The sequence below is a fragment of the Bradyrhizobium sp. CCGB20 genome (assembly GCF_024199855.1).
GTDB lineage: Bacteria > Pseudomonadota > Alphaproteobacteria > Rhizobiales > Xanthobacteraceae > Bradyrhizobium.
Map to the genome: position 1 here is coordinate 7,751,575 of NZ_JANADN010000001.1, position 458,499 is coordinate 8,210,073.

At 62.4% G+C, this 458,499-nt stretch carries 416 protein-coding genes, 1 tRNA gene and 25 pseudogenes (1 of these 442 only partly in view); 186 read left to right on the forward strand and 256 right to left on the reverse strand.

Going from position 1 to position 458,499, the window contains the following annotated elements; translation table 11 throughout:
- Positions 1-75: 75 nt before the first annotated feature.
- On the forward strand, positions 76-1,773 hold the full coding sequence (locus tag NLM15_RS36420; protein ID WP_254122742.1) for a GMC family oxidoreductase: 1,698 nt from the start codon (positions 76-78) through the stop codon (positions 1,771-1,773).
- 67 nt (positions 1,774-1,840) lie between these two features.
- Here NLM15_RS36420 and NLM15_RS36425 read toward each other — a convergent pair whose 3' ends face one another.
- Genes NLM15_RS36425 through NLM15_RS36435 form a run of 3 tightly spaced genes read right to left on the reverse strand, consistent with a single transcriptional unit; the run spans position 1,841 to position 6,374 of the window.
- A complete protein-coding gene (locus tag NLM15_RS36425; RefSeq protein WP_254122744.1) occupies positions 1,841-3,505 on the reverse strand; it encodes a carboxylesterase/lipase family protein in 1,665 nt (554 codons plus the stop codon).
- A gap of 24 nt (positions 3,506-3,529) precedes the next feature.
- A complete protein-coding gene (locus tag NLM15_RS36430; protein WP_254122746.1) occupies positions 3,530-5,014 on the reverse strand; it encodes a carboxylesterase family protein in 1,485 nt (494 codons plus the stop codon).
- Between the two features lie 19 nt (positions 5,015-5,033).
- Positions 5,034-6,374: an MFS transporter gene (locus NLM15_RS36435; protein WP_254122748.1), complete on the reverse strand. Its 1,341-nt coding sequence runs from the start codon at positions 6,372-6,374 to the stop codon at positions 5,034-5,036.
- A 207-nt stretch (positions 6,375-6,581) separates the two neighbouring features.
- Here NLM15_RS36435 and NLM15_RS36440 point away from each other — a divergent pair, with 207 nt between their 5' ends.
- Entirely contained in the window at positions 6,582-7,232 is a 651-nt protein-coding gene (locus NLM15_RS36440; protein ID WP_254122749.1) for a TetR/AcrR family transcriptional regulator, read from the forward strand.
- A 197-nt stretch (positions 7,233-7,429) separates the two neighbouring features.
- Entirely contained in the window at positions 7,430-8,605 is a 1,176-nt protein-coding gene (locus NLM15_RS36445; protein ID WP_254115031.1) for an IS481 family transposase, read from the forward strand.
- Positions 8,606-8,643: 38 nt separating this feature from the next.
- Here NLM15_RS36445 and NLM15_RS36450 read toward each other — a convergent pair whose 3' ends face one another.
- The 6 genes from NLM15_RS36450 to NLM15_RS36475 form a co-directional block, all read right to left on the reverse strand.
- Entirely contained in the window at positions 8,644-9,429 is a 786-nt protein-coding gene (locus tag NLM15_RS36450) for an ABC transporter permease (protein WP_254122750.1), read from the reverse strand.
- The gene (locus NLM15_RS36455; protein ID WP_254124594.1) at positions 9,426-10,238 is read right to left on the reverse strand and encodes an ABC transporter permease; all 813 of its coding nucleotides are present in this window, start codon (positions 10,236-10,238) and stop codon (positions 9,426-9,428) included. The genes NLM15_RS36450 and NLM15_RS36455 overlap by 4 nt, the downstream gene beginning before the upstream one ends.
- Before the next feature lie 72 nt (positions 10,239-10,310).
- Positions 10,311-11,357, reverse strand: a complete 1,047-nt coding sequence (locus NLM15_RS36460; protein ID WP_254122751.1) for an ABC transporter substrate-binding protein — start codon at positions 11,355-11,357, stop codon at positions 10,311-10,313.
- Between the two features lie 22 nt (positions 11,358-11,379).
- Complete coding sequence (locus NLM15_RS36465) at positions 11,380-12,687, reverse strand: FAD-binding oxidoreductase (protein WP_254122752.1); 1,308 nt, start codon at positions 12,685-12,687, stop codon at positions 11,380-11,382.
- 16 nt (positions 12,688-12,703) lie between these two features.
- Positions 12,704-13,420: an HAD family hydrolase gene (locus NLM15_RS36470; RefSeq protein ID WP_254122753.1), complete on the reverse strand. Its 717-nt coding sequence runs from the start codon at positions 13,418-13,420 to the stop codon at positions 12,704-12,706.
- Between the two features lie 35 nt (positions 13,421-13,455).
- The gene (locus NLM15_RS36475) at positions 13,456-14,535 is read right to left on the reverse strand and encodes an ABC transporter ATP-binding protein (RefSeq protein ID WP_254122754.1); all 1,080 of its coding nucleotides are present in this window, start codon (positions 14,533-14,535) and stop codon (positions 13,456-13,458) included.
- 211 nt (positions 14,536-14,746) lie between these two features.
- Between NLM15_RS36475 and NLM15_RS36480 the strand changes: the two genes are divergently transcribed.
- Positions 14,747-15,685, forward strand: coding sequence for a LysR family transcriptional regulator (locus NLM15_RS36480; RefSeq protein WP_254122756.1), 939 nt, complete (start codon positions 14,747-14,749; stop codon positions 15,683-15,685).
- A gap of 124 nt (positions 15,686-15,809) precedes the next feature.
- Here NLM15_RS36480 and uxuA read toward each other — a convergent pair whose 3' ends face one another.
- The 6 genes from uxuA to NLM15_RS36510 all read right to left on the reverse strand — a co-directional run bounded on the left by uxuA (position 15,810) and on the right by NLM15_RS36510 (position 22,027).
- Positions 15,810-17,000 carry a mannonate dehydratase gene (gene uxuA, locus NLM15_RS36485; protein WP_254122758.1) on the reverse strand — a complete coding sequence of 397 codons (1,191 nt, stop codon included), beginning with the start codon at positions 16,998-17,000 and terminating at the stop codon, positions 15,810-15,812.
- Between the two features lie 15 nt (positions 17,001-17,015).
- Positions 17,016-18,065: an L-idonate 5-dehydrogenase gene (locus NLM15_RS36490; RefSeq protein ID WP_254122760.1), complete on the reverse strand. Its 1,050-nt coding sequence runs from the start codon at positions 18,063-18,065 to the stop codon at positions 17,016-17,018.
- Positions 18,062-19,468 carry a TRAP transporter large permease gene (locus tag NLM15_RS36495; RefSeq protein ID WP_254122762.1) on the reverse strand — a complete coding sequence of 469 codons (1,407 nt, stop codon included), beginning with the start codon at positions 19,466-19,468 and terminating at the stop codon, positions 18,062-18,064. The genes NLM15_RS36490 and NLM15_RS36495 overlap by 4 nt, the downstream gene beginning before the upstream one ends.
- Before the next feature lie 4 nt (positions 19,469-19,472).
- A complete protein-coding gene (locus NLM15_RS36500; RefSeq protein WP_254122764.1) occupies positions 19,473-20,051 on the reverse strand; it encodes a TRAP transporter small permease in 579 nt (192 codons plus the stop codon).
- A 114-nt stretch (positions 20,052-20,165) separates the two neighbouring features.
- The gene (locus tag NLM15_RS36505; protein WP_254124596.1) at positions 20,166-21,125 is read right to left on the reverse strand and encodes a sialic acid TRAP transporter substrate-binding protein SiaP; all 960 of its coding nucleotides are present in this window, start codon (positions 21,123-21,125) and stop codon (positions 20,166-20,168) included.
- A gap of 89 nt (positions 21,126-21,214) precedes the next feature.
- Complete coding sequence (locus NLM15_RS36510; protein WP_254122766.1) at positions 21,215-22,027, reverse strand: FadR/GntR family transcriptional regulator; 813 nt, start codon at positions 22,025-22,027, stop codon at positions 21,215-21,217.
- Positions 22,028-22,169: 142 nt separating this feature from the next.
- Here NLM15_RS36510 and NLM15_RS36515 point away from each other — a divergent pair, with 142 nt between their 5' ends.
- The gene (locus tag NLM15_RS36515) at positions 22,170-23,639 is read left to right on the forward strand and encodes a mannitol dehydrogenase family protein (protein ID WP_254122768.1); all 1,470 of its coding nucleotides are present in this window, start codon (positions 22,170-22,172) and stop codon (positions 23,637-23,639) included.
- Positions 23,640-23,737: 98 nt separating this feature from the next.
- Entirely contained in the window at positions 23,738-24,145 is a 408-nt protein-coding gene (locus NLM15_RS36520; protein WP_254122770.1) for a nuclear transport factor 2 family protein, read from the forward strand.
- A gap of 24 nt (positions 24,146-24,169) precedes the next feature.
- Here NLM15_RS36520 and NLM15_RS36525 read toward each other — a convergent pair whose 3' ends face one another.
- A complete protein-coding gene (locus NLM15_RS36525; protein ID WP_254124598.1) occupies positions 24,170-24,925 on the reverse strand; it encodes an HAD family hydrolase in 756 nt (251 codons plus the stop codon).
- Between the two features lie 156 nt (positions 24,926-25,081).
- Between NLM15_RS36525 and NLM15_RS36530 the strand changes: the two genes are divergently transcribed.
- Positions 25,082-25,930 carry an SDR family oxidoreductase gene (locus tag NLM15_RS36530; RefSeq protein ID WP_254122772.1) on the forward strand — a complete coding sequence of 283 codons (849 nt, stop codon included), beginning with the start codon at positions 25,082-25,084 and terminating at the stop codon, positions 25,928-25,930.
- Between the two features lie 190 nt (positions 25,931-26,120).
- Here the strand turns inward: NLM15_RS36530 and NLM15_RS36535 are convergent, their stop codons facing one another.
- Complete coding sequence (locus NLM15_RS36535; RefSeq protein WP_254122774.1) at positions 26,121-27,008, reverse strand: dienelactone hydrolase family protein; 888 nt, start codon at positions 27,006-27,008, stop codon at positions 26,121-26,123.
- A 652-nt stretch (positions 27,009-27,660) separates the two neighbouring features.
- On the opposite strand from NLM15_RS36535, the gene NLM15_RS36540 reads away from it, so the two are divergent.
- Positions 27,661-28,239, forward strand: a complete 579-nt coding sequence (locus NLM15_RS36540) for a MarR family winged helix-turn-helix transcriptional regulator (RefSeq protein WP_254122775.1) — start codon at positions 27,661-27,663, stop codon at positions 28,237-28,239.
- Between the two features lie 14 nt (positions 28,240-28,253).
- Here the strand turns inward: NLM15_RS36540 and NLM15_RS36545 are convergent, their stop codons facing one another.
- Positions 28,254-29,198, reverse strand: coding sequence for a hypothetical protein (locus NLM15_RS36545; RefSeq protein WP_254122776.1), 945 nt, complete (start codon positions 29,196-29,198; stop codon positions 28,254-28,256).
- An 817-nt stretch (positions 29,199-30,015) separates the two neighbouring features.
- Between NLM15_RS36545 and NLM15_RS36550 the strand changes: the two genes are divergently transcribed.
- Positions 30,016-30,792: a response regulator transcription factor gene (locus NLM15_RS36550; RefSeq protein WP_254122777.1), complete on the forward strand. Its 777-nt coding sequence runs from the start codon at positions 30,016-30,018 to the stop codon at positions 30,790-30,792.
- Positions 30,793-30,971: 179 nt separating this feature from the next.
- Here the strand turns inward: NLM15_RS36550 and NLM15_RS36555 are convergent, their stop codons facing one another.
- The 38 genes from NLM15_RS36555 to motA form a co-directional block, all read right to left on the reverse strand.
- A complete protein-coding gene (locus NLM15_RS36555) occupies positions 30,972-31,427 on the reverse strand; it encodes a hypothetical protein (RefSeq protein ID WP_254122778.1) in 456 nt (151 codons plus the stop codon).
- Positions 31,424-31,936 carry a flagellar biosynthesis protein FlgN gene (locus NLM15_RS36560; protein WP_254122779.1) on the reverse strand — a complete coding sequence of 171 codons (513 nt, stop codon included), beginning with the start codon at positions 31,934-31,936 and terminating at the stop codon, positions 31,424-31,426. The genes NLM15_RS36555 and NLM15_RS36560 overlap by 4 nt, the downstream gene beginning before the upstream one ends.
- A 39-nt stretch (positions 31,937-31,975) precedes the next feature.
- A complete protein-coding gene (locus NLM15_RS36565) occupies positions 31,976-32,458 on the reverse strand; it encodes a rod-binding protein (protein WP_254122780.1) in 483 nt (160 codons plus the stop codon).
- Positions 32,455-32,874, reverse strand: coding sequence for a hypothetical protein (locus NLM15_RS36570; protein ID WP_254122782.1), 420 nt, complete (start codon positions 32,872-32,874; stop codon positions 32,455-32,457). The genes NLM15_RS36565 and NLM15_RS36570 overlap by 4 nt, the downstream gene beginning before the upstream one ends.
- Positions 32,875-32,880: 6 nt before the next feature.
- The gene (gene fliR, locus NLM15_RS36575; RefSeq protein ID WP_254122784.1) at positions 32,881-33,633 is read right to left on the reverse strand and encodes a flagellar biosynthesis protein FliR; all 753 of its coding nucleotides are present in this window, start codon (positions 33,631-33,633) and stop codon (positions 32,881-32,883) included.
- A complete protein-coding gene (gene flhA, locus NLM15_RS36580; RefSeq protein ID WP_254122786.1) occupies positions 33,630-35,711 on the reverse strand; it encodes a flagellar biosynthesis protein FlhA in 2,082 nt (693 codons plus the stop codon). The genes fliR and flhA overlap by 4 nt, the downstream gene beginning before the upstream one ends.
- Before the next feature lie 76 nt (positions 35,712-35,787).
- The gene (gene fliQ, locus NLM15_RS36585) at positions 35,788-36,054 is read right to left on the reverse strand and encodes a flagellar biosynthesis protein FliQ (protein ID WP_254122788.1); all 267 of its coding nucleotides are present in this window, start codon (positions 36,052-36,054) and stop codon (positions 35,788-35,790) included.
- Positions 36,051-36,470, reverse strand: coding sequence for a flagellar hook assembly protein FlgD (gene flgD, locus NLM15_RS36590; protein WP_254122790.1), 420 nt, complete (start codon positions 36,468-36,470; stop codon positions 36,051-36,053). The genes fliQ and flgD overlap by 4 nt, the downstream gene beginning before the upstream one ends.
- A gap of 15 nt (positions 36,471-36,485) precedes the next feature.
- On the reverse strand, positions 36,486-36,905 hold the full coding sequence (flbT, locus tag NLM15_RS36595) for a flagellar biosynthesis repressor FlbT (protein ID WP_254122791.1): 420 nt from the start codon (positions 36,903-36,905) through the stop codon (positions 36,486-36,488).
- Positions 36,905-37,249, reverse strand: coding sequence for a flagellar biosynthesis regulator FlaF (gene flaF / locus NLM15_RS36600; RefSeq protein WP_254122793.1), 345 nt, complete (start codon positions 37,247-37,249; stop codon positions 36,905-36,907). The genes flbT and flaF overlap by 1 nt, the downstream gene beginning before the upstream one ends.
- A gap of 67 nt (positions 37,250-37,316) precedes the next feature.
- The gene (locus NLM15_RS36605) at positions 37,317-38,363 is read right to left on the reverse strand and encodes a flagellar hook-associated family protein (protein ID WP_254122795.1); all 1,047 of its coding nucleotides are present in this window, start codon (positions 38,361-38,363) and stop codon (positions 37,317-37,319) included.
- 3 nt (positions 38,364-38,366) lie between these two features.
- Positions 38,367-39,842, reverse strand: coding sequence for a flagellar hook-associated protein FlgK (flgK, locus tag NLM15_RS36610; RefSeq protein ID WP_254122797.1), 1,476 nt, complete (start codon positions 39,840-39,842; stop codon positions 38,367-38,369).
- A gap of 34 nt (positions 39,843-39,876) precedes the next feature.
- Entirely contained in the window at positions 39,877-41,109 is a 1,233-nt protein-coding gene (locus NLM15_RS36615) for a flagellar hook protein FlgE (protein ID WP_254122799.1), read from the reverse strand.
- Positions 41,110-41,196: 87 nt separating this feature from the next.
- The gene (locus NLM15_RS36620; protein WP_254122800.1) at positions 41,197-41,781 is read right to left on the reverse strand and encodes a transglycosylase SLT domain-containing protein; all 585 of its coding nucleotides are present in this window, start codon (positions 41,779-41,781) and stop codon (positions 41,197-41,199) included.
- Entirely contained in the window at positions 41,732-43,075 is a 1,344-nt protein-coding gene (locus tag NLM15_RS36625) for a flagellar hook-length control protein FliK (protein WP_254122802.1), read from the reverse strand. Before NLM15_RS36625 ends, NLM15_RS36620 begins: the two co-directional genes overlap by 50 nt.
- Positions 43,072-44,262 carry a chemotaxis protein gene (locus tag NLM15_RS36630; protein ID WP_254122804.1) on the reverse strand — a complete coding sequence of 397 codons (1,191 nt, stop codon included), beginning with the start codon at positions 44,260-44,262 and terminating at the stop codon, positions 43,072-43,074. Before NLM15_RS36630 ends, NLM15_RS36625 begins: the two co-directional genes overlap by 4 nt.
- A complete protein-coding gene (locus NLM15_RS36635; protein WP_254124600.1) occupies positions 44,259-45,566 on the reverse strand; it encodes a MotB family protein in 1,308 nt (435 codons plus the stop codon). Before NLM15_RS36635 ends, NLM15_RS36630 begins: the two co-directional genes overlap by 4 nt.
- A 9-nt stretch (positions 45,567-45,575) precedes the next feature.
- Positions 45,576-46,280 carry a hypothetical protein gene (locus NLM15_RS36640; protein ID WP_254122806.1) on the reverse strand — a complete coding sequence of 235 codons (705 nt, stop codon included), beginning with the start codon at positions 46,278-46,280 and terminating at the stop codon, positions 45,576-45,578.
- A complete protein-coding gene (gene fliF, locus NLM15_RS36645) occupies positions 46,277-47,905 on the reverse strand; it encodes a flagellar basal-body MS-ring/collar protein FliF (RefSeq protein ID WP_254122808.1) in 1,629 nt (542 codons plus the stop codon). Before fliF ends, NLM15_RS36640 begins: the two co-directional genes overlap by 4 nt.
- A 308-nt stretch (positions 47,906-48,213) precedes the next feature.
- A complete protein-coding gene (locus tag NLM15_RS36650; protein ID WP_254122810.1) occupies positions 48,214-49,122 on the reverse strand; it encodes a flagellin in 909 nt (302 codons plus the stop codon).
- A 295-nt stretch (positions 49,123-49,417) separates the two neighbouring features.
- Positions 49,418-50,326 carry a flagellin gene (locus NLM15_RS36655; protein WP_254122812.1) on the reverse strand — a complete coding sequence of 303 codons (909 nt, stop codon included), beginning with the start codon at positions 50,324-50,326 and terminating at the stop codon, positions 49,418-49,420.
- Between the two features lie 272 nt (positions 50,327-50,598).
- Positions 50,599-51,504: a flagellin gene (locus NLM15_RS36660; protein WP_254122814.1), complete on the reverse strand. Its 906-nt coding sequence runs from the start codon at positions 51,502-51,504 to the stop codon at positions 50,599-50,601.
- 265 nt (positions 51,505-51,769) lie between these two features.
- On the reverse strand, positions 51,770-52,510 hold the full coding sequence (fliP, locus tag NLM15_RS36665; RefSeq protein WP_254122816.1) for a flagellar type III secretion system pore protein FliP: 741 nt from the start codon (positions 52,508-52,510) through the stop codon (positions 51,770-51,772).
- Positions 52,507-52,950, reverse strand: a complete 444-nt coding sequence (locus NLM15_RS36670; protein WP_254122819.1) for a flagellar basal body-associated FliL family protein — start codon at positions 52,948-52,950, stop codon at positions 52,507-52,509. The genes fliP and NLM15_RS36670 overlap by 4 nt, the downstream gene beginning before the upstream one ends.
- 42 nt (positions 52,951-52,992) lie before the next feature.
- On the reverse strand, positions 52,993-53,688 hold the full coding sequence (gene flgH / locus NLM15_RS36675) for a flagellar basal body L-ring protein FlgH (protein WP_254122821.1): 696 nt from the start codon (positions 53,686-53,688) through the stop codon (positions 52,993-52,995).
- On the reverse strand, positions 53,689-54,477 hold the full coding sequence (locus tag NLM15_RS36680) for a MotE family protein (RefSeq protein WP_254122823.1): 789 nt from the start codon (positions 54,475-54,477) through the stop codon (positions 53,689-53,691).
- A gap of 67 nt (positions 54,478-54,544) precedes the next feature.
- Positions 54,545-55,675, reverse strand: a complete 1,131-nt coding sequence (flgI, locus tag NLM15_RS36685) for a flagellar basal body P-ring protein FlgI (protein ID WP_254122824.1) — start codon at positions 55,673-55,675, stop codon at positions 54,545-54,547.
- The gene (gene flgA, locus NLM15_RS36690; RefSeq protein WP_254122825.1) at positions 55,672-56,127 is read right to left on the reverse strand and encodes a flagellar basal body P-ring formation chaperone FlgA; all 456 of its coding nucleotides are present in this window, start codon (positions 56,125-56,127) and stop codon (positions 55,672-55,674) included. The genes flgI and flgA overlap by 4 nt, the downstream gene beginning before the upstream one ends.
- Before the next feature lie 34 nt (positions 56,128-56,161).
- Complete coding sequence (flgG, locus tag NLM15_RS36695) at positions 56,162-56,950, reverse strand: flagellar basal-body rod protein FlgG (protein WP_212485126.1); 789 nt, start codon at positions 56,948-56,950, stop codon at positions 56,162-56,164.
- A gap of 18 nt (positions 56,951-56,968) precedes the next feature.
- A complete protein-coding gene (locus NLM15_RS36700; RefSeq protein ID WP_254122826.1) occupies positions 56,969-57,298 on the reverse strand; it encodes a flagellar hook-basal body complex protein FliE in 330 nt (109 codons plus the stop codon).
- A 2-nt stretch (positions 57,299-57,300) separates the two neighbouring features.
- Positions 57,301-57,717 (reverse strand): flagellar basal body rod protein FlgC, encoded by a 417-nt coding sequence (gene flgC, locus NLM15_RS36705; RefSeq protein WP_074120477.1) that lies wholly within the window; start codon positions 57,715-57,717, stop codon positions 57,301-57,303.
- Positions 57,718-57,728: 11 nt separating this feature from the next.
- Positions 57,729-58,130: a flagellar basal body rod protein FlgB gene (gene flgB, locus NLM15_RS36710; protein WP_254122827.1), complete on the reverse strand. Its 402-nt coding sequence runs from the start codon at positions 58,128-58,130 to the stop codon at positions 57,729-57,731.
- Positions 58,131-58,194: 64 nt separating this feature from the next.
- The gene (gene flhB, locus NLM15_RS36715) at positions 58,195-59,280 is read right to left on the reverse strand and encodes a flagellar biosynthesis protein FlhB (protein ID WP_254122828.1); all 1,086 of its coding nucleotides are present in this window, start codon (positions 59,278-59,280) and stop codon (positions 58,195-58,197) included.
- Between the two features lie 13 nt (positions 59,281-59,293).
- Positions 59,294-60,334 carry a flagellar motor switch protein FliG gene (locus NLM15_RS36720; protein WP_254122829.1) on the reverse strand — a complete coding sequence of 347 codons (1,041 nt, stop codon included), beginning with the start codon at positions 60,332-60,334 and terminating at the stop codon, positions 59,294-59,296.
- Between the two features lie 2 nt (positions 60,335-60,336).
- Positions 60,337-60,711, reverse strand: a complete 375-nt coding sequence (gene fliN, locus NLM15_RS36725) for a flagellar motor switch protein FliN (RefSeq protein ID WP_254122830.1) — start codon at positions 60,709-60,711, stop codon at positions 60,337-60,339.
- 76 nt (positions 60,712-60,787) lie between these two features.
- Positions 60,788-61,102 (reverse strand): hypothetical protein, encoded by a 315-nt coding sequence (locus tag NLM15_RS36730; RefSeq protein WP_254122831.1) that lies wholly within the window; start codon positions 61,100-61,102, stop codon positions 60,788-60,790.
- A complete protein-coding gene (locus tag NLM15_RS36735) occupies positions 61,083-62,024 on the reverse strand; it encodes a flagellar motor switch protein FliM (RefSeq protein ID WP_254122832.1) in 942 nt (313 codons plus the stop codon). Before NLM15_RS36735 ends, NLM15_RS36730 begins: the two co-directional genes overlap by 20 nt.
- Entirely contained in the window at positions 62,021-62,917 is an 897-nt protein-coding gene (motA, locus tag NLM15_RS36740; protein ID WP_254122833.1) for a flagellar motor stator protein MotA, read from the reverse strand. The genes NLM15_RS36735 and motA overlap by 4 nt, the downstream gene beginning before the upstream one ends.
- Positions 62,918-63,059: 142 nt before the next feature.
- On the opposite strand from motA, the gene NLM15_RS36745 reads away from it, so the two are divergent.
- The 4 genes from NLM15_RS36745 to NLM15_RS36760 all read left to right on the forward strand — a co-directional run bounded on the left by NLM15_RS36745 (position 63,060) and on the right by NLM15_RS36760 (position 67,569).
- Positions 63,060-63,851 (forward strand): DUF1217 domain-containing protein, encoded by a 792-nt coding sequence (locus NLM15_RS36745; RefSeq protein WP_254122834.1) that lies wholly within the window; start codon positions 63,060-63,062, stop codon positions 63,849-63,851.
- Between the two features lie 3 nt (positions 63,852-63,854).
- Positions 63,855-64,583 carry a flagellar basal-body rod protein FlgF gene (gene flgF, locus NLM15_RS36750; RefSeq protein WP_254122835.1) on the forward strand — a complete coding sequence of 243 codons (729 nt, stop codon included), beginning with the start codon at positions 63,855-63,857 and terminating at the stop codon, positions 64,581-64,583.
- 70 nt (positions 64,584-64,653) lie between these two features.
- Positions 64,654-65,979 carry a flagellar protein export ATPase FliI gene (gene fliI, locus NLM15_RS36755; RefSeq protein WP_254122836.1) on the forward strand — a complete coding sequence of 442 codons (1,326 nt, stop codon included), beginning with the start codon at positions 64,654-64,656 and terminating at the stop codon, positions 65,977-65,979.
- 954 nt (positions 65,980-66,933) lie between these two features.
- On the forward strand, positions 66,934-67,569 hold the full coding sequence (locus tag NLM15_RS36760; protein ID WP_254122837.1) for a MarR family winged helix-turn-helix transcriptional regulator: 636 nt from the start codon (positions 66,934-66,936) through the stop codon (positions 67,567-67,569).
- Positions 67,570-68,950: 1,381 nt separating this feature from the next.
- On the opposite strand, the gene NLM15_RS36765 is transcribed toward NLM15_RS36760, so the two are convergent.
- Positions 68,951-70,522, reverse strand: coding sequence for a porin (locus NLM15_RS36765; RefSeq protein WP_254122838.1), 1,572 nt, complete (start codon positions 70,520-70,522; stop codon positions 68,951-68,953).
- Positions 70,523-71,033: 511 nt separating this feature from the next.
- Here NLM15_RS36765 and NLM15_RS36770 point away from each other — a divergent pair.
- Positions 71,034-71,513: a MarR family winged helix-turn-helix transcriptional regulator gene (locus NLM15_RS36770; RefSeq protein WP_254122839.1), complete on the forward strand. Its 480-nt coding sequence runs from the start codon at positions 71,034-71,036 to the stop codon at positions 71,511-71,513.
- Positions 71,514-71,729: 216 nt separating this feature from the next.
- Here the strand turns inward: NLM15_RS36770 and NLM15_RS36775 are convergent, their stop codons facing one another.
- On the reverse strand, positions 71,730-72,812 hold the full coding sequence (locus tag NLM15_RS36775) for an alpha/beta hydrolase (protein ID WP_254122841.1): 1,083 nt from the start codon (positions 72,810-72,812) through the stop codon (positions 71,730-71,732).
- 885 nt (positions 72,813-73,697) lie between these two features.
- Between NLM15_RS36775 and NLM15_RS36780 the strand changes: the two genes are divergently transcribed.
- The 3 genes from NLM15_RS36780 (at position 73,698) to NLM15_RS36790 (ending at position 77,762) form a co-directional block, all read left to right on the forward strand.
- Complete coding sequence (locus tag NLM15_RS36780; protein WP_254122843.1) at positions 73,698-74,762, forward strand: ketopantoate reductase family protein; 1,065 nt, start codon at positions 73,698-73,700, stop codon at positions 74,760-74,762.
- 561 nt (positions 74,763-75,323) lie between these two features.
- Positions 75,324-76,142 (forward strand): YkgJ family cysteine cluster protein, encoded by an 819-nt coding sequence (locus NLM15_RS36785; protein ID WP_254122845.1) that lies wholly within the window; start codon positions 75,324-75,326, stop codon positions 76,140-76,142.
- A gap of 105 nt (positions 76,143-76,247) precedes the next feature.
- On the forward strand, positions 76,248-77,762 hold the full coding sequence (locus NLM15_RS36790) for an ATP-binding protein (RefSeq protein WP_254122847.1): 1,515 nt from the start codon (positions 76,248-76,250) through the stop codon (positions 77,760-77,762).
- On the opposite strand, the gene NLM15_RS36795 is transcribed toward NLM15_RS36790, so the two are convergent.
- The 10 genes from NLM15_RS36795 to NLM15_RS36840 form a co-directional block, all read right to left on the reverse strand.
- Positions 77,741-78,778 (reverse strand): HoxN/HupN/NixA family nickel/cobalt transporter, encoded by a 1,038-nt coding sequence (locus NLM15_RS36795; protein ID WP_375166952.1) that lies wholly within the window; start codon positions 78,776-78,778, stop codon positions 77,741-77,743. The two genes, NLM15_RS36790 and NLM15_RS36795, sit on opposite strands and share 22 nt — an antisense overlap.
- A gap of 141 nt (positions 78,779-78,919) precedes the next feature.
- A complete protein-coding gene (locus NLM15_RS36800) occupies positions 78,920-79,660 on the reverse strand; it encodes an ABC transporter ATP-binding protein (protein ID WP_254122851.1) in 741 nt (246 codons plus the stop codon).
- Positions 79,657-80,502, reverse strand: a complete 846-nt coding sequence (locus NLM15_RS36805) for an ABC transporter ATP-binding protein (protein WP_254122853.1) — start codon at positions 80,500-80,502, stop codon at positions 79,657-79,659. The genes NLM15_RS36800 and NLM15_RS36805 overlap by 4 nt, the downstream gene beginning before the upstream one ends.
- Positions 80,502-82,325 carry an ABC transporter permease gene (locus NLM15_RS36810; protein WP_254122855.1) on the reverse strand — a complete coding sequence of 608 codons (1,824 nt, stop codon included), beginning with the start codon at positions 82,323-82,325 and terminating at the stop codon, positions 80,502-80,504. Before NLM15_RS36810 ends, NLM15_RS36805 begins: the two co-directional genes overlap by 1 nt.
- Positions 82,326-82,465: 140 nt before the next feature.
- On the reverse strand, positions 82,466-83,623 hold the full coding sequence (locus NLM15_RS36815; RefSeq protein WP_254122857.1) for an ABC transporter substrate-binding protein: 1,158 nt from the start codon (positions 83,621-83,623) through the stop codon (positions 82,466-82,468).
- 59 nt (positions 83,624-83,682) lie between these two features.
- On the reverse strand, positions 83,683-84,261 hold the full coding sequence (locus tag NLM15_RS36820; protein WP_254122859.1) for an alkylhydroperoxidase domain protein: 579 nt from the start codon (positions 84,259-84,261) through the stop codon (positions 83,683-83,685).
- Between the two features lie 14 nt (positions 84,262-84,275).
- Entirely contained in the window at positions 84,276-84,875 is a 600-nt protein-coding gene (locus NLM15_RS36825) for a CMD domain protein (RefSeq protein WP_254122861.1), read from the reverse strand.
- Between the two features lie 26 nt (positions 84,876-84,901).
- A complete protein-coding gene (locus NLM15_RS36830; protein ID WP_254122863.1) occupies positions 84,902-85,936 on the reverse strand; it encodes a putative FMN-dependent luciferase-like monooxygenase in 1,035 nt (344 codons plus the stop codon).
- A gap of 133 nt (positions 85,937-86,069) precedes the next feature.
- Positions 86,070-86,852, reverse strand: coding sequence for a MetQ/NlpA family ABC transporter substrate-binding protein (locus tag NLM15_RS36835; RefSeq protein ID WP_254122864.1), 783 nt, complete (start codon positions 86,850-86,852; stop codon positions 86,070-86,072).
- A gap of 252 nt (positions 86,853-87,104) precedes the next feature.
- Positions 87,105-88,568, reverse strand: coding sequence for an MATE family efflux transporter (locus NLM15_RS36840; protein WP_254122865.1), 1,464 nt, complete (start codon positions 88,566-88,568; stop codon positions 87,105-87,107).
- Between the two features lie 141 nt (positions 88,569-88,709).
- Between NLM15_RS36840 and NLM15_RS36845 the strand changes: the two genes are divergently transcribed.
- Entirely contained in the window at positions 88,710-89,288 is a 579-nt protein-coding gene (locus tag NLM15_RS36845; RefSeq protein WP_254122866.1) for a TetR family transcriptional regulator, read from the forward strand.
- 47 nt (positions 89,289-89,335) lie between these two features.
- On the opposite strand, the gene NLM15_RS36850 is transcribed toward NLM15_RS36845, so the two are convergent.
- Positions 89,336-90,022: a GntR family transcriptional regulator gene (locus NLM15_RS36850; RefSeq protein ID WP_254124602.1), complete on the reverse strand. Its 687-nt coding sequence runs from the start codon at positions 90,020-90,022 to the stop codon at positions 89,336-89,338.
- A gap of 123 nt (positions 90,023-90,145) precedes the next feature.
- Between NLM15_RS36850 and dctP the strand changes: the two genes are divergently transcribed.
- Genes dctP through NLM15_RS36875 form a run of 5 tightly spaced genes read left to right on the forward strand, consistent with a single transcriptional unit; the run spans position 90,146 to position 96,018 of the window.
- Entirely contained in the window at positions 90,146-91,165 is a 1,020-nt protein-coding gene (gene dctP, locus NLM15_RS36855) for a TRAP transporter substrate-binding protein DctP (RefSeq protein WP_254122867.1), read from the forward strand.
- Entirely contained in the window at positions 91,162-91,719 is a 558-nt protein-coding gene (locus NLM15_RS36860) for a TRAP transporter small permease (RefSeq protein WP_254122868.1), read from the forward strand. The genes dctP and NLM15_RS36860 overlap by 4 nt, the downstream gene beginning before the upstream one ends.
- Entirely contained in the window at positions 91,716-93,071 is a 1,356-nt protein-coding gene (locus NLM15_RS36865; protein ID WP_254122870.1) for a TRAP transporter large permease, read from the forward strand. The genes NLM15_RS36860 and NLM15_RS36865 overlap by 4 nt, the downstream gene beginning before the upstream one ends.
- A gap of 17 nt (positions 93,072-93,088) precedes the next feature.
- Complete coding sequence (locus NLM15_RS36870) at positions 93,089-94,498, forward strand: malonyl-CoA decarboxylase (RefSeq protein ID WP_254122872.1); 1,410 nt, start codon at positions 93,089-93,091, stop codon at positions 94,496-94,498.
- Entirely contained in the window at positions 94,495-96,018 is a 1,524-nt protein-coding gene (locus NLM15_RS36875; protein WP_254122873.1) for a malonyl-CoA synthase, read from the forward strand. Before NLM15_RS36870 ends, NLM15_RS36875 begins: the two co-directional genes overlap by 4 nt.
- A gap of 56 nt (positions 96,019-96,074) precedes the next feature.
- Here the strand turns inward: NLM15_RS36875 and NLM15_RS36880 are convergent, their stop codons facing one another.
- Positions 96,075-96,632 carry a hypothetical protein gene (locus NLM15_RS36880; RefSeq protein ID WP_254122875.1) on the reverse strand — a complete coding sequence of 186 codons (558 nt, stop codon included), beginning with the start codon at positions 96,630-96,632 and terminating at the stop codon, positions 96,075-96,077.
- 263 nt (positions 96,633-96,895) lie between these two features.
- Here NLM15_RS36880 and NLM15_RS36885 point away from each other — a divergent pair, with 263 nt between their 5' ends.
- A complete protein-coding gene (locus NLM15_RS36885) occupies positions 96,896-98,683 on the forward strand; it encodes a peptide ABC transporter substrate-binding protein (RefSeq protein ID WP_254122877.1) in 1,788 nt (595 codons plus the stop codon).
- Positions 98,684-98,909: 226 nt separating this feature from the next.
- Here NLM15_RS36885 and NLM15_RS36890 read toward each other — a convergent pair whose 3' ends face one another.
- Both NLM15_RS36890 and NLM15_RS36895 read right to left on the reverse strand, forming a co-directional pair.
- Positions 98,910-99,197, reverse strand: coding sequence for a DUF2934 domain-containing protein (locus tag NLM15_RS36890; protein ID WP_254122879.1), 288 nt, complete (start codon positions 99,195-99,197; stop codon positions 98,910-98,912).
- A gap of 93 nt (positions 99,198-99,290) precedes the next feature.
- On the reverse strand, positions 99,291-100,178 hold the full coding sequence (locus NLM15_RS36895) for a LysR family transcriptional regulator (protein WP_254122881.1): 888 nt from the start codon (positions 100,176-100,178) through the stop codon (positions 99,291-99,293).
- 213 nt (positions 100,179-100,391) lie between these two features.
- On the opposite strand from NLM15_RS36895, the gene NLM15_RS36900 reads away from it, so the two are divergent.
- Complete coding sequence (locus NLM15_RS36900) at positions 100,392-100,784, forward strand: tautomerase family protein (RefSeq protein ID WP_254122883.1); 393 nt, start codon at positions 100,392-100,394, stop codon at positions 100,782-100,784.
- A gap of 192 nt (positions 100,785-100,976) precedes the next feature.
- Here NLM15_RS36900 and NLM15_RS36905 read toward each other — a convergent pair whose 3' ends face one another.
- From NLM15_RS36905 to NLM15_RS36925, 5 genes are all read right to left on the reverse strand, one after another.
- On the reverse strand, positions 100,977-101,138 hold the full coding sequence (locus NLM15_RS36905) for a DUF2934 domain-containing protein (RefSeq protein WP_254122884.1): 162 nt from the start codon (positions 101,136-101,138) through the stop codon (positions 100,977-100,979).
- Positions 101,139-102,144: 1,006 nt separating this feature from the next.
- Positions 102,145-102,678 carry a hypothetical protein gene (locus NLM15_RS36910; protein WP_254122886.1) on the reverse strand — a complete coding sequence of 178 codons (534 nt, stop codon included), beginning with the start codon at positions 102,676-102,678 and terminating at the stop codon, positions 102,145-102,147.
- A 114-nt stretch (positions 102,679-102,792) separates the two neighbouring features.
- On the reverse strand, positions 102,793-103,920 hold the full coding sequence (locus NLM15_RS36915; protein ID WP_254122888.1) for a nucleoside 2-deoxyribosyltransferase: 1,128 nt from the start codon (positions 103,918-103,920) through the stop codon (positions 102,793-102,795).
- Between the two features lie 469 nt (positions 103,921-104,389).
- Entirely contained in the window at positions 104,390-104,752 is a 363-nt protein-coding gene (locus NLM15_RS36920; RefSeq protein WP_254122889.1) for a hypothetical protein, read from the reverse strand.
- Between the two features lie 135 nt (positions 104,753-104,887).
- On the reverse strand, positions 104,888-105,313 hold the full coding sequence (locus NLM15_RS36925; protein ID WP_254122890.1) for a hypothetical protein: 426 nt from the start codon (positions 105,311-105,313) through the stop codon (positions 104,888-104,890).
- A gap of 901 nt (positions 105,314-106,214) precedes the next feature.
- Here NLM15_RS36925 and NLM15_RS36930 point away from each other — a divergent pair.
- Positions 106,215-106,568, forward strand: coding sequence for a hypothetical protein (locus NLM15_RS36930; protein WP_254122892.1), 354 nt, complete (start codon positions 106,215-106,217; stop codon positions 106,566-106,568).
- A 241-nt stretch (positions 106,569-106,809) separates the two neighbouring features.
- Here NLM15_RS36930 and NLM15_RS36935 read toward each other — a convergent pair whose 3' ends face one another.
- The 13 genes and pseudogenes from NLM15_RS36935 to NLM15_RS36995 all read right to left on the reverse strand — a co-directional run bounded on the left by NLM15_RS36935 (position 106,810) and on the right by NLM15_RS36995 (position 117,202).
- On the reverse strand, positions 106,810-107,247 hold the full coding sequence (locus tag NLM15_RS36935; RefSeq protein ID WP_254122893.1) for a VirK family protein: 438 nt from the start codon (positions 107,245-107,247) through the stop codon (positions 106,810-106,812).
- A gap of 74 nt (positions 107,248-107,321) precedes the next feature.
- Positions 107,322-107,633, reverse strand: coding sequence for a chorismate mutase (locus NLM15_RS36940; RefSeq protein ID WP_254122895.1), 312 nt, complete (start codon positions 107,631-107,633; stop codon positions 107,322-107,324).
- A gap of 93 nt (positions 107,634-107,726) precedes the next feature.
- A pseudogene (gene ureG, locus NLM15_RS36945) lies at positions 107,727-108,417 on the reverse strand (urease accessory protein UreG).
- Positions 108,414-109,112 (reverse strand): urease accessory protein UreF, encoded by a 699-nt coding sequence (locus NLM15_RS36950; RefSeq protein ID WP_254122897.1) that lies wholly within the window; start codon positions 109,110-109,112, stop codon positions 108,414-108,416. Before NLM15_RS36950 ends, ureG begins: the two are co-directional and overlap by 4 nt.
- A 23-nt stretch (positions 109,113-109,135) precedes the next feature.
- Positions 109,136-110,839, reverse strand: a complete 1,704-nt coding sequence (ureC, locus tag NLM15_RS36955) for an urease subunit alpha (protein WP_254122899.1) — start codon at positions 110,837-110,839, stop codon at positions 109,136-109,138.
- Between the two features lie 12 nt (positions 110,840-110,851).
- Positions 110,852-111,190, reverse strand: coding sequence for an urease subunit beta (locus NLM15_RS36960; RefSeq protein WP_254122901.1), 339 nt, complete (start codon positions 111,188-111,190; stop codon positions 110,852-110,854).
- A 107-nt stretch (positions 111,191-111,297) separates the two neighbouring features.
- The gene (locus NLM15_RS36965; RefSeq protein WP_254122903.1) at positions 111,298-111,600 is read right to left on the reverse strand and encodes an urease subunit gamma; all 303 of its coding nucleotides are present in this window, start codon (positions 111,598-111,600) and stop codon (positions 111,298-111,300) included.
- 26 nt (positions 111,601-111,626) lie between these two features.
- Complete coding sequence (locus tag NLM15_RS36970) at positions 111,627-112,619, reverse strand: urease accessory protein UreD (protein WP_254122905.1); 993 nt, start codon at positions 112,617-112,619, stop codon at positions 111,627-111,629.
- 28 nt (positions 112,620-112,647) lie between these two features.
- Complete coding sequence (locus NLM15_RS36975; protein WP_254122907.1) at positions 112,648-113,922, reverse strand: beta-propeller fold lactonase family protein; 1,275 nt, start codon at positions 113,920-113,922, stop codon at positions 112,648-112,650.
- A gap of 62 nt (positions 113,923-113,984) precedes the next feature.
- Positions 113,985-114,566 carry a cytochrome P460 family protein gene (locus tag NLM15_RS36980; RefSeq protein WP_254122909.1) on the reverse strand — a complete coding sequence of 194 codons (582 nt, stop codon included), beginning with the start codon at positions 114,564-114,566 and terminating at the stop codon, positions 113,985-113,987.
- A 25-nt stretch (positions 114,567-114,591) separates the two neighbouring features.
- The gene (locus NLM15_RS36985; protein WP_254122911.1) at positions 114,592-115,200 is read right to left on the reverse strand and encodes a cytochrome P460 family protein; all 609 of its coding nucleotides are present in this window, start codon (positions 115,198-115,200) and stop codon (positions 114,592-114,594) included.
- Positions 115,201-115,451: 251 nt separating this feature from the next.
- Positions 115,452-115,694, reverse strand: a complete 243-nt coding sequence (locus NLM15_RS36990) for an amidase family protein (protein ID WP_254122912.1) — start codon at positions 115,692-115,694, stop codon at positions 115,452-115,454.
- Complete coding sequence (locus NLM15_RS36995; protein ID WP_254122914.1) at positions 115,691-117,202, reverse strand: amidase; 1,512 nt, start codon at positions 117,200-117,202, stop codon at positions 115,691-115,693. The genes NLM15_RS36990 and NLM15_RS36995 overlap by 4 nt, the downstream gene beginning before the upstream one ends.
- Before the next feature lie 220 nt (positions 117,203-117,422).
- Here NLM15_RS36995 and NLM15_RS37000 point away from each other — a divergent pair, with 220 nt between their 5' ends.
- From NLM15_RS37000 to NLM15_RS37010, 3 genes are read left to right on the forward strand one after another with little or no spacing between them, the layout of a single operon-like run.
- Positions 117,423-118,040, forward strand: a complete 618-nt coding sequence (locus tag NLM15_RS37000) for a sulfite oxidase-like oxidoreductase (RefSeq protein WP_254124604.1) — start codon at positions 117,423-117,425, stop codon at positions 118,038-118,040.
- Complete coding sequence (locus NLM15_RS37005) at positions 118,027-118,788, forward strand: ferredoxin reductase (protein ID WP_254122916.1); 762 nt, start codon at positions 118,027-118,029, stop codon at positions 118,786-118,788. Before NLM15_RS37000 ends, NLM15_RS37005 begins: the two co-directional genes overlap by 14 nt.
- 5 nt (positions 118,789-118,793) lie before the next feature.
- Positions 118,794-119,060: a DUF6510 family protein gene (locus NLM15_RS37010; protein WP_254122918.1), complete on the forward strand. Its 267-nt coding sequence runs from the start codon at positions 118,794-118,796 to the stop codon at positions 119,058-119,060.
- 109 nt (positions 119,061-119,169) lie between these two features.
- Here the strand turns inward: NLM15_RS37010 and NLM15_RS37015 are convergent, their stop codons facing one another.
- The 11 genes from NLM15_RS37015 to NLM15_RS37065 form a co-directional block, all read right to left on the reverse strand.
- The gene (locus NLM15_RS37015) at positions 119,170-119,940 is read right to left on the reverse strand and encodes an SDR family oxidoreductase (RefSeq protein WP_254122919.1); all 771 of its coding nucleotides are present in this window, start codon (positions 119,938-119,940) and stop codon (positions 119,170-119,172) included.
- A 30-nt stretch (positions 119,941-119,970) separates the two neighbouring features.
- The gene (locus NLM15_RS37020; RefSeq protein WP_254122921.1) at positions 119,971-120,945 is read right to left on the reverse strand and encodes a zinc-binding alcohol dehydrogenase family protein; all 975 of its coding nucleotides are present in this window, start codon (positions 120,943-120,945) and stop codon (positions 119,971-119,973) included.
- A 54-nt stretch (positions 120,946-120,999) separates the two neighbouring features.
- On the reverse strand, positions 121,000-121,851 hold the full coding sequence (locus NLM15_RS37025; RefSeq protein ID WP_254122923.1) for an alpha/beta fold hydrolase: 852 nt from the start codon (positions 121,849-121,851) through the stop codon (positions 121,000-121,002).
- Between the two features lie 184 nt (positions 121,852-122,035).
- Entirely contained in the window at positions 122,036-123,049 is a 1,014-nt protein-coding gene (locus NLM15_RS37030) for an AraC family transcriptional regulator (protein WP_254122925.1), read from the reverse strand.
- Positions 123,050-123,313: 264 nt separating this feature from the next.
- Positions 123,314-123,928, reverse strand: coding sequence for a response regulator transcription factor (locus NLM15_RS37035; RefSeq protein WP_254122927.1), 615 nt, complete (start codon positions 123,926-123,928; stop codon positions 123,314-123,316).
- Between the two features lie 2 nt (positions 123,929-123,930).
- Complete coding sequence (locus tag NLM15_RS37040; RefSeq protein ID WP_254122928.1) at positions 123,931-125,604, reverse strand: ATP-binding protein; 1,674 nt, start codon at positions 125,602-125,604, stop codon at positions 123,931-123,933.
- 423 nt (positions 125,605-126,027) lie between these two features.
- The gene (locus NLM15_RS37045) at positions 126,028-126,621 is read right to left on the reverse strand and encodes an HWE histidine kinase domain-containing protein (RefSeq protein ID WP_254122930.1); all 594 of its coding nucleotides are present in this window, start codon (positions 126,619-126,621) and stop codon (positions 126,028-126,030) included.
- A 128-nt stretch (positions 126,622-126,749) separates the two neighbouring features.
- Entirely contained in the window at positions 126,750-127,004 is a 255-nt protein-coding gene (locus NLM15_RS37050; RefSeq protein WP_254122932.1) for a hypothetical protein, read from the reverse strand.
- A gap of 257 nt (positions 127,005-127,261) precedes the next feature.
- Entirely contained in the window at positions 127,262-128,242 is a 981-nt protein-coding gene (egtD, locus tag NLM15_RS37055; RefSeq protein WP_254122934.1) for an L-histidine N(alpha)-methyltransferase, read from the reverse strand.
- 57 nt (positions 128,243-128,299) lie between these two features.
- Positions 128,300-128,785, reverse strand: a complete 486-nt coding sequence (locus NLM15_RS37060; RefSeq protein WP_254122935.1) for a sigma-70 family RNA polymerase sigma factor — start codon at positions 128,783-128,785, stop codon at positions 128,300-128,302.
- Positions 128,786-128,955: 170 nt separating this feature from the next.
- Positions 128,956-129,321, reverse strand: a complete 366-nt coding sequence (locus NLM15_RS37065; RefSeq protein ID WP_254122937.1) for a response regulator transcription factor — start codon at positions 129,319-129,321, stop codon at positions 128,956-128,958.
- A 199-nt stretch (positions 129,322-129,520) separates the two neighbouring features.
- On the opposite strand from NLM15_RS37065, the gene NLM15_RS37070 reads away from it, so the two are divergent.
- Together NLM15_RS37070 and NLM15_RS37075 are read left to right on the forward strand one after the other, a co-directional pair.
- Entirely contained in the window at positions 129,521-129,802 is a 282-nt protein-coding gene (locus NLM15_RS37070) for a hypothetical protein (protein ID WP_254122939.1), read from the forward strand.
- A 131-nt stretch (positions 129,803-129,933) separates the two neighbouring features.
- Positions 129,934-135,453 carry an AAA family ATPase gene (locus tag NLM15_RS37075; protein WP_254122941.1) on the forward strand — a complete coding sequence of 1,840 codons (5,520 nt, stop codon included), beginning with the start codon at positions 129,934-129,936 and terminating at the stop codon, positions 135,451-135,453.
- Positions 135,454-135,573: 120 nt separating this feature from the next.
- Here NLM15_RS37075 and NLM15_RS43690 read toward each other — a convergent pair whose 3' ends face one another.
- Positions 135,574-136,506 (reverse strand): helix-turn-helix domain-containing protein, encoded by a 933-nt coding sequence (locus tag NLM15_RS43690; protein ID WP_305887441.1) that lies wholly within the window; start codon positions 136,504-136,506, stop codon positions 135,574-135,576.
- Between the two features lie 284 nt (positions 136,507-136,790).
- Here NLM15_RS43690 and NLM15_RS37085 point away from each other — a divergent pair, with 284 nt between their 5' ends.
- From NLM15_RS37085 to NLM15_RS37110, 6 genes are all read left to right on the forward strand, one after another.
- Entirely contained in the window at positions 136,791-137,546 is a 756-nt protein-coding gene (locus NLM15_RS37085) for a sensor histidine kinase (RefSeq protein ID WP_254122943.1), read from the forward strand.
- A 228-nt stretch (positions 137,547-137,774) separates the two neighbouring features.
- Positions 137,775-138,656: a DUF427 domain-containing protein gene (locus tag NLM15_RS37090; protein ID WP_254122945.1), complete on the forward strand. Its 882-nt coding sequence runs from the start codon at positions 137,775-137,777 to the stop codon at positions 138,654-138,656.
- Positions 138,657-138,710: 54 nt separating this feature from the next.
- The gene (locus tag NLM15_RS37095) at positions 138,711-140,474 is read left to right on the forward strand and encodes an MOSC and FAD-binding oxidoreductase domain-containing protein (RefSeq protein ID WP_254122947.1); all 1,764 of its coding nucleotides are present in this window, start codon (positions 138,711-138,713) and stop codon (positions 140,472-140,474) included.
- A gap of 29 nt (positions 140,475-140,503) precedes the next feature.
- Entirely contained in the window at positions 140,504-140,935 is a 432-nt protein-coding gene (locus NLM15_RS37100) for a VOC family protein (protein WP_254122949.1), read from the forward strand.
- Positions 140,936-141,061: 126 nt separating this feature from the next.
- Positions 141,062-142,666, forward strand: coding sequence for an ATP-binding protein (locus NLM15_RS37105; RefSeq protein ID WP_254122951.1), 1,605 nt, complete (start codon positions 141,062-141,064; stop codon positions 142,664-142,666).
- Positions 142,667-142,802: 136 nt separating this feature from the next.
- Positions 142,803-143,120, forward strand: coding sequence for a hypothetical protein (locus tag NLM15_RS37110; RefSeq protein WP_254122953.1), 318 nt, complete (start codon positions 142,803-142,805; stop codon positions 143,118-143,120).
- Positions 143,121-143,149: 29 nt separating this feature from the next.
- On the opposite strand, the gene NLM15_RS37115 is transcribed toward NLM15_RS37110, so the two are convergent.
- Positions 143,150-144,145, reverse strand: a complete 996-nt coding sequence (locus NLM15_RS37115; protein WP_254124608.1) for a cupin domain-containing protein — start codon at positions 144,143-144,145, stop codon at positions 143,150-143,152.
- Positions 144,146-144,277: 132 nt separating this feature from the next.
- On the opposite strand from NLM15_RS37115, the gene NLM15_RS37120 reads away from it, so the two are divergent.
- The 5 genes from NLM15_RS37120 (at position 144,278) to NLM15_RS37140 (ending at position 148,131) form a co-directional block, all read left to right on the forward strand.
- Entirely contained in the window at positions 144,278-144,814 is a 537-nt protein-coding gene (locus NLM15_RS37120) for a carboxymuconolactone decarboxylase family protein (protein ID WP_254122955.1), read from the forward strand.
- A gap of 43 nt (positions 144,815-144,857) precedes the next feature.
- Positions 144,858-145,370, forward strand: coding sequence for a YkgB family protein (locus tag NLM15_RS37125; protein ID WP_254122956.1), 513 nt, complete (start codon positions 144,858-144,860; stop codon positions 145,368-145,370).
- Between the two features lie 423 nt (positions 145,371-145,793).
- Positions 145,794-146,504: an SDR family NAD(P)-dependent oxidoreductase gene (locus NLM15_RS37130; RefSeq protein WP_254122958.1), complete on the forward strand. Its 711-nt coding sequence runs from the start codon at positions 145,794-145,796 to the stop codon at positions 146,502-146,504.
- 109 nt (positions 146,505-146,613) lie between these two features.
- Complete coding sequence (locus NLM15_RS37135) at positions 146,614-147,147, forward strand: YkgB family protein (RefSeq protein ID WP_254122960.1); 534 nt, start codon at positions 146,614-146,616, stop codon at positions 147,145-147,147.
- 96 nt (positions 147,148-147,243) lie between these two features.
- On the forward strand, positions 147,244-148,131 hold the full coding sequence (locus NLM15_RS37140) for a haloalkane dehalogenase (RefSeq protein WP_254122961.1): 888 nt from the start codon (positions 147,244-147,246) through the stop codon (positions 148,129-148,131).
- 110 nt (positions 148,132-148,241) lie between these two features.
- Here NLM15_RS37140 and NLM15_RS37145 read toward each other — a convergent pair whose 3' ends face one another.
- From NLM15_RS37145 to NLM15_RS37165, 5 genes are all read right to left on the reverse strand, one after another.
- Positions 148,242-149,825 carry an OprO/OprP family phosphate-selective porin gene (locus NLM15_RS37145; RefSeq protein WP_375166905.1) on the reverse strand — a complete coding sequence of 528 codons (1,584 nt, stop codon included), beginning with the start codon at positions 149,823-149,825 and terminating at the stop codon, positions 148,242-148,244.
- Between the two features lie 235 nt (positions 149,826-150,060).
- The gene (locus tag NLM15_RS37150) at positions 150,061-150,885 is read right to left on the reverse strand and encodes a haloacid dehalogenase type II (RefSeq protein WP_254122962.1); all 825 of its coding nucleotides are present in this window, start codon (positions 150,883-150,885) and stop codon (positions 150,061-150,063) included.
- Positions 150,886-150,948: 63 nt separating this feature from the next.
- Positions 150,949-152,295 carry a cytochrome c gene (locus tag NLM15_RS37155; protein WP_254122963.1) on the reverse strand — a complete coding sequence of 449 codons (1,347 nt, stop codon included), beginning with the start codon at positions 152,293-152,295 and terminating at the stop codon, positions 150,949-150,951.
- Entirely contained in the window at positions 152,292-154,061 is a 1,770-nt protein-coding gene (locus tag NLM15_RS37160) for a GMC family oxidoreductase (protein ID WP_254122964.1), read from the reverse strand. Before NLM15_RS37160 ends, NLM15_RS37155 begins: the two co-directional genes overlap by 4 nt.
- Before the next feature lie 2 nt (positions 154,062-154,063).
- Positions 154,064-154,837: a gluconate 2-dehydrogenase subunit 3 family protein gene (locus tag NLM15_RS37165; protein WP_254122965.1), complete on the reverse strand. Its 774-nt coding sequence runs from the start codon at positions 154,835-154,837 to the stop codon at positions 154,064-154,066.
- 280 nt (positions 154,838-155,117) lie between these two features.
- On the opposite strand from NLM15_RS37165, the pseudogene NLM15_RS37170 reads away from it, so the two are divergent.
- The 3 genes and pseudogenes from NLM15_RS37170 to NLM15_RS37180 form a co-directional block, all read left to right on the forward strand.
- Positions 155,118-155,525 (forward strand): annotated as a pseudogene (locus NLM15_RS37170) (glycogen debranching enzyme GlgX); the annotation flags it as partial.
- A 12-nt stretch (positions 155,526-155,537) separates the two neighbouring features.
- Positions 155,538-155,723, forward strand: a pseudogene (locus NLM15_RS37175) (DNA ligase); the annotation flags it as partial.
- Between the two features lie 138 nt (positions 155,724-155,861).
- Positions 155,862-156,416: a class I SAM-dependent methyltransferase gene (locus NLM15_RS37180; protein ID WP_254122966.1), complete on the forward strand. Its 555-nt coding sequence runs from the start codon at positions 155,862-155,864 to the stop codon at positions 156,414-156,416.
- On the opposite strand, the gene NLM15_RS37185 is transcribed toward NLM15_RS37180, so the two are convergent.
- From NLM15_RS37185 to NLM15_RS37205, 5 genes are all read right to left on the reverse strand, one after another.
- Complete coding sequence (locus tag NLM15_RS37185) at positions 156,311-156,973, reverse strand: response regulator transcription factor (protein ID WP_254122967.1); 663 nt, start codon at positions 156,971-156,973, stop codon at positions 156,311-156,313. The genes NLM15_RS37180 and NLM15_RS37185 overlap by 106 nt on opposite strands.
- A 318-nt stretch (positions 156,974-157,291) precedes the next feature.
- Positions 157,292-158,647, reverse strand: a complete 1,356-nt coding sequence (locus tag NLM15_RS37190) for an HlyD family type I secretion periplasmic adaptor subunit (RefSeq protein WP_254122968.1) — start codon at positions 158,645-158,647, stop codon at positions 157,292-157,294.
- A 12-nt stretch (positions 158,648-158,659) separates the two neighbouring features.
- Positions 158,660-161,224 (reverse strand): calcium-binding protein, encoded by a 2,565-nt coding sequence (locus tag NLM15_RS37195; protein ID WP_254122969.1) that lies wholly within the window; start codon positions 161,222-161,224, stop codon positions 158,660-158,662.
- Positions 161,221-162,978, reverse strand: a complete 1,758-nt coding sequence (locus NLM15_RS37200; protein ID WP_254122970.1) for a type I secretion system permease/ATPase — start codon at positions 162,976-162,978, stop codon at positions 161,221-161,223. Before NLM15_RS37200 ends, NLM15_RS37195 begins: the two co-directional genes overlap by 4 nt.
- An 84-nt stretch (positions 162,979-163,062) precedes the next feature.
- Entirely contained in the window at positions 163,063-172,101 is a 9,039-nt protein-coding gene (locus NLM15_RS37205) for a peroxidase family protein (protein WP_254122971.1), read from the reverse strand.
- A gap of 986 nt (positions 172,102-173,087) precedes the next feature.
- On the opposite strand from NLM15_RS37205, the gene NLM15_RS37210 reads away from it, so the two are divergent.
- The 11 genes and pseudogenes from NLM15_RS37210 (at position 173,088) to NLM15_RS37260 (ending at position 185,465) form a co-directional block, all read left to right on the forward strand.
- Positions 173,088-173,477 (forward strand): hypothetical protein, encoded by a 390-nt coding sequence (locus tag NLM15_RS37210; RefSeq protein ID WP_254122972.1) that lies wholly within the window; start codon positions 173,088-173,090, stop codon positions 173,475-173,477.
- A gap of 295 nt (positions 173,478-173,772) precedes the next feature.
- The gene (locus NLM15_RS37215; protein ID WP_254122973.1) at positions 173,773-173,946 is read left to right on the forward strand and encodes a hypothetical protein; all 174 of its coding nucleotides are present in this window, start codon (positions 173,773-173,775) and stop codon (positions 173,944-173,946) included.
- Between the two features lie 720 nt (positions 173,947-174,666).
- Complete coding sequence (locus NLM15_RS37220) at positions 174,667-176,454, forward strand: alpha/beta hydrolase (RefSeq protein WP_254122974.1); 1,788 nt, start codon at positions 174,667-174,669, stop codon at positions 176,452-176,454.
- A gap of 646 nt (positions 176,455-177,100) precedes the next feature.
- Entirely contained in the window at positions 177,101-178,102 is a 1,002-nt protein-coding gene (locus tag NLM15_RS37225) for an autoinducer 2 ABC transporter substrate-binding protein (RefSeq protein WP_014491732.1), read from the forward strand.
- Between the two features lie 112 nt (positions 178,103-178,214).
- Positions 178,215-179,699: a sugar ABC transporter ATP-binding protein gene (locus NLM15_RS37230; RefSeq protein WP_254122975.1), complete on the forward strand. Its 1,485-nt coding sequence runs from the start codon at positions 178,215-178,217 to the stop codon at positions 179,697-179,699.
- On the forward strand, positions 179,692-180,696 hold the full coding sequence (locus tag NLM15_RS37235; protein WP_254124610.1) for an ABC transporter permease: 1,005 nt from the start codon (positions 179,692-179,694) through the stop codon (positions 180,694-180,696). The genes NLM15_RS37230 and NLM15_RS37235 overlap by 8 nt, the downstream gene beginning before the upstream one ends.
- Entirely contained in the window at positions 180,693-181,700 is a 1,008-nt protein-coding gene (locus tag NLM15_RS37240; protein WP_309144972.1) for an ABC transporter permease, read from the forward strand. Before NLM15_RS37235 ends, NLM15_RS37240 begins: the two co-directional genes overlap by 4 nt.
- Positions 181,701-181,706: 6 nt before the next feature.
- Positions 181,707-183,122 (forward strand): FGGY family carbohydrate kinase, encoded by a 1,416-nt coding sequence (locus NLM15_RS37245; protein ID WP_254122977.1) that lies wholly within the window; start codon positions 181,707-181,709, stop codon positions 183,120-183,122.
- Complete coding sequence (locus tag NLM15_RS37250) at positions 183,119-183,832, forward strand: class II aldolase/adducin family protein (protein WP_254122978.1); 714 nt, start codon at positions 183,119-183,121, stop codon at positions 183,830-183,832. Before NLM15_RS37245 ends, NLM15_RS37250 begins: the two co-directional genes overlap by 4 nt.
- A 692-nt stretch (positions 183,833-184,524) precedes the next feature.
- Positions 184,525-184,614 (forward strand): annotated as a pseudogene (locus tag NLM15_RS43840) (SOS response-associated peptidase); the annotation flags it as partial.
- Positions 184,615-185,204: 590 nt separating this feature from the next.
- Positions 185,205-185,465, forward strand: coding sequence for a hypothetical protein (locus NLM15_RS37260; RefSeq protein ID WP_254122979.1), 261 nt, complete (start codon positions 185,205-185,207; stop codon positions 185,463-185,465).
- Positions 185,466-185,615: 150 nt separating this feature from the next.
- On the opposite strand, the gene NLM15_RS37265 is transcribed toward NLM15_RS37260, so the two are convergent.
- Positions 185,616-185,888 carry a nuclear transport factor 2 family protein gene (locus NLM15_RS37265; protein ID WP_254122980.1) on the reverse strand — a complete coding sequence of 91 codons (273 nt, stop codon included), beginning with the start codon at positions 185,886-185,888 and terminating at the stop codon, positions 185,616-185,618.
- 560 nt (positions 185,889-186,448) lie between these two features.
- Between NLM15_RS37265 and NLM15_RS37270 the strand changes: the two genes are divergently transcribed.
- The 3 genes and pseudogenes from NLM15_RS37270 to NLM15_RS37280 all read left to right on the forward strand — a co-directional run bounded on the left by NLM15_RS37270 (position 186,449) and on the right by NLM15_RS37280 (position 190,250).
- Entirely contained in the window at positions 186,449-187,384 is a 936-nt protein-coding gene (locus NLM15_RS37270; protein WP_254122981.1) for an AraC family transcriptional regulator, read from the forward strand.
- A gap of 322 nt (positions 187,385-187,706) precedes the next feature.
- On the forward strand, positions 187,707-187,871 hold the full coding sequence (locus NLM15_RS37275) for a hypothetical protein (protein ID WP_254122982.1): 165 nt from the start codon (positions 187,707-187,709) through the stop codon (positions 187,869-187,871).
- Positions 187,872-189,562: 1,691 nt separating this feature from the next.
- Positions 189,563-190,250 (forward strand): annotated as a pseudogene (locus NLM15_RS37280) (GntR family transcriptional regulator).
- Positions 190,251-190,449: 199 nt separating this feature from the next.
- On the opposite strand, the gene NLM15_RS37285 reads toward NLM15_RS37280, so the two are convergent.
- Complete coding sequence (locus NLM15_RS37285) at positions 190,450-190,875, reverse strand: hypothetical protein (RefSeq protein ID WP_254122983.1); 426 nt, start codon at positions 190,873-190,875, stop codon at positions 190,450-190,452.
- Between the two features lie 170 nt (positions 190,876-191,045).
- Between NLM15_RS37285 and NLM15_RS44145 the strand changes: the two genes are divergently transcribed.
- Entirely contained in the window at positions 191,046-191,990 is a 945-nt protein-coding gene (locus tag NLM15_RS44145) for a LysR family transcriptional regulator (RefSeq protein ID WP_375166906.1), read from the forward strand.
- Here the strand turns inward: NLM15_RS44145 and NLM15_RS37295 are convergent.
- From NLM15_RS37295 to NLM15_RS37365, 15 genes are all read right to left on the reverse strand, one after another.
- Positions 191,963-192,202 (reverse strand): DUF2274 domain-containing protein, encoded by a 240-nt coding sequence (locus NLM15_RS37295; protein ID WP_254122984.1) that lies wholly within the window; start codon positions 192,200-192,202, stop codon positions 191,963-191,965. The genes NLM15_RS44145 and NLM15_RS37295 overlap by 28 nt on opposite strands.
- Before the next feature lie 4 nt (positions 192,203-192,206).
- Complete coding sequence (locus NLM15_RS37300) at positions 192,207-193,418, reverse strand: TrbI/VirB10 family protein (RefSeq protein WP_254122985.1); 1,212 nt, start codon at positions 193,416-193,418, stop codon at positions 192,207-192,209.
- Entirely contained in the window at positions 193,415-194,323 is a 909-nt protein-coding gene (gene trbG, locus NLM15_RS37305; RefSeq protein ID WP_256565932.1) for a P-type conjugative transfer protein TrbG, read from the reverse strand. Before trbG ends, NLM15_RS37300 begins: the two co-directional genes overlap by 4 nt.
- 122 nt (positions 194,324-194,445) lie before the next feature.
- On the reverse strand, positions 194,446-195,129 hold the full coding sequence (gene trbF / locus NLM15_RS37310) for a conjugal transfer protein TrbF (RefSeq protein ID WP_254122987.1): 684 nt from the start codon (positions 195,127-195,129) through the stop codon (positions 194,446-194,448).
- A gap of 100 nt (positions 195,130-195,229) precedes the next feature.
- Positions 195,230-196,459 (reverse strand): P-type conjugative transfer protein TrbL, encoded by a 1,230-nt coding sequence (gene trbL / locus NLM15_RS37315; protein ID WP_254122988.1) that lies wholly within the window; start codon positions 196,457-196,459, stop codon positions 195,230-195,232.
- On the reverse strand, positions 196,456-196,824 hold the full coding sequence (gene trbK-alt, locus NLM15_RS37320; RefSeq protein WP_254122989.1) for a putative entry exclusion protein TrbK-alt: 369 nt from the start codon (positions 196,822-196,824) through the stop codon (positions 196,456-196,458). The genes trbL and trbK-alt overlap by 4 nt, the downstream gene beginning before the upstream one ends.
- Positions 196,824-197,258: a hypothetical protein gene (locus tag NLM15_RS37325; protein WP_254122990.1), complete on the reverse strand. Its 435-nt coding sequence runs from the start codon at positions 197,256-197,258 to the stop codon at positions 196,824-196,826. The genes trbK-alt and NLM15_RS37325 overlap by 1 nt, the downstream gene beginning before the upstream one ends.
- Positions 197,255-199,696 carry a conjugal transfer protein TrbE gene (gene trbE, locus NLM15_RS37330; RefSeq protein WP_254122991.1) on the reverse strand — a complete coding sequence of 814 codons (2,442 nt, stop codon included), beginning with the start codon at positions 199,694-199,696 and terminating at the stop codon, positions 197,255-197,257. Before trbE ends, NLM15_RS37325 begins: the two co-directional genes overlap by 4 nt.
- A 10-nt stretch (positions 199,697-199,706) precedes the next feature.
- Positions 199,707-199,970 (reverse strand): VirB3 family type IV secretion system protein, encoded by a 264-nt coding sequence (locus NLM15_RS37335; protein ID WP_254122992.1) that lies wholly within the window; start codon positions 199,968-199,970, stop codon positions 199,707-199,709.
- Entirely contained in the window at positions 199,970-200,296 is a 327-nt protein-coding gene (locus NLM15_RS37340; protein WP_254122993.1) for a TrbC/VirB2 family protein, read from the reverse strand. The genes NLM15_RS37335 and NLM15_RS37340 overlap by 1 nt, the downstream gene beginning before the upstream one ends.
- 1 nt (position 200,297) lies before the next feature.
- A complete protein-coding gene (trbB, locus tag NLM15_RS37345) occupies positions 200,298-201,212 on the reverse strand; it encodes a P-type conjugative transfer ATPase TrbB (RefSeq protein WP_254122994.1) in 915 nt (304 codons plus the stop codon).
- A 210-nt stretch (positions 201,213-201,422) separates the two neighbouring features.
- Positions 201,423-202,757, reverse strand: a complete 1,335-nt coding sequence (locus NLM15_RS37350) for a nitrate/nitrite transporter (RefSeq protein WP_254122995.1) — start codon at positions 202,755-202,757, stop codon at positions 201,423-201,425.
- Between the two features lie 133 nt (positions 202,758-202,890).
- A complete protein-coding gene (locus NLM15_RS37355; RefSeq protein WP_254122996.1) occupies positions 202,891-203,316 on the reverse strand; it encodes a CopG family transcriptional regulator in 426 nt (141 codons plus the stop codon).
- A gap of 6 nt (positions 203,317-203,322) precedes the next feature.
- Positions 203,323-205,311: a conjugal transfer protein TraG gene (locus NLM15_RS37360; RefSeq protein ID WP_254122997.1), complete on the reverse strand. Its 1,989-nt coding sequence runs from the start codon at positions 205,309-205,311 to the stop codon at positions 203,323-203,325.
- Positions 205,312-205,348: 37 nt separating this feature from the next.
- Positions 205,349-207,112 carry a DUF3363 domain-containing protein gene (locus NLM15_RS37365; protein ID WP_254122998.1) on the reverse strand — a complete coding sequence of 588 codons (1,764 nt, stop codon included), beginning with the start codon at positions 207,110-207,112 and terminating at the stop codon, positions 205,349-205,351.
- A 262-nt stretch (positions 207,113-207,374) separates the two neighbouring features.
- Between NLM15_RS37365 and NLM15_RS37370 the strand changes: the two genes are divergently transcribed.
- The 3 genes from NLM15_RS37370 (at position 207,375) to NLM15_RS37380 (ending at position 210,232) form a co-directional block, all read left to right on the forward strand.
- Positions 207,375-208,271 carry a transposase gene (locus NLM15_RS37370; protein ID WP_254122999.1) on the forward strand — a complete coding sequence of 299 codons (897 nt, stop codon included), beginning with the start codon at positions 207,375-207,377 and terminating at the stop codon, positions 208,269-208,271.
- Entirely contained in the window at positions 208,268-208,621 is a 354-nt protein-coding gene (gene tnpB, locus NLM15_RS37375; protein ID WP_254123000.1) for an IS66 family insertion sequence element accessory protein TnpB, read from the forward strand. Before NLM15_RS37370 ends, tnpB (NLM15_RS37375) begins: the two co-directional genes overlap by 4 nt.
- A gap of 81 nt (positions 208,622-208,702) precedes the next feature.
- Complete coding sequence (locus NLM15_RS37380) at positions 208,703-210,232, forward strand: IS66 family transposase (protein ID WP_254123001.1); 1,530 nt, start codon at positions 208,703-208,705, stop codon at positions 210,230-210,232.
- 829 nt (positions 210,233-211,061) lie between these two features.
- On the opposite strand, the gene NLM15_RS37385 is transcribed toward NLM15_RS37380, so the two are convergent.
- The 3 genes from NLM15_RS37385 to NLM15_RS37395 are packed head-to-tail and all read right to left on the reverse strand — an operon-like array spanning position 211,062 to position 212,931.
- The gene (locus NLM15_RS37385; RefSeq protein WP_254123002.1) at positions 211,062-211,955 is read right to left on the reverse strand and encodes a transglycosylase SLT domain-containing protein; all 894 of its coding nucleotides are present in this window, start codon (positions 211,953-211,955) and stop codon (positions 211,062-211,064) included.
- A gap of 2 nt (positions 211,956-211,957) precedes the next feature.
- Complete coding sequence (locus NLM15_RS37390; RefSeq protein WP_254123003.1) at positions 211,958-212,470, reverse strand: S26 family signal peptidase; 513 nt, start codon at positions 212,468-212,470, stop codon at positions 211,958-211,960.
- Positions 212,467-212,931 (reverse strand): DUF2840 domain-containing protein, encoded by a 465-nt coding sequence (locus tag NLM15_RS37395; RefSeq protein ID WP_254123004.1) that lies wholly within the window; start codon positions 212,929-212,931, stop codon positions 212,467-212,469. The genes NLM15_RS37390 and NLM15_RS37395 overlap by 4 nt, the downstream gene beginning before the upstream one ends.
- 278 nt (positions 212,932-213,209) lie before the next feature.
- Between NLM15_RS37395 and NLM15_RS37400 the strand changes: the two genes are divergently transcribed.
- On the forward strand, positions 213,210-214,259 hold the full coding sequence (locus tag NLM15_RS37400; RefSeq protein ID WP_254123005.1) for an IS110 family transposase: 1,050 nt from the start codon (positions 213,210-213,212) through the stop codon (positions 214,257-214,259).
- Between the two features lie 587 nt (positions 214,260-214,846).
- Here NLM15_RS37400 and NLM15_RS37405 read toward each other — a convergent pair.
- The 5 genes from NLM15_RS37405 to NLM15_RS37425 all read right to left on the reverse strand — a co-directional run bounded on the left by NLM15_RS37405 (position 214,847) and on the right by NLM15_RS37425 (position 217,374).
- Positions 214,847-215,728 (reverse strand): replication initiator protein A, encoded by an 882-nt coding sequence (locus NLM15_RS37405; protein WP_254123006.1) that lies wholly within the window; start codon positions 215,726-215,728, stop codon positions 214,847-214,849.
- A 22-nt stretch (positions 215,729-215,750) separates the two neighbouring features.
- Complete coding sequence (locus tag NLM15_RS37410) at positions 215,751-216,032, reverse strand: AlpA family transcriptional regulator (RefSeq protein WP_254123007.1); 282 nt, start codon at positions 216,030-216,032, stop codon at positions 215,751-215,753.
- Positions 216,033-216,165: 133 nt separating this feature from the next.
- Positions 216,166-216,675, reverse strand: coding sequence for a DUF2285 domain-containing protein (locus NLM15_RS37415; protein WP_254123008.1), 510 nt, complete (start codon positions 216,673-216,675; stop codon positions 216,166-216,168).
- A 67-nt stretch (positions 216,676-216,742) separates the two neighbouring features.
- The gene (locus NLM15_RS37420) at positions 216,743-216,937 is read right to left on the reverse strand and encodes a transcriptional regulator domain-containing protein (protein WP_254123009.1); all 195 of its coding nucleotides are present in this window, start codon (positions 216,935-216,937) and stop codon (positions 216,743-216,745) included.
- A 170-nt stretch (positions 216,938-217,107) separates the two neighbouring features.
- Positions 217,108-217,374: a DUF2285 domain-containing protein gene (locus NLM15_RS37425; protein WP_254123010.1), complete on the reverse strand. Its 267-nt coding sequence runs from the start codon at positions 217,372-217,374 to the stop codon at positions 217,108-217,110.
- A gap of 110 nt (positions 217,375-217,484) precedes the next feature.
- Between NLM15_RS37425 and NLM15_RS37430 the strand changes: the two genes are divergently transcribed.
- Positions 217,485-217,766 (forward strand): helix-turn-helix domain-containing protein, encoded by a 282-nt coding sequence (locus NLM15_RS37430; RefSeq protein ID WP_254123011.1) that lies wholly within the window; start codon positions 217,485-217,487, stop codon positions 217,764-217,766.
- A 289-nt stretch (positions 217,767-218,055) separates the two neighbouring features.
- Here the strand turns inward: NLM15_RS37430 and NLM15_RS37435 are convergent, their stop codons facing one another.
- Positions 218,056-218,961 (reverse strand): LysR family transcriptional regulator, encoded by a 906-nt coding sequence (locus NLM15_RS37435; protein WP_254123012.1) that lies wholly within the window; start codon positions 218,959-218,961, stop codon positions 218,056-218,058.
- A 100-nt stretch (positions 218,962-219,061) separates the two neighbouring features.
- Between NLM15_RS37435 and NLM15_RS37440 the strand changes: the two genes are divergently transcribed.
- The 4 genes from NLM15_RS37440 to NLM15_RS44155 all read left to right on the forward strand — a co-directional run bounded on the left by NLM15_RS37440 (position 219,062) and on the right by NLM15_RS44155 (position 220,577).
- Positions 219,062-219,658: an SDR family oxidoreductase gene (locus tag NLM15_RS37440; protein ID WP_254123013.1), complete on the forward strand. Its 597-nt coding sequence runs from the start codon at positions 219,062-219,064 to the stop codon at positions 219,656-219,658.
- Positions 219,659-219,829: 171 nt separating this feature from the next.
- Positions 219,830-220,156, forward strand: coding sequence for an SDR family NAD(P)-dependent oxidoreductase (locus NLM15_RS44150; protein WP_375166907.1), 327 nt, complete (start codon positions 219,830-219,832; stop codon positions 220,154-220,156).
- Positions 220,111-220,491 carry an SDR family oxidoreductase gene (locus NLM15_RS37445; protein ID WP_254123014.1) on the forward strand — a complete coding sequence of 127 codons (381 nt, stop codon included), beginning with the start codon at positions 220,111-220,113 and terminating at the stop codon, positions 220,489-220,491. The genes NLM15_RS44150 and NLM15_RS37445 overlap by 46 nt, the downstream gene beginning before the upstream one ends.
- Positions 220,440-220,577 carry an SDR family oxidoreductase gene (locus NLM15_RS44155; RefSeq protein ID WP_375166908.1) on the forward strand — a complete coding sequence of 46 codons (138 nt, stop codon included), beginning with the start codon at positions 220,440-220,442 and terminating at the stop codon, positions 220,575-220,577. Before NLM15_RS37445 ends, NLM15_RS44155 begins: the two co-directional genes overlap by 52 nt.
- 135 nt (positions 220,578-220,712) lie before the next feature.
- Here the strand turns inward: NLM15_RS44155 and NLM15_RS43845 are convergent, their stop codons facing one another.
- From NLM15_RS43845 to NLM15_RS37485, 8 genes and pseudogenes are all read right to left on the reverse strand, one after another.
- Positions 220,713-220,958 carry a hypothetical protein gene (locus NLM15_RS43845; RefSeq protein ID WP_309144954.1) on the reverse strand — a complete coding sequence of 82 codons (246 nt, stop codon included), beginning with the start codon at positions 220,956-220,958 and terminating at the stop codon, positions 220,713-220,715.
- Positions 220,959-221,271: 313 nt separating this feature from the next.
- On the reverse strand, positions 221,272-221,592 hold the full coding sequence (locus NLM15_RS37455; protein ID WP_254123015.1) for a DUF736 domain-containing protein: 321 nt from the start codon (positions 221,590-221,592) through the stop codon (positions 221,272-221,274).
- A gap of 555 nt (positions 221,593-222,147) precedes the next feature.
- The gene (locus NLM15_RS37460; RefSeq protein WP_309144955.1) at positions 222,148-222,627 is read right to left on the reverse strand and encodes a hypothetical protein; all 480 of its coding nucleotides are present in this window, start codon (positions 222,625-222,627) and stop codon (positions 222,148-222,150) included.
- Between the two features lie 134 nt (positions 222,628-222,761).
- Positions 222,762-223,685 (reverse strand): DUF2493 domain-containing protein, encoded by a 924-nt coding sequence (locus tag NLM15_RS37465; protein ID WP_254123016.1) that lies wholly within the window; start codon positions 223,683-223,685, stop codon positions 222,762-222,764.
- Between the two features lie 336 nt (positions 223,686-224,021).
- The gene (locus tag NLM15_RS37470; protein WP_254123017.1) at positions 224,022-225,083 is read right to left on the reverse strand and encodes a toprim domain-containing protein; all 1,062 of its coding nucleotides are present in this window, start codon (positions 225,081-225,083) and stop codon (positions 224,022-224,024) included.
- Positions 225,083-229,405 (reverse strand): annotated as a pseudogene (locus tag NLM15_RS37475) (strawberry notch-like NTP hydrolase domain-containing protein). The gene NLM15_RS37470 and the pseudogene NLM15_RS37475 overlap by 1 nt, the downstream one beginning before the upstream one ends.
- A 178-nt stretch (positions 229,406-229,583) precedes the next feature.
- A pseudogene (locus NLM15_RS37480) lies at positions 229,584-231,695 on the reverse strand (ParB/RepB/Spo0J family partition protein).
- A 102-nt stretch (positions 231,696-231,797) separates the two neighbouring features.
- Positions 231,798-232,753: pseudogene (locus NLM15_RS37485) on the reverse strand (ArdC family protein).
- A 356-nt stretch (positions 232,754-233,109) separates the two neighbouring features.
- Between NLM15_RS37485 and NLM15_RS37490 the strand changes: the two are divergent.
- Positions 233,110-234,147, forward strand: a complete 1,038-nt coding sequence (locus tag NLM15_RS37490; RefSeq protein ID WP_254123018.1) for an IS110 family transposase — start codon at positions 233,110-233,112, stop codon at positions 234,145-234,147.
- Between the two features lie 717 nt (positions 234,148-234,864).
- Here the strand turns inward: NLM15_RS37490 and NLM15_RS37495 are convergent.
- A pseudogene (locus NLM15_RS37495) lies at positions 234,865-235,275 on the reverse strand (transposase); the annotation flags it as partial.
- Between the two features lie 481 nt (positions 235,276-235,756).
- Between NLM15_RS37495 and NLM15_RS37500 the strand changes: the two are divergent.
- The 3 genes from NLM15_RS37500 (at position 235,757) to NLM15_RS37510 (ending at position 237,891) form a co-directional block, all read left to right on the forward strand.
- Positions 235,757-236,236 carry a hypothetical protein gene (locus NLM15_RS37500; RefSeq protein ID WP_254123019.1) on the forward strand — a complete coding sequence of 160 codons (480 nt, stop codon included), beginning with the start codon at positions 235,757-235,759 and terminating at the stop codon, positions 236,234-236,236.
- A 1,060-nt stretch (positions 236,237-237,296) separates the two neighbouring features.
- Positions 237,297-237,506 (forward strand): hypothetical protein, encoded by a 210-nt coding sequence (locus tag NLM15_RS37505; RefSeq protein ID WP_254123020.1) that lies wholly within the window; start codon positions 237,297-237,299, stop codon positions 237,504-237,506.
- A 100-nt stretch (positions 237,507-237,606) separates the two neighbouring features.
- The gene (locus NLM15_RS37510) at positions 237,607-237,891 is read left to right on the forward strand and encodes a DUF3892 domain-containing protein (protein WP_254123021.1); all 285 of its coding nucleotides are present in this window, start codon (positions 237,607-237,609) and stop codon (positions 237,889-237,891) included.
- A 122-nt stretch (positions 237,892-238,013) separates the two neighbouring features.
- On the opposite strand, the gene NLM15_RS37515 is transcribed toward NLM15_RS37510, so the two are convergent.
- The 3 genes from NLM15_RS37515 to NLM15_RS37520 form a co-directional block, all read right to left on the reverse strand.
- The gene (locus NLM15_RS37515) at positions 238,014-238,388 is read right to left on the reverse strand and encodes a hypothetical protein (protein ID WP_254123022.1); all 375 of its coding nucleotides are present in this window, start codon (positions 238,386-238,388) and stop codon (positions 238,014-238,016) included.
- 46 nt (positions 238,389-238,434) lie between these two features.
- Entirely contained in the window at positions 238,435-238,560 is a 126-nt protein-coding gene (locus tag NLM15_RS43645) for a hypothetical protein (RefSeq protein ID WP_256565545.1), read from the reverse strand.
- 817 nt (positions 238,561-239,377) lie between these two features.
- Entirely contained in the window at positions 239,378-239,584 is a 207-nt protein-coding gene (locus tag NLM15_RS37520) for a hypothetical protein (RefSeq protein ID WP_254123023.1), read from the reverse strand.
- Positions 239,585-240,346: 762 nt separating this feature from the next.
- Here NLM15_RS37520 and NLM15_RS37525 point away from each other — a divergent pair.
- Positions 240,347-240,463, forward strand: a pseudogene (locus tag NLM15_RS37525) (IS66 family insertion sequence element accessory protein TnpB); the annotation flags it as partial.
- Between the two features lie 100 nt (positions 240,464-240,563).
- On the opposite strand, the gene NLM15_RS37530 reads toward NLM15_RS37525, so the two are convergent.
- Positions 240,564-240,908 (reverse strand): hypothetical protein, encoded by a 345-nt coding sequence (locus NLM15_RS37530; RefSeq protein ID WP_254124745.1) that lies wholly within the window; start codon positions 240,906-240,908, stop codon positions 240,564-240,566.
- On the opposite strand from NLM15_RS37530, the gene NLM15_RS37535 reads away from it, so the two are divergent.
- The 3 genes and pseudogenes from NLM15_RS37535 to NLM15_RS37545 all read left to right on the forward strand — a co-directional run bounded on the left by NLM15_RS37535 (position 240,828) and on the right by NLM15_RS37545 (position 242,745).
- On the forward strand, positions 240,828-241,001 hold the full coding sequence (locus NLM15_RS37535; protein ID WP_254124614.1) for a hypothetical protein: 174 nt from the start codon (positions 240,828-240,830) through the stop codon (positions 240,999-241,001). The genes NLM15_RS37530 and NLM15_RS37535 overlap by 81 nt on opposite strands.
- Positions 240,943-241,101, forward strand: a complete 159-nt coding sequence (gene tnpB, locus NLM15_RS37540; protein ID WP_208068039.1) for an IS66 family insertion sequence element accessory protein TnpB — start codon at positions 240,943-240,945, stop codon at positions 241,099-241,101. The genes NLM15_RS37535 and tnpB (NLM15_RS37540) overlap by 59 nt, the downstream gene beginning before the upstream one ends.
- Positions 241,102-241,174: 73 nt before the next feature.
- Positions 241,175-242,745, forward strand: a pseudogene (locus NLM15_RS37545) (IS66 family transposase).
- Between the two features lie 857 nt (positions 242,746-243,602).
- Here the strand turns inward: NLM15_RS37545 and NLM15_RS37550 are convergent.
- Together NLM15_RS37550 and NLM15_RS37555 are read right to left on the reverse strand one after the other, a co-directional pair.
- Complete coding sequence (locus tag NLM15_RS37550; RefSeq protein WP_254123024.1) at positions 243,603-244,373, reverse strand: SIR2 family protein; 771 nt, start codon at positions 244,371-244,373, stop codon at positions 243,603-243,605.
- Positions 244,352-244,636 carry a hypothetical protein gene (locus NLM15_RS37555; protein ID WP_254123025.1) on the reverse strand — a complete coding sequence of 95 codons (285 nt, stop codon included), beginning with the start codon at positions 244,634-244,636 and terminating at the stop codon, positions 244,352-244,354. Before NLM15_RS37555 ends, NLM15_RS37550 begins: the two co-directional genes overlap by 22 nt.
- Before the next feature lie 62 nt (positions 244,637-244,698).
- Between NLM15_RS37555 and NLM15_RS37560 the strand changes: the two genes are divergently transcribed.
- Positions 244,699-245,073: a hypothetical protein gene (locus NLM15_RS37560; RefSeq protein ID WP_254123026.1), complete on the forward strand. Its 375-nt coding sequence runs from the start codon at positions 244,699-244,701 to the stop codon at positions 245,071-245,073.
- Positions 245,074-245,401: 328 nt separating this feature from the next.
- Here NLM15_RS37560 and NLM15_RS37565 read toward each other — a convergent pair whose 3' ends face one another.
- From NLM15_RS37565 to NLM15_RS37580, 4 genes are all read right to left on the reverse strand, one after another.
- Positions 245,402-246,001 (reverse strand): tyrosine-type recombinase/integrase, encoded by a 600-nt coding sequence (locus tag NLM15_RS37565; RefSeq protein WP_254123027.1) that lies wholly within the window; start codon positions 245,999-246,001, stop codon positions 245,402-245,404.
- On the reverse strand, positions 245,998-246,198 hold the full coding sequence (locus NLM15_RS37570) for a hypothetical protein (protein WP_254123028.1): 201 nt from the start codon (positions 246,196-246,198) through the stop codon (positions 245,998-246,000). The genes NLM15_RS37565 and NLM15_RS37570 overlap by 4 nt, the downstream gene beginning before the upstream one ends.
- Before the next feature lie 18 nt (positions 246,199-246,216).
- Positions 246,217-246,495 carry a hypothetical protein gene (locus tag NLM15_RS37575; RefSeq protein ID WP_254123029.1) on the reverse strand — a complete coding sequence of 93 codons (279 nt, stop codon included), beginning with the start codon at positions 246,493-246,495 and terminating at the stop codon, positions 246,217-246,219.
- Positions 246,496-246,594: 99 nt separating this feature from the next.
- Positions 246,595-246,789, reverse strand: coding sequence for an Arm DNA-binding domain-containing protein (locus tag NLM15_RS37580; RefSeq protein WP_254123030.1), 195 nt, complete (start codon positions 246,787-246,789; stop codon positions 246,595-246,597).
- Positions 246,790-247,442: 653 nt separating this feature from the next.
- Here NLM15_RS37580 and NLM15_RS37585 point away from each other — a divergent pair.
- The 6 genes from NLM15_RS37585 (at position 247,443) to NLM15_RS37605 (ending at position 253,531) form a co-directional block, all read left to right on the forward strand.
- Complete coding sequence (locus NLM15_RS37585) at positions 247,443-248,498, forward strand: hypothetical protein (protein WP_254123031.1); 1,056 nt, start codon at positions 247,443-247,445, stop codon at positions 248,496-248,498.
- A 1,233-nt stretch (positions 248,499-249,731) separates the two neighbouring features.
- Positions 249,732-250,022: a transposase gene (locus NLM15_RS37590; protein WP_254123032.1), complete on the forward strand. Its 291-nt coding sequence runs from the start codon at positions 249,732-249,734 to the stop codon at positions 250,020-250,022.
- Between the two features lie 1,030 nt (positions 250,023-251,052).
- A complete protein-coding gene (locus NLM15_RS37595; RefSeq protein ID WP_254123033.1) occupies positions 251,053-251,268 on the forward strand; it encodes a cold-shock protein in 216 nt (71 codons plus the stop codon).
- A gap of 1,277 nt (positions 251,269-252,545) precedes the next feature.
- Positions 252,546-252,881, forward strand: coding sequence for a Kazal-type serine protease inhibitor (locus NLM15_RS44160; RefSeq protein ID WP_375166909.1), 336 nt, complete (start codon positions 252,546-252,548; stop codon positions 252,879-252,881).
- Between the two features lie 165 nt (positions 252,882-253,046).
- Positions 253,047-253,259: a hypothetical protein gene (locus NLM15_RS37600; protein WP_254123034.1), complete on the forward strand. Its 213-nt coding sequence runs from the start codon at positions 253,047-253,049 to the stop codon at positions 253,257-253,259.
- Entirely contained in the window at positions 253,253-253,531 is a 279-nt protein-coding gene (locus tag NLM15_RS37605; RefSeq protein ID WP_254123035.1) for a hypothetical protein, read from the forward strand. Before NLM15_RS37600 ends, NLM15_RS37605 begins: the two co-directional genes overlap by 7 nt.
- An 80-nt stretch (positions 253,532-253,611) precedes the next feature.
- Here NLM15_RS37605 and NLM15_RS44165 read toward each other — a convergent pair.
- Positions 253,612-253,722, reverse strand: a pseudogene (locus NLM15_RS44165) (integrase core domain-containing protein); the annotation flags it as partial.
- A 456-nt stretch (positions 253,723-254,178) separates the two neighbouring features.
- On the opposite strand from NLM15_RS44165, the gene NLM15_RS37610 reads away from it, so the two are divergent.
- Positions 254,179-254,661, forward strand: coding sequence for a hypothetical protein (locus NLM15_RS37610; protein ID WP_254123036.1), 483 nt, complete (start codon positions 254,179-254,181; stop codon positions 254,659-254,661).
- A gap of 74 nt (positions 254,662-254,735) precedes the next feature.
- Here NLM15_RS37610 and NLM15_RS43850 read toward each other — a convergent pair whose 3' ends face one another.
- Together NLM15_RS43850 and NLM15_RS43855 are read right to left on the reverse strand one after the other, a co-directional pair.
- Positions 254,736-254,849 carry a hypothetical protein gene (locus tag NLM15_RS43850; RefSeq protein WP_254124616.1) on the reverse strand — a complete coding sequence of 38 codons (114 nt, stop codon included), beginning with the start codon at positions 254,847-254,849 and terminating at the stop codon, positions 254,736-254,738.
- Complete coding sequence (locus NLM15_RS43855; RefSeq protein WP_254140278.1) at positions 254,806-255,126, reverse strand: IS66 family transposase; 321 nt, start codon at positions 255,124-255,126, stop codon at positions 254,806-254,808. The genes NLM15_RS43850 and NLM15_RS43855 overlap by 44 nt, the downstream gene beginning before the upstream one ends.
- Here NLM15_RS43855 and NLM15_RS37625 point away from each other — a divergent pair.
- Positions 255,068-255,352, forward strand: a complete 285-nt coding sequence (locus NLM15_RS37625) for a hypothetical protein (RefSeq protein ID WP_254123038.1) — start codon at positions 255,068-255,070, stop codon at positions 255,350-255,352. The two genes, NLM15_RS43855 and NLM15_RS37625, sit on opposite strands and share 59 nt — an antisense overlap.
- Positions 255,353-257,263: 1,911 nt before the next feature.
- Here NLM15_RS37625 and NLM15_RS37630 read toward each other — a convergent pair.
- Positions 257,264-257,716 (reverse strand): RICIN domain-containing protein, encoded by a 453-nt coding sequence (locus NLM15_RS37630; RefSeq protein WP_254123039.1) that lies wholly within the window; start codon positions 257,714-257,716, stop codon positions 257,264-257,266.
- 209 nt (positions 257,717-257,925) lie between these two features.
- Positions 257,926-258,572 (reverse strand): annotated as a pseudogene (locus NLM15_RS37635) (DDE-type integrase/transposase/recombinase); the annotation flags it as partial.
- Between the two features lie 915 nt (positions 258,573-259,487).
- Here NLM15_RS37635 and NLM15_RS37645 point away from each other — a divergent pair.
- The 6 genes and pseudogenes from NLM15_RS37645 (at position 259,488) to NLM15_RS37670 (ending at position 265,179) form a co-directional block, all read left to right on the forward strand.
- Positions 259,488-260,238, forward strand: a pseudogene (locus tag NLM15_RS37645) (IS5 family transposase).
- Between the two features lie 1,344 nt (positions 260,239-261,582).
- Positions 261,583-261,732, forward strand: a pseudogene (locus NLM15_RS37650) (DDE-type integrase/transposase/recombinase); the annotation flags it as partial.
- Between the two features lie 124 nt (positions 261,733-261,856).
- Positions 261,857-262,012: a hypothetical protein gene (locus NLM15_RS37655; RefSeq protein ID WP_254123040.1), complete on the forward strand. Its 156-nt coding sequence runs from the start codon at positions 261,857-261,859 to the stop codon at positions 262,010-262,012.
- 153 nt (positions 262,013-262,165) lie between these two features.
- On the forward strand, positions 262,166-263,497 hold the full coding sequence (locus NLM15_RS37660; protein ID WP_254123041.1) for a hypothetical protein: 1,332 nt from the start codon (positions 262,166-262,168) through the stop codon (positions 263,495-263,497).
- Between the two features lie 46 nt (positions 263,498-263,543).
- Complete coding sequence (locus NLM15_RS37665; RefSeq protein ID WP_254123042.1) at positions 263,544-264,458, forward strand: S1 family peptidase; 915 nt, start codon at positions 263,544-263,546, stop codon at positions 264,456-264,458.
- A gap of 220 nt (positions 264,459-264,678) precedes the next feature.
- Entirely contained in the window at positions 264,679-265,179 is a 501-nt protein-coding gene (locus NLM15_RS37670) for a hypothetical protein (protein ID WP_254123043.1), read from the forward strand.
- A 93-nt stretch (positions 265,180-265,272) separates the two neighbouring features.
- Here the strand turns inward: NLM15_RS37670 and NLM15_RS37675 are convergent.
- A pseudogene (locus NLM15_RS37675) lies at positions 265,273-265,659 on the reverse strand (IS3 family transposase); the annotation flags it as partial.
- A gap of 108 nt (positions 265,660-265,767) precedes the next feature.
- The gene (locus NLM15_RS37680) at positions 265,768-266,025 is read right to left on the reverse strand and encodes a hypothetical protein (RefSeq protein WP_254123044.1); all 258 of its coding nucleotides are present in this window, start codon (positions 266,023-266,025) and stop codon (positions 265,768-265,770) included.
- A gap of 193 nt (positions 266,026-266,218) precedes the next feature.
- Here NLM15_RS37680 and NLM15_RS37685 point away from each other — a divergent pair.
- Positions 266,219-267,016: pseudogene (locus NLM15_RS37685) on the forward strand (IS5 family transposase).
- 634 nt (positions 267,017-267,650) lie between these two features.
- Here the strand turns inward: NLM15_RS37685 and NLM15_RS44170 are convergent.
- Positions 267,651-267,869 (reverse strand): ribbon-helix-helix domain-containing protein, encoded by a 219-nt coding sequence (locus NLM15_RS44170; protein WP_375166910.1) that lies wholly within the window; start codon positions 267,867-267,869, stop codon positions 267,651-267,653.
- A 62-nt stretch (positions 267,870-267,931) separates the two neighbouring features.
- Here NLM15_RS44170 and NLM15_RS37690 point away from each other — a divergent pair, with 62 nt between their 5' ends.
- Positions 267,932-268,510: a hypothetical protein gene (locus NLM15_RS37690; RefSeq protein ID WP_254123045.1), complete on the forward strand. Its 579-nt coding sequence runs from the start codon at positions 267,932-267,934 to the stop codon at positions 268,508-268,510.
- Positions 268,511-268,947: 437 nt separating this feature from the next.
- On the opposite strand, the gene NLM15_RS37695 is transcribed toward NLM15_RS37690, so the two are convergent.
- On the reverse strand, positions 268,948-269,910 hold the full coding sequence (locus NLM15_RS37695) for a medium chain dehydrogenase/reductase family protein (RefSeq protein WP_254123046.1): 963 nt from the start codon (positions 269,908-269,910) through the stop codon (positions 268,948-268,950).
- Positions 269,911-270,469: 559 nt separating this feature from the next.
- A pseudogene (locus tag NLM15_RS37700) lies at positions 270,470-270,735 on the reverse strand (IS110 family transposase); the annotation flags it as partial.
- A gap of 528 nt (positions 270,736-271,263) precedes the next feature.
- Between NLM15_RS37700 and NLM15_RS37705 the strand changes: the two are divergent.
- Both NLM15_RS37705 and NLM15_RS37710 read left to right on the forward strand, forming a co-directional pair.
- Complete coding sequence (locus NLM15_RS37705; protein ID WP_254123047.1) at positions 271,264-271,746, forward strand: recombinase family protein; 483 nt, start codon at positions 271,264-271,266, stop codon at positions 271,744-271,746.
- Positions 271,747-273,053: 1,307 nt separating this feature from the next.
- On the forward strand, positions 273,054-273,557 hold the full coding sequence (locus NLM15_RS37710; RefSeq protein WP_254123048.1) for a hypothetical protein: 504 nt from the start codon (positions 273,054-273,056) through the stop codon (positions 273,555-273,557).
- Here the strand turns inward: NLM15_RS37710 and NLM15_RS44175 are convergent.
- Positions 273,442-273,966: a transposase gene (locus tag NLM15_RS44175; RefSeq protein WP_375166953.1), complete on the reverse strand. Its 525-nt coding sequence runs from the start codon at positions 273,964-273,966 to the stop codon at positions 273,442-273,444. The genes NLM15_RS37710 and NLM15_RS44175 overlap by 116 nt on opposite strands.
- Positions 273,867-274,247 (reverse strand): hypothetical protein, encoded by a 381-nt coding sequence (locus tag NLM15_RS37715; protein WP_254123049.1) that lies wholly within the window; start codon positions 274,245-274,247, stop codon positions 273,867-273,869. Before NLM15_RS37715 ends, NLM15_RS44175 begins: the two co-directional genes overlap by 100 nt.
- 192 nt (positions 274,248-274,439) lie before the next feature.
- Here NLM15_RS37715 and NLM15_RS44180 point away from each other — a divergent pair, with 192 nt between their 5' ends.
- Positions 274,440-274,673: a ribbon-helix-helix protein, CopG family gene (locus NLM15_RS44180; protein ID WP_375166911.1), complete on the forward strand. Its 234-nt coding sequence runs from the start codon at positions 274,440-274,442 to the stop codon at positions 274,671-274,673.
- A gap of 312 nt (positions 274,674-274,985) precedes the next feature.
- Here NLM15_RS44180 and NLM15_RS37720 read toward each other — a convergent pair whose 3' ends face one another.
- Positions 274,986-276,446 carry a condensation domain-containing protein gene (locus NLM15_RS37720; RefSeq protein ID WP_254123050.1) on the reverse strand — a complete coding sequence of 487 codons (1,461 nt, stop codon included), beginning with the start codon at positions 276,444-276,446 and terminating at the stop codon, positions 274,986-274,988.
- Between the two features lie 15 nt (positions 276,447-276,461).
- Positions 276,462-278,141: a pyridoxal-dependent decarboxylase gene (locus NLM15_RS37725; RefSeq protein WP_254123051.1), complete on the reverse strand. Its 1,680-nt coding sequence runs from the start codon at positions 278,139-278,141 to the stop codon at positions 276,462-276,464.
- Between the two features lie 780 nt (positions 278,142-278,921).
- Here NLM15_RS37725 and NLM15_RS37730 point away from each other — a divergent pair.
- The 7 genes from NLM15_RS37730 (at position 278,922) to NLM15_RS37755 (ending at position 286,504) form a co-directional block, all read left to right on the forward strand.
- Complete coding sequence (locus tag NLM15_RS37730) at positions 278,922-279,674, forward strand: prephenate dehydrogenase (RefSeq protein ID WP_254123052.1); 753 nt, start codon at positions 278,922-278,924, stop codon at positions 279,672-279,674.
- Positions 279,675-281,176: 1,502 nt separating this feature from the next.
- Positions 281,177-281,326 carry a CopG family ribbon-helix-helix protein gene (locus NLM15_RS44185; protein ID WP_375166954.1) on the forward strand — a complete coding sequence of 50 codons (150 nt, stop codon included), beginning with the start codon at positions 281,177-281,179 and terminating at the stop codon, positions 281,324-281,326.
- A gap of 860 nt (positions 281,327-282,186) precedes the next feature.
- The gene (locus NLM15_RS44190; RefSeq protein WP_375166912.1) at positions 282,187-282,939 is read left to right on the forward strand and encodes a radical SAM protein; all 753 of its coding nucleotides are present in this window, start codon (positions 282,187-282,189) and stop codon (positions 282,937-282,939) included.
- A 326-nt stretch (positions 282,940-283,265) separates the two neighbouring features.
- On the forward strand, positions 283,266-283,592 hold the full coding sequence (locus tag NLM15_RS37740) for a hypothetical protein (protein WP_254123054.1): 327 nt from the start codon (positions 283,266-283,268) through the stop codon (positions 283,590-283,592).
- Between the two features lie 23 nt (positions 283,593-283,615).
- Positions 283,616-285,010 (forward strand): coproporphyrinogen-III oxidase family protein, encoded by a 1,395-nt coding sequence (locus tag NLM15_RS37745; RefSeq protein WP_254123055.1) that lies wholly within the window; start codon positions 283,616-283,618, stop codon positions 285,008-285,010.
- Positions 285,007-285,351 (forward strand): hypothetical protein, encoded by a 345-nt coding sequence (locus tag NLM15_RS37750; protein ID WP_254123056.1) that lies wholly within the window; start codon positions 285,007-285,009, stop codon positions 285,349-285,351. The genes NLM15_RS37745 and NLM15_RS37750 overlap by 4 nt, the downstream gene beginning before the upstream one ends.
- A 64-nt stretch (positions 285,352-285,415) precedes the next feature.
- Positions 285,416-286,504: a hypothetical protein gene (locus tag NLM15_RS37755; RefSeq protein ID WP_254123057.1), complete on the forward strand. Its 1,089-nt coding sequence runs from the start codon at positions 285,416-285,418 to the stop codon at positions 286,502-286,504.
- Positions 286,505-287,323: 819 nt separating this feature from the next.
- Here NLM15_RS37755 and NLM15_RS37760 read toward each other — a convergent pair.
- On the reverse strand, positions 287,324-288,910 hold the full coding sequence (locus tag NLM15_RS37760; RefSeq protein ID WP_254123058.1) for a hypothetical protein: 1,587 nt from the start codon (positions 288,908-288,910) through the stop codon (positions 287,324-287,326).
- Between the two features lie 533 nt (positions 288,911-289,443).
- On the opposite strand from NLM15_RS37760, the gene NLM15_RS37765 reads away from it, so the two are divergent.
- Positions 289,444-291,093 (forward strand): ABC transporter ATP-binding protein, encoded by a 1,650-nt coding sequence (locus NLM15_RS37765; protein WP_254123059.1) that lies wholly within the window; start codon positions 289,444-289,446, stop codon positions 291,091-291,093.
- Between the two features lie 32 nt (positions 291,094-291,125).
- Here the strand turns inward: NLM15_RS37765 and NLM15_RS37770 are convergent, their stop codons facing one another.
- Entirely contained in the window at positions 291,126-291,332 is a 207-nt protein-coding gene (locus tag NLM15_RS37770; protein ID WP_309144956.1) for a helix-turn-helix domain-containing protein, read from the reverse strand.
- A 113-nt stretch (positions 291,333-291,445) separates the two neighbouring features.
- Here NLM15_RS37770 and NLM15_RS37775 point away from each other — a divergent pair.
- Positions 291,446-291,795, forward strand: a pseudogene (locus NLM15_RS37775) (helix-turn-helix domain-containing protein); the annotation flags it as partial.
- Between the two features lie 346 nt (positions 291,796-292,141).
- Here the strand turns inward: NLM15_RS37775 and NLM15_RS37780 are convergent.
- The gene (locus tag NLM15_RS37780) at positions 292,142-292,357 is read right to left on the reverse strand and encodes a cold-shock protein (protein ID WP_254123060.1); all 216 of its coding nucleotides are present in this window, start codon (positions 292,355-292,357) and stop codon (positions 292,142-292,144) included.
- A gap of 1,102 nt (positions 292,358-293,459) precedes the next feature.
- On the opposite strand from NLM15_RS37780, the gene NLM15_RS44195 reads away from it, so the two are divergent.
- The 6 genes and pseudogenes from NLM15_RS44195 (at position 293,460) to NLM15_RS37810 (ending at position 296,174) form a co-directional block, all read left to right on the forward strand.
- Positions 293,460-293,879 carry a 4-fold beta flower protein gene (locus NLM15_RS44195; RefSeq protein ID WP_375166955.1) on the forward strand — a complete coding sequence of 140 codons (420 nt, stop codon included), beginning with the start codon at positions 293,460-293,462 and terminating at the stop codon, positions 293,877-293,879.
- Between the two features lie 85 nt (positions 293,880-293,964).
- On the forward strand, positions 293,965-294,141 hold the full coding sequence (locus NLM15_RS37785) for a hypothetical protein (protein WP_254123061.1): 177 nt from the start codon (positions 293,965-293,967) through the stop codon (positions 294,139-294,141).
- 249 nt (positions 294,142-294,390) lie between these two features.
- On the forward strand, positions 294,391-294,867 hold the full coding sequence (locus tag NLM15_RS37795) for an AAA family ATPase (protein ID WP_375166956.1): 477 nt from the start codon (positions 294,391-294,393) through the stop codon (positions 294,865-294,867).
- 8 nt (positions 294,868-294,875) lie between these two features.
- Positions 294,876-295,491 (forward strand): annotated as a pseudogene (locus NLM15_RS37800) (AAA family ATPase).
- 43 nt (positions 295,492-295,534) lie between these two features.
- Positions 295,535-295,959, forward strand: a pseudogene (locus tag NLM15_RS37805) (IS66 family transposase); the annotation flags it as partial.
- A 20-nt stretch (positions 295,960-295,979) separates the two neighbouring features.
- Positions 295,980-296,174, forward strand: a complete 195-nt coding sequence (locus tag NLM15_RS37810) for a hypothetical protein (protein ID WP_254123063.1) — start codon at positions 295,980-295,982, stop codon at positions 296,172-296,174.
- A gap of 422 nt (positions 296,175-296,596) precedes the next feature.
- Here NLM15_RS37810 and NLM15_RS37815 read toward each other — a convergent pair.
- Positions 296,597-297,173, reverse strand: a pseudogene (locus NLM15_RS37815) (IS256 family transposase); the annotation flags it as partial.
- Positions 297,174-297,991: 818 nt separating this feature from the next.
- Here NLM15_RS37815 and nolL point away from each other — a divergent pair.
- Together nolL and NLM15_RS37825 are read left to right on the forward strand one after the other, a co-directional pair.
- Positions 297,992-299,116, forward strand: a complete 1,125-nt coding sequence (gene nolL, locus NLM15_RS37820; RefSeq protein ID WP_256565546.1) for a nodulation factor fucose acetyltransferase NolL — start codon at positions 297,992-297,994, stop codon at positions 299,114-299,116.
- 325 nt (positions 299,117-299,441) lie between these two features.
- Positions 299,442-299,869: pseudogene (locus NLM15_RS37825) on the forward strand (transposase); the annotation flags it as partial.
- Between the two features lie 241 nt (positions 299,870-300,110).
- On the opposite strand, the gene NLM15_RS37830 reads toward NLM15_RS37825, so the two are convergent.
- Entirely contained in the window at positions 300,111-300,614 is a 504-nt protein-coding gene (locus NLM15_RS37830) for an endonuclease domain-containing protein (RefSeq protein ID WP_254123064.1), read from the reverse strand.
- 192 nt (positions 300,615-300,806) lie between these two features.
- Here NLM15_RS37830 and NLM15_RS37835 point away from each other — a divergent pair, with 192 nt between their 5' ends.
- Positions 300,807-301,322: a hypothetical protein gene (locus NLM15_RS37835; RefSeq protein ID WP_254123065.1), complete on the forward strand. Its 516-nt coding sequence runs from the start codon at positions 300,807-300,809 to the stop codon at positions 301,320-301,322.
- Here NLM15_RS37835 and NLM15_RS37840 read toward each other — a convergent pair.
- The 4 genes from NLM15_RS37840 to NLM15_RS37855 form a co-directional block, all read right to left on the reverse strand.
- Positions 301,311-301,655, reverse strand: coding sequence for a hypothetical protein (locus NLM15_RS37840; protein ID WP_254123066.1), 345 nt, complete (start codon positions 301,653-301,655; stop codon positions 301,311-301,313). The genes NLM15_RS37835 and NLM15_RS37840 overlap by 12 nt on opposite strands.
- Before the next feature lie 510 nt (positions 301,656-302,165).
- Positions 302,166-302,429 carry a hypothetical protein gene (locus NLM15_RS37845; RefSeq protein ID WP_254123067.1) on the reverse strand — a complete coding sequence of 88 codons (264 nt, stop codon included), beginning with the start codon at positions 302,427-302,429 and terminating at the stop codon, positions 302,166-302,168.
- Positions 302,422-302,766: a hypothetical protein gene (locus tag NLM15_RS37850; protein ID WP_254123068.1), complete on the reverse strand. Its 345-nt coding sequence runs from the start codon at positions 302,764-302,766 to the stop codon at positions 302,422-302,424. The genes NLM15_RS37845 and NLM15_RS37850 overlap by 8 nt, the downstream gene beginning before the upstream one ends.
- A gap of 736 nt (positions 302,767-303,502) precedes the next feature.
- The gene (locus NLM15_RS37855; RefSeq protein WP_254123069.1) at positions 303,503-304,732 is read right to left on the reverse strand and encodes a cytochrome P450; all 1,230 of its coding nucleotides are present in this window, start codon (positions 304,730-304,732) and stop codon (positions 303,503-303,505) included.
- A gap of 231 nt (positions 304,733-304,963) precedes the next feature.
- On the opposite strand from NLM15_RS37855, the gene NLM15_RS37860 reads away from it, so the two are divergent.
- From NLM15_RS37860 to NLM15_RS37870, 3 genes are all read left to right on the forward strand, one after another.
- On the forward strand, positions 304,964-305,197 hold the full coding sequence (locus tag NLM15_RS37860) for a hypothetical protein (RefSeq protein WP_254123070.1): 234 nt from the start codon (positions 304,964-304,966) through the stop codon (positions 305,195-305,197).
- A 591-nt stretch (positions 305,198-305,788) separates the two neighbouring features.
- Positions 305,789-306,001, forward strand: coding sequence for a hypothetical protein (locus NLM15_RS37865; RefSeq protein ID WP_254124767.1), 213 nt, complete (start codon positions 305,789-305,791; stop codon positions 305,999-306,001).
- Entirely contained in the window at positions 305,980-306,084 is a 105-nt protein-coding gene (locus NLM15_RS37870; protein WP_254124622.1) for a transposase, read from the forward strand. The genes NLM15_RS37865 and NLM15_RS37870 overlap by 22 nt, the downstream gene beginning before the upstream one ends.
- A gap of 2,033 nt (positions 306,085-308,117) precedes the next feature.
- Here NLM15_RS37870 and NLM15_RS37875 read toward each other — a convergent pair.
- Both NLM15_RS37875 and NLM15_RS37880 read right to left on the reverse strand, forming a co-directional pair.
- Positions 308,118-309,476, reverse strand: a complete 1,359-nt coding sequence (locus tag NLM15_RS37875) for an integrase arm-type DNA-binding domain-containing protein (RefSeq protein ID WP_254123071.1) — start codon at positions 309,474-309,476, stop codon at positions 308,118-308,120.
- Positions 309,477-310,268: 792 nt separating this feature from the next.
- A complete protein-coding gene (locus NLM15_RS37880; RefSeq protein WP_254124624.1) occupies positions 310,269-311,204 on the reverse strand; it encodes a LysR family transcriptional regulator in 936 nt (311 codons plus the stop codon).
- Positions 311,205-311,303: 99 nt separating this feature from the next.
- Here NLM15_RS37880 and NLM15_RS37885 point away from each other — a divergent pair, with 99 nt between their 5' ends.
- From NLM15_RS37885 to NLM15_RS37895, 3 genes are all read left to right on the forward strand, one after another.
- Positions 311,304-311,630, forward strand: a complete 327-nt coding sequence (locus tag NLM15_RS37885) for a hypothetical protein (RefSeq protein ID WP_254123072.1) — start codon at positions 311,304-311,306, stop codon at positions 311,628-311,630.
- Positions 311,631-311,721: 91 nt separating this feature from the next.
- Positions 311,722-312,351, forward strand: a complete 630-nt coding sequence (locus NLM15_RS37890) for an NADPH-dependent F420 reductase (RefSeq protein ID WP_254123073.1) — start codon at positions 311,722-311,724, stop codon at positions 312,349-312,351.
- Positions 312,352-312,521: 170 nt separating this feature from the next.
- Positions 312,522-313,133 (forward strand): 2-hydroxychromene-2-carboxylate isomerase, encoded by a 612-nt coding sequence (locus NLM15_RS37895; protein WP_254123074.1) that lies wholly within the window; start codon positions 312,522-312,524, stop codon positions 313,131-313,133.
- A 4-nt stretch (positions 313,134-313,137) separates the two neighbouring features.
- Here NLM15_RS37895 and NLM15_RS37900 read toward each other — a convergent pair whose 3' ends face one another.
- On the reverse strand, positions 313,138-314,916 hold the full coding sequence (locus tag NLM15_RS37900; protein WP_254123075.1) for an adenylate/guanylate cyclase domain-containing protein: 1,779 nt from the start codon (positions 314,914-314,916) through the stop codon (positions 313,138-313,140).
- A 312-nt stretch (positions 314,917-315,228) separates the two neighbouring features.
- Positions 315,229-316,551, reverse strand: coding sequence for a TAXI family TRAP transporter solute-binding subunit (locus tag NLM15_RS37905; RefSeq protein WP_254124626.1), 1,323 nt, complete (start codon positions 316,549-316,551; stop codon positions 315,229-315,231).
- Between the two features lie 149 nt (positions 316,552-316,700).
- Between NLM15_RS37905 and NLM15_RS37910 the strand changes: the two genes are divergently transcribed.
- The 3 genes from NLM15_RS37910 (at position 316,701) to NLM15_RS37920 (ending at position 318,903) form a co-directional block, all read left to right on the forward strand.
- On the forward strand, positions 316,701-318,044 hold the full coding sequence (locus NLM15_RS37910; protein WP_254123076.1) for a metallophosphoesterase: 1,344 nt from the start codon (positions 316,701-316,703) through the stop codon (positions 318,042-318,044).
- A 62-nt stretch (positions 318,045-318,106) separates the two neighbouring features.
- Positions 318,107-318,541: a hypothetical protein gene (locus NLM15_RS37915; RefSeq protein ID WP_254123077.1), complete on the forward strand. Its 435-nt coding sequence runs from the start codon at positions 318,107-318,109 to the stop codon at positions 318,539-318,541.
- The gene (locus NLM15_RS37920; RefSeq protein WP_254123078.1) at positions 318,538-318,903 is read left to right on the forward strand and encodes a hypothetical protein; all 366 of its coding nucleotides are present in this window, start codon (positions 318,538-318,540) and stop codon (positions 318,901-318,903) included. Before NLM15_RS37915 ends, NLM15_RS37920 begins: the two co-directional genes overlap by 4 nt.
- Before the next feature lie 52 nt (positions 318,904-318,955).
- On the opposite strand, the gene NLM15_RS37925 is transcribed toward NLM15_RS37920, so the two are convergent.
- Positions 318,956-319,633 (reverse strand): hypothetical protein, encoded by a 678-nt coding sequence (locus NLM15_RS37925; protein WP_254123079.1) that lies wholly within the window; start codon positions 319,631-319,633, stop codon positions 318,956-318,958.
- Between the two features lie 435 nt (positions 319,634-320,068).
- Between NLM15_RS37925 and NLM15_RS37930 the strand changes: the two genes are divergently transcribed.
- Positions 320,069-320,512 carry a DUF3224 domain-containing protein gene (locus NLM15_RS37930; protein ID WP_254124634.1) on the forward strand — a complete coding sequence of 148 codons (444 nt, stop codon included), beginning with the start codon at positions 320,069-320,071 and terminating at the stop codon, positions 320,510-320,512.
- Positions 320,513-320,730: 218 nt separating this feature from the next.
- Here NLM15_RS37930 and greA read toward each other — a convergent pair whose 3' ends face one another.
- From greA to NLM15_RS37945, 3 genes are all read right to left on the reverse strand, one after another.
- Positions 320,731-321,213, reverse strand: a complete 483-nt coding sequence (gene greA / locus NLM15_RS37935; protein WP_254123080.1) for a transcription elongation factor GreA — start codon at positions 321,211-321,213, stop codon at positions 320,731-320,733.
- A gap of 97 nt (positions 321,214-321,310) precedes the next feature.
- Positions 321,311-321,796 carry a hypothetical protein gene (locus tag NLM15_RS37940; RefSeq protein WP_254123081.1) on the reverse strand — a complete coding sequence of 162 codons (486 nt, stop codon included), beginning with the start codon at positions 321,794-321,796 and terminating at the stop codon, positions 321,311-321,313.
- Positions 321,797-321,941: 145 nt separating this feature from the next.
- Complete coding sequence (locus NLM15_RS37945; protein WP_254123082.1) at positions 321,942-322,259, reverse strand: hypothetical protein; 318 nt, start codon at positions 322,257-322,259, stop codon at positions 321,942-321,944.
- A 251-nt stretch (positions 322,260-322,510) separates the two neighbouring features.
- Here NLM15_RS37945 and NLM15_RS37950 point away from each other — a divergent pair, with 251 nt between their 5' ends.
- Entirely contained in the window at positions 322,511-322,744 is a 234-nt protein-coding gene (locus tag NLM15_RS37950) for a DUF3551 domain-containing protein (protein ID WP_254123083.1), read from the forward strand.
- A gap of 171 nt (positions 322,745-322,915) precedes the next feature.
- Here NLM15_RS37950 and NLM15_RS37955 read toward each other — a convergent pair whose 3' ends face one another.
- The 3 genes from NLM15_RS37955 to NLM15_RS37965 form a co-directional block, all read right to left on the reverse strand.
- The gene (locus tag NLM15_RS37955; RefSeq protein ID WP_254123084.1) at positions 322,916-323,776 is read right to left on the reverse strand and encodes a L,D-transpeptidase; all 861 of its coding nucleotides are present in this window, start codon (positions 323,774-323,776) and stop codon (positions 322,916-322,918) included.
- 126 nt (positions 323,777-323,902) lie between these two features.
- The gene (locus tag NLM15_RS37960) at positions 323,903-324,421 is read right to left on the reverse strand and encodes a hypothetical protein (protein ID WP_254123085.1); all 519 of its coding nucleotides are present in this window, start codon (positions 324,419-324,421) and stop codon (positions 323,903-323,905) included.
- 183 nt (positions 324,422-324,604) lie between these two features.
- Entirely contained in the window at positions 324,605-326,152 is a 1,548-nt protein-coding gene (locus NLM15_RS37965; protein WP_254123086.1) for an acetolactate synthase large subunit, read from the reverse strand.
- Between the two features lie 363 nt (positions 326,153-326,515).
- On the opposite strand from NLM15_RS37965, the gene NLM15_RS37970 reads away from it, so the two are divergent.
- Both NLM15_RS37970 and NLM15_RS37975 read left to right on the forward strand, forming a co-directional pair.
- On the forward strand, positions 326,516-327,094 hold the full coding sequence (locus tag NLM15_RS37970) for a L,D-transpeptidase (RefSeq protein WP_254123087.1): 579 nt from the start codon (positions 326,516-326,518) through the stop codon (positions 327,092-327,094).
- An 84-nt stretch (positions 327,095-327,178) separates the two neighbouring features.
- The gene (locus tag NLM15_RS37975) at positions 327,179-327,994 is read left to right on the forward strand and encodes a DUF2927 domain-containing protein (RefSeq protein ID WP_254123088.1); all 816 of its coding nucleotides are present in this window, start codon (positions 327,179-327,181) and stop codon (positions 327,992-327,994) included.
- A 193-nt stretch (positions 327,995-328,187) separates the two neighbouring features.
- Here NLM15_RS37975 and NLM15_RS37980 read toward each other — a convergent pair whose 3' ends face one another.
- Positions 328,188-329,315, reverse strand: coding sequence for a threonine synthase (locus NLM15_RS37980; RefSeq protein WP_254123089.1), 1,128 nt, complete (start codon positions 329,313-329,315; stop codon positions 328,188-328,190).
- Between the two features lie 381 nt (positions 329,316-329,696).
- Between NLM15_RS37980 and NLM15_RS37985 the strand changes: the two genes are divergently transcribed.
- The 3 genes from NLM15_RS37985 to upp all read left to right on the forward strand — a co-directional run bounded on the left by NLM15_RS37985 (position 329,697) and on the right by upp (position 333,029).
- Positions 329,697-330,953 carry a GTP cyclohydrolase II gene (locus tag NLM15_RS37985; protein WP_254123090.1) on the forward strand — a complete coding sequence of 419 codons (1,257 nt, stop codon included), beginning with the start codon at positions 329,697-329,699 and terminating at the stop codon, positions 330,951-330,953.
- A gap of 7 nt (positions 330,954-330,960) precedes the next feature.
- A complete protein-coding gene (locus tag NLM15_RS37990; RefSeq protein ID WP_254123091.1) occupies positions 330,961-332,199 on the forward strand; it encodes a URC4/urg3 family protein in 1,239 nt (412 codons plus the stop codon).
- Between the two features lie 200 nt (positions 332,200-332,399).
- Positions 332,400-333,029, forward strand: coding sequence for a uracil phosphoribosyltransferase (upp, locus tag NLM15_RS37995; protein WP_011089974.1), 630 nt, complete (start codon positions 332,400-332,402; stop codon positions 333,027-333,029).
- A 236-nt stretch (positions 333,030-333,265) separates the two neighbouring features.
- Here the strand turns inward: upp and NLM15_RS38000 are convergent, their stop codons facing one another.
- The gene (locus NLM15_RS38000; RefSeq protein WP_254123092.1) at positions 333,266-334,378 is read right to left on the reverse strand and encodes a M48 family metallopeptidase; all 1,113 of its coding nucleotides are present in this window, start codon (positions 334,376-334,378) and stop codon (positions 333,266-333,268) included.
- A gap of 3 nt (positions 334,379-334,381) precedes the next feature.
- Positions 334,382-335,527 (reverse strand): YjgN family protein, encoded by a 1,146-nt coding sequence (locus tag NLM15_RS38005; protein ID WP_256565941.1) that lies wholly within the window; start codon positions 335,525-335,527, stop codon positions 334,382-334,384.
- A 425-nt stretch (positions 335,528-335,952) separates the two neighbouring features.
- Here NLM15_RS38005 and NLM15_RS38010 point away from each other — a divergent pair, with 425 nt between their 5' ends.
- Both NLM15_RS38010 and NLM15_RS38015 read left to right on the forward strand, forming a co-directional pair.
- Entirely contained in the window at positions 335,953-337,218 is a 1,266-nt protein-coding gene (locus tag NLM15_RS38010) for a cytochrome P450 (protein WP_254123094.1), read from the forward strand.
- A gap of 96 nt (positions 337,219-337,314) precedes the next feature.
- Positions 337,315-338,589: a cytochrome P450 gene (locus NLM15_RS38015; protein ID WP_254123095.1), complete on the forward strand. Its 1,275-nt coding sequence runs from the start codon at positions 337,315-337,317 to the stop codon at positions 338,587-338,589.
- Positions 338,590-338,855: 266 nt separating this feature from the next.
- Here NLM15_RS38015 and NLM15_RS38020 read toward each other — a convergent pair whose 3' ends face one another.
- A complete protein-coding gene (locus NLM15_RS38020; RefSeq protein ID WP_254123096.1) occupies positions 338,856-339,776 on the reverse strand; it encodes a LysR substrate-binding domain-containing protein in 921 nt (306 codons plus the stop codon).
- A gap of 125 nt (positions 339,777-339,901) precedes the next feature.
- Between NLM15_RS38020 and NLM15_RS38025 the strand changes: the two genes are divergently transcribed.
- From NLM15_RS38025 to mdlC, 4 genes are all read left to right on the forward strand, one after another.
- Positions 339,902-341,071 (forward strand): acyl-CoA dehydrogenase family protein, encoded by a 1,170-nt coding sequence (locus NLM15_RS38025; protein ID WP_254123097.1) that lies wholly within the window; start codon positions 339,902-339,904, stop codon positions 341,069-341,071.
- Between the two features lie 10 nt (positions 341,072-341,081).
- Entirely contained in the window at positions 341,082-342,185 is a 1,104-nt protein-coding gene (locus NLM15_RS38030; RefSeq protein WP_254123098.1) for a CaiB/BaiF CoA-transferase family protein, read from the forward strand.
- Positions 342,186-342,200: 15 nt separating this feature from the next.
- Positions 342,201-343,052 (forward strand): MaoC family dehydratase N-terminal domain-containing protein, encoded by an 852-nt coding sequence (locus NLM15_RS38035; RefSeq protein ID WP_254123099.1) that lies wholly within the window; start codon positions 342,201-342,203, stop codon positions 343,050-343,052.
- A 182-nt stretch (positions 343,053-343,234) separates the two neighbouring features.
- Positions 343,235-344,857: a benzoylformate decarboxylase gene (gene mdlC / locus NLM15_RS38040; protein ID WP_254123100.1), complete on the forward strand. Its 1,623-nt coding sequence runs from the start codon at positions 343,235-343,237 to the stop codon at positions 344,855-344,857.
- A gap of 93 nt (positions 344,858-344,950) precedes the next feature.
- Here mdlC and NLM15_RS38045 read toward each other — a convergent pair whose 3' ends face one another.
- Entirely contained in the window at positions 344,951-345,727 is a 777-nt protein-coding gene (locus NLM15_RS38045; protein WP_254123101.1) for an SDR family NAD(P)-dependent oxidoreductase, read from the reverse strand.
- Between the two features lie 77 nt (positions 345,728-345,804).
- On the opposite strand from NLM15_RS38045, the gene NLM15_RS38050 reads away from it, so the two are divergent.
- Positions 345,805-346,266, forward strand: a complete 462-nt coding sequence (locus NLM15_RS38050) for a MarR family transcriptional regulator (protein ID WP_254123102.1) — start codon at positions 345,805-345,807, stop codon at positions 346,264-346,266.
- A gap of 164 nt (positions 346,267-346,430) precedes the next feature.
- Here the strand turns inward: NLM15_RS38050 and NLM15_RS38055 are convergent, their stop codons facing one another.
- Entirely contained in the window at positions 346,431-347,225 is a 795-nt protein-coding gene (locus NLM15_RS38055; protein WP_254123103.1) for an SDR family oxidoreductase, read from the reverse strand.
- A 74-nt stretch (positions 347,226-347,299) separates the two neighbouring features.
- A complete protein-coding gene (locus tag NLM15_RS38060) occupies positions 347,300-347,995 on the reverse strand; it encodes a hemolysin III family protein (protein ID WP_254123104.1) in 696 nt (231 codons plus the stop codon).
- A gap of 181 nt (positions 347,996-348,176) precedes the next feature.
- Between NLM15_RS38060 and NLM15_RS38065 the strand changes: the two genes are divergently transcribed.
- The gene (locus tag NLM15_RS38065; protein ID WP_254123105.1) at positions 348,177-349,646 is read left to right on the forward strand and encodes a YcjX family protein; all 1,470 of its coding nucleotides are present in this window, start codon (positions 348,177-348,179) and stop codon (positions 349,644-349,646) included.
- Complete coding sequence (locus NLM15_RS38070; protein ID WP_254123106.1) at positions 349,643-350,671, forward strand: YcjF family protein; 1,029 nt, start codon at positions 349,643-349,645, stop codon at positions 350,669-350,671. Before NLM15_RS38065 ends, NLM15_RS38070 begins: the two co-directional genes overlap by 4 nt.
- A gap of 191 nt (positions 350,672-350,862) precedes the next feature.
- Here NLM15_RS38070 and NLM15_RS38075 read toward each other — a convergent pair whose 3' ends face one another.
- Positions 350,863-352,455 carry a glycosyltransferase family 39 protein gene (locus NLM15_RS38075; RefSeq protein ID WP_375166913.1) on the reverse strand — a complete coding sequence of 531 codons (1,593 nt, stop codon included), beginning with the start codon at positions 352,453-352,455 and terminating at the stop codon, positions 350,863-350,865.
- Positions 352,456-352,721: 266 nt separating this feature from the next.
- Here NLM15_RS38075 and NLM15_RS38080 point away from each other — a divergent pair, with 266 nt between their 5' ends.
- The 4 genes from NLM15_RS38080 to NLM15_RS38095 all read left to right on the forward strand — a co-directional run bounded on the left by NLM15_RS38080 (position 352,722) and on the right by NLM15_RS38095 (position 356,593).
- A complete protein-coding gene (locus NLM15_RS38080; protein WP_254123107.1) occupies positions 352,722-354,455 on the forward strand; it encodes an adenylate/guanylate cyclase domain-containing protein in 1,734 nt (577 codons plus the stop codon).
- Between the two features lie 208 nt (positions 354,456-354,663).
- Positions 354,664-355,863 carry a molybdopterin-dependent oxidoreductase gene (locus tag NLM15_RS38085; protein ID WP_254123108.1) on the forward strand — a complete coding sequence of 400 codons (1,200 nt, stop codon included), beginning with the start codon at positions 354,664-354,666 and terminating at the stop codon, positions 355,861-355,863.
- A gap of 12 nt (positions 355,864-355,875) precedes the next feature.
- Complete coding sequence (locus NLM15_RS38090) at positions 355,876-356,184, forward strand: cytochrome c (RefSeq protein WP_254123109.1); 309 nt, start codon at positions 355,876-355,878, stop codon at positions 356,182-356,184.
- A gap of 208 nt (positions 356,185-356,392) precedes the next feature.
- Complete coding sequence (locus NLM15_RS38095) at positions 356,393-356,593, forward strand: cold-shock protein (RefSeq protein WP_008134691.1); 201 nt, start codon at positions 356,393-356,395, stop codon at positions 356,591-356,593.
- Positions 356,594-356,763: 170 nt separating this feature from the next.
- Here the strand turns inward: NLM15_RS38095 and NLM15_RS38100 are convergent, their stop codons facing one another.
- Complete coding sequence (locus NLM15_RS38100; protein WP_212484417.1) at positions 356,764-357,225, reverse strand: Lrp/AsnC ligand binding domain-containing protein; 462 nt, start codon at positions 357,223-357,225, stop codon at positions 356,764-356,766.
- Positions 357,226-357,339: 114 nt separating this feature from the next.
- On the opposite strand from NLM15_RS38100, the gene putA reads away from it, so the two are divergent.
- The 3 genes from putA (at position 357,340) to NLM15_RS38115 (ending at position 362,460) form a co-directional block, all read left to right on the forward strand.
- Positions 357,340-360,339 (forward strand): bifunctional proline dehydrogenase/L-glutamate gamma-semialdehyde dehydrogenase PutA, encoded by a 3,000-nt coding sequence (putA, locus tag NLM15_RS38105; RefSeq protein WP_254123110.1) that lies wholly within the window; start codon positions 357,340-357,342, stop codon positions 360,337-360,339.
- A gap of 113 nt (positions 360,340-360,452) precedes the next feature.
- On the forward strand, positions 360,453-361,658 hold the full coding sequence (locus tag NLM15_RS38110) for a CaiB/BaiF CoA-transferase family protein (RefSeq protein WP_254123111.1): 1,206 nt from the start codon (positions 360,453-360,455) through the stop codon (positions 361,656-361,658).
- 154 nt (positions 361,659-361,812) lie between these two features.
- Positions 361,813-362,460: a glutathione S-transferase family protein gene (locus NLM15_RS38115; protein WP_254123112.1), complete on the forward strand. Its 648-nt coding sequence runs from the start codon at positions 361,813-361,815 to the stop codon at positions 362,458-362,460.
- 51 nt (positions 362,461-362,511) lie between these two features.
- Here the strand turns inward: NLM15_RS38115 and NLM15_RS38120 are convergent, their stop codons facing one another.
- The 3 genes from NLM15_RS38120 to NLM15_RS38130 all read right to left on the reverse strand — a co-directional run bounded on the left by NLM15_RS38120 (position 362,512) and on the right by NLM15_RS38130 (position 365,333).
- Positions 362,512-362,676, reverse strand: coding sequence for a hypothetical protein (locus NLM15_RS38120; RefSeq protein WP_200469919.1), 165 nt, complete (start codon positions 362,674-362,676; stop codon positions 362,512-362,514).
- Positions 362,677-362,703: 27 nt separating this feature from the next.
- Positions 362,704-364,239: a hypothetical protein gene (locus tag NLM15_RS38125; protein WP_254123113.1), complete on the reverse strand. Its 1,536-nt coding sequence runs from the start codon at positions 364,237-364,239 to the stop codon at positions 362,704-362,706.
- Between the two features lie 110 nt (positions 364,240-364,349).
- Positions 364,350-365,333: a hypothetical protein gene (locus NLM15_RS38130; protein WP_254123114.1), complete on the reverse strand. Its 984-nt coding sequence runs from the start codon at positions 365,331-365,333 to the stop codon at positions 364,350-364,352.
- Positions 365,334-365,593: 260 nt separating this feature from the next.
- On the opposite strand from NLM15_RS38130, the gene NLM15_RS38135 reads away from it, so the two are divergent.
- A complete protein-coding gene (locus NLM15_RS38135; RefSeq protein ID WP_254123115.1) occupies positions 365,594-365,830 on the forward strand; it encodes a hypothetical protein in 237 nt (78 codons plus the stop codon).
- Here NLM15_RS38135 and NLM15_RS38140 read toward each other — a convergent pair.
- From NLM15_RS38140 to NLM15_RS38150, 3 genes are read right to left on the reverse strand one after another with little or no spacing between them, the layout of a single operon-like run.
- Positions 365,814-366,641 (reverse strand): ABC transporter substrate-binding protein, encoded by an 828-nt coding sequence (locus NLM15_RS38140; protein ID WP_254123116.1) that lies wholly within the window; start codon positions 366,639-366,641, stop codon positions 365,814-365,816. The genes NLM15_RS38135 and NLM15_RS38140 overlap by 17 nt on opposite strands.
- 35 nt (positions 366,642-366,676) lie before the next feature.
- Entirely contained in the window at positions 366,677-367,441 is a 765-nt protein-coding gene (locus NLM15_RS38145) for an amino acid ABC transporter ATP-binding protein (protein WP_309144957.1), read from the reverse strand.
- Between the two features lie 2 nt (positions 367,442-367,443).
- Positions 367,444-368,340, reverse strand: coding sequence for an amino acid ABC transporter permease (locus NLM15_RS38150; RefSeq protein WP_375166914.1), 897 nt, complete (start codon positions 368,338-368,340; stop codon positions 367,444-367,446).
- 136 nt (positions 368,341-368,476) lie between these two features.
- On the opposite strand from NLM15_RS38150, the gene NLM15_RS38155 reads away from it, so the two are divergent.
- Positions 368,477-369,733, forward strand: a complete 1,257-nt coding sequence (locus tag NLM15_RS38155) for an ArgE/DapE family deacylase (protein ID WP_254123117.1) — start codon at positions 368,477-368,479, stop codon at positions 369,731-369,733.
- Positions 369,734-369,858: 125 nt separating this feature from the next.
- A complete protein-coding gene (locus NLM15_RS38160; protein WP_254123118.1) occupies positions 369,859-370,878 on the forward strand; it encodes a substrate-binding domain-containing protein in 1,020 nt (339 codons plus the stop codon).
- 37 nt (positions 370,879-370,915) lie between these two features.
- Here NLM15_RS38160 and NLM15_RS38165 read toward each other — a convergent pair whose 3' ends face one another.
- The 3 genes from NLM15_RS38165 to NLM15_RS38175 form a co-directional block, all read right to left on the reverse strand.
- Complete coding sequence (locus NLM15_RS38165; RefSeq protein ID WP_254123119.1) at positions 370,916-371,413, reverse strand: TPM domain-containing protein; 498 nt, start codon at positions 371,411-371,413, stop codon at positions 370,916-370,918.
- A gap of 5 nt (positions 371,414-371,418) precedes the next feature.
- A complete protein-coding gene (locus NLM15_RS38170; protein ID WP_254123120.1) occupies positions 371,419-372,303 on the reverse strand; it encodes a YgcG family protein in 885 nt (294 codons plus the stop codon).
- Between the two features lie 150 nt (positions 372,304-372,453).
- Positions 372,454-373,062 (reverse strand): LemA family protein, encoded by a 609-nt coding sequence (locus NLM15_RS38175; RefSeq protein ID WP_063985447.1) that lies wholly within the window; start codon positions 373,060-373,062, stop codon positions 372,454-372,456.
- A gap of 146 nt (positions 373,063-373,208) precedes the next feature.
- Between NLM15_RS38175 and NLM15_RS38180 the strand changes: the two genes are divergently transcribed.
- Genes NLM15_RS38180 through NLM15_RS38190 form a run of 3 tightly spaced genes read left to right on the forward strand, consistent with a single transcriptional unit; the run spans position 373,209 to position 376,428 of the window.
- Positions 373,209-374,063, forward strand: coding sequence for an enoyl-CoA hydratase (locus NLM15_RS38180; RefSeq protein ID WP_254123121.1), 855 nt, complete (start codon positions 373,209-373,211; stop codon positions 374,061-374,063).
- A gap of 4 nt (positions 374,064-374,067) precedes the next feature.
- Positions 374,068-375,216, forward strand: coding sequence for an acyl-CoA dehydrogenase family protein (locus NLM15_RS38185; RefSeq protein ID WP_254123122.1), 1,149 nt, complete (start codon positions 374,068-374,070; stop codon positions 375,214-375,216).
- 15 nt (positions 375,217-375,231) lie between these two features.
- Positions 375,232-376,428, forward strand: a complete 1,197-nt coding sequence (locus NLM15_RS38190) for an acyl-CoA dehydrogenase family protein (protein ID WP_254123123.1) — start codon at positions 375,232-375,234, stop codon at positions 376,426-376,428.
- A 201-nt stretch (positions 376,429-376,629) separates the two neighbouring features.
- Here NLM15_RS38190 and NLM15_RS38195 read toward each other — a convergent pair whose 3' ends face one another.
- The 3 genes from NLM15_RS38195 to NLM15_RS38205 form a co-directional block, all read right to left on the reverse strand.
- A complete protein-coding gene (locus NLM15_RS38195) occupies positions 376,630-378,954 on the reverse strand; it encodes a xanthine dehydrogenase family protein molybdopterin-binding subunit (RefSeq protein ID WP_254123124.1) in 2,325 nt (774 codons plus the stop codon).
- 248 nt (positions 378,955-379,202) lie between these two features.
- Entirely contained in the window at positions 379,203-380,078 is an 876-nt protein-coding gene (locus NLM15_RS38200) for a dihydrodipicolinate synthase family protein (protein ID WP_254123125.1), read from the reverse strand.
- Positions 380,079-380,144: 66 nt separating this feature from the next.
- Positions 380,145-381,110, reverse strand: coding sequence for a VOC family protein (locus NLM15_RS38205; RefSeq protein ID WP_254123126.1), 966 nt, complete (start codon positions 381,108-381,110; stop codon positions 380,145-380,147).
- Between the two features lie 197 nt (positions 381,111-381,307).
- On the opposite strand from NLM15_RS38205, the gene NLM15_RS38210 reads away from it, so the two are divergent.
- The gene (locus NLM15_RS38210; RefSeq protein WP_254123127.1) at positions 381,308-382,174 is read left to right on the forward strand and encodes a S1C family serine protease; all 867 of its coding nucleotides are present in this window, start codon (positions 381,308-381,310) and stop codon (positions 382,172-382,174) included.
- A complete protein-coding gene (locus tag NLM15_RS38215; protein ID WP_254123128.1) occupies positions 382,171-382,542 on the forward strand; it encodes a response regulator transcription factor in 372 nt (123 codons plus the stop codon). The genes NLM15_RS38210 and NLM15_RS38215 overlap by 4 nt, the downstream gene beginning before the upstream one ends.
- Positions 382,543-382,550: 8 nt before the next feature.
- On the opposite strand, the gene NLM15_RS38220 is transcribed toward NLM15_RS38215, so the two are convergent.
- From NLM15_RS38220 to NLM15_RS38235, 4 genes are all read right to left on the reverse strand, one after another.
- Complete coding sequence (locus tag NLM15_RS38220; RefSeq protein ID WP_254123129.1) at positions 382,551-383,627, reverse strand: HAMP domain-containing sensor histidine kinase; 1,077 nt, start codon at positions 383,625-383,627, stop codon at positions 382,551-382,553.
- Positions 383,614-384,306 carry a response regulator transcription factor gene (locus NLM15_RS38225; RefSeq protein WP_254123130.1) on the reverse strand — a complete coding sequence of 231 codons (693 nt, stop codon included), beginning with the start codon at positions 384,304-384,306 and terminating at the stop codon, positions 383,614-383,616. The genes NLM15_RS38220 and NLM15_RS38225 overlap by 14 nt, the downstream gene beginning before the upstream one ends.
- Positions 384,307-384,406: 100 nt before the next feature.
- Positions 384,407-384,982, reverse strand: coding sequence for a hypothetical protein (locus tag NLM15_RS38230; protein ID WP_254123131.1), 576 nt, complete (start codon positions 384,980-384,982; stop codon positions 384,407-384,409).
- Positions 384,983-385,153: 171 nt separating this feature from the next.
- Entirely contained in the window at positions 385,154-387,493 is a 2,340-nt protein-coding gene (locus NLM15_RS38235) for a Tex family protein (RefSeq protein WP_254123132.1), read from the reverse strand.
- 247 nt (positions 387,494-387,740) lie between these two features.
- Here NLM15_RS38235 and NLM15_RS38240 point away from each other — a divergent pair, with 247 nt between their 5' ends.
- Together NLM15_RS38240 and NLM15_RS38245 are read left to right on the forward strand one after the other, a co-directional pair.
- Complete coding sequence (locus NLM15_RS38240; protein WP_254123133.1) at positions 387,741-388,850, forward strand: ring-opening amidohydrolase; 1,110 nt, start codon at positions 387,741-387,743, stop codon at positions 388,848-388,850.
- A 111-nt stretch (positions 388,851-388,961) separates the two neighbouring features.
- Complete coding sequence (locus NLM15_RS38245; RefSeq protein WP_254123134.1) at positions 388,962-390,431, forward strand: amidase; 1,470 nt, start codon at positions 388,962-388,964, stop codon at positions 390,429-390,431.
- 15 nt (positions 390,432-390,446) lie between these two features.
- Here NLM15_RS38245 and NLM15_RS38250 read toward each other — a convergent pair whose 3' ends face one another.
- Both NLM15_RS38250 and NLM15_RS38255 read right to left on the reverse strand, forming a co-directional pair.
- On the reverse strand, positions 390,447-391,661 hold the full coding sequence (locus tag NLM15_RS38250; protein WP_254123135.1) for an LON peptidase substrate-binding domain-containing protein: 1,215 nt from the start codon (positions 391,659-391,661) through the stop codon (positions 390,447-390,449).
- Positions 391,662-391,843: 182 nt separating this feature from the next.
- Complete coding sequence (locus NLM15_RS38255; RefSeq protein WP_254123136.1) at positions 391,844-392,161, reverse strand: hypothetical protein; 318 nt, start codon at positions 392,159-392,161, stop codon at positions 391,844-391,846.
- Between the two features lie 126 nt (positions 392,162-392,287).
- Between NLM15_RS38255 and NLM15_RS38260 the strand changes: the two genes are divergently transcribed.
- Complete coding sequence (locus NLM15_RS38260) at positions 392,288-393,196, forward strand: PaaI family thioesterase (protein ID WP_254123137.1); 909 nt, start codon at positions 392,288-392,290, stop codon at positions 393,194-393,196.
- 68 nt (positions 393,197-393,264) lie between these two features.
- A complete protein-coding gene (locus tag NLM15_RS38265; RefSeq protein ID WP_254123138.1) occupies positions 393,265-393,630 on the forward strand; it encodes a hypothetical protein in 366 nt (121 codons plus the stop codon).
- On the opposite strand, the gene poxB is transcribed toward NLM15_RS38265, so the two are convergent.
- The 3 genes from poxB to NLM15_RS38280 form a co-directional block, all read right to left on the reverse strand.
- Positions 393,627-395,363 carry a ubiquinone-dependent pyruvate dehydrogenase gene (gene poxB / locus NLM15_RS38270; protein WP_254123139.1) on the reverse strand — a complete coding sequence of 579 codons (1,737 nt, stop codon included), beginning with the start codon at positions 395,361-395,363 and terminating at the stop codon, positions 393,627-393,629. The genes NLM15_RS38265 and poxB overlap by 4 nt on opposite strands.
- An 81-nt stretch (positions 395,364-395,444) precedes the next feature.
- Positions 395,445-396,077 carry a 2-dehydro-3-deoxy-6-phosphogalactonate aldolase gene (locus NLM15_RS38275; protein WP_254123140.1) on the reverse strand — a complete coding sequence of 211 codons (633 nt, stop codon included), beginning with the start codon at positions 396,075-396,077 and terminating at the stop codon, positions 395,445-395,447.
- A 13-nt stretch (positions 396,078-396,090) separates the two neighbouring features.
- Positions 396,091-397,005, reverse strand: a complete 915-nt coding sequence (locus NLM15_RS38280; protein ID WP_254123141.1) for a 2-dehydro-3-deoxygalactonokinase — start codon at positions 397,003-397,005, stop codon at positions 396,091-396,093.
- Between the two features lie 241 nt (positions 397,006-397,246).
- Here NLM15_RS38280 and NLM15_RS38285 point away from each other — a divergent pair, with 241 nt between their 5' ends.
- Positions 397,247-398,344, forward strand: a complete 1,098-nt coding sequence (locus tag NLM15_RS38285) for an LLM class flavin-dependent oxidoreductase (RefSeq protein WP_254123142.1) — start codon at positions 397,247-397,249, stop codon at positions 398,342-398,344.
- 57 nt (positions 398,345-398,401) lie between these two features.
- A complete protein-coding gene (locus NLM15_RS38290; RefSeq protein WP_254123143.1) occupies positions 398,402-398,956 on the forward strand; it encodes a flavin reductase family protein in 555 nt (184 codons plus the stop codon).
- A 1-nt stretch (position 398,957) separates the two neighbouring features.
- Here the strand turns inward: NLM15_RS38290 and NLM15_RS38295 are convergent, their stop codons facing one another.
- The 5 genes from NLM15_RS38295 to NLM15_RS38315 form a co-directional block, all read right to left on the reverse strand.
- On the reverse strand, positions 398,958-400,382 hold the full coding sequence (locus NLM15_RS38295; RefSeq protein ID WP_254123144.1) for an FAD-binding protein: 1,425 nt from the start codon (positions 400,380-400,382) through the stop codon (positions 398,958-398,960).
- Between the two features lie 148 nt (positions 400,383-400,530).
- Positions 400,531-401,418, reverse strand: a complete 888-nt coding sequence (locus tag NLM15_RS38300; protein ID WP_254123145.1) for a LysR family transcriptional regulator — start codon at positions 401,416-401,418, stop codon at positions 400,531-400,533.
- A gap of 123 nt (positions 401,419-401,541) precedes the next feature.
- Positions 401,542-403,392, reverse strand: a complete 1,851-nt coding sequence (locus tag NLM15_RS38305) for a sigma-54-dependent Fis family transcriptional regulator (protein ID WP_254123146.1) — start codon at positions 403,390-403,392, stop codon at positions 401,542-401,544.
- Between the two features lie 206 nt (positions 403,393-403,598).
- Positions 403,599-406,904 (reverse strand): carboxyl transferase domain-containing protein, encoded by a 3,306-nt coding sequence (locus tag NLM15_RS38310; RefSeq protein WP_254123147.1) that lies wholly within the window; start codon positions 406,902-406,904, stop codon positions 403,599-403,601.
- 194 nt (positions 406,905-407,098) lie between these two features.
- A complete protein-coding gene (locus NLM15_RS38315) occupies positions 407,099-408,781 on the reverse strand; it encodes a methyl-accepting chemotaxis protein (protein WP_254123148.1) in 1,683 nt (560 codons plus the stop codon).
- A 297-nt stretch (positions 408,782-409,078) separates the two neighbouring features.
- Here NLM15_RS38315 and NLM15_RS38320 point away from each other — a divergent pair, with 297 nt between their 5' ends.
- Together NLM15_RS38320 and NLM15_RS38325 are read left to right on the forward strand one after the other, a co-directional pair.
- The gene (locus NLM15_RS38320; protein ID WP_254123149.1) at positions 409,079-409,579 is read left to right on the forward strand and encodes a hypothetical protein; all 501 of its coding nucleotides are present in this window, start codon (positions 409,079-409,081) and stop codon (positions 409,577-409,579) included.
- Between the two features lie 11 nt (positions 409,580-409,590).
- The gene (locus NLM15_RS38325) at positions 409,591-410,064 is read left to right on the forward strand and encodes a hypothetical protein (RefSeq protein WP_254123150.1); all 474 of its coding nucleotides are present in this window, start codon (positions 409,591-409,593) and stop codon (positions 410,062-410,064) included.
- A gap of 142 nt (positions 410,065-410,206) precedes the next feature.
- Here NLM15_RS38325 and NLM15_RS38330 read toward each other — a convergent pair whose 3' ends face one another.
- On the reverse strand, positions 410,207-410,806 hold the full coding sequence (locus tag NLM15_RS38330; RefSeq protein ID WP_254123151.1) for a TetR/AcrR family transcriptional regulator: 600 nt from the start codon (positions 410,804-410,806) through the stop codon (positions 410,207-410,209).
- A 182-nt stretch (positions 410,807-410,988) separates the two neighbouring features.
- Here NLM15_RS38330 and NLM15_RS38335 point away from each other — a divergent pair, with 182 nt between their 5' ends.
- A complete protein-coding gene (locus NLM15_RS38335; protein ID WP_254123152.1) occupies positions 410,989-411,366 on the forward strand; it encodes a tautomerase family protein in 378 nt (125 codons plus the stop codon).
- 13 nt (positions 411,367-411,379) lie between these two features.
- Here NLM15_RS38335 and NLM15_RS38340 read toward each other — a convergent pair whose 3' ends face one another.
- The 3 genes from NLM15_RS38340 to NLM15_RS38350 form a co-directional block, all read right to left on the reverse strand.
- Positions 411,380-412,303: a GTP-binding protein gene (locus tag NLM15_RS38340; protein WP_254123153.1), complete on the reverse strand. Its 924-nt coding sequence runs from the start codon at positions 412,301-412,303 to the stop codon at positions 411,380-411,382.
- Positions 412,304-412,306: 3 nt separating this feature from the next.
- On the reverse strand, positions 412,307-413,797 hold the full coding sequence (locus NLM15_RS38345) for an amidohydrolase family protein (protein ID WP_254123154.1): 1,491 nt from the start codon (positions 413,795-413,797) through the stop codon (positions 412,307-412,309).
- 819 nt (positions 413,798-414,616) lie between these two features.
- A complete protein-coding gene (locus NLM15_RS38350; RefSeq protein ID WP_254123155.1) occupies positions 414,617-414,826 on the reverse strand; it encodes an AraC family transcriptional regulator in 210 nt (69 codons plus the stop codon).
- A 23-nt stretch (positions 414,827-414,849) separates the two neighbouring features.
- Here NLM15_RS38350 and NLM15_RS38355 point away from each other — a divergent pair, with 23 nt between their 5' ends.
- The gene (locus NLM15_RS38355) at positions 414,850-415,245 is read left to right on the forward strand and encodes a YkgB family protein (protein WP_254123156.1); all 396 of its coding nucleotides are present in this window, start codon (positions 414,850-414,852) and stop codon (positions 415,243-415,245) included.
- Between the two features lie 319 nt (positions 415,246-415,564).
- Here NLM15_RS38355 and NLM15_RS38360 read toward each other — a convergent pair.
- Positions 415,565-415,685, reverse strand: a pseudogene (locus tag NLM15_RS38360) (IS110 family transposase); the annotation flags it as partial.
- Between the two features lie 335 nt (positions 415,686-416,020).
- Between NLM15_RS38360 and NLM15_RS38365 the strand changes: the two are divergent.
- The 3 genes from NLM15_RS38365 (at position 416,021) to NLM15_RS38375 (ending at position 418,032) form a co-directional block, all read left to right on the forward strand.
- A complete protein-coding gene (locus NLM15_RS38365) occupies positions 416,021-416,536 on the forward strand; it encodes a hypothetical protein (protein WP_254123157.1) in 516 nt (171 codons plus the stop codon).
- Between the two features lie 95 nt (positions 416,537-416,631).
- Entirely contained in the window at positions 416,632-417,738 is a 1,107-nt protein-coding gene (locus tag NLM15_RS38370) for a hypothetical protein (RefSeq protein ID WP_254123158.1), read from the forward strand.
- 27 nt (positions 417,739-417,765) lie between these two features.
- Positions 417,766-418,032, forward strand: a complete 267-nt coding sequence (locus NLM15_RS38375) for a hypothetical protein (RefSeq protein ID WP_254123159.1) — start codon at positions 417,766-417,768, stop codon at positions 418,030-418,032.
- A 93-nt stretch (positions 418,033-418,125) separates the two neighbouring features.
- Here NLM15_RS38375 and NLM15_RS38380 read toward each other — a convergent pair.
- Both NLM15_RS38380 and NLM15_RS38385 read right to left on the reverse strand, forming a co-directional pair.
- Positions 418,126-418,200: transfer RNA gene (locus NLM15_RS38380), tRNA-Glu, on the reverse strand.
- Positions 418,201-418,256: 56 nt separating this feature from the next.
- Positions 418,257-418,601, reverse strand: coding sequence for a hypothetical protein (locus tag NLM15_RS38385; protein ID WP_254123160.1), 345 nt, complete (start codon positions 418,599-418,601; stop codon positions 418,257-418,259).
- Between NLM15_RS38385 and NLM15_RS38390 the strand changes: the two genes are divergently transcribed.
- From NLM15_RS38390 to NLM15_RS38400, 3 genes are all read left to right on the forward strand, one after another.
- Positions 418,600-419,607 (forward strand): RluA family pseudouridine synthase, encoded by a 1,008-nt coding sequence (locus tag NLM15_RS38390; RefSeq protein WP_254123161.1) that lies wholly within the window; start codon positions 418,600-418,602, stop codon positions 419,605-419,607. The two genes, NLM15_RS38385 and NLM15_RS38390, sit on opposite strands and share 2 nt — an antisense overlap.
- A gap of 215 nt (positions 419,608-419,822) precedes the next feature.
- On the forward strand, positions 419,823-420,722 hold the full coding sequence (gene rpoH / locus NLM15_RS38395) for an RNA polymerase sigma factor RpoH (RefSeq protein WP_254123162.1): 900 nt from the start codon (positions 419,823-419,825) through the stop codon (positions 420,720-420,722).
- A 182-nt stretch (positions 420,723-420,904) separates the two neighbouring features.
- Positions 420,905-421,246, forward strand: a complete 342-nt coding sequence (locus tag NLM15_RS38400) for a hypothetical protein (RefSeq protein ID WP_254123163.1) — start codon at positions 420,905-420,907, stop codon at positions 421,244-421,246.
- A 55-nt stretch (positions 421,247-421,301) separates the two neighbouring features.
- On the opposite strand, the gene NLM15_RS38405 is transcribed toward NLM15_RS38400, so the two are convergent.
- The 4 genes from NLM15_RS38405 to NLM15_RS38420 form a co-directional block, all read right to left on the reverse strand.
- On the reverse strand, positions 421,302-421,928 hold the full coding sequence (locus tag NLM15_RS38405) for an N-acetylmuramoyl-L-alanine amidase (RefSeq protein ID WP_254124641.1): 627 nt from the start codon (positions 421,926-421,928) through the stop codon (positions 421,302-421,304).
- A 24-nt stretch (positions 421,929-421,952) separates the two neighbouring features.
- On the reverse strand, positions 421,953-423,173 hold the full coding sequence (locus tag NLM15_RS38410; protein WP_254124643.1) for a GGDEF domain-containing protein: 1,221 nt from the start codon (positions 423,171-423,173) through the stop codon (positions 421,953-421,955).
- A gap of 645 nt (positions 423,174-423,818) precedes the next feature.
- Positions 423,819-424,430: a LysE family translocator gene (locus NLM15_RS38415; RefSeq protein WP_254123164.1), complete on the reverse strand. Its 612-nt coding sequence runs from the start codon at positions 424,428-424,430 to the stop codon at positions 423,819-423,821.
- A gap of 55 nt (positions 424,431-424,485) precedes the next feature.
- A complete protein-coding gene (locus tag NLM15_RS38420) occupies positions 424,486-424,860 on the reverse strand; it encodes a response regulator (protein WP_254123165.1) in 375 nt (124 codons plus the stop codon).
- Positions 424,861-424,982: 122 nt separating this feature from the next.
- Between NLM15_RS38420 and NLM15_RS38425 the strand changes: the two genes are divergently transcribed.
- A complete protein-coding gene (locus NLM15_RS38425; RefSeq protein ID WP_254123166.1) occupies positions 424,983-425,813 on the forward strand; it encodes an SDR family oxidoreductase in 831 nt (276 codons plus the stop codon).
- 214 nt (positions 425,814-426,027) lie between these two features.
- The gene (locus NLM15_RS38430) at positions 426,028-427,203 is read left to right on the forward strand and encodes an IS481 family transposase (RefSeq protein WP_254115031.1); all 1,176 of its coding nucleotides are present in this window, start codon (positions 426,028-426,030) and stop codon (positions 427,201-427,203) included.
- Positions 427,204-427,235: 32 nt separating this feature from the next.
- Here NLM15_RS38430 and NLM15_RS38435 read toward each other — a convergent pair whose 3' ends face one another.
- On the reverse strand, positions 427,236-428,042 hold the full coding sequence (locus NLM15_RS38435) for a lytic murein transglycosylase (protein ID WP_254123167.1): 807 nt from the start codon (positions 428,040-428,042) through the stop codon (positions 427,236-427,238).
- Positions 428,043-428,195: 153 nt separating this feature from the next.
- On the opposite strand from NLM15_RS38435, the pseudogene NLM15_RS38440 reads away from it, so the two are divergent.
- Positions 428,196-429,129, forward strand: a pseudogene (locus NLM15_RS38440) (OmpA family protein).
- A gap of 579 nt (positions 429,130-429,708) precedes the next feature.
- A complete protein-coding gene (locus NLM15_RS38445) occupies positions 429,709-429,945 on the forward strand; it encodes a hypothetical protein (protein WP_014492112.1) in 237 nt (78 codons plus the stop codon).
- Positions 429,946-430,056: 111 nt separating this feature from the next.
- On the opposite strand, the gene rpoD is transcribed toward NLM15_RS38445, so the two are convergent.
- A complete protein-coding gene (gene rpoD, locus NLM15_RS38450) occupies positions 430,057-432,219 on the reverse strand; it encodes an RNA polymerase sigma factor RpoD (protein ID WP_254123168.1) in 2,163 nt (720 codons plus the stop codon).
- Between the two features lie 375 nt (positions 432,220-432,594).
- Positions 432,595-434,610 (reverse strand): DNA primase, encoded by a 2,016-nt coding sequence (gene dnaG / locus NLM15_RS38455; RefSeq protein ID WP_254123169.1) that lies wholly within the window; start codon positions 434,608-434,610, stop codon positions 432,595-432,597.
- 251 nt (positions 434,611-434,861) lie between these two features.
- Here dnaG and NLM15_RS38460 point away from each other — a divergent pair, with 251 nt between their 5' ends.
- Positions 434,862-435,425, forward strand: a complete 564-nt coding sequence (locus NLM15_RS38460) for a chlorite dismutase family protein (protein WP_254123170.1) — start codon at positions 434,862-434,864, stop codon at positions 435,423-435,425.
- Here the strand turns inward: NLM15_RS38460 and NLM15_RS38465 are convergent.
- The gene (locus NLM15_RS38465) at positions 435,422-435,820 is read right to left on the reverse strand and encodes a gamma-glutamylcyclotransferase (RefSeq protein WP_254123171.1); all 399 of its coding nucleotides are present in this window, start codon (positions 435,818-435,820) and stop codon (positions 435,422-435,424) included. The genes NLM15_RS38460 and NLM15_RS38465 overlap by 4 nt on opposite strands.
- Before the next feature lie 207 nt (positions 435,821-436,027).
- Between NLM15_RS38465 and NLM15_RS38470 the strand changes: the two genes are divergently transcribed.
- Complete coding sequence (locus NLM15_RS38470; protein WP_254123172.1) at positions 436,028-436,834, forward strand: N-formylglutamate amidohydrolase; 807 nt, start codon at positions 436,028-436,030, stop codon at positions 436,832-436,834.
- Here the strand turns inward: NLM15_RS38470 and NLM15_RS38475 are convergent.
- From NLM15_RS38475 to NLM15_RS38490, 4 genes are all read right to left on the reverse strand, one after another.
- On the reverse strand, positions 436,831-437,814 hold the full coding sequence (locus NLM15_RS38475) for a DUF3592 domain-containing protein (RefSeq protein ID WP_254123173.1): 984 nt from the start codon (positions 437,812-437,814) through the stop codon (positions 436,831-436,833). The two genes, NLM15_RS38470 and NLM15_RS38475, sit on opposite strands and share 4 nt — an antisense overlap.
- Positions 437,815-437,898: 84 nt before the next feature.
- Positions 437,899-438,519 carry a LysE family translocator gene (locus NLM15_RS38480; RefSeq protein WP_254123174.1) on the reverse strand — a complete coding sequence of 207 codons (621 nt, stop codon included), beginning with the start codon at positions 438,517-438,519 and terminating at the stop codon, positions 437,899-437,901.
- Between the two features lie 46 nt (positions 438,520-438,565).
- The gene (locus NLM15_RS38485) at positions 438,566-439,108 is read right to left on the reverse strand and encodes a hypothetical protein (protein ID WP_254123175.1); all 543 of its coding nucleotides are present in this window, start codon (positions 439,106-439,108) and stop codon (positions 438,566-438,568) included.
- Between the two features lie 2 nt (positions 439,109-439,110).
- Positions 439,111-440,556, reverse strand: coding sequence for an LVIVD repeat-containing protein (locus tag NLM15_RS38490; protein WP_254123176.1), 1,446 nt, complete (start codon positions 440,554-440,556; stop codon positions 439,111-439,113).
- A 114-nt stretch (positions 440,557-440,670) separates the two neighbouring features.
- Between NLM15_RS38490 and NLM15_RS38495 the strand changes: the two genes are divergently transcribed.
- The 3 genes from NLM15_RS38495 to NLM15_RS38505 are packed head-to-tail and all read left to right on the forward strand — an operon-like array spanning position 440,671 to position 441,957.
- The gene (locus NLM15_RS38495) at positions 440,671-440,985 is read left to right on the forward strand and encodes a helix-turn-helix transcriptional regulator (RefSeq protein ID WP_254123177.1); all 315 of its coding nucleotides are present in this window, start codon (positions 440,671-440,673) and stop codon (positions 440,983-440,985) included.
- Positions 440,978-441,448 (forward strand): SRPBCC family protein, encoded by a 471-nt coding sequence (locus tag NLM15_RS38500; RefSeq protein WP_254123178.1) that lies wholly within the window; start codon positions 440,978-440,980, stop codon positions 441,446-441,448. Before NLM15_RS38495 ends, NLM15_RS38500 begins: the two co-directional genes overlap by 8 nt.
- Positions 441,445-441,957, forward strand: coding sequence for an SRPBCC family protein (locus NLM15_RS38505; protein ID WP_254123179.1), 513 nt, complete (start codon positions 441,445-441,447; stop codon positions 441,955-441,957). The genes NLM15_RS38500 and NLM15_RS38505 overlap by 4 nt, the downstream gene beginning before the upstream one ends.
- Before the next feature lie 127 nt (positions 441,958-442,084).
- On the opposite strand, the gene NLM15_RS38510 is transcribed toward NLM15_RS38505, so the two are convergent.
- Positions 442,085-442,858: a DUF2189 domain-containing protein gene (locus NLM15_RS38510; RefSeq protein WP_254123180.1), complete on the reverse strand. Its 774-nt coding sequence runs from the start codon at positions 442,856-442,858 to the stop codon at positions 442,085-442,087.
- Between the two features lie 295 nt (positions 442,859-443,153).
- Here NLM15_RS38510 and NLM15_RS38515 point away from each other — a divergent pair, with 295 nt between their 5' ends.
- The gene (locus tag NLM15_RS38515) at positions 443,154-445,382 is read left to right on the forward strand and encodes an ATP-binding protein (RefSeq protein ID WP_254123181.1); all 2,229 of its coding nucleotides are present in this window, start codon (positions 443,154-443,156) and stop codon (positions 445,380-445,382) included.
- Positions 445,383-445,406: 24 nt separating this feature from the next.
- On the opposite strand, the gene NLM15_RS38520 is transcribed toward NLM15_RS38515, so the two are convergent.
- The 7 genes from NLM15_RS38520 to NLM15_RS38550 form a co-directional block, all read right to left on the reverse strand.
- Positions 445,407-445,850 (reverse strand): hypothetical protein, encoded by a 444-nt coding sequence (locus tag NLM15_RS38520; protein WP_254123182.1) that lies wholly within the window; start codon positions 445,848-445,850, stop codon positions 445,407-445,409.
- Positions 445,851-445,852: 2 nt separating this feature from the next.
- Positions 445,853-446,221, reverse strand: a complete 369-nt coding sequence (locus tag NLM15_RS38525) for a nuclear transport factor 2 family protein (protein WP_254123183.1) — start codon at positions 446,219-446,221, stop codon at positions 445,853-445,855.
- Positions 446,222-446,302: 81 nt separating this feature from the next.
- A complete protein-coding gene (locus NLM15_RS38530) occupies positions 446,303-446,770 on the reverse strand; it encodes a MarR family winged helix-turn-helix transcriptional regulator (protein ID WP_254123184.1) in 468 nt (155 codons plus the stop codon).
- Positions 446,771-446,798: 28 nt separating this feature from the next.
- On the reverse strand, positions 446,799-448,409 hold the full coding sequence (locus NLM15_RS38535; RefSeq protein WP_254123185.1) for an acyl-CoA synthetase: 1,611 nt from the start codon (positions 448,407-448,409) through the stop codon (positions 446,799-446,801).
- A gap of 130 nt (positions 448,410-448,539) precedes the next feature.
- The gene (locus NLM15_RS38540; RefSeq protein WP_254123186.1) at positions 448,540-449,679 is read right to left on the reverse strand and encodes an epoxide hydrolase family protein; all 1,140 of its coding nucleotides are present in this window, start codon (positions 449,677-449,679) and stop codon (positions 448,540-448,542) included.
- A 228-nt stretch (positions 449,680-449,907) separates the two neighbouring features.
- The gene (locus NLM15_RS38545) at positions 449,908-450,363 is read right to left on the reverse strand and encodes a GatB/YqeY domain-containing protein (protein WP_254123187.1); all 456 of its coding nucleotides are present in this window, start codon (positions 450,361-450,363) and stop codon (positions 449,908-449,910) included.
- A gap of 33 nt (positions 450,364-450,396) precedes the next feature.
- Positions 450,397-451,125: an alpha/beta fold hydrolase gene (locus NLM15_RS38550; protein ID WP_254123188.1), complete on the reverse strand. Its 729-nt coding sequence runs from the start codon at positions 451,123-451,125 to the stop codon at positions 450,397-450,399.
- Between the two features lie 146 nt (positions 451,126-451,271).
- Here NLM15_RS38550 and carA point away from each other — a divergent pair, with 146 nt between their 5' ends.
- Positions 451,272-452,462: a glutamine-hydrolyzing carbamoyl-phosphate synthase small subunit gene (carA, locus tag NLM15_RS38555; RefSeq protein WP_254123189.1), complete on the forward strand. Its 1,191-nt coding sequence runs from the start codon at positions 451,272-451,274 to the stop codon at positions 452,460-452,462.
- A 120-nt stretch (positions 452,463-452,582) separates the two neighbouring features.
- Positions 452,583-453,104: a hypothetical protein gene (locus tag NLM15_RS38560; RefSeq protein ID WP_254123190.1), complete on the forward strand. Its 522-nt coding sequence runs from the start codon at positions 452,583-452,585 to the stop codon at positions 453,102-453,104.
- A gap of 108 nt (positions 453,105-453,212) precedes the next feature.
- Here the strand turns inward: NLM15_RS38560 and NLM15_RS38565 are convergent, their stop codons facing one another.
- A complete protein-coding gene (locus NLM15_RS38565) occupies positions 453,213-453,737 on the reverse strand; it encodes a Dps family protein (protein ID WP_254123191.1) in 525 nt (174 codons plus the stop codon).
- 113 nt (positions 453,738-453,850) lie between these two features.
- On the opposite strand from NLM15_RS38565, the gene NLM15_RS38570 reads away from it, so the two are divergent.
- Positions 453,851-454,552: a class I SAM-dependent methyltransferase gene (locus NLM15_RS38570; protein WP_254123192.1), complete on the forward strand. Its 702-nt coding sequence runs from the start codon at positions 453,851-453,853 to the stop codon at positions 454,550-454,552.
- A gap of 246 nt (positions 454,553-454,798) precedes the next feature.
- Here NLM15_RS38570 and NLM15_RS38575 read toward each other — a convergent pair whose 3' ends face one another.
- Complete coding sequence (locus NLM15_RS38575; protein WP_254123193.1) at positions 454,799-455,170, reverse strand: helix-turn-helix transcriptional regulator; 372 nt, start codon at positions 455,168-455,170, stop codon at positions 454,799-454,801.
- A gap of 113 nt (positions 455,171-455,283) precedes the next feature.
- Here NLM15_RS38575 and NLM15_RS38580 point away from each other — a divergent pair, with 113 nt between their 5' ends.
- Together NLM15_RS38580 and carB are read left to right on the forward strand one after the other, a co-directional pair.
- Entirely contained in the window at positions 455,284-456,453 is a 1,170-nt protein-coding gene (locus NLM15_RS38580; protein WP_254123194.1) for an MFS transporter, read from the forward strand.
- Between the two features lie 141 nt (positions 456,454-456,594).
- A protein-coding gene (gene carB / locus NLM15_RS38585) for a carbamoyl-phosphate synthase large subunit (protein ID WP_254123195.1) crosses the window boundary here: on the forward strand, positions 456,595-458,499 show its 5' portion. Its footprint extends 1,560 nt past the window's final position; the window shows 1,905 of its 3,465 coding nt (coding positions 1-1,905); its start codon is at positions 456,595-456,597; the stop codon falls past the right edge of the window.

Sequence of the window (458,499 nt, forward strand, 5' to 3'; positions counted from 1 at the left end):
TCGGACAGTGGCGGCGTGACCTCCAGGCAATAACCCGCTAGGCTCACCGTACAAGAACAAGAGGAAACGCCAATCGTGTACGACTTCATCATCGTGGGCGGCGGCTCGGCGGGGTCCGTGCTGGCCCACCGGCTCTCCGCGAAGAGCGCCAACAAGGTCCTGCTGTGCGAAGCCGGACAGGACACACCGCCGGGCAACGAGCCCGCCGAGATCAGGGACAGCTATCCCGGCACAGCCTATTTCGACCCGCGCTTCCACTGGACCGATCTCAAGGTCACGACGCAAATCGTCAGCCACAACAATCCGAACGAAGGGCGTCCGCCCTTACGCAAATACGAGCAGGCGCGCGTGCTGGGCGGCGGCTCGTCGATCAACGGCCAGATGGCCAATCGCGGTGCGCCGACCGACTATGATGAATGGGACGCGCGGGGTGCCGAAGGCTGGCGCTGGAAGGACGTGCTGCCCTACTTCAAGAAGGTCGAACGCGACCTCGACTTCGACGGGCCGTACCACGGCAAGGACGGCCGAATTCCGGTCCGCAGAATTCCGCGGGAGCACTGGACGCGGCATTCGCAGGCATTCGCCGAGGCCTTCCAGCAGGCGGGGCATCAGTTCCTGCCCGACCAGAACGGCGAGTTCGTCGACGGCTTCTTCCCGGTGACGCATTCCAACCAGGCCGAGCAACGCGTCTCGGCCGCGATGGGCTATCTCGACCGCGACACGCGCAAGCGCGCCAATCTCACGATCTCCACCAACACGCAGGTTCGGGAGTTGCTGTTCGAGGGCACGCAATGCGTCGGCGTGAAGGCTGTGGTCGACGGACGCGAACAGGAGTTCCGCGGCCGCGAGATCATCCTCTCCAGCGGCGCGATCCACTCGCCGGCGCATCTGTTGCGCGCCGGCATCGGCCCGGTCGGCCACCTCAAGGATATGGGCATTCCCGTCCTAATGGGGCTGGCGGGCGTCGGCCAGCGCCTGATGGACCATCCCTCGATCTCGCTGTCGTCCTTTGTCCGCCGCGGCGCACGCATGAACGAGCACACCAGGCGTCACATGCAGCTTGGCCTGCGTTATTCGTCCGGGCTGTCAGGCGTACCGAAGGGCGACATGTTCGTCGTCCTGCTCAGCAAATCGGCCTGGCACGCGGTGGGCGAGCAGATCGGCTCGCTGCTGACCTTCGTCAACAAGACCTATTCCGAGACCGGGCAGGTCAAGCTTGCCTCGCGCGATCCCGCGGCCGAGCCGATCGTCGAGTTCAATTTGCTGTCCGACCGGCGCGACCTCGATCGCCTGATGAGCGGCTTCCGCAAGATGGCGGCCGTGCAGATGAGCGACGTCGTGAAGACGGTGACGGACAAGCCGTTCCCGGCCGCCTACACCGACAAGGTCCGCAAGATCGGCGTGGTCAATACCAAGAACAGGATCCTGACCAAGATCGCCGCAACCTTGATGGACGGACCGGCCGCGCTGCGGCACTATCTGATCGACAATTTCGTGGTCGAAGGTTTCACCTTCGATGACGTGATGAACGACGACGAGGCGCTCGAAGCCTTCGTCCGCAAGGCGACCATCGGCGTCTGGCACGCCTCGTGCTCGTGCCGCATGGGCCGGGCCGACGATCCGATGGCGGTGGTCGACAATCAGGGCCGCGTCAAGGGCATCCAGGGTCTGCGCGTCGTCGACGCCTCTATCTTCCCGGTGGTGCCTTGCGCCAACACCAATTTCCCGGTGCTGATGTCGGCGGAGAAGATCGCGGCGGCGATGGTGCAGTGAGCCGTGACGTTCGAGACAAGAACTGGATGGCCGGGACAACGAGCCCGGCCATGATGCCGGCGGGGCTTCAGTCCCGCGAGACTCGCGGTGTCGAGGGCGTGACGTTCGCCGGCGTGTGGAAGTCGAGGCGCGCGCGGTTCTCCTCGCGCACACCGCTATCGTCGCCGAACTCAACATATTTCTGGGTATCCGGAGCCCACTGCGGCCACGGCGTCGCCGACGTGCCGGGATTGCCGGTTCGCGCGAACGCGACCAGCGTATCCATCATGCGTTCGGACATTGCGCGATCGAATTCGGTCCAGACCCGCGTGGTACGAAACCTGTTGAAGGAGTCCTGGGTCCCGAACCAATAGGGCACGTCGGACGTGTGGTAGGCGCCGATTTTCTGCGGACTGTCGAAGAACTGCACGTCCTTCGCGAACGGGTGCACCCGCGAGAACATGTACATGTAGAACGGCGCCTTGCCGTTCTTCGACTGCGCCATAGCCCAGTTGCGCGTGCCGATCTCGACCAGCCCCTCGCGCGCGGCGAGCAGGCCCATCGCCTTGGCCTCTTCGTCAGTCTTCGCCGGATAGAGCGCGAGGAAGCGGTCGGCTTGGTCGCCATAGAGTTTTCGCGCAGCCGCGACGTAGCCTTCCAGATTGGCCGCGGTGCGGAGATCGTTAGAACTTTCGTCGCTGGTGAAGCCTGCGACAGTTGCGACGTCGTTCTGCTTCCCGGCGGCAAAGATGTTCGGCACGGTATCGGGCAGGACGTAGCCGTCGATGTCGGGCGTGACCGCGATCGTTCCGGCGCAGCCGAGCTGGCAATCCTTCTGGATCGCAAGAATCTTGTCGGCCTGGATCAGCCGCATCTCGGCGAGCGAGGACGCGCCGAGCGCCGTCTGCACCTCGAGGCCGATCTTCTCGGCGGCCGGCAGCGCCGGGAATTTGAAGCGATTGTCGAACATGCTCAGACTCATCGCGAACCCGCGATGGAACAGGCCCTTCGCCAGCGGGCTCGCCTCCAGCGCGGACACCGACATGGCGCCCGCGGACTGTCCGGTGATGGTGACGCTGTCGGGATCGCCGCCGAACGTCGCAATGTTGCGCTTGATCCATTGCAGGGCCGCGATCTGGTCCATCAGGCCATAATTGCCGGAGGCACGGTGCGGCGATTCCGCGGTTAGCTCGGGATGGGCGAGATTGCCCAAAATGCCGACGCGATAATTGAAGCTGACGAAGATCGTGCCCTTCTTCGCAACGTTCTCGCCGTCATACATCGCCATGCCGCTGGAACCGAGCGTGAAGCCGCCGCCATAGATCCAGACCACGACCGGCAGTTTCGCGCCCGATTTCGCATCCGGGCTCGCCCAGATGTTGAGATAGAGGCAGTTCTCGCTGGTCGCCTCCTCGCCGAAATAATGATTGAGATTGTGCCGGCGCAGCACCTGGATGCACTCCGGTGCCAGCCGGTCGGCATGATAGACGCCCTTCCAGGTCTCGACCTTCTGCGGCTCGCGCCAGCGCAGGTCGCCGAGCGGTGGCGCAGCATAGGGGATACCGAAATAGGCCTTCATGCCGGATGGCAGCACCTTGCCGGAGACAGCGCCGCTGTCGATGCTGACGGGATCTTCCGGGATCGGCGTCGCGACGATCTGCGCCGGCGCCGGCTCGACCGCCAGCAATGAGAGGATTGAGGCTATCGCGAGAACCGCGCGCGAGAGCACGCGCCCACTGTCTGAAACGCCCATCTGATCTCCCCTTTGCTTTTCTTGTCAGGCCACCGCTTCGGAACGGGACTGTTCTGTCAGTTCCGCCCACACGCGGAAGCGCGCGCCTTCATTGTGAGGCACAATATGGAACGGCTGGCCGAAGATTGCGAGCGGCTCCTTGGCCGGCTCGAACCGCGGCCAGGCTTCCGCGACATCCGGCATACCGGTCGCGACGAAGCGCAGCACACCCGCCTGAAACCGCGCCGCCACATCGATATCGGCGGGCGTCATCGGTCCGCCCTTGCGCTTGAGGATCGGGCGGTCGATGAAATCAGGCAGGTGCGCCCACAGGCACGCGTTGTCCGCGCCATGGGTCGGTCCCTGCGACAGGAACGGCTCCAGCGCCGGACGATGGTCGAACCGGCTCAGCCACGCCGCGCCACCCGCCGCAGCATGAAGCCGCGCGAGATCGGCCATCGGGCGATGCCAGAACGCATCCGAGAGCAGCGCCTCGTACGGATCCTCGTCGAGACGCGCGGTGGCGCGGTAATAGGACAGCAGGCGGCACCAGCCGGCATCGCCAAACGCCGCGCGCACCTGCCGCTCGGTGGTGCGGATCATTGCTGCAGGTGGCGTGCTCTTCAGGAACATCACCATCTCGTCGCGGCAGGAGCCGAGCCAGAGCGGAATGTCGCGCAAGGTCCCGTCGGCAAAGACATCGCGCGGCTCGCGCGGGATCACCGTGCCGTCGAGCACGGGACCGAGCACGGTACCCTGCTCCGTCTCGTCCGCGAGCCTGCGGCCGACGCGCTCCATAGCCGCGAACAGCTTTGGCAGCGGCACAGCCGTGATCGCGCTGGGATCGCCTGCGAATTCGAGCTCGTCGAGCACGCGGCGCGCGACGTCGTCGGCATGATCGGCGCTCATGATGTTGCGCCCGGGCGCACTGAGCGCGAGGGCACGGATGAACTTGCCTCGAGCTTGCGGCAGGGTGGCAAGCGCAATCACGATCGAAGCACCGGCGGACTGACCGGACAACGTGATCGCATCCGGATCGCCGCCAAAATTGGCGATGTTGGCGCGCACCCAGTCGAGCGCGGCAAGCGCGTCCAACATGGCGAGGTTGTTGGCCTCCTCAAAGCCATGGCGATGCAGTTGCAGGAAGCCGAGCGGCCCGAGCCTGTAGTTGATGGTAACGATCACGGCCGGACCGTGCGCGGCGAGGAAGGAGCCGTCGTAATCGGCGCCGCCGCCGGTGACGAAGGCGCCGCCATGGATGAAGAACTTGACCGGCAGCGGGCGATCTGGCCCCGCCGGCGACCAGATGTTCAGGCTGAGACAGGTTGCCTCGTCCGCATCGAGATGGCCGGGCTGCGGCGCGTAAGTGCCGTAGTCCGTGCATTGCCGCGGCTCCGTCCACCCGCGCGGCGGCGCCGGCTTGGCAAAGCGCTGCGCAGTTGCGAACGGTACGCCCTTGAACGCACGTACTCCGTTCTGCTCGGCACCGAGAACCGGCCCGCTCGTGGTCGGAACTGCATTCGTCAACATGCGATCGTCACCTCTGCTGTCAACCACGCTGCCTGCCGAGGTCGGCGATGTCGACCTTGTGCGTCTCGCGCGCGGTCGCCGCCGCCGCTGCCGAGATCACGCAGCAGCAGGCAACGAAGGTCGCAACGGGAACCCAGCCGTTCGGCCCCTCGCCGACCAGGCTCGCGCTCACCAGCGGCGTGAAGCCGGCGGCGAGGAAGCCGAGCTGCGTGCCGATCGCGGTGCCGGAATAGCGCACGCGCGCCTCGAACATCTCGGCATAGAAGGACGGCCAGATCGCGTTCGGCGCGGCGTAGATGACGCCCGAGAGGACCATCGCCGCGGCGAAGATCGCCAGCGTATTCCCCGACGTCACCAGCATGAAGTACGGGAACACCAGCACGGCGCAGCCGAGCACGCCGCCGATGAACACCGGCTTGCGGCCGATCTTGTCGGCCAGCAGGGCCCACAGCGGCTGGGTGATCAGCGCGGTGACATTGCCCAGCACGCCGGCCCACAGCATGGTCGGACGCGCCACGCCGAACTTGCTGGTGGCATAGCCGAGCGCGAACACGGCGGTCATGGTGCTCACGGTCGCGATCAGCGCGCAGACGATGACCCGCAGCACGTCGGGCCAGTAATCGCGCAGCAGCGCGACGACCGGGAAGCGCGCCACCTGCGCCTTGTCCTTGATGTCCTCGAAGACAGGCGTTTCCGGCATGGTTCGCCGCACCAGATAGGCAACGACCAGAACGACGAACGACAGCAGGAATGGAACGCGCCAGCCCCAGCTCAGCAGTTGGTCCTCAGGCAGGCTCGACACCGGGATGAACACCAGCGTTGCGAGGATCGCACCGGCCTGGGTGCCGCTCAGCGTCCAGCTCGTGAAGAAGGCGCGGTTGGAATTGGCGGAATGCTCCAGCGTCAGCGAGTTCGCCCCGCTCTGCTCGCCGGCCGCCGAGAGGCCCTGCAAAAGGCGCAGCAGCGTCAGGATGACAGGCGCGGCATTGCCGATCGCCTTGGCGTCCGGCAACAGGCCGATCGCGAGCGTCGAGCCGCCCATCAGCACCAGCGTGAACAGCAACACCGTCTTGCGGCCGATGCGGTCGCCGAAATGGCCGAGAATGACGGCGCCGACCGGGCGCGCGATATAGCCGATGCCGAAGGAGAGCAGCGCGAGCAGCGTCGCGGTCGAGGGATCGACATTGGCGAAGAAAACTTTTGGAAAGATCAGCGCCGCCGCGGTGCCGTAGATGAAGAAGTCGTAGTATTCGAGCATGCTGCCGACGAAGCTGACCAGCGCAGCGCGCTTGGGCAGCTTGTTCGGCGTAGCTTCTGCGCTGGACGACGCCTGCAGCGGTGCGGTTGACGTCAACGTCATTGAATTCTCCTCCCCATGTGTCCGTTGCGGCTCGCGTCGGGCGGTCGCCCTGCGAGCATTTTCTGGTTCTTGTTGCCGCAACCTTGGTTTGGATCCATAATGTACGAACTAGTACGTTTACGCAATACGCTTTGGATCGATGCCTGAACAGGCGAAATTTGCCTTCACCTTCAAGGCGATCCATGGAAACTGGCGGGAGAAACAGCAATGCTCGAGCGCATGCCGCCCCCATCGAAGCGCACCAACGATCCCGAGCGCACCAAGCGCGACATCCTCGAAGTGGCGATGGCCGAATTCGCCTCGGAGGGCTATTCCGGCGCCCGCGTCGATGCGATCGCGGCACGAACGCGCACGTCGAAGCGGATGATCTACTACTATTTCGGCGGCAAGGAGCAGCTCTACCTCGCGGTGCTGGAGGAGGCCTATCGCAGCATCCGCGCGCTTGAGGACCAGCTCGACATCGAAAGCTGCGACGCCCGCGAGGGATTGCGCCGGCTGATCGAGGCGACCTTCGACCATGACGAGCGCAACCCGAACTTCATCCGCCTCGTCAGCATCGAGAACATCCACCACGGCAAGCACCTGAAGCAGAATTTGCAACTGCGCCAGCTCAACGCCAGCGTGATCGCGACACTCGACGGCATCCTGAAGCGCGGCCGCGACGAGGGCGCCTTCCGCGACGACGTCGACGCCATCGACCTGCACCTCGCCATCTCCTCCTACTGCTTCTTCCGCGTCGCCAACCGCCATACCTTCGGCGCCCTGTTCGACCGCGACCTCAGCGAGCCCAGGGTGCTGGCGAAGAGCCGGACGCAGATCGTGGAGATGATTTTGGCGTGGTTGGGGGCGAAGGCTTAGCTGCCGCTACACACTCACTGTCGTTCCCCGCGAAAGCGGGGAATCCAGTACGCCGCGGCTTCTCGCCCAATCACTACCGTCTCGGCGTACTGGATCGCCCGATCAAGTGTTTAGCCCGGACAGATCACTGACGGGTGTTCGGAGACATAGCTGACACATCAACATTGGCTGGATTGGTCCGATTCGGGAGGCCGTCCATGCCTTGGAATGAGGTGTCAGTAATGGATCAGCGCCACGAGTTTGTGCGGCTTGCTTTGCAAGAGGGAGCCAATCGGCGCGAGCTCTGCCGCCGGTTCAACATCAGTCCTGATGTTGGCTACAAGTGGCTGGCGCGCTGGCAGGCCGGTGATCGGGAGCTGGCCGACCGCTCGCGGCGCCCGCACGCGATGCCCAGGCGGAGTGAGCCCGCGGTCGAGACGCAGGTTCTGGCTGTGCGCGACAAGCATCCGGCCTGGGGAGCGCGGAAGATCGCCCATTGCCTGAAGCGGGGCGGGCAGACGGTGCCTGTGCCGTCAACGGTGCACCAGATCCTGTGCCGGAACGGCCGGGTCAGCCCCAGCGAGAATGCACCGCCAAATCCGGGGCACCGCTTCGAGAAGGAAGCTCCCAACCTGCTGTGGCAGATGGACTTCAAGGGGCACCTGCCGCTCGCCAACGGAACGCGCTGCCATCCGCTCACAATCGTCGACGATCACTCGCGCTATGTTCTGTGCCTGAAGGCCTGTGCCGACGAGCAGCGTCTGACCGTGCAGGATCACCTGACGGCGACGTTCCGCTGCTATGGCCTGCCGGAGGCCTTCTACACCGACAACGGCTCACCCTGGGGCGACACGTCCGGCATTCGTTGGACCGGACTGAAGGTGTGGCTGCTCAAGCTTGGCGTCAGGGTGGTCCATGCCAGGCCGTGCCATCCACAGGCCCGCGGCAAGAACGAACGCTTCCATCGCACCCTGAAGGCCGAGGTCTTTGCCATGCGCCGCTTCCGCACCCTCCCGGAAGTCCAGCGTGCCTTCGATGCCTGGCGGCCGGTCTACAATCTGGAGCGGCCCCACGAGGGCCTGGATATGCACGTCCCTGCCGATCGCTTCCGGCCAAGTGCCCGTGCCATGCCGGCCCGCGTTCCGAACGTCGCGTATGACAGCGGCGAGATCGTGCGCAGGGTCTCATCGACAAGACCCTACATCTCCTTCAAGGGGCGCTTCTGGAAAGTTCCCCAGGCTTTCGCACGCGAACGTCTCGCCATCCGACCGCTGGATCGTGACGGCCACTACGGAATCTTCTTCGCCAGCTGGCAGGTCGCATCCATCGACTTGACCAACGCCCAACCTGTCAGTGATGTGTCCGAACAGGTGTCAGCTATGTCTCCGGACTAAACATCAAGTCGGGCGATGACACCGAGAATGCAGCCCCCTCACCCACTCCGCTTCTGCCGCGCGCTCGCCAGCAGCACCAGCATGAAGGAGGCCGCCGTCATCAGCGTCGAGATCGCGGCGATGGTCGGATCGATCTCGTCGCGGAGCGCGGTGAACATGCGCTTGGTCAGGGGCTGATACTGGCCGCCGGAGATGAATAGCGCGACGATGGTCTCGTCCATCGCCGAGATGAAAGCGAAGATGCCGCCCGCGACCACGCTGGACTTGATCTGCGGCAGCGTCACCGCGAAGAAGCTGCGCAGGCGGTTCATGCCGAGGCTACGGGCCACCATCTCCTGCGCCGGGTCGAAGCTTTGCAAGCCCGCCAGCACCGAGATGACGACGTAGGGCAAGCCGAGCATCACGTTTGCCAGCACGAGGCCGGGCATGGTCGCGACCAGGCCGACTTTTGCATAGACGAAGAAGATGCCGACCGCAGTGATGATGATCGGCACCACCAGCGGCAGGAGCAGTGCCATATGGATGACGCGCATGATGCGCAGCTTCGACTGGCTGATCGCATAGGCGGCGGCGACCCCGCACGGCGTTGCGATCAAGACGGTCAGGAACGCGACCGTCAGCGTCACCCGCGTCGCCTGCATCCAGGCCGGGTTGGCGAAATATTGCTGGTACCAGCGCAGCGAGAACGACGGCGGCGGGAACGTCAAAAAGCGCGCGCTCGAGAACGAGATGGGCGCAATGATCAGGACGGGAAGGATCAGATAGACCAGCACCAGCGCGCTGATCACATAGAGGAAGATCCGTGCGGGCGAGGCGCGCATCATTTTTGCCCCAGCACGCGATCGAGCGAAATGAAGCGGCTGACGGCGAAGAAGATCAGGAGCACGCTGGCGAGCAGCACGACCGCGACGGCGCTCGCGGCACCAAACTGGTTGTAGAGCTCGACATTGCGGCTCACCAGCATCGACACCATCACCGTGCGGCCGCCACCGAGCAGCTCCGGCGTGATGTAGAAGCCGAGGCAGAGCACGAACACCATGGTGCAGCCGGCGAGCACGCCCGGCAACGACAGCGGCAGGAACACGCGGAAGAATGTCAGCGACGGGCTTGCGCCCAGGCTCGCGCCGGCCTGCATCAGATCGCCGGGGATCTTCTGCATGGTGGCATAGAGCGGCAGCACCATGAACGGCAGCAGGATGTGCACGGTCGCAACCACCGTGCCGAAGGTGTTGTGAACCAGCGCAAGCGGCTCGCTGATCACGTCGAGATAGCGCAGGAACTGATTGATCACGCCGGTGCGCTGGAGCAGCGCCAGCCAGGCGTAGGCGCGCACCAGCACGCTGGTCCAGAACGGCAGCACCACCAGCGACAGGATGAGGATGCTCCACCCCTTCGGCACCGCATTGGCGAGGTAGGCCACGGGATAGCCGAGCAGCAGCGCGATCAATGTGACCGCGAGGCTGATCTCGAAGGTCAGCGCAAAGCTGCGCCAGTAGATCTCTTCGGTGAAGACGCGGCGGTAGTTCTCCAGCGTGAAGCCGTCATGGTAGATCGACTGCCAGGCGAGCCAGCCGACCGGCAGCACGATCAGAGCCAAGATCACCAGCAGCGCCGGCGACACCAATGCCAGCATCAGGCCGTGCTCGCGGCGCTGATGCTTTTGCGATGGATCGGGCACGGATGTCGTCAACGCTGCCTCGCTCGCTTACTTCTGCATGAACGACGCCCAACGCTTCTCGGCGGCTTCGCCCGCGGGCGAGGACCACCAGGCGTAGGACATCAGCGCCTGCTTGGCCGCATTGGCCGGCTCGCTCGGCAATTGAGCGGCGCGCTCGGGCTTGATCACGCCGGTCTCGAACGCCTTGGGATTGCCCGGGCCGTAATCGATGTTGAGCGGCAGATTGGCCTGGTGCACGGGATCGACGGCCTCGTTGAGGAATTTCACCGCGGTGGCGAGATTCGGCGCGCCCTTGAGGATGCAGAGCGAGGTGCTCTGCAGGATACCCTGATTGTAGGTGAAGGCGACCTTGGCGCCCTCCTTCGCGACCGCGCTGACGCGGCCGTTCCAGGCCATCTCCATGTCGACCTCACCGTCGTTGAGCAGCTGCGCCGACTGCGCGCCCGAGGTCCACCACACCGTGATGTGCGGCTTGATCTCCTCCAGCTTCTTGAAGGCGCGATCGACGTCGAGCGGATAAAGCTTGTCCGGCGCGACGCCGTCGGCCATCAGTGCCGCCTCGAGCGTGGCGAACGGGTGGTTGCGCAGGGCGCGGCGGCCGGGGAATTTCTTGACGTCCCAGAAATCGGCCCAGCTGTTCGGCGCGTCCTTTGGGAACGTCTTCTGGCTGTAGGACAGCACGCTGGAATAGAATTCATAGGATACCGAATAGGGACTGCGATAGGCCTCCGGCATCGCCGCGCCGTTCGGAATCTTCGAGAAGTCGAGCTTCTCGATCAGCCCCTGCTCGCCGCCACGCAGGCAGTTGCCGGTCGGGGTGTCGACGACATCCCAGATCGGCTTGCCGCTGCCGACCTGCGTCTTGATCGCGGGCCAGGCGTCGGGGATGGAATCCTGGTTGATGGTGATGCCGAGCTTCTTGGCGGAAGGATCGAGGATCGCCACCGTCTGCGCCTGCTGATAGGCGCCACCTTGCGAGACGAAGGTGATCTGCTCGGCGGCATCAGCCGCACTGGTCAATCCGATCGCACCCAGCAGCGCGCAGCTCAATCCAAACTTCTGCTTCATCGTCATCCTCACCTCCTCCAAATCAATCTTATTGACCGATCGCATCGAGAAACTGATACCAGCCGGCGACCATGCGCACGGCGGGCTCGCGCAGTGGATAGAACGGGATCGTCTTCATGCGCTTGACATCGAGCAGGCCGACATCGGGCGACTCGCCACGCACGAAGGCGGCGAGATAGCGACCCATCAGGCTCGACATCGCAACGCCGGCGCCGTTGTAGCCCATCGAGACCAGCGTGCGGTCGTCGATCCGGCCGATATGCGGCACCGAGTCCAGCGTCATCGCCACGAGGCCCGACCATTTATATGCGAGCGGAACGTCGGCCAGATCCGGGAAGATGCCGACCATCGCCTTGCGCAGCGCGTCGAATGCGGCTTGCGAGTCCTGCTTGCCGAAGGCGCCGCGCCCGCCAAAGATGACGCGATTGTCGACCATGCGGAACCAGCGCATCATGCGCTTGGTCTCGGTGTAGGTGCGCCCCGTCGGCATCAGCTTTCCAGCGAGATTGCGCGGCAGCTGCTCGGTCGCAACCATGGCGCTGCGGAACGGGATCAGCGTCCGCTGCATGTGCGCGGTTGCATCGGTGAGGTCGGAATAACTGTTGGTGGCGATGATCGCCTGTTTTGCGCGCACCGCACCTTGCGGCGTTTCGGCGACGATACCGCCGCTATCGCGCCGCAGCCTCACCACCGGCGATTCCTGGAAGATCGGGACACCGCGGCTCGCGACGCCATTTGCAAGGCCGCGCAGATAATTCAGAGGATGGATCCCGCCCGAGCCGGGATTGAGCACGCCGCCGACAAAGATGTCGGAACCGGTCTCCTCGCGCACGCCGGTCTTGTCGAGGATGCGGACCTCGGCAGAACCCATCTCGCGCGTCATCCAGTTGGCTTCGTCGATCGCGGCCTTGAGCGTCGTCTCGTTATGCGCGGCCTTGACCTGCCCCGTGCGGGTCAGGTTCGCGCTGGTGATGCCGAACTCCGAGACCAGCTCCTCGACCATGTCGGTCGATTCATGCGCGATCTCATACATCCGCCGTGCCATGGCGCGGCCATGCACGGCATCGATCTCGCGGAACGACAGGCGGAATTTTGCGGTGATCACGCCGCCATTGCGCCCGCTCGCACCCCAGCCCGGGCGGTTCGCTTCCAGCACGACCGGCGACAATCCGCTCTTGGCGATGTGATGCGCGGCGGAGAGGCCTGTGTAGCCCGCCCCGATGATCACCACATCTGCCTGATGCTCGCCTGACAGGACGGGAAACGCACGTGCCGGCTCCGCCGTGGCTTCCCACAGCGAGTTGGCCGATGGCAGCGCGCTCCAGTCTCGTGTCATGCCCGCACTCACGGATTTAGATCGCAGGCCCGATGGCCGCGTCGGCCAGCGCCTTCAGCGTCGGGAAATGGAAGTCCGGCTTGGTCAGCGTCTCCACCGCCGGCGTGCCGCCAAAACCGGCGATGCCCTGGCGGCGCTCGATCCAGCACACCTTGTAACCGAGTTGTCGCGCGATCCCGATGTCGTGGTACTGGCTCTGCGCAACGTGCAGGATGTCGGACTGCTTGTAGCCGAAGGCTGACTGGCGCCCCTTGTTGTAGGCGAAGAACTCCGGGTTCGGCTTGGCAACGCCGGTGTCGTCGGCGCAGACAGTGTCGTCGAAGGGATTGCCGAGCGCGTGCGCGTAGCAGGAGAGCGCGACGCGGTCCGCATTGGTCATCGCCACCAGGCGGAACTTCGTCCGCAGGCGCTTGAGCGCCTCGACCGAATCCGCGAACGGCCCCCAGCGCAGCACGGCGAGCTGGAACACGTCGCAGGATGCATCGTCAGCCGGCAGCCCGAGTTCCGTGGCGAGATAGCGATAGACGTGGAACATCACCTCGCTCGAACGCTCATAATGCTTGTCGCGGCCACGCTTGTAGGATTCGAAGATCACGTCGTCGCTGAGCTCGGCCGGTGTCTTGCCCGAGATCCGGCGCACCGCGGAGAGCACGCCGGTCTCGAAATCGATCAAGGTGCCGACGACGTCGAAGGTGAGAACCTTGAAATTGCTGAACGAGGCTGCTGACGACATTTTTGGCTTCTTCTCTCGGTTGAACAAGGCTGGCTTCAGTCCACCCTGGGCACGACGATGGTGTCCTCGGGGTGGAGGGTGACGGTGAGACTGCCGCCAAGCGGCGGGATCCGGCTGTAGGCCTGGTGATAGCTCGGCTGGCGCAGGCTGAGCGCGATGCCATCAGTGAGCGCCAGGAAGATGCGCAGGCTCTCGCCCTGGTAGACGATGTCGGTGACCGTCCCGGTCAGGCGGTTGCAGGCGGCATCCTGCGCGCCGTCGTCGATCAGCAGCTTTTCGCTGTGCACGGCGAGCATCAGGGCGTCACCGGAGGGAATGGCGCGGGCGCTGCGCAGCAGCGCGTTGCCGAGCGCGACGCTGGAGGCATCGACACGGTGAACCGGCAGCATCGTGGCTTCACCGATGAAGCTGGCGACAAAGGAATCCGCGGGATGATCGTGCAACCGCTCGGGCTGGTCGATCTGGATCAGCCGGCCGTCCTTCATCACGGCGACGCGGTCGCTCATGGTCAGCGCCTCGCGCTGGTCATGGGTGACATAGATGATGGTGGCGCCGATGCGCCGGTGCAGCGCGCGCAGCTCGATCTGCATGGATTCGCGGAGCTGCTTGTCGAGCGCGGAAAGCGGCTCGTCCATCAGGATCAGGCGCGGCTCGAAGATCATGGCGCGCGCGAGCGCGACGCGCTGGCGCTGGCCGCCGGAGAGCTGTGCGATGCCGCGCCCCTCATAACCGGCGAGCCCGACCATCGCGAGCGCCGCCCGCACCTTGTCCGGCCAATTCGCTTTCGGCAGGCGGCGCGCACGCAGAGGAAAGGCGACGTTCTCGCCGACGCTCATATGCGGGAACAGCGCGTAGTTCTGGAACACAACGCCAATGTCGCGCTTGTGCGGCGGCATCCAGGTGACGTCACGGCCGCCGAACAGGATCGTTCCGCTCGAGGGCAGGATGAAGCCGCCCAGGATGCCGAGCAACGTGGTCTTGCCGGAGCCGGAGGGACCGAGCAGCGAGACGAACTCGCCGGCGCCGACATTGAGGGAGACGTCGTCGAGGGCGCGAACGGCGCCGTACGCCTTGCTCGCGGACCTGATCTCGACGCTTTCCGCTCGTTTATCCAACGATCGACCTCGCCATGTCCCTAGCTGGCGTGCCTCACTGCGCGCCATAAGCCTGCTTTATAGACAGGGTAGTTGACGCACTCGCGATCGAGGCGTGCACCGCACCATCTCTTCTCTCGCAAGGCCTGTCTTTAGGCTGTCATGCCAATGACAACAGACTTGGCAAAATCCGGCAATTGCCAAATTCTCACCGCGCCCATAACATGGCGTTATGCCAGAGTTGCGCCGGATGCTGCCCTCGAGTAACGCCCTGTTCGTCTTCGACGCAGCGGCGCGCAATGGCAGCTTCACAGCGGCGGCGGCTGAATTGAACGTCACGCAGCCCGCGGTGAGCCGGATGCTCGGCCAATTCGAGGAGCATCTCGGCGTCCGCCTGTTCGACCGCAAGGCGGGCCGCGCGGTGCTCACCGAGGAAGGCGAGCTGCTTTATCGGCGCGTGCTGGAGGGCTTTCGCAGCATCGAGACCGGGCTCGTCGAGATCGAGCGGCGCCGCAAGGGCACCGAGACGGTGACGCTCTCGGTCTCCTCCGCCTTCACCACGCACTGGCTGATGCCGCGCATCGACAAGCTCCAGAAGCAATTTCCCGAGGTCGATCTGCGCTTCCAGCTCATCTCCGGCGCGCTGCGCGGGCCGGTGGAGAATGTCGATCTCGGCATGCGCTTTCGCGACCGCGACGAGCCGTCATCCGGCGGCACGCTGGTGATGAAGGAAGTGATGCTGCCGATGTGCAGCCCCGGTTATCTCGGCGAGACCGATCCCACCGAAGGCAACACCATCATTCGCCTCGCCGAGACGCCGGGCGACTGGGCCGCGGACTACGCCTCGCTGCTCACCGGCCGCCGCGGTGCGGCCAAGGCGCTGAGCTTCACCGACTATGCCGTCGTGATGCAGGCCGCCCTGCTCGGCCAGGGCATCGCGCTCGGCTGGCTGACGGTGGCCTCGCACTGGTTATTGACCGGCGCGCTGGTGCCGGCCTCCGACCGGCTGACCACCACGCGGCGCATCTGCGAATTTCTGCCGCCGCGCAACCGGCCGATGCGCCCCATCGCCGCCGAAATCCGCGACTGGATCATCGCGCAGATGAAAAGCGAGATCGCCGCGATCGATCGGCTCTATCCGAAGCTCGACGCGATGGCGGCGTGTTATTGAGCGGGGAGGCTCTTCTCCCTCCCCGTCATTGCGAGCGTAGCGAAGCAATCCAGAATCCCTCCGTGGAAAGACCCTGGATTGCTTCGCTACGCTCGCAATGACGGCATGGATGGAGCTTCGGCTCCTACCGATGCTCGATCGCGCGGATCGCGCCGCGGAGTTCGGCGAGGCCGCGCAGGCGGCCGATGGCGGTGTAGCCGGGATTGGTGCGCTTGGTGGCGGCGAGATCATCGAGCATACGGTGGCCGTGATCGGGACGGAACACGATTCGCTTGTCGGGCGCGCGCCGCGCGTTCTCTTTCAAAAGCGCCTTCAACACCGCGACCATGTCGACGTCGCCGTCGAGATGATCGGACTCGTAGAAGGACAGGCCGTCGGCCTCACGCTTGGTCGCGCGCAGATGCGCAAACGCGATGCGCGGGCCGAAGCGTTCGGCCATCGCGGGCAGGTTGTTCTCCGCGCGCACGCCGAGCGAGCCCGTGCACAGGCAGATGCCGTTGGCCTTCGACGGCACGGCATCGAACAGCGCCTGATAGTCGTCGGCGGACGAGGCAATGCGCGGCAGGCCGAACAGCGGCCGCGGCGGATCGTCCGGATGCAGCGTCAGCGAAACCCCGAGTCGCTCGGCAACCGGCGCGACGCGCCCCAGGAACTCGGCGAGATGCTGCCGCAGGATCTTCGGCGTGATGTCGCGATAGGTCTCAAGCCGGTCGCGGAATTGCGGGATCGTCATCGGCTCGGTGGTCGAACCGGGCAACGCGCTGGCGATGACCATGACGAGGTAGTCGATATCGGCCTGGCTCATCTGGTCGAATAGCGCTTTTGCGCGCGCCTGCTGCTCGGGCGAATAGTCCTGCACGGCGGCGGGGCGCTTGAGGATATGCAGCTCGAATGCCGCAAAGCGGTCCTGGTCGAAGCGCATGGCGCGGGCGCCGTTCGGCAGCTCCCATTCAAGATCGGTGCGGCACCAGTCGACCACGGGCATGAAATTGTAGCAGATGACCTTGATGCCGGCGGCAGCGACCGCCTCCAGGCTCGCGATCCAGGCCTCGATGGACTTTGTCGCCTTGCCGCCGAGCCGTTTGACGTCGTCGGGGATCGGAATCGATTCCACCACCGACCAGGTCAGTTGCGAGCGGCCGGGCTGGCCGTTCTCGATGAAATTCTTGCGCTCCTCGACCGCCTTGCGCGTCCAGGCTTCCCCGATCGGCACCTGATGCAGCGCCGAGACGATATCGGTCGCCCCGGCCTGCCTGACATCATCGAGCGAGACCGGATCATCTGGCCCGTACCAGCGCCATCCCTCTAGCATCATGGGAGTTCCCTCCAATCAATTCGCGGTCAACACGACCTTGACGCTCTGCGAGCGGTCGAGCGCGAGCCGCAATGCGTCCGGCGCAGTCGACAGCGGCCGCTCGGCGGTGACCAGCGACAGCACGTCGACGCTGCCGGCGCCGATCAGCTCCACCGCCGTCAGGAACTCGAGCCCGAAGCGGAACGAGCCGCGCAGGTCGATCTCCTTTGCCATCACCGCATTCGACGGCGTCGGGATCTGGCCACCCGGCAGATTGCCGATCTGCACCACCACACCGCCGCGTCTGACGATGCCGATCGCGCTCGCAAGCCCCGCGGCCGTGCCCGAGACCTCGAACGCGACGTCGTAGGGACGCGACGCCGCCTGCGCCTTCAGGCCATCCTCACCGCCCGCAACATTCTCGACATGCGACGCGCCGAGCCGGGTCGCGAAGGCCAGCGGTGCCGGCGCGATGTCGGCGACCGTGACGTCGGCCATGCCGGCGCGGTGCGCGGCGAGCATGGTCAGAAGCCCGATCGGACCGGCGCCAAAGATAATGCCGCGCTTGCCCTCGATGTTGCCGGCGCGCGCCACTGCGTGCAGGCAGACCGCGAGCGGCTCGGCGAGGGCCGCGGCCTGATACGACACGTGATCGGGAATCTTCACGCACTGCGCCGGGATCGCGTCGAAATAATTGGCGAAACCGCCCTGCATGTGCGGCGTCTTCGAGGCCGAGCCCATGAAGTAGATGTTCTCGCAGAGGTTCGGGCGGCCCTCGCGGCAGGCGACGCAATGGCCGCACCAGCGCGACGGATTGACGGCGACACGGTCGCCGACCTTGAGGTTCGCCGCGGAGCCGGAAATCTCCACGACCTCGCCCGAGATCTCATGGCCGAGCACGAGCGGCGACTTCACTACGAAATCTCCGGTCCGGGCATGACGGAAATAGTGCATGTCCGAGCCGCAGATGCCGCCGGCACCGAAGCGGATGCGCACCATGCCGTCCGCGAGCTTGTCGAGCGGATGCTCGATCATACGCAGATCTTCGGGGCCAAACAGGGTTGCGGCGAGAGCGGTAGAGGTCATTTGGAAAGTCCCATGTATTTTGGCAGCCAGAGGGTCAGTTCGGGAATGTAGGTGATCGCGATCAGCGCGAGCATCAGCGGCACCAGCCAGGGCAGGATCGCAACCGTCGTGCGCTCGACCGAGAGCTTTGCCACGCGGGCGAGCACGAACAGCACCATGCCGAGCGGCGGATGCAGCAGGCCGATCATCAGGTTCAACGTCATGATCAGACCGAAATGGATCGGATCGATGCCGAGCTTGAGCACGATCGGCAGCAGGATCGGCACCAGAATGGTGATCGCCGCCGTGGTGTCGATGAAGCAGCCGACGAACAGGATCAGGACGTTGGCGAGCGCCAGAAACACCCATTTGTTGTGGGTGATACTGAGCATCCAGTCCGAGAGCATCTGGGCTGCCTGCGACACCGTCAGCAGCCAGGCGAAGATCGAGGCCGCCGTGACGATGAACAGCACCGAGGCCGTGGTCTCGATCGTGTCGAAGGTCGCCTTCGCGACCGTCTTCAGCGTCATGGTGCGGTAGCGCACGAGACCGAGGAACAGCGACCAGATCACCGCGGCAACCGCGGCTTCTGTCGGCGTGAACCAGCCGAGCGTCATGCCACCGATCAGGATCACCGGCGCCATCAGCGCCATCACCGCCGAGAAGTCAAAATACCAGTCGATCGCGAGCAGCGTGCCGAGACCGATGACCACAGCCATGTTGACCGACATGCCGGCAAGCACCATCAGCCAGATCGAAAGCGGGAACGCCAGCACGATGAGGATCTCGAGGCCGGCTGAGCCGAGCTGCGGCCATGAGAAGGGTGTATCGCTGCCCCATTTGTTCTTGTGCGCAAAGTAGGTGACGGTGGCCATCATGAACAACGTCAGGACGATGCCGGGAATGACGCCGCCCAGGAACAGTGCGCCGATCGAGACGTTGGCCATCATGCCATAGATCACGAAGGGCAGCGACGGCGGGATGATCGGCCCGAGTGTCGCCGACGCCGCGGTGACTCCGACCGAGAACTCGGTGGAGTAGCCGTGGTCCTTCATCGCCTTGATCTCGATGGTGCCGAGCCCGGCGGCGTCTGCGATCGCGGTGCCGGACATACCGGAGAAGATCACCGAGCCGATGATGTTGACGTGGCCGAGGCCGCCGCGCATCCAGCCGACCAGCGCGACCGCGAACTTGTAGATGCGGCCGGTGACGCCGGCAATGTTCATGAGATTGCCGGCCAGGATGAAGAACGGCACGGCGAGCAGCGGAAAGCTCTCGACGCCCGCGATCATGCGCTGCGCCAGCGTGACGTCGGGCGTCACGCCGCTGACCAGGATGTAGAGCAGCGACGACGCGGCCATGGCAATCGCCACGGGAACGCCGAGCAGCATCAGAATGAGAAAGCCTCCAAGCAACAGCAGCATGATGTTATCCTTCCGATCCGTCGTAGGCGCCGGGGCGTTCGAGGACCGAGTAGCCTTGCCGCCAGTTCTGCACCGCGACCTGCACCGAGCGTGCGAACATCAGCACGAAGCCGAGCAGCACGGCGTAGTAGACGTAGTCCTTGGGAAGATTGATCGTGGTCATGGACTCATCGCCGATGATCTGGATGTAGACCCAGACCAGCTTGATGGCGTAGCCGAAGAAGGCGATCCGAATCAGGTCGATCGCGGTCGACAGCGTGCGCCCCACGGGTTGCGGCAGATAGCGGTAGATCAGGTCGACCTGGATGTGCCGCGACAGCCGTACGCACATCGAGGAGCCGATGAAGACCACGCCGATCAGGCAGTAGGTCGCGATCTCCTCGGTCCAGGCATAGCTGTCGTTGAGCACGTAGCGGGTGAAGAACTGGAGGAAGACGGCGAGCGCCATCACCCAGAAGATCGCGAGCGCCACCCAGTCCTCGAAAGCGTAGACGCCGAGATCGACCTTCGGCGTCGCCTCCTCCTCGAAGGTATGGGCGATTTCGTCCCCGGTGATCTGCCGGTGCACTTCGGCGGTGGACATGGGTTACTCCTCAAACTGGCTCCGTCGTTCCGGGATGGTGCCTCAGCACCAGACCCGGAACCTCGAGATCCCGGGCTCGGTCCTACGGACCGCCCCGGGATGACGACTACGTCGTCACTTCACCGCCTGGATGCGTTCCCAGTCGGCCTTGCGATAGCCGAAAGTCTCGAACGGAACGTTCTTCAGCACGGTGTCGCGGAACTCGTTCTTGTCGACCTCGGTCACGGTCAGGCCCTTCTCCTTGAAGAAGGACACCAGCTTGGCCTCGTTCTGCTTGATCTCGCCGGTCGCCTTGGCGGCGGCCTCCTGTGCGACGTCGGTGAAGATCTTCTTGTCCTCGTCGCTGAGCTTCTTCCAGAGCGCGCCCGCCACCACAGTGTTGAGATGGTCGACGATATGACCGGTCAGCACGATGTGCTTCTGCACCTCGTAGAACTTCTTGGCTTCGATCGTCGTCAGCGGATTCTCCTGCGCCTCGACAGTGCCGTTCTGGAGCGCGAGATAGACTTCGGCGAACGCGATCGGCGCGGTGTTGGCGCCGCAGGCACGCGGCATCGCCAGGTAAGCCGGAACGTCGGGCACGCGCATCTTCAGACCCTTGAGGTCGGCGCAGGTCTTGATCGGCTTGTTCGACGAGGTCTGGCGCACGCCGTAATAGGTCACCGCGACGATGTGGTGGCCGCTCTTGTCCTCATAGCCCTTGGCGAGTTCCTTGAAGATATCGCTCTTGGTGTAGGCGAGGAGATGATCGGCATCGCGGAACGTATAGGGATAATAGGTCACGCCGATCGGCGGAAAGCTCTTGGCCGCGAAGCTCGAGCCGGAGATGATGATGTCGACAGAGCCGAGCGAAAGGCCCTGGTTGATGTCGGCCTCCTTGCCGAGCTGCGAGGCCGGATAGACGTCGACCGAATAGCGCCCGTTGGTGCGCTTGCCGATCTCCTGCGCGGCCCAGACCGACGCGGTGTGGAACGGCTCCGAGGTCTCGTAGACATGGGCCCATTTGAGCTTGGTCTGCGCCATGCCGGGATTGGTCGCCGCGAACATTGCCGCGACCGACGTCGCGAGCACCATCGTCATCTTCTTCAACACTGACTTATCCTCCACTGACTAAAGTCTGCTTCTTGTTCACCCGTCCCGAAGTGGATACGGGCCGCTCAATCTCATCGCCGCCGTGCGCCGCTGCTCGCAGCCCGCTTCTTCGGTGCAGGTTTCGGTTTTGATGGCTTGGCCGGTGATCGCTCCGTGCGGCTGCGCCCGGAAGACGATCCCGCCGCGTTCTCGGCACCGAAGTTCTGTGCAAAGCGCTCCTGGGAACGCGCCAGATGAGTGCGCATGGCCTCGCGCGCGGCGTCCGGATCGCGCGCCGCAATCGCATCACGCACGGCGCGGTGCTCGTCGAGCGCCGTGCGCCAGGTGCCCGGGCTTTCGAAATAATGCGCAAGCTGCGCGAAATAGGGATTGAGACGCTGGTCGAACAGCTCGCCGACCACGCGCACCAGAACGGCATTGCCGAGACTTCCGGCGATCGCGACATGGAAGGCCCGGTCGTGCACCATCGAGGCTTCGCCGGGATGCTCGACATTCTCCATCGCGACAAGGGAGGCATCGATGCGCGCGACGTCGTCCTTCGTCGCCACACGCGCGGCCTGCTCTGCAATGGCGCTTTCGAGGAATTCGCGGGCGCGCAGCAGCTCGAACGGACCTTCGATGCCGGAGGCCGGAAGCGCGGGCGCGGCATCCGCGGGCTCGGTCACGTAGATGCCGGAACCGACGCGGATGCGGACGCGCCCCTCCACCTCGAGCGCAATAAGGGCTTCGCGCACCGTCGGGCGCGAGATCTTCAGCTGCTCGGCGAGCTCACGTTCGGTCGGCAAGCGGCTGCCGACCGCGTACTCGCCGCTGTCGATCAGGCTTCGCAATTGATCGGCGACCTGGCGATAAAGCCGTCTCGCCTCCACAGCTTCCAGCGGCACGCTGGTCCTCCCCGAAAGGGTCTCGCAGGGGAGGCACCCCCGGCGGCCCGCCAATTTTGAAAAATTGGTCTTACCAATTGACCGGAGCATTGACCGAGGACAGGTGCCATGTCAAGCAGCAGCAAAGCAAGGGGAGACGTCCATGCGCCTTGGCCGCGCCAATCTCGACCTGTTGCCGCCGGCTATCCGCCGCCCGGCCTATGACCGGTCGCGCGTTACGCCCGGTATCGTGCATCTCGGCCTCGGCGCGTTTCATCGCGCTCATCAAGCGGTCGTCATCGACGACTGCCTCGCCACCGGCGCCGCGTCATGGGGCATCGTCGGCGCGAGCCTGCGCAGCCCGGATACGCGCAACGCCCTCTCTCCACAGGATCATCTCTATACGGTGGCCGTACGTGCCGCCGAAGGCACCGAGCACCGCGTGATCGGCGCGCTGCTCGACAGCGTCGTCGCGCGCGAGAATCCGGCGGCGCTGGTCGAGCGGATGGCCGATCCGTCCATCCGCATCGTCTCGCTCACGGTCACCGAGAAGGGCTATTGCCACACGCCGCAGACCGGCGATCTCGACGAGCGGCATCCTGATGTCGTGCACGATCTCAACAATCTCGACGCGCCGCGCTCGGCGCCGGGCTTCATCGTGGCCGCGCTGGCGCGCCGCCGCGCACAGGGACTTCCGCCCTTCACGGTGCTGTGCTGCGACAACCTCGCCGCCAACGGCCACACGGTGCAGCGGATCGTGACGCAGTTCGCTGCGCTCCGCTCCAGGGATCTCGGCAAGTGGATTGCCGACACGGCCGCCTTCCCCTCGACCATGGTCGACCGCATCGTGCCGGAGACGACGGACGCGGACCGCGATGCGGTCTCGAACGCTCTCGGCCTGCGCGACGCCTGGCCGGTCATGACCGAACCCTTCACGCAATGGGTGGTCGAGGACCGGTTTACGGCAGGCCGGCCCGATCTCGCCGCCGCGGGCGTCGAGCTAGTCACCGACGTCAAGCCGTTCGAGCTGATGAAGCTGCGGCTGCTCAACGCCAGCCATTCCGCGCTGGCCTATCTCGGCTATCTCTCAGGCTACGAGACCATCGCCGACACCATGCAGGATCCGCATTTCGCCCGTCTCGCCGCGCAGGTGATGGAAGAGGCCGCGGTGACGCTGACGATGCCTGCTGGCACTGATCTTTCCGCCTACCGTGCTTCGCTGCTCAAGCGCTTCGCCAATCCGGCGTTGCATCACCGCACCTGGCAGATCGCGATGGACGGGTCGCAAAAGCTGCCGCAGCGCCTGCTCGGCGCGATGCAGGATCGCCTCGCCAAGAACCTGCCGATCGCGACGCATGCGCTCGCCGTGGCCGGCTGGATGCGCTACGTCACCGCGCTCGACGAGCAGGGCCGCGCGATCGACGTGCGCGATCCGCTCGCCGCCGAGTTCGCCGCGCTGGCGCGCGAGGCCGGTCCCGTCGCCGAGAAGCTCGCGCCCAAATTGCTTGGCGTGGAAAAAGTGTTCGGTCCATTCGGCGCCGATCCGCGCCTGCGCGAGGCCGTAACCGCAGCGCTGGGCCGTCTCTATCAGGATGGCGCGCGGCGTGCCGTGGAGACGCATGTTTCGGCGTGATCACAAAGCAGGCAATGCTGCACTGCGGTCAAAGTCGAACGCAAAATCGATCGGAAGTCGCGCTTGATTTTTGCCTGTCATTGGCTCACCCGAGAGCGATGGCAAAGGACAACAAGGTCATCGCCGCGAACGCGGCCTTCTACGCCGCCTTTTCAACGGGCGACTTCAACGAAATGGAGCGGATGTGGGCGGATGACGACGCCATTTCCTGCATCCATCCCGGCTGGCCGGCCATCATCGGCCGCGCCACCGTGATCGGCAGCTGGCGCGACATCCTGCAAAATCCGGAGCGGCCGCAGATCGTTTGCGCCGAACCGCAGGCCATCGTCGACGGCGACAGCGCCCGCGTGCTCTGCATCGAGATCGTCGACGGCACCGCTTTGGCCGCAGCCAACCATTTTCGGCGCGTTGGCGACGGCTGGCGCCTGGTGCATCACCAGTCGAGCCCGATCGCGCAGATTGTCGAGCAGGCTGAAGACGATAGCCCGAGCCACCGGGTCCACTGACCGCGGCGGGCCGGCCGGCGCTTTCTACTGTGCATGGGGTTGTTTTTCAGTTTTTTGTTTTGAGCCCCCGAGTTCCGACAGATCATCCAGCACGAACCGTGCATCGCTGAAATCATCGTCCCGGAAGAACATGCTGCGCGTGATGAGCACCGGAATGTTCGCCCGCGAGGCCGCGATCAGGCCATTGGCGGAATCCTCGATCGCGACGCAGTCTGAAGCCTCCAGCTTCAGCCGCGCCAGGGTTTCGAGATAGACATCCGGCGCGGGTTTCTTGTGCCGGACGTCGTCGCCGGCGACGACCGCATCGAAATCCGCAGCCCAGCGGCTCCCCAGCGCTTGCGATAGCAGCGCATCGATGTTGCCGTGCGAGGTGGTGGTCGCGATCGCAAGCCGCTGGCCGCGCGCCTTGGCCGCAGCGATCAGATCCGCCACGCCCGGCCGCAGCGGACAGCAGCCGGTCTCGATCAACTCGGCGTAATGCAAGGTCTTGACGCGATGGAGCTCTGCGATGCTCGCATCCGACAATGGCGAGGCGATCCACAGCCTTTCATGATAGGCGCGGACCCGCTCCTTGCCGCCCGTCACCCGCAGCAGGTTCTTGTAGACGGCGCGGTCCCAATGCCAGTCGAGACCGTGGCGGGCGAAAGCGTGGTTGAAGGCCCGCCGATGCAGTTCCTCGGTTTCGGCCAGCGTACCGTCGACATCGAAGATCAGCGCGGCGGCACGCTGGATCAGTTCGACAGCATCGCCGGGCGCTAAAGCTGGCACTTCTGCCTGCATGAACAATGCCCCTCCTGACGCTCCTGTCATAGGCGAGCATCGCCTGCATTGGTGGGCGAGTAAAATTGCAATATCTTTTGCCGGACCCAAAAATCTCTTATGAGCAAAGGGCGCGCAGCTAGCGCGACCGGGAACTCCGACCAGCACGGCAGGCGCATGCGGCTCTTCATCCTTGGCCTCGGCTACAGTGCCCGGCACTTCGTCCGCCAATTCGGCGGCAGCTTCTCGCATATCGCCGGCACCGTGCGCGATCCCGGAACGCGGGATGACCTTGCCGGCATCGAACTCCATGCCTTTTCCGGAAGCAGTCCAGCACGCGAGACGGTCGAACGTATCGGCGAGGCCGATGTCCTTCTCATCTCGATCCCGCCTGGCAGCACCGGCGACCCTGCCATCGCGGCCTTCGGCGACATGCTGGCGACGGGCCGCCGCAAGGTGGTCTATCTCTCCACCATCGGCGTGTACGGCGATCACGCGGGCGGATGGGTCGACGAGAGCACGCCACCGCAGGCCACGCTCGACCGCACGCGCATGCGGATCGCTGCGGAGCAGGCCTGGACCGACACGACGCGCGGCGATGCCGCGATCCTGCGGCTTGCCGGCATCTACGGCCCCGGGCGCAACGCGCTGGTGACGCTGCGGGCGGGGACCGCCCGGCGCATCATCAAGCCGGGGCAGGTCTTCAACCGCATCCATGTCGACGATATCGCAAGCGCGATCATGGCCGCGGTGAAACATCGTAGCGGCAGCACCTGGAACGTCTGTGACGACGAGCCGACGCCGCCGCAAGACGTGATCGCCCATGCCGCAAAGCTCATGGGCGTCGCGCCACCGCCCGAAGAGCCGTTCGAGACAGCGGAGATGTCGGCGATGGCGCGCAGCTTCTATGCCAGCAGCGCCCGCGTCGCCAACGCGAAACTGAAGCGCGAGCTCGGTGTTACGCTTGCCCATCCGACCTACCGGCACGGCCTGGACGCGCTGTGGCGGGCCGGCGAAGGACGATAGGCTATCCTGACGGCGTCGCGCCGGCGGTCGATTGCGGCGGTGCCTGCTCGTTCGCGACGATCGGCGACTACATCCGCGTCGGGCAGATGCTACTCAACACAAGACATCGTCGATGACCCGATGACGAAGTGAGACCGCACCTTGGATACAAGGAGGGCGGCCATCAAGGCCGCCCTCTTGAGATTCGGCGTCAGCTCAGCACGCCATATTTCTTGAACCAGGCCTGGGCCTGCTTCCAGGCATCTTCCGCCGCATCCTTGCGGTAGCTGCCGCGGTAGTCGGCATGGAAGCCGTGCGGCGCCTCCGGATAGATCTTGAATTCGGCCGTCTTCTTGTTCTGCTCGAGCGCGGCCTTGAGCTGTTCGACCTGAGCGACGGGAATGCCGGTATCGGCGCCACCATAGAGGCCGAGCACCGGCGCCTTCATCTCGGGCGCGAGCTGCATCGGGCTCTTCGGCCACAGCGGATTGGCGGGGTCGACCACCGTGCCGTAGAACGCAACGCCCGCCTTGAGGGTGCCGCCGTGGGCGGCATATTCCCACACGGTGCGCCCGCCCCGGCAGAAGCCGACGATGCCGAGCTTGGCGGTGTCGCCGCCTTGCGATCCCGCCCAGGCCACCGTCGCGTCGAGATCGGACAGCAGCTCCGCGTCCGGTTTCGCGTTGACGATCGGCAGCAGATCCTTGATGTCGGCGACCTTGGTGAGGTCAGTGCCCTTGCGGAAGTAATAATCGGGCGCGACCGCGAACGCGCCAAGCTTGGCCAGACGCCGCGTCACGTCCTTGATGTATTCGTGCAGGCCGAAAATCTCCATCGCCACGATGATCACCGGCGCCCTGGTGTTGCCGGCCGGACGCGCGAAATAGGCGGGCATCTCCTCGGAGCCGACCTTGATCCTGGCGTCGCCGGCCTGGAGGCCGCTGGTGTCGGTCGCGATCACCTCGGCGCGGACCGGCCCGGCCGCAAGCGTGTAGCCGGCAGCGACCGCCGCCGTCGCGCTCATGAATCCGCGACGCGAGACCGGCGCGACTTTCGTCAGCCCGACGACGTCGGATGTCATGGTGGTTTCGAAGCTCATCGGTCTATCCTTCCTGATTCCTGGCCCTGATCGTTCGGGCGGCGCATTCGCCGATAGTTGCCGGCGAAACGCAAATCACCAGCCTGCGAGCGCGCCGCCCTTCTGGCTTGTCTCTACAATCCAAAGGCCGTTGCCGACCAGCAATGGCGAAGGCCCGCGTTGGAAACACATGAAGCGAATTCGGCGCGTGGGCCGAACGTATTTCGGATTTAACCGTCTGGCTGCATTGCAGCGCAACATCCATTAACTGCGAACGGTGGTTCTCTCACCACCGTTTTCGCTGCCACGAGTTGCAGACGCTCCGGCTGTGCCCACGATTCGAAACGTCCTGCGGCAACAAATGGGCTCCGCGGTGGCCGTGGCGACACATCATGTTGCTCACACGCGGCACGAGACCGGAATCTTGCGGGAAAAACTCGGTCATTTGACTGAAATTTTCCGAAGAGTTGAGCCGTACGATTTACTCGAACTTTCTGTGTGACGCTCTAGTTCCACGTTCGAAACCTCCATCTCCAGAACGGAGAAGCGTCTACCAAGCGCGGTTCGTCGTCCTCTTCGAGCGAAGGATCGCTCGACAAGATTCATTCTCGCCCTCCCAGATTGCGCGACCAAAGACGCAATTGAATAAAGCTTTATCCGATCCGGACTTGAAATGATTTTAGCTCGTGAAGCGATTGAATTGTTGGGGCAGATGGCCCGCATCCTGTGGTTCGAAGGCACCAAGCATGGCTTGCGCGACCGCGAATGGATGGCCCTGCGCTTTCTCTCCCGCGCCAACCGTTTCTCGCGGACGCCCTCGGCGCTCGCGAGCTATGTCGGCACCACGCGCGGCACTGCCTCTTTCATCATCGGCGAGCTCGAGCGGCTCGGATATCTGGAGCGAAAGCGCTCGGCCACGGACAAGCGATCGGTGACGCTGAGCGTGACACAGCAGGGCAAGAAGTTCCTGGTGCGCGACCCCATCAGCGTTCTCCTCGAGCCGATCGCCGTCCTCGACGACGAAACCAAGGTCCGCTTTCGCGACACGCTCCGGCACGTGCTCGATCAGGCAGACGCGGCCGAGCAGCGGCACCATACCGACGTTTGCAAGCGGTGCATCTTCCTGCGCGAGGATCGCACCGGCACGGAAGGCAAGGCGGCCGCCGAGTTCAGCTGCCGCCTGTTTCGCGCACCGATCGCGGAGGCGGAAATCGATCTGCTATGCACCAGCTTCGAGCATCACCGCCAATAGAGGACGGCCTTCGATCACGGCGTTGCCTTGCGCGACGAGTAGATGACGCCACCGCTGGACTCCACCACCAGACGGCCGTTCTCGTTCCTGATTTCCTCGATGCGGCCAAGGCCGGGCACCTGCTGTCCCAGCACAGCCTCGATGACGCCGTTCGGACTTTGCAGGATCGCAATCCCCTCATAGGCCTGACGGACGGACCAGCCCTTGACCACCTTCCGCGGCGCGGACGGGGCCACCGAGCCGGTGATCTCGGGCGCAGCAACCGAGGCCATCATCGGCATCGTCTGCGACGGCGGTTGCACAGCAACGGTCGTCGGCGCCTGGGCTTGGACCTGGGCCTGGGCCTGAGCCTGCGCAAGCTTGTCGAGCTTCACCGTCGAGGATGAGCTCACACGCTCGATACGATCCAGGTTCTCGCCGAACCTGCCGAAGCGGTCATTGGTCGCCTTGCTCGACTGATCGACCGCGGTGCGCAGGCCGTCGAGATTTTCGGACACGCCCGAGACCTGCTTGCGCAGCTGCGCGACGGTCTCGCGCAGATTCCTGATCTCCGTATTGGCGGCAACGTTGCTCTGGGCGGGCTGCGTGGTGAGATAAGCAATCACGCCGGTGCAGGCGCAGACCACCAGGATCGCGGCGACCGCCAGGGTTGCGAGCGGCACAACCCATGTCGGACGCGGCGGCGGCGGCTTGGCGACGATCACCGCCGGCTTGATTACAACTGGTGCAGGCTTCGGTATCGCCATCTTGTCGAGGCGCGCCTTGGCGCGAATACGCTTCAGCCCCTCGAGCGCCTCTTTCGCCAGAGTTTCGTCGTTCGCCGCAGCCGCCACACGCTTTGCATTTGCAGCGGGCTTGGCCGTCTGTGTCGTGTTTGCATCGCGCGCTTCCGGAGCCGGCTTCGCCGCCGCGGAAACATCAGCGGTCGCGTTGGGGCGAGCTTGTCCATCGGACAACATGTGAAAATGCTCCGTTCGGTTCGATCTATCGAACGGTGAAGTTATTTGCCGAAGCTTGCCTGAAACGTGCGCAACGAAAACTTTTCATCGCGCGCGATGCGACGTCACATGAGTCAAAAGCGTCATGCACGTGGCGAGAGTGCGACTCGAAAGACACACACTCGCCAAGATTTCGCCAAGCTGGAGTCGCCTCGCCGTACATGAGTCGAATTGTCGCATGTGGAAACATGAGCAGGAGAGTCAATCCGGGGTTGAAAACCCCTCCATGCGCGTGACCCGCAGCACCCGATAAAACAGCTGTGATTATACGGGGATGCGGAACCTTAGAAACGCTACGGTGCAAAACTAGTTCGGATATCAAATCAACTGATGCGGTCAGATATACAAAGAAACAACTCGAAACAAATCATTAGCATCAAGCACGTGTAGCAATCGCTTTGTTCCGCGCGCTTGATCGGAAATCGGCAATTGTTACGGTCCTACCAAGTGATTCTCGCCAGTTGGCGAGGAGATCGACACAGTTCAGTGGCGTTCGGACCTGATAGGCAACTTGGCGCAACTGTTCTAGGTCGCTGTCTCAATCCGCTCCGCGGGGTGATCCGTAAGACACCCGCCGAGCCTCACGCAGTAAGCGTTCAGTATCGAGTCGAAGTAGCAGGCCTGCACACGCAGGCACTGAATGCGTAGGGCTGCCCGCGAATATCGAAACCATAACAACGGTTCGCGGGAAGGAATGTCGTCAAACAGCATCGTTGCCGAGCCGGGCATCACAACAACCATCCGGCCGCGACAAGTGCGAAACAGGGGCGAAAGACTAATGTATATCATCGTTGATGATCGCGAGAGCGTCACGAACAGCTACGTCGGAGGGCTCGTTCGCGAAGGTGTATCGTCGATCGGCTTCTCCTCCGGAGAATTCTGGGACTGGCTGCAATCTGCGAGTGAATCGGATCTGGCTGCGGTCGACGCCTTCCTCCTCGGGGATTGCGACGCCCGCGGAAGCCTGCCGCGGGCGATGCGCAAGCGCTCCTCGGCTCCCATCATCGCCATGAGCGGCCAGAAGATGCTCAAGAACACGCTTGAGCTGTTCGAATCGGGCGTCGACGACGTCGTTCATGTGCCGATTCACCTGCGCGAGATCCTCGCCCGAACGGCCGCAATCGCGCGCCGCCGGGTGGGCGAGCTGCCGAGGCCCTGCGAGACCAGGATCCAGGTCTTCTTCAACGGACGTGACCCCGAGATCGCGGGCCACGCCCTCACCCTGCCCCGCCGCGAGCTGCGCATTCTTGAATATATGGTCAGCAACCACGGCAAGTGGATCACCAAGACGCAGATCTTCAACGCGGTCTACGGCATCTTCGAGTCGACCTTCGACGAGAGCGTGATCGAGAGCCACGTCAGCAAGCTGCGCAAGAAACTCCGCGACCGCCTCGGCTTCGACGCGATCGTGGCCCGGCGCTACGTCGGATACCGCCTCGACATTCCGGCCGGCGAGACGACCGCCATCGACGTGCCGATGCAGGAACTGGACGAGGTCGGCATCCTCCTGAACAGGGCACATGCCGCCCCGGCGGCGTACCCGGCCGGAAACTGACGCGGCAGGGCAACGCCACGAAACCGACAACGGCCTCTGCGGAGTACCCTTCGCAGAGGCCGTTGCACTTTCAGCGATAGAAACGGTGGAGCAGACGGCGGGCCCCGCGACGCAGGCGCCGCGGCACGGGCGTCGATTTGCTGCTTTGCACGAGGCGGTATCCAGCTCGCACGAAAACGCTACTGCTTCTGGAATTCTTCCTTCGAAACGTAGTTGAAGTCCTCGACCAGGACGTCCTGGACGATGTCGGCCTGCATCCGCTCGTTGACGCGCTGCTTGATGGCCGTCGTGAGGATGGAGAGGTCGTAACGGGCGAGCTTCCTGAAATCGAGGCGGTCGTCGGCATAGATCCTGCGGAAAGCTTCGTCGACGACGAACGGCTCCGGCGGGACGTTGAGCTGGTGCATGGTCCGCGCCTCAACGGTGTAGACGAAGCGCGCCACGATGTAGCCCTGCACGTTGCCGCCCTCGACCATGGGCACGCTGAGCGCCCGCGTCTTCTGGTATTGGAGGCCGTCGAGATACTCCTCCTTTGCCGGCAGCAGGCTGCCGTTCTCCTTCCAATAGGCCACGGCATAGCTCGTGCCCGCCGTGAGGATGCAAACCCAGAGCCCGGCCAGCACGAGCCTGATCATTTTCCGTCCCGTGCTGTGCGGCCGGTATAGGTGCCGTCGGACTCGGCATCCTTGATCGCCTTGACGATGATGGTCGCGACCTCGCGCACCGCATCGTAGTGCATTTCGAGGATGGAACGGTTTCGCTCGAGCTTCTCGCGCAACCGCTGGATCTCCTCGGTGATCTCGACCTCGCTGCCGAGATGCATCCGTGCCCGCATCAGGCGGACGAATTCGAGCATGCTCCGGCTCTTCCGGGCGCTGAAATCGTCGAAATCGATCTTCTGGCCCGTAGCGAGCGCGACCGTCTCTTCTTCGACGATGTTCTCGAGCCGGCGGATTGCAGACAACAAGCCGCGCACCTCGTCCGATCTCGCCTCGTCAGTGCCGTCGTTGACCACGTCATTGCCGACATTCGGCAGCAGCGCGGGCAACAGTGCATCGCCCGACGCAACTTCCATCGTCATCGCCTCGGTGTCCATGACCGGCTGCTCCACCACCAGGGCCGCCGCGCCTTCTTGTGCCTGCATAGGAAATTCACCCCTCAACTTCTGTCACCCATTCCCGGATCACGATCCGGCCTTCCCCGTAACGTCAGGCCCCGCTGGCTGAGCAGCGGCGAGCTGCTTGGCAATGCCAATGCCCTTGCCCTTTGCCAGCTGCGCACCGAGCTGCTCCGCCAGCATCGACTTCCAGACGCCGCCGGCCGTGCCCTTGCCGAAGACCTCCTCCGAATCCTTCGGCAGCATCGTCTCGACGAAGGTCTGGAGAATGAACGCCTCGAACTTCCGGTACACCTCGCCGGATGCGGGCGCCTTGATCACCTGCACGGGCGGTCCGTTCACAGCCGTCGACTGCGCCTCGGCCACCTTCGCCACGGATTGATCGGCAGTCGCCGCCTTGGCCTTGCCGACCTCCGCGTCCATCGTGGCGGCGAAATCGGCGTTCGATGATTTCAGCGCATCGAGCTTCGCCGTCGCCGCGCGCTGCGCCACGGGATCGGCGGCCTCGAGGACATCGAGAACGAGGTCGGGTGTCGCTGTCACGATCATGTCTTGTTCCGGCTGGCTGGCCGTGGCGTCCAGTCGCGCACGGCGGGGCTCATTCCCATCATCTCTTCGAGCGAGCGCGCTTCCGCGTCGCGAAGCTTGTCTGCGAGCGCGACCTTCGCGACCTGCTCGAGCTGTTTCACACGGCGGCTCTCCGAGCGGACCTGGTCAAGCTGCTGCGACGCCTGCGCCTGGACCGCACGCGCATCGACGCTCGTCCTGTTCAGGCGCCGCGCGATCGATTCGCTCGACGACCCCGCCGGCGGCTTCCCCTCGTTGAGGGCCCCCACCAGCCATTCCTGCTCGTCCTGCAAGCTGCGCTCCTGCTGCCGCAGATGCGCGAGCTGCCATTCGGACAGCCGGAGTTGAAGCTTCACCAGCGAGACCATCCGGCCGAGCTTGTCCGCGCGCGAATTCATGACCGATCACTCCGCCAGCCACGACGAGACGCCGAGCATGAACTGCGTCAAGAGCTCGTCGCTGGTGAGGTAGAGCAGCAGGAAGCCGCCGAACAGCACGAAGGGCACCGAGATGAAATAGACCGGAATCGCCGGCGTCAGCTTGTTGATCAGGCCGACCGCGAGGTTGACGATGACCGAGTAGACGATGAAGGGGCTCGTGATCCGCAGCGTCAGCACGAACGCCTCGGACAGGCGGCCGACGAGCTGGTCGAGCGCCATGCTGCCGCCGATCCTGTTGCCGGGCTGCCAGACGTCGTAGGAGTTCATCAGCCCGCGCAGGACCTGCCAGTGCTGATCGGTCATGAAGAACAGCGTGGTGACGGCGGCCATGATCAGCGGCACCAGGGCCGGCGCCGGATCCGTGTCGCCGACCGGCGTTCCCGGGATGTTGCTCAGCCCGATCGCGCTCGCCATCACGGTCGCCATGGTCTGGAGCGCGAGGAAGAACACGCGCCCGCCGAGCCCGATGACGCTGCCGACCACGAGCTCGGAGCAGATCAGGAGCGCGAGAGTCAACGGCGCGGCGTTGTCGGTCAGAGGTTTCAGGACCGCGATCAGGATCGGCGTCAGCGCAAACGTGGTGACCAGCGCGACGAACAGGCGGACCTGGGCCGGAACGTTGACGCTGGAATAGCCGGGCACGAGCATCAGGCAGGCGCCGATGCGGCAGAACACGATGAACGTGACCAGCACGCTGTCGGCAAGGCCGGCGATCACGAGACGGCTCCGAGCGCCCTGATCTCGGCACTGCGGGCAACCTCGACATGCGAGAGGATCGGCAAGGTCGGGAACACCCGCTCCAGGATCATCCGGACATAGGGGCGGGCTTCGGGGGTCACCGCCAGAACCACGCTGGTGCCGTTCTCGGTGAATTTGCGGATCGCGGCACTGGCTTCGGTCGCGAATTGCTCGATCAGGCGCGGGTCGGCGTCGAACTCGACGACGTCGCCCTTGGCGTCGCGCTTCAGGCTCTGGTGGAACGCCAGGTCCCAGCGATTGCCGAGGCGGACGACATTCAGCACGCCGTTGTCGGAGAGGTCGCCGCAAATCTGCTGGGCAAGGCGCGTCCGCACATGCTCTGCGACCTGCTCGGAGCGCCGGACATGGGGTGCGATCTCGGCAATGGCCTCCAGGATCAGATGGAGGTTTCGGATCGACACGCGCTCGGCCAGCAGGATCTTCAGGATCGCCAGCAGGCCCGAATAGGAGATCTGCGACGGGCAGAGATCCTCGACCAGGCGCTTGTATTCGGGTTCGAGACGGTCGAGCAGCCCGCGCATGTCCTTGTACGACAGCAGCTGCGCGAGATTTGCCCTGAGCACTTCGCTCAGATGCGTGAGCAGAACCGACAGATTGTCCACGGGTTTGCAGCCCTGACGCTTGACCTCGTCGGTGAACGCCTCCGTCACCCACAGCGCCTTCATGCCGAAAGCGGGTTCGATCACCTCTTCGCCGGGCACGTCGGGCTTGCCGTCCTTGTCGACGAGCACCAGCACCTCGCCGAGCCGGAGCTCGCCATGGGCGACGCGCGTGTCGTGGATCCTGATCTGGTATCCCTTGGGATCGATCGACAGGTTGTCGCTGAGCTTGATCTCGGGAACCACGAAACCATACTGCTTCGCGAACTTCTTCCGGATCTTGCTGACCCGGTGCGCAAGCTCGGTGCGCGAGCCCAGCATGTGAACCGAAAGATGACCGCCGAGCGACAGCTCGATCTCCGCGGTCTTGAGCGACTCCTTGACGGAGTCCTTGGCCTCGGCCTGGGCGCGCTCGTCGGCCTTGCGCGCATCTTCCTTCTGCTTCAGGGCCGCCTGCTGCTTCGGCAGCGAATAGCCGACGAAGGCCATGACGCCGCCGAGCAGCACGAAGGGCGCCATCGGCAGACCCGGCATCAGGCCGAGCACGAACATCATCAGCGCGGCGGCAGATACCGCGCGGGGATAGCCGCCGAGCTGCCGTAGCACGGCCTGCTCCGCCGAGCCCCTGGTGCCGCCCTTCGAGACCAGCAGGCCCGCCGACAGGGACACGATCAGGGCCGGCATCTGCGATACCAGACCGTCGCCGACCGAGAGTTTTGTGTAGACGTCGGCGGCGCGCGACAGGGTCAGGCCGTGATGAGTCACGCCGATGATGATGCCGCCGAAGATGTTGATCGCGGTGATGATCAGGCCGGCGATGGCATCGCCGCGGACGAATTTCGAGGCACCGTCCATGGCGCCGAAGAACGCGCTCTCCTCTTCGAGCTCGCGGCGCCGGCGCTGGGCCTCCTTGTCGTCGATCAGGCCCGCGGAGAGATCGGCGTCGATCGCCATCTGCTTGCCGGGGATGGCGTCCAGGGTGAAGCGGGCGCCGACTTCGGCGATACGCGTTGCACCCTTGGTGATCACGACGAAGTTCACCGTCACCAGGATGGCGAAGATGATCAGGCCGATGACGAAGTCGCCGCCCATGACGAACTTCGAGAAGCCGGCAACGACGTGGCCCGCAGCCTGCTCGCCTTCCCCGCCGCGCGACAGGATCAGACGGGTGGTCGCGACGTTCAGCGCCAGGCGCAGGATCGTCGCAATCAGCAGCACGGTCGGGAACGCGGAAAAATCGAGCGGCCGCTGGATCCACAGCGCAACCATCAGGATCAGCGCCGACAATGCGATCGAAATCGCAAGTCCGAGGTCGATCAGGATCGGCGGTATGGGCAGGAACAGGATCGTGAGCATGGCCACGATACCGCCCGCGAAAAACGCGTCGGCCCCCAATCGTCGCGGGGTCGGCAGGCTAGCAGCTAACGTATCGGCCATGGGTCACCGGCAGAGGGTCCAGCCCCAATCTGCCGTGCAAAGCTTACGCGGGGGTGGTGGCCGGAGCTCTCGCGGATCAGAAGCCGTGCTCGATCCGCGAATAGACCAGCTCGGTGAAGGTGGAGAGATGCGCGCCGATGAAGGAACCCGAGACGGCAACGACCAGGAGAATGACGATGATCTTCGGAACGAAGGTCAGCGTCACCTCCTGGATCTGGGTCAGCGCCTGGATCAGCGCAATGACGGTGCCGACAAGCATCGCGGCGCCGACGGCGGGGCCGGAGGCGACGATGATAGTCCAGATCGCCGCCTGGACGATGTCGAGGGCGTCCCTCTCGTTCATGACTGGCTGATCGTGAGTCCGGGTCCGACCGCGACCTTCGTGCCGTTCTCGAGGGTCGCGATGGAGCCGTCGCTGTTGATCGAGATCGAAGTGACCTTGCCGCTGAAGGTCGCCCCGGTCGAGTCGGTGAAGCTGACGGTTTTCCCGATCAGCCCATTGGCCTGTGACAGCGACTGCGAGGACAGCAACGCATCCAGCTTCGAATTGGTCTGCATGGCCTGCTCGACCGTCGAGAGCTGGGCGAACTGGCTCATATATTGCGAGGTGTCCATCGGATTGGTCGGATCCTGGTTCTTCATCTCGGCGACGAGGAGCTGAAGAAACGTATTGTAATCGACGGTGTTGCTCGCCGTGGTCGTGGTGGAGTTGGTCGAACTGGACTTGCTGGTGCTGTCGGTCGCGCTGGTGACGTTCATGTAGCCTCTCCGCTGTCAGGCAGCCTCGAATGGAATCTCGGTGGTAGCGCCGGCGAGACCGGCCAGGATGGCGTCCTCCACCGGAAACAGCGCCCGGATCCGCTTGAGCGCCTCGAAATAACGTGTCGTTCCGACCAGCTCGTGGATCGCGGCGAGCCCGTCGAGCATCTCGCGGCTCTCGCAAACCGCGAGCAGGGACGCATGATGCTCGCCATAGAGCGCCGCTGCCGCGCCGATATCCGTCGGGTTCATCAGCATGAGCTGGACGATGAAGTAGAGCTGCCGCATCGCCGTGGTGGCGTCGGAAGCCTGCATGACCTGCCCTTCGAGCAGGAACATCACGTCGTTGACGAGCTCGACGGAGACCTTGCGGTCCACGCGCAGCACCGCGCCGTTAATGTAAATGCGTTCGCCCGCCCGCAAGGATACTTTCATTAAAGCGCGTCTCGGATCATGCGGTTGATTTCGATGAGCTGCATCACGTCGTTCGACCTCTCCTCGCGCAGGCGGTCGGCTTCCTTGACGACCCACAAGCCGATCGAGATGATGTCGGCGCGCAGCTTCTCGGGGAGGCCGTTCTCCGGATGCGCGAGATCCTCGATGAAGATCGTCCACAGCCGCCGCACATAGAGCAGGCTCTCGACCTGGTCCTCGCGGCTGAAGCGCCCTCCCTGGAGCCGCTCGAGCCGGTCGATGCCGAGACTGAGCGCCTGCCGCTCGCGGCCCCGCGCCTCATAGCCGCTATCGTCGACGACCGCTCCATAGGCTTCAAACGTCATCGGAACCACTCTGCGCAGGAGACCAAACAATGAGACAAAGGTTGCGAGCCTAACTAGGAACCTGGGCTCAGAGATAATTGACGAGGCTGAGCTTCTGAAGCTGCGAGGTGAGCGCAAGTGCCGTCTGGATCTGCGTCTGAAGTGTGTTGACCCGGACCGAGGCCTCGGTCGGGTCGACCGCCTCCATACCGACGATCTGTTTGTTCAGAATGTCCTGCTGCGTCTTGAGCTTGTCGGTGGCGCCGGTGACCCGCTGCTGGACCGTGCCAACGCTGCCGCCGAGCGCAGCGAGGTCCGTGATGGCGTTACCGACGAGCCCGATGGCCTTGTCCACGACGACCTGGAACGTCGCCTGGTCCAGGTTCGCATTCCCGAGATCCGCCATCATGGTGTAGGCCTCGGCGAGCTTGCGGAAGCCGGCCTGGTTGGCGCTCACTGACGTATCGGCGATCTCGGTCGTGGAGATACGGCTTTGCATGACCTGGTCGGTGGCCGACGACCAGTTGGTGTTCCAGGCCGGGCTCGCGAACTCGGCATCGAAAGTGGTGTCGAGGAAAGTCTGCATCTGCGCCGGGGTGATGGTGTTCACGCTGGGCGAGGATTGCGAGAAGCCGAAGGTCGCGAGGAAATCGGCGTCGACCTGGTTCTTGCTGGCCGAGCCCGCGGCGTAAGCCGTGATCGGCGTGTTCTGCGTGTTGATGCCCGAGAAAAGATACGAGCCGTTATAGGAGACGTTCAGCGCGCCGATCAGGTCCTGGAGGTTGGACGACGCAGGCGGCAGGATGATCCGCCCGCCGCCGTCGGTGCTGCGGGCCGCGATCAGGTCCTTGAGGAAGGACGTTGCTGTCGTATTGAGTTGGGTGATCCGGTTCTGTGTCGTGTCCAGGCGCCCCGAGACGAGCCCGTTGGTATCGACGAGCTGATCGGCGAAGCTGAAATCCGCCCGCAGCGTGACGTCGTTTCCCGTCGTGGCACCGAGTTCGAGGCCAACATCGGCGAAGCGGCCGGTGGTGGCTTCCTTCGAGGCCTTGGTCAGCGCAGCCTGGTTGTTCGTGATCGAGGACCTCAACGACGAAGACAGCATCAAGGTCGAGATATAGTTGGCGCTCATCATGACTTAATTCCCCACGGCAGCCAGAAGGCTCTGCAACATCTGGTCGACAGTCGAGATGATCTTCGACGACGCCGAATAGGTACGTTCGACCTGAAGCATCAAGGACATCTCGTCGTCCATGTTGACGCCGCTGACGTTCGACAGCGCCGCGGTGCTGCGGTCGAGCAGCGTTTTCTGGTAGGTGACGTTGTCGTCCGCGGTCTTGCGCTGGTTTTCGATCCAGCTCGTCGATGACGCCGCGAAGTCGATCAAGCTGCCCATCGGCTTGCCTTGCGTGGTCGCATCGAACGGCTGCGCCGCATCCATGTTGCCGATGAGCTGCTGCAGCCGGGTCGAGTAGCCGCCGCTACCGGCGGTGTTGTATCGGTATGCGACGTTGCCGCTGATCGCGCCGTCGCGCAACAGGTTGGGGTTGCCGCCCTGCGCCGGGTCGACCGACGCGGCAACACTGATCGAGCCGGCCAGGCCGACCGAGACGGTCGCGCTCGCCGGCATCGCCGGCGCACCCGGATAGGTGAAGAGGCCGGGCACATCCGGCAGCGCCGCGCCGGACTGGTCGACTTCCTTGAAGGCTTCGACAAGGCCGCGTGCGACTTCGTCGAGCTGGCTCTGATACGTGACCGTGGCGTTGTCGCGCAACTGGGCAAGGCCCGCGAGCTTGCCGGTCTTGATGGGCATCACGGAATTGGCGCCGGTGACCGGGACACCGTCGATATAAACCGCATTGCCCGTCGTGCCAGCCGTATAGATATTGGTCGCCGCGAAGCTGACCGAGCGCGCCGTCTTGTCGAACAGAACGACGCCGCTGTCGGCGTAGAGCGCCGCGTCGCCGTTGGCACGAAGCGTCATCGAGACGCCGACCTCCTCCGACAGCTTCGAGACGATGGTGTCGCGCTGGTCCAGGTAGTCGGTGACGTCGTCACCGGTGATCGTCCCCTTCACGATCGCCGTGTTGACCTTGTCGAACTGGCTGAGCAACTGATTGATATTGGTGACCGAAGTCGCCATATCGGCGTCCGCTCCCTGGCGTACCGTCTGCACGGTCTTGGTGGCCTGGTTGAGCGCGGTCGCCATGTCCTTGGCGGACGTGACCGCCGCCTGCGCCAGCGTGGTGTTGTCCGGGGCGTTGGCATATTGCTGGAGCGCCTGCTTCAGCTTGCTGAGCTGGGCGGCCGGCGACTGCCCGAGATCGGGATCGTCCACAGTCGAGGCCGATATCGTCTGAAGACCGTCATAGATCGCACTCTGCTTGGCCGACGACGAGGTCGCGATCAGGACGTTGTTGTAAAGACCCGAGCTGGCGGCACGCTGGATCGCCGCGACATAGACGCCGGCATTGGGCAAGTTGTCCAGCACGGCGATCTTGCGCGAATAGCCGGCGGCGCTGGCGCCGGCGATGTTGCGCGAGATGGTCGACGACTGGATACCGGACGCCATAAGCGAGGCGCGAGCGGAGTCGAGAGCAGCGGTAAGGGACATGATTGACTCTTGCCCGAAATGAGCGCCGAAGAATTCAGCGCTTCAGGTTGACGACGACGTCGAGCAGGTCGGCACCGGTCTGGAACGATTTCGAGTTCGCAGTGAAGCCGCGCTGCGCCTCGATCATCCCGGTGAGCTCGTCCGCAAGGTCCACGTTGGAGTCTTCCAGCGCGCCGTTCTGGATCGTACCGAGCCCGCCGGTGCCGGCATTCGCGGCCTGCGCGTTGCCGGAGTTCGCGTTGGTCGAATAGACGTTGCCCGGCTCGGGCGTGAGATTGTCGGGGCTCGCAACGTCGGCAAGCATGAGAGTGTAGAGCGTCAGCTGCTGGCCGTTCTTGAGGACCGCCGTCACATGGCCCGCCTCGTCGACGTCGACCTTGTCGATCGCCGACGGAACGCTGCCGTTGACAGTCGCCTTGAAGCTGAAATCGGTCCCGACCTGCGTCATGTTCGACAGGTCCATGGCGAGCGGCGCGCCGCCGGGAACGGTCACGGTGAGGCCCGTCGGGCTCGCCGCGGCCAGCGCACCCTTTCCGGCCGCCGTGGTGTCGAAGGTGAAAGTGGTGGCGGGAGCAAGCGAGGTACCCGTCGCGGAGTCATAGACCTGAATCTGCCAGGTGTCTGAGCCGGCGGCCGTTGCGGTATGGGACATATAGACGTCGAGCGTCACGGCCTGGCCGATATTGTTGTAAGCCACGATCGAGCTCTTCGAAGAGTAAGAGGCTGGACCGGGCGGGCCGGCAATGACGGCCGCTTTCGGATCCAGATTGCCGGTCGTGAGCGTCCCCGCCGTCGACGGCACCGGCACCTGCGAGACCTGGGCGATGTTGACGATCTGCATGCCGGCCAGGCTGTTCTGCGAAAAATTGGTCACGAGGCCGGGCTGACCCAGAAGATAGTAGCCGGCGGCGTTGACCAGATTGCCCTGGCTGTCAGGCACGAACGAGCCGGCGCGCGTCAGGAACTGCTGCGTGTTGGCGGCGTTCGAGACCACGAAGAATCCGTTGCCCTGGACGGCAAGGTCCGTGGTCGACGTGGTGAATTGCGTATGCCCGGCGTCGCTGATGGCGTAACGGACGGTCGTCTCGACCGCGCCGGAGTCGTAATTGCCCGAGCCGCTCTTCAGGATCAGGGAGGAGAATTCGGTCGAAGCCCGCTTGTAGCCGGTGGTGTTGACGTTCGCGATATTGTCCGAGACCGTCGACAGCTTGTTGGACTGCGCAGACATGCCGGAAACGCCGGTGCGCATAATGCCGTAGAGGCTCATGGATTGGGCTCCTTTGGTAGGGTGCAGTTACAATGAGGGTTCTTGCTTGCGCGGGGCTGATGGTTTGGAACCATGCACAACTTCTTGTTATGACGTTGTCTTCGGCTGACAGAAGGAACGCGCCTTGTCGGTCCACGCGCCGAAGCCGCTCGAGACCAGATGAGCGACGATGTGACAGACGTAGCGCTTCTGCGCAGGCTGATTGTTGGGGCCGGCGTTGTAGCGGGCGACCGCCATGGTCCAGCTGCCCTCGCGCTGCTTCAGCTCCTTCAGGAAGCGCGCGGCGTATTCGACGTTCTTGGCGGGATCGAACATCGCGCGCACCGAAGCGAACTTGTCGCCGTGATAATAGTGGTTGATCTGCATGCAGCCGAGGTCGATCAGCTTGATGCCCTTGCTGCGCATCGCCTCGAAATTCGCGATCGCATCGTTCATGTCCTTGGCGAACACGGTCTGGCCGTCGGCGCCGAGCGCGTAAGGATAGAGCGCGCCGCGCCGTCCGGTCTCGGTGAGGCCGACGGCATAGAGAATGCCGAGCGGAATCCCGTGCTGCTGCGATGCGCGCGCCATCTCGCGCTCGCAGGGCCGCGCGTTGTCGGTCGCCGCTGCGGCGGCGCCCGCGTTACAGATAAACAGGGCCGCGGCGAATCTGCGGGCCCACGTCCTGGTCATGACGCGTCTCCTGGTTGGACTGGCGCTCCTGCCGGGCCTGCCTCGCATCGCCATCCGATTGCCCCGACGACGTGCTGGCGCCGTTGGACGAGCCTTGCGACTGTGACGACGACTGTTGCTGGGCCGAGAGCTGCGGCTGCGACTGGCCGGAGCCGCTCTGGAATCCGTCCAGTGAGCCGTGCTGGACAGGCGCGACGTCGGCGACATAGCCCGCCGACTGCATGAGATCGCGGATCGAGTCGCGCTGCTGATCCAGCATCTGGCTGGTGTCCTTGCGCGTGGCCGCGAGGTGAACGGAGACCTCCGAGCCGACGAGGCGCAGGCGCACGGTGACATTGCCGAGCGCCGGCGGCTCGAGATTGATGGTGAGGATCTTGAGCGGCTCGGGCGCATTGGTCTGCGACGTCGCGAGATCGGGGACGGCGGATGCCGTCGAAGCCGGCGATTCCTTCAGCTCGGCGACGACCGCGTTGGCGACCTGCTGCGTGGCGCTGAACTGTGTCGGCGGCAGATGGGTTTCCTGCTGGATCACGGTGACCTTGGTCGCTTCGGGCAGTGCGTCCCGCGCCGAGGCTTTGACAGCGCGTTCGACATTGGCCGTGACGGCCTCGAAGCCCTGCGTCGCGGGCATGGCCTTCGAGGACGCTTCGCTGCCTTGCTGCGCGGCCGCTGCGGTCGGCGATGCCACGGCCTGTGACCGAGAACCTGTCGGAGCCATAGCTGTCGGCGCGGGATCTGCGGTGGCGATCTTCGCCATACCTGTCGCCTGAACTTCATGCTTCGTCATGGATGCGCGCTCATCGCGTGCGGGCGCATCCTTCTTGTCGCCTGCCGGCGATTGGATCTGCGGCTTCACCGTCGGAACGGCAGCGATCTCCTGTCCGACGATGGCGGGAATGCTCGGCCGGTCCGAAACATCCGCCTTCGCGCTGTGGTCGACCGGAGCTTGCGTCTCTGGCGCTTTCTCGGTCTTTTCGTCGGAAGCCTTGTGACTGGATTTTGTCTCGTCGGCCGCCCCGGTGCGTTCCTGCACCGTCTCGTCCGTTGTCTTGTCCTTCCCGGTTGGGTGCGCAAGACGCGTTCGCAACGACCCGGCTTTCACGCTCGTATCGCTGCCCTCGTCGTTGAGCGCCTTTTTCGCGAGATTCGAGACGGTGTGCAGCAGATCGTTGAACGACGAATCTGCCGGCGATTTCGTCCCGGCGGTCTTGCCGGAGCGCGACGTGCCGCGCATGTTGAGGCTTTCGGCGAGACCCGAAAAGACCTGGCCTGAGGTTCCACTGAGTTTCGTCATGGACGGCGATCCCTGGTGAGACGTTCGAGTTCGCCGAGCTCTGTCTGAGCGTGCGTGAGCGTCGCGGTCGACGAGGCGAGATCGAGGCGCGCCGGCGTGACCGGAGGCTTGTCGGCGACGGCGGATCCGCCCGCGAACGATTTGCGGACATCGAGTGCCAGCTGCAACGTTGCGTTCAACAACGGGATGTCGCGCTCGGGTAGCTTGGAGCGGTCGAGTGCTTTCAGCTCGGCGACACCACCGTCATACTCGTCGGTGAGCGCCCGCGAGACGCCGCGGAAGAAGTGCGCGCGCTCGCGTTCCGGCGAGGCATCGGCACTGAGTGTCAGCGCGCGCTCGCCGGCAAGCCGGGACACGGCCAGCCGCCCATTCACCATCGCGGTACGCGCGATCACGAGATAGAGCTTGAGGCGGCTCGCGCGGTCGATCTGCTCTAGCAGGGTGACGATCCGCGCAAAACGGCGCTCGTCGAGGGCAAGGCTCGATTGCGTCAGGCCAGAGGAGAAGCGCTGCCAGAAGTCCCCGGCATAGACCGAGTTGCGGTAGTGGCGGATATAGGCCAGCGTCAGGAACTCGAACTTGTCGAAATCCTCGGCCTGCCCGACCAGCAGGATCTCGCGGCGCAGCGCCGCCTCCTCCACGAGCGTGCCCGGCAAGAGCAGGCGCGCGTCGTCCAGGCGCTCGATCGCGAGCGATGCCTCGGAGCGCGCGAACAGCGCGCCCTGGACCAGCGCGACCTGCCCGCCCAGACCCGATGGAAGCGTGCGCGGCTTGACGTCCTTGAGCAGCTCGCGCGCTTCGTCCTGGCGTCCCTCGACATAGGCCAGCGCACCGTTGAACAGCCGCTCGTCGACGTTCAGCTTGTCGCGCGGCAACTTTCGGACGACCTGCGGCCCGCCGCCGCTGAGCAAATAGACGATGACGGCCTGGCCGTTCTGCGCGTTGCTCCACACGCCCGCGTCGGCGGCGAGGAACTTTTCGCCGACCTGCCGGATCAGCGCGATGTGGCTGCCATGCGCCGCGGTGTCCCCACGCGCAATGCCGTCCTGCACTGCCTGCAATGTGCGCACGAGCTCATAGGGCTCGCCCGCGGTTGATGCCGGGGACGGTGCCGGATCGGCAAACGCGTAAACCGTCGTGAACGACAGCATCATCGGCAGCGCGGCACGGAGGAGCGGCCTGATCAAGGGCGCTTCTCCCGGATCAGGATCTCGATCCGGCGGTTCTGTGCAGCCGCGGGATCGTTCGGCAATTTCGGCCGCCGGTCGGCGTAGCCTTCGACATGCTCGATCCGTTGCGCATCGACACCGGACCGAACCAGCATGTAGTAGGCCATCTGAGCGCGAGCGGTCGACAGCCGCCAATTGTCGTAGCTCTCCGACTTGTACGCGCGATTATCGGTGTGGCCACGCACGATGATCACGCCCTGGCGTTTCGTCAGCAGCGGCCCGATCTTGTCGATCACGCGGATGAGCTCGGGCCGCGGCTCGGCCGAGCCGACCGCGAACATGCCGAAGCTCGCATCGTCGGTCAGGCTGACCAGAAGGCCTTCCTCGACTTGACGTACCTCGGCTACCGGCCCCGCACCAGCCTTGATGTCCGATAGCGCATCCGCAATCGCGGACTGAAGCTGCTTGACGGTCGGCTGCTGGGCCTGCGCCGCCTCGCGCGCTTCGAGATTCTTCGCTGCATCGTTCGGACGCGGCTGCGCCGCGGCGCTCGCCTGGGCGCCTGGCTGCGTATTCGCCTGGGCACTGCCGTCGCGTTGAGCCTGCGAAGGCGCAGGCCCCGGTGGCAGCAGGGGCGACTGGTTTGCAGACGACGCGTCCGCGTTCGGAGCCACGCTTCCGCCGGCATCGTCCTGCTTCGCGCCGCGCGCTTGCGGCTCGCCCTGACCTGTCCCGGACGCATTCGGCTTCGGCTCGCTGTCGATGAAGCGATCCGCGTCCTTGGAGGTCTGCGGCGCCAGCTTCCAATAGCCGGGATCGAACGGATCGCGGTAGGCATCGCCGCCCTTGAGGCCGTCTTCTTCGGCCGACGTCAGCGCGCCGGCACGGCGCTGGCCCGAGGCCTGGTTCGCGCTGTTCGCGATCTCGGTAAGCGTTGCGTAGGGATCGCGGAACAGGACCTTCTCTTCGAAGGAGGCCGGCTTCTCCGCCGTCGGCGAGTCGCCGCGACGCTCTTCGTTCGGCCCGGCCGGCTGACGCTTGCCATCCTGGCCCTCGAACTGCGTCGGCTCCTTCTTGGTGAGATCCTTGAGGCCCTTCGGGGCGGGTGCGTTCTCCGCAAGCTTGATCGGGTTGAAATAGCTCGCGACAACCTGCTTCTGATCCTGGTTCAGCGCATTGAGCAGCCACATGACCAGGAAGAACGCCATCATCGCGGTCATGAAGTCCGCATAGGCGATCTTCCAGACGCCGCCGTGATGCGCCTCCTCCGCAAAGGCGCTGCGCCTGCGGATGATCACCAGCTCGTGCTTGACTTCTTCCACCATGGCAGGTTACCGGCGCGCCTCGTCCAGACGTTCGCTCCATGCCGCAATCCGCGTCTCGATCACGGTCTGATCGGCGACAACGCGGACTTCGAATGTCTCGGCGGCCTCGTACTCGATGCCCGTGCGCCGGCTAGCCTCGAGCTGCGTCCGCACGAGGTCGAGCAGCTCACCCGGGCCGGTGATCTTGAACACCGGCACCGGCGAATTGCCGGTCAGCGCCGCGATCTGCTCGACCAGCGATCCGATCGCCTTGTCGCGGACCGCATCGGCGAGGAAGGGCAGCAATATGCGCGCGACCGAGCTTGCGATGTTGGTCTCGATCTCGCGGCAAGCCGACTCGAAGCCGCCGACGATCGCGACCGCCTGCTGGTCGGACCATTTGGCACGCTCCTCGCCGAGCCGGATCGCGCTGCGGACGCGCTCCTCGGCAACCCTGGCATCGCCTTCGGCAACACCGGCGGCGTGGCCGCGACGATAAGCGTCTTCGAGGAGATTGACCGGCGGAGCTTCTGCCTCGGGCGCCGGAAGCGGCGACTGAAGCTGCGGCTGCGATTGAGCCTGACGCTGCGGCTGGGCCTGAGGCTGCGGCTCGCGCCGGACCTCCTTCGGCCTTGTCAGCACGTCCTGGATCTTGGGCGGCGGAGGCGGCGGTGCCTTGGCTCGCCCATTCGCGTCGAACTGCGTCAGGAGTTTTCCGATTGCCGCGTTCATGCCGCCTCCTCGCGTCGCATCCAGTCTTTAAGGATTGCTGCCGCCTGCATCTGATCGAGACGGACGATCTGCTCCAGCCGCTTCTGCGGCGTCCGCTGCATCTTGCCTTCAAGGTCTTCGACGAGGTTGAGCTCGGGATCCTGGCTTTCGGCCAGTGCAAGGGCCGTGGCAGCTTCCAGCTCAGCAGCTTCCGCCGCCTCGGTCTGCTCCTGCGCCGCGCGATGGGTCAGGATGCCGTTGACCGCCGGCCGAAGGCCGAACCAGACCAGCATCGAAGCAACGGCCAGGATGGTCACCGCGTTGATGACGCTGCCGAGCTGCTTGTTGATCATCTCGACGAAGCTGATCGGCGGCACCGGAGCAAGTTCGCGCGAGCCTTCGACGAAGTCGACGGCCGTGACCTGGATCTGGTCGCCGCGCTGCTTGTCCAGTCCGCCGGCGGTCGCCGCGAGCGCGCTGATCTCGGCGAGCTTGCTGTCGACGATGGCCTGGTTGCTCTTGTCGCCGAGATCGGCGACGAGCCGCGCGCGGTTGACCAGCACGGCGATGAAGAGTTTCTTGACCGAATAGCCGTCGCTCACCGTCGTCGTGGTCTTGGATGATACCTCGAAATTGGTGACGTCCTCGCGGCGGGTCTTGTCCTCGCTGGAATTCTTGGTGCCGCCGGCATTCACCTGCTGGTCGGGAAGGTTCTGCTGCACCGTGGTTGGCTGCGAACGGTCCGCGTTCTGCGACGATTCCTTCTCGCGGACGTTCCGCACGGACCGCTCCGCGCGGCTTTCCGGATCGTAGACGGTTTCGTTGATCTGCCGCTTGTCGGTGGAGAGTTGCGGGGCGACGCTCACCTCGAAATTGTCCAGACCGAGATATGGCGTCAACGCCTTGCGGATGTTCTCCTGCACCATTCCGCCGACCGTCTTCTGAAGGCTCGCCATCTTGGTCGGCGCGGCGCTCGCCTCGTCCTCTTCGGCGAGCAGCATCGAACCGTCGGCATCCAGCACCGTCACCTTGTCGCGGCTCATGCCGGGAATGGCGGCGGCGACGAGATGACGGATCGACTGCGCCGTGCGTGCTTCGATGGCGCCGTCGGTGCGCAGCACGACCGATGCCGAGGGCGGCTGCTGCGTCCCGCGGAACGAGCCGCGCACCGGCAGCACGATATGCACCCGCGCCGCCTTCACGCCCTTCATCAACTGCACCGTACGCGCGATTTCACCTTCCAGCGCCCTGAGCTTGGTGACCTCCTGCATGAACGAGGTCAGGCCGAGCGAGCCGATCTTGTCGAACAGCTCGTAGCCGGAATTGGCGCTGGTCGGCAGCCCCTTCTCGGCGAGCAGCATCCGCGCCTGCATGGTCTGGCTCGGGCGTACCGAAATGGCGTCGCCGGCGGTACTGACATCGAAGGTGATGTTCTGCTCGCGGAGCGCCGCGCCGATGCGCGTCACGTCTTCACGGTTCAGACCGGTATAGAGCGTTTCGAACTCGGGCCGGCTCAGATAATAGGCGCCGCCGACGACGGTGACGAGAACGGCAAAACCGATCAATCCCAAGGCCATCAGGCGCCGCGGCCCAAGCTCCAGCAGATTGTTGAGCAGTTGCTGTACCTGCGCACGACTGAGCAGCATATGACCTCGTACCAATGCGAACGTATGGGACACTCCGCTGCGAACCTTGTCTGAAGGTTGCGCGTAGATACGAATGTGTCAGTTCGCAGGCGCGACGTTGCAATTTTACAAGAAGCTCGGCCGACGCGGTCGGTTCGCCGGCAACAAAAAGCGGCGCCGGGCGCGTTGGCGCGCGATCGGCTGCGATGCATTGCACGAGACTGGCGTCAGGAGGTCAATTGCGGGCACATCGTGTGCCACCAAACCCCGCCGTTCATGGCGGGGACCGTGCTCCCATAGGGAGCACGGTCATTGTCGAGGTCGAAAACTTACTTGAACAGCGACAGGATGCTCTGGCTGTTCTGGTTGGCGATCGAGAGCGCCTGCACGCCGAGCTGCTGCTGGGTCTGGAGCGCCTGGAGGCGGGTCGATTCCGCGTTCATGTCGGCGTCGACGAGCTGGCCGACACCGCGATCCACCGAGTCCATCAGGGTCTTGACGAACTCCGTGTTGGTCGAGATGCGGTTCTTGACCGCGCCGAGATCGGCGGCGGCGGAGGCCACCGAGTTGATGCCAGCGGTGAGCTGCGCGATGTAGCCATCGAGCGTGGTCATGTCGGCGGTCGAGTCGGTCAGCGCCGAGATGTTGATCGTGTTGATCGACGCCGGGCCGCTCACCTTGTCCAGGATGCCGGTCTGGGTCGCGGTATAGAGCGAGTAGTTGGCGATCGTCAGGGTGATGGACCCGATCGTGGGCGTGCCGCTGACGCGCGAGAACGACGACACCAGGTTGAAGGTCGCCGGCGTGGTCGCGGTCGTGCTCAGCCAGTTCACGCCGTTGAAGGTGGCCGCATCGGCGGTGCCCTTCATCTGCTGCTGAATCTGGGTGATGTCGGCCTGGATCTTGGCGCGGTCGATACCCGCGGTCTTGGCTTCGACCAGCAGCGCCTGGAGCTTGGTCAGGCCACCGGTCTTGTCGCCGACGACAGCGGTCAGAGCGGTATATTCGGTATCGACGGTCGCAGCCGACAGACCGAGCGAGTCGGAGACGGCGGAGAGCGCGGCGTTGTCGGCGCGCATCGACGTCGCGATCGACCAGTAGGCGGCGTTGTCCGAAGCAGTCGCAACGCGCTGGCCGGTCGAGATCCGGTTCTGCGTCGTCGCGAGCTGCGAGCTGACGCTCCGCAAGGTCTGGAGCGCGGTCATTGCGGCAGAATTGGTAAGCAGGCTCGAAGCCATTCTTGACGTCCCTTTGAAACGGATTGAATTTTTGGGGACATACCGGGCTTGCACCGGTACGGCAGGGCGGCATCATGCCTTTGGGCGGCGGAAATGCAGGCCCAACCTGTCGTAGCGCGACACTAGCGCGCGAAGTTTGCGCGAGGCTTGTGTCTCTGTGACCGAACCGCAACAAGGTGAGCCAGGTCGAGGCACGCAGTGCCACCCGATCGCGGCTATACCGCGACCAGTGCAGGCCAAAATGAAAAGGGCCGCGCTTCGCGAGAAGCGCGGCCCCCTCAGATAGTTTCGAGGCTTAGCGGAACAGCGACAGGATGCTCTGGCTGTTCTGGTTGGCGATCGAGAGCGCCTGAACGCCGAGCTGCTGCTGGGTCTGGAGAGCCTGAAGGCGGGTCGATTCCGCGTTCATGTCAGCGTCGACGAGCTGACCGACACCGCGATCCACCGAGTCCATCAGGGTCTTGACGAACTCCGTGTTGGTCGAGATGCGGTTCTTGACGGCGCCGAGATCGGCGGCGGCGGAGGCCACTGAGTTGATGCCAGCGGTGACCTGCGCGATGTAGCCATCGAGCGTGGTCATGTCGGCGGTCGAGTCGGTCAGCGCGGAGATGCTGATCGTGTCGATCGAGGCAGCGCCGCTCACCTTGTCCAGGATGCCGGTCTGGGTCGCCGTGTAGAGCGAGTAGTTGGCGATCGTCAGGGTGATGGAGCCGATCGTCGGCGTGCCGCCGACGCGCGAGAACGACGACACCAGGTTGAAGGTCGCCGGCGTGGTCGCGGTCGTGCTCAGCCAGTTCACGCCGTTGAAGGTCGCCGCAGCGGCGGTGCCCTTCATCTGCTGCTGGATCTGGGTGATGTCGGCCTGGATCTTGGTGCGGTCGATACCAGCGGTCTTGGCTTCGACCAGCAGCGCCTGGAGCTTGGTCAGGCCGCCGGTCTTGTCGCCGACAACCGCCGTCAGAGCGGTGTATTCGGTATCGACGGTCGCGGCCGACAGACCGAGCGAGTCGGAGACGGCGGAGAGCGCGGCGTTGTCGGCGCGCATCGAGGTCGCGATCGACCAGTAGGCGGCGTTGTCCGAAGCAGTCGCAACGCGCTGGCCGGTCGAAATCCGGTTCTGCGTGGTGGCGAGCTGCGAGCTGACGTTGCGGAGGGTCTGCAGCGCGGTCATTGCAGACGAGTTGGTGAGCAGACTAGAACCCATTTTGATGTCCCTTTGGAGATTGAATTGAGTTTGGGGACATACCGGGCTTGCACCGGTACGACAGGGCGGCGTCATGCCTTTGGGCTGCGGAAAAGCGGTTAGGGCCCAACCTGTCGTAACGACCGCGATAGCACTTGAAGCTTGTGCGAGGCTTGTGGCTCTGTGGCCCGACCGCAACAGAGAGAGCCGATTTATGGCGTGCGCGCGGCGTCACGCCAAACGAAAGGGCCGCGCTTCGCGAGAAGCGCGGCCCCCTCAGAGAGTGTCGAAGCTTAGCGGAACAGCGACAGGATGCTCTGGCTGCTGTTGTTGGCGATCGAGAGCGCCTGCACGCCGAGCTGCTGCTGGACCTGGAGAGCCGCCAGGCGGGTTGACTCCTGGTTCATGTCGGCGTCGACGAGCTGGCCGATACCGCGATCAATCGAGTCCATCAGCGACTTCACGAAGTCCGTGTTGGTCGAGATACGGGTCTTGACCGCACCGAGATCGGCGGCGGCCGAGGCCACCGAGTTGATCGCCGTGGTGACCTGCGCGATGTAGCCATCGAGCGTGGTCATGTCGGCCGTCGAGTCGGTCAGCGCGGAGATGCTGATCGTGTTGACCGAAGCCGTGCCGCTCACCTTGTCCAGGATACCGGTCTGGGTCGCGGTGTAGAGCGAGTAGTTGGCAACCGTCAGGCTGATCGAGCCCGTGGTGGGCGTGCTACCGACGCGGGAGTACGACGACACCAGGCTGAAGGTCGCCGGCGTGGTCGCAGTCGTGCTCAGCCAGTTCACGCCGTTGAAGGTTGCCGCATCTGCGGTGCCCTTCATCTGCTGCTGGATCTGGGTGATGTCGGCCTGGATCTTGGTGCGGTCGATACCGGCGGTCTTGGCCTGGACCAGCAGGGACTGGAGCTTGGTCAGACCGGAGCTGCTGTCACCGATGACCGAGGTCAGAGCGGTGTATTCGGTGTCGACGGTCGCGGCCGACAGACCGAGCGAGTCGGAGACCGCGGAGAGCGCGGCGTTGTCGGCGCGCATCGACGTCGCGATCGACCAGTAGGCGGCGTTGTCCGAAGCGGTGGCCACGCGCTGGCCGGTCGAGATCCGGTTCTGCGTGGTGGAGAGTTGCGAACTCACAGACCGCAGGGTCTGGAGTGCGGTCATGGCGGTCGAGTTCGTAAGCAGGCTTGACATTGCGTATGTCCCTTTGATGTACGCGTTACATTTTCACGAGGGGACATACCGGGCTTTCACCGGTACGGAGGGGCGGCATCATGCCTTTGGACTGATGTGGGTGGGGTCCAACCCGCCGTGCCGCATTGCTAGCACGTCGAATCTTGCTTCGAGATTAAGAGCAGCCTGAATTTCGCAGCAAAATCATATGGTTAACATTACCCAACGCTAACCATAAGCCGGTACTTCTCGCTAACCATAACCAGCCGGCCGGCGATCGCGGCGCTTACGAGAACGACCGCACCAGGCCCGAGGCGAGCAGATTCCAGCCGTCGATCAGGACGAAGAACAGCACCTTGAAGGGCAGCGCGAGGATCGAAGGCGGCATCATCATCATGCCCATCGACATGGTCAGCGTCGCAACGATCATGTCGATGACGAGGAACGGCAGGATGATGAGAAATCCGATTTCGAACGAGCGCCTGAGCTCCGAGATCATGAAGGCCGGAATGATCACGCGCAAATCGATGCGCTTGTCGTCGAACTTCTTGCGAAAGCTCTCCGCAGCAAGCGCCTCGAAGGTCTGGAGATCCTTGTCGCGGACATGAGCCAGCATGAACTCGCGGAACGGATCGGTGATCTTCAGATAGGCCTCCTCCTCCGAGATCTCGTTCTTCATGAGAGGCTGGATGCCGGTCTCCCAGGCGCGATCGAAGGTCGGAGCCATCACGTAGAAGGTCATGAACAGCGCGAGGCTGATGAGCACCAGATTGGCCGGCGTGGTCTGGAGACCGAGGCCGGAGCGCAGGAACGACAGCGACACCGCAAATCGCGTGAAGCTCGTCACCATGATGAGCAGGCCCGGCGCCACCGACAGCACCGTGATCAGCGCCATCAGCTGGATGATCCGGCCGCTGGTCGAGCCGTTGCCGGGCGGCAGCAGCGAGTTGAGGTCCGGAATCTGGGCCAGCGCCACCTCGGGCAGCACGACCAGAACCAACGCGAGCAGCAGGACTCTCACTCTCACTGAATCACCAACGTCTCAATGATCAATTCGCGGATCTTGCCCGACGAGCGGATATTGGCCCGCTCGGTCAGGTCGTCGCGCAGATGCTGGAGCCCGCGCGATCCCTCGAACTGGCCAACCGATGCGGACCGCAGATAGGTCACGATGTCCTCGCTGATATGGGCGGCCAGGATGCCGGCATCCTCGTCGCTCATGCTCTCGGTCACCATGGAGGCTTCGACACGGGCCCAGTTGTTGGCCGGCGCGGCGAGATTGGTCACGATCGGGGACAGTTTCCTCAGCCGCGCGCTGCCGGCGTAGCTCGTGGCAAGGGGCGGCGGCGTGGCGCTCTTCTTCGCGTCGGCGACGCGCTGTGCGGCCGCGAACAGATGCAGGCCGGCGACCGCGCCCGCGCCGATCGCGATCAGGGTCAGCGCCACAATGGCCGCAATCAGGCGCATCACGTCCCCAGCCCTCGCGCTGCGGCCCCGCCGGCGCTGCTCTCAGAATGGTGCCACGGCGTCATAGATCCGATGTCCCCATCCAGGCTGCTGCACGTCAGACAGATTTCCGCGACCGCCATAGGACACACGCGCCTCGGCGATCTTCTCGTAGGAGATCGTGTTCGTGCGCGAGATATCGCGCGGACGCACGATGCCGCCGACGTTGAGCACGCGCATCTCGGTGTTGACCTTGAACTCCTGCGATCCGCTGATCATCATATTGCCGTTCGGCAACACGTCGGTGACGACGGCGGCGATCGACAGCTTGATGTCCTCGGTGCGGTCGATCTGGCCGTTGCCCTTGATCTGGGTGTTGGTGCTGAGATTGGCGTTGGCCGAACCCTTGTCGTTCCATCCGGCGACGTCCATCAGCCAGTCGAGGCCGAACTTGATCTGCGAATCGCGCGAGCGGTCGGTCTTGTTGTCGAGCTTGGCCTTGTCCTGCATCGAGATGATCACCGTCACGACGTCGCCGGTGCGCCGGGCGCGGGGATCGCGGTAGAGATCGGTGCCGTCGTCCCAGGTCGAGCGATAGCTGACGGGCGAGCGCAGGCGGGGCGTCACCGGGATCGGATCGGCCTGCGTCCTCAGGCCGCTGCCGACCGGCGACAAGCGCGGACCGGTCAGGACCTCGGCCGGATCATTGACGCATCCGGCAAGCGACAACAGCGACAGGATGAGGATCAGATGCTTCATCTATTTGGTCTTTCCGTCATCCACGCGACGCATTCCGCCGAGCAGGTCCGCGAGGTGCGCCGCGCGTGCCGTATCCATCTCGTTGAAGATTGCGCTCGAGCTCCTCGGGCTGAGTTTTGCGAGCACGGCGGCCGCGGTCTCGTCCGCCATGCCGGCGATCTGGGTCGCGGCAGCGTCCGGCTTCATGCGCGAGTAGATCTCGACGACCTGCGCTTCGGCCTTCTTCAGGAAGTCGTCGCGCAGCGCCATCCACTTCTCGTATTCGGCGCGCTTGGCCTCGACCTCGGCGATCCGCTCCCGGAGCTGGGTCTCGGCCTTCTCCAGTTCCTTGAGCTGCCAGGCCAGCCGCGCGTCGACAGCGGGGTCGGCGACATTGCTACAGAACAGGGCGACCTCATTGTCCGCAGGCACGGCAGCCTGAGCGGGCGTGGGCTTCGGCGGCGCGGTGACGCTGCCTGGCTTGGCCGGGCGCACGGGCGCGACCGCGGGCGCCGGAGCCGGCGTACGTGTCGGTGCAGGCGACTCTGGCGCCGGCACCGCGCCGGTGATTGCGGGCCCTGAGTCCTCGGCCGCCCACGCCGTCGCCCGGATCGACGCGTTGTCGCCCGCTATCGGCGAGGCCGGCGGATACGGCTTCTGCGGCCCGGGCGCGCGGGCACGCGCGAAGGACAGCAGGTTGAGCGGCCTTGTCGGTTTGGCCTCCTCCAGCGCCAGAACGGGCGAAGCGCATCCGAGCGCGGCAGCCGCGACCAGGACGAGGAGTTTGGCTTTGTGATCCAGCTTCAGCATCGGGTCGCGGGCGATTCTCGGTCGAGACCTGAGCATTGAGCGACCAAGCTTGCACGACGCTTGCGCATCATTGCACGATGACATCGGCCTGGAGGGCGCCGGCCGTTTTGATCGCCTGGAGGATCGCGATGATGCCTGATGGTTTAAGGCCGATCTGGTTCAACCCGCGCACCAGCCGCTGAAGATCGACGCCGCTCAGGATCGCCACCTGCGATCCGGCCTCGTTGGCTTCGACGATGGTCTGGGGAACGACGACCGTCTTTCCTTGCGAGAATGGCGCCGGCTGCGACACCACGGGAAGCTCGGTGACACGAACCGTCAGATTGCCGTGCGTCACGGCAACGGTCGATATGCGTACGTCGCGCCCGATCACCACCGTGCCGGTGCGCTCGTTGATCACCACCCGCGCCGGCGTGTCCGGCTCTACCGTCAACTCGCCTATTTCCGCGAGGAAACGGACCGGGCCGATATGGCGCGGCTTCGACAGCACGATCGTGCGGTAGTCGCGCTCGAAGGCGATCTGCGCGCGATAGCGGCCGCCGGCATAGCGGTTGATGGCGTCGAGGATCCGCGTCGCGGTCACGAAATCGGGGTTCTTGAGCTCAAGCACCAGGAACTCCATTTCATGGAGGCTTCCCTGCACCTCGCGCTCGACCAGCGCACCGTTCGGGATGCGGCCTGCGGTCGGCGTGCCCTGGCTGACGTTCTGCGCCTGCCCTCCTACGCTGTAGCCGGCGACCGTGACCGCGCCCTGCGCCACCGCGTAGACCGCTCCGTCCGCCGCGCGCAGCGACGTCATCACCAGCGTGCCGCCGAGCAGCGAGGTCGCATCGCCGAGTGACGACACGGTCACGTCCATGCGCTCGCCCGCACCGATCGACGGTTGCAGATCCGCAGTCACCATCACGGCCGCGACGTTGCGCGTGCGCAGCGTGGTCGGACGCGGGGGATTGTTGGTGCTCGTGGTCTCGTTCCTGACATTGATGCCCATGTTCTCGAGCATCGATTGCAGGGACTGCTCCGTGAACGGGGCATTGCGAAGTGTGTCGCCGGTGCCGTTCAGGCCGATGACGAGGCCGTAGCCGACGATCTGGTTTTCACGCAGTCCCTTGATGTCCGCGATGTCCTTGATGCGGACGGCGGCCTGGGCGCTGGCGGCGGAAACGAGCAGGACGAGCGCGAGCAGGAATCTGGTCATGATCCGTCCACGACCTTGACGGTGCCGTCCGGCTGGACGACGCCCCTGATGATCACGCCGGTGTCGGTGTTTCGCACCGGGATGAGCGCGCCGGCTGCGCCCGACTGCATCGCCGCGCCGTAAGTGACGATCGACAGGCCGCTGTCTTCCACCACGACCTTGACCATGGCGCCGCGGGCAATGGTCCAGGGATCCTCGACCGAATTTGACGGGATCGGCTGGCCTGGCAGCAACGCGCGCCGCGCCATGCGGCCGACCAGGACCTGACGCGCTTCGATGAACATGGCGACGCCGAGCACGTTCGGCGCGAAGGCGCGTTCCGTGATCATGTCGTCCCGGATCAGCTCGCCGGCGCGGATCGACACCGCAGGCACCGGAAGCCGCTTCTCCTCGGCCGCGGCGACGCGCGCCGCGACGAGAACCAGCAGCACGGCGGCCAACCCGCGCACCATCAAGCCCACCCTGTTCAACATCGAGACACCGGAACTAGCGCATGCCCTTCGAGACCGTCGAAGCCATTTCATCCGAGGCCTGGATGACCTTGGCATTCATTTCGTAGGCGCGCTGCGCCGAGATCAACTCGGTGATTTCCTTGACCGGATCGACGTTCGAGGCTTCGAGATATTGCTGGTTGATCTTGCCGTAACCGGAATCGCCCGGCAGTCCGACGACCGGCGTGCCGGACGCCGTGGTCTCGCGATAGAGATTGCTGCCCAGCGGCTCGAGGCCGGCTTCGTTGGCGAAGTTGGCGAGGTTGAGCTGGCCGATCTGCCGCGGGTTGATTTCCGTGTCCAGCTTGGCAAACACCTGTCCGGTCTGGTTGACCGTGACCTGAACCGTTCCCTGCGGCACCGTGATCGCGGGATCCAGCAGATAGCCGTCGATGGTGACCAGCTGGCCGTTGGCGTTGGTATTGAACGAACCCGCGCGGGTGTATTGCACCTCGTTGTTCGGGCCCAGCACCTGGAACCAGCCGCGGCCGTTGATCGCGAGGTCGTAGGGGTTTCCGGTCTGCGTCAGCGCACCCTGGATGTGCAGCTTGCGGATGGCGGCCGACTTGACGCCGAGGCCGAGATTGGAGCCTTCCGGGATCGGCGAGGAGCCGTTGACGTTCGCGACGCCCTGCATGCGGTCCATCTGGTAGAACAGATCGGTGAATTCCGCGCGCGCACGCTTGTACGACGTCGAGTTGATGTTGGCGATGTTGTTCGCGATGACTTCGATGTTGGTCTGCTGGGCGTTCATGCCCGTGGCCGCAATGGCGAGCGATTTCACTTACGTCACTCCTTCAGATCAAATCGACATCCGAACGACTTCCTGGTAGGCCTGCACGACCTTGTCGCGAACCGCGACCGCCGTCTGCAGAGCCTGCTCGGCCGACATCAGCGCCTCAACGACCTTGCGGGTCGATTCCTTGCCCGTCATTGCCGAGATCGACGCCGCCTCGCCCGCCTTCAGCGTGCCTATCGCGTCAGTCGTCACCTGCTTCATCACCGATTCAAATCCGACATCGTCGGCGGACTGGATCGCGGTCGGCGCCGCGGGCGAGATGGCCTGCGCCTCGGTCGCGCGGGATGCGGCCTGGCCTGCGGAAATCGCCGTGGATGAAATCGCCTCAAGCATTGTCAGCTCCTCAGCAGGTCGATGGTCATGCCCAGCATCGACCTCACCTGTTTCACGACCTGGAGATTGGCTTCATAGGACCGGTTGACTTCCCGCATGTCCGCCATCTCGATCATCATGTTGACGTTCGGCAGCTTGACGTAGCCGGCCTTGTCGGCGGCGGGATGGCCCGGATCGTACTCCACGCGGTACGGCGTAGTGTCAACCCCGATCTCCTTGACCTTCGCAAGCTGTGCGCCCGAGGCGCGGTCCATGGCGGCATCGAACGTGATGGTCTTGCGCTGATACGGATCGGCACCGGCAGCGCGGCCCGTCGACGTCGCGTTGGCAAGATTTTCCGATACGATGCGCATGCGCGTCGACTGGGCTTCGAGCCCGGAGCTCGCGACCGTCAATGACGCTTGCAGTGAGTCCAGCATGTCAATTCACCTCAGCTCTTCGCGCTCGACAGCAGCATGCGGTGAAACGATCGCACGACCGCCGAGTTCATCGAGTAGTCGCGACTGACGTCGCTGCCCTTGATCATTTCCTGCTCGAGGCTCACGGAGTTGCCGGAGTGAACCACTTCCCAGCTGTCCTTTTTCGCGGTCTTCCGTGTGTCGGTCTCGGCGGCGGACAATTGCATGTGCGAAGGCGATGTCGTCGCGAGCCTGACCGGCGTGTTGTCGAGCACCTTGTTGAAGGGCTCGACGTCGCGCGCCTTGAAGCCAGGTGTGTTGGCATTGGCGACGTTGGTCGCGATGGTCGACTGGCGGAGCTCGAGGTAGCGCGCCTGCGACGATGCGAGTTCGAAGAGATAAAGCGGTCCCACGACTGCCCCATTATGATTCATTAAGGAGAAGTTTAGGGCAGCAAGCTTTCGTCAGGCTGATGCAGCCGACGTCATCCTCGGAAATCTACTGAACCTTCTCGGTCCGCGGCGCCTGCTTGGACTGGAGGAAGTAGATGATCTCGGCGACCGGCCGGAAGAACTCCGCCGGAATCACCTGATCGACCTGCACCGCTTCATAGAGTGCGCGCGCCAGCGCTTTGTTCTCGATCACCGGAATCCGGTTCTGCTCGGCGACTTCGCGGATCTTCAGCGCGATCACGTCCATGCCCTTGGCGACGACCATGGGCGCGGCGTTTTCCTCGCGCTTGTAGCGAAGCGCGATCGCGAAGTGCGTCGGGTTCGCGATCACTAGCGTCGCGCGCGAGGCGGAGGCGATCATGCGTTGACGCGAGCGGTCACGCGCCAGTGAGCGCAGGCGCGCCTTGATCAGCGGATCGCCCTCGGCCTGCTTGTGTTCGTCCTTGATCTCCTGCTTCGTCATGCGCAGCTCGCGCCGCCAGTGGAAGCGCGCCCAGGCGAGGTCGATCGCGACCAGGACGATCGTCGCGATGCAGATCGCCGAGACGATCCGCATCGCGATGTTGAGAATCATCTCCGGCAGCGCGACCGGATCGGTGTACATCGCCTCGAACGCCTTCGCTTCCGACGAGCGCAGCACGAAGGCAACGACGGCCGTCACCGAAACGAGCTTGAACAGCGACTTGGCGAACTCGACGAGGCCCTGCGTTCCGAACAGCCGGCTCCAGCCGCTGATCGGGGAGATCCGCGACAGCTCCGGCTTGATGCGCTCCAGCACCAGGCGCGGCACATTCTGCAGCAACGATGCGGCGAGGCCGAACACCGCCAGGGTAACGAGCAGCGGCACCAGGAATCGCAGCGACTCGAGCCCCACCGCGGTGAGCAGGTTTCGCGCGTCCGCACCGTTGCTGAGCGGGAAGCCTTCGGGATCGTCGAGCAGGCTCTTCAGCGTCAACGTCAATTGCTGCGCGCCCTGGCCGATCAGGAACGCCTGGATCACCATCAGCGCGGCCATCGAGGCGAGGATGGAAGCCTCCCGAGAGACCGGGATTTTGCCCTGTTCGAGCGCATCGCGGACTTTCTTCTCGGTCGGCTCTTCTGTCTTGCTCTCCTGATCGGATGTTTCTGCCATGCCCGTTCAGCGGTCAGCGGAAGACCAGCTCATCCTCCTGCTCGGGGTTGAGCTCGATTTCGCCCTTCTCCGCGAGCTCGAGTGCAAGGTCGGTGATGACGCGGCGCGCCTCCAGCACGTCGCGCTGGTTCGACGGCTCGCCGATGGCAAGCTCGTGCTCGACGACGCGGCGGACACGCGAGGCGACCGAGGACAGGATCAGTTCGCGGAAGTGCTTGTCCGTGCCCTTCAGCGCGATCACGATACGATCGGTCGGCACCTGATCGAAGATCATGGTACGTGCCTTCGGCGTCAAATTGACGACGTCGTCGAAGGTGAACAGCAGCTCCTTCAGAACTTCAGCCGACTTCGGCCGCTTCTCCGACAGGCTCTTCAGCATGTCCTCGATATGGCCGCGTTCCATCTTGTTGATGATGTCGGCGACGCGGGCGTAGGTGTCCGCGCCGAGGTTGCGGGCGAAGTTGAGCGTCAGGTCCTCGTGCAAGGTCTTCTCGAGGACCTTCATCGCGTCGTCGACGATGGGCTTGAGGCTGAGCACGCGCCGCATCAGCTCATTGCGCAGGCTCGACGGCAACTGGCTCATGACCTTGGCGGCGCAGGACGGCTTGACCTTGGACAGGATCAACGCCGCGGTTTGCGGATGCTCCTTGGAGAGGTACGTCGCCAGCGAGTTCTCCGACACCGACGAGACGCGGTCCCACACCGACCGGCTCGAATTGCCGAGCAGGTCCGACATGATCGCCGAGACCTGGTCGGCCGGAAGCACGTCGCCGAGCACGGCTTCCAGGCCCCCGATGGTGCCGAGAATGTTGGCGCCCATCGAGAACTGCTGGGCGAATTCCTCAACGATCGACTCGAGTTCCTGCGCAGTGATCGGCCGCAGTTCGGCCGCGGCCTTGGTGACGATACGGATATCCTGCGGCTCGAACTGCGCGAGCACGCTCGCGGCCGCCTGCCGGCCCATGGCCAACAGGAGCGCCGCGACCTTTTCCGTTCCGCCCAGCGTGGCGACGCCTCGCTGCTTGATGGGAGCGATGCCGACCTGTGCCGCCATGGTCAGGTATCACCCTGCCCCAGCGGTCCTACGATCTCCGTGAGCGAGACACCGAAGCGGGAATTGTCCTCTTCGACGACGACCACCTCGCCGCGGGCAACGACGCGGCCATTGACCACGACGTCGACGGGCTCGCCGACGCGGTGATCCAGCGGAACCACCGCGCCGCGGCCGAGCTTCATCAGATTCGCCACCGGAATGGTCGCCGACCCCAGCACCACCTGCATCGTGACGGGAATGCGCAGGATGGCATCGACATTGGCGAATTTGCCGGTTTCCTCCGCCGTGCGCGCGGCGATCTCCGCCAGCCGTTCCAGCGGAGACGCATCGGTCTCCGCCGATGCCGATGCAGACTCATATTCGAAAGATTGCGCCATTTGGTATCGCCTCTTGGTATTTCCGCTGCCGGAGCGCCGCGACGTTCCGATCGCACGTGTCCTGCAAGTCCCGAATTCAGTGCTTGTTCGCCTCGGTGCCGCTCATGGTCGCCGCCGGTTGCAGCCCGCTCCGCGCGTCGAGCGCCGCGATCGCCTCGTGGGCCTGATCGATCTTCGTGCTCAGCACGTTGGCGAGCCGGCCCAGATTAGCGGTGGAGTCATGCGCCGCGGTGATGACGGTGTCGAAGGCGCCCGCCGTCTCGTGGACGATGGTCGAGAACTCGCCCTGGTAGCTGCGCAGCCGCGCCAATTCGCGGTGCATCCGGGTTACCCTCATGCTGGTGAAGGCCAGCGCGATCAGCAGCACGGCATCAACGAGATAGGATATCATCAACGAACTCCCGCTTCTGATCGACGGGATCCGCCACCTGCATGGCGTAATAGCCATCAAGCTGGCCGATCTGGCACCAGAACAGCACCTGGTTGTTGCTCTCGAGCCGGGCGAGCGTGCGCGGCGTGGCCTCGAGCTCGAGCACCTGTCCGACATGGAATTTCACGACGTCGTCGAGCGATATCATCTTCTCGTCGAGCACCGCGCTCAGCGTCACTTCGGTGCGGTGAACCTCGCTCTCCATCTGCTCGCGCCAACGCGGATCGGTCGTGCGGCCGTCGCTGGCGGTGACGGTTGCAAGCTTCTGCCTGAGCGGGTTGAGCGCAGAGTGCGGAATGATCAGGAACATCTGGCCGCCGCGATAGAGCGCCTGCACCATCATGTTCGCGCAGATCGACATGTTGCTGGCGCGCCCGATCGCCAGCGACGCCATCGCCGTCTCGACGCGCTCGACCCGGAAGGTGACGTTTGACGTGCCGGCAAAGGCGCCCTGCAGCGCCTTGGCGAACCGCTCGAACAGCGCCTGGACCAGGCGAATCTCGATGTTGGAGAAGGTGCGCTCGACGTCGAGCGGCGGCTCGGCGCCGTCGGAGCCGAACATCGCCTCGACCATCGTGAACACGAAGTCGCGGTCCAGCATGATGATGACGCGCGAGTCCCACTGCTCGGCATAGAGCACCGCGGCAACCGCGTTGCCCTCGTAGTCCTTGATGATGTCGCCAAGCGGGTCGTTGGTGATGCCATTGACCGAGAAATAGCAGGGCGTTCCGGCCATCGGCTGCAGGCTGTCGGTGCACGATGCCGCCATGCGATCGAAGATCACATTGAGCATCGGCATGCGCTCGATCGATATGCCGGCGGCGTCCAGCAGATAGTTCGGCAGCTGCTTCCGCTGATCGACGTCCGCGTCTTCCATCATCATGCGCGCGCAGCCTTGGGTTCAGCGTCGGTCACGACGGCCTTGGGACCCGCGATCGTCTCGTTCTCGACGACATCGATCGAGGGCCGCTCGTTGCTCGCGATCATCTTGCGGCCGTGCTCGACGGCGATCTGAGGCATGGCGCCGTTCATGAACGCCAGCAGCGTCTGCTTGACGATGATGTAGGGCCGGCAGCGCTTCTCGCGCGTCATTTTGATCTTGATCGCAAAGGGCGAAAGGACACCGTAGGACAGGAAGATGCCGGCGAAGGTGCCGACGAGCGCCGCACCGATGAAGCCGCCAAGGAGCTTCGGCGACTGGTCGAGCGCGCCCATGGCCTTGATGACGCCGAGCACGGCGGCGACGATGCCGAGCGCCGGCAGCGCCTCGGACACCACCACGATCGAATTGTAGGGCGCCAGCTTGGCCTTCACGATGGTGTGGATCTCCTCGTCCATCAGCGCTTCGATCTCGTGCGTGCGCGCATTGCCCATGATGATGAGGCGGACATAGTCGCAGATGAATTGCAGCAGCGGCGGATCGCCGAGCACGCTCGGGAACGCCTTGAAGATCTCGGAGGAGGCGGGGTCGTCGATATGCGCCTCGACTTCGTTGCGCCCTTTGCCTCGCAGCTCGCGCATCAGGGCATGGAGCGCCCCGAGCAGATCGAGGTAGTAGCGCTCACCCGGCACCGCGCCAGTGATCGCCTGCATGCAGGCCACCCCGGTATCCACGACCGTTTTCCACGGATTGGCCACGATGAAGGTGCCGACCGCGGTACCCATGATGATCACGAATTCCCACGGCTGCATGAGCACGGCCAGATGGCCGCCCATGGCGGCAAATCCGCCAAGCAGCGCCGCTACCGTGATGAAAATCCCCACGAAACTGCCCAACGCGCCGCTCCATCGCCGATCCCGTCGGGAATATCTAGTCGGCGAGCCTTGCGCGAAGCTGGCTTCCCGGTCGCCAGCCCCGCGCAAGCATTTCGCGGCAGCTTGGGACGATGTCGCAGAAGCGGCCAGAGGGACGCGTGCCATGCTATCCACGATCGCGGACTACACCAGACTGACCAAGGACATGAGCAAGTCGCTGACCCAGGTCGCGACCGAGCCGGATGTCAGCCGCGATACCGACTACTTCCTGAGCCACATCGGCAACGTGAAGACCATCGACGATTTCCTGAAGGACTATCGCCTCTACTCCTATGCGATGAAGGCCTTCGGCCTCAGCGACATGACCTATGCCAAGGCGTTCATGCGCAAGGTGCTGACCGAGGGCGTCGCGTCCACGGACACCTTCGCCAACAAGCTGACCGACACCCGCTACAGGCAATTCGCCGCCGCCTTCAATTTCGCCGCCCTCGGCGACCAGGCGACCCAGGCGACCGCGGCAACAACCGGCACGGCGACCCAATACGTCACGCAGACGATGGAGGAGAAAGCCGGCGACCAGAACGAGGGTCTTCGGCTCGCGCTCTATTTCACCCGCAAGGCCTCCACCGTCACCACCGCCTACCAGATCCTGGCCGACAAGGCGCTGACCCAGGTGGTCCAGACCGCCATGGGCTGGTCGTCGACGATCAGCTCGTCCGACATCGACGCCCAGGCCAAGATGATCACGGACAAGATCGATCTCACCGATTTCCAGGATCCGACCAAGGTCACCAAATTCGTTCAGCGCTTCGCGGCAATGTGGGATGCGACCCAGGCCCAGAGCGACACCTCGACCAACCCCGCGCTGGTCCTGATCGGCGGCGCGTCGTCGACGTCGGTCAGCCTGGATACCGACATGCTCACGACGCTTCAGAACATCCGGTTCAACAGGTAAATCATGCAATCGGCTCTCTATGTGGGATTGTCGGCGCAGGTCGCCCTCGAAAAGCGCCTCCAGACGATCGCCAACAACGTCGCCAACGTCAACACGGCGGCATTCCGCACCGACGTGGTGAAATTCGAGACCGTGCTGTCCAAGGCGGGCGCGAACCCGGTCGCCTTCTCCTCGCCCGGCGACAACATCATCTCGCGCGAGATGGGCAGCATCACCGAGAGCGGCAATCCGCTCGACGTCGCCGTGGTCGGACAAGGCTGGATCGCCTTCGCCGGCCCGAACGGCACGGTCTATACCCGCGACGGCCGCCTCCAGATCGCCCCCAACGGCGATCTCCAGACCGTGTCCGGCTTCCCCGTCATCGATGCTGGCGGCGCGCAGATCACGCTCGACCCGAACGGCGGACCAATCTCGATCGCGCGCAGCGGCGCGATCACCCAGGACAACAACGAGATCGGCTCCATCGGCCTGTTCAACATTCCCGCCGACGCCAATCTCGAGCGTTACGGCAATTCCGGCGTCACGCCGGACCGGCCCGCGACCGCCATCGCCGATTTCTCCCGCGACGGTTTCAAGCAGGGCTATGTCGAGGGCTCCGGCGCCAATCCGATGATGGAATTGACGAAGCTGATCGCGGCTTCGCGCGCCTTCGAGGGCACCAATTCGATGATCGAGGGCACCGAGAGCTCGCTTCAGAACGCAATCCGGACGCTGGGCGAGCCCGGCAAGTAGACTTGAGTCAAGGTAGGCTTGAGTCAAAGTAAGATTTGCGCCTCGCGCGCATTGAGGGTGGACGGTTTCCTTGAACGCTCTTCGGCAACTCGAGTGGGCGCTGCTGGAGCTTCAGCAGAGCACTCCCCTGGCCAGCGTCAGCGGCGCGATCTCCGAGATCGCGCCGACGCATTTCCGCGTCTCCGGCCTGTCGCGCTTCGTCAGGCTTGGTGAACTGATCGGCGTCAACACCGGCGGCAAGCCGCAGATCGGTGAGGTGGTACGGATCGACAGCGAAGGCATCATCGCCAAGCCGTTCGACCGGCAGTTCGCCGGCGGCCTCGGCTCGGTCGCCTACCGGATGCCGCCTCTGTCCTTCGCGCCCGATCCGAGCTGGAAGGGCCGCGTCATCAACGCGCTCGGCGCGCCGCTGGACGGACAAGGTCCCCTCACCCCGGGATCGCGCACCGTATCGGCGGAAGCCGAGGCGCCTTCGGCCATGAAGCGCGCGCGCGTCCACAAGCCGCTGCGCACCGGCGTGCGTGTCATCGACCTGTTCGCCCCGATCTGCGCCGGCCAGCGCGTCGGCATCTTTGCCGGCTCCGGCGTCGGCAAATCGACGCTGCTTGCGATGCTGGCCCGCAGCCAGGGCTTCGACACCGTCGTGCTGGCGCTCGTCGGCGAACGCGGCCGCGAGGTGCGCGAATTCATCGAGGACGTGCTCGGCGCCAACCGGAGCCGCGCCGTCACCATCGTATCGACGGGAGATGAAAGCCCGATGATGCGGCGGCTGGCGCCGAAGACCGCCATGGCGGTCGCCGAATATTTCCGTGACCGGGGCGAATCGGTCCTGCTGGTGGTCGATTCGATCACCCGTTTCGCCCATGCCGCCCGCGAGGTCGCCCTCGCCGCTGGCGAGCCTGCGGTGGCGCGCGGTTATGCACCGACCGTCTTCACCGACCTGCCCCGCCTGCTCGAGCGCGCCGGTCCCGGCGAGGAGGGATCCGGCACGATTACCGGCATTTTCTCCGTGCTGGTCGATGGCGACGATCACAACGAGCCGATCGCCGACACCATCCGAAGCACCCTCGACGGCCACATCGTGCTCTCCAGGCACATCGCCGACCAGGCGCGCTATCCAGCCGTCGACGTTCTGGCCTCGGTCTCCCGCCTCGCCCACAACGTCTGGGACCCCGAGGAGCGCGATTTGGTGAGCAAGCTGCGCACCATGATCGCCAAATACGAGGACACGCGCGACCTTCGCCTGATGGGCGGATATCAGGCGGGGCGTGATTCGGGCCTCGACCAGGCCGTCGACATGGTCCCGAGAATCTACAGCGCCATGCGCCAGGATGCCTCGGCCGGACCAAGCGCCGATCCATTCCGCGAACTGCGAGACATGCTCAAGGGCGACTAGAGCATGATCGGCTCTGATTGGATCAGAACCGAAGCTAGATTCTTGTTTTGACGCGTTTTCTTCACGCGAATTGGTATCCACTCCGCGGGAAAACGCTCCAGCGGGGCGGCGCGCGGTCGGCGCGCCCATCCTCGCCGCCCTGCTCATGATCGCGACAGTCGATCACGCATGCCGCTACGCCTTCGGCGCACGCGCACCCGTTGCCGCTTACCGTTTTGCGCCGCGGGCGCATCAGCCGTTCGGTGGAGATCGGGCCGCCAGGACGAAAGCGATCCAGTGGACGGATTCCACCGTAATTGCCACAACAACCGCTACGTGTAATCCCTACGAGTTCCCTTGGCGATTCCCCGACGGATCGCACAAGTTGTGGATGACGCGCTGCTGCGCGTCACCGTCATGCACAAGCTTCAATCAATTTGCATCAACGGCAGACAACAACATGTTGTGCAATCAAACCGTCGTATACTTGCGTGCAAATGGCTTGTTCCACTGAGTATTGCGATCACCATCATGTGTCCTGACGAACGAGAATGTCTTGAACGTTACAATCGCTTCGAACGACATCCAGTCTCCGAGAGCGTCTCTACTTGATTTTGTTGAGAAGCTCATTCATCGTTTCGATGGAACATAAGAAACGTCTGCGTGTGACTTGAACTTCAGGGGCTACGGTTGAACAATTCCGATCTATCGTCCGGCTGTGACGGCAACTCGGGCTTTCGTTCGACGACGCCACGATTGGCATACCGTCATCGACACTGCTTCTCGCGCCGTATCTCGCAGCACTCGCCTGTCCAGGTCGGTTGCCGAGCGATCCGTGCTTTCGCGCGCGAGTCGGGCACTGTGCATGTGTTGGACGTTATGAGGGGTACGGCTTCTCGCGAAGGACTCGTGCGCAACGACGGAAGGCGGCTCCGGGGCGCCGCAGACGTGATACCCGGGGCAAGGTAGGAATTCATGCCGTTGGCACGCGAGGCCGTCGAGCTGCTGGTTCAGGCGGCCAGAGCCTGGTATTTTGAGGGCAATCAGCACGGGTTGCGTGATCGCGAATGGATGGCGCTGCGCTTTCTCGATCGCGCCAACAGGTTCTCGCGTACGCCGTCCGCACTGGCCGGCTTCATCGGCGCGACCCGGGCCACGGCATCGCAGATCGTGAAGACGCTGGAAGCCAAGTCCTTCCTGGTGCGAAAGCCCTCGCACGAGGACAAGCGATCCGTCGTGCTCCACGTCACCGCACAGGGCGCGAAGTGCCTGAGCCAGCACGACCCGATCAATCACGTGATGAACGCGGTCACGTCTCTCGGCACCGACGAATGCATCAGGCTGCGCGACTCGCTCCGCGAGATCCTCAATCACCTCGACGCGGCCCATCAGCGGCTCGATGCCAGCATCTGCCGCGACTGCATGTTTCTCGCCGAACGCAGTCCCGGCACGGGCAAGGGACGTGCGAGCGCCGAGTTCATGTGCCGGTTGTACCGCGCACCTGTTTCCCTCGAGGAGACCGAACTCCTCTGCACCAGCTTCGAGCGCACCCGCGACCGCCCGAAGATCGAAGGGCATCTCGACCGCCCGCGCGTGGCGAGCCAGGGGTGAGACGAGACTTCGCTGCTTGACGCGAACGGCGGGGCGCGCAACTTCCGGGCGTATGCCCGAGCAAGCGTTGCGGAAAATTTCGCGAGCACATGATTCTTTGAAACGCGGCCCCGGCTCTTTCGTGTCCCGGACGCGCTGCATGCGTCCGGGGCACGAGATCGATGGTGCAGACTCTCTCCAAATCGTCGTTGCGAGCCAACGGGTCCGCGCAAAGCGCGGCCCGATGACAGGCTCCGCGAAGTAGTCCGGACTGTTTCCGCGGAGAGATTCTGGATTGCTTCGCTGCGCTCGCAATGACGGAGCAAGGGGCGGCATCGCAGTTCTTCGGCGTGCACTCGTAGGATGGGTAGAGCGAAGCGAAACCTGTCGACGCTTTCATTGACGCCGAGACACGATGGGTTTCGCAAGTGCTCTACCCATCCTACGGCCCTGCAGACACGCCTTCGCATCCTCGCGGCGCATTTCGCCCGAGCTTTGCCTGGTCTCTCACCCTCATGAGCCAAGAGGGCGCAGGGAAGGCCGGGTGCCGGCTGGCACCCGCGGTCCGCTGCGCGAAATGGAGCGCAGGAAGAACCGCACAACGGCATACAGGTGAAGCCCAACACACGGCCTTCCCTGCGCGGTGGGTTGACGGCTTATGCCGTGCTCTCCCGGGAGCCGAGTTCCTTCTGGCCTCCCTCACCCCGGCGAAAGTCGCGGACACCGCGCCGGTTGACGCGCATGCCGCATCCGCCAAGGCTTGACCGTAGCAACGACGGCCAGGACCACACGGTTTTGCCGTACGCGCGTTCGTTGGCGCCACAGGGTTTTCCCGCGCTGTCGACGTAGCGGGAAAAATGTTGGCGAGACGAACTCACAGCGCCGCTCATCCAGCGCGAAGCCTTGGGGCTCACGGAGAGCAATCCGCCCTGCCCTTGGCCTCGCGCCCGACGCTGCCGCGTCCACCGCAACCCGCCTCGCGAAACGTGACGACACAAGATCGCCCCTCAAGGACGAGCCGGGATGGGCGACACATACGTCGTTTCCGAATTTCGGTAAAGTAGAATATTTTCGCGGCGAAGGCTTGACGGCTGCGCGGGTGTTTTGCCCGTCGGGCAACGATGCGGTCCGTAGCCCGGATGGAGCGCAGCGCATTCCGGGATCTCGCCACCAGCCACAGCGGTCCCCGATTACGCGGAGCCTGTCATCGGGAGCGCATTCGCGCGACCCGTTGGCTCATGCGGGCTGCGAATCGTCCCGCTCTGCCGGACGACATCATTCGTCTGGTTGCGCTTGAAAGTGATTCCCGGGAGCTGCGATCGGCCGCGATGATGCGGGCTGGACAATAAAAAAACACCCGGCGGTTTCCCGCCGGGTGTTCGTCGAAACGTTTCGACTGATCTTACCAGTTGCGCTGAGCGCGGAGCAGCAGGGTGATGCTGTCCTGATCCTTCAGCTCGTACAGAGCAGCCGGCTTGGCGGTCGTGCCGGCGCCGGCGTAACCGACGGTGCCCGAGTACTTCTGGTCGAGGTGGGTCCAGTTCAGGTCACCCGAGAACGTCAGGTTCTTGACCGGGGTCCAGCGGGTGATCAGGCCGATCTGACCGACGGCGAAGTCCGGGTTACAACCCGTGACGCCAGCCAGGCCACCGAAGACGCCGCCCGCACCGCCGACGCCGCAGAGCGCGGTCTTGGCGACCGTGCCGTACTGAGCCTGAGCGTAGGCACCGTAGAGCGCGGTGTTCCAGTAGGGATCCCAGTTGTGGGTGTAAGCACCGCGGAAGCCCCAGGTCTTAACCGTCTCCTGCGAGCCGCCGGTGATGTACACGGTGTCCGGAGCATAGGCGAAGCCGACGCTCTGGTAGGCAACGCCGGAGCTGCCGAACATCGAATACGAGCTGCCCGCCAAGTTCTGGAAGTTGTAGCGAGTCGCACCGTCGGTGTAGACGCCCTGGATGTTGATCACGTCACCCGCACCGGTCGGGATGTTCTTGATCGACAGAGCGAGCTGAACAGCCCAGCCCCACTTGTCGTCGGGGTGGCCAGTCGTCTCGGTCGCGCCGTAGTAGGCAACGTGGTTGTCATGCGCAGCCACCGACGCCTGGAAGAGACCCCAAGCCTGGTCGACACGGACCATACCGACGAGGTTCGGCGAACGGGTACCACCGATGGCGTTGGTGCCGTAGGTGCCACCAATCATGCCACCCGCGGTCGCGCCGGTCAGGTTCACGTTGCCGGCCTGATAGTAGGCCGAAGCGTCTTCAGCCGAGAACGCGGCCGTCACGCCCTGACCGAAGTCAGCGGTGTAGGTGAACTGGGTGACACCGGTGACGGTGCCGCTGCCGCCGACGAGACCGTCGAAGTTGTTGCCGGGATAGTTGGTCCAGGGCGCGTCGAACTGCGACACGGCCTTACCCATCGTGAAGCCGGCGAACTGGATGAAGGCGTAGTACACGCCGAGCGAACCGGCCGAGGTGTTGCCGTCGGTGCCGTTGATCGACGAACCAACGAGCGCCGGGGTGGCACCCGAAGTGTTGAGGCCGAGCGAGCCGGTGTAGACGGTGCCGCCCGTGGCGGAGCCGGTGCCCTGATAGCCGCCGGTCGTCCAGGAGAACACGCCGTCGAAGAAGGTACGGACAACGCCGTATTCGGTCGCGGTGCGCGTGTCGATGTTGAGATCTTCACGAGCGCGCATGGTGTAGTAGTTGCTCAGACGGTTGTGCGCACCGGCCGGGGAGCCGTTGGCAGCGCCGTAGGAGCTGTTGGTGCCCAGCGCGACTTCAGCGCGCAGGTAGCCACCCAGCTTGATGCAGGTGTCGGTGCCCGGGATGTAGTAGAAGCCGGCGCCGTACAGCGAGCAGATCTTCACGTATTCGACGGCCTTGGCCTTCACGGGAAGATCGGCGGCGAACGCACCGGACGCGGCCATCAGGCCGGCAGCCGAGCCGAGAAGAAGCGTCTTCGTAAACTTCATTAGTAAACCTCCAGGTCGGTTCAGGGGGCCCGGCTCCTCGACGGAGGCCGCTCTACCCTCTTCAATTTCCGTTCAATTCAGATCCGCACTGAAGGTCCGGACTGAAACGACAGTGAGGTGCCCCCCCTCCGTCGTGGCCCACATATAGTTTATAAAAACAATCGTCTCAATTTATTGATTTAATGAATTGTAAGTTCGGGACGAGTTGTTGCCCATGCGCAACAGGACCGACCAAAGCCCTATACAAGCTAATGAAATTTAAAAGAAAAAGCCCTCAGGGGGCATCCCGAGGGCTTTCTTGGAGGTCTCACATTGCTGTCCATTGACACGGTCAATGGCAGTGAAATCTGAGTGGGATGAGACGTAATTTAATTAATTGTTTTTTGCAAGCATTAAACGATTGAGCCGTTTCCGACGTGCAGCGTCAGCCATTTTCGTTAGTGCGCGATATTCGAGACGCCTCCCAAATATCCCATTAAAAGAATGATCTAGGGGAAACGGGAGAGGCCGCATGATCGAGAAAAAACTCGACAGGGCAATTACCGACTTCATCTGGAATGTCGTCGAGATCAACTCTCAGCTGGAGGACATCCACACCAGCTGGGCCGGACTGTTGGGCATCACCGAGCCGCAATGGCTGATCCTGATGGCGATCACCGAATTAGACGAGGGGCCGGGAGTCGCAGGCATCGACGTTGCGAACAAGCTGCGGGTCCACCCGGCCTTTGTGACCAACCAGACCAAGAGCCTGGAAAAGGCCGGCTTCCTGTCGCGCCGGCCGGGAGCCGACGACGCGCGCTTCGTTCTGATGTCGCTGACGGCAAAGGCGACCACGGAAATCGAAAAGCTGTCCAAGCGAAGGCTCGCCTTGAACTCGACCATGTTCAACGAGCTCGACGAGAAGACCCTGGCCGACCTGAACGCTGCGCTCGCAACGATCGCGAAGAACGCCCGGCTGGCGGCGCGATTGCTGGCTATCGATGTTTCCTGATCGCTGGTGCAGGCGCGGAGTGAGCGAGCGCCTCACCCTTCGAGACGACCGCTTTGCGGTCTCCCCAGGATGAGGCTATGCGGCATCTTTGCCTGTGGAAATTGCGACCGCGCACGCCGTCCTCATCCTGAGGGTCCGCCAGATGCGGGCGTCTCGAAGGATGGCCGCAGGCGAGCCTCCCGCTCCATTTCTCTACCTATGCGATAGCCTCGCCGGCTAGAGGTAGGTCACGGGACCAAGCTGGCGGGCAGCGCCAAGTTTGCTGTCGAGCCATTCGAAAATGAAATCGTCGACAGCGATGAAGTTCTCGACCTCGCCCAGCGGATGCGGGATGCGGTTGGGCACGACCACCGAGCAATCGCCTCCGGCCTGCCGATAGCCGGCTTGGAGCTCGAGAGCATCCTGCTCCCATACCATTGAGCGGCTCCCGACGGCCAGGAGAAGCGGGCATGACATCCGGCGCGACGGCAGCGACGGACCCGTCGAGGCGCCGTCATGAGCGGCCTGCTCAAAGCCGGTCATCCAGCGGAGTGAGGCCCGACGCATGACCGGCGTCAGAAGGCCTCCGTCGCACACGGCCGCAGCGATCCGCCTGTCAGTGAGGGCGAGGCGGGACGCTTGAGTGGCGCCCGCCCCTTCGCCATAGATGGCGATCCGCTGCGCATCGACATCCGGCCGAGCCGCAAGATAGTCCAGCCAGCATTGAAGCACATGCTCAGGCTTGAAGGTGCGGCGAACGGATGAATTGCCGGCATCGACGAGCAGGAGCGACATGTTTCGGCGGGGTGAAGCCGCCAACAGCCTGCTCATCATCGAGCCCAGGGTGATTTCCTCGTCGCTGACGCAGATGACCGCGGGTGCGGACGGCCCGTGACGGATCACCGGGAGAAAGAAGCCTGTCAGCGCCCCCTCACCGAAGCAATCGATCTTCACCCGCTCGACCGCTGGACCGGCGTCATCCTCGAAGCCCCTCAGGCTGATATCGACCTTGTCAGCGAGGCCGGCACTCTCGGTATCTCCCGGACAAGACAAGCTTCTCGCGACTTCAAACGCCGTCAGCGCGCACAGCCACGCTTCCCGTGCGACTTGCACGGAGCGATTTTTGCGGGCGGATTCGGCGAATGTGCGATAGTCGTTTGCGATCCTCAACCAGTCCAAAACCCACAGATGCCTCTGCGCCCCACGCGCGAGTGCTGCAATGGACAGGCTCTCGAAAAAACCGGACGCGCGATTCCGCAGCCGCGCCAGACCTCGGCCGGCGCCGTCGCACGAGCCGTGAGGCCAATGATCGGATTCCATGTCAGTCACCGAACGGCACCGTCAACGATTGCGCGGACATGTGCCCGGACCTGCCGGCTTCGCGTTCAGCGCAGAGCCCTGAATTCCTGCTCGATGCGACCACAGGAGAGCCTGATCGTGTCCATCGCGCCTGCGTCCGGCGATGACCGCTCCGTATTCGCTTCGCGTGGCGAAGACACTGCGCGAAACGGCCAGTCTTCCGAGCGAGCCACCTTCGATGGAAGGTTCAGGCCGGCTCAACTTAATAGGCACTTCCAAGCTCCAATAATGCGACGCCGTTTTTTTGGCGCCGGCACTCTTACATCTTTTACGACCGCAGTTTTGTAGTTTTTTGTTGCGATCGACGACTAAAAAATAGCTTCCGCTTGATGACAGAGGAGGCGCGACTGTCTCGGCCCTCGTCGTGAAAGTCTTATGGTTGCATCCGGTGCACCGCCAATCACGAAAAGGGTGAAGGATGCGGCCGATTGCCGCTTCATCGACTTTGGCGGGACGCGGCGGCAGGAAGCATCGACGTCTCGCCATTATGACGTCTCGCAAATATATCGTGTCACGATATATTACTCTCGCAGAACCGCACCGCGACGAGCGAAACATTTGACAATCGAAGCTTCTGTATACCCGAATATCTTCAGCACGGATTCGCGGGTAGTTTCTCCCTTGGGCGACAACAAAGCCGCGTAGCAGATCGAGCGCGGCGCGACCCGGGAAAAGGGCGAGCGGTCCCATAGGCGATTGATCATCGCCCCGTCCGGCCGGACACCTTGCTCCTTGTATGCATTATCCCAGTTGCCATCCTCGGGCGGTTCGCTTTAGATGCCGGCAACTCGCCCGCGGATGACGGCCGGGGCTCAAAAATCACACACATTTTCAAAGGGACGGAATATGGCGCGTAACATCCTGATTCTCGGGGCTTCCTACGGCTCCCTGCTGGGCACGAAGCTGCTGATGGCAGGGCACAACGTGACCCTGGTTTGCCGCGCCAAGACCGCGGAGCTGATCAATCGCGACGGTACCGAGGTGCGCATCAAGCTGCGTGACGAGGCAGTGCACCGGGCGATCTTCTCGCGCGACCTGCCCGGCAAGCTCGATGCCGTGACCCCGGCCAATGTCGACCTCTCGCGCTATGACATGGTCGGCCTTGCGATGCAGGAGCCGCAATACACCAACCACACGGTCCGCGTTCTCATGGTCAGGATCGCCGCGGCGAAGCTGCCGTGCCTGTCGATCATGAACATGCCGCCGCTGCCCTACCTGAAGCGGATTCCCTCGCTCGCCGACATGGATCTCGAGGAGGCCTATACCAATGCGCAGGTGTGGGAGCGCTTCGAGCCAGGCCTGGTGACGCTGTGCTCGCCCGACCCGCAGGCCTTCCGTCCGCCGGAAGAAGCCGCGAACGTGCTTCATGTCGGCCTGCCCACGAACTTCAAGGCGTCGGCCTTCGCCGACGAGAAGCACAACAAGGTGCTGCGCGAGCTCGAAGCCGAAATCGACGCGGTCACGCTCGACGGCCACGACGTGCCCGTGAAGCTGAAAGTTTTCGACTCGTTGTTCGTGCCGCTTGCGAAATGGTCGATGCTGCTGACAGGCAATTACCGCTGCATCACGCCGAATGAGCCGCAATCGATCCGCGACGCCGTGCACGGTGACCTCGCGCGCTCGCAGACGATCTACGACCATGTCGACGCGATCGCCCGCCGCCTCGGCGCCGATCCGCAGGACCAGGTGCCGTTCGCGAAATACGCCAAGGCCGCCGAGAGCCTGCTCAAGCCGTCATCGGCCGCGCGCGCGGTGGCGAGCGGCGCCCCCTTCATCGAGCGCGTCGACCTCCTGGTGAAGCTGATCTCGCATCAGCTCGGCACCCCCAATCCCGAGATCGACCGCACGGTCGAGACCGTGGACCTGAAGCTGAACGAGAAGATCGTGCAGGGCGGATCGGGCGCGCAGTAGCGCCCTTCCAGCGACGTCAGCGCTTTAAGAGATCAGGCCGGTCACAGCAACGAGCGTGACCGCGCCGGTGGGGGTGATCAGGCGGCTGAGCGTCGTGCCCGGTGTCAGCCACGCCGTACGCGAAGTCATCTCGCGCAGCACTGTTCCCAGTGTGACGCAAACTCAACAAGAGTGATCGCGGGTCATTGATCACGCGATCGTGTCGCCTTCACCTCGCTCCGGCTGTCGCCCGCAAATATCACGTGTGCGTGAAGCGAAGCCATATTGCCCGTCATGTCCCAGCGTTGCACGGCGTGAAAACGCGTTGTTTCCGCTCGAACTGAACCAAAGCGCACAAAATCCCTCTCCACCGCACGCGCAGATGAGGTCCCGCCCCTCATCCGTGATCCTTCATTTGCGCAAGCGCTGCATGCACGCGCGGCGGGCTCGTCTTCTTGTCTCGGGAATAGGGGTGAGCAACATAGCTTTGCAAGTCAGCTGTCTTTTACGGCTTTTTCCAGACACTGATTTGCAGTCCCTGCGTTCGGGATCCAGACAAGAACAAGCGAAGAAAAACAAGCAATGGATCAGGCCATGCTGAGCGTCGCCCGCGCGGTAGAGGCAGGCGCGACGACGATGAGGGGCGTGATCGACGCCACCGGACTGTCCCGTCTCAAGATCGAACGTGCGTTGAACGCGCTGGAGAAGCAGATGCTGCTGGTCCGCGACGGCCAGGGCTTCCGCGCGACCGGCCTGCCGAAGACGGCCCGGCCCGCCCGGCAATGCGGATCGTGCAACGCCTGCTGCGATATTCTGGAGGTGGCCGGCGTCGACAAGCCGGTGAACCAGCTCTGCAAGCATTGGCAGGCGGGTACCGGATGCAGCATCTATGAGCGCCGCCCGCAGATGTGCCGGTCCTTCGTCTGCGCCTGGCTGCAGGGCCATCTCGACGACGAGTGGTTTCCGGCGAAGTCGGGCATCGTGGTGCATTTCAGCCAGGATGCCGTCAACGTCACCGTCGATGACGATTGTCCCGATCGCTGGCGCGAGGAGCCGTATTTCAGCAAGCTTGCCGAATGGTCGCTGAACGGCATCAGGCGGATCGGAAACCGCGGCTACGCGACCCTCGTGGTCTCCGGCGAAAACCGGTTCCTGCTGCTCGGGCGCACCATCGTTCCCGATCCGACGCTGTTCGGAACGGCGTTCCTGCCGCTCACCGCCGACACCTTCCGGTTCTGGCGGGCGACATCGCCAGAGCATTTGCAGCGGCTGCACGAGCGCATCGCCGAGATCGAACGGATCAGGCAGGAATTCGGCTCCTGCGCGATCCCCGGGAACGAGGACGACGATCCGCAAGCCCCTTACCGGCCCGCACTTCTACGGCAATCGAATCACGCCTGAACTCCGCCGTGGGCAACACGGCATGATTCGCGCCGGAACGCTCGACGCGCCCCGGCCGGATTGATAAGCCCCTGTCCGCTGATGATGGGGACTTGAGTCGGGGACATGACGGTTGCGATCGAGATGGGGCAGACCACGGCAGGCGCCGCGGCGGCCATGGACCTCGAGGAACTGCTGGCGACCCGTCTCCTGGTGCAGGGCAATTCGGGCTCCGGCAAGTCGCATCTCCTGCGGCGGCTGCTCGAACAGAGCGCGCCCTGGGTGCAGCAGGCCATCATCGACCCCGAAGGCGACTTCGTCACGCTGGCCGAGCATTTCGGCCATCTGGTGATCGAGGCCGAGGACCACACCGAGCGCGGCCTACAGGTCGCCGGCGAGCGCGCGCGGCTGCACCGGGTCTCCACCGTGCTCAATCTCGAAGGGCTCGACGCCGAGAACCAGATGCGGCGTGCGGCGGCTTTCCTCGGCGGTCTGTTCGATGTCGGCCGTGACCATTGGTACCCGATGCTGGTGGTGGTGGACGAGGCGCAGCTGTTCGCACCGGCGGTCGCCGGTGAAGTCTCGGACGAGGCGCGCAAGCTTTCGCTCGGCGCGATGACCAATCTGATGTGCCGCGGCCGCAAGCGTGGGCTCGCCGGCATCATCGCGACCCAGCGCCTGGCAAAGCTTGCCAAGAACGTCGCGGCCGAAGCCTCAAACTTCCTGATGGGCCGGACCTTCCTCGACATCGACATGGCGCGCGCGGCCGACCTGCTCGGCATGGAACGGCGGCAGGCCGAATCCTTCCGCGATCTCGAACGCGGTCAGTTCATGGCGCTGGGACCTGCGCTCTCGCGCCGTCCGCTGCGTCTCAACATCGGCGCGACCGACACCAGCCCGCGCAATTCCACGCCGCGACTGATGCCGCTGCCGGAAGCGACGCTCGAGGACATGCGCGCCGTGATCCTCGCCGCGCCGCCGCCCGATGCCAGCCGGCCGCAGCGCCGGCCAGCGCCCGACTTGCTCGAACAGCTCCGCGCCGCGAAGGCGGCCGCGACGCCGGAGATTCGCACCGAAGTAGTCGAGGCGCCGGTCAGCGCCGAAGAGCTCGCCGAGCGGCGCGAGCGCGTGGATCGCACGCTGCGTGCCGTGCTCGCCGAGCCCGATGCGGGCTTCCGCGCGGTCGGCGTGCTCTACCAGGAGTTCGCGGTCCGCTGCCGCATCGAGGGGCTCGGCGCGGCCGTGCCCGACCTCAACGAATTCCGCCGCATGCTGACGCATGCGCGCGCCGGGCTCGGCACGGATCTCGCCGAAGACGACGCCTGGCAGGACGTGTCGCTGCGCGCCTCGATCCTGCCCGACGACATGCAGGGCGTGTTCATGATGATCGCGCGCGCGGCGAAGGAAGGCTGGCCCTGCCCCGGCGATGCCGCGATCGCGCGTGCTTACGGCTCGCATTCGCTGCGCCGCGCCCAGCGCCTGCTCGGCTACATGGAGGAGCAGGGCCTGATCGTCGTCCAGCTCGACGGCGGCGGCCGCCGGATCGTGACGCTGGTGGAGCTGGCCTGGGCCACCGCGCCCGGCGATCCCAATGGCGACGACCTGCCGGCGGAGCCGGTTCAGAGCGCGGCTTCGGCCTGAGCCGGCGGACTGGAGAGCGCATCCGGCGCGCGCCGCCGCTCATCTGCAAATATCCTGCGATAGAGCAAGACCGAGACGAGCCAGGCGAGCGCGAACAGCGCGATCACGACGAAGCCGACATTGGCGAGCGACTCGTTGAGGCCGTCGACCAGCGTCCACACGCCGCCGGACAGGCCGAGGCGGTCGGCGATCAGGCCAAGCGCCTCGATGCCGCCGATCAACAGCGCGACCGCGACGGAGGTACCGGTGATCGTGAGGTTGTACCAGAGCTTTCGCAGCGGATCGACGAAGGCCCAGCGATAGGCGCTGACCATCAGCGCCGAGTCGGCCGTGTCGACCAGCGCCATGCCTGATGCGAACAACGCGGGAAAGACCAGGATATCGGCGAGCGAAGCGCCACGCGCGGCTTCGCTCGCGGAGATGCTGAGCAGGCCGATCTCGGTCGCGGTGTCGAAGCCGAGCCCGAACAGGAAACCAAGCGGGTACATGTGCCAGGGCTTTGTCACCAGGCGAAACATCGGGCCGAGCAGCCGCGCCAGGAATCCGCGATTGACGAGCAGCCCGTCGAGGCCTGCGGCGTCGTGAACGCCCTGCTCGCGCGCCGCGCGAAACGTCCGCCACAGGCCGGCGAAGATGACGAGATTGATGGCCGCGATCACGAGCAGGAACAGCGCCGACACCGATGTGCCGATCAAGCCACCGATTTCCCTGAGCAGGCTGTCGCCGCCAAGGTTCACCACGCCCAGCGCCAGCAGCACGGTCGCGACCACGACGATTGTGGAATGGCCGAGCGCGAAGTAGAGGCCGACCGATCGCGGCGCATCGCCCGCCTGCATCAGCTTGCGCACGACATTGTCGATGGCGGCGATGTGATCGGCGTCGACGGCGTGGCGCAGGCCAAACACCCAGGCCAGCAGCGCCGTCGCCATCACCGTCGGCCGGTCACCGAACGCCGCGAAGGCCCAGGCCCATGCGGCAATGTTGGCGGCGATGAGCCCGCCGAACAGCAGCACCATTCCGGGCTCGACCGCCCGCCAAGACCATTTCGTCACGACAACCATTCCGTCCGCCGCACGCCCTATGGCGGCACCGGTATGATCTTTTCACAAAATGGTCACACTGACCACCCCCGGAAGCGCTGGTGCGTCCGATTACGGCTACGCCGCCTCGGACCCGCCGAGATAGGCGTCGCGCACACGAGGATCGTCCTTCAGCGCCCGCGCCGGGCCCGAGAGCACGATCTTGCCGGTCTGGAGCACATAGGCCTCGTGCGCGATCTCGAGCGCGAGGCTCGCATTCTGCTCGACCATGAACACCGACACGCCGTCCTGGTTGATGGTGCGGATCAGCTCCAGCACGCGGTCGACATAGAGCGGCGACAATCCCATGGTCGGCTCATCCATCACGATCATCCTGGGACGGCTCATCAACGCGCGTGCCATTGCGACCATCTGCTGCTCGCCGCCCGACAGCGAGCCCGCGCGCTGCGACAGCCGCTGGCCGAGTTTTGGGAACAGGGTGAGCATCTTGTCGAGATCCTGCGCCACCGCATCGCGATCGTTGCGCACGAAGGCCCCCATCAGGATGTTTTCGCGCACGCTCATGTCGGCGAACAGCCGCCGCGCCTCCGGCACCGAGGCGATGCCGCGGCGAACGATCTGCGGCGTGGTCAGTCCGAGCAGCGAGGCACCGTCGAAGGTCACGTCGCCCGAACGCGGCTTCACGAGACCCAGAATGATCTTCATCGTCGTCGATTTACCGCTGGCATTGCCGCCGAGCAGGCAGACGATGTGACCGCGGCCGACCGTGATCGACAGGTCGAAATGGACCTGGGCCTGGCCGTAGAACGTGTTGACATCAGACAGCGTCAGCAGCGGTTCGGGGACATTGTCGGTCATGCCGCGCTCTCCTGCTCTGCCGTCCCCGACAGGCCGTGGCCGAGATACGCCTCGATCACCTTGGGATCGTTGCGCACCTCTTCGCCCGGCCCTTCCGCGATCTTCTTGCCTTCGTCCATGACGATGACGCGGTCGGAGAGACGCATCACCATCTCCAGCTTGTGCTCGATCAGGAGAATGGTCAGCCCTTCGGCCTTCAGCTCGGCGACGAGCGCCTGCATCTCCGCGGTCTCGGTCGGGTTCATGCCGGCGGTCGGCTCGTCGAGCAGCAGCAGGCGCGGCTTCAGCGCGAGCGCGCGTGCGATCTCGACGCGGCGGCGGTTGGCGTAGGACAGGCTGTAGGCCGGCTGGTCGATCCGCGGCAGCAGCCGCTCGCCGAAGCGGACGAGGATGGCTTTCACCTCGTCGCGCAGCCGCTCCTCCTCGGCCTTGACGCTGGCCGGGCGCAGCAGCGCCAGTCCCAATTCCAGCAGCGGGCCGATCACCGGCACCGCCGGCTTCACCGCGCGCAGCCGCGTATGGGCGCCGATCAGGACATTATCCATCACGCTGAGATTTCCGAAGACGCGGCCAAGCTGGAACGTGCGCGCGATGCCCTGGCCAGCGAGCCGTTCCGGCGACAGGCCCGTGATGTCCTGCCCTTCGAAGCGGACTTCGCCGGCGTCGGGCCGGTCGAGCCCGGTGACGAGGTTGAACAGCGTCGTCTTGCCGGCGCCGTTCGGGCCGATGATGCTGATGAGCTCGCCCCTGGCGAGGTCGAGATCGATGGCGTCCACCGCGGTGAGACCGCCGAAACGGCGCGTCAGCCCGCGCAGCGACAGCATGGGAGACTGCTCCGCCATCACATCGTCCCCAGCAGGCCCTGCGGCCTGAACCGCACGAGCAGCAGCAGCACGATGCCATAGATCAGGATGCGATACTCCGCCGCGATCCGGAAGACTTCCGGCAGGCCGACCAGCGCGACCGCTCCGAGAATGGCGCCGACGACATTGCCTAGGCCGCCGAGGATGACGACAGTCAGAGCCAGGATCGACTGCTGCGTATTGAAGGTCTCGTGGTTGATGTAGGAGTAGAGATGCGCGGCGATGCCGCCGCTGACGCCGGCGGCGAACCCGCCGAAGATGAAGGCCAGCGACTTGTAGCGGTTCAGGCTGAGGCCATAGGCGCGCGCGGCGATGTCGTCGTCGCGAATGGCGCGGAAGCTGCGGCCGAGATGCGACCCGAGCAGACGCCCCTGCAACAGCGCCAGCACGACCATCACTGCGAAGCTGAACCAGTAGATCGAGGTCGGGCTGATCAAATCATAGCCGAACAGCGACAGCGGCGGGATGCCCGAGATGCCGATCGGACCGCGGGTGACGCTTTCCCAGTTCAAAATCACCAGCGACACGATCTCGCCGATGGCGAGCGTCGCGATCGACACATAGTGCCCGCGCAGGCGGAACGACGGCGAGATCAGCGCCGTGCCGAGCGCGGCGCTCATCAGGCCGCCGCCGATAATGGCAAGGCCGACGGGGACGGAAAAATTGAGCGACAGCAGCGCGGATGTGTAGGCGCCGATCGCCAGCAGCGCCGCATGTCCGAGCGAGACCTGCCCCACCGTGCCGGCAACCAGCGTCAGGCTGAGCGCGAGCATGCCGAGCAGCCAGGCGTTGATCAGGGTCTGGAGCACGTAGAAGGACACCGGGAAGAACGGCAGGATCGCGAACACGCCGGCCGCAATCAGCAGCGCCCAGCGCGGGATGCGCACCGGGCGGCTCGGCGCGATGAAGGTGCCGGTGAGCGGCTCGGGCGGTGCCTGCCGGGCGCTGGCGAACAGCCCGTTCGGACGCAGCACGAGCACGATGACGAGAAGCAGGAACGCGAACAGATTGCGGTAGCTGGTGCCGAACACCGCGACGCCGTAGCTTTCGACGAGTCCCAGCAGCAGGCTGCCGATCACCGCGCCGGGCACGTTGCCGGCGCCGCCGACGACTTCAGCGACAACGCCCTTGAGCGTCGCCTGCAGGCTCATCGCAGTGTCGATCTGGTTGTAGTACATGCCGACCAGCAGGCCGGAGACGCCGCCAAGCGCGGCCGCGATGCCGAACACCGCCTGATTGACGCGGTTGACGTCGACGCCCATCTGCATCGCGGCGTCGCGATCCTGCGAAGCGGCGCGCACCGCCCAGCCGAGCTTGCTGTAACGCAGGAACACGAACAATAGCAGCGCACTGGTGAGGCCGACACCGGCGATGAGCAGATCAAGAGGCCCGATCGTGCCGCCGCCGACCTGGAAGCGAACGTCCGGCAACTGGCTCGGCAGCGCGCGCGGATTGGGCGAGAAGGTCAGCATCACCAGCTGGTCGAGCACGAAGCTGATGCCGATGGTCGCAAGCAGCGGCGCGATGCGCACCGAATTCTGGAGCGGACGCAGGCCGAACCGCTCGATGATCAGCCCGACGATCGCCGCGGCCACCGCGACCACGATGATGGTGAGCGGCAGCGGCGTATGCAGCTGCACCACTGCGACCCAGCCGATATAGGCGCCGACGAGATAGATCGAGCCCTGCGCGAAGTTGATCAGCCGGCTGACGCCGAAGATCAGCGCGAGCCCGACCGCAACGAGCGCGTAGACATTGCCGACGATCAGCCCGTTGATCGTGTAGTCGAGCCAGGAAGACACGCAGCGTTCCTAATCAAGGGAGAAAGCGGCCGGAGCCCTAAAGCGCGATGAGATATCGCGCTTTAGTTTGTTTTTGCGCATGATCTTCTCGAAAAATCGCTTCGCACTTTTCCGGATCATGCTTTGGTCCGACCATCATGTCAGGTCGGCTTGCCGTCCCAGAGCGCGAACTGGCCCTTGCGCACGACGAGCTCGGCATTCATGGCGCCCTTGACGCGGCGGGTCGCGACGTCGAACGTCGCGGTGCCGAAGATGACGCTCGGGACGTCCTTGACCTTGGTGAAGGCGTCGCGAATGGCACGGCGGTCGGTGCCGCCGATCTTCACCACCGCGGCCGCCATGTTCATCGCGTCATAGGCATAGGCATTGAAAGCATCGGGCTCCTGCCCGTTGTATTTCTTCTTGAAGCCCGCGATGAACTTCTGCACCTCGGGACGCGGGTCTTCCGGGAAGTAGCGCGTGCCGACATGCACGTCCTCGACCGCTTCGCCGCCGAGCTCCAGGAACTTTGGCGAGTAGACCGAGCTTGCGGCGCAGATCACCTGCTTCAAGCCGACCTGGCGCGCCTGACGCGCGATCAATGCGCCGTCCGAATAATACGAGATCAGGATCAGCCCGTCCGGATTGGCGTCGCGCACGCGCACCAGCGTCGAGCGGAAGTCGCGCTCCTCGGCGATGTAGCCCTCGGTGACCGCGATCTCCGCGCCGTATTCCTTGGCGGCATTGACGAAATAGTCGCGGCTGGTGCGGCCCCAATCGGTGTTGAGATGCAGCACCGCGAGCTTCTTCAGGTTGAGACGCTTGACGGCATAGGACGCCAGCAGCGGTTGCTCGTCGGCCTGGCTGACCGACGTGCTCCACATGAAGTCGCCGCCCTTGGTGAAGTCAGGATGCGAATTGGTGAAGCCGAACTGCACCAGGCCCGCGCGCTGGTAGATTGGGGATGCCGCCATCGAGGCGGGACTTGAGAAGTCGCCGAGCTCCAGCACGATGCGGGGATCGGACACGAACTTCTGGGCGATCGCCACCGACTGGCGCGGGTCGCTCTGGCTGTCCTCGAAATTGTAGGCGAGCTTGCGGCCATTGATGCCGCCGGCTGCAAGGATCTCGTCGAGCGCGAGATCAAAGCCCTGCTTCCACTGCGTGCCATATTGCGCGTTCGGCCCGGTCAGGGGACCGCTGACGCCCAGCAGGATCGGCTCGGAGGATTGTGCGAAGGCCGCGCGCGAGACAGCCGCTCCCGCCATCATGGCGGCGAGCGAGCCCTTGACCAGGGTACGACGATCGATGTTGCTCATGCACGGCTCCATCCAGTCAGTGTTGATATAAGCAGCAATTCTTGTGCCGGTGAGATTGCCTATTTCGAGGGCTCGCCGAGCGACAGCATCAGCCGGTTCGCCCAGTTGAAGAACGAGGCGCCGTTGATGACGTCGACGATCTCGGCATCGTCGAGGCCGGCGCGGCGCAGCTCCTCGATATTGTCAGGACCGAACGCGATCGGCGTCGCGGCCAGCGCGACCGAGGCCTTGACGACGGCGTTCCAGCGCTCGCCGAGATCGGCCTTGATGCCTTCGTCAAGCAGGCGCTGCACGTCGTCGCGGCGCTTGGAATAGGTGCTGGCGAAGCGCGCATGCACGGAGGCGCAATAGATGCAGCCGTTGTAGCGCGAGGTCGCGGCCGCCGCGAGCTCGCGCTCGGCGCGCGGCAGGCCATCGACGACGTTGTAGAAGATATCCTTGTCGGTCTTGGTGCGGGCTTCCAGCACTTCGGGATCGCGCACGAGAAGGCGGAAATATTCGGACTTGGCGCGGGAGCGATCGACCAGGCCATTGAAGTGCCGCTCGGTCAGGTCGGCCTCGGGCAACGGCTCGATCCAGGAGACCCAGCCGAGCTCGTCCTGGGTGAAGACGACGGGCGGATTGACGGTGGCGCTCATGATGCAGCCTCCTCTTATGCGTTCGCTGCGGCGAGCGTGCGCAAGCCGCTGACGACCCGCACCTGGAACGACAGGAACGCGACGAGCTGGGAGAACGTGACGATGCCGGTGTTCGACCAGCCGGCGGCAAGCAGCGCCTGCATGTCGGCGGATGCGGCATCGCGCGGACGGAATACCAGCAGATGCGCATGCTCGAGCGCTGCGACGAGCCGGGCGCCGAGAGCGGACTTGCTCGCCGCACTCACGCGATAGATCAGGCCGGCCGTGTTCTCGACCGACAGCGGACCGGCCGGAAAGGAGCCATACGGACCCGAGGTTTTGCCTCGCGCGATCTCGGCGTCGATCACTTCCAGCAGCTTTTTGCCATCTGCGGTGGCCGCAAGCTTCTCGCGATAGAAGGTCGCAACGGGCGACTCGCCATGGAGCCCGGTCACGAAGGCCGCGACCGCCGCGCGCTCCGTAAGCGAAAAGTCGCTCGCATCGATCGGCTCGAACAGCGAGAGATAGCTCTTCTGCGCATTCTCGCGCGCCTGCAGCCGACGGGCGCGGATCGTGTCCAGGGCCGAGCCCGGCTCGATTCCGGCGAGCGTGTCGATGATATCCGGTGTTGCCATCATTCAACCTCGTGCAATCATTCCGATCAGCCCACCAGCGCCACATTGGGCGCGGCCCGGGTCCAGCCCAGCGCCGGCGCGACCTTCTCCGCGACAAGCTCGATCGAGCGCAGGATATGGGGATGCGGCGCATCGACCGAATGGGCCTGGAAGACGAGATCGGTCACCCGCTCCAGCGTGGCATCCGCGCGAAGCGAGGCGATGACGTCGTCGGCCGCGCCGACATGCGTGTCGAATGCCGCAATCATCTCCTCCAGCGTCTCGCCCGGGGGAAGGTGACCGCCCTTCATGAATTGCGGAAGAGCGCGCCGCAAGCCAATGTCTGCGAGGCGCATCGCCTCGGCGCGGTCGTCGGCGACGAAGACGCTGCGCGAGGCCATGATGCGCGGCTCGCGTCCCGGCGGCAGCGCTTCGAGATAGGCATCGATGACCGGATTCTGGATGTCGGCGAGCGTGGCCTTCGGCGCCTCCTTGGGCCGCGGCTGCGTGCGCGACAGCAAGAGGCCATCGCCCGCCTTGCCGGCACGGGCGCCGCCGGCGACCGAGAACGTCGCCTGCCAGATCCGGTTGTCCAGTTGGGGCCGCTGCGGATAGATCGTATCGCCGCCGGTGAGCGGCTTGCCGACCAGGGCGGTGCGGACGACCTCCAGGTTGCGGGCGAAAATCTCGTTGCGCTGGGCGCTGTCGAGGCCGAAGGCCGCAAAGGCCGACGGATTGCCGCCGGTGCCGACGCCGAGCTCGAAGCGGCCGTTGCAGAGGAGATCGAGCACCGCGGCATCCTCCGCCACCCGCACCGCGTTCTCCAGCGGCAGCGTCACGATGCCGGTGCCGAGACGGATGCGCGAGGTCTGCGCCGCGACGTAGCCGAGGAAGGTGAAGGGCGACGGCAAGCCACCCTCGCGCTCGTGGAAATGATGCTGCGCGATCCACGCGGAATCGAGGCCCGCTTTCTCCGCGCGCACGATCTGCTCGGCGGCGAAGCGATAGCGCTCGGCGGGCGGGGCTTCATCGAGGAGGCGCGTGAAGAAGCCCAGTCGTTTCAGGTTTGCAAAGCGTTTCATACGACCCCTGTCGGGCGAGGATGGGCCCCGATGATGTCGGTTGCCGCAGCTCCAGACAAGCGGGCATTGCGCAAGGCTCGTACGCAAGGCGGCCCGCCGGGATCGCCCCCTGCGCTGGAGCTGGGCAGATTGCCTACCAGCTCGGCAGCACCGCACCCTTGAACTTGGTCAGGACGAACTCCTTGACCTCCGGCGTGTGGTAGCTGTCCACGAGGATCTTGACCCAGGGCTTGTCCTTGTCCGCCGTGCGAATGGCGATCAGGTTGACGTAGGGGCCTTTCGGGTCCTCGCGCAGGATCGGATCCTTGACGGGGTCGAGACCGGCCTGGGTGGCATAGTTGGTGTTGATCGCGGCGGCGTCGACGTCGTCGAGCGCGCGAGGTGCCTGCGCGGCATCGACCTCGATGAATTTCAGCTTCTTGGGATTCTCTGTGACGTCGAGCACCGTCGGCTTGAAGCCCGTGCCGTCCTTCAGTTTGATCACGCCCTTGTCGCGCAGCAGCAGCAGCACGCGGCCGCCATTGGTCGGATCGTTCGGGATCGAGACCTTGCCGCCCTCGGGGATATCGGCAAAGGCCTTGTGCTTCTTCGAGTAGACGCCGATCGGAAAATTCACGGTCAGCCCGACGGATTCGATCTTGTAGCCGCGGTCGGCCTTCTGGTTGTCGAGATAAGGCTGGTTCTGGAACGAGTTGGCCTGGATCTCGCCGGCATCGAGCGCGGCGTTCGGCACGACGTAGTCCGAGAACTCGATGAGCTGGATGTCGAGGCCGTTCTTCGCCGCAATCGGCTTCACCGCCTCGAGGATCTGCGCATGCGGGCCCGGCGTCACGCCGATCTTGATGGTCTCGGCGGAGCTTGCTGCCGACCAGGCGGCGAGCACGGTCGCGAGGATCAGGGGGAGGCGAAACGACATCTTGGTCTCCGTAGGTCTGCGGCAATGATTGGAACCGTATTCGCTTCTCCGCCGGGCGAAATCAATGAAATGGAAATCCATATTTGCCTGATGACGCGGACAACGCTTCTCCGTTCGACCCGATGTGGGGAACGATTGCGCCCGCGCAAGCGTGAGGCGCATCACGGCAAAGCGGCACGCGGCGAGCGAAATTGGCGACGCGATGGCGTCGACCCTTCATGCGCTGGCGTTGCCGGCCTCCAGTGAGCCCGTCTACGCGGTCCGCCACGTCGCGGGCGACACCATGATCAGGACGCAGATCGCAGCGTAAGCGGCGAGCGAGGCCGTGACCATGGAGGCAAGCCCCGCCATGCCGGCGCCAAAGCTCACCACCGCGATCCAGCCGCCGCCGGCCGCGATCAGGATGCGCGCGGCGGACGACGCAAGCGGGCCCATGGCACGGCCGGTGCCCTGGACGGCGAACGACGTGACGAATCCGAAGCCAAGCGCCGCATAGGCCGGCGCGACGATGCGCAGATAGGTCATGCCTTCGCTGACGACGTCCGCGTCATGGCTGAAGAGGTGCAGCCAGGCCGTCGGGAAGATCGCAACCAGCGCGCCAATCGTGCCGGTCATGATCATGCCGACGACGCCGCTGATCCAGCCGATTTTCCGCGCCCGCGCCGTCTGCCCCGCGCCCATGTTGACGCCGACCATGGTCAGCGTCGCCGTGCTGACGCCGAACAGCAGCGGGATCATGATGTAGTCGAGCCGCGAGGCGATGCCGTAGCCGGCGAGCGCGGAGGTGCCGAACAGGCCGACCGCGCCGGTGACGAGGATGACGGTAAGATTGGTGAGCACCGCGTTGAAGGCGGTGGGGATGCCGACCTTCAGCATGTCGGCGAAGATGTTTGCGCGCAAGGGCACGATGTGCAGCTTGAGGCCGGACACGCCCGAGGCCATGTAGCGCAGCAGGAACAGCATCGCCGCGCCGTAATAGAGGCCGAAGGCGACACCGGCGCCGCCGATGCCGAGCCGGGGGATCGGCCCGAACCCGAAGATCAGCGCCGGCGAAACCGGAATGGTCACGATCGCGCCGACCAGCGTCACCAGCGCGGGCACCCTGACATTGCCGGCGCCGCGCAGCGCGGCGGCCTGGAGGTTGACGATCCACACCGGAATGGCGCCGGCGAACAAATAGTTGGAGTAGGTGGTGGCGGCCGCGAGCGCCCCGTCCGTGCCGCCGAGGGCGCGGTACAGATGGGGACCGCCAATGATGACGCCCAGCGTGAACGCGCCGCCGGCCATGATCGCAAGCACCACGGCATGATAGAGCGCCGCCTCCGCGTCGGCGCGGCGGCCGGCACCGACCGCGCGCGCCACCGAAGACGCAACGCCCGAGCCGAAGCCACCGTTCGACATCATGGTCATCAGCATGAAGATCGGGAACACCAGCGCGGCGCCCGCGAGCGCATCGGTGCCGAGGAAGCCGACGTAATAGGCTTCCGCGATGTTCACCGCGGTCTGCGCCACCAGGACGGTCACGGTCGGCAGCGCGAGCTTGAGCAGCGTCGGAAGGATCGGCGCCGTCAGCAGCGCCGCACGCCTCTGCTCGGCCGCGCTTTGTTTTGCCGCCGCGCTTGGGGCGGACGCCGCCGCCGCGCGAAGCGGAGCCGCGGTGCCGGCCACGATCTGCACGGCGGGCGAGACCGGTGCGGCGGCATCTTCGACTGACATGGGCTCGATCCTGTGCGTAGCGGACCGCCGGTCGGCCGCCCATTGTATTATGACCATAATGTCTTATTATGATCGTAATACAATAGACCCCCGCTCACGATTTTGTGGCCGGGCGGAAAAGCCGGGTCGCAGGAGGCCGGATTGGCGCGCTACGACAAGGGACACAGCGACGCGACACGGCGGCACATCCTCGATGTTGCCTCGTCGCGGTTCCGCGAGAGCGGCATCGCCGCGGTCGGCCTCGCCGGCATCATGGCGGAGGCGGGCCTGACCAACGGCGCCTTCTACACCCATTTTTCCTCCAAGGAGGATCTGGTGCGCGCGGTGTTGCGCGACGCGCTGGAGCGGCGCGAGCAGCGGCACAAGGACAATCTCGAAAACGGCGTCGCGCTCGAGACCGTGATCCGCGATTATCTGTCGCCGCGCCATCGCGACCGCGCGGCGACCGGCTGCCCGACCGCGGCCCTCGTCGCCGAGATCGCGCGGCATCCGAGGCCGACGCGCGATACCTTCACGGCGAAGATCACCGACATCCTCGCGCTGATGGCGGCGCAGCTCCCGCGGGGGTCGGCGGACGAGCGGCGCCGCAAGACGATCGCGATCTACGCGACAATGGTCGGCGCACTGCAATTGTCGCGCGCCGTCAACGACCGGCAATTGTCTGATGAGATCTTGGAGAACGCCGTCGAAGCCGCCGTCAGTCTGGCCGGCGCACGGTAAGCGAGCCCGCAAGCCGAGCGGGCGGAAGATTGCCCGACCGCCTCTCTTTATTTCGCCGTCCCGCTTCTGCCGCCGGCGGCATCCGATCGTCGATCGCCGGCAAGGCCAAGCACCATGTCGGAGAACCGCTCGCCCTGCACCAGAACGTGGTCGTGAAGCCGCGTAGCAGCGAGTTGCTCGTCGCCGGCGCGGATCGCTTCGAGAATCCCGGCGTGCTCCTGGAGTGATTGCAGCAGACGATTACGCGCCCGAAGCTGAATGCGGCGATAGGCGCTCAGCCGCTTGTGCAAGGCGAAAGCCTGATCGGCCAGGAAGCTGTTGCGACTGGCGCGGTAGATCGCTTCGTGAAAGCCGCGATTATCGGCGTAGTACTGCTCGCTGTCGCCTTCCCGCGCGGCGATTTCGCAGGCGCGGTGAGCGGTCTCCATCGCCGCATCATTGTCCGGGGTCAGCCGACGCGCAGCCAGCCGGCCGCACGCGCTTTCGATCTCGGCCATGGTCTCGAACATCTCGAACAGCCGGGTTGGTGACGGGACGCTCACGATCGCGCCCCGGCGCGGGCGGACATCGATGAAGCCTTCGGCGCCGAGTTGGAGCAGCGCCTCACGGATCGGGGTGCGCGACACTCCGAATCGCTCCGCGAGCGAGGCCTCGTCCAGACGATCGCCCGGCTGAAATTCCCCTGCAATTACAGCGTCTTCGATCGACTGCTTCAGTCTGAAGGCTTGGCTCATTGTATACACCCGATCCAAAGATTCCATACCACATACTTGACAAAACATACAGCATGCAGTTCATACTTAAATTGTATGCAAGATTGAAAATAAAAAATGCAATCTGCCAACGGGAGGTATGGAATGAAGATTTCAAGACGCCACGTCCTGGCCTTGGGAATTGCGGCCCCGGCCCTGCTCCGGTTCGGAGAGGCGCGCGCGGCTACGGCTCTGAAGATCTCGCACCAGTTTCCGGGAGGCACGGCGACCGAGGGCGATTTCCGCGACCGGCTCTGCCGGCGGTTCGCGAGCCTGATCCAGGAGCGCAGCAAGGGAGCGATGACCGCCGAGATCTATCCCGGTTCGTCGCTGATGAAGACCAACGCCCAGGTCTCGGCGATGCGCAAAGGCGCACTCGACATGAGCCTCATTCCGATCTCCTACGCCGGCGGAGATCTTCCCGAACTGAACATCGGCCTGATGCCGGGCCTTGTCACTGGTTACGACGAGGGCCTCGGCTGGAAGAACAAGCCGATTGGCCAGGAGTTCACCAGGTTTCTCGCCGCCAAAGGCATCGTCATCGTCACCTGGATCTGGCAGGCCGGCGGCGTCGCCAGCCGCGCGCGTCCGCTGGTCGAGGTCGGCGACGCCAAGGGCATGAAGATCCGCGGCGGCTCGCGCGAGATGGATCTCGTGCTCCAGGCCGCCGGCGCCTCGGTGCTGTCGCTCCCCTCCAATGAACTCTATGCGGCGATGCAGACCGGCGCTTGCGACGCCGCCCTCACCTCGTCGACCAGCCTGACCTCGTTCCGCCTGGAGGAACTTGCCAAGCACCTGACGACCGGGCGGGCCAAGAGCTACTGGTTCATGCTCGAGCCGCTCGTGATGTCGAAGGCGGTGTTCGATCGGCTTTCGAACGAGGAGCGCGACATCATCGTCTCGGTCGGCGCCGAACTCGAGGCGTTCGGCCGCGCTGCGGCGGTGGAGGATGATGTCCGCGTGGCCAAGGTCTACCAGGCCGCCGGCGCGACGGTCCACGATCTCGATGACAAGACGGTTCAGGCATGGCGGGAGCTTGCGCGCGATACGGCCTGGAAGGATTACGCCAACAAGAACGAGAACTGCGCCCGCCTGATCAAGCTTGCCATGGAGGCCGGCTCATGAGCGCGCACGGTATCGATCTCGGCCATTCCGCCGTCGCGACCGCGGCGCGACCCGGCTCCCCGGTGGGACGCATCAACCGCGCGATGACCCTGCTCAACAGGACGATCGTCGTCCTCTGCTCGATCGCGCTCATCGTCGCGAGCACGATCCTGAGCTACAGCGTGGCCGCGCGCTACTTCTTCAACGCCGCAACCTATTGGCAGGACGAGGCCGCGGTGTTCCTGCTGGTCGGCGCCACGTTCCTTTCGACCGCGTTCGTGCAGTCGGGACGCGGCCATATCGGCATCGAGGCCCTCACCGGCTATCTGTCGAAGCGTGGCAATGCGATCCGCATGCTGGTGGTCGACGCGGCGAGCTTGCTGTTCTGCGGCTTCTTCGCCTGGAAATCCTGGACGCTGTTCCACGAAGCATGGGTCGACGGACAGGTATCCGGATCGACCTGGGCCCCGCCGCTGTGGATTCCCTACAGCATGATGTCGCTGGGCATGACGCTGATGACGCTGCAAATCGCGCTTCAGCTCGCCTCGAGCCTCGACGGATGGAGGAGCAAATGAGCACGCTTGCCGTTGGACTGATGTATGGTGGTGCGACGCTTGCCGTCATGGCCTCGGGCATGCCGATCGCGCTGGCGCTCGGCGCCGTCGCCGTCATCTTCATGTACTTCTTCATGCCCGCCGCATCGCTCGATACGGTGACGCAGAACGTCTACGAGGAGATGGCCTCGATCACGCTGCTGGCGATCCCGCTCTTCATCCTGAAGGGCGCAGCGATCGGCAAGTCGAAGGCAGGACAGGACCTCTACAGCGCGCTGCACGTCTGGATGGGCCGCATTCCCGGCGGACTCGGGATCGCCAACGTCTTTGCCTGCGCGCTGTTCGCCGCGATGGCCGGATCGTCTCCGGCGACCTGCTCGGCGATCGGCTCCGCCGGCATTCCCGAGATGCGCAAGCGCGGCTATTCCGGCGGCTTCGCCGCGGGCGTGATCGCTGCCGGCGGCACGCTGGGCATCCTGCTGCCGCCCTCGATCACCATGATCCTGTACGCGGTCGCGGCGGAGCAGTCGCTCGGACGCCTGTTCCTTGCCGGCATCGGGCCGGGCCTTCTCCTGGTGCTGCTGTTTGCGACCTACGCGGTGCTGAGGTTCAAGGCCGAATACGCCGCGGCGCAACGGGCCTATGCGGCTGATCCGGCGCAACATCCGATCCTGTCGAACGAGCGCTTCACCATGGCGATGCGGTTCGGCGCACTGCCGCGCGTCATGCCCTTCGTGGTGCTGCTCAGCGGCGTGATGGTCGCGCTCTACGGCGGCTATGCGACGCCGTCGGAAACCGCAGGTCTCGGCGGCATCCTCGCGCTGGTCCTGATCGCCTCGATCTACGGCGTGTGGCGCCCCAGGGATCTCGGCCCGATCCTGGAATCGACGCTGAAGGAATCGACCATGCTGATGCTGATCATCGGCATGTCGCTGCTCTACTCCTACGTGATGAGCTATCTCCACATCAGCCAGGGCGCAGCGCAGGCGATCGTCGCGATGCAGCTCTCGCGATGGGTGCTGCTGGGCGCGATCCTGGTGCTGGTGGTCGTGCTCGGCTTCTTCCTGCCGCCGGTCTCGATCATCCTGATGACCGCGCCGATCATCCTGCCGCCACTCAAGGATGCAGGCTTCGACCTGATCTGGTTCGGCGTGGTGATGACGATCGTGATGGAAATGGGGCTCATTCATCCGCCGGTCGGCCTCAACATCTTCGTCATCAGGAACATCGCGCCCGACATTCCGTTGCGTGACGTGATCTGGGGAACGCTGCCCTTCGTCCTGCTGATGGCATGCGCGGTCGTCCTGCTGTGCCTCGCGCCGTCGATCTCCACCTTTCTGCCCAATCTGGTGATGGGCCCGCCATCGCGATAACCGAGGAGGCATGAACCATGCTGAACGACACCAGGTCCGGACGCATCACGACGCCGGAATTCCTGCAAGGGCTGATCGACACGCTGACGCAACGCGGCCGCGCGGTTCTCGGCATCAAGCCGGAACGCGAGGCGGGCGAGGCGCGCGATCTCGCGCTTCTGGGCGAAGCGCTGCTGTCCAGGCGAGGCGAAGCTTCCGGCGTTGCGATCGCGCAATCCCTGCTTGCGGCTTTCGAGCAGGCGGCCGAGCCGGAGCGGCTGAAATTCCTCACCTCCCTCGCCGACCGGTTCGGGCCCGACCGTCGCGCGATCGAGCTTGCGATCGCCGGCTACCAGCGCAAGGAAGGCGGTGACGGCACCAAGCTCGAGGCGCTCCATGCCGCCGCGGAGCCGCGCCGGCAGGAGCTGATCCGGCGCCTCAACCTGGCGCCCGGCGGGACTTCGTCGCTGGTGCGCATGCGCGAAGTGCTGCTCTCGCTCCTGCGCGAGCATCCCGAGCTCCAGCCGGTCGACGACGATTTCGTCCATCTGTTCTCGTCCTGGTTCAACCGAGGTTTCCTGGTGCTGCGGCCGATCGACTGGACCACCTCGGCGAACATCCTGGAGAAGATCATCAGGTATGAGGCCGTCCACGCCATCCAGGACTGGGACGATCTGCGCAACCGGCTCGAGCCGCCGGATCGCCGCTGCTACGCATTCTTTCATCCGCAACTGGTCGACGAGCCGCTGATCTTCGTCGAGATCGCGCTCACCAAGGAGATTCCCGGCGCAATCGGCCCGCTGCTGGACAAATCACGCCAAGCGATTGACGCGCGCGAGGCGACGACCGCCGTGTTCTATTCGATCTCGAACACGCAAAAGGGCCTTGCCGGCGTCTCATTCGGCAACTTCCTGATCAAGCAGGTGGTGCAGGATCTCGCCCGCGAGCTGCCGAACCTGAAGACCTTCGTCACCCTGTCGCCGGTCCCCGGCTTTGCCGGCTGGGTCCGGCGCGAACTCAAGTCCGAGGCCTCCGGCGCGATCGACGAGGACACGCGCCGCGCGATGGCCGCGCTCGACGAGGGCGGCGACATCGCAAAGGCGAAAGACGCCATCACCGCGCTTGCCGCCTATTACTTCCTCAAGGCAAAGCTGCCGTCCGGCAAGCCGGTCGATCCGGTCGCCCGCTTCCATCTCGGCAACGGCGCCCGCCTGGAGCGGCTGAATTTCCTCGGCGATGCCTCGGCCAAGGGCATCAAGCAATCGCACGGCCTGATGGTCAATTATCTCTACGCGCTCGAGCACATCGAGGCGAATCACGAAGCTTTCGCAGAGCACGGCACCGTGGTGGCGTCCGACAAGGTGAAGAAGGCGCTCCGCGCCAGATTGTCGTCGCGCGACCTCGTTCCCAGCCCTCACACCAACTCTCAACGGAAGAGCTCGTCATGACCTCGAACCTGTACGATCGCCTGCTGGCAGGCGCGGAGTCCGACCAGTCCATCTGCATCGAGAAGGAGGACGGCGCGACGTTGAGCTACGCCGAACTCGCCGCCTTCAGCGGCAGGTTCGCGAACTTCCTCGCCAGGATCGGCGTCGGTTCGGGCCACCGCGTCGCCGCAAAGGTCGAGAAATCCGTCGAGGCCGTCGCGCTCTATCTCGCAACGCTCCGCGCCGGTGCGGTCTATCTGCCGCTCAACACCGCCTATACGCCGACTGAGACCGAGTATTTCATTCGGGATGCGCAGCCGACCTTGATCGTGTGCGATCCCAGGGAAGCGAACGACCTGCGCGCCATCGCCGCCAAGGCAGGCGGCCGGGTCGAGACGCTCGATCACCACGGCAAGGGCTCGCTGGCCGATGCCGCGGCGGATTTCCCGACGGGATTCGACACCGTAGCCAGGGCGAATGACGACCTCGCCGCCATTCTCTACACATCGGGCACGACCGGCCGCTCGAAGGGAGCCATGCTGACGCACGGCAACCTGGCCTCGAACGCCCTGACGCTCGTCGAAGAGTGGCGCTATTCGAGCAAGGACGTTCTGATCCATGCCCTGCCGATCTATCACGTTCACGGGCTCTTCGTTGCCTGCAACGTCACGTTCGCAGGACGCGCGCGCATTCTGTTCATGCAGAAATTCGACGCGGAGCGCATTCTGGCGACGATGGCGCGCAGCACGGTGCTGATGGGCGTGCCGACCTTCTATGTCCGCCTGCTCGAGAGCACCAATCTGAACGAGCGCACGACCGGCAACATGAGACTGTTCGTCGCCGGCTCTGCACCGCTTTTGGCCGAGACTCACCGTGCGTGGAAGGCGAGAACCGGACACGCGATCCTGGAGCGCTATGGCATGACCGAGACCGGAATGATCGCCTCCAATCCCTATGCGGGATCCCGCATTGCGGGCTCCGTCGGCAGGCCGCTTCCCGCCGTCGAGGTTCGCGTGGCCGATCCCGAGACGGGCGCCATCCTGCCAATCGACGACGTCGGCATGATCGAGGTGAAGGGACCCAACGTGTTCGCCGGCTACTGGAACATGCCTGACAAGACCGCCGCCGAATTCCGCAGCGACGGCTTCTTCATCACCGGCGACCTCGGCAAGCTCGACGCGCAGGGCTATCTCTACATCGTCGGCCGCGGCAAGGATCTCATCATCACCGGCGGCTTCAACGTCTATCCGAAGGAGATCGAGACCGAGATCGACGCCATTCCCGGGGTCTCGGAAAGCGCCGTCGTCGGCGTGCCGCACGCCGACTTCGGCGAAGGCGTCACGGCCGCCGTCGTCCGGTCGCCGGGCTCGTCGCTGGATGAGCGCGCCATTCTCGCCGCGCTGTCAGGGCGTCTTGCGAAATTCAAGCAGCCCAAGCGCATCGTTTTCGTCGAGACATTGCCGCGCAACACGATGGGCAAGGTGCAGAAGAATCTGCTGCGCGAGCGCTTCGCCGCCCTTTACGCGACCAAAGCCAGCTAGGTCGAGCGGTCGCATGCAGGCATCGTGCACGTGCTGCGGCGACCGGGCGCGCCTGCTCAGCTCCTCGCGTCGAGCTGGCTGCTGCGGCCTGACGACGTGGCCTGCGAGGCATAGGCGGACGCTGCGGCCGATGCCGGTGAATAATGCGACAGCGTTTCGGCAAGCTCCTCGGCGGCCTCGGTGAGCTCCTTGATGACGGCATCGCTATTCGTGGCCTGGCCGCCTGAGGAATGCAGCACATCGAACGAGATTCCGTTCGGAAGATCGACATGGATCTTGTCGATCCCGACAACGTCGGGCGTGTCGTCATTCTGCGCCTGACCGGCGCTGGCGGCCGGATCTGCCGATATCTGCTGGCTCGCGAGCTTCTGCACGAAATCCTCGATGGACTTGAGCATGCTGCTGTCCAGACCGCCGCCACCGAAGTGGACGATGCCGATCGACATGCCGTTCGGCAGGCTGACCTTGACCTCGTCGTAAGGCGTGCCGTCATTGAGCAGAGACGAGAATGTCGAGGCGCCATCCTGTGAACCGGCCGACTTGGCCTGACCGGGTGACGAAGGCGAACTTGCCGCGCTTCCGCCACCGATGCTGCTCATGCTGCCGACGCTCATACGCGAACTCCACTGTCATTGCGAACGCACGTTCTGCGTGCAATGTGCGTGCCAGATGAGAGCGTCATAGCCTTCAAGGGCTTATCGCGAATTCCGGATGGCAGGTCCGTCACGCCGGCAAATCTGTCCAGGCAGAAAGTGCCCATCTGCGCGTTCGTCATTTCGTCGCAGGGCCTTGCGGCCTCGTCGGCATTGCCGCCTCGCGCATGATGCAACATGATGGGTTGCCGGCGACGATTTTGCTTCGAGGTAGAGGTCATCCGATGAACGAAGACGAGATTCGCAAATCCATCGCGGAGGTGAAGCAAGGCACGCTGTCGCGACGCTCGTTCATCCGGACGATGGCGGCGGCCGGGATCGCAGCGCCGGTCGCGAGCCAGATCCTGCTCTGGAACGACGTGGCGATGGCGAATTCCACGCTTGACTACAAGCCGACCAAGGCCGGCGGCGGCGGCCCGCTCAAGATCCTGCTCTGGCAGGCGCCCACCCTGCTCAATCCGCATTTCGCGATCGGCACCAAGGATCAGGTCGCCTCGCGCATCTTCTTCGAGCCGCTCGCCGGCTGGGACAAGGACGGCAACCTCATCCCCTGCCTCGCCGCCGAGATTCCGACCAAGGCGAACGGCAGCCTCGCGGCCGACGGCATGAGCGTGATCTGGAAGCTGAAGCAGGGCGTGAAGTGGCATGACGGCAAGCCCTTCACCGCCGACGACGTCGTCTTCACCTGGGCCTACGCCGCGGACCTCGCGACCGCCGCGTACAGCACGGGGTCCTACAAGGACATCACCGTCGAGAAGATCGACGACCACACCGTCAAGGTGCTGTTCAAGGCCCCGACCCCGTTCTGGGCCGATCCCTTCGTCGGCTCGGTCGGCCAGATCCTGCCAAAGCATCACTTTGGCGACTATGCCGGCGCAAAGTCGCGCGAGGCGCCGGGCAATCTGAAGCCGGTCGGCACCGGCCCGTACAGATTCGTCGAGTTCAAGCCGGGCGACCTGATCCGGGCCGAACGCAATCCCGACTATCACGTCAAGAACCAGCCGCATTTCGACACGCTCGAGGTCAAGGGCGGCGGCGACGCGGTCTCCGCGGCGCGCACCGTGCTGCAGACCGGCGAATACGACTATGCCTGGAACCTGCTGGTGGAGGAGGAGGTCCTCAAGCGCATGGAGGCCACGGGGAAAGGCAGGGTGGACATCACGCCTTCCGGCAACGTCGAGTTCATCATCCTCAACACGACGGACCCGTGGACCGAGGTCGACGGCGAGCGCTCCAGCGTCAAGACCAGGCACCCGACGCTGTCCGATCGGGTCGTACGCCAGGCGTTCAACCTCCTGATCGATCGCGAGTCGATCCAGAAATTCATCTACGGCCGCGGCGGCATCGCCACGGCGAGCTTCGTCAACCAGCCCCAGCAGTTCAAGTCGAGCAAGCTGAAATACGAGTTCGACGTCGACAAGGCCAACAGGATCCTCGACGAGGCCGGATGGAAGAAGGGTGCGGACGGCATCCGCGAGAAGGACGGCAAGAAGCTCAAATACGTCTTCCAGACCTCGATCAACGCGCCGCGCCAGAAGACGCAGGCCATCATCAAGCAGGCCTGCCAGAAGGCCGGCATCGACATCGAGCTGAAATCGGTCACCGCATCGGTGTTCTTCTCGTCGGATGTCGGCAACCCCGACACCTACTCGAAGCTCTATTGCGACATGGAGATGTACAACACGACGCAGCCGCAGCCCGATCCGGAGCGGTTCCTGAACCAGTGCGTCTCCTGGGAGATCGCCAACAAGGACAACAAATGGCTCGGCCGCAACATCTCGCGCTGGTCCGATCCCGAGGCCGACAAGGCCTACAAGACCGCGCAGCAGGAGCTCGATCCGGTCAAGCGCGCCGCGCTCCTGATCAGGGTCAACGAGATCTTCTGCGAGGCCAATGTGCTGGTGCCGCTGCTCTCCCGCAACATCGTCGGCGCCGGCGTCAATAGCCTGATGGCGGATATCTCGGGGTGGGACGTCACGACCTGGAACCTGGGGAGCTGGTATCGGAGCTGAGCGCGAAAGCGGGTTAACGGCTGCCTGCCGCCATCATCTGTCCACTGTGTGCATCAGGTCACAGCAGAATCAGCTGCCTTCGCCTAGAAAGGTCGGGCATGGCCGCAAACAAGGTAACGGCGGTACGCACGAGGCTGGCGAGGCGATCAACAGCTACGGACTTTCGAAGCCGCCAGGGTGAAGAGCCCGGCGGCTTTTGCTCTGTGGGCACCGATAGAGCTGGCGGCTATCGCTTCGAGGGAGTGCCCGAAGACTTCCTCTCCTCGCGCTCTTCCTCGATCTGCCGTTCCGCTTCGAGCCAGAATTCCAGGTCGCGACCGACCGGCCGACCCGCCTCCTCCCAGAGTTCGTACGCTCGCGCCCGCACCTGACCGCGCCGCATCATGCGAAGGAGCTTTCGCTTCAATTCCTCGGCGAAGCTCCTGAAGCGCTGGACGGTGGCTTCGTCCTTGACGAGCGTGGCCGCTCGCGTCGCGAGTTCAATCTGGTGCTCTATCTTTTGCTTCTCGTCCACCGCCGACACCGCTGTGGGAACGGGCTGTGTCAGAGCCCGTGCTGCTCAGACGGAGAATTCCCTTCCGGGAAGTTCTGTTCCCTCAGTCATCCATCACTCCAGCTCGAACGAAGCCCGCGCCGCCTTGACCGACGAGGCGATGAACCGGTGCACTTCCTGGACCCGGCGCGTTGCGTGGGTGTCGGGATGTGACGTCAGCCAGTAGTTTCGGACGAAGCGGACGTCTGGCAGCAGGCGACGCAATTCGGGGTAACGGACTGCCGCGTAGTCGTGCAGGATGCCGATGCCGTGGCCGGCGCGGACCGCCTCGACCTGGGCGACGATGCTGCCGCACTCGTAGCGGCGGGACATCAGCCGGCCGAACTCGGCGGCGTAGTCGAGGGCCCGGCTGTAGGCGAAATCCTCGATGTGCGTGACGAACAGGCGGCCGGCCAGATCGGCATGCGCGTTGATCGGCCCCTCGCGCGCGAGATAGCTCTCCGAGGCGTAGGCGCTCAACGTGTAGTCGGTCAGCTTGGACAGGATGAGCCTGCCCTGCTTCGGCCGGTCCAGCGTGATCGCGATATCGGCTTCGCGGCGCGACAGCGAGAATGTGCGCGGAAGCGGCACGAGCTGGATGATCAGTCCCGGGTGGCGCGCCGCCAATGCGCCGAGATGTTCGGCCAGAAAGTAATTGCCAAGCCCGTCCGGTGCGCCGACGCGCACCGTGCCGCTGACGGCGTCCGCACTGCCGCCGATGCTGGCGCCGACCTTGAGGAACTCGCTTTCCGCGCGCTCTGCCGCCTGGACCAAGGCCTCGCCCGCCGCCGTCAGCGTGCAGCCGGAGGTGTGCCGTTCGAGCAGCTTCGCCTTCAGGCTCTTCTCCAGCGCGGTCACCTGGCGCGCGACCGTCGTGTGGTTCAAGCGCAGGTTCTTCGACGCCTTGAGGATCTGCCCCGCGCGCGCGACCTCCAAGAATACCCTCACCCGCTCCCAATCCATGCCCTGCCTACGTCCTACATTTTATGCACAATGGAGGCGCAATCTCATGCGTTGATGTGCGATTTTATGCGCCATAGATCACAAGGGATCAAGCCTTCGATCCAACCTGTCCAACATTCGAGGTGATCCATGCGCGCGGGCAGGCCTACCCCGGTGTCGTTCGGCCGCCGTCAGTAACGCGACCTCGCCAAAGCAGAGATAAGGAAACAGCAGATGCCATTGCTTCGATTCAACATGCACGAGGGACGAACGGACGCCGAGATCAGGACACTGCTCGACGCGGCGCACGAAGCGGTCGTCGCCGCGTTTCACGTGCCCGATGGCGACCGCTATCAGCTCGTGTCGGAATATCGTTCCGGGCGGATGATCGCGCTGGACACCGGTCTTGGAATTGCGCGAACCGACAAGGCCGTCCTGGTCGAGGTCACGTCCCGGCACAGGCCCGAGGCGCAGAAGCTCGAATTCTACAAGCTGCTCTGCCGGCGGCTGAAGGATGCCTGCGATCTCGACAGCTCTGATGTCATCGTGTCCTTTGTCGAGAACGGAGACGCCGACTGGTCGTTCGGACTGGGCCGCGCGCAGTTTGTGACGGGCGAGCTGGCGTGAGCCCGCAGGCTCAGTGCCAGGTGGTATCCGCTTCGACGACCACGACTCTTGTTTCGGGATCTTCGGTCGTGTTGCAGGTGCAAGGCTTTCCCTCGCCGCACCGGCAGCCGCCGAGCTCTTCGCTCCACGCCCGGAGCGGATGGTTCTCGCAGACCCATCCCAGACCGAAGCAGAATGGGCAGTTCTTGCTGGTCACAGTGTATCCGGCGTCCGCTTGGGATCCGACTTGTCCTCGTTGCGCAACTCCTGCTCGGCCGCCTGCCAAAACTCGTCCTCGCGGCCCTCCGGCTTGCCGGCTCGCTCCCACAGCCGGTGCGCGCGGTCTCTGATGTCCTGCTCGGTCGGCTCAGGCATGGCATCTCCTGATCTTTAGCCACGGCCCCACCCTTGGGGGTACGGGGGCTTGGAGGCGGGGCCGTGCAGACCAGCAAGCGGCGGAGACGCTGGCCCGCGGAGTCAAGCCGCGATCGGGCGCAAGAGTTCCTTCAGACGCGCGTGATGGTGCGAAGCGGAATCAAGTCTTGATCGGGAGATCGCACGCGGCTTCGATTGTCAAACAGCTGACGCGCCTTCCAGCCGACACGCCTTCCTTTCAAGCTGACGCGGCTTCCTTCCAGCTGACGCGGCTTGGCGTTCTCGCGGCCGGTTTCGCCCGAGCTTTGCTTCGCCGCCCTCTTGAGCCAAGAGGGCGCAGGGAAGGCCGGGTGCCGGCTGGCACCCGCGGTCCGCTGCGCGAAGATGGTGCGCAGAGGAAACCGCACAGCAGCATACAGGTGAAGCCCAACACACGGCCTTCCCTGCGCGATGGTTGGACGGCTTATGCCGCGCTCTCCCGGGAGCCGAGTTCGTTCTGGCCTCCCTCACCCCAACAGAAGTCGCCGACACCGCGCCGGTTGACGCGCATGCCGCCTCCGCCAAGGCTTGACCGTAGCAACGACGGCCAGGACCACACGGTTTTGCCGTACGCACGGTTCGTTGGCGCCACAGGGTTCGACGGCGTTGTGCACGTTGCCATCGAAATGCTGGCGCGACGAACCTGACAGCGCCGCTCGTCCGGCACGAAGTCTTGGGCTCACGGAGAGCAATCCGCCCCGCCCGCACTTCTCGCGCCCGACGCTGCCGCGTCCACCGCAAGCCCGGCTCTGCGATCAGCACGACACGTGATCGCCCCTCAAGGGTGAGCCGGGATGGGCGAGATGTACGACAAATCCGAATTTCGGTAAAGTGGAATATTTTTGTGGGGAGGGGTTGACGGGGTGACAACACAGCAACGCCAGCCGCCCCAAAATCGCGGAGACATCCTAAAGGCACTCACATGTTTTGAACAGTTTAGCGCGGATTGCGCTTCGCTTTATCTGGGCTAGGGCACCACTTCGACATCGCCATTCTTTTTTGACCACATCCAGAGCGCTTTATCGAGATCTCGTAAAGACATTCCCCATTCGGCCGCCAACGCTCTGCAGAACGACAAGTACCTTTCGTAGTACGCAAGAGACCATACCTGGTCCGCGTCTTGGTCTAGCGCTTCAAGTGCTCGAAAATCGATAATCGTATACTCACTCGGCTTGATAGAAGTCATGATTGCCGACGCTACAGGAATTGCAACTCCAACAAGTCCGCATAGCGTGGAGATCGCAAGCCTCGGCGACTTCACCGCCACCACGATTCTCAAGGCTTCTGCAATCTCGGCATCGGAATTCTTCTGCGGCCGAGACTTTCCTCTGTTTCTAGTTTTCCACTTGAAGATCGCATCGAAATGCCGACGCGCGTAGTCTCCGTTACGAATCGCGTCACCCGCTCTCTCTAACTCAAGATCATTGCCGTAGTTGTATTCCCGAGACAGCAACAGCGCCTCTTCTCGTGTCATCAATGGTCTAAACAAATCATCTTCCATTGCGAATTCAATCCCCAGACTTCCACTCATCGAGGTGGATGCACCTAATATAACCGAGTGACTTCCATTGGAGGAAAGGAGAGAAAGCACTCAATCCTATCGAACCCACGACAGCTATTTTGATTCCAACGCCCGCTTGAAAACCGCCTCCTCGGGATTCTTCAATGCCGAAACTATATTTTCAGCAACTTTCTCTATTAACTTTTGCCCCCAGAACGGGTCACTGACGTCGTAATAGATGACACGAATGTGCCTAAGATCGAAAGGCACGTCTTCTTCGTTTGAGGAGACAAGAACGACGGGCTTATTCAACGCGTGAGCCAACCCCAGCTCATAAAAGACATTCGGGTTCTTGGTCGTAAGCTCTGCCACGAGTACCTTTGCCGCATTTATTCCTGACCAAATTTGATCAATGATTTTTCCGGTGCCAAATATGTCGGCGTCGGCTCGTACAGCAACCAGTCCAGCCTTCTTGATTGCTGGTTCATACACGTGATGGAAATATCCTCCAATTGCTCCAGCAAACGGCATCACAACGAAGCAGCTATCGCCCGCGGCGATTTTCGGCGTAGCCCCAGCTGTACGCCTCGGGGCGGCCTCAGGTTCGAGATCCTCTGAGGAAGTGATATCGAGAATGCGAGACTTGTCTCCCCTCTTTTCGATGAGATGAGCACTCTCAAGCGAACTCATGAAGATCGATATGAACTCAGCGACCTTGTCTGAAGGAATCTTGAATTTATCGACTAGGGCGTTAGTAAAGAAAGCCCCGTCGGGCAAATCCTCGCCCCGATAGTGTTTGTAAACTTCCGAAATTTCTGGCGCCTCAAGGACCCCTTGGCGCAGCGATTCAATGTCGTCGCCCGGCTTCTGTGGCCGAACCGCTTGGCGCGCTCTTTCAGTAATATCAACGTACCCGGCACGCGGCCGCGACAACAGACCATATTTAATTGCCGAGCTTATCTCCACCCGGAATGGCCCGCCCAAGCCTACACCTACGTATGCCGCGGCTTCAGCTTCAGAACTTTCTTTACCCGCGTTTTGTTCGATAATCGCCCTTGGGATTCGTAAGGCCCGCTCAATTGAATGGCGAGGAAACTTGGCGGCACCGCCGCTTCCAGGGCCGTTGGCCGCCGCGGCCTTTTTACGAACCGCTTTTTTACTTCTCTGCACTTTCTTTGATTTCTTCGTCTTCTTGGCCTTCGCCGAGACGGCCTCCGACTCGCGATCGTCCTCTGTAGACATGAATCCCCCCTTTCCCGCAGGGATTGTAACTACTCCTACCTTTCGCGTATAGCACTTTGCCCTTTAGCCCTTAGGATGAGTATCGGAAGCGAAGTCCATCAAAGTTTGTCGGGCGGTAGAGCATGATGGGCTTCGCAAGTACGCCGCCCACCTGAAGTGCTGCTGGCTGGATGATCTACTGTAAGGCGCGCTAGAATGACACTGAGCCTAACCGATCGGCGTGGCATGGCCAAGTTTCGCAGCCCGTAGGATGGGTAGAGCGAAGCGAAACCCAACGACGAGTTTCCGGCTTGAAATGTGATGGGTTTCGCAAGGGCTCTACCCATCCTACGCGCTATTCAATCTAGCCGAAATTCAATCTAGCCGAAAAGAACATTGAAGCGGCAAAGCGCATTTCGGTTGCTTCCGAACCAGAGCTTCCCCTCGAATAATAGCTTGCCGCAAAAATCTGACCTCATCCTTTCGGCAGCTAGGCTGGATCGATTGCGTCCCAAATTGTACCAAAACCGAACCCCATGACGAGCCCGGCCGGATAGAACCAAACGTCGCTTGGGTTCGGGGCACCATAACGCAATAGGGCTAACAGACCTGCGCTCGCTATCACGGCAACAGATGCCGTCATAGCTTGCCGCGTCCATTCCTTTGCCTCTTGCACAAAGAAGCTGACAAACATCCCGATAACGAAGCCTAACAGCACGGCTCCGACTATCGCTACCGCATCTCTGTTGAACCACTCAAAGACTACGGCGCCTAGGCCAAACAGCATTAGAAATGCTCCGAACCAAAACGCTCGCGATGGTTCCGTCTTCTTCTGTGTTGCCTTGTCAGCCATTCTCTCACTATCCGTTACTATCTCTTAGACTTGATGGTCCCGCCCGAACCCTCGCCGGGCGTGCCTCTACTTATTGAAAGCCAAGCAGAGACAGTGCGTAGAATGGATAAAGCCAAACGAAATTCGCTCAGGTAATCAAATCGCTTCGACTACGAAGTCTGGATAGCGCCGAAGATAGGGCCTGAACCTGAAATGTCGATCCCGCGCATTCTCGGCGGCAGCCAAATCCGAAAACCAAACGGTTTCGTCATTTCCTTCAAGCCATTCATAATTGCTGCCGGTGAAAATCATCACGCAATAGCGGTCTGAACCGACCTGATAGCGAATGCCGCGTCGGCCATCCACATTGAAGCAGTGCCCCCGCATATAGCGAATGATCTCTGGTACTTTTGGCGCGCGACGCCCACGAGGGATGAGATTTATCCATCCCGAATGCTTCCGGTCGTTGACAAGATTCGGAAATTTTCTGATCCAACTCGTCTCCCGATCGAAGCGCGATGCATGGTCGCGCCACTCTAGTCGCACGTGATTCACGGGAAATCCGTCCTTCCACTCGCCCACGAGCCATCGCCTAAGTCGGGTATCCTGCATCCAAGCAAGGCGCCGGTGCTGCTCGTATCTTGTTTCGCGCGGATATGTCGTCTCGCCTACATAGCGGACAGTTCCGTCGCGGCATGAATACAGCCCATAGATCTCAGCCATAATGAGATGAGAAAGTAGCGCAACTTCAGCGTTTGGTCACGCCGACGTGCAGCCTCGGCGAATTCGATGCAACGAGCATCCACAAATCCCACGGGTTTGGATCGGGCGATGGACGTTCGTCTGTCTGCTACAGATATCAATGCTTCGGTGGGAATTTGGTAGCGGGAGAGGGACTCTCTACCAAAACCGGAAATTCCGGAGCAAAATCAATGAAAGCGGCCGAACACGATGCGCCTGTGTCTTGTGTCGGTGATACAAAGCTGTGGTGAGAGACGCAAGCGCGCAGCTTTGCTTGATGAAGAGGAGCTTGCCGTGGCGAAGTACCGGCGCTCGCTCGACTTCAGGAACTGCGATCTCGCCACAATCTCTTCTGTCCCGTTCCCACCTTCAATACGCTTTGCATTGATCAAGTTGACGAGGTGGGCTGCTACGCGGGCATCGCATAGGGCGCCGTGGTGGTCTTTGAGTTCGATATTGTACGCCCGGGTCAGCTTGCCAGAAGCTCCGATGCGGATTGAACACGGTATCGAGTGTGGACTGTTGCGGGTCAGTCAGCGAATGCTGTTCATCGACCATCCAGTGTTGCCGCCGACGCGACAGGTCGCGAATTACGAACCGGGCAAAATTTGCCACGGAGTCGGCAACTTCTTCACGCCGCCAAGGCAGCCGAACTGGTTCGACGCAGGAAACACCGGGAAATCTAACGAAACGATTTGGCACGTACATTGCCCTGTCTTCGAGATCGTCTCGAGGGTCGAGCATGCAAGTCACGACAGGAATTTCACCCTTCGGCTACCAGGCTGCAAAAGCAACCTCATCGGCCGCTGGCACGAAAGCCCAAGCTACCGCCGGCAGTGGGCTTTCGCAAGCAAGCGAAGACGGCGCGTCAGGCGACAGCAGCGTGGTGCAGGACTTCCTAAAATACGCGAAGATGAATCCCTTCGACCGTATGCGGGCCAGCATCTTGAAGAGCATGAATCTCACTGATGCCGACCTCGCAAAAATGACGCCGGACCAGAGAGCGGCCGTGGAGCAGAAGATTAGAGAGGCGATTGAAAAGGAACTCGAAAAAAAGGGGCAACAGCCCGGCAGTCTGGTCGATCAATCGGCGTAGCCGCGCTCCGGACCACCGCCTTGTTCGGCCTCCCGAGACACTCGTCGAGGGCGCTCGAAACGTTACCGAACCCTAGCGCCCTTGCGCAGCCGTTCTCACCTCCGAGCCTTCGAGAGCCTGGGCCCCTCCCTGGCATTGTCTGATGCGACCGCCGCACGCACTGGCAAGGGCCGCCCGTTATCCGCGGTCGAATCAACTTCTCCTTCCGGAAGTCACCTTCGAGCATAAAGCCCGACAATGGCTACCAGTGGAAAGTCGCCCCTTTCCCAATCTGGCAATCGAATGCCGTATCCTTGAGTACGACGTAGTTGACGGCACCAAGAGTCATCGTGCGGGCTTCGATCTTGCCATCTGCGTGCACCCTGAACGACAAGAATTCCCTGACGGACCTGTCCGGCCTGACCGTGAAATGCGTCGTAGCGAAGGCGATCGTTCCGTCGGACTGAATCATGTATCCATCAAACCGCATGCTCGCCTTGATCGAAGGCCCCGCGATGTTCGCGCCGTGAACTTGACAGGCGGAGAGGTCGATCAGCATACGCGGCTCCTTGCCTTCGAGGATCGCCTTGTTCAGGGCCGCATAGCCCGCGTTTCCAGGCTCGTCCGCGATCGCATGGCGCGTCCAGAAGCTGGAGACGATTGCCAGAGCCACGACGTAATGACGCAAATAGTTCGACAAATGTGACTCCCGATGGTGGAGATTCTTTACTGGACTTCATTTCGCCGGAGCGATCGCGCGCCGGCATTCGTAGCCTAGCTGGTTCCCGATTCGAATTTCACCGCCTCATGATTGGTGATGACTTCCCGAACGACCAAGGCGTGCAACTTCTGAGTAAACTCCGGGTCAAGCCCGCTCTGTGCCGCAAGGGTACGCAGCCGTTTCAATTGCACCGCTTCACGTCTGGGATCCCGAGATGCCAGTCCATGTCTGGCCTTGAGCTCTCCGATCGCATGCGTACAGCGAAAACGTTCCGCGAGCAGGTGCACCAACGCCGCATCCAGATTGTCGATACTGCGGCGCAGCCTCGCCAGATCGCAAGAAAGCTCTTGATTGTCATCCGTCATCACGACTTCCTTCCATGCGCGTCGCAAGGTTCGCATTTGCTTCCCGACCGACGCGAGTACCAAACGATCTTGCGGACGCCGCAAGCGTTTCCGTCATCGATGAGCATCCGCAGACAACGTCACGGCAGACAATCCGCCCTTTTGCAGAATGAAGTCCGCGATTTCATCGACTCCCTGACCGACCTTCAGATTGGAGAAGATAAATGGTCGTACGCCTCGCATCCTCCGAGCGTCCGTTTCCATAATCGCCAGATTGGCGCCGAGCCATGGGTGCCAGATCGATCTTGTTGATTACCAGCAGGTCGGATCTCATAATTCCCGGTCCGCCCTTGCGTGGAATCTTCTCACCTGCGGCGACGTCGATCACGTATATGGTCAGGTCGGCAAGTTCCGGACTGAAAGTAGCTGCGAGATTGTCGCCGCCGGATTCGACGAAACAAAGCTCCGTGTCCGGGAACTTCAGGTTCATGTCATGGATCGCGGCGAGGTTCATCGAAGCATCTTCTCGTATCGCCGTATGGGGACAGCCACCCGTTTCCACGCCCATGATGCGCTCCGCCGCCAGCGCCTGTGCACGAGTCAGGATGAGTTGATCTTCCTTGGTGTAGATGTCGTTCGTGATCACGTAGAGTCTGTAGAATTCACGCAGATGCTTGCAGAGCGCCTCGACCAGCGCCGTCTTTCCCGAACCGACCGGGCCACCAATTCCGACCCGTAGCGGGCCATTGGTCGCCGGAACGCCTGAAGTGCGAAACGATCGGCTCTCGCTTGCATTCGTGTTCATGACCGAAACAACCTCGTATATTGCAGTTCGTGCGCGATGGATGCCAGCTCGACCATCAGACCCGCCGAACCGAGATCGCTGACCGTCTCGCGGATTGCGATTTCACTCCGCGACAAGATTGCCTGCTCGAGCGACGCGATCGCAAGCTGACCGTCAGTCTGGCCAAGCGGCACCAATCGAACGCCCGCGGTCACCAGGTTGGCGACGTAACTGTGCAGGAACGCCGGCAACGCCATTCCGACGGGGATCCGTGCGCGCGCCGAATATGCGCCGAGAAGGACGGCCGATACCGGCGGGCATTTCGATTCGGAGAAGATGTCCAGAATTCGATCCGGCCACACGCGGCGAAGAGTCGTGAGGTACGCAGACGATTGCTGTGACGATTCGAGCGCAAATTCAGATGTCGTGCGGGACGCCGCGGCGAGCTCCGCCAGATGCGGAAGCTCGTCTTCCGCGCCCCCGGCCACACATCGATACGCTTCGATGAAGAAGATGGCTTCATTCCGGCCGGAGCCGTAGCAAAGGTCGGCCTCAAGCCAATCGATCAGGCTGCGGCGGTTGGAAACATGGCCCGCCTCAACGGCCCATTCCAGGCCGTGCGAATAGCTGTAGGCACCGTTCGGGAACGACGGCGAGAGCCAGCTCTGCAGCCTCAGGAAGGCCAATGCTGAACATCCATGATTCTCGTCTGTCATTGCATCACCATGCAGGCAACCCATCAGTACATGAAGTAGCGTTGCGCCATCGGAACGACATCCACCGGCGGACAAGTGAGGAGTCGTCCGTCAGCTCGTACCTCGTAGGTCTCGGAATCGACTTCCATGTGGGGCAACGAATCGTTGAGAATCATGGAGTGTTTGCCGATCGCGCGCGTGTTCGAGACCGGCAGGAGGTGCTTTGCCAACCCCAGCTGTCCGGCCGCTTCGAGCGAAGCTTGACTAACGAACGTTACTGAGTTTCGCCCGGGAGAGCGGCCAAAGGCGCCGAACATGGGTCGGTAATATTCCGGTTGAGGCGTCGGTATCGATGCATTGGGATCGCCCATGATTGCGGCGACGATCATGCCGGATTTCAAGACCATGTCGGGCTTGATCCCGAAGAACGCCGGACTCCAGACGACCAGGTCCGCGAGCTTTCCGACCTCGACCGAGCCGACATAGCGTGACATTCCCTGCACGATGGCGGGATTGATCGTGTACTTCGCGACGTAGCGCTTGGCCCTGAAATTGTCGTTCTGCCCGGTTTCCTCCGACAGTCGACCGAACTGCTTTTTCATCTTGTCCGCGGTCTGCCACGTCCGCGTGATCACTTCGCCGACGCGCCCCATTGCTTGGCTATCCGACGACACAATCGAGAACGCGCCGAGATCATGCAGAATGTCCTCCGCGGCGATTGTCTCCTTACGTATGCGACTCTCCGCGAAGGCAACATCCTCCGGGATACGGCGATCGAGATGATGGGTCACCATCAACATGTCGAGTGCTTCGTCCAGCGTGTTCGCGGTGTAGGGACGCGTTGGATTTGTCGAGGCTGGAATGACGTTCCTCTCGCCGCAGACCTTGATGATGTCCGGCGCATGTCCGCCGCCGGCCCCTTCCGTATGGGCCGCATGGATTGTCCTGCCCTTGAATGCGGCGATCGTGGTTTCGACAAATCCGCCTTCGTTCAGGGAATCGGTGTGGATCATGACCTGCACATCCATGTCGTCGGCGACAGAGAGACAGCAGTCGATCGATGCAGGCGTTGCCCCCCAATCTTCGTGCAGTTTCAGGCCACAAGCACCGGCTTCGATCTGCTCGACCAGGCCTGCCGGTATGCTCGTGTTGCCCTTGCCGAAGATGCCGAAATTCATCGGGAACGCATCCAGCGCCTCAAGCATCCGATGGATGTGCCATGGCCCCGGAGTACAGGTCGTCGCCGTTGTCCCGGCCGCGGGGCCGGTGCCACCGCCCATCATGGTTGTCACGCCGGAAAAAAGCGCCTCCTCGATCTGCTGGGGGCAGATGAAATGAATATGCGTGTCCATCCCGCCGGCGGTGATGATCTTGCCCTCGCCCGCGATGATCTCCGTCCCCGGCCCGATGATGATCGACACACCCGGCTGGACGTCAGGGTTGCCCGCCTTACCGATGGCGGCGATGAACCCGTCCTTGATCGCGATGTCGGCCTTGACGATTCCCCAGTGATCGAGGATCAGCGCGTTGGTAATGACCGTATCGACCGCTCCCTGCGCGCGCGTGAGCTGCGATTGTCCCATGCCGTCGCGAATGACCTTCCCGCCACCGAACTTGACTTCCTCGCCATAGATCGTGAGGTCCCTTTCGGGCTCAATGAACAGGTCGGTATCTGCCAGGCGCACCTTGTCGCCCACAGTGGGACCGAACATCTGCGCATAGGCTCTCCGGCTCATCGTATGGGACATGTTTTCCTCATCTTATTCGTTGGCGCCGGACGCATCGGTCCCTGCTTCCAGAGGTCCCATCAGGCTCCCGCTGAATCCGTAGATGCGTCGCGCTCCGGCAAACGGAATCAACGAGACCTCGCGCGACTGCCCCGGCTCAAACCTCACGGCCGTCCCGGCCGGGATATCGAGGCGGCACCCACGAGCGGCGGATCGATCGAGCACGAGTGCTGCGTTCACTTCCGCGAAGTGATAATGGCTGCCGACCTGGACGGGCCGATCGCCGGTGTTCGCTACGGCAATCGATCGTCCCGGCCTGTCCTCGTTCAGGACGATCTCGCCATCGTCCGAAATGACCTCGCCGGGAATCATGCCATGCCTCCGGGCAACAACAGCCCGACAAGCCCGGCACAATTGCCCGCCGCGCGAAGCAAGCCTCTTCCGGCGGTGCAAAACGGGACGATATGCATCATCGGCTCCTATCGGATCGGGTTGTGCACCGGCACAAGCTTGGTCCCGTCCGGAAATGTCGCCTCGACCTGGATCTCGCGGATCATTTCCGGGATGCCCTCCATGACTTGATCACGGCGCAGGAGCCGGCCACCCTCGGACATCAGGTCCGCGACCGACCGTCCGTCGCGAGCGCCCTCCATAACGGCATCCGAAATCAGGGCGATGCTTTCGGGATAATTCAGCTTGACGCCGCGCGCGAGCCGGCCACGCGCAACGATCGCGGCGAGGGCTATCATGAGCTTGTCTCGTTCCCGTGGCGTCAGATTCAAGATGCTGCTCCCATTTGGCCGCGCTGCTAACAGGACCACATCTTCGGCACTCCGAACGGGCCGGATCCAAGCTCATGGTTGAGTTGATCGAGGAAGCGACGTAGGCCTCGTCTGAGATCCGCGCTGGCGATCGCGGCTACCCTGATCACGATGATTGCGCCCACGATCGTGACGCCGCATGCGCATTCCAGAGAGGCGCCGATCTCGCGCAATCGCTCGAGCCGGCTCTCGAGACGCGGACCGAAATAGACCATTGTCGCGATCGCCCTCCAATTCGAGAGCAGGGCCGTCTTCCGAAGCTGCGGAAACGTCTGGTCGGACGCAAGGAAGCCGTCCGCCCAGACCAGACGGCCATCGATTCTGATGCGCCAACTGTCCTGGATATGTCCGCCGAGAATCTCCTCGCCGCTCTCGATCCGGCCAAGCACCAACCATTCAAGGGCAACCAATTCGGCGCCCGAGCTCACGTCGAGCTCGGTCTGCCTTGCGATGCGTGCCTGGTTGAAGACGATCGTCTCTTGTGGAAGCCACGCAAGCCGAGCGCTACCTTCAGCCCTTAACCGGGTCAGGATTCGGGCAGGGCGATCCAGGGCGCGATAGACCTTCTCCGCGGCCTGCGTGGTCACCGCGACCGAGGCATTGCCCCGAGCGACCACCTCGATCCTCATCTCGTCGCCGCCCGCGACACCGCCCGAGGTGTTGATGAGGACGACTTCCTTGCACCGACGATCATCGATATTCGGGAAGGCAACAGCCATCGGAAACTTCTGATAGATGTCGCTGATCTGTGTGCCGTTCGCAGCGCCGGAGAACACCACGCGAGCTGCCCCGACAGCGCGCTGCAGGTCGAATTGCTCCGCTGCGCTCCCCTCTACTCCCGGATCGTCGGGAAAAGCCGCGGGCTCACCACGAGGGCGCTCATGACTCGCTTCAAACATCCGTCCTGGGGCCCATGATTGACATGCATTTCTCGACTGAAGGGGGCGAAAAGCCGGGCGTGGAGCCGTAAAGCCGGCCACGCCCGGACTTCGTGTCGCGGAACCGAGATCAGAATCCCGCGAGCCCCTGCGGGCAGTTGTACGGGATCTTGACGCTGGCGATTTCCTTCAACGAGCCGTCCGGCTGGGTGCTGTAGCTCACCAGCTTCGAGGCGTTGCCGTAGATCTGATAGAGATAGGCGCCGTCCGGCGTGATCCAGCTATCGCTCGGACCGCTGGTCACTGTCCCGTTCAATCCCCGCGCAGTGCCGTCACCGGGCACCTTCGGGCACGCCGGATCCATCGCGACCTCCAGGCCGCTACCATTGATGCGGTAGCTGCTGATGTTGCTGTAGCCGAAATTCGTCGCGTAGATCGTTCGGTCATCGGGGGCGACTGCCAGCCAGCACAGCTCGGACGGCAGGCCCGCGCTCGTATCGATCTTGACGAGCGGACCGATGTTGATCGCGCCATTCTTCTCGATGGTGCAGATCGAGCAACCGTCGCCGACAGCATAGCCGATCACGAACGTATTCGGCCGCTGGTGCAGGAAGGCGATGTAGAACGGAGAGCCGCCCTTGGCGTCGTAGAATCTGGCCGTGCCGAGCGAACCGTCCTTCTGCATGGCGAACACGGCAAGGCCGTCGGGATCGGGCGCATTCGAGGCGATCGAGTGCAGCGCGCCGCCGGCCCGCTGGACCCAGAGAATAGGCGAGCCGTCCGGGTACAGGCCCGTGAGCGCGATCGGCTCGTCGAAGGTCGTGCCGACAAGCACCAGATCCTCGTTGGGTGAGACCACGACCATGGTGGAGACGCGGTTCCGCTTGCTGTAGGTATTCACCGTGTAGCGCTCGGACCGCGCCTTCAGCATGCCTTCGGCATCGACTGACATCAGCCGAAGATGATCCGGGCCGAACGAGTGCAGCACGAAGAGAGTACGGGTCGACGGAGCGAAGGCGAGCGATTTTGCTGTGCCGCTCCTTCCATCGACCGGGTTGCCGGTCGGCTTCACGTCGAGCAGCGTGAGGCGACCGTCACTCTCGAGGCGGAAGCTCGAAACCGAATTGTCTCCACCATTGGTCGCAAACAGGAAACGCCGATCGGATGTGATGATAACGCTTCCCGCGCCCTCGAATGAGTTTGGCGCGCTGTCCTGGCCGCTGATCGGCTTGAACTCACCCGAGCCGGCGCCGCCCGTCTTGGTACGAGCGACCTCGACCAGCTTGCCGTCCGCCTGCCGGGTGTAATGAATGATGGCATTCTCGATTTCGTTGGTCTGGATATAGAGATGGCCGGCCTGTCCTTTCGACATCCCGGTCTCGCTCGTCGTCGCCTCTTTAGCCATCTCTCGCTCCTTTGATGATTGGCTTTGTTGGATCAATTGGCCCTTGGTGACCCGCACCGGTGCTATTGTTTCAGTGGCGGGTACCCATCGACGTAAACCCAGTCTGACTCCTGAGCCGGCACATGGCAGGCCTGGCATTGAGCCCTGTAACTCGTCGTAGTCGTTTTCGATCGATCGCCTGCGTCGAACCAGGACCAACCCCAGCCGTCCCCCCACAGCGCGCTATCCGGATGCTTGTTCGCAGTGTCCTTCACCATGACGAACCACCCCTTCAAAGTGCCGGCGTGGCTGACGGTGCCGGTCGTCATTTCGGCGGTTGACGCCTCGAACACTTCCTTGATCAGAACCGCACCATCCGGGAAACGCTTGTCCTTCCGATAGGCGTCGATCGCTCCCGGCGAGGCATACACGACGTGAAGCTCCTTCGAGCCGTGACCATCGTCGGTCGCAATCGCCCAGCTTCCGAGGAGCTGATAGGTCGTACGATAGTCATCGGGCACATGCAGATGCCCTCCCCGGTCAGCAACGGTCTCGCCGGTCGGAACACCGCTCGCTACGTTCGCCCGCAGCGACGGCTGTCTGATCACGAGCGCGATACCAAGGACGACGATGATGGCGACACCTGCGGCTCTGAGGATTGTCATGCCTATCTCCCCGCTGGTTACGCGGTCATCGCGCGTCCTTGTTGTCCAGCAGCGGATAGAACTGGGTCCAGACCTCATCCTTCTTGGCGTTGGCGATGTGGCAGTAGGCGCACTCGTCCTTCGACTTCACCTTGGCCATCGACGCCTTCGGTTCGTGATGGTTGAAGTTGAAGTATCCCCATCCGTTGGTATCGGCGAAGCGCTTGGAGTCCTTGACCGTTACGTCGGCTCCGTTCCACTTGCCCGGAAAGTAGCCCCGTCCCGACGCTTCCGTTCGCGAACCGTCGGCGTTCTCCTGCGGCAATGTCAGCTGCAGCTCCTTGAACAGGATCGTTCCCTCGGGAAATTCGCCGGTCTTCTTGTAGATCGCGTAGGAGCCGGGCTCGATATAGACGTTGTGAAACTCCGGAAAGTTCGCCTGCCCTCCATTGAGGGCATTTGGCGTCAATGGCGATCCGACATAGACCCACTCGTGGAAATTCTTCGGCAGGAGGAGTTGCCCGTCTGCGGTGTACTCCGGCAAATAGCGAGTGCTTCCCTGCGCATTGCTATCCTTGAGCGATCCGAAGAAGAGGGTCGTTGCGACCGCACTGCCAACGATGACCGCCGCTGCTGCCTGGACTCCCACTCGCATAGCTTTCTCCCGCGACTGTGACCGAACGCGCACGGCGCTGGCACGGTTAATCTGTCGGGAGATGAGATAGCCAATCGTGGAAGATCTTGCGCGTCGGAGATTGCCTTCTCTTTTTCTATCTTGATGTAATCCGTCCTGGCCTTGCGATCGCGACCGTGTCCATTGCCGATGCCGCGACGCGTAGCCCGACCGGAGGCGTCACCGCTGCGCAATCACGCTGAGAGCATCGAGACGAGCGAGGAGATGCGAGGTTAGCCGGCAAGACCCGGGAGCGACGGCCGTCTCAGGTGATAATCCGTATCGGTCTCGAACGCCTGTCCCACCCGGAGGATGGTTTCCTCTTCAAATGGTTTTCCGACGATCTGAAGACCAATCGGAAGGCCATCAGGCGCGAAGCCGCACGGAATTGAAGCTGCCGGAAAACCGGCCAGATTGAAGGGAGCGCAGAATCTGGCCGAGACCGCGAAGACAGTCTCCTCCTTCGCGCCGATCACGCCTTCAGCGGGCGCTCGCGGCAAATTCGGTAAATGTCCTGCCAGGGACGAAGCCGCTCGAAGGCCGCGCTCGCTGCCAGCACGTCGAAGTCGGCGTTTCGCCGACCTATGATTTGCATTCCGACCGGAAGACCGTCGGACAATCCAGCCGGAATCGATGCCGCTGGGTGGCCGGTGAAGTTGACGAAATAGGTCAGACACCATCCGATGAGAGGATCGATGTCCACGCCATTGATCGCCTTCGGTCCGATCGTGTTGCCGTCGCCAGCATTGTCGACCGGCGGGCACGCGAGAGTCGGCGTGACGAGCAGATCGAACTTATCGAGGACGTTCTGAAAGGCGTCGTACACCTCCGACCGAACGGCCTGGTCCCGAAAGAAATCGGGGCCCGACATGCGCTTGGTCTTCTCGACCCAATCCAGGTACTCAGGCGGAAAGTCGTCGCGATGCTGGCCGAACAGATCGATCCCGTCCCGCTTCATGTTCTCGATCGCCTGCAGGTTCAGAAGCATATAGAGGCGCGACCAGACATCGCTCAATTCGCGTTGCGAGCGGGTGATGCCGAGCTTCACCTCCTCTACGTGGGCGCCGGCTTCCTCGAACGCCAACAACGCGCGACGGACCGCCTCTGCGATCCTTCCATCGACCGGAAAGACGTCCAGATCCGGACTATAGGCAATCCTGAGGCCGCGGATGGAACGACGGGTCGCTGCGGTGAAGTCGACGGGCGGTTCGGTCAGGCTGAAAGGATCGCGCGGATCGTGGCCGGCGAGTACGTTCAACGCGATTGCGGCATCTTCGACCGTTCTGGTGATGGGCCCTTCGAAGAGAAAAGGAGAGTCGGCCGCGCCGAACGCATTGGGGCGCACAAGAAACGGCACACGGCCGAATGACGCCTTGTAACCATAGACGCCACACCAGGCGGAGGGAATGCGTATCGATCCGCCAGCATCCGTACCTTCTGCAATGGGCAGCAGCCCATCGGCGACTGCCGCCGCGCTTCCTCCGGAGGAACCGCCAGTGTTTTTGGACAAATTGAAGGGATTGCGCGTGGGGCCAAACAGATAATTGTCGCAGGTGCCCCGGAAACCCATGAGAGAGCTGTTGGTCTTACCGAGGAATACCGCGCCACCACGCTTCTCCATGCGCTCACAAAACGCACAGTACGCATTCACGACGTTGTGCTTGAGCGCGCGGATACCGCCCAGGCTTGCAGGCCAGCCCGGTTTGAAGTCAAACAGATCCTTGAGCGCCGTCGGGATGCCGTGCAGCGGCCCCAACGACTCACCAGCGACCAATGCACGCTCGGCCTCCTTCGCCCTCGTGCGAGCGCCTTCGAAATCGAGATAGACCAGCGCATTCAGGCTCGGGTTGCGCGTTTCTATGCGCCGAATGAAAGCATCGACCACTTCAACCGGCGACAACTCACGTCGCCGGATGCGAGCTGCCAACTCGTGCGCCGTGAGGTAAGCGAGCTCGTCCGACTCCATCCCTCTCGCGCTCGACATCGTTCTCTCCTTTTGAACCGCTCAAGATCAAGCCGCACTTAGATATGGAAATGATTCATCCGTGCGCACCCGCGATTGCTTCGTCTTTCTCGATCTTGATGCAATCTCCGCGGCGACCATCGACAAGCTACCGATCAGGGCGCATGTGCGTCAGAGCAGGCGCTACGGCATGCCAATGCACCCGGACATCCTGAGCGTCACCGCACGAGGGCACGCATCCATGGACCAGCCTCCCGTTTCTCGCGGCTTCAGATCGAAGCGACAGACGTCCGAAGCCCCCCGGCTGCCACCGGGTCAGTATCTGACGACCGACTTCCCGGTGCTTTCGGCCGGACCTACACCGGAGATTCGCGTCGCCGACTGGAAGATTGCGCTTCAACTCGGCGGGTCATTACTTGGTGTATGGACCTGGGACGAGTTCGAAACACTGCCCCAGACCACCATCACGACGGACATCCACTGCGTCACAAAATGGACGAAGCTCAACACGGTCTGGCAGGGAGTTACCTTCGACGACCTTCTGAAGGTGGTTGGACTAAGTGAACCGCCGGGCGCCTACGCCATGGCGCACTGTGACGGTGGCTACACGACGAACCTTCCCGTTGCCGACCTGATCGCCGGAAGAGCAATGATCGCGACCCGCTACGGGGGGCTGCCGCTCGCCCCGGCGCACGGCGGCCCTGCGCGGCTCCTCGTGCCGCACCTCTACTTCTGGAAGAGCGCGAAGTGGTTGCGAAGGCTGCGCTTGATGCCCAAGGACGAGCCGGGATTCTGGGAATCGCGTGGCTATCATAACTATGGCGATCCCTGGAGGGAGCAGCGATATGACGGCGATTGATGCGCCTCAGCAGCGGCCGAAGCTCGAATGGCAGACCGGACGCGTGCAGGCCGTTGTGGCCGAAACAAGCCGGGTGAAGAGTATCGTCGTGCAGCCAGCGCGCTGGTCCGGGCACTGGCCTGGCCAGCACGTCGACATACGCCTCACGGCTGCCGACGGCTATCGGGCTGAACGAAGCTACTCGATTGCATCGCCACCGGAAGAAGAACTGCTCACTCTCACGGTAGAGCGTGTCGAGAACGGTGAGGTTTCTTCCTATCTACTCGACGAATTGCAGGTTGGAGACGCTCTCGAATTTCGCGGGCCCATCGGGGGCCACTTCGTCTGGAGCCAAACGCTCGGTGGCCCGATTTGCCTGTTCGCGGGTGGAACCGGCATTACGCCGCTGATGGCCATGTTGCGCCACCGCAACAGGTCGCGCGATCGCGCGCCGGCATCGTTGATCTATTCCGCACGCAGCCTGGCTGATGTCGTGTACCGAGGCGAACTCGATGCGATGTCTCAGAACGATCATGACTTCCGTCTGGTCTATGCGCTGACCCGCGAGCAGCCGGGTAATTGGAGTGGACATCGAGGACGGATCGACGAGGCCCTGCTCGCGGAGAACAGCTTTCCGCGCGAGCAAAATCCCACGTGCTTCATTTGCGGCCCCACAGGGTTTGTCGAAACCATCTCGAGCATGCTCGTGAGGCTGGATATGAACCCTCTCGCCATCAAAACCGAACGTTTTGGACCATCTGGAGGATGATCGCCATGGCTGACAACATCTCCGACCTCATCATTGGCGGTGACCCGGCCACATACCTCCTTCAGGAGGCGTTTGCCTTTGATATCACTCTGACGAAGATTCAATGTGACGCATGCAGCACGGTATCCGGCCTCGGCTCATTGGTCGCGGATGGAGGCCCCCAAGAGGCTCTCGTAAGGTGTGCCACTTGCGGAAACGATCTGATCAGGGCGGCGCGAACCCCGAACGGGCGTCTCCTTGAACTCAACGGTGCCCGCCACTTGTACTTCTGAACTTGAGTTGCTTCCCACACTACGGGATCGACGGCTCGTTAGGTATGGCGAAGATGTCAAGGCCGCGGTGAACCTACCAGGGCGGCCCTGCCCCAGTCACCGCGGCCGCTCAGACCGATTTCACTTCACCACCATCCATCCGTAACGCCGTGCCCGTCATCCAGCGCGCACCCGGCGACACGAGGAATGCCATCAACTCGGCGATCTCGTCTGGCTCTCCGTAGCGCTCGATACCTGCTTCCTCTGGAAATCTGGCGGTCGCCTCCTCGACGGTCATGTTGTGCAATGGCGCCCAGCGCTCGAGGTAGGAACGACGCCGTCCTGTCATCACCGCTCCCGGCATGACGCTATTGACCTGGACACCATCTGCGATGCCGCGATCGGAGAAGGCCTTCGCAAGGGCAACGATGGCGGCATTGATGGTGCCAACCGCTGCGTACGAAGCCTTAGGAAACAAGGCGGAATTCCCGGACATCAGCACGACGGCTCCTTTCGCCGCCTTCAGGGCCGGCCACGCCGCGATTGTGAGCCGTCGGGCGCCATGCAGCTTCAGCGCAAGTCCGTCTTCCCATTGCGCATCCGTCGCCTCGAACAGGTCGATCTGAGGCACCGCACCCGCGATATTGAGCAGCGCATCAATCCTACCTAGCGCGCCCAGCGTCCGATCGACGACGTCTCGTGCAGCAGTCCGCTCGGCCAAATCAGCCTCGATCACCAACGCATCGGCACCAGCCGCCCTGACGAGCTCTGCTGTACGGTCCAGATTGGCGCGGTTTCGTGCGACAAGAGCAATCGTGGAAAAATCCAGCGCTAGACGCAACGCCGTCGCGTGGCCGATTCCCTGACTCGCTCCCGTAACGATCGCAACGGATTTGGACATGCAGACCCTCCGCTAAGAGATTTGACAAGGTCAATCGTGAACGACGACCATCTTTCCGACGGCCTCGTTCGCCTCCATCATGCGATGGGCTTCGCGTATCTGGTCGAAGCGAAAGACCCGTGCCGGCTTCACGTCGAGCCGGCCAACCGCGGCGTCAGCAGCGATCTTCTGCAATGGGACATCGGCAAGCGGAAATCCGGGGGTACCAAACACGAAGCTTCCAAAGAAACTCAGATAAACGCCGCTCGCCATCTGCAGCAACGGGTTGAAGTCGGGAATCGGATCGAGCCCACCGAGCCAGCCCGCAAGACAGGAGCGGCCGCCGCGGCGGAGCATGGCGAGGGAGTCGAGCACTACGCTGTTGCCGACAAGGTCGAGAACCGCGTCAACTTGTTTCGCCTCGGAGAGATGCTGTGAGAGATCCCGCCGCTCAATTTCGCAACGTTCGGCCCCGAGCTTTTCCAAAATGGGGAAACGCTCCCGGCTGCGTGTCGTCGCAACGACCCGCACGCCGGCATTGACTGCGAGCTTGACAGCCGCTTGACCGAACGAGGAAGTCGCGCCGCGAATGACGAGAAGCTGGCTTTTCTGCAGATCGAGATTTCGGAAGAGACAAGTCCATGCCGTCGCAAAGGTCTCGGGTATCGCTGCGAGCTCTGCCCACGGCAAATCTGCGTCGATCAATGCGACGTTCGAGACCGGAGCACGGGTATATTCGGCATAACTGCCATTGATGGTCCGGCCGAGACCGCCCATCAATGCAGCGACTTTCGCACCAACCGGAAATTCTCCGCCTGGACATGATTTCACGAGCCCGACACATTCGATTCCACTGATCGGCGCCGCTTCGGCCCACTCGCCACGGCGCATGTGCATCTCAGCATGATTGATGCCGAATCCCTTTACCTCGATGACGACATGACCAAGCTTCGCCTCCGGCTCCGGAACGTCTCGATAGACAAGGCTGTCCAAGCCGCCGAATTTTTCAAGAACGATGGCACGCATCACACCTCTCTTCGCACCTGCCTCCAGGTGGGTCGGTCACGTGTCTGACCTTGACTAGACAAGAAAATCGCGAATTGCCGCCGCGATCTCCCCGGCATGCGTCTCAAGCGCAAAGTGGCCCGTATCAAAGAAGCGAACCTCGGCACCCGCAATGTCGCGCTGGAACGCCTTCGCGCCCGCCGGCAGGAAGAAGGGATCGTTTTTGCCCCAGACCGCCAGGAAAGGCGGCTTGTGCTTCCGGAAGTAAGCCTGGAATTCCGGATACATGGCGACATTGGTCTTGTAGTCACCGAAAAGATCGAGCTGGACCTCGTCGGCGCCGGCGCGCGCGAGATAATAATTATCCAACGTGTATCCATCAGGTGAGATCAGGGAGGCGTCAGGCACCCCGTGAGTGTATTGCCAGGCCGTGGTCTCCGGCGAAAGGAACGAGCGCAGCGCCGCCCGGTTCTCCTTCGACGGATCCTGCCAGTAGGCACGGATCGGACTCCAGCCCTCGCTCAGCCCCTCCTCATACGCGTTGCCATTCTGCGAAATGATGGAAGTGACGCGCTCGGGATGGCGCAGGGCCATCCGGAAGCCCGTCGGCGCGCCGTAGTCGAAGACGTAGAGCGAGAAGCGGGTTAGCCCGACGACCTCAGTGAACCGCTCCAGTACCTGCGCCAGCGCGGCGAACGTATATTGGAACTTCTCGCGAGCCGGCATGTCAGACTGGCCAAAGCCGGGCAGATCCGGCACCACAACTCGGAAGCGACCGGAGAGCGCGGGGATCAATTCACGGAACATGTGGCCAGCCGTCGGAAATCCGTGAAGCAGCAGCAAGGCGGGCGCATCGGACCGGCCCGCTTCCCGATAGAATACGTTCAGACCGTCCACGTCCGCTTTGCGATACCGAATGCTCGTCATCTGCGGTTCCTCACGGCTTCCCTCGAAGCATCGTCGCACCTGCGGAACCGATGATCCGATCCGAGGCTGGCTCATTTAGATATTTCGTGGGGCAAGTTGATCTGGTTACAGAGCTCCCGACATTTTTTTGGCGCGCAGGATTCCTGTCGCCTCCTCTGCCCCGTCTATCGCGTTTTCGACCAATTCACTTGAACTCTCTGCGGTAGTCCGTAGGGGTCCAACCCGTTGTCTTTCGAAAGGCCGAGCTGAAGGAGCTCGTTTGCGCATAGCCCAAGCCGAGCGCGATGTCCGTAATCGACATTCCGCGATCTGCGAGTCGCAGCTTGGCCAGCTCCATGCGTCGCTGTACCTGGTATTGGTATGCCGGCATTCCGAACGATCTCTTGAATGCCCGGCAGAAGTGGTGAATGCTGAGCTTGGCAAGCTGTGCGAGCTTCAGAAGGCACACCTGCTCTCCCAGGTGCTCTTCGACGTACTCGACGACAATGCGCTTCTGCCAGCCTGCGAGACCTCCACGACTCACCGGCGCTACTTCGCGAACCGCTTCGCGATCCGACCGGGAAAGCTCGTACGCGAGCACGCCACAGAGCGCCTCGAGGTAGGGCACGCACGTCGCATCGCCGCTCTCGATTGCCTTTTTCAGCTTGAAGGCGGTCTCCCAGACCCGCGTGTCTTCGAAGTATATTCTTGGCGCAAACTCGGCGTCGCTGCCGTCAGACGCACGAAGTGCGGCGGGATCGAAGTAGATAAAAGTTAGCTGCGCAGACGAGGCCGTCTCATGCCATTCGCGATAGGCCTGGCCCGCGGGCACGAACGTCAACTTGTGTTCAGAACCGCGGAGCTTCGACGAGAAAAGGCCATCGATGGAAGTCTCGCCGCCTTTTCGTGCTCCTTCGCTGTACAAGGCCAGGAGATGCCTCGATCCCTGAAAGCGAAATTCAAGCCTGTTGCCGACCGGAACGTGGACGCTTTCGGAAAACCACCGGCAACAGCCAATTCCGAGGCGCCTCACTGGCCCAGCGGGTGTTATGCTCACCGTCGGATGAAGTGCCATTTCAGACAGCTTGGGAGGCTGCGCCTCGTCCACCGGTCGAATCGACGTTGCGGAGATTTCCTTCCGCGGCATGCTCTCACTCGAATCTGATAAGTACATTCCCATCGCCGTCGCCTTTTTTGTGCTGCCGATGGCTGCGTCCATTCGTCAACGAACTTCTGCACGGAAGAGACAGCTTGATTGCCTGGATGCAGCCGTTCGGCTCGCAGGCCGCAAATGGCGTCGCCTCTCCGGTCAAAGCGAGCTGCCAATACCGGCTGGCAGCACCGCACAGAGACACCATGCTTTTCATAGCTCTGACGGGCAATCTCGCGCTTGTGCTGCTTCGCCCCCTACCTAGGTATGGGTACCGCGCGGGGACGCCACCGAAATAGTTCGGCGCGAAATGCCGAGCCCCGGGGCGAGGCGTCAGCTTTGGAGTTGGAGCGCTTCAGCCATTCGAACGAGCGTAGCTGCGGTCTTTGCCCCCAGCTTCCGCATTACACTGCCGCGATGCATTTTGACCGTCGCCTCGCTGATCGAGAGCTCGTTGGCCACCTGCTTGTTCATCAAGCCGGACGAAACCAGCGTCATCACTTGTCGCTCGCGAGCGGTCAGGAGCGCGAATTTCTCCTGCAACTGCGCAAGGTGCGCGATGTCGTCGCGTCGGTCTGTGTCCTTGCGGATCGCGGCTGTGACGGCGTCGAGGAGATCCTGATCCCGTATCGGCTTGGTGAGAAAATCGACCGCCCCCAACTTCATACCCCTGACGGACATGGGAATGTCGCCGAAAGCCGACATCAGGATTACCGGAATTCCGACATTGATCCTTGTCAGATACTCCTGCAGTTCCAGTCCGCTGGTACCCGGCAATCTGACATCGAGCACCAGACAGGCGGGGGTCTCCTCCAGGTCGACCTTCAGGAAGTCCGAAGCAGACCCATACAATGCGACCCTGTAATTCAGGGACTCAAGCAGGTCACCAAGGGACTCGCGAACCGCCTGATCGTCATCAACAATGTGAACAACACCCGATGCAGGCACTGCTAAAGACCCCCCAACGTCTGAGCCGGCTGACGAAGCGGGAGAACGAACGTGAACCTCGTGCCGGACGTCCCGTTTTCTTCCACCCATAGCTGTCCTCCGTGGAGATTGACTATCTTGCGGCAGATCGACAGGCCCAGACCGAGCCCCGCTCCCTTCGTTGTATAGAGCGACTCAAAGACCCGCTCTCTATCGGCCGGATGGATGCCAACCCCAGTATCCGCGATTGCCACGGAAATCATACCATCGAGAACCTTCGATGAGAGGGTCAAAATGCGGTTCCCGCCCTCAACTCCTGCCATGGCCTCTATGGCATTGCGCACGAGATTCAGAGCGACCTGCTGGATCTGAACACGGTCCGCCTCCGCGTCAGGCAGTGATCCATCGAAGTCGGTTCGGACGGTGACACCAGCTCGCTCAATCTCCCTTTGCGACAGACGCAGAACCTCCGCGACCGCCTCATTGATATCGAACTTGGCAAAATGAACCTGCGTGCCCCGCGCCAAGGATCTGACTCCTTTCACGATCTCCGTGGCTCGACGCGCCTGCTTGATAATGCGCGTAACCGACCTTTGGGCTTCCGTCGCTTCCAGCGGCCCCCTGGCGAGCCATCGGAGGCCAGCTTCCGCGCTCATGATAATCCCCGTCAGCGGTTGATCGATCTCGTGAACGATCGAGCCGGCGAGTTCGCCAAGAGATGCCAGGCCTGAAGCTCGCGCAAGCTCATTCCGCGCGTCGGCTAGTGCCTGCTCCGCCGCCTTCCGCAGGGTGATATCAGTGATGATACCTTCCAGCTCCAAATCCCCAGTGGGACCATTGTCGAATTGTCCGACGGCCGCGACGTGCAAGGTCTTACCGTCCCGGTGGACCACCCGGTATTCGTGCGCGAATGGCGACTTGGTTCTGATCGCTTCGGTGAGCGCCCGCTCCAGCGTAGCATGATCGTCGGGATGCACTCGGCTCTTGAACATCTCGAATGGCACGGGATTTACATCCAGGTCGAGATCCAGGATGCGGTAGCATTCGCGCGATCCTCGGGAGAGTAGCGTCCGGGTGTTCCAGCGATAACTGCCCATCCCGCCGATCTGCTGACCTCTGACCATCCACATGTTGGTCTCGCGCAGCGCCTCGAAGAGACGCACCGATTCGAATGAGATGGCAGCCTGGGTAGCAAGCATCGACATCACCCAGAGGCAGCGTGGCGTGAAGATCTCCGCATCCCCGGCCGCCTCGAGGTAAAGAACACCAATCGCCCAGTGCTGATGAACCAACGGCAGGCACAGCTGAGTTATCTCCCCCGCCGGCGGACTCGCAGGGTCGATCAATGCCGAACTCGCCGCGTGAGCCTGCCTCACGACCGCTTCCCTTCGATCGAGAACCTCCTCGGCGAGATCGCCCGGCAATCGGAACTCGGCGTTTGCCGGGACGGAGGCAAAGAAATTCGCCCTCTCGCGGGGAAAGCTCGCGTCCGCTTGAGCAAGCAGATCTCTTTGGCCGCTGAGTAAGATCGCCCCCCGGGCGGCCCCGGAAAAACTTAACGCCTCCGCGAGAAGTGCGTTGGCCAATCCCTGATAGCTGATCTCTCTTGAGATGACCTGGAATGCCTTCGCGACAAGATCAAGTTCATGCGTCTCGCTTTTTAACCTCATGCCGAGATGCCTCGTAGTGACGATCATATCCAGACGTCTCGACGCATCATCCTGGGGCTACTCATCAAGCGATGAGAAACGAGCGCGCTGGTATGCGGCGATATGTAACGGCACTTGTCGACATTGCCAAGTTTGGTTGCCGCGATCCGCGATTTTGCGGCCCACGAATTCGTGCGAACTCCTTTGCGCATTACACCGAATATTTTTCGCGATGGGTGTAACCGGCGCGATGGATGCTCCGAATATCCTCGAAAGTGCAGAGGGGCGGTGTTACGTTCCGCGGCGTCGCACGGACGCACATGCTGTTCAGCCCCAATCGGGCGCATTGGAGTCGCCGCCAGCCTGGCCTGCATCAGTAGTGGTTCAATTCACCAGTAAACAGGCCCTATACAGGCAGTCTGCCTAAGATCAGTTTCCGCCGGATCCCGGCCAATGTACTCATGGCGACGCTTAGCTGACGGCGTTCTGCGACGTCCGCGTCTGCCCTCGATCAATCAAAATCCGGCAGACAAGGCCGTCAGGCGCAAAGTCGATATCGACCCGCGCCCCAGGTATCGCCTTTGCAATCAAATGCATCCCGAAGCCTCTGCGTTCCGGCTTGTTTACCGTCGGTCCGCCGCGCTCGCGCCACTGGATGGCGAGACTTTGTCTGCCAAGGTAGGGGGAACTCTCCCAGGCCAACTCGACGCCCCCCTCCGTCGAGGTCAGGGCGCCGTACTTGCTCGCATTCGTTGCCAGTTCCTGAATGATGACGTGCAGCGACAAGGCGATGTGCGGCTCGAGCGCGACATCCGGCCCCGCGAGCAGAATGCGATCCTTATGAGACATCGCGTGCGGCTTCAAAGTTCGCTCCAGCAGCCCCGCAAGAGATACGTGCTGCTCTCCGGCACACTCGATCATCCTGTAAGCATCAGACAGGGTCGCGATCCGCGCCGAGAGAGCCGCGCGAAAATCGGCGGCTGAACTCGCGTCGGTGTTGTCTACAAAGCATAGAACTACGCTGAAGAGGTTGCGCATTCGATGCTGCAATTCTCTGACCACCATCTTGAGCGAATCCTCTGGAATCGGAGCGATCCGCTCGTACTTTGTGCTTCCGTTTCCATCTCGGAATGACTCGGTGACAGTATGCCTCATGCGCAGACCCTATCGCTGTTTGCTGAACCGGATACCGATCAACACCCACGACATATTTTCAGCTTCTTATCGAGCTCTGCGTCCAGTCCTTCCTGCTTTTGATTGAAATCGGTAATGCGCTTCTGCAAGTCGTCCTCGGCAATCGAGTTCGGCATGAATTCTTTGCCGCGCGGCTGCACGTGCACGTTCTCAGCTGCGCTTGGCGCTTTCGACGATGGCGTAGAGACTGGTTCTGCCAGAGCGGTTAGAGGAATGGCTGCGAAGCTCAAGATAAGGGACGAACGTCGTTGCATGACCGCGCCTCGATGCATTTGGTTGCTATGAAGACGCCGACAATATGCAGGAAATATCCGGGCCTCGCTGTTCGTGGATTGCGCTGATTGCGGTGAAATTGTTGGAATGCAGCAGCCCCCTGACCTAAAAGCGTATGATGGTGATCCCTGGTCAAAGAGGCGAGACGCCAAGGTCCAGTCGCATGGCGTCGATCAATGGGCCGCAGACCGGGTTGCCTGCCGATCGAAGTTCGAGCGTCGGTTCGAGCAGCGCGCCCCTAGGGTGCCGCGCGCGCAGGTCTTTGCTCCGCGAGAATGACCGAGAAGCGCTCTTGATCGTCAGTCCAATCGGCGATCGGATTCCAGCCACCAGCCTGCAGGAGAACGAACGCATCCCTCCGGCCGTACTTGAAGCTATTCTCGGTGTGGATGGTCTCGCCATTCGACAGGAAAAACTCGCGACCATCAACTTCGAAGCCGACGTCCCGCGTCGCTTCGAGATGCATCTCGATACGCGACTCCGCAGCATCCCACCGCGCCACATGTCGGAATGCACTCAGCGGAATCGACCCACCCAGCTCGCGGTTGATTCGATGCAAGAGGTTGAGATTGAAAGCGGCCGTCAGTCCTTGCGTGTCGTCATACGCCGGCAGCAGGACATCTTGATCTTTGATGCGATCGATACCTATCAGCAGCATCGATCCGGTACCCAGGGTCGCCGCCATGGCCCGCAACAAATCGACCGCCGCAGACACAGTCAGGTTTCCAATCGTCGAGCCGGGGAAGAAGCCAAGGCGCGGAGTCGAAGCAATCTCCCCGGGCAGCGAGAATGGGTACGTGAAGTCCGCCTCGGTCGGATAAATCGGCAGTCCGGGGAATGCATGTGACAGACCTGTCGCCACCTCCCGAAGGAACTCTCCTGAGATGTCGATCGGCACATAAGCGGAGGGCTCTGTCTCCGCCAGCAAAAGCCGCGTTTTTACCGACGAACCGGAACCGAACTCTACGACTGCGCGACCCGGCCCAGCGAGAGCAGAGATCTCTGACACTGCGGAAGCAAGGATCGATCGCTCGGTTCGCGTGGGGTAGTATTCGGGCAATAGGGTGATGGCTTCGAACAGAGCCGACCCCCGGTGGTCATAAAGCCATCTCGCCGGAATTGCCTTTGACGCGAGACCTAGCCCTTCCATGACGTCGTAGCGGAATGACGCCGTCAGGTCAGCCACCCCGCATCGCAGTTCGCTCTCGAGTTGAAGCAATTTCACCTTCCTTCGCACGACATTTACTTCGGCCCGGCGGGCTGCCCCGCAATGGCCTCAGGAAACCAATGCGGCCAATTTCTTCAGCCCGCGGTGGATATTGATCTTGACCAGAGCCGCCGTTTGGCCAGTCGCGCCGGACGCTCGCGCGATGCTAAGGCCATTGAGCTTCACGAGACGGATCACGCTCTCTTGAGAGGGCTTCAACCGGCCAAGCAACTGGTCCAGCGCAGCGGCGCTGATCGCGGCACCCTCATGGTCTTCGATTGCGATTTCCTCGTCGAGTGCGAGGACATTGTATCGAGATGCATCGCGAACGCGATCGACCCATTTGTAGCGGGCAATCGCCGTGATCCAGGCACCGAAGGGCCTCGAGGGCGAGAACGTGTGGCGTTTGGCATGAACGGCCAAAAGCACTTCCTGCCGTGCGTCTTCGGCGGCGGGGTGCGGCAGCCGACGCGCGTAGTACGCACGCAGCCATAGGTTCAACTCCCGGAGCAATTGCTCATATGCAACTTCATCTCCTGATTGTGCCGCGAGCATGAGCCTTCCCCATCGCTCCGAACAATCGTTCCATCGCTCCCAGCGGGCCGTCCTCCGGCGATCATTTCGCAACGGAGCCGTGTCCGTCCGAATTGGTTGAAGCCGCGATTCGCCGCCATCGGGCGGTTGCGCAGCGCTGGCGGACGATCTGTCATCGCTGGAAAGTGCTTTCATCCTCGAAGACTCCTGTCGAGACATTCAAGCAGGACACTTGTTTCGAACGGCTTTCTGAGAAGGCAGAATGCGCCGATCGACATGGCCTCCTCGTCCAGTTGCTTGTGAGGAAGCGCAGTGATGAGAATCACCGGCGCTCCGACCTTCTGCTCCTGAAGCTCACGAACGAGATTGAGCCCGCCCATCCCCGGCATGTGAACGTCGGCGATGATGCAATCAAAGCTGAAACGGTCGACATAGCTCAGCAGTGCTTCCGCCCTGTTAAACGGTTCTGAGCGGTAACCGATCGATCGCATCAGATCCACCAAAGAGAAGCACAGGGACTCGTCGTCATCGACGACTCCTACGAAGGGGACCTTCACCTGACTTATCCTCGCAAGTCGGCAACATCATCGAAACGCGATCGCGACGAGGTCGACCGGCGTGTGAGCCGCTCCCTCGTTGATCAGGTCATTTCCGTCGCGACGTTCGACGCTTGCTCGCACGAGGCCCATTTTCGGTCTCCCCAAGTGAGGAAAATCCAATAGCTGCGCCGTCTGGTTGCGCAGGTGAGCCAGGAGCATGCGTTTGGCTGCCTCCCTTCACAATCTCACGATTGTGATGCACAAACCCATACTTTGGTATGGGTTTTCGGCGGACACCCGCGCCACCGACGACGACCTGACGAATAGCAGCAAGACGGCGCACTTTCGTCACGAGCAATCATTCTTTCCCGATGCCGCTCCGGCTGGCTGCACAGCAGCACAGGCGGCACTTGACCCGACACCAGATGGCCTTGAGAACTCGACAAAGCTGCTTGACGAAGAGCAGCTCGACCGCGTTTCGGTCGAGTCAGTCGATTGACGTGGCGCTCATGGGATCATTCTGATGAGGCCTGTTGTAGGGGACTCCTCCCGAGAGTACGTTGATGAGGGGTGATTGACACTCGGTGCGCCTTCTCCGGCGAGCGGCCGGCTGGTTCCGGAGTCCGGCAGATGAAGATATCCTCGCATCCCCCCTCGAACCGGGATACCGATCGCGAAATATTATGGGACGACGGCGAGCGCGTCTTTTGCCGCGAATGGCGTCATGACGCAAATGGCAACGTCACTAGTGTCTTGACCGTAAGGCCCGTCGCGGAACATCCGCCATCGATGGTCCTCGACCAGCTCGCACACGAATACGCCTTGCGCGATGAATTGAATCGAGCTTGGGCCGCGATGCCGCTGGAGCTAGTCCGCGAAGACGGTCGAACAATGCTGATATTGGAAGACCCCGGCAACCAGCCGCTCGAGCGTCTACTTGGCACGCCGATGAGGCTGGATCGCCTTTTGCGAATGGCTTCCGCCATGGCTGGCGCGATCGCGCAGCTGCATCAGAGTGGCCTGATCCACAAGGATCTGAAGCCGGCGAACATCTTGGTCGATGCAGCGGGCGAGATCAGGATTACGGGATTTGGCCTCGCGTCTCGCCTGCCGCGTGAGCGACAGCAACTCGAACCACCGGAAATGATCGCGGGCACCCTCGCCTACATGGCGCCCGAACAGACCGGCCGAATGAACCGGTCGGTCGATTCCCGCGGCGACTTGTATGCACTCGGCGTGACATTCTACCGAATGCTCACGGGAGCCCTGCCGTTCACCGCGGCCAACCCAATGGAATGGGTACACAGCCACATCGCAAGACAAGTTATTCCTCCCGCCGAACGAGTGAACGGCGTGCCTGGCGCCGTCTCGGCCATCATCGTGAAGCTCCTCGCCAAAACGGCCGAGGACCGCTACCAGACCGCCGCCGGCCTCAAGAACGATCTCGACCATTGCCTTGTCGAATGGGAAGCGCACGGCCGGATTGAGGGCTTTCCGCTCGGCCAAGAGGATCGACCGGACCGACTCCTTATTCCTGAGCGGCTATATGGGAGAGAGCGAGAGATCGAGGCCTTGCGTGTCTCATTCAATCGCATCGCCCGGAACGGTACGCCCGAATTGATCCTCGTGTCTGGCTCCTCCGGCGTAGGTAAGTCCGCGCTCGTCGACGAAATGCACAAAGCCCTGCTCCCATCGGGAGGATTCTTCGCGTCGGGCAAATTTGACCAGTACAAGCGCGATATGCCCTATGCGACGCTCGCGCATGCCCTTCAGGGCCTTATCCGAGGCCTCCTCGCCAAGAACGACGCCGATCTCGAGCCCTGGCGCAGGAAGTTACGCGGGGCGCTCGGCCACCTCGGCCAACTGATGGTCGATCTCGTACCGGAACTACAGCTGGTGATCGGGGATCAATCACCCGTTCCGGACGCTTCCCCACAAGACGCCCAGCGACGTTTTCGGCTTGTCGTTCAGCGCTTCGTTGGCGTCTTCGCCAACTCGGACCATCCCCTTGTGCTCTTCCTCGACGACCTGCAGTGGCTCGACGTGGCCACGCTGGATCTAGTCCACGATCTCTTGAGGCGATCCGATCTGCGCAATTTGCTTCTCATCGCCGCCTATCGTCACAATGAGGTCGACGTCAAGCATTCGCTGGCACAAAGGCTGGTCGACCTTCGTGCCTCCCGTGTAAGGGTGGTGGAAATCAATCTAACGCCGCTCACTCGCGCCGCCGTCGAGGAGTTCACGGCAGACGCACTTCACTGCGAGCTGGCATACGCCAGGCCGATAGCCCAGCTGATATATGACAAGACGGATGGAAATCCGTTCTTTCTAACGCAATTTCTTCGAACACTGGCCGAAGAAGAAATACTGACATTCGGTCATGACAAGGGACAGTGGCGCTGGGATCTCGAACGCGCCAAAGGAAAACGATACGCCGACAACGTCGCCGATCTCATGGTCGGCAAGTTGAGCGGTCTGCGCGACGAGACACGTCAGGCCTTGCTGGAGCTGGCTTGCTTGGGCGACGGAGCCGAGATAACGACACTCTCCCTCGTGCACGGAACATCCGAGCAGCGACTCCACACGGATTTGCGCGAGGCCACTCGTCTCGAACTGGTCCGGCGCCTCAAGAGCTCCTACACATTCGTGCACGATCGTGTGCGAGAGGCCGCTTACGCACTTCAGCCGAACCAGAATAAGCGGACGGCCCTTCACTTTCGGATCGGCATGACGCTGGCGGCGCAGCTGACTCCGGACGAAGCAAGCGAACGCGTCTATATCGTTGCCAACCAACTCAACCGTGGCCGAGCCGCTTTGACGCGCGGACCTGAAAGAGAAAGGGTTATTGCCGTCAATCTCGCTGCAGGCCGACGGGCGAGAAATGCGACGGCTTACCGCGCAGCGATATCCTACCTTGAGGTCGCCCGTGAACTGCTCGGAGAGGACGGTCATCCGCGATGCAGCCAGGACGCCTTTGCGATCGGCTTGCTCAACGCCGAATGCAAATTTCTGCTCGGTGACTTGAACACGGCAGAGGTAGAATTAACGATCCTATCGCAGAGCTGTTCGGATGTTCGGGCAAGCGCTGATGTCGCCAGGCTTCGGGCGCAGTTATATACCGCTGCGGGACGGCTCGAACAGGCGGTGGACGTCTGTCTCGCGTTTTTGCGCAAGGCTGGGATTGTCTGGTCGCCCCACCCCAGCCGCAGCGAGGTGAATGAAGATCGACAACGCCTCCGAGGTCTGGTCGAAGAGCTATCCGACGACCAGCTTCACGCCTTGCCGCCGATGATCGATCCGGACCATCGCGCAACGATGAGCGTTCTGGCGGACCTCGTCACGCCTGCGTTTCTCACCGATCGCAACCTATCCGACATCATGCTCGTGGAAGCTACCCGACTGACGCTCGAGCACGGGGTCAGTCCTGAATCGTGCTACCCTCTGACCGCCATATTCGGTGTGCTCGCGAGCAATTCGTCCGATGCCGAGCTTGGATTCCGACTGTCGCAACTCGGCACAGCCCTTGCCGAAAAGCAGCCGCAGATAGGATTGAGCGGCCGTGCACTTTTGGTATTCGGCCTCCATGTGACTCCGTGGATACGTCCGATCCGATCGGGACGGTCATTCATACAGCGCGCTCTTGCAATTTGCCTGACGACCGGAGATCTGGCTTTCGCAGCGTATTCGCACCGCGGGCTCTTATCAGTGGATCTCTTCTGCGGCGATCCGCTCATGGAAGTCTGCTCAAACGCCGAGCGGGCTCTGGCATTCGCCGAGGGTTTGGGCGTCCGGTTGGCTACGGAGGGCTTGGCCACCCAACGAAGTCTGGCGCTGAGTCTGATGGCACGCGATGGAGTGGACGGCTTCGAGATTGCGGGAGCGCCCCATCCCTCCGACGCGACCGAACCACTAAGCGCCTTCTTCCGCTACGCGGCGCAGATTCAGCTCGAGGTCATTGCCGGACGCGACGATGTCGCAATTCTCCTCGCTGAACACGCGGAGCAGCTCTCATGGTGCGTCCGGGCCTATTCGGATTTCACCGAGTACCGGTTCTACACGGCGCTCGCCCATGCTGCAGCCTGTCACGTATCGCCACCTGAGCATCGTGATCAACGCCTCGGCGACCTCCGCGAACACCACCGGAAGCTCATGGCCTGGGCGACCCGCTGCCCCGCAAACTTCGCCGCTCGGCACAAGCTCATCGCAGCCGAGCTTGCACGCGTCGAAGGTCGCGAACTCGAGGCGGAACAGTTATACGAAGAGGCGATCCACCTGGCGCAGGAAGCCGGATTCGTACAGATCGAGGCAATTGCTGCGGAGCGAGCAGCAAGGTTTTACGAGGCGCGTGGCATTCGAACGGTGGTTCTATCTTACTTGACGAAAGCGCGGGATTGCTACGCGCGCTGGGGCGCCGAGGCGAAGGTGAGCCAGCTCGAGCAACTCCATCCAGGCCTCCGGGGGAGAGGGTCTACGCCCAACGCGGCGGGTACGATCGGAGCCCCCGTAGATCAGTTGGACCTCGCGACGGTTCTCAAGGTATCGGAGACTGTTTCGGGCGAGATCGTACTGGAGAAGCTCACGGAAACCTTACTGCGCTCGGCTCTCGAACACGCAGGTGCAGAACGCGGCGTGCTGATTTTACTGAGGGGCTCCGAGCTGCGAATTCGGGCGGAAGCGGTGATCGGCGGTGGCTCGGTTGCGTTCAATTTAGCCGATTCCCCGATCTCCGCCGCCGAGGTACCGGTGTCGATCGTACATTACACGGTTCGGACGCAAGAAAGCGTCGTTCTCGATGATGCCTCGACGAACGTCGCGTTCGGCGGCGACGAATACATCGACCAAAAACGTGTCCGGTCGGCCCTGTGTGTCCCGCTTATCAAGCAAGGGAAGGCCGTGGCATTTCTGTATCTCGAGAATAATCTCGCGTCGCGGGTGTTTACCCCCGCCCGGATCGCCATCCTCAAATTTCTCGCGTCGGAGGCAGCGACGTCACTCGACAATGCTCGTCTGTATCGGGAGCTCCAGGAGCGCGAGTCGAGGATTCGTCGACTGGTCGAGTCCAACATCATCGGGATCTTCATCTTCGACCACACTCCCGACATCCTCGACGCCAATGAATCCTTTCTGAAGACCATGGGATATGACCGCGAGGATCTCAAGGCAGGCCGGTTGCGCTGGGCCAACTTGACGCCGCCGGAATGGCAGGAGCGCACCTCTCGCGCCAGGGTCGAGTTGAAGGCGACGAGGGTTGCTCAGCCGTTCGAGAAGGAGTTCTTCCGCAAGGACGGCAGTCGGGTGCCGGTGCTGACCGGCGGGGCGTTGTTTGACGACGAACACGAGCAGGGTGTCGCTTTTGTGCTTGATCTCAGCCAACGCAAGCAAGCCGAGACGGAGGCACGTGAGAGCGAGCGGCGATACCGCGAGGCTCAGATGGAGCTGGCCCACGCGAACCGTGTCGCGGTGATGGGGCAGCTTACTGCGTCGATTGCCCACGAGGTCAATCAGCCGAACACCGCTGTTATCGCTAGCGCGCAAGCGGCATTGAGCTGGCTCGATCACCGCCCGCCGGCGCTGGAACAAACACGCAAGGCGCTGACACGTACCATCGAGAACGGCATCCGTTCCAGCGAGGTCATTGGGCGAATCCGCGATCTCATAAAGAAGGCACCGCCCAAGCGAGATTCCCTGGCGATCAACAACGTGATCGGCCACGTCATCGAACTCACTCAAGTTGAAGCGACTCGGCACGATGTCTTCATCCGGACTGCATTCGCCGATCGCTTGCCCAAGGTCATTGGCGATCGCGTCGAGCTGCAACAGGTCACGCTCAACCTGATCCTGAACGCCATCGAGGCGATGAGTGGAGCAACGGAAGACAAGCGGGAGTTGCTGATCCAGACCGCGAGAGCAGACGCTGAGAGCATACTCGTATCGATCGCGGATTCGGGTCCGGGATTGTCTTCGGAGAGCCTCGAGCGGCTTTTCGAGCCCTTCTACACGACCAAGCCCGGCGGCCTGGGCGTTGGACTATCGATATGCCGCTCGATCATCATTGCTCATGGCGGCAGGCTGTGGGCGACTGCAAACGAACCACGCGGAGCGGTTTTCCAGTTCACCGTACCAATCGATGACGGACTTAGCGCCGGTTGAGACGCGCGGTGACGGGTGAGACCCGACAACAGCCCCGCGACGCAGTGGCGACCTCATTCGGCACGACTTCGAGGACGAACTCGATCAGGGCGCAGTCGATGCGGCGATCCCTCATCAAAACTAGGCGTCGAAATACTTTGCACGCCTCCACTCGCCGGGTGTTATCCCGACCTTACGCAAGAACACACGGTTCAGATGACTTTGATCCGCAAAACCACACTCGAGTGCGATCTCGCTGATCGATCCCTTCCCGCGTAGCAGGCACTTGGCACGCGCTATCTTCTGCTCAAGGAGCCATTGGTGCGGCGACGTTCCCAGTGTCCGCCTAAAGGCACGCGAGAACTGCCCTGTAGAAAGCCCGCATGCGCCGGCCAACTCTGCGACCGAGCGATCTGCACTTGCATCATCGAGAAGAAGCTCCTTGATGCGGGTCACCTCGTGGTCGGAAAGTTTCGATCCCACCATGACTTCAGGAAGGCGCAATCCGCAATGGGCAACAAGCAAGCGCATACGCAGTGCAGAGAACACGTGGTCGACGAATAGCATGGGAATCTCTGCCGGCCGGCTCAATGCCGGTATTACAGCGCGGGCAAGCGATGTCGCGACCTCGTCCCTGTACTCGCGTTCGACGTCGTAGTCAAAACCGGAGAAGGCAGAGCCAAGTTCGCGCGCGGTCTCGTCAAAGGCAAGATCTGGAACGAAGAAATTGAGCGCTTCGAACGGCGCCATGTTATCGCCCTCCCAATGATAGCGCATGTCGAAAAGGGAGATAGCTCCTGCTTTCATCGCTGGCCGCATGGCGTGATGACCATCCTTCCAGACGTCCTGTGCCTCGGGATGGTCCGTGAGATATACGGTCACCATGTACATGTTTTCGCGGAGATGCATTGAAGTCATTTCCGCGCCTTGTCGGCGTCTCAGGGTATGAACAGCGTTGAGGCCAGCCCTGGCGAATTTTGCGCCAGCGATCTCTCGAACGAGGCATATGCCGTCTTTGGGATCGGACAAGAAGTCCGACGGCTTCTCTCTCGCCATCCTGCTGTGATCTTTCATCGCTTAGCTCGTATTTGCTGGATTGATTCATCTCTCAAAAAACTTGACGTCCGTTTCGTCAGCCACCGCTCTCGAGATGACGTATGGAACCGGATTGGTCGTCGTCGCACCCGGTCAGATTCGTCCAAAACGAACGTCAGGTCTATTCAAGAACTATAACGCGGTCCTTGATAAGGTAGCGGCCGGAATGGAACGGGTCACCAGCATCGACCCCATGCTGCATCGCGACAAGGAGGCGACGGTGCTGAAGGGTCAGCTCGATGCTGAACTTGCGGAGCGTCGTGATGGATCTCTTCGAACTGAGGACAGCAGTCGATCTCCTTCGTGGAACCGAGCAGGAAAGTGATCGCAGGCTGCGATTGACGCGGCTCGGTGAACTCGCTGGGACAATCATGCACGAGGTGAATCAGCCGCTCGGCGCGATTATTTCGAGTGCCGACGCCGCCTTGCGCTGGCTCGACCGCGACACGCCCGACGTCGCCGCCGCCACGAGGTCCATAAGGCGCATCCGCGCCGTAGCGAGCAGGTCCGGGCGGACCATCGTGGACCTGCAGTCGTTGTCGTCGAACATCTTGATCGATTTTGCGGAACGGCCGTTGAACTCCGTTGTCGACGAAGCGCTTCAGATATCGAAACCGCCAATCAACCAGGCTGACGTTAGAATGCAGGTATGTTTGGATCGGAACTCGCCAATCGCAAAGATCAACAAGGATCTGATGCTCCGGGTGATGCTGAACCTCATCCAAAACGCGATCGATAGCTTGCTTGGAGTACCAGACCGTCAGAGGACATTGAACATTCGAACGTTTACGAGTTCAGAGATCGTGGTTGCCGAATTCGAGGACAACGGCGTCGGCCTTCCCGAGGGCCCGGCGGCGCATCTGTTCGATCCCCTGTACACGACGAAGAAGGGCGGCATGGGTCTGGGTCTCGCATTGTGTCGGCGAGTCGTTATTGCTCACGGCGGCTCCATCGACGCCAGATCCAATCCTTCCTACGGCGCGACGTTCGCTGTGAGTCTGCCGCGAGTGGGGCCTTAGCGATCGTCGCGGCTCGCGTAGCCCGCCTCCGTCGTACCCACGGTCGCGAGACGGCCGGGGTCTACTCGTATCCTGTCGGGCATTCATTCAGGCCAACGTCGTGGCAAAAATTGCGCGATCGCCTGTAACCAAAGCCAGACGGCGGCCGAAATATACTCGTTTGGATCACCGCGGCAGCCGCACAAGCGGGAACAGGTTCACCAGCTGCTGCACCGCAAGGAGGGAACTGTGGGATTATCTTGGCAACAAGGCCCGCTTTCAACGGGAGCAATCGGCCGTTTCCTCGTCTCCGAGCCGCTGCCCAAGCGACTGTTGTATGTCGAGCCGTTACGCCGGCGCATGCGCGTTCGCTTTGGAGGACGCTGGATCGCCGACAGCGAGCAAATCCTCTTGCTCTTTGAGCCCGGCCGCTATCCTGTGGCCTATTTCCCGGAAACCGACGTTTCCCCGCAGATCTTGGAGCGCACCGAGCATACCAGTCAACACGCGGATCTTGGGCCCACGTCCTGGTACAGCGTCCGGTCGGACGAGCAACACGTTGCGGCGCGAGGAGCGTGGCAGCACACAGACCTGCCCGCCCATGCGAGCGACTTGCAGGGTCTGGTCGCCTTCGCCTGGCGTGCCATGGATGCCTTTTACGAGGAAGATGAGCGCATCGTGGGCCATGCAGCCGATCCCTACCACCGGATCGACATTCGCCAGGCCTCCCGTCATCTCGTCGTCAACCATCAGGGCCGGGTCATCGCCGATACAAGGCGGCCCTTGGTCCTCTACGAATCCGGTTTTGCCCCCCGCTGGTACGTTCCACATGCCGACGTCGATGAGTCCGCCCTCACCGCGGTGAAACTCCAGACCTTCTGCCCGTACAAGGGTCTCTGCAGCTATTATTCCATCGGAGAGACACGCCAGGCGGCATGGTCCTATCCCGACCCCTATCCCGAAGTCCGCCGCATCTCCAATTTTGTGTCGTTCGAACCAGACATCGTGACGGTTCATCTCGATGGCAAGCAGATGCATCTCGAGCCGGGCCAGTCGGTCGTTCCGCACGGCCCAGATCGGAATCTCGACGTCGCCGAAATAGTCAAAGAGCCGGCGCCTAGTGGCCGGTAAACAGATGCTGCGACCAGCAGGAAAGGGCTTAAGCCCGTCGAAACGGAGCAGCACATGGCGCGACTTCTGTCAGTGAATGTGGGACTTCCGCGTAACATCACCTGGAAGGATCGCACGGTCCGCACCGGGATCTGGAAGGCTCCCGTGCATGGCCGATGTCGAGTTGGCCGGTTGAACCTGGACGGAGATGGCCAGGGCGATTTGAACGGCCACGGTGGTGAGCAGCGAGCAGTCTTCGTCTACCAGATCGATTCGTATCACTATTGGCAGAAGCAACTGAACCGCACTGACTTCGTCCACGGACAGTTCGGCGAGAATTTTACGGTCGAAGGACTGCCCGACGATGCTGTTTGCATAGGCGATCGTTATCAAATCGGTAGTGCCGTGTTCGAGGTCACCCAGCCGCGGGTGACCTGCTATCGCGTCGGCATCCGGACCAACGAGCCGAAGATGCCAGCATTGCTGACGTCCAGCGGACGGCCAGGGTTCTACTTCCGCGTCCTGAGCGAAGGCGAGGTCGGCGCCGGCGACGAAATCGTGAAGGTGGGCGAGGCCACCGAGCGAATGACGATCGCCGAGATCAACGCTCTGCTCTATTCGCCCGATCACCCGCGCGATCGGTTGGAACGAGCCTTGCGAATCGGAGCACTTTCGCCGGGATGGCGCTCGTCGTTTGAGGCGTTACTTCAGAGCCGGACCAGTGATGCGGGAGGGAGCGGCAATGCAGGCCTCGCCCCGGCAGCCGCTGCACATCCGGCCGCCCCGGGATTTCGCGCGCTCGTTGTTGCGTCGATCGATCGGGAGGCCGTGGATGTCGTTTCTCTTTCCTTGCAGCATCCGGATCATGAGCCGCTGCCACTGCCTCTACCCGGCCAGTACCTGGTCCTACGCCTTCCGAAAACCGACGACTCGCCGCTCATTCGCAGCTACTCGCTCTCGGGTCCTCAATCGACGGAGAACTATCGGATCAGCGTGAAGATCGAGCCGGGCGGAGCGGCCGGGAGCTACCTGAGGGATCACGTTCGGGCAGGCGATGTCCTCGAGGTGAGTTCTCCACGCGGAGGCTTTATCCTGCAATCCAGAGAACGACCGGTGGTGTTGCTCAGCGCAGGGATCGGAGCAACGCCCGTTCTGGCCATGTTGCACGCCTTGGCAGCGACCCGCTCGACACGACAAATCTTTTGGCTGCATGCCGCACGCGACGGGCAGCATCATCCATTCGCCGACGAAGTACGCCGCCTCATGCTTGCCCTCCCCCGAGGCCGCAGCTTTGTCTGCTACAGCAGACCGGATTCGCGCGACAAGCTCGGCAAGGATTTTGATGCTCCTGGCCACCTATCACGACCGCTCTTCGAGGACATCGGTATCCCGCGCGAGGCGGACGTCTACCTCTGCGGACCGGCTCGCTTCATGGCGGACATGAAACAGGCGCTCGCAGCATTCGGAACGACGTCGGAGCGCATTCACTTGGAACTCTTCAATGGCGGCGAGTCATTGATTCCCGGCATCGTCGGCGCGGCCATGCGAGCTCCGCACCCGCCCAAGGATGCCACCGACAGCGGCCCGCTGGTATCCTTCGCGCGAAGCGGCATCGCCGCCCATTGGAAACCGTCGGCTTACACGAGCATTTTGGAGCTGGCCGAGGCGTGTGACGTTCCGGTCCGCTGGTCGTGTCGGACCGGCGTCTGTCACAACTGTGAAAGCGGCCTGGTGTCAGGTGCAGTGGCCTATGACCCGCCGCCGCTGGATAAGCCGGCCGAGGGCAATCTCCTGATCTGCTGCTCGCAGCCGGTTCAAGACGTCATCATTGATTTGTAGATCGCAAGAATGAAGTCAGCGGGGCCAACATGAAGTTCTCGGTCGAGGTGATTACCGTTCCCGTAGAAGACGTCGAGCGGGCACTGCGTTTCTATGTCGACAGGGTTGGCTTCGTGCTCGACGTCGACTATTCGCCGAACGACGCATTCCGGGTTGTACAGCTCACTCCTTCAGGTTCCAGTTGCTCGATTCAGATCGGCAAAGGGATCACCGACGCGCCCGTCGGATCACTCCGCAACGCGTATCTTGTGGTCACTGATTTGGAGACTGCGCGCCGCGACCTATTGGGACGCGGTGTGCAAGTCAGTGATATCAGGCACAAGACGCCAATTGCAGCGTGGGACGGCGGCTTCGCCCCCGGCCTCGATCCGGCGCGCGGGAACTACGCCAGCTTTGCCGATTTTTCGGATCCGGACGGAAACCGCTGGATGCTCCAGGAACGAGGCTACCGCACCGCTTGACGGATGCGACAGCGTCAACGGCGTCATGTTGCGCGATGTCGCCAGGACAGGAGGGCCGCGACACCCGCTTCATGCGGAGTTCGCCCGCCAGCGGATCGAGCTGGCCAACAACGTGTGGAGACCGGCGTGGCCGCGCCACAAAGCTTCGATGACACCGTGATTTCCCTGGCAATCCAACCAGCGGGACCGCGACACCTCCGATTTGTGCTAGTTGTCGTGGTGGTCCTGTGTCTCGCTTTCATCGCACTTCTGCCGTTCCAGCACACGCAACTCCCGGAGTTCAACGCGATAGAGCCATCGGTCGCTGCCGTGATGTCGATCAACGATCTCATTACGTCGGTTCTGTTATACGCCCAATGCTCGATCGTTCCCTCGCGCAGATTCCTGGTGCTGGCAACCGGCTATCTGTTTACCGCATTGATCATTATTCCACACGCTCTCACGTTTCCCGGCGCATTTACGGTGACCGGCCTGATCGGCGCGGGCCCGCAAACATCCCCATGGCTCTTCTTCGCTGCGCACTTCGTCTTTCCAGCCACGCTGCTGTGCTACGCGCTGCTAAGGGGTACAGACGACGAAAGTCCTCTGCCGCCGTCCTGGGCGCTATCTGGAATCTACGGCAGTATCGCAATTGTGGTGTTCTCTGTCGGCGGACTTACACTTCTGTCCACCGCCGGCCACGAGTACCTGCCCACCATTGTAAGCGATAGAACGCACGCCATTCCGGCTCACCTGACAATCATCAACGTATCTATCATCGCTCTTACGGTCATCTCTCTTGCGGCGCTGTGGACCCGAAGGCGAACCGTGCTCGACTACTGGCTGATGTTGATCTCGATCGCATTGATCCTGGAAGAAGCATGCTTTTCGCTTGCGGTTCTTCGCTTCTCGGTCGGCTTCTACGCAGGACGCGTGTTTTGGCTCTTCACCTCGATCGTCGTTCTGCTGCTGCTACTCCTGGAAATAACCAAATTGTATGCGCGGCTTGCGCGTTCCTACACGCTGTTGGAGCGCGAACGAAACAACAAGCTATTGAACATCCAGGCGACAGCAGCTTCGATTGCCCACGAAGTGAGACAACCCCTGACGGCGATTGTTGCGAGCGGCGGCGCCGCGTTGCACTACCTCGAAAAGACGCCGCCCGATCATGAGAAGATCCGTAAATCCCTGCGCAGAATGATCAGCGAAAGTGAACGTACCAGCAAAGTGTTCGACGGCATTCGCGCTCTGTTTGGAAGAGTCGATCAGAGACGAGAGGCAGTCGACGTGAACGAGATTATCCGTGATGTGCTGAAGTCCGTTGAAGGGGAATTGTCGGACAATGAGATCGCCGTCTCGTCCGAACTGAACGAGCTGTCCGACCTTGACGGCAATCGAACTCAATTGCAGCAGGTCATGTTCAATTTGGCCCACAATGCAATTGAGGCGATGCAATGCATCGCGCATCGAAGGCGGGCACTGCGGGTGAGGACCGAGCGACGTGTTGATAGTGCAGTCACAATCGTGATGGAGGATACCGGCCCCGGAATTGATCCGACCCAGCTCGACAGCATCTTCAATGCATTCGTGACCACGAAACCGGCCGGGATGGGATTGGGACTGGCTATTTGCCGACAGATTATCGAACGGCACGGCGGCCATCTTATCGCATCGTCAGACGGCAGCAGTGGCGCGAAGTTCGAAGTTGTGCTCCCGGCCGAACCAGCCAAGAGCGCAGGTCGAAGCAATTGACACCACGTGGCCGGGGCCGGTTGAGATGAACGAGCATGTTTTCGAGATCGCGCGGCATTCAGAGGTCCACAGCCCCTGAATATTGTGGTCGCCAGAGGAGCTGCTCACCCTGAGCCTCCGACAATGAGGTGCCACCATGTTCCGCTTTTCGCCCCGGACACGCTCGATCCGCTCCGCCGCTGCGGGCCTTCTCCTGGTCGGCCTGCTGTCGTCCGCGAATGCATCCGCCCGAAGCACGTCCCTCGAAATCTTGCCCGATCTGCCGGCGCGTGGGGCCGAGCATATCGCATCCGCCGAGCCGACGTCGCGCCTGCCCTGGCTCGCCCCGGTCGGCCACCACCAGCCGCGCAGAGACGACGTGCCGCCATCGAGCCCACGGTCGGCGTCCGAGAATGAGCAGCAACGACTCGATCAGATCCTTAATCGCAAGCTGATCATCTGCCGTGGATGTTGAGGTGATCCGGCCGCTTCGCGCTCGGCCGCCTAAACGTCGTCCGCGCCAGGCATCGCTTCGGTGGTCTCGGCCAGTTCCAGGTCGTCAATCGTCGCCGGGTTCTGCGCCTCCTTCCGCCATTGCGCAGGCGTGATGCCCATGTGGCTCTTGAACGCGCGCTGGAACGCCGCCTCGGACAAGTATCCAACCGCTTCCGCGACCGCTCCGGTCGAAATCGGGGATTTCCTTAGCTCGTTCGCGGCGAGGGTCATTCGGATGTCCGTCAGCAGGTCACTCGGCGAACGACCGAGCTTTTCCTGGAATTGACGGGCGAGTGTCGCACGCGACATGTTCGCGAGTTGCGCGAACTCGGGCAGTGTCCACGGGCGTGCCGGCTCGTTGAACATGGCTCCGACCACCGGTGCCAGTCGGGGGTGACCCGCGAGCGCAAGCAGCCCCCGCGGCGCGTTCCCGGCCTCGCTGGCGAGGCGCAGCACCAGCGTAAACATCGCCGTCGATAGTGCGTTCAGCATCGCGCGGCCTCCAAGATGATCGTCCGTCGTCTCGACACGCATCAGGGCAACGAGGCCTGCAAGTTGCTCCGCCGTGTCCGGCTGTCCGGCTCGCGCGCCGGCGCTGACGATGAGGATCGGCGGCAGATAATGGCGCAGCAGCCGGTCGTGCGGCGGGGCGATCGCGAAGTGTCCGCACAACAGATCGAGCCGCTGATCCGAGCCGGGATTTTCGCTGATCGTAAAATTGAGTGACGCCCGGTTGCGGGCCTTCAGCGGCGCAGCCCCGCTGCCGTCGTGCATGACGTGCCGGGGGTTGCTCGGGAGCAGCGCAATGTCGCCGGCCTTGAGCTGCAGCGGCCGGCCTCCCGCTGGATTCTCCAGCATCGCTGAGCCTACCAGCACCGCATGGTACGGGATTTCGTTGGCCTCGCCTGGTCCCTGCTCGATCCGCCAAGGCGCGCCATAGGAGCAGCGCAGGTCCAGACGACCGCGCACCGGCATCATCTCGAACAGTCGGCTCAGCCAATCCATCATATCCCTCGGTCACTGCCCCGACATGAGACGAATGAGCATATAAACGCGCCTTTGAAGCATTCAATATCTCAGACCCGCACCATATTGTCACTCCGCAATCGTTCACCAACCCAAGCAAGGAGTGCCACCATGGCCCGTCTTTCCGTCCCCAACCTCGAAGTTGACGCCGGCCCGTCCGGCCAGGTCTATGCCCAGATCAAGAAGGCCATCGGCAGCGTGCCGAACACATTCGCGGCCATCGCCGCCCATGGCCCGGCCGCTCTCAAGGCCATCCTTGCCGCCGACACCGTGCTCGCCTCCGGCGGCCTGACCAAGTCCGACAAGGAGATTGTCAAGCTCGTCATCAGCGAGGCCGCCGGCTGTGACTATTGTGTCGCCGCCCACAGCCATCTCGGAAGGCTCGTCGGCCTGCCGCCGGAGGTGGTGAAGCAAATCCGCGATGGCTTGCCCACTGGCGACGCCCAGCGTGATGCACTCGTGGCTTTCGTCGACAAGCTCGCGCGCACAAGTGGCACGGTCAGCGACAAGGATTTCGCCGCGATCAAGGCCGCCGGCTACAGCGATGCGCAACTCGTCGACATCAGCCTTGCCTTTGCCACCACGGCGTTCACCAACATCTTCAACCGCATCAACGACACCGAGATCGACTTCCCGACGGCCGCGTAATCCGACCGCATGTCGTCGACCATCGCAAATCAGGATCACGATCATGACTACACTTGCAAACACCAATTCCGCTCAAAGTTCTCTTGTCCGCGCCTTGCGCCAATCCGGCCTGCTCGCAGGAGATCTCGACTATCAAGTCGTTCGCGCGGCGATGGTGATCATGTTTTTCTTCTTCGGTTACCAGAAGTGGTTTCCATACGAATTCGAACGACTGGATCCATTCATCAGTAACGGCCCGCTGATCTGGTGGCTCTATCCCGTATTCGGCCATGCCGGCGCCAGCTATTTCCTCGGGCTCTCGGAGTGGACGTTCGGCGCGCTGCTGCTCGCAGGCTTCTGGAGCCACTGGCTCGGCGTGCTTGGCGCCCTCGGCTCGACCGGCACCTTCATCGCGACCGTCACCATCATTCCCTTCATGCCGGAGGGCTGGGATGTCGCTGCGGGAGGTTTCCCGGCGATGACGGGTAACGTGCCCTTCCTGATGAAGGACGTCGTTCTGCTCGCTGTCTCTTTCTATCTGTTGAGGCAGGACCTGGCTCGCCTGGCGCGACAATGACTGGAACGTTGACTACGAGCCTCACCAGCGAGCCTTCCCGCTCGCTGGCACTTCCCCGCGCAAGCGAAAACGGGATCGAGGAATGGCCGCTGATCCGGCCCGCAGACGTCTGGCAGCGAGCGGCAAGTCATAGCGCGGCGCAAGAAGACCTCGCGCTACCGATGTCCTGCACTGGCCAACAGTCGAGAACCCATACTTCGGTATGCGATACGGCAGCACAACCGCTAGGTTGTGGTCAGTCCTGTCAGTGGGCATCGTACGACAAGCAGTGCGTTCGACGAAACTCTCGGCGAGCTGGATCTGACCGCGGGCTTCTCACTCTCCGAGGAATCGCCACTCGGAACCGACATGTTCTCGCCGTCGGGTACGCCGTCCAAATCTATCTTTGTAGCTGAAATACAGCACAACCAGGCGAGGCGTACCATGAACACGGACCAGAAGGTTGTTGTCGTTACGGGGGCTTCGCGGGGCCTCGGCGAAGCAATCGTCGAAGCATATCGCCGCCGCAACTATCGCGTTGTCGCAACATCTCGATCGATCGCACCATCTTCCGATCCTGACTTTCTGGCAATTCGCGGCGACATAGCCGATCCGGAAACTGGAAGGCGTGTCATCGAGTCTGCTTTGGAGCGATTCGGACGTGTTGACACGTTGATCAATAATGCCGGTATCTTCATCCCCGGGTCGTTCGAGAAATATACCGAACAGAATTACAAAGACGTTCTCGCAACCAACCTGAACGGCTTCTTCTTCATTACGCAGCGTGCCATCACGGCGATGCTGGAGCAAGGAGGGGGGCACGTCGTCCAGATAACGACCACCCTGGTCGAATACGCCAACTCGAGCGTCCCTGCGGTTCTGGCGTCGATAACCAAGGGCGGCCTCGCCGCCGCGACGCGTGGTCTCGCAATCGAATACGCCTCCCGCGGCATTCGCGTTAATGCGGTGGCTCCCGGCATGATCAAGACACCTCTTCACGCTCCCGAGACGCACGAAGCCGTGGCATCGCTGCATCCCCTCAAGCGGATGGGTGAACCCGAGGATATTGCGCAGGCGATCCTCTACCTGGAAGACGCCAGCTTCGTAACCGGCGAAACCATTCACGTTGATGGTGGCCAGATCGCAGGTCACTGATTCAGAGACTGCCGCTGCAATTCGCGGGCAAGCCCATCTCTCTCGAGTTATCCCACCGGCGGAGCCGTCGTCATGGCGACGCTCCTGTCTTTTTCAATAGGAGGACACCATGAACTTCATCATCGATACGCTCGGCCGTTCGGGCCTGCTGCGGCGCGATCTCGATTATCACCTGCTCCGTGCCTCGATGGTGATCATCTTCGCGTGGTTCGGGTACGACAAATGGTTCGAATCCGAGATCAAAGGGCTGCTTCCATTGATCACCCACGGCCCGTTTATCTTCTGGACGATTCCGGTCCTGGGCATCGGCGGCACGAGCGTTCTTCTGGGAGCTTCAGAATGGACCTTTGGTTCGCTACTGCTCCTGGGATATTGGAACAAGAAACTGGGTGTACTTGGCGCTCTCGGCTCCTGCTGCACCTTCATTGCAACCGTTACGATCCTGCCATTCGCTCCTGACGCCTGGGATCCCGGCGCCGGAGGGTTCCCAGCCATGGGAATGGTCGCCGCTTTCCTCTTGAAGGATCTCGTCTTGCTGACTGTCTCTGTCTATCTGCTGAAGCAGGATGTTCAGCGAGTCATCGCGGCGCGCGGGAAACCGACATTGGCCCGAGAAGGTAGCATGTTGTCCGCTACGAACTAAGAAGCACTCGCAAATCATGATCCACACCGTCGTGATGGTGGGCTGAAACGATACGCATCGAGCGACGTCGGACATTAATGAGAAAAGGAACACGGTATGATCTCCGCGGCGTTTCCGTACCAAAAAAAGCGACGGCAAGTTCTGGGCAGAGAGATGGCCTACGTGGAGGTGGGAGAAGGCAACCCCATTGTGCTGCTGCATGGCAATCCCACCTCCTCGTACCTGTGGCGCAACGTGTTGCCGCATCTGCAGCCACTCGGACGCTGCATCGCCCCCGACCTGATCGGCATGGGCGATTCAGACAAGTTGCCTGACAGTGGTCCCAGCTCGTATCGCTTCGTCGAGCACCGCCGCTACCTCGATGCCCTGCTCGAGGCCTTGGAGGTACGCGAGCGAGTTACCTTGGTCATCCATGACTGGGGCTCGGCTCTCGGCTTCGACTGGGCCAATCGCCATCGCGAGGCCGTAAAGGGAATCGCGTTCATGGAGGCGATCGTGGCGCCGCAAGGTAAGGACCACTGGGACAAGATGGGAATGCGTCCCGCCTTGGAGGCGCTGCGCTCGGAGGCCGGCGAGACGATGGTGCTGCAGAACAACTATTTCATCGAAGAAATCCTGCCGAACGCCATCCTGCGAAAGCTCTCCGCCGAGGAGATGGCACAGTACCGACGGCCGTTCGCCGATCCTGGCGAGGGACGACGGCCGACACTGACCTGGCCCCGGCAAATACCAATCGAGGGCGAGCCTGCCGACGTGGTTGCGATTGCGACCGACTATGCGAACTGGCTGGGGAAGAGCAACGTGCCCAAGCTGTTTCTGAAGGCTGAGCCCGGTGCGATCCTTGACAATCATACGCTGGTCAACCTCGTGCGTGGGTGGCCGGCTCTGACCGAGAGGAGCGTGGCGGGAATCCATTTCGTCCAGGAAGATTCGCCGGACGAAATCGGACGTGCGGTCGTCGACTGGATGAAGACACTCGGCTAAGAGGCGCCAGTAAGACCTGGTGCATCGTCGGCACCCTTGGCGATTAGGACTCATTCGTCCTAATCGGTAGCTGCCCGGATCAATCCCAAAGGAGGCAATGCGCTCCTGCCTTAGAATGCGAACTGGGTCCGCATTGCTACCGCATCAAATGTCGCGCCGGTGTCTGCCGTTGAAGTCGGCGACTGTTGCTTGGCGACGTCGCCGTGCAGATAGTCCAGCATGAAGCGGAGATTGCCATTGACGTACCAGTTCAAGCCCGCTGTGTAGACGGTCTGCCGACCGCCTGCGACCCCAGTTGCGGTTGCCAGCCTGTCATTGAGATTGATCGTCGAGACACGGCCTGCGACTTCCCAAGCGCCCCAGCCGCCGCCCCGCAGCGAGAATGGATCCGCCGGCTTAACGCCGCTGTACGAGGCAGTTGACGCATTGTAGGTGCGGGTCTCGCCGGTCAGCACATAGCTTGCTTGCGCATAGCCCCCCTGAAAATGAAGGCTCGGTGCACCGATCGGCGCCAGTCCCGTCGATGCATCGCGATCGACATTGTACCAGTAATACTCACCCTGGACGTACAGCGACCCATAGCTTGCCGCGGCTTCGGCACCGTAGACCTGTACACCCGAGGCGTTGGCGATTGCGCTGGTCGAAATCAGCGCGGTCGGATCGATCCGCAGCTCTGGACGATCGCTGAACGAAACCGTCTGCGCGTTGGTCACAAGATTACGCGGCGGCTGGATCAGCCACTCGGCGTTGGCACCGAGGTGCAACGAGTAATTGTTGCCGCTGGCGAGCTGGCCCGCAGCGCGGGCTACCGCACCATACTGTTCGGTGGATCCCGCAGGCGTCACGCTGGAAGCGGAATGTATTGAACCCGTGGTCGGACCGGTGACGTAACCGCCGACCCAGAACGAGTCGTTCCACCAGCGCGTACCGAACGTCGAACGGAAATCTCCGGCGGCGACATTGACCGCGATGACCTGAGCTGACGAGCGTTCCAGGAACGTCGTTTCGTTGGAGCTCGTGGCCTCGTCGATCGTCCATGGAATGTCCATGATGCCGCCTTCGATCGCCATCTTACCGCCGAACGGCTTGAGGCCCGTGTAGCTCAGGTAGGCATTCTCAAGTCCCGAGACGCCCCCACCCGGGAGAGACCCCGGCGCCGCGCCGCCGAAGCCATCCGACGAACCGCCAAAATCATAGACCAAGGCAAAATTCCAGTCGCCGAGGAATTTGCCTGCGATGCCGATGCGCGCGCGGCGGACGTTCTCACCAGAATTCAGTCGTTGCGGCGAGGTCGCCGCCGTGTTTGGACCGTAATCGTAACCGCCGACATCCCAATGCAGGCGGCCCGTGATGCCGATGCAGTTCTCGCCGTCGGCGCTGCAGATGGTCGGCCGGTTATTCGGCATCGATACGAGCGCGCCGGAATACGGCACCGGAGCTTTCGCTGGAATCGTAACCGCGGTTCTTGCTGCCGCCTTTGCTTCGGCCTTTGCATTCGCCGCGGCCGCCGCACTCGCTGCCGTCTCCTTCTGGAGTATATCCAGCCTGTGTTCGAGCAAAAGCAATTGCTGCTTCAAGGACGATATCTCCGCATCGTTACCGCCCGCGTTCGATGCGCGCGCTGGTTGAATCGAGACTGACGTGAGCGCGGTTGCCGTGAGCATCATGGTGGATGCGAAACGATTGATGTGCATGTAAGACTCCAAACGGGGCTCAACTTGGGAGGCCTCCGCAGTTGGCGAGAACGTATTTCAACAGTGGCAAGCGGGCTCGCCGCAGAAACCCAAACTGCACGACGGCTCGTTGAACGAGACGTTGTTGTCGTGCTCGATCACGTTGGCGAACCGCTTGCGGAACGGCAGGATCACTACAACACTGGTCGCCCGCACAGCGGGATGACTGCATCCCCGGTGTCGTTCGTCTTCGTGCTTAGCTTCGCCACCGCCGAATAGCCTCGGTTGCAACGCCAGGCAAATCCGGTGCAGCGATCTGAGGCTGAGGGAGGTTATCGACGAGGAGCGGCGCGTTCCCGGCACGGGTGATCAAAGCACCTGAGTAGCCGACGCTCTGTGCACCGATTGTGTCCCAGACATGAGCCGCGACCATGCAGAGCGAGGACGGTGCAACGTTTAGTTCTTCGGCCACGAGATGATAGCCCTGGGCAGCCGGCTTGAAGCGACGGACCCGGTCGACACTGAAGGATCTCTCAAACCATTCGGCAATGCCTGCATTTTTGAGCGGACTGGCCTTTGGATCCGGAGGGGAGTTCGTAAAGCTTACCAGACGGAAGCCCGCCTCCTTCAGTTGCTTCAGTCCCGCGAGAACATCGGGATGAGCTGGCATCGTCAGCATTCGCGTGCGGAGATCATCGATGTCCGATGCAGTTACCTTGGCGCCATAGATGGTGCCAAGCATCTTCAAGATCCCTTGACCGAGATCGAAGAAGGTAAGGTAGGGGCCGGACAGCGTTACTGCGTTGGAATACAGGATCAGTTGATTGAACCACTCTCGCATGATCTTTCGATCATTGAAAACGCGCTCAAACACCGGACTGATGTACTCTATATCGAGCAGTGTTTCGTTGACATCGAACACGAGGATCGAGGGTGCGTCGGACGTTTCCTTGGCGGCGGCGGCGTTCGCGTGGCTGGTATTCCCCATGAGGTTCGCAGTGATCCCACCGGCGGCGGCGATGCCGAGTCCCGACAAGAGCTTACGACGCCCAATCGACCTGGGGGTTTCGTCCTGCATCATGGTTTACTCCATTGGATATCGGCTGATTTCAGCAGCGGTCCGCCACAGCATGCGGTCGGTTTGTCAGTCCTGGTCGCCTGAATTGTCGGTTCGTCGCGGCTTCTGAAGATCCAGCTGCTTGCGCAAAGCGGCAACGTCATCCGGGTTGAGCGGCGGAGCTCGGTTGCCCCAGCTGTTCCGAACATAGGTCGCAACATCCGCTATTTCTCGATCGGTGAGCTTCCATGAGAATGCCGGCATGCTCAACGGCGACGGGCGGCTCGGCGTGGCCGCGATGCTCGTTCCTGCCAGGATCAGGTGCTCGAGGCCCGTGGCATCGAGTTGTTGGACCATGGCATTATTGCCAAGAGGTGGAAACAAACTTGGCTGTCCCTTGCCATTCTCCAGATGGCAGGAGGCGCATGCATCCGAATAGATCTCATGTCCGCGAGAGATCGAGGCTGCGTCGATCGCGACCGCGGATTGCGAAGAAGGACCAGCGGGAAGACTCTTGAGGTAAACTGCAATGGCGGTACGATCCGCATCAGTCAGAAGTGATGTCGAATACGTGACTACGTCTGCCATCGCGCCTCCCGCTCCTGCATGAGCATTGCGACCAGTCTTCAAATATTCGGAGATATCGCCCTCGCTCCAGGCGCCGAGCCCGGTGCGAATGTCACCGGTCAGGTCCGGGGCCGTCCAGTTGTCGATCACGGCGCCGCGGAATTCATGACCAGCCTGATCGGCCCCGAACGCGTTCTTTGGAGTGTGGCAGGCGCCACAATGGCCGGGACCATTGACCAGATAGGCTCCCCTGTTCCAGACCTCCGACTTCTCGGAGGCTGATGCAAAGCTCCGGGTCTTGAGAAACAGCAGATTCCAACCCGCGACGAGGCTACGGAAATTGAGAGGAAAGATCAGCTGGTTCGCTGGCGGCGTGTAGTGGACCGGCGGCGTTGTCTTGATATAGGCAAGCAGCGCATCGTCGTCCGCGCGGCTCATGGTACGAAACCACGGGTAAGGAAACGCCGGATAAAGGTTCTCGCCATTCGCCCCATGACCATCGTGCATAGCGCGATAGAACTGGTCTGGCGTCCACCGCCCGATGCCGGTTTCGGGATCTGGTGTAATGTTGGAGGAATAGATGACTCCGAAGGGCGTCTTGAGTCCGAGTCCACCAGACAGCGGCTCGCCGCCCTTTCGCATGTGACACGAGACGCAATCGCCCGCGCGCATGAGCTCCTGCCCATGACGTAGAATCTCAGCACCGGCGCCATCGGGGATCTGAACCGTAAGAACCGAGAGGGCCGTGATGACTGAGGAGGGATTGCGCGGCAGTGCTGGCGTCTGACCTTCGGCCCAGCTGATCGCAGCGAGCGCAGCGACACCTAAACCCAAGACCGTGGTCTTGAAGAACAACGAGCGCTTCATGCGTGCACCAGCGGACCTGGCGTCTTCAGATAACGCTCAATGATAGCCTGCGCGGCGTGGTAGGTAAGAGCCGCAACGGTGGCAGTCGGGTTGTAACCGGGGTTTTGCGGGAAGGCGCCCGCCCCCATCGAGAACACGTTTGGTACATCCCACGACTGCAGATACTTATTGATGACACTGTTCTGCGGATTATCGCCCATGATGGCGCCGCCCGTGTTGTGGGTTGTCTGATAGGGGACGACGCTCCAGGCTCCCTTCCGGCGATTCTCTTTGATTTCGCGGGGATTCATCGCTCGCGCGATTTCTGCCGCCCTGTCGGTGAGGTAATTCGACATCTTCAGGTCGTTCTCGTTGAAGTCGAATGTCATTCGCAACATGGGCCGGCCGAATACGTCGCGGTAGGTCGGGTCGAGATCCAGGTAGTTCCCACGCGAGCTCATGCTCGAGCCATGGATGCTCAGATTGAATGAGCGCAGATAGTTTTTCGCGGCCGAATGCTTCCACTCCAGGCCCCAAGCCGGCGTACCCTTGGGAGTGTACATCATCTCGATGGGACGACCGCCGGTGACCATGCCAGCGATGTACGCACCACCGATGAACCCGAGGCCCGAGTGATCAAAGTTGTCACCGTTGAAATCGTCGACCACCGTCGCCAGCGCGCCGGCACCAATGAACGGATTGATGATTTTGTCGTCGAAGAACACATTGACCGACGACATCGTTTGGTAGGCGTAGTTCTTGCCTACTAAACCGTCGCCTGTCTTGGGATCGTATGGCTGGCCGATGCCGGACAGCAGCAACAGCCGCACATTGTGCAAGATGTACGCTCCGAGAAAAACCATCTCGGCCGGCTGGAAGAACTCCTCCCCGGCGCTGTTCACATACGTGACGCCGGTAGCCCTCCTCTTGTCGGGCGTGAGCTCGATCCTGAGTACCTCGCACTCCGTGCGGAGCTCGAAGTTTGACTTCCGCATCAGATAAGGAAGCACCGTGGTCTGGGGGCTCGCCTTCGAATAGTTTCCACAGCCAAACTTCTCGCAGAAACCGCAGTAGGTGCATTTACCCAACTGACAACCCAAGGGGTTCACGTAGGATTGGCTGAGGTTACCTCCGGGATGCGGAAACGGGTGACGGCCGAGCGATGCTGCAGCCTGCCCGAATAATGTCGGGCCGTAAGTCTGCTTCATCGGCGGCGTGGGATATTCGTCCGAACGAGACCCTTCAAATGGGTTGCCACCCGGCTGAATTTGTCCTCGAAGATTGCCCGCCTTGCCGCTGGTGCCGCAAAGCTTGTCGAAAGCGTCATAGTGGAGCTCCAGCTCATCATAAGTGACGCCCCAGTCCTGCACCGTCAGGTCGTAATCGGTGACCGCGCTCTTGCCATAACGCTCCTGGTTGTGGCTCTTCGTCTCGAAATCGCTTGGAAGAAAGCGCCAGATCTGACCGTTCCAGTGCACGCCGCCTGAACCGACACCAGTCCCGAGCAGGAATGAACCCAGGTGTCGCATCGGCAGCGCTTCCTGGTTCACATGGTTTCGAATCGTGAGGGTGTCATCCGATACATTCTGAAACAGGTGGTGGCGCCACATGTAACGCAGCTCATCTTGCGCGAAACCCGTCGCAAATTCGGTGGAGGTATCTCGCCATGGGCCTCGCTCAAGCCCGAGAACGTTCAGTCCCGCATCGCAAAGTTGTTGACTCATGATGGCGCCGGTCCAGCCAAAGCCAACCATCACCGCATCAACCGGCTTCAGAGTCGTAGCCATGCTCAAGCCTCCCGCCAGCCGAGGCGACCCTTGAAGCCCACCGGCGGATAGGGCACGCGCTCGCCATGCCGCTCCACCCATTCGCTGTAGTCGTAGTGAGCACCAGGAAAGCCGATCATCTTCCAGGCGGCCATATCCTTGTTGCCGCCATAGATCGGATCGGAAAAATAGCCTTCCTTGGTATTTTGGAGCAGCATCGCGAAAAACATTCTCGCGTTCACACCGCCGTCGAGCTTGATGCTCCCGGCTTCGAGTCCCTTTAGGACCTTGTCCTTGTCACTCGCGCCGAGTCGAGCGAAGGAGGCTCCGTTGAATTGTGCCGACGTATAGCTGTCGATCGCCTTGATCGCGGCTCGATACAGTTGTGCCGGGGAGAAGCGCATTTGATAGCCCTGCTCCGGCGCGCCCTCCTTCCAGGGGCCGCCGAGATAGTAGTGGTCGCCGCGCCCAAACAGGCCGGCCAATTGGCGGTCCAGGAAGAACGGTACATTTGCTTCGACTGCTCCTGGCCCGACGGCATCAGCCGGAATCAGTTGGTCGACGGCCGCTTCGATGAACGCCCGCTCTTCAGCCGTGAAGAATTTGAAGTCCGTGCCTTGTGTATCTGGTGGTGAATCGGCGGCTCCATCCTGAACCGGCATTGATCCACGATAAGAGCGCGGGGGCGCACCCAGTTCGCCGTCGCGTATTGCAGCTGCTGCCGCGGTAGCTGCTCCAATCATTGCGCCGCCGAGAACAAAGGAACGGCGAGCGAATCCTGGATTCTGTTTTGTCATTCGCTATCTCCGCGATCAGCCGCGTCCTGCCTTTTGAAAGATAACGACAACCGGCCACTACAATGATGAGACATTGGGATCGACGTCGATAGCTTGTCAACGAAGCCCATGTTGGCCACGCGTCGATTGCAGCAAGTTTGGCAAAAGCGCGCACATCCAGAGACGATTGCGATTGTTGTTGCGCTCGATGACGTTGTTGATCGCGAGTGGCAGTGAGCCAACAACACCGGAAGCCATGGCAGCCGCCCCGGCTCCCTGACGGCTTTCCTTGGGGGCAAGAATCGATCGACCAGTGCTTTCCGATGACGCCTTGACGCGGGCCGCGTCGAGCCTGCGCCGCTCTCGGATCATCGAAGGTAAGCCGTTTCCACTTGGCGCCACTTGGGACGGACTTGGCGTGAACTTCGCCTTGTTCTCCGCGCATGCCACCAAGGTCGAGCTTTGCTTGTTCGACGACGCCGGCGAGACGGAGCTCGAGCGGATCGAGCTTCCCGAATATACCGATGAGGTCTGGCACGGCTATTTGCCATCGGCCCGTCCCGGCACCATCTATGGTTACCGGGTTCATGGTGCTTATCAACCCGACGCTGGACATCGGTTCAACCCCAACAAGCTCGTGCTCGATCCCTATGCCAAGCAGCTGGTTGGCCAATTGCGCTGGGGACCGGAGTTGTTCAGCCACAGCCTGCGTTTGGTCTAGATCGACGGTCGCGAGATGTTCGCGCACGCCTGCAAAATCGGGCTCGAAGGGGTGGTCTCAAAAGTGCGCTACAGCATCTACGCCAGCGGGCGCGGCAACAACTGGGTCAAAAAAACATGCGCCCAACGAGAGACTTTGACGATTGCCGGCTTCGCACTCGATGACGGCAAATGGGACGGTATTTATTCTCGTTGCGATTTCGTTGCGGCGCTGCTGAGGGCGAACGGGCTTGGTTGAGGCCTCGGGGGAGGTTTGCGCGCGTCGGTGATCGGGCGAGGCTCGTTGGAGCGAGTTGAACGTGAGCGCCGCGCGAGAGGCAGCGCGGTGCTGCAGATCATCACGATCGCTCCGTCCCGCTTCAATGCTTACCGAAACTGCCCGGACTTCATTCAACGTCACATCTTTCCAGGCGGGATGCTGCCGACAGCACAGATCGTCGAGGATTACGTCACCCAAGCCATGCTCAAGGTGACCGGCCGGGAATCCTTCGATCTGAGCTATGCGCGTACGCTTCAGGATTGGCGCGATCGCTTCCTGGGATCGTGGCCAGACATCGAGGCCCTCGGCTTCGACACGAAGTTTCGCCGGATGTGGGAACACTATCTGGCTTATTGCGAAACTGGATTCGGCGCGATGCCCTTAACGTCAACATCTTTAAGCTGGCTCATTGAAAGTCTGGAGATCCCTGCAGCTCAAGGTAAAAGAAAATCTCGACGATGGAAGCGCCGCTGCGACGTTGCGGTGCACCGCGGAGCGCGAATCCATTGCTTGTTTCAGGCGTCAAGCGACTGGGGTCGGTACTCGGACATCTTCTGGGCGGCGATGATGACCTCCACCCTGTTCCTGGCCTGCATCTTCTGCATCAGCTCGGTCATGTAGTGCTTGACCGTCTTCTCGGTGATGCGAAGCGTCGCGGCGATCTCTTTGTTGGTCATGCCGCGCAGCAACAGCCGAACGATCTGCCCCTCTCGCTGACTGAGATTGATGGCCTCGGCGACGCGGTGGCGGACGTCGGTGTTGCGGAGCGCGTCGATCACTCGGGCGGCGAAGCCCTGGGTGATGTAGGTCTCATTCTTCAGCACGGCCCGAACGGCGGCCATCAACTCGTCTGCCGAGGAACGCTTGAGGACGTAGCCGTGAGCGCCGGCGTCGAGGGCTCGGACGGCATGGTCGACGCCGTGCTGGGAAGTGTAGGCGATGATCTTGATCGCAGGCTGGACGTTGCGGATGGTGCGGATGGCGTCGTAGGTCTCGTCGGGAACGGAGGGGCTCAGGATCATCAGCCTGGGGACATGGGAACGGGCCAGCCGGACCATGTCGGCGGCGCTGGCGCCGAAGGCGATGATCTTGAGATCGGTCGGCGCCGAAAGAAAGGTCGTGAGGGCCGTCATCATCAAAGGTTGGTCCTCGACAATTGCGATCGTAATGTCGCTCATCAAACCCACCCCAAAAAGGCATCATTAAGCGTTCCGCCGTTGGAGGACGACGGTTTCAAAACATTGACGAGGAAGGAAAAATCCCCGGAGCCAAAAGAAAATACCAGTTGGTGAAATTCGTCCTTGGATATTCCGGAGGTGTGGCAAGATGCCCCGGCTGCGATGCTGAGCCGGAGGAACTCCGAACCTCCGCCGAATGTCGCCGGTTCGCGGGTTCCGACGCTCGCCTTCTCTGGAAGGGTTAACGTGAAAAACCCTGACGGCCACCTCGGCTCTCGATGCCATCCTCGGTGTGTCGGCGGGAGAATGCGTCATGCGTCAGCGCTCCCGGAAGGCACGGGTCATCTGGTCGGTGACGGGCTTGGCCAGATAGGAGGCCGCGGTGCGCTCCTGGGTCGAGACGAAGACCTCCGCCGGCATACCGGGAACGAGCTTCAGTCCCTTTTGCTGGATCAGGTCCTCCTCGGCCGGAAGCAGGCGGACATGAGCGATGTAGTGCTCTTGACCGTTGGACGGATCCCGGGCCGAGGCCGGCGACACCATCGCAACCTTGCCTTTCAGCTCCGGCGTGGTGGTGCGGTTGAAGGCGGAGAGGCGGATGCGCGCCGGCTGACCAACCCTCACCTGGTCTATGTCAGCCGGTGAAATACGAATCTCGAACTTGAGGTCGGCGTTCTCCGGCACCACGGTGGCGATCTTGGCCGCCGGGGTGATGACACCGCCCACCGTGTAGGCGAACAGTTCGTTGATGTATCCGGAGGCCGGGGAACGTATCTCGGTGCGCGACAGACGGTCCTCGACAGCGAGCTTGCGCTCCTGAAGCTCGGCGATGCGCGCCTCCACCGTGCGCAGGTCCTTCTGGGCCTCGGTCGAGGCATTCTGGTCCACGGCGATGATCTGCACGCGGATCTCGCTGGTCCTCACCTTGGCACGAGCGATGCTCGCATGGATCTCGCCTTGCTCGCCCATGATGCGGGCGTAGTCGCGTTGGGCGGTATAGACGCGCTGGTACTCGACGATCTTGCGCTCGAATAGCGACTGCAGCTTCTCGCGTTCGGCGCCGACGAGCCTGCCCTCCTCCTCCTTGGCGGCGAGGCGGGCCGCCATGCCCCTGATCTCCTCGCCAGTCTGGGCGATGCTGAGCTTGAGCTGCTCCTTCTGGCTGTCGCGCGCGAGCTTGTTGCCGGCGAACAGACGAGCCTCGCCGTGGATCACCGATCCTGCAGTCGAGGGGAATAGCGCCTGCATGTCGTCAGGAAATTCGACCGATGTCAGGTTGTCGCGTTCGGCCACCAGGCGGGCGCGGCGCCCGAGCGCCTCGACCAGCTGGGCGCGCACGATCAGATGTTCGGCCTTGATCTGGACGTCGTCGAGGGTCGCCAACACCTGTCCTTCACGGACCTGGTCGCCCTGCCGCACTGACAGCGTCTTGACGATACCGCCGTCGCGGTGCTGCACCTCCTTGAGGTTCTGATCGACCTTGACCGTGCCGACGGCGACCACCGCGCCCTCCAGCATCGCCCAGGCCGCCCAGCCGCCGCAACCGGCGACCAGTAACGCGCTCAGCACGAGGCCGGCGACGATGCGCGGCCACAGGCGCAACGGCCGTTCGCGGGGAGCGTCCATAGCCCGATGCTCCGGGCGGACGAATTCGGATACATCGATATGCTTCATGGCTTCACTTCCTCATGAATGGATCGATGAGAATTGCAGATGGTGGTGGCCGGCGACTTCGATCGTCATGCCGTCTCCTTCGTCGTTGCCGTAATCGACCTCGATGGCGGTATACTTGCCGTGGGCGAGCTCCTCGAAGCGGAAGCGCACTGGGCGATTGTGGCCGCCGTCGTTCTCGTCGAGGTAGATCTGTTCGAACAGGTCGGCGACCTGCTCCTCGGCGTCGGAGCCCTCCTTGATCGTGATTTGATAGGTCGCGGCCACGATCTTGTCGCCGACCGTGAAGTCGGTGATCTTCTTCACCACTTCCTGCTGCTGGCCGCCATCGTCGCCGCGCTCGAACTGGAAGCAGTCGTCGCCGGCGCCGCCGGTCAGGACCACCGGGCCGCTGCCGGCGATGATCACGTCGTCGCCGGAGCCCGCGATGATCTCCTCGAAGCCTTCGATCAGGTCCTTGCCGATCTCGCGTCCCATGGCAGTGCCGCTGCGTAGATCGATGGTGACGGTGACGGTGGTCTCCGAATAGTCCAGGGTGTCGTGGCCTGAATTGCCATCATAGGCATCGTCGGCGCCGTCGGCGGACGCGAGCACGACGTCGTCGCCGCAGCCGCCGTCCACCTTGTCGGCCCCGCCGCCGTCGGCGATGGTGTCGTTGCCGGCCCCGCCGGCAAGCGTGTCAGCGCCCGCGCTCCCGGTGATGACGTCGTCGCCCGCGCCGCTGACGACGATCTCGAACTCTGCGATCGCGTCCTCGCCGATGTCCTCGCCGGAGGCCCGCCCCGAGGCGAGATTCACGGCGATCTTCCTGACGGCCGAGGAGTAGTCGAGAGCGTCCGTCCCGGCACCGCCGTCGAGGCTGTCGTCCGCGGCATCGGCCGCAGCGAGAACTAGGTCGTTTCCGGCGTCGCCGGCGACCGTGTCGGATCCGCCTCCGTCCGAGATCGTGTCGTTCCCGACCCCGCCGGTCAGCCTGTCGTCGCCGCCGCCCCCGGCCACGACGTCGTTTCCTCCGCCGCCGTCGATCGAGGCCGAAGCCGATCCGGCGGCCGTAAGGGTATCGTCACCTGCGCCGCCGACGACGATCTCGAACTCCGCGATCGCGTCGTTGCCGATGTCGGTGCCTGATGCCGTACCCGAGGCCAGATCCACCCCGATCGAACGCGTGGCCGATGAATAATCCAGCGTGTCTAGGCCGGCGCCGCCGGCGAAGCTATCGTCCGCGGCATCGGCGGCCGCCATTACGACATCGTTGCCCGCGCCGCCGGTCACGACGTCGTTTCCGCCGCCGTCGGCGATGATGTCGTTGCCGGTCCCGCCGGACATCCGATCCGCCCCCGCACCGCCGTCGAGATGGTCGTTTCCGCCGCCGCCCTCGAGGGTGTCGTCGCCGGCTCCCGCCAGCAAAATGTCGCGGCCCGTGCCGCCGTCGAGGTGGTCGTTTCCGTCTTCGCCCAGCAGGGTGTCGTCGCCTTCCTCACCCCACAGACGATCGTTGCCGGCGCCGCCGAACACCACGTCGTTGCCCGCGCCTGCGAACACGATGTCATTGCCGTCGCCCGCATAGACCACGTCGTGGCCTGCGCCCGCCAAGATGTGGTCGTCGCCGGCCCCGCCCGATATCCGGTCGTTGCCGCCTCTGGCGTCGATGTTGTCGTCGCCGCCGAGCCCCATGATGGTTTCGGCGCACTGGGTGCCGAGCAGGATGTCGTCGCCCTCTGTCCCGACGATGGGCGGCGCCTCAACCACATTGAAGTAGGCTGTCTGCATTACGATGTGGGAGCCGTCGCTGATCGCGTAGGTCAACTTGACCTCGCCGAGCATGTTCGGCGCGCGGTCGAATTCCCAGCCGTCCTCGGTGCGGACGAGGGAGCCGGAGGAGGAGAGGATGCCGACTACGGTCAGATTGTCGCCGTCCGGATCTGTGGCGCCGGCCAGCAGCGCCGCCATCGATATCGCCAGCCCATGGCAGGCCACCACGTCGGGAAGATGCACCGCGCCCGAGACGCGAGGCGCGCGGTTGCGGTGATCCGGCGCCGGCGGGTCGCGCGGCCTGTCGCCACCACCTCCACCTCCACCGCCTCCACCTCCGCCTCCACCTCCGCCACTGCCGGAGCCGGGGTCCTCCTGGCGAGGCCGGTGGTTGTCGTTGGCGACCGTCGGACTGTCGCCCGACCTCTTGTTGTTCGGCTCAGGTCTGTCGGTGCGCGCCCGCGCGCTGAAATCTGCCGCACCGCCGCCTGCGGCGCGCTCCTCGTCGTGCGCGACGATCCTCGCCTCCTCGGTCCGGCCAGACGACTTGGCCGCTTCCGGCTGCTCCTCCATTGGTTCCTCGGTCGCGGCGAGCGCGTCCTCCTTCAGGATCTCGTCCTCCTCGCCCGAGCCAAGTGCCGTTTCACGGCCCTCGCCGGCCTCCAGCTTCATTGGCAGGAAGCTCTTGAGGTAGGCCGTGCAGGATCCGACGATTAACAGAAAGATCAGCGGCACGAAGCGGCGGCGGCGATCCTGCTTCTCCTCGTAGTCTTCGCGGCCAGGAGCGGTCTCGCCAGTGGACTGGCGGGTGGCCTGGACGTTGATCATGCGGGCCTCCGCATTTGGGACTCGACGGGATTCGCGCCGGCCGGACCCGGCGCGGAAGACTGTAGGACCGGGGTCATGATGTCCTGCTTCTTGCCGAAGGCGACCATGCGGCCGGCCTGGACGATGGCGACGAGATCGACCGCCACCAGCGCGCTCGGGCGGTGCGCGATCACGATAGCGATGCCGCCGCGGGCACGGATGCCTTCGATGGCCGCGGTGAGCGCCGCCTCGCCCTCGCCGTCGAGGTTGGAGTTGGGCTCGTCCATCACCACCACGAAGGGATTGCCGTAAAGCGCGCGCGCCAGCGCGATGCGCTGGCGTTGACCGGCGGAAAGTGCGCAGCCCTGCGGCCCCAGTCTGGTACGATAGCCTTCCGGCAGCCTGACGATCATCTCGTGGACGCCAGCCGCCTTCGCGGCCTCGATCACCTTGCGGGAGTCGGGCCGGGGCTCGAGGCGGCAGATATTTTCCTCCATGGTTGCGTCCATCAGCGCGACCTCCTGGGGGAGATAGCCGATGTGCCTGCCGAGGTCGTCCTCGCGCCACTGGGGCAGGTCGGCACCGTCGAGCCGCACGCCGCCGCGCAGGGCCGGCCAGATGCCGGTCAGCGCGCGCACCAGCGTGGTTTTGCCACCGGCGCTAGGGCCGATGATGCCGAGCGCCTGGCCGGCCTCGAGCTCAAAGGCGACTTCGCTGAGCACCACCTGTCCGGTCCCGGGGACCGCCACGGTGATCTTCTCCACTGAGAGGCGCGCGGTCGGAGCTGGCAGCCGCATCGGCTCGTCGACGGAGGCGAGCGCGATCACGGTGTCGCGCAGCCGCTGGTAGGCCATGCGCGCGGCGATGAAGGCCTTCCAATTGCCGATCGCGAGATCGACAGGAGCCAGCGCCCGCGCCGAGGCGACCGAGACCGCGATGATGGCGCCGGCCGAAAGCTCACCCTTGATGGTGAGGTAGGCGCCGAGCCCCAGCAGGGCTGACTGCAGCACCATGCGGAGCACGCGCGAAACCGCGGCGAAGCCCCCGGTGATGTCGTTTGCCCTCGTCTGCAGATCGAGGTGCTCGGCATTGGCCTCGTTGAAGCGGCCGACGGCGCGGCTTGCGAAGCCCATCGCCTTGAGGACCTCGGCGTTGCGCGCATTGCAGTCGGCGATGCCGTTCCGTTCCGTTGCCGCTTTGCGCGTGGACACGATCAGACGGCGGGTCATGACCTCGCTGACCACAGTGAGCGCGACGAGGACGAGCGCGCCCGCAAAGGTCAGCGCGCCGAGCATCGGATGAAGGAAGTAGATGAAGGCCAGATAGATCGGCATCCAAGGCAGGTCGAACAATGCCGAGGGGCCTTGGCTGCCGAGAAAGCTGCGGACGGTGTCGACGTCGCGCCCGCGCTCCAGCGCTTCGGAGGTGGAGAAGCCGAAACGCGGCATGTCGATGGCGACGCGATGCGCCAGGGGCGCGATCTTGCGGTCGATCCGGGCGCCAACCCGCACCAGCACCTGGGAGCGGACGACGTCGAAGGCGCCCTGGAACAGATAGAGCCCGATCGCGAGTACCGAGAGCATCACCAGGGTGGGGATGCTGCCGCTAGTCAGGGCGCGGTCGTAGATCTGCATCATGTAGACGGAGCCGGTGAGCGCCAGCACGTTGATCATGCCGGAGACCACGAAGAGAAACAGGACGATGCCACGGAAGCCCCGGGTCAGCTCGGCCAGGCGCCGACGCTTCGCAGGGGTGAGCTCTTTCGATTTGGCCATATTTTTGCGGATGCCTCAGGTACGAGAAACAGAAACCTGGTGGAACGGGAGGATGGTCTCCCGTTCCGGCATAGGGTCGTGGGGCTAGAGCGTGACGTTGGAGCCGAGGTTCTGGTGGCCCGCGATCTCGATCTTGAAGTCGGCGGCGGCGTTGCCGTCGACGTTGCCCTGGATGACGGTGAATTCCTGACCGTCATGGGTCTCGTAGCTCACCGCGAGTTGCCCGGCCGCGGTGAAGGCGGCGTCGGAAACCAGCGTGAAGCTCTGGTTGCCGTCGGCGGCGTAGTTCGCGTCGATGCCGCTGAGGTCGATGCGGTCTCCCGGCTCGAAGCCGACGATGGTGTCGCCCTTGGCCGCTTCCACGGAGTTGAAGCGGAAGGTGTCGTCGCCGAGCCCTCCGTTCATCACGTTGGCGGGGGTGCCGGCGACGATGACGTCGTTGCCGGAGCCGGTGGTGACGTTCTCGATGCCCCACAGCGCATCGTTGCCGGTCTGAGAGCTGGAGGCGCTGCCGTTCGCGAGTGGGCCGGAGCCCAAGTTGACGGTGACGGCCGTGCTCGCCGCCGACATGTCGAGCGTGTCGATGCCCGCCCCGCCGGTGCCTTCGTCGCCGAAATAGGCGTCGTTGCCATCACCGATCTCGGCCACGATCAGGTCGTTGCCGGCCCCGCCGAACACGGTGTCGTCGCCCGCACCTGCGTTGATAAGGTCGTCGCCCTGATCGCCGAAGATGCGGTCCGCCCCGGCATCGCCGTAGACGATGTCGGCGTCGGCTCCCGCAAACACATGGTCGTCGCCCGCACCGGCGAAGATCACGTCCCGTCCAGCACCGCCGTTGACGAAGTCGGCACCCTCGCCAGCTGAGATTGCATCGGCACCGGCATGGCCGACGGCGATGTCGTCTCCTGCGAAGGCAACGATGTTGTCGTCGCCGGGCGTGCCGACCAGCGTGTCGGACTGCGCCGTGCCGTTCCGAACCACGCCGTCGGTTGCGGTCTCGGTCTCTTCTTCGTCGTCTTCGTCGTCGTCGCCCCCGGTCGGCGTCTCGTCGTCGTCCTCCTCGTCCTCGTCCTCATCCTCGTCCGGCTCATCGGTCTCGAACTGTGGCGGCATGACGCCCGAGAAGGTGACTGAATGGGTTCCGTTCGAGATCGTTTTGGTGCCGTCCTGGTTCTGGACAAGATGGTAGGTCGCGGGGTCCGCCCCTTCGGGAAGCTCGATCACGTCCTCGGCCTGCAGCGCGCCGATGATAATGTCGTTGCCCCCTTTGGACTTGAACACGATGCGATGGGCCGATGTGAGGGCCGAGATGTCGATCGTGTCGTCGCCCTCGTCGCCATCGATCGTGATGGTGTTGAGGCGCAGGCTCGTCGCGGTGAAGTCGCCGACGACCGTGAACGTATCGCCCGCTCCCGCGCCGCCCGTCGCTCCGGTCGGTTCGATGCCGTTGATGCGGATCTCCTCGATCTCGCTCAGTTCCGCGATCACGTTGGCGAAGGCCGAACCGCCCCGGGTGACGACGATTTCCGGCGTACGCCCGCCGAAACTCGCGATGTCGTTGCCCGTGATGGCATCCCAGGCGGCCAGCGTGTAGATCGTGTAGGCCTCGCTGGAGGTATTGCCATTAATAACGAAGGTGTCGCCCGCGACGCCTTCGGTGCCGCCATTAACAATGTCGCGACCATCAGTCGGGGTCGCTGTCGCATTGGCGTTCCAGACGATGGTATCGTCTCCGGCACCGCCGTTGACCGTGTCCGCCCCGGCGTTGAGGCCCGGCGCGGTGACGTTGACCGTGAAATTGTCGACGTAGAAGTTGTCGCCATTATCCCAGTTGTTGCCGTCGCCGGTGGTCCGGAAACGGATCGCCGAGTTCGAGCCGATCTGGGCAGCCGCCAGCGCGGCGCTGAAGTTGAAGGTGCCGTTGGCACCGCCTCCCAGCGTTCCGCCGGTCACGACCTCCCAGGCGTTGGTGTTGACGTTCCGTGCCTCGACGATGACTGTCTGGCCGCCGTTGAGATTGTCGTCCTCGTAGGTGAACGAAACCGTCGCCGCGGTCGCGCCCGTCAGATTGACGGCGCGCTCGATCGTCTCGCCGCCATCGACGCCCTGATTGAACTGAAGGCGTCCGCCAGTGATCTGGATGTCGCCTGCTGTCGCACTGGTCGTCTCACCGCCGCCTTCGATCCAGTTTCCTGTGAAGGCGAGTGTGCCATTGCTGTTCGAATACGACGCCGCTCCGAAGCTGTCGACGTAGGCGCCGGTGTTGCTGCCGGTGCCTCCGGTCAACGTGTCGTTGCCATCGTCGCCGTTGAGGGTATCTGCACCCTCGCCGCCGCGAATGACGTCGTCGCCACCGCCGCCGCTCAGCGTATCGTTGCCGCCTAGGCCGTCGATGAGGTTCGCAACGCCGTTGCCGGTGATGACGTCGGCGTTGGCGCTCGCCGTGCCGAACGGTGCCGGCGCTGCCTGCGCGAGGATGTAGTCGGACGCGTCGATTGCGGCCATCGTCGTGTTGTTGACCTGGATGGTGCCGATCGTCGCCAGGGACGCATCCCTGACCGTCAGCAGAGTATTGGCGCCCACCTGAGTCTCGACGACGCGCGTCGCCAGATTGGCGGCGGTGATGCCGAGGGCACTGAGGTTGATTAGGTCCTGACCTCCGGCCGCGGTCGAGTCGAAGCCGGTGATGGTGTCGGCGCCGAACCCGGCCGCATTGTAGACGACCACGTCGTTGCCGTCGCCGACGTTGATGGTGTCGTTGCCCGCGCCGCCGATGACGGTGTCGGTATCGCCGCCGGTGCCTCCGCTTAGCGTATCGTCGCCGGTACCGCCGTCGACCAAGTCGGTGCCGTTGCCCGCATCGATGGTGTCGTTGCCGCCACCGCCGAAGATCTGGTTGTTGGCGCCGTTGCCGGCAATGGTGTTGGCCAGCGCGTTGCCATTGCCGTTGATGGCATCGGCGCCGGTCAGCGTCAGGTTCTCGACTTCGGCCCCGAGGGTATAGGAGACAGAGGACTGCACCGTGTCGGAGCCGCCGGCCGCGAGTTCAGTGACCACGTCGGCGGCATCGTCGACGACGTAAGTGTCGTTGTCGGCGCCGCCGGCCATGACGTCGGCCCCGGCTCCGCCGTTGAGGGTGTCGGCGCCGATCCCGCCGGTCAGCGTGTCGACATCGTCGCCGCCATTGAGCGTATCGTTGCCGTCGCCGCCGTCGAGCGTGTCGTTGCCCAGACCGCCGTTCAGCGTGTCGTTGCCCGCCAGGCCGCTCAGCGTGTCAGCCAGATCGCCACCGGTGATGACGTTGTTGCCGGCGTTGCCTGTACCGATGAATTGATCGGCGTCGACGCCACGGTAGGTGAGGTTCTCGACGTTGGCCATGTTCGCGATGGAGAGCTCGGCCAGGAAGGTCTCGACGGTGTCGGTGCCCTCGTCCTGGGCCTCGATCGCGACGTCGAGAAGATCGTCGATGCCGTAGGTGTCGTTGCCCGCACCGCCAACCATCGTGTCGGCGCCGACGGCGCCTTCGAAATCGTCGCCGGCGAGATTCAGCCGGGCGTCGAGATCGTCGTTGCCCGCACCGCCGACCAGCAGGTCGTCGCCGAGCCCGCCGACGAGGTCGTCGTTTCCGGTGCCGCCGAAGATCAGGTCGTTGAGGCCGCCGCCGGTGATCTCGTCGTCGACGCCCTGCTCGCCCACCACGAAGTTGGCTTGCGCGTTGGTCACCGCATTCAGCGACATGTTGACGTCGCCGCCTGCCCGGCCGGCCGGATCGGAGCGGCTGATGAAGTAGTCCTCCGTGCCGAGCGCATAGCCGCCGAAAGTCGCGCCGTTGAAGTTGATGCGTTCGACGCCGGTCTGAGCGTTGTTGCCGTTGAAGTGACCCGCCACCGTGATGGATTGAGCGACGGAGCCCGTGGGCCCGGTCGGTAGGCTATAATTGATGACCAGGTCGCCGGTTTGGGTCGCGGTGCCGCTGTCGAAAGCGTCCAACGCGGCGATCGTCGGCACCGGAAGCAGGGTCACCGGGTCGATGATGGGCTGACCGGACGCGTCGACCGCGTTCGGAGCCTGGATCGAGATGCGGTCGGCGGTGCCGCCGCCGGTGGCATTGACGGCTTCATTGATGAGGTCGTTGCCGTCGCCGAGCCCGAACGCGTAGGTGTCGTTGCCGAGACCGCCGTTGAGGGTGTCGACGCCACCGTTGATGCCGGGTCTGGCGATCGTGATCGTCAGGTTATCGATGTAGAAATTGTCGCCGTTGTCCCAGTTGTTGCCATCGCCGGTGGTCCGGAAGCGAATTCCCGAATTCGCGCCGATCTGCGCAGCGGTCAACGTAGCGCTGAAATTGCCGTTGCCGTTAGCGGTGGTGCTGCCGAGCGTGCCGAGAACTTCCCAGGCGCCGCTGCCGCTGTTGCGGGCCTCGACGATGACGCTCTGGCCCGCGCCAAGATTGTCGTCCTCGTAGCTGAAGGACAGCGTTGCGGCCGTGGCCCCCGCCAGGTTCATCGAGCGTTCGATGGTTTCGCCCCCATCGACGGTCTCGTTGAAACGAAGGCGATTGCCATCGATTTCGATATCGCCGCTCGTGGCGCTGTTGTTGTCGTTTTCCGTCCAGTTTCCGGCGAAGTTTGCGGCGTTACCGTCGTTGCCGGAATAGGAGCCTGAATTGAAGTTGTCGGCAATCGTTCCCGTGGAGGAGCCCGGGCCGCCGACCAGGATGTCGTTGCCGCCGAGACCGTTGAGCACGTCGGCTCCGGCGAGGCCGACGATGATGTCGTCTGTCGCCGAACCGTTCAGAACGGGACGGTTGTCGGACGGCGGGCCCTGCGGGGCGAGGCCATTGTCGCTGAACGGGGTGCCCACGACGATGCCGAGAGCGCCGTCGGAAAACTGCAACCGCTCCATGTTGCGCAGCAGGTCGGTCCCGTCGAGCGGATCGAGGCCGCCGGTGTTGGACACCACGAGGGTGCCGTCGGCGCGCGCAGAGAACGAGTAGTTGGCGCGGACGTCGGAGTAGACCGCGGTGTCGACGTCCGATGCCGCCGCGCCGTCGGAGACGATGTCACGGACGATCTTGAGCTGGCCGGGATTAATCTGCCCCGAGAACACCTTCTGGACCAGCGTCGTCATGCTGTCGTGGAACTCGAGCACGGTGTTGCCTACCGGGCCGTTCTCGTCGAACTCCGACATCACCGCGATGCGCACCCGCAGCCAGCGGTCGCCGTCGATGATGTCGTCGCCGCCGCGGCCTTCGATGAGGTCGCTGCCGCCACCGCCGAGCAGGATGTTGCCGCCGACGAAGCTGCCGTTGGCGTCGAACGAGGCCGGTCCTGCGCCGGCGAGGAGCGCCTGCAGTCCAGTAATGAGGGCGATGCCCTCTGCATCCAGGGCGCTGCCGCGAAAGCCTTCGGTCGGCACGAGATCGGCGGTGACGTCGGAACCACGAATGACGTCGTTGTGGGCCGATCCGGACGCACCTTCGACCTGGGTGAAGCTGTCGAGCGCCGCGTTGCCTGGAAGCACCGGCAGACCGGGCAGGATCACCCGGTTGAGGTCGACGTCGACCGCCAGATTCATGTTGGCGTAGGTCGTCCAGTCGTAGCCAGACATACCGTCGAACTTGCCGCGGCCGAGGCTGCCGAACCAGATGTCGTCGCCGCCTTCGCCGATGAACTCGTCGAAGCCGCCGTCGCCGTGGAACACGTCGTGGCCCTTGACCGCATCAAGCTGGAACTGGTCGTCGAAATTGTCGCCGACCGCGCCGGTCCAGGCACCGATCTCGATCCAGTCGTCGCCTTCGCCGCCGAGAGTCTGCTCGGTGGTCTTGCTGCCAAGAACGAAGTCGTTGCCGACCCCGCCGAAGGCCTCGTCGAGGCTGTCGGCGCCGAGCACGATGAAATCATTGCCCTCGTCGGCAACGATCAGGTCGACGCCTTGACCGGCGTTGACCGCGTCGTGGCCGCGGCCGGTGCGCATGATGTCGTCACCGAACAGGTCGGTGATGATGTCATCGCCGTCTCCGCCGATATACTGGTCGTTGCCGGCGCCGCCTTCCATACGATCGTTGCCGCCGTCGCCGTAGAGGGTATCGTCACCCTCACTGGCGATTAGCGTGTCGGCCTGGTCGGTGCCGCCCAAGAGGACGTGGTCGGCGCCGGTGTAGCGCAGGTAGTGGCTCTCGGGTCCAGCGGTCGACGGATCGTCGCGCAGGACCAGCGGCGTCAGGATTGTTCCGCCAGTCGGATCGGCCGAATTGAGCCCCGGGTTCCACTGCCTGGTCTGGTCGACCTCAAGGATGAGCCCGGGGGTCGAGAACACGTCGGATGGCAGATGGCCGGCGTCGGCATTGAGGCCGATCACCTTGGCAAAGGTGTTGTTCTCCATTTCAGAGAGCAGATGCAGGCCGTCCAGCCGCTGCAGGTAGTAGAAGCGGTCGCCGTCCTGCAGCTTTTCCAGCTGGACCTCGAACACAAAGTTGAAGGTCGAGCCCAGCATGCCGCCGAACGGCATGACCTTTTCGGCGAGACCGCCGATCCAGAGGTCGACGTTGTCGAGGCCGCCCAACGAGCCGCCGGCGTATACACCGGTGGCGTTGAGGAAGGCGATGCGGTCGGCGTTGAAGGCCGCGAGCGCCGCCGGATCGGTGGGGACGACGATATCGCCGAAGCTGGTGCCGAAGATCAGCGCCATGGCCGCATCGCGCTTGCCTTCGACCGTGGTCTGGCCGGTGATCAGGGCGTGCGTTCCGTAGGCCGCCACGAAGTTGATGATCGAGGCTTCGTTCTTGAGGTGGCTCGCGAAGTCCACCCAGCTGGCGTAGGGCCGCAGTTCCTCCGCGTGGCTGCTGGCCTCGAAGAAGTCGCGGCGCGCGGCGTTCAACGACGGCACGCCGGCATCGCGTCCGCGAGCCAAGTTGATGGTGGCGAGATCGAGCGGCAACCCAAGCAAGTTGTTGCGCAGCGCGCTGGTGACGAACTCGTCGATCTCGTTGCCGACCTGGCGCGTCATGCCCCGGATGATGTTGCCGGCGGCGACGCTGTCGGCGACGGTATGCGCAACACCGCTGGCGTCGGAGTCGAACTCGACCGGGTTGAGGAAGGCCTGGATCAGTCCGATCTGGTCGTTGGTGAAGCTCGGGTCGAGTCGGTCGATCGTCTCGGTCAGCATCGAGTGGCCGAAGCGATAGACGACGTGGGCGAACTCGGCGACGATGCTGGGATTGATGTCGGCGTGGTAGCCGTCCGGCACGACGAAGAAGTCGATGTTGGGCTGGATCTTGCGAGCGAAGTCCTCGAACACGAGATGCTGGTACTGCATCTCGGTGCCGAACTTGGCGGCTTGGAACAGGCGTTCGCCGTCCCAGACCAGCGCGGCGATCTGGGCCGGCGTCGTCGGCAGGGCGGCGAGATCGACGGTCAGCCATTCGTTGAGGAAGGCCAGATCGCTCTCGGCGAGCACGATCTCCTTGGTGTGCTCGACCAGCCGGTTGTGCTCGGAGTGAAAGATGTGGTGGACCGCGGTCAGCCCGATGTTCTCGTTGGCGCGGCCGTCGCCGGCGATGAAGTGGGCGTCGAGCAGCTCGTTGTCGTAGACCGCCGGGTTGTTGCCGGGGTTGAGCAGGCCGATCTCGATGTCGCCGTCGGCGATCCCGTTGGGGACCGCGTCGTGCGCGATGTCGGCGAGGAAAGCGGCGTTGATGCGGACAGCGCCGGCGACGCTGACCGGCGCCGCCGAGGTGCCGGAGATGACGGTGTCGTCCGCGGTGTTCGGAATGCCGTCGGCGCCGAGGCCGGTGACGACCTGGGCGAAGCCTTGGGCATTGGGAATGAAGTTGCCGTACGCATCGGTGCGCAGCAGCGGCACCGCGCCGACGTCCTGGTCGGTCAGCAGGATGCCGAGCATCTTGGCCTGCTCCTTGACCTCGCCCCAGGTGGCCATGCCGCCGGCGCCGGCGCCGCTTCCATCGGGATTGGCGCCACGCCCTTCGATGAGCTTGCCGGTGGCGTGCGGGACGCCGTTGGCGTCCAGCGCATACTGGCGCAGGAAGACCTGATGGGAAGCGTGCGAGGTATAGGTCTGGTTCTGGTCGACGAACGGAGTCGTGGTGTTGACCGGCCGGACGTCGTCCGCGGTGCCGAATACGTTGTCGGCGCCCGGGGAGACGGTGGCACGGGTCAGCACCATGAAGTTGGTCGGGCTGCCCGGCACGTACAGCGGGTCGTCCGGCTGAAGCGGGACGAACACGGTGCCGCTGCCGCCCTTGTTGACCAGATCCAGACCGTGATCGAAGAACTGGCCGAACAACGTGAACCAAGAGTTGAACGGGGCCGACAGCCCGACGTCCGGGGAGACGTTGACGATCTGGACGTTGTCGCCATCCATCGCGACCCCGAACGGCTCGAGGGCCGCATCGCGGACCACGCGTGCGGCTTCCAGATCGGCGAGCGTGAGGGCGTGCGCCGACGTCGCGGTAGCCAGCGCGTCGAGCGCAGCCTGTTCGGTCGGGCCGGGAACGGTGGTGTCGTCGCCGTCGCTGAGCTGGTTGGCCGCCGCCTTGGCGTTCTGCATCACCACGCGGGCCTGATATTCGGCGTCGAGCGCGGGCTTGAAGGCGTTGTAGATGTCCTGCACCAGGGCGACGTTGGCCAGGGTGGCTTCGACGACGCCGCCGGTCTGCAGGCCCTTCATGATCGCGGCCGGATTGGCGAGCGTCTGATCGACGATCAGGTTGGAGATGGTGCGCAAACTCGAATCGAAGACCATCGAACCCGGGTTGTTGGACGGCGCGTAGGACGTCGGCACGGCGGGCGCGCCCGGCGGGAGGAAATTGCCCGGCACGTTTTCGGCGGGCCTGAAGGTCGGGTCCAGCAGTTCGGGGAACGGCATGTCCGCAGCGCCCCACTTCTCCTGGCCGGGCAGCAGGTTGTTGTTCTGTCCGTCGACGGTTCGAAGGCCTATGCTGAGATTATAGGACGGAACGGAGCCGACTTGGCCGGCCAGACCGGTTCCGTAGAGCGGCGCGGCGTTCGGGTCGAGCGGATTGGCGATGTAGGCGGCGTGCTTCTCGGCGACCCTGATCTGCGCGAGGATGAAATCCAGATCACTCCTGATGTACGCAACCATGACGGCCTCACCTGTTGTGGCGCGCGGTCCGCTGTGGCGGCCGGGCTGTTGAAATTCTTGCGAGCCGTCCAAGTCGGATGGCTCTCCATGGGCTCAGGCTAGATTTTTCTGTGGCCAACGGGACAGGGTACAAGGTCCAACGACCTCGTGGGACCGAGGTCCGGCGCTTCGGCCGACCATGGTCGTAGGACCTTGGTCCGACCGGCGGACGACCATCCTCGCTCCGCCGGCGCCACGGCGCGGCGCCGCACGGGTCAAGCGGTGTTTTCCGGGTGTTTTCGGAAGACTTGGCCGCGCCCTCCGATCCGAGCAACCGCCGCGTCGATCCGGCATCAGGGAGTGAGGGAACGAGCAAAGGTGGACAGAGGACTGCCGGAGCACGGCGTCGGAGGCGTCAAGCGCGCGCTCTGGGCCGTCGGCATCTCCGCGCCGTGTCAGGTGAAGACGAGGATGATCACTCAGCGGGCTTCGCAAGGCGCGTGGGTCGACAACGCGCTATGACGGGCTTGTCGCCAACTACCTCGCCTTCGTTCAACGCATCAATTTGGCAAAGGCCTTTCGCCGGGCCGCAGACGCCCTCAGGTTCGCCGGTGCCGTTGAACATCGACGCCATCACGGCATTACGCTGCTGAAGGTGTCGGTGCTCGTGGATGCATCGCCGGTCTGCCGACGGAAATATCCTCCTCGAACTCTGCTGGGGCCTAGGGGTCGCTTGTGTCCCGGAAGGCAATCAGCCGTACAGGCTTATGCGGCGCATGATCGCTTTAGGTCAATTGTTGACGCCACCGCGCGCGATCCAAGGACTGTTCACTTTTGCACTCATCTGTCGACTCCGCACCAATTGACAGTCAAACCGGGTCGCATCGATGGGCCGAACGCTTTGACGAGCTCTTCACCGACCTTTTCGATACGCAGGACGAAATCGTAGCAAGGCTCGCCAATACGCTGGACGCCCAACTCATCGCGGTTGAGGCGTACCGAGGCTCATGTCAACGAAGGCGCTCCGCCTCTCTCCTCGCGACATATCCGCCTTCCGGTGGCTGCAGATGGTCGGCTTCGCCAAAGTGCAGCTCAATGCCGACGCCGAAGCAGTAGCTTCGTTCCGTCGAAGTCTTGAGGCCAACCGAAATTATCCCATTACGCATTTCGGGCTCGCCGTCGTCCTTGCGCGACTTTTCTGGATGAGGCGCGAGCCGCTGCGAAGGCAGGACTTGCGCTTGATCCAAGCTTTACCATCCGCCGGTTCCGCCTCGGCGCAGCGAGTGAAAATTCCATCCGCCTCGCCGGACGTGAACGCATCTATGAAGGCATGCTTTGGCCGAGGTACCGGAGGGATGATGTCTGATTTGGGTCACAATGCGAAGAACTCAACCTGAGCAAATCTAGTCCGCCATGTCTCAAAAAGCGGGCATCCCGCGAGCCCAGACGCTGCTTCGGAAAAATGGCCAATAGCGGACATTGGCTCGGCAGGAGCGCAAATGCCGCAATGGCTGGACTATGCTCACAGCCACATCTCTGCGAAATTGCCGATCACTCGGCAAAGGCACTGCCATTGTAAAAGCCTAACCCCGAAACAAAATGTGAAACGAGGAGCAGGGATATTCCTAAAATCTGACTTTAATTCCTCTCTTCTTCACTCCGTTAGCGCGTTCATTTAATGAGTAAGCATCGATGACTGATCAACAGTTGGCGCTGCAAGCGATTAGCGAAGCGCAGCTCATATTGGAAGAATACTTGCAGCCCCGACCCAAGGATAATGCGCAGATCCTTGAGAAGCTGGTGGAAGTCCTCGAACGCCTCGCCTTGGTCGTTGCCATAAGTCGATTGCAGCAACAGGGCGGCTGAGCGAGCCTATGAGCAAATCGCTTAAATGGTTTGCTCTCACCTTTTGTATCGCTACGTTGTCGCCGCTCGAAATGAGAATCGTGCAAGCTAAGCAACAATGCAGCTCTGCAATGCCGGCAAATCGGCAAGCGCAGTGGTGGTCCTATCGTCTCATCGACGGACGAAAATGCTGGTACGCGGGCAAGCCCATGCTTTCGAAGTCGTTGCTGGAGTGGTCTTCTGAGGTATCTCGCGAACCGGTTTCTCGTGGAGAGGCTACGGGCGCCGTCGTAGCGAAGCCTAATACGCCAGGCAATCCATTGGATGCGCAAGCGTCGACACTGACTGAGCTTGACACGTTTGAGGCGCGATGGCGCTTTAGGATCTTCCAAGTTCCGCAGGGGGCTCGTGACTGACCCACACGTAACCAAGCGAACTTAGTCGTCACGGCATCGACCGATTGTTCGCTGGTGCGCGCTTCGATGAAGGCGATCGCGGGGCCACCGCGCAAAAGGCCCGGCTCCCCTTTTGCAGAGCACAATATATTGGGGCCGCACGCAATTTCTGCGAATGGATCGTCGGACAAATCCAGGTATCCACGTTGCGCAGACGTTGACCGCAGCACTATGAAACTAGCCTTCCGAACCCACGTTAAATCCGGCCACCCGTCGGATCGACTGCCCCTTCGCTGGCCTTCGATCCCAACGGTGCTACTCTTTCGAAAAACGGAGGGAGGAAGACATGAGAGATCGATCGACGCAACCTACGTGGGATCCTCTTGTTCTCGCTGACCAACTGCACTCGATCGCGAAGCAAAGCCAGTTGCTGATGCAGCGGTTCGCCACGTCCCAGGCCGACTCCACGAGGGTCGGCATGGGAGACACCTCGACGCTCGGATTCGATTTCGTCGATCTCATGACGAAAATGATGTCGGACCCGACGCCAGTAGCGAAGGCCCAGATCGACCTCTTCAACGACAGCATGGCCGTTTGGAAATCGGCGGCAGAAAGCATGTGGCTGATACGCCCTTGCGAATCCGACAGACCCAAGGACAAACGGTTCAAGCATCCCGACTGGACCGAGAACGCAGTCTTCAACTACGTGAAGGAAAGCTACCTGGTCGCTGCCAAGGCGATCCTTTCGACTGTCCGAGACGTCAAGGGCATGGACGACGCCACCGCACGCAAGGTCGACTTCTACACGCGTCAGTTCGTCGACGCCATTTCTCCCTCAAATTTCGTCGCCACCAATCCGGAGGTGCTCAAAGCCACGCTGGAGACCGGAGGACAAAATCTGCTCCGTGGGCTCGACAACCTGCTTTCCGATGTCGGTCGTGGCGAGGGCCGCCTCTCCATCACGATGACCGACATGAAGGCCTTCCAGCTCGGCGAGAACATCGCCACGACCCCCGGTAAGATCGTCTTCCAAAACAACCTGATGCAGCTCATCCAATACGCTCCTACGACAAGCGAAGTCCGCAAGCGACCTCTCCTCATTATCCCGCCGTGGATCAACAAATTTTACGTTCTCGATCTTCAGCCGAAAAACTCGCTTATCAAGTGGGCAGTCGACCAGGGCCATACCGTCTTCGTCATCTCTTGGGTCAATCCGGACGAGAAGCTCGCGGAGAAGGGCTTCGAAGATTACATGCTCGAGGGTCCCGTCGCGGCCCTGGATGCAATCAAAAGGGCGACCGGCGAAGAGCACGTCAATGCGATCGGGTACTGCCTCGGAGGTACTCTGCTCGCCTCAACGGCCGCCTACCTGGCCGCGAACGAGGACGACAGGATCGCAAGCGCCACCTACTTCGTGACGCTGGTGGATTTCGCAGAAGTCGGTGACATGGCCGTCTTCATAGATCAGGAGCAGCTCGCGTCGCTCGAAAGGCGCATGCGCGAGCGCGGCTATCTCGACGCTCAGGATATGGCGACGTCATTCAACATGTTGCGGGCCAACGACCTGATCTGGTCCTTCGTCGTGAACAATTACTTGCTCGGCAAGGAGCAGCTCCCGTTCGACCTACTGTTTTGGAACTCGGACTCCACGCGGATGCCCGCGGCTATGCATTCATTCTATCTCCGGGCGATGTATCTGGAAAATCGCCTATCCAAGCCCGGCGGTATCACTCTCGCCGGCACGCCGATCGACCTGTCGCGGATCAAGATCCCGTCGTTCATCCTGTCCACGCGCGAAGACCATATCGCCCCATGGGAGTCGACCTATGCGGCGACGCGTCTGTATTCCGGTCCCGTCAAATTCGTGCTGTCCGCCTCCGGACACATGGCGGGAGTCATCAGCGCGCCGGGCAGTAAGTATGGCCATTGGACAAACGACAACTTGCCGCCTGCCCCCGACCAATGGTTCGCTGGCGCAACCAGTCATCAGGGCTCCTGGTGGCCCGTTTGGGATGAGTGGGTTACTCGCTTGGATCATCAGCGCGATCCCGCGCGCGAACCGGGCGGCGGCAACTTGCCGGTCATCGAGGACGCTCCCGGCTCCTACGTACGCGTGAGAGCGATGGCATCTTAGCTGATCCGCACACCCGAAACTGCGCCGGCGAGGGCCTAGGCATGTGCATCCGAGCCCGCGCGCGACAATTATCGCCGGTCGGATTTGAACCTATGACCTTCAGGTTATGAGCCTGACGCGCTATGCGGGAGCGGTCATGCGTCCCGGGCAATTCTCGCGACGGAGTGGAGTAACTCGCTCGAGGCGATCCCTCGCTTTGCGAGCTGTCGGGTTCGAGTCGGGAGAGTACTGCCGCCTCTCCCCACACGACGCAAATCTACGATATTTGCTCCGATCGTCCGCCTGAACTCAGAAGCTGGTCGAACGGCGGGTTCAATTCGCGGACCGCAACAACATCCCCCAAAGACTTCCGCCGGTCGTAATCTGCCTACGTTTATAAGGATTTGGTCCGCTCTCTTCGTGAGGGCAGACGTTGGCGGTTGCCAGCTGCAGGTCGGCCATGTCCATGCCCGGACATCGCCACAGGCGGGGCTGGCTGACATGTCACTTCCTTGACACCTTTCGTAGCGTTGGTCTCTAATCCCCACGCAAGTCCTGAGGCTGGAGGTGACCTTTTCGCCGCCAATCAAGAATGAAGCCAACTGCTCCGCCAGGCGAGTGCCGGGTAAAGGAGCGGAGGCTAAAAATAGCTTCCTGGGAGGGAACAATGGACAGACGCCAGACACTCAAAATGCTTGGTGGTGCGGCGGCGATCGCCGGTACCGGTTTTCCGGGGTTTGCTTTTGCGCAGGCTCAAAAGGAAATGGTCACGGTCGTGAAGATCGCCGGCATTCCGTGGTTCAACGCTCTTGAAAAGGGAATCCAGAAGGGTGCCAAGGACTTCAGCATCAATGCCACCATGGTTGGACCGGCGAACGTCGATCCGGCACAACAGGTAAAGCTGCTCGATGATCTGATCGCCAAGAAGGTCAACGTGATCGGCTTGGTGCCGCTGGACGTCAAAGTGTGCGAGCCGGTGCTCAAGCGCGCCCAGGCGGCCGGCATCAAAGTCATCACCCATGAGGGCCCCGAGCAGGAAGGCCGTGACTGGAACGTGGAATTGATCGATTCCGTTCGCTTCGGTGAAGTGCAGATGGAGCGTCTCGCCAAGGACATGGGCGGCGAAGGCGACTACGTTGTTTATGTCGGGACCTTGACGACGCCGCTTCACAACAAATGGGCCGACGCCGCGATTGCCTATCAGCAGAAGAATTTCCCGAAAATGAAACTCGTCGCCGACCGTTTCCCCGGCGCCGACGAGATCGATACCAGCCAGCGCACGACGCTTGACGTGATCAAGGCCTATCCGAACCTTCGCGGCATTCTCGGCTTCGGCTCGAATGGACCGATCGGGGCCGGCAATGCGGTGCGTCAACAACGCCTTGGCAAGAAGATCGCCGTGGTCGGCACCGTGCTGCCGAGCCAGGCGAAGTCGCTCATCGCAGATGATACCATCCGCGAAGGTTTCCTGTGGAATCCCACCGATGCAGGTTACGCCATGGTTGCAGTAGCCAAGCTCGTGCTTGATGGCAAGCCAATCACGGATGGCGTCGATGTTCCAGGCCTCGGCAAGGCCGCGGTCGATGTGGCCGGCAAGCAGATCAAGGTCGACAAGATCATGCGGATCAACAAAGAAACCATCGACGGACTGATTGCCGGAGGACTCTAGAACTACACCGGCCCCAGCCGCCTCGTCGCGCCGCATTCCCGGCTTTCTGGCCGGGAATACGATCCGCGTCGAGGCGATCGCTTGACAAGCGGTCCCATTACAGGACGAAGCATTGACGACTTTCCTGGAGATGTCCGGCATATCAAAGCGTTTCGGCGGCGTGCATGCGCTTCGCGACGTCGATCTGACGCTGGAGGTCGGAGAGGTGCATTGCCTTGTCGGCGAAAACGGATCCGGCAAGTCGACGCTGATCAAGATCATTTCCGGCGTCGAGGCGCCGGAACCAGGAGGCCAGATCGTCATTTCCGGCAAGGAGTACCCAAAACTAAGCCCGGTCTACTCCACCCATTGCGGCATTCAGGTCATCTATCAGGATCTATCGCTATTCTCCAACCTCACCGTCGTCGAGAACATCGCCATGGCGCACCATCTTGGCGGCGTCCACACGGTGAACTGGTCCTCTATGCGGGCCATCGCCATGGCCACAATGGCGAAGGTCGGTATTGAGGTCGATCCGGAAACAAAAGTCTCCGAACTCAGCATTGCCGGACGCCAGCTGGTCGCGATCTGCCGGGCCCTGGCGGCGGATGCCAAACTCCTCATCATGGATGAGCCGACAGCGTCGCTGACCCGCCACGAGGTCAACACCTTGATCAAGCTCGTCAGCGACCTGAAGCGAAGCGGTATCTGCGTCGTATTCGTGAGCCATCGCCTCGACGAGGTGCTCGAGATCGCAGAGCGCGTGACGGTATTGCGGGACGGAGCCAAGGTAGGCACCTTTGACGCAGCGGCCATCGACGGCAGCAAACTCAGTCACCTGATGACCGGGAAAGCTTTCGAGTATCAGAAGCAGGTGTCCGACCTTGCCGTGGGTGCGGTTGTCCTCGAAGTCCAGGGCCTTGGCCGCGATGGTGACTACGACGATGTGAGCTTGCAATTGCGCGCCGGAGAAGTCGTGGGGCTTACCGGATTGCTTGGATCGGGCCGAACCGAGCTCGCACTGTCGCTGTTCGGCATGAACCCGCCCGATCGAGGCACCATGGCGCTTGACGGCCACCGCATCGCGCTGAACAGGAATGCAGACGCGATCCGTCGAGGCATCGCTTACGTATCCGAGGACAGGCTTGCGCTTGGCCTCATCCTTGACCAGTCGATCACGTCGAACGTCACGCTGACCGTGCTGGAACGTCTCGCTGGTGCATTCGGCCTGATTGGCACACGCGCGCGGCAAAGCCATGTTGCGCGATGGGTCGCCGAACTCGGAATCAAGGTGTCTGATCCCAACAACGCGGTCAAGACGCTCTCCGGCGGCAATCAGCAGCGGATTGTGCTCGCCAAATGGATGGCGACCAACCCACGAGTGCTTATCCTTGATAGCCCAACGGTCGGTGTCGACATCCGCGCTAAGGATGGGATTTATGAGATCATCCGGAGGCTGGCCCGCGAGGGCGTCGCGGTGCTGATGATATCAGACGAAATCCCCGAGGTACTTTATCACAGCCATCGCGTGCTGGTGATGCGCGAAGGGCGTTTGACCGCTGACGTGATGGCCGCAGACACCTCCGAAGATGCGCTTCGGCAGGCGGTCAATGCCTGAATCGCGGTTTGCTTCATTTGGCAGGTTTCGGCGCAGCCATGAGTTCTGGCTGTTGATCGTGATCCTCGTGCTCTGCGTCAGCCTGGGCGCGGCGAACGGCCAGTTCCTGACCATGCAGAATCTGTTCGACCTGCTGACCTCCTACGCATTCGTAGGCATCCTCGCCCTCGGGCTGCTCGTGGTGCTGATCGCCGGCGGAATCGACATCTCCTTCACGGCGACAGCATCGGTGGCGCAATATGTCACGCTTACGGTGGCGAACGCATACGGCGCGAACTGGGTCTGCGTTTTTGCGATCGCGATCGGTATTGGAGGTGCGCTCGGCGCCCTCAACGCGATCTTCATCCAGAAGCTTCGGATACCATCAATCATCGTGTCCGTGGCAACGTTGAACATTTTCTATGGGCTGCTGATTTTCTTCACGGGCGGTAAATACATCTATTCGTTACCCGACTGGTTCGCGGCCGGGATATTCTGGTTCGAGTTCGATTGGGGCAAGGATACGTCCTACGGCGTCAACCTGCAGATCCTCGCGCTGGGGTCCTCATTTCTGTTCACCTGGCTCCTGCTCAATCGTAGCAACATCGGTCGTCAGATTTACGCCATGGGCGGCAATACCGATGCCGCGCAGCGACTTGGCTTCCATGTCTTCGGCCTCAACATGCTGGTCTATTGCTACATGGGGGTCATGGCCGGTATCGCCTCGCTGGTCCAGGCACAGCTTGCACAGTCCGTAGCTCCGACGGTGCTGGTCGGCAAGGAGCTTGACGTGGTTGCGGCCGTCGTGCTCGGCGGCGCCAGCCTGATGGGCGGCGTCGGCACCGTTCTCGGCACGTTTCTGGGGTTGGCACTGCTCGCCATCCTGCAGAATGGAATCATTTTGCTGGGCGTTTCGTCCTATTGGTCGCCATTTTTTGTCGGGTTGGTCATTCTGATCTCGGTCTCGGCGACAGCCTGGTCGCAGCGAGAACGGCGGACCCGGAGCGCGCGGTCATGAGAAATGCGTCCACCTTCGCCCTTCGCGGACGCCTGATCCGTTTGGCCGGCAGCGGGACGATCGCAACCCTCATCCTGTTGTTGGTCGCGCTCTGGTTGGTGTTCGCCATTACCATCGGCGACCGGTTTTTCTCCGTCAACACGCTGCAATCGATGGCCTTCCAGATGCCGGAGCTCGGCATCCTTTCGCTTGCGATGATGCTGGCCCTGCTATCTGGCGGCCTCAACCTTTCCATCATCGCCACCGCTAATCTCTCCGGACTGACCATTGCCTTCCTGCTGACGCACTACATTCCGGGCACTCAGGGCATTGCCTGGGCCGGCGTGCAGGTGCTGGCGATTGCGGCAGGGTTTGCCGTCGCGGCACTGGTCGGCCTTGTCAACGGATTTGTCATCGCCTATCTCGGCGTTTCGCCCATCCTCGCAACCCTCGGCACCATGACACTCTGCAAGGGACTCGCGATCGGCCTGACGCGCGGCAATGTCATCTCCGGATTTCCGGAGCCCATTGTTTTCATCGGCAATGGAACGGTTCTCGGGGTGCCTTTTGCCCTGATCGTGCTGGCGCTCTGTGCGTTACCCGTCGCGCTCATGCTAAACGCAACGCCCTTCGGGGCAAGGGTTTACATGATCGGCTCGAACGAGAAGGCAACCCGCTACTCCGGCGTCGATACCCGCGCCGTCCTGCTCAAGCTATATGTCCTCTCGAGCCTGCTCGCCGGTGTCGCAGCGGTCGTCATGCTGGCACGTTTCAATTCAGCCAACGCGGCATATGGCGAGAGCTATCTGCTCATCACCATTCTTGCAGCCGTGCTCGGTGGCGTCGATCCATTTGGCGGCTTTGGCAAAGTCGGCGGATTGCTGCTTGCGCTGATCATCCTTCAGGTGATCTCCTCGGCGTTCAACCTTCTCAATCTCAGCCAGTTCCTCACTCTGGCGATCTGGGGTGGCATCCTGATTGCCGTTGCAGCGGTTCCTCATCTGGGCGGCAAAGCGCCCCGGTAGACAACGATGACACGATCGGAAACCTCTCCCCGGATCGCGGTTCTCGATATTGGCAAGACGAATCTGAAACTGCTGGTCGCGAGTGAGGACGGCTGGCCGCTCGAAACACATTCGATCCCGAATGTGCCGACCACGGCAGGACCATACCTTGCCTATGATCTTGCCGGGCTGGAAGAGTGGTTCCTTGACACCTTGGCCGTGGTGACGCAACGCCACACCATCGGCGCGGTGATCGCGACCGCGCATGGGTGTGGCGCCGTGCTTGTCGAAGGCGACGAGCCAGTGCTGCCGATGATGGACTATGATGCAGTCTCGCCGCCTGAGATCGACCAGATCTACGCCCGGATTGCGCCTGCCTATGATGAAGTGTTTTGCGGTATCAGCGGTGCGATGCGGCTCGGAAAGCAATTGCTCTGGCAGGAAAGCGCATATCCCGCCGAATTCGCCCGCGCGAAAACATATCTTATGACTGCGCAGTATTTCGCCTTGCGGCTCGGCGGGCGTGCTGCAAGTGAAATTTCACAGCTCGCGGCTCAGAGCCATATCTGGGACCTTTTCCACCATCAGCCTTCCTCCCTGATGCGCAAGCGCGGCTGGAATCGTCTTCTGCCGGAGCGGGCATCCGCCGGTGCGGTGCTAGGGAGGGTTTCGGAGGCCGTAGCCAAGCGTACCGGCTTGGCGCGCTCGACCGAAATCCTCTGCGGCGTGCATGATTCCAACGCCAATCTATTCCGCTACAAGGCCGCCGGCATGGCCGATACCTCGATCCTATCAACAGGCACCTGGATGATCGGCTTTCAGCGCGGCCTCGCGCTAGACAACCTAGACACCACACGCGGCATGGTGCTCAATATCGATGTCGACGGTGAGAACGTACCCTCCACGCTGATCGCGACAGGCCGCGAATATGACTTGATCAGCAGAGACCACGACGCTTCTGATGCAGCTGTCCTCGCCGCATTGCCGAGTCTACTGGCCCTTGGAACCCTGGCACTCCCCTCCTTCGTTGGCGATGATGGACTGTTCCCCGGTGCAGCTCACCGCGGGCGCATTATCGGACCGCGGCCCGAAACGCCAGCCGAATGGCAGGGGTTGGCAGTCCTCTACGCCGCATTCAGCGCAAACCGCTGTCTAGATGCGCTTGGCAGCTCGAAACACGTCGTCATCGATGGTGGCTTTGCCGCCAACCTGCCCTTCGCGCGCGCTCTGGCCACGTTGCGGCCATCGCAGAGCGTCTCGGTGAGCCAATCTCGGGATGGAACGGCGCTCGGCGCTGCGCTGCTGTGGCGGAGATTTTCGCGTACGATTCCGGTTTCGAGCGTGGTGCTTGAAGCTGTCACGCCGCTCGGCGAGGGCGAGTGCAAACGCACCCTTTCCGCCGCCTATCAATCCTGGATTTCTTTTTCGGAGCACCCATCATGACAGACCGCAATCATGCCGATCTCCGCCAGGGCATCGTCGATACCTGCAAGGAGATGAACCGAAACGGTCTCAACCAAGGGACTTCCGGCAATCTTTCTCACCGGATTCCAAACGGCATGCTAATCACGCCGACAAGCTTGCCCTACGAGCGCATGCGGCCAGAAGACATTGTCGCGATGGATTTTGCCGCGAATTACCAGGGCACCCATCGCCCTTCTTCAGAATGGCGTTTTCATCGCGATATTCTGCGAGCGCGTGACGATATAAACGTCGTGCTTCATACGCATTCCACCTTCAGCACCATTCTCGCCGTGCACGAGCGTGGCATTCCTTGCTTCCACTACATGGTCGCGGTAGCCGGTGGCAACGATATCCGTTGTTCGCCTTATGCCTGTTTCGGCACACAGGCGCTGTCCGATTATGCCGTTAATGCGCTCGAAGGACGAAATGCCTGCTTGCTCGGCCATCATGGCTTGATCGTAACGGCGCAGACATTTGAAAAGGCGCTTTGGCTTGCCGTGGAGGTGGAGACCCTGGCGAAGATGTATGTCCACGCGCTGGCGATCGGCGAACCTCCGCGCCTCAGCGAGACGGAAATGGCACAGGTCCACGAACAGATGAAACGCATGGGCTACGGCCAGGCGCCCGATCTTGACGACGTCGGTGATGTTCCACGCGCCATGCTTCAGTCGAAACCGGCGCCACATTGACTCAGGGTGTCGTTGAACGCGGCTGGCATTCTCTTCGCTAAAGAACTTTGCAAGCAACCAGCCGCGGGTGATCAGCGAAAATTGTCAGACAGCGAACCAATAACCGCACCAGATACATCCACTTTTCCTTCGTGCGCAGGTTCAAATCCGCTCGATGGCGCCAGACCGATTTTGGCGGTGGTGAATGTAATCGTCGACCACCCATCGGTTGGAGATATGCTCCGACAGAGCCGCTGATTAAGAGCCTTGATAAGACCAGCATCAAGCCATTGCGTTTTCTATGCCGTCGAGAATGGGGGGGGGTTGGTACAATGCTTGGGCCGACGAGCCGATTTGATTTGCGCGACGCGCTGGAGGAGCCGGCGCGTGCCAACAAGTTGGCAAGCTGATTTGCGGACGCACGCGTTGAAGATGTGGAACCACGTTATGAGAACAGCGCTTTGTTTCGCTATGTTGTTTATTCCCACGATTGCGATCGCTTAAGGCGCAACGCCGGCAAAGCAATCGACCGTCGTCGCGAAGCCGCTCGTTCAGATGAAGCCGAGGGGTGCAAGCTCGTCGGGATGGTCAGGGGGACGAAGCTCTGGGCCGGCGAATGCACGGCGACGCCGGAGCTGAAGGCAGGTACGCCAGCCAAAGAGCCGAGCCCAACATCGTTCCCCGGCGATTCGGAAGGAATAGCAACTGCAATTATACGCAACCTCTGCAGCATCACCACTAACCAAGCCGCGATCATCAAGCTGCTTCGCGTGATCAACCGCTACGTTGGCCGCTGCTTCCCGCAGCGCTTACATCAAGCATCAACCAGCCGCACTGCGGACGAGGTGATTGGCCTTACGGCTACCAACAATTGGTCTAGTGCAGCGTGCCTCGATGCGGTGGCACGATGTTGGATTGTTCATAGAAGTATTTCAACTCGGCTTCGAGTTGCTCGTTGAGCAAGAGGAGCACCTGCAAGGCCCCGTGAACGTCGCCTCGGTGTTCTTCTATCAATCTGTCTATTAGGTCGCTAATTGGCATCGTTGACTCCCACGGCAGGTTCCATCAACCGCGCCTAGTGGGTTCAACCTACCTTTAATCCACAGCTTGTCCCCTTGGCTGGGGCGCAAGCAGTGAGGCGTTCACCGCGACGCGTAGCGGAAATCTGTTGGTGTGTACGTGTAACATCTGAACAACATACAAGCAGAAGAACGCGTCACGTTGGATGAACACCGCGAGTCTTCCCCGCTATTCACAGGAAGGGAGCCGAAGGCCCGGTGTTATTGTCAGCGCTACAGTGCTGCGATGAAGCGGTTTAAAAAAGTGCAGCCTGCAATTTTGTAACTGCGCATTTGCACCGAAACGATACCGTTAAATTGGCCCAGGGTGGCACATGTTTGACGTTTATTTGAACGATAGACGGGACTTGCTCGTCGTTAGTAAGGGACTTCCTATACCCCCACACAAGTCGGGGCGATGGCGTAAATCCAAAAGGAAGGTTCTCAAAGTCAGTGACGAGATCAAGTCGGCGGTTCAAAGGCAAGGCTACTACATGCGGAAGCTGAGCGACGCAAAGGGGGCCTTCACGCCTTCTGATCGCCGAGCGAACGCTGTGGTCGAGCCAATCCACCCGAAGGCCATGCCGGTGACCTGACATCCGAGGAGGAGCGCCGCGGGACGAAGCCTTTGCGAGGCCTAGAAAACCGAGCAGGTCTTTGCTGCATCGTCACTCGCTCATTGAGTTTATCGGCTTCGTCCTGCATCACTCCATGCCTCCGATGTAGGTAGCCGCATTCTGCCCGCCTCACGGATCATCGCATCGCGGGGCACGCGGCATCTCATCGAACGTACGTAAGCGATAGTGCCTATCGGCGCTCGCTCCCTTGCTTTCAAGCTTCGGTGCCCAGTAAGCCGCAATCGCTTTTCGACCAGTTATGCTCACGCCCTCGCAGTCGCACTCCAAAACCGCTTGCTCATCATACAGGTTGAGCAGCGCGCTGAGGTTTCCCCGCCGACAGGCATCGAGCCAGTCTACGACGACGGCCAGCGGATCGAAGTCGTCCGGTGAAATCGACATAAGGTTCCATCATAAGCAAATCGCCGCTCCCGATGTGCGCCTTAGGCTATGGAGTGAAGCGGTGAGACGCAAAAGAAGGGCCGCCTGCGTTGCCACAAGCGGCCCAAGTCTAGGGAGGAAACGCCCAAGGAGGGCAGCGATAGCGGGGGCGCTACCGCACGCTCTGTAGACAATACGATCGCGATCGGCGCCTCAATTGAACGTCGGTAAGCGTCGGTCATCTAAACGGGTAACGGACCGATACGAAGGTTTAAGGCGCTCGCCGTCTCCGGTCTCGCGCCAGCGTTTCACGCATCATCGCAACCTCGATGCGAACCGTGAGAGCATCGAAAGCCCGACGACAAATTCCTCATCATTTTCTTGAGGTCCCACCTCCGTCTGTAATCCACTTCACACCTGCGCCGAAGCTGCGGCGCGATATAATCTCTTGAGACGTCTTGACGTTATTCGAGGAATTTACAGATTTCGTTCGGGCGCCTCAGTCGTTCTTGGGTGGTTAGGCGCCGAAACGGGAGGCCAGCATGCCAACGTCATCTCCCCTTGTGCGATGGTCGACTGAGATGCTGCCGGAGCGCGCACGGTTCTCCACGTTCCGTGAGGGATTTGCGCGGCTAAACCTCGCCTTGGACGTGATTGATCACAGCGGCGGTCGCCCACGTATCGACGTCACCTACTTGCCGCTCGGCACGGTTGGCGTTTGTAGCATTATCACCACGCCGGTCGAGTTTCTCCGTCACAAACACCACCTCAAGGATAGCCGTGACCACTTCGGACTAAACATCGTCGAGGCTGGGCCGGTCCAATTTGCAAATGCTGGCCAGGAACATGTTTATGATACCGGCTCCGCTTGTTTGGTTGACCGGGGAAGGCCGCTGCGAGTATTTGGGCCGCGTGGCGCCAGCGTTAAATTCGTAACGGTGGAGGCTGCCGCCCTTAAGTCTCTGGTTGCGCTGCCGGAAGATCTATCAGGCCGGCCGGTGCGTCCTGGACCGGCGCTTAGACTGCTCCACCGCTACCTGCGGTCGCTCGCATCCTTCAAAGAACCTCCGGCATCAAAACTCGCCTCCACCGTCAGTGCACATCTCCTCGATCTCGTGGCTGCGACGCTCGGGCCGACCGCCGAAGCTGCGAACATCGTTACAGAGCGTGGTGTGAAGGCGGCCAAGGTCCAAGCGATCCTGGCGGAGGTCGCGCAACGCTCCAGCGATCCCAATTTCGATCTGACCAAGGTCTCTGGAGCGCTCGGTATGTCGCGGCGATACGTGCAAAAATTACTGGAGGAGACCGAACAGTCGTTCACCGAGCACCTTGCAAGGTGTCGGCTTGAGCGTGCCTTCGCGATGCTGACTGACCCGCACCATCTGCATCTGGCCATCATCGATATCGCGTTTGCAGTCGGCTTCGGTGATGTTTCTCATTTTAATCGCTCGTTCCGCCGGCGCTTCGGCGAGACGCCATCAGGCGTGCGCGCCGCGTCGATCGTGCGGCAGAAGTGATCCTGCGCCCTCACAAAGCGTGGGCGGCGGTCGCTGAAAACGCGAACGGTTCGACCTCACGGGACAGCAGAAGCGCAGACCTGGCGCTACGTAAGGCGTGAGGGCGAGGCCGTAGGAAAGCCGTGCACGGCGCCAGGAGTGCGGGGCTACCAGCGTGCTCACGGCCTATTGCAGCGGCGCTGATTGGCTGCAAGGGGCCGATCAGGCCATGCAAGGGTTCCTTCACCTTGATCCAGGGATACATCCGAATGGGCGATAGCCGGAAATCGCTTCGTGTTGAAGGGTAAGACCGCCGCTGCTGGGGGCCAAACGGAGATGTCCGATGGGTGTGGCAGGCTGGCGCTTTGCGCATACGAAGAAAACCCTCCGCGTCCGGGCGGTCGTCATCTGCGTGCTGGAAGAGTTGCCGTTTGTCTGCCCGGTGGTGGTCGCAATCGGCTCCCTGATCATGATCGGCATCATGCTCTGCAAGGATTGGCCGCAGTGAGGGGGCCTTACCGCAAGGCGCTTATGACAGCAGGTAGACATCGACTATCAAATGCTTCTCGTTTTCGGTCAGCGCCACGCTGCCGGGCGCGGCAGCTCCTCTTTGTGCGATACGGTACGAAATTTAGATGAGATGCGAAAATGCTAATACGTGAAAATGCTAATACGTTTGGTCGCGCCGTCCCGCATGCAGCAAACTCAGAAGGACCCGGACAACTTGCGGGCGGACCGCCATCCTTCGGCCTTCCGCCGCTCATGTCTGCTGGTGCAGTAAGAGCGGACTTCGATTTGGACCACGCGGAAGTCCGAAAGTGACCCGAACCGGGCATCGAGCCCCGCCATGTGAAACTAGGGCCTATTAGGTCCCGGCCGCTTCAGGCCGGCCGTTCGCTAGTCAGGCGGCAGCCGATACATGCGTTCATTTTCCGTCACTTCCGGCGATTTCAACAGGCCCAAAATAGTGCTTGCAGCAAGGGCCACACGGTTTTGCCGTACGCGCGTTCGCGGTCGTCTCGATGCAGCGGGTGCGCGCTCCACCGCCGCCTGTGCTTCGAGGTCCAGATCCGACCTGAGCTTGTAGCCGGCACCGGCAACAGCAACGCTGGTTCTGACGACGCCGGCGCCGACGCCAAGGCCGGATGGACCCGACCCCGGGCTTAGCCGGCGCAGGCAGCAATCCGAAGCGGCGCAGCTCGCTAAAGGTAAGCGTGGCGAGCCATCTTCAAGACCGTGTCCAGTGTGAGGGACACAGGTCGCGCCGCCGCGATAAAATACGGCTTAATACATTGAAAAAACTGAAGAATTTCGGGAGTTGGTAGCTACCCTAATTGTGGTAGCGGGAGACCGCTACAGTCCAGAACCCACTTTTGAGGATAGTTGGTCCTGCTTGGTAGCGGGGGTCCGCGACATCGCCAGACCCACTATTTCCGAAATCCTCTTTTCCTACCGGAGGGCAGCCTAACTCGTGACGTGGCCCCTTGGTAGTTCGTCAAAGGTCTCGCTCTACGTAATTGCTCGGCGGCGAGAAATGGTCCGCGAGACTGCGGACGCAACCACCGATACCGATATTCAGTTCTGGTTGCCATCTAACAGACGGGTTCCACTTCGAGTGCGACGTCGAGCGGCTCGAGCTTTCTGCGCCATTTTCTCGAACGCGAAATGCGTCCTCCGAACCAGCATCGATCGAACTGCTGCGGGCTATCGATGAGGTGAGGAAGAGGAGATGTCTCATCGCCTTCGGTTCTAACTCCGGAGAAGTGGTCGGCACTGCACCAAGTCGTTCGTCGATGCCTCGCGGGTCGCCGCATCGCACCTAAACCGACGCTCTTTTTCTGAAGACGTCCAAGTCGCATTCCGTCGCCGTGTCGGCAATCAATGCTATCGCGGCCTGCACACGCGCATTGATTTGCTACGGCAGAGAGGACCGTCCCTCTCCGCGCCAGCGAAGTTGCCACGCTCTACAGCGGTGGCGCCGGGGACGAATATGGCGGCGCCTGCCGGTTTGATTACTAGCTTCTAACGATCCTTTCGCCCACCGGGCACAGCAGGGCTTTGCAAGAAGCCGTGCTAGCCACAACACGAAGAGGCGGCCTGAGGGCCGCCTCTTCGTGTTGGGTCGCGCTACTTGTAGTGCGCGATGATGTCAAGTTGCATATCTACATGGCCAGGATACGCATTGCGTTTCGAGGATGCATGGTCAGACGCACGGCGAAGGCAGGCAGATCGATCGCGCGCGGCGGCGGCGTAGCGCTGGGTGAAGCCGTGTTCCGCTCGATGTGCGAGGCATTTTCAGGCCGGCAGCTACCGCGCCGGCGACCGGCTGCGCGAGGAAGAGGCCGCGCAGCGGTTGAAGGTCAGCCGCACGCCGGTCGGGGATGCGCTTGGCCGTCTCGCTGCCCGCGGCTTCGTCGAACCCCGCCGGCGGTCGCGGGCTGATCGTGCGCAATCTCGACATCTCCGAGGTACTCGAGCTCTACGCCGTGCGCGAGATCATGGAGGGCGCCGCCGCGCGCCTCGCCGCCGAACACGCCTCATCGCCCGAGATCGACGCGCTCAGGGATATCGAGCAGGGGCTTTGTCGAGGCTTCCACGAACGACGCCGCTGAGTGGCGAGACTCAACCGCGCCTTTCCGAAGCGATCTGCCGTGCCGCGCGCAACCGCTATCTCGACAACGCCGCACGTGAATTGCAGGACTGGATCGCCCTGCTCGGCCCGACCACGTTCACTGTGACGGGCCGCCCGTCGACCAGCCACGGCGAGCATCTGGCCGTTATAGAGGCCATTGGCTCGCGCGACGGCGACAAGGCCGAACAGCTCGCGCGCGCCCACATCCACGAGGCGCTGCGTTGCCGGCTGAAGCTGTTGCAGAAGCAGTCGTAGGCGCGGCGCTCAGGCGAGACAATCGTGGCTATTTGAAACTTCTGAGCTCCTGTCCCAGTCCTCTAAGCATCCTCGGGGCTGGCGGTGTTGCTCTCTCCCCCCGACAAGGGATCGAGCACTCCCGACACCAACCGACTATCTGGTGATCCCAGACCGCATTTTCTGCAAGCTCCATTAAGAGCCGACCGCACGCTCTGTTCTACCCACACGGCGGATCCTTATTCGACTTGAGGGTTGATATTGCGGTCCTAACGAACTGCGCCGAACTCTCCAAAGCAAGCAATAGTACATCCAAATCAGACGTCTTGACTTCCTCCATGGACAAGCGATGCGGCTCGATAAGCTCTTGGACAAGCTGAACCAACGAAACTTCCTTTAAGACGTTGCGTTCGGCCGTCTCCCCAAGCTCGAGACTCGCAATCAACCCGCCATTTTGGCGCAAGCTGACAGATACAGATATCTCTTGCGGGATCCACTGCCGAACAACGGAGAACGGAACCTCAGTAAACGTTAGGACGGTGTCGGTGCCTGAAATACGGTACCCAATCCTGAACATTTGCGTCAAACATCCCGCAGAGGTCAAAAGCTCACCAAACGGTTCGAATGGGAGTGCTGGAAAGGTCATGTGCCAAACTCGTGCGGACCAAATGCGAAGTACTGCAATCAACAATGCGGCCGTCTCCACCAAGTTACACGCGATCTCAAGAAGAATAGCCTGTTGAATCATACAGGTGTACGCACGGCTAAGCCGAAATATCCTATCCAGGCGGCTTCTGCCAATCAGGGGTTATCGAAGTGGACGCGCAACCATCCAACAACTCTGACTGTCGCCACGCAAGAATCGAGCTGAAGCATCTTCGCCTTGCGGTACTTGCATGTAGCTGCGGCAGCTTGCGGCGCGCGGCCGATGTACTCGGAGTTCGACATTCGGCACTCAGCCGGTCGGTAATTCAGTTAGAGCAACTTGTTGGAGCGACATTGTTCGAGCGATCGTCGGCAGGCATACGACCTACCCAGGCAGGCTCCAGCTTCCTAAGTCGCGCGACCGCGATCCTCGAGCGAATTGAAGCGCTTGTTCAATCGGCAGGTTATGGCGCAGTCACAGGCTCCTCTCAATTCTCGGTAGGTTTGTGTACGTCGGGTTCGACAAGGAATCTGCGTGCGATCTTAGCTGATCTTGGACGACATGACATCGAAGTGACCGCAATTGAGCGATCACCGACAGATTTGAATGGCTGTCTACGGAGCGGAGTGGCAGATGCTATCATCGTTCCCGAGGGGCCACGGTCAATCGATCTTGAATCTCGTGCACTATGGTGCGAAGGCATTGTTGTTCTGTTAGCCGCAGACAATACTCTGGCTACCCGTGAAGTTATCTACTGGACGGATCTTCTCAATCAAACGATCTTGCTCGGAACGAGCGAACATGTATGCAGTTTGACAAAGATCATCGAACCGTACCTTGTGGCGCAAGGCATCGGACAAAAGGTTCAGCGACACAATGTAAGCCGACATGTCATCCACGGCCTTGCAAGTGCAGGGCTTGGAGTCAGCTTTATGCTCGCATCTAATACGAAATCTATTGGAGATGACCTTATTTGGCGAGAATTGCGCGATGGCCGAGGCCAGATGCAGGTATGTTTCCATGTTCATTGGCTGCGTGGGAACGAAAATCCGGCGCTGAAACGCTTTCTGCGATTGCTGGCTGACTACTATCCGTCTTCCGCCATTGGCGGGTGACGCCCTCGCTTCAATCGCGCAAATCCGCGGTCCGTGGCCATAAAACGTGCCAGCATGGGCGCGATCAGCTTTGTTGGATCGACTCGCTGCCCATTTTCACGCGCCAAGACCTCTGCATAGGCGACGAGATCCCGATGCACTGATGCTGAAAGCTCGGTGGCGACCTTGACCGGCTTGTCGTCGGGCAGCGCTCCTATTCTAAGCTTCGGCATGCCATTACCCTCCGTATGGCGCAAGTACGAGGTCGCGGTTGACAAGGACGCGAACTGGGAAGCCAGAGCGCACGATCAAAGTGGGCTGGATGTTAAGACTGCGTCGAACCACCTGCTGTCCGGTTTGGTTCAGTGAGTCGGAGGCGCCGTGCCGCAGTGCCTGGATGATCGCGCTGTCGTTGCTATTGGTGTCGGATCCTGCGCCCAGTTCCGTCCCGGCAGCCAAGAACGTCGATAACGCAGCGGCCTTGAAGAGTTCACCCCAGTGATTATCGACTTGGTCTTCGAGGCCTGCATAGCCCCCGGTGTCAGCGCCAGGCTGCCGCTCTAGAACGATGGAGCGTCCATTCGGCATGATCAGCCGCGTCCAGACGAGCAGAACACGGGACTGGCCGTAAGTAATCTGGCTATCATAGATCCCGATCAGACGCGCTCCCTGGGGGACAAGCAGAAAGCGGCCAGTCGGCGTATCGTACACGTTTTCGGTAATCTGCGCTGTGATTTGACCCGGAAGATCGGACCTGATCCCTGTGATTAAAGCTCCCGGAATGACCGTCCCGGCTAGCACAATATATGGTGAAGCGAGCCTAGTGATGCGGTCAGGGCTGACCGCGCGACGGTCCACTGAGGCGTTCACGAAGGCTAGTTTTCGGTCCTGACCGCTCTGCGCAGATGCGTTATCGCCGGTTCCCGTTGCGCTCGATGGCACGACGCGGCCACTTCCAACGGCCGCAGCGGTAGGCTGACGCACTTCACGTCCATTGGTCGCAGCGAACAAATGGCTCATGCGGGCTGCCTCGGTTTCTTGATCTCGGCGCTGCTGTTCCGGATCAGCGCCGATCGCCGGCGACTGGCCTTGAGCGGCAAGGATTGGTCGACCGAGATCACCGGGAAGCGGCGGACCAAGCTGCGGGATTGGCTGGCGCGGAACGCCAGCATAGTCCTTCGGCAGCGCCGTAATGCCGTCGGCAACATTGTGGTGATCGGTGCTGTAAAGCTCATCGGTCGCCTGATTACGGGAACGATTGCTCTGCAGCGACCAGAGCACCGCTCCGCCAATGACAAGCAGAGCAATCGCGCTCCCGCCAGCCAGGACTTTTCGGGATAACTGCGTCACACGCGGATTCTCCGCTCTCAAGCGGAAACCTTCGGACTTCTCCCCCTGAGTCTCCGGCGAGACTGCTTGCTCTCGTTCGTTTCCACTCCGAGCGTTCATGACGATGGCCTTCCGTCGGTCCTGACAATACGGACCTTCTGCTGGTGCTCGCCGCCAAGCCGCAGTTCGGCGGCAGCAAACAGCCGATCAACGATCAATACGTTGCCATAGGCGCGATAGTTGACGAGTTCGGTCTTGCCGTTTGGACCGATGACGAAGAGCGGAGGCATCTCGCCCTGTACGATGCCGTGCGGGAATTCGACGTAGACCTTACGGCCATCGTCATATGCGGCGAGCGGCCGCCAGGGAGGACTGTCCCCTTCGATCGCATAGCGGGAGATGCGCTGCGCCGGAGCCGGAAGAACGGGCTTCAGAGCGACCGAACGCGATCGTTCTCGTACAGTCTCTGGATAGTACCAGGCAACCGACGGCATGTATGGCCGTTCGCGGGAACGGAGCTCGATCAGGTAGGTGCGCCGATCGGTATTGACGACCAGATTGGTCTCGATCGATGCCCGGGTTGGCTTGACCAGGATATGGACGCGGCGCGTGTCGCCGTTCCCACTCTCCGTATCGCCCACGATCCAGCGTACGGTATCTCCGGCCGCGATAGGGCCTGATCCCGTCAACTGTTCTCCTTCCTCGAGCGCGATATCCGTGATCTGCCCCGGCGCGGCGTAAATCTGATAGAGCGCCCCGGGACTGTAGGCGTAGATTTGCGCCGCGTTGAAATACCCCCGCTTGCGCGGCTCGACCCGGGCTGCGCTGTTTGCTGTCTCAACCCGGCTCACGGGTTCAGCGCCTTCCTTCTCCCCCGACTTGCCGCCGAGAGCCGGCTTCCAGAGGGGTGGAACGTGAAGCGGCCGCGATCTGTCGTCGAGGGCCGCGGGCGTCGCCGGTAGCGGAGGAACTTCAGCGTCATAGCTGATCTCCGGCGGAATGTAAGTCGCGCACGCACCGAGCATAGACGAACAAAGCAGAAGAGCGGACAGAAATGCCCACCTTGAGTTCACGACCTCGGGCCAAGCCGAATGGAGCCTGCTTTGCGCGAAGGGTTGCTTTGAACGAATGTCAAACGGCGACTTGATCACTGACTCAACTCCTTTGACCAGTTGATGGCTCGGACATAGACGCCAAGGGGATTTTTGCGCAGGCGTTCGGCATCGCGGGGTGTCTCGATTACGATCGAGAGAATTGCAGTCCAGCGCTCAGTCGAGCTCAGAGAGCCGTTGTCGTAGCTGCGTTGGGTCCATGCGACCCGAAAGCTTTCTGAAGACGCGCGGATGACGCTCGAGACGTCGACAGAGATTTGAACCTTGCCCAACTTGGCAAAGGGGTCGTTGTTGCGCGCATAGTCATTGAGAGCGGCGGCGCCACGATCAGTCGTAAAGTCATAGGCCCGGAGCCAGTTTTGGCGCAGAACGATGCCGTCCGCTGGCAGGCCCCTCACATCCTCTATAAAGCGCGCCAGATGGTAGGCGATTTGCGCGTCAGTGGGCTGATAGTCGAAGCTGGCCGGCGCAACCCTTTGGGCTTGGCCGAGATGGTCGACCTCGACAATCCATGGCGTGATCGACCCTTGGCTCGATTGCCAGACAAGTCCGCCAGCAAGTCCAGCGGACAGCATCAAGCAGCCGAGCGCCATCAGGCGCCAGTTCTTGGCTTGCACGCGCGCGGATCCAATGCGCTGGTCCCAAACCTGAGCAGCCTTTTGATAAGGTGTAATCGGCTCGGGCATACGCCCGTAGTGAACGGATGGTCGTTTAAACATCGATATTTGCCCCTGTGATCAAGCGATCGGTTTCAAGTCATGCGGTATGGGATTTGAGATGCTGCCCCGCGGGGCTTGGCGAAAGCGCATTAGCCACGCGTCAGCGCTCTCCTTCCGACAAATCGACCGAGGAGCCGCTGCCGCCATGATCGCCTGAGCGGACCGCGTGCCCGGCTACTGAGGCACCATGCCGAATGGTTTCGGAACGCTTCATGCGCCGTGCCCAATCGGGCTGACCTTCAGCCGAGGTGCTCGTTGCTTGCTCGCTGGTTTCTCCACGTCTGCCGAACGCAGCTGCATTGCGCCGCAAAGGGCTCATCGCAGCCGAGCCACCGGCCTCCGCAACGCCAGCAAGGCCACCACTTCGATAGGCAGCGGTCGCTCCGCTCAAGACGGCGCCGCCACCGCGCGTGGTCCCCGCAATCGCGCCGCCGGCGAGACCAGCGCCGCCAGCGGCGAGGCCCGCACCGGCCGCAACAACACCGCCGGCAGCAAGGCCTGTTCCAATCGCGGCGCCCGCGCCGAGTTGCGGTCCGCCGGAGACAAGGCCGTTTGCGATACCCGGACCGAAGATACCGAGGCCTAGCAACGAGAGCGCCGCGAGCACCAGCGTCATCGCGTCTTCAATGGTCGGCTGTTCGCCGCCGAAACCTGCGGTGAACTGCGAGAACAGGGTCGATCCAATGCCGACGATGACCGCCAGGACCAGAACCTTGACTCCAGAGGATATGACGTTGCCTAAGACCCGCTCTGCCGCAAAGGCGGTCTTGCCAAACAAGCCAAACGGAATGAGCACGAAGCCCGCTAGCGTCGTGAGCTTGAACTCGATCAAAGTCACGAAGAGCTGGATCGCCAGAATGAAGAAGGCGAGCAGCACCACGACCCAGGCGAACAAGAGAACGACGATCTGGACGAAATTCTCGAAGAAACTGATGTAGCCCATCAGGGTGGAGATCGAATCGAGCAGCGGTCGGCCGGCGTCCAGCCCTACTTGGGCGATCTTTCCCGGTCGCAGGAAATCCGATGCGGAGAGGCTTGCGCCTGATGCTTTCAGTCCCAAGCCGGCAAAGCTCTCGAAGACGATGCGTGCCAGACTGTTCCAATTACCGATGAGATAGGCAAAGATGCCTACAAAGAGCGTCTTCTTGACGAGGCGCGCGATGATGTCTTCGTCCGGCCCCCAACTCCAAAACAACGCAGCAAGCGTGATATCGATCGCGGCAAGGGTCGCAGCGAGATACCCGACGTCGCTACCGAGCAGCCCGAATCCGGTGTCGATATAACGCGTGAACATTTCCAGGAATTGGTCGATGATCCCCGTACCAGTCATGGCTTGCTCGCATCAAGTGTCGCCGGTCGCGGATATCCTTGCGGGATCCGGCTTTGATCCTTTGGGACAGGTATCGAGCTGGCTGAGTCATCGTGACCGGAAGACGCGGCGCCCTCCTTCCTGCCGAAGAAGCGACGCCGGCTTTCGGCCCAAACTTGCTGGCAATGGCGGTAACCCGCTGTTTCCTCGGGAGTGACATCACGACAGCGTGCGAGGTCGGAGCCGGTTGCATCGGGCGTCTGCTCGGCCTTCGGTGCCGGCGGAGAATCGTCTCCGCCACGCAGCTGAATTGTACAGGCGGCGACGGCCACTAGGCCGATTGTCGTAAGCAGCGACAGCGCCTTGAATGCCTTTACGTCGGTCATCAGTGGAACATCTGCACATTGGAGGATTGATAGCCCTGTCCTGGCGTCAGGAAGCGCCTGAGCTGCTCTCGCCCCTGATCCTGAGCCGAGGCGCGCTGAGCCGCTTCCAGGCTCTGCGCCCTGCCCTGCGCCGCCGCGGCCGCCGTGAGATCGGCAAGTTGTTGCGCTTGAAGCGCAAGGATCTGGTTGCCGGCCTGAGCTGCCTGCAGGGCGCCACTGGCACTCTGGCTCGAGGTTACGAGGGCGGACGTCTGGATGCGATCGTTCTGTAACGAGGTGATCTGGTTGTTGATCTGCTGGAGCTCCCGCGCGGCTGTCAGGACGTTCTGGACGTAGTTGTTGGGATCGAAGACGATCAGCGCCCGTGCAGGTACCGCGATGCCAAGCACCAGCGCGACGGTGCCAGCGGTCGCCAATAGGGCAAGATGCCTCATAGTGATTTCTCCAGATTTGCGAGATTGGGGATCAGGTCGGTGGCCCAGGCGACGCCACGGTGCTGGAGCCAGGCCGGTACGAAGCCGTCCGGCCCATGTTCGGCGAGGAGCTGCGCGATGGCAGCCTGGTCGGTCTTGGAAGAGGCTGCGGTGAAGGCGAGCGCAATCTCGCCAAGACCCAGTTCGAACATCCGGTTGCCGCGGCGGGACTGGCAGTAGTAGTCGCGCTTCGGCGTTGCCCGGCTCAGAAGCTCGATCTGGCGGTCATTAAGGCCAAAGCGGCGATAGATGGCAGTGATCTGCGGCTCGATCGCCCGTTCGTTCGGCAGCAACAGACGCGTCGGACAGCTTTCGATGATCGCCGGCGCGATCGCGGAGCCATCGATGTCGGAAAGCGATTGGGTGGCGAAGATAACGGACGCATTTTTCTTGCGAAGCGTCTTCAGCCACTCTCGGAGTTGGCCAGCAAAATCTTCGTCGTCAAGGGCAAGCCAGCCCTCGTCGACTATGAGAAGTGTGGGCCGACCATCGAGACGGTCCCCGATTCGATGAAAGAGGTAGGCCAGCACGGCCGGGGCCGCGCTCGTTCCGATCAACCCTTCGGTCTCAAAGGCCTGGACCGATGACTCGCCAAGGCGCTCGAATTCGGCATCAAGCAGACGTCCGGAAGGACCACCAAGGCAGTAGGGTTGCAAGGCACGTTTCAGGGAGTTCGATTGCAGCAAAACCGACAGACCCGTCAGGGTGCGTTCCTGCATCGGCGCCGAGGCTAGAGACGTCAGCGCCGACCACAGATGATCCTTGACCTCCGGGGTGATCTCGATCTTTTCCCGTGCCAGGATCGCGCCGATCCATTCCGTGGCCCATCCGCGCTCGGAAGGATCATCGATCCAGGCCAGCGGCTGCAACGCAACGGGCTGGTCGCCCCCGTCAGACAATGCGCCGCCGAGATCATGCCAGTCACCGCCCATGGCGAGCGCGGCCGCTCGGATCGAACCGCCAAAATCGAACGCAAAGACCTGAGCATTTGGGTAGCGCCGGAACTGCAGCGCCATCAGCGCCAGCAACACCGATTTGCCTGCGCCGGTCGGCCCCACCACGAGGGTATGACCGACATCGCCGACATGGAGGGAGAACCGGAACGGTGTCGAGCCCTCGGTCTTGCCGAAGAGAAGAGGCGGCCCCTTGAAGTGCAGGTCCCTCGCCTCACCCGCCCACACGGCTGACATCGGGATCATGTGGGCGAGGTTGAGCGTTGAAACGGGGGGCTGCCGCACGTTGGCGTAGACGTGCCCTGGCAGACTGCCGAGCCAGGCTTCAACGGCGTTCACCGTCTCGATCATGCAGGTGAAATCGCGCCCCTGAATAACCTTTTCGACCAGCCGGAGCTTTTCATCGGCTGCATTGGGATCGCCGTCCCACACGGTGATGGTCGCCGTGACAAAGGCTTGTCCGATCTGGTCTGAACCCAGTTCCTGTAGCGCCGCGTCGGCGTCTATCGCCTTGTTATGGGCGTCGGTGTCGAGAAGCGTCGACGCCTCGTTGGTCATGACCTCCTTGAGAATAGCGCCAATGGATTTTCTCTTGGCGAACCACTGCCGGCGAATCTTGGTCAGCAGCTTGGTGGCATCGGTCTTGTCGAGCATGATCGCCCGGGTCGACCAACGATACGAGAACGGCAGGCGGTTCAGCTCGTCCAAGATCCCGGGGGTCGTCGCGCCTGGAAAGCCGACAATCGTCAGGACCCGAATATTGGCAGAACCCAACATCGGCTCAAGCCCGCCGGTAAGTGGCTGGTCGGCCAACAGGGCGTCGATGTACATGGGAATTTCAGGCACCCTAACCCGATGACGCTTGGTCGAGATCGTCGAGTGCAGGTAGGTCAGCGTGTCCTGATCATCGAGCCAGGCGCAGTCTGGCATGAACCCTTCAAGGAGCCCGAGTACGCGGCTAGTTTGATCGATAAACCCGCGAAGTACCTCACGAGCATCGGCTCCAACGGCGCGATCGCGGCCCTCATAGAGCAATCGCTCTGCCTTGGCCGCTCCCTCCTCCGGCGGCAGATAGAGGAAGGTCAGGAAATAGCTGGACTCATAGTGGGCTCCGGCCTCCTCGAACTGGGCTCTGCGCTCGGCGTCGACCAATGCCGATGCGACATCCGGAAAGGTGTTCGGCGGGTAGGCACCCGCAAAATGACGCTGCGCCTCAACGAACACGGCCCATCCTGATCCCAGCCGCCGCAAGGCGTTGTTCAGACGACCGGCGACGCCGACAAGTTCAGCCGGTACCGCGCTATCAAGGTCGGGCCCCCGGAATTTGGCCGTCCGTTGGAACGAGCCATCCTTGTTCAGGATGATCCCCTCGTCGACCAGGGCCGCCCAAGGCAGGAAGTCGGCGAGGCGGGCGTTCGAATGGCGGTATTCGGCAAGGTTCATCATGACCAAGCGCTCAGACGTTGAGATGACCGGGAATGCGCAGGTGTCGGCGCACCACATCGACAAAGGCAGCATCGCGCTTGGCGGCCCAGACGGCGGCCATGTGGCCGATGAACCAGAGGACAAGGCCCGCGAACCACAGCCGCAATCCAAGTCCAAGGGCGGCCGCAAGCGTGCCGTTGACAATCGCGACCGACCGCGGGGCACCGCCTATAAGGATCGGTTCAGTGAGAGACCGATGGACGGGAGCGAAAAAGCCGGTGACCTGGTCATCCATCAGATCACCACGCCGCCGCCGAAGGAGAAGAACGATAGGAAGAAGCTCGAGGCGGCAAACGCGATCGACAGCCCGAACACGATCTGGATCAGCCGGCGGAAACCACCGGACGAATCTCCGAACGCGAGCGTGAGTCCGGTCACGACGATGATGATGACGGCAATGATCTTGGCGACAGGTCCCTCAACCGACTGAAGGATCTGATTGAGCGGCTGCTCCCAAGGCATGTTCGACCCGGCCGCCCATGCTGGCGCCGTAGCCAGAAGAACGGTACCGGAGACAACCAGCGATGCGGTACCGCGGAGAAAACCAAATTGCTGACGCATGTCAGTCTCCTGCTGATGAAAGGCTGTAATCGCCAGCGGGCCCGAGCCCTGAGACCGCTGCGAGCTCGGCGAGGCGGCGGTCGGCGCCGCGGCCCGCAAGAACGGCGATGAGGTTGATGGTCTCGGCAATCAGCGCACGTGGAACCGTGATGACGGCTTCCTGGATGAGTTGCTCGAGCCGCCGCAGCGCGCCGAGCGCGGTGCCAGCATGAATCGTCCCGATGCCGCCGGGGTGACCGGTGCCCCAGGCCTTGAGCAGATCGAGCGCCTCCGCGCCGCGGACCTCGCCAACCGGAATGCGATCAGGGCGCAGTCGCAGCGAGGAGCGGACAAGGTCCGACAGCGTGGCCACACCGTCTTTGGTCCGCAACGCTACGAGATTGGGCGCCTTGCACTGGAGTTCACGTGTATCCTCGATCAGCACGACCCGATCAGAGGTCTTGGCCACCTCGGCCAAGAGCGCATTCGTCAATGTTGTCTTCCCGGTCGATGTCCCACCGGCGACGAGGATGTTCTTGCGTGCGGCGACTGCATTCTTCAGGATCCTGGCCTGTTCCGAGGTCATGACCCCCTTGGCAACGTAATCGTCGAGCGTGAACACGGCGACTGCGGGCTTGCGAATAGCGAAAGCGGGAGCTGCAACGACCGGCGGCAACAGTCCCTCGAAGCGCTCGCCGGTCCCGGGCAGCTCGGCCGAGACACGTGGCGCGCCGGCGTGCACCTCGGCGCCTACGTGGTGCGCCACCAGGCGAACGATGCGCTCGCCGTCCGCCGCGGACAGAGTTTCGCCAGTGTCAACGAGGCCACTCGACAACCGGTCGATCCACAGCCGTCCATCCGGGTTGAGCATCACCTCGATGATCGCTTCATCTTCGAGGTAGCCGGCAATCGCGGCACCAAGCGCGCTGCGCAGCATTCGCGCGCCACGCGAATTTGCCTCTGATTGAAAGGAATGGATTGCCACCGTTCGCCCCCATCGGATGAGGACGTCCAAAGCGGGTCCTCAGATGGGGATCATTAGAAGAGGCACCAATGCACTTGGCGCAACAAGCGCCTTTGATGATCGTAGGCTGGCGTAGAAAAAGGAAGACTGAGAACCGCGTATCTGTTCGCTGGGAGTGGCTGTTCACCACTCCGCATCGTCATCCGCGGGCAGGAGGATGATCGAATCCTCATACAACCCAACTGACTCGGGAGCGTAGGAAACATCAGCCGGCATGAAGAAAGGAATTGAACTCACCCATGAAGCGAAGGATCGGCACCAAGGTAGCGCGAACCAAGTCAACGCCGCGATCTGCAGTGCTACGTTGAGACCGAACGCGACTTGATAGGCTTGGACGGGCCTATGGCCATCGTTCGTTGGCCATTGCTCCAGGACCAGGCCTGTCGTGTATTGTGCCAAAAAAGCCCAACCAAAATGCAAGACGTTCAAGGCGCCATTGGCACGACCAGCAAGCTCCGGCGGAAAGTAATCTGCTATTACCGCGAAGCTGACCACGGTTGCCGTTCCGACGATTGCGACGACCGACCAGGGCAAGATGGACGGCGAAGGCGCTCGCAGGATCAAGGCTAACTCGGCTGCGATAAACAACACTGCAACCATCGCCAGTATTGTCTCCGCTCCGATTCCTCTTCGTTTGATGTAATGGACCGTCATACCGAACAACCAGGCACCGCCGCAAAGCGCGACCGACATCATGAAAAGCCGTCTGACAAGACTTGCGCGATCAAGCCCCTCTACATCTGTCAGCCACGGCGCTGCCCACAATCCCTGCAGAGACCAGGCCGACCCAACACAAGTCGCCGACAACGGCGCAATGCGCCAGAAACGCCTGTCGCCGAAAACGGAGCTGAGGGTTGCCGGCATTGACGCTGTCGATGGGACAATGGCTCGTTCAGGAACCACAACATAGATGAGGACTGCCGTGGCACTGGTCGCAACCGCCAGGATTTCAAATAGCTGTCGCCAGCCCATCCAGGCAAGCAGGTGCTCGGCGGGAGCCGTGGCGGTCACCGCCCCTAGTGACCCCAGCATGATCATGTAGCCGTTCATCAGGGCCACTCGTTCTTTGGGAAACCAAAGGATGATGGACTTCAGTCCAGCCGTCAGCGCCGCTGCCACGCCAAGCCCGATCATTGCCCGCGCGATCAAAAGTGAGAGGAAGCCTGTCGATGCCGCGAATAGTCCGGCGCCGGCCGCGGCGACCAAAAGCAGTGCACTCTGGACACGACGCGGACCAAAGCGGTCCAACAATATCCCGACGGGGATCTGAGCCACTGCGAAAACAAGGAAGTACACTGACGTAAGTAACCCGAGGTCGGCGGTCCCAAGCCGGATATCCGAGTTGACATGACCCCCGATCAAGGCGTTGATCGTTCGAAACAGATACGAAAGATAGTATCCAGCGGCAAAGGGGAGAAAAACGCACGCAATTCGACGCCATGCTATTGAGATTTGCATGCTGGCCCTCTTTCGCTCTCAGCTCGTTCGAGCCGATAGCGCGGCCAGCTTTTGTCAGTTCGGCAAAGTTGCTGCGGTCGTACGTTGGCGTGGAAAAAGAAGAATCAGCGCGGTAGCGTCCCAGGACGCTCTGTTAGGCTTCGTCGGCCGGTTCCTGACGGCGGATATCTTCAGGAATTTCGCGCAAAAAGCTCTGCCCCTTTTGCAAACGACGCCCGAGCGCCTCAACAAATCCTTCAAAGCGTTCCCTACCCTTTGCCTGCGCAGCCGCCTGCGCATCGTTGGGTAACGGTGGTGTAATCGTCAGCCAGAAGCGGATGAAGAGGGCCAAGGTCTCTGCTGTCAAGCCGACGTCACGCTCCAGCCTTTGCATCTGACGCGACATCCGGTCCAGCCGACGGGCAAATGCTGCTTCCTGCCTGTCCGCTCCGTCCGGCGACAGAAATGACACGACTGCCGCCTCCACGATCGCAGACCGGGAAAGCTTCTTGCGATCGGCCAGATCCGAGATCTGCTTCAGAAGCTCTGGTGGGAAATACACGTTCATCCGGTCGCGCATAACGCCTCAGAGCTCCATGCCGTCGTTTGGATCAAGCGCAACTTGACGGGCAACGCCGCGCATTTGTTGGCGTATGAGCCGGGACTGGCGGACCGCATCCTCGTCGTCGTCAAGAACGACAGAAAATTCCTCAGCCGGCGTCGGTTCGGTCGTCTCCTTGACGATCGCGACGTGATCGGGGAGTTCAGGCTCGCGACGAAGACCACTGTTCGCCGCGTCTTCCTCGGCCTGCGCCGCTTGGCCGGTCGGACTCATCGTCGGCTTCAGCATTCCGCACGCCGACCATCCATCCGTTCGCGACGATCGACCGGATGTCGCCGGATCAGGCGGTGGCAGGACCCGTTCGGTGAACCGTCGGTCCTCGTAGTAGCGAACCTTCTTCGCCCGGATCGGTGGCGTGCCCGCAACCATGACGATCTCATCCATCGGCGGAAGCTGCATGACCTCGCCGGGGGTCAGAAGCGGCCTTGCCGTCTCCTGGCGCGAGACCATGAGATGCCCCAACCAAGGGTTCAACCTGTGCCCGGCATAGTTCTTCATCGCCCGCATCTCGGTCGCCGTTCCCAATGCGTCGGATACCCGTTTGGCCGTCCGCTCGTCGTTGGTCGCGAAGCTGACGCGGACGTGGCAGTTGTCGAGGATCGCGTTGTTGGGCCCATAGGCCTTCTCGATCTGATTCAGCGATTGCGCGATCAAGAAACTCTTGATGCCGTAGCCCGCCATGAAGGCGAGCGCCGACTCGAAGAAGTCGAGCCGCCCGAGTGCCGGGAATTCGTCGAGCATCATCAGGACCCGATGTCGGCGGTCGCGGGCCTGCAAGTCTTCGGTCAGGCGCCGGCCGATCTGGTTCAGCACCAGGCGGATCAGTGGCTTGGTGCGCGAGATATCGGACGGCGGCACCACGAGATAGAGCGTCGCCGGACGGCGATCTGCAATAAGATCCGCGATCCGCCAATCGCAGCAGCGGGTCACCCGGGCCACGACGGGATCGCGGTATAGACCCAGGAACGACATCGCCGTGGACAGGACGCCGGAGCGTTCATTCTCAGATTTGTTGAGAAGTTCACGCGCGGTCGAGGCGACCACTGGATGAGCGCCCTGGGCGCCGAGATGGGGTGTGGTCATCATCGCCTTCAGCGTCGCCTCGATCGGCCGCTTTGGGTCGGACAGAAAAGCGGCGACGCCGGCCAAGGTCTTGTCCGCCTCGGCATAGAGGACATGGAGGATAGCGCCGACCAGGAGCGAATGACTGGTCTTCTCCCAATGGTTCCGCTTGTCGAGGGAGCCTTCGGGGTCGACCAGAACGTCGGCGACGTTCTGAACGTCGCGAACCTCCCATTCACCTCGCCGGACCTCGAGAAGCGGATTGTAGGCTGACGACTTTGGATTGGTCGGATCGAACAACAGGACGCGGCCATGTACCGAACGGAATCCCGCGGTCAGTTGCCAGTTCTCACCCTTAATGTCGTGGACAATGGCCGACCCAGGCCAGGCAAGCAACGAGGGCACGACGAGGCCAACACCTTTGCCCGACCGAGTGGGCGCAAAACACAACACGTGCTCTGGTCCGTCATGGCGGAGGTAGTCATGGTCGAGCCTCCCCAGCACCACACCATCCGGACCAAGCAGCCCGGCTCCTCGAACCTCTTCCGCACCAGCCCAGCGCGCCGAGCCATAGGTCTCGACGTTCTCGGCCTCGCGCGCCCGCCAGACCGACATCCCGATCGCCGCTGCGATCGAAACGAACGTGCCCGATGCCGCGATGAAAGCCCCCTCGACAAAAACCTGAGGTGCATAAGCGTCGTAGACGAACCACCACCAGAAGAAGACTGGTGGGTAGTAAATTTTGAGGCCCAACAGTTCGAACCAAGGATGCCCGAGCTCGGGCTGATAGGCCAACCGCCAGGCTGTCCACTCGGTTGCTCCCCAGATGGCGAGCAAAACAATTAGACCGACGACGATCACCTGTCCCCAGAGGATTTTGGTTCCGGACATCCCGAACGCCCTTCCGCAACTGAATTTGGTGAGAAAGTTAGAGGCCGAGGTCGCGCTTGCGGCCAAACCCCCATTCGATACCGCCGCCGTCCTTCATGACGCCGGTGACGTGTTGGCCGAGCCTCTTTTCGAGTTCGCGGGACCAAGGCACGAGCTGGAAGCCGAGACCGTTGTCGATCATTGCAAAACGCCCGGAGGTGAGCGTCAGTCGCTGGCGATACGTTCCCGCCACGTGCTCGCCAGAGGCGGCGTACACATGAGGCAGGCCGACGCTGGCAGAGACCTTTGCTGCCACCTCGTCCAGTTCGCGTCGGCGCAACGTGTTAAGGAGGTCGCGCTGCAGGATGATGCGCTGGCCCTGCCGCCGCGCCAGGCCCTCTTGGATCAGATGCTCGGTGCGGGCTTCGATGGCGTCGCGGGTCTCGCGGCCGAATCCGCCCAGAGCGAGCGAAATCGGATCCCGTTCGACCAGCCGATGGTCGAGCCAGGTTACTCCTTTTGCGGCGATCTGTTCACCAAGATCGAGATCGGAACGGATAGCGAGTATCAAGGTGGGGCGCGGGTCTCCGGCTTGACCGAAGCGGCGGACCTCGACGATGCCGCCAACTGGTGGAGCATGTTCGAAGGCCTCGATCCCACGGAAGCGCACGTGGTGCGCGCGCCCGTCTGTGCCGTCGATCAGGGCGTAGGCCTCGCCCGTCAACTCATCGTGCAATCCCCGATCAACCAGCCTTCCGACGATCTGGGAGGTCGGCTGTCCACCTTCGATGACGTAGTCGGCCACGCCGCGCGCGTTCCCACGGTCGGTAAAGGCGCGGTGCATGGTCTTGATGATGTCGCCGCGCATGCCGAGGTCGCGCAAGCTACGCTCCGCCTCAAGTCCGACCATCCATTCCCCTGATGCGGCGGGTGCGGCAATGCCCATTTTCTCCAAGTGCTGAAGGCGGCCGACCATCAGCCGCCTGATCGCGGGATCGGACTTGCCGGGATTCTCCGGCCGAAGATCGATGTAGCCCGTCTCATCTGCCGCCAACCGGATCTCCCGGTCGAGCCGTGTCCAGCGGTCTGCCGTGACTTCCCGCTCCAGCGAATTGCGGACCGCGTGCTCCGGCTTAGGACCCAGTTCGATGGCGACCAGTTCCTCGGCGCGCGAGCGCAGACCTTGGCTGATGTAGTCGCGAGAGATAACGAGATCCGCCCCCTGCCCATCTACTCCCCGAACGAGAAAATGAACGTGAGGGTTATCCGTATTCCAGTGATCGACAGCCACCCAATCGAGCCGCGTGCCGAGATCGGTCTCCATCTGCTTGGCGAGATCGCGGGTGAAGGCCTTGAGGTCGGTCATGTCGCCGGCGTCCTCAGGCGAGATAATGAACCTGAAGTGATGCCGGTCTTCCTTGCACCGTTCCGCGAAAGCCCCGCCGTCGGCGCGGTCACCGCCGGCATCGAACATCTCGGCCCGCTCGCCGCTCCGTGTCACGCCGTCGCGTTTCAGATACGAGAGATGGGCCGTCAGCGGCGCTGAGCGGAAAGCTCGTCCTTTGTGACGAACCACGCGCGCCTTCACCACGACGCGCCGCGTTGGGCTGAACAGTCTGGCGCGGCTAAAGGCGAGGCGCCCGCGGCCAAACGTCGAGCGTCCATAGGCCGCCGAGCGCCTGCCGGACAAGGTCTGTCCCGGAGCGTGTCCTGCCTTCTTCGCTGCCCGCAGCACCCGGTTGATGAAGCTCTTCCGCTTCGGCGCGCGTGTACTTCGGATGCGCCCGGGCCGGATACGCAGATCGCTGTCTCCCACGCTCATGGCAGGGCCTCCCAACGATCAAAAGCGCGCACGGTGCCGAAAACGCCTTTGATTACATTCATCAAAATGCAAGGCGCGGCACGCGGCCCGACCGACCGGCACGCCAGAACCCAAGCCATGCCAATGGCTTGCGGTTCGACCGGCGAGCCCCTTTTATCTCGCCGTCCTGCCGTCGTGGTCGTAACCGTCCGGTCTCTGCACACCTTCCTCCTCGTGTCATGTCGTTCCATTTCGGGTTCTCTGCTGCTGTGGAGATTCTCCGGTGGGACCGAAACACTTCCAGAACAAAGCTCGACGCGAGTGGTGGTCGCTGCACATCGAAGCGTGGCGCCGAAGCGGTCTCGGGATCCGCAAATATTGTCGTCAGCAACGTCTCACTGAGAATACGTTTCGGCGTTGGCTGAAGCAGCTCGTCGGTGAGGAGACCGCACGGAAACTCGCGGAATATCAGACGGAATTGCGCCGGGAGCAGCGCCGTGAAGAGCGAGAAAACGTGCTGCGAAGACGTCGGCGACGACGCTTTAGCGTGACCACGGACGTGCGCAATCGCGCCATGCAGGCGTTCTGGGCCATGCACGTCGAGGCGATGAACTGGAGCGGCATGGGCGTACGCGAATATGCCGCGGCGCTGTCCCTGTCGCCCTACGCGCTGCGCAAATGGCGTGACCGGTTGGCCGCCGGCGAGGTCGAAATCGACTGGCGCGCGCATCTTCATCCCTCCGCCCGCCCGGCCGTTAGCACTAGTGCCAGGAACTCAGCTCCCCAACGCCGCTTGACAGCCGCGAAAATCGGCGATCTGGCGGCGCCCGCCGCACCCCTCCGGCGCTTCTTCAGCGACGAGGAGAAGCTGGCGATCGCAAGGGAAACCGAGCAACCCGGCGCCAAAGTGTCCGCCGTCGCGCGCAAGCACGGGATCGTCACTGGGCTGCTGTTCCGCTGGCGCGTGCAATTTGGAATTGGGCAAACGAATCGCTCGAAACTCGCCCGCGTCGCCCTCGCCGACACCGCAGCCGAGACGCGGGTTTTGCGCAACCTCGTCCGTTCGCCCGAGGGAATGGTGGCCGTTGAGCTTGCCGATGGAGGTCGCGTCTTTTCTCCAGTTGGTAGCGATCCGGATGCTGTGCGAGCGCAGATCGAGAGCGGAGAGATTGCACGATGATGTTCGTTCCTGCGGGCGTGAAGGTGCATCTGGCGTTGGGTTACACCGACATGCGTAAAGGCATGGACGGGCTCGCGATGCTTGTCCAGGACGTGTTGAAGAAGGATCCGTTCTGCGGTCATCTCTTTGCCTTCCGCGGCAAGAAGGCATCGGTGTTGAAGATCCTGTTCTGGGACGGCAACGGGCTTTGCCTGTTCACCAAACGCATCGACCAAGGTGGCTTCGTGTGGCCCGTGATGGCCGGCCATGACGGTTCGATTACGCTCACACCGGCGCAGCTCGCGATGCTGATCGAGGGCATCGATTGGCGCGTTCCGGAACGCGTTTGGAAGCCCGCGATTGCCGGCTGAACAAAGAGATGGCGCGCAAAAAACAGGGCTGAACTGGGCAGCGATTCTTCTACGAATAAGCATCTTCGAGTACCATCGGACATGCAGCTCGATCTCAACAATCTTCCTTGCGATCCTGAGCTTCTGCAGCGTCTGGTGTGCGACATTGCCGCTGCCATTGACCACCGCGATACTGAGATCGAGCGCCTCAAATCGATCATCAAACAGCTGCAGCGAATGCAGTTCGGACGCAGCTCCGAGCGCATTGATCCCGATCAGTTCGCGCTCGGCCTGGAAGATATCGACAGCGACATTGCCCGCGTTCAGGAAGGCCAGCCGGCGGTCATCTCCGAAGCTCCGACGGCGCAAGCGCGACGCAGAGCTTTGCCGGATCACCTGCCGCGCGAAGACGTTCGGCTCGATGTCGAAAGTGAGGTCTGCAACTGCTGCGGCGGCACTCTTCACCTGGTTGGCGAAAGCGTTAGCGAGATGCTGGACTGGGTGCCCGCTCAGCTTCGTGTCGTGCGCACCACGCGTCCCAAATACGCCTGTCGGGCCTGCGACAGGGTGATGCAGGCGCCCGCGCCGGAGCGGGTGATAGCCGGCGGCCTTGCAACGCCGGCGCTGCTTGCGCACGTGTTGATAAGCAAGTACTGCGATCACCTTCCGCTCTATCGACAGTCTCAGATCCTTGCCCGCCACAGCGTCGATCTCTGTCGTTCGACGCTCGCCGGCTGGGTCGGCGGCGCATGCTGGTGGCTCGAGGCGCTGCACGAACGACTGTGCAAGAACGTCTTCGCGTCCGACCATCTGTTTGCCGACGACACGCCGATCCCCGTGCTCGATCCCGGTCGCGGACGAACCAAGACGGCGCGGCTTTGGGTCTACGCCCGTGACCAGCGGCCATGGGGTGGACCCGAGCCTCCGGCCGCAATCTATTTGTTCGCCCCGGATCGCCGAGCCGAGCGACCCGTCGCGCATCTTGCGGACTTCAGGGGCATCCTGCATGTCGACGGATATGCTGGCTTCGAGCAGCTGGCCGACAAGGAGGGGATCACTCTCGCCGCGTGCTGGAGCCACTCTCGCCGCAAGTTCTACGACGTAGCCGAGGCCACCGGGTCGCCTGTGGCAACACACGCCTTGCGCCGGATCGGCGAACTCTACGCGATCGAAGCGCGTATCCGCGGACGATCGCCCGCTGACCGGCTTGCTGAGCGCAGGACGTTCTCCAAGCCAATCGCTGACGCTCTGAATGTTTGGCTGGATGCGCAGCTCCGGCTCGTGTCGGGTCGCAGCACGCTCGCCGAAGCAATCCGCTATGCGCTCTCGCGCTGGCATGGATTGACGCGATTCCTGCATGATGGCCGCGTCGAGCTCGACACCAATCCCGTCGAACGCGCGATCCGTCCCGTCGCGCTCGGCCGCAAGAACCATCTGTTCGCCGGCAGCGACGGCGGTGGGCAGCGCTGGGCAGTCGTCTGTTCGTTGATTGCGACCTGCAAGCTCAACGACGTCGAACCTTACGCATACCTGCGTGACGTGCTGCAGAGGATGATCGACGGACATCCCGTCAACCGTCTCGACGAATTGCTGCCGTGGAGCTGGAAGCCGGCTGATCATGTCAAGACCTGACGCCACGTGCAGCGGCCGGACGCATACGGGCGAGCAAAGTCAACTCATTCCTAGGTTTTTCATCGACTCCTCGCAGAATAAGCATCGCTGCTTCCCTCCATCTACGACGCACAAACGTCACCACACCGCGTTGCAGTGGCATTCACCAGGCGGGGTCCATGCGTTCCTTCGCGTTCAGCACTTAGGCCGCAGCATGCTCTTCATCAGGTTCATAACAGGGCTGTCCAAGCAGTCCGGCGCTCTCGTCCCCGAGGGGCGGCGTCCAGCATGACAAAAATCGGATCGCAGTGCTCGATCAGCTCACGTATCCGAGCTTCGTAGGCCCCTCGGGCAACCGCTCCGACGAGCAATCCAACATAGAGTTTCATCGGAGCTCTCCTGTTCGGCAACGACCTTCCAAGTCGTTGCACCAGGCTCCGGATTCGGCCACGGCCGCGTTATCCCCGTGCACCGCTATCTCGAAGCCCGATTTGAAGAGCCGTCCTGCCGTCGTGTTCTCCTGGTCGCGGATTCCCGGGGCCCAACCTGCAAGGCAAACTCTCGGTACTCGCGGCGATTTGCGACAAAATGCAGTTCGGGTCATTGCAGTGGATCCTCCAATAGCGCCTGCCCGAAAACGTCGCCTGGGGGCCGATTCATTGCGAAAGAGCAGCAGCGACTTGGCAGCCAACTTGCGAGGCCCACACTGTTTCCGAGCGCTTGCGATAGCGATCGTTACCCGAAGGGCCGAGACACCCGGAGGGTGGCTCGGTGAGGAGCGAAGCGACGAGTAGAGCGCGGGCCGAAGGCATCGCCCATACGCCATCAGCTTGCGAACCCGCACACTTGGTCATTGCGATGCTCCCGAATCCGATCGAGGGACGAACATGCCGATTGGCCGGGGGGCCATGAGCGAAACATCGGACGCCGAGATTGCGGTCGTGACACCGCTTGACGGCATGAGCGCCAGCAACCGATCGCACGTTTTCATGGGATCGCATCGCGTGACGAATAGCGTTGGAGTTGCTGATGACTGTCCGCTGGACGTCCATCTCGGCGGCAGTTCGATGGCAAGCAGATTTGCAAGCTTTGCGACGTAGGCTCGCGTCTCGTCTGGCAAAGAGCCGCCTGCAAGATGCTCTTCGTAGCGAGCTGGTCCCGCATTGTACGCGGCAAACACGCCAGGCCAACCATATCGGTCGAACAGTTCACGCAGATATGCTGTGCCGGCCAGAATGTTGTCGTGCGGGTCGTAGGGGTCGCTCCCGAGATTGTAGCGCTCGCGAAGTTCCGCCCAGGTCGCCGGCATGATTTGCATCAGGCCCATTGCGCCTCTTGGCGATCTGGCGTGCACGTCACCAGCACTTTCGATGTTGATGACTGAACCAATCCAGTTCACCGGAACGGCAAAGCGCTCTGAGGCATCGTTGACGAACGCTGCAAATGAGTTGCTCGCCTGGTTGACCGTTCGAACCGCGACCGCTCCGCTCTCGGCCAGAGCAGCACTGTGCGGCACACCGAAAATAGACAGCAGCGACACGATGGCCCAAACACGCGCGCCCGACCGAACCAAGCAAGCCGCCGTGCTCGCGAGCGTCCAGTGTAAAGCGGCTTCGCGCCGGCCATTCGGCCGCCCTGGACTGCCGCTGCGCGCGCCGGCCTTGCAGACTTTGATCGGAACGGAAGAATGATCCCGCAATCGATTGAACAGAGGAATGGCGAGGTGAACACGTCGAATACGCACGATCACTCCTCCCACGTCCACACCGGGATCGCACTGCCGATCACGCTAGATGCCGGAAGAAATCCAAAATACCGGCCATCAAGAGAGTCGTCCGACTGCCAGTTCATGAGAAAGAGCTCATCGTCGCCGACGACGCGGCAGCCCTGCCATTTCGGCAGCGGCCGGCCGCGTCCATCGCGATCCCGCGCCTCGCCCATCGCAATGTTATCGACCGAAATCGTGAGGGCGGTTCTGCAGACCGTTTGGCCGGGAAGCGCCAAGACGCGTTTGAGCATGGGGAGACCGATCGGCAGATAGCCGTTCAGGTCGAGAAAGGTCGCAAGCGGCTCCGGCGGCTGAACGGCGACCAGCTCGGTGACATCGAAGCGCATCCTCGGCCGTAAACGGTAGAGACCGATAGGCACGCTTGCCGATGCATTCCAGATGTAAAGCGGAAGCGGCTCCAGCATGATCGTCGCGACGAGCGCAGCAGCGGCGCCAAACGTCACGGTCAGCGTCTTCAGGCGGCCCATCATCGCATCACCCTCTGACGGTGAAGCCAGGCCTGGTGGCGTGCCTTGGTGTAGGGACGCGGGTTTTCGTTGACGGACAGACGGTTATGAACGTGATGCCAATGATCAGGCGCGACATCAGCGGGATCGATGCCGAGTGCCTCAACGGCATCGATCATTTGCAGCACGCGCTCGACCTTCGGCCAGCCGGACAGACGCAGCAGAATCTCTCCGCCGGGTGTCACATGAGGAACGGTCGAGCAGCGTCGTCCCGGCGCGACTGCACGCAGGATGTCGATCCGCGAAATGATGGTTCCAAAGTCATTGGAGGTCCATCGGACGAAGGCAAAGATGCTGTCGGGTGCAAATGACAGGACGCGCCGGTGGCTATCGAGCTTCCGTTCCTTGACGATGCGGCCGAACTGAATCCGGTTTTCGATCCGTTTCTCGAGCCACAGCACTTCCACTTCGGTGAGATCGCTCATGCCACCGCTCTCTGATGCTGGAACGGGGTGCGGTGAGCTTTGGGGGCGGTGACAAACTGGCACGGCTTCTGCCGGAGAGCAGGATTGACGGCCCCCCGCCGACAGTCACCTCCAATACGGCCGATCGTCTGATCCGTTAAAAGAAATCCGAAGGATTTCTGGTTAGCCAGGGTACTGACCGGTGCCCCCTCGCCAGCCGTGCTGCTGCGAAAATGCTTCACAACGATTCGCGAACGGAACGCGCGGTGCGTGCCGGCGATCAGCGGTGGAGGCGCATGATGGACTTCTATGCAGGGCTCGACGTGTCGCTGGAGGCGACCAACATTTGTGTGGTGGACGGCGACGGCAAGGTCGTCCGGGAAGCAAAACTCGAGACCGATCCGGACGCAATCGAGCTGTTTTTGGCGGAATGGGGCATCCAGCTGAAGCGCGTCGGGCTGGAAGCGTTCTCGTACAGCGCCTGGCTGTTCACGGCGCTTTTCGAAAAGGGCCTGCCCGTGATTTGCATCGAGACCCGGCATGCCAAGGCGGCGCTGAACGCGATGCTGAACAAGACCGATCGCAACGACGCCAAAGCTATCTCCCAGATGATGCGGACCGGCTGGTTCCGGGCCGTCCATGTCAAGTCGGAGGGCGCGCAAACGCTGCGCGCGCTGCTGGTCGGACGCAAGGCGTTGCTGGGCAAGGTGCTCGACATGGAGAACATGATCCGCGGCCTGTTGCGCCCGTTTGGCCTCAAGGTCGGCGAGATCTCGGTCGGCCGTTTTGATGGGCGCGTGCGCGAGATCGTGGCCGGAAAGAAGCAGCTGGAAGCGATTGCGGCGCCATTGTTGGACGCTCGCAAGGCGATGCGGCTGCAGCTGGCAAAACTGCACCGCCTGGCGCTGGCGGCAGCGCGCAGCGACAATGCAGTGCGGCGGATGATGACCGTGCCCGGTGTCGGCGCGCTGGTGGCGCTGACATTCCGCGCAACTGTCGACGATCCGGCCCGATTCAGGAAGTCGTCCAACGTCGGCGCGCATTTTGGATTGACGCCACGGCGCTACCAATCCGGACAGACCGACCGGATCGGGGGCATCTCCAAATGCGGTGACGAGCTGACGCGGGCGATGCTGTATGAGGCCGCGATCGCGATTCTCACGCGCATTCCGAAGAACTTTAAGCTGCGGCTGTGGGGCCTGCGGCTCGCCAGGAAGAAGGGTCTGAAGCGCGCCGCGACGGCCGTGGCGCGTGCGCTCGCCGTGCTGCTGCACAAGATCTGGAGCAGTGGCACCACGTTCCGGTTTGGCGCCGGCGGCAAGCGCGGCCGGGTCGCTGCGGCGATGTAGGGGCCTCCGCGACCCGGCCGCTTCCACGCGCGCCTTCTCCTTCCGCCAAGGCGGAGCAGCGTCTCCCGAGGAGACGGGGATTTGGGTGAGATCGCAACTTTTCTTGCCGGCGGCTTCATGCAGACCATTGAAGCCATCAAGCACGGCGCTGGTTAGCCTGACCGCCCATTCTCCAGATTCCGGCTTGTGGTGGCCGTCGTGCCAACCACGGATGTTAGCGAGTTCTCCTCGACGAGCGCGTGGCTGCAAAGGGACGTGACGCGCAGCAGGCGATGATGTTGACGTCAGTGATCGCGAAGACTTGCGCGCGATCGCGTTGGCGCGCGGGCCGTGGCGACAAGAATCGCATTGCAGCGAAGCTTTGCGCGTGCGAGAGTGGATGCATGAGGCATCCTCGTTGCACGCGCGGCCGACTTGTTCACAACGTACTGATTCACAACAAGAAGTTAGTGTCAGTATGTTAGTAAAGTTAGAGCGGCCGGAAAGCGCGGAGAAACAAGCTCTTAAGCTCGATTCCAGTCCCCGATAGCACGAGGATCGGGTCCCCGATAGCACGAGGGTTGCGGTCCCCGATAGCACGAGCTGATTCACAGGTTGTCCTCCGAATTTGGAACGAGACCGCGCCGGCGCAGGCGTGCCGTTAAGGGATCGACAGGCATAGGAGCGAAGTTCAGTCGCTCGGTACCGTTCGGGTCGCGCGTGAGCACGAGGTGATAGCCAGGCAATGTCTGGCGCAGGACGATCTGACGTACGTCGTACGCAAAATGCTTGAGCGGCGAGAGGATGCCGGACTTGGCATGGAGGTGCACAAGGTCAAAGCTCCAGCCGCCGTCCTGACGCCCGCCATGCTTGCGCACGAGACGGTAGAGCCAGCGCTCAAGTCCGCCCGTCAGATCGAAGTAGGCGCGGTCTATCGTCAGCACGAGCGCGTCATCGATGACGCCTGCATAGAACCAATCCGGCAGAATCAGTTCGAGGCCAAACGGGCGACCATTTGCATCGGCCGTCTCCTTCCACTCGTTGATCCAGGAGAAGCGATGCCGACGCCGTTCTGTCGGCTGACGGATCGACGTCAGCACGGTCGTTGACTGAAGTCTGTCGAGAGCAGCCTTCAGCCGGTCATAGTCACGCGCGCTGGTGCCGCGGCCGACAAACGTCAAAATCTCGTACGGCGTTGCAGCCATCAGGCGCGACGTCTTCAATCCGGCATCACGCGCTTCGACGATTTGGGATGCAGCCCAGATCAAAACGTCTGCATCCCAAATGGTTGCCATGCCGTGTTCCGGCACGGCTTCGACACGAATCGCTATCGTTCCAGCACGGAAATTCATCGGCATAACGCGCTTTGTTTTTGCTAGCGAGAAGACAGGATAAGCCATCAGATCCTGCGCGTCGCGCGGTGCAAGATCGCCGGGCAGCGCTCGAAAGAGCTTCAGCTGGTCGCGCTCGGAATGCTGTTTGCGCCGCATGGTCACTGCTCTCACGCTGACGTCAGCGACGTTCCTGGCCGGCATACGGGCGCAGCACCGGATGCTTCTTGGCCGGCAGCACGGTCCCTTTCCCGGGGTCGGACGTCGACGTCTTGGCGCCGAGATCAGCCCATGCTTTCAGGTCATCCAAGGCGTAGACGACACGTCCGCCGATCTTCCGATACGTCGGCCCGGTGCCATACGTGCGGTGCTTCTCGAGCGTGCGACCGGAGAGGCCAAGGTAACGCGCAGCCTCCGGTGTCCGCAGGAAGCGTGGAGGTAAACCGGCCGTCGAATCGGACATTTGAGAACTCCAAGGTGACAGCGCACCGCGCATGGCGGCGTCGGCGTGTGTGCGGTCATCATGGAGAAGCGCGATCTCGGAGGGGGATGCCGAATTTTGAGGGTATGATTTTCGATACCCCTCGGTCGAGAGGTTATTCGTCCCTGCGGCCGGGCCGCAGAAGTTTGCGGTAACCTCCGCGAGCCAACGCGAAGCCGCCTTTCACCAGGCGGACCGTTCGATTGCGCAAATCGTGCGTCTTCCAGGCGCGTTCAGGGATGCGCTTTTTTCCAAACAGCGCTTCGGCGATCGTGCGATAGTTACCGCCGGCGCTGCGAGCATCGAGCGCACGGATCGCGGCGCTCAGTCGTTCGCGCCGCTGTTTAGATAGTTTGTGAAATGCAGGACCTGGCGCGCGTCCATTCATTGCGCGCCACAACCGTCGGGCTGCATACGCGCGAGCTTCCAAATCGCCGTCAAACGGCAATTTGGCTGCGTATGACACGCCGAGCACCGGCGGTTCTTTGGACCAGACACGGTGATCCACGGCGCTGATACGCAGCACAGCGTGCCAGCCATCGGCGGCACGGCGCACCTGACCGGCTGTAAGGTCGAGCAATGGCAAAGACGCCGAACTGCGATCGGCAGCCGAGGCAACCGTCACTGGAACGACCGTCGCTAGAACCTCAGGTGCCCAAACGATCGTCTGCTCGTCGAAGGACCTCTGCGGGTCATGGGCGAAAGCAGATGCCCCACCTCCTCCTGAATTCCGCGGTCACTTCGCCAGTTGGGCTATTGGCGATCATCGCTTCGTATTCGCGTCGATAGTCCGCGTTGCGGCGAAGACATTCCCAGGCGATGTCGGTGATTTCGGCGTCTTGTAGGCTCTTGTAGGAATCCGGCGACCGCCAGTCGAATTCAGGCATTGCATCCGTCCCATTGCACTCAGCTAACAACGATTGCGGCGCAATAGGTATGAACGAAGCGGTTGTAGGAAGCCCCTAGTTTGGCACCACGTGGTGCACGAAAATGACCACCGGATAACGGGAGAAAATCGTCTGCCTGCAAGTCGCCAGTCGGTGATTTTCTTCTATTTTCAGCTCGCGCCACGCAAGAGACGCCCCTGCTCAGTCACCCATTTGGCGCGCGCTAAATGACTCTGATATGCGCTCCGCGCACGGTCCGGCTCTTGCTCTGGGTCCATGTGCAAGACCACTCGAGCCACTTCGCGCCAGTCCGCGCCCTCGCCCTCCGCCTGCAGAAGGCGAATGTACGTGACGACATGCTGTTCGTCATAGGCCGTCATCGCCGATTCATTCGGCGCCGCATCTGCAACCTCGGGGTCAACTGGCGGTCTATTCATTTATGATACATCGGTTCATCGAAGCCTTAGCCTCTCTTATGGGCTAAACTATCGAAATAGATCGGTTATAGCCAGTGGTTTGATGGGCGACCAAATGGCTGCCTTTGCGCATGAAAGCTCGTGCGCTTGTGGCCTGGAATGTTCGCCGGATCCGCGTCGATCGCGGCATTCCGCAAGAGCAATTGGCATACGATGCCGGGATCGATCGATCATACATGGGCGGCCTTGAACGGCAATCGGAGAACCCGACGATTGACCTGCTCGACCGCCTGGCGGAAACGCTTGGTGTTCAATTATCGGAATTCTTTGTTCAGCCTCCCAAAGGAGCGACGACGCCCAAGACGTTGCCTAAGGGTCGCAAGCCGATCCGACCGAATCGCAAGAAGAAGTAATTGTTTGCCGTTCTTCCATTTGGAAGCGGCTAGATGCCGAGGGTCTCACTTTCTTCTGGGGCGTGTACGCATAAAGCGACGTCGGCTGCTGACGGTCATGCGGAAAAACATCTACCTCGGGTAAGCTTTACCGGTTTTGACCCTCAGCGGCTTCGCCGGGTTGATTTGCTGTCAGCGACAAGCTCGGAGGCCAATGGCTAATAGGCTCTCGGAAGCCCCAAGTCCTTTTGTGTGCGAGCAGTTAGCGGCTGGAAGTACGGGTGCGATGCTCTGATTTGGGACGCCGATATCATCGCCAAAGCTCAGTAAGGAAATGGAGAACTGCCTTCACATTCGGGCTGTGACGCCGGCTTTCGGGCCAGACGGCTGTAACCGACGAACGGTCTAGCGCGTAGTCTTCGAGTATGGGCACCAGTTCACCTCGCGCGACATGCGGAGCGGCTATGTAGGTCGCCGAGATGCCGATGCCACCGCCTGCGATCAGTACCGCCGACACGCCATCGCTGGTGTCCACCGTGATAGCAGCATCAGGAACGAACTCCACGATGTCCCTACTGATAAGAAAGGGCCATCGGAGCGATTGACCCGAGCTCTGAAAGCGAAAGTTGACGCATCTATGACCAGAGAGCTCGTCCGGATGTTGGGGTGTCCCGAGCTTCTCCAGATAGGATGGAGCAGCGTAGGCGCAAAGTCGATGCGGTCCCAGTTTTTTCGAGAGAAGACGGGTATCTGCAAGATCACCAACGCGGATAGCCACGTCTATACCTTCTTCGGCGACGTCGACGAACCGATCTGCGAGCCTGAGGTCGATCCGCAATTGCGGATACTGCTCGCACAGACCCGGTAGGGCAGGTCCCAGTACGTGGACACCAATCGGCAAGGGTGCAGCGATCCTAATTGTGCCCTTTGGCTCGGCGCGTGTCGCCAACGCCGCCTGCTCGATCTCCTCCGCCTCACGCAACAGACGCATTGCGCGTTCATGGAGGTCGCGCCCCTCCGGGGTCAGCGTGAGCGACCGGGTCGTCCGGGTGAACAGCGAAAGGCCGAACTGCTGCTCGAGCCGCTGAACACTCTTGCTCACCGCCGACGGCGACACACCGAGCGCCCGCGCCGCCGCCGTATAGCTGCCCAGCGAGGCGGCCCGCGCGAATGCGATCAGCCCCGTCAGCCGCTCCAAACCGATTTGTGCCGCCATGGCATCAGTAAAGCGAAATCGGGAACAATTATCAATCCAGTCCCGTGCCCGTAAATCGAAACTCTGAGCATTCACGCGTGTGCCTAAAGGAGTTCGACAGATGACAAATCAATTCCCATCCAGCCAAATCGAGGGCCAAAAGGTCCTGATTGTGGGCGGTACGTCCGGCATCGGCCTCTCGGCCGCGATCCAGGCCAAAGCGGCCGGCGCCGAGGTGACCGTGCTCGGATCGGACCCAGTGCGCGCCGCCCAGGTCGCTGCCAAACACGGTTTGGCCGGTTGGCTGAGTGCGGACGTGACCCGCCCCGATACGATCGATGCGGCCCTTAGGAACGTGGCACACGTTGATCATCTGGTGCTGTTGGCCGGCAGCTTCGCTGTTGGCAAGGTGCTGGAAGCCGATCTCGTTCGGCTGCATCGGGCGTTCGACGAGCGCGTGTGGGCTGCCGTCCACGTCCTGCGGGCCTTGGGCGAACGTCTCGCCCCCAACACGTCGATTACCTTTATCTCAGGCGCACTCGGCGATCGCCCCAACGGCTACGGTACGGCTGTGCTCGCCGCAGCCTCGTCGGCGATGGAGTCGCTGGCGCGTGGCCTGGCGCTGGAACTTGCTCCGCGTCGGGTAAATACCCTCTCGCCCGGTCCGATCGACACGACGCTGCTCGGAAAAGCATTGGGCGACGGACGCGATTCATAGTCGCCCAGCTGCGGCAGACGCTGCCGCTCCATCGGTTGGGTACCCCGGACGAAGCGGGCGCGGCGGTCGTTTTCCTGATGGCCAACGGCTTCATGAACGGAGCCACTCTGAACATCGACGGCGGCTCGCGCCTCGTCTGATGCTGGCACCGCGACCCAGGAGCACATCGTGATGCGTTCGTTAGCAAACAAGAAGGCGTTGGTGACCGGCGGCTCCCGCGGCATCGGAGCAGCTATCGTGCAGCCCCGCGCCAAGGAGGGAGCCGACGTGGCGTTCAGCTACGCCTCGTCACATGCGGAGGCCGAAGCCGTCCGCCGACTTGCCGAATCGGAGCGCGTCCGCGCCGTAGCGCTACGAGCCGATCATACCGAGATGGAAGAGGTCGTGGCGATGGTAAGTGAAAAGCCCATGCGGCGCTCAGCGGCCTCGACATCATCGTCAACTCTGCCGGCGTGTTCGTTACGGGCTCGATCAGCGACCCAAGGCGGGGCATCTTAGCACTAGATCGGCAGTTCGACATTAACCTCCGCTCGGTCGCGAACGTCGTTCGGACGGCCGTACCGCTGATGAGCGACGGCGGCAGCATCGCGTCGATCAGCACGGCAGGCGCCATGCATCATACCGTGTTCGCCGGCGTCGCCGACTATGTCGCGACCAAAGCGGCCGTCGCAGCCTACACGCGCAGCTGGGCGCGCGACCTCGGCCCTCGCGGCATCCGTGCCAATGTAATTAAGCCCGGTCCGATCGACACCGGCATGGCGCCGACCGAAGCCTGGGTGACATGCTCAAGGCCCGCCTCGCTCTCAAACGCTATGGCACGCCCGAAGAGGTAGCCGCGGCCGCTGCGTTCCTGGTCGAGCCCGAAGCAGGCTTCATCACCGGCGCGACGCTCGCCATCGATGGCGGCTTATCGGCCTAAATTGAACGTCACAGCATCTCAAAGAACTAGGAATGCCATGTCAGATATCAATTATGATCTCCTGCTACGATCCAACCTCCAGCGCGTCTTTAACGAAAGAAATCCGGATCATCGAGCGCGCCCGCTAACAGAACTCTACGTCGATGATCCGGTCATGTTCTCGGCAGGGAGGCGATCAGCGCTGTAGCGGGCAAGCTGCTCGACCAGTTTGGACCGACTTTTTCCTTTAAGCCCGACGGCGTCGCGCTCGGTCATCATGGTTTTGGCTTGTTGCGTTGGCATGCTGGACCGGACGGCGGTCCGGTAGCGGTCACCGGGGCTGACGCTGCAGAGTTCACCGGCGGCAGGATCGCGCGGCTCTGGGTGCTTCTTGATTGACAATGAGTGCTCGCGATTTCTGTCGAAATGCGAACGGCCACCGGCCCCAGTGTTTCAATCTGCCATCGCCTTCCATAGGAACATTGCAAACAGCGAAGCCGCTCCAGTTGGCGTCGTCGCTGATTCAGAACGCTGGTCGGCTTCTGGCCCATCTACGACCTCGTAGGGTGCCCGTCCTTGTGCCGCGGTTGGGGGTTAACCGGACTACCAGTCCGTCACCGCTTGATAGCATGCCATGGTGACGGGCTCGCGCTGGTCGATGCACACTAGGATAGGAAGCCCCGCCCGGCGGACCGGACGGGGCTTGGCGGAGCGTCTACTCGCCGTTCTTGCGGGGCCGCGACCAGAGCAGCGTGTAGCCCTCGCCGCCTTCGTCATCGAACAGGTTCGCGTAGATCGGCGCGTTGAACGAGGGGTCGTCGAGCTTGAGCGAGAGGTAATCGCGGCCCTCTTCGGAGCGCTTTGACCAGGCTGCGCCGATCTCGGCGCGGCCCACGTAGATGCGGTGGCTGGGAGCGTTGTCGTTGGATCGGTTGGTCTCGGCGACGATACGGACGCCCTTGGCTTGCAGGCTCAGAGTGACGATCTCGCCCTGGAAATCGTTGCCGATCTTCTTGAAAGAACCGATGTTAGCCATCTCACTTCTCCTGTTGTGTTTCGAGCCCGCGACCACCGCGGCCTCGATGGCGATCTAGAGGCCGAGGACGATCGGCGACGCACCCGCTCGCGGGCCGGAGCGCAGCGAAGGACGCCGTTGTTGCGACTTTCTTGCCTCGCGAGGAATGGGCGAAGCCCAGGGGAAGAAAGTCGCATCAACGGCGTTGCGGCTCAGGCGATCGAGGCGCAGCCGGTCTTCGGCCAGATCAAGCCATCAAAGAGGCCACGTGCGTCCGCGTGCTGAACCGCAATCTTAAGGAGAAGACTTGGCGAATCTCGGTTGAGCTCCACAAGAGGTCGGAACGGTTGGGCGTATGAAGAGAAATAATCTGCCGCAAAGGGCGGTGTTGTCCCGGAAGGAATGATCGGGCGCGGGCGCGCCGCTCCACTGCAGCAATGTGGACCAGGCGGAGATTGGGGACTTGGTCAAAAGGCTACGAGGAAAAGCGGCGTTACCTCTCCCCCAAGCTCGATGATCCCTCGTTCAACGTGGCGCCCTTTGCGACCTTGCTCGACCGATGATGGCGACGAAGCGTCATCGCTGAAGCGTGGCTGCTGTGAGCACCGGTCGAGGCATGTTCTCCGCCACCCGACCGACAGCAACGGGCGAGTCTCCGCGAAAACGGTCAAGCGCGTCCATGCCGTGCCGCCGATGCAAACCGCACTTAGGAAGCGAAGACCTCGCGCCAAGCCAGCGAAGGCACCCGATCTGCGACAGGACAAACGCCACATGATAGCCAGCGATAGCTGCAGGGACAGTGGATGCGGTTGCGATCACGATGCGCAACGTCCGGGACCGACAGACCGCGACGGCGACCTGAGCGACAGCAAGCGTCAGTGCGCCGGAGGCCAATCCGATAAGCAGCGCGCCGATGACGCCGGCTCCACCATGAAACGCCAACATCCCTATACTGAGTGCGGCGAAAAAAGGCAACGCATAGACCGTCAGCGCAAAGATCAGCCAGCAGAACAACCCGATGCCGAGCGTGTTGAGAACAAGCCCAAGGGCGACCATGGCGGTGGCACCAATGCATGGATGTACTAGTCGCGCCTTCCACCACCACTGCGGCGCGGCCTCGGACGTAATGTCAAAACGAGGCGGAGTTGCTGCGTGCAACTCGGTCGTCTTAGACGCTAGCAAGACGGCGCTCATGCGCCACCGAACTTCCAGACGGGGATGCCGAGCCGCCTGGCCTTGTCGGCGAGGTTGTCCTGAATTCCCGTGCCCGGGAAGTGCATGACGCCGATCGGCAGGAGCTCGAGCATGGCGTCGTTACGCTTGAAGGGGGCCGCCTTGGCGTGCTTGGTCCAGTCGGGCTTGAAGGCGATCTGAGATACCTTGCGATTGATCGCCCATTTGGAGGCGATGAGTTCGGCGCCTTTCGGCGAGCCGCCATGGAGCAGGACCATGTCGGGATGCTTGGCATGAACCTTGTCGAGGCGATCCCAGATCAGGTGATGGTCGTTGAAGTCGAGCCCGCCGGTGAGTGCGATCTTGGATCCTGGCGGCACAAGGACCTCGGTTTCGGCGCGGCGTTTCGCTGCGATGAAGTCGCGGGAGTCGATCATTGCCGCGGTGAGCGTGCGGTGGTTGACCAATGATCCGGATCGAGGACGCCAGGACGAGCCGGTGTGGGCTTCAAAGCGTTCGATCGCCTGGTCGCGGAAGAGTTCTAAGCAATTGCGGCGCTCGATGAGCGTGATGCCTTCAGCCGTGAGGCGCTCGAGTTCGACCGATCGTACTTCGGAGCCGTTCTGCTCGCGCTGGCTCTTGTGCTGCGCCTGCTCGTTGTCGTCGAGCTGGCGTTCGATGCGGTCGACGGCACGATGGAACAAGTTGACGGTCGACCAGAGCAGATCGTCAAGGTCCGGCTCGAGCCGCGTGTCGTTCAGGGTCGCAACCAGGGCATCGAAGATATCGGCCACGGCACCGGAGACCTTCTTGCCTTCGGGAAGCGGTCTCGGATCAAGCTGGTCGTCGAAGGGACGGTAACCGAAGAGCTGTAGTTCGGTGAGGACGTGGTCCGTTGGAGACGAGGCGTGCGGCGGTTCGACGTCGTCATGGTCGGTCATGGAAGGAGGTCCTTTGCCGGGTTTGGCCGCGCCCTTCGCGGCCTTCGTGGCGATCACTCAGACGGCGGGCGGAACAGGCCAGAACCCGAAGGGCCGAAGCGGCAGCGGAGGATGGCGGAGGCCGGCTATTTTGCTTCGCGATGCAAAGCGCGCTGGCCATACACGGATGATGTGTCTTCGCATCGCCGGCGCGCGGCGGAAAATAGCCGGACGCAGCCATTGCCGGCCCAGGCCGCTTGCCGTCCGATCGCTCTTTAGAAGGCCGAGGTCGCGGCCTCTTCCGGTATTGGCCTCGCCCATGACCGAGCTGTCACGGTCGATCGAACCTTCGTGACCTTATTCCGCCGGCACCGTCGACGAATGCAAAAAGCTGACGACGTCCTCCGGCGCAAGCTGAATCCGCAAGGCCGCTTGGAGACCATCAAGACCGAAGACGTGCAGATCTTCGTTAAAATCGCCCAGCCGTGGCGACAAGGCGATCGCTTCAATGCCGGCGTCTGCTGCGCGCTGGGTCAAAATGGTCTGCGCCATATCTCCGGCGGTATCGGCGTCGCGGGCGATATAGAGCCGACGCAAGCCCGGCGGTAGCACCATCGCTGAGAGGTGATTGGCCGACAGTGCAGCGGCCATCGGCATCGTCGGCAGCACGCAGCGCAGCGACAGCATGGTCTCGATACCCTCCCCGGCAGCAAGCACGTCGTCCGACATTCCGAACCGAACCGCGTTGCCAAGTAGGTTGCCCATGGCCCGTCGTGGCGTGTCGATCGGCGCCTTGCCGAGTCTAATGCGGTCAAAGCCGTGCGGATCGAGCCAGGTGCGGTGCACGCCGGTAATCCTGCCATCGAGATCCGTGACGCGAGCGATCATCGCCGGCCAGATCTCGGTCGGCAGGTGCTCGTCCGGCCGATAGTAGCAGCGTGGATGAAACCGCAGGCTGCCACCATGGTGCACGCGGGCTATTCCGCGCCGCTGCAAATAAGTCTCGACCACCGTCCCCTCGATCGGGCTGGATATTGCAAAGAGCCGACGGGCGGCCTCTTGCGATCCGGCCGGTGCTGCCGGACTGACGGGCTTTGAGACGAGCTCCGGTTCAGGGCGAGGCAAGTTCAAGAAGCGTCTTGCCTCCGCGGCCACCTCGCGGAAGTCGCGCAAGCCCAGGCTTTCGCGAATGATGTCGAGGAGGTCGCCATGCTCACCGGTCGCCGCGTCCGTCCACTTGCCGGCAGGCCCCTTCGGCGATTCCTGGAGCCGCACGAACATCGAGCGGCCGGGCGTGTTGTGGACGTCGCCGACCAGCCAGTACCGCCCCTCCCGCTTGCCATTGGAGAGATAGTGTCGGCACACCGCCTCGGCCTCACGCGCGAGGCGGTGTGCCAGGTCGGAGGCATCGCGCGGCATCAGGCGGCCTCCCGCTCGCTGATGCGCGCGATCGGGTGCTGCTCGAGCACCTTCGACAGGATCTCGATGCCGCTCGCGTCCGTCGGCACGAACATGCGCAGCTTCCAGGAGATGATCTCTCCGAAGAGGCCGTAGGCGCGCAGCCGATCGCGCATCGTGTCGTTGAAGCCAGACAGTTCGATGCGGTATGCGCCCATCACCCGCGCACGGCGAAGTTGGAGCCCCTCCGCGAGCTCGAGGACGGTCCGTCCTTCCATCAACACGGCCAAGGCAGCGTCGGGCGTCAGCGAAGGCGCGTCAGCCGCAAGGACGTTCGCAACCCAGGTCGCCGAGACCTTGCGGCCGATGACGCGCTCGCCCGTATCAGTCTGGAGCCGATAGACCCGCGTCGACTCGTTCGGCAACCGCTTCCAGATGGGCAGCAGCAAGCCAGCCACGACGTGGATGGTGCTTTCTGTGAACTCGGGGACCTCGGCAAGCTCCGCCAGCCAGCCTGCCGCAAAACGCTCACGATCCGCTTCGACCCAATGGCTTTCCGCCATCATCTTCAAGGGAGAGCTATGCTGCTCCATCGGCCGGATCAGGCGCACGCGCCGCTCGATCTCGCCGTCATCAAGCATGAAGCTCGGAGCCGGAAGCTGGACGGCGGCACGGCCCGATCGATCATTGATCAAGAGGACGGCATGATCGTCGGAACGACGAGCAAGAGCATCATCTAGGCTCATAGGATGATTGCGCTGGCGCTGGATAATCGTGAGCAGCCGGGTCTCCGCGCCACTGCCCGGATGCACATAGATCGTCCGCCGGTCAGCGACGACAAAGCTCTCGGCGCGGAGCGTTTCCAGCCCGACATCGTAGGTGCTAGATGCGACCGCGCCCTCGATCCGAGCGGTCAACAGCTGTTCGAAAACGGTGAACAGGATGTTCTGAAGCTCGATCGTGAGCGCCAGCAACCTGTTCAGAAACGTCGTGATCGGTGGCAGCTCATCCTTGAGACCGTTGTCATCCGTGAGCTTCAGGCCCGTCGCATCCTCAAACCTCTCGAGCGAGCAGCCCTCGACCTTGCCGCGCGCAAGCAGAGTGTAGAGTTGGCGCAACGCATCGCGGCCATACTGGCTCTCTAGATTGTCTTCGGGCCGGAACAGGCCCTGCCCTCCGGTCTGGCGCTGGCCGCGCGTAATGGCTCCCAACATGTCGAGCCGGCGGGCAATGGTGCTCAAGAAGCGCTTTTCGGCCTTCACGTCGGTCGCGATCGGCCGAAACAGCGGCGGCTGCGCCTGGTTGGTCCGGTTCGTGCGGCCGAGGCCCTGGATCGCGGCGTCGGCCTTCCAGCCGGGCTCGAGCAAATAGTGGACCCGCAAGCGGCGATTCCAGGCCGACAGCTCGGCATGGTAGCTCCTGCCCGTGCCGCCCGCATCGGAGAACACGAGGATCCGCTTGACGTCGTCCATGAACGCCGAGGTCTCGGAAAGGTTGGCCGAACCGACCCGGTTTTCGACGACCAGCCGCTCACCCTTGCGAACGATGCGGCGCGAGCGGCCGGTCACTTCGGCGACCACGTCGGTGCCGAAGCGCTGGATCACCTGATCCAGCGCACCCGGGACCGGCGGCAGCGAGGCGAGCTCTTCGATGAGACGGTCCCGGCGAGCGACAGCTTCCCGGCTCTCAACCGGCTGACCGTCACGATAGACAGGCCGGGAGCAGAGGTTGCCCTCCTGATCGGTGAAGGGCTCGTAAAGCTGGACCGGAAAGGAATGGGCGAGATAGTCGAGCACATACTCGCGTGGGGTGATATCGACCTGTACGTCGCCCCACTCCTCAGTCGAAATCTCGGCGAGCCGACGCTCCATCAACGCCTCACCGGTCGAGACGATCTGGATGACGGCGGCGTGGCCGGCGTCAAGATCGCGTTCGATCGAGCGGATCAGCGATGGCGTCTTCATCGAGGTCAGGAGATGACCAAAGAAACGCTGCTTGGCGTTCTCAAAAGCGGATCGCGCGGCCGATTTGGCCTGGCCGTTCAGCGTGCCGGTCTCGCCGGTGATATTCGCCGCCCGCATCGCGGCATCGAGATTGTTATGGATCACGCTGAACGCGCCGGCGTAGGCGTCATAGATCCGAACCTGCTCGGAAGTGAGCTGGTGCTCGACGAGTTCGTACTCGACGCCCTCGTAGGAGAGCGAGCGGGCCGCGTAGAGACCGAGCGCCTTAAGGTCACGCGCCAGTACCTCCATTGCCGCGACGCCGCCCTCCTCGATTGCTTCGACGAACTCGGCGCGCGTGGCAAACGGGAAGTCGGTGCCACCCCACAAACCCAGACGCTGGGCGTAGGCCAGATTGTGGACCGTCGTAGCACCGGTTGCCGACACATAGACGACGCGGGCATTCGGCAGCGCGTGCTGAAGCCTCAGGCCGGCACGCCCCTGCTGGGAGGCCGCCTGGTCGCCGCGCTCGCCCTTCTGGCCTGCCGCGTTCTGCATCGCGTGGCTCTCGTCGAAGACGATCACTCAGTCAAAGTCGGAGCCCAACCATTCGACGATCTGCCGAACGCGCGAAAGCTTTTCGCCGCGTTCGTCGGTGCGCAGCGTAGCGTAGGTGGTAAATAGGACGCCTTCCGAAAGCCGGATCGGCGTGCCCTGGCGGAAACGCGAGAGCGGCGTCACAAGCAGCCGCTCCATGCCGAGCGCCGACCAGTCGCGCTGTGCATCCTCGATCAGCTTGTCCGACTTGCTGATCCAGACCGCGCGGCGGCGGCCCTTGAGCCAGTTGTCGAGCACGATGCCGGCGACCTGGCGTCCCTTGCCCGCGCCGGTGCCGTCGCCTAGGAACCAGCCGCGGCGAAAGCGGACGACGTTCTCTGCGTCGTCGCGCGCGGCGGCCACAACATCGAAGGTGGTATCGACCGTCCAGGAGCCTGCGAGAAATTCTGAATGCGCCTCGCCGGCATAGATGACGCTCTCGAGCTGGGCGTCCGAAAGGATGCCATCCGCCACGAGATTGGCCGGCAGATGTGGCCGGTAAGATGGCTTCGGCGGCGCAACCGAGGCCATCGCAGCGGACTGCACGAGTTTGGTCGGATGCGCATGCGCGTCCGGGATACGGATCGCCTGCAATGCATATTCCTCATAAAGCGCATCGGTGAGCCGGGCTCCTTCCGGCGGCGTCCGCTCGACCGCCTCGTAGGTGAGTTCGACGCCTTGTGGTGCGCTACCTCCCGAAGTTGACGACGGACGTGGTGCTAAGGCGCCGGCCGGCCGCAACGCCGCAGGGCGCCTGATGACGTCGGCCACGATGGGTGTGGCAACGGGCAGCCTCGGGGGCACATGCTGGCTCACCCAGTCGAGCAAGGTGGCGACATCGCCCGCCATACCCAGCGAGGCCTCAAGGACCTTCGGATTTGCCGCAGGCTGCTTATCAATCACAAGCAGCCTTGTGTCGATCTGCGTGCCGTGCTTCGCATAGACCCCGCCATCGATGGCAGCAGAAAACACCACTCGCCCGCGTTCCTGGAGGCGAACGAAGGCATCGCGCCATGCCGGATTGTCCGGCGCAAGACTTGCACCGGTAATGGCGACCAGACGCCCGCCGTCGCAAAGACGCGCCAAGGCTGAGGCGATGTGCCGGAGTGCTGCACCCGCCATCCGTCGATCGACGTTCGCCAATGCCGAGAACGGCGGGTTCATGAGGACGACGCTCGGTATGACAGCCGCATCGAGGTGATCATCGATCTGGGCCGCGTCGAACTGCGTCACCTTAACGTTGGCGAACAGTTGATCGAGCAACGCCGCACGGGCCTCGGCCATCTCGTTCAATACCAAGGCGCCGCCGGCGAGCTCGGCAAAGATGGCGAGCAAACCGGTCCCCGCAGACGGCTCTAAAACCCGGTCGGAAGGCGTGATGCAGGCCGCGGTACATGCGGCCAGCCCCAGTGGGATCGGCGTCGAGAATTGTTGAAGCGCCTGGCTGTCCTCGGAACGCCGCGTATGGGTCGGCAGGAGACTGGCGACTCTCGCGAGCATCGGCAGCATCGCGGCCGTTGAGCCAGCCTTGGTCCGGATGACCGGACCGAACTTGCGAAGGAATAGAACGGTGGCCGCCTCGGAGGTGTCGTAGGCGGTCTTCCAATTCCAGGCACCGGCCGCGTCCGAGGCGCCGAAAGCAGCCTCCATGGCGCCACGCAGGATCGCGGCATCGATGCGCTGGCCGCGTTCGAGATTGGTCAAGACCTGTCGCGCAGCCCTGACCGCAGCGGAGGTGATAGTGGCAGCGGCACGCATCGAGAGCGGTGCAGCGGCAGCGCCGCCAGCGAGAGATTCGGTCATGGGGATTTCTTTCGGAGAGCAGGAACGGGTCGAACCGCCCGGCGCTCTCACGACCACGACGATTCAAACCCGTCCCGGCCCCACTCTTCCTCTCAGCCCTTCCCAATAAAAATGGGACCGGTGCTGGGCACCGGTCCCCCAAGCAACTGCAGGACAGCCGGAGCCAGCCCTTATGTTGTCACTCAGCCGCGTCGAGCTGTTGCGGATGCTCGTCGCTGCCGTTCTCCGGCTCCTCCTCGCCAGCGAGGAATTGTGGCAGCGGCCCGCTTCGCCTTCCGGCTCCACCGAAGACGGGCTGGCATCGACAAGACGCAGCGGCTCCGGCAACCAGCCCGAGCCATCCAGGAGACGCTCGGCCTCCTTGGCCATGTCGGCCTTCTTCAGATGGTCGATCAGTTGCGCCGACGACTCGCCCTTGGCTTCCCGCACCGCCTCCAGAATGCGAGGCTTAGTGACTCGGCCGAGATAGTTGTCGACGGTCAGTCTCCAACCAGCCTGCACCATGTCGAGTCCGGCACCGCGCGCTAGCACGTTGGCCTGGTCGAGACGCGTGCGGACGCGGGGGCTGAGACGCGGCCCTGATTGTAACGATTGGCCGGCTCATAGACGGCGTTGACCGCAAATGATGCACAATGCGCAAACAGCGATGTCTGTGCACCACCATCGAGAGCCGTCAGCGCATCCCAGAGATCGTTCTCGCTCTTCGGCAACCGAGCCTTCCACGCCTCATGCCGCACCTCGACAGCCTTAGCCGAGGCGCTTTCCCTCAGCCCCGGAGCTTGAGCGGGAAAGGCTGGCGTGCGCAGCCCTATCTCAAGGCAGCTCCGGACGAAGCAAACCGGTAAAAGGCCGTCAGCACGAAGTTGTGCAGCACCGCCTGGAACGCGATCGCAGGATTTTCGGCCAGCGCATCCCGCAATGCCAGCGTACGGTGCGCCGTTAGTTCGATGATGAGCCGATCTGGCAATGGCCTTGCCGGGTCTTCATCATCCTCCTCGGCTTCGGTCGATACGCCTGCGACCGAGATCGCTCTACGCGTTGCGGAACCACCAGCTTCCTGCCCTTAAGTCGACGACGTGTCGGTGCCCGGCTCGACATCGAGACCGGTCGCAGGCGCCTGATCCTCAGGCCGGACATAGCCTCGATCGACGGAAGCCCGTCTTTCGGAATCGATAATGACGAAGACGTCGGCCCGAGCAATCTCTGCCGGATCGTGAGTCTCAGGCCGGTCTTCGAGTGCCAGCAGCGCCGCCTCGATCGGGCCGAGACGCTGGTCGACCTCTTCGGGCAGTTCATCCGCATCCTGATATTCGGTTTCGAGCTTCGCCTGCTCGGCGTTGAGAGCGTCGATGGTGGCCTGCTCCTCGGAGGTGAGATCGACAGGTTGGCCTTCCAGCTCGCGCAGGCCTGTTGTGTGGCCGTAGGGGGAGTCAACGGCGACTGAGATCCATTTCCATCCCTCCGCACCAATTGCTTCCGCCTCGGCTTTCAGCTTCTCGGTAACAAGACGGTCGAGCAGAGCCACGTCCTGAACCCAACCGCCATCATCGTGCTCGGACAGGTCGCGCAAAACGCTGTCGCCCGCCTGCTCGTAAGCTTTGAGCCCAATGAACTGCACGCGGCGATCGGATGCCCGCGCGGTATTTTCGGTCAGCATCCACCAAATTTTATAGGGTTCATCGTAGCCCGAGCGGCTGACATTCTCCCAGACCTGTTCCTGCCGCGTCTGATCTGCGGAGACAGAAAAGGCCATGAGCTGTTCGAGTGTCGTGCCGTCTTCGGCATAGATGTCATGCAGCTTTGGCGACACGGACGCCAGCCGGAGGCGTTGCTTCACGACGGCCGGCGCTACGAAGTGCCGAGCGGCGATGTCTTCCTCGGACATGCCGGCGCCACTCAAGGTCTGGAAGGCTCGGAACTGATCGAGCGGATGAAGGCCTACCCGCTAGTCGTTCTCTGCAAGCGAGTCGTCTTCCGCGATGCCGCCATCGCGCACGACACAAGGAACGACCTGGGTCTTGGCCATGCGCTTCTGCTTCACGAGAAAGCTCCAACGCGCGATAGCGCCTGCCGCCCGCCGGCACCTCGAACATGCCGGTCTCATTACCTTCCGCGTCTACACCCCCCCGCACATTGAGACTTTGCAGGAGCGTCCTCTGGGCGATGCTTTCCGCGAGTTGCTCGATCAAAATTCGCCTTCACGCGCCGAACGTTCGACTGGCTGAGCACCAGCTTGTTGAACGGAATGTCGCGAGGGTGACAGGGTGATCTTTTGGACAGCCTTCGTCATGTCGATTCTCCACGCCGGGCGGCCGGAGCCTCTCTCTCGGCCTCCAACCCGTCGCGAAAATGCCCCCCTCTCACTCTCGAGCCTGCCGTGACCGAGCAGACCTCAGGCCGCTTCCTGATCCGCTCTCTCCACCGTCATGTCGACAATCCGTTCCGGCAAGAATCCAAGGAGATAGTCCGCAACCTTGCTGGCCTGCGAAGCGGCACGCACGATCGCGCGATTGTCCTCGCGCAGCACCTCGAGCCAAGAGCCGATGTAGTCGGCATGTCGCACCGTGGGCACGATGCCGAGCGAAGCGCAACCGAACGCAGATGAGATCTCCGCAACCAGCTCCTCAAACGCGTACTTCCTGGTCCCGTAGCTGCCCGACAAGTCGCGGTTGAGACGTGACGGATGGCCGCTGGCATGCGCCAGCTCATGCAGGGCCGTTCGATGCCAATTGATCGGCTCGAAATAGGCTTGCGGTGGCGGCACCTGCACATAGTCTTCTGCTGGCACATAGAATGCGCGATGCCGCCGATCCGGAAGTCGATGCCAGTCGCCTTGATGAGCTTTTCGACCTGGGGCTCGATCAGGCCTGGCGGCGGAGGCGGCGCCGTCGTTGCGATCTCAGAAGGCAGGCCATTGCACTGATCGGTGTTGAAGACCGTGAAGCGCTTGAGAAATGCAACGGCCTGTGCTTCCTCACCGTTCTCGCTCGCGCGCCGCTTTTCGTCGACCGGCACAAAGCGGTCGGCAAAAACAACCGTAGTTCCGCGCTCGCCCTTGCGGACGTGACCGCCGAGCGACAGTGCTTGGCGGAAGGTAAGCCAGCTTTGACCTGTGAATGCGCGCTCAGTGGCGGCTCCCCAGAGAATTAGAATGTTGATGCCACTGTATTGGCGGCCAGTCGCAGCGCTTTTCGGCAACGCCAAGGGCGCCTTCGCCGCCGCGGCGCCCCATGGCTGCACCCACGGCACTCGGCCGGCTTCTAGCTCGGCGATGATCTTGTTGGTGATTTCGTCATAAAGATTTGCCCGGTCCTCACCGGTGCGCACCCGAGAACACTGTCTGGACATCGCGGATCTCCGCGACGGGCGCCGCGAGCCTCTCTCGCAGCCTGTAACCCGGCACGGCAAAGCCGCGCGAAACTCTTCCTCTCGGCCCCTCCGCGAGAGAGTGCGAAATCCACGATGCAGCCCGCTTCCCTCCGCTTCTTCATGGCTTTTGGAGTTGAGATGGCCAGGGCCGCAGGCCCTGGCGTGCGCCAATGGCGCATCGCCTCAGCGGAAAATGGCACCCGGAGAGCGTGAGCATAGCGACCCGAAGGGGCACGCGGGTCCGAGTGCAGCGACGAGATGAAGTAACCGGGCACCGGCCTCTCGGGCGCATAATACGTCGATCGATTCGCCCAAAAGATGAACTGGAGATCCTGATGAATTACTTCGCTGGACTCGACGTGTCTTTGAAGCGCACCGCGATCTGCATCGTTGATCGAGATGGAAATATCGTCCGGGAAGGAGTGACGGATACTGAACCCGAGGCGCTAATTTCCTGGCTGAAAAATACCCGCCTCGCTCTGCGGCGCGTTGGGCTGGAGGCGGGTCAATGTTCTTCCTGGCTGCACAAGGGACTTTCGAAAGGCGGATTACCAGTTATTTGTGTTGAGACCCGGCACGCAAAGAGCGTGATGCAAGCTCAGACTGTGAAGACGGACCGCAACGATGCTCGTGCGCTTGCGCAAATGATGCGAACAGGGTGGTTTAAGGCCGTCCACATCAAATCTGAAGATAGCCAAAAGCTACGAGCGTTGATGGGCAGTCGCCGGTGCCTACTCGACAAGCAACGCGACCTCAACAATCATATTCGGGCGGCACTTCGAACCTTCGGATTCAAAGTGGGCCTTATCGGCCAAAGCCGCTTTGACGAACGTGTCCGCGGGCTGATCGTGACTGACGGAGACTTACAGGCCCTCGTCGTTCCATTGCTCGAAGCCCGGCGCATGCTCGGCGAACAAGCACACGTGTTGACCCGCCTGATTGGGCGCCTGGTTCGGAGCGATGCTATTTGCCGCCGCTTCATGACAGTTCCTGGCGTTGGCCCGCTGACAGCATTGGCATTCAAGACGACCATCGATGACCCAGGCCGCTGTCGTAAATCACGGCATGTTGGCGTCCATCTTGGACTGACCCCAGGCAAATACGCATCTGGAGAGGTCGATTACAACGGGCGCATCACCCGATGTGGCGATGCCTTTGCTCGAGAACACCTCTTTGAAGCCGCGCACTCATTGATGGTCAACACCAGACGATGGTGCTCGTTAAAGGCATGGGGCATCCGCATCGCCAAGCGCAGTTCCATGAAAAATGCGCTGGTCGCGGTGGCTCGCAAAATATCCGTCATCCTGCACCGTATGTGGTGCGACGGCAGCGACTTCCGGTGGGAGAGATCGGAGGGCGCCGCGGCAGCCTGACACCCGAATGAACTGATCAGCAGAACACGGCCGAAAGGCTGTCAAGGAGTCCGGCAGGACGAGGAATGGCGAGGGTGATAACCGGTCTGCAGCGCGAGCCGATCGCTCCGTGACTGCGCTCCCGAGATGGTCCCGCCACTTCTTCACGAACATCATCATGAGGCGGGAATCCCGACCTCGAAGAGAAGCGCGATCGCCGGATAGCTTTGACGCCACGGTAGGTTCGGAAGGTACAGCCACAATGCGGTAAGATCAGCTTTGGTACTTGACGTCCCAACCCCGGTTAGAGAAGACCGGTTAACAGCGGCACCCGGGAACGGGGCAGTGATAGCGATCGCCGAAGGCGAGCCCCTTTCCCGAGTGCCCCCGGCGAGGAGCTCCGCAGTGTTTGCGCGATGGATCGAAGCCGGATGGCCGAGACGCAAAAGCGGCTCGGTTCATATGTGGACGGCCCCCGACTTGCAAGGATTGGCTCTGGTAGCATGCTCGGATCGCTTGCGCTCATATGTCCGGTCTGTTTTCGGGTCTTGCGACCACCGGCCAAAATGGGCTTCGCGGACAGTGAGATCCAAACACGAGAGCGGCATTTTTCTGCCGGTGAACCGAGCGGAGCATCTCACATGACCGGCTCGCGCCGAACGTACCACCTCTTCCTATCCTGCAAGTTCCGCCCTCAGCGTCAAACCTAAAGGTCTAGCGCCAAGCTCTGCATTTCGTTTAGGCCTGGGTCGGCATCGGTATGACGCTGCCAGCAGGTCGATAATGCTCGCCACTGACCATCAGTTTCCAGGCGATCCGCGCTAGCTTATTTGCCAACGCTATCGCGACCAGCTGCGGCGGCTTGCGCGCGATCATGTCTTTTAGCCAGGGCCAGGAGCGGCTCTCGCGTCGCCGCACATCTGCGATCACAGCCGTCGCGCCAGCGACCAAAACGGTTCGCAACATGCCGTCACCGGCGCGCGTAATCACGCCAAGCCGGTTTTTTCCGGCCGTTGAATGGTTCTTTGGTGTCAGGCCAAGCCACGCAGCGAAGTTTCTTGCGGACTTGAACCCACCTGCATCCACGACCTTGATTGACAGCAGCGTCGCGCCAATCGGACCAATTCCTGGAATGGCCACCAGTCGTCGCTCATCTCGCTACTCCGGTGGAGGTGCATACAGGCCGCACCGCTGGCGCCGGGTCGTCGGTGCTCATTGCCGCGCGGTACGCGGTCCAGAATTCCGGCGTGTACAGAGGCGCGGGCAAAGCGATTTGCGTCCTGCCCGGCCGTCGCAGATACGTTGGTGACGGCTTTCGGTATCAGGAACGTCGAACAGGCTTGCTCGACTCGCTAATTTATGGCTTCATAAAACAATGAAATCAACAATTGATAGCGCCAAAAAACCGAAACGCGGTCGACCGCCTGTGGATACCATGGCGGTTAACGTCCGTATTTCTGTGGACTCTGTTTCGGAAATAGACGACTGGCGTCGCAAACAGGACGACTTGCCAGGGCGGCCGGAGGCGATTCGCAGGCTGGTTGAGTTGGGGCTGGGCAAATCTAAGGGCTAGTTGCCTTGTCCATCCTCAGCGCGTAACGGTTGTGGCGTGAATCAATGGGGGCGTGAAATGATTGCCGAGATTGCAGGTGGTTTAGCTGCGCTGAAGTCTGCCAGCGAATTGAGCAAGGTAATAATAGATATTCGCGACGCTACCGTTCTTCAAAGCAAAGCCATCGAATTGCAGCGCCAGATTTTGGCCGCCCAGGAGAGCGCACTTGCTGCCAACGAGCGACAGACGACGCTGTTGGAGCGCGTAAAGTCTCTTGAAGAGGAAGTTGTTCGCCTTAAAAAATGGGACGCTGATAAGAGCAGATATGAGCTCAAAAACTTGGGAGTTGGAGCGTTTGCTTATGTTCCCAAGCCAAACAGTGATATTGCCAGTCCAGAACATTGGCTTTGCGTAAAGTGTTTTGACGACGGCAAACGTGGTGTTGTTCAAGATCAAGGCAGAACTCCAGATAAGCAGCGCAGCATCTATGCCTGCCTTAACTGCAAAAACGTGTTCCAGGTCGGTTGGCGCACCAGTCCCGGTCGCGGAAGTGAATAAGAGTTAAACCCTGCGAGCGGCTTCCCCCTTTCATGGAAACTTTATCCCATTCCATCACGGCAGCGCTGGCGCTTGCCGCGAGATATACGCACGCGTTTTAGGTTGTTATTCTATTTGATCAGTCAAAAAGGTTGCGAGAATCTGGCAACGACCTTCCGGCGTAGCGATTGGCTACACTATTTTTACGGGATTTTTTGATTATGGCTAAAGTACCTCCATTCCACTCAGAAAAGCCGAACACAAAAAACGTCATCACGACAACAACAAATGCACTGAGGGCAACAATATCGAAAAGCAGTATCTTGCTCAGGCGACTGGCGGTCGTCCTCGATGTGAGCACTGCAGCCGGCTAGCCTAAGCCCTTGCGGGCTGTGGTGCGGGCACCGGTTGATTCCACCACAGCCTCACACGCGGCACCGGCATTACACCAAGGGGCTGAGCTTGCCGCGCCCTATGCCAAGGAAGCCATGCTGGAGCGAGCGCGCATTCGAGCTGCACGCTATATGCAAGAGTCGATGAACAAGTAGCCACTACGTCTCAACTGACGCGCGAAATTTCTCCGCATTCTATTTGCCCACCGGTCCCCACCTCGTAACCTAGTCTGTGCCGTCACCGGTGGGGCGAAAACATAGGGCACAATGAGCCATCTTCACCACGGAAGCAGCGCGAGCGCGACTCGGCGTCGGTGTATTGCGTAGCCCGACGCTGTCCCTACCGCGCTCGCGCTGGCAGTGAGGTTAGCAGCAATGTGACTCGGCGCCGCCATACCGAAGAAGCGCTGTCCCTATCACGCGCCGCTAACTTCGGTGGCCAGCCTTACCGCCCTGACAGCAAAGCTGACCACCGAGCGTCCCCCCGGTGACGGTAAGTCCGGGGCGCGGCCAAAGCTGTATCGCGGAGAAGGACTTCGGGCCACCTACCTAGATTGGTAGGCGGCCTAATCCAACCGTCGTGGTATGATGAATCCGTTGCCGCAAACACTGTCGCAATCCCTCTTTCCCAGCTTCTCCAGGCCCACAAAAAAATCACCGACCTAGTCGGCACAGCACTGTCCAGCGGTGTGGTCGACAACCTCCGGAAGACTGCCGAAGAGGTGCTTTATGACATCACGCTTACGCGTGCCGCGAGCTGGGAAGAATTCGGCAGAAAGGTTCAACTGCTCGTCGATCAAACCACCGAGGCGTCCCACGAGGGTTGGCTGACTGCGGTACAAGAAGGCGTGTATTGGGATCTCAAGCAGCTGAACGGCGAATCGACGCAGGCCGCTTGATATTCGCAACGCGCTGCGAATTTGGCCCGCGTCATGATCGGCGCGGGCTGTTTCCCCGCAGGCTGGTCCTTAGCCTTTTGCCAGATTCAGGGAGACGTGAATGACCAAACGCGCACGCATTCTTTGCATCAATAAGACCGACAGGATGAATCCCCACGAGAGGATTGAAAATGTCGGCGGTGAATATTCAAACGGAAGTCGATGGAAACAATCTGTCAATCAAACGATCAAAGACATCGAAAGCGGCGAATGGGAGTTCTATGTCGAAGAAGGCGGACTCACTAATGGGTTAATCGTGGCCGAACACAATGGGCACAAGTATATCAAGACGGCCGCGGACGACATTCAACCTGACAATCTTCTTTCACTCGGTGAGTGTCCGTGATTTTCAGTAACATCTGCGCCAAGCGCGAATGCCGGTCTGCTCAAGCGCCGCGGACAAACCGATATCCAATTCGCAGTGCATCGACATGGCTAGGCCTACTAGCCGGCCAATGTCGATCACGACTAAATCAACCATTTTAGCTTCGCAATTGCTGCACAAAGGTCAACGCCAGACAGATGCACCAAATATGAGATGATCGCCACGTACATTGTGGCCACGACACCAGCCACACACCGGTATGTGGTAAGCGCCTGAGCAAGCGGCTTATCAACCAGCTTTTGCCACTCGTGAAGATCGATAAAGCCATATATTCTCGTTCGCCAGTCTTCACGTGTCTTTTTGGCGCCGCTGTTAAAACGATAATTGCTCCATAGGGCCACAACGATACTGATCGCCAGTAATGCCGCCGAGGAAAGCGTGACAACCTCCAACCAGAACAGTGAATGTGAGGCTTGCGGCAGCGCTCGTCCGTGATGAATTCGGCCAGTAGATTCCACTGGTCCAACAGCCCGCCCGGCCTGGCGGTGCGCTGCTTAGCGTCGCTTACTGACACTCTCCGACCGCGACCGCGGCGCGCGCCAGGCCATCGGCAACAGTGCGGTCGAAGGTCAGCGAGTGACCAAAGACGCGCAGCGAGCCGTCTGTCTTGCGAATGACGGAAACATCCATTGCCCGGACTCCGGGCGCAATCTCAACGTCGATAGAGGCAAAGCGCCTCCCGCCCGAACATGGGCGCATATTTCAGTATCTTCACTGCTCGTCCTATGAATTGGAGCTAAGAGGCCCTAGCAAGCGCCCCATCAACGGCTGCCCTTACGTCTGACAGCCACTCGCACGGCATCTCGGAAAGACGCGCAGTTCGCCACTCGGCGTCGTCACGACCGGCCAAAACCTTGACGGTCACCGAGTCCCCGCCGGCATAGTAAAGATCGTCGACGTAACTCCCGTCCCGCATAACCATCGAAGCCCTCCGGTGAGTTGGTAGTTATTGACCAAATATGGTTCTGGCCCCGAATGCTCAGGGCGGCCCATGGAAACACATACGGATTTTCAAGAAAAATGGGGCGCACTCGGCTAAAAGGGGCCGATCGTGCTAGGCGGGGGGCGGGCAAAAATCAGGGGGCTTAGAACGCCACAGGGATAGGAGGCGCGTAGAAGCCCGGTTTTAGCGGCTTAGCGACCGCCCCTGAACGCATGACTAATCCCGCTGGGAGAAGCAGACTTCCTTTGTTCCGCCCAACAACCTAAAAGCGATTTATCCGGTTGTGCGGTTGTGTTGTGGTCGATCTAGCCGCCCCGACGAGCCAAGAGGTTCGGCAATCGCCAAAAATCTCTAAGCGATTCAATCGCACTGAAATTGCCTAACCTGAGCCGCAACCGATTGATTTACAGATATTCTAACAATCCTGTCGGGAACGCCACTACCGAAATTTTCCGTTTCATTTTCAGTTAGTTGCCTCTGTGTTAGCCAGCGCCACCAGACGCGTTAACCACTTGGTGTTCCTGCGCTGTTCGCAAGCTTCGTCATAGCCGCTTCAGCAGCACGCTCCTGATCGACCTCATCGAGATATTCCTGAACCTGATCGAGCGAGCTGTGACCGGATGCGGCCATCTGCTCCACATTCGTCGCGCCAGCATGAGCGAGAGCCCGCAGCTCCGCCTTACGCAGCCCATGCGCGCGATAGTTACGCACCCTTCCGTCGTCGCACAGCACCGGCTTCAACTCAGCGGCGCGGCACCAGTCCGCAAACTTATTGCCGAACGCCGCGGCTGAGGCGAACGGACGCCCGTAATCATTGACCAGGAACCGTCAGCACGCCGTCCGCACGAGTGCCCGCCGGCATCGCAGCGAGCGCCTCCTGAAACGCCGGAGTGATTGCGATTGAGAGTAGCTTTCCAGTCGTTCGCAGCGTCTTGTGAGGCCGCCATGAGAGCTTAGGTTTCGCACCTGTTTCTCGCGGCATCTCGGCAGACTCTGCACTCCCTGATTTTCCATCCCTGCTTAGTGACACGCATTCGCGCATCAGCCAAAGGATGCCCTCTCTTGCAATGCGTGAGCTGCGCAGCCGGGAGGCCTTTTCCAAGGCGAGCGTTTTCACTTGAGACAGCTAACGCCTCAGCCGCCCAATCAGGGTGAAACGTGCAGTGCTTTTTGAAGCGCTCGTAACTTACAATGGCCGGCCCAAACTGCTTCATTCCCGAAGTCAGCTTTCGGATCGTGCTGCCGGCCTTCAGCCTCGCCATAAATTCGATGGCCAGATCGTCCGGGATACTGGAGGAACGTTGCGCCACTTCAGTTCAGCGATGCGGTGCAGTTCGGAGTGAGATAATTGGGCATCTGCCATGTTCGCCTCTAACGAAGCGCAAAATTGCGCTGCGGAAGGGCGCGCCTGAGTCGTATCCCTCCGGTGAAGGCCGCCTTGCCGAATGAGGCGTTTTGTTGAGAACTGTCCTTATGGACAGTGATAGGCGCAGTGCCCAAGTCGAACGGCTTGAGGTGGTGGACACGGGCCGGCGGCGGCGCTGGTCCGAGGATGAGAAGCTCAAGATCGTTCTGGAGAGCTTACAGGCGCCGCGCCAAGTCGCGGCAACAGCGCGGCGGTATGGCGTGTCGCGTTCATTGCTGCTGCGTGGCGACGGTCGTTTCGGCCGGAGCCGAAGGATGCCGCCGATCAACCGGGCTTCGTACCGGCGATGGTGGTCGCGGAATCAGGGCCGACGCCTTGTCCAGCCACGCCGGCCAGCAGCGGCGGGTCGATCGAGATCGAGTTTGCTGCCGGGGCTCGGATGCGGATCACGGGCGCGGTCGACGCGGCGACGCTGAAGGCCGCCGTGGCGGCGCTGGCAGATGGACGCCTGCGGTGATTCCCGTTGCGTCGGGCGTGCGGGTGTGGATTGCGACCGGCCACACCGATATGCGTCGCGGCATGAACTCGCTGGGCTTGCTGGTGCAGGAAGCCTTCAAGCGAGACCCGCACGGCGGCGATCTCTACGTGTTCCGTGGCAAAAGCGGGCAAGCTGATCAATATCCTTTGGCACGATGGACTGGGCATGTCGCTTTATGCCAAGCGGCTGGAGCGCGGCCGCTTCCTGTGGCCGTCGTCGGCTGATGGCGTGGTGACAATCACCCCCGCCCAGCTTGGCTACCTGCTGGAGGGCATCGACTGGCGGATGCCGCAACATACCTGGCGACCGCAGGCGGCTGGCTGATCGCTGGGATTTTAATCGGTGGCACGATCAGCGGTTCGGACAGAGACCGCGTCTTGTGATTCTCTGGTCGGCGATGGGCGCCGATGATTCTCTTCCCGACGATGTGACCACGCTGCAGGCGATGCTGCGCGCCGAGCGAGCGGCCCGGTTGGCCGCGGAAGCCGAAGCCCAGGCGGGGACCTTGCTGATCGAGAAGCTCAAGCTCACGATCAAGAAGCTCCGGCACGAGCAGTTCGGACAGTCCTCTGAGCGGGGCGCATTGCTGGACCAGCTCGAGCTACAGCTCGCCGACCTGGAGGAGAACGCGGCGCAAGCTGCGACCACAGCGCAGATGGCAGCCGAGAAGATTGCGGTGCCATCGTTCGAGCGCCGCAAGCCAGCCCGCCGGCCACTGCCGGAGCATCTGCCACGGTAGCGCATCGTCTATCCGACACCTGCGATCTGCCCATTGCGGCGACAGCCGATTGCGCAAGATTGGCGAGGACGTGACCGAGACGCTGGAGCTCGTTCCGCGCCAGTGGAAGGTGATCCAGCACGTGCGCGAGAAGCTCGTCTGCCGGGCCTGCGAAGCGATCACCCAGCCGCCGGCCCCCTCGCATCCGATTGCGCGCGGGCGTGCAGGGCCAAAGCTGCTGGCCCATATCCTGTTCGCCAAGTACGGCCTGCATCTGCCGCTCAATCGTCAGAGCGACGACTACCAGCGCGAAGGCGTCGACCTCGATGTCTCGACGCTGGCGAACTGGGTGGGCGCTTCCGCGGCAACCCTGATGCCGCTGGTCGATGCAATCCGAAGCCACGTCTTCGCGGCCGAGCGCATCCATGCCGACGACACCACGGTGCCGGTCCTGGCCAAGGGCAAGACCCGGACCGGCCGGCTCTGGACCTATGTGCGCGACGATCGCCCGTTCGCCGGCCCAGATCCGCCGGCAGCTGTGTTCTTCTACTCGCCTGATCGTGGCGGTGCGCATCCGGAGCAGCATCTGGCGGGCTATGCCGGACTGATGCAGGCCGATGCCTATGCCGGCTTTGGCAGGCTCTACGAAGTCAATCGCAAAGGGGGCCCGATTATCGAGGCGGCATGCTGGGCACACGGCCGGCGTAAGTTCTTCGATTTAGCGCGGCTCAGTACGGCGCCGATCGCGGCCGAGGCGGTCAAGCGCATCGATGTCCTGTTCGCCATCCAGCGCGAGATCAACGGACTTGCTGCGCAGGAGCGTTTGCGTGTGCGCCAAGGAGAGTAGCCGCCCCCTGATCGTCGAGCTGGAGGCGTGGTTGCACGAGCAGCGCGCCAACCTCTCCAGGAACAACGACACGACCAAGGCGATCAATTACTGCCCCAGCTGCTGGGAAGCATTTAGCCGCTTCCTTGAGGACGGACGGCTTTGCATGTCGAACAACGCCGCTGAACGCGAGCTGCGGGCTGTCGCTGTGGGCCGAAGAAATTGGACCTTCGCCGGCTCCGATGGGGGCGGCCGGCGTGCGGCGGCAATCTACACCCTCATCGCCACCGCCAAACTCAACGGCATCGATCCACAGGCCTGGCTCGCCGACGTGCTCGCCTGCCTGCCGGATCATCCCGCCAAGCGCATCCACGAACTCCTGCCTTGGAACTGGCGCCCTCAGAACATCGCTTACGCCGCCTGAATGCTATCGGCTGTCTGCTCAAAGCGACCTGGCCAGAGGCCGTCGCCGGATGCGTACCTTTCAGCTTCTCTGCCCCAAGATGCTCGCTGATAGCGGGTGAGAGTGCGAGAGCGCCGGATTCGCTCTGAGTTGATTCGAGAAGCGTTGCGAGGTACTTCGGTCGGGAAGTCGGCTCGCGCACTACAGCTCCTGACTGTCCGCACAAGCGGCGTGCGGCACTCCAGTTGCGCAGGTCATGAAGCAGGATAAGATAGAAGTATAGTATGAATGCGAAGCCAAATGGTGTTCAGGAAAGTCTCGATTTTATCGTCGCGCACATGGCGACGAAGATCGGATCGAGGAGTTTCGTGCTCAAACAACTCGCAAGTTCCAAGAGCTTCGAAGAGAAATAGCCGATATCTCGATGTCTTCATGACTTGAGAGCAAAAGTCGAGAACACCAAGGAGTATCGCATAGAGATCGACCACACGCTCGAACGCATCGCGGCGATTGAGAGGCGTCTCGCATTAGGCGCAATCGGACTGACTGCACCCTCTCTTCTATCCCGCGATTACGTCGCCACTTCAGCTTGCTCTAGCCCCATACCAATCGGCGAAGCTCGCGGTCCACGCTAGAGTGGAAACGTACGACCGTATCGTCGGCGAGGACGTCCGATCGATAGATGTAGTCGAGCATTATGTTGTCGCCCATTCTTTTGACGCGCAGCTGTAGATCGAAGCCAATCTCTCTTCCAAGATCTCTTGGGCTTTCACGCGGCAGCGCCCCTTCGCTCGGCAGCACGAATTTCTGATTGAGAATGAGGGTGGTTACCGGATAGCGGCCTGAAGGCCTACCAATGCCGAGTCGCGCCTCGAGGTCTAATATGCTGAAGGTAGAGCAGCGGCGCAGCTGAGCCAGACACTCGTTCGCTGACGCGACAAGTGCCTTCGCGCGGCCTTCTGTTGCCGGGTAGACGACTGCCAGCAAGGCACAGCACTCGCGCCCTTTTCATCAGCAAGCGACTTAAATTGAAAGGCGAACACGCTCGCCAACGGATTTGAGGCAAGTCCCTCGTCGATCCTCGCCGCGACGTGAGCGTCAGCAAAGGAGAACCCAATCGAGATCAGTAGAGTATCGTGGCTGCTGAGAAAGATTTTCAGTCGGTCGAAAAGAGCAGCATAAGGTGCCTTCTGAGTCTGATCATATTTTAGATGCTTGGGAAAAATCAGGTGGGTAGCGCTGCTTTTCCCCGATCGAATGACCTCCTCAAACTCGCCCTTACACCAGCCAAGCGAGCCGTGCAGTTTCCAAAGGCGGGTCCAGCGGGCAGGCAAGTCGCCATTGGCGATTGAAACAGGATCGAAAAATGGCTCACGCCCCCCGACGAAGCCGTCGAAGTAAGGGGCCCGAACGGCCTCGAATGCCTCTTCAAGCAAAAGGTCATAATTTGTCGTGAATATCTCAACGGGGTGATCACGCGAGGTGCCAGTGACCCAACTCACAAGATTCGCATAGGCAGACCCGCTCGGCAGACGTGCATCCACGACCTTGCCAATCTCCGTGCAAATGCGTTCACCGAGTTTTTCAAAGCGATCATCATCAAGATCATGCACCCTGCTCTTGCCGATCACTTTGGCAAGCGTGCGCACGCGAGAGAGAATCGTTTCGATGTCATGTTGGGGAGTTCAGACTTTAGCGCGTCGATCTGTTTGCCGTATTCAGGCTTGATCGCATTGAGGACCTGATCGGTGAGACCCACAACAGCCGGAATTAGCGGATAGGTGCCGTCCGCCTTACGCATTCCGGCAGGTGCGCCAGCACCAATGAGAAGTCCTATTCTTTTTCGACCTTGCGCGATAATCGTGCGCAAGGCAGCCATGTACTGATCCGGATTGTGAACGCTTACGCTCATGGCTGCTCCCGATTCGCCCTTCGAGATATACCCGTGTGTTGTGCAACCGCCAGTGAAATTGCTTGGAACAAAGGATTGATGAACGTGAAAATCGCGACGGTTCGGACATTCGGACAAGCCGCGACGTGGTCATGGGTTTTTGGCACGAGGAAAACGATCCGAAGCTCCTGCGCTTCAAGGGCTTCGACGGCGTTGGGAAGTCCGGCCTAGCCAAACTAGTTGCATCGCGCATCGACGCCGAGCATGTCGAAGGCGACAAATTTGCCTTCACGCCGGAGACCCCTACGCCATACCCCGGCTGCTTGAAGCAAGCGGAGCTGGAGGCGGCAATAAGGGCCGCCTTGGCTTCTGGGAAGCCGGTCGCCTTGGACGCGGTCTGCCTTGACGAAGTAGCGCCAAGCTCAAGTTGGGGACGCGGCTTCGTCGTTTACAACTAGGATAACCCCTGTGGCACCACGGCTTCGCGATAGAGGATGGAGCCCGGAGGATGAGCCGCGCGTGGTATCGTTCTGTACCATCAAAGGTCAAAGCCGCACGAGCGCGCCGACCTCATAATCGAACTGCCTGAAGAGGGGCATACAATTTCGAGCTTTGCGTTCGACCGTGGAGGCTGTATCGATCCGCCGGGCGCGGAGATCATCTGAACCTTTCCCGCGAGACCAGCGCAGCGCCATCTGCTGAGTCCCAGCGGACCCGACAAAAAACCCGCCTCGATCTGGGGCGGGCTCTCTGTCGATACCCAGGGTTTTTGATACCCCGCGTTGATCATGCAGCCAGCGGCATCAGCGCGTCAGGCGCTTCCACCGGCTCAGCGACCATGCGCTTGATCTCATCGGTCAGCTTCTGCAGGGCCGCGCGCTTCTCCTCGATGCGGGGGTCCTGATCGTAGTGCTTGCCGGTTACCGATGGCACCGCGCCCTGATCGTCGCTCTTAATGGTGTGGTCGAGACAGAGCGAGATCGTGGCGCGGCTGATGCCGATGGAGCCCATCAGGCTGGCAGCTGATCTGCGCAGATCGTGCGGGGTGAAGGGCCTGATGCCGAGCTGCTCGCAGAGGCCTACCGAGCGCACGCGGCCATTGCTGGCCTTATTGCCGCGCAGCGCGCAGGCCATGGCTTTTTTGTTCAGTGGCTCGGTGCCCCAGCGGCCAGCGAACATCCAAGAATAGTTGCCCATCGCCTCCTTCGCGATCTCGACCGCGAGATCGGAAAGCGGCTGATGGATCATGCGGTTTGCCTTGACGCGTTCCTCGGGGATATCGACCTGCGGATATCGGCTGTTGAGATCGTGGCCCTCCAGCTCGTCGCGGTGGATGTGCAGCAGTTCGACCGAGCACAGGCAGCTCACCAGCGCGAACTTGATCAAAGGCAGATGCGCCGATCAACGGTGATGTCGGGTCGGTCAAGGCCATGCCAGAGGATCGCGATCTCCTCACGGCTCAGCTTGCGCTTGCGCGACTCCTCCATGGGCAGCAGCGGCAGGTTCACGCCGGGCGAGGTGCTGACACAGTCCCGGCCTGCTTCAGCCGCCCAGTTGAAGAGGCCCGAAACCGCCTTGCGCATATGGCGGGCGCTGCTGACCTAAGCCCTCAGCGGCTTGCCGTAGGCGATCAGCTTGCCCGCGAGGATATCGGCCTGCAGCTGCGCGATGTCATGCTTGGTGACATCACCTGCGATCATCCTGCCGAGGCGCGGGCGGACGAAGCGGTTTAGGTGGCGGGTCTGTTCTTCCCAGCTCTTCATGCGCGGCGCTTTCTTGAGCACGACGCCGTGCTCGGAGTGGCGGCGCGTCTCGACTTCCTCGCTGATCCACGCGATGCGCTTGTCGATGATCTCGCCGGCCGTGATGCCTGCCTGCATGGCCGCCAGCCTGCGGACCTGCCGCGCGGTCCGTGCGATATTCTCGCGTCGGCGATCCTGACCTTCACCTTACACGCTTCCTTGCGCCAGAACGCTACGTCATGCTCGGGCTTTCTGATAGACGCCCAGGCGATGCGTGCTGCGCTTTTTGGTGATCGGGCAAGTGTACTTCAGCGAGAAGGTCGGCGGCGCTGACGGGCTCAGGCTGACGTAGAGGCCAGCGCAGGCGGCGTCGTAAACTTTGGTGCGCTGCTTCACTTCGGCGCGGCAGTTCTTTTCGGTGATGTTGGGCATTCGGTGCTCTCAGGCTTTGCGATGCGGGTGCCGCGCTGGGGCCCTGCCCCAGTAGCGGCGGTTCAGCTGTGCGCCCAGCAGCCTTGCTCTGGAAGCATAATTCCGAAAGAGCCTGTAATTGAAGGGCTATTTCGCGCTCATAGAGCGCCATTGGTGCTCGCCGGTGATCAAAATAAGGCCCACACGACTTGGCCGTCCGCCAAGATGTCTTCGTCCGCGGGGCATGCGAGCTGAACATCCCGGCGTCCACCGCGTCCGCTCTCAACGTTCGTGCCGATCGCGAAGCGTCTCTCTGAATGAGGACGGGGATACGCAACGGGAGACACATATTTTGGCTAAAAGTCTGACGTCGTTTCCGATCAATCGAGTTGATTTGCCCGCCGGATCATTAGTTGGCGCCATTATTTCCGAACCCGACTTTTCTAGACCGCTATCAGAGGTTGGCATGATCGAAGGACGTGTGGACTGAGCGCCACCAAAGTGTTGTTTCGCTCACTGCAACAAAAGCGAATGAGAATGCAAGGAACTTGGGCGCGCGGATCACTTTCACGCGAGATCATTGTCGGCGTCATCGCAGTGTGAAAGGATGATGCTACTTTAGATTGCTTTTGGCGAGATGTTCCCTCAGTGCATCAATACAATTGGAGATTGTTATGACAAATGCAGCAGCGGCGCTTACCCACTCGGTATCAGTGACAGAGAATTCCGATGGACGATTGGAGGTGTTCGGTCTCGGAACCGACAGGGCGCTCTGGCACGTCTGGCAGGAAAAACCGCACTCGGGGCCATGGTCGAGTTGGGCCTCGCTTGGCGGCGTTCTCACCAGCTCGCCGTCCAGTGTCGCTAGTTCCGAAGGTCGGCTGGAGGTCTTTGCACGCGGAACCGATAACTCACTCTGGCACGTCTGGCAGGACAGGCCACATGCCGGACCGTGGTCGGGTTGGGCCTCGCTCGGCGGCGCCATCACCAGCGATCCCGCTGCGATCGCCAACAGCGACGGCCGGCTGGAAGTGTTTGCGCGCGGCACCGACAATGCGCTGTGGCATATCTGGCAGGTGAAGCCACATGCCGGTCCGTGGTCAAGCTGGGCATCCCTGGGCGGCGCCATCACCAGCGCCCCCGAGGTGTTCGTCAATTCCGATGGCCGTCTCGAAGTGTTCGCCCGGGGCTCTGACAATGCGCTGTGGCACATCTGGCAAGAGGAGCCGCATGCCGGACCGTGGTCAAGCTGGGCATCCCTGGGCGGCGCCATCACCAGCGATCCCGCCGTGGTCGCCAACCGCGATGGCCGTCTCGAAGTTTTCGCCCGTCGGACCGACAATGCACTGTGGCATATCTGGCAGGAGAAGCCACATGCCGGTCCGTGGTCACGCTGGGCATCTCTGGGCGGCGCCATCACCAGTGATCCGGCCGTGGTCGACAATTCCGACGGCCGGCTGGAAGTGTTCGCCCGTGGCATCGACAACGTGTTGTGGCATATCTGGCAGGAGAAGCCGCATGCCGCACCGTGGTCACGCTGGGCATCTCTGGGCGGCTCCATCACCAGTGATCCGGTGGCCTTCGATAATTCCGACGGCCGGCTAGAAGTGTTTGCGCGCGGCACCGACAACGCGCTCTGGCACATCTGGCAGGAGAAGCCGCACTCCGGACCGTGGTCCGGCTGGGCATCCCTGGGCGGCGTTCTCCTGAGCGATCCACTCGCCGCCTGATTCGGACTGCACGAGAGGCCGGCCGTCTCACAAGGCGGTCGGCGCCCTCACTAACCCATCATTAAGCTACTACGTCGTCACGCAACGTCGGCGAACGCGCTAATTCCGGCTTTTGAACCGGCACGGATAGCCGCTTCTTTCGAAGCGCGCTGAATATGGTGTTTTGAGACGGTCTTGCCATTGTGAACTACGGCTCAGCCGTCATATCCTTCGGCACGGAGTGAAGTACTTCCGCTTCGACATTCTTAAAGTCCTCAAAATAGGACGACGAGGAGGGATGCGGTCAAACCGACTTCTGATATCTGTGCAATAACTACCGGCGTCGTGATCATATCTCCCGGTCACCTGGTTGGATTCTGGTCCCGTCGGTGCTGGAGCTATGAACGGGACTCTTAACTGTTTGCGCTGCAAACTAAAGCGATTTGAGAACGCCAGGCACAAAGTTCAAGTTTGAGCCCGCAGATTTTTGCGTTGATACGATGCGAATCGACTTGCCTAGCTCAGTACACTTGCCATGCACGCCAGCCGACCTCGCGCTTGTTGGACTCTGATCGGGATAGCGGCGCGAGCGAGTTTCGGCAAAGCCGCGAGTCTCGTGCGTGAGGGGCCGAAGATACGATTCATTTCCAGTATGAATGGAGGACAAATTGCGTGCTTCGCACGCGTCGATCTTCGGAATGACCGCCAGGTGTTCGGTATCCAAATTCGGAATGGAGTTTCGGCGCGAAACTCGATTCGAAAGCAAAGGGAGAAGAACGCACGTTCAACCGCGCTCCAAAACAGGTGTAGCCCAACTCTTTTTTGTTTTCAGGCCGCGGAAAGGACCGGTGAAAGGCGGATTTGCGCTAAGCGCGCCAATCGCGGAGGTCTTCTTCGGCGGCAGCAGGACGGAGCCCATCTGAGCAAGGCATGATACCGTGAGTAACGAAATTCCATAACCGCACAACAAAGCCCCAGAAACGCAAAAAGAGCATGGGACAATGGACGGGTACCAACCTAGCCATTGAGAACCATGCTCTTTTCGTATGTGAATCATATCGTCGATTTGTACTGTTGGGTAGACGACCTCGTGCCCGCTAAGCAACCGCGGACAGGCAGACCTCCGGCTCTTTCCGAATCGGAGGTCGTCACCATTCTGCTGTGGCACACAGCAATGCTCAGGCAGGAAACACTGAAGGACATCTACCGTCACTGCGCGCTCTACCATCAGAGGCGCATCGGGCACTCCCGGCCATGTTCAGTGCCCTCTCTTCACTCCTCTCATTCGATGAAGCCGTCCGCATCATGGATGCGACCATGCTTCCCGTATGCAAACAGCATCGTGTCGATGACTATTCGGTGGCTCCAGATATGGTTGATTTCGGCAAGAACTGGCAAGGCTGGCACTATGGGTTCAAGCTCCATGCGAGTGTCTCTATCGATGGCCGACTCTACGTTCTCGCACTCACCGGTGCGAACGGATACGACGCACAGATGGAACATCTCCTCTTGCGGTTGGTGACACTTTGTACGGTGCTTCCGTGATGCGCAAACGAATCTGGGATCGATACAGCACGATTGTTATCGCGCCGCCGCATCCCAAACAGACAAAGAAGATTGCCGCTCCGTGGCAGATCGAACTCCTGAACGTTCGTTCCAAGATCGAGTCTGTCTTCGACTACCTCAAGGAGTATCTGCATCTTGTATCCTCGTTCCCTCGTTCGATGAACGGAACCCTGTGCATTACGTGCGCATCCTGCTTTCGTAGCCGCCCGGATTGTCATTTTTTTGAACACGGTGTTCTACTGGAGGAACACCGGTGGAGGGATTCATACTTAAACGGTTTTCGTTAGATTCCGGTGGCGAAGCCGCGGGACTGCATCGTCTCGCGGCTTCATTCGTTGTCGCGGTTGCACGCCGGAAAAGTTCCTCCGGACCGAAGTCGGCTCAACAATTATCAGCGCTTCCACCGAGGCTTCACATTCAGGCACATCACATTCGGCGCGTTAGTTGGGTCAATTCTGGGCGTTGGGCTAGTCCTGTTGTCGCAATCCATCCGGACAACGAGGATAGGAGATCCGAAGCGACCGTGATCTCGACATTGGTCCGTCGTCAGCCAGGACCAGGAAGCGTCAGACAATGTTGGCGTTGATCGTCAGCTTTCAGACCAATGTCGACAACTTGATCGTACAGCCCCGCTACGAAGCGCCTGCAGAACCTCTGAGTCTCGATTCGGCACGGCCCTTGCTCGGATCGGGGCAGCATCACCTACTACTCCAGATGCGGTGATGTTAGGGGCGGACTCGGCGCCGCGTCGCCGCTAGCGTCTGGTCCGTCCCGCTGGTGCCGTGAGGCGATATGAAACAGGATCTTCGACCGGCGACTGGATTCGGTCACGCTCGCCGCCGCCATGTCCTACGCGGGCACGAACGGAAGGGGGTAAGGACCGAATCAGTGTCTCCCTAGGAAAGGGTACCCGCAGCTCGAAAACAGCCGCGCAGGCATAGCTCGCGACTCGATATCGTCGCGTAAACGTCAATGTACGATCTTCCAATCTCGACAAGCTAGAGCAAAGATGCAGACTGGAACGGTACTTTCGTACAGTGTTGAGAAGGGCTGGGGCTTCATAAGGCCTGATGATCGCACCGGCGAGGATTTGTTCGTGCACATGTCGGAACTACGCAACTGCACAGGTACCGATCTGGTGCCGGGCACGCGCGTGACGTTCGATCTTCGCTTCAACAAACGGCGCTCAAAGTACAGAGCTGCCGAGGTCAGGTTGATCGATTGAAGTGCCGAAGCAGGAGTTCAAGATTGTTCAAACACAGCAAAGACCGCGATTCCGCCCTGGCAAGAGTTTATGCCGGGCGAGGCAAACGCAGCAGACGTTTTCCGAACGCAGCACTCGAGTAAAAGTCTGTCTATTCGGCTGATCACAGATTTCACTCGGGCACTCACTGGAATGCATCGGAAACTCCTTCGCGTTGGCTTCTGTAGGGAGATATGAGGGCCGCCGCCAAGTGAACAACCGTCGTCACGTTGTGCCGGCCGCATGTCATTTCTCCCGGGCCACACTCTCTGCAATGATAGAAGTTTTCGAACCTGGATAATCGCCCTCCAATAATACTTCCTGACGGCGCTCCACGTGCCGCCAAGGATAGCCGTCCGCCATCAATCGAATTTCGCGCAAGGCGGTCGGGCGCCCACGCGACGACCCCATGAACGGTGCCTCTCTCAATCTCTCTGAGAGCATCTCGTTGAATTTTGCGCGATCAGGCGCTTTCGCGCCTGAATGCCTCTTCATAAACTCCGGCGATTTCGATATCTGATCGTCCGCCGAAAGTACGCTGTATCGTCGATAGCTGGGACTCGATCGACGCGACCTGTCGGTCTTCTGCTTCAGACGACTTTTCTACAATAGATGAAGTACCGCATAAGTGGCTTAGACTCGCGATTCTAGAATCCGAAACCGTTTTTGGCGAGTCAGATATCCACATGATGTCCCGATCGCACCTTTTTCCAAGGGGCGATATCCCGCCCACCGGCGCATTTCTCCCTCTCGAACTCCTCGCTTAACAAGGTTGCGTGCCGACCCTTGGCATCGTCTGAACGTAGACCGACATGCCCATTCGCTCAAAATTCCATTTCAGCTACAAATCCAGCTGCCGCCTCCCCGAACCACTCGCAACATAGTAGATCGCGACGACGCAGGTCGAATTGTTAGATCCGTTCCGCCAATGGCTGACCGCTCGGATTTCCGTCTAGCCGCGTAGCTCAGCAGCAGCAACCCAAGTGCCGGTCAAGGCCAAGCTGCGCGATGATCGCGGCCAGCGACGCGATCGAATGAGACCTGGGCGATGGACTTTGTTCATGATCAGCTGGCGACCGGCGGCTAGCTCCGGGTACTCACGATCGATGACACTTTCTCCCGCTTCTCGTCGAGGGATACTGCAAATCGCAGGAGTGCGCGAAGAGGATACTATTCAACTACCAATTTTGGGAGTGGCGGCGGATCGTGATTAGGCATGAACTGTTAGCTGTAGGCCTCAAAAGACGTTGGAGGACAATATGCGCGCCATCAGCACCGCAACGTCATTCATCTTTCTCGGGATTTCAAACGCCCTCGCTGTCGAACTTCCTATAGAAGGCAAAACAGTTGACGTACCCGTTTGTGGTGGCTTCGCTAACATACCCTGTAAGGCGAACGAGTGGTGTAATTTTCCTAGCAGCAACCGGTGTGGCATCGGCGATCAATTCGGTGTCTGTCGCACTCGGCCGCAGCTGTGCCCGCAATACGTAATGCCTGTATGTGGCTGTGATGGCAAGAGCTACAACAATGCATGCGAGGCAGCTCGTGCTGGCACAGATACTGCCCATGCCGGCAGATGCGGAGCAGGCGGTTAAGTGTGCTCCAACGCCCCTCTGTTGAGGGAAGATCAATGCCAACTCTGAGCGGCGGGCATTAGCACCAAGTACACTCTACTCTCGGCTCGTGCATTGAGGTCGGCTGTGTAACCGCGCCCGCGTCTGGTCAGGCCCCCACAGGCGTTTCAGTTCATTGATCGCCGCATGCAAGAGCAGTACGACCGCGAGGAAGCCGAGGCGATTGCCGCGGCACTTGACCTGACGCCCGATGAGCTAAATGAAATCGAGTATGTGATACACGAGATCGCCAACGACGACGGACTGGTTTACGGATACGGCGTAGAGATCAAACAAGGAGCTCCTCAGCACATCCTGACAAGCTCGCGCGGCTGCCCAGGCACGGCAGCTTTTTGCTGATCCATTTGCGCGGATCCGTCGACGACGAAGGTCACGAGCAAATGGAAATAGAGATGGCGAGAACTACCGTTCACAAAGTCAAGCTCTACAACGTTGCTACGGATGAAGTGGTTATCTCTCGCCGCATGGCCACCAACGAGGGCGCAATCAAGATGGGAGGATGGACGGTTGAAGGCACGGGCGTTGTAGTTGATCTAACCGACCTAGAGCCCGGAGAGGAATGGACGGCTCGCGACTTCGATCCTGCCGGATATGAGGGTACTCAAGACTGAACGTCCGCGCCGCGAGTCCGATGCGGGGTGATCCTTCCCCATGTCGTACTAGACGGTTGCAAACGGACCGCGGGAGAGAGCCGGAATTCGTGGTTGAAGCTTTCGATGAAGGCATTCTGCATCGGCTTGCTGGGTGCGATGTAATGCCAGCGACGCGGCCCTGATCGACCTATTTCAGGTTGAGGTTGCCAGCCGTCCGGCGCGAGCGGCGCTGGTTTGGATGCCAATCAATCCTGGTAAGTACCTTGCGGTCCTCCCTCAGGATACAATCTGATGGCGTAACAATGGCCGCAGCGTGGGGTAAGAGAAATGATCGATAGACATAGACGCATGCTTTGGTTCTGTCTCGGTCTCTGTATCTGCCTTGGTGTATGGTTGATTTTGCTGGGTGGGCTGGCTGGCAAGAGCGATGGTGTTCGTACGGAAGGCAACGCCCTTGTCGACAAAGTCAAATCAACATGGCGAGCGCAGGATGGTGAGACGGGTTCACTAAGGTCTCAAAGGTGGCACACTTCATCCCTCGGGGATGGGAGGTTGGTCAAAAGACCGACTCGGGAGAGCCAGTTATCTTTTCGTGGGCCAGGCACCGGGCCGATAAGACAAACGAAGAATATACAGTCACCTGGGAGATGGCGCCCGATGGCACAATGAAAATTGTGACGCCCTATGCAAAACCGATGGAACTAGGCTGGCAGGCGGTCGCAGTCTCGCTGATCGCCGACGAAGTAACAAACGATGAAAACGGCGTGAACCGTCGCTTTCTGCATAATCCGGCAAACTTCAACTTCGTAACCACAGCGCAGGGTAAGCTGGGGACTCTTCTGCGGCGTGGCCGCTGCACGATCGGCGAACCGGTTCAAGTGCACTGCTCGCCAAAGGTAGACGAACAACAGACTTCGGAGGGCGACTTGTGGCGTGTTCAGCTTTCGGTCGATTGCAATGTTCCTGGGCCTAGTTATTTCAGCCGTGACGGAGTCATCATTTTCGAGAAGCACGAAGGGCACGATTGGGAGCCGCAATCATTCTTTGCCAAGCTTATCGCTACGTATGCCACCGGCTCTTGGTTCGACCTTGCAGGCCCGAAAGATCAGGAAGCGTTCGAGGCGGACCGGAAGGTCCTATCAAAATGACGGGCGCTTGCGCCGTCGATAGTTCGACGGTCGACGATGATAAAGTCGCAGCTTCGCTGGTTAATGGTAAGCGCTCAGCCGGGACCCCATTGAGGCTGGCTTGACGTTTTGCGGAATCGCCGCGGCATGAGGTCTTCGATCCTGCTATGGGGATAGCCGTCGATGATCGCCTCGAGTGTTTCGGCGATGTAGGCAGCCGGGTTGACGCAGTTGAGCTTGCGGTAGCGATGATCGACGCCAGCAAGGCCCAGTTTTCTGCCCCGATTTCGTGGCCCGCGAAGAGCGCATTTTTCTGATTAGGCAGGCCGGCCGGTGGCGTTCTCGACCGGGTTGGTGTCGGTCGAGCTCGAGGCGCCCGTCTTCAAGGAAGCGGGTGAGCCCCTGCCAGTGATTCAGCGCATAGCGGATGTCCTCGGCGAGCGTTGAGCCGCTGGAGATCATCGATAGCTGCTTCTCGAACCACATTTTCAAAGCTGCGACGAGCCCCCCCAACGAATGCTCCTTTTCGCGCGGCGAGCCCGATGCCCATGTCAAGCAAGCCATCGATTACGCCGCCAACAAGGGAATCGAGTGGGTAGTGCTCACAAGCGGTGCTCATTGGAGAATCTACAAAGTTTACTTCGGCCACGCGCTCGAACGCATCGCGGCGATCGAAAAGCATCTCGGGATCCGCAACAAGCTGGCTGCCTAATCCCGGCTTCGTTGTTAGGTTAAGATACAGTTCCTCCTCAGGCATAATCCCGGGTCTGCGACTCGTAAACAGCATCCGTATGATCGGGGCATGCTTCCAACAGGTCATGAAGTCTCAACCGAGCGCCTCGAAGAGTTCAGAGCGATTTGCAAAGAAGCGTACGGAGAAGAGATCACCCGGCCCGAGGCAGCTGAAATGACCCGCCGACTCCTCGCGCTCTATCAACTCCTCGCCCGACCTTTGCATACCGACGAAGGGGAGCCGGCCTCTCCATTGCTTCCGTGTCCCGAGTCAGCACAGTCCTGATGCAATCACAGAAGAACTTGTCATGGAGGGTCTCCGATACGAACGCTGCGTCGCCGCCACATGGCACGCGCACTCATCGCTTTGTTGCGATTAGGGTTAAGCTTGCGGGGTCGTTGCGACCAACCGACTCGGCGTGGCCATGCTTGTGCTCGCCTGCCCAGGCGCCATCGGCATCGTGACTCCCCCCTTGTGGATTGGAAGGAACGTGGGTCGCGGGAGGCCTACATCGCTGGGCCCCGAGACGCCGTGGCCCACACTGGTAATCGGCGTGCCACGCTTTGCGAGCCGCGCGTCGAGCAAAACTAGTCTCTTCGTGGCGCGATGTGAACTCGCCGTCCCTCTGTGTCGGCTTACCGCCAAAACGTCTTAAGTCGGACGCGTATGAACCCAACAACATAGCCCGTCTTGCACGAGACCGCCGCCCACTCATGACGTCGCAAGCATAAGACCGAATTGTCCGCTTCTGCCGATGACGAGTTTAGGATGCTCGCCCTACATTGCGCATCCGAGGGCTGCTCGGGTGCTCTAAGTCGATCTTCATCACAGGAGGACGAGCCACCTCATCGGCAGAAGCGGCGCGGGGCAGCCGGAAGGAAAAAGCGTTAGGCGCAACGGCTGCAGGCGAGCGTGAGAGGCGCGTGCGCGACTGATCCAGGCGAAATGGCAGAAGGTTACTACGTTGTTCAAGATGGCTTTCTCGCCCTCGCCAAAGAAAAGGGCGCGGCCGTCGAGCGCTTTGAGCCTGTCGCTATGACGGCGGACATTAACTGGCACCTTACTGCTTCCCTTATCCGGGGACGCTAGAACGGCGGCGACTTCAATCGTCGGCGCGAATATCGAGAGCGACGTGTCGCCTAGCTGCTAGCCAGTCTCCTCTCTTTCGTTGGAGTCAAAGTCTGGTTGGGCTTCGTATCGGACGACGATCCACTGACAAGAAAGGGGCGATCGATTTGGCGCGTCGGTAGGCTCCAGGATGACGATGAGATTGCCGTCGTTGTCGCTCGCGGCAACATCGGCGCGTGTAGGCGAATGTCCCGAAACTCGGCGTAGGCACGTTTATTGTCGCAGCGCGCGGACGTTCCAGCTCCATCTTCGCCATGTGCGGGGCTGCCGATAAAATTCAACAAGGGTTTGGTCATGAGATGATCGCTCCGGTCTCTCCGCGTGGCGGAGGTTACCCTAAATGAAGTAGCAGGGAACAATTCGACGACGCGACGTATTCCTAAAGACGCGCGATCGACCGCTTGGGGCCCATAGGAGCGAGCTTCAAGCATACGCGCCGGGCTTTTGTGTCGATGTGCGCGGCTCACGATTCGGTCGACGGCCGCGGGCGATCGACGCCGGTTGGCGCGGCATCTCGTCCGTGAGAAGATTTTCTTCGCATGATGGGGCCAGAACTCCGTCATCGCAATATGCTTGCCAGCGTTGCGACCAGAGAAGACGCAAACAGTCTGGCCAGGTGGGCGTCGCCTTGAGCCCGTCGATGCCTCGGCGACGCCGCTTTGGGTACTTTGCCTCGGCAGAAGGCGCGTCACTTGTACCGAACTCCGATGTGCGCAGCGAGCGCAGCGGCACGCGACAGCCACCTCTTCGGTTGAGGCAACTTTACGTGCTTGCCGCTGATTCCAGGGCTAGCTTAAGGTCAGAGAGGGCCACAAGTTGCCACTGCTGATTGTCTCCGCCGTGTTTCGGAAACAGCTGAATCGTGTTGCCCTCTTTCTTCACACCCCCATGGTTGTCGATACAGAACCGCTCGTTTAGCGCAGCGAGAATGAGGCCTGTGTTGCCGGAAAATTCCCAATGTTGGGTGGCGTCTGAAGCGTTGTAGAATTTGAGCAAGAGTGGAATTTCCTGTGCAATTTTGCCGTCCTTGGGCGCCACTGCAAGTTGTCCTCCCGAATTCAACCTGATGGCGCCATTGTCAAAGTTGATGTCCCAAAGGATATGTTTGAGGCTGGAGGTCACCTTGCGGAGTACAACTCTGGCATTTTCATGCTTCTCCTCCACTCCGAGCACGAAGTTTGGGTCGCTCGCGTACTTGATTAGAAAGCTCGACATCTTTCGCTCCTTTCGCGCTAAAGTGAGGCCAATCGCGCCTTAGTCGTGAAGCGAGTTCAGGCCATTTGAGCCTCACCGTATTCGCAGCAATAAGCGTGCCAACAGAAAACTAATCAAGCTGCTGGTTGAAAAAGCGCTACACTGTCCGTCGTCAGATAATTTGAGACTGATCAGGCTTTTCGAAAAGGGAGGCTCTCGCTCATCAGGGGTTAGAGTTTAAGCTGCTCGCAATTGTGCAAGCGCCGGTTTGCGATAGTGACAAGCTTGATGCGCTTGCGTTCTGCAAGGATCGCTTCGGCCCTACTCGAAGTAGACATCGGTAGGTGTGAGGTTGTCGATGCTCTCATGATAGCGGACATGATTGTAGTGCTCGACGAAGGCACGTACCTGCCGTTCGAGATCGCCAGGCAGGTGGTGCCGGTGCGCGACGGTGATATGGTCAAGGCCGGAGGCCGCGAGTACCTGGTCGAGCGTGGCCGTGACGTCGGAGGCGCACATCGTGGGACCAAGCCTCCAGGCCACGATGTAGCGCGAGAAGTCATCGACGGTCGACAGGTAGTACCAGCCCAGCCGGTGATCTTGAGGTAGGTAGAGTCGGTCTGCCGGAGCTGGTTGATGGCGGTGGTCTGTCCTTGAACTCGTTCGCTGCCTTGATCACCATATAAGCCGGGCAGGTGATGAGGTCATGCGCCTTCAACACTAAAGCAATGATCTGGCCCCGCACATCGTCGGGGATGCGATTCCAGACCCGGTCGGGCCGGGACCGATGATCGGCCAGCGCTTCAATGCCGCTCACGGTAGCGATCACACCAGCGATAAAACGTGGCGCGTGTGGGATCCCGAGATTGTCCAGCGTGCTGACGCCGCGTATTGCCGTGGGTGTAGGAGAGCGATGCCATGGCTTGGCGACGAAACACGAATTGCCCAGAGCTGCGGTGTATTGACCCGGCCCGGCGTCCGCCCACAGCAGTTTCGTTCTCGCCTGGCCCGGCGAACAGCCTCTGATGCCCCTGGAATTACATCGTGCAGTTGAAGACATGGACATATGGAGCGCAAGCAGCGACAACTATTCGTTCGTGATCAGCTTCCAGAGCCCCACTGGTCCAGGCTTTTTTGGAAGGTTGGGCTACGTCGCGTCGTGGCGTCGACCCGAGCCGTGGCGCGATCAGGGTTCTAGGCTCGCCCCTCCAAAGCTTCGCTGAGGCCGAGGACGCCTGTAACACCATGCTGACTTACCTCAAGGACGAAACGGATTCCGTTCTTCCTGGAAAAGGTGAGCCTCCCTAAATGCCGCAATCGCTCCTCGTGCGGCCAAGGATAGCCGTCCGCCATCAATCGAATCTCGCAAGGCGGTCGGGCGCCCACGCGACGACCCACGAGCCGTGCCTCTCAATCTCGGAGCATCTCGTTGAATTTTGCGCGACCAGGTGCTTTCGCGCTGAATGCCTCTTCGTAAACTCCGGCGATTTCGATATCTGATCGTCCGCCGAAAGTACGCTGTTGATTGTGCGTGCGTGTCGCGTTCTGCGTCGCCTCGTCCGCCCGTATTTTGCAATCTAGCTACAGGCGCCGGAATATTCCCCAGCCCCTCTAAAGCGGGCGCCGACGACAAACCTCTCTGCCTTCAAAGCTGTCATTCGCTTGCCCTGACCAGATTGGGTCTGCCATTATGATGGCATGATGATCCCATCTAGGGTCAAAACCCAATCAGCGGGTTGAGCACGTTCGGTTTTCCTGATTCACAGAGGGGGTGGATCTCGGGAGGCGACGTATGGCGTTGTTCTGGTTGTCGGATGCGGCGTGGGCGGCGATCGAGCCGCATCTGCCGAAGAACCAGCCCGGCGCGCGGCGCGTCGATGGCCGACGCGTGATCTCCGGCATCCTGCACGTGCTCAAGGTCGGTTGCCGCTGGTGCGATTGCCCGGCCGACTACGGACCTTCGACAACGATTTACAATCGGCTCAACCGCTGGTCGCGCCGAGGCTTCTGGCTCAAGCTGCTCGACGCGCTGGTGGAGGCAGGGGCGGTCACGAAGAGCACCGCCATCGACAGCACCTACATCAAGGCGCAACGCGCGGCGTTCGGAGCAAAGGGGGGCGTGCGGCCCAGGCGATCGGTCGCTCGCGCGGCGGCTGGACGACCAAGGTCCACGCGCTCACTGACGTCATTGGCCGTCCCTATGCCCTGATGCTGACACCCGGCAATGTCAGCGACATGAAGGCCGCTGCCGCGCTTCTCGAACGGGCCGGGCCGGTGCGATACCTGCTGGGTGACAAAGGTTATGACGCCGACCGGTTACGCCGCCTCGCCCGCCAAGCAGGCGCCACGCCCGTCATACCCGGCCGCCGCAACCGCCGGCGCACCATCCGATATGACAAGCAGCGCTACCGGGGCGCCACTTGATCGAGAACGCCTTCTGCCGCCTCAAGGACTTCCGGCGCGTCCATACCCGCTACGACAAGCTCGCCGCCAATTTCCTGTCCGCCGTGGCGCTCGCAACCGCCGTCGCCTTCTGGCTCTGATCGAGTCTCAGCCCTAGGGTTCTTCGATTCGAAAATACGTTTGCGTGATGTGCGCCGACGTAAGTTGGTAACCTTGTGTTCTGGCCTCCGAAATATCTGCCAGGCGTCGATCAGAGGGGGGGTGTAAGGCGAGAACTGATATTAAAATGAGGATACTTTCCCTTGATACGAGGATGTATTTCCGCCGCAACTTCCACGTCTGATGATGAACGTATCTCCCGCCCCACCTTTCGATGATATGTTTGATTGGGTGGGTGCGCGTCAAGAATCTCTTCGTCGTCGTCTGCGCATCGAGCTACTCGTATGCGATCCTGATGCAGTCGTGTTGGTGAAGCTTCTCTTGTCCCTGATAGCGAACTCGCTTCTTGGCTTCAGCTATTTGCTCGGCGCTGAGCATACGTGGTGGGCCTTGTTGATTGCCCTGCCGCAAACACAGTGAATATTCGACGGCCCTGAGGCGCCCGGCACTCTTTTAGGCTTGGAATCCTCCCGCCCCGGATATCCGTATCTGCAACGAATACCACTGATCCCTACTCGGAATTATTACCGAAACTGGTAGGCTTCCCTGGCGGGCGCCCGCGACGCCCCGAGCGGAAACGTTGCACGGCTTGCGTCTAGTTAGTCGAGTTCGCTGCCGTGCGTGACCGAGCTTGTCTATGTCCCTACGAATGAGGCGATGCTCAGCCATTTGCGGGGATGTTCAGGCTCTGGGGACTTAGGGATGTGGGGAGATCACACAGACCCTCAGAGGTTCAATGAGCTCGTTGCTGATCCGACCTGATCTGATCGACACGCGATATCCCGCACATGACCATTTATGCGCCTAGCTTCAACCGGCGCGATCTACCCTTGGGCAGCGCGGACGCGACTCGACGCCGGGAAACATGCGAAAAGCCGACGCTGTCCCTACCGCGCCCGCGCTGCCATTGGAATCAGCAACAACGTGACTCGGCGCTTGAGGCGTCGCGAGCACGCAAGCGCTGTCCCTATCACGCGCCGCTAACTTCAGTGGCCAGCTTTACCGCCTCAAATAGCAAAGCTGATCACCGCGCTATCCGATGGGTGCATCCACCAGGAAGCCTCCAATTTATATAGCCGGGAGATCCCGCAGGCACCTACCTGCATTGGTCGGCTAAACTAATTGAATGCCAAAGGTCTAAGATGCTCACCTTCCCAAATACATTTCACTAGAAGCGGCCCATGGGCTGTTCGCCAGCTCAAAGACAGTTCCAACGTGCTGTTCGCCGATCAAAAGGGAAGGCTTGTCCGACGCAAACCCGATCACCATCAGCAATAAATCGACCACCGAGTCCGCGCGAAGGCTGATGGGGATATGCGCTTCTTACTCCATTCAAGTTCGCGGGATGGAGCTGGTACTATATGTCGACCGTGCTTGACGACTTCTCACGCTACATCGTGGGCTGGCAGCGTTGTCCAGCGATGGCTTCCGCCGACGTCACGGCCACACTCGACCAGGCGCTCGTGGCCTCTGGCATCACGAATCCCTCCGTCCGAGCCAATGTGAACACGACACCGCCTACTAGAACACGTAGTGTAAAATGCTAGTCGATTGTGGCAAACGATAAGCCAGTTTAGAGAAGCTGGCCGGAGCATAGAAATGTCTGGCGCCGAAAATGGCAATCCGCTGATAGGATTTGCCACCGACATCAGACCACTGTTTACGCAGACGGACATCAATCACATGATGTGGTTCTGCGATCTTTCCAAGTACGGCGACGTCAAGACAATGCTGATCGGATTTTTCGCAGACTGAAGGCGCAGGGCGGGCCGGTGATGCCGCCACCTCCTGCGAGGGGTGGGGACGGCCCCTGGTCGGCGGAGAAGATTGCACTGTTCCAGAGTTGGATCGACGGCGGCTATCAGCCCTGAGCTGGGCCCGGTGCGCCGATTTTCTCGAGGAGCTTTCATGCAGAAGCTGCGATCGATTGTTTGTTTCGTCACCTGTTCAATTTTATGCGGATCATTGGCGGCGGTAGCTCAACAGCCGCCGGTCGGTTACTTCGATATACCGCCAGGTTTCGATTATCCCGCAAACAAGCAGACACTTGAGCAATATCGGACATCGGCAAACGTTCCTGCGCAGCGCCTCCACGTCTGGAACGTATTTGCGGGCATGACCCAGACGACGCCGGATGGGAAGTACCCGATCTTCGAAACATGGTTCTCGGAAGATGAGGTCTTTAAGGTCGGGCCGGAGCCGCAGGCGGTGGGACCACGGCGCATCGTGCGGCGCTTCAAGCAGCCCGCCCAGTTGTCGGCCATACCCGGTGAACTCGTGCCGCAAGCTGCGGGGACTGCTCTACTGTCGGAGGTGCTCTACAACTACGCGGGCTACAAGCACGTACGCACAAATCGGCTCTATCTCACCGTGGAGCTCGACGCGCTACGAGCAAACGGTGCGCCGGATTCGGTCGTTCCCGGCAATCGCATAATTCCAGTCTTTCCGTCTGAAGCGATCTCGCTGAAGACGGTGTGGTGGCCGATTGCCCGGGATCAGGTCACTGCATTGCCCGTCTGGGATCCTGAGAGCAATCCGCCCCGTCCCGCTGGTAACCCGTTCACGACTTGGGCGCGCGTCGTTGCGGTCGACCCGAACCAGACCAACGTTCCTCCCAACGCGACCCGGACGGTATTCTTTCTTGGCAAGCAGTTTCCCAATTCGCATTTAGTCGGCATTGACGCGTTCCATGCGGTCAAGCTCGACGCACAGACGGCCCAGAACGCGATGGCGAACGACCGGTTGGCCCGAGCGGCGGAGCTTGCGCTCGGCCGACCGTTGCAGGAAGGCGACTACGTGGTTCTGGTGGCTTCCCATCTGACTACCAAAGAGATCGACGACTGGGTTTGGGCGACTCTCTGGTGGCACGACCGGCCCGACGATGGCCCTTTCGCTGCCGACCGGCCTGCCAAGGTTGTCGGGGTCTGGCGCAATTTCCTCATGAGCGCGACCTACGACTTGGACCTGCCGCGCGAGCCGGACGGAAAGCCGCATATCGCCTTCAATCCGTGGCTTGAGGCGGGTTTTCCGGATCCGGATGGTGGATCGGGCAATGGCACGGTGAGCAACTGTATGAACTGCCACAACCGGTCCGCTTGGCGGCCTGACTGGCAGGGCCAAGGGGGACGAGTGTTCCTTCCAATCTTCCGCGGCAAGCCCGATCTTCAGAACGATCCCGCGTACGCCGCCGGACGATTGCGAACGGACTTTCTTTGGTCGGTGCCATTCAACTCGCAGTGATCGTCCGCCAATGGTGCGCTCGCCATCTTCCCGTGCTGCGACGGCATTGAGCAAGGCCAAGCGGATGGCTCGATCGCTGGATGGCGTCTGCGGGGTCGACTACGGGTTCGCCTTCAAGGATGGTATGCGTACCGACCGGCTGTCGGTTCGATTTCATATGAACCGGAAGCAGCGTCTGTCTCGTCTGCCCATCGACCAGAGACTGCCGAACAAGATCGATGGCATCGACCTCGATGTCCTGGAGATCGGCTACAGCCCTCACGCCGGAACTCCGCGCGCGCCCCAGCGTCTCGTCCAGCCGGGTCTCAGTGTGGGCAATCTCAAGCAGCGGAGCACAGGTACACTAGGAGCCATAGTTCGCGACCTCACGACTCAAGAACGCTATCTCTTGAGCAATTGGCACGTGCTTTGCGGCGGGCCCGAAGCATCGGCCGGGGATCCGATTAGCCAGCCAGGGCCGATGGATCTAGGCAGCAGCCCCCCTAATGAGGTGGCGAACTTGGAACGGTGGCTTCGCCTGTCGGAGCAGTTCGATGCTGCCCTCGGACGGCTCGCCGACCACATGGATCTGAGCGAGCAATTGTTCGGAACCGCGGTCGTGCCAACGGCCACGGTCGCGCCCGCTTTAGGAATGTCGGCGATCAAGAGCGGTGCAGTATCCGGCGTCTCGCAGGCGCTGATTGATGGCGTAGCCGGTACCTATAGGATCGACTACACCGGTTTCGGAGACGGGCCAGAATGGATGCAGGGATTCCGATTGGTACCCGATAAGGCGGCGCCGGCGGCTGCTCTGAGCTTGGAAGGCGACTCCGGCTCGTTGTGGGTGGAACGCTCTACAAGCAGAGCGGTAGGTTTGCACTTTGCGGGCGAAGACGATGTGAGCCCTTTGAACGACTATGCGCTTGCGCATGCGATTGATGACGTGTTCATGCGGTTGAACGTTGGGCTGATTGTGCTGTGACTTCGTACTCGAGTTTAAAGCGCGCGGAGGAAATCAACTTTCGAGCTGGTAATAAGTGGTTATTCCGAGCAGCCGAGAGAGCCTCTGTCGCTAGATCGCGCGCAGACGCCACTCGAGGTAGTTAGACACTAGCTACGCTCACTTTAATCAAAGGCTTTGGAGCATATGCTTAGGATCCGATGTAGACGAAGTCGATCTTTAGGAAAAGGGCATTGGCAGCATGAGCAGCAGGCAGCTTGAAGATGAATACGGCCGCGAGGAAGCCGAGGCGATTGCCGCGGCACTTGACCTCACACCCGATGAGCTAAATGAAATCGAGTATGTGATACACGAGATCGCCAACGACGACGGACTGGTTTACGGATACGGCGTAGAGATCAAACAGGGAGCTCCGCAGCACATCCTCGACAAGCTCGCTCGACTGCCAAGGCACGGCAACTTTGTGCTGATCCATTTGCGCGGATCCGTCTACGACGCAGATCACGAGCAAATGGAAATAGAGATGACGAGAACTACCGTTTACAAAGTCAAGCTCTACAACGTAGCTACGGATGAAGTGATTATCTCTCGCCGCATGGCCACGAAAGAGGGCGCAATCAAGATGGGAGGGTGGACTGTTGAAGGCACGGGCGTTGTAGTTGATCTAACCGACCTAGAGCCCGGAGAGGAATGGACGGCTCGCGACTTCGGTCCTGCCGGATATGAGGGTGCTCAAGACTGAACGTCCGCGCCGCGAGTCCGATGCGGGGCGCCTCTTCCTCATATCGTTCTAGATGGCTGCAAACGGACGCGCAGGAGAGAGCCAGATTTCGTGGTTGAAGCATTCGACAAAGGCATTCTGCGTCGGCGTGCCGGGTGCGATGTAATGCCAGGCGACGCGGCCCTGATCGACCTATTTCAGGATGGCGTTGCGGGTCATTTCGGTGCCGTTGTCGCTAACCACCATTTTGGGCTTGCCGCGCTCGATGATCAGCGGGTCAAGCTCCCGAGCCGCCCGGGCACGTGTACTCGTCAACCACGGTCAGGATGCGGAAGCGGCCGCCATCGGTGAGCTGATCCGAGACGAAGTCGAGCGACCAGCGGTCATTCGGCACTATCGGCACCACCATCGGCGCCCTGGTCCGAGCCCCCGCTTGCGGCCACCACGACGGACCAGGAGCCTCTCTTCCCGATAGAGCGGGAACAGCTTCTTGTCGTCTAATCGCTGTCAACTGCCCTGGAAGCTTGTCGTCTTCTAGGTCGGAAGAATGTGCCGCCTGACCATGGCCGTCGCCAGTCGGAGCAGGGCCATTACGACATCTTGGAGAAGTTACATCAACCTAACTGTAACCTTCGCCTGGCCTCCATTGTTCGAGTAGAATGCATCGTATACCCACGGCAGTCCGATCGCGGCATCGTTCACGTACAGGAACAGCTCGCCGCTGCGCTCAGCCTTGAAGATCGCCTTGTACGCTTGAGGCGTCGTATTCGGCTGCGGCACCGGATCAAGGAAAATCGTCCACGCCGGTGTTGCCGCCGCGCGATCTTGCGGTTTACCAGGGCCTGAACAGGATGCGGCGGAGGACAATCTCGCCGCGAAACTTCCACCGGTTAGCAAGCTCTACGGTAGAGGTCCAGAAGTCCGCCGGCGGAGCATAGAGTTCGAATGCCCCCTCAGATAATACAACGTAACACTGTGTAGGATTGTAAACGCTTCAAACGCTTGCTTGTACAATCTGACATCGCGTACGATTCAAGCTTCTTCGATCCAATTTTGACGAATTCGTTCGACGCCGAGTCTCGTCCGCGAGCCTTATCCTTCTGACGTTTCCGATGACGAGTGGGCGCTTGTTGCCCCCTATCTGACACTTTTCCCGAGGACGCCTCGCAGCGGACGCACGCGCTTTGCCAGGTGTTCAACGGCCTGCGCTATATCGTGAAGACCGGCGCGCCGTGGCGCTGGATGCCGAACGATTTGCCGCCGTGGGAAATCGTTTATCAACAGGCGCAGCGGTGGTTGCGCGCGGGTTGCTTTGAAGCCCTGGCCGAGGATCGCGCGTTATCCTGCGCCTTGCGGCTGGAACGACCCGCGCGGCCGACCGCCGCCATCATCGACAGTCGAACTCTGCGCTCGACGCCCGAGAGTGGCGCCCGCGGCGCCTACGACGGAGCCAAGTGCAAGAAAGGTTCGAAGCTGCATTTGGCCGTCGATACGCTCGGCCATCTTCTCGCGCTGCATGTCACGCCCGCCAACACCGACGATCGCGCCGAGATTGGCCGGATCGCCAAGACGCTTTCAGGCAGAGACGGGTCAGAGCGTCGAAGTCGCCTTCGTTGACCAGCGCTACATAGGCGACAAGCCCACAACGGCGGCTGCAGAACACGGCATTGCCCTCGAGGTCATAAAGCTGTCGGAGGCCAAACGAGGCTTCGTGCTGCTCCCAAGGCGATGGGTCGTCGAACGCTCCTTCGCGTGGGCCACACGCTTCCGAAGACTTGTCAAAGACTACGAGCGATGCGCTCAGACTGAAGATGATCGTCGTACGCGCTGCGTAGCACCAAGTGGCACCTATCAATAACGGCGACTTGGATACCAACCTCTGGGCCGCGCAGGTTGTGGACGATAAACCGAGTACGGCCGCCATGCCGCGTTGGGTGGATATCTGACGGGCCGACGATTTAGGTATCCGTACATTCCGACGGCTGACCTAGACCACACCCTCTCGGGGCACATTGGTAGAGAAGCTGTCCAAAGCGGTTGACGACCTGAACACATGAATAACCGCACGCCTGCGCATGCACCACTTCGGGGGAGGCAACAGCAGCGCCTGCCAACGTGATGCAGAGCAGTAACGAACTTCGTAGCATCGAAAAGACTCCTACGAGTTAGGCCCGAATTCGGGCTCAAGACATGCCACCACATGACCATCTTGCATCGAGGAAGTTCTCAAGTTCCCACTCTCAATTTGCGAACAGAGCCAAATATAAAAACAATGAAGCCGAGCAACCAGAGCCCAAATAGACCGATTGCAGCGCCATAGTGGGCCACAGGAACGACTTTTTGCACGAGCGTTAGAGGCAGAGGATCTGCGACAAAGCTGAAAATGACTTGCGCAACGCCTTGTGCAACGAGTATACAAGACGATATGAAGAAAAATCGTTCAGCAGCAATTTTCATACTTCACGATGCATTATAGCACGTGTCAGTGAAGTTTAATATGTGTCGAAGTATCGCCGCAACGCTTCCCGAACAAGCTCGGAGCAAGTGCGATGCCCTAGCCTTCGGACATGCTCAAGCTGCCCTGCCATTTCACGAGGCAAGGATATTGAGAGCGTTGCTGTTGTCGTGCCATAGCCGAGCAACTCCTCTCTACGAGATGAAGCCCGCGCAGGGGTGCGAAGTTGCCGAAATTGCAAACATGTTAGCCACAACGGGCGCGTCCTACAGGCCGACGACGTTCACGAAGAATCGCGCCCGGCTGGAGAACGGTGAGGTGTTTTCCAAGTTCATGACAAAGCTTCTGAACCATCCGGATGTGAAGCCGCTGCTGTCGAGTGAGCACTTCTCGGTGGATGGCACGCTGATCGAGGCGTGGGCTTGGCACAAGAGCTTCCAGCCGAAGGATGGCTCGGGCGGCGACCATAATGGCGCCAACTTCCACGGCGAGAAGCGCAAGAACGAGACCCATGCCAGCGTGACTGATCCGGATAGCCGGCTGTATCGGAAGGGACAGGGCAAGGAAGCAAGGCTGTGCTACATGGGGCACGTTACCATGGAGAACCGGAACGGCTTGGGAGTGGCGGGCAGCGTCACGCATGCCACGGGGATGTCGGAACGCCGCGCCTCGGAGGACATGCTCAAAGCCAAGGCCAAGGAAGCCGGCTGCCGTATTACGGTCGGCGAGGACAAGGCCTACGACACCGCCGATCACGTCGCCAAGCTGCGCGCGATGAACGTTACGCCCATGTTGCCCAGTACAATCTCGGCAATCCGAGTGGACGCCAAAGCGCGATCGATGGCCGCACGACCCGGCATCCCGGCTACGGGATGTCGCAAACGTGCCGGGCGATAGCCGAATGTATCTTCGGATGGGGCAAGCAGCACGGCACCATGCGCAAGACCAAACATCGCGGCTGCGCTCGCGTGCTCGGCGATTTCCTGCTTAATCTGATTGCCTATAATCTCATCCGGATACCCAAGCTGATCACGGCTTGAGGCCGCCGATCGGCGCGACAATCACTGCTCGGCAAAACAACTCCTCGCAAAATCCAATATCGAGACCAAATCACAGGCGGTTTTGCCGGTTTTTCAGCAGACGGCTAGAGGCTATTAGGACTGATTAACCGTAGACGTTGAGGTTTGCGGGATGTCGATTCCCCGCGAGCCTATCCTTCTGACGTTTCCGATGACGAGTGGGCGCTTGTTGCGCCCTATTTGACGCGGCCGGCTCAACCGATCGACGCAACACAGTCGTTAAATCTCTCTGCTGGGGTTTTAAATTGCAAGGTCTCACGTGGTTGTTCGCTTAGCTGACGAGCCACTTTGTTCAGATTGGTCCTCCAAGCCGCGCGCCATGTCCGGCGGCGCGTCGATCGTGTCGCGTGAAAGATCCGGGCACAGCACGAGCTTGCCCTCGAGACTGCCCGCCTCGAGCCGGCGGTGAGCTTCGGCGACCTCGTCGAAGGCGATCCGCTCGGCGACGCGCGGCCGGATAGCGCCAGTCGCCAAGAGCCTGAACAGCCGTTCCAGGTCGTCCTTGAACCAGGTAGGGTGTCGCGCTCGCATCGCATTGACCGAGTAAAAGCGAGCGCGCTTGCCGCTGGGCAACAGTCTCCACAGGTACAGGCGCGCGATCTCCATCAGGATGTGGAACATGCGACGCTGTGCCTGCACGCTCGCAGAGAAGCCGATGGCGCAGAGCAGGCCGCCCGGCTTGAGCGCCGCGTATGAGCGGCGATAGCCGTCTTCGCCAACTCCATCGACGATGACGTCGAATCCGCCCGGCACGACGCGCGTGAAGTCCTCATGTTCGTAGTCGATCGGCGTTGCCCCTAGCTCTCGGACGAGCGCTATGTGCTCGCCGCGCACGGTACCCCACAGCTCGAGACCGGCCAGCCGTCCAAGCATGATCAGCGCCTGGCCGACGGCGCCAGCGGCACCGTGCACCAGCAGGCGCTGGCCTCGCTGCACCCGGGCCGCGCGTTGCAGAAGCTGGTACGCCGTCGTCCAGCTCAAGATCAGAGTAGCCGCTTCCGCCGCGTCTACGCCGGTCGGCACGCGGACCACGTCGTTCGCCCGAAGCGTACGATAGTCGGCGTTTGATCCAACCACCGTCATGTCGGCCACGTGGTCGCCAATCTGAAGATCGTGCACGCCTTCACCGAGCTGATCGATTTCCCCGACAACGTCGTAGCCCATTACGAACGGCGGGCGGAGGCCCATCGTTTGCGGGTATAGATGGCGTCTGATCAATACCTCGGTGTAATTGAGGCTTGACGCAAGTACACGAACCGCACCTCTCCCCGACCAGCAGCCGGCAGGGGAGCATCGATCACCTCCAGCCTCTCGGGATCACCGAAACGGCTAACTTGAACAACTCGATTGCGCGGCTTGATCATGGGTGATCTCCCTGCAATCGCGTAATCCAGCGCAAGCATAGCACCGGTCCGCAGCTATTCTGCGGTCTCATCATTACGTGACAAAGAATAATGCTGACCTGAAGTTCTGCCTTGATCTGGCTCAAATCAGGCGGTCCGACGGCTGTCGCACCGGTCAAGCCAGTCCGCTTCGGATGCTGTTGTCTAATCGCTGCCGGGGCGTCAAGCATATAATCGCTGAGGAGACACTGCCGGGTGCATGGTTGTCTTCGCGATCGGCATCAGCCGCCGCATGATGGCGCTTCGCGGGACGAGCCTTCAATGTGGACGACGCGCTTTGCTGAGTCAGCAAAGCAACATCATCAGCCGAATGGCTCGGCTCACGTCCCGGCAGGGACGCCTTAGGCGTTCGGGGGTCCGAACGCGATCGGGACTTATGCGGCGGCTTCGGCTTCCGGGTTAAACAGCTCGCCGGTCTTAAGCATCGTATGCATTATTACCGCCAGTTTGCGGGCCACAGCCATGGCAGCTCTTTTGAAGCCGATCCTCTCTCGAAGCTGCAGACCCCAGGTGCGCAGCGAGCTGTGAGTTAAGCTGCGCGTCAGAATGACCGCTGCCGCTACGTAGAGAAGCCCTCGTAAGGGAGGTCGCCACGTCGGGATGTATGGCCGTCATAATCGACCTTTCCGGATTGGCGCCGAGGACCCGAGATTGCAGACTGCCGAGCGGCTGGTGAAGCTGCTCGCCCTCATCACTGTCGTCAGCTGGCGCATCTTTTGGATCACCATGTCCGCGCGCGCTCAACCGGATGCGAGACCTGAGACTGTCCTTACCCCTGCCGAGATAGAAACACTCCACCGCATCGATGCGGCACGTTGCAGACCGCGCATCCTTCGCCGAACGCTCGAAACTTACCTTTTGCAAATCGCGATGCTCGGCGGCTATCTCGCCCGCACGCGCGACCATCCCCCAGGAAACCGAGGGCGATATCTTGCAATTTGGTCAGACCACGCCAGACGACGATGTGCGCCTAACTTCAATCGACCGCGGAGGTAGGCTCTCGCTATGAGCGCAACATAGACTAACAATTCCGCAGTTTATTCACCGTGCCATACCGGATGCATGGACATCGGTTGGGAAATAGTAGAGCGAAGTCTTCGCTGAGGACATACGACGCGATTCGTCAACTTCCAATCCTTGAGTTACACTCGGAATATTCGTCAATGGCATGAAATCGCACTTCGCATACGTACGCGTCTCAACAGTCAAACAAGGCGTACACCGCTCATATCTGCAGGAACAACGAGCTGCGATCACTGCATTCGCGCAGCGCAATAACCTTTCGATTGACGAAGAATTTGAAGAGCAAGAAACGGGTGCAACGATTGGCCGCGGCGAATTCACCCGGATGGTTGGGGCGCTGAAAAAACAGAAAGCCTCCGGAGCCATCTTTCACAAGATCGAAAGCTCCCGCAATCTCAAAGATTGGAGCACAATCCAAGATCTCGCTGACATTGGCGTCGATATTCGCTTTGTACAAGAGAGCATCAACCTTGCTACAAACGAAGGTAAGCCGACCGGCGACTTTCTTGCAGATATCGCACTCGGACAACGCAGCCGCTTTGATGCCCTCCTCGCCCTCGCCGCGGATCCTCGGGGCTGTGCCACCTCTAGCCGCCAGGCGCCGATCGGCCAGTCTGCGTTGCCATGAATTCCGAAATGAAAAGAACCTAGCCGAATGTCTCCTCCTGGCCCAAGCGGGCTACTGCGCTTTGAGCGGCGATGTCTCGTTTTGTAACCAGAGCGAACTGGCGTAGAATGAACCAGCGTATGACGAACCCGTAGGGCCTCGTGACCTCTCAGTGGCAGTATCAAGTTAGGTTTGATGTCTGCGATACAACGGTAGCGGAATCAATACGTCGAAATTTTCACGATCCGGCACGGAGGCCTCTATTCGATATACTCTCGGGGCATGGCGCGGCACCGAAATGTCAGTTCGACGCCTTTGCGGAGTATGTCGCCGCGGCGAAGGAAAACGGCGTCGAAAGTTATCCGCTCTATCGGTGGACGAAAGCAGCGATCGAAGATCCGACGAAGAAGGAAAGATACTTGTAATCCTTTAACTCTCTACGTGGATGATCAAGAGGTCTATGAAAGGGAGCTTGCTGACGCGCTAGAAGCGGACTTGCAGTCCGGTCGCCCGTAGGGGGATCATCGATCAAACATCTAAGTTCGACAGCATCCGGCCAACAATCCTCAACCGCCAGAACGCTCCCGCGAGTGAGGCCAGGTCATTCATGCGGGTGAGTTGAGACGACCGTTCCTGGCCCATCGCGACATTTTGCGCTGAGTTTATGATGGGTACACGGCCTTCCGTGATGAACCCGATGATGTCAAGCCTCCCGATTGAACGTCACGCCGCGAGCTCATGCTTCCGTCCGTGGACAACGCCTATCGCATAGAGATCGACCACGCGCTCGAAGGCATCGCGGTGATTGAAAAGCATCTGGGATCCGTAATAAGCTGGCTGCCTAATCCGGGCTTCGTTGCTCAGATTGAGAGAGAGCTCCTCCTCAGGCATAATCCGTTGCGTCGGTACTTTGTGTGCGCTTCATCAAGCGACAGCCTCTTGCCATTGCGCGATTGGAACAGGATTCTGCGCAAGCAAAGATATGTCAGCTAGCCACCGACGAAGAAGCTCTGAGCGTGTGAAACGACTTCGTGTTCATGTTTGTTACGACTTTCTGCCACGTCTGGGATCGGCGAGTTATCAGAGCCTGCGGCGTTGACTTTTTGTGCAGCGCACTAAATACTCTAAAGAGGTGATCTTGCACCGCAATCTGTGGTCCGGGATACGCTGGGGCTCACGCCTCGGGAAAACACTCCGGGTCATCCGGTCCTGGATACGTCCATCAGGGAGAAAGGCTTAGCCCGCCACAGAGCCACCTCATAGAGCCGCTTCGCGGCTCTTTTCTTTTTCAAAGCCTGTATTATCCTTGCCACCCAAGGATGCGTATCATGCGTACCCACGAACCATTACGCAGAAACACTCCAGCATTGGCAATGGATCGATTTCGGTCAGATGCTTTGCCGCGGTTCCTCGATGATTTTGCTCCTGTCGCCGAGACCGGGATTTCAGAAGCAGAATGTCAGCGTGTAAGGGCAACACTCAATCAGTTCACCGATCACGCGAGCTGGTTGCCGGACGGAGGAGTCTTTCGCAAGGCAATCTGGCAGCACCTTCAGGATTTTCATGACCTGTATTCGAAGTGGAACGATGTGCAGGGGACGGACGACGCGTCGCGAGCACTACGTTCCGAAATCATTCGAGAAATACGTTGCTGTCGCAATGGGCTTGCGAGGGCAGCACGAGTGAATAGTCATATCCTCGACAAGGAATTAGATCTCAAACTGATCGATGCCTATTACAAATCACTCGGAGATTTGGTGAGAGCAGTGCCTCGGCTGTTTGTGAAACTATCCGAGGCTGTAGCGCGATACTTTGCGCGGCGTGCGCCCTGAGGCTTCCTCTAACGGTATCGCCCAGCCGCAACGATGGGGCGAGCAATTGTTCGACGTAGGCCAGGAAAGCGTCGCCATCCATTGGACCGTCCAGAACAAGCGGCGCGATTAGACCGTCGGAGCGCAATCCAGCGGTGAATGTCGTCGTCTTCCAATGTCCGTGTGGGACAGCCGCACGACATCGCTCACCGCGTGGTGAGCGCCCGTAAAGCCGCCCCATTTTGGTGTCGGCGCTGGCTTCATCGATGAAGACGAGGCGCTCAGGGTCAAGGTCGATTTGCCCTTCGAACCACTCCTCACGCGCGGCATTTATATCGCGGCGCCTTTGCTCGGCGGCGTGCGCTGTCTTTTTTTGAGTGTGATCTTTCTGCGCTGGAGGAAACGCCAGAGCGACGCGATGCCGGCCGATATTCCACGACGCTTCAACAATTCTCGCAACTCGGCGAGCGTGATATCCGGCTTCGCTGTCACCGCATCCAAAATCAATTGTGCATGTGCTTCGATGCGCTGCGATTTGCGGCCACCGCCCTGGCGTTTAGGAACGATGTCGCCAACCCCTTGAGGCGACTGCGCCAGCGGATCGCGCTGGCCGCTGACACCAAAACGCTCTGCGGCCTGTCGACAGGACAAGCCACCGTCAATCGCGGCTACCACCCGCTGGCGAAGATCAACTGAAACCGCCCTGGTCATGCATGCTGACCTCCTTCGTCAGCATGTCGCTTGAATCTGACTCGTGCCGTTTTGGGAATCCCTACCGATCCATTCCGGTCGGAGAATGCTCTAGTACGGAAAACGAGAATAGCTCGCAGCTGAGTCGTATTTTGCCGATTTGGCACAAGCACCTATCGGGCATCAAAAAGGTGTGGACGCTAGATTTCGATTATGTCGCGCACCACGTCAATATTTTCGGTTTCTCTGCCACTCGAGATGCTCGCTAAACTCGAGCGGGTGAGAGTGCGAGAGCGCCGGACTCGCTCTAAGTTAATTCGCGAAGTGTTGCGGCGTTACTTCAGTCGGGAAGTTGGCTCGCGCACTGCAGCTCCTGACTGTCCGCACAATGCGGCGTGCGGCACTCCAGTTGCGCAGGTCATGAAGCAGGATAAGATAGAAGTATAGTATGAAATGCGAAGCCAAATGGTGTTCAGGAAAGTCTCGATTTTATCGTCGCGCACATGGCGACGAAGATCGGATCGAGGAGTTTCGTGCTCAAACAACTCGCAAGTTCCAAGAGCTTCGAAGAGAAATAGCCGATATCTCGATGTCTTCATGACTTGAGAGCAAAAGTCGAGAACACCAAGGAGTATCGCATAGAGATCGACCACACGCTCGAACGCATCGCGGCGATTGAGAGGCGTCTCGCATTAGGCGCAATCGGACTGACTGCACCCTCTCTTCTATCCCGCGATTACGTCGCCACTTCAGCTTGCTCTAGCCCCATACCAATCGGCGAAGCTCGCGGTCCACGCTAGAGTGGAAACGTACGACCGTATCGTCGGCGAGGACGTCCGATCGATAGATGTAGTCGAGCATTATGTTGTCGCCCATTCTTTTGACGCGCAGCTGTAGATCGAAGCCAATCTCTCTTCCAAGATCTCTTGGGCTTTCACGCGGCAGCGCCCCTTCGCTCGGCAGCACGAATTTCTGATTGAGAATGAGGGTGGTTACCGGATAGCGGCCTGAAGGCCTGCCAATGCCGAGTCGCGCCTCGAGGTCTAATATGCTGAAGGTAGAGCAGCTGCGCAGCTGAGCCAGACACTCGTTCGCTGACGCGACAAGTGCCTTCGCGCGGCCTTCTGTTGCCGGGTAGACGACTGCCAGCAAGGCACAGCATCCTATGATAGTGTGATGCTTTTCCAGGGGGCGCGCGAGTACCGGTACAGCGAGCACCGGCTCCACATCGAAATGCCGCCGCAGCGCGATACCATAGCCTGCGAGAATCACCGCCAGGACACTAGCCCCCGAAGCACGCGCGAGGCGCCGCACGCCCCCAGCGGTTGTTGGTTCCAGTGTCTTGAGGACGCCATGGCTTCTTCCGATAGCAGAGACTGCGCCTAGCGAGGTGTACCGCTGAATGGTGCCGAATCGATCGAGCCACACGTCCCGCGCCGCTCGCGCGGCGACGGCTTCTCGCTCTCTCCTCTGCCATCTTGCGTACTCCCAATACGTCGCTTCCACGATGCTGTCCCGCCCCACGCCCATCGATCCGTTCAGAATTCCCAGAAACTGCGACACGAAGATTTCCAGGGCGTGGGCGTCGGCAATCAAGTGATGCGCGCAAAGGACGAAGGCATGCCCTTCCGCAGGTTCGCCGAACGAAGCGATCCGAAACAGGGGCCAGACCAATGGATCTATAACAGTTTCCGCAAATTCCAGCCGTTTCGCCCGACTGAACTCTATGACGGTTAGGAAGTCCGGATAACTGGACAGCTGGGTGGCCGCCTCGAGGCGATCTGGCTCCATCCCTGACGCGTCCAACGTCACCTGTTGCGTTGGCGGATCTGCGTTAAAGTATGTCCGCAACGCGTCGTGGCGCTTACAGAGCACCGCTAGAGCCCAGAGCACCTTGTCCTGCGGGTACGATTTTGGGCCGACGAACTCAATTATCACGTTGCATGAAGAGTTGCTGCCGGCGGGCATCGCAACGTCTCGGTAGCACGACTGGGATATCGAAAGGGGAAGATCAAGCAAGGGGGTCGACATTTGCGGCAAACCGGAGTTATCCAATTTCGGAACAACCAAAACCGGGTGAGAGTCACGCGACGATTGAGCTGAGAATTCCTGTCCCTGACCATGCGAGCTTCGCGTTTGCGTACTTGGCCACTTCGACAAAATCTCTTGGTCGCGTTCCAGATTGGCTGGCCGTAGGTTGTGAATGCCATATGCTTCCATCAGAATCTCACCCTCTCACTTCGGAGGATCGAGACGCATTCGGGGCCTCGCGAATTCGGTTCCGTTGATCAGGCGCCGCTCAAAGTGGGTCTTCGCGTTTCGGAGGGACCGGAGCACATCTCGGATGCACATCCGATCCAAGTGCACGGAAACCGGGTAGAGCAAAAAGGCTGGAGCACCGCTCCTATAGCGATGATCGACAAAGCGCGGCACGTAGCCGACGACTGGGGTGTCGTTTTCAACATTGAACTCGTTCTGGTTCAGAAATGACCAGAACTGCTCGCAGCGATCCTTGTAAAGGAGCGCCTCGCTTGATTCTGGCGTAGCATCGATGTCTCTAAATTCCGGCGTTTTTCTGTAGAAATCCGGACGTACTATCACTTCGAAGCCCAAGGTATCCGTATTTACTAGTTCAAGATCCTCGAGGGGCGCGAGCTCTTCCACGAACACCTCGCGCGCTCGCAACGCGCGGCCAATATATTCTCGGAATCCCCCCTTTCCCAACCGACGCAGCACGTGATAGGCGGTGATGATCCCTTGGCACGTTCGCGAATTTTCCAAGGTCCGGTCGAAGTTTGACGCATCTCCGAAGTCACATTCCTTTGTCTGATCCCGGATCGCCGAGTCCATCGAGCGAAGCGAAGCGGCGTCATGAGCCATGAAAACGCTCGACGAATAGGGGCACAATCCAGTCTTGTGGAAATCGACGCCGAAGGAATCCGCAACCCTGACAGCAGCGACACGTCGATGTAACTCCATTATCCTCTGTACAGTCGCCGGCGACAAATAGCGCGGGATTGTACTCTCCGAATCGAACATCAACCAAGGCCATGAGATAACCAGGTCAGCGTGCAGTTGCGGGAGCGGTACATCCGCCCTAGCGCAAACGCGATCGATCACCCTTCTGGCGCCATCGAAGTCATCTGCGACTACATTCATAGTAGCGCCGCCGCTCACAATCACAGCGGAAACCACATCCCCGCTCGCCAGCAATTCCGTCATGGTTTGCTCCAAGGACGCTAGATCCATGCCCCCGCGAGCATCGGTCTGCACCCTAATGGTCGCTTCCTTACCGAGACCAAGGAAATTGCAAATGCTCTCAAGGGAAAAGTGCGCGGTGGCGCTCGCTAGCACGCGGTGGCGGGTGCGATACCCCTTGGCGACTCCCTCTGGTTCAGTCTTATTCAGGCCGGCCTTGATGCCGTACATAAGAGTTGCCTTGCCGCCAGACGTGAAGACACCGCCGGCCAACCTCGCGTCCCATCTGGCGAGTCCCGCTAGCGCCGAAACAACACGCCGTTCAGCTAACAGCAGCTTACCTGAGGTGTGATCCCAGAGGCCGTTGGGATTGTACAAGCTCGTGATCGCGGCGAGGGCGACAGTGTCGAGCAACGGCGACGGCGTAATGTTGAAAAGGGCGCGCGGGTCGTGCCACCGGATGCAACCATCGAAGTACTGACACGTGTCCGACATCGCCTCCTCGAAGGACGAAGTACCACCAGGGATCTCGAAGCCAACGTTCTCCTCCTTGTACATTCCTGTGGGGGCGACAGGCCTGCGCCCACTCCTTCCACCTGCAGTGGCTCTGAGACGCGCAATCAGGAACCGGAGTTTATCTTCCAATTTGGGAAAGTTGGCCTCGTTCGGAAGTAGGAATTCCGACCTGCAAAAGGCGTCCCAATCAAGCTGACTCATGGCTTCGACAATCTGTCCACGGAATGGCTGAAAATCATCAAAGGCGCGCTTCGCCTAGCCGACCTCAGGGGCGCGCGTTCGCTCCTACGACTACCGCATGGCCTTCGAGGCAGAGTAGCACGAGGTGCGACAGTCATTTCGCACCAGTCATAGTGCCGATCAACTACAAGAATATGCAGGTAGACGAGATCAATCGGATCCGTAGAATTGATCAGAGCTTGGGGAGCCGGGGGCAGAAGACCTGTTTCAGGCTACCGATCCGCTGCGGAGGGAGAGTGGGAAGAGCGGCGGTGGCTTTTCGACCAGGGCAAGGCGCGCTTGTATAGTTCTTGGCTTTACGCTTGCTTCCGCTGGCAGTGCGGCAACCTGTAGCGCGGCAGACTCGTCCCCTCCAGAATTATCTTCTCAGAGACTGACCGATGTGCAGCAGATCAAGCTTATCGTCAAAAAGTCCCGCACATCTAAGATCGGCACGGCCGATTCCACCGCTGTGGCCGGCTCACCTAACCCCGCTTGACGTGATGTCACTCGGCGGAGCTATCTATCGGATAGCCCTCAAGATAGACTATGCACATGCGCGACGCGCCTCTTCCAAGTGCTGATCCAAGCCTTGCGCAATATCTCTGCCACGGGGAACGCCAAAAGCAAAGGATTGTGAAAGCATTCTGTGCGACCCGATGTGGGGCAAAACTGCTTGGGGATTGACGACGCTTGTCGTCTAAAGCGAATGCAAGCAAAGCGGTCGGGCTACTACCGTTGTGCAGCTAACGGAGCCGTCGGATGTCGCTCAAGTTGGATGTCAAGTTAGTCGGCATACTCGGCTTTGGCGCATTTGGTCGTCTCGTTGCGATACATCTGCATCCGTATTTTTCGCTGATTGCCTACGATCCTGAGCTGTCTGCGGAAGTCCATGGCCTCGATTGTGTACAGCGCGGCAGTATCGCGGATGTGGGACGCTGCGACCTCGTAATCCTTGCAGTCCCTGTTGCCAATTTGGCAGCCGCAATCAAAGAACTTCGTCCACACCTTCGTCCGGGCGCCATTGTAGTCGATGTCGGCTCAGTAAAGATGCGCCCTGTCGAGGTGATGAGGGCTGAGCTACCGTCGTTCGTTGAGATCGTTGGAACGCACCCTCTGTTCGGGCCAGGAAGTGCCCGCGATGGAATTGCCGGACTTAAGATCGCGCTGTGCCCTGTGCGGGGCCGCTCGGTCCTCAGAATTGGGGCTTTCCTGCGATGCATGCTCGGGCTCACTGTGCACATTGTGTCGCCGGAGGAGCACGATCGGGAAGCCGCGATTGTCCAGGGGATCACGCATCTTGTCGCCAAGGTCCTCGTGCGCATGGAGCCTCTGCCGAGGCGATTGACGACGGCGAGCTTCGATCATCTGATCCAAGCCACAGAAATGGTCAGACACGACGCCCCAAGCGTATTTCTCGCAATCGAGCGCGAGAATCCCTACGCCGCCGGAATTCGAGAACGCTTTTTTTCACTCGCGGAAGCGACGCGCGCGATGTTGGATCAGCACGACTGAACTAACCCGCATTCTTCATACTATCGACGCCACGTTGTGATGATGTGCAGTTTTTCTGGCCGACTGAATGCAGACAGCACGGGACCGCGGCGCCAAAGGCGCTGCCGACCAGAGGGTTTGTTGGGGTCTCCGGTGAGTCTTATACCACCTTCATAACGGCACGATTTTGCGAAGCGGGTCATCTCGTCCACCACGGCACCATCATCGAGACGAACGTTGAGAGTTGTCGCCGCCGTACTGCGATCTGCGATCGAGCGAAAACGCGGCCCTACGGCGAATGGATCCTGATGGACCGACCCATGCCGGAGGCCAACCAATGCTGGTAGCTGCCGCGCAGGTCTGTTTAGGCGACACTAACCGACGCAATTTGGAGTGGGCTTGGCGGCCGAGCCGAGTTGCTCTCCATCGCACAGACCTCGTGCCTACGGCACCGATCAACTGAAGGGAAGGTCCGTCGAGTGAGCAAACACGGTTGCACCACGCGAGGACAAGCAATGTAGTCGCTTGGTCGCTATGGACGCAGGGACTTCCTCTATCGGCAGGCGGTTTCAAAAACGAGCATGGGTCGGGCATTCGCGCTATGGCAGAATGCTTGGCGCTCGATCCATCGTCGGCGCCGCGATGGTTGGTCTGTTGGTCTCAGCCATTGTCCGATGCGCCATAGCTTATTCCAATAATCAGGGCTCTCGCAGGCAAAAATCGACGCAGATGAGATTGCCGTCACCGTCCCGCACCGTCGACCATTCGCAATACTTACCAAGCCAGCCCCGCGGGCCAGGTCCGAACGTGTTCAGCTTCTCCGCTCCAATCGGCCTGCGGACAGAGCGTTGCCGGAGGTTTGCCCGGTACAATGAATATCACCGGTCCTTAATCGGAGTAAGTACCGAAACTGGTAGGCTCCCGTAGGCTGGCGTCCGCGACGCTCGGAACGGCAACCTTGTACGGTTTACGTCTAGTTAGTTGATCTCGGGATTCACAGTAAGCTGGCTGCCTAACGCCGGCTTTGTAGCCAAGGTTGAGAGGGAGCTCCTCCCCAGGCATAACCCCGGGTCTATGGCTCGCAAACGGCACCCGTATGATTCAGGGCATGCTCCCAGCAGGCCATGAAGTCTCACCCGAGCGCCTCGAAGAGTTCAGAGCGATCTACAAAGAAGCGTACGGTGAAGAAATCACCCGGCCCGAGGCAGCTGAAATGACCCGCCGTCTCCTCACGCTCTACCAACTCCTCGGCCGACCTTTGCATACCGACGAAGGGGAGCCAGCCTCTCCATCGCTTCCACGCCCTGATTCAAAACAGCCCTGATACAGTCAAATGTATGCTGACCTTCTTCGGTCTTCGAATATTGCGATATCTCTTTTGCCAGCTTGGCAAATGTGCCCCGTGAAGTTCGAACGTCGTCGACGACTCCCAGCTGGTATTACTTGGTCATAACAGCGTCTCTTTGCCAATTCCGCAATTCTTCACATCGTGCATGGGGCAGTCTTTGGAAGACAATCAATCCATGGCCCGAACAAGATTTGCTTTCACAATCTCCCTTCCACAAGAAATTGCGGTCGAGCTTGAAAGGGTTCAGCAGGAGGAACATCGGTCTCGTTCTGAACTCGTCCGGGAAGCGCTGCGTCGCTATTTCCCGCACGGTCCATGTAGTTGAGCCAGTTTCGCGCAGCAATGCATAGCAAGGCTCGGCGGGAACGCTTCGCGTTAGAATCACCAATCACATTTGGTGGCGCCTGCTCCGGCGCGGGCGATGACCCAGGCCACCATATAGCCCTTGGACTGCTCGGCCTGCACGTGCCGAAGGGCCTCAGAGTAGGTTAGTAAGGGCTCCTGCGCCGGGTAGACTGCGCGGTTGGCCGGGGTGACGAAATGGTGGCAACACACGCGATAGCTTTAGCCTCGAACATCAGAACCTCCTCTCGTCTCAAGTTGCGCGGCCATACGCTCGCGCTGCCTACCACAGGGAATGCGGCGTTTAAAAGGCCGCGCGCTGCTTCAGCGCGCTCTATAAGGTTGGCTCGGCCTGCCAGACGCAGATCGGCGATCTCTACATCGCGCGCTTGATCTTCAAATGCAGCTGCACCGGCAAAGAAGTGCCGGGAGTCATTCCATAAACTCACCATGTCCGGACTTCGATTTCCTGTTCGTCCGCAACTGCTCTGTCAAGCCTCGACCTTCTGGAGCATCGCGACTGTAAGCCGTTGCCTCATGTCCGACATTTTCAAACATGATGCCGATAAAGTACCTCGCGAAAAGCGGTCCTGTGGGCGTTCCTAAACCGTGTTGTACAATCGAAAGCGTCATCACTCCGCCATCGGCTGCATGAGCCCGATCGAGATGTCTTGTAGTTGCCTAGCTTAACTAGACTGATCTTGCAGGTGACGGAAGTCGGCTACGGCGCTTAGCTCCGAACATCGACTGGATGTGTGACATGTTACAGCGCCGCCTGAACGGCCATTGACGTGCGTGACCGACGGGTAATGGTTTCGTTGGGTCCGCTAACGCACGTCGATATTGGCTTATCGGTGCCCATTTTGCTATGTCCAGGCCGGCTTCCTGAAATACGCTGCCTTGGAGATCCCCGAAATCCTTGAATGCATCAAGTCGGTTCGTGAACCGTACGATATTATCTTCGTAAGTGGCGACACCGACTCGTTTGGCCCTCCACGGACAGAGAGGGGACTCGCTTTGCTTCGCGCTCTTCTCCAATTCGGTGTCGATCTCCTCTTTACGACACGGGCCCTCCTCAACGACGATCATCTGCGCGAGCTAGAGGACATAAATGACTCCTGCAGATCGAGAGGCCGGCGAGTCTTCGCCTACGTGAGTGTTGCACAGCTTCATCATCCGCACCTTGAACCGCGTCCTATCGCATCTCCATATGAAAGCATTGCGCAATTGGGCCGCTTCAAAGCAAACGGACTTATTAGCGTGCTGGCACTGCGCCCATTTCTACCAAACGTACCAGTTGAGGAGTACCTCGAAATAATCAAGCTCGCTCAAACCAACGCGGACATTGTTGTTGGGGAAATCTGGTACGCTGACCAAGCTGGCAAAATGGATGAACGCGTGTTCGAGGGGGCGCCTGCAAACTATCCCTTCACACTGAAACAGATAGACTTTGACGAAAACGAAGAGGTTTGGAAGGTGTTTGAAGGTAAGAATATTGAAGCGAGCGCGGCACCTTTGTGCGCCGACCTGAACCTTCCATTCTTCATGCGTAGTAGGCCGGCGATCGAATGGGCTCGCCGCAAGCTCGCGAACTAGGTTTCCTCTTCAGGCAACTTCCTAGGTTAGGAGCCATGAACGCCGGTAATCGCGGTACGTCTTCCCTTTGACAGCCTTCTCTATCCCCGCTTTCAAGCATGTCGTGGATGAGCAAAAGCGGCGTACGGCTCGGCATCAGAAGATGCGTGTGGCCTCAGCCTCGATCTTCTTGCGGATCAGGGGATGCAGACTACAGTATCCGTACAACCTTTCCGTCCGGGCGCCGCGGACGCCCGCCAGGGAAGCCTACCAGTTTCGGTAGTAATTCCGAGTTAGGGATCAGTGATATTCATTGCAGCTCCGGATATCAACCCTAGGGAGTTAGCATGGCAAATCTTGATGCGTGGAAATCCTTCATTACCGGTAGAGTAAGTATTGAGAAAGGTGATGTAGCGGGAGGCCTTGCTGCTATCAACGAGGCACTCAAACTCGATCCATCGGAGCCCATTTTTGTGCGTTCTCGAGAAACAGCGGAGACTCTCCTCAGAGCCTCTGCAAAAGAGGCGATAGGGACGGAGCTGGCCTCTGAATACAACCGGATTGCGAAAGCGAACTCAGGCGCCAACGATAAGCCGGACGTGTGGCTGAGGGACCTTCACAATTTATTGGATAAAGCCGAAGGTCGCGTAAGCGCTGTCGCCGTCGTGTGGTGAGTCTGCCAGACAAGAAGCTTGTCATGAAGCTCGAACAAGACCGCGAGCATCCCTTCGACCGAGATGTGCCGATTCATAATTGGTATTATCCGCTCGCGGTCGAGACACTAGCACTGTCGCCGACGGGCGTCCGACAGTTTCTTGACATGACCCGGGCCGATCCAACTGTGCGTCGCGCCCTTTATCTTCACATCCCCTTTTGCGACACGATTTGCTCCTTTTGTCCCTTTGTCCGCAAATCGGCCGCTGAAAACGATTTGATAGACGCGTATTTTTCAGTTCTTCTCACTGAGATAAGGACTAAGTCGAAGCTGAGCGATAACAAAATTAACGCAATCTTTATCGGGGGCGGAACGCCGTCGCTATTATCCGCCCTCCAGATCAATCAGCTTGGAGAAATACTCCAATCATCCTTTGATTTGTCCGAAATTCAGGAATTTTCCTTCGAGGTGGAGGTGAAGAGTGTCACCGCCGAAAAACTTAAGGCTCTAAAGACGGTCGGCGTGACAAACGTGCGCCTGGGCGTCCAAACCCTTCAGGATCAAGCAAGAAACCTCCTCGACCTTACCGCCCCCGCCAGGGACGCCAAATCTGCGCTTGAGCTCATGCTCGCCCATTTCGATCTTGTGTCGGCAGACATGCTCTATGCCTACGACGGCCAGAGGCAGCGGGATTTGGAGGCCGACATCAAAGAGATCATAAATACGGGTGTGCCGCTGATCGAGCTTTACCCCCTTAATCCGGTCGCTTCCCAAACTCGATTCCATAAACGTGCCGGGCAGTTGGGTCTTCGTCCGGCCACGGCTCGCACTCGCCACGAGTATCGTCTCACCGCCACCGATATGCTAGCCAATGCCGGATACTTTCCGCACAACGGGCACGGGTTTATTCGCACTAGAACCAGCGGGTATCCGACCACGGACGCCTACCACTTCGACTATCACGAGAATGTCTACGGCTATAAGAACTATGAAATCCTGGGGTTTGGCGCGAACGCGATATCGAGCATCCAAGGTATTTCGCTGCAGAACACAGGCCTGCTTCATCAATACATGCATGACGTTCTCGAGCACGGCGTCCCATGCGGAGCTCTCGGTCGTTCGGATGCGTACTCAAGGGAAAGCCGTCCCTTAATTTTTCGCCTTCCTTATTTTGGCTCCGTTGAAAAGGCGGCAATTGACTTCCTGAACGTATATCCAGAGACGCTTCAAAGCCTTCTTGCGCTCATCCGTCATGGGATGATCGAAGATATCGGTCAAACGTTCCGTATCACGCGCCTCGGATGGATTTGGTACACGAACTGCATGTATTTCCTGCTGCCGCAGCATGAAAAGGAGATGATCGACGTTCAAGTATCAAGCGCAAGGAAAGACAAGCGGGCAGCGTTGGAAAACGAGCATCTCAGGTTAGATGCATGAAGGTAGACCTGAACGACAAGATATTCCGGGGAAGAGAGAATTACGACGTCGGAGATTTCGATGAGACCGTCATATTTACCTTTTCCCAAAGGAAAGCGATCGTGACCGCAACGTTCGAGGGACAACTGATCGAATACGGTGTCCTTCTTGGAGCGATGACAGAAGACGGCACCTTATCGGGGCACTGGATTTATTTGAACAGGCAGCAGCAACCGTTTCTAGGGGTGTTTGAAAGCACGGTCGAGCTGTCATCGGCAGGCCGCATCGTTCTCAAGGAACACTGGGCTAGCCTGTCTCCAGGGGCCCCAAGACTCGGATTTTCTACGATCGAAGAGGCCTAAGAGGTGCATATGGCCGCTTCCAATCCTCTCCTATTTAGCACGAGTTATGCAGTGTGCTGGTCGAATGCGCGATCTTGAGTTTATCCTGCGCATGCACGGAACTGAATGCAAGGCCTATTACGCAGCGCTGGCGGATCTTACCCGTGAGGCTCCTGTGTATGAGGATCGCGGCGAGTTCGTGTGCGGAACACCGGATCTTTGCACCTGGCTCTTGAAACACGACGCCGTGACGCGTCCGATGCTGTCGTTCGAAAAGAATTTGGCCACTTTGCCGCTCGATGACGCTGAGCGGAGGCAGCTCGCGATGACGACAGAAGTCGTCGACCAGCTCCTCGCGCGGTCAATCTTTGGAAACCGCAATGGCACTGCGTCCGAATGGTTCGCTTGGCTCTCCGAGCTCTGCAACGCGGACGCCTTGGATCAAATCGCTCGAAAGCATCTGCGCAAGATACCGCCGCGCACCCTCTATGACTTCATGCAAATCGCCAGATCCTACATCGCAGATATTGCATGTCTCGTGGCTGGCGTTCACAGCGACTTCACGCAAGCATACGAAAGGCCGATCGCCGCCATGGTTGACTACATGGACGGCAGAGTGAACACGCGTGCAGATGCACTGCGTGCCGCAGCTGGCGTCAAAGCGGTCGCCGACAAACTTTCTTCTGAGGATTGCAATGACTTACTGCCGGCAGCGCTACGTGCCGACATCCCAAACCGAACGATGTTTCTGATCGCAGCGCATGAAAGCTCAGCATATTTGATCGCAACAGCGTGCCTGATGCTGAAAAGGACGCCTGATCTCACCACGCAGAAAGCGGTTCGTGCCGCTGCAGATTTTGATTTCCCGATCCAGAGCGTTCTCCGCGAGACCACTGAAGATCTGAGGTGGGGAGACTTTCATCTACCAAGGGGCCGAAGAATCCGCATCCATATCGGAGCAGCTTTTGGAGGGGGGCGTCAGCCTAACAAAAGTTTCGGTATTGGTGCTAACGTGTGCCCTGGAGCGAAATTGGCTGTCGCAGCCGCGGAAGCCCTCATCAACAATTTCCGGCCGCTTCTGCCCCAAACAGCCTTTTTTGAACGGAACAGACATACCTCTCTTGCTGCTAGAACCTTTCGCAGGCTTAACGCATTCACCGACTACATCTCATGATCGTCGGCCACCACCTTATTGTCGATAGTCTCGTTGAAGACACAGCCATTCTTCGAAATGTTGAGACTCCTGAAGCAAGTTTTCGGCGGGTCTTTGCTTCCCATTGCGTCAAGGTGCTAAACTTCGTGCCGCATCTATTTTCCTGGGCATGAAATCAACACGTCGCAGTGGGGTATGGGCAAATAGTCGGTAGCTCTGTTTCTGGTCTTCAGCAGCAGCGTGATACGAAGCGTTTTCATGACGTATGCAAAGGAATTCTATCGGGGGAGTGCAGGTGAATTGTCTAAGGGTGAAAATAAACAACGTTTTCTTAAAGGTTGGCGCAATAGCCAGCGGGCCGGCGGTGGTTTCCAACACCGCAGGAATCAACCGTATTGACGAGTCAGCCTTCGTTTGCGAACGCGGTTGAGTTCTTCAACAGCCTGCTCTAGACATCGTCGGCTATTCTTCTGATTGTCGGAGACATTGCGATCGCGGTGCGCCCTTGCCAAAATCTAGGCCGATTGATCGGGCGGGCTGCTCAGTTTAGTGTTTGATCGCAATGAATGACGCGACAACGCCGGCAGCCCCACCATCGTGCGGCTTTGCTCTGATCACAGTGCCAACCAGTGTTGGGATCTGGTTAACGCTATTCGGCCACTTCGGCGTTGTGTTGGCGCGATAATCGTACTCCCAGTTCGCAGTCGCGGTACCGGCGCGTCCGGTGCCAAACAGCTCCACGCTGATATCGCCGGAAGCATCCTTGAAAACTGGTCTGAAGCGGTCGCTGCAATGACCCGGGCCTTGCCCGGGAATGTCCCATCGCTGATAATGGCGCAATCAACAGAGTTGCCGAACGAAACGTTCCGCCCATAAAAAACGTGCCAAGGTGCTCGTTGCGGAAAATTCGTGTGTTGTTATCACCCTGTTCAAGAGTGCCATGACAGCCTCTTGCGAAACCAAGCCGAAGTCGGCCAAGGCGCAAGAAGCAAGCTGTGATGAAATTATGTCCGCACGAGCCGCAATCGCCTTTGGCAGTACAAGCGCGAAAGTCTCCTTTGCGTAACCGCGTGGAAATACGTCAGAGCCCAAGCGCTCACGCAAGTAAGAACGGAGGAGCTCCTTGCCCGAGCGAAGTGCAAACGGAAGCTTCGCTCCAAAATTGATCAAGCTCGGATCGCCGAATGGGCGGACGGGCCAAAGTCCTCGCGTCGCGAGTGGGCGAGCATGACAAAGACTTGCGAGCAGAGTTGTGGATAGAGTGGCGCTGATGGGGGCGCTAAAAAGGAAGGATGAACGAGCGGCGTCGAGCCCGCGTTTCGTCAATAGGTCTTCTGCAAGCCCAAGCGCGATATCCAGGTGGGGTGAAGACGGAGATCTGGGTTGCTCCTCGTCGCTGCTGAAGCGAGCGCAAAGCTCGTCTCCTCCTATGCCGGTCCAGATTATTTCGCAGCCATCACCGCGGAACCGATCCCAGAGTGACCCAAACGCCTCAAGGTAATACTCTGAAATGAGTGGCAGGCGTCCTTTCAGGTCAAGATCTAGATCAATCGCCGGCATGTGGGCGTGCATGTCAACTTTGTGATCGCGGCAATCCAGTGCGCTCAAAATGCTCGCTCGGCGGTCAATCTGCTTGGGGCTACTCCCGTCGCCCAATAGTATCCCGCCACATGCTAGCGATGCTACACTCTCGCTAACAGCAACTGCGACGGAAGCGGAGTCCATTCCTCCGCTCAGCTCCACAGCGTTTGCGCAGAACGCCGTCGGCCGCAAACGAACAACCGCCTGAAGAGTATCAGAAAACTCAAGGACATAATTGCTCCCCTCTCGTCCAGTGAGCTCGGGGGCTGATGAAGTTGTCGCGCCGTACTCAAATGACGTTAGCGATCTGTCGACGTACAAGGTGGCGCCAGCAGTCAGCAGATTAACGCCAACGCAGGCCTGTCGCGCAGAGTAGAACGTTCTCATAGACAGATGATGGGCTATGATTTCTGCATCGATCGTTCCCGATTTATCCAAAAGATCCATGAAATCCCAGGAGAGCGTAACCGTACGAGTGCGCTCCTCCACGTGGAAGTAAATTGGGAGGCTGGCTATATGGCCTGCTCGTACACGCAACCGAGGGCCCCGGCGAGCCGCCTCGATCACGATAAAATCGAGCGGCCAGTGCATGCATTTCTGGTAGTGCTGACGAAACTGATCTGTAGACGCATGGTCTATTACGACCGAATGAACGCCAGCCCCGTCCGCCGCTACTTGACGCTCACGTATGACGAAGAACCATTGCTCAGTGCTCTTCACTAACGAGCTCTCAAGACTCTTATGTTGGAATGGCCAGATGCAGCTTTCACCAAACTCTATCGAACAGCCTTGGACAACAGGATCGAAGTTTTCCAGGTCGGCTATTTTTAGAGTGGCCTTGAGCATTTGTTCCTCGACTTAAAACGTTACCGCCTCTCGTGTGAGAGGCGGTAACAGAGTGAAGAATGATCTTAAAGGTAACCTTCGTTAGCGCTGTCGCTAGGGAAGGGGCCCTTCGGATACGAAGTAGTAGGAGGTGGCAGCACCGGTAAGGGGAGGTCAGTTGTATCGGGCCGCGATGGCCGCTTAGGCGCGTCTGCAGTTGCGCTCTTCATGTCAATCTCCGGGTGATCGGGCTTCTCGTCGTCAATCTAGGCTTCAGTAAAAGCCAGAGAGAGTGGCGCGGCACCGTGCCGAGCCACAATAGAAGGTCTCTCATGGGAGAAGGCGGGCGACAACCTACCAATGTCGGCAGTTGGCTGACGGTGCTGGACAGAATTGGATTGGTGTCTAGTAACGGTAAACGGCAGCAAATTCCGCTGAGCCGCATCTTTACGTGAGATCGTATGGAATTCAGATGGCAAGGCCATGTCAGCTCTCTCAGAGCAAGCAAAGCCCTATTCCCTGGATCCGCTGCAGATCAGGTCGACGATAGCGTATTGTCGCCGGCTTCCGAAATTCTGCATGCGTACTGGCGATCCGACCGGCGCTTGCTTCTCATCATTGGGGCGGTGGCGCTGATCTCCAGCGCCAGCAGCGTCGCAGGCCCCTATGTATTTTCGTGTCTCATTGATCGTCTTCCGCGCAGCGAAGACATGTCGGCGGTTGCTTGGGGTTTCGCTGGATACGCGGTTTTGGTGGGCGTAGCCTCTGCATTGCAGCGCATGCTGCAGTATCTCTCCTTCATGGCAGCCGAGAACCTGGGCTTCATTGCTGCAACTCGCTTCTTCGATCGCATCCTGAGGAAAACCGCTGCCGTTTTTCTTGAGTGCAATCCGGCGGAGATACAGAGTGCGGCTGCTCGCGGGCGCAGCGCATTAACGACGTTGGTCCAGCTTGGGATTGTCGTCTTCGTCCCTGCTTCAATGCAGCTTCTGCTTACGCTCGTTACCCTCGGCGCGCTCCTCAATATCCAGATCGCTGCAATCGTCGCCATCTATGGAGCAATCGCGATTGCATTGACGTGGATTTCCACGCGTCAGGCCCGCGCGTTCCTGGATGCGGCGGTCGAAGCCGGACAGGAGAATGCTCGGTTCGTCGGCAACGTCCTGAACGCGATGGACACGTTGCGCCATTTCGGCAGTCACTCCTGGATGAACGAACGCTTCATGATAAGGGCGCGGGAGGTACGTGATAACTGGCGAGTCTACGTGTTGCAACGACTGCTCTACATCGCCGTGCTCGGCTTCGCCGTCGCGCTGCAATTTGCGGTCACGCTTCTCTTTCTTATACCTGAATACCACGCCGGCGCGGTCACCATCGGCGATATGGTGCTATTCAGTACGCTTCTACTTCAGCTCAATATGCCCTTTGAGACGGTCGCGAGGGCGATCTCTGACGTGGCGCGGTCGCGAGCCGACCTCATCCCTCTAGGCAGACTGTGGGCCGCACCAGAAGAGCGGCAAGCATCTCATGCTCACGATTTCAAGCCCTCCGCTGGCCAGCTCTCTTTCGAGAGCATTGGTTATGCCTACGACAACGGTCGCGGCGTTACCAACGTCTCGTTTAAGGCCGGGCGCGGCGGGATTACTTTTCTTGTCGGTGAAACCGGATCGGGGAAGTCCACGATCTTTAAGCTTGCCCTGAAATCGATTGAGCCCGACTACGGGCGAATTCTCGTCGATGGAGCCGATATAGCGAGCGTCGATCGCGCGGATTGGTATGCCGCAGTTGCTGTCGTGCCGCAGGACGTGATGTTGCTCAATGAGTCGCTAGCTAACAACATTTTGCTAGGTCGGCCCCGCGATGAGGTACGCCTTCGCCGTGCGTCGAAAGAGGCCGCTATTCTCCCGTTGATCGAGGCGCTACCAGAAGGATTTGAAACAACCGTTGGAGAACGCGGCCTGAAGCTTTCCGGCGGGGAGCGACAGCGCGTTGCTATTGCCCGCGCGCTCTATGGCCAGCCGGCGATCCTTCTTCTCGACGAGGCTAGCTCCGCGCTCGACGAACGAACCGAGCGGGACATTATGGACCATATACGCACCCTAGCGGAGGATGTGACTGTGCTAGCGATCACTCATCGGAGAGGTGTCATCTCTTCGAGCGACGTCGTGGTCGATCTGACCGACTGCGGCTTGTCAGTTACTTAGACGACCGACCTGAAAAACTACCTAGTGGTTCATCACAGTGATTTCGACGTTTTGATACCGAGCCATTCGAGGATCGGCAAGCTTTCCGGCGGAACGAGGATTTCGATGCTTCTGGGGACGCCGAGTTGACGTCGGATGAAGCCATTTCGTTCGAGGGTGACGATCATCTGGTGGACCGAAGGCGGGCTGACGCGGAAGTGGCGCTGGATGTCGGCTTCGGCGGGTGGACGTCCGAACATGTGGGCGTAGGTGTGGATGAAGGCCAGGTAATAAGCCTGCTTCTCGGTGAGGCGCGCGCCTGATTTTTAACTCATCGTTGGATTCGTCCCGGCCTCCGACAAGGAGGCAAAGCATGAATGTACGTTATCGGGTCGAATTGAGCCAAGCCGAGCGCGACGAACTGACGGGATGCTCGGCGGCGGCAAGCACGCCGCCCGCAAGCTTAAGCGGGCACAGATTTTGCTGGCGGCCGATGGAGGCTGCCGCGACGAGGAGATTGCCCGGACCGTGAGTGTCAGCCTCTCCACCGTCGGCCGGACCAGGCGCCGCTTCGTGGAAGGCAATCTGGAGCCGGCGTTGAGCGAGGAGCCGCGTCCGGGCGCTGAGCGCAAGCTGACCGGCAAGGAGGAAGCCCTGCTGGTGGCGACCGCATGCGCCAAGCCGCCCGATGGCTGCAAACGCTGGACGCTGACGCTGCTGGCCGACACTAATGGGAGGGCGCCTCCAGGTTCGAAAGCTCCTATCATTGCAGAGAGTGTGGCCCGGGTGGAATGACATGCGGCCGGCACAACGTAGCGACGGTTGTTCGCTTGGCGTCTGCTCTCATATCTCCCTACAGAAGCCAACGTAAAAGAGTTTCTGTTGCATTCCAGTAAGTACCCGAGTGAAATCTGTGCTCCACCGAGTAGACAGATTTATACTCGAGTGCTGCGTTCGGAAAACGTCTGCTGCGCTTGCATCACCCGGCATAAACGCCCGCCAGGGCCGAACTCGCCATCTTTGCGCTGCTTGAACAATCTTGAACACCTGCTCCAGGATACGCGGCACTTCAATCGATCAGCCTGACCTCGGCAGCTCTGCACCTTGAGCGCCGTTTGTTGAAGTGGAGATTGAACCTCACACGCGCGCCCGGCATCAGATCGGTACCTGTGCAGTTGCGTAGTTCGGAGATGTGCACGAACAGATCCTCGCCGTTGCGACCATCAGGCCTTATGAAGCCCCAGCCCTTTTCGACACTGTACGAAACTACCGTTCCAGTCTGCATCTTTGCTCTAGCTTTTCGAGATCGGAAAATCGCACTTTGATGTTTACACGACGATATCGAGTCGCGAGCTATGCCTGCGCGGCTGCCTTCGAGCCGCGGGTACACTTTCCTAACCTGGGCGGAGCAAAGATCTCGCGGACATGACGGTCTCGTCTCCCGCGGTTTAGGGAGACACTGATTCGGCAGTTGTTCCCCCTACGTGTTCGTGCCTGCGTAGGACACAGCAGCGACGAGCGTGACGGAATCCAGTCGCCGGTCGAAGATTCTGCTTCATATCGCCTCACAGCACCAGCGGGACGGACCAGACGCTAGCGGCGACGCGGCGCCGAGTCCGTCCCTAACATCACCGCATCTGGAGTAATAAGTGATGCTGCCCCAAACCGAGCAAAGGCCGTGCCGAAATCGAGACCCGCAGGTTCTGCAGGCGCTTCGTAGCGGCGCCGTATGATCAAGTTGTCGACATTGGTCAGGAAGCTGACATGGATGCCAACATTGTCCTACGCTTCCTAGCCCTGGCTGACTACGGACCAATGGTGGGATTCCGGTCGCTTGTCGAATTCTCTACCCCGTTCCTTCGAACGGATTGCGACAACAGGGCCGGCCTAACGCGCAGAAATGACCAACCAATGCGCCGAGTAAACGCGCCTGAATGCGAAGCCTCGGTAGATGCGCTGATAATCGTTGGGGAGAGAGGTCGACTTCGGCTCGTAGTGGCTTGCAACTGCGAAAACGAATGAGGCCGCGAGACAATGCAGTCCCGCGGCCTCGCCACCGGAATCTATCGAAAAAACCGTTTAAGTATGAAATCCCTCCACCGGTGTTCCTCCAGCAGAACACCGTGTTCAAGAATTGACAATCCGGGCGGCTACGGGGAAAGGAACTGATGGCGCGACACTCGCGGAGTGAGCGTCACGTCGTAGTTCACAACGGCAAGACCGTCTCAAAGCACCCCACTCAGCTTGCTTCGGAAGAAGCGGCTATCCGTGCTGGTCACCGCGCGCATGATGCCGACGGACTTGACTAAGCCGTCCTGCAAAGCCGCCGGAAATCCGGGAAGAGCGCAGCTACGGCGCTGACCTGCGCGACGTGGAAGGTTAAAGGCATAGCCAAAGACCTTTACGATCGCAGTGGCCGCGCAAGCCATTACATTGATGACGACGGGACCATGTATACGTGCTTTGGCCAGACTGTTGGCTTTGTGAAAGGAGAGAGTGTCTACACGAATGGCGGCTGCACAACGGTTGGATCCGCGACTCAGGTGGAAATGCAATTGCATTCACGGATGATGCATCGGGCGGCCCCTTCCGCCGATGCGATCAATACCGTCGATAAAGAGCATCCCAACCATTCCGCCAATTCGAGCGATACCCTCAATCCGCCCATTCCGGCTAGACCGACTCTTTCATGGATTGGGCTCCCGACATCGTGCTCACCTCATTTTCGCTCGGCGGGCCTCAACGGAGCTGACGCCAGTGTGATCTTCTCCGCGCGCACGGTGCCGGTCGCCGCGCGTCATCCGTAAAAATACTGCCCCCCAACACGCATTGCGAGATCTGAGTCTTTTATGCACAACTTGCCCTCGTATTGCCCAAGAGGTTCGAGGCCCCATGCCATTGGCTTCTCGCTCGGCGCTGAGGACTAAGCCTTATCTCGACCACGGCTCTCAGTGTCCGTTCTGTCAGCAGGAGGTCGAGTTCGACTTTGCGGCGCGGCTGAACGCCTACTTCGATGAAACCTATCTGAACGACATGGCAGCCGTCGCCGCGACCCTCGAGCCTTTATGAAGTCGTCGCCGAGAAGACTTCGAAGAGGCTCAAAGAGATTGTCGCGCACGATAGCCATCATCTCGATGGGGAACTTCTGCGGGCACGTATCGATCGGCTCACCGCCCGCATCGAGCTGAATAAGCGCCTGCTAGAAGCCAAGAAGCGCGAGCCAAGCGCGCCCGTAACGCTAGAGCCTCTTGCGAAACCTGCGAGCCAGTTATCACCAGGATCGGGGCCGCAAATACCTCAATTGCCGCCCATCATGAGCTGGTAAACACCCTCGCAGTCGAACGCCGCCAGCTCATCGGCCAGATCTGGAAGTACCTGCTCGAAGAGAATAGCCCGACCTTTAGGAAGTACCAGGCGGAGAAGGAGGCCCTGGACAAGGCCGTGCAGGGACTGGCGGCTGGAAACAAAGCGAAGGAGCATCAACTGATCGCAGCTAAGACGCAGCTGCGCGAGTCTGAAAAACGGGTCACTAGCGTTCAACCGACGGTGAGCGCGATCAACACTTTATTGATGTCGCTTGGCTTCTCCGGCTTCAAGTTGAGCACGACGGGCGCGCGTGACCATCTATATGAAATCGTTCGGGACAGCGGCGACAATGCGGCGGCGACGCCTAGTGAGGGCGAGAAAGTTTCGTCTACTTTCTCTATTTTTATCATCTACTCCGCGGCAGCGCGTCGGAGTAGGATATCAGCTCCGGCCGTATCGTCGTGTTCGACGATCCGGTATCCAGTCTAGACAGCGATGTGCTGTTCATTGTTAGCACCCTGATCAAGCGCGTGCTCAAGGAGGCTTGCGAGGGCACTGGCCAGATCAAGCAGGTCTTCCTGCTGAATTACAATATCTACTTTCACAAGGAGGTTTCGTTGGATCCGAGCCGGGGAGCGGAATGCAGAGCTCACGAGACGTTCTGGATTGTCCGCAAGGTCGAAGGCATCTCAAAGATCGTCGGCTACAAATTCAACCCCCATTAGAACGTCGTATGAACTACTCTGGGCGGAAGTGCGGAACCCGAACCGCTCGAATATGGCCATCCAGAACACGCTTAGGCGCATCATCGAGTACTATTTCAGGATCCTCGGCAATGCCGACACAGATGATATCATTGCGAAATTTGAAGGCAAAGACCAGCTGGTCTGCGCCTCACTCTTCTCTTGGGTAAACGACGGATCGCACAGCGCCCACGACGATCTCTACGTCGCGGCCGATCATAGCGTTGTGGCCCGATATAACGACGTATTCCGCCGGATCTTCGAGAAGACGGGTCACTGTGGGCACTATAAGATGATGATGGCGGCCGAGGCGCTCGTCGACCCCGATCGGAGTGTGATTGCCGTCGACGCACTGAAGGAGACCGTGTAGTCCAAGCGAAGCTATCGCTCAGATCGTACTCAGCTCCCGGCCAATGACGCCGCTCCATCTCAACCTCCCGAATGACGTAGAGACCTGAGTGCCATGGTGCTTTCCATGGCTGGGAAGGCGGCCCGCGCCGATGCTCTGGAGAGCGAGGTCGCCGATCTCAAGGCCCGCAATGCCGATGCGCGCATCGAGCCGCTGACGCAGATCCTGAAGGCCTTCGACCGCGCCCGATTCGACCAACGATCGGAAAAGCTCGGCTCTGCGGACGACGACGACGATCAGCAGGCCTTCGTCTTCGGGGGAATTGATGCGGGCACCGCTGCGATCAAGTCCCAGGTCAGCAAGGGCCATGAGCAAGCCGACGGCGAGCGTGCACCTCGTCGGCGCAAGGGCTTTGCGCCCCATCTGTATCGGATCGAAACTGTCATTGAGCCGGATGAGCTGGCTGAGCATGCCGGCAAGCAGAAGGTTGCAAGGCCTTTCAACTCAGCGTGGAGGTCGAGCTGAAGTTCGTCCGGAACGCCAACGCGCAAGCCATGCCGGTCATTATCTCTCCCAACGCCCCCAATGCCATTCGGGTGACGTTGAGCGAGGAGGACATGTCGAAGCGCTACCCTTGGGATTACCACACGCTCAAGGTGTTGTGGAAGACGCCCGACTTCAAAGAGAACGAGCGATTTCACTAGCTGCGTAAGCCCCTTGAGGACGATCCGCGGTTTTGTCGCCTCCGTCTCCTCGATCCACGAAACAAGAAGAGCTCAAAGCAACGCTTCCACAGCCGGGCGATCTTTGACGAGCTCGCAAAGCGCTACACGTGAGTGGCTACGGGCTTCCTGAGTTGTACAATGATCTCGGATCGCATTCGCCCGTCTAGGCCCATCTCACCGCCCGACGGCGGAGGGAGATATCTCCGATTGGCGGGCAGAGGTCTCTTGAACGAGTTTTCGGGGCGCAGCCCTACCTCGGCTGCCAGTAGCTCCACTAGTTTCGAGTTGCGAATGTAGAATCCGCGCCCGGTGTTCTCGCCAATGACATACCCTGCTCTTCCGCCCGGATAGCGGGATAGAAGAAAGCCCGCCGAAGCGGGCTTTGAAGTTCATTGAACGGCTACCCCGATCGCGGCGACCAGCACGAGATCGTCGCCGAGATGCAGCCCATCGATTTGGACCACCAGAAAGTCGAGCGCGGACAGGTCGGCAGCCATGAAGTCGGCCAGCCGCGCCGCCGACAGCGCTACGAACCTCCGCGAGGCCGCCGACTTCGAAACTCCCGATCCGAGCGGTGCCGGCACGTCGGCAGCCGGACAGCGCGGCCGAACCGGCGCGTCGACACATTGATCAGCATCAGGTTCATCGCCCAGCGACCGAGCCAATCCTCCTCCGCCGTTTCCCAGCTCGGGATCGTGACCTCGCGGCCGTCCACCCCGCCCGCGGACGCTCGACCTCGATCTTGCCGCCATGGAAGCCGATCCGTCCCCGCGTTCGGCCCCAACGGTGCGCCCGCCGCGCCGCGTCGCGACCGTGGCGCGGCCCGCAGACCGCCGTGACGTCCGCCTCCATCATCATGCCGAGCGCCTCGATCCCTGCCGCAAGGCAGAACCGATCGAAGCTCGCCCGCACTTCTGCAAACGCTTCGTCCACAGCCCCGGTCGCAGGCCAACCAGCTGGTGTGATATCTCTCGTCATGGCCTTGCTCTCCTTTGTGGAATCAGCACCCCGAGCCTACCGGCTGAAGGTGGGCAACGCCGACCTCTTCAGAAATTCAACAGAACCCGGGACATCCCCCTTCTGACCGACTGAACGATTTCGCCGTCAGCGGCTTCGATCCGCTTACGGAGCGATATCCATTTTTCGTGGACACCAGGATTGAGCCGCGCCATCCTTTGCGATCTGGCAGCTCTCAGGATTACCAAGATTCTGTGGGGTAGGCTTCGCAATCCATGCTAGCTAAGTAGAAAAAGCCGGCTCATCTCATTAGCGGAACTCCCAAAGCTGCTCCTTGCCTCACCCCGATCATCGCATCGACCGGAAAAAGAATGCCAGGGGAGAGGTCCCTTGGCATAGCGCGAAGCGCCCGCACGTCTTCTGCCATCGAAAGTTTGAGGCCACTAGGCCCACCCGCCTTGGCGGACGGGCCGCGAGATGGTGCTGCGGCCGGCATTAGGCCAGTTGGACGGACGCTCCACTGGTTGAGAACTCCCGCGGAGAACGGCTTGGCCAGCGTTTGAGCGCCGCAACAATAGTGCTCGGAGCACGGTGTTCTAGGGTAAAAACTTGTTCGTCGTCTTCTCAGGCCTGTCCATTCTCTCAGGAACACGCCCCTACAAACCGAGAGCCGCTCGAAATTCCATAAGTTAGCGAATCGAGAAGCGAGCGTCCTGTATTGACGAGGAGCCCCGACGTGCCCTACCACTTCGCGCATTTCTCCCGGACAGCACGATCACCTTGCGCAAAATCGGATGGTCCGCCAACGGCGCAGGCGCGCAACCGCATGTGAGGTTTCATTGCATTATCACGCCACACCAACGACTTGGCAGCGGCCGCAGTCAGCCCAAGCAGACTGCCGAGACCTGAGGTGCGATTTTGCCAAAGGGATGCTCATCATCTTGGTGATTATCGGACATCTGATACAGTACGTGATCTACGGAGATAGCGACTATTGGTATTCGCCGTACTTCAAGGCGATCTACATGTTTCATATGCCTCTCTTCATGGCGATAAGCGGATACTTGTCTTCGGGAGCTCTCCTGCGAAAATCGCTCGCTCGCAGCGTCAGGGAGCGTGTAATGCAATTATTGTTGCCGACGCTTTTTTGGTGCACGTTTATGGAGACTGCCAAGTTTGCCGCCTTTGAGTTGGCCGGGGCCTCTCGTTTAACCAACGTGGCTGGTGGACTGTCGGACTCTGTGAACGATCTCATTGGCTCATATTGGTTCGTATGGGCAACGTTTTCTTCATTTGTTGCCATGAGGCTTCTTCTGGCGGTCTGCGGTCGCGTATCGATGTGGATCATATGCATTTCGGCAATTTTTGTTGCACTCGTTCCGGTGACATTTTCGATAGCCCCGTTGGTAAGATATACATATCCGTTCTTCTGCCTGGGCTTCTTGTTTGCTCAGTCAAGCGAATGGCGAACGTACATAATGTCGAGCAGCAAATCTCTCTTGATGTTCTCACTCCTTGCAATTACGTGTGCGTGCTATCTTAGCTGGGGCAAAGAGACTTATGTCTACAACAATCTTGTTCTAGTTCATGATACAGCGTCGGCTAAGCAAGTGTTGCTTATGTTCCTGGGCTCTGCAGCTGCCTCTGCAATCGTGATGCAGTTAGTGCTGCAGTCCTGGAGTTTTGGGGGGACAAATCGATTGGCTCGCCTCGTTGCGGTGGAGCTTGGCCAGAGCACTCTGCTACTTTATCTGATCCAGGGTACCGTTTTTCGTCTCATGGATTTGGTCCCTTTAGGAGAGCCTTGGGATTTCTTGACCAGAGTCGCCGTGGCCGCCACGCTTGGATTGGGGATTGTTGTCATCGGCACGACGATTCGGCGGGTTGTGCGCGATCTTGGATGGGTATCTCGGATTGTTCTCGGAGCGCCACCCCGCTCGCTCTGCTCAACGCTCAATAACTAGTTCTCTGAGTTTTTCAAACCTCACGTCCGCGCTGGAACAAACGCTATGATCGCCGATTGAGTATTCCACTCCTCCTGCGACCTGGATCACAGGGCCAAACCGATGTTACAGTGGATCGCATCGACAAGGCGTGCGCGCCATCGGGCAGGTATCCATCGTCGTCCGTGCAGGTGGGCTAAGCGACTGAGCCAGAATCGCATTTGTCTTTGTAGCCTGTTTTGGGATTGCAAGGTTTTGATGCTTCGGGCATTGGAAGCTTGCGATTTCATTTTCAGGATTCCGTCGAATCGCCAGTCATGATTTCGTGGTCGCATCGGAGGTGGCGATGCGACCGAAGAAGCACAGGACGAGGGGATCGGGCGATCTGTTCCGGGCCAGGCTGGACCAGATCATCAACATGAAGCACGAGCTGGTTTAGCTCGCCGGCAAGGTCGTTTGGGACTGGATCGACGGCGAGATCGCGCCGCTCTATAGCGAGAACGGCGGCCGGGCATCGCAACCCGCTTCGTGATCGGACTGCTCCTGCTCAAGCACATTTACGGCCTGTCCGATGAGGGGTGTGCGAGCGTTGGGTCCACTACCCGTATTTCCAGTGCTTCACCGGCGAAGAGTTCTTCCAACACGCGTTCCCGCAGGAGCGCTCGGCTCTGCGACAAGCTGGAGCTGTTGCTGGCCGAGAGCCTGAGGGTAGCGCACGAAGCCGGCGCGTTGTGCAGCCAGGACCTCAAGCGGGTCACGGTCGATACCACCGTGCACCACCGACGAAGGCTGCACTGCTTCGCTCCGTGCTGCTTGCAGCGCCTTGTAGCGCTCCTCAATTGCAGGCCAAAGCTCCTCCACGAACCCAACGATCCGCCCGAGCATGGGCATCATCTCCTCTGGCGGCCTCCAGCCCGTGTCTTTTGAACTCGGGTTCTTTATGTACTCGAGCCGCCACACCTTGAAGAACTGCTCAGGCGTCCGGATGATATTGCGCCGCCGTTGCTTGATTTCGTCAAAACCCCAATGCCGGGATTCGTCTGCTTGCGGGGCCCCACTCCTTCCAATCATCGAACTTGTCGAGAAAAATCTGCCGCTTGAGGTATTTGAGGGTGCCCATCCGCTCTTCGAGTTGGCTTTCGTATAGCATGGCAACCAGGGTGTCGTGGGCATAGATGTAGGTCTCCCATCCGCTGTTGGAAATGTAATTGGAGACGTCGTCGAGTCCGCGATATTCGCCGTTGAGATCCTTCTCGTAGATCATGAGGTGCCAGTTGCACCGCTGACAGACGAGCCCCCGGATATTGAACGCGGTCAACTTATCGCCGGTGCCGAATATCGGATCGTGATCATGCTCGATGATGAGATTTCGCTCGCGTGGACAGTGAACGCATTTCAATTTCTGCTCCTCGGCAAGCTTCACGACCAGACGCTTGACGTCGGGGCCAAGCCGGTCCCTCGCTTTGAACCGCTTTTTCAGCAGTCCGCGCGGAAGCTTCTTCCAAAGAACCAAGCTCACGGCTTCTGTCCGAGGTGAACAAGATGCAGGAGGACATAAGCACTCCTCTCGGTAGAAGTGAGATAGAAGGTGGATGATTCTAACGTGGGCGCCGTCGGGCGCCGCATCGGGCATCGCCGAGTCATCCTTGCTCGCCGAATGGGCAGCGCCGCTGCCCCGGGGGGTAGCAAACGCAAGGGTCGCGAAGTTGCGATGCGATTTTTGTGGGGCACCTTTAAGGGGAGCCAAAACCCGGGATGCAGCGCCTTTCGTGCGCGAGCGGCAGAGCCAAAAACTACTTATTCAATATTTTCCATTACTTATCTCATTATTTCCGAGGACGAGTTTGCGGCTCAGGAAATGCTAATTTCGTCGGCAACCAGCCCGGTTACTTATCCGAAAAGGAATAAGCCAATGAAAAACGCAGAACTGAAATCGCTCGAGCAACGCGCTCCTCAGATGTCGCTCGATGAACTCGACAAGCTCGCAAGAAATTACGTTCGCCGCTTGTCACCGTCAGCAGCGAGCAACGCAAACGCCGAGGTCAACGCGGCGCAGGCGTGCTCGGTGCGACGGACGCATCTATTCGTAACCCGTATACTCGGCAGCGACCGTCACTTTAGTGTCGGGCGTTTCAGCAACTCACCCTCGCGCGAGGGAGCGTTACCTTTGAGGCCAAGACCCGAAGCTGCTACAGTATTGCAGCGTGTCTTCCTTTCATGCCGATGACCTGTCTGATCGCAGGGATGTTTGTTGCCGGCTTCCCCAAGAGGAAGGTTTGTTGCTCGACCGCATGCACGACCGCTCGCGCAGCCAATGCGCGAGAAGGGGCGCCAATGCCATATTCAACGTGGAGTGCGCAATGAACTGGATCATACTCAGGGCTGCTACAAAGACGTCATCCGGCTGAAAGTCCGGCGTCCGTGTTGCGACCTGATTGATCGCGCTTTTGACCGCTTCGTTCGTGGCATTGGGCTCCAGCTCACCAGCCATCACACCTGCGAGCTGAGTGAGATCGGGGGAATAGTGCTGTTTGGGCATCGCGTCATACAGCGCCCGCAAGGCTTCAGGCCTCCCCTGCAAGCTCGTGGCGATCCCGAAACCTGCCAATCTTTCCGGCGAGGCAGGTTCGATTTCACCGCAGTTCGATCGAGCGGTGAAACATCTCTAAAGCTCTGGCCGAGCCTCTGAATGTAGAAGAGACCTTCAACCCAGCTCTTTACGCAGGCCAGGAAGCTGTGAACGTCCGAGCGCTTGATCAATGCCTCGACCCGCGCCGCCCGAAGGTTGGTTTGCATCGAGGAAAAGCGTTGCCGCCAAGACGGCTTCGCATCGAGGCAGCAATGGACGACCCGGCATCCCCGGCAAGCTCGGCTTCCGCGAGCAAATACCAAGCAATAATGATATGCCCGAGCGGCATGTCACTCATATCCGACACCCTTCGCCAAGACGCAACTGCTTCAGTAAGGCCCTGCCTGGAACTCGGCTATCCCGTCTGCAACGAGACCAAGCGTCATCATCGCCATACCGCCGGCTGCAAGTTTCGATTCCGCGGCCTGGGCCGCATTTGAACTAGCGCTCCGCGTCCTCCCAATCGCCCGTCCCGGCTGCGCTTATCCCGGCCTCCCTGAACATAAACGCGTGTTCAACGAAATCATTTCGGGCTGCTTTGTCAGCGGTGTCCCGCAAGAGAGCCAGGGCGGGCAGCATGATCTTCCCAACGGTAATCGGCCTTGGCACGCGCCTCGACAGGGCAGGATCGGCGCCAAGTTGTTGCTCGGCCTCATCCAGTGCTTTCAGAGCTCCCTCCGGATTGACCGCATACTCGTCAAGCATGACGCATGGGGCAATGTAGCAGCGCAACGCAATTGACGAAGACCCCAGCGAAGCGCCTGCGCCGCCATTGCAAGATATAGCTGCGGGCGCCTTTCGAAGTCGATGCTCTGCCGGGATTTCCGCTAACCACGCGTGATTGACAAATGACCGAGAAATCGCTTGGCAACTCGGCCACGTTCACTAAAAGCGCAGAGCGCTGTTCGGCAGAAAGACTGTCGAGGCGGTCAAACAAAGCTTTGAGTTCAAGGACGCTGTCAATTCCAAAAGCCGGCAATAGAAACAATATCCCGCAGACTGTGGGCGCTTTTATGCCCGATCGGTTGATCAACTGATCCAAAATTCAAACCTTTCCCGGAGAGCGCATCGAACCGCGGAATAAGCCCGACCCACTCGGGCGGGAGGGCCGACAGTGACGTATCACTGAGGGCTTTCCGATCGCAGACATCTCGAGTTCGGGATGCGTGGACGCCGCCTGCGCAACCTCCTTTGCAACGCCTGCCACGACTCTGCAACCTCTTCGCGGTTCCGGGCAGGGGCGCGAAGAACCAGTTGCGCGATGCGGAGCAACACGGACACGCGAGCGTCTTCTGCAAAGATCGGTCGATCTGTCCTGCGGAGTCGAATCGCGGTGATCCAGTCGGCAAGATCTTTCCTGATGGATTTCTTCGTGGTTGAAATGTCGATTGCGAGTTTTAAAAGCGCCGGTTGCGACCTCCCGCGCAAGCCGTGAAGGAACGCCGCGTTTGCCTTGAGAATGTCGAACACCGAACCTGCGGTACGCCTCCGCGATACCAGGCCGCCCGCGAACTTTCGGCGACCCGTCCGCGTGCGGTTCTTCTGGACGACCTGAATCTCATCGGCGGGCCGCAAGCACTACCGATTACATCTGCGAGCCTTCAGTCGCCCATCTTTCGAGTTCCACCGGTCGAGCAATAATGCGATCGCAGCATTGCAATCGGGATGATTGCATATGCGAAAAGCGACGGCTTACCGCCAAACATAGCAAAGCTGAAAACTTCAAGACGAAGCAAGCCACACCGGCGTGCCGGTTGTCAGCCTCAAGCGATCAAGACCTAGGCTGCAATCTGCACAGGGAGTGCGGAATAGCCGTGCACGAAGTTTGAAGCAATTCGCTCAGGTTCGCCGACAACCTTGACCTCCAGACGCGCATTCAAAATCTCTTCCCAGAGGACCTTCAACTGCAGTTGCGCAAGATGTCGGCCAACGCACCGATGAATGCCGAATCCAAACGAGAGATGCTGCCGTACGTTCTTACGGTCGATGAGGAAGCTGTCGGCGTTATCGATCACCTCTTCGTCCCGGTTGCCAGAGATGTACCACATGACGACCTTGTCGCCTTTCCTGATTTTTTTTCCACCCACCACGCAATCTGCCGCGGCGTTGCGGCGCATGTGTACGATTGGCGTCTGATATCGAATAATCTCGGACACGGCGCTCGACATCAGCCCCGGATTCTCGTGTAGTTTTCGCAGCTCACAGGGGTTCTGATTCATGAACAGAACACCGCCGGTAATCGAGTTGCGGGTCGTGTCATTGCCTCCCACGATCAGCAGAATCAGATTCCCGAGAAACTCGTCCGGCTTCATATGACGCGTGGCGGGCGAGTGCGCCATCAAGGAAATCAGGTCGAGGCGCGGCTCGCGATTAATGCGCTCGTTCCAAAGTCGGGTGAAATACTCCTGGCACTCCGACAAGATTGCGCTGCGCTTATCCCAGCTGTCGATCGCATGCCCTGCTCTCGGAGGTGTGACAGCTACGTCCGACCAATAGGTCAAGAGCCGCCGGTCGTCAAAAGGAAAGTCAAAGAGTGTGGCGAGCATCTGTGTCGTCAACTCGATGGAAACCATGTCCACCCAATTGAAGGCATCATTGCGCGGCAAGCCCTGCAAGATTGCCCTGGCCCGAGAGCGGATCAGGCTTTCGAGCCTCGTCAGGTTTTCCGGTGCAACGATCGGACTTACGGTATTGCGCTGATCAGCATGTTTGGGAGGCCCCATCTTGATGAAACTCGGAGTCCAGTGCTCGTCGGGCACGTCGACGATCGTGACACCTTGCTCCGACGTGAATGTCTTGTGGTTTGTATCTACTGCTACAATATCGTGGTATTTCGTGACGGCCCAATATGGTCCGTAGCGGCTATCTTGGCAGTAGTGAACCGGATCTTCCCTTCGCAAGCGCTCGAAGCACCCCCATATGCTATCATCTTGAAAGCGCTTGGTTTCGCTTACATCCAGATTGGCCAGCGGAATACTCGAGGCATCATCGACCCTAACGTTTGCCAATGGCCGTTTCAGATCGTCTCCGCAGATTTTGTTCGCTCGAGAGCTTACGGGTGCACAGCTCGCGTCCATGGTTCCGGGTACCCTTACGGTTACAGGTCGTCGCTTCACAGAGTATCCTAATGGGCGGGCAGTCACCCCTACCGTTTCCGGCAGTAAGGACTGCCATTGACTTTCCAACGAGTCTGCGCATTCTGCTGATGCGGGCATCGATGCGCCTGAAAGCAATCACTATTGATCGTGCCCCTTAGCGTGGTGCAACTGGCGACGGGCGCCGCGCTCACCGGCAAGCGCCAGGCAAGTCAGCTGGTGATCGCCGGAAGGCTGACTATTAGCTCATCGCTCAACAGCGTGAGCTTGCCCACGGATTTAATCCAGGTTGAAGTTCGCTCTGGCCACGACAAAGACCAGAGGATGAAGCGCAGCCGCTTTTCGGAAGAGATGGGGTATTCGGTTCCGATTACCTGATCTACTTGCCGCGCGGCACGTTTTGACTAAAGATGACGGGCCAATTCCATTCGAGGAGGAAAATCATGATCTACGTCGGCCTCGATGTTTCGGGTAGATTTCGTTGCGATATGTGCGGTGGACGAGACCGGAAAGCTTAAAAAACGACGTTGGCGGACGCGCTATCGATTGTGCAGCACCTCGAACCATGGGCTAATCAAGTTGAGCGGGTGGGCCTTGAGAGAGGACCGACCTCAGAATGGCTGACCGCGAATTTAATGAAATGGGGCTGCCGCCCGTCAGTCGAGAAGCCCGCCAGGTTAAGGCGGCACTTTCAGCCATGCAGCTAAAGACCGATCGGAACGACGCCCTTGGGAGATCGCGCAGGTAGTGAGAATGGGAGGGTTCAAGCCTGTTCACGTAAGCATTGGCAGAAGGGCGCGGACGTTGGCGGCTGCTCGCAAGCATATCGTTCGATCCATCGCTGCCGCGGAGGAGTCATCCGAGTACTTCTGCGTCCGCTGGGTCTCAAAGCTGGAATCGTCTCGCGGATTCGGTTCGCCACGCGAGTTCGTGAGTTAGTCGGAGATGACGCCATGCTGGAGTCGGATCATGAATCTGCTCCTCGCCGGACGCGAAGCGCTGATGCGGGAGTGTGCGCGACTACATCGTCTAATTCCGAAGGCCGTGCGCAGCGACTCGGCATGTCGGCTTTTGATGACGATGCCGGGGATCGGCCCGGTCTCTGCGTTGACCTTCGCTCCACCGTGGACGATTTCAGGCAATTCCTGCATTCCGAATCCGTGGGCGCTTATCTCGGGTTGACGCCCCGGCGATACCAATCTGGCGAGATTGATCGCGTAGGATGGATCACACAAGTCGGAGATGGAGCGCACCGCCCTGTTTGAAGCTGCCAACGTCGTTCTCAGGCCATTAACCCGATGGACTTCGATGAAGGCTTAGGCGGTGCGTGTTGCACACTGGCACCGAAGGAAGCAAGGGTGCGAAGGTCGCGCTGGCCAGAAAGATGGCTGTCGTCCCTCATCGAATGTGGGTCGATGCAACCGAATTCCGATGGAGGGCGGCGGCGTAAGAACGCCATCGCCATCCTAAAAGACGCCCGTCGCGGGCCGTGTAGATGGTCGAGTTCGCGTCCGCCTCCAGGCGCGGCTGACTACGCCGAAGAGCTTGAACCGACCATTCGCAGTCGAGCTTCTGGTCCTCGAGGACTGGGGACTTGCCCGACGGCTGAGCAGCAACGCGACCTGTGGAGGATCGGCCATGGCCGCGGCTCGACCGTGGTGACAAGCCAGCTCCCCAACGAGCATCTATCCTCGATCGCCTCGTGCACAGGCACCCTCGCGACAAGGTATTGCCCTCAACCCGCGCAATGCTCTTAGTTACCCGAAACCTGCTTAAAGGAAGCTTTTCGCTGGGGCAAACGCCTTGCAGCTCGGAAGGCGCTTTGGCGGGGTGCCAAACTTTGGGCTCTGCTCGAGTAGGATGACGCCGATGAAATGCAAACCGTCGCTCGCAGCACAAGTGGAGGCCGCTAAAACTCTAACCCCTGAGGAGCCAGCCCCTCCCTTCGAGCCGCGTAATTGCTTCAAATCATTTGTGACAGAGAACGGTTGCGCCGCTCCTGCGGCGCCAGCAACCGGTCGGCTCTCTGCTGAGATGTTTCGTTGTCGTGCAACACCTCGAGGCTGCAGACGCTAGCGATCGCCACGGCGCGGCGCGAGATTCGCTGATGGTTCATGGATTTTGCTTTTAGCTCTGCCGGTAGCGGACTGGCTGCCGGGCTCAGAAACCGTAATCGTGAACGGCCAATGTGCTTTTGGGTGCCCCTTGGACATGGGCGCACCGTCCCCGCTGAACGGGGCTGTTAGAACGCTGATGGCCCTGATGCTATCTTGGGTTCCTGAGACCCAAGCCAAGGTTGCATACAACCTGGGCGTTTGCAACAGCCATTTTCTACTCATGGGCGCGACGAAATCGCGCGCGCTCGTAAAACGGTTGCAAGGCTCGACGCTGACGGAAGACACGTTGGTCGATGAGGAATGGTTCGTGATCCCCTGGGTTTTCGTGCCCACGGCTGCGCTCGGTCTTACAAACCCGAATTGCTCAAAGTCCCGAAAGCGCGGACAACGAATCCGCAAACCAGTCCGAGCGCTGGTGGGCAATTGTGCCGAGAAACAGAGCAACCGGACGTGCCGGACCGAAAATGCTGTTCCCACAGTGATGGTGAGCATCGAGTCGAGGCCAATGGACGCAAAGCTGACAACCGTGTGGCACCAGCGTTGCGATTTCAGATTTACAACCTGTCCGCGAGCTTTTTTGCGGCTTACCCGCGACAAATTGGCCGCTTGATGTTTGCTGTGCGAAGGTACGCCGGCCGCGGGATGCAGGCTGTCTTAGCCCAGTATGTCGCACTGCTATAGATGCTGAGGACCTTGCCCTTCTGGCGCTTGCTTAGCCAGCTGAGCGCGTTCGCGGTCCATCGGAACCGGTTCGTCCTATTTATACGCCAGAGCTACCCAGGAGCCGTCCAGCGCACCTGACTTCTATCTTGTTGGAGCAGTTTAATATTTTATTGTGCTGGGCCGATCATGGGTTCGGGGCGTAGGCGTGCGCGGCAAAGATGAGAAGACACAGATTGAGGCATTTGGAGCGCCAGATTGCAGGCAAACGCCGCATGCCGCGAAGCGCCTTCGCAAGAACCGCGGCGTGCCGCCGCCCGCGACATTCGATATCGATACGCTACCGGGTAGCTCTAATTTAACGGCATTAGAGGCAGCTGCGGTCATCCGGCGCACACCCGGAGCTCTTGAGCAGTGGCGGCGCAAACCGAACCACCCGCTGAAATGGCGCTACGTCGATGGACGCCCGCTCTATCGCGTCGATGCGGTACGCGACTATTTGATCGGATGCGATAAAGCCCCTAAGCGCTTCCAGCCGCATAATGCTCCCGGAGACGGCCGAGAAGCTCGGCTTTGATGGGGTCTAGTGGATTCGTCCTTTGCAGGCGCGCGACCTTACCGACCCGTTTCGCGCCGACCAATTCCGCGATATAGTCGTGGGCCGCTTCGAACGCCATCTTGCGTATGATCCACTGTTCGTCGTGATTGTAGACCTGATCGATTCCGCGGGGTTTCTGCCCGACACACAGCCGTTGGATTTCATTGTCGTATCCGCAGCGGGACATGATGGTTCGCAAGCTGCGCCTTAAGTCATGCATGGTGAAGTTAGCGACACCCGCTTCCTTGACCAGGCGGTTGACCATCTTGGTGAAGCCCGACATCTGGCCGCCAGTCTTCGGTGAGGGGAAGACATAATCCGACGTCGCGCGCTGGAAATGCTTTGAGGCCGCGAGCACCTCGTCGACAAGGTGAGTGCGCGGCACGTCGTGGTGTAGGCCCATCTTCGTCCATGCCTCCTCGAAGGTGATGCGGTCCTCCATGATGTGCTTTCGCCACTCGATCATGGTTGGCTCGCTGCGGCGCGGGCCACCAAGCAGGCACAAGCGTGCCAATAGCCCAAAAGCCCCGAGCTTGCCGGATGCGTGCCAGAACTTGATGATCTCCTCATCGATCAGCGCGCGCCCCTTCGTTCGGCGCCCGACCCTCTGCGCACGGGTTTCCTTGGGCGCGCGATAGCCAGCAAGCACATTGTGCTCGACGTAACCTTCACCGACGCACCATTCAAGGAAGGTGTGGGTGTGCTTGCGGAGGTCCTTAGCTGCACCGCGCTTGCCGGACTTAGCAATCTTGTCCACCGCCGACATGATTTGCCGTCGTGTCAGCTCGGCGACGGCCAGACCGAAATGATCCTTAAGACCGCGTCGCAGCGCGGACATTGCCGGTTTCCAGTTGACGACTTGCCGTTCCATCAGAGACGCCTCGTAAGGCCCCCCATCAATGATCAGGGCGACCAACGTGGTACATTGCTTCTCGGCCAACTGTTGCCGCTTCGCCTCTCGTTTGGCCTCGTTCGGATCGACCCCAATGACCACCTCAGCGGCGACGACGGTGGCGGCCTTACGCGCTGCCTTCTCGTTGAATTTAGGCCATGCGCCCAACGTCTTGCGCTGGGTGCCTCTCGCCCCAGGACTGGTAAACAGGAAGACCCAGGTCCGCCCACCAGTCGCGCGCATCCTGATGGCAAGTCCTGGCTGTTCTGTGTCGTGCAGATAGTGCTGCGACTTGCCCGGCGGCAGCACGGCCGCACGAACCACCGAGTCGCTGAGCCTCAGGTAGCTCGTCGTCTCTTCAGCTTTGAGATCTTTTTCGCCCTTTTGCATCGTTTATGCCCTTGCGGCTTGTAGGAATGGGTCGAGATGTGTCCCAAGAAAAGAAGCACAAACCGTTCCCTCCACGTCCCAGCTCCTTGTGCCCCACGGGAAAACTCACAAGGGGCACAGCGTGGGCATACAAAATATAGCAAGTCCAGCTATGGTCTACTGTGGATAAATATGGTCTCAAATCCCTGCGCTGCAACCATTTTTGCAACTGCACTATGGCTGGATTAGGTCGACCATGGTCTACTGATTGTGGTTCACACGGGAGAGGTCCAAGGTTCGATCCCTTGTGCGCCCACCATCCATCCTCCTGAACCCCTGCCAATTGCGGACCCCATCGTCGGCGCCCTGCGCCGTACGGGGACCATCTCCATCAAAAAAGTCGAAAACAACCCCATGCACAGTAGCCGACATCAGTCGAATCAATGGGTTGCGCCTTTTCCGAATCGGAGCTTGCTCCGTCGGGCAAAACAGGGGCATGATGTCATCATCCCGGAGAGAGGCTCGCGCCACCAAACCACGGGCCGCACCACCCACATGATCGGCTGAAGGGCGCCTAGCTCAGCGGGAGAGCGTTGGCTTCACACGCGAGAGGTCCAAGATTCGATCCCAAACGTGCTCGCCATTCAATCTCGATCAAGGTTCTCTGATAGCTCCCTTGCGGGGCCGCGCAAACGTCGGCTTGCCGTTGCAAGCAGAATTCAGGCAGCGGGCCGAAATGGTTCGCGAAGGGCCAATCGGCAACACCTGACTTTTCAGGCTCTCCACTAATTCACGCCAGAGACCGAGTTTCATTCAAAGCTCGGAGACCATATCCAGCACGGTCTGGCGCAGCCATGCATGGGCTGGATCGCGATCGTAGGAGGCGTGCCAAAGCAGTGAAACAGCTACGTCTCGCAGATCGACCGGCGGCGGGCTCAGGCTCAGCTGAAGTTCGCCGGCAAACAGCCGAGCCAGCCGGGCGTGCATAGTCACCACAACGGGTGCGCGCGCCACCAGAGAGGGGACGGTGAGAAAACGAGGCGTGGTCAGAACCACCGTCCGGCGCAGCCCGAGCTTCTCAAGTGCATCGTCTACCACGCCCCGCACGCTCCGACCCGGCCGCAGGCTCGTCAAAATATGAGGCAGCCGAACGTAATCTTCGAGCGAGATTTGAGCGCTGGTGATGCCGGTCCTTTCCGCGTTGAACATGCACAAATAGCTCTCGTTGAAGAGCAGGCGCCGCTTATGGTGGATCTGACCCTGAGCGAACACGTCGTAGCCTATGGCTAGGTCCAACTCGTCGGCGTCGAGATCATCCAAGAGCTTCGACGAGTCGATGTTGTAGAGCCGGAGATGTACGCCGGGCGCAACCTCGCGCAAGCGAGCGAGGAGAGCGGGAAGGATCAAGATTTCCATGCTGTCTGGAAGACCAAGCCTGAAGGTACGCTCCGCTGTGGCCGGATCGAAGTCTTTCTCGCGTGACACGATGGTTTGAACTTGAGACAGCGTAGTCCGTACAGGCTCTACCAGCATCACTGCTCTAGGCGTGAGACGCAGGCCGTCAGGCCCTCGCGTCAGAAGCTCGTCCTCGAACAGCTCACGGAGCCGCGCGAGATTGTGGCTCATTGCAGACTGCCCAATGCCTACTCGGCTCGCCGCCCGCGTAACACTACGTTCGCTCAGCAAGGCATCGAGGTGCACAAGAAGGTTCAGGTCGACACGGCTTAGATTAACGGCGTCGATACCCATCATCGATCCAATCTGTTTGATCGATGATCATAGGCGGACCATCTTGCGGGGCAAGGGAATGGAAGGCGTCGGCCCGCCACCCAACCAAAGGAGATCAAGATGTCAGTCCGCAGTAGCCTCTTAGCCGTTACGTTCGCCCTTGCGACGCTTGGAACCGCTCACGCCGACAGCCTCCGGCCAATTCAGGCCCAAAGCATCGACCTCGGCCAGGTATCCGGCGTCGCGTACTATACCGTCGAGCGCGACGGGTTCCATGTCGTGACGACGCTCGCGCAGGGCAGTTCCGGAACGCCAATCCGCCTAGTGTCTGTCCTCGCGCCAGGCCAGAGCGTGGTCTTGTCGACGCCGGACCAATCCGGTGCGCTGAAAATCACCCGGGAAGGCAGCGGATTACATATCCGCAAGACATCACCCGTGACGAACTAATCTTTTGATCGCGACGTTAAGCGATGTGAAGGGACAGAGGAGATGACTCCGGTCGTCTCCGCCCCTCTCGGCCAACATCTGGAGATAAGCGATGAATGTCGCAATCATCGGTACTGGAAAAATGGGATCGGGTTTTGCCCGCCTGCTCGCGAGTCAAGGCGTCGAAGTCATTATCGGTGGGCGCGACGCTATCAAAGCCGCGCAACTCGCGCAGGAAGTTGGCGGTGGGACGCGGGGCACGGATATCGCATCGGCCGCGAAAAGTGCTGAACTCATCATTTTGGCTGTCTATTACCAGAAGTTGGACGAAGCGATCCGCGCGGCGGGCAACCTCACGGGCAAGGTCCTTATCGATATCTCGAACCCGATCACGGAGGACTTCAAGGACTTGCTAATTGGGCACCGGACCTCGGCGGCGGAGGAAATCCAAAAGCTCGCGCCCGATGCAAAAGTTGTAAAGGCGTACAACACGATCTTTGCGCAACTGCTTCCGGCTGAATCACGCGAAGGGCGCGAGCCCGTACAAGTGTTTGTTGCCGCCGACGACTATGAGGCCAAGAGAGCTGTTTCCGATCTCGTCACAAAAGGAGGCTTCGAGGCCGTCGACGCAGGCCCGCTTTCTAATGCGCGTTTTCTTGAGCCAATAGGTGAGATGAACATTCATTTTGGCTTCTTCTTGGGTTGGGGCACTTCCGCCGCTCCTTCTTGGAAGAAAGCTTAGTCCGCTTCGGGTCGGAAGCGGTCGTTAGCCGGCGTCGCCGCGAAAGTCCACCAACGGCTAGAAACGAAAATCGCGACCTGTTGCGACCGCGGGACGCGTTACCCCTCTCTTGAAGCGCGCGGTGCGATGATCGACAATAAAGGTGTCAAACCTGACGACGGGAGATCCAGATGGCTCCATCGCAGATTGATTTCTGGTTTACCATGGGCAGCACGCATTCATATTTGAGCGTGTCGAGACTCTCCGATGTGGAGCGATCCACCGGGATTTCCTTCCATTGGCGCCCCTTCCACCTGCTCATCATCTTGCAGGAAATGAAGCACGTGCCGTTCGCCGATAAGCCAGCCAAATTGACTTACATGTGGCGTGACATCGAGCGGCGCGCTGCGATGTACGGCTTTCCAGCAAACCTTCCTGCGCCCTACCCCGCCAAGCAATCAATCGTCGCAAATCTCATCGCAACCGTGGGCATGCGCGAAGGCTGGGGGCCGGAATTTGTTCGCGCGGCCTATCGCCGCTGGTTCACGCTGAAACAGGAAACCGGCGCCGAGCCCAATGTATCGGGAAGTCTACGGGACATCGGGCAAGACCCGGAGCGTGTGCTTACATTGGCTGAGGCAGAGACCACGAAGGCTGCACTTGAAGCGGAGACGAGCGCGGCGCGAGATCTGGGCATCTTCGGATCACCGACGTTCGTCGTGGATCGTGAACTGTTCTGGGGCGACGACCGGCTGAACGATGCCATTAGCTGGTGTCGTTCTGGCCGCGTCCAATATGGCTGACAGGTTATTGTTGCGGCATTCCTGCCTTGCGCAACCCTTCACTGTAATTGTTGCGATCATCCTCACGTTTGAATGGGCGAATCACTTCCGCAATCGTCTTCTCGGAGTGCTCGCTTGCCAGGAGATCACCCAACGCCGCTTTTGCGGGCTCGATCATGTCGAGCTGCGCGTAGCTCGCCGCCAGTACGCGGCACGCAGTGTGAAACCAGCGTTGTCCAAGGCTCTGCCGCGCCGTCTCAGCGGCTTCGGCGTAACGCCCGAGCAGATACAAGGTCGAAGCCCGTTGGGCGAGCCAGGCGAAGATTTGCGGATCATTGGGACTGAGCCGTTGCGCCCGATCGATTGCCGCGAGGGCTTCCTGGGGGTGACCGAGAAAATTGCTTGCCACCGCCAGGGCAAAATAGCCGAGAGCAAAATTATCATTCAGCTCGATGGCTCGCCGAGCGAATTTGACCGCAGTGTCGCAATCGTCGTTATGCGCGAGATTGAGCGCTAATATGTAGCAGGCGGAAGCGCTGTTAGGGTCGAGTGCAAGAGCACTTTTTGCGGCCGAAGCAATTTGAGCATTGACATCGCCCCCTGAGCCGAGCCGGTAGGCACGCGTGCTGAATAACGTCCGCGCAATCCCCACGTAGGCGTCGGCCAGCGTGCTATCCAGCTCGATTGCGCGATTGAAACAGGCAATGGCCTTGTGTGCATCCTCCTTGCTGAACTGGTGGAAGTACCACATCCCACGGAAATAGTGGTCTCTCGCGACCATTTGTTCCGGCGTCTTACGCCGGGCGCGTTCGATTTCGGCTTTTGAGACCGCTGGTTCTATCGCAGTGGCAACATCTTGCGCCACTTCATCCTGAATCACAAACCCATCGGTCAGATCACGGTCATACCTGTCTGCCCATATGCTGGTGCCCGTGGCGGCTTCTACAAGCTGCGCCGTCACGCGAACCCGGCTGCCGGCCCTGCGAACGCTTCCCTCAAGGAGGTAACGTACGCCCAATTGCCGACCAACGTCTCTGACGTCGACCTGGCGGCCCTTGTAGGAAAAGCTCGAATTGCGAGCAATCACAAAGAACCAGCGCCACTTCGACAACGCCGTGATGATGTCTTCGGTGATGCCGTCCGTGAAGTAGTCCTGCTCCAGCTCGCCGCTCATGTTTCGGAACGGAAGCGCGGCAATCGAGGGCTTGTCAGGGAGCGCGAGAAGTTGGCTCGGCGCGGCAGGAACAGCCTTTGAAACCTCCGAAGCCGAGACCAGACCTAGTTGCATTCGCCAGACGCGCATCGGCTCGGCGATATTCTTCAGTGCCTGTAAACCCAGATCGTCAAAGCAAATATCAAGCTTGCCGCGGAGTTGGCGTTGGGCGTCATCGGAAATGCATACGCCTCCCGGTTCTGCAATCCCCTCCAGACGCGCGGCTATGTTGACGGCATCGCCAAAGATGTCGTTCTCGTCGATGATAATATCGCCGACATGAATCCCGACCCGAAACTCTATCCTTTGATCCTGTGGTACGGCGGCATTCCGCTCAGCCATGCTGCGCTGGACTTCAACGGCGCAGCGACCTGCGTCCACGGCACTGGCGAACTCGACCAGCATGCCGTCACCGGTCGTCTTTACAATGCGGCCACGATGCTCGGCGATAGCGGGATCGATGAGTGCTTTCCGGAACGACTTGAGCTGCGCCAGCGTGCCTTCCTCTTCGCGGCCCATCAAGCGGCTATAGCCGGCGACATCCGCCGCTAACACAGCCGCCAGGCGCCGCTCCACGCGCTCGCTGCTCACAAGTTCCTCCCGGCTCGGGAGATTGAACAGACAGTATAGCAATTTGGCAGCGCATTGTCCGGCTGCCAATGTCAGCATGGGTCACGTGCAGACCTTGGCGCGCACGCCGCCTCACGCCTTAAGCCGCCCGAGCCGGCCGCCAGGCCGCGTTGAGACCGACAAGGGTTCCGATGGCGACCAACCCGGCCGCATCGTCGGCGAGGCGTGCGAACGTCAGGGGCTGAGCGGCGTGAGGGCGTTGCGCAGTGGCGCGCTGGAAATTTGCATCAAACCCGCAAATGGCTGACCCAGTTCGAGAACCAGGTAAATCGCCTACGCCGCGGAGGCAACAGTGTGTCCCTTGGCGATCAATGTGCGTCGGTCGTGAATCAGGTTCTCCAGCCGGTGGGCTGCCACGTTCAATGTGGCATCATCCACGGCGCTCTCGTCCCCAGCGGCGGATTTGGCGCGCTCCGCCTTCAGGATGCCGTCGATTTCGTCTTCGATATCGGAAAGTTCAGCCTCTGTACCGACTTTCCGAATCCGGCGCGCCAGGGCATAGAGAGAATCGAGCGGCCCTTCGGCCGGGCGGCTGCCGACGCCCAGGAATTTCCACGCCGCCGCAAGCATGGTGGCAGCGCCACCCAGCACCATCGGCGTCAAATAGATCCAGTTGCCGTATTCATCCATGAAGCTTTGCGTGGTGCTGTTGTAGACGGCTGCCGCGCCGGGGTGCAGCGGAAGGTAGGCATCCTGGTCGGTGCTGGGCGCGGTGATCTGCGCGAAAATCGGCTGCTCGCGCAGAAGATTCCTGCGCGCGCTCATGATCGCCTCCGTGAGGCCGGTTACCAGATCAGTGCCGAGCTTCTTTTGCGCAACCAGATAGAGCGAGGTCCTCAGGGTCGTCACGTCATCTTCCGGGACCGGCGGCGATCCCCGCAGCGTGCCCTTCGGGACGTCGAAGCTTTCAAAGGCGCGCTGAACCTCTGCGATTGCCCCCGCGGAATCGATCGGGATCAGTACCGGGACCTTTTTATGGTCGAGCTGAAAGAATCCGCGAACGAGCGAGAGGTATTTCTCGGCGAGCGGGATCACCACAAGCAGGGCATTGACCTGCTTTGACTGAATGGCTTGCCGGACATCCGTCAAAGCAAGGTTCTTGAATACAACTTTTGCACGCGCCAGATCGTATTCCTTGGTCAACGCATCGACAATTTTGGCGTTCGTTACGCCGCCGACCACGCCGACCGTGCGTCCCTTCAGGTTGTCCATGCTGTCGATGGCCGATCCCGGCGGCGCGATGATCAGGACGGCCATATGGCTGACGACGACGACGGCTTGCGCCTTCGACAAGTCGCCGACATCGCCGCGAACCACAGCGAGATCGACCTTGCCCGCGGAGAAAGCGGCAGCGGCCTCAAGCGCGGTGCCGCTGTCGATGACCTTGAGCCGGACCGGCGCGTTCGCTGATACGAACTCGCCTGCCATCGCTGACATTGCCTTCGCTGCCTCGCCGTCGAGCGAGCCGACCGCCACGGTCAGCGTGACCGGGCGGCTGTAGTACCGATAGGCAAGGAGACCTGCGCCTGCCGCAAAGATGACGACGCCGACAAGCAGGAAAAAGCGAAGCCACAGCGGCAATTTTATCGACATCATGCTCGCCACTCCAGACGCGTCGGTCGATGCAGACGTTGATCTATGTCAAGCGTACCCGCCGCTGAAGGTCTAGCGGACACGGCTGGCAAATCGGGCTGTTCGCTCGCCCTATGTGGCCTCTCATTCCCTCTCCTCGATCAGGGGTGATCATGATGCAATCCTCTTGGCCTAACGAGCCCAGTCGTCGCCTCGTTCTAAGCGCGCTTGCGGCGCTCCCGGCGTTCTCCATTTCGGTCGTTGCCAATGCGCAGGCCCAAACAACAACCGCGCAAGCACCCGCTTCCACCGGGGGCGGCTTTTCATTCGCGGCGGTCGGCGATACCCGACCGATGATGTACCTCCCATTGAAGGAGGGACAACCGGACCTCAGCAAGTTCTTCGTCGAGATGTTCGGGTTGGTCATGCCGGAAAAGGTCGCCGAGGCCGTCGTCGCGAAGGATGTGAAGATGATCTTCGATCCGGTCACAAAGGACCTGATCAAGGTCGTCATGCCGTTCGCATCCAAGACGGAAGTGATGACCCTTACGGTAGACAAGGGTTGGGTCACCGAGGCATCCGTTGAAGACGTGAAACTGCTTCCCGGAGTGCATCGAACCATGTTCCGGCTTCATGGCGGCGAATGGGTGACGCGCGAGATCGTCGAGGACGTCCAGTCCGGTCGCGCCAAATTCGTGGTCAACAGCGGTGACGCCGTGTGGTGGGGCAATCAGGGCTTGACCGTGAGTGACAGCCCATACTGGAAGCGCGTGAACGAAACAATGCTGAAGAAACTACCCGCGCCGGATGACGAGATGCGCGCAGCCGGTCTGGATGGGCGCTTTTTCATGAGTGTGGGTAATCATGAGGTGTGGGCCGACCCGAAGATTGAGGGCGTACTTTCGGCGGTGCCGTATCTGAAAAAATTCGGCGTCACGCCGGAAAACCTCATCTACAAATTCGACTTCAAGGGCGCCCGCTTCATCTATCTCTGGAGTGGCAAGTACGACTACCGGTCGCCGTCGCAGTGGGACGCCGATCGGCCAAAATATGCCGAGCAGATGACCCAGCTTCAAAAATGGATGGACGAGGCGAAGGCCAATGGCATTCGGAAGGCGTTCATCGTCTTCCACTATCCCGTGTTTGCGCGGTCGGGCTTGGGCCCGATCCCGGCTCCCGATAACCCGCACAAGGTGATTGCGTCGTATGCGAAGGACATGGAGGTGGTCGTGTTGAACGGGCACGTCCACACCACGGAAATCTACGACGTAGATGGGGTTAAGTATCTGATGTTGGGCGGTGGCGGCGCCGAGCAAGACCCAATCCTGCCGGGGCGAACCAGCATCAAGGTGCCCGCCGACTATCCGCAGGACCTTTACTGGAAGGGCCAGCCTCCGCAAGAGGAGTACAACTACGTGCTGGTGGACGTTGACCCCGGCCAGAAGACGAAATTCACCCTCAATCGCTTCCGGCCATGGTCAGCAGAGCCATTCGGAACCGAAGAACTCTTCACGTGACAGCGAGCGGGCAATAGGCCGGGGGTAAGGTTCTGACGATAGTACTCCTGATTATTCACGGCTTGGTCGCCGTTGCACTGCTTGGCGCGATCACGCACCAGACTTTGGCGACGTGGGCGACTGCGGGAACGCGCCCCAGTTCGTTTTTCGGCCGCTTTCGCTCCGTGCCATCGGCCCGGTTCGCCGACGCCGTCGTCGTCCTGTATGCCATCTCCATCCTGCTCGGTGGGATCATCTATCTGTATTTTCGCGTTGAGATCAGGCCGGAGTTGGAGCGCGCCGGTCATTGGCCAGCCCTGGGCTTCTTCGACCTCAAGGAGCATTTCGCCGCTATCGGCTTTGCGTTGCTACCAGCCTATTGGGTTTGCTGGCGACAGCCGCGTGCCGACGAGCCTACTCAGACGCGCACGATGCTCACCTCGATCCTCGCCTTTGTCATCTGGTGGGGCTTCCTGACCGGCCACGTCGTAAACAACATCAGGGGTTTCGGCGCATGACGTCATCGGCTGCGTTCCGCCGCTTTGCATTCGCGTTCGGGACAGCATTTGGCTTCCTCTACGTGGTCGCACTCGCAAAGGACCTTGCTCTTTTCACCGTTTTCCCGTCGCTCGGCATCGTGCTGGCGGGCACGCATCATTCGCGAGACGTTGCTGCCCCCGCGATGGGATTTCTGGCTCCAGCGATGTACTGGTACGGGTGGGCCGCGACGGCCGCGCTCGGGGCACTGATCGTCGCCCTCGTTGCCGTGCCGTACGCCGAACGCTTGACGCGATACGTTTGGCCGGGATGGGTGTGGGTCATTCCCATCCTCTCGATGATCGCTTGCGTCTATCTCACCCTACCCTGGTTCAGGCTCTGACCTGGGTGCGACTTCCGCGGAAAGCCGGTTCGCAATCTTCCGGATTCAAGCCTTAAGCCGCTCGAGCCGGCCGCCAGGCCGCGTAGAGACCGACGAGGGTCCCGATGGCGACGAGTCCTGCCGCCAGCAGCACCTGCAACTCCCCATCGTCTGTGGCGCCCACGGACGACACCAGTCTGGTCACGATGACGAACAGAATACCCACCGAGGCCGCTGCGCCCACGCTGAGATAGGCGAGCTCTCGCGTCAGGTTGCGGCCGAGAAGTCCGAGTGCCGTAAAATACATCGCGCATGCGTTGGGATGAACGAACAAGGCCACGCGCGCGTAGGGACCGTAGGAGTCGAACAGAGACTCACATCGGTTCATCGCCGCCTTCGAGGCAACCCGCTGCAAGAACGCCCTGAAAAAACGAGCCTGTCCGTAACTCAGAACGGCGCCCACGATGATGGCCAGCCACGCCACGATGAAAACGGAGGCATCCGCAGGCTTCGGATTGAGCGCCACGGACATCAGGATAAGGGCGGTTCCGGGAAAATAGCCAAAATACGGGAAGACCGACTCCAGGAGCACGCAGGCGAACATGAAGACCGGAAACCATGGTGAACCGGTCGCACCGTGGACGATGGCGTTCAAGTCGAAGAGGTCAGTCTTGTACAGGACGAGGTACATGCACATGGCCAACCCGGCCAGCGCGTAAAACGGCAACGCTCCCGACAGAAACCGTCTCATCCAACCATCGGGCTTTGTTTCGCGGACACGGCGGAGACCTTCGAGATCAGCACAAGACGACCGAAACGCATGGCTCAAGCTTTAGGCGAATGAGGTTGCCCCTGTCGATAGCAATTCTCGCCTCGCCCTGCGCGCTCCTGCGCAATCGATTGCCTGTTTCGATTCGCCGAGAATCCCGCACAAGTGGCAGCATACAATTATACCCTTGCGTAAGCCTGAACTTTTCTCCCGTCGCTTGGACTTATACTTGCGTCCCGGCTTCGCGCCTTGGGGTACAGAGAGCTTCAGCCGCCGCCGGGGCGTCGCCGAGGGCTCTCTTCGTGCCGCCGCGAACAGCTGCGGGCACGATGTTCAGCTCGCCGGCACTTCTTGACTTGAGTTCAACAAGCGCAGGAGGAGCCTATGCGAAAGTCTCTCACCTTTTTCCTTTCTGGCGTGGCATTGGCCGCCGCGGCGTCGACCGCTGTAGCCGGTGAGCGGGTGCTTGAGTTCAAGCTCGTCACGAAGCCGCTCGACCTCAAGGTCATCGAGGCCGCAAACGTCGAAGGACAGACGGTTGTGGCCGGCAAATTTTTCGGCGTCGCCGTCTTCAACGATGGCCGCATCGGAGTGAAGGAGTTCGTCAACAGTTCGGACCTGCTGAAAGGATCGGGCCCCTTCTTCGGCTATAGCACCTACACGTTCGAGGAAGGCTCGATTACGGCGCGCTACACCGGTACGGCCAAGGACGGCAAATCAACCGGCGAATACACGATCCTGTCGGGCACGGGTGCCTATGCGAACGCCACGGGTACGGGAACAATCGAAAGCGCGCCGAACCCGTTCAAGGGCGTCAACCTGCTGAACATAAAGCTCGTCGTCAGAACGTCCGGCTCGTGACAGCACGGTGTCCACGGGTCCTGCACGAAGGAAGTTGATCCCTTGCGTGGCGTGTTGGCCCGGCCGGCGGCGCATTGCCGGCCGGGCCATCTGCTGACGAGCCGACCGGAGTCGCGAGCAATCATTCGCAGCATTGAAACGTTCGCTGATCGGAAAAGCGCAGTCAGTCACAGGCCCAGTGTGACCTCCGCCCAGCGCATCGCGGTGCTGCTGCATCCCTACGCGATCGAGAGAATCTCGATCTCCTGCGCGCCTGAACCAACGACATCGCCGACCGCCTTCCCGATCAGCGACTTCGCAACCGGCGCGACGAACGAGATCGACCCGGCCTTCGGATCCGCTTCGTCCTCACCGACGATGCGATAGGTTTGCACGCGGCCATCGGTGCGGCTGAAGGTCACGGTGCTGCCGAAGGCGACGACATCTGTCGACGCCGGGGTGGGAATCACCTGCGCCGTGCGCAGCCTTTCGGTGAGATAGCGGGCGTCACGCAAGGGCACCGCCGATTGCCGGCGCTTCTCGTTGACGTCCTCGATGGCTTGTGCGGCTTCATAGGCCTCGCGCGCTTCCTGAAGCTGCGACTGCAACGCCTGCAGGCCTGCTTCCGTCACGAAATTTGGATGCGGCGAGATCGGGCGATCCGGCAACAGCGTCTCGGACGCGGTTTCGGCGCTTTCTTCCTTGGTAAAGGCGACGCTCAATTCAAGATCCTGTCGAACCGTTTCGGGTAACCGCTCGCGCCTCGCGCCCCCTCAACAGGGAATCGCGTGCTGGGCCGCGGCCGGCGATTGTCCCGGACTATATCTCAAGTTCGACGAAACGACGGAGCTTGAAGACGAGATCCGGCATGGCCTGGCGGAACCGCGTCGCGTTCTGGAAAGTGGTCGAGAACGGCGCGAAGGTGATCATCGCGTTCCAGTGCTTATAGCCATAGACCGTGACGGAGGCGCCGGTCGCCGGAAAATTCTCCAGCTTGCGCAACTCGCCGAGCACGAGATCGGCGATCGCCTCGGCAGGCAGCAACCGCTTGCCGTCCGGCGTCGTGGTGATTTTCGCCGGCGGCTCGACCGGCTTCGCGGCAATAGGCACCGCATCGGGCGCATTGTCGGGTTCGGCCGGTGCAGGATCGGGGGTGGACGGCTCGACCGGATCAAATCCGTTCGTCGGCGCTGTCGGCGGAACCTCGGCGAGCGGCGGCGGAGCAGCGCTGTCTGCGCGCTTGTTGCCTCCCAGGATGCTGCTGATCATGGCCACAAGGCCAGCATCCTTAACGTCGTCGCTCATTACTCCCCCCGGGCTATGGCCTACTCTAGCACCGCTCTCGCGGACCGCCACCGGGGATGTATAGCCGGATTCGCCTGGTCAGGACCGTCACGCGAAGGCACCGGCGGCCCGACGCGTGGGTCGCGTCGCGCCGCCGTGCGATCCGTCACTGCTTATCGAACGGAATATATTGCTGGTACTGCTTGGGCACCGAACTGCGGTAGCGCGCAGGCACAGTGCCGCTGTCGACCGAATGATCGATCTCCTGCTGCCGCGTCATCTTCTTCTTCGCGGGCTTCTTCGATGCGCTCTTCTTGGAGTCGGTCGGCTGGCTGGAGGTGTCGCTGGTCGCGCCCGGCGCGGTGGTTGTCGCCGCAGGCGCTGCGGTTCCGTCGGCGGCCGGCGCGCTCTGCGCCGGCGCGAGCGATGTTTGCATGAGAAGCGCCAGCGCTGCTGTCGCAGCCAGCAAATATGACCTTTGCATCAGAACCTCCAAAATACCTGATCCGAATGAGACAAGCGTAATTCTCCGGAATCGACGCGTGCAAGTCTGCTCACGAAAGGCCGGAACCCCAACGCGAACTGTGGCCGAGATCACATTGCCGGCCGCCGGCTGCGACATGATGTGCCTCAACGCGAACGCGGGGCATTCCGCCGACACCAAGACAGGCATGACCATATATCAGACGAGCCAAGCTCGCTGACGTTCCCATCCCACTCTCGAAGGAGATTGAAATGCGTCGCATCATCCTCACTCTCGCATCGTTCGCCGCGCTGATCGCCGTAGCATCCCCGGCCGCCCAGGCACATCCTGCAAACGATCGATATTGCCTGCAGGGGCGCATGTGGGGCTATCCCGGCAACTGCCAGTTCGCGAGCTATCAGCAGTGCCTCGCCAGCGCTTCCGGCACGTCGGCCTATTGCGGCATCAATCCGCGCTACGCGTTCTCGCAGCAGCGCGCCTACTGACGACATCGCGGCGCTCGCGCATGACGCGCGCGCCGCCACATTTTTTACGTGAAGACGATCCACCTCGCCGACAGTCCGGCGTATTGACTTGCGCGGCGGCGGGGGTGATCCGCTGCACTGAGCGGGTGACGGTCGTTGTCGCCAAGGCCGCTTGCGTCACGGAAGTCTGAACTACCGGGCCTCGGCGATCTTCGATCCGGACGGCAGCATCTGCGCGTTGGCCGCCAAGGGCCGCTTCGACGGCGATGCCGGGTCCGGCAATCGGAAAGCGGCGTCGGCCGGCGCTCCCTGGGATGGACGACGGGCAGCGGTTGCCGGAAGCACGATCACCTTCGCTCCAATCTTCACCCGCTCATAAAGGTCCATCACGTCGTCATTGGTCAGCCGGATACAGCCGGACGAAACCCGCTTCCCGATCGTGTCGGGATTGTTGGTGCCGTGAATGCGATATTCGGTCTCGCCGAGATACATCGCCCGGGCGCCGAGCGGGTTGCCGGGACCGCCGGCCATGAACCGCGGCAGATAAGGCTGACGCCCGATCATCTCTACAGGCGGATGCCAATCCGGCCATTCTGCTTTGCGGGCCACGGTCTGCTCGCCCGACCACGTGAAACCTTCGCGGCCGACACCGATGCCGTAGCGCATCGCCTGCCTGTCGTTCAGGACGAAATAGAGGAATGTGTTTCCGGTATCGATGATCACGGTGCCCGTCGCCTGGCGACTGGCGTAGTCGACCACCTGCCGAACAAATGCTCCGGGACCGTCAGCGGCCTTTGGTGGCTCGACCAGAGGCGCCGGGGCCGGAACCGGAGCTGGAGCCGGCGCGGCTGCTTGAACTGGAGTTGCCACGTAAACCGGCGTTGACGACGCCTGGGCTTGCTGTGCGGACGGCTTCCGTACCGGTTGCACGCTCGCCGGGCGAGACAGAAAACCATACCCCAATGCGGCGACGGCCACGGCGCCAATTGCAACTCTCGCGGCCATTGGGAGTGCGAACGTCTCTGCCTTTCCGCGTTTGGCCCGCTTACCCATATCTCTTTCCCCAGGTCACCATGCCCAGGAGAGGTACCCAGCAACATTTAAGAAACTTCGAAGCGATTTCGCTCAGGCTGGAACCGTTCGCGATGGTTAACGCCGGACTCTTGTTCGGGACGCGCCCTAACGCGTGGCCCCTGGTCCGCTCTCCAGGAGCCGCGCCGCGAACCAGAGCGACAGTGGCTGATCGAGGACGCCGCCGACATAGACTTCCGACGTCGTGACATGGTGCCTGTCCAGCACCAGCAGCACGCCGATCCAGTAGGCGAACCAGACATGCGCGTCGGTCAGCGCCATCAGCTTGTGCTGGTCGTGCTCGAGCGAGGTGTGGTTGCTCGCCTTGCGGATTTCCACGGTGAGCAGATTGTTCGGGATCTCGCGCTGATGCACGACGACATCGGGGTAGATCGACTTTCCCAGATGGTCGTCGGTGGAGATGATCGTGCCGTGCGGCAGATGCAGCGTGCGCTCGCCGAGGCGGTCGTAGTTGCAATCGACCGACCAGCCGGAGAATTGCCGCTCCAGATAGACGGCGAAGCGGTGCGTGATCGCCCGCTCGCCGACGTCCTTCTCGAACAGAAATGCTTCGTGAGCGTAGAAGTCCCGGAGCGCCACGATCACCTTGGTCAGCTCGGTCTGCATCTTGCCCCCCGGCCCATCACGCGCACTCGGTCGCGCCGCTATCAGACCCCATGGTGAGGAGCGCGGAACGCGCGTCTCGAACCATGAAGGCCCGTATCCCACCTGCAAGCATCCTTCGAGACGCCCGCGCAAGCGCGGGCTCCTCAGGATGAGGGGCAGAGTTCGCGGCGCGATCGCCCAGACTTACATCTGGACTTCGATCAGCCGCGGCCCGGGCTCGGCGACGGCCTCGGCCAGCGCCTTGTTGAACTCGTCCGCGTTGGTGACGGCGCGGCCGGGCACGCCCATGCCCTTCGCGAGCGCCACGAAGTCGAGCGTCGGGCGGTCGAGCCGGAGCATGTCGTTGGCGCGCTGGCCGGGCTCGCCGGCGCCGACATTGTCGAACTCGCCGCGCAGGATCTGGTAGATGCGGTTGGCGAACACGATGGTGACGATGTTGAGGTTCTCCCTCGCCTGCGTCCACAGCGACTGGATCGTGTACATCGCACTGCCGTCGCCGACCATGGTGATCACCTTGCGGTCCGGACAGGCGATAGCAGCACCGATCGACAGCGGCGTCGAGAAGCCGATCGAGCCGCCCATGTTCTGGAGCCAGTCATGCGGCGCCGCGGCCGCCGTCGGCGGGAAGAAGCCGCGGCCGGTGGTCAGGGACTCGTCGACCATGATCGCGTTCTCGGGAATCGCACAGGCGATCGCCTGCGCGATCGTGGCGAAGGTGAGCGCGCCGGTCGGCTTGACCAGTTCCTGCAACGCCTGCGGCTTGACGTCGTTCGCGCTGGCCTTCACGGCGCCGGCGAGCGCCTCGAGGGCCGCGACCGAATTCTCGCCCCAGGAGGTCATGCGATGCACGTCGCAGCCCTCGGGCCGCAGCACGCTCGGCTTGTTCGGATAGGCGAAGAACGCCACCGGATCGTCGGACTCGACCAGCACGATGTGACGGAACTTCGCCAGCATCGGCAGCGCGTTCTCGATCACGTAGTGGATGCGGTCGATCGAGAAGCGGCCGCGGCCGCGCGCCATCTTCGGGCGGAAGGTCGGGCCCATCACGGTGCAGCCGGTCTTGCCGGCGATACGCTCGGCGAGGGCCAGGCCCTGCTCGCTCAGCGCGCTGCCGGTCATCAGCAGCAGCGTGCCCTCGCCGTCGCCATGCAGGATCTTTGCGGCCTGCTCGACCGCCTGCGGCGAATAGCTCGCGCGCTGCTGCTCGGCCGGCACCTCGGCGATGCCATCGGCCTCGTTCCAGGCGGTATCGGCGGGCAGGATCAGGGTCGCGATCTGCGGCGGCGCGCTCTTGGCGGCTGCGATCGCCGCGGCACCGTCGGCGGCGACCGATTTGGAATCCGGCGAGGTGCGGACCCAGGACGACATCGGCCGGGCCAGGCCCTCGATGTCGGAGGTCAGCGGCGCATTGTAGCCGATGTGGTAGACGGCATGCTGGCCGACGATGTTGACGATGCCGGAGTTCGCCTTCTTGGCGTTGTGCAGGTTGGCAAGGCCGTTGGCGAGGCCGGGGCCGAGATGCAGCAGCGTCGAGGCTGGCGTTCCCTTCATGCGGAAATAGCCGTCGGCGGCGCCGGTCACCACGCCTTCGAACAGACCAAGGACGCAGCGCATACCCGGCACGCGGTCGAGCGCCGCGACAAAATGCATCTCGGAGGTGCCTGGGTTGGTGAAGCAGACGTCCACCCCACCCTTGACCATCGTCCGCACCAGGCTTTCCGCACCGTTCATTCTTCAGCTCCCGCAACCAGCAATGTTCAGATATCAGCCCGATCAATCATTGTTCGCCGCCCCCGTCAAAGCAATAGCGCCCATCGCGGCCCTGCCCCGCGCGGCGACGCGCCGGCTTGGCTAATGCCCCGTTCCGATGGAATCGGAACGGGGCATTAGATTCATGTTTTGACGCGTTTTCTTCATGCGAACCGGTATCCACTTCGCTTGAAAACGCTCCAATGCCTTCCGGCAAATGGGCGGGGTTGCCGATTTGGTAACGCCAATCGTTAAGCATGGCGCCTTCACGGGGCCGTGGCTTGCGAAAAGCCCGCAAATATGGCCTGTAACTTCAGTTGAATCGATTTTTTGCTGGGGGAAACAATGATCCGGTTTTTTGCCGCGCCGATTGCCGCCATTGCATTGCTGTCGGCCATGGCAGGCGGCGCGCTCGCCGAAGAGTTCGACTCGCGCGACATCATGGGTGGCGGCCCGAACTTCTTCCGCGGCGGCTCCAGCCCGATCCCCCGCACCACCGTCATGTACAACGGCAACTATGCCCCCGGCACGATCGTGGTGAACACCAGCGAGCGGCGGCTGTATCTGGTGCTCCAGAACGGCCAGGCGCTGCGCTACGGCATCGGCGTCGGCCGCGACGGCTTCCGCTGGGGCGGGGTGCACAGGATCACCGCCAAGAAGGAATGGCCGGCCTGGACGCCGCCGTCGCAGATGCTGGCGCGCCGGCCCGACCTGCCGCGCCACATGAAGGGCGGCATCGAGAATCCGCTCGGCGCGCGCGCGATGTATCTGGGCTCGACGCTGTACCGCATCCACGGCTCCAACGAGCCGGAGACGATCGGACAGGCTGTGTCCTCCGGCTGCTTCCGCATGACCAACGACGACGTCAGCGATCTCTACAGCCGCGTCTCGGTCGGCACCACCGTGGTCGTACTGAACAACTAGCCGTCGGCGAACTGCGGGAACCCGCGGGGCGCGTGAATATGCGGTCTTGTGCGTCGCTTCCGAATACGGCAGCGTCAGCCAGCAATGAGCGCATTGGCCCCGCCTTCATCCGGCTTTCGCATCGCCCTGCTGGCACTCGCCACCTTCGCGTTCGCCCCTGACACCGCTACCATCGCCGTCGCGGGCGAACTGCCCGCGATCGCCTCGCGCCAGCGCACCGAGAAGAAGAGCTTTACCGACGGCGAGATCGTCGAGGGCTTTCTGAAGACCGCGTTCGGCGCCGAATACCACCTCGCCGGCCGCGTCGACCGTATCCGCAAGTTCGACGGGCCGGTGCGCGTCTACGCGGAGAGTGACCGCGCCGATCGCAAGACGCAGCTCGCAAAAGTCGTGGCCGACATCGGCGCCCGCGTGCAGCATCTCGACATCGCCATGACCACGACCAGCGAGGCGGCGAACGTGCGGGTGAAGCTCGTGCGCGACCGCGACCTGTTCCGCACCATTGCCAGCTTCTACGGCGCAGAGAAGGCGCGCGAGATCCGCACCTCGCTCGATCCGCAATGCCTGTCCGGCTTCCGCAAGAACGACAATTTCGAGATCGAGCATTCCGACGTGATCCTCACCGTCGACAACGGCGATTTCACGTTCCTCGACTGCGCCTATGAGGAACTCCTGCAATCGCTCGGGCCCATCAACGACACCGCGAGCGTGCCGTGGACCATGTTCAACGACAATGTGTCGATGGGCTATTTCGACGTCTACGACCAGTACATCCTCAATTTACTCTACGATCCCCGCATCAAGCCCGGCATGACCGTGCCGGAGGTCAAGGCGGTGTTGCCGCAAGTGCTCGCGGATGTGCGCGCGTGGGTGAAGCGCGTGAATGATCTGAAGGAGTAAGGCTTCTAGCGGCAGAGCTTCTTTCCCTCTCCCCCTTGTGGGAGAGGGTGGCTCGCCGCGCAGCGGCGAGACGGGTGAGGGGTATCGCGCCGCGAGTCATTCTCTCTCGAGTACGTGGAGACAGACCCCTCATCCGGCGCTTCGCGCCACCTTCTCCCACAAGGGGAGAAGGAAGAAGGAACACCCCGCCGCTCTACTGCACCAGATCGGCAACTGTTGTCGCAGCCTTCAGGCCGGTGCCGGTGAGGACCGCTACCGTTGTCTCGTTCGCCTTGATCGACCCGGCAGCGGAGAGTTTTTCCAGCGCGGCGGCTGCGCTGGCGCTGGTCGGCTCGGCGAACAGGCCCTGACGCGCGAGACGGCGCAGGGCGGCGACGATCTCATCCTCGGTCAGCGCAACGGTGCCGCCGCCGCTCTCGCGCAGGGCAGCGATGATCTCGCGCAGGCGCAGCGGGGACTTGATCGCGGTGCCTTCGGCGATGGTCTTGTTGACCTCGCGGGCCACAGGCGTATCGACGCCGGCCCTGAAGCTCGCATCGATCGGCGAGCAATTTTTCGGCTGCGCCGCGAACAGGCGCGGCAGCTTTGCGATCTGGCCGGCTTTCAGCAACTCACGGAAGCCGAAGGCGCAGCCCAGGAGGCTGCTGCCGGCGCCGACGGGGACGATGACGTTGTCGGGCGCGCGAAAACCGAGGTCTTCCCAGATTTCATAGGCGAGCGATTTGGTGCCTTCGAGAAAGAACGGCTGCCAGTTGTGGCTGGCGTAAAAGGTCTGGCTCGACTGGCGGATGGCCTCGGCCTCCGACTCCTCGCGCGGCCCCTCGACGAGCTGCACCGTGGCGCCATAGGCGCGCACCTGCGCGATCTTGGCCGGCGACGTGGAGGCCGGCGCTAAAATCTTCACGCGCATGCCGCCGGCGGCGCCCAACCCCGCCATCGACGAGCCGCCATTGCCGGAGCTGTCTTCAAGAATGGCATCGACGCCGATCTGCCGCAGGAACGACAGCATCACGGAGGAGCCGCGATCCTTGAAGCTGCCTGTGGGGTTGAACCATTCGAGCTTGAAGAACGGCCGCAGATCGCCCCAATCCTGCTGAACCAGCGGCGTGCAGCCTTCGCCGAGCGTGATCGGCTGTGCGATCGCGACCGGCAGCGCCGCCCGGTAGCGCCAGAGCGAGCGCGTCCGGCCGTCAATCTCCTCGCGCGAGATCCCCGTCCCCGGCGTCACCAGCAGCGGCGTGCGCTCGTCCGAGCACCAGCGCGGCTGGTCCAGCGGATAGAGCTGTCCGTTGCGGGGATCGATGTAGTTGGCTGCGGGCATGGCGTTCTCCGGGGAAGGCGATCTGTACGATCGGTGTGATGACACGGTTTGTCCAGGATTCGAAGCGTGCCGCGCAAGCCATGCAGCAGCCCTTGAAAATGAGAAAACGAGATATATTTCAATATCTTAAAAAGACCGCACAGACCGGGCGGCCAGGTTGGCCTGTGCGAGGGCGCGGCGTTCAGGCAGGCCTTGCCGGCGCGTCGATGACGGGAATTGGGCCGCAAACGGCCTTACCCCCGGCGGGACGATTAACTTGTCTGTCGCGACTGCCCGCTACACTATGTTGGATTGAGCTTGCGGCGCCGGTGTTCCCATCGGCAACGCGGCCGAGCCAGGCCCGTCCGAGCGGCGGGCCGTCGGCTTTTTGGGAGTTTGGTCATGAGCCGTGCGAACCGTACCGACCACATCCGCCTTACCTCCCATCCGGAGCCGGGCAAAAAGTCCGCTTTTCCGATCCATTGGGGGGCCGCGGATGCACGTGCACGGGGGCCGATCATCGGCACAGTATCGCGCGCCGGGGATCGCAACGTGATCGGCAGCCATGGCGGGTCCTACGCAATGTACCGGGCGCTCGCGGTGTCAGCAGGCGCGCTCGATCCGATCAGGCGTCCTGACCTCACCAACACGTTTCCAGCCGCGACCATCGGGCCGTTCCCGCAATGGAGCGATCCTGCAAAGATCGTCGCGCTCGATCCGTGGGGGCATCTGGTCGCGGAGAATTTCGGCAAGGACATCGCCGAGGGCGTCGACATCAGGCCGAGCATCGCGGTGACGCGGGCGCGGCTCGACCTGCCGGAGATCCGCGAGGCGCTGGCCGCAAAACGGCTGCGCGCGGACGGCGAGGTCGTGCATGCTAATGGCAGCGTGTCGGTGGTGAAGATCGCGATCGATCCGGTGTGGTATCTGCCTGGCCTTGCCGAGCGCTTCGGCACCAGCGAGACCGAGCTGCGGCGCACACTGTTCGAACAAACCGCCGGCATGTTCCCCGAACTGGTGACGCGGCCGGACATGAAAGTGTTCCTGCCGCCGATCGGCGGCACCACGGTCTACATGTTCGGCGACGTGACCAAGCTGCCGGACCATCGCACCAAAATCACCTGCCGCGTGCATGACGAGTGCAACGGCTCCGACGTGTTCGGCTCCGACATCTGCACCTGCCGGCCGTACCTCATCCACGGCATCGAGGAATCCGCGCGCGGCGCGCAGGAGGGCGGGCTCGGACTGGTCGTCTACAATCGGAAAGAGGGCCGCGCGCTCGGCGAGGTCACCAAATTCCTGGTCTACAATGCGCGCAAGCGCCAGGAGGACGGCGATGCGGCCGCCGCCTATTTCGAGCGCACCGAATGCGTCGCCGGCGTCCAGGACGCGCGATTCCAGCAATTGATGCCGGATACGATCCACTGGCTCGGCCTCAAGCGCATCGACCGTTTCCTGTCGATGAGCGACATGAAGCACGACGCGTTGACCTCGCAGGGCATCGACATCGTCGAGCGCGTGCCGATCCCGCCGGAGCTGATCCCGGCCGACGCCTATGTCGAGATCGCCGCGAAGAAGGCCGCCGGCTATTACTCGACCGACATCGCGCCGGAGAAGGACGTGAACGGCGTGGTCGGGCGTTCGCTGGAAAAATACTGATCGCGCGATGGCGAACGCTTTGGAACGAGAGGCCCGCTCGCTGCTCACCGCAAAGGCGGTGCGTGCGCGGGCCGGGCAGATGCTCGAGATCGGCCTTGCCGGTGGATTGAGCCACTTCACGATCGATCTCGATCGCATGGACGGTGTTGCGGAGGCCGTGCTTGCGGTCACGCGAAAAGCCTATCCAACGCTGGATATTCCCTTCCATGCGCGCTGGCGGCATTTTGTGCTTGGCGGCGTCGATCGCTGGGCGCGGCTTGCGGATGCTGGAATATGGCCGGATCGTGCCGCGCGGGCGCGCGCTGAATTCGACCTTGCGATCGTCAGCGTGCTGCTCGATGCGGGCGCCGGCGCTGCCTGGCGGTACCGTGATGGCGCGACGGGGGCAGACATAGGCCGATCGGAAGGGCTTGCGATCGCGAGCCTCGACATGTTCGCAAGCGGACTTTTTTCTGACGATGCGCGTGCGCCGTTCAGGACCGATGCGGATGCGCTCGCGCAACTGCCGCTCGCCGCGCTGACGTCCGCCTTTCAGGTGAGCGAGACCAATCCGCTGCTAGGACTAGAGGGGCGCACCGATCTGCTGCGGCGTCTGGGCAAGCTGGTGGCGGAGCGCGCGGACGTCTTCGGCCAGCGCGATACGCCGCGGCCGGGCGGCCTGTTCGATCACATCGCAACGCAGGCGAGTGACGGCGCCATCCCCGCGCCCGCCATCCTGTCCGCCGTGCTGAACCAGCTCGGGCCGATCTGGCCGTCACGTCTGGAGCTTGGCGGCGTTCCGCTCGGCGATTGCTGGCGCCATCCGGCGATCAAGGCGGACGACGCAACTGCTGGCCTCGTCCCCCTGCACAAGCTGTCGCAATGGCTGAGCTATTCGCTGATCGAGCCGCTCCAGCGCGCCGGATTTGTCGTCACCGACATCGACGGCCTGACCGGGCTTGCCGAATACCGCAATGGCGGCCTGTTCGTCGATCACGACGTGCTGCGCCTGCGCGAGGCCGCCGATGCCGGGCGCGCGCATGCCGTGGATTCGCTGCTCGTCGTGGAGTGGCGCGCGCTGACCGTCGCGTTGCTGGACCGGCTGGCGGAGCGCATCCGCGTAAAGCTCGGCCGCACGCCCGACACATTGCCGCTCGCAAGCATTCTGGAAGGTGGCACCTGGGCCGCCGGCCGCGCCATCGCTTTTTCGCGGCGGCCCGACGGTTCGCCACCGCTCAAGGTGATCAGCGACGGCACTGTGTTCTAACCCTCTCCCCTTGTGGGAGAGGGTGGCTTCGCGACAGCGAAGCCGGGTGAGGGGTATGTCTCCGCGGACACATCTCTCAGTGAAGTTCGCGGAGAGAACCCCTCATCCGGCGCTTCGCGCCACCTTCTCCCACAAGGGGAGAAGGAAGAATCGCCGGCTCGTTGCATTTCAACCGCCGCGCATTTCGATAGGAGCGTTACATGGAAGGCGTCACGATCGTCGATCATCCGCTGGTGCAGCACAAGCTGACGCTGGTGCGGGACAAATCCATCTCGACCAAATCGTTCCGCGAGCTGATCAAGGAGATCGGCATGCTCCTGTGCTACGAGGTGACGCGCGATTTGCCGCTCGCTGACACCGTGATCGAGACGCCGCTGGCGACGATGCATTCGGCCAAGATCGCCGGCAAGAAGCTGGTGTTCGTCCCCATGCTGCGCGCCGGCACGACCTTCGTCGACGGCATGATGGATCTGGTGCCGACCGCGCGCGTCGCCCATATCGGGCTCTACCGCGAGCCGCACAGTTTTGCGGCGGTCGAGTATTTCTTCAAATCGCCGTCCGATCTCGGCGAGCGCCTCGCCATTGTGGTGACGCCGGTGGTCGCCACCGCCAACACGGCGGTCGCCGCAATCGACCGGCTGAAAGAGCGCGGCGCCAAGGACATCCGCCTCGCCTGCCTGATCGCCGCCCCGGAAGGACTGGAGCGGCTGCGCGGCCTGCATCCCGACGTGCCGATCTGGACGGCTGCGGTCGATGAAGGGCTCGACGAGAACGGCTTTATCCTGCCGGGCCTCGGCGACGCCGGCGATCGCGCCTACGGGACAAGGTAAGCAACGAACGAGGTTCACCGCTCCCCCACGCGCGGACTGGGCCATCGAACATGATCGTGGCGGGGTCGGAGCAAGCGCCTCGTCCTTCGAGACGACCGCTTCGCGGTCTCCTCAGGATGAGGCTGAGCAACAGCTTTGCCGGCGGAAATAGCGGCCACACATTCAGTCCTCATCCTGAGCCCACAAAGCGGGCGTCTCGAAGGATGGCCGCATGCGCGCTTCCCGCCACGCTTGGCTCAAATCTTCCCGCTGCCGCAAATCAGCTTCAGCGACTGCCATTCCTTGTCCGTCAGCAGCGGCGGGCCGCTGACGGGGCGGTCTTCCCTGGTCATCCGCGCAAGGCGGTCCTCGGTCAGCGGGTGGCTGGCGAGGATGGTCGTCAGGCCAGAACCGCCCTCCTTGCCGGTGATGCGGAACATCAGCTCGGCCGCGGGCTTCGGCGAGCGACCGAGCCTGTGCATGATCTCGATCGCGAACGTATCGGCAGCGGTCTCCGCCTCGCGCGAATAGGAGGCTTCGACCACGCTGCGCGAGGCGAAGATCACGGCGGATGAGCCGGTGACGTCGCCGAACAGCAGGCCGATCAGGAACGAGGTGCCGCCGTTGTAGATCAGCCCGCGCATATTGTCGTAATGCTTGAGATGACCGAGCTCGTGGGCGAGGATGCCGGCGAGCTCGTCGGGGTTTTGCGCCTTGTCGATCAGCGCCTTCAGCACATAGACCTTGCCGCCGGGCAGCGCGAACGCGTTCGGCACCGAGCTTGGCAGCACGCCGGCCGTCATGGAATCGTCGTCGAGGCCGGCGGCATCGCGCAGGCGATTGACCAGCTTCGTGAACGCGGCCTTGCCCGCGGGGTCTTCGCACACGTTGCGGCCGAAGATGGTCTTCACCTGGACTTCGGAGGCGTCGCCGATGCGCCGTTCGATCGGTTTGGGCACCAGCGGCGCGAGCCGGTCGGCAGCGAGCGGCACGCCGAACAGCACGACGCAGACGATGGAGACGGCGGCGGCGACCGACCAGCCGACGATCTTCGCCACGCCGCGGCGCGAGGTCTGGTGTTCGTCGAGACGCATGCAGCGGGCGATCACGTCGGCGGCCAGTGCAGCGTCGCGGATCTCAAGCCGCGCCAAGGGCGGCGCGGAATTCGAGGCCAGGCGCAACATGCCGGCCGGGCTGTCGGCGCGGCGGATGTCGGCATAGGCCCAGCGAACCGGCGCTCCGCCCTCCTCAAGGATCTCGAGCGCATCACCGAGCGTCAGCGCCACCTGCCGCCTGCGGCTCGACACGCCGTCGAAGAAGATCGTCGGCTTGACGGACTGCGCCGGAGCCTCGGTGGACAACTCACTCACAGATCAGAATCCCGCGACATCGAGCCCATCGGCAAAGCCCTCGCCGAGCGCGCTGGCAAGTTCGCCGCTGGCGCGCACGTCCGCCGCAGCGGCGATGTTGTGCACCTCGACGGTCTCCAGCACCTTGGCCCAGAGATCGCGCTGGAGATAGACCCGCATGATGATGTTGACCGCGAGTGCCACGGCGAAATAGCCGAGGACCATCACCACCAGCATCGGGATGCTCCTGGCGCCATTGCCGGGCTCGAAAACCTGCTCGGCCGGGACGCCGCTCAGCTGGACGACCAGCATGGTCGCGCCGCCGAGATAGGCGCCGAAGATGGTCGAAAGCAGCAGCCACCAGCCGATCACTTTCCAGTAGAGGCCGTAGAACGCGTTGTGCGGCAACTCCGAGGACAGGCTGACGCCGCCGATGCGGATGCCGTCGAGCCACCAGCGCCATTCGCGCGCCTTGAACTCGGCATAGAAGAACGGGGCGAGCGGGAAGATCACGATTGCGACCGGGCTGAGCAGCCACAGCCACCAGCCGCGCTTGAAGAACGTCCAGCCGTCGCCTTCGAAATCGCCGCGCAAATCGCCGTAATGGGTATGCTGCATCTTGTAGCGTTCCAGCGCAGCTGCGCGCCAGGGCAGCGCCAGGCCGAGCGTCAGGAACACCAGCAGGCCCCACAGCATGGCGCGGAACGAATAGGCCCAGCCCGAGCCGTCCATCCAGAACCGGACGCCGCGCCAGACCGTGCGCGTCAGCCGGTAGCGCCGCGCGCGAAAGATCGCGAACTGGCCGAAGGCGTAGAAGCTGATGAACAGCGGCGTCGAGGCAAAGCCCTGCCAGCGCTCGAACTCGATGCCGATGAGAAAATAGGCGAGGTAGATCGGCACCAGGATCGCAAGCGCAAACAGGAAGCCGACCAGCAGCTCCTTAGCCCGGCCGGTATATTCGGCGGCGTCGCCGTCGATTGCCGTGTTCGTCCACAAATGACGGCGGATGTCGGTGACCAGCCAGAACCGGTAGAAGCCGAAGGTGACGAGCTCCAGCATGGCACCCTTGGTGACCATTTTGCGGAACTCGGAGCGGTTGCCGGTGAAATCGACCCGCGTCGGCGGCAGCGGCGGCGGTAGCGGTTCGGAGCCGATGGGGGCCCATTGCATGTCGTTCACGGCGGCAACCTCGGGGTGCGGACCTGTTACGGTCAAACTATAGATCGGAGATTAGTCGATCCCCAAGATGGGCGGGTTCGATTTACCTCGATACCAGCCGGTTTCTTGCAGGTTTCACGACAAACGGCGTGCGGAAGATCACGCTGGTGGACGGCCACGTAGCCCGGATGGCGCCAACGGGTCGGCGCAAAGCGCCGCCCGATGACAGGCTCCGCGTATTCCGGGACAGTGGTCGTTGCGGTCCGAATCCCGGATTGCGCTTCGCTCCATCCGGGCTACGCGCCCGACCACGCCCAAAGGTTGGATGTGGCAAAACTCTCCCTTGCTCCGACGCAGACAACCGGCTGTAATTGCAAATCAAATACCGCAGCGCAGAATTCAACGAGAACGCGCGGTTCATGTCAGGGAGAGCGGTCATGCATGGGACCATCGAGAGCGCGGCGAAGCTCGACGAGTTACGCGCGCGTGCCACGTCACTGCCGCTGGAGCAGTTCGATCCGGGCGATCCCGAATTGTTCAGGACCGATACGTTCTGGCCCTATTTCGATCGCCTGCGCCGCGAAGATCCCGTGCACTACTGCAAGGACTCGATGTTCGGGCCGTACTGGTCGGTGACGCGCTACAACGACATCATGGAGATCGAGACCAACCATTCGGTGTTCTCCTCGGCCTCCGCGCTCGGCGGCATCACCATCCGCGACATCGACCCGGATTTGCGCCGCGAGAGCTTCATCTCGATGGATCCGCCGCGCCACGCCGCCCAGCGCAAGACCGTGGCGCCGATGTTCACGCCGACGCATCTGGACAATCTCGCCCTCAACATCCGCACGCGCTCGGCCGAGTGCCTGGACAATCTGCCCCGCGGCGAGGTGTTCGACTGGGTCGACCGCGTCTCGATCGAGCTCACCACGCAGATGCTGGCGGTGCTGTTCGACTTCCCCTGGGAGGACCGCCGCAAGCTGACGCGCTGGTCGGACATCGCCACCACCATTCCCGGACCGGACGGCCTCGTCGCCACCGAGGACGAGCGTCAGGCCGAGCTGACCGAATGCGCCGGCTATTTCGCGCGCCTCTGGAAGGAGCGCATCGAGCAGCCGCCGAAGAGCGACCTGCTCTCGATGATGGCGCATGGCGCCGCGACACGCGACATGGACGCGAAGAACTTCCTCGGCAATCTCGTTCTTTTGATCGTCGGCGGCAACGACACCACCCGCAACACCATGTCGGGCTCGATCTACGCGCTGAGCCAGCATCCGGAGCAGTATCGCAAGCTGCGCGAGAACCCCGCGCTGCTCGACAGTTTCGTGCCGGAGGTGATCCGCTGGCAGACGCCACTCGCGCACATGCGCCGCACTGCGCTTGCCGACTTCGAGTTCCGGGGCAAGCAGATCAAGAAGGGTGACAAGGTCGTGATGTGGTATGTCTCGGGCAACCGCGACGCCGAGGCGATCGAAAAACCCTACGATTTCATCATCGATCGCGCCCGCCCGCGCACGCATCTCTCCTTCGGCTTCGGCATCCATCGCTGCGTGGGCTTGCGGCTTGCCGAACTCCAGCTCAAGATTATCTGGGAAGAGATCCTCAAGCGCTTCGATCATATCGACGTGGTCGGCGAACCCAGGCGGGTCTATTCGAGTTTCGTAAAGGGTTTGGAAACGCTGCCCGTGAAGATTGCGGCGTGAGCCAAGACGCCCCCTCGCCCCGCATCCGCCTTCGCCAAAGCTTCGGCGTGACAGGGCGGGGAGAGGCGAGGGAAAGAACCAACTGGAGCCACGACCATGAACATCCAAGCGCCGGTTAAAGTGGACAAGGCCGAACGCATGCGCAGGGCCCGCGAGGAGGCCTATGCGACGCCGCTGGCGCAATTCCACCCCGGCGCGCCAAGGCTGTTCCAGGACGACACCTTGTGGCCGTGGTTCGAGCGGCTGCGTAAGGAAGAGCCGGTGCATTACTGCACCAACGCGCCGATCGAGCCGTACTGGTCGGTTGTGAAATACAACGACATCATGCATGTCGACACCAATCACGGCATCTTCTCCTCGGACTCGACACTCGGCGGCATCTCGATCCGCGATGTGCCGCAAGGCTATGACTGGCCGAGTTTCATCGCGATGGATCAGCCGCGTCATTCGTCGCAGCGCAAGACGGTGTCGCCGGTGTTCACCCCTCAGCACCTGGACGAGCTGGCAAAACTGATCCGCCAGCGCTCGCAGACCGTGCTCGACAATCTGCCGCGCAACGAGACCTTCAACTTCGTCGAGCGCGTCTCGATCGAGCTGACGACGCAAATGCTGGCCACCCTGTTCGACTTCCCCTGGGAGGAGCGGCGCAAGCTGACGCGCTGGTCCGACGTCTCGACCGCGCTGCCCAAGAGCGGCATCGTCGCCTCCGCCGAGGAGCGCCGCCGCGAGATGGACGAATGCTACGCCTATATGTCGAAGCTGTGGAACGAGCGCGTCAACTCCGCGCCGCGCAACGATCTCTTGTCGCTCATGGCGCATAACGATGCGACGCGCTTCATGGACCCCGACAACCTCATGGGCAACATCATCCTGCTCATCGTCGGCGGCAACGACACCACGCGCAACACCATGACCGGCTCGGTGCTGGCGCTGAACGAGAACCCCGACCAGTACGAGAGGCTGCGGAACAATCCGGCGCTGATCGATTCCATGGTGCCCGAGGTGATCCGCTGGCAGACACCGCTCGCCCACATGCGGCGCACCGCGCTCCAGGACACCGAGGTCGGCGGCAAGCACATCAAGAAGGGCGACCGCGTCGTGATGTGGTACGTCTCGGGCAACCGCGACGAGGAGATGTTCGAGAAGCCGAACGATTTCATCATCGACCGCCCGCGGCCGCGCACCCATCTCTCCTTCGGCTTCGGCATCCACCGCTGTGTCGGCATGCGGCTCGCCGAGCTCCAGCTGCGGATCGTCTGGGAGGAGATGCTGAAGCGCTTCGACCGCATCGAGGTGGTCGGCGAGCCGAAGCGGATCTATTCGAGCTTCATCAAGGGCTATGAGTCGCTGCCGGTAAGGATTCCGGGGTAGACGCCTGCGCTTGCGATCGCGACGAGCGAGCGGCACGCACAACTCTATCCCTTCACCCTGAGGAGCGCGCTCTTGCGCGCGTCTCGAAAGGCGAGGCCACAGCCGGGCCTGCATCCTTCGAGACGCGCGAAGACGCGCTCCTCAGGATGAGGGGCAGGCATCGAGGCCCAGCTATAAAATTCCGGCATGACAGCTCGCTCAAGATGCGAAGGGCCGGCTGCGGGCTTGTGTCCTAAATCCTCCTGAGAATTCGGCGCCCCGGCGCTTCAAGCCAGGCGAATGTCCCACAGGCCTTCCTTGCGGCAGGCGGCGACTTCCTCGCGCAAGAGCGTCGTGATGGCGAGCGAGGCCGTCGAGGCCGGGCGGTCGATCGGAGAGGCGAAAATGAGCTCGCGCGTCATCGGCCTGGATACGGGCGCGGTTTCCAGCCGGCCGTCTGCGACCTCGCCGTGGACCGACGAGGGCGGCAGCAGTGCGAAGCCGAGGCCCTCCTCGACGAGGCTCGTCAGCACGCGGAACGAATCCGCCTCGAGCTGGACATTGAGCTTGATCTTGCGCTGGGCGGCCGCGTGCTCGATCAGCGCGCGGAGGCCGTGGGAATGACTGGGCAGCACCAGCCGCTGGCGCAGCAGCCAGCCGATGTCGACGCTCTTCTTGCGCGCGAGGCCGCAGCCGCGCGGGCCGACCGCGACGATGTTGTCGCGGCCGAGGCTCTCGACATTGAGATGCAGATCGGCCGAGCGGCCGTAGAGGATGGCAAGATCCATCTCGCCGCGATGCAGCCATTCGACCAGATGGCCGCTGTAGCTCTCGACGATGCGCAGCGAGATGCCGGGAAACTTTTCGACGCAGCGCCGCGCGAAGCGCGCCGACAGTACGCAGCTCACGGTCGGAACCAGGCCGAGCACGACCTGGCCGGACGGCGGCCCCTTGGCCGACTGGATGTCGTCGCGGATCTGGTCGATCTGCCGCACGATGCCGGAGGTGCGCGCCAAGAGCAGACGCCCGGCCTCGGTCAGCACCATGCCGCGGCCGTTGCGCGTGAACAATTCGGTGCGCAGCTCGTGTTCCAGCAGCTTAATCTGCCTGGAGAGCGCCGGCTGCGCCACGCGCAGCGTGTCGGACGCCTTGCTCAGGCTGCCGAGCTCCGCCACGCAACTGAAGGTCCTGAGCTGCCGGAAATCCATGCTTGCCAATCCTGGAAGGCTACTCCATACGCTATAGCAAATGAGCATAGGGGGCTGGCGATGTTTTCACAACGCCAGAGGATCGGCCGGCGTTATCTTGACTGCCGCTAGATACGGGAAACGCCATGAGTGAAGAACACCACACCGAAGATCACGCCGACATCCGCGAAGCCGTCGCAAAACTCTGCGCGCAGTTTCCCGGCGAATACTGGCGCAAGCTCGATCGCGAGATGGCCTATCCCAAGGCCTTCGTCGATGCGCTGACCGAGGCCGGCTATCTCTCGGTGCTGATCCCCGAGGAATATGGCGGCGCCGGCCTGAAGCTTTCCGCGGCGGCCGCGATCCTCGAAGAGATTCAGCGCGCGGGCTGCAACGGCGGCGGCTGCCACGCCCAGATGTACACGATGGGCACCGTGCTGCGGCACGGCAACAACGAGCAGAAGGCAAAATACCTGCCGAAGATCGCCAGCGGCGAATTGCGGCTGCAGGCCTTCGGCGTCACCGAGCCGACCAGCGGCACCGACACCTCCTCGCTGAAGACCTTCGCGCGCAAGGAAGGCAACGACAGCTACATCGTCAACGGCCAGAAGATCTGGACCAGCCGCGCCGAGCATTCCGATTTGATGGTGCTGCTGGCGCGCACCACGCCGAAGGAGCAGGCCAAGAAGCGCACGGATGGTCTGTCGGTGTTCATCGTCGACATGCGCGAGGCCAAGAACAACGGCCTCGAGATCCGCCCGATCCGCACCATGATGAACCACGCCACCACCGAAGTGTTCTTTACCGACATGAAGGTGCCGGCAGAGAATCTGATCGGCGAGGAAGGCAAGGGGTTCCGCTACATCCTGTCCGGCATGAATGCCGAGCGCATTTTGATCGCGGCCGAATGCGTCGGCGACGCCAAATGGTTCATCACGAAGGCCACGAACTACGCCAAGGAGCGCGCGGTGTTCGGCCGGCCGATCGGCCAGAACCAGGGCATTCAATTCCCGATCGCCAAGGCCTACGCCTCGATGCGCGCGGCCGAGCTCATGGTGAAGGAAGCCACCCGCAAATACGAGGCCGGGCTCGACTGCGGCGCGGAAGCCAACATGGCCAAGATGCTCGCGGCGGATGCGTCATGGGAAGCGGCGAATGCCTGCATCCAGACCCATGGCGGCTTCGGCTTCGCCGAGGAATACGACGTCGAGCGCAAATTCCGCGAGACGCGGCTCTATCAGGTGGCGCCGATCTCGACCAACCTCGTGCTCTCCTTTGTCGCCGAGCACGTGCTCGGCATGCCCCGCTCGTACTGAGGCAGCAATCATGGGAGCACTTGACGGGATCAGGGTGATTGCGGTCGAGCAGGCGGTGGCGGCGCCGTTCTGCTCCTCGCGGCTGGCGGATGCCGGCGCGGAGGTGATCAAGATCGAGCGGCCCGAGGGCGATTTCGCCCGCGGATATGACGCGGCAGCCAAGGGCCAAAGCAGCTACTTCGTGTGGCTCAACCGCGGCAAGCAATCCGCCGTGGTCGATCTTGCAACGAAGGAAGGCTGCGCCGAGCTGGAGAAGCTGATCGCCAGCGCCGACGTGCTGATCCAGAACCTGAAGCCGGGCTCGATGGACAAGCTCGGCTTCTCCCGCGAGCGCTTGCTCAAGGACTATCCAAAACTGATCTCCTGCACGATCACCGGCTATGGCGACGAGGGCCCCTACGCGCACCGCAAGGCCTATGATCTGCTGATCCAGGCCGAGAGCGGGCTCGCTTCCATCACCGGCAATCCCGACGGCGCCTCGCGCGTCGGCATGTCGATCGTGGATGTTGCGACCGGCGCGACGGCGCATGCGGCGATCCTGGAGGCGCTGATCGGGCGCGGACGTACCGGCAAGGGCGCCGACATCCGCATCTCCATGTTCGACGTGATGGCGGACTGGTGCACCGTGCCGTTGCTCAATTCGGAGGCCGGCAATCCGCCGAAGCGCATGGGCCTGCGCCATCCCTCGATCGCGCCCTACGGCGTGTTCACCTCGAAGGACGGCAAGGACATCCTGATTTCGATCCAGAGCGAGCGCGAGTGGAAGACGCTTTGCGTGAAGGTGCTGGATCAGCCCGACCTGCCGGCCGATCCGCGCGTTGCCAACATGGTCGAGCGCGTACGCAACCGCGACTTCACCGACAAGACGGTGGCAGATGCCTTCGGCAAGATGACGCGCGACGAGCTGCTCAAGCGCCTGTCGGATGCCGACATCGCCTTTGCCGAGGTCAACACCATGGCCGACCTCACCAGCCATCCGCATCTGCGCCGCATTGAAGTGGACACGCCGAATGGTCGCGTCAGCTATCCCGCGCCGGCGCCGATCATCGTCGGCGAGACCCGCGCCTACGGCGCCGTGCCCGCGATCGGCGAAAAGCCCCAATCCAAGAAATAACAAGAGCGAGGCGTCATGACCGAGAAGCTCGACATCGATCATCTGCGGCAATGGGTCGGCCGCAGCACGGAGGCCACCGACATCGTCACCGCGCAGCTCGTGAAGGGCCTGCGCGCGACACTTTTCCAGGACGTGGGCGAGCCCAAAACGGGCGACGCCGCGCCGTTCACGGTGCACTGGTGCCTGGCGCAACCGGTGTTTCCGATGTCGATGCTCGGCCCCGACGGCCATCCCACCCGCGGCGGTTTCCTGCCGCCGGTGCCGCTGCCGCGCCGGATGTGGGCCGGCGGCGAGATCGAGTTCCTGCAGCCATTGCAGGTTGGCGATGAATCGACCCGGACCTCACGCATCGCCGACGTACAGGTGAAATCAGGCTCAACCGGCACGCTGTGCTTCGTCTCGGTCGAACACAGCATCTCCTCGCCGCGCGGCACAGCCATCCGCGAGCGGCAGGACATCGTCTACCGCGAGATGACGGGCAGCGCGCCCGCTGGCGCCAAGGCCCCGCCTCCGCCGCCGAAGGCGCAGCACCGCGAAACGCATGTCTCCGATCCCGTGCTGCTGTTTCGTTATTCCGCGCTGACCTTCAACGGCCACCGCATCCATTACGACCGCGACTACGTTACCAAAGTCGAGGGCTATCCGGGCCTGATCTTCCACGGCCCGCTGCAGGCGGCGCTCATCATCGAGATGGCGGCAAAGCTGCACGGCGGCAAGGCGCCGAAGAAGTTCACCTATCGCGGCCTGCAGCCGCTGTTCGAGGGCACGGAGTTCTCCATCAACGCCAACGAGACCGCTGATGGCATGGAGCTGTGGACCGCGAATGCGGAGGGGCAGCCGACGATGAAGGGGACGGCGGTGTGGTGATACGCTGCTGTTTCCTCCTCGTCATTGCGAGCGAAGTGGCGATGTAGGAACCTAGACCCTCACCCTGAGGAGCGCGCCCTTCGCGCGCGTCTCGAAGGGCGAGGCCACCAGCCGGGCCTTCATCCTTCGAGACGCGCGAAGACGCGCTCCTCAGGATGAGGAATTAACAGGGGACGGAAACCATGGCCAAGAACGGCAAGACCGGCAGCAAGTCCGTCACCGTCAAGCAGGCGACGCTCGATCTGCTGCGCTCGTTCGGCATCGACAGGGTGTTCGGCAATCCCGGCTCGACCGAGCTACCGTTCCTGAGCGACTGGCCCGATGACATCGACTATGTCTTGGCGCTGCAGGAGGCCTCGGCCGTCGGCATGGCCGATGGTTACGCGCAGGCGACGCGCAATGCCGGCTTTGTCAATCTGCATTCGGCGGCCGGCGTCGGCAACGCGCTCGGCAACATCTACACCGCGCATCGCAACCAGACGCCGCTCGTGATCACCGCGGGCCAGCAAGCGCGCTCGATCCTTCCCTTGCAGGCGTTCCTCTATGCCGAGCGCGCATCGGAATTCCCGCGGCCTTACGTGAAATACAGCGTCGAGCCGGCGCGGCCCGAGGACGTGCCGGCCGCGATCGCGCGCGCCTATTACACCGCGATGCAGCCGCCCTGCGGGCCGACCTTCGTGTCGATCCCGATCGACGACTGGGCGCATGCCTGCACGCCGGTCGAGGCGCGCAAGGTCAGCCGCGAGGCCGGTCCCGAGGCGGAGGCCATGAAGGCGCTGGTCGCAGCGCTCGGCTCCGCAAAGCACCCTGCCCTCGTCGTCGGCCCCGGGGTCGACCGCGCCGGCGCGGTCGAGCTGATGGTGCGCGTCGCCGAGAAAGCGAAGGCGAGCGTGTGGGTCAGCCCGTTCTCGGCGCGCTGCTCGTTCCCGGAACGGCATCCGCAATTCGCGGGCTTCCTGCACGCCTCGCCCGCGCAACTCTCCGATGCGCTGCGCGAGCACGACCTCGTCGTCGTGGTCGGCGCGCCGGTGTTCACCTTCCATGTCGAGGGCCATGCCGCGATCTTCGATGGCGGCGCGACGATCTTCCAGATCACCGACGATCCGGACGCGGCGGCGGTGACACCCGTCGGCACCAGCATCATCGCGACGATGAAACCCGCGCTCGCGATGCTGCTCGACCTCCTGCCGGACAGCAAGCGCGCCACACCAAAAGGCCGCACGCTGCCGCCGGCGCCGCCAGCCGCCGATCCGCTCCCGGTCGAATTCCTGCTGCACTCGCTGTCGCAGGCGATGCCGGATGGCGCATCGCTAGTCGAGGAGGTGCCCTCGCATCGGCCGGCGATGCAGAAGTTCATGCCGATGCGCGGCCAGGACAGTTTTTACACCATGGCGAGCGGCGGTCTCGGCTACTCGCTCCCTGCGGCGGTCGGCATGGCACTGGGCAAGCCGAAGCAACGGACGGTGTGCCTGATCGGCGACGGCTCGGCGATGTATTCGATCCAGGCGCTATGGACTGCCGCGCAGCGAAAGCTGCCGCTCACGATCGTCGTCATCAACAATTCCGGCTACGGCGCGATGCGCTCGTTCAGCCAGGTGATGCAGGTGCGCAACGTGCCCGGGCTGGAGCTGCCGGGGATCGATTTCGTGCGGCTGGCGGAAGGTATGGGGTGCCATGCGGTACGGGTCAGCAAGGCCGCGGAGCTGGGCGAGGCGCTGAAGCGCGGAATGGCGTTCGAGGGGACGAGCCTGGTGGAGGTCGTCGTGGATTCGGCGGTGCCGGTGCTCTACGGGCAGAAGCATTGACGAAGCGCGTCGTACCGTAGCCCGGATGAGCGCAGCGATATCCGGGGTGCAGCGGAGGTCCCGGATGTCGCTTCGCTCATCCGGGCTACGACATCACGACGCCAGAAATCCTCCGTCCGCCGCCAGCACATGACCGACGACATAGGATGATGCATCGGACGACAGCCACACCACCGCCTCGGCCACCTCCTCCGGGCTCCCCATCCGCCGCAGCGGCAGGCCGGCACTGACGGTGGCGATATCGCCGACGCCGGCGCGCAGCATCATGTCGGTGACGACACGGCCGGGGGCGATGGCGTTGATACGGATACCGCGCGGCGCATTCTCCATCGCGGCCGAACGTGTCAGCGAGATCGCAGCGGCCTTCGAGGCGGAATAGAGCGAGAAGCCGGGATTGGGATTGCGCACACCGCTGACGGAGGCGTTGACGACGATGCTGCCGCGCCCCTGCGCCAGCATCGCCGGCAATTGATGGCGCAGGCACAGGAACAGCGCGCGGACATTGGTGTCGAACACGCTGTCGTAGATATCAGTGCCCTGCTCTTCCAGCGGCGCGCGGCGTTCCTGGAAGCCCGCATTGTTGAAGGCCACGTCGAGCCGGCCGCAACGCTCAATCGCCGTACGGACGAGGCGCACGACGTCGTCCTCGCGCGTGATGTCGGTCCGAAGCAGGATGGCGTCCGCGCCGAGCTCGCGGCACGCGACCGCGGTGGCGTCGATTTCGGCCTCCCGCCGGCCCGCGACGATGATCGCTTCCGCGCCTTCCGCCGCCATCCGCAAGGCCGTGGCGCGGCCGATCCCGCTGCCGCCGCCCGTGACGAGACAGACCTTGCCTTTCATCCGCTCACCAGGTGGCAAAGTTCCGTTCATCGCTCACTCCAAAACGCTTGCGCGCGCCGCTGCGCGCATATAGTTGTATGATACAACTATATGCCTGGAGTCAAGCCGTGGCCGAGCTTTCGCTGATCGACGACATCCGCGCCGCCTCGCGCCTGATGGTGCGCGAACTCGGCTTCATGGATGCGACGGTGGCGGCCTCGGACTATCCGCCCTCGGCCGTGCACACCATCCTGGAGATCGGCATCCGCGGTCCCATGACATCAGGCGAGCTCGGCAATTTCCTGCGGCTGGAAAAATCCAGCGTCAGCCGCATGGTGCGCAAGCTGATCGATTGCGGCGAGCTCAGGGAGACGCCGGATGAGGCGGACGCGCGCAGCAAGCTGCTATCGCTGACGGCGAAGGGGCGGCGCACGCTGGAGGCGCTGCATGCGTTCGGTCGCCAGCAGGTGAGCGGCGCGCTGGCGGCGTTGACGGCCGCGGAACAGCGCACGGTGCGCGAGGGCATGATGCTCTATGCGCGGGCGCTCAGGCAGAGCCGGGCGGCGGATGAGGGGCAGGCGGTGGCGTAGCTACCGGTGTCGTCCCCGCGAACGCGGGGACCCATACCGCGTGATCTATCGATGAAGCGCGGGTGTCAGTACCGAATAACTATTAGTCTTCGCCAAATTCCTCCCTGTGGTTATGGGTCCCCGCGTTCGCGAGGACGACAGCGAGGGTTTGGTGCCCGCCTGCCCTACTTCCCGAAATCGTCCCGCATCTTCGCCTGGATCTTGGCCATGCCGCCGATCCAGCGGTCGTAATTCTCGGTCTTCTTGCGCATGTAGCCGAGCACCTGGGGGTGTGGCAGGATCAGGAACGTCTCCTGCTCAAGGCCGGCGAGGACGTCCTTTGCCACTTGCTCCGGCGTCAGGTCGCCGTCGCCGGACTGCGGGCCCTTCGGGATCGATCGCAGCATGTTGGTGTCGACGCCCTGCGGACAGAGGATCGAGACACGGATGTTGTGCGCCTTGTGCGAGATCGCGAGGTTTTCGGCAAACCCGACCGCGGCATGCTTGGTGGTGGAATAAGCCGGGCTGCCGACCTGCGACAGCAGGCCCGCGGCCGAGATCGTGTTGAGGAAATAGCCGCCGCCGCGCGCCTTCATACGGGGGATGAGATGCCGCGCCGCATAGACATGCGCCATGACGTGGATCGCCCAGCTCCGCTGCCAGGGCTCGTCCGAGGCGCCACCGGCATTGACCGACATCGGATCGAAGCCGCCGCCAATGCCGGCATTGGAGCAGAACAATTCGATCGGGCCGAACTGCCGCTCGGTCTCCTCGATGACGTGCGAAATGTCCTTCTCCTGCGCGACATCGCATTTGAAGGCCGCACCATCCACCGTGGCCGCGACCGCCCTGGCGTTGGCGGCGTCCATGTCGGCGACGACGACCTTCGCCGCGCCCGCCTTGTGAAAAGCCTCGCACAGCGCCTTGCCGATGCCGTTTGCGCCGCCCGTGACGACCACGACCTTGCCGGTCACCTGCATGCGACGTCTCCTCTTGTCTTGTGCCGCTTGGCTTGTCTTATACCGCGTCGCTTATTCCGCGTCGCGGATCCTGCTCAGCTCAACACGAGGTCGAGCACCGCAGTATAATGGCACGCCGCGCCGGCCAAGACAAAGCCGTGCCAGATCGCATTCTGGAAGCGCAGCCGCCGCCAAGCATGGAAGATCACGCCAAAGCTGTAGAGCAGGCCGCCTGCAAGGAGGAAGCCCAGCGCCAGCGCGGGCAATGCCCTGACCACGGCGTCGTAGAGCATCACGCCGCTCCAGCCCATGGCGAGGTAGGTGCCGACTGCGACGCGATCGTACCGACCGGGATAGAGAAGTTTCAACACGATGCCTGATATCGCGACGCACCAGACGCCGGCGAGCAACACCAGCGCGAACACGCTGTCCTTCACCTCGAGGATGAACGGCGTGTAGGTCGCCGCGATCAGCAGATAGATCGCGGAATGGTCGAACCGCCGCAGCAGCCATTTGGCCGGCGAGACCGGCCAGAGATTATAGGTCGCCGACAGCACCAGCATCGAGAGCAGGCCGGCAACATAGATCGAGACCCCGACGATGTTGGTCGCGTCGGCATAGACCGCGGCCAGCACCACCAGCACGGTAGCGGCGATGATGCCGGAGAGGACGCCGATCGCATGTATCACGCCGTCGGCGATCAGCTCGGCACGGTCGTAGTTCCAGCCGACCGCATCGGCTGCGGCGTGGACGGAGGTGGACGCAAGTTGTTTCAATGTGAAGATGGTCATGGCAATCCGCAAAGCGAGGCAATGCAATCTTCTAGAGGTCTTCCGGGACCCGCGCGTCGTTCAAACGGCTGATTTGCCGACAAAGGCGGTGGAAGTATGAAGCTTGATTTTCTTCAAGCAGTTGCCACTTTTGTGATTAGTCCTTTTTGCGTATTCGCCCTCGCCCGAGATCCCCGTTCATATGGCATTCAGTTTCCAGGATATGGTCGAAGAGGCGCGCCTGTCCGCGAGGGCCCTGATCGACTATGGCGAGCACTTCTTCAACCCGACGGTGCGGCTCGGCGTCACCGGCCTGTCACGGGCCGGTAAGACCGTATTCATCACCGCGCTGATCCACGGCCTCACCCGCGGCGGCCGGTTTCCGGTGTTCGAGGCCTATGCCTCGGGCCGGATCGCGCGGGCGCATCTGGCGCCGCAGCCTGACGATGCCGTGCCGCGCTTTGCCTATGAGAACCATCTGCGCGCGCTGATCGAGGAGCGGCGCTGGCCGAACTCGACCGTCGACATCAGCGAGCTGCGCCTCGTCATCGACTACCAGCGCCAGAACGGCGCCGACCGTACGCTGACGCTCGATATCGTCGACTATCCCGGCGAGTGGCTGCTCGACCTGCCGCTGCTGCAGAAGAGTTACGAGCAATGGTCGGCCGAGAGCCTCGCACTGTCACGCGAGGCGCCGCGCGCGCATCTGGCTGCTGACTGGCACGCGCATCTTGCAACGCTCAAGCCCGAGGCCCACGAGGACGAGCAGGCGACGCTGACGGCGGCAAAGCTCTTCACGGGCTATTTGCGCGCCTGCCGCGACGAGCGCTTCGCGATGAGCCTGCTGCCGCCCGGGCGCTTCCTGATGCCCGGCAATCTCGCCGATACGCCGGCGCTGACCTTTGCGCCGCTCGACGTGCCCGTTGGCGGCCAGGCGCCGGAGGGCTCGCTGTGGGCGATGATGGTCCGCCGCTTCGAGGCCTACAAGGACGTCGTGGTCCGCCCGTTCTTCCGCGATCATTTTGCGCGGCTCGATCGGCAGATCGTGCTGGCCGATGCGCTCGCCGCGTTCAACTCCGGCCCCGAGGCGCTGCACGATCTCGAAGCCGCACTCGCCGGCATTCTCGACTGCTTTCGCATCGGCCGCAGCACCTTCCTCTCCAGCCTGTTCCGTCCGCGCATCGACCGCATCCTGTTCGCAGCGACCAAGGCCGACCATCTGCATCATTCCAGCCACGACCGGCTCGAAGCGGTGCTGCGCCGCGCCGTCTCGCGCGCCGCGGCGCGCGCGGAGGATACCGGAGCCGAGATCGATGTGGTCGCGCTCGCCGCCGTGCGCGCCACGCGCGAAGCCCAGGTCGCCCATGGCCGCGACAAATTGCCGTCGATCCTAGGAACGCCGGCGGCCGGCGAAAGCGCCGGCGGCGAGTTCTTCGACGGCAACACGGAGGTCGCGACCTTTCCGGGCGATTTGCCGCTGGATCCCGAGCCGCTGTTCAACGGCACCGATGCATTCCGCGGCCTCTCGACGGAAGCTGCCGAAAAGAGCGATTTCCGCTTCCTGCGCTTCCGTCCGCCAAAGCTCGAACGCGAGGGCAATGACGAGCCGGCGCTGCCACACATCCGCCTCGACCGTGCCTTGCAGTTCCTGATCGGAGACAAGCTGTCATGAACGACCGATCCCAGCAGCGGCGGCCGGCGACGTTCCGGCTCGACGATCCCGGCGTCGTCGTCACCGAAGCCGACGAGACCAGCCGGCTCGGCCGCGCCACCATCCAGATCACGCCGGAGCATGATCCGGCGACGCTGCCGGTGCCGATCGAAGCCGCGCTTCCCGCGCGGCGCGGTTTTCCCTGGGGCACGCTGTTCTGGTCCGGCCTCGCCGGATTGACGCTGCTCGGCACCGGGCTCGGCGTCGTGCATCTGATCGAGGATCTGTTTGCGCGCAGCGAAAGCCTCGGCTTCGTCGGCCTCGCCCTCGCATTCGTCACCGCGCTCGCACTCGCGGTGGTGATCGGGCGCGAGGCGTTCGGGCTGGCGCGCCTCGCGACCATCGAGAAACTGCATCAGCGCGCCGCCGCCGTGCTTGCCAATGACGACCGCAAGGAGAGCCGCATCATCGTGCAGGATCTGCTGAAGATCGCGCACCAGAACCCGCAGCTCGCGCGTGCCCGCGCGACGCTGGAAAGTCACGCCGGCGAGATCATCGACGGCGCCGACATGATCCGGCTCGCCGAGCGCGAGCTGATGTCACCGCTGGATGCGGAGGCGCGGCGGCTGGTGTCGTCGGCCGCGCAAAAGGTCTCGATCGTGACTGCGGTCTCCCCACGCGCGGCGATCGACGTGATGTTCGTGTTCGTGGCTGCGCTGAGATTGATACGCCAGCTTGCGCGCCTCTATGGCGGCCGCCCAGGCGCGCTCGGCATGATCCGCCTGCTCCGCCACGTCATCGCCCATCTCGCCATCACCGGCGGCATGGCCGCAAGCGACAGCCTGGTGCAGCAGATGCTCGGTCATGGCATTGCGGCAAAGCTGTCGCAGCGGTTGGGTGAAGGCGTACTGAACGGGCTATTGACGGCGCGGCTCGGATTGGCCGCGATCGACGTCACAAGGCCGCTGCCATTCGCGGCGCTGCCGCCGCCGAAACTGTCGGACCTCGCGACGGATCTGCTGCGGAAGAAGGACGAGGAGGCGTAGCCCTTCGTGCCGCGCATTCGCTGCACCCTCTCCCCTTGTGGGAGAGGGTGGCTCGCCGCGATAGCGGCGAGACGGGTGAGGGGTAACTCTCCACGAATACAGATCTACCCATGTGGATAGAGACCCCTCATCCGGCGCTTCGCGCCACCTTCTCCCACAAGGGGAGAAGGAAGAGGTCACTGCCTTCTTGGCTACGCAAACGCCGAGAGCGATTGAAACTCCCCCGCCAGCACTTTCCATTGAAACAGCGGCGAGTCCTTCGGCGGCGATAGCTCCGGGGTCCAGCCGCTGAGCTTTTCAATCGCGTAAGTATCCGTCAGGACGCCGCGCCAGCGGCGCTCGACCTGGCCGAGCTGCTCGCGTTTGGCGGGGATGTTCTGCCACAGCGACGACCGGTTGTCCGGCTCGCGGCCGACATAGATGCCCGCGTGCCCGCTGATCCGGTCCATGCCGGGATCGCGGAAATCCTGGAAGCGGCCGCGTTCGTTGATCTCGATGACGGGGACGCGGCCCCTGAACAGCCAGCGCATCATCGCGTAGGTGCGATAGTCCGTGGTCGCGATCCAGGTCGCACCTGTTTCGTCGAGCGCGGCCTGCGCACGCGCCGCGACCTGCTCGTAGCCGGCCTCGGCACCGATCGGATCGATCTTGCCGAGGAGATTCCAGGGCGCCGCGACGTAGTAAAAGAAGACGATCACGACGAAGGCGATGCCCGTCGTGACGGCCGTCCTGGCCCAGAACACCGATGATCGGAGCATTCGTGCCGACCATCCCTCCTTCGTCATCGTCGCGAGGTTGACGGCGGCAGCGGCAAAACCGACCGGCCACATGAACATCGGCCAGGTGTCGCCGACCCTGAGCGTCAGCGACTTGAAGAAGAAATAGAGGAACGGCACCAGCACCGCGGTCGACAGCAGGATCGCGACCGGCTCGCGCGTGCGATAGCCGCGCCACGCCGTCATCACGAGGCCCGTCAGCACCACCGGCAGCATGACGAAGCCGACCAGGCCGAATTGCAGGCCGATGTAATCGCCGATGGTGCGCAGCGAGATGCCGTAATTGGCGGTGGCCCGCACGCCCTGGAAACGGAACGAGGCCCAGTCGTGCTGCGCGTTCCAGATCAGCACCGGCGAGAACACGGCAATCGCGATCAGCACCGCGAGATAGGGATAAGGGCTGCGCAGCCAGCGCCAGCGCCAATCCGGCACCAGCAGAAACGCGGCGACCGCCGGCGCGAACATGATCGCGGTGAATTTCGACAGCATCGACAGGCCCGCGAACAGCCCGGCCGCAAGCCACCAGCGGCCGTCGCCGCTCTGCGCCAGCCGCACCAGCGACCACATCATCGCCACGGCGAACGGAATCATCGCGACATCGGGCGCGACCTTGGCTATCAGCAGGCCGTAATAGAGCGCGGCCTCCGGCATCAGCACCGCGAGCACCACCACGCGCACATCATGGGTGAGGCGGCGAACGATGTCGGCGAGCAGCAGCTGCGTCACCAGCATCGCGACGATGCCACTGATGCGCACGCCGAGCGTGGTGTCGCCGAAGATCGCGGTACCGAGCCGGATGAGCCAGGCGATCATGGGGGGATGATCGAGGAAGCTGAGCGCCGTCTCCTTCGACCAGGTCCAGTAATAGGCCTCGTCCGTGCGCAGCTCGATCGCGGAAGCATAGACGATGCGCAGCACCGTCATCGCCGCGATGACCAGCACAGCCACGAGGAGCGGGCGGCGGGCGAGGCTGCGGGGGAACACGGTGATGTCGGGGGCTGTCGTCACGCCCGCGCTTTTCGCCAACCTCGGAGGGGGAGTCAATGCGGGGAAGTCCCCTGTCGCCCCGCGGAAGCGATCGTAGGGTGGGCAAAGCGGAGCGTGCCCGCCATGGGGATTGACGGATAGAAATGGTGGGCACGGCGCGCAAGGGCGCGCCTTTGCCCACCCTACGATTTCGCAACCTTGTCGGGCATGTGACTTCACAATCTGTCCACGGCGGGAATTAACCGCTACGCTGGCTGTTCTCCTTCATGAACTGATACAATCGAATCATGGCCACCGCTCCTGCCCACATGACCGAACTCGTCCGCGCCACCAGCGTGCGGCAGGTGCGGCTGGTCTGCGGCATCATCCTGTTCGCCTATGTGGTCAGCCATCTGCTCAACCACGCGCTCGGCAACATCTCTGTCGATGCCATGGAGGCCGGGGTCTACTACCACACCGTGTTCTGGCAGTTCCTGCCTGTTGCGATCGTGTTCTACACCGCGGCGCTCACCCATATGGGGCTTGGCATCTACGCGCTGTACCAGCGCCGGCAGTTCCGCTGGCGGACCGTCGAGCCACTCCAGCTCCTGCTGGGCCTGAGCATCCCTGCGCTCATCATGGCGCATGTGATCGGGATACGGCTCGGCCTGACGCTCTACGGGCACGAGAAACTTTACCCGCAGGAACTCTATCTGTTCTTCGTCCTGGCGCCCTCCCGGCTCTGGCAGATGACGATTTTACTCGTGGTCGCCTGGGTGCACGGTTGCGTCGGCATCTATTTCTGGCTTCGCATGAAGACCTTCTTCACGCGCGCCGCGCCCTATCTGCTCGCAGCCGCCGTACTGATCCCGACGCTGGCGATGCTCGGCATCTACCAGGGCGGGCGGAGCGTTGCCGCCGACAGCGACGACGCGGACTGGCGCAAGACGAATTATACGAGGCAACAGGTCGGCACGGTCGCGGAAAACAAAGTGCTCGACCGCATCAGCGGCGGTCTCGTCACGGGCTATTTTGGCCTGCTCGCCCTCGCGTTGGCGGCGCGCGGCGTACGTGCCTTGCGCGAGCGGCGCGGCGGCATGATCGCGCTGTCCTACGGCAACGGCAAGACAGTGCGCGTGCCGAAAGGCCTCTCCGTGCTGGAAGCGAGCCTGCGCCACAACGTGCCGCATGCCAGCGTCTGTGGCGGCCGCGCCCGCTGCTCGACCTGCCGCATCCGCGTCATCGGCGATCATGGCGCCCTGCCCGAGCCGTCACAGCGCGAGGCCTTCGTGCTCGCCCGCGTCGGCACTGCTGACCCCTCGATCCGGCTCGCCTGCCAGCTGCGGCCGGACTCGGATCTCTCCTTCTTCCAGCTCTTTACGCCCCACACGCATGCGGCGGACGGGCAGGCCTCGATGCCGGCCAGGATCGGCCAGGAACGCTACCTCGTCAGCCTGTTCGTCGACATGCGCGGCTCGACGCAGCTCGCCGAGAAGCGGCTGCCGTTCGACACCGTCTTCATCGTCAACCGCTTCCTCGGCGCGGTGTCGCAGGCCGTGATCGAGAACGGCGGCCAGCCGAACCAGTTCGTCGGCGACGGCATGCTGGCGCTGTTCGGGCTGTCGGCCGATCCGCACGAAGCCTGCCGGCAGGCGCTGAAGGCCGCCGCCGGCATCGCCACGCATATCGACGAATTGAATGAGCTCTTGAGCCATGATCTGCGCCAGCCGATCCGTTTCGGCATCGGCATTCACGGCGGCGAGGTCATCATCGGCGACATCGGCTATCGCGATCACATCGTCTTCACCGCGCTTGGCGATGCCGTCAACGTCGCCGCCCGGCTCCAGGACATGACCAAGACGCTGGCCTGCGAAGCCATCGTCTCGGAGGAGGTCCGCCGCACCGCCGACCTTGCCGAGGATGCGCTGCCGCAACAGGAGGTCGCGATCCGCGGCCGCGACGAGCCGATGGCCGTGCGCGTCGTTGCGGATGCAAGGGAACTGTCGGTCCTCGTCGATCACAGCGCGCGCGTCGCGGCTTGAGTCTTCGCCTCCCCGCAGGCGGGGCGAGGGAGAGCACCGCTACCGCGGCAATAACTCGGCTCGCCACGTAACACCGGCTTGCTGCAACGCAACGGCATGGGCCTGCTGCGAAAGCACGAATTGACTTCATCCAAATCGTTGCGACAGATGAGCGCGGGATCGCGGTGATGACCGCTGGTCCAACGAAAAGCTCCGGGAGGAGACCAGAATGTTCGATCGACGCGACCTGCTCAAAGGAGCGGGCCTCGCCGCTATTGCGGCCACACTGAATTCCACCAAGGCGCTGGCACTCGACACCGTCACCCTGCCTTTCACCAATGGCGAGCGGCCGCTGGTGAAGTATCCGCAGAAGCGGCCGATGATCGGACTGACCAGCCGGCCGCCGCAGCTCGAGACGCCGTTCGCGGTGTTCAATGACGGCCCGATCACGCCGAATAACGCGTTCTTCGTGCGCTATCACCTCTCGGACCTCCCCTACAATCTCGATCCCGACAAGTTCACGCTCGAGGTCAAGGGCAAGGTCGACAAGCCGCTCAAGCTGTCGCTCAAGGACATCAAGAAAATGAAGGCGACAGAGATCGTCGCCGTCAACCAGTGCTCCGGCAATAGCCGCGGCTTTTCAGAGCCGCGCGTTGCCGGCGGCCAGCTCGCCAACGGCGCCATGGGCAATGCGCGCTGGCGCGGCGTGCCGCTGAAGGCGGTGCTGGAGATGGCGGGCGTGCAGAGCGGCGCCAAGCAGGTCACCTTCAACGGCATGGACGGTCCGGTCAGCGACAAGACGCCGGATTTCGTCAAGGCGCTCGATCTCGATCACGCCACCGACGGCGAGGTGATGCTGGCCTACGGCATGAACGGCGAGGACCTGCCGTTCCTCAACGGCTTCCCGCTCCGTCTGATCGTGCCCGGCTATTACGGCACCTACTGGGTCAAGCACCTCAACGAGATCACCGTCATCGACAGCGTCTATGACGGTTTCTGGATGAAGTCGGCCTATCGCATTCCGGACACCCCGAACAATGCGATCGAGCCGGGCACCGCGCCGAAGGCGACGATCCCGATCAACCGCTTCACCATCCGCTCTTTCATCACCAGCGTTCCCGACGGCGCCAAGCTGAAGGCGGGAGCGACGACGCTGCGCGGCATCGCCTTCGACGGCGGCAAGGGCATCAAGGAGGTCCAGGTTTCCACCGACGGCGGCAAGACCTGGGCCAGCGCCAAGCTCGGCAAGTATCTCGGCAAATACTCATTCCGTGAATGGAAGCTGCCGGTGAAGCTCGCGGCGGGCGCCCATGAGCTGAAGGTGCGCGCCACCGGCAATGGCGGCGAGACCCAGCCGGATACGCCGCGCTGGAACCCGGCGGGTTATCTACGCAACGTCGTCGAAACCGTCCGCGTGACCGTGGCCTGAGGGAGAATGATCATGCAGCGCACCGTTCTCCTCGCCATCTCGCTCGCTGTCGCCGCCGGCATCGGCGCCGTGACCGCAGCGCCCGTCAACTATAAGCTCCCGGACGAGGTCGCCGCCTTCAAGCCCGGCCCCAATCTCGAGGTCGTGCAGGGCAATTGCAGCGCTTGCCACTCGGCCGATTACGTCAGCACGCAGCCGCCGATGAAGGACAAGAAGGCCTTCTGGCAGGCCGAGGTGACCAAGATGATAAAGGTCTACGGCGCCCCGATCGACGATGCCGATGTCGGCAAGATCGTCGATTATCTGGCTGCGACTTATTGACGGATGGATCGCGGCGTTCGGATCAATTGACCGCGAAACGGGCAAAACCGGTAAAAACGCCGCGAAGTTGAGCGGAATTCGGCAAAATGCCGATGTGGTTTGAGCTACCAAGCCGGCCACAATCCGCGTATCCTGTTAGGACCGAACCGGCCGGTTGGCGGGGACTGGCGGTTCGAGATCTCGGAGGAAGACCCGCGGAGAAGACGTGATGGCTAAAGGTACGGTCAAGTGGTTCAACCCGACGAAGGGTTATGGATTTATCCAGCCTGCGTCGGGCGGCAAGGATGTGTTCGTGCATATCTCGGCAGTGCAGAAAGCCGGTCTGTCGTCCCTGAACGAAGGACAGACGGTGGAATACGAAGAGATCGCAAACCGGGGCAAGACCTCCGCAGAGAACCTCAAAGTATAAGGCCGCCAGCTTTTGCTGCCTCCCGGATCTGTCCGGGAGCCGGGCCAAAAAAATTTTAGAAGACGGCCAGTGCATTCGACGACAGGTGTTGCGACTGCACACGGAGAGCTATTTTCCCGCGAAGACCGCTTGTTCAACGCCACAGCAATGACAATCGCGACGGCATTTCGTTACTCCACCGGCAACGGTGCGTCGCGCTTGATCTCTTCCATCACCGCATAGGTTCGCGTCTCGCGCACGCCCGGCATCGAGAGCAAGGTCTCGCCGAGGAAGCGTCGATAGGCGGTCATGTCAGCCAGCCGCGCCTTCACAAGATAGTCGAAGCCGCCTGCAACCATGTGACACTCCAGCACCTCGGGCGCGAGTTTCACCGCGCGCGCAAAGCGCTCGAAATTGTCCGGCGTGGTCTTGTCGAGCAGCACCTCGACGAACACCAGAAGACCGAGGCCCAGCCGATGCGGATTGAGCCGCGCCCCATAGCCCTCGACGAAGCCCTCGCGCTGCAACCGCTTCAGCCGCTCGCCGATCGAGGTCGGCGACAGCCCGATGCGCTCGGCCAGTTCGACATTGGCTATGCGCCCATCCTGCTGCAAAACTGCGAGGATCTTCCGGTCAATTCGATCGAGTTCCATATTTTATGCGGCCAACATCAGAGTTACCTTCACTTTCTAAGGTAAAATGACTAACTTGTCTATCGAACTACGGTCACGCGGGCCTTATCCTGGATTTCAGCCACAGGACGCGCCATGCCGAACATCCCGCCTCCCTTCTCCGCTCCCTACGCACCCGATGATGCCGAGATCGCCGCGCGCCTTTTGCCGGCGTCGCATCTTGGTCCGCCGCAGGAAGCACGGATCGACCGCACCGCGACGCGGCTGATCGAGGCGATCCGCAAGCGCGACGACCGGCTCGGCGGGGTCGAGGACATGCTGCGGGAGTTCGCACTCTCGACCAAGGAAGGGCTGGCGCTGATGGTGCTGGCCGAGGCGCTGCTGCGCGTGCCAGACGCGCGCACCGCCGACCAGTTCATCGAGGACAAGCTCGGCGAGGGCGACTTCATCCATCACGAGACCAAGTCCACGGCGTTCCTGGTCAACGCCTCGGCCTGGGCGCTCGGCCTCTCGGCGCGGGTGATCCAGCCCGGCGAGACACCCGACGGCACCATCGGCCGGTTGGTGAAGCGGCTGGGCGCGCCTGCGGTGCGCACCGCCACGCGCCAGGCGATGCGGCTGATGGGCAATCATTTCGTGCTGGGCGAGACCATCGAGCAGGCGCTGGAGCGGGGTAAGCCGCGCTCGGGCCAGAAGCCGCGCTATTCCTTCGACATGCTCGGCGAAGGCGCGCGCACGGCTGCGGATGCGACGCGCTATTTCGACGCCTATGCGAGCGCGATCGAAACCATCGGCAAGGCGGCCGGTAGCAATCCCCTGCCCGACCGGCCCGGCATCTCCGTCAAGCTGTCGGCGCTGCATCCGCGCTTCGAGGCGATCAGCCGCGACCGCGTCATGACTGAACTGGTGCCGCAACTGCTGGACCTCGCGCAGCGCGCCAAGGCCCATGATTTGAACTTCACTGTCGATGCCGAGGAAGCCGACCGGCTGGAGCTGTCGCTCGACGTGATCGCGGCAACGCTCGCCGATCCGTCGCTGAAGGGCTGGCACGGATTTGGCCTGGCGATCCAGGCCTATCAGAAGCGCGCGAGCGCCGTGATCGACTATGTCGACGCACTCGCCCGCGCGCATGACCGCAAGCTGATGGTGCGGCTGGTCAAGGGCGCCTATTGGGACACCGAGATCAAGCGCGCGCAGGAGCGCGGGCTCGACGGCTATCCCGTGTTCACGCGCAAGGCGATGACGGATCTGAACTACGTCGCCTGCGCGTCAAAACTGCTCGGCTTGCGGCCGCGCATCTTCCCGCAATTCGCCACCCACAACGCGCTGACGGTCGCGACCGTGCTGGAGCTTGCACAGGGCAGCGGCGGCTTCGAATTCCAGCGCCTGCACGGCATGGGCGAAGCGCTCTACGAGCAGCTCGCCAAGGATCACCCCGACATCGCCTACCGCACCTATGCCCCGGTCGGCAGCCATCGCGACCTGCTCGCCTATCTGGTGCGGCGGCTGCTGGAGAACGGCGCCAACTCGTCATTCGTGGCGCAGGCGGCCGATTATCGCGTGCCGGTGCCGGCGCTGTTGCAGCGACCGGCCGATGCCATCGTCCGGCCGCAGCAGGCGACCCACCCCAGGATTCCGCTGCCAAGCGATCTGTTCGCGCCGGAGCGGCGCAATTCGCGCGGCGTCGAATTCGGCGCGCGCACCGCGCTCGACCGGTTGCTGGCAGACGTGAAGGCCGAGGCCGCCGACCGCAAGCCGATCGCGGATGCAACGGCGGATCAGGCCAACGCTGCGGTGACTGCTGCACGCGCAGGCTTTGCGGCCTGGAGCCGGACGCCGGCGGGCACGCGCGCGGCGGCGCTGGAGCAGGCCGCGCATCTGCTGGAGAACCGGAGCGCTCATTTCATCGCGCTGCTGCAAGCCGAGGGCGGCAAGACGCTCGACGATGCGCTCTCCGAGCTTCGCGAGGCCGCCGACTTCTGCCGTTACTATGCCGCGCAGGGCCGAAAGCTGTTCGGCTCCGATGCCGCCATGCCCGGCCCGACCGGCGAGAGCAATGCGCTCGCCATGCGCGGCCGCGGCGTGTTCGTGGCGATCTCGCCGTGGAACTTTCCGCTGGCCATTTTCCTTGGCCAAGTCACGGCGGCGCTGATGGCCGGCAACAGCGTGGTCGCAAAACCCGCCGAGCAGACCCCGCGCATCGCGCGCGAGGCCGTCGCCCTGCTGCACGAGGCCGGCATCCCCAGGCGCGCGCTGCATCTCGTCACCGGCGATGGCCGCATCGGCGCGGTGCTGACCGCGCATCCTGATATCGCCGGCGTCGTCTTCACCGGCTCGACCGAGGTCGCGCGGGCGATCAACCGGACGCTCGCCGCCAAGGACGGGCCGATCGTACCGCTGATCGCGGAGACCGGCGGCATCAACGCCATGATCGCGGATGCGACCGCGCTGCCCGAGCAGGTCGCCGACGACGTCGTGACCTCTGCCTTCCGTTCCGCCGGCCAGCGCTGCTCGGCGCTGCGGCTCTTGTTCGTGCAGGAAGACGTCGCCGACCGCATGATCGAGATGATCGCCGGCGCGGCGCGCGAGCTGAAGCTCGGCGATCCCGCCGACGTCGCAACCCATGTCGGCCCCGTGATCGACGCCGAAGCCAAGCAGCGCCTCGATGCGCATATCGCGCGGATGAAGAGCGAGGCGCGGCTGCACTTTGCCGGCACCGCGCCCGATGGCTGCTTCGTCGCGCCGCACATCTTCGAGCTCAAAAGCGCCGGCCAGCTCACCGAGGAGGTGTTCGGCCCGATCCTCCACGTCGTGCGCTATCGTGCCGAGAACCTCGAACGCGTCCTGCAAGCGATCGAGCGTAGCGGCTACGGGCTCACGCTCGGCGTCCACTCCCGCATCGACGACACGATCGAGGCCATCATCGACCGCGTCCAGGTCGGCAACATCTACGTCAACCGCAACATGATCGGCGCCGTGGTCGGCGTGCAGCCGTTCGGCGGCAACGGCCTGTCCGGAACCGGCCCGAAAGCGGGCGGCCCGCACTATCTCGCGCGCTTTGCAACCGAGCAGACCGTCACGATCAACACCGCGGCAGCCGGCGGCAACGCTGCCCTGCTCGCAGGGGAGGAGTAAGCGTAGCGAGGAGCGTTGCATCCCGGCAAAACATCGGTCTAATGGCTCCCCTGACTTCGCCTGCGCCAATTCCAGCGCGCGGGAAACAACAAGAGCGAGGGAGCAACGCCGCGATGGAAAAGGGCATTTTTGCGGGGCTGAAGGTTCTGGACTGCGCGAGCTTCATCGCAGCGCCTGCTGCCGCGACCGTGCTGTCGGATTTCGGCGCCGACGTCGTCAAGATCGAGCCACCCGGCGCCGGCGACCCCTACCGCAATCTGCCCAACCTGCCGGGCTATCCGACCGGCGAGCATAATTTCGCCTGGCTCCTGGAGGCCCGCAACAAGAAGAGCATCGCGCTCGACCTCTCCAGGCCGGAGGCGCAGGCCGTGCTCTACAAGCTCGTGGAAGAGGCCGACGTCTTCATCACCAACATGCCGCCGCCGGTGCGTGCCAAGCTCGGCATCACCTATGATCACCTCGCCCATCTCAACGACCGGCTGATCTACGCCTCCTTCACCGGCTACGGCGAGAAGGGTGAAGAGGCCAACAAGCCCGGCTTCGACAGCAACGCCTATTGGGCGCGCTCCGGCCTGATGGACCTCGTCCGCGCCGACACCGACACCACGCCGGCTCGCTCGGTCGCCGGCATGGGCGACCACCCCTGCGCCATGGCGTTCTACGGCGCGATCGTCACCGCGCTCTATCAGCGCGAGAAGACCGGCAAGGGCTCGCACGTCGCCTCCAACCTGATGGCGAACGGGGTGTGGGCGGCGAGCGTGCTCGCGCAGGCAAAACTGTGCGGAGCCAAGTTCGGCGAGCGGCGCCCGCGCGAGCGCGCGCTCAATGCGGTCGCCAACCATTATCAGTGCAAGGACGGCCGCTGGCTGATCCTGTCGCTGCTGAGCGAGGAGAAGCAATGGCCGACGCTGGCGCGCTGCCTTGGCCGCGAGGATTTGATCAACGATCCCCGCTTCGCCACCAAGGCCGACCGCCACGCCCGCTCGGTCGAGCTGATCAAGATTCTGGATGACACCTTTGCCACCAGGGACCTTGCCGAATGGCGCAAGATCCTCGACGGCAATGGCCTCGTGTTCGGCGTCGTCGGCATCCTGGACGACATCCCGAACGACAAGCAGATGCTCGACAACGAGGTGCTGGTGCCGTTCGAGAACGACACCATGCTCACCATCTCGAGCCCGATCTGGATCGACGGCGCGAAGAAAGTGCAGCCGCGCAAGCCGCCCGGCGTCGGCGAGCACAGTGACGAGATCTTGCGCGGGGCGGGATACGACGAGAACGCGATCAAGCAGCTGCGGTCGTCGGGGGCTGTGGGGTAAGGCGGAGAGCCGCCAGAGCCGTCATTGCGAGCGCAGCGAAGCAATCCAGAATCCCACCGCGGATGCATTGCTGGATTGCTTCGCTACGCTCGCAATGACGATGCCGTGCCATCCCGGTATAATCTCACGACCACATTCGTTGCGCGAGGTCTCGATGCCCAGTTATCGCCTGCACTACTTCCCCGAATCCGGCAACAGCTACAAGCTGGCGCTGATGCTGACGCTCTGCGGCGAGACGTTCGAACCGGTCTGGACCGATTTCGGCGGCGGCATCACGCGCACCGCGGAATGGCGCAAGGCCGTCAACGAGATGGGCGAGATCCCGGTGCTCGAAGTCGACGGCGTGAAGATGACGCAGACTGCGCCCCTCCTGCTGAAGCTCTCCGAGCAATACGGCCGCTTCGGCGCCGAGACGGCGGACGAGAAGTTCGAGCTGCTGCGCTGGCTGTTCTGGGACAACCACAAGCTCACCGGCTACATGGCGACCTATCGCTTCATGCGCGCCTTCACGCAAAACAATGATCCGCAGGTGCTGAAGCATTTTCGCCGGCGGCTCGACGACTTCCTCGGCATTCTCGAGGGCCATCTCCAGCACAATGCCTTCGCGATCGGCACCAGGCCGACGGTCGCCGATATCTCGATGATGGCCTATCTGCATTATCCGAGCGACGAGCACGGCTTCGATTTCGCGGAAAGCCATCCCGCCATCCACGCCTGGCTCGGCCGCATGGCGGCGCTGCCCGGCTGGAAGCCTGCGTATGAGCTGCTGCCGGGCAAGCGGATGACGAACTACGCGAAGTGAGGAGGCTCTTTCTTCTCCCTCTCCCCGCACGCGCGGAGAGGCGACGGGAGGCTACTTCAGCGCCAGCCAGCCGAGCGTGAACAGGATCCCGCCGATGATGACGACCACGGCGACCGCCCAGGTGCTGACGCGAATGCTGCCGGTGACCTGCTTGGCTTCCTCATTGCGCGCGATCTCGCGATTGCGCTCCTTGTCGGCGTCGCTCGTGTCCGTCATGGGTCATCCAAATCGGCTGGAGGTGGCCTAACGCGTCTTGATGAAGCACATGCCGATGCGGCTCGAAGCCGCGGCAGCCTGACAGGTGAGACCTTTAGCACAGGTCCATGACGTAAAACTCCTGTCCGGCGTTCCTGATCCCGCATTTTGCAGGGAACAATGCGCGCCCCAGCCATCTTCGTATTCGGTGCCGGCCAGCTCCCGGCTGCCGCGGGCCTGCGGCCGGCTGGCAAATCCGCGTGAGAAATCAGGGTGCTTGCCGGCGGCGAACGCGGTCAGGATGTCGCGGCGGCGCACCTGATCGCCGAAGAAATGCGGCGAAGCCGGCACGATGGTGGAATTGGACGGCTTGTCCGCCAGCCAGTCGACGCCCGGGAAATGGAAGCCGCCGATGCCGCGGGTCTGGTGGCAGCCCGAGCAGGTGACGTCATTGAGACGGCGCTGAAAACCCGCGACCGAGCGGATGTTCTGCATGTCCCCGCGCGCCGCGGCCTGCTTCAGCGCGCCGATCACGTCATTGTCGGTGAAGACGGGATCGCCGTTTCCCTCACCTTGCATCATGCCGAACTCGGGCTGCAACGCCGAAGCATCGAGGCCGGCGGGCGTCGGCACCACCGCAGCCTTGGCCAGGAACTTCTCGGGGATCAGCACCGTGCCGCGATCGAACTCGCGAAGATGATCGGGCGCCAGCAGCCAGTCTTTGAACTCGTGCCGCAGCGCGTCGTCCGCAACGATCCGGTCGCGGTCGATCTGGTTCTCCAGCGCCCCCTCCTCGAACGTCTTCGTCGCGGCGTTGTACTTGAACACCTTGAGCAGATAGTCGGAGCGGAAATCGTGCAGCGCCGATTTCGGCGCGATGGAGATCTGGACGTTGGTCTCGATGCGATCGAGCATGGCATCGTCGGGATGGAAGGAACTGCCGATCAGTCCCTGCCAGTCGCCATTGTCGAGCCAGCGCCGCGCGACCTCGGCGCAACTGACCGGCTTTCCGCTCGCATCCGTCTGGCGCGCATCCCTCGCCTTCATCACCAGATTGAGCGTCATCGGCAGCCGGGTCGCGGTCTTGCCGCCGTCCGGCCTGGTCTCGAAATGCGCCAGACGGTAGATCAGCCGGATCTCGCCGCAGGAGTCTTCCGCGACATAAGCGCGGTCCATGCGATTGACGATGCCGGCGAGCACGAAGCGCGTATCGCGTGATTTCAGATTGGCCCGGTCGAACAGCTGCACGTCAAAGCCTTCGCCAACGCCGATGGTCTCGGTCGGATAGGCCGCCTTCTGCCTGACGATGTAGCGGTCGAACTCCGCGTCGATTGCGGGCGGAATGTCCTTGAGCTGCGACAGCGAGGAAAACATCAGGTCGGTCGTCAGCGGAGCATCCGCGTTCCGTTCCGGCCACAGCAGGCGCGAGATCGTGAGCGAATCGTGCTGGTCGAGCTTGCGCAGCAGGTCGGGATCGGTGATCGCGGTGCCGCGGGTCAGCGGCGCGGTCTCCGCTGCAAAAAGCGCAACGGTGCCGCCGAACAGGACGACGACAGCAACGAGAATTCGCAACACGCGGCTCATGCCTCAGGTAACACCGCGCGGGGACGCCTATTCAAGCAAAAAGGCGCTTCACATGGTGGTGAAGCGCCTCTTCGAAAGTCGAATGTGCAACGCTTTAAGGCGCGATGAGATCAGCGCGAGACGATCAGGCCCTTGCTGGTGACGACGACCCAGCGGCCATCCTGGCGACGGATCGCATCGACGCGGCCAACTCCGGGGATGGGGTCGCCGGCATAGACCTCGTAGAGGCCTCCGCGGCCCTCGATCAGCGCACCGCCATTGGCGACGTCGCGCAGCACCCAGCCGTCGATGGTCGGCAGCCGGCTGACCTCGGTCTTGGGCGCGGCGGGCGTCGGAGCCGGAGTGGCAGCGGCGGTCGCAACCTGGGTCGGCGCGATCGAGCCGGTGGTTTCGCGGGCAGGTGCCGCGGCTGCCTGCGCAGGGGCAGCAGGCGGCGTGGCGCGGAGCTTGTCGACGGTCTCGGACAGCTTTGCGATTTTGGCCATCGGCTCGGCCTGCGCCTTCTCGAGCTTGTCGAGGCGGTCGTTGGCCCGGTTGAACTGGCTGAGGCCGGTCTTGGAGCTGTGCTCGACATTGGCCTTCAGCGCGACCAGATCGGCGTCGATCCGGGCGACAGAGGCGTCCAGCGCGCTGGTGTCGACGACCTGGGCCGGTGCGGGGGCCGGAGCTGCAAAGTGCATCATGCCGGCGGTCGCGAGCGCGCCGCTGATCGCGCCGACGCTGGCCGCAATCGCCACCACCGCAGCCATCGCCGACAGGCGGCGCTTGCCGCCGGTCTCGCGCGGCTCTTCCGCCTTCACATGCGGGGCAAACTCCTCACGGTCCCAGGAACGCTCCGAGGGCGCCATGACGATGAGCTTGCCGAGCTTCGGCTCGGGCTTGGTCTCGGCCTTCGGTTCAACCTTGGCTTCGAACTTCGGCACCTCGATCCGGGGTGGTTCGACCTTGACCGGATCAGCTTTGGGCGGCGCCTCGTGGTCCGGAGCGATCGAGGGGGCCTCGATCCCGGCAGCCTCGACGGCCTGCGGCGCGGTCGCGGCGGCCTCGACGAGACTCGTCGGTTCACCGGTCTCTTGGGCAGCCTGCTCAGCCATTGGTTCGCTCACAGTTCAAATACTCCACTCTGGATTGACCTTTTGGTAACTTTCATTGCTTGCGAAATCCTTACCTCTGGACCCGCTTACCGAAATTTTAGGAAGTCATCCGGGGCCGAATTTGGCCGGGAAAGTGGAACCGGTGTGGCGGGCGTCAAACAAATCGTAACCGGGGGAAGATGAACGGCCGCGCAACGCGCGGGCCGTCGCCAGTCACAGGTCCCCGGCCAACATGGCCCATCCCGTCAGGCCTTTGAGGGGTGCTAGAAAAGTGCATCAACGCGTTTGGTGTCGATGACGTCATCTTCGAGGAAAGCTCGACCGGCCGCGAGCTATTCGTCGTCCTCGATGGCGAGGCCGAGATCGCCAAGATCAGCGGCGCGAGCAAGACCTGCATCATCAAGCTCGGCAATTTCCGCCTCAACGTGATGTACAGCACCTCGGCCTGCATCACGCTGTTCGAGCCGCCCCGATGGCGTTTTAGGGCTCACCATTGACCATGGCGTGCTCGATCGCACTGTCAGTCAGCCCCCATTTGCGCAGCAGTTCCTGATAGCTGCCGTCCGCCATCAACCCGGCAAGCGCCTGCTTGAGCTTCTGGCCGAATTGCACGTCGTCCCTGGCGAAGCCGAGGCCCATGTCCTGGACGAGGAACGGCTTGCCGAGAATGACGTAGCGGTTGCCCTCGATCGTGTTCTGATAGGGGATCGTTTCGGCACCCTGGACCGCTGCGTCCGCGCGGCCCTGGTTCAACTGCAGCCGCGTATCTGGCGATCCGTCCGTCCCCACCACGATCACGGCGGGCTTGCCGGCTGCGACGCAATGCTCGTCGCTCCATTTCTCGATCGCCGCCGGCCAGATGGTCCGACGCGCGGTGGCAACCCGTTTACCGCACAGCGCGTCCAGATCCGGGAAGCGCGCGGCGTTGACCCGCAGCGCGAAGAACACCGAATTGGCATGCAGATAGTTCAGGAAGCTCACAGTGGCGCGGCGCTCCGGCGTGTCGGCCATGCCGGCAACGATGATGTCGGCGCGTCTGGTCTCGATCGAGCTGATCAGCTGGTCGAAGCTCGAATCGATCCAGTTCACCTTGATGCCCATCCTGGCCGCTAGGGCGTCGACGATGTCGACATCGAATCCAGTCAGCTTGCCGGACGCAGGGTCCTTGAATTCGAAAGGCGGATATTTCGGCACCGTCGCCGCGTTGATGATCGTCTTCGTCCCCTGTGCGCAGGCGATGCCCGCGGCGTGACCGAACGCGACCACGAGAGCGCCGAATGCGAGATAAAGGCGGGTTCGCGACAACATGATACTCCCCTGTGCGCCTCAATGGTGTCGATCGGCTAGTTCAGCACTGCCGAGATGAAGTCGCGTGTGCGGACCTGGGTGGGCCTGCCGAGGACCTGCTCGGGCGGCCCGCCCTCAACCACCTGCCCCTGGTCCATAAACAACACCCGGCTCGCAACTTCGCGCGCGAAGCCGAGCTCGTGCGTCACGACGATCATGGTCATTCCGGTCCGCGCGAGGTCGCGCATGACGGAGAGCACCTCGCCGACCAGTTCGGGATCGAGCGCGGAGGTCGGCTCGTCGAACAACATCAGCGCCGGCTTCATCGCCAGAGCGCGCGCGATCGCGACGCGCTGCTGCTGGCCGCCCGACAGCTCGATCGGATAAGCACCGCATTTGTCGGCAAGTCCGACCCGGGCAAGCAGCTCGCGAGCCTCGAACTCGGCCTGCTCGCGCTCCAGCTTGAGGACCTGGACCGGTCCTTCCACGACGTTTTCCAGCGCCGTCTTGTGCGGAAACAGGTTGAAGCGTTGAAACACCATGCCGGTGGCGAGCCGTTGTCGCGCGATCTCGCGTTCGGAGAGCTCGAATAGCTTACGGCCCGCGCGTCGGTAGCCGACCAGTTCACCGTCGACCCACAAGGCTCCGCCATCAATCGCCTCGAGCTGGTTGATGCAGCGCAGGAACGTGCTCTTTCCCGAGCCGGACGGACCGATGATGCACAGCACCTCGCCGCGACCGATCTCGAGATCAATGCCCTTGAGTGCTTCGAACGCACCGAAAGACTTGCGCAGGCCGACGGATTTCACGATCGGATTCACGGCTATTTCCCAGTTCGTGTGTTTGCGCCGGATGTACCTGCGCCGCGCGCGAAATGCCGCTCGACCCGTCCCTGAAGGACGGAGAGCACCGTGACGACGACCACGTACCAGATGCCCGCGACGATCAGCAGCTCGATGACCCGGTTGTTCGCGTAGTAGATGTTTTCCGCGCTATAGACGATTTCCGGAAACTGGATCACGCTCGCGAGCGACGTCAGCTTGACCATGCCGATGAGCTCGTTTCCGATCGGGGGCACGATCACGCGCATTGCCTGAGGCAGGATGATCCGGCGCAGCGCTTGCAGACGCGGCATGCCGATCGCCTTGGCGGCCTCGTATTGCCCCTGGTCGACGGACAACAGGCCGGCGCGCACGACCTCCGACGTATAGGCGCCCTGATTGATGCCCAACCCCAGCAGTCCAGCGAGGAAAGGCGTCATCACCTCCACGGTCGGCACTTCGACAAGTCCGGGAATGCCGAGATTCGGGAACACCAGCGCAAGGTTGAACCATAACAGCAGCTGCAACAGCACGGGCGTGCCGCGAAAGAACCAGACGTAGCCCGCCGCTGCCCAATTGATCACGGGATTGGCCGAAAGCCGCATGATGGCCACGGTGACCCCGATCGAGATCCCGAGCAGCATGGCCAATGCGGTCATCAGCACGGTATTGCCGAGGCCGACGACGATGCTGCGCACGGTGAGGTATTGCCCGACGAACGCCCATTCGATCCGGCCATGGGCGAACGCCATCACCACCCAGAACGCGAGCGCCACGATCAACGCACCGCTGACATAGCGGCCCACGTGCTTCCGCTTCACATGCTCGAATTGGGAGATGTCTTCCGAGAGGTCATCTGCCCCGCTCATGACGGAACGTTCGGTCAATACGCTTTCCATGCAGCTGTCTTCGTTGTCCTGCGACGCACGCTTTCCCCGGCAATGGTTGAGCGCCGCAAGAGTTTGTGGCTTGCCATTGGTAAATCGATTTACTAGCCTAAGACTACAAAGACCGGGAAGAATGTCAATGCACCCTATGACGAAAGATGACCTGCTCGCCGCGATCGAACGCGATCGCTGCTCCCACATCGCCTTCCTCCAGGCGTTTATCCGCGAGCCGTCGCCCAATCCGCCGGGCGATACGCGACGGGCCGCGGAAATCGTGACGCGCTATCTCGCGAGCCGTGGCATCGAGGCGTCGATCGTGGGTCCGCGCGAGGACCTGCCCAATGTGGTCGCCGAATTCGAGGGAGGGCGCAGCGGGCGGCGGCTGGTGATGAACGGCCATATCGACGTGTTTCCGGTGGGTGACGGCAAGGGCTGGTCGCGCGATCCATGGTCGGGCGCACTGGAGGACGGCTGCGTGCATGGCCGCGGCGCCTGCGACATGAAGGCAGGTACCGCCGCGTCGGTGATCGCTTTCAGCTACCTTCACGCCTGTCGCGCCGCATTGACGGGCAGCCTCGGTCTGACCGCGGTGTCCGACGAGGAGACTGGCGGACGCTGGGGGAGCCGCTGGCTGCTCGAAAACGATACGCGCTGGCATGGCGACTGCATGATCAACGCTGAGCCCAGCGGTCTGCAGACCATCCGTTTCGCCGAAAAAGGCACGTTGCGGCTGACCTTCACGGTGCGAACCGCGGGTGCGCATGGCGCACATCTGCACAAATCCGAGAGCGCGACGCGCATCGCCGCGAGCCTGATCAACCGGCTTGAACAGGTTGAGGCGATCGTCCCCGACCTGCCACCCTCGTTACGGGCCTATCTCGCGTTACCCGACGTGCGCGCGGCGGCCGATCGCGCAATGGGTCCCGGCGCCGCCGACATCCTGGCCCAACCGACGCTGAATATCGGCACGATCAAGGGCGGCCTGAAGGTCAACATGATTCCCGCCTCATGCGTGTTCGAGGCGGATATTCGATTGCCGATCGGCCTGGACGCTACCCGGGTCATGCAGACCGTCCATACCATTCTCACCGACTATCCGCAGGCGAACGTCGCCGTTCAGGAAGCTGCCAGCAACCCTTCCAACTCGTGCGCACACGACCATCCGATGGTTGGCATTCTCGCACGCAATGCCGAGGCCATATCAGGCGTGCGCCCGGTCGCGGTTCCCTCGCTCGGCGCCACCGACTGCAAGTTCTGGCGCTATCACAAGGTGCCTGCCTATATTTACGGTCCAGCGCCAACGCGCATGGCCGCGGCCGACGAATGCGTGTCGATCGAGGAGTTCATGACAATTATCAAGACCCATGCGCTGTCGGCGTGGGACTACCTGACCGAAAGCGAATAGCTCGTCCATCCCCGCCCGAGAGAAACTGCACCGCTCCGGCTGCTGCGCTCCGATCGATGCTATAGGATGCGGCAAACCGGACTGACGCCTGTCGTCCGACTCGAGATAATCCAGGGGCGAGCTTGGTGGCTGGCAAGAGAGTGACGATAGCCGACGTCGCGAAGGCGACGGGCGTTTCGCCCGGCGCAATCTCGCGCATCCTGAACAACGACCCGACGCTTAACGTTAGGGAAGAGACCAAGGAGACGGTCCGCCGCGCGATTGCGGAACTGGGTTACACCCCCAATCCACAGGCGCGGGGCCTACGGCTTGCACGCTCGGGCAGCCTTGCGATGATCGTGCCTGAGATCAACAGCCCGGCATTTGTCGCGATCATTCAGGGCGCACAGCGTGCAGCCTACGAACTCGGATATTCGATGCTGATCGGCGGCATCGGCGAGGAAGGTGAAGATCCGAACCTGGCTGCGCGCATTCTCTCCAGCAACAGGGTCGACGGATTTCTCGTCTCCACAGGCAAGCAGGAGGCGCGGCAATTGGCCGCCGTGCAGCAGCTCCAGGCGCCTGCCGTGCTGGTGAATCGTCACCTGAACGATCGGTTTCCACATGTCGTACTGGATGACGAAGCGGGCGTGGCGCTCGCGATACGTCACCTGGCAGGCCTCGGCCACGAGCGGATCGGGTTTCTCGGGAGCACACGTCGCTTTCTGGGCACGCGACGCCTCGCCGGGTTCAAGGACACGCTCGTCCAATGCGGCCTGCGCTTCGACAAGCGGTTCGTGGTCAATTGCGGCTATGACCGCGAGGGTGGCGAAGCGGGCGCGCGGACCGTGCTCGCTCTGCCGGACCGTCCGACTGCGATCTTTGCCACCAATCATCTGGTCGCCGCGGGCGCGTTGCGCGCGGCGCAAGAGCTCGGATTGGAGGTTCCGGACGATTTGTCCGTCGTGAGCTTCTACGACGGGCCGGTTGCGGATCTGCTGACGCCGGCCGTGACGGCGGTCGCCTATCCGCTCGACCGGCTTGGCTATGAGGCAGTGCGGATGCTGGTTCGCCTGATCACAGGTGAAGCACTGGCCGCGGCCGGCATCGTCATTCAACCGACCGGGCTCGTCATCAGGCAGTCGACCGGCGCCAAATCAGGATGACGCGCAAGGTGCCGGCCTCGATCCGAACGAGGCCGGGCTACATCACCACCGGCGTATCCGGCAGCTCGTTGCTGTGCGGCCCCTGCGGCGGAAAATGCTGCGCCAGCTCGCGCGACACCGCCTCGATGCCGGCGATCACGCCACGCTCGAACTGTCCCGAGCCGAACTGGGCCTCCATCCGGCGGCAGATCCGCTCCCAACGCGCGGCACCAACCTTCGCATCGATGCCGCGATCGGCGACGATCTCCACGTCGCGATCGGCGAGCAGGAGGTAGATCAGGACGCCGTTGTTGTGCGCGGTGTCCCAGATACGCAGGTGCGAGAACACGTCGAGCGCGCGCTCGCGGGCCGGCTGGTTGCGGAACAGCGGCCTGCCGTCGAGCGCGCCTTCGACCACGAAGCGGACCTGGCCGGAATGGCTGATCTCACCCTGCCTGATCGCCTGCTCGATACGGGCGAGCACGGCTTGCGGAAAGATCTGCTTCGCCCGCCAATGATGCTGCATCAGATGTCTGGCAATGCGCTTGATGCTCATGACCGCTACCAGCTCCCCGAAGCGCCGCCGCCGCCAAAACTGCCACCGCCGCCACTGAAGCTGCCGCTGTCGCTGCTGCTCGATCCGCTACTCCAGCCACCTCCCGACGAGCCGCTCGACCAAGACCCGCCGCGCGACGACCCCGTGCTCGGCGCCATTGCCGAAAACAGATCGGCAATGAAGCCGATGATGAAGCCGACGACGCCGAGGGCCATGGCGAGCGCGAAAGAGCCGAGAATGAGCCAGCTCAGCGCCGCGATGATGCCGCCGGTCGCCAGTGATCCGACCAGCCGCCCCAGCATGGCCCGGAAGAACCCGCCGACCCCGATCGATGCGAACAGCGTCACGATGAAGAGCGGCGCGAGATCGTCCAGATTGCCAAAGTTGACGGTGGGCGAGGGAATCGGCAGTGGCTCGCCGTCGATGACGCGGATCATGCGATCGACACCGTCCGAGATGCCGCCGCTGAAATCACCGCTTCTGAATTTCGGTGTGATGATCTCGTCGATGATCCGACGCGAGGTGACGTCGGTGAGCGCACCCTCGAGGCCGTAGCCGACCTCGATGCGGAGATGCCGGTCGTTCTTGGCGACGATGAGGATCGCGCCATCGTCCACCTTCTTGCGGCCGATCTTCCAGGCGTCCGCAACGCGGATCGAGAACTGCTCGATCGTCTCCGGCTGTGTCGTCGGCACGATCAGGACGGCGACCTGGCTGCCCTTGCGCGTCTCGAAATCACGCAGCTTTTGCGACAGCGCGGCGATGTCGCTGCTGGAGAGCGTGCCGGTCTGGTCGACCACGCGGCCGGTGAGTTGGGGGACGGCGACGTCGGCCGAGGCGGGGACGACGACGGCGAGGAAGAGCGCGAATACGGCTATCATTCGCCACATGCTCGCTGTCATCGCCCGGCTTGACCGGGCGATCCAGTATTCCAGAGACGCCGGCGGACTACGGAGAAGCCGCGGCGTACCGGATTCCCCGCTTTCGCGGGGAATGACAGCGGTGGGTGGGGCGAAGCGCATTCGCAAAACAGCGCGCGATTACTTCGACGGCGCGGGCGCCGGGTTGAAATCGACCTTGGGCGCGGTCGAGATCTCCTTCTCGTTCTCGACCGCGAAATTCGGCTTCTCCTTGTAGCCGAACATCATCGCCGTGAGGTTGCTCGGGAAAGAGCGGATGGTGACGTTGTAGTCCTGCACCGCCTTGATGTAGCGGTTGCGCGCCACCGTGATGCGGTTCTCGGTGCCTTCGAGCTGCGACATCAGATCCTTGAACAGCGCGTCGGACTTGAGCTGCGGATAGTTTTCCGTGACCACAAGGAGCCGCGACAGCGCGCTGGAGAGCTCGCCCTGCGCGGCCTGGAATTTCTGGAAGGCGGCGGGATCGTTCAGCACCTCAGGCGTCGCCTGGATGCTGCCGACCTTGGCGCGGGCGTTGGTGACGCCGAGCAGCACGTCCTTCTCCTGCTGCGCAAAGCCCTTCACCGAGTTGACGAGATTAGGCACGAGATCGGCGCGGCGCTGATACTGGTTCACGACCTCGGACCAGTTGCCCTTGATCTGCTCGTCCTCGCTCTGGATCGCGTTGTAGCCGCAATTGGTCAGGCTGAGCGACGCCAGCGCCGCCAGCACGGTGAGGATCTTGCGCATCAAATTTCTCCCGGTGAAATCTGACGCAACCTACCAGATTGAGCGCGAAAAGCAGCCGATTTACGCAAGCCTCTTGCCTATCGCTGGCCGACATAGTCAACTTGACGAAACAACAAGGCAGACTGGAAACGCCAGGGGGGAACGCGATGTCCTCGTTCGAGACCATCCTCGTGGAGAGGCCGGAGCCGACGATCACCCGGATCGTGATGAACCGACCCGAGGCGCGCAACGCACAGAACCTGCAGATGACCTACGACCTCAACGCCGCCTTCGACGCGGCAGTGCAGGACGATGCGGTCAAGGTGATCATCCTCGCCGGCAACGGGCCGCACTTCTCCTCCGGCCACGACCTGCGCCCCGGGGGCAAGAATGCCGCAGGCGTCGATTTTCCGCCGGTTGGAAATTGGGGCGGCTTTGCCGAACCCAATGCCCATGGCCGCTTTGCCCGCGAGCAGGAAATCTATCTCCAGATCACCCGGCGCTGGCGCAACCTCGCCAAGCCGACCATTGCCGAGGTGCACGGCAAATGCATCGCCGGCGGCCTGATGCTGGCCTGGGCCTGCGACCTCATCGTCGCCAGCGACGATGCGCAATTCTGCGATCCCGTCGTCACCATGGGTGTCTGCGGCGTCGAATGGTTCGTGCATCCCTGGGAGCTCGGCCCACGCAAGGCCAAGGAACTCCTGTTCACGGCCGACAGCTGGAGCGCGCAGGAGGCGCATCAGCTCGGCATGGTAAATCGGGTCGTACCGCGCGCGGAACTGCCGGCGTCGGTCATGGAGCTGGCGCGCCGGATCGCTGCAAAGCCATCGTTTGCGCTGAAGCTGACCAAGGAGGCCGTCAACCGCTCGGTCGACGTGATGGGCCAGCCCGCCGCGATCGACCAGGCCTTTGCGCTGCATCAGCTCTGTCACGCCCATAACCTTCAGGAGTTCGGCATGGTGGTCGATCCATCCGGACTGCATCCCTCCGTGCGCAAGCCGCCGGCGGCCGCGGAGTAGAACCATGGACCTCAACCTCAGTGACGAGCAGCGGCTGCTGCGCGAAAGCGCGGAACGCTTCGTGACCGAAAGCTACGATGCCGATCATCGCCGCAAGATGGCGAACGATCCGCTCGGATACAGCCCGGCGGTGTGGAAGCAGTTCGCCGAGCTCGGCTGGCTGGCGCTGCCGATCCCGGAAGAGTTTGACGGGCTCGGCGGCGGCGCGGTGGAGATCGGCATCTTGATGGAAGCGTTTGGCCGCGGGCTGGTGTCCGAGCCCTACATCGCGACGGTCGTGCTGGGAGCTGCGCTGATCGAGAAATGCGGCAGCACAGCGCAGAAGCAGGCAAGACTGCCGAAAGTCGCGGATGGATCACTGAAGCTCGCCTTTGCGCATTCCGAGCGCGCGGCGCGGTTCGATCTCGCCAAGGTCGCGACCACCGCGCACAAGACGGCACAAGGCTGGCGCCTGACAGGCAGCAAGATCGCCGTGCTCGACGGTCACGCCGCCGACGAGATCATCGTCTCCGCGCATGTCCATGATCATCAGGGACCGTCGGGACGGATCGGCTTGTTCCAGGTCGCAGCGAGGACGCCGAGCGTTGCCGTCAGCGATTATGAGCGCCTCGGCGGCGGACGGGCCTGCAACATCGAGCTGTCAGGCGTCGAGCTGCCGGGGGACGCGCTGCTCGGCGACGGACACGACACAATGCCCGCGATCGAATGGGCCGTCGATCGCGCCATGGCGGCGCTGGGCGCGGAAGCTGTCGGCATCATGCAGACGCTGCTCGACACCACGCTCGAATACACCAAAATTCGAAAACAGTTCGGCCGGCCGCTCTCGGCCAATCAGGTGATCCGCCACCGCCTCGCCGACATGGCGATGCAGGTCGACGAGTCACGCTCGATGGCACTGCGCGCGGCGCTGAAGGCAGACAGCCCGTCGGTCGAGCGGGCGCGGGCGGCGTCTGGCGCCAAAGCAAGAATCGGCAAATCCGCGCGCTTCGTCGGCGAGCAGTCGATTCAGCTCCACGGCGGCATGGGCGTCACCGAGGAGCTCGAGGTCGGTGCCTACTTCAAGCGCCTTGTCGCATTCGACACGCTGTTCGGCGGCAGCGCGCACCACTATGCCCGCCACGCCCGGCTTGGCCGCACCTCCGTGCCGGCCTGACACAAGGAGCGCATCATGGATTTGTCGTTCAGTGCCGAGGAGCGCGCCTTCCAGGACGAGGTGCGCGGCTTCATTGCCAAGAACCTCACCGAGGAGATGAAGCGCGCGACCGCGCTGACGCCGTCGGTGTTCTCCGATCCTGATATCGGCATGGCCTGGCAGCGCGCGCTGCACAGCCGCGGCTGGGGCGCGCCGGGTTGGCCGGTCGATCATGGCGGCCCGGACTGGACGCCGGCGCAGCGCTGGATCTTCGAGACCGAAAGCGCGCGGGCCGGCGTGCCCAATGTCAACGTGATGGGCGTGAAGATGGTCGGGCCCGTCATCATCGGCTTCGGCAGCCCGGAGCAAAAGAACTTCTACTTGCCGCGCATTCTCTCGGGCGAGGATTACTGGTGCCAGGGCTATTCCGAGCCCGGCTCCGGCTCCGACCTTTCCTCGCTGAAGACGCGCGCGGTGCGCGATGGCGACGACTACATCATCAACGGCACGAAAATCTGGACCACGCATGCGCACCACGCCAACCGCATGTTCGCTCTGGTGCGCACCAGCGACGGGCCGCGGCAGCAGGACGGCATCAGCTTCATCCTGATCGACATGACAACGCCGGGCATCACGACACGGCCCATTCTCACCATCGGCGGCGACCACGAGGTCAACCAGGTGTTCTTCGACGACGTGCGCGTGCCCGTCGCCAACCGCGTCGGCGAGGAAGGCAAGGGCTGGACCTACGGCAAATATCTGCTCGAGTTCGAGCGCGGCTCCGGCATTGCGTCAGCAAAGCTGCGCGAGGGGTTGAAGGCGATCGCGGAGCTGGCCGAGTCCGACCTGACGGGCCGCGCGATCGAGAGCCCCGATATCGCAACGCGCATCTCCGAGGTCGAAATCGACATCGATGCGCTGGAGATGACGGAGCTGCGCGTGCTCTCGGCGCTGCAGACCGGGCAAAATCCCGGCGCGGTGTCGTCGATCCTGAAGCTGCGCAACAGCGAGATCCGCCAGGCCGTGACGCGGCTCGGCGTCGACGTGATCGGCCACGACGCGCTTGCGGTCGAGCCGATGCGCCCGCTCTACAAGCTCAACCACGAGCCGGCACTGCCCGAGGACATGCTGACGGTGGTGCCGGAATATCTCAACGGCCGGGCCTATACGATCTTCGGCGGCACCTCGGAGATCCAGCGCGATATCATTGCGAAGATGATGCTGGGGATTTGAAAGGCAAGATGGCGCTACACACTCGCTGTCGTCCCGGACAAGCGAAGCGCAGATCCGGGACCCATAACCACTGGGAGAGGTTATGGCGCGAGCAGGTCACCGCGAGTCTTCGCCAAACTCCGCCCTGCGGTTATGGATCCCGGGTTCGCGCTTTGCGCGCCCCGGGACGACAGCGGAGAAGATGGCAACAGCCGCGCGCGCTTACTCCGCCACCTTCGCATCCCTGATCGCCTTCCAGATCTTCTGCGGCGTCAGGGGCGTGTTGAGCTGGGTGATGCCGAGCTCGGCGAGCGCGTCCATGACGCCGTTGGTGACGCAGGGCGGGCCGCCGATGGCGCCGGATTCGCCGCAGCCCTTGGCGCCGAGCGGGTTGGTGCGGCAGGGTGCGGAATCATCGAGCGTCACCACGATCGGCGGCACGTCGTCGGCGCGCGGGATGCAGTAATCCTGGTAGCTCGCGGTGAGGAGCTGACCGTCAGCATCGTAGGACACGCCTTCATACAGCGCCTGGCCGATGCCCTGCGCGACGCCGCCATGGATCTGCCCCGTCACCAGCATCGGGTTCACGGCGACACCGACGTCGTCGACGGTGGTGTAGCGCACGACCTTGGAGACGCCGGTCTCCGGATCGATCTCGACCTCGCAGATATGCGTGCCGTTCGGCCAGCTCGGACCGTCGACCTCGCCTTCCGAATCGACGCTGAGCTTGGCGCCGCCTTCCTTCTCGGCGAGATCGAACAGGCTGATGCGGCGGTCGGTGCCGACCACGGTGAGCATGCCGCCCTGATATTCGATGTCCTCGACTGAGGTCTCCAGCACGTTCGCCGCCTTCTCGCGCGCCTTCTGGATCAGATCGCTGGAGGAGACCGCGACCGCGGTGCCGCCGACGAACAGCGAGCGCGAGCCGACGCTGCCAAAGCCCATGGCGAGATCGGTGTCGCCCTGGACCACGTCGATCTTGTCCATGGCAATGCCGAGCGTGTCGGAGATCATCTGGGTGTAGGTGGTCTGTAAGCCCTGCCCCATCGCCATGGTGCCGGAATGCAGGACGACGCGGCCCTGCGAGGTCGCGTGCAGGCTGACCTTCTCGGTGTGGGCGCGGCCGCCGGTCCATTCGATGTAGGAGGTGAGCCCGCGGCCGTAGAGCAGGCCCTTCTTCTTCGCCGCCTTCTTGCGCGCGGCAAAGCCGTCCCAATCAGCCAGCTTCACGGCGCGGTCGAGCATGTGCGCGAAGGCGCCGGAGTCGTAAACCTGCCCCGCAGCGTTGGTGTAGGGCAGCTGCGCCGGCTTGATGTAGTTGGCCTTGCGGATCGCGCGCGGATCCATGCCGATCTTTCGCGCGGCAGCGTCGAACAGGCGCTCGACGATGAACACCGCTTCGGGCCGGCCCGCGCCGCGATAGGCGCCGACAGGTGCGGTATTGGTCATCACCGACTGCACCTCGAAATGCACCAGCGGCAGATCGTAGACGCCGGTCTGCACGAACGGCCCGAGCACCAGCGGAATGATGTTGGCCGCACCCGAGGAATAGGCGCCGGTGCAGCCGATCGACTTGACGCGATAGGCCAGCACCTTGCCCTTCTCGTCGAGCGCGAAGGACGCGGTGGAGGTGAGATCGCGGCCGTGGGTGCCGCCGACGAATTCGTCGGTGCGATCGCCGCGCCAGCGGATCTTCTTGCTCAGCTTGGTCGCGGCATAGGCGACGATGCCGTCTTCGGGATAGAGGTTGGTCTTCTGACCGAAGCCGCCGCCGATATCGCCAACCAGCACGCGCACGCTGTCCTTGGGGCGCTTCAGCACGGCTTCCGCCAGCACGTCGCGGGTCGAGGCGGGCGTCTGCGACTGCACATGCAACAGCAGACGGCCTGTCTTCTTGTCGATCTCGGCAATGGTCGAGCGCGGCTCCATCGCCGAGGGCACGAGGCGCTGGCTGACGATGTCGAGCTCGACCGTATGCGCGGCCCTGGCAAACGCCTCGTCGGCCTTGGCGGCATCGCCATAGCTCATCGCGCCAACGATGTTGTCGGGCGCCTCGGGCCAGACCACGGGCGCGCCGGGCTTCACGGCCTCGACGGGGTCGACCACCGCGGGCAGCACCTCGTATTCGACCACGATGGCCTCGGCCGCGCTCTGCGCATCGGCACGCGAGGCAGCCACCACAGCGGCGACGGCCTCACCGGCGTAGCGCACGATCTCGTGGGCGAGCAGGCGGCGCGGCGGCACCGTCATCGGCTTGCCGTCGGGGCGCTTGAAGATGCTCAAGGTCGGGATAGTGCCGATATCGTCCTTGACGAGGTCCGCACCGGTGTAGATCGCGGTGACGCCGGGCATCTCAGCCGCGGCACTGGTGTCGATCGAGACGATCTTCGCGTGGGCATGCGGCGAACGCAGCACATGCAACCACAGCGCGCCCTCCTCCGGCTTGTCGTCGATGAATTGCCCCTTCCCGGTGAGCAGCCGCTGGTCTTCCAAACGCTTGACGGGCTGGCCCGCTCCGAAACGCAAATTGCCGGGAAGAATATTCATTCCGTGGGGTCCCTTAAGTCTTAAACTTCGGGCAGCCTTTTAGCGGAACGATCAGAGGCATACCAGCCGCGGTTTTGGGCGGGATATCCGCCATTTCGTCATGCCGTCACGCAAATCCGTGATTCCGTAGGGTGGGCAAAGGCGCCCTTGCGCCGTGCCCACGATTGCCCAACGGACGCGATCAGGAAGGTGGGCTCGCTACGCTTTGCCCGCCCTACGGCACTGTTTATGCCGAGGATGATGGCTCGCTAATCAAGCTCCCTCAGCGCCGCTTCCACGACCTTGCGCGCATCGGCCGTCAGCGGGGCCTGCGGCGGGACCGGGTCGCCGACGTCGTAGCCCTGGATCGCCAGCCCCGCCTTGATGCAGGCGGCAAGATTGAAGCGGGCGAAGGCCTCGTTGATGCGCCACAGCCTGCGCTGGAGCGCCATGGCCTCGTCCCAGCGGCCGGCCTTGCAGAGGTCGTAGAGCGCGACGCTTTGGCGCGGGATGATGCAGGCCGGGCCGGCCATCCAGCCGAGGCCGCCGATCAGCATCACCGCGGCCGGGATATGGGCGGAGGCCGAGAACACGCGCAGGGAATCGCCGCAGCGGTTCATGATCGAGAGCAGCCGGCCGGTGTTGGTCGAGGCGTCCTTGATGTAGCCGATGCGCGGATGCTCGGCGAGGCGCGCGATGACATCGAGGGTGAGGTCGGAGCGCTGGAATTGCGGATTGGTGTAGATGACGACGGGAATGTCCACCGCGTCCGCGATGCTGCGGAAGTAGGATTCGACCTGGGCGTCAGTGAGCGGGAAATAGGCCTCCAGGATCGCCAGAATGCCGTTGGCGCCAAGCTTCTGATACGCCTTTGCTTGCGCCACCGCGTCCGCCATCGAGGTCGAGGCGACGCCGGCCACGACGGGCACGCGGCCCCTCGCGGCCTCGATCGTGGTCTGCACGACCGCCATGCGCTGCGCGGCATTGAGGTAGGCGAACTCGCCGGTCGAGCCCAGCGGCGTCAGCCCGTGCACGCCTGCGCCGATCAAATCGTCGCAGAGCTTGCCGAGGACTTCGGTGCGCACCGTGCCATCGGCATCGACGGGCGAAACGAGGTAGGGAAAGACGCCGTGAAAATCGGGCATGTCAGGTGTGAACCCCAGAAAAACTGGTTAGCGCCTGACGGGTCTTAGCAATGCCCGCGGCGGCGATCAAATCCTGATCAGGCGCACCCGCGTGCCCCAGGGATCGACGGCCTCCACGCCGTTGGCGAGCGCCGTGACCTGCGCACCGCCCTTGCGCAGGCGCTCTTCTTGCGCGGCAAGAATGTCCTGCTTCGCCATCACCAGCGAGAACCAGGCGAGGCCTGTCGCCTGATCGTCGCGCTGGCCGGCGCCCTGGCTCTGCCAGACGTTCATGCCGAGGTGATGGTGATAACGGCCCGACGACAGGAACGCAGCGCCGTTGCGGCTGCGGGTCGGGTCGAGGCCAATCGTGCCGTGGTAAAAACTCTGCGCCTGCGCGAGATCGCCGACGCGCAAATGCATGTGGCCGATGCGCAGGCCGTCCGGCGCCTTGGCGTAGTCCGCCACGCGCGTGTTGGTCAGCGACAGCAGGTCGGGGATGTTGAGCTCGTCGGACGCCATCTTCACGCTGCCCTCGCTCCACTGCCATTGCGAGGGATCGCGGTCGGCATAGACCTCGATGCCGTTACCTTCGGGGTCGTCGAGATAGACGGACTCGCTGACGAGATGATCGGCGAAGCCCGACAGCGGCACGCGGTGCGAGGCCGCGTGCACCAGCCAGCGCGCCAGATCCTTGCGCGTCGGCATCAGGAAGGCGGTGTGGTAGAGGCCAGCGGCGTTGCGCGGCTCGATCGCGGCTTCGGGACGGGCCTCGAGCACCAGCAGCGCGATGCCGGCCGTGCCGAGCCTTGCGACGCTCGCCGAGCGCTCCATCACCGCGAGCCCGATCACGTCGCGGTAATAGTCGGCAACCTTGTCGAGGTTCTTCACCCGGAGCGTCACCATGCCCACCCGCATCGGCGTGCGGCTGGCATAAGTCGGCCCGCCGCCCTGCGGGGTGCCCTCGGCACGCGCAGCAGCGGCGGCGGCCATCGCGAGCGAACTCGCGCCGGCGAGTTGGAGCAGGGTACGGCGGGTGAGGTCGATGGTCATCGGTCGAGGCTCGCTGAAAACATAAGGCCGTGGCGCAATTTTCGGATTGCTACACGTTCCCGTGAGCGGCTCCCAATCACATGTTCGTCGGCCGTGGTCTTACGGAGGCTCGGTCCGTCCCATCCGTCCTGGCCACCCGGCCAGTTTCGCAATCGGCCGCGACATCCCAGATTGAGGACAATTTACAGGAGCCTTCCATGACCGACCCCACTGCCCTGTCCTCATTGTCGTCCGCGCTCGCGGATGTCGTGGCGCGCACCGCGCCATCCGTCGTCGCGGTGCATTCGCATCGCTCCCGGGCCACCGGCTTCGTCTGGAAATCCGGCCTGATCGTCACCGCCGACGAAGCGCTGGCCGACGAGGGCGAGGTCCAGATCAGCCTGCCTGACGGTAAAACTGTCGCCGCCACGATTGCCGGCCGGGACCATACGACCGATATCGCGCTGCTGCGCGCTGATGCCAGCATCGCGCCGGTCAAGCTGGCCGCGACCGTCCCCGCCCTCGGCACGTTGTCGGTCGTCGTCGCCGCCGATCGCGATGCGCCGAGCGCGGCGCTCGGCATGGTGTCGCAGTCCGGCAAGAGCTGGCGCTCCTTGCGCGGCGGCGACATCGATGCACGGATCGAGCTCGACGTGCGCCTGCGCTTCGCCCAGCAGGGCGGGCTTGCGCTCGATGCATCGGGTGAAGCCTTCGGCATGGCCGTGCTCGGGCCGCGGCGCGTGCTGGTGATCCCGACAGCGACGATCGAGCGGGTCGCGGCGCAGCTCGAGACGCGCGGCCGCATCGCCCGCGGCTATCTCGGCCTCGGGCTTCAGCCGGTGCGGCTCGACGACGGTGTCGGTGCGATGGTGATGAATGTCGACAAGGCCGGGCCCTCGGCCGCGGCCGGCATCCGCCAGGGCGACGTGATCGTCGCGGTCAACGACCAGAAACTCTCCGGCGTGCGCGCGCTGTCGCGGACGCTGGGACCTGCGAGCGTCGGCACGGTGGTCGATGTCGCGGTGCGCCGCGGCGGCGAGCCGATCAGCTTCAAGGTCACGATCGGCGAGAGGCCGGAAGCGTGAGCGAGGACAACGCATCCGAGATCGTGCTCGCCCTTGAGATCGACGACCCTGCCCTCGCCGATCGCCTCGCGACGCTGCTCGGCAGCATCGCCGGGCTTCGGCTCGCCGCACCCGGCGAGGCTGCGACGGCGACGGTCATCGCCCGCGATCCGCGCAGCATGCCTGAGGACATCGCACTGACGCAGCGCGAGCTCGACGTGCTGGCGCTGATGGCGGAAGGTGGGTCCAACAAGATGATCGCGCGCCAGCTCGGCATTTCCGTGCACACGGTCAAGTTCCACGTCGGCTCGCTGCTCGACAAGCTGGACGCCACCGGCCGCACCGACGCGGTCGCGCATGCGGCACGCCGCGGCGTGATCGAGCTATGACGCAGCTCCTAGTGCGCTGACGTCACCGGAAAGCTGAGCCGGACCGTGAGGCCGGGCGCGTTGTCGTGCAGCGCAATCTCGGCGCCATGGAGGCCCGCAACGGCCGCGACCAGGCTCAAGCCCAGACCGTTGCCCGGCGTGTAGCGGCTCTGTTCGAGCCGGTAGAAGCGCTTGAACACGTGATCGCGCCGGTCTGCGGGAATGCCCGGACCATCGTCGGCGATTGCAATCACGGCCCCGCCGCCGGCGCTGCGGCAGGTCACGGTGACCTGCCCGCCTGCGCGGCCGTGCTTGATCGCGTTGTCGACGAGATTGGCGATGGCGTCAAACAGCAGGTCGCGGTCCCCCGTGATCGCCACCTCGCGGTCGCCGCCAAGGCTGAGGCGGGTCGCCACCTGCTCCGCCGCGGCGTCGTAGAGCTCGACAACCTCGCCGGCAATTTCAGTGAGGTTCAGCGCGCGAAACGCGCTCCGGCGGGCGCGGGTCTCGATTTCCGAGATCCGCGTGATGGAAGCGAACATGCCGAGCACGGAATCGAGATCGGCGATGGTGTCGCCGATCAGCACGGCATCGGCCTCACCGCTGCGCTCATGGTGATAGGCCTTTTCCAGCCGGCCGCGCATGCGCGTCAGCGGCGTGCGCAGATCGTGAGCGACGTTGTCGCTGACCTGCTTGACCTCGCCCATCAATGTCTCGATGCGGTCGAGCATCTGGTTGAGATTTTCGGCGACGCGGTCCCATTCGTCGTTGCTGCCGCGCAACGGGATGCGCCGGTCGAGGCCGGACTGCATGATGGCGCGGCTGGTGGCGTTGATTTCCTCGATCCGCCCGACCGTGCGCCGCGTGACCAGCACCGCGGCGAGACCGGCCAGCACGGCCAGCAGCACCGCGACCGCGACCATCGCGAGCTCGATCATCGCGGTGAAGCCGCTGTGATCGCCGGCATCCCCGACCCGGCCCTGCACATAGGCGATCGTGCCGAAATAGACATAGGCCATGATCGCCGCGACGATCAGCCCGAACACCGCGATCGCGATCAGCGCCAGACGGAAGGTCGAGGAGCGGAGAGTCTTAGCCAGGAGCACGGAGGCAATATCCGATGCCGCGAATGGTATGGATCAGCGGGTAGGCCTGGGCATCGTCGACCTTGCGGCGGACGCGCCCAACATAGACGTCGATGATGTTGGTGGAGGGATCGAAATGCAGGTCCCAGACGTGCTGGAGCAGCATCGCCCGGGAGACCACGCGGCCCTCGTTGCGGACGAGGTATTCCAGCAACTGGAATTCGCGCGGCAGCAGCGGAATCTTTCGCCCGCGCCGGCTGGCGCTGCGCGCGATCAGGTCGATGGCGAGATCGCCGACGCGCAGAAGCGTTTCCTTGGCAATGGTCTCGCTGCGGCGGCCAAGGGCCTCCAGCCGCGCCAGCAATTCGGTGAAGGAAAACGGCTTGACGAGATAGTCGTCGCCGCCGGCGCGCAGGCCGCGCACGCGGTCGTCGACCTCACCGAGCGCCGAGATGATCAGGAAGGGCGCGGCGATGCCGTCGTCGCGCAATTGCCGCATCACCGTTATGCCGTCGATGTCGGGCAGCATACGGTCGATGGTGATCACGGCATAGTCGCGCGCAGCACCATGGCTCAGGGCTTCGCGCCCGTTGGCTGCGAGATCGACCTCGTAACCGGAGGTCGTCAGCTCCTCGACGAGCTGGCCTGCGGTTTCCGGATCGTCCTCGACGACCAGGATGCGGCGGTGACCTCCGGTCATGCAAAACTCCGCGCGACGATCGCCACCAGACTATCCCGTTCCGGGGCTGAGCGGAACCGCCCGGTGGCGATCGCGACAATGGTGCGGTACCGCGATGCGACTACCAATAGTCTCCGCACACATTGACCCATTGCCACCCATAGGCTGTCCAGCTCCTTTGCCAGCAGCCATCGTCGTAATAATTGGCATAGTTGGCATAGAAGAACGGCGCGCCGACGAAAGCGAACCGGTTGAAGCGGTGACGGTGGAAGAAGGCATGGCGACCAATGAACGGCCTGCCGTGCCAGCCCGGGCCAGCAAACCGCGGGCCGAAAGCGGCGCGGGTCGCCAATGGTGCACCGACAAAGCGCGGTCCCATGGCAGCACGGGCGGCCATTGGCGAACCGGCGAAGCGTGCTCCACCGAAGCCCGGGGCGCCAGCAAAGCGCGCGCCACCCATCCCGCCGACATGCATGCCGCCGAAACCACCCGCGCGCATACCGCCGAAGCCGCCCGCATGCATTCCGCCACCGCCGAAATGCCCGCCACCGCCAAAGCCACCGTGGCCGCCACCGCCGAAGCCGCCACCGCCATGCCCTCCGCCACCGCCGCCGCCACGGGCAAGCACAGGTGAAGCGAGCGCCATCATCGCGGCGAGCGTCACCGCAGTGACGCCTTTGAGAAGCTTGTTGTCCATCGAAGCATCCTCCGTGCTGCGCGGCGATCTTTCTGCCGCGCGAGGAGGATCAGATGAGAGGAAGGGACGGGCACCTTCAACTTACAAACGCGCCAGATTCTGACGCGGATGTCAGGGAGGCCCCGCTCTCTCACTCCCTCGCCCCGCTCTTGCGGGGAGAGGTTTAAAAAGTCACGCCCGTTTGCCGTTGTTCTTCTCGGCCGCGCGGCGCATGGCTTCGGCGAGGGCACCGCCACCGCCGGAGGATTCCTGCTTGCGGGGCGCCGAGGAGGTCATGCGGGCCGGGTTGCGCGAGCTGTTGTCGCGCTGCATGCCGGGCGCGTCCTTCTTGGCACCGACCTCGTCGTCGAGACGCAGGGTCAGCGAGATGCGCTTGCGCGCGACCTCGAAGTCCAGCACCTTCACCTTGACGATGTCGCCGGGCTTCACCACCTCGCGCGGATCCTTGATGTAGGTCTTGGACATCGCCGAGATGTGAACCAGGCCGTCCTGGTGCACGCCGATATCGACGAAGGCGCCGAAGGCGGCAACGTTGGTCACGGTGCCCTCGAGGATCATGCCCTTCTGGAGATGCTTGATCTCCTCGACGCCCTCCTTGAACACAGCGGCTTTGAACGCCGGGCGCGGATCGCGGCCGGGTTTTTCGAGCTCGCGCAAGATGTCGGTGACGGTCGGCAGGCCGAAGGTCTCGTCGACGAAATCCTTCGGCTTCAATGTGCGGACGATCTCGCTGCTGCCGATCAGCGCCTTGATGTCGCTCTTGGTGGCGCTGAGAATGCGGCGCACCACCGGATAGGCTTCCGGATGCACGCCGGACGCATCGAGCGGGTCCTCGCCGCCGAGAATGCGCAGGAAGCCGGCGCACTGCTCGAACGCCTTCGGCCCGAGCCGCGGCACCTCCTTCAGCGCCTTGCGCGACTTGAACGGGCCGTTGGCGTCGCGGTGTGCCACGATGCTCTGGGCAAGGCCCGAGCCGACGCCCGACACGCGCGCAAGCAGCGGCGCCGAGGCGGTGTTGACGTCGACGCCGACCGCGTTCACGCAGTCTTCGACCACGGCATCAAGCGATTTAGCGAGCTTGGCCTGGCCGAGGTCGTGCTGGTACTGGCCGACGCCGATCGCCTTGGGCTCGATCTTGACGAGCTCGGCAAGCGGGTCCTGAAGGCGGCGGGCGATCGAGACCGCGCCGCGCAGGGTGACGTCGAGGCCCGGCAACTCCTCCGAGGCAAAAGCCGAGGCCGAATAGACCGACGCGCCGGCTTCCGATACCACGATCTTGGTCATCTTCAGCTCGGCCAGACCCTTGACGAGATCGCCTGCAAGCTTGTCGGTTTCGCGCGAGGCGGTGCCGTTGCCGATCGCGATCAGCTCGACGCGATGCTTCAGCGCGAGCTTGCCGAGGATCGCGAGCGACTCGTTCCACTGCCGTTGCGGCTCGTGCGGATAGATCACGGCGGTATCGACCACCTTGCCGGTCGCATCGGTGACGGCGACCTTGACGCCGGTGCGGTAGCCGGGGTCGAGGCCCATGGTGACGCGGGTGCCGGCGGGCGCCGCGAGCAGCAGGTCGCGCAGATTGGAAGCGAACACGCGCACGGCCTCGGTCTCGGCCGCGTTCCACAGCCGCATGCGCAGGTCGATGTTGAGATGCACCTGGATCTTGGTACGCCAGGCCCAGCGCACGGTGTCGATCAGCCAGCGGTCGCCGGCGCGCTTGAGGTCGGCGATGCCGAACCGCTTCATGATCTTCAGTTCATAGGCGCTCGGCACGCCCGGCGGCGGCGCCTCGGCTTCGGCCTGGATCTGGAGATCGAGGACCTCTTCCTTCTCGCCGCGGAACATCGCGAGGATGCGGTGCGACGGGAGCTTGGTCAGCGGCTCGGAGAACTCGAAATAGTCGGCGAACTTCTCGCCCTCGGTCTTCTTGCCGTCGCGCACCTTGGAGGCCATGCGCGCATTGGTCCACATCTCCTCGCGAAGCGCGCCGATCAGGTCGGCGTCCTCGTCGAAGCGTTCGACCAGGATGGCGCGGGCGCCGTCGAGCGCGGCAGCGGCATCCGCGACGCCCTTCTCGGCATTGATATAACCTTCGGCCACGACCTTCGGATCGTTGCCGGACTCCGCCATGAGTTGATTGGCGAGCGGCTCGAGCCCGGCCTCCTTGGCGATCTCGGCCTTGGTGCGGCGCTTCGGCTTGAACGGCAGGTAGATGTCTTCGAGGCGCGCCTTGCTGTCGGCGGCGAGAATGGAGGCTTCCAGTGCGGCATCGAGCTTGCCCTGCTCGCGGACCGATTCGAGGATGGCCTTGCGGCGGTCTTCGAGCTCGCGCAGGTAACCCAGGCGCTCCTCCAGGGTGCGCAATTGCGCGTCGTCGAGCGCACCGGTCGCTTCCTTGCGGTAGCGCGCGATGAAGGGAACCGTGGCGCCTCCGTCGAGCAGCGTCACCGTCGCCTCGACCTGCTCCGCCCGTACCCCAAGCTCCTGCGCAATTTTCTGGTTGATATTTGCCACGCGAGAATCCCTCTGTCCAAGCACGCGACGCGGGGCGAACCACCGACCGCGGGACGCCGCTTATGGACCAACCGAGGTTGATTCATCAAGGTGCGGCGCGCAACCGTCGACAGAGGATTTTTTTGTTGAACCGATGCGATCTCGCCACAATCTTGGGGATGTCGGCGCATCGCCAGTGGCTTGACAGAAGCGGCTGTTCCACGGCTGGTTGACCCGCCGGACCACCGAACTCCATATGAGGACTACAATGCGCACAGCATCGGTCGGCGTCGTCAAGGTCGCCACCACCGGCCCCGGCGACGTCTCCGGTCTCATGGCCATGATCGGCTCCGGCGCGATCGACCCGACAACGATTTTGGCCATCCTCGGCAAGACCGAAGGCAATGGCGGCGTCAACGATTTTACCCGGGAGTATGCCGTCGCGGCGCTGTGTGCGGCGCTGGCACCGCAGCTCAGCCTGTCACCAGAGGCGGTCGAGCAGCGCATCGCCTTCGTCATGTCGGGCGGCACCGAAGGCGTGCTCAGCCCGCACATCACGATTTTCACGCGCGAGGAGGTCGAGGCGCGGCCGGCAGGCATGTCGGGCAAGCGCCTGAGCATCGGCATGGCGCACACGCGGGATTTTCTCCCCGAGGAGCTCGGGCGCACGGCACAGATCGCGGAGACCGCCGAGGCGGTGAAAGCCGCGATGGAGGATGCCGGCATCACCGATCCCACTGATGTCCATTTCGTGCAGATCAAATGCCCGCTGCTCACCAGCGACCGCGTCGCCGCGGCCAACGCACGCGGCAACAAGACGGTCACGACCAGCGCCTACAGCTCGATGGCCTATTCGCGCGGAGCTTCCGCGCTCGGCGTTGCGGTCGCGCTCGGCGAGATCACTACCGATCTTCGCGACCAGGACGTGCTGCACCGCTACGATCTGTTCTCGAAGGTCGCCTCGACCTCGTCCGGCATCGAGCTGATGCACAACGTCGTCATCGTACTTGGCAACTCGGCGTCGTCAGCGAGCGGGTTCGAGATCGGGCACGCCGTGATGAACGACGCCATCGATGCACCGGCGGTGTTATCTGCGTTGGACAGTGTCGGACTTGGCGTCGCACCACACACGACTACAGCCCGCGAGCTCGTCAATATCTTCGCCAAGGCCGAGGCTTCGCCTGATGGCAGCGTGCGCGGCTTCCGCCACACCATGCTGGAAGACACCGACATCAGCTCGACGCGTCATGCCCGCGCCGCCGTCGGCGGCCTGATCGCGGGCCTTGCCGGCACCGGCGCGGTCTATGTCTCCGGCGGCGCCGAGCATCAGGGCCCGGCCGGCGGCGGGCCGGTTGCGGTCATCGCGCGGCTGTCCTAATGACGCGGCGACCTCTCCGCCCGGCGCAACCCTGCCCTTCGCGCCGGCTCAGTTGATTCACGCGGGCCCTTGCGAAAAAGGTGACGCCGCACCTTTTGGGGATTGGATTTCATGACGTTGCCGATGAGCTGGAATGAATGGGCGCAGCACGACGGCGTTGGCCTCGCGGCACGCGTTCGCAACGGCGAGCTGACGGCGAAGGAACTGGCGCGCCAGGCCGCCGCCGGCGTTGCCAAGGTCAATCCGGCACTGTCGGGTGTGGTCGAGCTGTTCGAGGATGTGATCGCCGACCCGGCCGGGGACGGCGCCAATCTCGCCGGCCCGTTTGCCGGCCTGCCCTTCCTGATGAAGGATTTGGGACCGACCATGAAAGGCCGGCTCCAGGAGATGGGCTCGCTGCTGATGCGCGGCAATCGCGCGAGCGCCGACACCTTCCTGACCGGTAAATTCCGTCAGGCTGGCCTCAACCTGATCGGCCGCACCACGACGCCGGAATTCGGCGTGTGCAGCTCGGCCGACAATCCCGCCGTCTACGTCACGCGCAATCCCTGGAATACCGACTACACCACCTGCGGCTCGTCGGCGGGCAGCGCGGCGATGGTCGCGGCCGGCGTGGTGCCGATCGCGCATGCGACCGACGGCGGCGGCTCGATCCGCATTCCCGCCGGCGTCAACGGCAATATCGGCCTGAAGGTCTCGCGCGGCGTGTTCTCGCTCGCCCCGCACATGTCCGATCTCACCGGCCTCGTCTCGATCCAGGGCTGCCAGTCGCGCTCGGTGCGCGACACCGCGGCCTTCGTCGATCATGCCCGCGGGCCGGCGCCCGGCGAGTTCATGCCGTTCTGGACGACGGCGCAGCCGTATTCGGAGATGATCAAGCGTGATCCGTCGAAGCTGCGCATCGCGCTGTCCCACACCTGGGGCGACTACACCGCGACGCCGGAGATCGCAGCCGAGCTGGAGAAGGCGGGCCGCTTCCTCGAGGGCCTCGGACATCACGTCGACTACGCACTGCCCGAGCTCGACTTCCGCGCCGCCTTCGAGGCGCAGACGACCTGCTACATCAGCAATTTTGCGGTGGTGATCTCCAACATGCTCGCCGCGCGCGGGCTGGACAAGCCGCCGGAAGATCTGATCGAGCCCATGAACATCCGCATCTGGGAAGCCGGCCGGCACACGAGCTTCGCCGAGCGCGCCAAGATGCAGGGCGTATTCAACACGACCTCGCGCGGCTTCGGTGCCTTCTTCGAGCAGTGGGACGTGATCCTGACGCCGATCACGGCGCTGCCGACGCCGAAGGTCGGCATCAAAGAATATCTCACCATCTCCGACAATCCGGATGTGCTCGACTGGTTCGGCAATCTCTGGCGCTTCTTCGCCTTCACGCCGCTCGCCAATCTCTGCGGCATGCCGGCGATCTCGATGCCGATGGCGACCCAGGAGCACGGCCTGCCGCTCGGCATCCAGGCGATCGCCAAGCAGGCCAATGACGGCCTCTTGCTGCAGCTCGCCGCCCAGATCGAGCGCGCCATCGACGGCAAGTGGAACGGCGGCAAGAAGCCGAAGGTGCATGTCGGCTAGGCGTGGCGACGTGCCCTAGCCAACACCTCGCCCGATCGCCTTGTCCGCACGTCCGCGCGACACGCCATGCTCGGCGAGCAGGCGCGCCGCGGGGCTTCGCGTTTCGGCAAACAGGGCAACAAGCGCATTGACGCCGGTGACCTCAGGATACCCGACCTCCTGGGCAAGGAACGCGGCGCGCTGATCGACACGCCTGAACGCCGCCGTCGGCTCGGCACGTCCGGTCTCGATCACGGTGTGCTTGAGTTCGTTGTCGAGATACTGCACGAGGCTTTGCCTCAGCTTGTCGAGATCGGCGTCGCAGGCGCGCATCACGGCGGACGCTTTCGCATCCTCGGTCAGGGCCAGCAGCAAATGCTCAAGCGTCGCGTATTGATGGCGGCGCCGGTCAGCATCATCAAGCGCCCGCCGTTTCGTGGCCGCATAGTCTGCCGAGACCGGCCGTTGCGACAGGTCGAGCAGCGCATCGATCCGTTCGAGCCGTTTCATGGGATCGAGCGTCGCCAACAACTCGTACTTGTCCTTGATGGGCAACTTCATCCGCGTCGCGACGGTATCGGCGATCTGCCCGGCATCACGGGTTTGATCGAAGAACAGCCAGAGGTCCGGCATCAGAATTCCATGAGCCGCCGTGTAATCCTGGAAGCGTTGATAGATCCTCCGGATCAGATCCCTGGCATCACGGACCGCGCCCTCGCTGACGTCAACGACCTCTGCCTGATAAGCGCGCGCCTCAGTCGCGAAGCTGCGTAGCGCGACACGCCGAAGTCCGCGCGCCAGCACCTTAAACGTGCCATTTTCGAGCGGTTCAAGTTCGAGCAATTGCGACAGGAGGCCGATCTCGTAGACATCGGACAATCGGGGATCGTCGACGGCAGATTCGCGCTGGATCACACAGACCAGCTCGCGTGCGCCCTCGAACGCATGATTGAGGGCGAGCACCGTGTTCTCGCGCCCGACGAACAGCGGAAACGTCGCGCTCGGAAACGGCACGAAATCGCGCAAGGGGATCGCCGGATAGATCGCGGTCGAGCTCTTGAGCTTGACCGCCGGCGCAGCCGTCTCGCGGCGTTCGGTATGAAGTATCGCCGACAACGTGTTCCAGTCGGCAACGCCCAGCATCCTCGACACCAGTTCGAGGCTCTCGCTGTGGCTGATCGTGACAGTCTTGGTGGTCAGGGATTCGCGCAGGGTCTGCGCCATAGCCTTGGCATCGCGAAAATCGCGCATCGGTTCGTCCTCTGCATGAGCGATCCAGGTGTGTCAGGCGGTTGCGTTGCTGACCCGGTCGCTCGGGCAAAGGGGGCCGATCAGGGCTCGATACGTTCACCATTCCACGGAGGGGGCAACCGGCAGGTCGTATCAACCTGCAAGAAAGGTGGCGCAAAGACAAATGGCTGTCAATTGCGATCTCAATTCTTCATCGCCGGAATCTCCTCTGTCGGCTGCTGCTGGCCCTGCCGGTACATCGCAAGTGCCTTGTCGAGTGCCTCTCGCAGCGCCAGCGCGGCGGCCACGCTGCAACGAAGATGCGCGGTCTGGACCACGTCGACCCTGACGGCGGCGCCGACCGGCATCAGCAGGTTCGCAGCGAGCTCGATCTGGATCGCACCGTTGTGATGGCCGAAGCAGGATGCGCCGTCGAAATAGATGATCGGCGCCCGTTCCGAGCTCGAGCTCGAAATGGTGACGGGCCCCTGATTGGTCGCGGGCGTTTCGGGGTCGGCCATGGGCACTCCTTACGGCTAGTCGACGGACGAAGCGCCCACCATCGTTGCTTCGGCCCGCCCTGTCGAGGCCAAACCGGCCCCGTTCGGGGTTTTGCGCGACGCCCGACACTGGTCTACAACGTTGCCATGTCCAGCACTCCGACCACACTCCCGTTCGAGGAACTCGCCGAGGCGATCAAGGGCCGCCGCTCCGATTACGGCCATATCAGCGGGCTCCAGCTCGACCGCTTCGCACCCGCCGAGGCCTGGTCCAGCCTGCCCTACCGCCCCGTCTTCGTCGGCGACACCGAGACCGGCGTGCTGCATGGCGGCGTCGTCACCGCGATGCTGGACGAGAGCTGCGGCATGGCGGTGCAACTTGCGCTCGACGGCACGCGCGCGATCGCAACGCTGGACTTGCGCATCGACTATCAGAAGCCGGCAACGCCCGGCCTCGACATCAAGGCGCATTCGGTCTGCTATCGCACCACGCGCTCGATCGCCTTCGTACGCTCCACCGCCTACCAGGAATCCGAGGACGATCCGGTCGCGACCGCGACCGCGTGCTTCATGATCGGCGCCAACCGCACCAACATGCTGGCGGACCGCAGGATGGATTCGCGCAGCATCCCGATGCTTGAGGCGCCCGATGATCCGGACGGCCCGTTCGCGAGCAGCCCGTTCGCGCGCTGCCTCGGCATTCGCGTCAACGACGACGGCACGCTGACGATGCCGTTCTCGCCGAAGATCATCGGCAATCCGATCCTGCCCGCGATCCATGGCGGCATGACCGGCGCCTTCCTCGAGACCACCGCGATCCTCGGCGTGAGGCGTGAGCTCGGCATCGCTGCGCTGCCCAAGCCGATCGGGCTCACCGTTAACTATTTACGTTCCGGCCGTGCGCTCGACACAGTTGCCAACGTGTCGATCGTGAAACAGGGCCGGCGCATCGTGGCCTTCGAGGCGCGGGCCTGGCAGGACGATGCGAACAAGCCGATCGCCACCGCTTTCGGCCATTTCATGCTGCGGCCAACGCCCGGAAGCGACGAGGAATAGACGTATTTTCCCTTGACGGGCGGGGGCCGGGCCACAACGATAGCGCGTCCCTCACGAGAGGTATTGGGTTGCGGCATCCGCTCGACATCATTGCCATGTTCGCCGCGCTCTGGCTGCTGGCATCGATGGTGCTCGACGCGCTGACGCCGAAGGAGCTGACGGCGGTGATGATCGGCATCGCGATCGGGCCCGCCATCGTCATCACCGCCGTGTTCTACTATCTGCGCTGCCCGCGCACCGATTTCGCGGTGATGTTCGCGGCGCTCTGGCTGATCTCCGACATCGCCATTGCGTTCATCTCGCCGACGCAGCTGCCGCATTTCCTGATCGCACTCGGCTTCGTCCCGGCCCTGCTGATCGGCATCGTGCTGCACTGGCAACGCTTCCAGCACCGCCACGAGCGGCTGCCCGCGCCATCGGTGAAGCGCGGCTAGCGCGGCAGCAGGTTCGTCTTCGCGAGGTCGAGCACCTCGTCGCCGCGGCCGTTCATCACTGCACGCAAGACCCAGAGGCTGAAACCCTTGATCTGCTCGGGCGTGATGGTCGGCGGCATCGACAGCTCCTGCTTGGCGGTGACGACGTCGAGCAGCGCCGGCCCGTTGTGCGCGAGCATCTCCTTCATGGCGCCCGGGAGCTCGCCGGGATCTTCGACGCGCCTGGCAAAGATGCCCATCGCGCGCGCCATCGCCGCGAAGTCCGGGTTCTCCAGATCGACATTGGTATCGACGAAGCCCGCGGCCTTCATCTCCAGCGCGACGAAGCCGAGCACGCCGTTGTTGAAGACCACCACCTTCACCGGCAGCTTCATCTGCGTCAGCGTGATCAGGTCGCCCATCAGCATGGTGAAGCCGCCGTCGCCCGACAGCGAGATCACCTGACGACCGGGCTGCGAGGCCTGCGCGCCGATCGCCTGCGGCATCGCGTTGGCCATCGAGCCGTGCACGAAGGAGCCGATCAGCCGGCGGCGGCCGTTCATGTCGAGATAGCGCGCGGCCCACACCGTCGGCGTGCCGACATCGGCGGTGAACACGGCATCGTCCGACGCATGGTCGCTGATGACTTTTGCCAGGTATTGCGGATGGATCGGCTTAGCTCCCGGTGTGCCCTTCGCAAGCGAGTCCAGCCCTTCGCGCGCCTTCTTGTAGTGCGCGATGGCATCGTCGAGATGCTTGCGTTGCGTCTTGGGCTTGAGCAGCGGCAGCAGCGCCTCGATGGTGAGCCCGACGTCGCCGACGAGGCCGAGATCGATCCTGCACCGCCGTCCCAGATTCTCCGGGCGGATGTCGATCTGCGCGATCTGGCAATCGCTGGGGAAGAACTGCTTGTAGGGAAAATCAGTGCCGAGCATCACGAGCGCGTCGCAAGCGTGCATGGCGGCGTAGCCCGAGGAGAAGCCGATGAAGCCGGTCATGCCGACGTCGTAGGGATTATCGTATTCGACATGCTCCTTGCCGCCGAGCGCATGCACGATCGGGCTCTTCAAGGTCTCCGCAAGCTGCATCAGCGGCGCGTGCGCGCCGGCACAGCCGCGACCGCAGAACAGGGTGATGCGCTCGGCGCCGTTGAGAAGATCTGCGAGCGCCTTCAGTTCGTCGGCCTGCGGCACAACCTTTGGCATCGCCAGTGCGAGCCCGCGCGTCGTCGACAGCGCGCGCTTGGGTGCGGCGCGGAAGGCGACGTCTCCGGGCATCGCGACGACCGCAACACCGCGCATTCCGACCGCTGCACGGATCGCGTTCTCCAGCACGAAAGGAAGCTGGCTCGCATCCGAGATCAGCTCGCAATAATGGCTGCATTCGCGGAAGAGGTCTTGCGGATGGGTTTCCTGGAAATAGCCTCCGCCGATCTCCGCCGACGGGATCTGCGCCGCGATCGCCAGCACGGGGACGCGGCTGCGATGCGCGTCGAACAGGCCGTTGATCAGGTGCAGATTGCCCGGACCGCAGGAGCCCGCGCAGACCGCGAGGCTTCCCGTCATCTCGGCTTCGCCGGCAGCGGCGAATGCCGCGACCTCCTCGTGCCGGACATGAATCCATTCGATGGTGCCGCGGCGGCGCAGCGCCTCGGTGATCGCGTTCAGGCTGTCGCCGACGATGCCATAGATGCGCTTGACGCCGGCCTGCTCGAGCGTTGCCACGAACAGATCGGCCACGTTGTTGATCGCCATGTCGGTCTCCTGATCTCACCGGTAGCAGCAAGATAGGATAACGCACGACCGCGACGTCATCACGGCTTGTTTATTGCCGGTTCAGTCTTTCGCAATCGCCCGATCATACGCCGCGATCGTCAATTTCGCGCGAGCAGCCACATCGGCCGCCGACATGCCGGGCTTGTAGAGGCTGGAGCCGAGCCCGAAAGCGGTTACGCCGCCCTTGATATACTCCGCAAAATTCTGGTCGGAGACGCCGCCGACGGCGGCGATCATCACGCCGGCCGGCAGCACGGCGCTGATCGCGGCAATGCCGGATGCGCCAAGCACGCTCGCCGGAAAGAACTTCAAGCCCGACGCACCGGAGCGCGCGGCAAGCAGAGCCTCGGTCGGCGAGAACACGCCCGGCAACGTCACCATGCCGTGCTGGTGCGCGCGCGCCAGCACCTCGGTGTCGACATTCGGCGAGACCATCAGTCTGCCACCGACATCGTTGAGACGATCGACATCTGCGGTGCTGAGCACCGTGCCGGCGCCGATCAGCACCTCGGCCGGCGCAAGCTTCGTAGCGGTCGCGATCGAACGGAACGGATCGGGCGAGTTCAGGGGAATCTCGATCGCGGTCATGCCGGCCTCGATCAGCACGCCGACGATCGCTTCGGTCTCCTCCGGCTTGACGCCACGCAGGATCGCGACCAGCGGCCGCTTCATCGGCGGAAAGGGAACGCTCATCTCAAAGATCCTTCTACTTCGTCCAGATCGCTGCAGCCGCCATCGACAGGCCGCGGCGGACGGCTTCATCGGCATCGATCGGCTGCACAGTGACCGACAGCGCATCGAAAGCGAGCCGGTACAGCATCGCGAGCCGCCCCGAGGCAATCAGCGTGATGCCTGTTTTCGGCACAGTGCCGGAGAGCCCCGCCGCCAGCTCGACGCCGATCAACGTGCCCGACAGTGTCTCGCGCGCGGCAGCCGGCGTGCCGCCGAACAGGAGCTGCCGCGACCGCGCGCCGAACAGGAGATTGGCCGCAAAGGCAGGCGCTTCGTACGCGGCTTTCACGGCCGCCTTGAAGCTCGCGACATCCTCGGCGTCGTCGGCGCCGGCGACCGCGAGCGACAGGATCGTCTCGCGCGAGACCACACTGAAGAGCTCGCCCGTCATGAAGGTGGAAAAATGCGCGACCGTGCCATCCTTCACGCGCACCCATTTCGAATGCGTGCCGGGCATGCAGACCAGCGCCTCGCCGGCGGCATCAAAGCCGAGCGCGCCGAGCAGCTGTGTTTCCTCGCCGCGCATCACGTCCGGCGCCCTGGCGTCGCGCTGCGCGATACCCGGCAGGATGCGGACGTCGCGCACCTCGCCCGGCACGCGGGCGGCCTGCTTCAGGACCGCAGGGAGTGGCGCCGGCGTATCAACGTAGCCGGCCTCGACCCAGCCGGTCTTGGCACCGGCCATGCCGCAGACGAGGACCGGCAGATGCTCGGGCGCCTCGACAGCCGTGAGATGCGAGTGCAGCACGGCGGGGAAGCCGGCCTTGGCCGCGGCCAGCATGCCCTCGTTGCTGCGGCGCTCGGCCAGCACCTTCCCGGCGCGATCGATCAGCCAGAGCCGGAAGCTGCTGGTGCCCCAGTCCACCGCGACATAGGCGGGTTCGGTCATCTCGACTTGTATCCTCGTCTCACCGGCAAGACGCCGTCTCGCGACAATGAGACGGCCCCTTTTCAAATCCGCCCCGGGATATCGGCTATTGCCGCCGCAAACCAGCCTTTTCTCGCGGGTCTGAGGCGCAGCCTGCGCTGGCACACCGCTTGCGAAGCGGTGGCACACCGCTTGCTAAAGCCATCTTGTTCAAGTCCAGGAACGCGCAACAAGACGCGTCAACATCAGATGAGGAAACCCAATGGAGATCGGCTATTTCACGATGCCTTCGCATCCGCCGGAATGCGGCCTGAAGGAAGGACACGACTGGGACCTGCAGGTCCTGCGCTGGCTCGACGAGCTCGGCTATCAGGAAGCCTGGATCGGCGAGCACCACACCGCGCCCTGGGAACCCAATCCCACGCCGGACCTGCTGATCGCACAGGCACTGATGCAGACCAAGCGCTTGCGCATCGGACCGGGCGGCTTCCTGCTGCCCTACCATCACCCGGCCGAACTCGCCAACCGCGTCGCGATGCTCGATCATCTCTCCGAAGGCCGGCTCAATTTCGGCGTTGCGGCATCGGGGCTCCCGAGCGACTGGGCGATGTTCAACGTCGACGGCATGAGCGGGCAGAACCGCGACATGACCCGCGAGGCCCTGGAGATCATCCTGAAGCTTTGGTCTGATCCCGCACCCTTCACCTACAAGGGCAAGTTCTGGACGGTGACCAAGCCGGACACGATGTTCGACTTCCTCAAGCCCCACATCAAGCCGTTGCAGGCGCCGCATCCGCCAATCGGCGTTGCCGGGCTGTCGAAGAACTCGGACACCCTCAAGCTCGCCGGCGAGCGCGGCTTCATTCCGATGAGCCTCAACCTCAATCCGGCCTATGTCGGCAGCCATTGGGACTCCGTGGAAATCGGTGCCGCCAAGACCGGCCGCAAGCCGAACCGCGCGGACTGGCGGCTGGTGCGCGAGGTGTTCGTCGCCGACACCGATGAGGAGGCCTGGAAGCTCTCGACCGGCGACATGATGGGCCGGATGATGGGTGAGTACTTCCTGCCGCTGCTCGGCCATTTCGGCTTCAAGGACTATCTGAAGCACGCGCCCGACGTGCCCGACAGCGACGTCACCGTCGAATATTGCGCCAAGCGGAACTGGGTCGTCGGCTCGCCCGCGACCGTCGCCGAGAAGATCGAGAAGATCTATGACGAGGTTGGCGGCTTCGGCGTGCTCTGCGTGTTCGGCTTCGACTACAAGCACAAGCCGGAAGCCTGGCACCACTCGCTCTCGCTCCTGAAGAACGAGGTGATGCCGCGCCTGAAGCATCTCGGCTCCGCGCAGAAGGCAGCTTGACCCGAGGCGGGTGCGGCGCGAATCTGCCGCACCCGCATTCATTTCGGAGATTTCCGCGTGAGCGTCGACGCAAAGGATTTCAAGCAGGCCATGCGCCAATGCGCCGGCGCGGTCGCGCTGGTGACGGTCGGCGCCGAGCACGGCACGCGCACCGGGCTGACGGTGACGTCGGCCTGCTCGCTGTCGGACAATCCGCCGTCGCTGATCGTCTGCGTCAACCGCAACGCCAGCGCACATGCGCGGATCCGCGAGGAGGGCGCCTTCGCGATCAACTTCCTGCACGAGGATCACGCCGGGCTGGCGCTGACCTTCAGCGGCCAGAAGGGCGTCAACGGCGACGACCGTTTTGCGTTCGGGCAATGGACGCGCGGGGTGACCGGCGCACCGGTGCTGACGGATGCGGTCGCGGCCTTCGACTGCGTGCTGGCCCAGGAGTTCGAGACGACAACGCATTCGATCTTCGTCGGCGAGGTCCGCAGCGCGTCGCATTCGGCCGTCGCGAAACCGCTGGTCTATCTGCGCGGCCATTTCCACACCCCGCAGGAAATCCGTGAGACCGCGTCGCTCGGCGACCTCGATGCCCGTCATCTGAGCTGGACCGACTTCTCCTGATCTAGAACAGATCATATCCGGGCGTGAGAATGCCGCCCGGATCGTGACGGTGCTTTGCCTCGCGCAGCAGCGGCCATCTCGGGCCGAAATGATCCATCCAATCCGGTGGCGACATCGCAAGCGCGCTGACCGGATACAGCATGCCGCCGGCGCTGCGAATGCGATCGTAAACTGCACGATTGCGCGCGACCTGCCGGTCCGCATTCGCCTTGTCTGGCGATGCCGGAATGCGGATGAGATTGAACGGGAAGACGACGGGTTCGTCGGGCAGCCTAAGCAGAGGCGTACGGCAGGTGCCCGTGAACATCGGATAGTAGGTGATCCGCCCGAACGGGCCGAGATCATCACTGTTCAACCCGGCAATGACCTTGTTGGCGACCGCCAGCGCGTTGCTGCCGCGTAGATAGGTCAGCAGCCAGGGATGCGGATTGAACCATTGGCCGTTTGACCGCAGCAGCTTCTCGAGCTTGGCAAATGCATTGGCGTCATCGCCGAAGGTCAGGTCGGAGACGATCTCGTGCTTGTCGGCCAGGCCCGCCAGCAAGGCCTTGTCGTCGGGAGGCGTGCTGCTGTCATAGAACACGCCCGCTTCCATCTGATAGCGCCAGCCGCCCGCGCCATCGGGCACGACAGCGCCCTGCAACTGATCGAAGCGCGCGTCGCCCAGGGCGCGCCGCTGATCGACGGTCAGTGAATCCAGATCGGTATAGTGCAGTAGATAACGCCTGACGCGTTCTGGTGCGCGCATCAATCGAAGTGTTGCTCTGGTGATGATGGCGCACTGCGCGAGCCCGGCCCGAACGGCATCGAAGAGCTCGGCATGCCCGGTCGAAGAGCAGGTCAGCTCCACACCCTCGCCGGTGACAATGTCGAGTTCCCAAACCTGGTCGGTCTGCAGACCGTGGCGAGACGAAGACCCGCCGATCCCGCCGACGGCGAGCGTGCCACCGACGGACAGGCCAAGGTAGTTGGTCAGCACCGGCGGCGCGCGCCCTTTGGCCAGGGTCGCCTCCAGCACCGCGTGCCAGGTCGCACCGGCATCGACCACGACACGATCCGGTTCGACCCGGTGGATCGCCGTGAGCGCGCTGAGGTCCATCACGATGCCGTCTTCGGCCATGGCCCGGCCGTAAGTGGCATGCCCCTGCCCGCGCGCCGCGACCTTCAGCTCCTGTTGCCTTGCCCAGCGCAGGATGTCGGCGATCTCGGCGCTCGACCTGGGTTTGCAGACAACCCGTGGCTGCCTCTGAATGATGTGGCCAAAATCCTGCGCGGCGGCTGCGCGGGATTCCGCGTCGTCTAAAGGCAAGGTTTTGAGCGGCTGAGGCTCGGGCGAGCCCGGCGATTGTCCGGCAAAGGTGGCGGAAGCCAGCGTCGCGGTGACGCTGACGCCGGCGTGCAAAAGTGTCCGTCGATCGGGAGTCATGGTGCAGTCCTCCGCGCCCTCGTCGGGCGGATGGGCCCCTGCACCTCAATCTGCGATCGACCGCCCGCCGCGACAACTGGCGCATCGCGGGATAGACATTCCCGCTAATCGAGAGAATGGCGCGTCCCCGTCGCGCGCGTCGTTGCCGTCAAAGCCGCTCGTGCTTCAGCCTCTCCGCCAGGAGATCGACGAAGAGATGTGTCTTGGCAGGCGGTATCGCGCTTGGCGGAAACACGGCACGCACCGGCGTTCGCGGCGCCTCGAAAGCCTCCAGCACGATTTCGAATGCGCCCTGATCGACGAGATCGCGGATCTGCCAGAACGGGCCATATCCGACACCAAGGCCATGACGGGCGGCGGTATGTGCAGCCGTCATGTTGTCGGTGTGAAAGCGGCCGTTCACCTGCACGGTCGCCGCGCTGCCGTCGATCTGAAATCGCCATATGTCGGCTTCGCCCCGACCGGTCCTGCGCAGGATGCATTGATGATTAGTGAGATCATGAGGATGATGCGGACGGCCGTGAGACCCGAAATAGGCAGGTGCTCCGTAGACGACCGTGCGCAGCTCTCCCAACCGCCGGGTCTTCAGCGAGGAGTCCGGCAACTCCCTGATCCGGACGGCAAGATCAAAGCCATCGCCGACGACATCGACAGGCTGGTCCGACATGTTGACGTCGGCCTCGATTTGCGGAAAGCGCGCCATGAATTCGGCGACAACAGGCACCACATGGGTCGATCCGAACAGGACCGGTGCGGCAATCCGCAGAAGTCCAGAGGGCTCGACGCGCCGGTTTGTCGCTTCGAGACGCGCTTCGGTGATCTCCGTAAAGGCCGGCCTCACACGGCGATAGAACGCCAGCCCCGCTTCGGTCGCCACCGATTGCCGCGTGGTTCGCCGCACCAGTTCGACGCCGACGCTCTGTTCCAGAGCGGACAGTGCGCGGTTCACCGATTGCAATGACCGGCCCAGTTGCCGCGCGGCGGCCGTTTGGCTGCCGGCCTCGATGACGGCCAGGAAGACTTCGATCTCCTCCATCGAGCGCTCTCCTCTCTCGAACCCTCGGGACATATGTTCCGGGCGACGCGTTTGCCGCCTGATCCACGAGAATCGATCAAGAGCCGAGCGGCGTCCGGGTTCCGACAGCAGCCCGCGAGCTCACTAGATCGAGATCTTCAGTTGCTTGATCTTGCGATAGAGCGTGGCGCGGCTGAGCTTGAGTGCGCGCGCCGCTTCAGTGACGCGACCGCCGTGCTTGCGCAGGGCCTCGACGATCGTCGCGCGTTCGGCAGCTTCGAGATCAGGCTCTGCCGCCCTTCCGCCGAATGGCGGCAGATCGAGATCAGTGTCCGCGATGACACCATCTTCCGCCGTGCAGCCGGCGAGCCGCAGCACGTGGCGGAGCTGGCGCATGTTGCCGGGATAGGGATAGGCCGCGAGCTGCGCCCAGGCCTCGGCCGAGAGCCTGCAGTTCGGCGCTTCCTCGCTCGCGATTTGACGGATGATGTCGTCGCGGTCCGCGCGTTCGCGCAAGCTTGGCAACCGTACCTCCATGCCGCGCAGGCGGAAATAGAGATCGGCGCGGAAGGCGCCCTGCTCCGCCATGCGGCCGAGCTCGCGATGGGTCGCGCTGATCAGGCGGATATCGACGGGCACCGGCTTGAGCGCGCCGAGCGGCCAGACCTCGCGGTTTTCCAGCACGCGCAAGAGGCGGGTCTGCAGCGCGATCGGCATGTCGCCGATCTCGTCGAGGAACAGCGTGCCGCCGTCCGCCTGCACGATCAGACCCTTTGAGCCGTCGCGACGCGCGCCGGTGAAGGCGCCGGCCTCATAGCCGAACAGCTCGGCGTCGATCAGGCTCTCCGGCATCGCCGCACAGTTCAGCGCGACATAGTTGTTGCGCGCGCGGTTGCTCGCCGCATGGATCGCGCGCGCGAACACGTCCTTGCCGACGCCGGTCTCGCCATGCAGCAGCACCGGCAGATTGTGATCGCCGATGCTTCTGAGGCGTTTTACACTTTTGATCAAGCCAGGATCGCGACCGGCGAGACGATGCAGCGCGTCATAGCGATCGATAGGCGCCTCACGACGCGGCGCGGGTGACCTCGCACGCAGCGGCGGCGCGACATGGCCATGGCCCAACGCACGGCCGTCGGCGCGGCGCAGCTCGACGATATCGTCCGCACCGCGCGCCGCGTGATGGTCGAACTTGATATAGCGCGACAGGTCGATGCCGGATGCGATCAAGCCGTCGGTGAGGCCCAGCAGCGCGCGCGCCGAACGGCACGCGCCGACGATGCGGCGGTCGTCGTCATAGGCGAGCAGGCCGCTGCCGCCATCGCCGGGCACGGTGGCGATCCAGGCGTTGCGGAAATGGCCGCGGAAGATCGCGCCCTCCATCCGCCGCGTCGCCTCCATCGTCACCGCGAGCGCCAGCTGATGCGCGGCGCGTTCGAGATCCTCGCGGCACGAGGTGATGTTCACGGCACCTGCAAGACGGCCGGCCTGGTCGAACAGCGGCGCCACCGCGCAGGAGAACATGTGCCACTGCGCGCGAAAATGCTCGTCGCGATGCACCAGGATCGGTTTCTGCTCGGCGAGCGCCGTGCCGAGCCCGTTGGTGCCTTCGAAGGCTTCCGCAAAATTCGAGCCGGTGTAGATCTTCCAGTCCATGAATGTCCGCGCGTCGGCTTCGCCCGGCAGGCGGCTGAACAGCATGGTCGCGTTCGCATCGGCCAGATTGACGCAATAGCCGGCGTCACGCAGCACGCGGGCGAGATCGTCGAGCTCGGGCGTGAGCAGCCTGATGGTCTCCTCCATCGGCTCGGCGACATTGCGGACCTCCGCCTCGGTCAGCGTCTGCGGCGGGCCCTGCCGGGCGGGGTCGAGCTTGTGGCTGATCAGGCAGCGCCGCCAGGAATCGGCGATGCGCGAAGAGGCATCGACGTCAGCCACGTGATTGGCGACGGACAAGACACGGGCGACATGGTTCGAGGCCGAAAGGCTGGCCATCGCGGACGTCTCCACCCTGTATTATTGTGCAAAGTCTGGCAGCACGGGCGGGGATGTCAATCGGGAACCGATTTCGCCGTCATCCGGGGCGGCTCGAAGAGCCGAACTACGGTGCGCCATTGCGCACCTGAGAATCTCGAGATTCCGGGTTCGATGCTTCGCATCGCCCCGGAATGACGGAGGGAATTAAGATTGCTGCACCGCCCTCACCACGTGTCGATGCACGGTCGCTTCTTCTCCGTCCTCGCGGGCGGCTTCGGTACCGACCGCAGACCTGCCATGATCCAGCGCCGCGTCTCGGCGGGGTCGATGACGTTGTCGATCTCGAACACGGACGCGATCGAGACCGCCTTGCCGTTGGCGTAGAGCTCGGCGACCTTGTTGCGATAATAGGTCTCGCGCTCTTCGGGATCGGCGATCGCCTCCATCTCCTTGCGGAAACCGAGGCGGACATACCCCTCCAGGCCCATGCCACCGAATTCGCCGGTCGGCCAGGCTGCGGTGAAGAAGGAGGCGTGGAAGCCACCGCCGATCATCGACTGCGCGCCGAGACCATAGCCCTTGCGCAGCACGATGCCGAACAGCGGCACGGTGAGGCTCGCACCGGTGACGAACATGCGCGAGACGTGGCGCACGATCGCGGTCTTCTCGGCCTCGGGGCCGACCATGAAGCCGGGCGTGTCGCACAGCGAGACGATCGGCAGATCGAAGGCGTCACAAAGCTGGAGGAAGCGCGCGGCCTTGTCGCCGGCGTCTGCATCGATCGCGCCACCGAGATGGCGCGGATTGTTGGCGATCAGACCGAACGGCTTGCCCTCGATGCGGATCAGCGCGGTGATCAAGCCGACGCCGTAATCGCGGCGCAGCTCCAGCACGGAATCCGTGTCCGCGACGAGATCGATCACGCTGCGGATGTCGTAGACGCGCAGTCGGTTCTCGGGGATGGCGCGGCGCAGCAGACGCTGGTCGGCTGCCTCCCATTTCGTGACCGTGCCCTGGAAATAGGACAGGTATTTTTGCGCGACCTTTGTTGCCTCCTCCTCGTCCTCGACGAGGATGTCGATCACGCCGTTCGGGGACTGGAACGAGACCGGACCGACTTCGGCCGGGTGATAGACGCCGAGGCCGCCGCCTTCGATCATCGCGGGGCCACCCATGCCGATCGAGGCGTTCCTGGTGGCGATGATGACGTCGCAGCAGCCGAGCATCGCGGCGTTGCCGGCAAAGCAGTAGCCGGAGACAACGCCGATCACAGGCACGAGGCCGGAGAGCTTTGCGAACTGCACGAAGGACGGGCCGTCGAGGCCGGTCATGCCGAGCCGGTCGGTGTCGCCGGGCCGGCCGCCGCCGCCTTCGGCATAAAACACCAGTGGCACGCGCCAGTCTTCCGCAAGCGTCAGCATACGGTCGATCTTCTTGTGGTTCATGTGACCCTGCGTGCCCGCGAGCACGGTGTAGTCATAGGCCACGACGATGCAGCGACCGCCCTCGGGGCCGAACTTCTCGGCATTCACCGTCGCAACGCCCATCACGAGGCCGTCGGCCGGTGTGCTCTTGATGAGATCGTCGAGCTTGCGGCGGCGACGCTGCGCCGCAATCGCAAGGCTGCCATATTCCATGAACGAACCGTCGTCGACCAGCTGCGCAACGTTTTCGCGCGCGGTGCGCTGGTTGGTGTTGCGGCGGCGCTCGACCGAGGCCGGCCGGTTCGCATCGAGCGTATTGGCCTGGCGTGCGATCAGCTCGGCCAAATCGGGACGGATGTGATCGAGGTCGACATCGGCTTCCGTTGCCGTGCTATCTGCCGCGACGTCGAGCGGTTCCAGATACATGATCGGCTCGCCATGCATCAGCGTGACGCCGTCGCCGGCGACGAGTTTTGTCACGCGCCCGCCCTGCTCGGCCATGACGAGATGCTCCATCTTCATGGATTCGATCACGGCGAGCTGCTGGCCCGGGCGCACGATCTCGCCTTCCTTCACCTGGATGGTGACGATGGTTCCTTGCAGGGGCGCTGCGACCATCACCGCGCCTTCGGGCACGGCTTGTGCGACGAGAGCTTCCGCGCCCTGGCCGCCGCTTCGCTCGGTCGCGGCAAAGTACAGTGGCTTGGCCGCGCCATCGGCCGCCTCGACGAGCTTGGCGATGTTGCGATCGATGAAATCGGTCGCGATGCGGTTGGTCCTGAAATCGGGATGCGCGAGCACGGCCTGGAGGAAGGCGATGTTGGTGACGACGCCGTCGATCCGGAATTCGCGCAAGGCGCGCGAGGCTTTTGCGACCACGTCGTGCCAGGCTTCGCCCGGCGTATGCACGATCACCTTGGCCAGCAGGGAGTCGAAGGCGGAACTGGTCTTGTAGTCGGCATAACCAAAGCTATCGACCCGGACGCCGGGCCCTGACGGCGGCTCGAATACCGCAAGCACGCCGCCGGTCGGATGGGTCGCGCCCGTTGCGTCCAGCGTCTCCATGTTGACGCGGAGCTGCATCGCATGGCCGCGCGGCTTCGGGATGGATGCCTGCGCGAGTCCGAGCGAGGCGAGCGTCGCGCCGGACGCGACCGCGAGCTGGGCACGGACGAGGTCGAGGCCGAGCACCTCCTCGGTGACGGTGTGCTCGACCTGAAGACGCGGATTGGCCTCGATGAAGGCAAAGCTGTCCTCGGCGCTGCCGTCGACCAGGAACTCGAACGTGCCGAGATTGTCGTAGGAGGCCGCCGTCGCGAGTTGCCTCGCTGCCTCGATAATGCGGCCGCGCAGGGCCTCGCTCAGCGACGGGCTCGGCGCCACCTCGATCAGCTTCTGGTGCCGGCGCTGAATGGTGCATTCGCGCTCCCAGAGGTGACTGATCGCACCGTGCTTGTCGCCGATGATCTGCACCTCGATATGGCGGGCCTGGCGGATCAGGCGCTCGGCATAGACGCCGTCGAAGCCGAACGCTGCCTTGGCCTCGGACTGGCAGCGGGCATGGGCTTCCGCGAGATCCGCGGCGCTCTCGACGACGCGCATGCCGCGGCCGCCACCACCGGCCATCGCCTTGATCACGATCGCCGCATTGCTGCCGAGCGACGTGAAAAAGGCCGTGATCTCTTCCAGCGACGATGGCCCGCTGGTGCCGGCAATGATCGGCACACCGCAGCGTTTTGCCAATTGCCGTGCCGCAACCTTGTCGCCGAACAGTTCGAGCGCGGCGGGCTTCGGCCCGGCGAAGGCGATGCCCGCATCGGCGCAGGCCTTGGCGAACGCGGCGTTCTCGCTGAGGAAGCCGTAGCCGGGATGCACGGCATCGCAGCCGGCGCTCTTCGCCGCCTTCACCACCGCGTCGATGTCGAGATAGGCCCGCGCGCCACGGCCGGGAATTTCGACGGCGTCATCGGCAACGCGCACATGCAGCGACAACGCATCGTCCGCAGGGTGAATCGCAACCGTCGCGATGCCGGCATCGGCCGCTGCGCGCGCGATGCGGATGGCGATCTCGCCCCGGTTGGCGATCAGGAGTTTCTTGAACGACATGCGGCGTCTCCATGCCGCGCAACGAAGCGCGGGTCGGCAGGTTCGATGGGTCCTGCTTCTTCAGTTTAGCCGCAGCCGTCAAGGGCGGGAAAGCCGGTCGTGACGACCGGTCCCGCGGGCCGGAATATCAATTGCCCGTACGCACCGCGGCGGGGCGAATAATCCATGCCACGGCAGATGGTATCAATGCGGTATCAAGCCGCCCGCACGCCCGCGACGAAAGCGCTGACCTCGTTCTCCAGCGATTGCAGCTTCTGCGACAGCCGGCCGCTCGATTGCAGCACGAGGCCAGCGGCCTGGCCGGTTTCCGCCGTGGCATCGGTGACGCCGGAGATGTTTTGCGAGACCTGGTCGGTGCCGGACGCTGCCTCCCGCACGCTGTGGGCGATCGCCTGCGTCGCGGCGCCCTGCTCCTCGACCGCGGCTGCGATCGACGAGGAGATCTCGTTGACCTCCATGATGGTCTTGCGGATGCTCTCGATGTTGCCGACGACCTGGCTGGTCTCGGCCTGGATCGCGGTGATCTGCGCGCCGATCTCGTCGGTCGCCTTCGCGGTCTGGCTCGCCAGCGATTTCACTTCGCTCGCGACCACGGCAAATCCCTTGCCGGCCTCACCGGCGCGCGCCGCCTCGATCGTGGCGTTGAGCGCGAGCAGATTGGTCTGCGAGGCGATCTGGTTGATGAGGTCGATGACCTCGCCGATCTTGTGGGCGGCGGCGGCGAGCCCCTGCACGGTGTCGTTGGTGCGCTGACCGTCCGTGGCGGCCTTGTCGGCCACACTTGCTGCCTGCGCGACGCGCTGGCTGATCTCGATGATCGAGGACGACAGCTGGCCGGCGGCGGAGGCCACCGTCTGCACGTTGCTCGACGCCTGCTGGCAGGCGGTGGCGACGAAGCTCGCGCGGTCGGTCGCCTTGTTCGCAGTCTCCGACATGCCTTGCGCGGCGTGCTGCATCGCGCGTGCCTCGTTGAAGACGTCGCGGACGACGGCCTGAACGCTCGCCTCGAACTTGCCGGCGAGATCGGCCATCGTCTTGCGCTTCTCGTCGTCGGCCCGCTGCTTCGTCTCCTGCTGCTCCGCATGCATGCGGCCGACCGCCGACGCATTGTCCTTGAACACGGCAAGCGCCTTGGCGAGCCCGCCGACCTCGTCGCTGCGGCTAGTGTAGGGCACCTCGAACGCGCTGTCGCCGGCGGCGAGGCGCTCGGTCAGCGCGGTGATTTTCGCGAGCGGCCGGGTCACGCTGCGGCCGATCACGAAGGAGCAGGCGAGTACCAGGATCAGGACGACCAGACATATGGTGCCGAATGTCATCGCGTTCTGGCGAAAAACGGCATCGACGTCGTCGAGATAAATGCCGGTGCCGATGATCCATCCCCAGGGCGCAAAGCCCTTCACATAGGAGATCTTCCCGACTGGCTGGTCGAAGCCGGGCTTGGGCCAGAGGTAGCTGTAAAAGCCCGCACCCTGTTTCTTGACGACGTCAACGAAGCCGACGAACAGCGCGTTGCCGGCAGGATCCTTCATCCCGGCGAGATCCTTGCCGTCGAGCTCGGGCTTGATCGGATGCATGACCATCTTCGGGGCCATGTCGTTGATCCAGAAATACTCGACCTTGTCGTAGCGCAGGCTCTTGATCTCTGCGATCGCGGCGGCCTGCGCCTGCTCGCGCGTCAGTTTCCCCTCGCTTTCGAGCTTCTGCTGATGCGCCAGGATGCCGTAGCCGACATCGACCATGTGCTGCGTCTTGGCCTGGCGGTCGGCGATCATCTGCGCGCGCAGGGTCGAAAGCGCGATCGGCGCCAGAGCGATCATGCCGAGGAGGCTGACGCCGACAATCAGAACCAGCTTGAAACTGATGCGGGAGAAAAACATCGGTGCTCGCAAGAAATGGAAGGGCTGATATGCCAGTTTATCCCGTGCCCCTTAGCAAAGCTTTAAGCATTCGGGTTCCCCAAACCCCGCAAAATTGCGCGGGGATGCCGCCGGCATGCTGCGCACGGCGTCGCGGGCCGGGCGAGGCCGGCTGCATCCGAGATGCGAGCTCTTCAAAACTAGAAGACCTCGATATCGCCCCTCCGCGCGTTGACTTGCAGAGGGCTCTGGCGGAACGATCGGCGCAGATCATCAGCGCCAGCTTTGGCGTGAGCGCAGCCAGAGGCCAGAGGCTCAATGCATCAACCGACACCGACAGGGTCCCTCGACCTTCCCACGCTGAGCGCGGCGGAGCGGCTCTTCATCTGGGGATTTCGGGCCAAGGCGCGCAGCGGAAGCGCCGTTCCGACCGCAGCCGATATCCAGCAGGTGTACGACCACTTTCGCGTCGGCGATGCCGTGCTCTCGCTGGAAGCCATCATCGAGATCTTTGCGTGCACGGCGCATACGGCCATCGAGGTGCACTGCCCGACTTGTCCGCGGATGTCCGACAGCGAGCACGCAATCCTGCGCGCGATCGCCGCCGCACAGCAGGAACGCATCGACGTCGCGCGCGAACAGTTCGAGAGCTGGTTGCCGCCGGTCGGCGCCGATTGGGCTCTCGCGCCCGTGCGGGGACTTGCGACGATCTTCCGCTTGGCCGGCCTCATCCTGCCCGACCGGCACGTTCGGTCTTTCGACCAGGACCGCACGATGGCGATGAAGAGCTGGCTGGTCGGAAGCCCCACATTGCACTGACGAGATCATTCATGCGCCACGATACGTGCGGTTCTGCATCAGCCCAACAGACCGGCGAGTCGCGGCTCTGTCCGCTCCAGGCCGCGCTCGCGACGCGACCTGACGTCGAGAACTACGATGATTTCTGCCGCGTCGCGCTGTCGCTGTTCCGGTTCATCGGAGCTGCCTATGCCACCGGCGCCTCCGATTGCTGGGAAGCGGCCTATCGCTTCGCCGACGAGGCGCCGGGCATTGCCGACAGTCCGCTGCTGGTGGCGCGCGCTGCCGCGCTCGTCCGAATTTTGCGCAGCGGCCGGCCGTGCGAGCTGTGCTTCATGCCGCCATCGTGCAAGCGCCTGTCGAAGGACGAGGCGGAATTGATGCGGCTGCTGGCGGTCGCGCGCCGCAACCAACCGGGCGAGCTGGAATCCATCGTCTGCCAGTTCGTCGGTTCCGGGAACGGCGATGCGGCGACGCGTGCGGTCAACGCGCTTGCCTTGTGCTGATGCTTTGATGGGTTCTACTCGCATCTGAAGCCGCTCTGCGCTATCAACCTCGCCATGGAGACGCAGTGCTCGATGCCCTCCATGAAACCTCCAGACGATCCCGGCGCGACCACCGCTGGGATCGTCGTTCTCGCGCCTCGGCCTAGCCGCCCTTCTTCTCGAGCACGAGATCGATCGTGTGGGCGGCGATTTTACGAAGCTGGGATTCATCACCGAAAGCACGTTCGATCACGGCGAGGCCGCGCGTCACCGTGATGATGTGCAGCGCTGCGGCCGCAGGATTGCCGTTGAATTCGCCGCGCGCTGCGCCCGCCGACAACGTATCCTGAACCAGGACAGTGATGCGCGAAACGAGACTGGCAAACGCCTGGCGCGCATCTTCGTCCAGCCCCTCGCCTTCAGCCGCACCAAGCTCCATCAAGCCGCGCGTGGTCGGACATCCGCGCGGCGGTGTGCCGGAGCGGAAGTTTGTGATGGTCAGGTCGAAGAACGCGGTGAGGCGCTTGCGCAATGAGCCCGTGCCGAGCACTTTCTGCAGGGCAACGAGATAGTCGCCCGCATAGCGTTCATAGGCCTGGAGAAACAGTGCCTCCTTGCTGCCGAAGGCATTGTAGAGGCTGCCGCGCTGGACGCCGGCGTCGCGCGCGATGTCCGACAACGAGGTGCCGCGCACGCCCTTGCGCCAGAACTGGTCGAACGCGATGCGCAGGACGTCGTCATGGTCGAACTCGCGCGGCCTCAATTTTTACTCCTCTGCCCGGCAATCCGGGACCACTAGGATATTTGACACAGCGTCAAGAACATGATTTCTAGACACTGTGTCAAAAACCAGTTGGGATTGATAGCCCGTTTCGTCAATGGGCCGAACGGCCGGCGCTCGCATGCGCTCTGGCCGATCGCGCCCGCATGCAAAGGGACCAGCGAATGCCTCTCCTTCACATCTCGATGCGCGCTGGAAAGCCGGAAGCCCATCGGCGGGCGATCCTCGACAGCCTCTATCGCGCCATGCGCGAGGCGCTGAACGTGCCCGAAGGCGACGAGTTCATGACCATCAGCGAGCATGACGCCTCGAACTTCCGCTGCGGCAATGCCTACGGCGTCAAGCGCAGCGACGACGCCGTGCTGATCCAGATCACCGTGTTCGCCTCGCGCACCCCTGAGCAGAAGAAGGCGCTGTATCGCCGGATCGCGCATCTGCTCGGCGAAAATCCAGGCATCCGGCCCGAGGACGTATTCGTCAACGTGCTCGATGCTCCCGCAGAGAACTGGTCTGTCGGACACGGCATCGCGCAATTCGCGTGAGGCAGCTACAGCTTCAGCCCGCAACGCACGCGTCCATGATCGCATCGAGCTCGGCCTTCGAGAGCACGCCGAGCTCGGCGATGAAGACGATCCGCGACTGCGCAGCACCTTCCGCCGGCGCATCGCCCGGCGCCAGCGTCGCGCGGCCGGCGGCGAACTGAAACACCATCTGGCGGCCGGGTTGCTCGACCGTCTCGAACAGGCCTTTTGCGCGCGCGAGCTTCGGCGCCAGCTTGCCGATGGCCTGCTGCAAGCGCGGCAGCGAGAGCGGCCGGTCCGAGGTCCAGCTCAGCGTTTCAAAACGCTCTTCTGCCGGGCGTTTCGGCCCAGGCTCCCGCGGCGCCGGCGCGCGATCGCTAGCGGGGAACAGCAGCGCAGACGGAATCTCGCCGTGTTTGGCATCGACCACCACGGCAGGAACGCGCTGCGCGCGGATCGCTTCGCGCATCCGTCCACCCGCGCCCTCGTCCGCCAGATCCAGCTTGCTCAGCGCCACGATGTCGGCGACGCGGAGCTGCGAACGGTGTAGCGCGTCCTCCAGGGCGGCCGGCGGTGTCGCCACATCCATCACGCAGAGCACCGTCTCCAGCGGCGCCTCGCGCAGGATCACGGGGTCCATCAAATTGCGCACGATGTCGGAGGGATCGGCGACGCCGCTGGTTTCGATGACGATATATTCGGGCCTGGGATCACGCCGCAGCAACGTCGAGAGCGTGCGGAGCAGGTCGCCTTCGAGCGAACAGCAGATGCAGCCATTGGCGAGGCTGACCACGCCGTCGCTCGCGCCTGCGATCAGCTCCGCATCGATGTTGATGGCGCCGAAATCGTTGACGATCGCGGCGATCCGCCGTCCCTCCGCGTGCGCCAGCAGATGGTTCACGACGGTGGTCTTGCCGGCCCCCAGAAAGCCCGTCACCAGGAGAATGGGGACCGGCATGGGTCAGCCCTCGACGACGGGACGACGCACGGGGCGGCCGGGCCGCGCCGCGACATCCAGCACACCGTCGGCGATCAGCGGCTGGCCGCTGACGATGAGGTGCCGCACGCCGTCCGAGGGACGGTTCATTGCCGTGAAGGTCGCGCGGTCGCTGAGCTTCTCATAGTCGAAGACGACGATGTCGGCATCGGCGTCCTTCGCAAGCCTGCCCTTGGCGCGCATCGCGGGCGTGCTCTGCGACAGGATTTCCGCCGGGATCAGCGCGCATTTCCGCACGCCTTCCAGCAGCGACACGGTCTTGCGCTCGCGCACCCATTCGCGGATGAACTTCGTGAAGCAGCCGGCCGAGCGCGGATGCGAGGTGGCATCGTCCGGCAGCGGCCACGCATCGCCGGTATAGGTCTTGCCGTCCGACGTCGTCCACGGCATCGCGTCGGAGGCAATCGCGCCGCCGGGATACAGCACCGACATGTCGAGCAGATCGCGGTGATGCGCATCGTTCTCTGTGTCGAGGATGTGCCAGAGCACCAGCGAGGACGGCTCGTCGGCCTGCGCCTTGAGCAGCTCCTCGCGGTCGCGAAAGCGGTGGCCGTCGGTGACGCGCTGCACCGAATCGTAGCCGGTGCCGTTGCGCTCGACGAACTGGGGATCGCTGAAGAAGGCGGCGGCCAGCACGGTCGAGCCGGTGCCGTAAGGGTAGGCCTCGACCGTGATGGGCAGGCCCTGCGCCTGCGCCTTCTCGACCAGCACGCGGCAGCGCTCGATGTCGGTCTTGCTCGACGAGTTGAAATGGCAGATGTGCATGTGCGCGCCGGTGGCGCCGGCATAGCCGATCAGGCGGACATAGGCTTCCGCCGCGCTCTCGGGGTCGACGCGCGACATGTAGGCGACATGGGTGAAGGTCGGCACGTCCTGCTTCGCGGCAAGCTGGCAGACCGCGGTGAGCTCCTGCACGCCGGCGCCCGGCGCGTAGGCGTTCAAGATACCGATGCCGATGCCGCCCTCGTTCAGGCCGCGCGTGAGGCGCTCGAGGATGCCGGCGACTTCCGAGTCGCTCGCCACATTGTCCATCCAGCGGCGGTCGCGCATGGCGTTGCCGAACGCCTCCAGCGAGCTCTCGGCATTGGAGCCCGTCATCGCGCCGATGCGCGCAAAGGCCCAGTTGGTGGCGGCGCCGTAATTCAGCACGCGGCCTCGCCTCGCCTGGCGCTCATACCAGGACCCGACCGGCAGCACGCCGGCTTCGAGGTCGAGCGTCGTCGTCACGCCGTCGAAGGCCTGCATGCGGTCCGCCGGGATCGACTGGCCATGCGCATGCAGATCGATGAAGCCGGGCGCAACCACGAGCCCGGTCGCGTCGATCACCCGCTCGGCGCCGCCGAGCGAGGAACCGACCGCTGCGATCTTGCCGTCCACCACCGCCACATCGCCAACGGCATCCATGCCGCTCGCGGGATCGACCACCCGGCCACCAGAGATCACCAAGCCGCTCATATCGTCACTCCAAAAAGCAGAATCCAAAACCTCCAAAGGCCCGGCAGCTTCGGAGGACGAGACCGGCCGCATCGCGCGCCGTCCCGGCGCGCATAGTGCAGATTTTTGGGGGCCCGACTACCGCCGCTGATGCCGATGCAGCATGCTTGTCCGGGAGGTCAGTTCAGATTGTCGCAGACACGCGCTCACGTCCTCGCGGCATGATTTGCCCGAGCTATGCTTCTCGCTTCACCCCTTCGCAGGGAAAGGGCGCAGGGAAGACCGGGCGCCGGCTGGCACCCACAAAACCCCCATGCTGAATGGATGCACACGCAATGCACAGGGGAGACACAGGGCAGCCGAGACCAGGCCTTCCCTGCGCGATGGTTTGACGGCCTATGCCGCGCTCTCCCCGGAGACGAATTCCTTCTTGCCTCCGTCACCTCCGCGAAATGCACGCGACCCGCGCCGGTTGACGCACGTGACGCCTTCGCCGAGGCTTGACCGTAGCAACGACGGCCAGGACCACACGGTTTCGCCGTACGCAGGCTTCCTGCTTCGCCCCAGGGCTTCTTAGCCCAGGAGGCGTCGCAGGATTGAGCGCCGTCCGTCGATCGCGGTTCGCGTCATGCTCACGAGGTCATCTCGCCCTGCACGCAACAAGCCCGCCTTTAACGCCGCCCGGGTCCACCGCAATCCAGCCCGCGTTCGTGACGACGTACGACCGCCCCTTTGGTGGGCTGGGATGGCCCACACATACGACAAATCCGAATTTCGGTAAAGTGGAATGTTTTGAAGTTGGAGTATTGACAGCCGATTTAAGGTGTTTTGCCCGGCCGATCACTGGAGCGACCGAGCTGGATCAGCCGAAGGCCCCGCGAAGGCATCGCGGCCGGACGGCCCCTGCATTTTCCGCCACTGCGCCGGCGTGATGCCCATGTGGCTCTTGAAGGCGCGCTGGAACGCTGCTTCGGATTGATATCCGACGGCTTCGGCTACGGCGCCGGTCGAAAGCGACGATGTCCTCAACTCGTTCGCCGCGAGCGCCATCCGTCCGCGCCTCGATGGTGATCATGTTTCTCTTCTTCAGTTACCAGAAGTGGTTTCCGTATGAATTCGAGCGACGGGAGCCGTTCATCAGCAACGGCCCGCTGATCTGGTGTTTCTACCCCGTCTTCGGCCATGCCGGCGCCAGCTACTTCCTCGGCACGTCGGAGTTGACGTTCGGGACCCTGCTGCTCGCCGGCTTCTGGGACAAGCGGCTCGGCATTCTCGGCGCCCTCGGCTCGACCGGCACCTTCATCGCAACGGTCACGATCATTCCGTTCATGCCGGAGGGCTGGGACGTCTCGGCGGGAGGATTCCCCGCGATGACCGGCAACGTGCCCTTCCTGATGAAGGACGTCGTTCTGCTGGCGGTGTCGTTCTATCTGCTGAGGCAGGACGTGGTTCGGCTGATCCGGCAATAGGGTTGGACTGCTGCGGCCCTCACCGCCCCACGGACCAGGCACACGCACCTCCGGACCCAAAGGTCCGGAGGTTGCATGTTGGACAGCCGTCACCCCTCTTCCGAGAGGTCGGCGGAATCGACAAAAAGCTGAAGCGGATCAACGCTCGATGGAGCCAAATGGCGCGCCACTCAGAACAAAACTGCGAACTCTTTCCCATCGCGCAAATTGGTTTCCGCATGGGCATGACGCAGGAAGATATTGGTTATAGCAACGCGAGACTGTCGCATGCCGTCGTCGCCGCAGGCCTTTCACGCCCACGCCGAACTTTCACGCAATCGACATAAGGCTTCAGGTAGGCCGGAGGCATCAATCGCACTGGATGACCCAACGCCTGCAACTCGCCGGGACCGATAGTGCGATGACGCGCAAGCCTCGATCCCCATCAGGCATGGCGGCAGCACCGATCGTCCAATTAACTGCATAGGTTGCTCCTCCGAATCGTGGCCTACAAGCGCGCAGGGCACAATCGACCTGTTGGCGTTCGGACGCTGAGTGCGATCCCCCAATTCGGGTGCCGCGGCAAAGCGCGGCGGACGACACTGCGAAACAGTCATGATGACTGTCGTAGACGCGTGTCTGAGAGATTCAACCTAAGACTTTTTTGCTCTTCTAATCTTGATTTCGCTTTTCCGGTCTCCGGCGCGGGTGTATGACACACCCAGAAATTGAACATACGTAAATGAACGCCCCAGGCAATTCCCTCAAGGAAATGCATCCCTATCCGGAGGCTGTCATGCGTATCGTCCGCACTTCCACGCTCGCATTGATGCTGGCTGCAACAACGTCCCTGGTCACGCAGGAGGCGCAAGCGCAATGGGGCGGCTGGGAGAATCTTGGCGGCGTCATCATGGAGCGGCCCGAATGCGTGAGCTGGGGGCCGAACCGCATCGATTGCTTCGGCCGCGGCACCGACAGCGCGATGTATCACCGCTGGTGGAACGGCCCGGCCTGGGGCGGCGAGGGAGTGAGCATACAGGGAGCGAACACGGGCGGTGCCACACCGGCCGCCGCGTCAGGCGAAAGAGCAATCGCCTCGGTCGGCCAGATGCGGCTCGAGCGCGGCGTGACGACCATTCCGATGGCCGTCGCTCCGGCCGGCATGCAGAGCCCCTCGGCCACGGCCGAGCCGCTCGCCGGACGCCACGTTCGTCTGGTCATTGACGGCCTCAAGTATGATGCGGCGCCGGGAACGCTCTACAACGTCTACTTCGATCGCGCCGTAAGGTCCGCGCACTCGTTCAATAAGTAGTCCCCTATGTGTGCCCGTGCGGGCCGAGCAGAATGTGGAAAGCAGACTGTGGACATCGGTCCGTGTGGACCGATCGATGCACCAAGGAGGAAAATGTGGCAACATACGAAGATGCCTTGACTGCGCTCAATCCGTTTCGCGTACAGCTGCAACACGAGGTCTTTGCGGATATCGAAAGGCAATCGGAGAGACAGTCGGTCGGCAGATTGACCGCCTTTTCGGCGGGGGGCGCGACTTCCGCGTTCTCCACTGCGCTCACCAACATTCACGCGACGGGGGTCGGAGTCCGGATCCGCGCGGGCACGATCGTGCCCGACGAGTTTGTCATCAAAGTCTATGTCTTTGAAAAGCTCGACCTTGGCGCAGAAGCACCATTTCTGACGAAGCGCTTCGGCAACATTGAGATCGACGTCGAGCCGCTTCCCGTCCAATTGGCAGCAGCGCGAAACGTGCGACACCTGCGGGCTCCGGTCCGGGCGCCTGCCGCAGCGATCGCGAACCGCGGTCAATTTCGTCCAATACCGGGCGGCGTGTCGATTTCACCGCTGGATGCACGCTTCGTCGGCACGTTGGGCTGTTTCGTCAGAGGCGTGTCCGCCGGCGCTGAGCAACTGTTTGCTCTCAGCAACAATCATGTTCTGGCTGACGTCGACAATCTGCCGACGGGAACCGCCATCGTGCAGCCCGGCCCGGAGGTTTCTGCGACAGATCCGGACGACGTGTTCGCGATGCTCAGCAATACCGTGCCGCTGCAATTCCCGACGACGCGCTTCGAACGCCGCATTAATCTGTTCGACGCGGCAATCGCTCGCGTGACCGACCCTCAGCTGATCAGCACAACCCAAGTGCTCGGCATTCCGAACTATTCTGCAGTCCTCAGTTCGGCCATACCCGGCATGCCAGTGACCAAATCGGGACGAACGACCGGCGTCACGACCGGCATGGTGACGGCAACACATGTGAACGGTGTCCAGGTCAACTATGGAACGCAGGCGAACCCGAGAATTGCGGTTTTCGATGGTACGATCCAGATCATTGGAGACGACGGACAGCCATTCAGCCTCCCTGGAGATTCGGGTTCCGTGATCATCGAGCGCGCTACCGGCAATGTGGTCGCCCTGCTGTTCGCCGGCGACGGACGCACGACAACGACGTGCGATTTGGGTGCCGTTTGCCGTCAGTTCCAGGTAATACCGACTTGAGACAGACAGGGTGAAGGATAGAGTCGAATGCACGTTCCGGTGCCGCCGAAGAGCGCGGAACCACCGCGAGGGCTTGTCGAAGCCGTCAATGCGATTGCGCATCCAGACGTCGAGAACGCAGGTCTCACGACAACCACGTCTGGTGAATGGGCAGCGATGGTGAGGGTACGTCGGGGCCGTCCTACGCCGATACCGGATGTCGACAGCCAGCTCGCCGGCTTTCCGGTGATCTACGAGACGGCTTCCAACGAGCCCCCGGTTGCACGGCCCGCATTCCCCGATCGCGGCGAATAAGGGCTGCCCACGTGCGGCTTCTGCTGCCCATCTGCAGCAGGAAAAGCCTACATTTGCGCCATGTGATTGGACGCCCAGGGCTTCTAAAGCCGCTGGCGCTCCCTAGGGGAATCGAACCCCTGTTTCAGCCTTGAGAGGGCCGCGTCCTAACCGCTAGACGAAGGGAGCGTGAGGGCTAGCCAATAGCCGCGAAATCTGTCCGCCGCAAGGACCGATCGGCCGTTTTACGGCTCGTTGGCAAATTTCAGCTTTCCGGCCGGCTTCAGCGTGTGGGCGTCGAAGGTGCGGATCTCGATCACGCCCCCCACATCCAGCGTCACCACGAGGCGGTCGCCGGCGAGGCCCGTGGAGACGATTTTGGCGCCCTTGGGCAGGGTGGCGGTGACGTCGCCCACGGCTTCGACCGCCCTTCCCTCGGACTTGAAAAGGCGGTAGCCCACCGCGATCAGCACGGCGCAGATCGCCAGCGCCGTGGTCAACCCCGCGATCAGCATCATCCGCCGCACCCGCGCGAACAGCGCGGCCTGCTCGGGGCTCGGTTCGGGAACAGCGGTATCAGACGTCGTCATGGAAAATGTTGGCTCAGCGCAAAGGTTGGAGGTCGTGGTCGGCGGCGACGAGGGCTCGGTCCGGCTCGACCGCGTGCTGGCGGCGCACCTCACCGACCTGTCGCGATCGCGGCTGAAAGCCCTGATCCTGGCGGGCGCGGTGAGCCTCAAGGCCGCCGCGGTCCGCGACCCCGCTTATCACGTCGCATCCGGCGATACGATCACAATCGACGTGCCGGAAGCGGCCCCGCCGGAGCCCAAGGGCGAGGATATCGCCCTCGATATCGTGTTCGAGGACGACGACATCGTGGTCCTCAACAAGCCCAAGGGCCTCGTCGTGCACCCCGCGGCCGGCCACGAGACCGGCACGCTGGTGAATGCGCTGATCGCCCATTGCGGCGGCTCGCTGTCCGGCATCGGAGGGGTGCGCCGGCCCGGGATCGTGCACCGGCTCGACAAGGACACGACAGGGCTGATGGTGGTCGCCAAGAACGACCTCGCCCATGCCTCGCTCACCGCGCAATTCGCCGACCACGGCCGCACGGGCGCGATGCGCCGCGGCTACATGGCGTTCGCCTGGGGGCTGCCCGGACGCCATCGCGGCACCGTCGACGCGCCGATCGACCGCCATCCGCATGCGCGCGAGAAGATGGCGGTGCGCCAGGGCGGCCGCGAGGCGGTGACGCATTGGGAGCTTCTGGAGAGTTTTGCGGGACGTGACGGCAAGCCGATCGCCTCCCTGCTCGCCTGCGAGCTCGAGACCGGACGCACTCACCAGATCCGCGTCCACCTCGCCCATATCGGCCATCCCCTGATGGGCGACGCGGTCTATGGACCGCACTTCAAGACCAAGGCGAACCAGCTTGGCCCAGAATCCCAGGGCGTCCTGACCGCGCTCGGACGGCAGGCCCTGCATGCTTATTTGCTGGTATTGGAGCACCCGAGGACCGGAGAATTACTCCACTGGGAAGCACCTTTGCCGGAGGATTTGCTTCTCCTCCAGGGCGCGCTGCAAGCGGCGCAATGACGCAGGCCGCCTTGGAAAAGCGTTACATTACAAAAAGTTATAGCTGCCACACGGGGACGTGACGTCAGCAATCCTTCCCTTTTCGACCCCCCATGGGGTATATTGCGCCTGCGTTGGAAATGACCAACGGAACATCGCAGCCCGGCCGGCTTTGACAAAGCGGTCGTCTGCCTGGCCCGCCGCTATCGGGGGCCTGAACCTTGGAGGGCTTCATAATGGCCCGTACCGCTGCTCTGCCGGTCCTCAATGGAGAATCCGGCTTATCCCGTTACCTCGCCGAGATCCGCAAGTTCCCGATGCTGGAACCCCAGCAGGAATACATGCTCGCCAAGCGTTGGCGTGAGCATGACGATCGCGACGCGGCACATCAACTCGTCACCAGCCATCTCCGCCTCGTGGCCAAGATCGCCATGGGCTATCGCGGCTACGGCCTGCCGATCTCCGAGGTCGTCTCGGAAGGCAATGTCGGCCTCATGCAGGCGGTGAAGCGTTTCGAACCCGAAAAGGGGTTCCGTCTCGCCACCTACGCGATGTGGTGGATCAAGGCGTCGATTCAAGAGTACATCCTGCGTTCCTGGTCGCTCGTGAAGATGGGCACCACCGCGAACCAGAAGAAGCTGTTCTTCAACCTGCGCAAGGCGAAGAGCAAGATCAACGCGCTGGACGAGGGCGATCTCCGCCCCGACCAGGTGAAGATCATTGCCAAGCGCCTCGGCGTCACCGATCAGGACGTGATCGACATGAACCGCCGCCTCGGTGGCGACGCGTCGCTCAACGCGCCTATCCGCGACGACGGCGAGGCCGGCGAATGGCAGGACTGGCTGGTCGACAACACGCCCAACCAGGAAGCCATGCTGGCCGAGCACGAGGAATATGATCACCGCCGTGACGCGCTGAACGGCGCCATGGGCGTGCTCAACCCGCGCGAACGCCGCATCTTCGAGGCCCGCCGCCTCGCCGATGAGCCGATGACGCTGGAAGACCTTGCCGCCGAGTTCGGCGTGTCGCGCGAGCGCGTCCGCCAGATCGAGGTCCGCGCCTTCGAGAAGGTGCAGGCGGCGGTCAAGGGCACCATCGCACGGGCGGAACAGGCTGCGCTGGAAGCCGCGCATTAAGCGGGTTTCCGCGCCACGAATTGGCGGATCGAAAGAGACGAAAAGCCGGCGGCAACGCCGGCTTTTTTGTTGTGTGAGGCGCAGCATGCTTGCGGAGGCGCGGGCGACGCATCTTGAACCAGGCTCGCCGGTCAACCGACCCAAAATGAGCGCGATCAGCATCAAGCGAACGGACACAGACCGTGTCGATCATCCTGCAATCCACCGTCGGCGGCTTCGAAGCCAGGTTCATGCGCAAGCTGCCGCTGGTCGAGCAGGCGATGCGCGAGCACGGGCTCGAGCCATCGGAGTTCGTCATCTCCAAGGACTATGCCTCGACCGCGACGATCCCGCTCATGGGCCCGTTCTTCTATAATTACAGCGTGTTCTTCGGCGACGAGCAATTCACCGTCACCGAGCCGAACGACATGGTGTTTCTGGATTACTTCCTCAAACGCGTGCTGGCCGCAGACGGGCCGCCGGAGGTGTCGCGGCGAGCGGGATTGATTCGGCGGTTGTTCGGATGGATGTTGCAGCCGGTCTAGCTGCTCTTCTCCTCTCCTCTTGTGCGAGAAGGAAGAGCACCCGCACTCGCCAACCTTACTCCCCCCAGGTCCTCGCCAGCGTCGCGAGCCAGCAGCCTTCGCAATAGCGGGCGTCCTTGTAGTCGATCCAGTTGTGCGCATAGACGTGGTCGAGCGGGATGTCGTAGCGCGCACGCAGGACGTTTACGAGGATCTTCCAGGCCGCGACCTGCGCCTCGGTGGGACCTGCCGTGACGTCGGGATAGTTGCCGGCGAACTCGACACCGATCGAATTGTCGCGCACGACCTGCCGATAGGTCGGTCTGTTGTCGATGTATTTGTTGTCGTTGCGGTTGGCGCCGTCGCCATGGGTCGGCACCAGATTTTCCGCCACCGCCCAATAGACCGTGCCGTCGCTCTCGACCCACACCGTGACGCCGCGACGGGTCGGGTTCTTCGCCTGCTCCTGTGCGCCGCCGCGCGCCGAGCCCGCCGGCCCTTCGGTCTGGTGCACGATGATGTTGCGCCAGCGATGGGCGTTCTGGACATCACCCCAGGGCGCGAGCCAGATGATTTTGAGGCCGGGAATGTCGGGCGTGCCGGAGGCGCGCGCGAGCTTTGCGAGCTCGGCGTCCATTGCGGCGGCTGGGGCGATCAGGCAGAGCGCGGCGAGAAGAGCCGTGAACAGGCGAGACATCATCAGAAGGGACCAATGGCGGACCCGAGCCTAGCAGGCTTCAGGCAAATTTGCGCGCGGCCTCACAAAGCCGGCCGGTTCGGGCGAGAGCGGCGGGGCCGGATCGTAGACGGCAAAGTCGTTCTTGCCGTTTTTCTTGGCGGCATAGAGGGCGTGGTCGGCATGGGCGATCAGGCGGTCCGGAAACTGGCCGATGCCGCGGTCCCATTCGGCGACGCCGATCGAGATCGCGATCGGGATATCCTTGGCGGTACAGGCCGCGGCATCCTGGCGGCAGACCTCGACTACGCGGCGGGCGATCGTGGCAGCCTCGCGCAGGGACGAGGACGGCAGCACGACGCAGAACTCGTCGCCGCCAGTGCGGGCCAGCATGTCGCCGGGCCGGAGGCGCGTCTGCGCCATCAGGGTGAAGTGCCGCAGGCACGCATCGCCCGCGGCATGACCATGGGTATCGTTGATGGCCTTGAAGCCGTCGAGATCGATCACCAGCAGCGAGAACGGCTCGCCGCTGCGCTCTGAACGGGCGCATTCCTCGGACAGGCGCTGCAACAGATGCCGCCGGTTGGCGACGCCGGTGAGATCATCGAGCAGCGCGAGGTCGGCGACCTCGTTGCGCAGCCGATCCATCGCCATCAGCAGGAAGCCGAAATTCAGCGTCATCGACAGGAACAGCAGACCCAGCACCATGACGGCATGAGCCTGACCGCCGGCGCGCGCCGAGAAATCATGGCCGAGCAGATTGCCCAGCGTGCGGACCGCGAGGATCGCGATGATGGTGAGGATGACGATGGCGGACAGCCGCGCACCCGGGCTGACGCGGCCTTCCGGCGGCACCAGGAGCAGGCGCAGCGCCAGCACCAGCGGCAGGGCCTGACCGAACGTGTAGCTGAGCATGCGCAGCTGCATGTGCTCGAAGCCGACCATGAAGAACACGACGCCCGCGAGGCTTAAGCCGCCCGTTGCGGCCATGGCGCGCCATGAGACCGGTCGGTCATAGAAGCGCTGAATGCCCATGGCGGCGAGGCAGCTCGCGGCAATGACGCCGGCAGCGCCAAGCAGAAGCGGCAGGGGAGAAGCGACGAACAGGCGGACCAGCGCCGTCATCGCGCCGGCGGCACCGACGAACGCCGAGGCCATCCAGAACCGCGCGGCGGCAAATTTCGGGTAGGAGCGCGTCACATAGGCCCAGATCAGGCCAAGCGCCAGGAAGTTGACGACGAAGACCGTCCAGAGTGTCGGTACGTTCAGCATGGCGCGTGCGGCACGCACAACGTCGCGCCCCCCGTCCCTGGCAGCCGTTCGTCCATGACCCTTCCCCGCGTTCTTGCGGAGAACAATGCGCGGTTTGCACTTAACGGAACCTCACCGCGATCTGCGAAAGCTCGCCCTTGGTTTTGGATTCATGAACGGCGCGCGGCGATTATCGGGTCGTTAGGCATGTCGTCGCCGCTCCGCGCGGTCACGTCGATGCGCACCGCGATGCGGATTCGCGGGCAAAAAGCACCCGAAAATGCATCTGAGCTGTGGATAACGTGATGACACAGATGTGACAGCACGGGGCAGAGACCAGCGAATCTGCTGAGTTTGTCGTCGAGGATGTTGCGAGGCTGGCCCTCCGCCGAGCATCCCTCGTGTCGCGTTCCACCATTTAACCCTAAGAGGATACTATGGCTAAGAAAGCGAAGAAGGCGGCGAAGAAGAAGGCGAAGAAGGCCAAGAAGGCGAAGAAGAAGTAACGAGGCTTCTTTTTCTTTGCCCGGGTGGAGCCTCGCTCCGCCCGGGCGTCGGATAAGGCTGAGAGTTGAAGATGGCGGGCGCGAAGCCCGCTTTTTTATTGGCTTGCTGCGCTCTCTCACTCCCTCGCCCCGCTCTTCGCGGGGAGAGGTCAAACGAAAGCTACCTTTCCGCGAACGCCAGCTTGGCGCCGAGTGCCGCGAACCCCGCGGCAAAGCTCCGGCGCAGCCAGGCCATGACACGCGGGCGGGAGATGACGCGCTCACGCACCGAGGCGGCGCAGAGGCCGTAGAGGACGAACACGGCAAAGGTCATCGCCATGAACGCGCCGCTCAATTCCAGCATCCGCGCCAGCACATGGGCCTCGTCCACCGCGATGAACTGCGGCAGGAAGGCGAGGAAGAAGATCGACAGTTTTGGATTGAGGATGTTGATCAGGAAGCCGGTGACGATGACGTGGCGGCTCGACCGCTCCTTGATCTCGCCGTCGACCGCCAGCGCACCTCGCTCGCGCAGGGCCTGCCAGGACATGTAGAGCAGATAGGCGACGCCGCCCCATTTCAGCGCGGCAAAGGCGAGCGCGCTGGTGTGCAGCACCGCGGCAAGCCCGAGCATCGCCGCGATCATGTGCGGCACGATCCCGAGCGTGCAACCGAAGGCCGCAGCGATGCTCGCGCGCGAGCCGCGGGTCAGCGCCGCAGCCAGCGTGTAGAGCACGCCGGTGCCGGGCGAGGCAACAACAATGAGCGAGGTGAGCAGGAAGGACAAGGTCATGGGCAGACCTTATCACCGTGCCTCGGGCCACGAAAGCGAGCTCCCGGATCGACCGTCAGGACAGCTGCGCGAGCTCCGCCTCGCGAAGCACGTCGAGCGGCGCCCATGGCTTGGCCCAGAATTTTGCGCCGTCGGGCAAGGGCTGCGCCAGGGGGCGGCCGGAGGTGACGACGACGTCGAGCTTTGGATTGCGGTCCTTGGCGACGTGCGCGAGCTCGACCCCGTTCATGCGGCCGGCAAGCTGGACGTCCGTCAGCATCAGACAGAGCGCGCTGGCGTTGTTGTCGAGCACCCGCTCGGCAGCCTCGGCGCTTTCGCACTGGATGACGTGGTAGCCGCTTTCTTCGAGCAGAAGGCTGAGCATCTCCCGCTGCATGACGTCGTCCTCAACGATGAGCGCTGTCGCGCGAAACGGTTGTGCTTGACCCATCGGCGGCTCCCTATGCTCGTTTTGCGTAATGCAAGTTAAGGAGCCAAATCGGCTGTGGTTCAGTTCCATTCTGAAAAAAAGTAAATCATAGTTCCACACCAGAGGCTTGACGGAGGGACAGCATGACTGCGATTCGCGGCGCCGCCGCCATCACCGGAGCGGCGAGCGGCATCGGCCGCGCGCTGGCAATCGAGCTCGGCAACCGCGGCTGCGATCTTGCGCTCGCCGATCGCGACGAGGCCGGATTGAAGACGCTCGCCGCCGAGATCGGAGCCGGACGCAAGGTCAGCGTGCATCGCGTCGACGTCGGCGAGCCCGGCGACATTGCGGAGTTCGCCCGTGATGCGATCGCGGCGCATCCCGGCCTCGGCATCGTCATCAACAATGCCGGCGTGGCGCTGATGGGGACGTTCGAGGAGATCGACCAGGCGCAGATGGCGTGGCTGTTCGACATCAATTTCTGGGGCGTGGTGCACGGCACGCGCGCCTTCCTGCCGCATCTGAAGACGAGGAGCGAGGCGCACATCGTCAACCTCTCCTCGATCTTCGGCATCATCGCGCCGCCCGGACAGTCGGCCTATGCGGCGGCCAAATTCGCGGTGCGCGGCTTTTCCGAGAGCGTGCGGCACGAGCTTGCGGTCGCGGGCAGCCCCGTGAAACTGTCGGTGGTGCATCCCGGCGGCGTCGCCACCGCCATCGCGCGCAACTCGCGCACCGGGGTCGGCGTCACCGACAATGCACGGCGGGCGCAATCGATCGAGCGGTTCGAGAACGCGGCAAAGACCACGCCGAAGGACGCCGCGCTGCGCATCATCAGGGGCATCGAGAAGAACGAGCCCCGCATCCTGATCGGCAACGACGCCCGCTTCATGGACCTCTTGCAGCGCTTCCGCCCCGGAACGTACTGGGCGCCGTTGCAGCGCAAGCTGGAGAAGATGGCGAAGGGGAAGTGAGGTGGGTGCGCGCTAGCCTCACCACGCATCGCGCTGTCATTCCCCGCGAAAGCGGGGAATCCAGTACGCCGCAGCCTCTCGGCTCAATCACTGCCGTCTCTGGAATACTGGATCACCCGCTTTCTGTTTAGCCCGGACAGATCACTGACGGGTGTTCGGAGACATAGCTGACACATCAACATTGGCTGGATTGGTCCGATTCGGGAGGCCGTCCATGCCTTGGAATGAGGTGTCAGTAATGGATCAGCGCCACGAGTTTGTGCGGCTTGCTTTGCAAGAGGGAGCCAATCGGCGCGAGCTCTGCCGCCGGTTCAACATCAGTCCTGATGTTGGCTACAAGTGGCTGGCGCGCTGGCAGGCCGGTGATCGGGAGCTGGCCGACCGCTCGCGGCGCCCGCACGCGATGCCCAGGCGGAGTGAGCCCGCGGTCGAGACGCAGGTTCTGGCTGTGCGCGACAAGCATCCGGCCTGGGGAGCGCGGAAGATCGCCCATTGCCTGAAGCGGGGCGGGCAGACGGTGCCTGTGCCGTCAACGGTGCACCAGATCCTGTGCCGGAACGGCCGGGTCAGCCCCAGCGAGAATGCACCGCCAAATCCGGGGCACCGCTTCGAGAAGGAAGCTCCCAACCTGCTGTGGCAGATGGACTTCAAGGGGCACCTGCCGCTCGCCAACGGAACGCGCTGCCATCCGCTCACAATCGTCGACGATCACTCGCGCTATGTTCTGTGCCTGAAGGCCTGTGCCGACGAGCAGCGTCTGACCGTGCAGGATCACCTGACGGCGACGTTCCGCTGCTATGGCCTGCCGGAGGCCTTCTACACCGACAACGGCTCACCCTGGGGCGACACGTCCGGCATTCGTTGGACCGGACTGAAGGTGTGGCTGCTCAAGCTTGGCGTCAGGGTGGTCCATGCCAGGCCGTGCCATCCACAGGCCCGCGGCAAGAACGAACGCTTCCATCGCACCCTGAAGGCCGAGGTCTTTGCCATGCGCCGCTTCCGCACCCTCCCGGAAGTCCAGCGTGCCTTCGATGCCTGGCGGCCGGTCTACAATCTGGAGCGGCCCCACGAGGGCCTGGATATGCACGTCCCTGCCGATCGCTTCCGGCCAAGTGCCCGTGCCATGCCGGCCCGCGTTCCGAACGTCGCGTATGACAGCGGCGAGATCGTGCGCAGGGTCTCATCGACAAGACCCTACATCTCCTTCAAGGGGCGCTTCTGGAAAGTTCCCCAGGCTTTCGCACGCGAACGTCTCGCCATCCGACCGCTGGATCGTGACGGCCACTACGGAATCTTCTTCGCCAGCTGGCAGGTCGCATCCATCGACTTGACCAACGCCCAACCTGTCAGTGATGTGTCCGAACAGGTGTCAGCTATGTCTCCGGACTAAACATTTCGCGGGTGATGACACCGAGTATTTAGTCACTGCCCCGCGAGCCGATCCGCGAAATACCCGATCGTCTTCCGGTAAACCACCGCCCTGTTCCACTCCCGCATCGCCTCGAAATTGGCGGTGCCTTCGCCGTAGGGCTGGCCCATCTTGAAGCCGCTGGTGTGGAGCAGGTACGCGGTCGAGGCGAGCACGTCGGGCACGCTGTGGCGCAGGTCGACATGGCCGTCGCCGTCGAAGTCGACGCCGTACTTGATGTAGGACGACGGCAGGAACTGGGTCTGGCCGATCTCGCCGGCATAGGCGCCGATGAGGTCGCGCAGCGGCAGGTCGCCGCGCTGCACGATCTTGAGCGCGGCGAGCAGCTCGCCCTGGAACAGATCGGTGCGGCGGCAATCATGCGCGAGCGTGGCGAGCGTGCGGATCACCGGCAGCTTGCCGATGTCGCCCTTGCCGAAATCGCTCTCCAGCCCCCAGATCGCGACCAGGATATAGCGGGGCACGCCGAACTGCTGCTCGATGCGCGACAACAGCGCGGCGTGACGCTGGAGCAGCGCGCGGCCGCCATTGATGCGGCCTGGGCCGACGCGGGTCGAGACATACTGCTCAAAGCTCTTGTTGAAGGTGTAGCGCTGGCGGCGGTCGAAGGCGAGCACCGCGCCGTCCTGGGTGATGCCGCTGAAGGCCGCGCTGGTCACGCCTGCCGAGACGCCGGCGCCTTGCGCCTCCGCGGTCATGCTGGCGACAAAGCTGTTGAAGTCGCCGCCGCAGCGCGCGGCCTCGGCCGAACCACCGGCAAGACAAATGATGACGGCGGTGGCCAAGGCGTGTCTCAGCATGCGGGGAAATCCTTTGAAAGTGCGAGCGAAGCAGCGTGCGATCATGCCCGGGAACCGGATTCGCGTCAAAGCGGCAAAACCTCGCCAGAACCGATCCCGCCATGGCCGCGACTAAGGAGCAGCGCTCCCCGTCACCAACAGATCGAGATGGCCATGCCCCTTCCGTACCGGATGCTTGCTGTCCTCGCCTTGCTCTCGCTTCAGACCGTCACCGCCGCCGCGCAGACGCGCGATGTCGCCGGCTCCCGCGACTATCCCGGCATCGGCCGCTTCGCGGGCAGCGTCATCACCGGCTACGTGACCAAGGACTTTGACGCGGCGCGGATGCAGGCGGCGGCCTTCAAGGACGGTCAGCCCACCGATGCGCGGCGGCTCGAGGGCCGCGTGTTCCAGTATCGCCTATCGCACCAATCCCGGCCCGTCGATCCTGGAGGTATCGCGCAATTTCGAGACGCAGCTTGCGAAAGCCGGCTTCGAGACATTGCTCGCTTGCGACACCGACGCCTGCGGCGCCATTCCCTTCACGGAGAGCATCGACACGCTGCCGGTGCCGCAGATGTGGGTCGACGGCTTCAACTACCGCTATTTTGCCGGCCGCAAGATCGAGGGCGGGCGCGAGACCTACGCCAGCGTCATCGTCAGCCAGAACAACCAGGACATCTACGCGCAGGTCACGATCGCCGAGCTGGGCGCCATCGCGAACAAGATGGTCGACGCGGCTGCGATGGCCAAGGGACTGGGCGAGACCGGCCACATCGCGCTCTACGGCATCTATTTCGATACCGACAAGGCCGTGCTCAAAGCGGAAAGCCGCCCGACGCTGGAGCAGATCGCAAAGCTGCTGACGAGCCAGCCGCAGCTCAACGTCTTCATCGTCGGCCACACCGACAGCCAGGGCGCCTACGAATATAATCTCGATCTCTCGAAGCGCCGCGCCGAAGCGGTCGCAGCCGAGCTCGTGAAGAACTTTCGCATCGCGCAGACACGGCTGCGCACCGCTGGTGTCGGATTGCTCGCCCCGGTCGGTTCGAATGCCACGGACGGAGGCCGCGCGCTGAATCGGCGCGTGGAACTGGTGGCGCCTTAGCCTGCGCGTACCCTGGAACTCGCGCAGCGCACGCGCACGCATTGAGATGTGCGACGCAAAGTGGAACTCGTTTACGTGCAGTGAATGAGACCTTCTGCGCGTCTTTTGGAAAAGATGCAGGTCTACGCGCTTCGATACATCGCGCACGACCTCTCGCTGCGTTGCGAGAACCGCGAAGGTAAACGAAGTGTTTTGACAAACAAATCATCTGCGGTGAAAACGCGTTGAAGCAACGCGCGCGATCGACGCATATCTGACGCGTACGCTGCGACATCACCGCGCCAACGATTTGCCTTGCCATCGCACAGCGCGAGTTATAGTCTTCTATTCTAGGTTGTCGCCCTGCCAGCCCCGGGCGACACTGAAGACCCCAAAATAAACGGCGGGCTTCGCGGCCCGCCGTTTATTGAAGCAAGGGCCTCATCGAAGGGTCGTAGCAGGCGCCTGGCGCCGCTCCCCGCAGTCAATCGCGATCAAAGCGGCCCCATTGCTGGTGAGACCGGCCCTCCGACTCGACGCCGATGTCGACAAGCCGCCGAAGTCATTTGACTGCGGCCCCCTGATCGACGACAAGCCGCCATGGCCAAAAAACCCGGAACCAATCCCAAAGGCGAATTCGCCTTCTTCAACGTCTTCTATGAAGACGATTCCCAACGCTCCAACCGCCGCGTTCCCTCCGAACTGCTCGGCGGCCTCGACGGCGACGAACCCGCGCGCGGCTTCATCATGGAGCAGGACCGCGAGATCGCCGAAAAATCCGGCCGCCCGGCGCTCGAGATCAAGCGCATCGAACGGGTCGGGGTGAAGAAGAAGTAGGCGCCTGCGAGAGGCGCAAAACATCAGCACAAACAAAAAAACGGCGGGCTTTCGGCCCGCCGCTTTCGTTTGGATGGATGCCCGGGTCAGGCCCGGGCACGACGATCCGAATTAGTTATCTAGGAACGACCGCAGCTTCCGCGACCTCGACGGATGCTTCAGCTTACGCAGCGCCTTCGCTTCGATCTGGCGAATACGTTCGCGCGTCACCGAGAACTGCTGGCCGACTTCTTCCAGCGTGTGGTCGGTGTTCATGCCGATGCCGAAGCGCATGCGCAGCACGCGTTCTTCGCGCGGGGTGAGCGAGGCGAGCACGCGCGTGGTGGTCTCGCGCAGGTTCGACTGGATCGCGGCGTCGATCGGCAGGATCGCGTTCTTGTCCTCGATGAAATCGCCGAGATGTGAATCCTCTTCGTCACCGACGGGTGTTTCGAGCGACAAGGGCTCCTTGGCGATCTTGAGGACCTTGCGGACCTTCTCCAAGGGCATGCCGAGCTTCTCGGCGAGCTCTTCCGGGGTCGGCTCGCGGCCGATCTCGTTGAGCATCTGGCGCGAGGTGCGCACGATCTTGTTGATCGTCTCGATCATGTGCACGGGGATGCGGATGGTGCGCGCCTGGTCGGCGATCGAGCGGGTGATCGCCTGCCGGATCCACCACGTGGCGTAGGTCGAGAACTTGTAGCCGCGGCGGTACTCGAACTTGTCGACCGCCTTCATCAGGCCGATGTTGCCTTCCTGGATCAGGTCGAGGAACTGCAGGCCGCGGTTGGTGTACTTCTTCGCGATCGAGATCACGAGACGGAGGTTGGCTTCCACCATCTCCTTCTTGGCCTGGCGTGCTTCGCGCTCGCCCTTCTGCACGGAGTGCACGATCTTGCGGAACTCGACGATCTCGAGGCCGGTGAGCGCCGCGAGCTGGTGCACCTCGTGGCGGAGGTCCTTGATGCGGTCCTTCTCGATATGGACGAAATTCTTCCAGCCCTTGGCCGAGAGCTTCGAGACGCGGTTGAGCCAGCGCGGATCGAGCTCCGAGCCGGTGTAATTGCGCAGGAAGTCCTCGCGCGCGACGCCATGGCTGTCGGCAAGGCGCATCAGGCGGCCCTCGTGCGAGACGAGGCGCTTGTTGATGTCATAGAGCTGCTCGACGAGTGAATCGATACGCGCCTGGTTCAGGCGCAGCGACTTCACCTCGACGATGATCTCGTCCTTGAGCTTGCGGTACTTGCGCTCCTGGTGCGGCGACAGCGAGGGCCCGTGCGAGGTGCTCTCGAGCTGGTTCTGGATGTCCTGCTCCTGAAGCTTGCGCAGCTTCTTGTAGCTGTCGGCGATCTTGTCGAAGATTTCGACGACCTTCGGCTTGAGCTCGGCCTCGATGGCCGCGAGCGACATCTGGTTCTCGAACTCGTCGTCCTCGTCCATGTCGGCTTCGGCGGCGGCTTCACCCGGATCCTTCTCCTCACCGGCCTGGCCGCCCGGGGCGGGCTGCGCGGCGCGGAACGGGGTCGGCGACGGGGGAGCTGCGGGCGGCGCGACATGCGCGGGCGCAGCCCCGTTCACCGCAGCGGCTTCACCGCCTTCGGCTGATGCTTCGCCGTTCTCGCCGGTGGGACCGCCGATCATGGCGGTGTTCATGCCGCCCTTGGCGTCGGGGCCGGCATAGGTCGCTTCGAGATCGATGATGTCGCGAAGGAAGATCTTGCCTTCGTTGAGCTCGTCGCGCCAGATGATGATGGCCTGGAAGGTCAGCGGGCTTTCGCAGAGCCCTGCGATCATCGCCTCGCGGCCGGCCTCGATGCGCTTGGCGATCGCGATTTCGCCTTCGCGGGACAAGAGCTCGACGGTGCCCATCTCGCGCAGATACATGCGCACGGGGTCGTCGGTGCGCTCGCCCGGCTCGCTCTTCTTGACCTCGGTGACGGCCTTCTGGGTGACCTCGACGAGCTCGTTGTCGGTCTCGTCCTCGCCGCCCTCGTCCTTGTCCTCTTCGCCTTCGCTATCGTCGGCTTCGGTGACGTTGATGCCCATGTCCGAGAGCATGGACATGATGTCCTCGATCTGCTCGGGCGAGGTCTGGTCGGACGGCAAAACTTCGTTGAGCTGATCGAAGGTCACGAAGCCGCGCTTCTTGGCCTGCTTGATCATCTTCTTGACTGCCGCGTCGGACAGATCGAGCAAGGGCGACGGCGCGTCCTGGGAGTCCTTCTCCGGCGCGTCCGCTGCCTTGTCGTCTTTTTCCTTGTCCTTCGCCTGCAGCGTCTTTGCCTTGGTGGCCATCCATTGCTCCTAAACGCGCTTCATGCAGACGGCTCGCCCCGCCTGCGTGAAATCACTTGAACCTGTTGTTCGACGCTCTCGCTTCGTCAGATCTCGACACGGAAAGGGCGGCGCGCCTATCTCTCGCCACCCCGACCCTTCTCTCGCCGGATTTGCCTAACGCTTCGTGAGCCTCTTTGTCGCAGCGGATGCAGGTGTAATGCCAACAGCGATTGCGCGGATTCATTCCTGACGCGTCTGTTCTGCCTGCGGCCGCCTGGTGGCCAAAGTGCTACAAGACCGTTAAGCCTCGATTAACCCTGTTTTTGCCGCCAAACCTTGGATTTGGCGAGTCTTTTAGCGGTTCCGGCCCCGGCCGTCCGCATGATTCTTTCATCACACGCTCTTCTGGAACCGGCCCGACAGCTCGCCAAAACCCTCGATCAGGGCCTCGGTACCGTCGACTTCTCCTATCCGAGCCTTGACGTCACGCAGCCACGCCAAATTGGCCTCGCTGGGGTCCTCCCCCAAGGCCAGCTCGGCGTCTTTCAGCTCTCTAAGTAGTGAATGCCATTGCCGATGCAAGGCGACGAGCTGATGCCAGGTGGCAAGAACGTCATCCCGCGCCGCGCCCTCGCGGGCGCCCCACACCGCCGCGGTCGTGATACCGCTCTCAACCCTTTGAAGAATCTGTGAAAATCCGCTCTTCTCGATGTCGCTTCGCATCTTTTCGGCCTGCTCGCCGGGGTCCGGCGAGTGGTGATGGTCGTTGGCGAAGGCGGCGATGATGCCGGCCCGGAGCTTATGGGCCTCGGGGTGGGCCAGCTCCAGGGCGGCGACCTCCTCAAGGTGCTCATGCAGCAGCCAGGGGTGGTTGATCAGGCTTTGCAGGATCAGGGCCTCCCGGCGGGAGATGGCGCTGCGCTGGCCCCGCATGATCGGACTTGTCGCAAGCTGGGGGCTCGCCGCCTGGTAGGGGCCGGAGGGTAGCGGGGTGGGACCGGGCGGGCCGCGGCGCCCTCCACCAAATCCCTGGCCGCCGAATCGATTCGGCTGTCCCCCGCCGCGGGGCTGGAAGGAGCGGCCACCGCCGCCCCCCTGGCGAAAATTGCCCCGGTCGCCAAAACTGCCTCGTCCGCCTTCGGGTGCAAAGGCCCGCCGGAGCCGCTCGGCAAAATCGTCGCGGTAATAGCGCCGCACCACCTCGTCACGGATGCCGTTGGAGAGTTCTTTGACGCGCGCTTCCAGCGCGGCGCGGCGCTCGGGCGTGACAAAATTGCCGCCTTCGAGCTCGCGCGACCAGATCATCTCGGCGAGCGGCTTCGCCGCCGCGATCACCTCCTCGATGGCGCCGCGGCCGCCGGCGCGCACGAGATCGTCGGGGTCCTGCCCTTCCGGCAGCAGCGCAAAGCGCAGGCTCTTGCCGGGCGCGAGGAAGGGCAGTGCAAGATCGGCCGCGCGATAGGCGGCCTTCTGCCCTGCGCGGTCACCGTCGAAGCAGAGGATCGGCTCGTCCGCCATCTTCCAGAGCAACGCGAGCTGGCTCTCGGTGAGCGCGGTGCCGAGCGGCGCGACGGCGCCCGAAAAGCCCGCGGTCACCATCGCGATGACGTCGACATAGCCTTCGACCACGATCAGCGCGCCGCCGTCATGGGTCGCTTTGCGCGCGGTCTGGTGATTGTAGAGATTGTCGCCCTTGTGAAAGAGCGGCGTCTCCGGCGAGTTCAGGTATTTTGCCGGAACGTCCTTCTCCAGCGCGCGCCCGCCGAAGGCGATGACACGGCCGCGCAAATCCGTGATCGGAAACATCACACGATCGCGGAAGCGATCGTAGGGCACGGGGATGTCGTTGCCGGCAACCAGCAGCCCGGTCTCGATCATGTCCTCGACAGACACGCCGAGCTTGCCGAGATGCTCCTTCAGCGCGAATCGATCGGGCAAGGCATAGCCGAGGCGGAACTGCAATTGCGTCGCCGGCGAGATCGCACGGTCGGCGAGATAGCCGCGTGCTTTCGCACCGACGCGCGAGGCCAGCGTTTCCGCGAAATACTTGGCCGCGAGATCCATGACGTCGTGGAGCGAGCGCCGCCGCTGCTCCTCGCGCGCCGCGTTGGGCGTCACCGCCGGCAACGCCAGCCCCGCCATGTTGGCGAGCCGCTCGACGGCTTCCGCGAACGGCAGGCCGTCGGTCTCCATCACGAAGGAGATGATGTCGCCATGCTTGCCGGAGGAGAAGTCGTGGTAAAATCCCTTCTGGTCGTTGACGTAGAAGGACGGCGTCTTCTCCTGCTGGAACGGCGACAGCCCCTTCCACTCCCGCCCCGCCTTCTTCAACTTGACGCGCTTGCCCACGACTTCGGAGACCGAAAGCCGGGCACGAAGCTCGTCGAGGAACTGGGGCGTGAAGCGCATGGCGTATGTGTAACGCGAAACCGGGTGAGTCGGGCTGGGGATCAGGGATATAGGTGCGATCAGGCCAAAGGCCAGGTTTCTCGGGATTATCCGGGTTATTCGACCTATTCACAGGCCTTTCCGTCATTCCGCCGAGCCCGCAATCCATTTCTCCGAGCATAGCGGCGGCGCGATGGATTTCGGGCCCGCTCTTCAGGCCCCGGAATGACACGGGCCTTGAACCCGGCCCTGTTCCACGCTTCCATAGCGCCATGTTCAGGACGTTTCGAGGCGGCCATAGCGGGGGTTGGCGCGTCACCTCGATTTCGCCCGTGACGGGCGAACCCCTGCCCTTCATGCCGGCGCTGTCGGTGGTCGACAGCGAGGCCGTCGCATTGCCGCTCGTGCCCTCGCGCAATGCGTGGCGGCTGGTGGGCGTTGCGAGCACGCTGCGCTACACCGAGCGCGCCGAGAAGCAGCAGCTCACCGCGGTGCAGGCCGGGCTCGGCCGGCCCGAGGCGACGTCCGCGGCGCTGATCCCGATCCGCAAGTCGCAAGCCTGGTGGGAGCTGACGCAGGAAGAGCGCCGCCGGATTTTCGAGGACAAGTCGCATCACATCGCGAGCAGCCTGCGCTTCCTGCCGGCGATCGCCCGGCAGCTCTACCATTCCCGCGACCTCGGCGGCCCCTTCGACTTCCTGACCTGGTTCGAGTTCGCACCGCCGGATGAATCGCTGTTCGAAGAGCTGGTGGCGATGCTCAGGGCGACCGAGGAGTGGACCTATGTCGAGCGCGAAGTGGATGTGCGCGTGGTGAAGGAAGTGCTGTCGGCTTAATGGTCCAGGAAGCGACCGGTCTCGATGAGGGGCAGACCGGTGACGGGCCAGTTGTAGATGTAAGTCCAGGCCTTCTCCGTGGTGCCGTCAGGCAACGTCACGTCGATCAGCTCGCGCAGATATTCGGTCGGCTCCGGAAAGCCCTCGCCGCAGGCCTCGTACATGTCGAGCTCGCGCAGGAGCTCGTCGGGCACGCGCAACTGAAAGAGCTCACCATGGACGACGTCGGAGGCCGCGTCCGACAGCAGCAATCCCGGATAGTGCTTCACGAGAACGAGCCGGCCGCGACAGGTCGCCTCTCCCAGGAAATCCGCATGGCCCGCGAGCAGCCGCGCCATCGGATGGTCGAAGCCGCGCATCAGGGTGCCGTACACGAAAAGACGATCGGAGGTCATGGGGTGTCTATAGCCGTCAATTGCGCGAAACGACAGCCGCACATCTCCTTCATCCAGCAAAGCTCCGGGGGAGCAAGCGAGATTCGGTCTTGTGATGAATCGAAAGCAGCGGCATCGTCCGGCGATCACGATGATTTTGGGTGGACCGACCCGCAAGCGATTGCTGCCCAATCTGGACGATATCTGCTTTTTCCATAGGCAATCAGGATGGATTTGGACACGGCCGACGCGACCGATCAATTGCTCGGCGCGGGCGATATTCCGCCAGTGCATGAGGTGAATGCAGGGGGCGCATCGCCCTTCCTGCTCACTTCGGATCATTACGGACGGGAGCTGCCGCGCGCGCTCGGCGACCTCGGCGTCGCGGAAAGCGAGCTGACGCGGCACATTGCCTGGGACATCGGCATTGCCGGCGTCGCCGATCGGCTTGCACAAATGCTCGATGCGCATCTGATCGCGCAGCGCTATTCGCGGCTCGTGATCGACTGCAACCGCTCACCCGGCGTTGCAAGCTCGATCCCCGTGATTTCAGAGGCGACCGCGATCCCGCGCAACGAGGGCATCTCCCAGGGCGAGCGCGCGGCGCGGCGGCGCGAGATCTTCGAGCCCTATCACCGCCGCATCGATGCCGCGATCGATCGCCGCCTGCACGACAAGCGGCCGACGGTGCTGGTGTCGCTGCACAGCTTCACGCCTGTTTATGCCGGCGTCGCGCGGCCCTGGCACATCGGCGCATTGTACAACCGCGACACCGTGCTGCCGCAGCTGCTGCTGAAACATTTGCGCAGCGAGGGCGACCTCGTCGTCGGCGACAACGAGCCCTATGCGGTGAGCGACCTCAGCGACTACACCATTCCCGTCCACGGCGAAGCCCGCGGCCTCGTCAACACCGGCATCGAGATCCGCCAGGATCTGATCGCGGACCAATCCGGCCAGCAGCAATGGGCCGAGCGGCTGGGAAGGATATTTGCGGAGATCGAAATCGAGCTGATGGCGGAGAGGCTGGTCGACTAGCCGCCCCGCGTCGCGACGAACAGTGCGAGCGCGGCAAAGATCGCGGCGATGCCCCACAGCACAAAGGCGATGCGGCCGGCGCCGCGTGCATCGAGCGTTGCCTCGGCCGGATTGTCCGGATTGACGCGAACCTCGACGGTCGCGCCGTCCTTGTAGCGCGACATCAGCTTCTTCAGCATCTCATCGGACCCCGACCGCGTGCCGGTCGCGACGCGCGCGCATTCATTGGTGTAGCTGACGTTCTGATAGCGATAGGTGTAGGTCACGCGTTTGCCGACCATCTCGGTGCCGCGGCGCTCGCCCGGCTCGCTGGCCTCGTGATAGTGCTCGATTCCCGACAGCTTGATCGTGCCCCGCACCACCGGCCAGCGCGACGCCATCGAGGCCTGCCGCCGCACGGCCCATCCCATCAGCGCGATGACGAGGCCGAACGCGCCGAAGCCGACGACGAGGCCCGCGAGATCGGGCCGGGCGATGTGGTGCGCAAGCCAGGCATAAGTCTGGTTGAGGCCGAACGCCGAGCCGAACACGATGCCAAGCACGATCGCCGTGCCTATGCCGAGGCAGCCCCACAGCCCCTTGGGCAGGTCGCGCTCGAGCACGGCCTGATCGGGATGGCGCGGATTGTAATACACGGTGACGATGCTGCCGGAGGGATACTTTGCGAGCTTCTCGGCGACCTCGAAATTGCCGAGATCCTCGCCGATCGAGATGCGGTTACAGCGCAGCTTGCGGCCGCCGATCGCATAGTCGTAAGTCACGTTCGCAAAATTGCGCTTCTCGAGGCGATAGCCTTCCTCGCGGTCGCTGTCGGAGACCCTGACCTCGCGCACCTCTGCAACCGAGGTGACGACCTTGCCCGGTGCCTGCGGCCAGTTGCGCGCCTCGCGCACCTGCCAGGTCTTCACAACGGCGGCGACCAATAACAGCCCGAGCGGTGCGAGCAGCATCGCGTAGACGAACCAGGGCAGATCAGGCACGACCAAATTCCTTCGTCAGCGGCAATGCCCGATTGGACGCATCGCCGCCGCGAAGGGTTCAAGCGCGAACCGGCTTGCGGAAGGTTATTTCGCCCTGGTCAGCGCCAGCCAGATGCCGCCGCCGATCATGAAGCCACCGGAGATGCGCGACATCAGCCGCGTCCGTCGGGCCGAGAAGAATTTCCGCGCGCGCCCGGCGGCGAGAGCGTAGAGCGCATCGGTCATCGCCGCAGTGACCATGAAGGTGGCGCCCAGCAGCGCGACCTGCGGAAAGTGGTCGCGGTTCATGTCCATGAACTGCGGAATGAAGGCGCCGAAGAAGATCAGCACCTTCGGGTTCGACAGCAGCACAAGAAAACCTTGCAGGAAGAACCCGCCGCGCGGCGGCGCCGGCGGCTCGTCGACATCGAGGCCTTCGACCGGCGCCCAGATCAGCTTGATGCCGAGCCAGATCAGATAGGCGGCGCCGGCAAAGCGCACCCAATCGAACCAGTAACCCATGGTCGCCATCAGCGAGGTCAGGCCGACCGCGACGATGCCGATGACGATGGCAAGGCCGGCCTGCGCACCCGCGACATTGGTCAGCGCTGCGCGCGTGCCGTGGCGCAGCCCGTTGGCGATGACGAGGGTGACGATCGGCCCCGGCAGCAGCGCCAGCGCGATGCAGGCGGCAACGAAGGCGAAATAGGCTTGCATGGACATCATGGGGAGGACTCGGCTCGGGGCGGTTTGGGGCATTAATGCATGACACTCACTTTCCGTCCAGCGCGGCGAGCACCCAGTCCTTCATCCCCTGCGTCTCCAGGAACACCAGTGCCGCACGCTGCATCTCGCTTGCTTTCCCACGCCCTTGAGCCGCCGCAACGAAAAGATCGCACCGCCGCGCGAGTGCAACGCCGATCGCGATGCGATGGACGCCGTCCGGCATGTCGAGATCATAACGCCTCGCGCGTCCGCGCATCTCGCCAACGCCCACTTCCTGACCCGGCGCGACGGCCGCGAAGCGCGGGCTGATCAGATCGATGTCAGCGACGCGATCCACCTCGTCGTCATCGGCAACGCCGCGGTCGCAATTGCAGAAGCCGCGCTTGGCGCGCGCGTAGAGCTCGGCGCCCGCGCAGGCCCCATCGCAACGGAACGCGCGGCCGGCGGGCCAGCCGTCACGCGGGAACGGCCATGCGATCTCGCGCCAGTGCGCCGTCTCCTCCACCGGCGACGGCGCGAGTTGATAGGCCCCGACGCCGGACCCACCGAGCGCAATCGCCACAATCGCGATCGCCGCGCCGCGCCGCATCGTCAGTTCCTCGGCAGGCCGGCGACGGCGCGCGCGGGCCCTGTCAGTTCGAGGATATGCAGGCCGGTATTGGCGCGGTCGACGATGTAGATGTAGCCGCGCTCGTCGGTCTCGACATTGTTGGTCTGGATCGCGACCTTGCAGCGTTCGCCGCCCTCGACGGGAATGCAGCGCTTGTCCGTCGCGCTCGTGATCGCCGGGATGAAATATCCGACCTCCCTGGGATGATAGGGATCGCGGATGTCGAGCGCGCGCACCCCGGCATTGAAGAAGGCGATGAAGGCCATCTTCTTGTAGTAGACCGGCGCCATGCTCTCGTTCGACGAATGCGAGCCGAAGCGGCCGCCGCGCTGGCAGAACTGGCCGCTCGCCTCCGGCACGGTGTAGCTCGAGATCATCATCGGCCGCGTCTCGGTGGTGACGTCGGCGAACCACACCATCTGCCGCGCCTCGCCGCATTCGTTCAAGATCGCCTCGTCGACGATCATGACGATGTCACGGGTCTTGCCGTCCTTGTCCTCGGCGAATTCGGCGACGGGCATGTCGAGCATCGGAAACGTCGTGTGCGCCCCGTTGAAGGCGGACATCGGCATGCGCGAAATCTCGGGATAGCGCAGATTGTCCGGCGTCGGCTCCTTCGGCCCGTTCAAGAGCTTGTCGCGATCGACGATCTGGAGGATGCCGCCCTTGTTGGTGCCGTAGCCGAAGAAGACGCGGTTGCCGTGGGGCCCGGTCGAGATCGGCCCGTGCAATTCGGTCGGCACCGCGCCGGTCGAGCCTGGCTCCTGCCCGGGCAAGCCAAAATCCCTGATCTTCTGCGGATGCGCGGGATCAGAGAGGTCATAGACCTGCGTCATGCGCCGCGTGCGCCAGTCCGGTGCGCCCGAGACGAGAAAAGCAATGCCAGTGTCGCACTCCCACCAGCTCTTGTGCGTGTCCTTCAGGCCGCCAATGCGCGTGATCAGCACGGGATTTGCGGGATCGGCGACGTTCCAGATCTCATGCGCCTCGCTGCCGAAGGTGCGGAGCATGTAGACCGCATTGGGATCGCCCTTCGGCAACGACTTGCCGTCGCAGACCCGCACCATTTGTGCGCCGCCGGACTCGTACTTTCCCTCCTGGCCCGGCAGGTGCCGCAGATATTTTGGACGCGCGGGATCGGTGACGTCGACGATGGACGTTCCGTTCGGCTCGGCCTGCCCCGTCATCGGGTTGACCGGAGCCGGCACGTCGTCGGTGCCGCCGTGATGGCCGATATAGGCGATCCAGCGGTCGCCCTGGTGATGGATGGTCGGCTGGTAGGCACTGCGCGCCTGGAGGTCGTTGCTGCCGACCAGCTTCATGTTGGACGCTTCCGGCGGCGCGCCGATGGTCTGCTTCTGCGCGTAGGCGGATGTGCTGCATGCAAAAAGGACAAGGCACGCAGCAGTCAAGACGCAACGGAACATAATCCCTCCCGGAACCAATCTGCGTTGGCTGAGCTTCAACGCTAGCACAGCCGCTTGCACGCGCCAAAGACACCATCTTGACATGCAACCATTTGGTTGCCTATTATCGTTGCCATGGATGAGGTCTTCAAAGCGCTCGCCGACGCGTCACGACGCTCGCTGCTGGACAGGCTTCACACCAAAAACGGCCAGACCCTGAACGAACTCTGCGAAGGCCTGTCGATGACCCGCCAGGCCGTGACCAAGCACCTTATCATTCTCGAAGAGGCCAATCTGGTCACGACCATCAGGCATGGCCGCGAGAAGCTGCACTATCTCAACCCGGTGCCGATCCATCAGATCGGCGAACGCTGGATCAAGAAATTCGAGCGCGGCAAGCTCGCCGCACTCAGCGAGTTGAAACGTCAGTTGGAGAAGCGCGATGAGTAAGCCCCAATTCGTCTATGTGAGCTATATCGAGACCACGCCGGAGCAGCTGTGGGAGGCGCTGACGTCGAGCGAGTTCACGAAGCAATACTGGTTCGGCGCCGAGGTCCGGTCGGACTGGAAGATCGGCTCGCCCTTCGCGCTCACGCTGGACGGCGAGGTCACCGATTCCGGCGAGATCCTGGAGGCCGATCCGCCGCGCCGCCTGTCCTACAGCTTCAAGCACCAGAAATTCGAGGAGCTGCGCGGTGAGCCGATCTCGCGTGTCGTCTTCACCATCGAACCCTTTGGCTCGCTCGTGCGTTTGACCGTGTTGCACGACGGCTTCGTCGAAGGCGGCAAATATCTCGGCGCCGTCTCCAATGGCTGGCCGGCGATCCTGTCCGGGCTCAAGAGCCTGCTGGAGAGAGGCAAGGTGCTGGTTATTCCCCGCGCCGCGCTCAACAAGGGATTCGACGCAAAATGAACATCGAACAGTTCAAACCGCTGACGGTCTACACCATCTACATCGCTGCGACGCCGGAGAAGGTGTGGGAGGCGCTGACCTCGGCCGAGTTCAGCCGGCAATATTTCTTCGGCAATACCGTCGAGGTCGAGCCGCGCCTCGGCGGCGCGTTCATCGTGCGCACACCAGATGGCGCCCTGCATATCAGCGGCGAGGTGCTCGCATACGATCCGCCGCGAAAGCTCGCGGTCACCTTCAACGTCAACTGGCCCGAGCTGATCGAGAAGCTAGGGCCGACTCTCGTCACCTACGAGATCGAACCGGTTGGCGAAGCGGTCCGGCTCACCATGAGCGAAGGCCACGACCGCCCGCTCAGCGATGACATCCTTGCAGGCGGACGCTCGGGCTGGCCTGCGATCCTGTCGGGTCTCAAGAGCGTGCTCGAGACGGGCAAGCCGCTCGTCGTCAAGCTGGGGCCGCCGCAGCGGATGCTGGATGCGCTCAAGGCGATGGGGATCAAGACGCCGTAGGTTACCGCGAGCTCGAAATCGTAGGGTGGGCAAAGGCGCCCTTGCGCCGTGCCCACGCCTGGCCGGTGGGCACGCTTCGCTTTGCCCACCCTACGGCACTGAGTGGCCCCGGCGAAGGCCGATATGACTACGACACCGGAACCACCAGCCGCCGATAAAGATGCCAGGTCGCGTGCCCCAGCACCGGCAGCGTCACGATCAGCCCGAGAAAATACGGCAGCGCCGAGACGATCAGCAGCATCACGATCACGGCGGCCCATCCGATCATCGGCAGCGGGCTGGTCACCACCGCGCGCACGCTCGTCACCATGGCGGTGACGAAATCGACCTCGCGGTCGAGCAACAGCGGGAACGACACCACGGTCAGCGAGAACAGGATCAATGACAGCGCGGCGCCGACCGCATTGCCGATGGCGAGGAACAACAGGCCTTCATTCGTGGTCAGCACCACCGTCATGAATTCCTGAAGACTCGAGAACGAGGCGTGCAGGCCGAGCAGCAGCGCGATCAGGAGCCGCACCTGGTACATCCAGATCACGAACACGAACAGCGTGACAAAGGCCATCCAGCCGATCTCGCTGCGCGCGCGTATCGCCAGCCAGATGGCGCGGAAGGAGACCGGCTCGCCGCGCTCGCGGCGACGGCTGATTTCGTAAAGGCCGATCGCCACGAACGGCCCGATCAACGCAAAGCCGGCCGCAAGGGGATAGACGAGATAGACCATGCCGAAGGCGGTGAGGCAGAGCATGATGCCGATGCCGCCGGCGGCGTAGAGCGCGCCGAAGCAGAGCCCGTAAAGCGGCAGCGCCTGGAAATCGCGCAATCCCTCGACCAGCGCCTCGGCGATGTCGGTCGCCACCACGGGCCGCACCACCGGATCGACTTTGCCCGAGATCGACATCGACTCCCTCCCCGTCACCGGCACGATCTCCGTCGCGCGCGACCTCGATACTAGCGCGCTCGGGCGTCGCGCGCACGCGCGCGTTGATTGCGGGAGACGGTATCCGGGGAGCGCCCCGGCACCGGCCCAACAGGGCCTCGTGGCGACCTTCCGGGGACCATCGCGATGTGCGCAGTCGAAATCTTTCCCCGCGAGGGCCTTTTCGTCGCGATGCCTATGGACTGAGCGGAGGGTGGTGCCGCAGATTGCATCTTCGAAGCAGCACGCGCGACGACCAAATTGGACCGCCCGATCGATGAACTTGCGTACCCGGCTACTGATACTCGTCATCGCGGCCATGCTGGTGCCGGCGATCCTCGTCGGGCTGCGTTTCGTGCAGAACCGGAGCAGTGAAATCAATGCGGCCCTGGCCGATCTGGCGGCGTCGGCCAACAACATTGCCAACGATCTGGACGAGAAGATCCAAGGCACTGCCCAGCTTCACTATGGTCTGGCCCGCGCCCGCGATCTCGACACGCGCGACAAGGCGGCCTGCTCGGCGTTCCTGTCCGATGTGCGCGAGGAGTACCCGCAGTTCACCGGAATCCTGACCATCGATCCGGACGGCAGCCTGTTCTGCGACTCGCTGCGGACCAACCGTACCCTCGATCTGAGAGATCGCGCCTATTTCAAGCAGGCCCTGGTCTCGCGCGGCGTCGTGCTTGAGCCGGTATTCGGCCGGCTCACCGGAATATCGGTGCTCCAGATCGCATATCCGGTGCGATCGGAGGCAGGCGCGCTGAAATCGATCCTGCTCGCTTCGTTCAACCTGCGTAAATTCGCAGAAGATCATCACAAGCGGCTGCTCGCCGAAAAGGAGGTCGTGCTCATCGACCGCAAAGGCACCGTTCTGGTCGCCCCTTCCGGAGCAGGCTGGACCGAGCCGGTCGGCGCGTCGATCGCGGGATCCGAGCTGTTCCGCTTCGCTGCCGCTCCCGATCAGCAGACGTTCCAGGAATTGACAGATCGCGAGGGCCGCACGCAGGTCTGGGCCGTGGCCCGCTCGCCTTCGACCCGCGATGCCGGCCTCTACATCATGGTCGGACGGTCCAAGGACGGATTGGTCGCGACGGCGAATCGCCGGCTCTACGAGGATCTGGCGATCCTCGCGGTGGCCTCGCTGCTGCTGCTGGCGGCCGTCTGGATCCTTGCGACCGTGAGCGTCGGACGCCAGATCGGACGGCTCGCCACGATGGCGAAGAAGCTCGGGCTCGGCGACCTCAGCGCACGAATTCCCTCGCCCCATCCGCGCGGAGAGCTGGGCGGACTGATGACCCTGCTCAACGACACGGCCGAGTCGCTCCAGCAGCAACGCACTGCCATCGCAGACCTCAACCAGAAGCTCAGCCAATCGCAGAAGATGGAAGCGATGGGCCAGCTCACCGGCGGCGTGGCGCACGATTTCAACAATCTCCTGACCGTCATTCTCGGCAATTCGGAGCATCTCGCCGACAGGCTGGCGGGCAACAAGGACTTGCACCGGATCGCCAGCGACATCGCGACCGCCGCCGAGCGCGGCTCCGACCTGACGCGGAGCCTGCTCGCCTTCGCCCGCAAGCAGCCGCTCCAGCCGCGAGACATCGACATCGCCGGGAAGATTCACGAGATGGAGCAGTTGCTGCGCCGCCCGCTGGGCGAGCACATCGAGTGCACCTTCGTCCTCGAACCGGATGTGTGGCTGAGCAGCGTCGATCCCGGCCAGCTGGCGACTGCGCTGCTCAATCTCGTGCTCAACGCGCGCGACGTCATGCCGCTCGGCGGCAAGCTGACGATCGAGGTGCGCAACGCCTCGCTCGGTGAATCCGACCTGGACGTCAACGGCGAGCCGCGGCCGGGCGACTACGTCATGGTGGCCGTGACCGACACCGGCAGCGGCATGACCGCCGAGGTGGCGACCCGGGCGTTCGAGCCGTTCTTCACCACCAAGGAGGTCGGCAAGGGCACGGGGCTCGGCCTGAGCATGGTCTACGGGTTTGTGCGACAATCCGGCGGCGTCGTGCAGATGCAGTCCGAACCGGGACAGGGCAGCGTCGTCAGGCTGTTCTTTCCCCGCCTTGCGACGGCGCCAAACGAGCATCCCTCGCCCGCGGAACGGATCGTCGCCCGCGACGGAAGCGAGACCATTCTCGTCGTCGAGGACGACGACATGGTTCGGGCCTATGTCGAGAGCGAGCTGAAGACGCTCGGCTATCGCGTCATCACGGCGTCGAACGGTCGCGAGGCGCTCGAATTGTTGCGGCGACCCGGCGACATCGACCTGCTGTTCACCGACGTCGTGATGCCCGGCGGCATGTTCGGGCCGGAGCTTGCGAGGCAAGCGACCGGCTTGCGGCCCGGGCTCAAGGTGCTCTTCACCTCGGGCTACAGCCAACATCCCGTCAAGACGCCCGACGGGGTCGACGACGCGCGCATTCTGACCAAGCCGTTCCGGCGGCAGGATCTCGCCGCGATGCTGCGGGCCACCCTGTCAGGGACGGCGCGGTAGGCTCGCGCCGCGGGACGTTGCCGGTCAGGAGCGCGACGCGAGGAGAAGCGCCACGCCGAGATTGGCCACGAACAGAGCCGCGTCGATGACGAAGATCCTCAGCATCGGGCCCTTCAGCACGGGCCAGTAGGCCACCCCGACGCGCCCTCCGCGCATCAGGACCGGAACGTTGTAGGCGAACTGGCTGAAGTGGCAGGCCGCAAAGAACAGGAACAGCACGAGCTGCGCCTCGACCGGCTGGAAGAACGGCGGACGAGCGGCCAGAAGATAGAACGACAAAAGCCCGATCGGCAAATTCATTCCGCCCAGGAACGCCACGCTGGCCGCAAGGGTCGGCGCGATCGGATTGCTGCGCTCTTCGCGCGGCAAAAGTATCTTCAGCGTGTTGGCTTGCGCAATGCTGAACTGGATGAAAGCGCCGCCGAACCAGAGCGCATTGAGGAACAGGACGAAATCCGAAAGGTGCATGACTATTTTCCGTAGAAGGCTTCGCTGCGCACCACACGGCCCGCATCGTCGAAGTCCATGAACTCGCTGGCGCGGGTGTCGCCGAGTTGCCACCAAACCGTCAGTCGCGCGATCGCCTCGTCCCAGCTCCAGTTCAGGATCTTGAGGTCGGCGCTCTCGATGTGACCATAGGCTTTTCGCCAATAGGCGCGGATGTTCTCGGCGCCCGTGACGACCGGAGAACCGGTCAACGTCAACGCCAGAGGACTGCGCATCTGCGCATTGTCGGCAAAATGCGCGACGACCGCGTCGATATCGACCCGGCACCAGCTTGCGCACCAGGCCGCGACAAAGCGTTCGGCGGCCGCGCGATCCATCTTCCATCCGCTCATGGCGGAGCCCTCCCCCGGCTCGTTGGCCGGGAAAGTGGCAAAGCTCACGCCTCATGTCAACTATGTTGACTTGAAGAAACGTCAGCTGTTGTCGGCGATCGCCCCCATGACGGCCATCCATGCCGCCGCACCCGGTGCCCCGACGCGGTCGAACGCCTCGCGCATCACCTTGCGCTCGTGTCCCGAAGCCGTTTGCTCGACCTTCTGCCCCGCAGCGGTGAGGCGCAGCAGCTTGGAGCGATGCTGCTCGGGTGCGCGCTTCGACGTCAGGAGCTTGCGCTCCAGCAACAAATTGAGCGGACGGTTCAGGGCCTGCTTGGAGATGCCGAGCACCTCGATCAGCGCGCCGATCGCGATGTCGGGCCGGCGCGCCACCACATAGAGGATGCGATGGTGCGGGCGCGACAGGCCCTGCTTCGCGAGATAGTCGTCGGCCTCGAGTGTCATCCCGCGCCAGCCGTAATACATGAGCTCGAGGGCTGCATCGAGATCGTGCAGCTTGTCGAGAGAGGCGCGGTGAAGCCCCGCGGCTTGAGACGTCTTTGCCATTGTTCCGATTGCGCCGAATTGAAAAGACCTAACCCCTCGCCCGCAACTCGCGCCGCAGCACCTTGCCCGTGGCGGTCATCGGCAGCGTCTCCGCGAACTCGACGAAGCGCGGATATTCGTGGGCGGCGAGCTGCACCTTGACGAATTCCTGGATCTCGCGGGCGAGTGTGTCGCTTGCGTCAAAGCCCGGGCGCAGCACGATCCAGGCCTTGATCGATTCGGTGCGGATCGGATCGGGAATGCCGACCACGGCGGCCATCGCCACCGACGGATGCTTCATCAGCGTGTGCTCGATCTCGGAGGGACCGACGCGATAGCCGGCGGTGGTGATGACGTCGTCCTCGCGGCTGACGTACCAGAAATAGCCGTCCTCATCCTGAATACCGAGATCGCCGGTCAGCAGGAATTCGCCGGCATATTTCTTCGCCGTCGCCTCCGGATTGCGCCAATATTCGATCATCGTGCACGGGCATGGCTGGCGCACGCCGATGATGCCGCGCTGCCCCGTGGGCAGCTCCTCGCCCTTGTCGTTGACGATGCGGACATCGAAGCCCGGCGTCGCCTTGCCCATCGACCCCGGGCGGATCGGAAACAGGTTGGAATTGCTGCCGATCACGAGGTTGCACTCGGTCTGGCCGAACACTTCGTGCGCGTCGATGCCGAAGGTTTCGCGCACCCAGCCAAGCAGCTCGCCGCCGAGCGATTCCCCGCCGGTGAAGATGCTGCGCAGCTTGACGCCGGGATGTGTCACGCCGGCCTGCCGCATCAGCTTCAGCGCGGTCGGCGGCAGGAAGACGTTGCGGACGCCGAGATCGGCCATCATCTGCATCGCCGCCTGCGGCTCGAATTTTCGCGCGCGGTGACCGACCAGGGGGATGCCGTGGTACCAGAACGCGAACAGGCCGTTGACGAGACCGCCGATCCACGCCCAGTCCGCCGGTGTCCACATCAGATCGCCGGGCCGCGCCAGGAAGTTGTGGCACATCTCGACATTGGGGAGATGGCCGAGCACGACGCGGTGCGCATGCAGCGCGCCCTTCGGATTACCTGTCGTCCCTGACGTGTAGATGATCAGCGCGGGATCGTCGGGGGAGGTGTCGACGGTCGCAAAGTCCTCGGATGCGATTTCGATCGCCGACCAGAACGGTTTTGCGCCGGCGTGGACGGCGCCGCTCGTGATATAGATGTCCTGCAAATAGGGCAGCCGATCGCGGATCTTCGTGAGCTTCTCCCAGCCCGCCTCGTCAGTGATGATCGCCTTCGCTTGCGAATTCGACAGGCGGAATTCCAGCGCATCCTCACCGAACAGCGCGAACAGCGGGATCGAGATCAGGCCCGAGCGGAAAGCCGCCATATGCGCGATCGGCAATTCCAGCGACTGCGACAGGAACACCGCGACGCGGTCGCCGCGCGAAAGGCCATCCGCCTTCAGCACATTGGCGAAGCGGCGCGACATCTCGGCGACCTCGTCGAAGGACGTGCGTGTGATGGCGCCGTTCTCGTCGACATAGACCAGCGCGAGGCGGCCGGTGCCGTCGGCATGACGGTCGCAGCACGCCTCCGCCATGTTGAAGCGCGCCGGGACATCCCAGCGGAAGTTGCGATAGAGCTCGTCGTAGGTTGCGGCTTCGGTCAGCATGGCCCGGCGTTTCCACGGTCTCGGCGTCATGGCCGGGCTTGTTCCGGCCATCCACGCACTCGTTTCTTGTGCCTAGTCTAAGCTCGTGGATGCCCGGGACAAGCCCGGGCATGACGGCCCAGTTGCGCGGCTACCGCACCGTCGCGAAGAACTTGCGGACATCGCGCACGAACAGCTCCGGCTGCTCGAATGCGGCGAAATGCCCGCCCCTCTCCATCTCGCTCCAATGCGTGATGCGGGGGAAGTTCGGCTCCATCCAGCGCCGCACCGGCGTGATGATCTCCTTGGGAAATACCGCGACGCCGGTCGGCACGCTGACCTTGGGCGTCGTCCGGCGCCTGCCAAAACTTTCCCAATAGAGCCGCGCGGAGGATGTGGCCGTCTCCGTCACCCAATAGAGCATGACGTTGTCGAGCAGCTCGTCTTTGGTGAAGATGTTCTCGGGATGGCCATTGCAATCGGTCCAGGCCCAGAACTTTTCCAGGATCCAGGCCGCCTGCCCGCTCGGAGAATCCGTCAGGCCATAGCCGAGCGTCTGCGGGCGCGTCGATTGCTGCTTCGAATAGCCGGAATCGAGATCGACATAATGCTTGAGGCCGGCGAGTGCGCGCTTCTCTTCCGCCGTCGGCTCCCCCTCGACCTTCGGCGCCGCGTTGAAGGCAAGTGTGATGTGGATGCCGGCGCAGTGTTCGGGGTCCTGTGCGCCAAGCGAGGTCGTCACGGCAGAGCCCCAGTCGCCGCCCTGCGCGCCGTATCGCGCGTAGCCGAGCCGATCCATCAGCTTCGCCCAGGTCGCGGCGATGCGGTCGACGCCCCAGCCGGTGCTCTCCGGCTTTGCCGAGAAGCCAAAACCCGGCAGCGAGGGACACACCACATGAAACGCATCCGCAGGATTGCCGCCATGCGCGGCAGGATCGACCAGCGGCGCGATCACCTTCTGGAATTCGACGATGGAGCCGGGCCAGCCATGGGTGATGATCAGCGGCAGCGCGTTTGCTTCTTTCGAGCGCACATGCAGGAAGTGGATGTCGAGCCCGTCGATCTCGGTGGTGAACTGCGCGAAGCGGTTGAGCTTTGCCTCGCGGGCAGGCCAGTCATAACCGTTCGCCCAATAGCCACAGATCTCCTGGATCCATTTCAGCGGTGCGCCCTGGTTCCAGTCGTCAACGAGCTCCGCCTCCGGCCAGCGCGTGCGGGCAAGGCGCGACTTGAGGTCGGTGAGGATGTCGTCGCTGATGGCGATGCGAAACGGTGTGACGGCGCTGGTCATCGGTTGCCTCCCGATTGTTTCTGTCGGGAGAGAGTAGACCGGATTGATAGGGCATTACAGCTGCACCTTCTCCCCTTGTGGGAGAAGGTGGCGCGAAGCGCCGGATGAGGGGTTGTTTCCGCAAACTCGTATCGTGAGAAGGGGCCGCACGCGGAGAGAGACCCCTCACCCGTCTCGCCGCTGCGCGGCGAGCCACCCTCTCCCACAAGGGGAGAGGGTAAGAAAGAGCTAGCCCGACAGCGCGGCCTTCACCAGGCCGCTGGCCTTGCCGAAATCCATCTGGCCGGCGTACTTCGCCCGCAACACGGCGATCACCTTGCCCATGTCCTTCATACCGGCAGCGGCCGTCTCGGCGATCGCGTCCGCGATCGCCTTTTTCACTTCGTCCTCAGACATCTGCTTCGGCAGATACGCCGAGATCACCGCGATCTCCTCGCGCTCCTGAGCGGCGAGCTCGGCGCGGCCGCCCTTGTCGTAGAGCTCGACCGATTCCTGGCGCTGCTTGATCATCTTCTGAAAGACACCGAGCAGGTCGGCGTCCGACAGCGGCGGTTTGCCCTGCCCGCGCGCGTCGATGTCGGCATTCTTGATGGTCGAGTTGACCATGCGCAGCGTGGACAGCTTGCGCTCGTCCTTGGCCTTCATGGCCTCCTTGACCGCATTGTTGATGTCGTCGCGCAGCATGATCGTGATCCCTTCGAATATCCAACGCCTGATCTAGGCCGTTCGTGGGCCCGAGACAACCGGGGTTCCCAGCCATTCGGTGAGCGCCCGCGTCGTCGCCTCGGGCTGCTCCGGCTGCGGCAGGTGTCCGCAATCGCGAAGGACGACCAGCTTCGCGCCGGCAATGCCCTCCGCCATCTCCTTCGAGAACGCGTTGGGAATGGTGTTGTCCTGATCACCGGTCAGCACGAGCGTCGGGCATTTGATCGTCGCCAGCGTCGGCCGTGAATCCACCCGCGCAATGATCGCGGTCTGCTGCCGCAGATAGCCTTGGACGCCGACGTCCTCGCCCTGCTCATGCACGAGCTGGCGGATCGACACGTCGTCGCGGCGCGAGGGATGCACCAGCTCGGGAAACATCTCCTCGCGCGCCGCTTGCAACTCGCCGCGTCTCGCCCGCTCCATCAGGCCGCGACGGCGCGCGGTCGCCTCCGGCGTATCGGGCCGGGCCTGGGTATTGATCAGCGCGAGCTTCAAAACCCGCTCGGGCGCCTGGCGCATGATCTCGAGCGCGATGTAGCCGCCCATGGAATGGCCGGCGAGCGCAAAGCGCGGCGGCGCCTCGCTCAGCACGCGGGCGGCGATCGCCGCCATGCTGTCGTCGCGGATATGGTTGGCAATCATCACCGGGCCGAACCGCCACAGCGCCGGGATGACCGGGGCGTAAATCCGGGCCGAGGAGGCCAGCCCCGGAACCAGCAGAAGCGGGGTGGTCTGGTCCATTATTGCCTCGCAAGCCCAGGAAATTGCCGGAAATTATTCTGCCAAGCTTAAGTGCCTGAGGGGACCTGTCAAATATGCAAAAACGCATGTGAATCCCTGCTTTGCCGCTTTGACGGACGCGCCCGCGGCGACTATGAAACGCGCTCATGACACAACATGAAAACGATACCGCCTGGCCGGACCATAAACCGACCGCGCTCCTCGTGCTCGCCGATGGCACGGTGCTCGAGGGCTTTGGTCTCGGCGCCGAAGGCCACGCCGTCGGTGAAGTCTGCTTCAACACCGCGATGACCGGTTATGAGGAGATCCTCACCGATCCCTCCTATGCCGGCCAGCTCATCACCTTCACCTTCCCGCATATCGGCAATGTCGGCACCAACGAGGACGACATCGAAACGGTGAACATGGCCGCGACACCAGGCGCGCGCGGCGTGATCCTGCGCACCGCGATCACCGATCCCTCGAACTACCGCGCCACCAAGCACCTCGACCAGTGGCTGAAGACGCGCGGCATCATCGGCCTTTCCGGCATCGACACCCGCGCACTGACCGCGCTGATCCGCAGCAAGGGCATGCCCAATGCGGTGATCGCGCACGCCAGGAACGGCGAGTTCGACCTGCATGGCCTGAAGGAAGAAGCGCGCGAATGGCCGGGCCTCGAGGGCATGGACCTCGTGCCGATGGTCACCTCGGGCCAGCGCTTCACCTGGGACGAGACCCCCTGGCTGTGGGACAAGGGCTTTGGCCGCCAGGACAAGCCTGAGTTCAACGTCGTCGCCATCGACTACGGCATCAAGCGCAACATCCTGCGCCTGCTCGCCGGCGTCGGCTGCAAGGTGACGGTGGTGCCGGCGACGACCTCGTCCGACGACATTCTGGCGATGAAGCCGGACGGCGTGTTTTTGTCGAACGGACCGGGCGATCCGGCCGCGACCGGCAAATACGCGGTGCCTGTCATTCGGGACGTCATCAAGTCGGGCACGCCGACCTTCGGCATTTGTCTCGGCCATCAGATGCTCGGCCTCGCCGTCGGCGCCAAGACCAAGAAGATGCATCAGGGCCATCACGGCGCCAATCACCCCGTGAAGGACGAGACCACGGGCAAGGTCGAGATCACCTCGATGAACCACGGCTTTGCCGTGGACGAGGCGACGCTGCCACAGGGCGCGACGCAAACCCACATCTCGCTGTTCGACGGCTCCAATTGCGGCATCCAGCTCGACGGCAAGCCGGTGTTCTCGGTGCAGTACCACCCCGAGGCCTCGCCCGGCCCGCGCGACTCGCACTACCTATTCCAGCGCTTTGCCGATCTGATGCGGCAGAAGAAGAGCGCGTAAGGCGCTCTCTTGCGACTCCCTACGACATCGAGCCCGGGCCTTGTCCCGGGCTCTTGTCATTGAGGAACGTCGGCTGACGGCCCTCGTTGATCCCTGCTACGCTCACGCAGGAGCCCCATCATGTCCGTCGTCCGCGACAAGGCCGAGCCGCTCGCCATCGTCTTCGAGGATGATGGGCTCGTTCCGAACAACATCCTCCCGTTCCTGGTCTACCAGGGCGCTGTGAAGCTCGATCCCAGGCAGCCGGAAGAGACGATCGAAAACCTGTTCGAAGCGAACGGCTGGGGCGGCACATGGCGCAACGGCGTCTACGACTATCTGCATTATCACGCGACGGTGCATGAGGTGCTTGGCGTTGCGCGTGGCAGTGCCCGCGTCCGCTTCGGTGGCGACCACGGCCAGGAGCTGGAGATCAAGGCGGGTGACGTCGCGATCCTGCCCGCAGGCACAGGGCATCAGTGCATCGAGGCGAGCGGTGATTTCTGCATCATCGGCGCCTATCCGCCCGGCGCGAAGATGGTGGTGACGCGGGCGACGCCGGAGAACCACGCCAGGGCGTTGAAGACGATTCCGGAGGTCGCGCTGCCGCCGGCCGATCCGGTGACGGGCAAGGATGGGGCGCTGATGAGGTTGTGGCGGTAGCTACAACAAAGGTGCGTAGGGTGGATTAGCGAAGCGTAATCCACCTTTTCCGTTTCCGCGGAGACGTGGTGGGTTACGCCTTCGGCTAACCCACCCTACGCATCCTTCCTACGCCTCGTTACCGCCTTCCTGGCGGGTGGCTTCGAACAGGAACCAGGTGCGGCGCTCGGTCTCGTCGATGAAGTTCTCGAGGATGCTGGCGCTGGCGACATCGCCGGCCTCGTCGCACACCTCGTGCGCCTTGCGCATCGCGCTCGCGACGTGCTTGTTGTCCTGCATCAGCTCGCGCAGCATCTCGCGCGGCGGGACGTAATCCTCATTGTTGTCCTTGATGGTCTGGAGTTTGGCGACCTGACCGATCGACTTCAGCGTGGTGCCGCCGATCTTGCGGACGCGCTCGGCCAGCTGGTCGGTGGTGGCGAAGATCTGGTCGGACTGCTCGTCGAGCAGCAGATGATAGTCGCGGAAATGCCGGCCGCTGATGTGCCAGTGGAAATTCTTGGTCTTCAGATACAGCGCGAATGCGTCGGCCAGAAGCACGTTGAGCGCCTCCGAGACCTTCTTGACACCATCGGGCGACAGATCGGTGGGGGTATCGAGATCGGGCGAGACCTTGCTGGGGGCTTTGCTCACGGGAAACCTTCCTGTTAGGACGCGGACATTGACGGCGCGCCGCCGCACCCCTAACGCAGGCGGGCAGCGCCGGTTCCTTCAACGGAACCGTTTGGCCGGGACCCTCGGATATCATGGACGATTGGATCGACTATTACGACTCCACGCATACGATCTATGTCAGCAAGCTGCATCGCGATTTGCACTTCCAGATCATCGCGCGGGACATCATCGGCTACATCTCGTCGCCCGAGGCGACCGTGCTCGACTATGCCTGCGGCGAGGCGCTGTCGGCGACCCAGGTGGCAGCTAGCTGCGGCAAGCTGATCCTCGCCGAGCCCGCCCCCGGCGTGCGCGGCCGGCTGATCGCGCGATTTGCCCCGAATACAAAAATCCGTGTCCGCTCGCTCGACGACGTCCGCAAGATGCAGGACCAGTCCATCGACCTCGTGGTGATGAACTCGGTCGCGCAATACATGGCGCCGGAGGAGCTCGATGCTGCGCTCATCAACATCCGGCGGCTGCTGACACCGTCCGGCAAGCTGGTGCTCGGAGATATCCTGCAGCCCAACGTCGGCATGTTCAGGGATGTGATGGCGCTGCTCAGCTTCGGCCTGCGTCACGGCTTCCTGAAAGACGCGCTGATCGGACTGATCAGCACCGCGCTGTCAGATTATCGTCATCTGCGCACGCGCATCGGGCTGCAGCGCTATAGCGAGGACGAGATCGTCGCCAAGCTGACCGCGGCCGGTTTCGCTGTCCAGCGCGCCCACACCAATATCGGCCATAATCGCTGGCGCATGACTTTCATCGCGCGGCCGCCTCTGGTTCGTTAAGCATAACGATTGCCCGAGGTGGCTTGTTACCTGCCAATCGGTAAAGATCGGCGCGGCCCGGTGGCGGAAGCGTCTACGCGAGGGCGGTGCATCGCTCTTTATCCTGGTTCAAATCCAGGCCGGGTCTCCACGCTTCGCCCCTGCGGGGCTACGCGTGGCGCAGCCACGCAAGATCCGCATGGAGGAAGCGTGTCCGGCGTAGCTTGAGCGACGCGAGAGCGAAGACGGACTGTCCACTCCAGAACCTCAATCCATTTCCACCGTTTCGCACGCGGGCAACAGCTGAAGCCGCGCGGCATCCTTTGCCGCAGAGCTGATCACGGCATCGAGCAATCCCGGAAAGCGTGCGTCCAGATCCTCGCGGCGCAGCCGCATGAAGCGGTTGGTTCCCGCCACGCGCGTGAGCATCAGGCCGCATTCGCGCAGCTTGGCGAAGTGATAGGCTAGATTCGACTTGCCGCTGAGCGCGTTGAAGTCGCCGCAGCAGAGTTCGCTGCTGACACGTTCCTGCTGGGCGAGCTGGTACACGATCGCCAATCGGATCGGATCGCTCAGGCAATCCAGAACCATCGGCAGCTCGATCTGCTCGCGGGTGGGATGGAGAGGCGTGCGGCTCATGACCCGGGAATGATAGCGAAGCGGCCACAATGTTCAATAGTTCTTGAACCAATTGACTCTACATCCACCGCATTCAATAGTTCAATAAACATTGAACATAGGGATATCATCCAATGAGCGTGTTCTGGCTGGCCTTGGCGGCTTTTGCGATCGGTACGGAAGGCTTTGTCATTGCAGGGCTTTTGCCGGCGATCGCCACGGACCTCACGATTTCCGTCTCGGCCGCCGGGCAGCTTGTGACCGCCTACGCCCTCACCTATGCGGTCGGCTCGCCGATCCTCGCGGTAGCGCTCAACAACATCGACCGCCGGACCGTGCTGGCCCTGGCGCTCTCGACCTTCATCGCCGGAAATCTCGCCGCGATGGTGGCCTCCGACTATGCGCTGCTGCTGGCCTCGCGCATGCTGATGGCGCTGGGCTCCGGGCTGTGCATGCCGACCGCGCTCGCCGTATCGGTCGCCGTCGCTGCGCCCGAACGGCGCGGCCGCGCGGTGGCACTGGTCACGTCGGGCCTCACGGTTGCGACCGTCATCGGTGTTCCCCTCGGCAATCTGGTCGGCAGCCTGCTCGGCTGGCGCGCAACCTTCGCCATGGTGGCCCTGATCGGCGCCGTCGCGCTCGCCGGGCTGCTGCTCGGCCTGCCCAAAGGTCTGCCGCGCAACACCGCCTCGCTCAGCGAACGGCTGGCGGTGGCGCGTCACGGCAATGTCCTGATCGCGCTTCTGATCACGATTTTATGGGGGCTTGGCGGTTTCACCGTGTTCACCTATTTCGCGGTCCCGCTGCGCGGCCTCGGTTTCGACGCGACGCAAATCAGTCTTGCGCTGCTGGTGTTTGGCGGCGCGGCGGCGATCGGCAACCTGCTCGGCGGCATCCTGGCCGACCGGCTCGGGACGCTCGCCACCGCCGCCCTCGGCCTCGCCGGCATGGCCAGCGCGCTGATCCTGCATTCGCTGGTCCTGAAGCTGATGCCCGGACAGGCGCATTACGCGGTGCTGGGTGCGATCTTCCTCTGGGGCATCTCGGGATGGGCGTTCTATCCGGCCCAGATCGCCAGCATCATCCGGATCGAGCCGCAGGCCTCGATGATCGCGCTCTCGCTCAACGCCTCCGCCATGTATCTCGGCTTCGCCATCGGCGGGGCCTTGGGCGGCGCGGTGCTGGCCACCCTCTCGCCGACCGACCTTGGCTGGATCGGCGGATCGAGCGTCGCGGCCTCCCTTCTGGTGCATCTCGCCCGTGGCTGGCAGGCACGGCCAAAACCCGTCAAAATTGCCGGTTGATGGGCGTTTTTCGGGGTTTCGCCGCCCCGGAATCTGGTCTAAGACCCACCCGCGCGCGAGGGAGACCCCGCGCTCTCGCACAAGGGGACGCGCGGCAAGCGCGCCCTTTTTTTGTGCCCAGATTCCAGCCCGCGAGCGGTGATGCCTAAACGTACCGACATCTCGACCATCCTGATCATTGGCGCCGGTCCCATCGTGATCGGCCAGGCCTGCGAGTTCGACTATTCGGGCACCCAGGCAGTGAAGACGCTGAAGGAAGAGGGCTATCGCATCGTCCTCGTCAATTCCAACCCGGCCACCATCATGACCGATCCGGAATTGGCCGATGCGACCTATATCGAGCCGATCACGCCCGAGATCGTCGCCAAGATCATCGAGAAGGAACGTCACGTCATTCCCGGCGGCTTCGCGCTGCTGCCGACCATGGGCGGACAGACCGCGCTGAACTGCGCACTGTCGCTGCGCCGGCAGGGCACGCTGGAGAAGTTCGACGTCGAGATGATCGGCGCCACCGCAGACGCGATCGACAAGGCCGAGGACCGCCAGCTGTTCCGCGAGGCCATGACCAAGATCGGCCTTGAGACGCCGAAGTCGCGGCTCGCCAACGCCTCCGAACTGAAGAAGTCCTTCCGTGACAAGTACCAGGCCGAGCGCGCGAAGGCGTCGGGCGCAGAGCTCGCAGAGCTCGAGCGGCAGTGGACGCTCGGCGAAAGCGACCGCCGCAAGCGCTATCAGGATCATGCGCTCGGCCAGGCGCTGATGGCACTGTCCGAGATCGGCCTGCCCGCGATCATCCGTCCCTCTTTCACGATGGGCGGCACCGGCGGCGGCATTGCCTACAACAAGGAAGAGTTCCTCGACATCATCGAGCGCGGCCTGGACGCGTCTCCGACCAACGAAGTGCTGATCGAAGAATCCGTGCTCGGCTGGAAAGAGTACGAGATGGAGGTCGTGCGCGACAAGAAAGACAATTGCATCATCGTCTGCTCGATCGAGAACCTCGATCCGATGGGCGTGCACACTGGCGATTCCATCACGGTCGCGCCGGCGCTGACGCTGACCGACAAGGAATACCAGATCATGCGCGACGCCTCGCTGGCGGTGCTGCGCGAGATCGGCGTCGAGACCGGCGGCTCCAACGTGCAGTTCGGCGTCAATCCCGAAGACGGCCGCATGGTCGTGATCGAGATGAACCCGCGCGTGTCGCGCTCCTCCGCGCTGGCCTCGAAGGCCACCGGCTTTCCGATCGCAAAGGTCGCCGCCAAGCTCGCGGTCGGCTACACGCTGGACGAAATCGCCAACGACATCACCGGCGGCGCCACGCCGGCCTCCTTTGAGCCGACCATCGACTACGTCGTCACCAAGGTGCCGCGTTTCGCCTTCGAGAAATTCCCCGGCGCTTCCACCACGCTGACCACTTCCATGAAGTCGGTCGGCGAAGTCATGGCGATCGGCCGCACCTTCCAGGAAAGCCTTCAGAAGGCCTTGCGCGGGCTCGAGACCGGCCTCACCGGCCTCGACGAGATCGAGATCGAGGGTCTCGGCCAGCACGACGACAAGAACGCGATCCGCGCCGCGCTCGGCACGCCGACGCCGAACCGCATCCTTCAGGTCGCCCAGGCCATGCGGCTCGGCTGGACCAACGAGGAGATCTTCAACTCCTGCAAGATCGATCCGTGGTTCCTCAGCGAGATGCGCGGCATCGTCGACATGGAAGAGAAGGTCCGCAAGAACGGCCTGCCGGGCAACGCCTTCGGCATGCGCACGCTCAAGGCCATGGGCTTTTCCGACGCGCGGCTCGCCGTGCTCGCCGAGACGACGGAAGCCGAGGTGACCGCCAAGCGCCACGCGCTCGGCGTTCGTCCGGTCTACAAGCGCATCGACACCTGCGCGGCCGAATTCGCTTCGCCCACCGCCTACATGTATTCGACCTATGAGGCGCTGTTTGCAGGCGCACCTGCGGACGAGAGCTCGCCGTCGGACAAGAAGAAGGTCATCATCCTCGGCGGCGGGCCCAACCGTATCGGCCAGGGCATCGAGTTCGAC

Excerpts from the sequence above, each read along its gene's own strand:
- rpoH (WP_254123162.1), top strand. The coding sequence starts at position 419,823 with ATGGCCCGTACCGCTGCTCTGCCGGTCCTCAATGGAGAATCCGGCTTA.
- NLM15_RS44185 (WP_375166954.1), top strand. The coding sequence starts at position 281,177 with ATGGCCCGAACAAGATTTGCTTTCACAATCTCCCTTCCACAAGAAATT.
- NLM15_RS36915 (WP_254122888.1), bottom strand. The coding sequence starts at position 103,920 with ATGTCTACAGAGGACGATCGCGAGTCGGAGGCCGTCTCGGCGAAGGCC.
- NLM15_RS36765 (WP_254122838.1), bottom strand. The coding sequence starts at position 70,522 with ATGAAGTTTACGAAGACGCTTCTTCTCGGCTCGGCTGCCGGCCTGATG.
- NLM15_RS36775 (WP_254122841.1), bottom strand. The coding sequence starts at position 72,812 with ATGGAATCCGATCATTGGCCTCACGGCTCGTGCGACGGCGCCGGCCGA.
- NLM15_RS37880 (WP_254124624.1), bottom strand. The coding sequence starts at position 311,204 with ATGGGTATCGACGCCGTTAATCTAAGCCGTGTCGACCTGAACCTTCTT.
- NLM15_RS37960 (WP_254123085.1), bottom strand. The coding sequence starts at position 324,421 with ATGCAGACCGAGCTGACCAAGGTGATCGTGGCGCTCCGGGACTTCTAC.
- NLM15_RS38520 (WP_254123182.1), bottom strand. The coding sequence starts at position 445,850 with ATGCACCTTTCGGATTTCGTCCTGTTCCTCAATGCGCTCTGGTTCGGC.
- NLM15_RS37865 (WP_254124767.1), top strand. The coding sequence starts at position 305,789 with ATGAATCTGCTCCTCGCCGGACGCGAAGCGCTGATGCGGGAGTGTGCG.
- NLM15_RS36885 (WP_254122877.1), top strand. The coding sequence starts at position 96,896 with ATGAACGAAGACGAGATTCGCAAATCCATCGCGGAGGTGAAGCAAGGC.
- NLM15_RS36745 (WP_254122834.1), top strand. The coding sequence starts at position 63,060 with ATGCTATCCACGATCGCGGACTACACCAGACTGACCAAGGACATGAGC.
- NLM15_RS38250 (WP_254123135.1), bottom strand. The coding sequence starts at position 391,661 with ATGCGCGATTTTCGCGATGCCAAGGCTATGGCGCAGACCCTGCGCGAA.
- NLM15_RS36820 (WP_254122859.1), bottom strand. The coding sequence starts at position 84,261 with ATGAGCGCCACCGTCAATCCGCCCGTCGTCTTCACCCAGGACGAGCTC.
- NLM15_RS37950 (WP_254123083.1), top strand. The coding sequence starts at position 322,511 with ATGCGTCGCATCATCCTCACTCTCGCATCGTTCGCCGCGCTGATCGCC.
- NLM15_RS38550 (WP_254123188.1), bottom strand. The coding sequence starts at position 451,125 with ATGGACCAGACCACCCCGCTTCTGCTGGTTCCGGGGCTGGCCTCCTCG.
- NLM15_RS36450 (WP_254122750.1), bottom strand. The coding sequence starts at position 9,429 with ATGATGCGCGCCTCGCCCGCACGGATCTTCCTCTATGTGATCAGCGCG.
- flgK (WP_254122797.1), bottom strand. The coding sequence starts at position 39,842 with ATGTCCCTTACCGCTGCTCTCGACTCCGCTCGCGCCTCGCTTATGGCG.
- NLM15_RS37730 (WP_254123052.1), top strand. The coding sequence starts at position 278,922 with ATGTCGCTCAAGTTGGATGTCAAGTTAGTCGGCATACTCGGCTTTGGC.
- fliN (WP_254122830.1), bottom strand. The coding sequence starts at position 60,711 with ATGGCGCAATCTTTCGAATATGAGTCTGCATCGGCATCGGCGGAGACC.
- NLM15_RS37590 (WP_254123032.1), top strand. The coding sequence starts at position 249,732 with ATGTTCAGTGCCCTCTCTTCACTCCTCTCATTCGATGAAGCCGTCCGC.
- trbE (WP_254122991.1), bottom strand. The coding sequence starts at position 199,696 with ATGATGAACCTTGCCGAATACCGCCATTCGAACGCCCGCCTCGCCGAC.
- NLM15_RS37705 (WP_254123047.1), top strand. The coding sequence starts at position 271,264 with ATGAAATCGCACTTCGCATACGTACGCGTCTCAACAGTCAAACAAGGC.
- NLM15_RS36730 (WP_254122831.1), bottom strand. The coding sequence starts at position 61,102 with ATGATATCCTATCTCGTTGATGCCGTGCTGCTGATCGCGCTGGCCTTC.
- NLM15_RS37040 (WP_254122928.1), bottom strand. The coding sequence starts at position 125,604 with ATGATCGTCACTACGAGGCATCTCGGCATGAGGTTAAAAAGCGAGACG.
- NLM15_RS38205 (WP_254123126.1), bottom strand. The coding sequence starts at position 381,110 with ATGACCATCGACCTCACCCGCCGTACCCTGCTCCAACTCGCCGGCGCG.
- NLM15_RS36910 (WP_254122886.1), bottom strand. The coding sequence starts at position 102,678 with ATGGAAGATGATTTGTTTAGACCATTGATGACACGAGAAGAGGCGCTG.
- dnaG (WP_254123169.1), bottom strand. The coding sequence starts at position 434,610 with ATGCGCTTCACGCCCCAGTTCCTCGACGAGCTTCGTGCCCGGCTTTCG.
- NLM15_RS37190 (WP_254122968.1), bottom strand. The coding sequence starts at position 158,647 with ATGAAGCATATCGATGTATCCGAATTCGTCCGCCCGGAGCATCGGGCT.
- carA (WP_254123189.1), top strand. The coding sequence starts at position 451,272 with ATGACACAACATGAAAACGATACCGCCTGGCCGGACCATAAACCGACC.
- NLM15_RS38210 (WP_254123127.1), top strand. The coding sequence starts at position 381,308 with ATGACCGACCCCACTGCCCTGTCCTCATTGTCGTCCGCGCTCGCGGAT.
- NLM15_RS38355 (WP_254123156.1), top strand. The coding sequence starts at position 414,850 with ATGTTTCTCTTCTTCAGTTACCAGAAGTGGTTTCCGTATGAATTCGAG.
- NLM15_RS38240 (WP_254123133.1), top strand. The coding sequence starts at position 387,741 with ATGCGCACAGCATCGGTCGGCGTCGTCAAGGTCGCCACCACCGGCCCC.
- NLM15_RS37075 (WP_254122941.1), top strand. The coding sequence starts at position 129,934 with ATGAAGATATCCTCGCATCCCCCCTCGAACCGGGATACCGATCGCGAA.
- flgD (WP_254122790.1), bottom strand. The coding sequence starts at position 36,470 with ATGAACGTCACCAGCGCGACCGACAGCACCAGCAAGTCCAGTTCGACC.
- NLM15_RS37625 (WP_254123038.1), top strand. The coding sequence starts at position 255,068 with ATGTCCTCGGCGAGCGTTGAGCCGCTGGAGATCATCGATAGCTGCTTC.
- poxB (WP_254123139.1), bottom strand. The coding sequence starts at position 395,363 with ATGGCGATCAACAACGTGGCCGATCTGTTCGTGGCAACGCTCGAGCAG.
- NLM15_RS37585 (WP_254123031.1), top strand. The coding sequence starts at position 247,443 with ATGACAAATGCAGCAGCGGCGCTTACCCACTCGGTATCAGTGACAGAG.
- NLM15_RS38095 (WP_008134691.1), top strand. The coding sequence starts at position 356,393 with ATGGCTAAAGGTACGGTCAAGTGGTTCAACCCGACGAAGGGTTATGGA.
- NLM15_RS37115 (WP_254124608.1), bottom strand. The coding sequence starts at position 144,145 with ATGGATTGGCTGAGCCGACTGTTCGAGATGATGCCGGTGCGCGGTCGT.
- NLM15_RS36435 (WP_254122748.1), bottom strand. The coding sequence starts at position 6,374 with ATGACGTTGACGTCAACCGCACCGCTGCAGGCGTCGTCCAGCGCAGAA.
- NLM15_RS36470 (WP_254122753.1), bottom strand. The coding sequence starts at position 13,420 with ATGTCGTCAGCAGCCTCGTTCAGCAATTTCAAGGTTCTCACCTTCGAC.
- NLM15_RS37715 (WP_254123049.1), bottom strand. The coding sequence starts at position 274,247 with ATGACCAGGGCGGTTTCAGTTGATCTTCGCCAGCGGGTGGTAGCCGCG.
- NLM15_RS37740 (WP_254123054.1), top strand. The coding sequence starts at position 283,266 with ATGGCAAATCTTGATGCGTGGAAATCCTTCATTACCGGTAGAGTAAGT.
- NLM15_RS37070 (WP_254122939.1), top strand. The coding sequence starts at position 129,521 with ATGCGTTTGGCTGCCTCCCTTCACAATCTCACGATTGTGATGCACAAA.
- NLM15_RS37630 (WP_254123039.1), bottom strand. The coding sequence starts at position 257,716 with ATGTCGAGCTTTCTAATCAAGTACGCGAGCGACCCAAACTTCGTGCTC.
- NLM15_RS36720 (WP_254122829.1), bottom strand. The coding sequence starts at position 60,334 with ATGGCGGCACAGGTCGGCATCGCTCCCATCAAGCAGCGAGGCGTCGCC.
- NLM15_RS43855 (WP_254140278.1), bottom strand. The coding sequence starts at position 255,126 with ATGTGGTTCGAGAAGCAGCTATCGATGATCTCCAGCGGCTCAACGCTC.
- NLM15_RS36495 (WP_254122762.1), bottom strand. The coding sequence starts at position 19,468 with ATGCTGCTGTTGCTTGGAGGCTTTCTCATTCTGATGCTGCTCGGCGTT.
- NLM15_RS37100 (WP_254122949.1), top strand. The coding sequence starts at position 140,504 with ATGAAGTTCTCGGTCGAGGTGATTACCGTTCCCGTAGAAGACGTCGAG.
- NLM15_RS38130 (WP_254123114.1), bottom strand. The coding sequence starts at position 365,333 with ATGGCTGAGCAGGCTGCCCAAGAGACCGGTGAACCGACGAGTCTCGTC.
- NLM15_RS38320 (WP_254123149.1), top strand. The coding sequence starts at position 409,079 with ATGCATCAACCGACACCGACAGGGTCCCTCGACCTTCCCACGCTGAGC.
- NLM15_RS37350 (WP_254122995.1), bottom strand. The coding sequence starts at position 202,757 with ATGCAAATCTCAATAGCATGGCGTCGAATTGCGTGCGTTTTTCTCCCC.
- NLM15_RS44180 (WP_375166911.1), top strand. The coding sequence starts at position 274,440 with ATGTCGCGCACCACGTCAATATTTTCGGTTTCTCTGCCACTCGAGATG.
- NLM15_RS37045 (WP_254122930.1), bottom strand. The coding sequence starts at position 126,621 with ATGGTGGTCAGAGAATTGCAGCATCGAATGCGCAACCTCTTCAGCGTA.
- NLM15_RS38580 (WP_254123194.1), top strand. The coding sequence starts at position 455,284 with ATGAGCGTGTTCTGGCTGGCCTTGGCGGCTTTTGCGATCGGTACGGAA.
- NLM15_RS37890 (WP_254123073.1), top strand. The coding sequence starts at position 311,722 with ATGAATGTCGCAATCATCGGTACTGGAAAAATGGGATCGGGTTTTGCC.
- NLM15_RS38020 (WP_254123096.1), bottom strand. The coding sequence starts at position 339,776 with ATGGATTTCCGGCAGCTCAGGACCTTCAGTTGCGTGGCGGAGCTCGGC.
- NLM15_RS36940 (WP_254122895.1), bottom strand. The coding sequence starts at position 107,633 with ATGACGGATGACAATCAAGAGCTTTCTTGCGATCTGGCGAGGCTGCGC.
- NLM15_RS38090 (WP_254123109.1), top strand. The coding sequence starts at position 355,876 with ATGCAGCGCACCGTTCTCCTCGCCATCTCGCTCGCTGTCGCCGCCGGC.
- NLM15_RS36920 (WP_254122889.1), bottom strand. The coding sequence starts at position 104,752 with ATGGCTGACAAGGCAACACAGAAGAAGACGGAACCATCGCGAGCGTTT.
- NLM15_RS36980 (WP_254122909.1), bottom strand. The coding sequence starts at position 114,566 with ATGACAATCCTCAGAGCCGCAGGTGTCGCCATCATCGTCGTCCTTGGT.
- NLM15_RS38125 (WP_254123113.1), bottom strand. The coding sequence starts at position 364,239 with ATGAGCCGCGTGTTGCGAATTCTCGTTGCTGTCGTCGTCCTGTTCGGC.
- NLM15_RS37000 (WP_254124604.1), top strand. The coding sequence starts at position 117,423 with ATGGACCAGCCTCCCGTTTCTCGCGGCTTCAGATCGAAGCGACAGACG.
- NLM15_RS37440 (WP_254123013.1), top strand. The coding sequence starts at position 219,062 with ATGACAAATCAATTCCCATCCAGCCAAATCGAGGGCCAAAAGGTCCTG.
- NLM15_RS38315 (WP_254123148.1), bottom strand. The coding sequence starts at position 408,781 with ATGTTTTTCTCCCGCATCAGTTTCAAGCTGGTTCTGATTGTCGGCGTC.
- NLM15_RS37895 (WP_254123074.1), top strand. The coding sequence starts at position 312,522 with ATGGCTCCATCGCAGATTGATTTCTGGTTTACCATGGGCAGCACGCAT.
- NLM15_RS37380 (WP_254123001.1), top strand. The coding sequence starts at position 208,703 with ATGCAGCTCGATCTCAACAATCTTCCTTGCGATCCTGAGCTTCTGCAG.
- NLM15_RS38410 (WP_254124643.1), bottom strand. The coding sequence starts at position 423,173 with ATGCTGAACGTACCGACACTCTGGACGGTCTTCGTCGTCAACTTCCTG.
- NLM15_RS38480 (WP_254123174.1), bottom strand. The coding sequence starts at position 438,519 with ATGATGTCCATGCAAGCCTATTTCGCCTTCGTTGCCGCCTGCATCGCG.
- NLM15_RS38025 (WP_254123097.1), top strand. The coding sequence starts at position 339,902 with ATGAGTGAAGAACACCACACCGAAGATCACGCCGACATCCGCGAAGCC.
- NLM15_RS37575 (WP_254123029.1), bottom strand. The coding sequence starts at position 246,495 with ATGCAGGCAGGCATCACGGCCGGCGAGATCATCGACAAGCGCATCGCG.
- NLM15_RS37165 (WP_254122965.1), bottom strand. The coding sequence starts at position 154,837 with ATGACAAAACAGAATCCAGGATTCGCTCGCCGTTCCTTTGTTCTCGGC.
- fliF (WP_254122808.1), bottom strand. The coding sequence starts at position 47,905 with ATGCTGCTCAGTCGTGCGCAGGTACAGCAACTGCTCAACAATCTGCTG.
- NLM15_RS37660 (WP_254123041.1), top strand. The coding sequence starts at position 262,166 with ATGCAGAAGCTGCGATCGATTGTTTGTTTCGTCACCTGTTCAATTTTA.
- NLM15_RS36655 (WP_254122812.1), bottom strand. The coding sequence starts at position 50,326 with ATGGGTTCTAGTCTGCTCACCAACTCGTCTGCAATGACCGCGCTGCAG.
- NLM15_RS38500 (WP_254123178.1), top strand. The coding sequence starts at position 440,978 with ATGAGTAAGCCCCAATTCGTCTATGTGAGCTATATCGAGACCACGCCG.
- NLM15_RS36815 (WP_254122857.1), bottom strand. The coding sequence starts at position 83,623 with ATGAGCAACATCGATCGTCGTACCCTGGTCAAGGGCTCGCTCGCCGCC.
- NLM15_RS36870 (WP_254122872.1), top strand. The coding sequence starts at position 93,089 with ATGCTGAACGACACCAGGTCCGGACGCATCACGACGCCGGAATTCCTG.
- NLM15_RS38230 (WP_254123131.1), bottom strand. The coding sequence starts at position 384,982 with ATGGACAACAAGCTTCTCAAAGGCGTCACTGCGGTGACGCTCGCCGCG.
- NLM15_RS37120 (WP_254122955.1), top strand. The coding sequence starts at position 144,278 with ATGGCCCGTCTTTCCGTCCCCAACCTCGAAGTTGACGCCGGCCCGTCC.
- NLM15_RS36650 (WP_254122810.1), bottom strand. The coding sequence starts at position 49,122 with ATGGCTTCGAGCCTGCTTACCAATTCTGCCGCAATGACCGCGCTCCAG.
- NLM15_RS38340 (WP_254123153.1), bottom strand. The coding sequence starts at position 412,303 with ATGCCGGTCCCCATTCTCCTGGTGACGGGCTTTCTGGGGGCCGGCAAG.
- NLM15_RS38055 (WP_254123103.1), bottom strand. The coding sequence starts at position 347,225 with ATGCAGGTGACCGGCAAGGTCGTGGTCGTCACGGGCGGCGCAAACGGC.
- NLM15_RS38165 (WP_254123119.1), bottom strand. The coding sequence starts at position 371,413 with ATGAGCATCAAGCGCATTGCCAGACATCTGATGCAGCATCATTGGCGG.
- NLM15_RS38085 (WP_254123108.1), top strand. The coding sequence starts at position 354,664 with ATGTTCGATCGACGCGACCTGCTCAAAGGAGCGGGCCTCGCCGCTATT.
- NLM15_RS37110 (WP_254122953.1), top strand. The coding sequence starts at position 142,803 with ATGTTCCGCTTTTCGCCCCGGACACGCTCGATCCGCTCCGCCGCTGCG.
- NLM15_RS36860 (WP_254122868.1), top strand. The coding sequence starts at position 91,162 with ATGAGCGCGCACGGTATCGATCTCGGCCATTCCGCCGTCGCGACCGCG.
- NLM15_RS36505 (WP_254124596.1), bottom strand. The coding sequence starts at position 21,125 with ATGGTGCTCGCGACGTCGGTCGCGGCAATGTTCGCGGCGACCAATCCC.
- NLM15_RS37430 (WP_254123011.1), top strand. The coding sequence starts at position 217,485 with ATGAAAGCTCGTGCGCTTGTGGCCTGGAATGTTCGCCGGATCCGCGTC.
- flgC (WP_074120477.1), bottom strand. The coding sequence starts at position 57,717 with ATGCTGGACTCACTGCAAGCGTCATTGACGGTCGCGAGCTCCGGGCTC.
- NLM15_RS37275 (WP_254122982.1), top strand. The coding sequence starts at position 187,707 with ATGGGTGTGGCAGGCTGGCGCTTTGCGCATACGAAGAAAACCCTCCGC.
- NLM15_RS37555 (WP_254123025.1), bottom strand. The coding sequence starts at position 244,636 with ATGAGCGTAAGCGTTCACAATCCGGATCAGTACATGGCTGCCTTGCGC.
- NLM15_RS36895 (WP_254122881.1), bottom strand. The coding sequence starts at position 100,178 with ATGGATTGGGAGCGGGTGAGGGTATTCTTGGAGGTCGCGCGCGCGGGG.
- NLM15_RS38035 (WP_254123099.1), top strand. The coding sequence starts at position 342,201 with ATGACCGAGAAGCTCGACATCGATCATCTGCGGCAATGGGTCGGCCGC.
- NLM15_RS37395 (WP_254123004.1), bottom strand. The coding sequence starts at position 212,931 with ATGAGCGATCTCACCGAAGTGGAAGTGCTGTGGCTCGAGAAACGGATC.
- NLM15_RS37270 (WP_254122981.1), top strand. The coding sequence starts at position 186,449 with ATGCTGCCGGAGCGCGCACGGTTCTCCACGTTCCGTGAGGGATTTGCG.
- NLM15_RS37205 (WP_254122971.1), bottom strand. The coding sequence starts at position 172,101 with ATGGTTGCGTACATCAGGAGTGATCTGGATTTCATCCTCGCGCAGATC.
- NLM15_RS37490 (WP_254123018.1), top strand. The coding sequence starts at position 233,110 with ATGAATTACTTCGCTGGACTCGACGTGTCTTTGAAGCGCACCGCGATC.
- NLM15_RS36700 (WP_254122826.1), bottom strand. The coding sequence starts at position 57,298 with ATGCTTGAGGCGATTTCATCCACGGCGATTTCCGCAGGCCAGGCCGCA.
- NLM15_RS37925 (WP_254123079.1), bottom strand. The coding sequence starts at position 319,633 with ATGAGACGGTTTCTGTCGGGAGCGTTGCCGTTTTACGCGCTGGCCGGG.
- NLM15_RS38335 (WP_254123152.1), top strand. The coding sequence starts at position 410,989 with ATGCCTCTCCTTCACATCTCGATGCGCGCTGGAAAGCCGGAAGCCCAT.
- NLM15_RS37340 (WP_254122993.1), bottom strand. The coding sequence starts at position 200,296 with ATGCGTCAGCAATTTGGTTTTCTCCGCGGTACCGCATCGCTGGTTGTC.
- NLM15_RS37400 (WP_254123005.1), top strand. The coding sequence starts at position 213,210 with ATGGACTTCTATGCAGGGCTCGACGTGTCGCTGGAGGCGACCAACATT.
- NLM15_RS38415 (WP_254123164.1), bottom strand. The coding sequence starts at position 424,430 with ATGACCTTGTCCTTCCTGCTCACCTCGCTCATTGTTGTTGCCTCGCCC.
- NLM15_RS37610 (WP_254123036.1), top strand. The coding sequence starts at position 254,179 with ATGAAAATTGTGACGCCCTATGCAAAACCGATGGAACTAGGCTGGCAG.
- NLM15_RS38245 (WP_254123134.1), top strand. The coding sequence starts at position 388,962 with ATGACGTTGCCGATGAGCTGGAATGAATGGGCGCAGCACGACGGCGTT.
- NLM15_RS37940 (WP_254123081.1), bottom strand. The coding sequence starts at position 321,796 with ATGAGCGACGACGTTAAGGATGCTGGCCTTGTGGCCATGATCAGCAGC.
- NLM15_RS37500 (WP_254123019.1), top strand. The coding sequence starts at position 235,757 with ATGATTGCCGAGATTGCAGGTGGTTTAGCTGCGCTGAAGTCTGCCAGC.
- NLM15_RS36460 (WP_254122751.1), bottom strand. The coding sequence starts at position 11,357 with ATGACGATGAAGCAGAAGTTTGGATTGAGCTGCGCGCTGCTGGGTGCG.
- NLM15_RS37760 (WP_254123058.1), bottom strand. The coding sequence starts at position 288,910 with ATGCTCAAGGCCACTCTAAAAATAGCCGACCTGGAAAACTTCGATCCT.
- NLM15_RS37185 (WP_254122967.1), bottom strand. The coding sequence starts at position 156,973 with ATGAGCGACATTACGATCGCAATTGTCGAGGACCAACCTTTGATGATG.
- flhB (WP_254122828.1), bottom strand. The coding sequence starts at position 59,280 with ATGGCAGAAACATCCGATCAGGAGAGCAAGACAGAAGAGCCGACCGAG.
- rpoD (WP_254123168.1), bottom strand. The coding sequence starts at position 432,219 with ATGGCCACCAAGGCAAAGACGCTGCAGGCGAAGGACAAGGAAAAAGAC.
- NLM15_RS37025 (WP_254122923.1), bottom strand. The coding sequence starts at position 121,851 with ATGACGAGCATTCGGTATCGCAAAGCGGACGTGGACGGTCTGAACGTA.
- NLM15_RS38460 (WP_254123170.1), top strand. The coding sequence starts at position 434,862 with ATGTTCAGGACGTTTCGAGGCGGCCATAGCGGGGGTTGGCGCGTCACC.
- NLM15_RS38060 (WP_254123104.1), bottom strand. The coding sequence starts at position 347,995 with ATGACCATCTTCACATTGAAACAACTTGCGTCCACCTCCGTCCACGCC.
- trbK-alt (WP_254122989.1), bottom strand. The coding sequence starts at position 196,824 with ATGACCGACGTAAAGGCATTCAAGGCGCTGTCGCTGCTTACGACAATC.
- NLM15_RS38295 (WP_254123144.1), bottom strand. The coding sequence starts at position 400,382 with ATGACTCCCGATCGACGGACACTTTTGCACGCCGGCGTCAGCGTCACC.
- NLM15_RS38015 (WP_254123095.1), top strand. The coding sequence starts at position 337,315 with ATGAACATCCAAGCGCCGGTTAAAGTGGACAAGGCCGAACGCATGCGC.
- upp (WP_011089974.1), top strand. The coding sequence starts at position 332,400 with ATGGAAGGCGTCACGATCGTCGATCATCCGCTGGTGCAGCACAAGCTG.
- NLM15_RS37465 (WP_254123016.1), bottom strand. The coding sequence starts at position 223,685 with ATGACCGACCATGACGACGTCGAACCGCCGCACGCCTCGTCTCCAACG.
- NLM15_RS36550 (WP_254122777.1), top strand. The coding sequence starts at position 30,016 with ATGTATATCATCGTTGATGATCGCGAGAGCGTCACGAACAGCTACGTC.
- NLM15_RS36795 (WP_375166952.1), bottom strand. The coding sequence starts at position 78,778 with ATGGTGCTGCTGTTCGGCGGGCTCATCGCCGCCAACATTGCCGCATGG.
- NLM15_RS37770 (WP_309144956.1), bottom strand. The coding sequence starts at position 291,332 with ATGTTCGGACGTCCACCCGCCGAAGCCGACATCCAGCGCCACTTCCGC.
- NLM15_RS38485 (WP_254123175.1), bottom strand. The coding sequence starts at position 439,108 with ATGCGGCGCGGCGCGGCGATCGCGATTGTGGCGATTGCGCTCGGTGGG.
- NLM15_RS36620 (WP_254122800.1), bottom strand. The coding sequence starts at position 41,781 with ATGACCAGGACGTGGGCCCGCAGATTCGCCGCGGCCCTGTTTATCTGT.
- NLM15_RS37360 (WP_254122997.1), bottom strand. The coding sequence starts at position 205,311 with ATGTCCGGAACCAAAATCCTCTGGGGACAGGTGATCGTCGTCGGTCTA.
- NLM15_RS38120 (WP_200469919.1), bottom strand. The coding sequence starts at position 362,676 with ATGACGGACACGAGCGACGCCGACAAGGAGCGCAATCGCGAGATCGCG.
- NLM15_RS36625 (WP_254122802.1), bottom strand. The coding sequence starts at position 43,075 with ATGACGAAACTCAGTGGAACCTCAGGCCAGGTCTTTTCGGGTCTCGCC.
- NLM15_RS38195 (WP_254123124.1), bottom strand. The coding sequence starts at position 378,954 with ATGAATATTCTTCCCGGCAATTTGCGTTTCGGAGCGGGCCAGCCCGTC.
- NLM15_RS36800 (WP_254122851.1), bottom strand. The coding sequence starts at position 79,660 with ATGACCGACAATGTCCCCGAACCGCTGCTGACGCTGTCTGATGTCAAC.
- NLM15_RS37845 (WP_254123067.1), bottom strand. The coding sequence starts at position 302,429 with ATGCTTGACGAGTATGCGGTCAATCCGGAGGGAGCTCTGAAAGCACTG.
- NLM15_RS36425 (WP_254122744.1), bottom strand. The coding sequence starts at position 3,505 with ATGGGCGTTTCAGACAGTGGGCGCGTGCTCTCGCGCGCGGTTCTCGCG.
- NLM15_RS38310 (WP_254123147.1), bottom strand. The coding sequence starts at position 406,904 with ATGTCGTTCAAGAAACTCCTGATCGCCAACCGGGGCGAGATCGCCATC.
- NLM15_RS37745 (WP_254123055.1), top strand. The coding sequence starts at position 283,616 with ATGAAGCTCGAACAAGACCGCGAGCATCCCTTCGACCGAGATGTGCCG.
- NLM15_RS37970 (WP_254123087.1), top strand. The coding sequence starts at position 326,516 with ATGATCCGGTTTTTTGCCGCGCCGATTGCCGCCATTGCATTGCTGTCG.
- NLM15_RS37215 (WP_254122973.1), top strand. The coding sequence starts at position 173,773 with ATGACTGATCAACAGTTGGCGCTGCAAGCGATTAGCGAAGCGCAGCTC.
- NLM15_RS37300 (WP_254122985.1), bottom strand. The coding sequence starts at position 193,418 with ATGAACGCTCGGAGTGGAAACGAACGAGAGCAAGCAGTCTCGCCGGAG.
- NLM15_RS37785 (WP_254123061.1), top strand. The coding sequence starts at position 293,965 with ATGCCATTGGCTTCTCGCTCGGCGCTGAGGACTAAGCCTTATCTCGAC.
- NLM15_RS37410 (WP_254123007.1), bottom strand. The coding sequence starts at position 216,032 with ATGTCCGATTCGACGGCCGGTTTACCTCCACGCTTCCTGCGGACACCG.
- NLM15_RS36465 (WP_254122752.1), bottom strand. The coding sequence starts at position 12,687 with ATGACACGAGACTGGAGCGCGCTGCCATCGGCCAACTCGCTGTGGGAA.
- NLM15_RS36490 (WP_254122760.1), bottom strand. The coding sequence starts at position 18,065 with ATGACCTCTACCGCTCTCGCCGCAACCCTGTTTGGCCCCGAAGATCTG.
- NLM15_RS44155 (WP_375166908.1), top strand. The coding sequence starts at position 220,440 with ATGCTCAAGGCCCGCCTCGCTCTCAAACGCTATGGCACGCCCGAAGAG.
- NLM15_RS36455 (WP_254124594.1), bottom strand. The coding sequence starts at position 10,238 with ATGCTGGCATTGGTGTCGCCGGCGCTGCTGGTGATCTTGGCTCTGATC.
- NLM15_RS38300 (WP_254123145.1), bottom strand. The coding sequence starts at position 401,418 with ATGGAGGAGATCGAAGTCTTCCTGGCCGTCATCGAGGCCGGCAGCCAA.
- NLM15_RS38570 (WP_254123192.1), top strand. The coding sequence starts at position 453,851 with ATGGACGATTGGATCGACTATTACGACTCCACGCATACGATCTATGTC.
- NLM15_RS38255 (WP_254123136.1), bottom strand. The coding sequence starts at position 392,161 with ATGGCCGACCCCGAAACGCCCGCGACCAATCAGGGGCCCGTCACCATT.
- NLM15_RS38045 (WP_254123101.1), bottom strand. The coding sequence starts at position 345,727 with ATGAACGGAACTTTGCCACCTGGTGAGCGGATGAAAGGCAAGGTCTGT.
- fliQ (WP_254122788.1), bottom strand. The coding sequence starts at position 36,054 with ATGAACGAGAGGGACGCCCTCGACATCGTCCAGGCGGCGATCTGGACT.
- NLM15_RS36530 (WP_254122772.1), top strand. The coding sequence starts at position 25,082 with ATGCGGCTCTTCATCCTTGGCCTCGGCTACAGTGCCCGGCACTTCGTC.
- NLM15_RS37160 (WP_254122964.1), bottom strand. The coding sequence starts at position 154,061 with ATGGCTACGACTCTGAAGCCGGTTGATGCGGTGATGGTTGGCTTTGGC.
- NLM15_RS37130 (WP_254122958.1), top strand. The coding sequence starts at position 145,794 with ATGAACACGGACCAGAAGGTTGTTGTCGTTACGGGGGCTTCGCGGGGC.
- NLM15_RS38445 (WP_014492112.1), top strand. The coding sequence starts at position 429,709 with ATGGCCAAAAAACCCGGAACCAATCCCAAAGGCGAATTCGCCTTCTTC.
- NLM15_RS38305 (WP_254123146.1), bottom strand. The coding sequence starts at position 403,392 with ATGGCCAGCCTTTCGGCCTCGAACCATGTCGCCCGTGTCTTGTCCGTC.
- NLM15_RS37905 (WP_254124626.1), bottom strand. The coding sequence starts at position 316,551 with ATGATGTCGATAAAATTGCCGCTGTGGCTTCGCTTTTTCCTGCTTGTC.
- NLM15_RS38150 (WP_375166914.1), bottom strand. The coding sequence starts at position 368,340 with ATGGAAAGCGTATTGACCGAACGTTCCGTCATGAGCGGGGCAGATGAC.
- NLM15_RS37725 (WP_254123051.1), bottom strand. The coding sequence starts at position 278,141 with ATGAGTCAGCTTGATTGGGACGCCTTTTGCAGGTCGGAATTCCTACTT.
- NLM15_RS36570 (WP_254122782.1), bottom strand. The coding sequence starts at position 32,874 with ATGAATTCGCGCGCGGACAAGCTCGGCCGGATGGTCTCGCTGGTGAAG.
- NLM15_RS38385 (WP_254123160.1), bottom strand. The coding sequence starts at position 418,601 with ATGACGACGTCTGATACCGCTGTTCCCGAACCGAGCCCCGAGCAGGCC.
- NLM15_RS37015 (WP_254122919.1), bottom strand. The coding sequence starts at position 119,940 with ATGTCCAAATCCGTTGCGATCGTTACGGGAGCGAGTCAGGGAATCGGC.
- NLM15_RS36555 (WP_254122778.1), bottom strand. The coding sequence starts at position 31,427 with ATGATCAGGCTCGTGCTGGCCGGGCTCTGGGTTTGCATCCTCACGGCG.
- flgH (WP_254122821.1), bottom strand. The coding sequence starts at position 53,688 with ATGAAGCATCTGATCCTCATCCTGTCGCTGTTGTCGCTTGCCGGATGC.
- NLM15_RS38525 (WP_254123183.1), bottom strand. The coding sequence starts at position 446,221 with ATGAGCGGATGGAAGATGGATCGCGCGGCCGCCGAACGCTTTGTCGCG.
- NLM15_RS38280 (WP_254123141.1), bottom strand. The coding sequence starts at position 397,005 with ATGACCGAACCCGCCTATGTCGCGGTGGACTGGGGCACCAGCAGCTTC.
- NLM15_RS36995 (WP_254122914.1), bottom strand. The coding sequence starts at position 117,202 with ATGTCGAGCGCGAGAGGGATGGAGTCGGACGAGCTCGCTTACCTCACG.
- NLM15_RS36535 (WP_254122774.1), bottom strand. The coding sequence starts at position 27,008 with ATGAGCTTCGAAACCACCATGACATCCGACGTCGTCGGGCTGACGAAA.
- NLM15_RS37710 (WP_254123048.1), top strand. The coding sequence starts at position 273,054 with ATGCGTACCCACGAACCATTACGCAGAAACACTCCAGCATTGGCAATG.
- trbF (WP_254122987.1), bottom strand. The coding sequence starts at position 195,129 with ATGTTTAAACGACCATCCGTTCACTACGGGCGTATGCCCGAGCCGATT.
- NLM15_RS36545 (WP_254122776.1), bottom strand. The coding sequence starts at position 29,198 with ATGTTGTCCGATGGACAAGCTCGCCCCAACGCGACCGCTGATGTTTCC.
- NLM15_RS36975 (WP_254122907.1), bottom strand. The coding sequence starts at position 113,922 with ATGGCTAAAGAGGCGACGACGAGCGAGACCGGGATGTCGAAAGGACAG.
- NLM15_RS37720 (WP_254123050.1), bottom strand. The coding sequence starts at position 276,446 with ATGGAAGCATATGGCATTCACAACCTACGGCCAGCCAATCTGGAACGC.
- NLM15_RS38575 (WP_254123193.1), bottom strand. The coding sequence starts at position 455,170 with ATGAGCCGCACGCCTCTCCATCCCACCCGCGAGCAGATCGAGCTGCCG.
- NLM15_RS36680 (WP_254122823.1), bottom strand. The coding sequence starts at position 54,477 with ATGCTGAAGCTGGATCACAAAGCCAAACTCCTCGTCCTGGTCGCGGCT.
- NLM15_RS37420 (WP_254123009.1), bottom strand. The coding sequence starts at position 216,937 with ATGCCTGAATTCGACTGGCGGTCGCCGGATTCCTACAAGAGCCTACAA.
- NLM15_RS36780 (WP_254122843.1), top strand. The coding sequence starts at position 73,698 with ATGGCGCGTAACATCCTGATTCTCGGGGCTTCCTACGGCTCCCTGCTG.
- NLM15_RS37155 (WP_254122963.1), bottom strand. The coding sequence starts at position 152,295 with ATGAAGCGCTCGTTGTTCTTCAAGACCACGGTCTTGGGTTTAGGTGTC.
- flbT (WP_254122791.1), bottom strand. The coding sequence starts at position 36,905 with ATGAAAGTATCCTTGCGGGCGGGCGAACGCATTTACATTAACGGCGCG.
- NLM15_RS38110 (WP_254123111.1), top strand. The coding sequence starts at position 360,453 with ATGGAAAAGGGCATTTTTGCGGGGCTGAAGGTTCTGGACTGCGCGAGC.
- NLM15_RS38495 (WP_254123177.1), top strand. The coding sequence starts at position 440,671 with ATGGATGAGGTCTTCAAAGCGCTCGCCGACGCGTCACGACGCTCGCTG.
- NLM15_RS37235 (WP_254124610.1), top strand. The coding sequence starts at position 179,692 with ATGCCTGAATCGCGGTTTGCTTCATTTGGCAGGTTTCGGCGCAGCCAT.
- NLM15_RS44150 (WP_375166907.1), top strand. The coding sequence starts at position 219,830 with ATGCGTTCGTTAGCAAACAAGAAGGCGTTGGTGACCGGCGGCTCCCGC.
- NLM15_RS37150 (WP_254122962.1), bottom strand. The coding sequence starts at position 150,885 with ATGATGCAGGACGAAACCCCCAGGTCGATTGGGCGTCGTAAGCTCTTG.
- NLM15_RS37020 (WP_254122921.1), bottom strand. The coding sequence starts at position 120,945 with ATGCGTGCCATCGTTCTTGAAAAATTCGGCGGCTTGGACAGCCTTGTC.
- NLM15_RS37470 (WP_254123017.1), bottom strand. The coding sequence starts at position 225,083 with ATGCCGCGCGATGCCTCCGACCTGGCACACCGCCTCGCGCGTGAGGCC.
- NLM15_RS38275 (WP_254123140.1), bottom strand. The coding sequence starts at position 396,077 with ATGAGCGTTCCCTTTCCGCCGATGAAGCGGCCGCTGGTCGCGATCCTG.
- NLM15_RS37985 (WP_254123090.1), top strand. The coding sequence starts at position 329,697 with ATGAGCCGTGCGAACCGTACCGACCACATCCGCCTTACCTCCCATCCG.
- NLM15_RS36760 (WP_254122837.1), top strand. The coding sequence starts at position 66,934 with ATGCCGTTGGCACGCGAGGCCGTCGAGCTGCTGGTTCAGGCGGCCAGA.
- NLM15_RS36500 (WP_254122764.1), bottom strand. The coding sequence starts at position 20,051 with ATGTCCACCGCCGAAGTGCACCGGCAGATCACCGGGGACGAAATCGCC.
- NLM15_RS36670 (WP_254122819.1), bottom strand. The coding sequence starts at position 52,950 with ATGCGCCTGATTGCGGCCATTGTGGCGCTGACCCTGATCGCGATCGGC.
- NLM15_RS37030 (WP_254122925.1), bottom strand. The coding sequence starts at position 123,049 with ATGGACGCAGCCATCGGCAGCACAAAAAAGGCGACGGCGATGGGAATG.
- NLM15_RS37225 (WP_014491732.1), top strand. The coding sequence starts at position 177,101 with ATGGACAGACGCCAGACACTCAAAATGCTTGGTGGTGCGGCGGCGATC.
- NLM15_RS37460 (WP_309144955.1), bottom strand. The coding sequence starts at position 222,627 with ATGGTCGCCCTTGGGCTTGTTCTCAACACGCTCGGCATCGGGTTGTTC.
- NLM15_RS38185 (WP_254123122.1), top strand. The coding sequence starts at position 374,068 with ATGGACCTCAACCTCAGTGACGAGCAGCGGCTGCTGCGCGAAAGCGCG.
- tnpB (WP_208068039.1), top strand. The coding sequence starts at position 240,943 with ATGTCGCTTTATGCCAAGCGGCTGGAGCGCGGCCGCTTCCTGTGGCCG.
- NLM15_RS38510 (WP_254123180.1), bottom strand. The coding sequence starts at position 442,858 with ATGTCGATCTCGGGCAAAGTCGATCCGGTGGTGCGGCCCGTGGTGGCG.
- NLM15_RS36445 (WP_254115031.1), top strand. The coding sequence starts at position 7,430 with ATGCCTTGGAATGAGGTGTCAGTAATGGATCAGCGCCACGAGTTTGTG.
- NLM15_RS36825 (WP_254122861.1), bottom strand. The coding sequence starts at position 84,875 with ATGGCAACACCGGATATCATCGACACGCTCGCCGGAATCGAGCCGGGC.
- NLM15_RS36985 (WP_254122911.1), bottom strand. The coding sequence starts at position 115,200 with ATGCGAGTGGGAGTCCAGGCAGCAGCGGCGGTCATCGTTGGCAGTGCG.
- NLM15_RS36840 (WP_254122865.1), bottom strand. The coding sequence starts at position 88,568 with ATGTCAGTCGAAGATGCCGCCGCACCGGTCTCGCCCGCCGTGCAGATC.
- NLM15_RS37600 (WP_254123034.1), top strand. The coding sequence starts at position 253,047 with ATGCAAGAGCAGTACGACCGCGAGGAAGCCGAGGCGATTGCCGCGGCA.
- NLM15_RS36805 (WP_254122853.1), bottom strand. The coding sequence starts at position 80,502 with ATGGCGGAGCAGTCTCCCATGCTGTCGCTGCGCGGGCTGACGCGCCGT.
- NLM15_RS36525 (WP_254124598.1), bottom strand. The coding sequence starts at position 24,925 with ATGCAGGCAGAAGTGCCAGCTTTAGCGCCCGGCGATGCTGTCGAACTG.
- NLM15_RS37220 (WP_254122974.1), top strand. The coding sequence starts at position 174,667 with ATGAGAGATCGATCGACGCAACCTACGTGGGATCCTCTTGTTCTCGCT.
- dctP (WP_254122867.1), top strand. The coding sequence starts at position 90,146 with ATGAAGATTTCAAGACGCCACGTCCTGGCCTTGGGAATTGCGGCCCCG.
- NLM15_RS38100 (WP_212484417.1), bottom strand. The coding sequence starts at position 357,225 with ATGGAACTCGATCGAATTGACCGGAAGATCCTCGCAGTTTTGCAGCAG.
- flgI (WP_254122824.1), bottom strand. The coding sequence starts at position 55,675 with ATGACCAGATTCCTGCTCGCGCTCGTCCTGCTCGTTTCCGCCGCCAGC.
- NLM15_RS37435 (WP_254123012.1), bottom strand. The coding sequence starts at position 218,961 with ATGGCGGCACAAATCGGTTTGGAGCGGCTGACGGGGCTGATCGCATTC.
- NLM15_RS36640 (WP_254122806.1), bottom strand. The coding sequence starts at position 46,280 with ATGAACGCGGCAATCGGAAAACTCCTGACGCAGTTCGACGCGAATGGG.
- NLM15_RS37990 (WP_254123091.1), top strand. The coding sequence starts at position 330,961 with ATGGCGAACGCTTTGGAACGAGAGGCCCGCTCGCTGCTCACCGCAAAG.
- NLM15_RS38545 (WP_254123187.1), bottom strand. The coding sequence starts at position 450,363 with ATGCTGCGCGACGACATCAACAATGCGGTCAAGGAGGCCATGAAGGCC.
- NLM15_RS38325 (WP_254123150.1), top strand. The coding sequence starts at position 409,591 with ATGCGCCACGATACGTGCGGTTCTGCATCAGCCCAACAGACCGGCGAG.
- NLM15_RS37140 (WP_254122961.1), top strand. The coding sequence starts at position 147,244 with ATGATCTCCGCGGCGTTTCCGTACCAAAAAAAGCGACGGCAAGTTCTG.
- NLM15_RS38180 (WP_254123121.1), top strand. The coding sequence starts at position 373,209 with ATGTCCTCGTTCGAGACCATCCTCGTGGAGAGGCCGGAGCCGACGATC.
- NLM15_RS37755 (WP_254123057.1), top strand. The coding sequence starts at position 285,416 with ATGCGCGATCTTGAGTTTATCCTGCGCATGCACGGAACTGAATGCAAG.
- trbL (WP_254122988.1), bottom strand. The coding sequence starts at position 196,459 with ATGACTGGTACGGGGATCATCGACCAATTCCTGGAAATGTTCACGCGT.
- NLM15_RS36440 (WP_254122749.1), top strand. The coding sequence starts at position 6,582 with ATGCTCGAGCGCATGCCGCCCCCATCGAAGCGCACCAACGATCCCGAG.
- NLM15_RS44160 (WP_375166909.1), top strand. The coding sequence starts at position 252,546 with ATGCGCGCCATCAGCACCGCAACGTCATTCATCTTTCTCGGGATTTCA.
- NLM15_RS37570 (WP_254123028.1), bottom strand. The coding sequence starts at position 246,198 with ATGCGCAAGGCGGTTTCGGGCCTCTTCAACTGGGCGGCTGAAGCAGGC.
- NLM15_RS38365 (WP_254123157.1), top strand. The coding sequence starts at position 416,021 with ATGCGTATCGTCCGCACTTCCACGCTCGCATTGATGCTGGCTGCAACA.
- NLM15_RS36950 (WP_254122897.1), bottom strand. The coding sequence starts at position 109,112 with ATGACAGACGAGAATCATGGATGTTCAGCATTGGCCTTCCTGAGGCTG.
- NLM15_RS37245 (WP_254122977.1), top strand. The coding sequence starts at position 181,707 with ATGACACGATCGGAAACCTCTCCCCGGATCGCGGTTCTCGATATTGGC.
- NLM15_RS38200 (WP_254123125.1), bottom strand. The coding sequence starts at position 380,078 with ATGCCCGATTTTCACGGCGTCTTTCCCTACCTCGTTTCGCCCGTCGAT.
- NLM15_RS37125 (WP_254122956.1), top strand. The coding sequence starts at position 144,858 with ATGACTACACTTGCAAACACCAATTCCGCTCAAAGTTCTCTTGTCCGC.
- NLM15_RS37980 (WP_254123089.1), bottom strand. The coding sequence starts at position 329,315 with ATGCCCGCAGCCAACTACATCGATCCCCGCAACGGACAGCTCTATCCG.
- NLM15_RS36785 (WP_254122845.1), top strand. The coding sequence starts at position 75,324 with ATGGATCAGGCCATGCTGAGCGTCGCCCGCGCGGTAGAGGCAGGCGCG.
- NLM15_RS38470 (WP_254123172.1), top strand. The coding sequence starts at position 436,028 with ATGGATTTGGACACGGCCGACGCGACCGATCAATTGCTCGGCGCGGGC.
- NLM15_RS43645 (WP_256565545.1), bottom strand. The coding sequence starts at position 238,560 with ATGGATGTTTCCGTCATTCGCAAGACAGACGGCTCGCTGCGCGTCTTT.
- NLM15_RS36660 (WP_254122814.1), bottom strand. The coding sequence starts at position 51,504 with ATGTCAAGCCTGCTTACGAACTCGACCGCCATGACCGCACTCCAGACC.
- NLM15_RS36905 (WP_254122884.1), bottom strand. The coding sequence starts at position 101,138 with ATGCCTGAGCCGACCGAGCAGGACATCAGAGACCGCGCGCACCGGCTG.
- NLM15_RS38420 (WP_254123165.1), bottom strand. The coding sequence starts at position 424,860 with ATGGGTCAAGCACAACCGTTTCGCGCGACAGCGCTCATCGTTGAGGAC.
- NLM15_RS37210 (WP_254122972.1), top strand. The coding sequence starts at position 173,088 with ATGTCAACGAAGGCGCTCCGCCTCTCTCCTCGCGACATATCCGCCTTC.
- NLM15_RS37455 (WP_254123015.1), bottom strand. The coding sequence starts at position 221,592 with ATGGCTAACATCGGTTCTTTCAAGAAGATCGGCAACGATTTCCAGGGC.
- NLM15_RS36565 (WP_254122780.1), bottom strand. The coding sequence starts at position 32,458 with ATGATCGTGACAGCGACACCCGACCTCGTTCTCGATGTCCTCGAGGCC.
- NLM15_RS37200 (WP_254122970.1), bottom strand. The coding sequence starts at position 162,978 with ATGGCCAAATCGAAAGAGCTCACCCCTGCGAAGCGTCGGCGCCTGGCC.
- NLM15_RS36830 (WP_254122863.1), bottom strand. The coding sequence starts at position 85,936 with ATGAAACGCTTTGCAAACCTGAAACGACTGGGCTTCTTCACGCGCCTC.
- NLM15_RS38390 (WP_254123161.1), top strand. The coding sequence starts at position 418,600 with ATGGAAAATGTTGGCTCAGCGCAAAGGTTGGAGGTCGTGGTCGGCGGC.
- NLM15_RS36430 (WP_254122746.1), bottom strand. The coding sequence starts at position 5,014 with ATGTTGACGAATGCAGTTCCGACCACGAGCGGGCCGGTTCTCGGTGCC.
- NLM15_RS36865 (WP_254122870.1), top strand. The coding sequence starts at position 91,716 with ATGAGCACGCTTGCCGTTGGACTGATGTATGGTGGTGCGACGCTTGCC.
- NLM15_RS38170 (WP_254123120.1), bottom strand. The coding sequence starts at position 372,303 with ATGTGGCGAATGATAGCCGTATTCGCGCTCTTCCTCGCCGTCGTCGTC.
- NLM15_RS38350 (WP_254123155.1), bottom strand. The coding sequence starts at position 414,826 with ATGGCGCTCGCGGCGAACGAGTTGAGGACATCGTCGCTTTCGACCGGC.
- NLM15_RS38140 (WP_254123116.1), bottom strand. The coding sequence starts at position 366,641 with ATGTTGTCGCGAACCCGCCTTTATCTCGCATTCGGCGCTCTCGTGGTC.
- NLM15_RS37835 (WP_254123065.1), top strand. The coding sequence starts at position 300,807 with ATGCGATTTTTGTGGGGCACCTTTAAGGGGAGCCAAAACCCGGGATGC.
- NLM15_RS37295 (WP_254122984.1), bottom strand. The coding sequence starts at position 192,202 with ATGCCGAAGCTTAGAATAGGAGCGCTGCCCGACGACAAGCCGGTCAAG.
- NLM15_RS37085 (WP_254122943.1), top strand. The coding sequence starts at position 136,791 with ATGGATCTCTTCGAACTGAGGACAGCAGTCGATCTCCTTCGTGGAACC.
- NLM15_RS37750 (WP_254123056.1), top strand. The coding sequence starts at position 285,007 with ATGAAGGTAGACCTGAACGACAAGATATTCCGGGGAAGAGAGAATTAC.
- NLM15_RS38535 (WP_254123185.1), bottom strand. The coding sequence starts at position 448,409 with ATGCTGACCGAAGCCGCAACCTACGACGAGCTCTATCGCAACTTCCGC.
- NLM15_RS37920 (WP_254123078.1), top strand. The coding sequence starts at position 318,538 with ATGACGTCATCGGCTGCGTTCCGCCGCTTTGCATTCGCGTTCGGGACA.
- NLM15_RS37335 (WP_254122992.1), bottom strand. The coding sequence starts at position 199,970 with ATGGATGACCAGGTCACCGGCTTTTTCGCTCCCGTCCATCGGTCTCTC.
- NLM15_RS36960 (WP_254122901.1), bottom strand. The coding sequence starts at position 111,190 with ATGATTCCCGGCGAGGTCATTTCGGACGATGGCGAGATCGTCCTGAAC.
- NLM15_RS37325 (WP_254122990.1), bottom strand. The coding sequence starts at position 197,258 with ATGAGGCATCTTGCCCTATTGGCGACCGCTGGCACCGTCGCGCTGGTG.
- NLM15_RS38005 (WP_256565941.1), bottom strand. The coding sequence starts at position 335,527 with ATGCAATGGGCCCCCATCGGCTCCGAACCGCTACCGCCGCCGCTGCCG.
- NLM15_RS38540 (WP_254123186.1), bottom strand. The coding sequence starts at position 449,679 with ATGACCAGCGCCGTCACACCGTTTCGCATCGCCATCAGCGACGACATC.
- NLM15_RS38070 (WP_254123106.1), top strand. The coding sequence starts at position 349,643 with ATGAACGACCGATCCCAGCAGCGGCGGCCGGCGACGTTCCGGCTCGAC.
- mdlC (WP_254123100.1), top strand. The coding sequence starts at position 343,235 with ATGGCCAAGAACGGCAAGACCGGCAGCAAGTCCGTCACCGTCAAGCAG.
- NLM15_RS37945 (WP_254123082.1), bottom strand. The coding sequence starts at position 322,259 with ATGCAAAGGTCATATTTGCTGGCTGCGACAGCAGCGCTGGCGCTTCTC.
- NLM15_RS37875 (WP_254123071.1), bottom strand. The coding sequence starts at position 309,476 with ATGCAAAAGGGCGAAAAAGATCTCAAAGCTGAAGAGACGACGAGCTAC.
- NLM15_RS38190 (WP_254123123.1), top strand. The coding sequence starts at position 375,232 with ATGGATTTGTCGTTCAGTGCCGAGGAGCGCGCCTTCCAGGACGAGGTG.
- trbB (WP_254122994.1), bottom strand. The coding sequence starts at position 201,212 with ATGCTGCGCAGCGCGCTTGGTGCCGCGATTGCCGGCTACCTCGAAGAT.
- NLM15_RS37365 (WP_254122998.1), bottom strand. The coding sequence starts at position 207,112 with ATGAGCGTGGGAGACAGCGATCTGCGTATCCGGCCCGGGCGCATCCGA.
- NLM15_RS37965 (WP_254123086.1), bottom strand. The coding sequence starts at position 326,152 with ATGAACGGTGCGGAAAGCCTGGTGCGGACGATGGTCAAGGGTGGGGTG.
- NLM15_RS38010 (WP_254123094.1), top strand. The coding sequence starts at position 335,953 with ATGCATGGGACCATCGAGAGCGCGGCGAAGCTCGACGAGTTACGCGCG.
- NLM15_RS36790 (WP_254122847.1), top strand. The coding sequence starts at position 76,248 with ATGACGGTTGCGATCGAGATGGGGCAGACCACGGCAGGCGCCGCGGCG.
- flhA (WP_254122786.1), bottom strand. The coding sequence starts at position 35,711 with ATGGCCGATACGTTAGCTGCTAGCCTGCCGACCCCGCGACGATTGGGG.
- NLM15_RS36880 (WP_254122875.1), bottom strand. The coding sequence starts at position 96,632 with ATGAGCGTCGGCAGCATGAGCAGCATCGGTGGCGGAAGCGCGGCAAGT.
- NLM15_RS36540 (WP_254122775.1), top strand. The coding sequence starts at position 27,661 with ATGATTTTAGCTCGTGAAGCGATTGAATTGTTGGGGCAGATGGCCCGC.
- NLM15_RS37240 (WP_309144972.1), top strand. The coding sequence starts at position 180,693 with ATGAGAAATGCGTCCACCTTCGCCCTTCGCGGACGCCTGATCCGTTTG.
- NLM15_RS37355 (WP_254122996.1), bottom strand. The coding sequence starts at position 203,316 with ATGCGCGACCGGATGAACGTGTATTTCCCACCAGAGCTTCTGAAGCAG.
- NLM15_RS37910 (WP_254123076.1), top strand. The coding sequence starts at position 316,701 with ATGATGCAATCCTCTTGGCCTAACGAGCCCAGTCGTCGCCTCGTTCTA.
- NLM15_RS38435 (WP_254123167.1), bottom strand. The coding sequence starts at position 428,042 with ATGCTGAGACACGCCTTGGCCACCGCCGTCATCATTTGTCTTGCCGGT.
- NLM15_RS38430 (WP_254115031.1), top strand. The coding sequence starts at position 426,028 with ATGCCTTGGAATGAGGTGTCAGTAATGGATCAGCGCCACGAGTTTGTG.
- NLM15_RS37670 (WP_254123043.1), top strand. The coding sequence starts at position 264,679 with ATGAGCAGCAGGCAGCTTGAAGATGAATACGGCCGCGAGGAAGCCGAG.
- NLM15_RS36835 (WP_254122864.1), bottom strand. The coding sequence starts at position 86,852 with ATGTCGTTTCGCCTCCCCCTGATCCTCGCGACCGTGCTCGCCGCCTGG.
- putA (WP_254123110.1), top strand. The coding sequence starts at position 357,340 with ATGCCGAACATCCCGCCTCCCTTCTCCGCTCCCTACGCACCCGATGAT.
- NLM15_RS37050 (WP_254122932.1), bottom strand. The coding sequence starts at position 127,004 with ATGCAACGACGTTCGTCCCTTATCTTGAGCTTCGCAGCCATTCCTCTA.
- NLM15_RS36770 (WP_254122839.1), top strand. The coding sequence starts at position 71,034 with ATGATCGAGAAAAAACTCGACAGGGCAATTACCGACTTCATCTGGAAT.
- NLM15_RS38080 (WP_254123107.1), top strand. The coding sequence starts at position 352,722 with ATGGCCACCGCTCCTGCCCACATGACCGAACTCGTCCGCGCCACCAGC.
- NLM15_RS37780 (WP_254123060.1), bottom strand. The coding sequence starts at position 292,357 with ATGCAGACTGGAACGGTAGTTTCGTACAGTGTCGAAAAGGGCTGGGGC.
- NLM15_RS37425 (WP_254123010.1), bottom strand. The coding sequence starts at position 217,374 with ATGAATAGACCGCCAGTTGACCCCGAGGTTGCAGATGCGGCGCCGAAT.
- NLM15_RS38490 (WP_254123176.1), bottom strand. The coding sequence starts at position 440,556 with ATGTTCCGTTGCGTCTTGACTGCTGCGTGCCTTGTCCTTTTTGCATGC.
- NLM15_RS38515 (WP_254123181.1), top strand. The coding sequence starts at position 443,154 with ATGAACTTGCGTACCCGGCTACTGATACTCGTCATCGCGGCCATGCTG.
- NLM15_RS37885 (WP_254123072.1), top strand. The coding sequence starts at position 311,304 with ATGTCAGTCCGCAGTAGCCTCTTAGCCGTTACGTTCGCCCTTGCGACG.
- NLM15_RS37510 (WP_254123021.1), top strand. The coding sequence starts at position 237,607 with ATGACCAAACGCGCACGCATTCTTTGCATCAATAAGACCGACAGGATG.
- NLM15_RS37260 (WP_254122979.1), top strand. The coding sequence starts at position 185,205 with ATGTTTGACGTTTATTTGAACGATAGACGGGACTTGCTCGTCGTTAGT.
- NLM15_RS36615 (WP_254122799.1), bottom strand. The coding sequence starts at position 41,109 with ATGAGCCTCTACGGCATTATGCGCACCGGCGTTTCCGGCATGTCTGCG.
- NLM15_RS38465 (WP_254123171.1), bottom strand. The coding sequence starts at position 435,820 with ATGACCTCCGATCGTCTTTTCGTGTACGGCACCCTGATGCGCGGCTTC.
- NLM15_RS36930 (WP_254122892.1), top strand. The coding sequence starts at position 106,215 with ATGCAAGTCACGACAGGAATTTCACCCTTCGGCTACCAGGCTGCAAAA.
- NLM15_RS38425 (WP_254123166.1), top strand. The coding sequence starts at position 424,983 with ATGACTGCGATTCGCGGCGCCGCCGCCATCACCGGAGCGGCGAGCGGC.
- NLM15_RS37265 (WP_254122980.1), bottom strand. The coding sequence starts at position 185,888 with ATGTCGATTTCACCGGACGACTTCGATCCGCTGGCCGTCGTCGTAGAC.
- NLM15_RS37060 (WP_254122935.1), bottom strand. The coding sequence starts at position 128,785 with ATGCTCGCGGCACAATCAGGAGATGAAGTTGCATATGAGCAATTGCTC.
- NLM15_RS38560 (WP_254123190.1), top strand. The coding sequence starts at position 452,583 with ATGTCCGTCGTCCGCGACAAGGCCGAGCCGCTCGCCATCGTCTTCGAG.
- NLM15_RS38260 (WP_254123137.1), top strand. The coding sequence starts at position 392,288 with ATGTCCAGCACTCCGACCACACTCCCGTTCGAGGAACTCGCCGAGGCG.
- NLM15_RS37250 (WP_254122978.1), top strand. The coding sequence starts at position 183,119 with ATGACAGACCGCAATCATGCCGATCTCCGCCAGGGCATCGTCGATACC.
- NLM15_RS36875 (WP_254122873.1), top strand. The coding sequence starts at position 94,495 with ATGACCTCGAACCTGTACGATCGCCTGCTGGCAGGCGCGGAGTCCGAC.
- NLM15_RS36900 (WP_254122883.1), top strand. The coding sequence starts at position 100,392 with ATGCCATTGCTTCGATTCAACATGCACGAGGGACGAACGGACGCCGAG.
- flgB (WP_254122827.1), bottom strand. The coding sequence starts at position 58,130 with ATGAATCATAATGGGGCAGTCGTGGGACCGCTTTATCTCTTCGAACTC.
- NLM15_RS37955 (WP_254123084.1), bottom strand. The coding sequence starts at position 323,776 with ATGGGTAAGCGGGCCAAACGCGGAAAGGCAGAGACGTTCGCACTCCCA.
- tnpB (WP_254123000.1), top strand. The coding sequence starts at position 208,268 with ATGATGTTCGTTCCTGCGGGCGTGAAGGTGCATCTGGCGTTGGGTTAC.
- NLM15_RS37135 (WP_254122960.1), top strand. The coding sequence starts at position 146,614 with ATGAACTTCATCATCGATACGCTCGGCCGTTCGGGCCTGCTGCGGCGC.
- NLM15_RS36850 (WP_254124602.1), bottom strand. The coding sequence starts at position 90,022 with ATGAGCCAAGCCTTCAGACTGAAGCAGTCGATCGAAGACGCTGTAATT.
- NLM15_RS38030 (WP_254123098.1), top strand. The coding sequence starts at position 341,082 with ATGGGAGCACTTGACGGGATCAGGGTGATTGCGGTCGAGCAGGCGGTG.
- NLM15_RS36605 (WP_254122795.1), bottom strand. The coding sequence starts at position 38,363 with ATGATGAGCGCCAACTATATCTCGACCTTGATGCTGTCTTCGTCGTTG.
- NLM15_RS37655 (WP_254123040.1), top strand. The coding sequence starts at position 261,857 with ATGTCTGGCGCCGAAAATGGCAATCCGCTGATAGGATTTGCCACCGAC.
- NLM15_RS37195 (WP_254122969.1), bottom strand. The coding sequence starts at position 161,224 with ATGATCAACGTCCAGGCCACCCGCCAGTCCACTGGCGAGACCGCTCCT.
- NLM15_RS38065 (WP_254123105.1), top strand. The coding sequence starts at position 348,177 with ATGGCATTCAGTTTCCAGGATATGGTCGAAGAGGCGCGCCTGTCCGCG.
- NLM15_RS37145 (WP_375166905.1), bottom strand. The coding sequence starts at position 149,825 with ATGCACATCAATCGTTTCGCATCCACCATGATGCTCACGGCAACCGCG.
- flaF (WP_254122793.1), bottom strand. The coding sequence starts at position 37,249 with ATGACGTTTGAAGCCTATGGAGCGGTCGTCGACGATAGCGGCTATGAG.
- NLM15_RS36560 (WP_254122779.1), bottom strand. The coding sequence starts at position 31,936 with ATGCAGGCACAAGAAGGCGCGGCGGCCCTGGTGGTGGAGCAGCCGGTC.
- NLM15_RS38345 (WP_254123154.1), bottom strand. The coding sequence starts at position 413,797 with ATGAGCGGCTTGGTGATCTCTGGTGGCCGGGTGGTCGATCCCGCGAGC.
- uxuA (WP_254122758.1), bottom strand. The coding sequence starts at position 17,000 with ATGATGCTAGAGGGATGGCGCTGGTACGGGCCAGATGATCCGGTCTCG.
- NLM15_RS36480 (WP_254122756.1), top strand. The coding sequence starts at position 14,747 with ATGCCAGAGTTGCGCCGGATGCTGCCCTCGAGTAACGCCCTGTTCGTC.
- NLM15_RS38530 (WP_254123184.1), bottom strand. The coding sequence starts at position 446,770 with ATGGCAAAGACGTCTCAAGCCGCGGGGCTTCACCGCGCCTCTCTCGAC.
- flgA (WP_254122825.1), bottom strand. The coding sequence starts at position 56,127 with ATGGTGCGCGGGTTGGCCGCCGTGCTGCTGGTTCTCGTCGCGGCGCGC.
- NLM15_RS43690 (WP_305887441.1), bottom strand. The coding sequence starts at position 136,506 with ATGAAAGATCACAGCAGGATGGCGAGAGAGAAGCCGTCGGACTTCTTG.
- NLM15_RS37595 (WP_254123033.1), top strand. The coding sequence starts at position 251,053 with ATGCAGACTGGAACGGTACTTTCGTACAGTGTTGAGAAGGGCTGGGGC.
- NLM15_RS38505 (WP_254123179.1), top strand. The coding sequence starts at position 441,445 with ATGAACATCGAACAGTTCAAACCGCTGACGGTCTACACCATCTACATC.
- NLM15_RS37390 (WP_254123003.1), bottom strand. The coding sequence starts at position 212,470 with ATGATGGGCCGCCTGAAGACGCTGACCGTGACGTTTGGCGCCGCTGCT.
- NLM15_RS38175 (WP_063985447.1), bottom strand. The coding sequence starts at position 373,062 with ATGCGCAAGATCCTCACCGTGCTGGCGGCGCTGGCGTCGCTCAGCCTG.
- flgF (WP_254122835.1), top strand. The coding sequence starts at position 63,855 with ATGCAATCGGCTCTCTATGTGGGATTGTCGGCGCAGGTCGCCCTCGAA.
- NLM15_RS37405 (WP_254123006.1), bottom strand. The coding sequence starts at position 215,728 with ATGCGGCGCAAACAGCATTCCGAGCGCGACCAGCTGAAGCTCTTTCGA.
- NLM15_RS37975 (WP_254123088.1), top strand. The coding sequence starts at position 327,179 with ATGAGCGCATTGGCCCCGCCTTCATCCGGCTTTCGCATCGCCCTGCTG.
- NLM15_RS36735 (WP_254122832.1), bottom strand. The coding sequence starts at position 62,024 with ATGATGATGGAAGACGCGGACGTCGATCAGCGGAAGCAGCTGCCGAAC.
- NLM15_RS37010 (WP_254122918.1), top strand. The coding sequence starts at position 118,794 with ATGGCTGACAACATCTCCGACCTCATCATTGGCGGTGACCCGGCCACA.
- NLM15_RS37005 (WP_254122916.1), top strand. The coding sequence starts at position 118,027 with ATGACGGCGATTGATGCGCCTCAGCAGCGGCCGAAGCTCGAATGGCAG.
- NLM15_RS38375 (WP_254123159.1), top strand. The coding sequence starts at position 417,766 with ATGCACGTTCCGGTGCCGCCGAAGAGCGCGGAACCACCGCGAGGGCTT.
- NLM15_RS37580 (WP_254123030.1), bottom strand. The coding sequence starts at position 246,789 with ATGCCCAACATCACCGAAAAGAACTGCCGCGCCGAAGTGAAGCAGCGC.
- NLM15_RS37095 (WP_254122947.1), top strand. The coding sequence starts at position 138,711 with ATGGCGCGACTTCTGTCAGTGAATGTGGGACTTCCGCGTAACATCACC.
- ureC (WP_254122899.1), bottom strand. The coding sequence starts at position 110,839 with ATGTCCCATACGATGAGCCGGAGAGCCTATGCGCAGATGTTCGGTCCC.
- NLM15_RS38285 (WP_254123142.1), top strand. The coding sequence starts at position 397,247 with ATGGAGATCGGCTATTTCACGATGCCTTCGCATCCGCCGGAATGCGGC.
- NLM15_RS38155 (WP_254123117.1), top strand. The coding sequence starts at position 368,477 with ATGACGAAAGATGACCTGCTCGCCGCGATCGAACGCGATCGCTGCTCC.
- NLM15_RS37285 (WP_254122983.1), bottom strand. The coding sequence starts at position 190,875 with ATGACCTTTCCAGCACTCCCATTCGAACCGTTTGGTGAGCTTTTGACC.
- trbG (WP_256565932.1), bottom strand. The coding sequence starts at position 194,323 with ATGCTCGGTGCGTGCGCGACTTACATTCCGCCGGAGATCAGCTATGAC.
- NLM15_RS38115 (WP_254123112.1), top strand. The coding sequence starts at position 361,813 with ATGCCCAGTTATCGCCTGCACTACTTCCCCGAATCCGGCAACAGCTAC.
- NLM15_RS36520 (WP_254122770.1), top strand. The coding sequence starts at position 23,738 with ATGGCAAAGGACAACAAGGTCATCGCCGCGAACGCGGCCTTCTACGCC.
- NLM15_RS38225 (WP_254123130.1), bottom strand. The coding sequence starts at position 384,306 with ATGACCGGAGGTCACCGCCGCATCCTGGTCGTCGAGGACGATCCGGAA.
- NLM15_RS36515 (WP_254122768.1), top strand. The coding sequence starts at position 22,170 with ATGCGCCTTGGCCGCGCCAATCTCGACCTGTTGCCGCCGGCTATCCGC.